Annotated in this window: 443 protein-coding genes, 6 tRNA genes and 2 pseudogenes (2 of these 451 cut by a window edge); 231 read left to right on the top strand and 220 right to left on the bottom strand. The window is 68.4% G+C overall.

What is annotated here, in order from left to right; translation table 11 throughout:
• The 4 genes from cofC to IEY26_RS02475 all read right to left on the bottom strand — a co-directional run.
• Positions 1-294, bottom strand: partial view of a 2-phospho-L-lactate guanylyltransferase gene (cofC, locus tag IEY26_RS02490; RefSeq protein ID WP_188975501.1) — the 5' portion only. 309 nt of this gene lie to the left of the window's left edge; only the first 294 of its 603 coding nucleotides appear in the window; the start codon lies at positions 292-294; its stop codon lies off the left edge, out of view.
• 3 nt (positions 295-297) lie between these two features.
• Entirely contained in the window at positions 298-1,086 is a 789-nt protein-coding gene (locus IEY26_RS02485; RefSeq protein ID WP_188975499.1) for a hypothetical protein, read from the bottom strand.
• Entirely contained in the window at positions 1,064-2,245 is a 1,182-nt protein-coding gene (locus IEY26_RS02480; protein ID WP_188975497.1) for a tubulin/FtsZ family protein, read from the bottom strand. The genes IEY26_RS02485 and IEY26_RS02480 overlap by 23 nt, the downstream gene beginning before the upstream one ends.
• 152 nt (positions 2,246-2,397) lie before the next feature.
• The gene (locus IEY26_RS02475) at positions 2,398-3,282 is read right to left on the bottom strand and encodes a complex I NDUFA9 subunit family protein (RefSeq protein WP_188975495.1); all 885 of its coding nucleotides are present in this window, start codon (positions 3,280-3,282) and stop codon (positions 2,398-2,400) included.
• A gap of 111 nt (positions 3,283-3,393) precedes the next feature.
• Here IEY26_RS02475 and IEY26_RS02470 point away from each other — a divergent pair, with 111 nt between their 5' ends.
• Both IEY26_RS02470 and tmk read left to right on the top strand, forming a co-directional pair.
• Complete coding sequence (locus IEY26_RS02470) at positions 3,394-3,882, top strand: universal stress protein (RefSeq protein ID WP_188975493.1); 489 nt, start codon at positions 3,394-3,396, stop codon at positions 3,880-3,882.
• Between the two features lie 45 nt (positions 3,883-3,927).
• Positions 3,928-4,518: a dTMP kinase gene (gene tmk / locus IEY26_RS02465; RefSeq protein ID WP_188975491.1), complete on the top strand. Its 591-nt coding sequence runs from the start codon at positions 3,928-3,930 to the stop codon at positions 4,516-4,518.
• Between the two features lie 9 nt (positions 4,519-4,527).
• Here the strand turns inward: tmk and IEY26_RS02460 are convergent, their stop codons facing one another.
• Entirely contained in the window at positions 4,528-4,761 is a 234-nt protein-coding gene (locus tag IEY26_RS02460; protein ID WP_188975489.1) for an Lrp/AsnC ligand binding domain-containing protein, read from the bottom strand.
• An 87-nt stretch (positions 4,762-4,848) separates the two neighbouring features.
• Here IEY26_RS02460 and IEY26_RS02455 point away from each other — a divergent pair, with 87 nt between their 5' ends.
• Both IEY26_RS02455 and IEY26_RS02450 read left to right on the top strand, forming a co-directional pair.
• A complete protein-coding gene (locus IEY26_RS02455) occupies positions 4,849-5,514 on the top strand; it encodes a potassium channel family protein (protein ID WP_188975487.1) in 666 nt (221 codons plus the stop codon).
• A gap of 2 nt (positions 5,515-5,516) precedes the next feature.
• Entirely contained in the window at positions 5,517-5,747 is a 231-nt protein-coding gene (locus tag IEY26_RS02450; RefSeq protein WP_188975485.1) for an Lrp/AsnC family transcriptional regulator, read from the top strand.
• Positions 5,748-6,296: 549 nt separating this feature from the next.
• Here the strand turns inward: IEY26_RS02450 and IEY26_RS02445 are convergent.
• Together IEY26_RS02445 and IEY26_RS02440 are read right to left on the bottom strand one after the other, a co-directional pair.
• A complete protein-coding gene (locus tag IEY26_RS02445; protein ID WP_188975483.1) occupies positions 6,297-6,722 on the bottom strand; it encodes a universal stress protein in 426 nt (141 codons plus the stop codon).
• Between the two features lie 132 nt (positions 6,723-6,854).
• Positions 6,855-8,714: an ATP-binding protein gene (locus IEY26_RS02440; protein WP_188975482.1), complete on the bottom strand. Its 1,860-nt coding sequence runs from the start codon at positions 8,712-8,714 to the stop codon at positions 6,855-6,857.
• 98 nt (positions 8,715-8,812) lie between these two features.
• Here IEY26_RS02440 and IEY26_RS02435 point away from each other — a divergent pair, with 98 nt between their 5' ends.
• The gene (locus tag IEY26_RS02435; RefSeq protein WP_188975480.1) at positions 8,813-9,148 is read left to right on the top strand and encodes a DUF7113 family protein; all 336 of its coding nucleotides are present in this window, start codon (positions 8,813-8,815) and stop codon (positions 9,146-9,148) included.
• 289 nt (positions 9,149-9,437) lie between these two features.
• On the opposite strand, the gene IEY26_RS02430 is transcribed toward IEY26_RS02435, so the two are convergent.
• Positions 9,438-10,670 (bottom strand): DNA double-strand break repair nuclease NurA, encoded by a 1,233-nt coding sequence (locus IEY26_RS02430; RefSeq protein ID WP_188975478.1) that lies wholly within the window; start codon positions 10,668-10,670, stop codon positions 9,438-9,440.
• A 125-nt stretch (positions 10,671-10,795) separates the two neighbouring features.
• Here IEY26_RS02430 and gpmI point away from each other — a divergent pair, with 125 nt between their 5' ends.
• Positions 10,796-12,346 carry a 2,3-bisphosphoglycerate-independent phosphoglycerate mutase gene (gpmI, locus tag IEY26_RS02425; RefSeq protein ID WP_188975476.1) on the top strand — a complete coding sequence of 517 codons (1,551 nt, stop codon included), beginning with the start codon at positions 10,796-10,798 and terminating at the stop codon, positions 12,344-12,346.
• Between the two features lie 200 nt (positions 12,347-12,546).
• Here the strand turns inward: gpmI and IEY26_RS17725 are convergent, their stop codons facing one another.
• Positions 12,547-12,786, bottom strand: coding sequence for a hypothetical protein (locus IEY26_RS17725; protein ID WP_326838272.1), 240 nt, complete (start codon positions 12,784-12,786; stop codon positions 12,547-12,549).
• Here IEY26_RS17725 and IEY26_RS02420 point away from each other — a divergent pair.
• Positions 12,785-13,732, top strand: a complete 948-nt coding sequence (locus IEY26_RS02420) for an ABC transporter substrate-binding protein (protein WP_326838271.1) — start codon at positions 12,785-12,787, stop codon at positions 13,730-13,732. The two genes, IEY26_RS17725 and IEY26_RS02420, sit on opposite strands and share 2 nt — an antisense overlap.
• A 65-nt stretch (positions 13,733-13,797) precedes the next feature.
• Here IEY26_RS02420 and IEY26_RS02415 read toward each other — a convergent pair whose 3' ends face one another.
• Together IEY26_RS02415 and IEY26_RS02410 are read right to left on the bottom strand one after the other, a co-directional pair.
• Complete coding sequence (locus IEY26_RS02415) at positions 13,798-15,312, bottom strand: amidohydrolase (RefSeq protein ID WP_188975472.1); 1,515 nt, start codon at positions 15,310-15,312, stop codon at positions 13,798-13,800.
• A 76-nt stretch (positions 15,313-15,388) separates the two neighbouring features.
• Positions 15,389-15,760 (bottom strand): hypothetical protein, encoded by a 372-nt coding sequence (locus IEY26_RS02410; RefSeq protein ID WP_188975470.1) that lies wholly within the window; start codon positions 15,758-15,760, stop codon positions 15,389-15,391.
• 90 nt (positions 15,761-15,850) lie between these two features.
• Between IEY26_RS02410 and hmgA the strand changes: the two genes are divergently transcribed.
• The gene (gene hmgA, locus IEY26_RS02405; RefSeq protein ID WP_188975468.1) at positions 15,851-17,065 is read left to right on the top strand and encodes a hydroxymethylglutaryl-CoA reductase (NADPH); all 1,215 of its coding nucleotides are present in this window, start codon (positions 15,851-15,853) and stop codon (positions 17,063-17,065) included.
• Positions 17,066-17,204: 139 nt separating this feature from the next.
• On the top strand, positions 17,205-17,345 hold the full coding sequence (locus tag IEY26_RS02400) for a hypothetical protein (RefSeq protein ID WP_188975466.1): 141 nt from the start codon (positions 17,205-17,207) through the stop codon (positions 17,343-17,345).
• 1 nt (position 17,346) lies between these two features.
• Here IEY26_RS02400 and IEY26_RS02395 read toward each other — a convergent pair whose 3' ends face one another.
• Entirely contained in the window at positions 17,347-17,871 is a 525-nt protein-coding gene (locus IEY26_RS02395; RefSeq protein WP_188975464.1) for a DUF5817 domain-containing protein, read from the bottom strand.
• Between the two features lie 99 nt (positions 17,872-17,970).
• On the opposite strand from IEY26_RS02395, the gene IEY26_RS02390 reads away from it, so the two are divergent.
• The gene (locus IEY26_RS02390) at positions 17,971-18,309 is read left to right on the top strand and encodes a cupin domain-containing protein (protein ID WP_188975462.1); all 339 of its coding nucleotides are present in this window, start codon (positions 17,971-17,973) and stop codon (positions 18,307-18,309) included.
• A 261-nt stretch (positions 18,310-18,570) separates the two neighbouring features.
• Here the strand turns inward: IEY26_RS02390 and yciH are convergent, their stop codons facing one another.
• A complete protein-coding gene (yciH, locus tag IEY26_RS02385) occupies positions 18,571-18,858 on the bottom strand; it encodes a stress response translation initiation inhibitor YciH (protein WP_188975460.1) in 288 nt (95 codons plus the stop codon).
• 102 nt (positions 18,859-18,960) lie between these two features.
• On the opposite strand from yciH, the gene IEY26_RS02380 reads away from it, so the two are divergent.
• A complete protein-coding gene (locus tag IEY26_RS02380; RefSeq protein ID WP_188975458.1) occupies positions 18,961-19,845 on the top strand; it encodes an acyltransferase in 885 nt (294 codons plus the stop codon).
• On the opposite strand, the gene IEY26_RS02375 is transcribed toward IEY26_RS02380, so the two are convergent.
• Positions 19,842-20,252: a hypothetical protein gene (locus IEY26_RS02375; RefSeq protein ID WP_188975456.1), complete on the bottom strand. Its 411-nt coding sequence runs from the start codon at positions 20,250-20,252 to the stop codon at positions 19,842-19,844. The genes IEY26_RS02380 and IEY26_RS02375 overlap by 4 nt on opposite strands.
• Positions 20,253-20,978: 726 nt before the next feature.
• Positions 20,979-21,049, bottom strand: a tRNA-Gly gene (locus IEY26_RS02370).
• A 116-nt stretch (positions 21,050-21,165) separates the two neighbouring features.
• Here IEY26_RS02370 and IEY26_RS02365 point away from each other — a divergent pair.
• Entirely contained in the window at positions 21,166-22,044 is an 879-nt protein-coding gene (locus tag IEY26_RS02365) for an NAD+ synthase (RefSeq protein ID WP_188975454.1), read from the top strand.
• A gap of 6 nt (positions 22,045-22,050) precedes the next feature.
• Here IEY26_RS02365 and IEY26_RS02360 read toward each other — a convergent pair whose 3' ends face one another.
• Entirely contained in the window at positions 22,051-22,731 is a 681-nt protein-coding gene (locus IEY26_RS02360) for an enoyl-CoA hydratase/isomerase family protein (RefSeq protein WP_188975452.1), read from the bottom strand.
• Between the two features lie 60 nt (positions 22,732-22,791).
• Between IEY26_RS02360 and IEY26_RS02355 the strand changes: the two genes are divergently transcribed.
• The 4 genes from IEY26_RS02355 to IEY26_RS02340 all read left to right on the top strand — a co-directional run bounded on the left by IEY26_RS02355 (position 22,792) and on the right by IEY26_RS02340 (position 25,038).
• On the top strand, positions 22,792-23,430 hold the full coding sequence (locus IEY26_RS02355) for a DUF7114 family protein (protein ID WP_188975450.1): 639 nt from the start codon (positions 22,792-22,794) through the stop codon (positions 23,428-23,430).
• Positions 23,431-23,473: 43 nt separating this feature from the next.
• A tRNA-Thr gene (locus IEY26_RS02350) sits at positions 23,474-23,545 on the top strand.
• Positions 23,546-23,880: 335 nt separating this feature from the next.
• Positions 23,881-24,747, top strand: coding sequence for a dihydrodipicolinate synthase family protein (locus tag IEY26_RS02345; protein WP_188975448.1), 867 nt, complete (start codon positions 23,881-23,883; stop codon positions 24,745-24,747).
• The gene (locus IEY26_RS02340) at positions 24,748-25,038 is read left to right on the top strand and encodes a hypothetical protein (RefSeq protein WP_188975446.1); all 291 of its coding nucleotides are present in this window, start codon (positions 24,748-24,750) and stop codon (positions 25,036-25,038) included.
• Positions 25,039-25,049: 11 nt separating this feature from the next.
• On the opposite strand, the gene IEY26_RS02335 is transcribed toward IEY26_RS02340, so the two are convergent.
• From IEY26_RS02335 to IEY26_RS02330, 3 genes are all read right to left on the bottom strand, one after another.
• A complete protein-coding gene (locus tag IEY26_RS02335) occupies positions 25,050-26,330 on the bottom strand; it encodes an RNA-guided endonuclease InsQ/TnpB family protein (RefSeq protein ID WP_188975445.1) in 1,281 nt (426 codons plus the stop codon).
• A complete protein-coding gene (locus tag IEY26_RS17635) occupies positions 26,327-26,449 on the bottom strand; it encodes a hypothetical protein (RefSeq protein WP_255594979.1) in 123 nt (40 codons plus the stop codon). Before IEY26_RS17635 ends, IEY26_RS02335 begins: the two co-directional genes overlap by 4 nt.
• A gap of 236 nt (positions 26,450-26,685) precedes the next feature.
• Positions 26,686-27,366 (bottom strand): TOBE domain-containing protein, encoded by a 681-nt coding sequence (locus IEY26_RS02330; RefSeq protein WP_188975443.1) that lies wholly within the window; start codon positions 27,364-27,366, stop codon positions 26,686-26,688.
• A gap of 64 nt (positions 27,367-27,430) precedes the next feature.
• Between IEY26_RS02330 and IEY26_RS02325 the strand changes: the two genes are divergently transcribed.
• From IEY26_RS02325 to IEY26_RS02310, 4 genes are all read left to right on the top strand, one after another.
• The gene (locus tag IEY26_RS02325; RefSeq protein WP_188975441.1) at positions 27,431-28,510 is read left to right on the top strand and encodes a substrate-binding domain-containing protein; all 1,080 of its coding nucleotides are present in this window, start codon (positions 27,431-27,433) and stop codon (positions 28,508-28,510) included.
• Positions 28,510-29,481 (top strand): ABC transporter permease, encoded by a 972-nt coding sequence (locus tag IEY26_RS02320; protein WP_188975439.1) that lies wholly within the window; start codon positions 28,510-28,512, stop codon positions 29,479-29,481. The genes IEY26_RS02325 and IEY26_RS02320 overlap by 1 nt, the downstream gene beginning before the upstream one ends.
• Positions 29,469-30,491, top strand: a complete 1,023-nt coding sequence (locus IEY26_RS02315) for an ABC transporter ATP-binding protein (protein WP_229773892.1) — start codon at positions 29,469-29,471, stop codon at positions 30,489-30,491. The genes IEY26_RS02320 and IEY26_RS02315 overlap by 13 nt, the downstream gene beginning before the upstream one ends.
• 96 nt (positions 30,492-30,587) lie before the next feature.
• Positions 30,588-31,052: a DUF7384 family protein gene (locus IEY26_RS02310; RefSeq protein ID WP_188975436.1), complete on the top strand. Its 465-nt coding sequence runs from the start codon at positions 30,588-30,590 to the stop codon at positions 31,050-31,052.
• A 350-nt stretch (positions 31,053-31,402) separates the two neighbouring features.
• Here the strand turns inward: IEY26_RS02310 and rdgB are convergent, their stop codons facing one another.
• From rdgB to IEY26_RS02285, 5 genes are all read right to left on the bottom strand, one after another.
• On the bottom strand, positions 31,403-31,960 hold the full coding sequence (gene rdgB, locus IEY26_RS02305; RefSeq protein WP_188975434.1) for an RdgB/HAM1 family non-canonical purine NTP pyrophosphatase: 558 nt from the start codon (positions 31,958-31,960) through the stop codon (positions 31,403-31,405).
• 69 nt (positions 31,961-32,029) lie between these two features.
• Positions 32,030-32,302 carry a DUF5808 domain-containing protein gene (locus IEY26_RS02300; protein ID WP_188975432.1) on the bottom strand — a complete coding sequence of 91 codons (273 nt, stop codon included), beginning with the start codon at positions 32,300-32,302 and terminating at the stop codon, positions 32,030-32,032.
• A 54-nt stretch (positions 32,303-32,356) separates the two neighbouring features.
• Positions 32,357-33,946: a bifunctional N(6)-L-threonylcarbamoyladenine synthase/serine/threonine protein kinase gene (locus tag IEY26_RS02295; protein WP_188975430.1), complete on the bottom strand. Its 1,590-nt coding sequence runs from the start codon at positions 33,944-33,946 to the stop codon at positions 32,357-32,359.
• Between the two features lie 10 nt (positions 33,947-33,956).
• Positions 33,957-34,088, bottom strand: coding sequence for a 30S ribosomal protein S27ae (locus IEY26_RS02290; RefSeq protein ID WP_188975428.1), 132 nt, complete (start codon positions 34,086-34,088; stop codon positions 33,957-33,959).
• Complete coding sequence (locus IEY26_RS02285) at positions 34,088-34,405, bottom strand: 30S ribosomal protein S24e (RefSeq protein ID WP_188975426.1); 318 nt, start codon at positions 34,403-34,405, stop codon at positions 34,088-34,090. Before IEY26_RS02285 ends, IEY26_RS02290 begins: the two co-directional genes overlap by 1 nt.
• 382 nt (positions 34,406-34,787) lie before the next feature.
• Between IEY26_RS02285 and IEY26_RS02280 the strand changes: the two genes are divergently transcribed.
• Positions 34,788-34,991, top strand: coding sequence for a hypothetical protein (locus IEY26_RS02280; protein ID WP_188975424.1), 204 nt, complete (start codon positions 34,788-34,790; stop codon positions 34,989-34,991).
• 18 nt (positions 34,992-35,009) lie between these two features.
• Here IEY26_RS02280 and IEY26_RS02275 read toward each other — a convergent pair whose 3' ends face one another.
• From IEY26_RS02275 to IEY26_RS02250, 6 genes are all read right to left on the bottom strand, one after another.
• Positions 35,010-35,546: a GTP-dependent dephospho-CoA kinase family protein gene (locus tag IEY26_RS02275; RefSeq protein ID WP_188975422.1), complete on the bottom strand. Its 537-nt coding sequence runs from the start codon at positions 35,544-35,546 to the stop codon at positions 35,010-35,012.
• Positions 35,547-35,550: 4 nt separating this feature from the next.
• Positions 35,551-35,748 (bottom strand): transcription elongation factor subunit Spt4, encoded by a 198-nt coding sequence (spt4, locus tag IEY26_RS02270; RefSeq protein WP_188975420.1) that lies wholly within the window; start codon positions 35,746-35,748, stop codon positions 35,551-35,553.
• Entirely contained in the window at positions 35,748-36,311 is a 564-nt protein-coding gene (locus tag IEY26_RS02265; RefSeq protein WP_188975418.1) for a DNA-directed RNA polymerase, read from the bottom strand. The genes spt4 and IEY26_RS02265 overlap by 1 nt, the downstream gene beginning before the upstream one ends.
• Positions 36,311-36,688: a PIN domain-containing protein gene (locus IEY26_RS02260; protein WP_188975416.1), complete on the bottom strand. Its 378-nt coding sequence runs from the start codon at positions 36,686-36,688 to the stop codon at positions 36,311-36,313. Before IEY26_RS02260 ends, IEY26_RS02265 begins: the two co-directional genes overlap by 1 nt.
• Positions 36,689-37,930: a translation initiation factor IF-2 subunit gamma gene (locus IEY26_RS02255; protein WP_188975414.1), complete on the bottom strand. Its 1,242-nt coding sequence runs from the start codon at positions 37,928-37,930 to the stop codon at positions 36,689-36,691.
• A gap of 275 nt (positions 37,931-38,205) precedes the next feature.
• Positions 38,206-38,694 carry an NUDIX hydrolase gene (locus tag IEY26_RS02250; protein ID WP_188975412.1) on the bottom strand — a complete coding sequence of 163 codons (489 nt, stop codon included), beginning with the start codon at positions 38,692-38,694 and terminating at the stop codon, positions 38,206-38,208.
• A gap of 86 nt (positions 38,695-38,780) precedes the next feature.
• On the opposite strand from IEY26_RS02250, the gene IEY26_RS02245 reads away from it, so the two are divergent.
• Positions 38,781-39,785, top strand: a complete 1,005-nt coding sequence (locus IEY26_RS02245) for a DUF5787 family protein (protein ID WP_188975411.1) — start codon at positions 38,781-38,783, stop codon at positions 39,783-39,785.
• Between the two features lie 50 nt (positions 39,786-39,835).
• Positions 39,836-40,285: a VOC family protein gene (locus IEY26_RS02240; protein WP_188975409.1), complete on the top strand. Its 450-nt coding sequence runs from the start codon at positions 39,836-39,838 to the stop codon at positions 40,283-40,285.
• A 19-nt stretch (positions 40,286-40,304) separates the two neighbouring features.
• Here IEY26_RS02240 and IEY26_RS02235 read toward each other — a convergent pair whose 3' ends face one another.
• From IEY26_RS02235 to IEY26_RS02220, 4 genes are read right to left on the bottom strand one after another with little or no spacing between them, the layout of a single operon-like run.
• The gene (locus IEY26_RS02235; RefSeq protein WP_188975407.1) at positions 40,305-40,850 is read right to left on the bottom strand and encodes a GNAT family N-acetyltransferase; all 546 of its coding nucleotides are present in this window, start codon (positions 40,848-40,850) and stop codon (positions 40,305-40,307) included.
• A 53-nt stretch (positions 40,851-40,903) separates the two neighbouring features.
• The gene (locus tag IEY26_RS02230; protein ID WP_188975405.1) at positions 40,904-41,725 is read right to left on the bottom strand and encodes an MBL fold metallo-hydrolase; all 822 of its coding nucleotides are present in this window, start codon (positions 41,723-41,725) and stop codon (positions 40,904-40,906) included.
• 5 nt (positions 41,726-41,730) lie between these two features.
• Positions 41,731-43,044: an ATP-binding protein gene (locus tag IEY26_RS02225; RefSeq protein WP_188975403.1), complete on the bottom strand. Its 1,314-nt coding sequence runs from the start codon at positions 43,042-43,044 to the stop codon at positions 41,731-41,733.
• Between the two features lie 50 nt (positions 43,045-43,094).
• Positions 43,095-44,753: a flippase activity-associated protein Agl23 gene (locus IEY26_RS02220; RefSeq protein WP_188975400.1), complete on the bottom strand. Its 1,659-nt coding sequence runs from the start codon at positions 44,751-44,753 to the stop codon at positions 43,095-43,097.
• Positions 44,754-44,965: 212 nt separating this feature from the next.
• On the opposite strand from IEY26_RS02220, the gene IEY26_RS02215 reads away from it, so the two are divergent.
• Positions 44,966-46,108: a thiolase family protein gene (locus tag IEY26_RS02215; protein ID WP_188975398.1), complete on the top strand. Its 1,143-nt coding sequence runs from the start codon at positions 44,966-44,968 to the stop codon at positions 46,106-46,108.
• 335 nt (positions 46,109-46,443) lie between these two features.
• Here the strand turns inward: IEY26_RS02215 and IEY26_RS02210 are convergent, their stop codons facing one another.
• The 4 genes from IEY26_RS02210 to hisH form a co-directional block, all read right to left on the bottom strand.
• Positions 46,444-48,297 carry a cation:proton antiporter domain-containing protein gene (locus IEY26_RS02210; RefSeq protein WP_188975396.1) on the bottom strand — a complete coding sequence of 618 codons (1,854 nt, stop codon included), beginning with the start codon at positions 48,295-48,297 and terminating at the stop codon, positions 46,444-46,446.
• Positions 48,298-48,399: 102 nt separating this feature from the next.
• Positions 48,400-50,358: an AMP-dependent synthetase/ligase gene (locus tag IEY26_RS02205; RefSeq protein WP_188975394.1), complete on the bottom strand. Its 1,959-nt coding sequence runs from the start codon at positions 50,356-50,358 to the stop codon at positions 48,400-48,402.
• Positions 50,355-51,260: an MBL fold metallo-hydrolase gene (locus tag IEY26_RS02200; RefSeq protein WP_188975392.1), complete on the bottom strand. Its 906-nt coding sequence runs from the start codon at positions 51,258-51,260 to the stop codon at positions 50,355-50,357. Before IEY26_RS02200 ends, IEY26_RS02205 begins: the two co-directional genes overlap by 4 nt.
• Before the next feature lie 179 nt (positions 51,261-51,439).
• On the bottom strand, positions 51,440-52,135 hold the full coding sequence (gene hisH / locus IEY26_RS02195; protein ID WP_188975390.1) for an imidazole glycerol phosphate synthase subunit HisH: 696 nt from the start codon (positions 52,133-52,135) through the stop codon (positions 51,440-51,442).
• A gap of 159 nt (positions 52,136-52,294) precedes the next feature.
• Here hisH and IEY26_RS02190 point away from each other — a divergent pair, with 159 nt between their 5' ends.
• The 3 genes from IEY26_RS02190 to IEY26_RS02180 all read left to right on the top strand — a co-directional run bounded on the left by IEY26_RS02190 (position 52,295) and on the right by IEY26_RS02180 (position 55,087).
• Complete coding sequence (locus IEY26_RS02190; protein ID WP_188975388.1) at positions 52,295-53,224, top strand: substrate-binding domain-containing protein; 930 nt, start codon at positions 52,295-52,297, stop codon at positions 53,222-53,224.
• Positions 53,225-53,308: 84 nt separating this feature from the next.
• Complete coding sequence (gene phnC / locus IEY26_RS02185) at positions 53,309-54,067, top strand: phosphonate ABC transporter ATP-binding protein (RefSeq protein ID WP_188975386.1); 759 nt, start codon at positions 53,309-53,311, stop codon at positions 54,065-54,067.
• Positions 54,068-55,087: a PhnE/PtxC family ABC transporter permease gene (locus IEY26_RS02180; protein ID WP_188975384.1), complete on the top strand. Its 1,020-nt coding sequence runs from the start codon at positions 54,068-54,070 to the stop codon at positions 55,085-55,087.
• 16 nt (positions 55,088-55,103) lie between these two features.
• Here IEY26_RS02180 and IEY26_RS02175 read toward each other — a convergent pair whose 3' ends face one another.
• Positions 55,104-55,694 carry a uracil-DNA glycosylase gene (locus tag IEY26_RS02175; protein ID WP_188975382.1) on the bottom strand — a complete coding sequence of 197 codons (591 nt, stop codon included), beginning with the start codon at positions 55,692-55,694 and terminating at the stop codon, positions 55,104-55,106.
• Between the two features lie 491 nt (positions 55,695-56,185).
• Between IEY26_RS02175 and IEY26_RS02170 the strand changes: the two genes are divergently transcribed.
• Together IEY26_RS02170 and IEY26_RS02165 are read left to right on the top strand one after the other, a co-directional pair.
• Positions 56,186-56,500, top strand: coding sequence for a hypothetical protein (locus tag IEY26_RS02170; protein ID WP_188975380.1), 315 nt, complete (start codon positions 56,186-56,188; stop codon positions 56,498-56,500).
• A 271-nt stretch (positions 56,501-56,771) separates the two neighbouring features.
• Positions 56,772-57,113: a hypothetical protein gene (locus IEY26_RS02165; RefSeq protein ID WP_188975379.1), complete on the top strand. Its 342-nt coding sequence runs from the start codon at positions 56,772-56,774 to the stop codon at positions 57,111-57,113.
• Positions 57,114-57,148: 35 nt separating this feature from the next.
• On the opposite strand, the gene IEY26_RS02160 is transcribed toward IEY26_RS02165, so the two are convergent.
• Positions 57,149-57,523, bottom strand: coding sequence for a cupin domain-containing protein (locus tag IEY26_RS02160; RefSeq protein WP_188975377.1), 375 nt, complete (start codon positions 57,521-57,523; stop codon positions 57,149-57,151).
• A gap of 108 nt (positions 57,524-57,631) precedes the next feature.
• Between IEY26_RS02160 and IEY26_RS02155 the strand changes: the two genes are divergently transcribed.
• A complete protein-coding gene (locus IEY26_RS02155; RefSeq protein WP_188975375.1) occupies positions 57,632-58,798 on the top strand; it encodes a CBS domain-containing protein in 1,167 nt (388 codons plus the stop codon).
• A 48-nt stretch (positions 58,799-58,846) separates the two neighbouring features.
• Positions 58,847-59,971, top strand: coding sequence for an N-methyl-L-tryptophan oxidase (gene solA / locus IEY26_RS02150; protein ID WP_188975373.1), 1,125 nt, complete (start codon positions 58,847-58,849; stop codon positions 59,969-59,971).
• 298 nt (positions 59,972-60,269) lie between these two features.
• On the opposite strand, the gene IEY26_RS02145 is transcribed toward solA, so the two are convergent.
• A tRNA-His gene (locus IEY26_RS02145) sits at positions 60,270-60,342 on the bottom strand.
• Between the two features lie 112 nt (positions 60,343-60,454).
• On the opposite strand from IEY26_RS02145, the gene IEY26_RS02140 reads away from it, so the two are divergent.
• Positions 60,455-60,907, top strand: coding sequence for a DUF5814 domain-containing protein (locus IEY26_RS02140; protein WP_188975371.1), 453 nt, complete (start codon positions 60,455-60,457; stop codon positions 60,905-60,907).
• Positions 60,908-60,936: 29 nt separating this feature from the next.
• Here the strand turns inward: IEY26_RS02140 and IEY26_RS02135 are convergent, their stop codons facing one another.
• From IEY26_RS02135 to IEY26_RS02125, 3 genes are read right to left on the bottom strand one after another with little or no spacing between them, the layout of a single operon-like run.
• Positions 60,937-61,380 (bottom strand): CopG family transcriptional regulator, encoded by a 444-nt coding sequence (locus tag IEY26_RS02135; RefSeq protein ID WP_188975369.1) that lies wholly within the window; start codon positions 61,378-61,380, stop codon positions 60,937-60,939.
• Between the two features lie 49 nt (positions 61,381-61,429).
• A complete protein-coding gene (locus IEY26_RS02130) occupies positions 61,430-62,041 on the bottom strand; it encodes an RPA family protein (protein WP_188975367.1) in 612 nt (203 codons plus the stop codon).
• Positions 62,042-62,971, bottom strand: a complete 930-nt coding sequence (locus tag IEY26_RS02125; RefSeq protein WP_188975364.1) for a replication factor A — start codon at positions 62,969-62,971, stop codon at positions 62,042-62,044.
• A gap of 463 nt (positions 62,972-63,434) precedes the next feature.
• Here IEY26_RS02125 and IEY26_RS02120 point away from each other — a divergent pair, with 463 nt between their 5' ends.
• Positions 63,435-64,427 carry a mannose-1-phosphate guanylyltransferase gene (locus IEY26_RS02120; RefSeq protein WP_188975362.1) on the top strand — a complete coding sequence of 331 codons (993 nt, stop codon included), beginning with the start codon at positions 63,435-63,437 and terminating at the stop codon, positions 64,425-64,427.
• 9 nt (positions 64,428-64,436) lie between these two features.
• On the opposite strand, the gene IEY26_RS02115 is transcribed toward IEY26_RS02120, so the two are convergent.
• From IEY26_RS02115 to IEY26_RS02100, 4 genes are all read right to left on the bottom strand, one after another.
• Entirely contained in the window at positions 64,437-65,222 is a 786-nt protein-coding gene (locus IEY26_RS02115) for an SDR family oxidoreductase (protein WP_188975360.1), read from the bottom strand.
• A 30-nt stretch (positions 65,223-65,252) separates the two neighbouring features.
• Entirely contained in the window at positions 65,253-65,720 is a 468-nt protein-coding gene (locus IEY26_RS02110; RefSeq protein WP_188975358.1) for a Tfx family DNA-binding protein, read from the bottom strand.
• A gap of 32 nt (positions 65,721-65,752) precedes the next feature.
• A complete protein-coding gene (locus tag IEY26_RS02105) occupies positions 65,753-66,232 on the bottom strand; it encodes a TRAM domain-containing protein (RefSeq protein ID WP_188975356.1) in 480 nt (159 codons plus the stop codon).
• A 576-nt stretch (positions 66,233-66,808) separates the two neighbouring features.
• Positions 66,809-67,804 carry a radical SAM protein gene (locus IEY26_RS02100; protein WP_188975354.1) on the bottom strand — a complete coding sequence of 332 codons (996 nt, stop codon included), beginning with the start codon at positions 67,802-67,804 and terminating at the stop codon, positions 66,809-66,811.
• Positions 67,805-67,949: 145 nt separating this feature from the next.
• Between IEY26_RS02100 and IEY26_RS02095 the strand changes: the two genes are divergently transcribed.
• On the top strand, positions 67,950-69,281 hold the full coding sequence (locus tag IEY26_RS02095) for an MFS transporter (RefSeq protein WP_188975352.1): 1,332 nt from the start codon (positions 67,950-67,952) through the stop codon (positions 69,279-69,281).
• 53 nt (positions 69,282-69,334) lie between these two features.
• Positions 69,335-70,423, top strand: a complete 1,089-nt coding sequence (locus IEY26_RS02090; RefSeq protein WP_188975350.1) for a DUF373 family protein — start codon at positions 69,335-69,337, stop codon at positions 70,421-70,423.
• A 129-nt stretch (positions 70,424-70,552) separates the two neighbouring features.
• Here IEY26_RS02090 and IEY26_RS02085 read toward each other — a convergent pair whose 3' ends face one another.
• From IEY26_RS02085 to IEY26_RS02070, 4 genes are all read right to left on the bottom strand, one after another.
• Positions 70,553-71,437: a polyprenyl synthetase family protein gene (locus IEY26_RS02085; RefSeq protein WP_188975348.1), complete on the bottom strand. Its 885-nt coding sequence runs from the start codon at positions 71,435-71,437 to the stop codon at positions 70,553-70,555.
• A gap of 207 nt (positions 71,438-71,644) precedes the next feature.
• Complete coding sequence (locus IEY26_RS02080) at positions 71,645-72,619, bottom strand: electron transfer flavoprotein subunit alpha/FixB family protein (RefSeq protein WP_188975346.1); 975 nt, start codon at positions 72,617-72,619, stop codon at positions 71,645-71,647.
• Positions 72,616-73,410 carry an electron transfer flavoprotein subunit beta/FixA family protein gene (locus IEY26_RS02075; protein WP_188975344.1) on the bottom strand — a complete coding sequence of 265 codons (795 nt, stop codon included), beginning with the start codon at positions 73,408-73,410 and terminating at the stop codon, positions 72,616-72,618. Before IEY26_RS02075 ends, IEY26_RS02080 begins: the two co-directional genes overlap by 4 nt.
• Positions 73,411-73,669: 259 nt before the next feature.
• On the bottom strand, positions 73,670-74,752 hold the full coding sequence (locus IEY26_RS02070) for a helix-turn-helix transcriptional regulator (protein ID WP_188975342.1): 1,083 nt from the start codon (positions 74,750-74,752) through the stop codon (positions 73,670-73,672).
• A gap of 118 nt (positions 74,753-74,870) precedes the next feature.
• Between IEY26_RS02070 and IEY26_RS02065 the strand changes: the two genes are divergently transcribed.
• Together IEY26_RS02065 and IEY26_RS02060 are read left to right on the top strand one after the other, a co-directional pair.
• Positions 74,871-76,091 carry a DUF7094 domain-containing protein gene (locus tag IEY26_RS02065; protein WP_188975340.1) on the top strand — a complete coding sequence of 407 codons (1,221 nt, stop codon included), beginning with the start codon at positions 74,871-74,873 and terminating at the stop codon, positions 76,089-76,091.
• A 22-nt stretch (positions 76,092-76,113) separates the two neighbouring features.
• Positions 76,114-76,584 carry a type IV pilin gene (locus IEY26_RS02060; protein ID WP_229773891.1) on the top strand — a complete coding sequence of 157 codons (471 nt, stop codon included), beginning with the start codon at positions 76,114-76,116 and terminating at the stop codon, positions 76,582-76,584.
• Here the strand turns inward: IEY26_RS02060 and IEY26_RS02055 are convergent, their stop codons facing one another.
• Complete coding sequence (locus tag IEY26_RS02055; RefSeq protein WP_188975339.1) at positions 76,585-77,205, bottom strand: methyltransferase domain-containing protein; 621 nt, start codon at positions 77,203-77,205, stop codon at positions 76,585-76,587.
• 101 nt (positions 77,206-77,306) lie between these two features.
• Here IEY26_RS02055 and ahaH point away from each other — a divergent pair, with 101 nt between their 5' ends.
• The 12 genes from ahaH to IEY26_RS01995 all read left to right on the top strand — a co-directional run bounded on the left by ahaH (position 77,307) and on the right by IEY26_RS01995 (position 88,740).
• Positions 77,307-77,639, top strand: a complete 333-nt coding sequence (gene ahaH, locus IEY26_RS02050) for an ATP synthase archaeal subunit H (protein WP_188975337.1) — start codon at positions 77,307-77,309, stop codon at positions 77,637-77,639.
• Positions 77,626-79,728: a V-type ATP synthase subunit I gene (locus IEY26_RS02045; RefSeq protein WP_188975335.1), complete on the top strand. Its 2,103-nt coding sequence runs from the start codon at positions 77,626-77,628 to the stop codon at positions 79,726-79,728. The genes ahaH and IEY26_RS02045 overlap by 14 nt, the downstream gene beginning before the upstream one ends.
• 3 nt (positions 79,729-79,731) lie before the next feature.
• A complete protein-coding gene (locus IEY26_RS02040) occupies positions 79,732-80,010 on the top strand; it encodes a F0F1 ATP synthase subunit C (protein WP_188975333.1) in 279 nt (92 codons plus the stop codon).
• A 9-nt stretch (positions 80,011-80,019) separates the two neighbouring features.
• Complete coding sequence (locus IEY26_RS02035; protein ID WP_188975331.1) at positions 80,020-80,604, top strand: V-type ATP synthase subunit E; 585 nt, start codon at positions 80,020-80,022, stop codon at positions 80,602-80,604.
• A 5-nt stretch (positions 80,605-80,609) separates the two neighbouring features.
• Positions 80,610-81,662: a V-type ATP synthase subunit C gene (locus IEY26_RS02030; protein WP_188977078.1), complete on the top strand. Its 1,053-nt coding sequence runs from the start codon at positions 80,610-80,612 to the stop codon at positions 81,660-81,662.
• The gene (locus IEY26_RS02025) at positions 81,659-82,000 is read left to right on the top strand and encodes a V-type ATP synthase subunit F (RefSeq protein ID WP_188975329.1); all 342 of its coding nucleotides are present in this window, start codon (positions 81,659-81,661) and stop codon (positions 81,998-82,000) included. Before IEY26_RS02030 ends, IEY26_RS02025 begins: the two co-directional genes overlap by 4 nt.
• A complete protein-coding gene (locus IEY26_RS02020; protein ID WP_188975327.1) occupies positions 81,997-83,748 on the top strand; it encodes an ATP synthase subunit A in 1,752 nt (583 codons plus the stop codon). Before IEY26_RS02025 ends, IEY26_RS02020 begins: the two co-directional genes overlap by 4 nt.
• A 1-nt stretch (position 83,749) precedes the next feature.
• Positions 83,750-85,189 (top strand): ATP synthase subunit B, encoded by a 1,440-nt coding sequence (locus IEY26_RS02015; protein WP_188975325.1) that lies wholly within the window; start codon positions 83,750-83,752, stop codon positions 85,187-85,189.
• A gap of 204 nt (positions 85,190-85,393) precedes the next feature.
• Positions 85,394-86,086, top strand: coding sequence for a V-type ATP synthase subunit D (locus IEY26_RS02010; protein ID WP_188975323.1), 693 nt, complete (start codon positions 85,394-85,396; stop codon positions 86,084-86,086).
• 217 nt (positions 86,087-86,303) lie between these two features.
• On the top strand, positions 86,304-87,695 hold the full coding sequence (locus tag IEY26_RS02005) for an FAD-dependent oxidoreductase (RefSeq protein ID WP_188975321.1): 1,392 nt from the start codon (positions 86,304-86,306) through the stop codon (positions 87,693-87,695).
• Positions 87,696-87,750: 55 nt separating this feature from the next.
• Entirely contained in the window at positions 87,751-88,149 is a 399-nt protein-coding gene (locus IEY26_RS02000) for a DUF6276 family protein (RefSeq protein WP_188975319.1), read from the top strand.
• Positions 88,150-88,197: 48 nt separating this feature from the next.
• On the top strand, positions 88,198-88,740 hold the full coding sequence (locus IEY26_RS01995; RefSeq protein WP_188975317.1) for a YfcE family phosphodiesterase: 543 nt from the start codon (positions 88,198-88,200) through the stop codon (positions 88,738-88,740).
• A gap of 260 nt (positions 88,741-89,000) precedes the next feature.
• Here the strand turns inward: IEY26_RS01995 and prf1 are convergent, their stop codons facing one another.
• On the bottom strand, positions 89,001-90,260 hold the full coding sequence (gene prf1 / locus IEY26_RS01990; protein ID WP_188975314.1) for a peptide chain release factor aRF-1: 1,260 nt from the start codon (positions 90,258-90,260) through the stop codon (positions 89,001-89,003).
• 114 nt (positions 90,261-90,374) lie between these two features.
• Between prf1 and IEY26_RS01985 the strand changes: the two genes are divergently transcribed.
• On the top strand, positions 90,375-91,412 hold the full coding sequence (locus IEY26_RS01985) for a DHH family phosphoesterase (protein WP_188975312.1): 1,038 nt from the start codon (positions 90,375-90,377) through the stop codon (positions 91,410-91,412).
• A 311-nt stretch (positions 91,413-91,723) separates the two neighbouring features.
• Here the strand turns inward: IEY26_RS01985 and argS are convergent, their stop codons facing one another.
• Both argS and IEY26_RS01975 read right to left on the bottom strand, forming a co-directional pair.
• Positions 91,724-93,475, bottom strand: coding sequence for an arginine--tRNA ligase (gene argS / locus IEY26_RS01980; RefSeq protein WP_188975310.1), 1,752 nt, complete (start codon positions 93,473-93,475; stop codon positions 91,724-91,726).
• A 143-nt stretch (positions 93,476-93,618) separates the two neighbouring features.
• A complete protein-coding gene (locus IEY26_RS01975) occupies positions 93,619-94,356 on the bottom strand; it encodes an MBL fold metallo-hydrolase (protein WP_188975308.1) in 738 nt (245 codons plus the stop codon).
• A gap of 72 nt (positions 94,357-94,428) precedes the next feature.
• Here IEY26_RS01975 and IEY26_RS01970 point away from each other — a divergent pair, with 72 nt between their 5' ends.
• On the top strand, positions 94,429-95,736 hold the full coding sequence (locus IEY26_RS01970; protein ID WP_188975306.1) for a DUF7282 domain-containing protein: 1,308 nt from the start codon (positions 94,429-94,431) through the stop codon (positions 95,734-95,736).
• On the opposite strand, the gene IEY26_RS01965 is transcribed toward IEY26_RS01970, so the two are convergent.
• Positions 95,726-96,625 carry an ABC transporter substrate-binding protein gene (locus IEY26_RS01965; RefSeq protein WP_188975304.1) on the bottom strand — a complete coding sequence of 300 codons (900 nt, stop codon included), beginning with the start codon at positions 96,623-96,625 and terminating at the stop codon, positions 95,726-95,728. The two genes, IEY26_RS01970 and IEY26_RS01965, sit on opposite strands and share 11 nt — an antisense overlap.
• Positions 96,626-96,719: 94 nt before the next feature.
• Here IEY26_RS01965 and twy1 point away from each other — a divergent pair, with 94 nt between their 5' ends.
• The 4 genes from twy1 (at position 96,720) to IEY26_RS01945 (ending at position 100,336) form a co-directional block, all read left to right on the top strand.
• The gene (gene twy1, locus IEY26_RS01960; protein WP_188975302.1) at positions 96,720-97,661 is read left to right on the top strand and encodes a 4-demethylwyosine synthase TYW1; all 942 of its coding nucleotides are present in this window, start codon (positions 96,720-96,722) and stop codon (positions 97,659-97,661) included.
• A gap of 78 nt (positions 97,662-97,739) precedes the next feature.
• Complete coding sequence (locus IEY26_RS01955; RefSeq protein WP_188975300.1) at positions 97,740-98,450, top strand: DUF120 domain-containing protein; 711 nt, start codon at positions 97,740-97,742, stop codon at positions 98,448-98,450.
• Between the two features lie 2 nt (positions 98,451-98,452).
• Complete coding sequence (gene ribB / locus IEY26_RS01950; protein WP_188975299.1) at positions 98,453-99,112, top strand: 3,4-dihydroxy-2-butanone-4-phosphate synthase; 660 nt, start codon at positions 98,453-98,455, stop codon at positions 99,110-99,112.
• A gap of 276 nt (positions 99,113-99,388) precedes the next feature.
• Complete coding sequence (locus IEY26_RS01945) at positions 99,389-100,336, top strand: branched-chain amino acid transaminase (protein ID WP_229773889.1); 948 nt, start codon at positions 99,389-99,391, stop codon at positions 100,334-100,336.
• Between the two features lie 485 nt (positions 100,337-100,821).
• Here the strand turns inward: IEY26_RS01945 and IEY26_RS01940 are convergent, their stop codons facing one another.
• On the bottom strand, positions 100,822-101,412 hold the full coding sequence (locus tag IEY26_RS01940) for a DUF502 domain-containing protein (protein WP_188975297.1): 591 nt from the start codon (positions 101,410-101,412) through the stop codon (positions 100,822-100,824).
• Between the two features lie 184 nt (positions 101,413-101,596).
• Between IEY26_RS01940 and IEY26_RS01935 the strand changes: the two genes are divergently transcribed.
• On the top strand, positions 101,597-102,142 hold the full coding sequence (locus tag IEY26_RS01935; RefSeq protein ID WP_188975295.1) for a CDP-2,3-bis-(O-geranylgeranyl)-sn-glycerol synthase: 546 nt from the start codon (positions 101,597-101,599) through the stop codon (positions 102,140-102,142).
• Between the two features lie 199 nt (positions 102,143-102,341).
• Here IEY26_RS01935 and IEY26_RS01930 read toward each other — a convergent pair whose 3' ends face one another.
• The gene (locus IEY26_RS01930) at positions 102,342-103,028 is read right to left on the bottom strand and encodes a hypothetical protein (protein WP_188975293.1); all 687 of its coding nucleotides are present in this window, start codon (positions 103,026-103,028) and stop codon (positions 102,342-102,344) included.
• Positions 103,029-103,110: 82 nt separating this feature from the next.
• Between IEY26_RS01930 and pyrE the strand changes: the two genes are divergently transcribed.
• The 4 genes from pyrE to IEY26_RS01910 all read left to right on the top strand — a co-directional run bounded on the left by pyrE (position 103,111) and on the right by IEY26_RS01910 (position 106,585).
• On the top strand, positions 103,111-103,635 hold the full coding sequence (gene pyrE, locus IEY26_RS01925; RefSeq protein ID WP_188975291.1) for an orotate phosphoribosyltransferase: 525 nt from the start codon (positions 103,111-103,113) through the stop codon (positions 103,633-103,635).
• 81 nt (positions 103,636-103,716) lie between these two features.
• The gene (locus IEY26_RS01920) at positions 103,717-104,430 is read left to right on the top strand and encodes a phosphoribosyltransferase family protein (RefSeq protein WP_188975289.1); all 714 of its coding nucleotides are present in this window, start codon (positions 103,717-103,719) and stop codon (positions 104,428-104,430) included.
• A 132-nt stretch (positions 104,431-104,562) separates the two neighbouring features.
• Complete coding sequence (locus IEY26_RS01915; RefSeq protein WP_188975287.1) at positions 104,563-105,981, top strand: NCS2 family permease; 1,419 nt, start codon at positions 104,563-104,565, stop codon at positions 105,979-105,981.
• 349 nt (positions 105,982-106,330) lie between these two features.
• Positions 106,331-106,585, top strand: coding sequence for a glutathione S-transferase N-terminal domain-containing protein (locus IEY26_RS01910; protein WP_188975285.1), 255 nt, complete (start codon positions 106,331-106,333; stop codon positions 106,583-106,585).
• Between the two features lie 841 nt (positions 106,586-107,426).
• Here IEY26_RS01910 and IEY26_RS01905 read toward each other — a convergent pair.
• Complete coding sequence (locus IEY26_RS01905) at positions 107,427-108,389, bottom strand: transcriptional regulator (RefSeq protein ID WP_188975283.1); 963 nt, start codon at positions 108,387-108,389, stop codon at positions 107,427-107,429.
• Between the two features lie 165 nt (positions 108,390-108,554).
• On the opposite strand from IEY26_RS01905, the gene IEY26_RS01900 reads away from it, so the two are divergent.
• Together IEY26_RS01900 and IEY26_RS01895 are read left to right on the top strand one after the other, a co-directional pair.
• Positions 108,555-109,823: a tRNA(Ile)(2)-agmatinylcytidine synthase gene (locus IEY26_RS01900; RefSeq protein WP_188975281.1), complete on the top strand. Its 1,269-nt coding sequence runs from the start codon at positions 108,555-108,557 to the stop codon at positions 109,821-109,823.
• A gap of 130 nt (positions 109,824-109,953) precedes the next feature.
• Positions 109,954-110,169: a DUF7511 domain-containing protein gene (locus tag IEY26_RS01895; RefSeq protein WP_188977140.1), complete on the top strand. Its 216-nt coding sequence runs from the start codon at positions 109,954-109,956 to the stop codon at positions 110,167-110,169.
• A 56-nt stretch (positions 110,170-110,225) separates the two neighbouring features.
• Here IEY26_RS01895 and IEY26_RS01890 read toward each other — a convergent pair whose 3' ends face one another.
• From IEY26_RS01890 to IEY26_RS01880, 3 genes are all read right to left on the bottom strand, one after another.
• Complete coding sequence (locus tag IEY26_RS01890) at positions 110,226-111,311, bottom strand: pyridoxal-phosphate dependent enzyme (RefSeq protein WP_188975279.1); 1,086 nt, start codon at positions 111,309-111,311, stop codon at positions 110,226-110,228.
• On the bottom strand, positions 111,311-112,270 hold the full coding sequence (locus tag IEY26_RS01885) for a succinylglutamate desuccinylase/aspartoacylase family protein (RefSeq protein WP_188975277.1): 960 nt from the start codon (positions 112,268-112,270) through the stop codon (positions 111,311-111,313). Before IEY26_RS01885 ends, IEY26_RS01890 begins: the two co-directional genes overlap by 1 nt.
• 103 nt (positions 112,271-112,373) lie before the next feature.
• Positions 112,374-113,603 (bottom strand): potassium channel family protein, encoded by a 1,230-nt coding sequence (locus IEY26_RS01880; RefSeq protein WP_188975275.1) that lies wholly within the window; start codon positions 113,601-113,603, stop codon positions 112,374-112,376.
• Positions 113,604-113,820: 217 nt separating this feature from the next.
• Between IEY26_RS01880 and citZ the strand changes: the two genes are divergently transcribed.
• Together citZ and IEY26_RS01870 are read left to right on the top strand one after the other, a co-directional pair.
• Complete coding sequence (citZ, locus tag IEY26_RS01875; RefSeq protein ID WP_188975272.1) at positions 113,821-114,957, top strand: citrate synthase; 1,137 nt, start codon at positions 113,821-113,823, stop codon at positions 114,955-114,957.
• A gap of 258 nt (positions 114,958-115,215) precedes the next feature.
• On the top strand, positions 115,216-116,109 hold the full coding sequence (locus IEY26_RS01870) for an FAD-dependent monooxygenase (protein WP_188975270.1): 894 nt from the start codon (positions 115,216-115,218) through the stop codon (positions 116,107-116,109).
• 45 nt (positions 116,110-116,154) lie between these two features.
• Here the strand turns inward: IEY26_RS01870 and IEY26_RS01865 are convergent, their stop codons facing one another.
• Complete coding sequence (locus tag IEY26_RS01865; protein ID WP_229773885.1) at positions 116,155-117,528, bottom strand: MATE family efflux transporter; 1,374 nt, start codon at positions 117,526-117,528, stop codon at positions 116,155-116,157.
• Between the two features lie 332 nt (positions 117,529-117,860).
• Between IEY26_RS01865 and ilvA the strand changes: the two genes are divergently transcribed.
• The gene (gene ilvA, locus IEY26_RS01860) at positions 117,861-119,072 is read left to right on the top strand and encodes a threonine ammonia-lyase (protein ID WP_188975268.1); all 1,212 of its coding nucleotides are present in this window, start codon (positions 117,861-117,863) and stop codon (positions 119,070-119,072) included.
• Between the two features lie 9 nt (positions 119,073-119,081).
• Here the strand turns inward: ilvA and IEY26_RS01855 are convergent, their stop codons facing one another.
• Positions 119,082-119,960: a hypothetical protein gene (locus IEY26_RS01855; protein WP_188975266.1), complete on the bottom strand. Its 879-nt coding sequence runs from the start codon at positions 119,958-119,960 to the stop codon at positions 119,082-119,084.
• An 88-nt stretch (positions 119,961-120,048) separates the two neighbouring features.
• Between IEY26_RS01855 and IEY26_RS01850 the strand changes: the two genes are divergently transcribed.
• The 3 genes from IEY26_RS01850 (at position 120,049) to IEY26_RS01840 (ending at position 120,766) form a co-directional block, all read left to right on the top strand.
• Positions 120,049-120,432: a Rid family detoxifying hydrolase gene (locus IEY26_RS01850; RefSeq protein WP_188975264.1), complete on the top strand. Its 384-nt coding sequence runs from the start codon at positions 120,049-120,051 to the stop codon at positions 120,430-120,432.
• On the top strand, positions 120,433-120,624 hold the full coding sequence (locus IEY26_RS01845; RefSeq protein WP_188975262.1) for a hypothetical protein: 192 nt from the start codon (positions 120,433-120,435) through the stop codon (positions 120,622-120,624).
• A 60-nt stretch (positions 120,625-120,684) separates the two neighbouring features.
• Positions 120,685-120,766: transfer RNA gene (locus IEY26_RS01840), tRNA-Ser, on the top strand.
• Positions 120,767-121,339: 573 nt separating this feature from the next.
• Here IEY26_RS01840 and IEY26_RS01835 read toward each other — a convergent pair.
• Positions 121,340-121,579, bottom strand: a complete 240-nt coding sequence (locus tag IEY26_RS01835) for a hypothetical protein (RefSeq protein WP_188975260.1) — start codon at positions 121,577-121,579, stop codon at positions 121,340-121,342.
• 223 nt (positions 121,580-121,802) lie between these two features.
• Between IEY26_RS01835 and thsB the strand changes: the two genes are divergently transcribed.
• Positions 121,803-123,467, top strand: a complete 1,665-nt coding sequence (thsB, locus tag IEY26_RS01830; protein WP_188975258.1) for a thermosome subunit beta — start codon at positions 121,803-121,805, stop codon at positions 123,465-123,467.
• Between the two features lie 236 nt (positions 123,468-123,703).
• Here the strand turns inward: thsB and IEY26_RS01825 are convergent, their stop codons facing one another.
• A complete protein-coding gene (locus IEY26_RS01825) occupies positions 123,704-123,988 on the bottom strand; it encodes a hypothetical protein (protein ID WP_188975256.1) in 285 nt (94 codons plus the stop codon).
• Between the two features lie 250 nt (positions 123,989-124,238).
• Positions 124,239-124,697: an HTH-type transcriptional regulator Lrp gene (gene lrp / locus IEY26_RS01820; RefSeq protein WP_188975254.1), complete on the bottom strand. Its 459-nt coding sequence runs from the start codon at positions 124,695-124,697 to the stop codon at positions 124,239-124,241.
• Positions 124,698-124,840: 143 nt separating this feature from the next.
• On the opposite strand from lrp, the gene glnA reads away from it, so the two are divergent.
• Both glnA and IEY26_RS01810 read left to right on the top strand, forming a co-directional pair.
• Positions 124,841-126,193, top strand: a complete 1,353-nt coding sequence (glnA, locus tag IEY26_RS01815; RefSeq protein ID WP_188977070.1) for a type I glutamate--ammonia ligase — start codon at positions 124,841-124,843, stop codon at positions 126,191-126,193.
• 289 nt (positions 126,194-126,482) lie between these two features.
• Complete coding sequence (locus tag IEY26_RS01810) at positions 126,483-127,736, top strand: RNA-guided endonuclease InsQ/TnpB family protein (RefSeq protein ID WP_188975252.1); 1,254 nt, start codon at positions 126,483-126,485, stop codon at positions 127,734-127,736.
• A 133-nt stretch (positions 127,737-127,869) separates the two neighbouring features.
• Here the strand turns inward: IEY26_RS01810 and IEY26_RS01805 are convergent, their stop codons facing one another.
• From IEY26_RS01805 to IEY26_RS01785, 5 genes are all read right to left on the bottom strand, one after another.
• A complete protein-coding gene (locus tag IEY26_RS01805) occupies positions 127,870-129,042 on the bottom strand; it encodes a YihY/virulence factor BrkB family protein (RefSeq protein ID WP_188975250.1) in 1,173 nt (390 codons plus the stop codon).
• A gap of 38 nt (positions 129,043-129,080) precedes the next feature.
• Positions 129,081-130,226: a tRNA (guanine(26)-N(2))-dimethyltransferase gene (locus tag IEY26_RS01800; RefSeq protein WP_188975247.1), complete on the bottom strand. Its 1,146-nt coding sequence runs from the start codon at positions 130,224-130,226 to the stop codon at positions 129,081-129,083.
• Between the two features lie 117 nt (positions 130,227-130,343).
• Positions 130,344-131,666, bottom strand: a complete 1,323-nt coding sequence (aceB, locus tag IEY26_RS01795; protein WP_188975245.1) for a malate synthase AceB — start codon at positions 131,664-131,666, stop codon at positions 130,344-130,346.
• Positions 131,659-132,711 (bottom strand): isocitrate lyase, encoded by a 1,053-nt coding sequence (aceA, locus tag IEY26_RS01790; protein ID WP_188975244.1) that lies wholly within the window; start codon positions 132,709-132,711, stop codon positions 131,659-131,661. Before aceA ends, aceB begins: the two co-directional genes overlap by 8 nt.
• A complete protein-coding gene (locus tag IEY26_RS01785; protein WP_188975242.1) occupies positions 132,708-132,851 on the bottom strand; it encodes a hypothetical protein in 144 nt (47 codons plus the stop codon). Before IEY26_RS01785 ends, aceA begins: the two co-directional genes overlap by 4 nt.
• Positions 132,852-133,113: 262 nt before the next feature.
• Here IEY26_RS01785 and IEY26_RS01780 point away from each other — a divergent pair, with 262 nt between their 5' ends.
• From IEY26_RS01780 to IEY26_RS01760, 5 genes are all read left to right on the top strand, one after another.
• Positions 133,114-133,443: a hypothetical protein gene (locus tag IEY26_RS01780; RefSeq protein ID WP_188975240.1), complete on the top strand. Its 330-nt coding sequence runs from the start codon at positions 133,114-133,116 to the stop codon at positions 133,441-133,443.
• A 124-nt stretch (positions 133,444-133,567) separates the two neighbouring features.
• Complete coding sequence (locus IEY26_RS01775; RefSeq protein WP_188975238.1) at positions 133,568-134,191, top strand: hypothetical protein; 624 nt, start codon at positions 133,568-133,570, stop codon at positions 134,189-134,191.
• Between the two features lie 108 nt (positions 134,192-134,299).
• Positions 134,300-135,673 carry a serine--tRNA ligase gene (serS, locus tag IEY26_RS01770; protein WP_188975236.1) on the top strand — a complete coding sequence of 458 codons (1,374 nt, stop codon included), beginning with the start codon at positions 134,300-134,302 and terminating at the stop codon, positions 135,671-135,673.
• A gap of 322 nt (positions 135,674-135,995) precedes the next feature.
• The gene (locus tag IEY26_RS01765; RefSeq protein WP_188975235.1) at positions 135,996-136,496 is read left to right on the top strand and encodes a DUF367 family protein; all 501 of its coding nucleotides are present in this window, start codon (positions 135,996-135,998) and stop codon (positions 136,494-136,496) included.
• A gap of 76 nt (positions 136,497-136,572) precedes the next feature.
• Positions 136,573-136,719 carry a 50S ribosomal protein L40e gene (locus tag IEY26_RS01760; protein ID WP_188975233.1) on the top strand — a complete coding sequence of 49 codons (147 nt, stop codon included), beginning with the start codon at positions 136,573-136,575 and terminating at the stop codon, positions 136,717-136,719.
• A 70-nt stretch (positions 136,720-136,789) separates the two neighbouring features.
• On the opposite strand, the gene IEY26_RS01755 is transcribed toward IEY26_RS01760, so the two are convergent.
• The 3 genes from IEY26_RS01755 to IEY26_RS01745 all read right to left on the bottom strand — a co-directional run bounded on the left by IEY26_RS01755 (position 136,790) and on the right by IEY26_RS01745 (position 139,388).
• Positions 136,790-137,344 (bottom strand): GNAT family N-acetyltransferase, encoded by a 555-nt coding sequence (locus IEY26_RS01755; protein ID WP_188975231.1) that lies wholly within the window; start codon positions 137,342-137,344, stop codon positions 136,790-136,792.
• A 55-nt stretch (positions 137,345-137,399) separates the two neighbouring features.
• Positions 137,400-138,641, bottom strand: a complete 1,242-nt coding sequence (locus tag IEY26_RS01750) for an Nramp family divalent metal transporter (protein WP_188975229.1) — start codon at positions 138,639-138,641, stop codon at positions 137,400-137,402.
• A 135-nt stretch (positions 138,642-138,776) separates the two neighbouring features.
• The gene (locus IEY26_RS01745; RefSeq protein ID WP_188975227.1) at positions 138,777-139,388 is read right to left on the bottom strand and encodes an MBL fold metallo-hydrolase; all 612 of its coding nucleotides are present in this window, start codon (positions 139,386-139,388) and stop codon (positions 138,777-138,779) included.
• 72 nt (positions 139,389-139,460) lie between these two features.
• Here IEY26_RS01745 and IEY26_RS01740 point away from each other — a divergent pair, with 72 nt between their 5' ends.
• The 3 genes from IEY26_RS01740 to IEY26_RS01730 all read left to right on the top strand — a co-directional run bounded on the left by IEY26_RS01740 (position 139,461) and on the right by IEY26_RS01730 (position 142,362).
• Complete coding sequence (locus tag IEY26_RS01740) at positions 139,461-139,637, top strand: DUF5786 family protein (RefSeq protein WP_188975225.1); 177 nt, start codon at positions 139,461-139,463, stop codon at positions 139,635-139,637.
• Positions 139,634-140,188, top strand: a complete 555-nt coding sequence (locus tag IEY26_RS01735; protein WP_188975223.1) for an endonuclease dU — start codon at positions 139,634-139,636, stop codon at positions 140,186-140,188. Before IEY26_RS01740 ends, IEY26_RS01735 begins: the two co-directional genes overlap by 4 nt.
• A 104-nt stretch (positions 140,189-140,292) precedes the next feature.
• Positions 140,293-142,362, top strand: a complete 2,070-nt coding sequence (locus IEY26_RS01730) for a DEAD/DEAH box helicase (protein WP_188975220.1) — start codon at positions 140,293-140,295, stop codon at positions 142,360-142,362.
• Here the strand turns inward: IEY26_RS01730 and IEY26_RS01725 are convergent, their stop codons facing one another.
• The gene (locus IEY26_RS01725; protein WP_188975219.1) at positions 142,363-142,647 is read right to left on the bottom strand and encodes a pro-sigmaK processing inhibitor BofA family protein; all 285 of its coding nucleotides are present in this window, start codon (positions 142,645-142,647) and stop codon (positions 142,363-142,365) included.
• Positions 142,648-142,710: 63 nt separating this feature from the next.
• On the opposite strand from IEY26_RS01725, the gene IEY26_RS01720 reads away from it, so the two are divergent.
• Both IEY26_RS01720 and IEY26_RS01715 read left to right on the top strand, forming a co-directional pair.
• A tRNA-Pro gene (locus tag IEY26_RS01720) sits at positions 142,711-142,783 on the top strand.
• A 390-nt stretch (positions 142,784-143,173) separates the two neighbouring features.
• Positions 143,174-145,801, top strand: coding sequence for an ATP-binding protein (locus IEY26_RS01715; RefSeq protein WP_188975217.1), 2,628 nt, complete (start codon positions 143,174-143,176; stop codon positions 145,799-145,801).
• Between the two features lie 89 nt (positions 145,802-145,890).
• Here IEY26_RS01715 and IEY26_RS01710 read toward each other — a convergent pair whose 3' ends face one another.
• Complete coding sequence (locus tag IEY26_RS01710) at positions 145,891-147,108, bottom strand: acyl-CoA dehydrogenase family protein (RefSeq protein WP_188977068.1); 1,218 nt, start codon at positions 147,106-147,108, stop codon at positions 145,891-145,893.
• 106 nt (positions 147,109-147,214) lie between these two features.
• On the opposite strand from IEY26_RS01710, the gene IEY26_RS01705 reads away from it, so the two are divergent.
• Positions 147,215-148,285 (top strand): phosphotransferase family protein, encoded by a 1,071-nt coding sequence (locus IEY26_RS01705; protein ID WP_188975215.1) that lies wholly within the window; start codon positions 147,215-147,217, stop codon positions 148,283-148,285.
• A gap of 89 nt (positions 148,286-148,374) precedes the next feature.
• Positions 148,375-150,330, top strand: a complete 1,956-nt coding sequence (locus tag IEY26_RS01700; protein WP_188975213.1) for a 3-hydroxyacyl-CoA dehydrogenase/enoyl-CoA hydratase family protein — start codon at positions 148,375-148,377, stop codon at positions 150,328-150,330.
• Between the two features lie 242 nt (positions 150,331-150,572).
• Here IEY26_RS01700 and IEY26_RS01695 read toward each other — a convergent pair whose 3' ends face one another.
• From IEY26_RS01695 to IEY26_RS01675, 5 genes are all read right to left on the bottom strand, one after another.
• The gene (locus tag IEY26_RS01695) at positions 150,573-151,094 is read right to left on the bottom strand and encodes a winged helix-turn-helix domain-containing protein (RefSeq protein WP_188975211.1); all 522 of its coding nucleotides are present in this window, start codon (positions 151,092-151,094) and stop codon (positions 150,573-150,575) included.
• Between the two features lie 120 nt (positions 151,095-151,214).
• Positions 151,215-152,360 (bottom strand): acyl-CoA dehydrogenase family protein, encoded by a 1,146-nt coding sequence (locus IEY26_RS01690; protein WP_188975209.1) that lies wholly within the window; start codon positions 152,358-152,360, stop codon positions 151,215-151,217.
• 60 nt (positions 152,361-152,420) lie between these two features.
• Complete coding sequence (locus IEY26_RS01685; RefSeq protein ID WP_188975207.1) at positions 152,421-153,611, bottom strand: outer membrane protein assembly factor BamB family protein; 1,191 nt, start codon at positions 153,609-153,611, stop codon at positions 152,421-152,423.
• 42 nt (positions 153,612-153,653) lie between these two features.
• Positions 153,654-155,192 (bottom strand): long-chain-fatty-acid--CoA ligase, encoded by a 1,539-nt coding sequence (locus IEY26_RS01680; RefSeq protein WP_188975205.1) that lies wholly within the window; start codon positions 155,190-155,192, stop codon positions 153,654-153,656.
• A gap of 144 nt (positions 155,193-155,336) precedes the next feature.
• Positions 155,337-156,113, bottom strand: a complete 777-nt coding sequence (locus IEY26_RS01675; protein ID WP_188975203.1) for an SDR family NAD(P)-dependent oxidoreductase — start codon at positions 156,111-156,113, stop codon at positions 155,337-155,339.
• A 129-nt stretch (positions 156,114-156,242) separates the two neighbouring features.
• Between IEY26_RS01675 and IEY26_RS01670 the strand changes: the two genes are divergently transcribed.
• From IEY26_RS01670 to IEY26_RS01655, 4 genes are all read left to right on the top strand, one after another.
• Positions 156,243-157,130 carry an FAS1-like dehydratase domain-containing protein gene (locus IEY26_RS01670; protein ID WP_188975200.1) on the top strand — a complete coding sequence of 296 codons (888 nt, stop codon included), beginning with the start codon at positions 156,243-156,245 and terminating at the stop codon, positions 157,128-157,130.
• Between the two features lie 155 nt (positions 157,131-157,285).
• The gene (locus IEY26_RS01665) at positions 157,286-158,419 is read left to right on the top strand and encodes a thiamine pyrophosphate-dependent dehydrogenase E1 component subunit alpha (RefSeq protein WP_188975198.1); all 1,134 of its coding nucleotides are present in this window, start codon (positions 157,286-157,288) and stop codon (positions 158,417-158,419) included.
• The gene (locus IEY26_RS01660; RefSeq protein WP_188975196.1) at positions 158,416-159,462 is read left to right on the top strand and encodes an alpha-ketoacid dehydrogenase subunit beta; all 1,047 of its coding nucleotides are present in this window, start codon (positions 158,416-158,418) and stop codon (positions 159,460-159,462) included. The genes IEY26_RS01665 and IEY26_RS01660 overlap by 4 nt, the downstream gene beginning before the upstream one ends.
• 27 nt (positions 159,463-159,489) lie before the next feature.
• Positions 159,490-160,869: a dihydrolipoamide acetyltransferase family protein gene (locus IEY26_RS01655; RefSeq protein WP_188975195.1), complete on the top strand. Its 1,380-nt coding sequence runs from the start codon at positions 159,490-159,492 to the stop codon at positions 160,867-160,869.
• A 101-nt stretch (positions 160,870-160,970) separates the two neighbouring features.
• On the opposite strand, the gene IEY26_RS01650 is transcribed toward IEY26_RS01655, so the two are convergent.
• The 6 genes from IEY26_RS01650 to IEY26_RS01625 all read right to left on the bottom strand — a co-directional run bounded on the left by IEY26_RS01650 (position 160,971) and on the right by IEY26_RS01625 (position 166,617).
• Positions 160,971-161,678: an ABC transporter ATP-binding protein gene (locus IEY26_RS01650; protein WP_188975193.1), complete on the bottom strand. Its 708-nt coding sequence runs from the start codon at positions 161,676-161,678 to the stop codon at positions 160,971-160,973.
• Complete coding sequence (locus IEY26_RS01645; protein WP_188975191.1) at positions 161,675-162,430, bottom strand: ABC transporter ATP-binding protein; 756 nt, start codon at positions 162,428-162,430, stop codon at positions 161,675-161,677. Before IEY26_RS01645 ends, IEY26_RS01650 begins: the two co-directional genes overlap by 4 nt.
• Positions 162,423-163,562, bottom strand: a complete 1,140-nt coding sequence (locus IEY26_RS01640; protein ID WP_188975189.1) for a branched-chain amino acid ABC transporter permease — start codon at positions 163,560-163,562, stop codon at positions 162,423-162,425. The genes IEY26_RS01645 and IEY26_RS01640 overlap by 8 nt, the downstream gene beginning before the upstream one ends.
• A 1-nt stretch (position 163,563) precedes the next feature.
• A complete protein-coding gene (locus IEY26_RS01635; RefSeq protein ID WP_188975187.1) occupies positions 163,564-164,424 on the bottom strand; it encodes a branched-chain amino acid ABC transporter permease in 861 nt (286 codons plus the stop codon).
• A 3-nt stretch (positions 164,425-164,427) separates the two neighbouring features.
• On the bottom strand, positions 164,428-165,759 hold the full coding sequence (locus IEY26_RS01630) for an ABC transporter substrate-binding protein (protein WP_188975185.1): 1,332 nt from the start codon (positions 165,757-165,759) through the stop codon (positions 164,428-164,430).
• Positions 165,760-165,840: 81 nt separating this feature from the next.
• A complete protein-coding gene (locus tag IEY26_RS01625; RefSeq protein ID WP_188975183.1) occupies positions 165,841-166,617 on the bottom strand; it encodes an SDR family NAD(P)-dependent oxidoreductase in 777 nt (258 codons plus the stop codon).
• A gap of 118 nt (positions 166,618-166,735) precedes the next feature.
• Here IEY26_RS01625 and IEY26_RS01620 point away from each other — a divergent pair, with 118 nt between their 5' ends.
• Both IEY26_RS01620 and IEY26_RS01615 read left to right on the top strand, forming a co-directional pair.
• Positions 166,736-168,295 (top strand): class I adenylate-forming enzyme family protein, encoded by a 1,560-nt coding sequence (locus tag IEY26_RS01620; protein ID WP_188975181.1) that lies wholly within the window; start codon positions 166,736-166,738, stop codon positions 168,293-168,295.
• Positions 168,292-169,014: an HAD family hydrolase gene (locus IEY26_RS01615; protein WP_188975179.1), complete on the top strand. Its 723-nt coding sequence runs from the start codon at positions 168,292-168,294 to the stop codon at positions 169,012-169,014. Before IEY26_RS01620 ends, IEY26_RS01615 begins: the two co-directional genes overlap by 4 nt.
• Positions 169,015-169,020: 6 nt before the next feature.
• Here the strand turns inward: IEY26_RS01615 and IEY26_RS01610 are convergent, their stop codons facing one another.
• Positions 169,021-169,566 carry a GNAT family N-acetyltransferase gene (locus IEY26_RS01610; protein WP_188975177.1) on the bottom strand — a complete coding sequence of 182 codons (546 nt, stop codon included), beginning with the start codon at positions 169,564-169,566 and terminating at the stop codon, positions 169,021-169,023.
• Between the two features lie 24 nt (positions 169,567-169,590).
• Complete coding sequence (locus IEY26_RS01605) at positions 169,591-170,388, bottom strand: enoyl-CoA hydratase/isomerase family protein (protein ID WP_188975175.1); 798 nt, start codon at positions 170,386-170,388, stop codon at positions 169,591-169,593.
• A 131-nt stretch (positions 170,389-170,519) separates the two neighbouring features.
• On the opposite strand from IEY26_RS01605, the gene IEY26_RS01600 reads away from it, so the two are divergent.
• Positions 170,520-170,960, top strand: coding sequence for a PaaI family thioesterase (locus tag IEY26_RS01600; RefSeq protein ID WP_188975173.1), 441 nt, complete (start codon positions 170,520-170,522; stop codon positions 170,958-170,960).
• 39 nt (positions 170,961-170,999) lie between these two features.
• Here the strand turns inward: IEY26_RS01600 and IEY26_RS01595 are convergent, their stop codons facing one another.
• The 3 genes from IEY26_RS01595 to IEY26_RS01585 form a co-directional block, all read right to left on the bottom strand.
• Positions 171,000-173,198, bottom strand: coding sequence for a heavy metal translocating P-type ATPase (locus IEY26_RS01595; RefSeq protein ID WP_188975171.1), 2,199 nt, complete (start codon positions 173,196-173,198; stop codon positions 171,000-171,002).
• Positions 173,199-173,311: 113 nt separating this feature from the next.
• On the bottom strand, positions 173,312-173,524 hold the full coding sequence (locus tag IEY26_RS01590; RefSeq protein WP_188975169.1) for a hypothetical protein: 213 nt from the start codon (positions 173,522-173,524) through the stop codon (positions 173,312-173,314).
• 44 nt (positions 173,525-173,568) lie between these two features.
• The gene (locus tag IEY26_RS01585) at positions 173,569-174,741 is read right to left on the bottom strand and encodes an iron-containing alcohol dehydrogenase family protein (RefSeq protein ID WP_188975168.1); all 1,173 of its coding nucleotides are present in this window, start codon (positions 174,739-174,741) and stop codon (positions 173,569-173,571) included.
• A 90-nt stretch (positions 174,742-174,831) separates the two neighbouring features.
• Here IEY26_RS01585 and IEY26_RS01580 point away from each other — a divergent pair, with 90 nt between their 5' ends.
• From IEY26_RS01580 to IEY26_RS01570, 3 genes are all read left to right on the top strand, one after another.
• The gene (locus IEY26_RS01580; protein ID WP_188975166.1) at positions 174,832-175,101 is read left to right on the top strand and encodes a DUF7854 family protein; all 270 of its coding nucleotides are present in this window, start codon (positions 174,832-174,834) and stop codon (positions 175,099-175,101) included.
• 101 nt (positions 175,102-175,202) lie between these two features.
• Entirely contained in the window at positions 175,203-176,135 is a 933-nt protein-coding gene (locus tag IEY26_RS01575) for a DUF7139 domain-containing protein (RefSeq protein ID WP_188975164.1), read from the top strand.
• A gap of 63 nt (positions 176,136-176,198) precedes the next feature.
• Complete coding sequence (locus IEY26_RS01570) at positions 176,199-177,230, top strand: cell division protein FtsA (protein WP_188975162.1); 1,032 nt, start codon at positions 176,199-176,201, stop codon at positions 177,228-177,230.
• Positions 177,231-177,297: 67 nt separating this feature from the next.
• On the opposite strand, the gene IEY26_RS01565 is transcribed toward IEY26_RS01570, so the two are convergent.
• Positions 177,298-177,474 (bottom strand): hypothetical protein, encoded by a 177-nt coding sequence (locus IEY26_RS01565; RefSeq protein WP_188975160.1) that lies wholly within the window; start codon positions 177,472-177,474, stop codon positions 177,298-177,300.
• A 50-nt stretch (positions 177,475-177,524) separates the two neighbouring features.
• Complete coding sequence (locus IEY26_RS01560; protein WP_188975158.1) at positions 177,525-178,145, bottom strand: hypothetical protein; 621 nt, start codon at positions 178,143-178,145, stop codon at positions 177,525-177,527.
• 252 nt (positions 178,146-178,397) lie between these two features.
• Between IEY26_RS01560 and IEY26_RS01555 the strand changes: the two genes are divergently transcribed.
• Genes IEY26_RS01555 through IEY26_RS01540 form a run of 4 tightly spaced genes read left to right on the top strand, consistent with a single transcriptional unit; the run spans position 178,398 to position 180,692 of the window.
• Positions 178,398-178,736, top strand: coding sequence for a DUF7855 family protein (locus IEY26_RS01555; protein WP_188975156.1), 339 nt, complete (start codon positions 178,398-178,400; stop codon positions 178,734-178,736).
• Positions 178,733-179,485 (top strand): DUF7856 family protein, encoded by a 753-nt coding sequence (locus tag IEY26_RS01550; protein WP_188975154.1) that lies wholly within the window; start codon positions 178,733-178,735, stop codon positions 179,483-179,485. The genes IEY26_RS01555 and IEY26_RS01550 overlap by 4 nt, the downstream gene beginning before the upstream one ends.
• A 50-nt stretch (positions 179,486-179,535) precedes the next feature.
• Positions 179,536-180,033, top strand: a complete 498-nt coding sequence (locus IEY26_RS01545; protein WP_188975152.1) for a DUF7857 domain-containing protein — start codon at positions 179,536-179,538, stop codon at positions 180,031-180,033.
• Entirely contained in the window at positions 180,030-180,692 is a 663-nt protein-coding gene (locus IEY26_RS01540; RefSeq protein ID WP_188975150.1) for a MinD/ParA family ATP-binding protein, read from the top strand. Before IEY26_RS01545 ends, IEY26_RS01540 begins: the two co-directional genes overlap by 4 nt.
• Here IEY26_RS01540 and IEY26_RS01535 read toward each other — a convergent pair.
• Positions 180,671-181,525 carry a transcription initiation factor IIB gene (locus IEY26_RS01535; protein ID WP_188975148.1) on the bottom strand — a complete coding sequence of 285 codons (855 nt, stop codon included), beginning with the start codon at positions 181,523-181,525 and terminating at the stop codon, positions 180,671-180,673. The genes IEY26_RS01540 and IEY26_RS01535 overlap by 22 nt on opposite strands.
• Positions 181,526-181,683: 158 nt before the next feature.
• On the opposite strand from IEY26_RS01535, the gene IEY26_RS01530 reads away from it, so the two are divergent.
• Positions 181,684-182,190: a DUF7858 family protein gene (locus IEY26_RS01530; RefSeq protein ID WP_188975147.1), complete on the top strand. Its 507-nt coding sequence runs from the start codon at positions 181,684-181,686 to the stop codon at positions 182,188-182,190.
• Here the strand turns inward: IEY26_RS01530 and IEY26_RS01525 are convergent, their stop codons facing one another.
• The 3 genes from IEY26_RS01525 to IEY26_RS01515 all read right to left on the bottom strand — a co-directional run bounded on the left by IEY26_RS01525 (position 182,191) and on the right by IEY26_RS01515 (position 183,678).
• On the bottom strand, positions 182,191-182,919 hold the full coding sequence (locus IEY26_RS01525; protein WP_188975145.1) for a ParA family protein: 729 nt from the start codon (positions 182,917-182,919) through the stop codon (positions 182,191-182,193). It abuts the gene before it with no gap.
• Between the two features lie 75 nt (positions 182,920-182,994).
• Entirely contained in the window at positions 182,995-183,420 is a 426-nt protein-coding gene (locus tag IEY26_RS01520; protein ID WP_188975143.1) for an HIT family protein, read from the bottom strand.
• Positions 183,421-183,459: 39 nt separating this feature from the next.
• The gene (locus IEY26_RS01515) at positions 183,460-183,678 is read right to left on the bottom strand and encodes a DUF7860 family protein (protein WP_188975141.1); all 219 of its coding nucleotides are present in this window, start codon (positions 183,676-183,678) and stop codon (positions 183,460-183,462) included.
• 100 nt (positions 183,679-183,778) lie between these two features.
• Between IEY26_RS01515 and IEY26_RS01510 the strand changes: the two genes are divergently transcribed.
• On the top strand, positions 183,779-184,024 hold the full coding sequence (locus IEY26_RS01510) for a hypothetical protein (RefSeq protein ID WP_188975139.1): 246 nt from the start codon (positions 183,779-183,781) through the stop codon (positions 184,022-184,024).
• On the opposite strand, the gene IEY26_RS01505 is transcribed toward IEY26_RS01510, so the two are convergent.
• The gene (locus IEY26_RS01505) at positions 184,021-189,267 is read right to left on the bottom strand and encodes a beta strand repeat-containing protein (RefSeq protein ID WP_188975137.1); all 5,247 of its coding nucleotides are present in this window, start codon (positions 189,265-189,267) and stop codon (positions 184,021-184,023) included. The two genes, IEY26_RS01510 and IEY26_RS01505, sit on opposite strands and share 4 nt — an antisense overlap.
• Positions 189,268-189,833: 566 nt before the next feature.
• Between IEY26_RS01505 and ileS the strand changes: the two genes are divergently transcribed.
• Complete coding sequence (ileS, locus tag IEY26_RS01500; RefSeq protein WP_188975135.1) at positions 189,834-192,998, top strand: isoleucine--tRNA ligase; 3,165 nt, start codon at positions 189,834-189,836, stop codon at positions 192,996-192,998.
• Positions 192,999-193,128: 130 nt separating this feature from the next.
• Here the strand turns inward: ileS and prs are convergent, their stop codons facing one another.
• Together prs and IEY26_RS01490 are read right to left on the bottom strand one after the other, a co-directional pair.
• A complete protein-coding gene (gene prs, locus IEY26_RS01495) occupies positions 193,129-193,974 on the bottom strand; it encodes a ribose-phosphate diphosphokinase (RefSeq protein WP_188975133.1) in 846 nt (281 codons plus the stop codon).
• 68 nt (positions 193,975-194,042) lie between these two features.
• Entirely contained in the window at positions 194,043-194,867 is an 825-nt protein-coding gene (locus IEY26_RS01490) for an HVO_0234 family beta-propeller protein (protein WP_188975130.1), read from the bottom strand.
• Between the two features lie 72 nt (positions 194,868-194,939).
• Between IEY26_RS01490 and IEY26_RS01485 the strand changes: the two genes are divergently transcribed.
• Positions 194,940-195,404, top strand: a complete 465-nt coding sequence (locus IEY26_RS01485; protein ID WP_188975128.1) for a hypothetical protein — start codon at positions 194,940-194,942, stop codon at positions 195,402-195,404.
• Between the two features lie 127 nt (positions 195,405-195,531).
• A complete protein-coding gene (gene glmM, locus IEY26_RS01480; RefSeq protein WP_188975126.1) occupies positions 195,532-196,887 on the top strand; it encodes a phosphoglucosamine mutase in 1,356 nt (451 codons plus the stop codon).
• A gap of 210 nt (positions 196,888-197,097) precedes the next feature.
• On the opposite strand, the gene IEY26_RS01475 is transcribed toward glmM, so the two are convergent.
• From IEY26_RS01475 to IEY26_RS01460, 4 genes are all read right to left on the bottom strand, one after another.
• A complete protein-coding gene (locus tag IEY26_RS01475; protein WP_188975124.1) occupies positions 197,098-198,246 on the bottom strand; it encodes a DUF7118 family protein in 1,149 nt (382 codons plus the stop codon).
• Positions 198,247-198,293: 47 nt separating this feature from the next.
• Positions 198,294-198,662, bottom strand: a complete 369-nt coding sequence (locus IEY26_RS01470; protein WP_188975122.1) for a hypothetical protein — start codon at positions 198,660-198,662, stop codon at positions 198,294-198,296.
• Complete coding sequence (gene hisI, locus IEY26_RS01465) at positions 198,662-199,036, bottom strand: phosphoribosyl-AMP cyclohydrolase (RefSeq protein WP_188975120.1); 375 nt, start codon at positions 199,034-199,036, stop codon at positions 198,662-198,664. Before hisI ends, IEY26_RS01470 begins: the two co-directional genes overlap by 1 nt.
• A 67-nt stretch (positions 199,037-199,103) precedes the next feature.
• A complete protein-coding gene (locus tag IEY26_RS01460) occupies positions 199,104-200,078 on the bottom strand; it encodes a prepilin peptidase (RefSeq protein WP_229773883.1) in 975 nt (324 codons plus the stop codon).
• A 210-nt stretch (positions 200,079-200,288) separates the two neighbouring features.
• Here IEY26_RS01460 and IEY26_RS01455 point away from each other — a divergent pair, with 210 nt between their 5' ends.
• A complete protein-coding gene (locus IEY26_RS01455; protein ID WP_394354821.1) occupies positions 200,289-202,172 on the top strand; it encodes an SLC13 family permease in 1,884 nt (627 codons plus the stop codon).
• Positions 202,173-202,328: 156 nt separating this feature from the next.
• On the opposite strand, the gene fer is transcribed toward IEY26_RS01455, so the two are convergent.
• Together fer and IEY26_RS01445 are read right to left on the bottom strand one after the other, a co-directional pair.
• Complete coding sequence (gene fer / locus IEY26_RS01450; RefSeq protein ID WP_188975116.1) at positions 202,329-202,718, bottom strand: ferredoxin Fer; 390 nt, start codon at positions 202,716-202,718, stop codon at positions 202,329-202,331.
• Positions 202,719-202,781: 63 nt separating this feature from the next.
• Positions 202,782-203,936, bottom strand: a complete 1,155-nt coding sequence (locus tag IEY26_RS01445; RefSeq protein ID WP_188975114.1) for an inorganic phosphate transporter — start codon at positions 203,934-203,936, stop codon at positions 202,782-202,784.
• Between the two features lie 114 nt (positions 203,937-204,050).
• Between IEY26_RS01445 and hisA the strand changes: the two genes are divergently transcribed.
• Both hisA and hisB read left to right on the top strand, forming a co-directional pair.
• Positions 204,051-204,779 (top strand): 1-(5-phosphoribosyl)-5-[(5-phosphoribosylamino)methylideneamino]imidazole-4-carboxamide isomerase, encoded by a 729-nt coding sequence (gene hisA, locus IEY26_RS01440; protein ID WP_188975112.1) that lies wholly within the window; start codon positions 204,051-204,053, stop codon positions 204,777-204,779.
• A gap of 263 nt (positions 204,780-205,042) precedes the next feature.
• Complete coding sequence (gene hisB / locus IEY26_RS01435; protein ID WP_188975110.1) at positions 205,043-205,630, top strand: imidazoleglycerol-phosphate dehydratase HisB; 588 nt, start codon at positions 205,043-205,045, stop codon at positions 205,628-205,630.
• Between the two features lie 305 nt (positions 205,631-205,935).
• Here the strand turns inward: hisB and IEY26_RS01430 are convergent, their stop codons facing one another.
• On the bottom strand, positions 205,936-206,799 hold the full coding sequence (locus IEY26_RS01430) for a hypothetical protein (RefSeq protein WP_188975108.1): 864 nt from the start codon (positions 206,797-206,799) through the stop codon (positions 205,936-205,938).
• 109 nt (positions 206,800-206,908) lie between these two features.
• Here IEY26_RS01430 and IEY26_RS01425 point away from each other — a divergent pair, with 109 nt between their 5' ends.
• Genes IEY26_RS01425 through IEY26_RS01410 form a run of 4 tightly spaced genes read left to right on the top strand, consistent with a single transcriptional unit; the run spans position 206,909 to position 209,878 of the window.
• Complete coding sequence (locus IEY26_RS01425) at positions 206,909-207,943, top strand: zinc-binding dehydrogenase (protein ID WP_229773882.1); 1,035 nt, start codon at positions 206,909-206,911, stop codon at positions 207,941-207,943.
• 49 nt (positions 207,944-207,992) lie between these two features.
• A complete protein-coding gene (locus IEY26_RS01420; protein WP_188975106.1) occupies positions 207,993-208,496 on the top strand; it encodes an ACT domain-containing protein in 504 nt (167 codons plus the stop codon).
• Positions 208,496-209,119 (top strand): IMPACT family protein, encoded by a 624-nt coding sequence (locus tag IEY26_RS01415; RefSeq protein ID WP_188975104.1) that lies wholly within the window; start codon positions 208,496-208,498, stop codon positions 209,117-209,119. Before IEY26_RS01420 ends, IEY26_RS01415 begins: the two co-directional genes overlap by 1 nt.
• A gap of 51 nt (positions 209,120-209,170) precedes the next feature.
• On the top strand, positions 209,171-209,878 hold the full coding sequence (locus tag IEY26_RS01410) for an SDR family NAD(P)-dependent oxidoreductase (RefSeq protein ID WP_188975102.1): 708 nt from the start codon (positions 209,171-209,173) through the stop codon (positions 209,876-209,878).
• Between the two features lie 90 nt (positions 209,879-209,968).
• Here the strand turns inward: IEY26_RS01410 and IEY26_RS01405 are convergent, their stop codons facing one another.
• Genes IEY26_RS01405 through IEY26_RS01395 form a run of 3 tightly spaced genes read right to left on the bottom strand, consistent with a single transcriptional unit; the run spans position 209,969 to position 212,874 of the window.
• Positions 209,969-210,805 (bottom strand): ABC transporter permease, encoded by an 837-nt coding sequence (locus IEY26_RS01405; protein ID WP_188975100.1) that lies wholly within the window; start codon positions 210,803-210,805, stop codon positions 209,969-209,971.
• 1 nt (position 210,806) lies between these two features.
• Positions 210,807-211,736: an ABC transporter permease gene (locus IEY26_RS01400; protein ID WP_188975098.1), complete on the bottom strand. Its 930-nt coding sequence runs from the start codon at positions 211,734-211,736 to the stop codon at positions 210,807-210,809.
• A 7-nt stretch (positions 211,737-211,743) separates the two neighbouring features.
• Positions 211,744-212,874, bottom strand: coding sequence for an ABC transporter substrate-binding protein (locus IEY26_RS01395; protein ID WP_188975096.1), 1,131 nt, complete (start codon positions 212,872-212,874; stop codon positions 211,744-211,746).
• 142 nt (positions 212,875-213,016) lie between these two features.
• Between IEY26_RS01395 and IEY26_RS01390 the strand changes: the two genes are divergently transcribed.
• The 3 genes from IEY26_RS01390 (at position 213,017) to IEY26_RS01380 (ending at position 217,516) form a co-directional block, all read left to right on the top strand.
• On the top strand, positions 213,017-214,072 hold the full coding sequence (locus tag IEY26_RS01390) for an ABC transporter ATP-binding protein (RefSeq protein WP_188975094.1): 1,056 nt from the start codon (positions 213,017-213,019) through the stop codon (positions 214,070-214,072).
• 130 nt (positions 214,073-214,202) lie between these two features.
• Entirely contained in the window at positions 214,203-215,393 is a 1,191-nt protein-coding gene (locus IEY26_RS01385) for an aminotransferase-like domain-containing protein (RefSeq protein ID WP_188975092.1), read from the top strand.
• A gap of 47 nt (positions 215,394-215,440) precedes the next feature.
• Positions 215,441-217,516: a S9 family peptidase gene (locus IEY26_RS01380; RefSeq protein WP_188975090.1), complete on the top strand. Its 2,076-nt coding sequence runs from the start codon at positions 215,441-215,443 to the stop codon at positions 217,514-217,516.
• A 150-nt stretch (positions 217,517-217,666) separates the two neighbouring features.
• Here the strand turns inward: IEY26_RS01380 and IEY26_RS01375 are convergent, their stop codons facing one another.
• The 4 genes from IEY26_RS01375 to upp all read right to left on the bottom strand — a co-directional run bounded on the left by IEY26_RS01375 (position 217,667) and on the right by upp (position 219,678).
• Positions 217,667-218,005, bottom strand: a complete 339-nt coding sequence (locus IEY26_RS01375; RefSeq protein WP_188975088.1) for a hypothetical protein — start codon at positions 218,003-218,005, stop codon at positions 217,667-217,669.
• Positions 218,006-218,216: 211 nt separating this feature from the next.
• Positions 218,217-218,429 carry a DUF7569 family protein gene (locus IEY26_RS01370; protein ID WP_188975086.1) on the bottom strand — a complete coding sequence of 71 codons (213 nt, stop codon included), beginning with the start codon at positions 218,427-218,429 and terminating at the stop codon, positions 218,217-218,219.
• A 123-nt stretch (positions 218,430-218,552) separates the two neighbouring features.
• Positions 218,553-218,957: a hypothetical protein gene (locus IEY26_RS01365; RefSeq protein ID WP_188975084.1), complete on the bottom strand. Its 405-nt coding sequence runs from the start codon at positions 218,955-218,957 to the stop codon at positions 218,553-218,555.
• Between the two features lie 43 nt (positions 218,958-219,000).
• Complete coding sequence (gene upp / locus IEY26_RS01360) at positions 219,001-219,678, bottom strand: uracil phosphoribosyltransferase (RefSeq protein WP_188975082.1); 678 nt, start codon at positions 219,676-219,678, stop codon at positions 219,001-219,003.
• Positions 219,679-219,748: 70 nt separating this feature from the next.
• On the opposite strand from upp, the gene IEY26_RS01355 reads away from it, so the two are divergent.
• From IEY26_RS01355 to IEY26_RS01335, 5 genes are all read left to right on the top strand, one after another.
• Positions 219,749-220,084, top strand: coding sequence for a hypothetical protein (locus IEY26_RS01355; protein WP_188975080.1), 336 nt, complete (start codon positions 219,749-219,751; stop codon positions 220,082-220,084).
• Between the two features lie 43 nt (positions 220,085-220,127).
• Complete coding sequence (locus IEY26_RS01350) at positions 220,128-220,535, top strand: SRPBCC family protein (protein WP_188975078.1); 408 nt, start codon at positions 220,128-220,130, stop codon at positions 220,533-220,535.
• A gap of 66 nt (positions 220,536-220,601) precedes the next feature.
• Entirely contained in the window at positions 220,602-220,895 is a 294-nt protein-coding gene (locus tag IEY26_RS01345; protein WP_188975076.1) for a hypothetical protein, read from the top strand.
• Positions 220,895-221,872 (top strand): ArsA family ATPase, encoded by a 978-nt coding sequence (locus IEY26_RS01340; RefSeq protein ID WP_188975074.1) that lies wholly within the window; start codon positions 220,895-220,897, stop codon positions 221,870-221,872. Before IEY26_RS01345 ends, IEY26_RS01340 begins: the two co-directional genes overlap by 1 nt.
• 153 nt (positions 221,873-222,025) lie before the next feature.
• Positions 222,026-223,753 carry a carbon starvation CstA family protein gene (locus IEY26_RS01335; protein WP_188975072.1) on the top strand — a complete coding sequence of 576 codons (1,728 nt, stop codon included), beginning with the start codon at positions 222,026-222,028 and terminating at the stop codon, positions 223,751-223,753.
• A 25-nt stretch (positions 223,754-223,778) separates the two neighbouring features.
• Here the strand turns inward: IEY26_RS01335 and IEY26_RS01330 are convergent, their stop codons facing one another.
• Entirely contained in the window at positions 223,779-224,399 is a 621-nt protein-coding gene (locus tag IEY26_RS01330; RefSeq protein WP_188975069.1) for a hypothetical protein, read from the bottom strand.
• Positions 224,399-224,773 (bottom strand): cupin domain-containing protein, encoded by a 375-nt coding sequence (locus tag IEY26_RS01325; protein WP_188975067.1) that lies wholly within the window; start codon positions 224,771-224,773, stop codon positions 224,399-224,401. The genes IEY26_RS01330 and IEY26_RS01325 overlap by 1 nt, the downstream gene beginning before the upstream one ends.
• Positions 224,774-224,887: 114 nt before the next feature.
• On the opposite strand from IEY26_RS01325, the gene IEY26_RS01320 reads away from it, so the two are divergent.
• From IEY26_RS01320 to IEY26_RS01310, 3 genes are read left to right on the top strand one after another with little or no spacing between them, the layout of a single operon-like run.
• Positions 224,888-225,097, top strand: a complete 210-nt coding sequence (locus IEY26_RS01320) for a hypothetical protein (RefSeq protein ID WP_188975065.1) — start codon at positions 224,888-224,890, stop codon at positions 225,095-225,097.
• Between the two features lie 47 nt (positions 225,098-225,144).
• Positions 225,145-225,822: a DUF5828 family protein gene (locus IEY26_RS01315; RefSeq protein WP_188975063.1), complete on the top strand. Its 678-nt coding sequence runs from the start codon at positions 225,145-225,147 to the stop codon at positions 225,820-225,822.
• Positions 225,823-225,873: 51 nt separating this feature from the next.
• Positions 225,874-227,055 (top strand): inorganic phosphate transporter, encoded by a 1,182-nt coding sequence (locus tag IEY26_RS01310; protein WP_188975061.1) that lies wholly within the window; start codon positions 225,874-225,876, stop codon positions 227,053-227,055.
• Here IEY26_RS01310 and IEY26_RS01305 read toward each other — a convergent pair whose 3' ends face one another.
• Positions 227,056-227,691 (bottom strand): metal-dependent hydrolase, encoded by a 636-nt coding sequence (locus tag IEY26_RS01305; RefSeq protein WP_326838270.1) that lies wholly within the window; start codon positions 227,689-227,691, stop codon positions 227,056-227,058.
• An 82-nt stretch (positions 227,692-227,773) separates the two neighbouring features.
• On the opposite strand from IEY26_RS01305, the gene IEY26_RS01300 reads away from it, so the two are divergent.
• The gene (locus tag IEY26_RS01300) at positions 227,774-228,091 is read left to right on the top strand and encodes a hypothetical protein (protein WP_188975057.1); all 318 of its coding nucleotides are present in this window, start codon (positions 227,774-227,776) and stop codon (positions 228,089-228,091) included.
• Positions 228,092-228,140: 49 nt separating this feature from the next.
• Here IEY26_RS01300 and IEY26_RS01295 read toward each other — a convergent pair whose 3' ends face one another.
• Positions 228,141-228,611, bottom strand: coding sequence for a DUF5812 family protein (locus IEY26_RS01295; RefSeq protein ID WP_188975055.1), 471 nt, complete (start codon positions 228,609-228,611; stop codon positions 228,141-228,143).
• Positions 228,612-228,724: 113 nt separating this feature from the next.
• On the opposite strand from IEY26_RS01295, the gene IEY26_RS01290 reads away from it, so the two are divergent.
• On the top strand, positions 228,725-230,008 hold the full coding sequence (locus IEY26_RS01290) for a glucose-6-phosphate isomerase (protein WP_188975053.1): 1,284 nt from the start codon (positions 228,725-228,727) through the stop codon (positions 230,006-230,008).
• A complete protein-coding gene (locus IEY26_RS01285) occupies positions 230,005-231,132 on the top strand; it encodes a CPBP family intramembrane glutamic endopeptidase (RefSeq protein ID WP_188975051.1) in 1,128 nt (375 codons plus the stop codon). The genes IEY26_RS01290 and IEY26_RS01285 overlap by 4 nt, the downstream gene beginning before the upstream one ends.
• A 95-nt stretch (positions 231,133-231,227) precedes the next feature.
• On the opposite strand, the gene IEY26_RS01280 is transcribed toward IEY26_RS01285, so the two are convergent.
• Positions 231,228-231,686 carry an NOB1 family endonuclease gene (locus IEY26_RS01280; RefSeq protein ID WP_188975049.1) on the bottom strand — a complete coding sequence of 153 codons (459 nt, stop codon included), beginning with the start codon at positions 231,684-231,686 and terminating at the stop codon, positions 231,228-231,230.
• Positions 231,687-231,694: 8 nt separating this feature from the next.
• A complete protein-coding gene (locus tag IEY26_RS01275; protein WP_188975047.1) occupies positions 231,695-231,937 on the bottom strand; it encodes a PRC-barrel domain-containing protein in 243 nt (80 codons plus the stop codon).
• A 610-nt stretch (positions 231,938-232,547) separates the two neighbouring features.
• On the opposite strand from IEY26_RS01275, the gene infB reads away from it, so the two are divergent.
• Together infB and IEY26_RS01265 are read left to right on the top strand one after the other, a co-directional pair.
• Positions 232,548-234,350, top strand: coding sequence for a translation initiation factor IF-2 (infB, locus tag IEY26_RS01270; protein WP_188975045.1), 1,803 nt, complete (start codon positions 232,548-232,550; stop codon positions 234,348-234,350).
• Between the two features lie 100 nt (positions 234,351-234,450).
• A complete protein-coding gene (locus tag IEY26_RS01265; RefSeq protein ID WP_188975042.1) occupies positions 234,451-234,705 on the top strand; it encodes a hypothetical protein in 255 nt (84 codons plus the stop codon).
• A gap of 86 nt (positions 234,706-234,791) precedes the next feature.
• Here the strand turns inward: IEY26_RS01265 and IEY26_RS01260 are convergent, their stop codons facing one another.
• Entirely contained in the window at positions 234,792-235,166 is a 375-nt protein-coding gene (locus IEY26_RS01260; RefSeq protein ID WP_188975040.1) for a DUF5811 family protein, read from the bottom strand.
• 204 nt (positions 235,167-235,370) lie between these two features.
• Here IEY26_RS01260 and secF point away from each other — a divergent pair, with 204 nt between their 5' ends.
• From secF to IEY26_RS01245, 3 genes are all read left to right on the top strand, one after another.
• Complete coding sequence (secF, locus tag IEY26_RS01255) at positions 235,371-236,237, top strand: protein translocase subunit SecF (RefSeq protein ID WP_188975038.1); 867 nt, start codon at positions 235,371-235,373, stop codon at positions 236,235-236,237.
• Positions 236,234-237,796 carry a preprotein translocase subunit SecD gene (locus tag IEY26_RS01250; RefSeq protein WP_188975036.1) on the top strand — a complete coding sequence of 521 codons (1,563 nt, stop codon included), beginning with the start codon at positions 236,234-236,236 and terminating at the stop codon, positions 237,794-237,796. Before secF ends, IEY26_RS01250 begins: the two co-directional genes overlap by 4 nt.
• An 80-nt stretch (positions 237,797-237,876) precedes the next feature.
• Positions 237,877-238,284, top strand: coding sequence for a methylated-DNA--[protein]-cysteine S-methyltransferase (locus tag IEY26_RS01245; RefSeq protein WP_188975034.1), 408 nt, complete (start codon positions 237,877-237,879; stop codon positions 238,282-238,284).
• A 7-nt stretch (positions 238,285-238,291) separates the two neighbouring features.
• Here the strand turns inward: IEY26_RS01245 and nucS are convergent, their stop codons facing one another.
• The 4 genes from nucS to IEY26_RS01225 are packed head-to-tail and all read right to left on the bottom strand — an operon-like array spanning position 238,292 to position 243,079.
• Positions 238,292-239,041, bottom strand: coding sequence for an endonuclease NucS (nucS, locus tag IEY26_RS01240; RefSeq protein WP_188975032.1), 750 nt, complete (start codon positions 239,039-239,041; stop codon positions 238,292-238,294).
• Positions 239,042-239,096: 55 nt separating this feature from the next.
• Positions 239,097-241,085, bottom strand: coding sequence for an ATP-binding protein (locus IEY26_RS01235; RefSeq protein ID WP_188975030.1), 1,989 nt, complete (start codon positions 241,083-241,085; stop codon positions 239,097-239,099).
• 60 nt (positions 241,086-241,145) lie between these two features.
• A complete protein-coding gene (gene rnhB / locus IEY26_RS01230) occupies positions 241,146-241,796 on the bottom strand; it encodes a ribonuclease HII (protein WP_188975028.1) in 651 nt (216 codons plus the stop codon).
• Complete coding sequence (locus IEY26_RS01225) at positions 241,793-243,079, bottom strand: tRNA pseudouridine(54/55) synthase Pus10 (RefSeq protein WP_188975026.1); 1,287 nt, start codon at positions 243,077-243,079, stop codon at positions 241,793-241,795. The genes rnhB and IEY26_RS01225 overlap by 4 nt, the downstream gene beginning before the upstream one ends.
• Before the next feature lie 88 nt (positions 243,080-243,167).
• Between IEY26_RS01225 and IEY26_RS01220 the strand changes: the two genes are divergently transcribed.
• The 5 genes from IEY26_RS01220 to IEY26_RS01200 all read left to right on the top strand — a co-directional run bounded on the left by IEY26_RS01220 (position 243,168) and on the right by IEY26_RS01200 (position 245,723).
• Positions 243,168-244,193 carry a DUF7544 domain-containing protein gene (locus IEY26_RS01220; protein WP_188975023.1) on the top strand — a complete coding sequence of 342 codons (1,026 nt, stop codon included), beginning with the start codon at positions 243,168-243,170 and terminating at the stop codon, positions 244,191-244,193.
• Between the two features lie 39 nt (positions 244,194-244,232).
• Positions 244,233-244,829 carry a tRNA (pseudouridine(54)-N(1))-methyltransferase TrmY gene (trmY, locus tag IEY26_RS01215; RefSeq protein ID WP_188975021.1) on the top strand — a complete coding sequence of 199 codons (597 nt, stop codon included), beginning with the start codon at positions 244,233-244,235 and terminating at the stop codon, positions 244,827-244,829.
• A gap of 108 nt (positions 244,830-244,937) precedes the next feature.
• Entirely contained in the window at positions 244,938-245,219 is a 282-nt protein-coding gene (locus tag IEY26_RS01210; RefSeq protein ID WP_188975019.1) for a hypothetical protein, read from the top strand.
• 84 nt (positions 245,220-245,303) lie between these two features.
• Entirely contained in the window at positions 245,304-245,588 is a 285-nt protein-coding gene (locus tag IEY26_RS01205) for an ArsR family transcriptional regulator (RefSeq protein WP_188975017.1), read from the top strand.
• Positions 245,589-245,650: 62 nt separating this feature from the next.
• A tRNA-Pro gene (locus tag IEY26_RS01200) sits at positions 245,651-245,723 on the top strand.
• A 342-nt stretch (positions 245,724-246,065) separates the two neighbouring features.
• On the opposite strand, the gene IEY26_RS01195 is transcribed toward IEY26_RS01200, so the two are convergent.
• The 5 genes and pseudogenes from IEY26_RS01195 to IEY26_RS01180 form a co-directional block, all read right to left on the bottom strand.
• Complete coding sequence (locus IEY26_RS01195; protein ID WP_188975015.1) at positions 246,066-246,797, bottom strand: hypothetical protein; 732 nt, start codon at positions 246,795-246,797, stop codon at positions 246,066-246,068.
• Between the two features lie 105 nt (positions 246,798-246,902).
• The gene (locus tag IEY26_RS01190; RefSeq protein WP_188975013.1) at positions 246,903-248,057 is read right to left on the bottom strand and encodes a PGF-pre-PGF domain-containing protein; all 1,155 of its coding nucleotides are present in this window, start codon (positions 248,055-248,057) and stop codon (positions 246,903-246,905) included.
• A 40-nt stretch (positions 248,058-248,097) separates the two neighbouring features.
• Positions 248,098-253,746, bottom strand: a complete 5,649-nt coding sequence (locus IEY26_RS01185) for a beta strand repeat-containing protein (RefSeq protein ID WP_229773881.1) — start codon at positions 253,744-253,746, stop codon at positions 248,098-248,100.
• A gap of 489 nt (positions 253,747-254,235) precedes the next feature.
• Positions 254,236-254,337, bottom strand: a pseudogene (locus tag IEY26_RS17775) (surface glycoprotein); the annotation flags it as partial.
• Between the two features lie 201 nt (positions 254,338-254,538).
• On the bottom strand, positions 254,539-254,877 hold the full coding sequence (locus IEY26_RS01180) for a winged helix-turn-helix domain-containing protein (RefSeq protein WP_229773880.1): 339 nt from the start codon (positions 254,875-254,877) through the stop codon (positions 254,539-254,541).
• Between the two features lie 171 nt (positions 254,878-255,048).
• Here IEY26_RS01180 and IEY26_RS01175 point away from each other — a divergent pair, with 171 nt between their 5' ends.
• Positions 255,049-255,606 (top strand): NUDIX hydrolase, encoded by a 558-nt coding sequence (locus IEY26_RS01175; protein WP_188975009.1) that lies wholly within the window; start codon positions 255,049-255,051, stop codon positions 255,604-255,606.
• Here IEY26_RS01175 and IEY26_RS01170 read toward each other — a convergent pair whose 3' ends face one another.
• On the bottom strand, positions 255,607-256,974 hold the full coding sequence (locus IEY26_RS01170) for a hemolysin family protein (RefSeq protein ID WP_188975007.1): 1,368 nt from the start codon (positions 256,972-256,974) through the stop codon (positions 255,607-255,609).
• Positions 256,975-257,073: 99 nt separating this feature from the next.
• Between IEY26_RS01170 and IEY26_RS01165 the strand changes: the two genes are divergently transcribed.
• The 3 genes from IEY26_RS01165 to IEY26_RS01155 are packed head-to-tail and all read left to right on the top strand — an operon-like array spanning position 257,074 to position 258,464.
• Positions 257,074-257,364, top strand: a complete 291-nt coding sequence (locus IEY26_RS01165; RefSeq protein ID WP_188975005.1) for a glutaredoxin family protein — start codon at positions 257,074-257,076, stop codon at positions 257,362-257,364.
• Complete coding sequence (locus IEY26_RS01160) at positions 257,364-257,867, top strand: redoxin domain-containing protein (RefSeq protein ID WP_188975003.1); 504 nt, start codon at positions 257,364-257,366, stop codon at positions 257,865-257,867. The genes IEY26_RS01165 and IEY26_RS01160 overlap by 1 nt, the downstream gene beginning before the upstream one ends.
• Positions 257,868-258,464 (top strand): L-threonylcarbamoyladenylate synthase, encoded by a 597-nt coding sequence (locus tag IEY26_RS01155; RefSeq protein ID WP_188975001.1) that lies wholly within the window; start codon positions 257,868-257,870, stop codon positions 258,462-258,464.
• Between the two features lie 6 nt (positions 258,465-258,470).
• Here IEY26_RS01155 and IEY26_RS01150 read toward each other — a convergent pair whose 3' ends face one another.
• The 3 genes from IEY26_RS01150 to IEY26_RS01140 all read right to left on the bottom strand — a co-directional run bounded on the left by IEY26_RS01150 (position 258,471) and on the right by IEY26_RS01140 (position 260,730).
• Positions 258,471-259,121: a hypothetical protein gene (locus IEY26_RS01150; RefSeq protein ID WP_188974999.1), complete on the bottom strand. Its 651-nt coding sequence runs from the start codon at positions 259,119-259,121 to the stop codon at positions 258,471-258,473.
• Positions 259,122-259,143: 22 nt separating this feature from the next.
• A complete protein-coding gene (locus tag IEY26_RS01145) occupies positions 259,144-260,016 on the bottom strand; it encodes a class I SAM-dependent methyltransferase (RefSeq protein WP_188974997.1) in 873 nt (290 codons plus the stop codon).
• Between the two features lie 99 nt (positions 260,017-260,115).
• Positions 260,116-260,730 carry a conditioned medium-induced protein 4 gene (locus tag IEY26_RS01140; RefSeq protein WP_188974995.1) on the bottom strand — a complete coding sequence of 205 codons (615 nt, stop codon included), beginning with the start codon at positions 260,728-260,730 and terminating at the stop codon, positions 260,116-260,118.
• 114 nt (positions 260,731-260,844) lie between these two features.
• On the opposite strand from IEY26_RS01140, the gene IEY26_RS01135 reads away from it, so the two are divergent.
• The 4 genes from IEY26_RS01135 to IEY26_RS01120 all read left to right on the top strand — a co-directional run bounded on the left by IEY26_RS01135 (position 260,845) and on the right by IEY26_RS01120 (position 265,086).
• On the top strand, positions 260,845-261,426 hold the full coding sequence (locus IEY26_RS01135; RefSeq protein ID WP_188974993.1) for a biotin transporter BioY: 582 nt from the start codon (positions 260,845-260,847) through the stop codon (positions 261,424-261,426).
• Positions 261,427-262,125 (top strand): energy-coupling factor ABC transporter ATP-binding protein, encoded by a 699-nt coding sequence (locus IEY26_RS01130; RefSeq protein ID WP_188974991.1) that lies wholly within the window; start codon positions 261,427-261,429, stop codon positions 262,123-262,125.
• Positions 262,122-262,841: an energy-coupling factor transporter transmembrane component T family protein gene (locus tag IEY26_RS01125; RefSeq protein ID WP_188974989.1), complete on the top strand. Its 720-nt coding sequence runs from the start codon at positions 262,122-262,124 to the stop codon at positions 262,839-262,841. The genes IEY26_RS01130 and IEY26_RS01125 overlap by 4 nt, the downstream gene beginning before the upstream one ends.
• 121 nt (positions 262,842-262,962) lie before the next feature.
• On the top strand, positions 262,963-265,086 hold the full coding sequence (locus IEY26_RS01120; protein ID WP_188974987.1) for a heterodisulfide reductase-related iron-sulfur binding cluster: 2,124 nt from the start codon (positions 262,963-262,965) through the stop codon (positions 265,084-265,086).
• A 288-nt stretch (positions 265,087-265,374) separates the two neighbouring features.
• On the opposite strand, the gene IEY26_RS01115 is transcribed toward IEY26_RS01120, so the two are convergent.
• On the bottom strand, positions 265,375-265,749 hold the full coding sequence (locus IEY26_RS01115; RefSeq protein WP_188974985.1) for a hypothetical protein: 375 nt from the start codon (positions 265,747-265,749) through the stop codon (positions 265,375-265,377).
• A gap of 178 nt (positions 265,750-265,927) precedes the next feature.
• On the opposite strand from IEY26_RS01115, the gene IEY26_RS01110 reads away from it, so the two are divergent.
• From IEY26_RS01110 to IEY26_RS01090, 5 genes are all read left to right on the top strand, one after another.
• Positions 265,928-266,779, top strand: a complete 852-nt coding sequence (locus IEY26_RS01110; RefSeq protein ID WP_188974983.1) for a helix-turn-helix transcriptional regulator — start codon at positions 265,928-265,930, stop codon at positions 266,777-266,779.
• Between the two features lie 83 nt (positions 266,780-266,862).
• Positions 266,863-268,038 carry an ABC transporter substrate-binding protein gene (locus tag IEY26_RS01105; protein ID WP_188974980.1) on the top strand — a complete coding sequence of 392 codons (1,176 nt, stop codon included), beginning with the start codon at positions 266,863-266,865 and terminating at the stop codon, positions 268,036-268,038.
• A gap of 6 nt (positions 268,039-268,044) precedes the next feature.
• On the top strand, positions 268,045-269,157 hold the full coding sequence (locus IEY26_RS01100; RefSeq protein WP_188974978.1) for a FecCD family ABC transporter permease: 1,113 nt from the start codon (positions 268,045-268,047) through the stop codon (positions 269,155-269,157).
• Positions 269,158-269,247: 90 nt separating this feature from the next.
• On the top strand, positions 269,248-270,258 hold the full coding sequence (gene hemB / locus IEY26_RS01095; RefSeq protein ID WP_188974976.1) for a porphobilinogen synthase: 1,011 nt from the start codon (positions 269,248-269,250) through the stop codon (positions 270,256-270,258).
• Positions 270,259-270,602: 344 nt separating this feature from the next.
• Complete coding sequence (locus IEY26_RS01090; protein WP_188974974.1) at positions 270,603-272,291, top strand: ammonium transporter; 1,689 nt, start codon at positions 270,603-270,605, stop codon at positions 272,289-272,291.
• A 292-nt stretch (positions 272,292-272,583) separates the two neighbouring features.
• On the opposite strand, the gene IEY26_RS01085 is transcribed toward IEY26_RS01090, so the two are convergent.
• On the bottom strand, positions 272,584-273,441 hold the full coding sequence (locus IEY26_RS01085) for a VOC family protein (RefSeq protein WP_188974972.1): 858 nt from the start codon (positions 273,439-273,441) through the stop codon (positions 272,584-272,586).
• Between the two features lie 111 nt (positions 273,442-273,552).
• On the opposite strand from IEY26_RS01085, the gene hemL reads away from it, so the two are divergent.
• From hemL to IEY26_RS01045, 8 genes are all read left to right on the top strand, one after another.
• The gene (hemL, locus tag IEY26_RS01080; RefSeq protein ID WP_188974970.1) at positions 273,553-274,827 is read left to right on the top strand and encodes a glutamate-1-semialdehyde 2,1-aminomutase; all 1,275 of its coding nucleotides are present in this window, start codon (positions 273,553-273,555) and stop codon (positions 274,825-274,827) included.
• Positions 274,828-275,060: 233 nt separating this feature from the next.
• Positions 275,061-276,176: a hydroxymethylbilane synthase gene (gene hemC / locus IEY26_RS01075; RefSeq protein WP_188974968.1), complete on the top strand. Its 1,116-nt coding sequence runs from the start codon at positions 275,061-275,063 to the stop codon at positions 276,174-276,176.
• Complete coding sequence (cobA, locus tag IEY26_RS01070) at positions 276,173-277,018, top strand: uroporphyrinogen-III C-methyltransferase (protein WP_188974966.1); 846 nt, start codon at positions 276,173-276,175, stop codon at positions 277,016-277,018. The genes hemC and cobA overlap by 4 nt, the downstream gene beginning before the upstream one ends.
• Entirely contained in the window at positions 277,019-277,738 is a 720-nt protein-coding gene (locus IEY26_RS01065; protein WP_188974964.1) for a uroporphyrinogen-III synthase, read from the top strand.
• A 142-nt stretch (positions 277,739-277,880) separates the two neighbouring features.
• Complete coding sequence (locus IEY26_RS01060; protein WP_188974962.1) at positions 277,881-279,293, top strand: DHHA1 domain-containing protein; 1,413 nt, start codon at positions 277,881-277,883, stop codon at positions 279,291-279,293.
• A 42-nt stretch (positions 279,294-279,335) separates the two neighbouring features.
• Positions 279,336-280,301 carry a bifunctional 2-dehydro-3-deoxygluconokinase/2-dehydro-3-deoxygalactonokinase gene (gene kdgK1 / locus IEY26_RS01055; protein ID WP_188974960.1) on the top strand — a complete coding sequence of 322 codons (966 nt, stop codon included), beginning with the start codon at positions 279,336-279,338 and terminating at the stop codon, positions 280,299-280,301.
• A 170-nt stretch (positions 280,302-280,471) separates the two neighbouring features.
• On the top strand, positions 280,472-280,798 hold the full coding sequence (locus IEY26_RS01050) for a DUF5783 family protein (protein ID WP_188974958.1): 327 nt from the start codon (positions 280,472-280,474) through the stop codon (positions 280,796-280,798).
• Between the two features lie 114 nt (positions 280,799-280,912).
• On the top strand, positions 280,913-281,269 hold the full coding sequence (locus tag IEY26_RS01045) for a NifU family protein (RefSeq protein ID WP_188974956.1): 357 nt from the start codon (positions 280,913-280,915) through the stop codon (positions 281,267-281,269).
• Positions 281,270-281,354: 85 nt separating this feature from the next.
• On the opposite strand, the gene IEY26_RS01040 is transcribed toward IEY26_RS01045, so the two are convergent.
• The gene (locus IEY26_RS01040; protein WP_188974954.1) at positions 281,355-281,642 is read right to left on the bottom strand and encodes a DUF7130 family rubredoxin-like protein; all 288 of its coding nucleotides are present in this window, start codon (positions 281,640-281,642) and stop codon (positions 281,355-281,357) included.
• Positions 281,643-281,812: 170 nt separating this feature from the next.
• Between IEY26_RS01040 and IEY26_RS01035 the strand changes: the two genes are divergently transcribed.
• The 4 genes from IEY26_RS01035 to IEY26_RS01020 all read left to right on the top strand — a co-directional run bounded on the left by IEY26_RS01035 (position 281,813) and on the right by IEY26_RS01020 (position 285,927).
• Positions 281,813-282,556, top strand: a complete 744-nt coding sequence (locus IEY26_RS01035; protein ID WP_188974952.1) for a hypothetical protein — start codon at positions 281,813-281,815, stop codon at positions 282,554-282,556.
• Positions 282,557-282,624: 68 nt separating this feature from the next.
• On the top strand, positions 282,625-284,055 hold the full coding sequence (locus tag IEY26_RS01030) for an APC family permease (RefSeq protein ID WP_188974950.1): 1,431 nt from the start codon (positions 282,625-282,627) through the stop codon (positions 284,053-284,055).
• Positions 284,056-284,736: a universal stress protein gene (locus tag IEY26_RS01025; RefSeq protein ID WP_188974948.1), complete on the top strand. Its 681-nt coding sequence runs from the start codon at positions 284,056-284,058 to the stop codon at positions 284,734-284,736. It abuts the gene before it with no gap.
• A 54-nt stretch (positions 284,737-284,790) separates the two neighbouring features.
• Positions 284,791-285,927, top strand: coding sequence for a site-2 protease family protein (locus tag IEY26_RS01020; protein ID WP_188974946.1), 1,137 nt, complete (start codon positions 284,791-284,793; stop codon positions 285,925-285,927).
• Positions 285,928-286,291: 364 nt separating this feature from the next.
• Here IEY26_RS01020 and polC read toward each other — a convergent pair whose 3' ends face one another.
• Positions 286,292-291,277: a DNA polymerase II large subunit gene (gene polC, locus IEY26_RS01015; protein ID WP_188974944.1), complete on the bottom strand. Its 4,986-nt coding sequence runs from the start codon at positions 291,275-291,277 to the stop codon at positions 286,292-286,294.
• Positions 291,278-291,405: 128 nt separating this feature from the next.
• On the opposite strand from polC, the gene IEY26_RS01010 reads away from it, so the two are divergent.
• Positions 291,406-292,554, top strand: a complete 1,149-nt coding sequence (locus IEY26_RS01010) for a PAS domain S-box protein (protein ID WP_188974942.1) — start codon at positions 291,406-291,408, stop codon at positions 292,552-292,554.
• On the opposite strand, the gene IEY26_RS01005 is transcribed toward IEY26_RS01010, so the two are convergent.
• Complete coding sequence (locus tag IEY26_RS01005) at positions 292,555-293,634, bottom strand: M20 family metallopeptidase (protein ID WP_188974940.1); 1,080 nt, start codon at positions 293,632-293,634, stop codon at positions 292,555-292,557. It lies immediately after the preceding gene.
• A 97-nt stretch (positions 293,635-293,731) separates the two neighbouring features.
• Here IEY26_RS01005 and IEY26_RS01000 point away from each other — a divergent pair, with 97 nt between their 5' ends.
• Positions 293,732-294,352, top strand: a complete 621-nt coding sequence (locus IEY26_RS01000) for an HD domain-containing protein (RefSeq protein WP_188974938.1) — start codon at positions 293,732-293,734, stop codon at positions 294,350-294,352.
• On the opposite strand, the gene IEY26_RS00995 is transcribed toward IEY26_RS01000, so the two are convergent.
• The 8 genes from IEY26_RS00995 to IEY26_RS00960 all read right to left on the bottom strand — a co-directional run bounded on the left by IEY26_RS00995 (position 294,349) and on the right by IEY26_RS00960 (position 304,373).
• Positions 294,349-295,524, bottom strand: coding sequence for an inorganic phosphate transporter (locus IEY26_RS00995; protein WP_229773879.1), 1,176 nt, complete (start codon positions 295,522-295,524; stop codon positions 294,349-294,351). The two genes, IEY26_RS01000 and IEY26_RS00995, sit on opposite strands and share 4 nt — an antisense overlap.
• A 240-nt stretch (positions 295,525-295,764) precedes the next feature.
• Entirely contained in the window at positions 295,765-296,298 is a 534-nt protein-coding gene (locus tag IEY26_RS00990; RefSeq protein WP_188974936.1) for a DUF7529 family protein, read from the bottom strand.
• 574 nt (positions 296,299-296,872) lie between these two features.
• The gene (locus tag IEY26_RS00985; protein ID WP_188974934.1) at positions 296,873-297,271 is read right to left on the bottom strand and encodes a DUF7555 family protein; all 399 of its coding nucleotides are present in this window, start codon (positions 297,269-297,271) and stop codon (positions 296,873-296,875) included.
• Positions 297,272-298,615 carry an oligopeptide/dipeptide ABC transporter ATP-binding protein gene (locus tag IEY26_RS00980; RefSeq protein ID WP_188974933.1) on the bottom strand — a complete coding sequence of 448 codons (1,344 nt, stop codon included), beginning with the start codon at positions 298,613-298,615 and terminating at the stop codon, positions 297,272-297,274.
• A complete protein-coding gene (locus IEY26_RS00975) occupies positions 298,612-299,862 on the bottom strand; it encodes an ABC transporter ATP-binding protein (protein WP_188974931.1) in 1,251 nt (416 codons plus the stop codon). The genes IEY26_RS00980 and IEY26_RS00975 overlap by 4 nt, the downstream gene beginning before the upstream one ends.
• Positions 299,859-301,304: an ABC transporter permease gene (locus IEY26_RS00970; protein WP_188974929.1), complete on the bottom strand. Its 1,446-nt coding sequence runs from the start codon at positions 301,302-301,304 to the stop codon at positions 299,859-299,861. Before IEY26_RS00970 ends, IEY26_RS00975 begins: the two co-directional genes overlap by 4 nt.
• A 4-nt stretch (positions 301,305-301,308) precedes the next feature.
• Positions 301,309-302,355: an ABC transporter permease gene (locus tag IEY26_RS00965; RefSeq protein ID WP_188974927.1), complete on the bottom strand. Its 1,047-nt coding sequence runs from the start codon at positions 302,353-302,355 to the stop codon at positions 301,309-301,311.
• 194 nt (positions 302,356-302,549) lie between these two features.
• Complete coding sequence (locus tag IEY26_RS00960) at positions 302,550-304,373, bottom strand: ABC transporter substrate-binding protein (RefSeq protein WP_188974925.1); 1,824 nt, start codon at positions 304,371-304,373, stop codon at positions 302,550-302,552.
• 166 nt (positions 304,374-304,539) lie between these two features.
• Here IEY26_RS00960 and IEY26_RS00955 point away from each other — a divergent pair, with 166 nt between their 5' ends.
• The 3 genes from IEY26_RS00955 (at position 304,540) to IEY26_RS00945 (ending at position 306,741) form a co-directional block, all read left to right on the top strand.
• On the top strand, positions 304,540-304,707 hold the full coding sequence (locus tag IEY26_RS00955) for a DUF7556 family protein (RefSeq protein ID WP_188974922.1): 168 nt from the start codon (positions 304,540-304,542) through the stop codon (positions 304,705-304,707).
• A gap of 49 nt (positions 304,708-304,756) precedes the next feature.
• The gene (locus tag IEY26_RS00950; RefSeq protein ID WP_188974921.1) at positions 304,757-305,176 is read left to right on the top strand and encodes a PPC domain-containing DNA-binding protein; all 420 of its coding nucleotides are present in this window, start codon (positions 304,757-304,759) and stop codon (positions 305,174-305,176) included.
• A gap of 80 nt (positions 305,177-305,256) precedes the next feature.
• Positions 305,257-306,741, top strand: a complete 1,485-nt coding sequence (locus IEY26_RS00945) for a carboxypeptidase M32 (RefSeq protein ID WP_188974918.1) — start codon at positions 305,257-305,259, stop codon at positions 306,739-306,741.
• A 123-nt stretch (positions 306,742-306,864) separates the two neighbouring features.
• Here IEY26_RS00945 and IEY26_RS00940 read toward each other — a convergent pair whose 3' ends face one another.
• Positions 306,865-307,827, bottom strand: a complete 963-nt coding sequence (locus IEY26_RS00940; RefSeq protein WP_188974916.1) for an ABC transporter permease — start codon at positions 307,825-307,827, stop codon at positions 306,865-306,867.
• Positions 307,828-307,908: 81 nt separating this feature from the next.
• Here IEY26_RS00940 and IEY26_RS00935 point away from each other — a divergent pair, with 81 nt between their 5' ends.
• Together IEY26_RS00935 and IEY26_RS00930 are read left to right on the top strand one after the other, a co-directional pair.
• Positions 307,909-309,090, top strand: a complete 1,182-nt coding sequence (locus IEY26_RS00935) for an ABC transporter permease subunit (protein ID WP_229773878.1) — start codon at positions 307,909-307,911, stop codon at positions 309,088-309,090.
• Between the two features lie 50 nt (positions 309,091-309,140).
• Positions 309,141-309,323 (top strand): HVO_0416 family zinc finger protein, encoded by a 183-nt coding sequence (locus IEY26_RS00930; protein ID WP_188974912.1) that lies wholly within the window; start codon positions 309,141-309,143, stop codon positions 309,321-309,323.
• Here IEY26_RS00930 and IEY26_RS00925 read toward each other — a convergent pair.
• Positions 309,320-310,288: an LLM class flavin-dependent oxidoreductase gene (locus tag IEY26_RS00925; protein ID WP_188974910.1), complete on the bottom strand. Its 969-nt coding sequence runs from the start codon at positions 310,286-310,288 to the stop codon at positions 309,320-309,322. The two genes, IEY26_RS00930 and IEY26_RS00925, sit on opposite strands and share 4 nt — an antisense overlap.
• Before the next feature lie 226 nt (positions 310,289-310,514).
• Between IEY26_RS00925 and IEY26_RS00920 the strand changes: the two genes are divergently transcribed.
• The 3 genes from IEY26_RS00920 to IEY26_RS00910 are packed head-to-tail and all read left to right on the top strand — an operon-like array spanning position 310,515 to position 313,665.
• Positions 310,515-311,363: a CBS domain-containing protein gene (locus IEY26_RS00920; RefSeq protein WP_188974908.1), complete on the top strand. Its 849-nt coding sequence runs from the start codon at positions 310,515-310,517 to the stop codon at positions 311,361-311,363.
• Positions 311,360-313,105 (top strand): glycine--tRNA ligase, encoded by a 1,746-nt coding sequence (glyS, locus tag IEY26_RS00915; protein ID WP_188974906.1) that lies wholly within the window; start codon positions 311,360-311,362, stop codon positions 313,103-313,105. The genes IEY26_RS00920 and glyS overlap by 4 nt, the downstream gene beginning before the upstream one ends.
• Entirely contained in the window at positions 313,102-313,665 is a 564-nt protein-coding gene (locus IEY26_RS00910) for a diacylglycerol/polyprenol kinase family protein (RefSeq protein ID WP_188974904.1), read from the top strand. Before glyS ends, IEY26_RS00910 begins: the two co-directional genes overlap by 4 nt.
• 80 nt (positions 313,666-313,745) lie before the next feature.
• Here IEY26_RS00910 and IEY26_RS00905 read toward each other — a convergent pair whose 3' ends face one another.
• Positions 313,746-314,576 carry a DUF2182 domain-containing protein gene (locus tag IEY26_RS00905; RefSeq protein ID WP_188974902.1) on the bottom strand — a complete coding sequence of 277 codons (831 nt, stop codon included), beginning with the start codon at positions 314,574-314,576 and terminating at the stop codon, positions 313,746-313,748.
• 401 nt (positions 314,577-314,977) lie between these two features.
• Here IEY26_RS00905 and IEY26_RS00900 point away from each other — a divergent pair, with 401 nt between their 5' ends.
• Positions 314,978-317,491, top strand: a complete 2,514-nt coding sequence (locus IEY26_RS00900) for a DEAD/DEAH box helicase (protein WP_188974900.1) — start codon at positions 314,978-314,980, stop codon at positions 317,489-317,491.
• On the opposite strand, the gene IEY26_RS00895 is transcribed toward IEY26_RS00900, so the two are convergent.
• Together IEY26_RS00895 and IEY26_RS17630 are read right to left on the bottom strand one after the other, a co-directional pair.
• Positions 317,492-317,884, bottom strand: a complete 393-nt coding sequence (locus tag IEY26_RS00895) for a universal stress protein (protein ID WP_188974898.1) — start codon at positions 317,882-317,884, stop codon at positions 317,492-317,494.
• Between the two features lie 77 nt (positions 317,885-317,961).
• Positions 317,962-318,594 (bottom strand): Sjogren's syndrome/scleroderma autoantigen 1 family protein, encoded by a 633-nt coding sequence (locus tag IEY26_RS17630; RefSeq protein WP_188974896.1) that lies wholly within the window; start codon positions 318,592-318,594, stop codon positions 317,962-317,964.
• Between the two features lie 124 nt (positions 318,595-318,718).
• Between IEY26_RS17630 and mdh the strand changes: the two genes are divergently transcribed.
• Positions 318,719-319,633 (top strand): malate dehydrogenase, encoded by a 915-nt coding sequence (mdh, locus tag IEY26_RS00885; RefSeq protein WP_188974894.1) that lies wholly within the window; start codon positions 318,719-318,721, stop codon positions 319,631-319,633.
• A 5-nt stretch (positions 319,634-319,638) separates the two neighbouring features.
• Here mdh and IEY26_RS00880 read toward each other — a convergent pair whose 3' ends face one another.
• Both IEY26_RS00880 and IEY26_RS00875 read right to left on the bottom strand, forming a co-directional pair.
• Complete coding sequence (locus tag IEY26_RS00880; RefSeq protein WP_188974892.1) at positions 319,639-319,785, bottom strand: hypothetical protein; 147 nt, start codon at positions 319,783-319,785, stop codon at positions 319,639-319,641.
• Between the two features lie 319 nt (positions 319,786-320,104).
• Positions 320,105-320,347 (bottom strand): ferredoxin, encoded by a 243-nt coding sequence (locus IEY26_RS00875; protein ID WP_188974890.1) that lies wholly within the window; start codon positions 320,345-320,347, stop codon positions 320,105-320,107.
• Positions 320,348-320,438: 91 nt separating this feature from the next.
• Here IEY26_RS00875 and IEY26_RS00870 point away from each other — a divergent pair, with 91 nt between their 5' ends.
• A complete protein-coding gene (locus IEY26_RS00870; RefSeq protein WP_188974888.1) occupies positions 320,439-320,921 on the top strand; it encodes a DUF7529 family protein in 483 nt (160 codons plus the stop codon).
• 1 nt (position 320,922) lies between these two features.
• Here the strand turns inward: IEY26_RS00870 and IEY26_RS00865 are convergent, their stop codons facing one another.
• The 3 genes from IEY26_RS00865 to IEY26_RS00855 are packed head-to-tail and all read right to left on the bottom strand — an operon-like array spanning position 320,923 to position 322,815.
• On the bottom strand, positions 320,923-321,705 hold the full coding sequence (locus tag IEY26_RS00865; RefSeq protein ID WP_188974886.1) for a DUF7847 domain-containing protein: 783 nt from the start codon (positions 321,703-321,705) through the stop codon (positions 320,923-320,925).
• Between the two features lie 48 nt (positions 321,706-321,753).
• Positions 321,754-322,392 carry a DUF5806 family protein gene (locus IEY26_RS00860; RefSeq protein ID WP_229773877.1) on the bottom strand — a complete coding sequence of 213 codons (639 nt, stop codon included), beginning with the start codon at positions 322,390-322,392 and terminating at the stop codon, positions 321,754-321,756.
• 48 nt (positions 322,393-322,440) lie between these two features.
• On the bottom strand, positions 322,441-322,815 hold the full coding sequence (locus IEY26_RS00855; protein WP_188974884.1) for a hypothetical protein: 375 nt from the start codon (positions 322,813-322,815) through the stop codon (positions 322,441-322,443).
• A gap of 515 nt (positions 322,816-323,330) precedes the next feature.
• Here IEY26_RS00855 and thrC point away from each other — a divergent pair.
• Positions 323,331-324,578 (top strand): threonine synthase, encoded by a 1,248-nt coding sequence (thrC, locus tag IEY26_RS00850; RefSeq protein WP_188974882.1) that lies wholly within the window; start codon positions 323,331-323,333, stop codon positions 324,576-324,578.
• Positions 324,579-324,582: 4 nt separating this feature from the next.
• Positions 324,583-324,705 (top strand): hypothetical protein, encoded by a 123-nt coding sequence (locus IEY26_RS17625; protein ID WP_268239791.1) that lies wholly within the window; start codon positions 324,583-324,585, stop codon positions 324,703-324,705.
• Between the two features lie 41 nt (positions 324,706-324,746).
• On the opposite strand, the gene IEY26_RS00845 is transcribed toward IEY26_RS17625, so the two are convergent.
• Positions 324,747-325,928 carry an MFS transporter gene (locus tag IEY26_RS00845; RefSeq protein ID WP_188974880.1) on the bottom strand — a complete coding sequence of 394 codons (1,182 nt, stop codon included), beginning with the start codon at positions 325,926-325,928 and terminating at the stop codon, positions 324,747-324,749.
• Between the two features lie 154 nt (positions 325,929-326,082).
• On the opposite strand from IEY26_RS00845, the gene IEY26_RS00840 reads away from it, so the two are divergent.
• Positions 326,083-327,234: an MFS transporter gene (locus IEY26_RS00840; protein ID WP_188974878.1), complete on the top strand. Its 1,152-nt coding sequence runs from the start codon at positions 326,083-326,085 to the stop codon at positions 327,232-327,234.
• 39 nt (positions 327,235-327,273) lie between these two features.
• Here IEY26_RS00840 and serA read toward each other — a convergent pair whose 3' ends face one another.
• On the bottom strand, positions 327,274-328,854 hold the full coding sequence (serA, locus tag IEY26_RS00835) for a phosphoglycerate dehydrogenase (RefSeq protein ID WP_188974876.1): 1,581 nt from the start codon (positions 328,852-328,854) through the stop codon (positions 327,274-327,276).
• Between the two features lie 193 nt (positions 328,855-329,047).
• On the opposite strand from serA, the gene serB reads away from it, so the two are divergent.
• Positions 329,048-329,695 (top strand): phosphoserine phosphatase SerB, encoded by a 648-nt coding sequence (serB, locus tag IEY26_RS00830; RefSeq protein ID WP_188974874.1) that lies wholly within the window; start codon positions 329,048-329,050, stop codon positions 329,693-329,695.
• A gap of 4 nt (positions 329,696-329,699) precedes the next feature.
• On the opposite strand, the gene IEY26_RS00825 is transcribed toward serB, so the two are convergent.
• The 3 genes from IEY26_RS00825 to IEY26_RS00815 are packed head-to-tail and all read right to left on the bottom strand — an operon-like array spanning position 329,700 to position 336,762.
• The gene (locus IEY26_RS00825; RefSeq protein WP_188974872.1) at positions 329,700-330,533 is read right to left on the bottom strand and encodes a hypothetical protein; all 834 of its coding nucleotides are present in this window, start codon (positions 330,531-330,533) and stop codon (positions 329,700-329,702) included.
• 51 nt (positions 330,534-330,584) lie between these two features.
• A complete protein-coding gene (locus IEY26_RS00820; RefSeq protein WP_188974870.1) occupies positions 330,585-332,267 on the bottom strand; it encodes a PKD domain-containing protein in 1,683 nt (560 codons plus the stop codon).
• Between the two features lie 4 nt (positions 332,268-332,271).
• The gene (locus IEY26_RS00815) at positions 332,272-336,762 is read right to left on the bottom strand and encodes a right-handed parallel beta-helix repeat-containing protein (protein ID WP_188974868.1); all 4,491 of its coding nucleotides are present in this window, start codon (positions 336,760-336,762) and stop codon (positions 332,272-332,274) included.
• A gap of 163 nt (positions 336,763-336,925) precedes the next feature.
• Between IEY26_RS00815 and IEY26_RS00810 the strand changes: the two genes are divergently transcribed.
• Positions 336,926-337,471 carry a DUF7344 domain-containing protein gene (locus IEY26_RS00810; RefSeq protein ID WP_188974866.1) on the top strand — a complete coding sequence of 182 codons (546 nt, stop codon included), beginning with the start codon at positions 336,926-336,928 and terminating at the stop codon, positions 337,469-337,471.
• On the opposite strand, the gene IEY26_RS00805 is transcribed toward IEY26_RS00810, so the two are convergent.
• From IEY26_RS00805 to IEY26_RS00795, 3 genes are all read right to left on the bottom strand, one after another.
• Complete coding sequence (locus IEY26_RS00805) at positions 337,452-338,306, bottom strand: rhomboid family protein (protein WP_188974864.1); 855 nt, start codon at positions 338,304-338,306, stop codon at positions 337,452-337,454. The two genes, IEY26_RS00810 and IEY26_RS00805, sit on opposite strands and share 20 nt — an antisense overlap.
• 139 nt (positions 338,307-338,445) lie before the next feature.
• On the bottom strand, positions 338,446-339,579 hold the full coding sequence (gene metX / locus IEY26_RS00800; RefSeq protein WP_188974862.1) for a homoserine O-acetyltransferase MetX: 1,134 nt from the start codon (positions 339,577-339,579) through the stop codon (positions 338,446-338,448).
• A 57-nt stretch (positions 339,580-339,636) separates the two neighbouring features.
• A complete protein-coding gene (locus tag IEY26_RS00795) occupies positions 339,637-340,974 on the bottom strand; it encodes an O-acetylhomoserine aminocarboxypropyltransferase/cysteine synthase family protein (protein WP_188974860.1) in 1,338 nt (445 codons plus the stop codon).
• Positions 340,975-341,083: 109 nt separating this feature from the next.
• On the opposite strand from IEY26_RS00795, the gene IEY26_RS00790 reads away from it, so the two are divergent.
• From IEY26_RS00790 to ligA, 3 genes are all read left to right on the top strand, one after another.
• On the top strand, positions 341,084-341,848 hold the full coding sequence (locus IEY26_RS00790) for a helix-turn-helix domain-containing protein (RefSeq protein WP_229773875.1): 765 nt from the start codon (positions 341,084-341,086) through the stop codon (positions 341,846-341,848).
• Between the two features lie 44 nt (positions 341,849-341,892).
• Positions 341,893-343,284 (top strand): cytochrome P450, encoded by a 1,392-nt coding sequence (locus IEY26_RS00785; protein WP_188974856.1) that lies wholly within the window; start codon positions 341,893-341,895, stop codon positions 343,282-343,284.
• 80 nt (positions 343,285-343,364) lie between these two features.
• Complete coding sequence (gene ligA / locus IEY26_RS00780) at positions 343,365-345,533, top strand: NAD-dependent DNA ligase LigA (protein ID WP_188974853.1); 2,169 nt, start codon at positions 343,365-343,367, stop codon at positions 345,531-345,533.
• 263 nt (positions 345,534-345,796) lie between these two features.
• Here the strand turns inward: ligA and IEY26_RS00775 are convergent, their stop codons facing one another.
• From IEY26_RS00775 to IEY26_RS00765, 3 genes are all read right to left on the bottom strand, one after another.
• Positions 345,797-346,579, bottom strand: a complete 783-nt coding sequence (locus IEY26_RS00775; RefSeq protein ID WP_188974851.1) for an ABC transporter permease subunit — start codon at positions 346,577-346,579, stop codon at positions 345,797-345,799.
• A complete protein-coding gene (locus tag IEY26_RS00770; RefSeq protein WP_188974849.1) occupies positions 346,576-347,559 on the bottom strand; it encodes an ABC transporter ATP-binding protein in 984 nt (327 codons plus the stop codon). Before IEY26_RS00770 ends, IEY26_RS00775 begins: the two co-directional genes overlap by 4 nt.
• Before the next feature lie 148 nt (positions 347,560-347,707).
• On the bottom strand, positions 347,708-347,986 hold the full coding sequence (locus tag IEY26_RS00765) for a hypothetical protein (protein ID WP_188974847.1): 279 nt from the start codon (positions 347,984-347,986) through the stop codon (positions 347,708-347,710).
• Positions 347,987-348,078: 92 nt separating this feature from the next.
• Between IEY26_RS00765 and IEY26_RS00760 the strand changes: the two genes are divergently transcribed.
• Entirely contained in the window at positions 348,079-349,818 is a 1,740-nt protein-coding gene (locus IEY26_RS00760; protein WP_188974845.1) for an excinuclease ABC subunit C, read from the top strand.
• Positions 349,819-349,836: 18 nt separating this feature from the next.
• Here IEY26_RS00760 and IEY26_RS00755 read toward each other — a convergent pair whose 3' ends face one another.
• Positions 349,837-350,964: a Gfo/Idh/MocA family protein gene (locus IEY26_RS00755; RefSeq protein WP_188974843.1), complete on the bottom strand. Its 1,128-nt coding sequence runs from the start codon at positions 350,962-350,964 to the stop codon at positions 349,837-349,839.
• A gap of 81 nt (positions 350,965-351,045) precedes the next feature.
• Between IEY26_RS00755 and IEY26_RS00750 the strand changes: the two genes are divergently transcribed.
• Complete coding sequence (locus IEY26_RS00750) at positions 351,046-352,236, top strand: SPFH domain-containing protein (RefSeq protein WP_229773873.1); 1,191 nt, start codon at positions 351,046-351,048, stop codon at positions 352,234-352,236.
• Here IEY26_RS00750 and uvrB read toward each other — a convergent pair.
• Positions 352,233-354,290 carry an excinuclease ABC subunit UvrB gene (gene uvrB, locus IEY26_RS00745; protein ID WP_188974841.1) on the bottom strand — a complete coding sequence of 686 codons (2,058 nt, stop codon included), beginning with the start codon at positions 354,288-354,290 and terminating at the stop codon, positions 352,233-352,235. The two genes, IEY26_RS00750 and uvrB, sit on opposite strands and share 4 nt — an antisense overlap.
• A 131-nt stretch (positions 354,291-354,421) precedes the next feature.
• Here uvrB and IEY26_RS00740 point away from each other — a divergent pair, with 131 nt between their 5' ends.
• Complete coding sequence (locus IEY26_RS00740; protein WP_188974839.1) at positions 354,422-354,700, top strand: DUF7553 family protein; 279 nt, start codon at positions 354,422-354,424, stop codon at positions 354,698-354,700.
• An 89-nt stretch (positions 354,701-354,789) separates the two neighbouring features.
• On the opposite strand, the gene IEY26_RS00735 is transcribed toward IEY26_RS00740, so the two are convergent.
• The 4 genes from IEY26_RS00735 to thpR form a co-directional block, all read right to left on the bottom strand.
• Positions 354,790-355,455: a translation initiation factor IF-6 gene (locus IEY26_RS00735; protein WP_188974837.1), complete on the bottom strand. Its 666-nt coding sequence runs from the start codon at positions 355,453-355,455 to the stop codon at positions 354,790-354,792.
• A 7-nt stretch (positions 355,456-355,462) separates the two neighbouring features.
• Positions 355,463-355,744 (bottom strand): 50S ribosomal protein L31e, encoded by a 282-nt coding sequence (locus IEY26_RS00730; RefSeq protein WP_188974835.1) that lies wholly within the window; start codon positions 355,742-355,744, stop codon positions 355,463-355,465.
• Positions 355,745-355,746: 2 nt separating this feature from the next.
• On the bottom strand, positions 355,747-355,899 hold the full coding sequence (locus IEY26_RS00725; RefSeq protein ID WP_188974833.1) for a 50S ribosomal protein L39e: 153 nt from the start codon (positions 355,897-355,899) through the stop codon (positions 355,747-355,749).
• Between the two features lie 66 nt (positions 355,900-355,965).
• Positions 355,966-356,526 (bottom strand): RNA 2',3'-cyclic phosphodiesterase, encoded by a 561-nt coding sequence (gene thpR, locus IEY26_RS00720; protein WP_188974831.1) that lies wholly within the window; start codon positions 356,524-356,526, stop codon positions 355,966-355,968.
• A gap of 53 nt (positions 356,527-356,579) precedes the next feature.
• Between thpR and IEY26_RS00715 the strand changes: the two genes are divergently transcribed.
• The 3 genes from IEY26_RS00715 to IEY26_RS00705 all read left to right on the top strand — a co-directional run bounded on the left by IEY26_RS00715 (position 356,580) and on the right by IEY26_RS00705 (position 358,952).
• Complete coding sequence (locus IEY26_RS00715) at positions 356,580-357,323, top strand: tetratricopeptide repeat protein (protein ID WP_188974827.1); 744 nt, start codon at positions 356,580-356,582, stop codon at positions 357,321-357,323.
• Positions 357,320-357,610, top strand: a complete 291-nt coding sequence (locus tag IEY26_RS00710; RefSeq protein ID WP_188974825.1) for a DUF424 domain-containing protein — start codon at positions 357,320-357,322, stop codon at positions 357,608-357,610. The genes IEY26_RS00715 and IEY26_RS00710 overlap by 4 nt, the downstream gene beginning before the upstream one ends.
• A gap of 94 nt (positions 357,611-357,704) precedes the next feature.
• Positions 357,705-358,952: an aminotransferase class V-fold PLP-dependent enzyme gene (locus IEY26_RS00705; RefSeq protein ID WP_188974823.1), complete on the top strand. Its 1,248-nt coding sequence runs from the start codon at positions 357,705-357,707 to the stop codon at positions 358,950-358,952.
• A gap of 124 nt (positions 358,953-359,076) precedes the next feature.
• On the opposite strand, the pseudogene IEY26_RS17770 reads toward IEY26_RS00705, so the two are convergent.
• From IEY26_RS17770 to IEY26_RS00690, 3 genes and pseudogenes are all read right to left on the bottom strand, one after another.
• A pseudogene (locus IEY26_RS17770) lies at positions 359,077-359,979 on the bottom strand (hypothetical protein); the annotation flags it as partial.
• 194 nt (positions 359,980-360,173) lie between these two features.
• Complete coding sequence (locus IEY26_RS00695; protein ID WP_188974821.1) at positions 360,174-360,596, bottom strand: hypothetical protein; 423 nt, start codon at positions 360,594-360,596, stop codon at positions 360,174-360,176.
• Positions 360,597-360,936: 340 nt separating this feature from the next.
• Positions 360,937-362,034: an aminopeptidase gene (locus tag IEY26_RS00690; protein ID WP_188974820.1), complete on the bottom strand. Its 1,098-nt coding sequence runs from the start codon at positions 362,032-362,034 to the stop codon at positions 360,937-360,939.
• A gap of 116 nt (positions 362,035-362,150) precedes the next feature.
• Here IEY26_RS00690 and IEY26_RS00685 point away from each other — a divergent pair, with 116 nt between their 5' ends.
• On the top strand, positions 362,151-363,167 hold the full coding sequence (locus IEY26_RS00685; protein ID WP_188974818.1) for a threonine aldolase family protein: 1,017 nt from the start codon (positions 362,151-362,153) through the stop codon (positions 363,165-363,167).
• Positions 363,168-363,325: 158 nt separating this feature from the next.
• On the opposite strand, the gene IEY26_RS17825 is transcribed toward IEY26_RS00685, so the two are convergent.
• Complete coding sequence (locus IEY26_RS17825) at positions 363,326-363,445, bottom strand: DUF7859 family protein (RefSeq protein WP_449405264.1); 120 nt, start codon at positions 363,443-363,445, stop codon at positions 363,326-363,328.
• 41 nt (positions 363,446-363,486) lie between these two features.
• Positions 363,487-364,002, bottom strand: coding sequence for a metallophosphoesterase (locus tag IEY26_RS00680; RefSeq protein ID WP_188974816.1), 516 nt, complete (start codon positions 364,000-364,002; stop codon positions 363,487-363,489).
• A gap of 94 nt (positions 364,003-364,096) precedes the next feature.
• On the opposite strand from IEY26_RS00680, the gene IEY26_RS00675 reads away from it, so the two are divergent.
• Both IEY26_RS00675 and IEY26_RS00670 read left to right on the top strand, forming a co-directional pair.
• Positions 364,097-365,044, top strand: coding sequence for a cation diffusion facilitator family transporter (locus IEY26_RS00675; protein WP_188974814.1), 948 nt, complete (start codon positions 364,097-364,099; stop codon positions 365,042-365,044).
• A 45-nt stretch (positions 365,045-365,089) separates the two neighbouring features.
• Positions 365,090-367,270: an ATP-dependent DNA helicase gene (locus tag IEY26_RS00670; RefSeq protein ID WP_229773867.1), complete on the top strand. Its 2,181-nt coding sequence runs from the start codon at positions 365,090-365,092 to the stop codon at positions 367,268-367,270.
• Between the two features lie 18 nt (positions 367,271-367,288).
• On the opposite strand, the gene IEY26_RS00665 is transcribed toward IEY26_RS00670, so the two are convergent.
• Both IEY26_RS00665 and IEY26_RS00660 read right to left on the bottom strand, forming a co-directional pair.
• Positions 367,289-368,188, bottom strand: a complete 900-nt coding sequence (locus IEY26_RS00665) for an NAD(P)-dependent oxidoreductase (protein ID WP_188974812.1) — start codon at positions 368,186-368,188, stop codon at positions 367,289-367,291.
• 115 nt (positions 368,189-368,303) lie between these two features.
• Positions 368,304-368,813 carry a 2'-5' RNA ligase family protein gene (locus IEY26_RS00660; protein ID WP_188974810.1) on the bottom strand — a complete coding sequence of 170 codons (510 nt, stop codon included), beginning with the start codon at positions 368,811-368,813 and terminating at the stop codon, positions 368,304-368,306.
• Positions 368,814-369,122: 309 nt separating this feature from the next.
• On the opposite strand from IEY26_RS00660, the gene IEY26_RS00655 reads away from it, so the two are divergent.
• The 8 genes from IEY26_RS00655 to rpiA all read left to right on the top strand — a co-directional run bounded on the left by IEY26_RS00655 (position 369,123) and on the right by rpiA (position 376,157).
• Positions 369,123-370,352, top strand: coding sequence for an argininosuccinate synthase (locus IEY26_RS00655; protein WP_188974808.1), 1,230 nt, complete (start codon positions 369,123-369,125; stop codon positions 370,350-370,352).
• A 1-nt stretch (position 370,353) separates the two neighbouring features.
• Positions 370,354-371,811: an argininosuccinate lyase gene (gene argH, locus IEY26_RS00650; RefSeq protein ID WP_188974806.1), complete on the top strand. Its 1,458-nt coding sequence runs from the start codon at positions 370,354-370,356 to the stop codon at positions 371,809-371,811.
• Positions 371,812-372,005: 194 nt separating this feature from the next.
• Positions 372,006-372,170 (top strand): lysine biosynthesis protein LysW, encoded by a 165-nt coding sequence (gene lysW, locus IEY26_RS00645; protein WP_188974804.1) that lies wholly within the window; start codon positions 372,006-372,008, stop codon positions 372,168-372,170.
• Between the two features lies 1 nt (position 372,171).
• Positions 372,172-373,044, top strand: a complete 873-nt coding sequence (lysX, locus tag IEY26_RS00640) for a lysine biosynthesis protein LysX (RefSeq protein ID WP_188974802.1) — start codon at positions 372,172-372,174, stop codon at positions 373,042-373,044.
• A gap of 64 nt (positions 373,045-373,108) precedes the next feature.
• Complete coding sequence (locus IEY26_RS00635; RefSeq protein WP_188974800.1) at positions 373,109-373,429, top strand: hypothetical protein; 321 nt, start codon at positions 373,109-373,111, stop codon at positions 373,427-373,429.
• Positions 373,430-373,453: 24 nt separating this feature from the next.
• Entirely contained in the window at positions 373,454-374,458 is a 1,005-nt protein-coding gene (locus tag IEY26_RS00630) for a [LysW]-lysine hydrolase (RefSeq protein ID WP_188974798.1), read from the top strand.
• A gap of 4 nt (positions 374,459-374,462) precedes the next feature.
• Positions 374,463-375,368, top strand: coding sequence for an ornithine carbamoyltransferase (gene argF, locus IEY26_RS00625; protein ID WP_188974796.1), 906 nt, complete (start codon positions 374,463-374,465; stop codon positions 375,366-375,368).
• 96 nt (positions 375,369-375,464) lie between these two features.
• Complete coding sequence (gene rpiA / locus IEY26_RS00620) at positions 375,465-376,157, top strand: ribose-5-phosphate isomerase RpiA (RefSeq protein WP_188974794.1); 693 nt, start codon at positions 375,465-375,467, stop codon at positions 376,155-376,157.
• Positions 376,158-376,207: 50 nt separating this feature from the next.
• Here rpiA and IEY26_RS00615 read toward each other — a convergent pair whose 3' ends face one another.
• The gene (locus IEY26_RS00615; protein WP_188974792.1) at positions 376,208-376,375 is read right to left on the bottom strand and encodes a DUF1931 family protein; all 168 of its coding nucleotides are present in this window, start codon (positions 376,373-376,375) and stop codon (positions 376,208-376,210) included.
• A 52-nt stretch (positions 376,376-376,427) separates the two neighbouring features.
• Positions 376,428-376,562 (bottom strand): hypothetical protein, encoded by a 135-nt coding sequence (locus tag IEY26_RS17620; protein ID WP_268239790.1) that lies wholly within the window; start codon positions 376,560-376,562, stop codon positions 376,428-376,430.
• Positions 376,563-376,721: 159 nt separating this feature from the next.
• Between IEY26_RS17620 and IEY26_RS00610 the strand changes: the two genes are divergently transcribed.
• The 3 genes from IEY26_RS00610 (at position 376,722) to IEY26_RS00600 (ending at position 378,616) form a co-directional block, all read left to right on the top strand.
• Positions 376,722-376,874: a DUF7563 family protein gene (locus tag IEY26_RS00610; RefSeq protein ID WP_188974790.1), complete on the top strand. Its 153-nt coding sequence runs from the start codon at positions 376,722-376,724 to the stop codon at positions 376,872-376,874.
• Positions 376,875-376,899: 25 nt separating this feature from the next.
• Positions 376,900-377,148, top strand: a complete 249-nt coding sequence (locus IEY26_RS00605) for a GIY-YIG nuclease family protein (RefSeq protein ID WP_188974788.1) — start codon at positions 376,900-376,902, stop codon at positions 377,146-377,148.
• 94 nt (positions 377,149-377,242) lie between these two features.
• A complete protein-coding gene (locus IEY26_RS00600) occupies positions 377,243-378,616 on the top strand; it encodes a phosphoglucomutase/phosphomannomutase family protein (RefSeq protein WP_188974786.1) in 1,374 nt (457 codons plus the stop codon).
• Here IEY26_RS00600 and IEY26_RS00595 read toward each other — a convergent pair whose 3' ends face one another.
• Genes IEY26_RS00595 through IEY26_RS00585 form a run of 3 tightly spaced genes read right to left on the bottom strand, consistent with a single transcriptional unit; the run spans position 378,617 to position 380,290 of the window.
• Positions 378,617-378,994, bottom strand: a complete 378-nt coding sequence (locus IEY26_RS00595) for a GNAT family N-acetyltransferase (RefSeq protein ID WP_188974783.1) — start codon at positions 378,992-378,994, stop codon at positions 378,617-378,619.
• Positions 378,995-379,195, bottom strand: a complete 201-nt coding sequence (samp2, locus tag IEY26_RS00590; RefSeq protein ID WP_188974781.1) for a ubiquitin-like small modifier protein SAMP2 — start codon at positions 379,193-379,195, stop codon at positions 378,995-378,997. It abuts the gene before it with no gap.
• Between the two features lie 39 nt (positions 379,196-379,234).
• Complete coding sequence (locus IEY26_RS00585; RefSeq protein WP_188974779.1) at positions 379,235-380,290, bottom strand: bactofilin family protein; 1,056 nt, start codon at positions 380,288-380,290, stop codon at positions 379,235-379,237.
• Between the two features lie 117 nt (positions 380,291-380,407).
• Here IEY26_RS00585 and IEY26_RS00580 point away from each other — a divergent pair, with 117 nt between their 5' ends.
• A complete protein-coding gene (locus IEY26_RS00580; RefSeq protein ID WP_188974777.1) occupies positions 380,408-381,376 on the top strand; it encodes a replication factor C small subunit in 969 nt (322 codons plus the stop codon).
• Between the two features lie 48 nt (positions 381,377-381,424).
• Here the strand turns inward: IEY26_RS00580 and IEY26_RS00575 are convergent, their stop codons facing one another.
• Together IEY26_RS00575 and IEY26_RS00570 are read right to left on the bottom strand one after the other, a co-directional pair.
• Positions 381,425-383,647 (bottom strand): WD40/YVTN/BNR-like repeat-containing protein, encoded by a 2,223-nt coding sequence (locus tag IEY26_RS00575; RefSeq protein ID WP_188974775.1) that lies wholly within the window; start codon positions 383,645-383,647, stop codon positions 381,425-381,427.
• A 90-nt stretch (positions 383,648-383,737) separates the two neighbouring features.
• Complete coding sequence (locus IEY26_RS00570) at positions 383,738-384,757, bottom strand: glutathione S-transferase family protein (RefSeq protein WP_188974773.1); 1,020 nt, start codon at positions 384,755-384,757, stop codon at positions 383,738-383,740.
• Between the two features lie 362 nt (positions 384,758-385,119).
• On the opposite strand from IEY26_RS00570, the gene alaS reads away from it, so the two are divergent.
• Both alaS and IEY26_RS00560 read left to right on the top strand, forming a co-directional pair.
• Entirely contained in the window at positions 385,120-387,906 is a 2,787-nt protein-coding gene (alaS, locus tag IEY26_RS00565) for an alanine--tRNA ligase (protein ID WP_188974771.1), read from the top strand.
• Between the two features lie 205 nt (positions 387,907-388,111).
• Positions 388,112-388,813 (top strand): type 1 glutamine amidotransferase, encoded by a 702-nt coding sequence (locus IEY26_RS00560; RefSeq protein WP_188974769.1) that lies wholly within the window; start codon positions 388,112-388,114, stop codon positions 388,811-388,813.
• A 137-nt stretch (positions 388,814-388,950) separates the two neighbouring features.
• On the opposite strand, the gene IEY26_RS00555 is transcribed toward IEY26_RS00560, so the two are convergent.
• On the bottom strand, positions 388,951-389,349 hold the full coding sequence (locus IEY26_RS00555; protein ID WP_229773865.1) for a thiol-disulfide oxidoreductase DCC family protein: 399 nt from the start codon (positions 389,347-389,349) through the stop codon (positions 388,951-388,953).
• Positions 389,346-389,813, bottom strand: a complete 468-nt coding sequence (locus tag IEY26_RS00550; protein WP_188974765.1) for a cupin domain-containing protein — start codon at positions 389,811-389,813, stop codon at positions 389,346-389,348. The genes IEY26_RS00555 and IEY26_RS00550 overlap by 4 nt, the downstream gene beginning before the upstream one ends.
• An 89-nt stretch (positions 389,814-389,902) precedes the next feature.
• On the opposite strand from IEY26_RS00550, the gene IEY26_RS00545 reads away from it, so the two are divergent.
• Positions 389,903-390,223 carry a 4Fe-4S dicluster domain-containing protein gene (locus IEY26_RS00545; RefSeq protein ID WP_188974763.1) on the top strand — a complete coding sequence of 107 codons (321 nt, stop codon included), beginning with the start codon at positions 389,903-389,905 and terminating at the stop codon, positions 390,221-390,223.
• A gap of 717 nt (positions 390,224-390,940) precedes the next feature.
• Here the strand turns inward: IEY26_RS00545 and IEY26_RS00540 are convergent.
• Positions 390,941-391,102, bottom strand: coding sequence for a DUF6757 family protein (locus tag IEY26_RS00540; RefSeq protein WP_188974762.1), 162 nt, complete (start codon positions 391,100-391,102; stop codon positions 390,941-390,943).
• A gap of 66 nt (positions 391,103-391,168) precedes the next feature.
• On the bottom strand, positions 391,169-392,002 hold the full coding sequence (locus IEY26_RS00535) for a PHP domain-containing protein (RefSeq protein ID WP_188974760.1): 834 nt from the start codon (positions 392,000-392,002) through the stop codon (positions 391,169-391,171).
• 122 nt (positions 392,003-392,124) lie between these two features.
• On the opposite strand from IEY26_RS00535, the gene IEY26_RS00530 reads away from it, so the two are divergent.
• Both IEY26_RS00530 and IEY26_RS00525 read left to right on the top strand, forming a co-directional pair.
• On the top strand, positions 392,125-392,409 hold the full coding sequence (locus IEY26_RS00530) for a DUF5789 family protein (protein ID WP_188974758.1): 285 nt from the start codon (positions 392,125-392,127) through the stop codon (positions 392,407-392,409).
• A 100-nt stretch (positions 392,410-392,509) separates the two neighbouring features.
• Positions 392,510-392,683, top strand: a complete 174-nt coding sequence (locus tag IEY26_RS00525) for a DUF5786 family protein (RefSeq protein WP_188974756.1) — start codon at positions 392,510-392,512, stop codon at positions 392,681-392,683.
• Here the strand turns inward: IEY26_RS00525 and IEY26_RS00520 are convergent.
• Genes IEY26_RS00520 through IEY26_RS00510 form a run of 3 tightly spaced genes read right to left on the bottom strand, consistent with a single transcriptional unit; the run spans position 392,661 to position 395,147 of the window.
• Entirely contained in the window at positions 392,661-393,359 is a 699-nt protein-coding gene (locus IEY26_RS00520) for a DUF7530 family protein (RefSeq protein ID WP_188974754.1), read from the bottom strand. The genes IEY26_RS00525 and IEY26_RS00520 overlap by 23 nt on opposite strands.
• Positions 393,356-394,258, bottom strand: a complete 903-nt coding sequence (locus IEY26_RS00515; RefSeq protein WP_188974752.1) for an NAD(P)H-binding protein — start codon at positions 394,256-394,258, stop codon at positions 393,356-393,358. Before IEY26_RS00515 ends, IEY26_RS00520 begins: the two co-directional genes overlap by 4 nt.
• Before the next feature lie 25 nt (positions 394,259-394,283).
• On the bottom strand, positions 394,284-395,147 hold the full coding sequence (locus tag IEY26_RS00510; RefSeq protein WP_188974750.1) for a YkgJ family cysteine cluster protein: 864 nt from the start codon (positions 395,145-395,147) through the stop codon (positions 394,284-394,286).
• 108 nt (positions 395,148-395,255) lie between these two features.
• Between IEY26_RS00510 and IEY26_RS00505 the strand changes: the two genes are divergently transcribed.
• From IEY26_RS00505 to IEY26_RS00495, 3 genes are all read left to right on the top strand, one after another.
• Complete coding sequence (locus IEY26_RS00505; RefSeq protein WP_188974748.1) at positions 395,256-396,155, top strand: S1 domain-containing protein; 900 nt, start codon at positions 395,256-395,258, stop codon at positions 396,153-396,155.
• A 247-nt stretch (positions 396,156-396,402) separates the two neighbouring features.
• The gene (locus IEY26_RS00500; protein WP_188974745.1) at positions 396,403-396,654 is read left to right on the top strand and encodes a DUF7561 family protein; all 252 of its coding nucleotides are present in this window, start codon (positions 396,403-396,405) and stop codon (positions 396,652-396,654) included.
• Between the two features lie 145 nt (positions 396,655-396,799).
• Positions 396,800-398,605, top strand: coding sequence for a helicase C-terminal domain-containing protein (locus tag IEY26_RS00495; protein WP_188974743.1), 1,806 nt, complete (start codon positions 396,800-396,802; stop codon positions 398,603-398,605).
• Positions 398,606-398,812: 207 nt separating this feature from the next.
• Here IEY26_RS00495 and IEY26_RS00490 read toward each other — a convergent pair whose 3' ends face one another.
• Together IEY26_RS00490 and IEY26_RS00485 are read right to left on the bottom strand one after the other, a co-directional pair.
• Positions 398,813-399,850: a class I SAM-dependent methyltransferase gene (locus IEY26_RS00490; protein ID WP_188974741.1), complete on the bottom strand. Its 1,038-nt coding sequence runs from the start codon at positions 399,848-399,850 to the stop codon at positions 398,813-398,815.
• The gene (locus tag IEY26_RS00485) at positions 399,843-400,946 is read right to left on the bottom strand and encodes a 60S ribosomal export protein NMD3 (protein ID WP_188974739.1); all 1,104 of its coding nucleotides are present in this window, start codon (positions 400,944-400,946) and stop codon (positions 399,843-399,845) included. Before IEY26_RS00485 ends, IEY26_RS00490 begins: the two co-directional genes overlap by 8 nt.
• A 201-nt stretch (positions 400,947-401,147) precedes the next feature.
• Between IEY26_RS00485 and radA the strand changes: the two genes are divergently transcribed.
• Together radA and IEY26_RS00475 are read left to right on the top strand one after the other, a co-directional pair.
• A complete protein-coding gene (radA, locus tag IEY26_RS00480) occupies positions 401,148-402,179 on the top strand; it encodes a DNA repair and recombination protein RadA (RefSeq protein WP_188974737.1) in 1,032 nt (343 codons plus the stop codon).
• 454 nt (positions 402,180-402,633) lie between these two features.
• Entirely contained in the window at positions 402,634-403,260 is a 627-nt protein-coding gene (locus IEY26_RS00475; RefSeq protein ID WP_188974735.1) for a GNAT family N-acetyltransferase, read from the top strand.
• Positions 403,261-403,265: 5 nt separating this feature from the next.
• On the opposite strand, the gene IEY26_RS00470 is transcribed toward IEY26_RS00475, so the two are convergent.
• Positions 403,266-404,066, bottom strand: a complete 801-nt coding sequence (locus tag IEY26_RS00470; RefSeq protein WP_229773863.1) for a formate/nitrite transporter family protein — start codon at positions 404,064-404,066, stop codon at positions 403,266-403,268.
• A 194-nt stretch (positions 404,067-404,260) separates the two neighbouring features.
• On the opposite strand from IEY26_RS00470, the gene hjc reads away from it, so the two are divergent.
• Complete coding sequence (gene hjc, locus IEY26_RS00465; RefSeq protein ID WP_229773950.1) at positions 404,261-404,764, top strand: Holliday junction resolvase Hjc; 504 nt, start codon at positions 404,261-404,263, stop codon at positions 404,762-404,764.
• Here hjc and IEY26_RS00460 read toward each other — a convergent pair.
• Positions 404,761-405,399 carry an SWIM zinc finger family protein gene (locus tag IEY26_RS00460; RefSeq protein ID WP_188974733.1) on the bottom strand — a complete coding sequence of 213 codons (639 nt, stop codon included), beginning with the start codon at positions 405,397-405,399 and terminating at the stop codon, positions 404,761-404,763. The two genes, hjc and IEY26_RS00460, sit on opposite strands and share 4 nt — an antisense overlap.
• 163 nt (positions 405,400-405,562) lie before the next feature.
• On the opposite strand from IEY26_RS00460, the gene IEY26_RS00455 reads away from it, so the two are divergent.
• Positions 405,563-405,763 (top strand): DUF7472 family protein, encoded by a 201-nt coding sequence (locus IEY26_RS00455; protein WP_188974731.1) that lies wholly within the window; start codon positions 405,563-405,565, stop codon positions 405,761-405,763.
• Here IEY26_RS00455 and priL read toward each other — a convergent pair whose 3' ends face one another.
• Complete coding sequence (gene priL, locus IEY26_RS00450; RefSeq protein ID WP_188974729.1) at positions 405,764-406,864, bottom strand: DNA primase regulatory subunit PriL; 1,101 nt, start codon at positions 406,862-406,864, stop codon at positions 405,764-405,766.
• A gap of 98 nt (positions 406,865-406,962) precedes the next feature.
• Between priL and IEY26_RS00445 the strand changes: the two genes are divergently transcribed.
• Positions 406,963-407,565, top strand: a complete 603-nt coding sequence (locus IEY26_RS00445; protein WP_188974727.1) for a protein sorting system archaetidylserine decarboxylase — start codon at positions 406,963-406,965, stop codon at positions 407,563-407,565.
• Between the two features lie 3 nt (positions 407,566-407,568).
• Here the strand turns inward: IEY26_RS00445 and IEY26_RS00440 are convergent, their stop codons facing one another.
• Complete coding sequence (locus tag IEY26_RS00440) at positions 407,569-408,192, bottom strand: uracil-DNA glycosylase (RefSeq protein WP_188974725.1); 624 nt, start codon at positions 408,190-408,192, stop codon at positions 407,569-407,571.
• Between the two features lie 82 nt (positions 408,193-408,274).
• Between IEY26_RS00440 and IEY26_RS00435 the strand changes: the two genes are divergently transcribed.
• Positions 408,275-409,099 (top strand): alpha/beta fold hydrolase, encoded by an 825-nt coding sequence (locus tag IEY26_RS00435; RefSeq protein WP_188974723.1) that lies wholly within the window; start codon positions 408,275-408,277, stop codon positions 409,097-409,099.
• A 301-nt stretch (positions 409,100-409,400) separates the two neighbouring features.
• Here IEY26_RS00435 and IEY26_RS00430 read toward each other — a convergent pair whose 3' ends face one another.
• Positions 409,401-410,138 (bottom strand): DNA polymerase sliding clamp, encoded by a 738-nt coding sequence (locus IEY26_RS00430; RefSeq protein ID WP_188974721.1) that lies wholly within the window; start codon positions 410,136-410,138, stop codon positions 409,401-409,403.
• A 192-nt stretch (positions 410,139-410,330) separates the two neighbouring features.
• Between IEY26_RS00430 and IEY26_RS00425 the strand changes: the two genes are divergently transcribed.
• The 3 genes from IEY26_RS00425 (at position 410,331) to IEY26_RS00415 (ending at position 411,939) form a co-directional block, all read left to right on the top strand.
• A complete protein-coding gene (locus IEY26_RS00425; protein ID WP_188974719.1) occupies positions 410,331-411,110 on the top strand; it encodes a 23S rRNA (uridine(2552)-2'-O)-methyltransferase in 780 nt (259 codons plus the stop codon).
• A gap of 48 nt (positions 411,111-411,158) precedes the next feature.
• Positions 411,159-411,656 (top strand): cupin domain-containing protein, encoded by a 498-nt coding sequence (locus IEY26_RS00420; RefSeq protein ID WP_188974717.1) that lies wholly within the window; start codon positions 411,159-411,161, stop codon positions 411,654-411,656.
• Positions 411,657-411,729: 73 nt separating this feature from the next.
• Positions 411,730-411,939 carry a hypothetical protein gene (locus IEY26_RS00415; RefSeq protein WP_188974715.1) on the top strand — a complete coding sequence of 70 codons (210 nt, stop codon included), beginning with the start codon at positions 411,730-411,732 and terminating at the stop codon, positions 411,937-411,939.
• 40 nt (positions 411,940-411,979) lie between these two features.
• Here IEY26_RS00415 and IEY26_RS00410 read toward each other — a convergent pair whose 3' ends face one another.
• The 3 genes from IEY26_RS00410 to IEY26_RS00400 form a co-directional block, all read right to left on the bottom strand.
• Positions 411,980-412,711 carry a queuosine precursor transporter gene (locus IEY26_RS00410; protein ID WP_188974713.1) on the bottom strand — a complete coding sequence of 244 codons (732 nt, stop codon included), beginning with the start codon at positions 412,709-412,711 and terminating at the stop codon, positions 411,980-411,982.
• A complete protein-coding gene (locus tag IEY26_RS00405; protein WP_188974711.1) occupies positions 412,701-412,877 on the bottom strand; it encodes a ribbon-helix-helix domain-containing protein in 177 nt (58 codons plus the stop codon). The genes IEY26_RS00410 and IEY26_RS00405 overlap by 11 nt, the downstream gene beginning before the upstream one ends.
• 69 nt (positions 412,878-412,946) lie before the next feature.
• Positions 412,947-415,187, bottom strand: coding sequence for a twin-arginine translocase subunit TatC (locus IEY26_RS00400; protein WP_188974709.1), 2,241 nt, complete (start codon positions 415,185-415,187; stop codon positions 412,947-412,949).
• Between the two features lie 92 nt (positions 415,188-415,279).
• Here IEY26_RS00400 and tatC point away from each other — a divergent pair, with 92 nt between their 5' ends.
• The 4 genes from tatC to IEY26_RS00380 all read left to right on the top strand — a co-directional run bounded on the left by tatC (position 415,280) and on the right by IEY26_RS00380 (position 420,566).
• On the top strand, positions 415,280-416,461 hold the full coding sequence (tatC, locus tag IEY26_RS00395; protein WP_188974707.1) for a twin-arginine translocase subunit TatC: 1,182 nt from the start codon (positions 415,280-415,282) through the stop codon (positions 416,459-416,461).
• Between the two features lie 50 nt (positions 416,462-416,511).
• A complete protein-coding gene (locus tag IEY26_RS00390) occupies positions 416,512-417,120 on the top strand; it encodes a hypothetical protein (RefSeq protein WP_188974705.1) in 609 nt (202 codons plus the stop codon).
• Between the two features lie 85 nt (positions 417,121-417,205).
• A complete protein-coding gene (locus IEY26_RS00385) occupies positions 417,206-419,197 on the top strand; it encodes a MutS-related protein (RefSeq protein ID WP_188974703.1) in 1,992 nt (663 codons plus the stop codon).
• 244 nt (positions 419,198-419,441) lie between these two features.
• The gene (locus tag IEY26_RS00380; protein ID WP_188974701.1) at positions 419,442-420,566 is read left to right on the top strand and encodes an ORC1-type DNA replication protein; all 1,125 of its coding nucleotides are present in this window, start codon (positions 419,442-419,444) and stop codon (positions 420,564-420,566) included.
• A gap of 226 nt (positions 420,567-420,792) precedes the next feature.
• Here IEY26_RS00380 and IEY26_RS00375 read toward each other — a convergent pair whose 3' ends face one another.
• Positions 420,793-421,659: a sulfurtransferase gene (locus IEY26_RS00375; RefSeq protein WP_188974700.1), complete on the bottom strand. Its 867-nt coding sequence runs from the start codon at positions 421,657-421,659 to the stop codon at positions 420,793-420,795.
• Positions 421,660-421,877: 218 nt separating this feature from the next.
• Between IEY26_RS00375 and IEY26_RS00370 the strand changes: the two genes are divergently transcribed.
• Positions 421,878-422,678 carry a sulfurtransferase gene (locus IEY26_RS00370; protein ID WP_188974698.1) on the top strand — a complete coding sequence of 267 codons (801 nt, stop codon included), beginning with the start codon at positions 421,878-421,880 and terminating at the stop codon, positions 422,676-422,678.
• Positions 422,679-422,681: 3 nt separating this feature from the next.
• Here the strand turns inward: IEY26_RS00370 and IEY26_RS00365 are convergent, their stop codons facing one another.
• Positions 422,682-423,677, bottom strand: a complete 996-nt coding sequence (locus tag IEY26_RS00365) for an AI-2E family transporter (RefSeq protein WP_188974696.1) — start codon at positions 423,675-423,677, stop codon at positions 422,682-422,684.
• A gap of 393 nt (positions 423,678-424,070) precedes the next feature.
• On the opposite strand from IEY26_RS00365, the gene IEY26_RS00360 reads away from it, so the two are divergent.
• On the top strand, positions 424,071-425,825 hold the full coding sequence (locus IEY26_RS00360; protein ID WP_188974694.1) for an ABC transporter permease: 1,755 nt from the start codon (positions 424,071-424,073) through the stop codon (positions 425,823-425,825).
• Between the two features lie 204 nt (positions 425,826-426,029).
• Here IEY26_RS00360 and IEY26_RS00355 read toward each other — a convergent pair whose 3' ends face one another.
• A complete protein-coding gene (locus tag IEY26_RS00355) occupies positions 426,030-426,710 on the bottom strand; it encodes a class I SAM-dependent methyltransferase (protein ID WP_188974692.1) in 681 nt (226 codons plus the stop codon).
• 244 nt (positions 426,711-426,954) lie between these two features.
• Between IEY26_RS00355 and IEY26_RS00350 the strand changes: the two genes are divergently transcribed.
• On the top strand, positions 426,955-427,557 hold the full coding sequence (locus IEY26_RS00350; protein ID WP_188974690.1) for a DUF7090 family protein: 603 nt from the start codon (positions 426,955-426,957) through the stop codon (positions 427,555-427,557).
• On the opposite strand, the gene IEY26_RS00345 is transcribed toward IEY26_RS00350, so the two are convergent.
• The 6 genes from IEY26_RS00345 to IEY26_RS00325 all read right to left on the bottom strand — a co-directional run bounded on the left by IEY26_RS00345 (position 427,558) and on the right by IEY26_RS00325 (position 431,915).
• A complete protein-coding gene (locus tag IEY26_RS00345; RefSeq protein ID WP_188974688.1) occupies positions 427,558-428,340 on the bottom strand; it encodes a DUF7089 family protein in 783 nt (260 codons plus the stop codon).
• Between the two features lie 2 nt (positions 428,341-428,342).
• The gene (locus tag IEY26_RS17820; RefSeq protein ID WP_449405265.1) at positions 428,343-428,423 is read right to left on the bottom strand and encodes a hypothetical protein; all 81 of its coding nucleotides are present in this window, start codon (positions 428,421-428,423) and stop codon (positions 428,343-428,345) included.
• Positions 428,424-428,594: 171 nt separating this feature from the next.
• Positions 428,595-430,070 carry an MATE family efflux transporter gene (locus IEY26_RS00340; RefSeq protein ID WP_188974686.1) on the bottom strand — a complete coding sequence of 492 codons (1,476 nt, stop codon included), beginning with the start codon at positions 430,068-430,070 and terminating at the stop codon, positions 428,595-428,597.
• Positions 430,071-430,183: 113 nt separating this feature from the next.
• Positions 430,184-430,879 (bottom strand): OapC/ArvC family zinc-ribbon domain-containing protein, encoded by a 696-nt coding sequence (locus tag IEY26_RS00335; RefSeq protein WP_188974684.1) that lies wholly within the window; start codon positions 430,877-430,879, stop codon positions 430,184-430,186.
• Positions 430,879-431,262 carry a DUF2073 domain-containing protein gene (locus IEY26_RS00330; RefSeq protein ID WP_188974681.1) on the bottom strand — a complete coding sequence of 128 codons (384 nt, stop codon included), beginning with the start codon at positions 431,260-431,262 and terminating at the stop codon, positions 430,879-430,881. Before IEY26_RS00330 ends, IEY26_RS00335 begins: the two co-directional genes overlap by 1 nt.
• Positions 431,263-431,267: 5 nt before the next feature.
• Positions 431,268-431,915, bottom strand: a complete 648-nt coding sequence (locus tag IEY26_RS00325; RefSeq protein WP_188974679.1) for a GTP-binding protein — start codon at positions 431,913-431,915, stop codon at positions 431,268-431,270.
• Positions 431,916-433,323: 1,408 nt separating this feature from the next.
• Between IEY26_RS00325 and IEY26_RS00320 the strand changes: the two genes are divergently transcribed.
• Positions 433,324-434,796, top strand: a complete 1,473-nt coding sequence (locus IEY26_RS00320; RefSeq protein ID WP_188974677.1) for a Cdc6/Cdc18 family protein — start codon at positions 433,324-433,326, stop codon at positions 434,794-434,796.
• Positions 434,797-435,016: 220 nt separating this feature from the next.
• On the opposite strand, the gene IEY26_RS00315 is transcribed toward IEY26_RS00320, so the two are convergent.
• The gene (locus tag IEY26_RS00315) at positions 435,017-435,940 is read right to left on the bottom strand and encodes a S26 family signal peptidase (RefSeq protein WP_188974675.1); all 924 of its coding nucleotides are present in this window, start codon (positions 435,938-435,940) and stop codon (positions 435,017-435,019) included.
• 94 nt (positions 435,941-436,034) lie between these two features.
• Between IEY26_RS00315 and IEY26_RS00310 the strand changes: the two genes are divergently transcribed.
• The 3 genes from IEY26_RS00310 (at position 436,035) to ftsY (ending at position 439,647) form a co-directional block, all read left to right on the top strand.
• On the top strand, positions 436,035-437,657 hold the full coding sequence (locus IEY26_RS00310; RefSeq protein ID WP_188974673.1) for a DNA-directed DNA polymerase II small subunit: 1,623 nt from the start codon (positions 436,035-436,037) through the stop codon (positions 437,655-437,657).
• Positions 437,658-437,963: 306 nt separating this feature from the next.
• Positions 437,964-438,425 carry a prefoldin subunit alpha gene (gene pfdA, locus IEY26_RS00305; protein WP_188974671.1) on the top strand — a complete coding sequence of 154 codons (462 nt, stop codon included), beginning with the start codon at positions 437,964-437,966 and terminating at the stop codon, positions 438,423-438,425.
• A gap of 4 nt (positions 438,426-438,429) precedes the next feature.
• A complete protein-coding gene (gene ftsY / locus IEY26_RS00300; RefSeq protein ID WP_188974669.1) occupies positions 438,430-439,647 on the top strand; it encodes a signal recognition particle-docking protein FtsY in 1,218 nt (405 codons plus the stop codon).
• Positions 439,648-439,659: 12 nt separating this feature from the next.
• Here ftsY and IEY26_RS00295 read toward each other — a convergent pair whose 3' ends face one another.
• Positions 439,660-440,130 (bottom strand): MPN domain-containing protein, encoded by a 471-nt coding sequence (locus IEY26_RS00295; protein WP_188974667.1) that lies wholly within the window; start codon positions 440,128-440,130, stop codon positions 439,660-439,662.
• Between the two features lie 84 nt (positions 440,131-440,214).
• Between IEY26_RS00295 and IEY26_RS00290 the strand changes: the two genes are divergently transcribed.
• From IEY26_RS00290 to IEY26_RS00280, 3 genes are all read left to right on the top strand, one after another.
• A complete protein-coding gene (locus IEY26_RS00290; protein ID WP_188974666.1) occupies positions 440,215-441,606 on the top strand; it encodes a signal recognition particle protein Srp54 in 1,392 nt (463 codons plus the stop codon).
• Between the two features lie 462 nt (positions 441,607-442,068).
• Positions 442,069-442,641: a magnesium transporter gene (locus IEY26_RS00285; RefSeq protein ID WP_188974664.1), complete on the top strand. Its 573-nt coding sequence runs from the start codon at positions 442,069-442,071 to the stop codon at positions 442,639-442,641.
• Entirely contained in the window at positions 442,642-443,199 is a 558-nt protein-coding gene (locus tag IEY26_RS00280; RefSeq protein ID WP_188974661.1) for a magnesium transporter, read from the top strand. It abuts the gene before it with no gap.
• Here the strand turns inward: IEY26_RS00280 and IEY26_RS00275 are convergent.
• Positions 443,192-443,237: the 3' end of a secondary thiamine-phosphate synthase enzyme YjbQ gene (locus IEY26_RS00275; protein WP_188974659.1), read on the bottom strand. The gene runs 338 nt beyond the window's last position; the window shows 46 of its 384 coding nt (coding positions 339-384); its start codon lies off the right edge, out of view; its stop codon occupies positions 443,192-443,194. The genes IEY26_RS00280 and IEY26_RS00275 overlap by 8 nt on opposite strands.

Below are 443,237 nucleotides of genomic sequence, written 5' to 3'. Positions count from 1 at the left end.
CAGCCGCTCCAGCGCGTCGGGCGTGGCGAGCGCGAGGTCCGCCATCACGACCGCCGTCTCCCCGCCGATTGCGGCTTCCACGGCCGTCGAGAGGTCGCGGTCGTCCACGACGACCGGGGCGTCCGCGTCCACCGGCTCGGTGGCGAGCACGACCGGGTCGCCGCCCGCCGCGCGGACGGTCCTGAGGACGTCGGCGAGCATCGCGTCGGCGAACTGCCGGCGCTCCGCGGGTGAGAGAACAGCAGCGAGGCGGGTGAGCGGGTTACTGGGACCGAAAGGGACGAGGGTTCGCACGCCTCAGAACGGCTGGCTCGGTCCCTGGTTCTGCCGGTAGTACCAGACGCCGCCGACGACGACGCCGAGCAGGACGAGCACGCCGACGCCGATGAGCGCGTAGGTGAGCAGCTGGTTCGACTGCTGGGCGCTCTCGGCGTTCTGCTCGGCCTGGTTCGCGAGGTCGATGGCGTTGTCGAAGTTGCCCTTGTTGTACGCGTTGACGGCGTTCCCGACGAGCTGTTCGGCCTCGCCCGTGTCAGCGCCCGCGGCCTGCGCGTCGCTGATGGACTGCTCGGCGGCCTCAATCGCGTTCCGGGCCTCCTGGGACTGCTCGGTGTACGGCCGGACGTCCTGCCACGCCTTCAGCACGGTCGACGACCCGCCCTGCTGGCTCTGCGTGAACGTCGCGAACGTGAAGGACTGCGCCGGCTCGTACTGGTACTGCTCGACCGCCGGCGTCGCGCCCTGCAGGCGCACCGTCAGCTTGCTGACGCCCTCGTCGGACCGGACCTGGTACTCGAAGGACTGGCCCGTGTACGTCTGCTGGTCGATTTTCGTGTCCGTGTTGTCGTACGCGGTCACCGTCCAGGAGACGTTCGTCAGCTCCGTCTGCCCGCCGAGCGTCCACTGGTCGTAGTCCGAGTAGAGCCCGTCGCTCGGCACGGTGAACGTGACGTCCTGCTGTGCGCCGACCTTCGCGCTGTCCGGTACGTCGCCGGTCACCGTCGGCGCTGCGACCGCCGGCGCGACGGCGGCGACGGCGACGACGACGAGGACGAAAAGCGCTTTAGAAGAGCGGTTCAAGTTCATCGTCGTCGTCTTCGACGAGGTTCTGCAAGTTATCTTCGGACTCCTGGCGGATCTCGTCGATGTTCTCTTGCGCCTCGATCGCGATCTGCTGGAGCTCCTTGATGCGGGGGACGTTCGTCACGCCGGAGAGGAGCACGACGGCGGCGACGCGGTCCGAGCCGGGGACGGGGTAGTCGCCGCCGCGGACCTCCATCGAGCCGGTCTGCTCCTCGAGCCACTTCCGCCCGCGCTCGATGCCTTTCCGATTCAGGAAGGCGGGCGGGCCCGCGGTGACGAGGAGCGCGCGCTCCGCGCCGTCGATCTCACAGGGGAGCGTGAGGCGGCCGAGCGCCGCCTTCCGAACGAGGCTCGTGATTCGGTTCGTCGTGTTCGCGGTGTCCTCGGGCTGTTTCTGCCCGCCGCCCGTGAACTTCGAGAGGAGGCCGCCGGACGAGGACTCGTTCTCGACCGTCTCGGCCGCGTAGCCGACGGTGGAGACGCCGCCCCCGGCGAGCGTGTTGATAATCTCCGAGGAGTCGACGACGGATTCGGCGACGTCGCCGCCCTCGTCGACTTCGCCCGCGCCGAAGAGGATGCCGAAGCGCGTGACGATCTCCTCGTTGATCTCGTCGTAGCCGCCCTGGACCGATTCGCCGGTCTTCCGCCAGGCGTCGTTGTCGAAGACGAGGAGGTTGTCGACCTCGCGGACGAACGTCTGGAAGGAGCGCGCGGCGTTCAGCGTGTAGATGCCGCCCTCGTCGCCGCCGGGGAGGACGCCGAGCCCGTAGACGGGTTCGGTGTAGATGCGCTTGAGGTGTTTCGCGACGACCGGTGAGCCGCCGGACCCCGTCCCGCCGCCGAGCCCCGCGAGAACGAGGAAGGCGTCGACTTCGTGCACGGGGATGTTGTCGATGGCCCCCTGGACTTCGTCGATGTCTTCCTCGGCGATTTCCGCGCCGAGCTCGTTGTCCGCGCCGACGCCGTGGCCCTTGACGCGGGACTGCCCGATGAGGACGCGGTTCGATTCGGGGACGTGTTCGAGGCCCATGAGGTCGGCCTTAGCGGTGTTGACGGCGACAGCGGAGCGAACGATGCCGGCGTTCGTCCGTTTGTCGTACTCGATGAACTTATCGAGTATCTTCCCACCCGCCTGGCCGAACCCGATCATTGCGAGTTTCATGATGCTCGTCGTTAGGCAAAGACAGTGCAATCACGGGCATAAACCTTCTGATGCCACGCGTCAGACGGAATAGGCTTTTCCGCCGATTTCGAGCGATTCGAGCCTTCTACCCGCGTCGCCACGAAGGCGACAAGACCGTTTCGTCGGGCCGCTTATATACTCTGGAGGTAGTCCGCGAGCGTGCGCAGGTCGTCGACGTCCCGGTCGAACGCGGTGACGTCGTTCTCCGTGACCGTGTTGTCCATGCGGAGCGAGCGCGCCTGGTCCCCGCCGAACGGCAGGAACGGCACGGACCCCGCGATTTCGAGGCCGACCGCCGCGAGCGGCATCGGGACGGACAGCACCGTCACCGACTTCCCCTCCGCCTCGTAGACGAGGCGCGTGACGTCGGCGAGCGTCAGAACCTCGGGCCCGCCGAGTTCATAAACCCCGCCCTCGTGTCGAGCGTCGAGTGCGTCCGCGAGGACGCCCGCGATGTCCTCCACCCAGATGGGCTGGAACCGCGTCTTCCCGCCGCCCGGGAGCGCCGTGACGTACGGCGTCGTCAGGCGTTTCACGAAGGAGACGAACTCCCCGCCCTCGCCGAAGACGACGGACGGCCGAATCACCGTCCACGGGACGTCGCCCTCCGCGACCACCTCTTCGGCCCGCCCCTTCGACGCGATGTACGCCGTGTCGCCGTCGGGGTCCGCGCCGAGCGCGCTCATCTGCACGAGCCGGTCGACGTCGTGTTTCTCGCAGGCGGCGACGACGTTCTCCGTCCCGCCGACGTGGACCGCGAAGTGCTGGTCGTAGCCGCCGCTCGGCTTGAACAGCGGGCTGAGCGCCACGAGGTTGTAGACGGCGTCCCGGCCCTCGACGGCCGCGACGACGTCGTCGGCGTTCCGAACGTCGCCCGCGACCCGCTCGACGGACGCGGGGAGGTCGGCCTCCGCGGGGTTCCGCGCGAACGCCGCCACGTCGTGTCCGGCGTCGACGAGCGCGCGGCACGTCGCCTGCCCGATGAAGCCCGTCCCGCCGACTACGAGTACCTGCATACGTACTCCCTCGCCGGCCGAGAGGGTAAACCTAGGCCCTGACTCGTCGGGTGCGCGAAGCCGCGACCGACGACCCGAACGCCTAACCGCCCCGTGTGCGTTTCGCACAGCATGTACAGTGACGTCCTCTTGCCGACCGACGGGAGTCTCGGAATGGCGAGCGCGATTCGCCACGCCGTCCACCAAGCCGACGGCCACGACGCGACGCTGCACGCGCTCTACGTCGTCGACGTCCGCGCGTACGCCATCCTCCCGGAGCCGACGCGGACGCAGGTGCACGACCTCCTCGTCGAGGCCGGCGAGGAGGCGCTGGAGTTCGTCGAATCCGTCGGCGAAGACGCCGGCGTCGAGGTCGTCACCGCCGTCCGCGAAGGCGTGCCCGCCGACGCCATCCTCGACTACATCGAGGAAGCCGGCATCGACCTCGTCGCCATGGGCACGCACGGGGAGACTGGCGACGGCGTGCGCGTCGTCGGGAGCGTCGCCGAAGCCGTCGTCGGGAACGCGACCGTCCCCGTCCTCACCGTCCGCGTGAACGACGCCGACGCCGCGACCTTCGACGACGACCTCCCCGTCCACTCCTCGCGCTACATCCACTGACGGGGGCTTCGAAGCCTACAAACAGAGCGCGTGAAAAGCGAAGGTATGCTCGTGACGCTGGAGGGCCTGGACGGCAGCGGGAAGACGACGGTGTGGGAGGCGCTCCGCGCCACCCGAGACGACGGCTGGACGTTCACCCGCGAACCCACGGGGTCGTGGTACGGCGACGCCGTCCGGCGCTCCATCGGCGAACCCGACGCCGACCCGCTCGCCGAACTCTTCCTCTACACCGCCGACCACGCCGACCACCTCTCTCGAACGGTTCGCCCCGCGCTCGCCGACGGCGACGTCGTCGTCTCCGACCGCTACTCCGACTCCCGCTACGCCTACCAGGCCGCGAGCCTCGACGGCGAACTCAAACGCCCCATGGAGTACATCCGCGGCGTCCACCAGCCCTTCACGCGCGAACCCGACGTCACGCTCTACTTCGACGTCCCGCCGGAGACGGGCGCGGCGCGCGCCGGCGCGACCAACAAGTTCGAGCAGACGAAGTTCCTCAGCGAGGTACAAGCGAACTACGAGGAGCTCATCTCGATGCGGCCCGGACGCTTCGTCCGCATCGACGCCACCCGACCCCCCGAGGACGTCCTCGACCGCGTGGAAGACGTCCTCGGCCGCGTGCTCGGCGACGACTGAACGGGGAAGCTACGCGGACATCGAGATGTACGTCTTCGTGTCCCTCACGCCGCGTATCTGCTGAATCCCCGACGAGGACGCGCGGACGAGGCCCTGCATCTCCGCGGCGTCCGTCTCCGCGATGATGTCCCACGCGCCCGCCACGATGTGCGCCTCCGTCACCGCCTCCAGTTCGAGGACGCGCTCCAGTACGGCCTCCGACTCCCCGGCTTCCGTTTTCACCATGATGACCGCGTGAACCATACCCGAGCTTCGCCGCCGGCCAGCAAAGGTCTTGCCCCGTGCCACCACCCCTCACTATTTATTATCGCGGGAGGCGAACACCACCATATGCGATTCGTCATCATCGGCGCCGGACGCGTGGGGAGCCGGACCGCGCGCGTCCTCAAGAACGAAGGACACGACGTCACAGTCGTCGACAACGACGACGAGAAAGTCGAACGCGCCGAAACCGAAGGGTTCGACGTCATCGCCGGCGACGGCGCGAGCGAGGACGCCCTCGAACGCGCCGCGCTCGACGACGCCGACGCCGTCGGCGCGCTCACCGGCGACCTCAACGTCAACTTCGCCGCCTGCATGGTCGCCAAAGCCCACGACTGCCGCACCGTCCTCCGCATCGACGAAGACTACCGCGAACAGATCTACCGCAAATACGCCGACGAAGTCGACGAAATCGTCTACCCCGAACGCCTCGGCGCAATCGGCGCGAAGAACGCCCTCCTCGGCGGGAACGTCACCGCCATCGCCGACCTCGCCGAGAACCTCCAAGTCGTCCAGTTCACCGTCACCGACGACGCCCCCATGAACGGCTACACCGTCAGCGAACTCGAACTCCCCGCTCGCGCCCGCGTCCTCGCCTTCGGGAAGAAGAACGGCGACCTCGGCCTCCCGCTCCCCGACGACACCCTAGAGCTCGGCGACCGCATCACCGTCCTCGCCGAATTCGACGCGCTCAACGACGTCCGCCACATCCTCGTCGGCGGCGGAGGTGACTAACCATGGTGACCGCGTACGTCCTCATCAAAGCCAACACCGGCGAAGCCGACCGACTGCTCGACGAAATCCTCGCCATCGACGGCGTCGCCGACGCCCACGTCGTCGCCGGCGACGTCGACCTCATCGCCAAAGTCCGCGTCGACACCCCCAAACACGTCAAGGACATCGCCGCCGACTCCATCCAACGCATCGCCGGCGTCGAAGACACCGAGACCTACATCTCGATGGACTAGAACCCACCTTTTTATTGCGAGCGGGGCGCGACGCGCCCCGCTCGATAAAAATCTGGACCAAAAGCCTCCTCGTTCCAGCCGCGGCGCTTCGCGCCGCGTTAGTCACTCGTTGGCCAGCGCGCAAAGCGCACTGTGAACCGGCGACCTTCCGGGGTCTTCGACCCGCTCGGTCGCCGGACGCTAATCGTGGTTACAGTAGAGTCCGAGTAGCGTTCGCGACCCGAGTGGCTCGGAGTCCGCGCGAGCCGCAGGCGAGTGCGGGCAAGCGGGACCGGAGATCCCGCCCAGAGCCCGAGCGAAGCGGTTCACCGCGCGAACGAATGTGAGCGCGGGCCGACGACTGAACGGAGTGCCGTCAGGCACGAAGTGAAGGAGGAGTGCTTTTGTCGCCAGAAACCTCCGGTTTCTGGCTGAACGGCGGGAAATCAAAGATTTCCCGCAGTGTCGTCGGATTCCGACGGAATCCGACTGCTAACCGGAACGCTTTGCGTTCCGGTAATGGTGGAGCTTTTACCGAGGCGCGCGAAGCGCGCCGCAGCGTAAAAGGTCCTATCGAACGATGGTGACGGGGACGGGGGAGCGGCGGACGACGGCTTCGGCGACGCTGCCGAGGAGGATACGGGAGACGCCGCTGCGGCCGTGGCTGCCCATGACGATGTGGTCGAAGTCGTTCTCCTCGGCGTAGTCGACGATGGTTCGAGACGGTCGGCCGACTTCGGTGGCGGTCTTGAGGTCGACGTCGTAGTCGTCGGCGAGCTCCTGCGCGGAGTCGAAGAGGGTTTCGGCCTCTGCCTGGGCCTGCTCGTACCACTCTTCGGAGTAGCCGGGGACGGTGGCCTGCGCGGTGTAGCCGGCTTCGATGGGGTCGATGATGTGGATGAGGGTGATGTCGTCGCTCTGGAGCTCTTCGAGAGCGTATTCGAGCGCGTCGGTCGACTGTTCGCTGCTGTCGATGGGAACGAGTACTCCTGCCATATTTCGGAGTTCTCCCGGACCGGTAGTAAAAGTGGGGGCCGCTTCGCGGCGCGGCCGCGGAGTCGGTTCGGGTCGTCCGACGTCGTCGACGGGAGCTCGGACGGTTCGGCGCTCGTCTCGCCGTCGGCGGTGTCAGTCGCGACCGTGGCGGGTGAGGCAGGTGGGGAGGCCGATGACTTCGACCGGCTCGGAGTTGTCGGGCGAGTAGACGACCATCTGGCCCTTCTCCATGTAGGGGACTTTGCCTTCGAGGTTGCTGGGGATGTTCACGGATTTGATGGCGTCCTCGTCGCCGAGGTTGAGGACGACCGTAGTGTTCACCTGCTTGAAGACCGGGTCGGCGATGTCCTGTGGGTCCTGCGTGACGAGGAAGAGCCCGAGGCGTTCTTTCCGGCCCTGTTTCGCGGCTTCCGTGAATTTGCCGACCACTTGGCGGCCCTGAACGCTGTCGGTGTCGGCGAGGAAGTTGTGCGCTTCGTCCATCCCGAGAAGAAGCGGCGTCTCCTTGATGCGGTCGAAGTCGGGGTCGTTCGAGAGCTTCTGGTCGACGAGGAGGCTCGACAGCGCGAGCACGATGGTTTCGGCCGCCCGGGAGTTCGAGACGTGGTAGGTCGGGACGACGCTCAGCCCGCCGGGTCGGACGAAGTCGTGCACGAGGTCGGTGATGGCGCGCGCGTCCTGGTCGAAGACGCCCGACGGCATGCCGTTCACCCGGCGCATCACGGCCTCGTAGGTCGCTTCGTGGACACGGCCCGATTCGTCCAGCTCCTCCTTCAGCGCGGGGTCGTCGAGGAAGGACGTGAACTCGTCGTAGGTCCCCGCGTTCCCGTACTGCCGGAAGAACCGGTCGAGGAGGAGGGTGAGCGCGCCGTACTGGTTGTCGTTCAGGCCCGACGACGCCGCGAGCCACGGCCGGCTGCGGACCATCGAGAAGGGGATGGTGAACTCGACCTGCTCGGCGCGGTGGTGGCTCGCCGCATAGGTGGCGTTCCCGAACGCCGGCACGAAGGCCTTCGTGTCGCCGTGTCCGCCGTGCGCGAGCCCTTGTGCCTCCCACGAGCGCGCGTTCTCCCGGTCGGCGTCCGGGTTGTCGTCGTGCATCTGCGCGTACTCGTCCTGCGGGTCGAACTGCACGACCGCCATCCGGCGCTCCCGGCCGTCGCCCGTCTCGTACGTCCGGTCCGGGTGGAGATACTGTCTGAGAATGTTCTTCGTCGTGTGCGTCTTCCCCGACCCCGTCCCGCCCGCCACGAGCGTATGGCGGAAGACGAGCGGATCCCCATCGGTGTAGTCGTCTTTCACGCGGTAGTCGATGGTCGGCGGCGTCGCCGCCGTCGTCACCTTCTCCCCGCCGACCGCGAGGTGGCCCACGAAGACGCCGTCCTCCGGCATCTTCAACCCGGTCTTGATGGCCTCCCGGTCGTCCGCGTGCTCCACGACCGTTTCGGGCTTCGGCACGCGGTCCGGCATCCGCCGCTTCAGCTCCCCGTCGTCCCGGTAGAGCACCGCCAGCGGCTCCAAGTCCGCGATGAACTTGTAGTCCGACTCCTCGATACCGTCCGAACGCATCGCGCGGCGCGCGTGAATCTCCGTCGCGTCGTCGCTCCGGAACGCCTGCGCGTACTCCAACCCCGTAATCCGCGCGAACAGCGACTCACCGCCCGGATACGGCGCGAGCAGATAGGTCCCCAGTCGAATCTCCTCCCGGTTCCCCGCCGTCACGTACGCCCGCAGCGCCGTCTCCCCGCTATCCTCATCGATACGCAAGCCCTCGCTCACCGCGAGCGTCCCCACGCCCCGATCCCCCCCGCCGTCGACGTACTCCGGCCGCTCGAACCCCTCCGCACTCCCCGCATCACTCGACGACGACGCGCTCGCGGCATCACTCGACGACGACGCGCTCGCCGCCGCCTCACCACTGGTAGAATCGCCCGCCTCGCCGCTCGGCTCCGCCGAATCGTCGTCGAGCGAGAAATCCCCGAGGTCAGTCATATCTATCGCACTGGGCGCGAGGCGGTAAAGGTCTTCCCGGTCCCGCCGCGTGCGCCGCGGTCACACACCTTTTACCCGGTGACAGCGTAGACTCGCCCATGCTACAGGTGCAAGGGTCCGCCGGAGGAACCACGCTCACCGGAACGGTCTACGAACGCGGCGAAGACGCGCCCTCCTTCAAGGGCGCACCCGACGAGGACGCCCCCTACGTCTGGGTCTGCGACGAATTCTACGAGGTCGAAAGCGGCGGTCTCGTCCAAGAAATCGCCGGCACCGACGTCCACGTCGCCTTCGAAACCCCCATGCCCCGCGGCTTCGACACCCGCGACCAAGCCATCGACGCCGCCCGCGACCACGTCCGCCTCCAGTTCGCCCGCATCGGCATCCCCGAAACCGACGTCGACGTCACCGTCGAACGCACCATCGAACCATAACCACCACCGCGGCTCCCTCCGGTCCCCGCCCGCCGCCCCCAGACCCGCGAACCGCCCCGCTCCCCGTTCGCGTCTTCGTGGTTCTCACTCGCTCGGTCGTTCAGTCCGAACCGCGCTCCTTCCGGACAGCGTTACTCGCGTGTCGCTCACGGGTCGCTATCGCTCGTGTTCTCGTGGTTCTCCCTCACTCCCTTCGGTCGTTCGGTCCGAACCACGTAGCTCGCGTGTCGCTCCCACGGGTCGCTCCCGCTCGCCTTTCCGCGGTCGTCGCCCTGAAGCGACGACCGCGTTACCCCCACCGGTCTTCGTTATGCGGTCGTCGGTACTCGCTGTCGAGGGCGGTCTCCATCGCGGAGACGAGTTCGTTCTTCTCGGCCGCGCCGATGCGCGCGAGTTCGTCGGCCTTCTTGACGGCGAGCGGCGGGCCGGCGGTCGCGGCGACGTCGGAGACGACCTGACGGGTGACGCGTTCGCGGACGTCGGGGTCGTCGGCGAAGACGCGGGGGAGTTCGACTTTGAACGCGGTGTCGGTCCGGGGGTCGTAGACGACGAAGAACGCGACTTCGTAGGCTTCGCGGTCGAGGTCGAGGTCGAGGCCGAGGGCGTCGCCGAGGTCGGAGAACTCGTAGTCGATACCGACCCTGGAGACGAACCAGTTGGTGTAGGTGAGGTCGTCGGTGACGCGGTCGCCGTCGGCGTCGCGGCGTTCGAGGACTTGCGTGAAGAACGCGGCGTCGTCCGTCCACGGGGCGTGGGTCTTCTCGCGGAGCGTCGAGACGACGCCGCGCGACCCGAGGGTCTTCACGAACCCGCAGAGCGGGACGTCGCGCTCGGCGAAGACCTCGACGAGTTCGAGGTAGTTTCGGACGACGTCGCGCACGAGGTCTTTTTCGAGGAGGGCGGCGAGCTCGCGGCGGTCGGAGAGCCAGTTCATGACGATTTTCGGGTAGAGCGGGCCGTCGAGGACGAGGAGGTCGGAGACCTCGCTGGCGTGGTCGAGCGCGTGCGTGGATTCGGCGAGGTAGAGGGAGAGGGCGTGGACGACGGCTTCCTCGTCGCGTTCGACGTTCGGCGCGCGGAAGATGCGGCCGCGCCAGTAGCCCTCGTCGCGTCGCTGCCAGTCGTCGCTCTGGAGGCGGACGGAGTCGTCGTTCGTGTGGACGGTGGCGATGACCGTGCGGGCGCGGTGGGTGTCGACGTCGCTCGGGTGGACGGCGAGCGCGGCCTGCGCGACGTCGAGGACGATGCCGTTCTTGAACGCGCGGGGGTTCACGGTCCCGGAGTCGAGGCCGTGGACGGCGTCGAACGCGGCGTCCTGCACGCCGGCGGTTTCGACGTCGACGGCGTACCGCGCGAGGTCGTCGAGAGGTTCGAGCACGCGGTCCCCGTCCACGACGAGCGGGTCGAGGAAGGACTCCCAGGCGCGCATCGCCTCGCTGCGGTGTTCCGCCTCGTCGATGTCGTGGCTGATGCGGGAGACGAGTCCCGAGATGCCGTCGAAGTGGACGGGGTCGAGCGTCACGCCCCATCGTGGGTCTCGCGCCGCCAAAACTCCTGCGCGTTTCGCGGCGACGGGAAGGTTCTCGGACGGCGAATGGCCGTTCGAGTGAGAAACCTCTTGGCCGGGCGCGCCGCAGGGTGGAGTAGATGAAGAGCGCACTCGTCATTCTGGACGGCTGGGGGCTGGGGGACGACGACCCGCGGCGGGCGGACCCACCGACGAACCCCGCGCGGGGGCGGAACGCGGTGACGGCGGCCGAAACGCCGAACTTCGAGCGGTACGCGGACGCGGGCGCGTTCGGCCAGCTGCGGACGAGCGGGCGCGACGTCGGCCTCCCGCGCGGACAGATGGGGAACTCGGAGGTCGGCCACCTCACGCTCGGCGCGGGCCGCGTCGTGAACCAAGAGTACACGCGCATCGAGGACGCCATCGCGGACGACGAACTCCGCGAGAACCCCGCAGTCCGCGGGGCGTTCGACTACGCCGCCGAGCGCGGGGGGCGCGTCCACTTCATGGGGCTCGTCTCCGACGGCGGCGTCCACTCGGACCACGAGCACCTGCACGCGCTCATCGAGGCCGCGGCGGACTACGGCGTCCCGGCGTCGACGCACGCCTTCACGGACGGTCGCGACACCTCGCCGACGGGCGGCGAAGACTACCTCTACGCGCTGGAGGAAGTCGTGGAGAACTACGACACGGGCGACGTCGCGACGGTCTGCGGGCGGTACTACGCGATGGACAGAGACCAGAACTGGGAGCGGACGAAGCAGGCCTACGACGCCATCGTGAAGCGGAACGGGCTGCATCGCGCGGAGTCCGCGCACGAAGCGGTCCGAGAGTCCTACGAGCGCGGCGAGACGGACGAGTTCGTCGAACCCACCATCGTGCGCGGCGGCGACCGCCTCTCGGACGGGGACAGCGTCGTGTTCTTCAACTTCCGCGCGGACCGCGCGCGCCAGCTCGTCCGAATGCTCGCGGACATCGACCCCGAGTGGTCGTTCGAGACGACGCCGCCCGACGTCGCGGTGACGACCATGACGTCGTACGACGAGACGTTCGACCTGCCCGTGGCCTTCCCGCCGCGCGAACCGAAGCACGTGACGGGTGCGGTGCTCGCGGACGCCGGCCTCACGCAGCTCCGCCTCGCGGAGTCCGAGAAGTACGCGCACGTGACGTACTTCTTCAACGGCGGGCGGGAGACGGAGTTCGACGGCGAAATCCGCCGAATCGTCGACAGCCCGGACGTCGAGACCTACGACGAACAGCCGGCGATGAGCGCGCGCGAGGTCACGGACACCGCCATCGACGTCGTCGAGAGCGAGGACCCCGACTTCGTGGTGCTGAACTACGCGAACGCGGACATGGTCGGCCACACCGGCGATTTCGACGCCGCCGTCGACGCCGTGGAGGCGGTCGACGAGCAGCTCGGCCGCCTGCTCCCCGCGCTCGCCGACGCCGGCGCGAACACCGTCGTCACCGCCGACCACGGGAACGCCGACGACATGGGCACGCCGGAAGACCCCCACACCGCGCACACGCTCAATCCCGTCCCCTGCGTCTACCTCGCGCCAGACGGGACCGGCGACGGCAAACGCATCCGCGACGACCGCGCGCTCCGCGACGTCGCCCCTACCCTCCTCGACCTCGCCGACGTCGACGTCCCCGCGGAGATGACCGGCGAGAGCCTCCTACGGTAGGACCGACCGGTCGCGACCGAGACAACCGCCGTCTTCGGCCGGTCCGACTACGATGGGAGGTGGTTTGAAATCATCCCCCGATCGTTCTGCGAGGAGTTTATGAGCTCGTGTTGACAGAAGCGCGCAAGAGTGAAGGTCGTTTAGGTTAGCCTAAAACACATGGTGCGAGAAAGCAGTCACGAAGCGCCGACGCGCAGAGACTACGTGAAGTACGGCGGCACAGTCGTCGGCGGCGGCCTCCTCGCGGGGTGTTCAAGCACAAACGATACCGCCGACACCGGCACGACATCGTCGCCGGCGACGTCGTCGCAGACCGAAACGACGGAGTCGACCGCTTCCGACGAACGGTCATACTCGGTGACGATGTCGCCGGTTGGAACGGTCGAGTTCGACGCACCTCCAGCGAACGTGTACACTGGTCTGCCGAACACGGCCGACATGGCGGTTGCGGCCGGCCGTAGTGACGCCATCAACTCGATCTACTTCCCCGAGTACCACGGCACGTTACTGAACCACTTCTACGCTCGACTCGACGGTGTCTCGTTCGACTGGCAGAACCTGCAAGACTCGTGGGGGCTCGGAAAAGAGGGGTTCTACGAGCTCGATAGCGACGTTCACTTGACCGATCCAGCCTACGCCACGACGTTGGACTCTCTCGATCAGGCGGACGTCGAAGAGATCCGTCAACAGATTGCACCGTGGTTCGGGAACTACTTCAGCAACACCCATTCGACGCCACCGAAGCAGTGGGCCGATGGGTACCAGTACTACTCGTTGTGGGACATTTTCGAGAAGGTGGCCGAGGTGTTTCAGGCAAAAGAGAACTATCGGGCCCTCTACGAGGAACACCAGCGGCTGCTTTCGACGGTGGAAGAAAAACGCCCGCCGAAGGACGAGCGACCGTCGGTCGCGCTCACCTTTCCGACGGAGAATCATATCGGTGTCTTCCACCTGAACGCGCCCGGATTCCTCGCTGCAAACACTCGTCCGCTCGGTGCGGTTGATGCGTTCGCCGACATGAACTTCGAGCGGAACGCCCAGGTCGATATGGAGGCGATGGCAGAAGCGGACCCGGACGTCATCCTCGCGCTGTTCCGGTTCGCGTCGAGCTACAGCATCGCGGAGACGAAAAAGCGGTTCCAGGACGACCCGGTCGGGCGGACGATTTCGGCGGCGAAGAACGACCGCATCTACGCACAGGGCGTCAGATACCAGGGGCCGATAGCGAACCTCTTCCAGCTGGAGATGACCGCCAAGCAGCTCTACCCCGAACAGCTCGGCGAGTGGCCCGGATACGTCGACGGCGAGGACTACCCCGAGATCCCCGAGGAGGAACAGCTCTTCGACCGCCAGCGCGTCGCCGACATCATCAACGGCGACAGCTAATCCGCTCGCCGTCACCACTCTGTTGGACACGGTGTCGGTTCCGACCGAGCGACGCAAACCGACTCCTAGCGGGCGTCGTAGACGATGTCGCCGTCGACGACGGTGAAGGCGACGGGGACGTGTTCGATGTCGTCGACGTCCCAGGGGGAGCGGTCGAGGGCGACGAAGTCCGCGAGGTAGCCCTCCTCGATGGTGCCCATGCGGTCCTCGTCGAAGCCGGCGTAGGCCGCGCCAGACGTGTAGGCGCGGAGAGCTTCTGTCACACTGAGTTCCTGGGTCTCCTCGGGCGGGTGGGTGGCTTCGTGGACGCCGAGGAGAGGGTCGAGAGGCATCGAGTCGCTGCCGAAGGCGAGCGGAACGCCCGCGTCGAGATAGGCGGGGTAGCGGTTGTGGGTGTCGCGGCGCTCCGCGCCGATGCGGTCGTCGTAGAGCCCACCCGGATGCGACCACTTGAGGAAGTTCGGCTGCATCGAGGCGACGACGCCGAGGTCGGCCATGCGCTCGATGGCGTCGTCCGAGGCGAGTTCGGCGTGCTCGATGCGGTGGCGGCTCTTCCCTGGGTTTTCGGTGGCTTCGTAGGCGTCGAGGACGGCGTCGACGGCCTCGTCGCCGATGGCGTGCGCGGTCACCTGGAGGCCCTGTCGGTCGGCTTCCTGAACGATCTCGTCGAGCTCCTCGGGGTCGACGACCCACGTGCCGCGCTCGCCGTCGGCGTCGGCGTAGTCGAAGGAGAGCTTCGCGGTGTGGCCGCCGAGACTCCCGTCAGTGAAGGATTTGATCGCGCCGACGCGGAGGTTCTCGCTCCCCCAGTTCGTGGCGAGGCCGAGTTCGCGGACGGCGTCGAGGTGGTCCGCCCAGTAGTTGAGGCGGACGCGGAGCCTGAGGTCGCCGGCGGCGTCGAGCGCGCGGTAGGCGGCGGGCGCGCGGCTCTTCCGCACCATGTCGTGGACGGCGGTGATGCCCCGACTGTGGGCTTCGCGCTGGGCTTCGCGGAGGAGCTCCCTCGCTTCCGTCCGGTTTGGTTCGACGCGTTCGGTGACGACGTTGACGGCGTCCTCGACGATGACGCCGTTCTCGCGGACGTCGGCGTCCGGCATCTCGTTCCCGTACTCGTCGAGGACGACGGAGTTCACGGCGGCGGTGTGGAGGTCCTCGCGGAAGGCGACGACGGGGCGGTCGGTGGAGACGCCGTCGAGGTCGTCGCTGGTGAGGATGCGGCCGTCGGGCCACGTGGACTCGTCGAAGCCGTAGCCGAGGATCCACTCGTCGGCGTGGCGGGCGCGCTCTCTGAGGCGCGCGAGGGCGTCGTCGAGGCTCTCCGCGCCGCGGAGGTCGGCGTGGACGGCGTGCTGGCCGACGGTCGTCATGTGGACGTGCGCGTCGACGAAGCCGGGGAGGAGGACGCGGCCGTCGAGGTCGATGACCTCTGTTTCCGCGCCGACGAGGAACTCGACCTCGTAGGTGTCTGCGAGGCGGACGACGCGGCCGTCGCGCACCGCGACGGCTTCGTAGGTCTTGTCGGGCGTGCCGAGCGTGTGGACCTCGCCGTCGAGGAAGACGCGGTCCGCTGGAGCGGTCATAGTGGAGTCGAGGGCGGGGCGCGAGGATAAACCTCCGGGATGCGGCGGGCCGTCGCGCGCAGCGCCGGCGACTCGGTCAGGCGAGTGGTTCGGGAGTCCAGGCGCGCCACCCGATGAGGTAGGTGAGGGCGTAGGCGGGCGCGAGAACGAGGGCGTCGCGGGCGCGGCCGGTGACGGCGACGGCGTTGAGGAGGGCGGTGCCGGCGACGCCGAACGCGAGGCCGGCGGCGACGAAGACGAGGAGCGTCCGCCAGACGCGCGGCGTCGGCGCGTCGAAGCCTTCGGCGAGGGCGACGGCGGCGGGGAGCGCGACGAAGGCGAGGAGGGAGGTGTAGGAGAGGAGGCGGGTGGTCGTGCCGACGGAGACGGTGGCGGCGACCGGCATCACGAGGAAGGCGGTGAGGGCGAAGCAGACGCCGACGCGGGCGAGACGCGACAGGAGAGCCATACGCGCCGTTCGCGGGACGGGAGTATACGGGTGGCGGCCGGCGGACGAGAAACGGGGAGGTTTAGGGACGTCGGCCGCGGACGGTGCGGTATGACCGAGGTTTCGGACCTTGCCGACCGGGTGCGCGACGGTGACCTCCGACTGCACGAGCTCGAAGACCACGTGGACGCGGACACGGCGACCGCGGTCCGCCGCCGCCTCGTCGAAGCACAGTCCGGCGCGAGCCTCGACGAAGTCGGCTCGTACACGTTCCCGGCGACCGCCGCGGAGTCCGCCATCGAGAACATGGTCGGCGCGATTCAGGTGCCGATGGGCGTCGCCGGCCCCGTCACGGTGAACGGCGCGGCCGCAGAGGGCGACCACTACCTCCCGATCGCGACGACCGAGGGCGCGCTCCTCGCGTCCGTGAACCGGGGCTGCAGCGTTCTGAACGCCGCCGGCGGGGCGAGCGCGAGAGTGACGAAGTCCGGGATGACGCGCGCGCCGGTCTTCCGCGTCGCCGACGTCGTCGAGGCCGAAGCCCTCGTCTCCTGGGTGCGCGACAACGAGGAGGAACTCCGCGAGGCCGCCGAGGCGACGACGAGTCACGGCGAGCTCCTCGACGTCACGCCGTACGTCGTCGGGAACTCCGTCTACCTCCGCTTCCGCTACGACACCAAGGACGCGATGGGGATGAACATGGCCACCATCGCGACCGGCGAGGCCTGCGACGTCGTCGAGGAACACACCGACGCCTCGCTCGTCGCGCTCTCCGGCAACCTCTGCGCGGACAAGAAACCCGCCGCCGTCAACGCCGTCGAGGGCCGCGGGCGCTCCGTCACCGCCGACGTCACCGTCCCCCGCGACGTCGTCGAAGACCGGCTCCACACCACCCCGGAAGCCGTCGCCGAGCTCAACACGCGGAAGAACCTCGTCGGCTCCGCGAAAGCCGCGAGCCTCGGGTTCAACGCCCACGTCGCCAACGTCGTCGCCGCCATGTTCCTCGCCACCGGCCAGGACGAGGCCCAGGTCGTCGAAGGCGCGAACGCCATCACGACCGCCGACGTCACCGAGGACGGCGACCTCTACTGCTCCGTCTCCATCGCTTCTCTGGAGGTCGGGACCGTCGGCGGCGGCACCAAACTCCCCACGCAGTCCGAGGGCCTCGACGTCCTCGGCTACGCGGGCGGCGGCGACCCCGCCGGCAGCAACGCCGACGCCCTCGCCGAATGTATTACCACTGGGGCGCTCGCGGGCGAACTCAGCCTCCTCTCCGCCCTCGCCTCCCGCCACCTCTCCAGCGCCCACCAGGACCTCGGCCGCTAGACCCGTCGTTTCGGGGTGGAGCCGGCGGTGACGAGCCTCATTCCGACGCCGTTTCTGAAAGCCCCCGTCCCGCACTCCACTTTCACTTTCACTCCGCGCGTGGCCGAGGTTTACCAGAAACTGGGTAGAACGTCCGGCTATGCGTCAACTCCCGCTCGACGGCGGCAGACCCCCACAGAACCCGGACCGCGATCCCGTGGTCCGCGCGCTCCGCGTGATGAAACTCGTCCTCACCATCATCGTCCTCGCCGTGACGCTCTGGCAGGCGCTCGGCGGCTGAGTCAGAGGACGCGGTAGACGCCGCGGGATTCGGTCATCTCGCCGCGGCGCGCGAACCGTTCGAGGGCTTCGCGCGCCCACCCGCCGTCGACGCCATGTTCCTCGCAGTAGGCGGCGACGGCGTCAGCCGTCGGCTCGTCGAGCTCGCGGACCGCGTCCTTCACGGTCTCCGTCCGACTGCGCGACCCGCCGCCGCCCGAGCCAGCGCGCTCCCCAGCTACCGCGACCGCGTCGGCGTCGAGCCCGGAGCCCTCCAGGTACTCGTCGTCACTCACTACGGCCTCCTCCGCCTGCGATTCGAGCGCGTCGAAAGAGTCCATCTCCGCGAACGCCTCGCCGTGCCCGGAGCGGTTCGCCAGCATCGACGCGCGGACCTCCACCGCGTGCGCTTTGTCCTCCGTCGTCACGAACTTCTTCAGCTTCTCCCACGCCCGCCGGTGCCCGCAGCGCGGACACTGCGTGGTCTTCGGCCGCCCCTCGACGACCCAGAGGTTACTGCACTCCCGGCATCCGACGACCGCGTACATACCCGAACTCCGCCCTCCTCGCGTTTCAACCTTCGTCCCGCACCGCGAGCGCGTTACCTCCTCCCACACGCCTAAGCCCGACGAGGGAGATACGCGAGTATGGAGACCGTCGACCTCTCGGAAGTCGAAATCGTCGAAGCCGTCCCCGGCGTCCACCTCGCCCAGCTCGCCGTCGGCGACGAGATGAGCGTCCAGTACTTCCACATCGAATCCGGCGCGGAAGTCCCCGCCCACGACCACCCCCACGAGCAAGCCGGCTGGATCTACGAGGGCGCGCTCACCTTCCGCGTCGACGGCGAAGAGCACGTCGTCGCGAGCGAGGAGTCCTACGTCATCCCCGGCGGCGAATCCCACGGCGTCGTCAACGAAGGCGACGACCCCGTCCTCGGCGTCGACATCTTCAGCCCGCCGCGGGCGAACCCAGACTGGCAGGAGTAACGCGGTTCGGAGCGAGGCCGCCACGGGCGGCCGAGCGAGAACCACGGAGAAGCGAGCGGCGAAGCCGCGAGCCACGCGGTTCGGAGCGACGAGCAGAGCGGGACGCCGTGCGTCCCGCTTGCCGTACGGGCGACTCGGGGGTCGCCCGTACAACGGAGCGAGGAGCGAGCACTCCGGGAAGGCGAAGGAGCAGTCGCGACTCGTGAGCCCGGGCGGTCGTCGCCCGATAGGCAGCCGTCCGATTGAGGAGTCCTCGGCGGGTCAGTCTTCGACCGCGAAGCCCATCTCGGTGAGGATGTCGCGGACGCGGTCTTCGTGGTCGCCCTGGACTTCGACGCTGGTGTCTTTCACCGTGCCGCCGGCTCCGAGTCGCTTCTTCAGCTGGGTGCCGATGTCTCTGACGTCGACGGCGTCGGGATCGAAGCCCTCGACGACGGTGACGGGTTTGTTGTAGGTGCGGCGTTCGACGCGAACGGTGAGGCGTTGCTCGGCGCGGGCGAGGTCCTCCCCGACGTCGGGGACGTTCTCGAAGACGTCGTCGTCGGCCATACGTGGACGTGCGGTGGCCGGGCACAAGAAGCTGTGTGGCCGAAGCGGCGGGAAAGTCGTGGACGGAAACCCCTATGGGCGGGCGCGTGGAATTCTCGGGGTATGACTAAGCGACACGTCTCACTGCCAGCGGACGCGGAGACGACGCTCCGAGGGTTCGTCGAGACGGTGGACGACCGGCTCGCCGGCGACGAGGACACGGCGGCGGTCGTCGAGGACGTTCTCGTGGATTTGAACGGTGACCGGGACGCGTTCGAGGCGTGGAAGAACGGCGCGTCGGTGTCGCGCGCCGAGGAGGCGCGGTTCCGGAACTACAACCCGCGGAACGCCACGCTGGAGTCCGAGTACTACGCGGAGAAAGACGAAGAGGCGTTCGCGGCGTCGAAGCCGCTCCAGTGGCTGTGGCGGCAGTTCGACGACACGCCGCTCGCGGACAACATCGAGTTCGCGCTGCGCTTCCGGCAGATGCTCGCGAACCACCTCTTCGCGGACGCCGGCGACAACCTCCGGCTGTTCAAGGGTATCTCGATGACCTACGGACACAACATCGAGCTGGGCGACAACGTCGTCATCCACGACGGCGTCCACTTAGACGACCGCGGGAAGCTCACCGTCGGCGACCGCGTCTCCATCAGCGACAACGCGCACGTCTACACGCACGACCACGACATCGTCGACCAGACCGCGGTGGAGAACTTCCACACTATCGTGGAGGACGACGCGCGCGTCACGCAGGGCGCGATGGTCCGAGCCGGCGTGCGGATCGGGCGGAACAGCATCGTCGGCGCGCGCGCCATCGCACAGGAGGACGTGCCCGCACACCACGTCGCGGTCGGGTCGCCCGCGAAGAGCGTTCGCGTGAAGCCCGGGTTCGAGGACGACGCGGTGCCGCTCGACGCCGGCGACCGCGACCGCAAGGCCGAGCGGAAACTCGACAGCACCGTCCCCGACGACGTCGACGTCTTCGACGAGTTCGGCCGCTCCTAAACGAGGTCGACGTCGAGCATCGCGTCGCCCGAGCGACCGCGCACGTACTCGTTCTCGTCGGTCAGTTCGAACGCCCGAAAGCGCAGGAGGAGGCGGCCGTCGGCGACGGTGGCGCGGCAGACGGGGCCGCGGCTCGTCACGACGACGTAGGGCGGCGCGGCGACCGGGGTCGCACGCAGCGTGTATCCCGCGGCTTCCACCGCGTCAGCCAGCACGGCTGTCAGCGCGTCGAGGACGCCGTGTTCGGCGAGGCACGCGCGGAGCGGGCCGACGACCGCCGCGCCGTCCGTGACCGACGCGGCGTCCCAGGATTCGACGACCGCGTCCGCACACCGGTCGATGGCTGCGATGACGGCCGCGTGCTCGTCGACGGTGAACGACTGCGCGGCAGCACTGGGAGACGACACGAGTGAGTGGACCGCCGCCGCCGGCAAAAGTGTCGCGGCGACACACCCGGCGCTAGCGGGGTCCGGACAGTCTCGAAGGGGGGAAGGGCGAGGCAGGGGGAAAACGCCTCACCCAGGGGGATTGGGTTGGGGTTCACGTCGGAACCACCAAAACCCAACGCAGCCTTGAGATCCAAGGGCCTTCAAGTTTGGCGTTCGATTTCAGGGAGCGGACACGAGGCGAAAGACGCGACGAGCGCCGCTAAACGAACCGAACGACAGAACCGCGAGAGAAGAGTCAGACGGCAAAGCCGTCGGGAGGGCCGAAGCAAGTGCGCGCGCTGCGCACTCACGACTTAGCCGGCGAACGGCATCAACCCACCCCAGACTCAAACGCCGATTTGACCGACGCGCCACGGACCGCACGCTCATCGCGCACGCGACCCACCTCGGAGGGGAGACGGCGCTCGACACGCGGCGAACACGCCTGCTCCTCGCGGCGACGGTCGCCGTCGCACCCCTCGCCGGCCCCTCCTCGCCGGCCCCCGACCGACTCGAACTCCACCCCGACGGCACGTCGACGTCATCGGCGACGGCGACTACAGCGACTAGAAGCGAACGCATTCGCTCAACACGTTCGCTCGCAGTAGAAGTGCACCGACCGGGAGTTGAACCACGGTCGCAGCAGAGCTGCTCCCTGATTCACTCCCGAGAGGATTTTCACCCTCACTGCGTTCGGGCAGAAAATGCACCGACCGGGAGTTGAACCCGGGCTATGAGCTTGGGAAGCTCATGTCCTGCCACTAGACCACCGGTGCTCGCGTCTGAAAGTATCCGACGGCGGCACTTGAACGTAGCGCTTCGAGGTGGACGTTCGTCCGGAAACTCCGGGGTGGCGAGTGGCTTTTAGTCGGCGGCGGGCGAATCGCCGGTGATGACGAAGGATACTGAAACGGACCCGTCTGCCGAACCGGGTCAGATTGAAACGGATCCGTCCGTCGAGCCGGGTCAGATTGAGCCGGTGGACCTCCGGTTCTCGGAGGACGAGCTCGCGGACGTGCGCGACCACCTCGTGTCGTTCATCCGGGAGCAGACGGACGCGGCGGGCGTCGACGAGGTCGTGCTGGGGCTCTCGGGCGGCATCGATTCGTCGTCGACGGCGTCGCTGGCGGTGGAGGCGCTCGGCGCGGAGAACGTCCACGGGCTCGTGATGCCGGGGGCAGTGTCGACAGAAGAGAACATGAGCGACGCGGAGGTGCTCGCAGAGGACCTCGGTATCTCCTTCGACGTCGTGGAGATCAATCCGTTCGTGAACACGCTGCTGGACACGTTCCCGGAGGCGGAGGACGACCGGCTCGCGGTGGGGAACGCTCGGGCGCGGACCCGCGCGGTCGTGAACTATCTGGTTGCGAACCACCAGGGCGCGATGGTGCTCGGTACGGGGAACCGGACGGAGGCCGCCATCGGCTACTTCACGAAGTACGGGGACGGCGCGGTGGACTGCCATCCGATCGGGAACCTCTACAAACAGCAGGTCCGCCAGCTCGCGCGCGACCTCGGCGTCCGCGAGGAGTTCGTGACGAAGACGCCGACAGCGGGCCTCTGGGCCGGCCAAACGGACGAAGAAGAGATCGGGATGGATTACGACACGCTCGACGCGATCATCGCGTTGCACATCGACGGGCACGTGCCGGCGGAGGCGACGGCGCGCATCGCCGACACGACGCTGGAGAACGTCGAGCACGTCGCCGACCTCCACGCGAAGAGCGAGCACAAACGCCAGGTCCCGCCCGCGCCCGACCCCCTCTTCTAACTCGACTTACTCGGGTTCTGCGAGCAGGCGCGCGAACGCGGCGGCTTCGGCGTCGTCGCTCGCCGCGCGGTCCGTCGTGTCCCGGAGGAGCGTGCCGAGTTCGCTGAGCGCGGCCGGGTCGTTCTCGGCGATGTCGTGGGCGACCGTTCGCGGGTCGTCGACGACGCGCGTGACGAGGCCGAGATCGCGGGCTTCGGCGGCGTCGATAGTCCGCGCGGAGAAGGAGAGGTCGCGGGCGGCGGTCGCGCCGACCGCGAGCGGGAGGCGGCGCGTGCCGCCCCACGCGCCGAACAGGCCGATGCGCGCGCCGGTCTCCGCGAACGACGCGTTCGGCGCGGCGACCGCGACGTCGCAGGCGAGGACAAGTTCCACGCCGCCGCCTCGCGCCGGGCCGTCGACGCCGGCGACGACGACCGAATCGGAGTCCTCGATAGCGTTCATCGTCCGCTGACCGCGGCGCGCGAACGCGTCGGCCGCGTCGGGGTCGCCGCGGAGGCCGCGGACGACGCCGAGGTCCGCGCCAGCGCAGAACGCCGACCCCGCGCCCGAGAGGAACGCGACGGGCGCGTCCGCGTCCGTGACGACGCGTTCGAGGTCGGCGAGCGCGTCGGGTGTCAGCGCGTTCCGGCGGTCCGGTCGGTCGAGCGTCACTGCCAGCACGTCGCCGTCGCGGCGCGTCCGAATCACACCGCTCTCTCGCACGGGGTTTCCAAAGGTCTTTGCCGTTCCCAGCCCAAAAAGTGGGCAATGGAAGAGGCCGAACGGGCCCGTACAGCCGCTCGAAACGCGGTTTCGGACGTCTCCCCCCCAGCCCTTCGACGTGCCATCGACGACCGACTCGACTCGGCGTCGATGACGCCCGGTGCCCTCACGCTGTTCGCCGCGCGCGCCTGCGGCGTCACCGGCGTCAGCGCGGAGCTCGCAGAGCGCGCCGCCGGCGTCCAGCTCGTCTACGAGGGCCTCCGGCTGACGCGTGACCTCGTCCTCGACGAGCCGTGGGTGACCGAGGACGAGTCCGAAGACCTCCCCGCCGACCTCGACGTCGTCGCCGCGGACGTCCTCGTCGCCAAGGGCTTCCGGCTCCTCGCCGAGACCGAAGCGTCCGCCGCCGCCGTCGACGTCGTGCGGACGTTCGGCCGCGAGCACTCCGGCAGCGACGACGCCACGCTCGAAGTCACCGTCTTCGAACTCGCCGCGGAAGCCGGCGCGAGCGCCGCCGACCGCACCACGCCGCTCGCCCTCAAGCAGTACACCGCCGGCCTCGCCCGCGCCACCGGCCGCCCGCTCCCGCCCGCCGCGGACGCCCTCCCCGAGAACGTCGTCGACGTGATGCGCCGCACCATCACCCCCGCCGACACCGCCAAGCCCTCTGCGACTGACCCCTGAATCGAAACGCATAAAGACATACTCCGACTACCAGAGAATGCGCGCCTGGGTAGCTTAGCGGTAAAGCGCGTCCTTGGTAAGGACGAGACCCCGGATTCAAATTCCGGCCTAGGCTTCTCCCGTTCTCACGCCTCGTAGTCGCGACGCCGTCGACGTCGAAAACGGAGTGGAGCGAAGTCAGAGCGATTCGTCCGTGAAGAGCGGGAGCGACCGCGTCGGGAGCGCGGTGGCGGTCGCTCTCGGGGCGTGAAGAGCGTGTGGGGAATAGGGTACGCGAGTGGATGGGAACGAAACAGCAGTCTGGTGCGTACCCACTCTCGGGGTAGAGCCGGAGGTAAGTAAAAGTTCGTCAGACGGACGTGTGCGCCTCGAAATCGGCGCTTGCGTCTGTCTGACGTGAGTCGGAGAGACAAAGGATACTATAACTGTTCGGGGAGTGAGTTCCCGGGTATGAACGGGACTGGTGTGCCGCTGGCGACGCCGTTCGACGAGTCGGGCGAACTGGATGTCGACGCGCTCGCGGCGGTGACGGAGTGGGTGACGGAGCGCGGTATCGACTTCCTGGTGCCCTGCGGGTCGAACAGCGAGGCGGAGTTACTGACCGCCGACGAGCGCGCTCGCGTCATCGAGACCGTGGTGGACGCCGCGCCGGACGGCGTGGCGGTGCTCGCGGGGACGGGGCATCCGGGGTTCAAGGCGACCGTCGAGCAGTCGGAGCGCGCGGCCGAAGCGGGCGCGGACGGCGTGCTCGTCGTCACGCCGTTCTACTACACGCACGACGAGTCGTCGCTCGCGGCGTACTACCGGGACGTCGCGGACGCGGTGTCCGCGCCGGTCTACCTCTACAGCGTGCCGGCGTACACGAACGTGAAACTCGACCCGCGGACGGTGGAGTCGCTCGCCGAGCACGAGAACGTCGTCGGGATGAAGGACTCCTCGGGCGACCTCGAAACGCTCCAGCGCGAGCGCGACTACGCCCCCGAGTTCGAGCTGTTCACGGGGTCGGGGAGCGTGTTCGCGCCCGCGCTCGACGCCGGCGCGGACGGCGGCATCATGGCGCTCGGGAACGTCGTCCCGGAGCGCGTGAAGGAGATATACGAACTCCACCGCGCCGGAAAGGACGAGGAAGCCCGCCAGCTGAACAGCCGGCTCGTCGACTTGAACCGCGCCGTCACGAGCGAGTACGGCGTCCCCGGACTGAAGGCCGCGATGCGCTACCGGGACGCGCCCGCCGGCCACGTCCGCAGGCCCTTCCGCCCCCTCGGCGCGGACGCGACGAAGCGCGTCGAAACCCTCGTCGACGCCGCCCTCCCCTAGATGGCGGTCTTCGGCCTCCCGCCGTGGGGAATCGACGCCGCGCTCGCGCTCGCGTGGGCGCTCATCCTCGCCGGCACGCTCTACCGCTACCGCATCGGCACGCGCACCCGCCGCGCGACCGACGGCTGGGCCGCCGTCTCCCTCGTCTGGTTCGCCTACAGCCTCAACCGACTCGGCGACTACACGACCGGCGCGCTCGACGTCGCCCTCGACGCCGTCGCTATCGTCAGCCTCGTCGCCGCCACCGCCCTCGGCGTCCGTTGGTGGCGAACCAGAAACACCGACGAGTGAACTACCCCACCCTACCGCTCGCCTGACGGCTCGCGCTTGAGGGTGGGGCTTCCTGTTTCCACGACGCGCTTTGCATCCACCACGGAGGACACAGGGAGCGCAGTCTCCACAGGCGTTAACGAATCGCTCTGCGATTCGTTCGCACACCAGAAATCTTCGATTTCTGGGGACGTTGATTCGGAGCGTCCCGCTCCTAACCGCTTCTTGATACCGCGAGAAAGGATGTTCCACGCCGCGTTCGCGTCTCTATCCGCCTCAAACCCGCAGGCAGGACAGGAGTGTTCACGGACCCACAGCGGCTTCTCCGTCGAAACACCGCAGGCCGCACACTCTTTTGTTGTTCCACGCGGATTCACGGCGACGAAATACGTTCCTTCGCGTTCGCACTTGTATTCGACCATCCGCAGGAACGTCCCCCACGCCGCACCCGCTCGATTCCGCGAGTTGCCCGGCAGTTCGACCAAACCCTTCGCGTCCAAATCCTCCACGGCCACGAGGTCGTACTCCCGTGCGTAGTAGTTCGAGAGCTTGTGGAGGAAGTCACGCCGCTTGTTCTTCAACTCAGCGTGGCGTTCGGCCACGACGCGGCGCTGTTTCTCCCAATTCGCGGAACCGTGTTCCTTCCGCGAGAGGTCGCGCTGTGCGCGTTCCAACTGCTCGCGCTCGTCAGAGAGGTCGAGGGATTCGACTGCCGTGCCGTCTGTGTCGTGGGCGTACTTCAAGATACCTACGTCGATACCGACGCACTTCTCGGGATTCTCCGGTTTCTCCGGCGGGTCGTCGGGGGTTTCGACACCGAGGATAGCGTACCATTTGCCGGTCAGTTCCTGCTTGACGGTGACAGTCTTGATTTCGGCGTCGTCAGGGAGGTCGCGGTGGAAGGTGAGCGGGATTTCTCCGAGTTTCGAGAGCCACAGTCGCGTCCGACCGGTCGTGTTCTTGAGCTTGAAGCCGGATTGACTGTAGGTGAAACTACGGTACTCGCCCGGTGCCTTCCACTTGAGTTGGCCGACGCGGTAGCCGTTCTCTTTACGACCACGAAGCGTCGAGAGGTTGTCGTACAGGCGTTGTACGACTTTCTGAAGGACTTTCGAGTGAACGCTTTGCAGGTCGTTCCACCACTTTTTGAGACTCGGCAGAAGCTTCTGTTCACTGTATGCCGAAGTATCGTCGGTACGGTTGAGCCGGTGAAGGAAGTGGTTGTAGACCTGCCTACAGGTATCGACAGTCCACGCTAACTGTTCTGCGAGAGCGTCGGACGGTCGGAGTCGATACCTGTAGTTGTAGTTCACGAGCGTTCTTCGATGAGTTCGTCAAGCTTCTCTTGGACGAACGAGGACAGACTCAGGTGATTTTCCTGAATCCACTCCTCTTGGTCGTCGCGGATAGAGATGGTCTTGCGCGTTGCCACACAATAAATTATGCAAAATGCGTACTAAACAGTTGCGATTGCGTGGGCCTGTGGGCCGAGTGTCGAATGTGTTTGAGAACCGTGCGGCGTTCACGAGAGCAAAACTCTCGTGTGCGGACGAGACGCGGAGCGTCTCGTCAACGCTGTATCCCCTCCCTACTCGCGCCCTTCAGTCGCTCGTTGAGGAAGGGGCCTTAGCGCCTCAATTCAGGAAACAAACTGACTCGTTCTTTCGGTTATTCGGCGCGGGTCGCGTGAGTGGCGGTGGCTTTGAAGCTCGCGACGACGTCGACGCCGGCGGCGAGGTCGAGGCGGTCGGCGCTGTCGGCGGTGACGAGGGCGTAGAGGGTTTCGCCGCCGCAGTCGAGGGTGACGGCGACGACGGCTTCGCCGCGGTCGACGGCGGTGACAGTGGCGGGGAATCGGTTGCGGGCGCTGGTGGCGTCAGGTTCGGGTGAGTCGTCGGGGGCGTGGAGGGTGACGGCGTCGGCGCGGACGGAGAGCGTCACCGACTCGGCGTCCGGGGGGACGAGCGCGCGGACGCTCCCTGCCCCTGTTTCGACGACGCCGAGTTCGCCGTCGCGGGAGGCGACGGTGCCGTGGAGGACGGCTTCGCGGACGGTGGCGATGGCGTGGTAGCCGGCCTGGAGGCGGTCGAAGCGCGCGAGGAGGTCGCGGGCGTTCTCGGTGAGGCGGCTGCCGCCGCCGTCCGCGCCGCCGCGGGTGCGCTCGACGAGTGACCCGAAGGCGTCCTCCAGTTCGGTGAGGCGGGTGTGGGAGCGGGCGTAGGAGCGGCCGAGGGCGTCGGCCGCGCCGGAGAGCGAGCCGTGGCTGTCGATGGCGCGGAGGAGCGTCGCGTCGCGGTCGTCGAAGGCGACGCCCGAGCTTCGGAGGCGCGCGTCGAACCCGGCGTCCATACCCGAACGTGGGCGCGCGCCTGCAAAACCGTTATGTCGCAGGCCGCAGAATATCGATGTACCTATGTCGGAACAACGGTCTCGGCGAGCGTTCCTCGCGACCGCCGGCGGTGCGGCGGCGCTCGGGCTCGCCGGCTGCACCGGCGGGAGCGCGAGTGGCGGGGCGACCGAGACTGCGACTGACGGCGCGGACACGACGGATTCGACGAGCGCGACGGATGTGACGAGCGCCGGCGGGACGGGGGCGGTGACGGTCTTCCACGCGGGGAGCCTCACGGTGGCGTTCGACGACCTCGAAGCGGGTTTCACGAGCGCGTACGACGCGCGCGTCACGCAGGAGTCCGCGGGGTCGGTTCGGTCGACGAAGAAGGTGACGCAGCCGCCCCACCGCGCGGCGGACGTCCTCGCCGTCGCCGACTTCCGCCTGCTCCGCGACGACCTCCTCCCCGACTACGGCGACTGGTACGCCATCGTCGCGACGAACGCGATGACGCTCGCGTACACGGAGGATTCGAAGTACGCCGACGAGTTCGGGCCCGACACGTGGTGGGACGTGCTCGCCAGAGAGGACGTCACCGTGGGCCACTCCGACCCGGCCGTCGACCCGAACGGCTACCGGTCGCTGATGGCGATGGACCTCGGCGCGATTCCCTTCGAGGGCGACGCGCTCTACGACGAGGCGGCGCGGGACGCGATGAAGGCGAACGCGACGAATCCGTCGAGCGACGAGGTTGACCTCATCGGGCAGCTGCGCTCGGGGAAGCTCGACTACGCGTGGGGGTACGAGTCCGCCGGCGAGAGCCACGGCGTGCAGACGGTCGACCTCCAGCCGGAAGTCGACCTCTCGAAGGCGACGAGCGCGTACGCCGAACACTACGCGAAGGCGAGCGTCGACGCCGGCGGAACGACCTACACCGGCTCCCCCATCGCCTACGGCGTCACTGTGCCGAGCACCGCCGAACACCCCGAGTGGGGGGCGCGGTGGGTCGAATACCTGCTCGGCGACGGCCAGAGCGCGCTCGACGCGAACGGCTTCGTGGCGCTCGACGCGGCCGTCGTCCCCGAATCGCACGCCGACGCCGTCCCCGACCGCGTGCTGGCGCACGCGTCAGTCGAGTCGTCGCTCGGCCCGATGGCGCTCTGATGGCGGGGGCGTTCGCGGGCGCGCGGTCGGCGGGCCGCCTCGACGCGCGCGTGCTCGTCCTCGCCGTCGCCGGCGTCCAGCTCGCGGCGTTCACCGTCGCCACCGTCCTCGACCGGCCGACGTGGTACGTCGTCTTCGCCGTCGCGAGCGCGGGCGTGCTCGGCTGGCGGACGAACCGGGGCGCGTTCGGCGTCGCCGCCGCGCTCCTCGGCGGCGCGCTCGTCGTCGCGCTCGCCTACCCGCTCGCCGCGCTCGTCACCTTCACGTCGCCCGCCGCGATTCTCTCGAACGCCACCGACCCCGCGGTCCTGCGGACGCTCTACCTCTCCGTCTACGCCCCGCTGCTCGCCACGCTGCTCGCGTTCGTCCTCGGCGTCCCGCTCGCGCTCCTCCTCCGCCGGGGGTTCCGCGGGCAGGCCGTCGTCGCCGCGCTCGTCGACCTCCCGCTCGTCGTCCCGCACTCCGTCGCCGGGCTCGCCGTCCTCCTCGCCTTCGGGAGCGGGCACGCCTTCCCCACGGTGCCCGTCCTCGGGGCGATGCCGGGGCTCGTGCTCGCGCTCGCGTTCGTCTCCGCGCCCTACATGGTGAACGGCGCGCGCGAGGGGTTCGAAGCCGTCGACGAGAACGTCGAGCGGGCCGCGCGCTCGCTCGGGGCAAACAGGGTCGAGACGTTCCGGCGGGTGACGCTCCCGCTGGCGCTCCGCGGGCTCGTCTCCGGCGCGGTGCTCTCGTGGGCGCGCGCCGTCTCCGAGTACGGCGCGGTCGCCGTCGTCGCCTACAACGTCTCCTTCTTCTACCCGCCCGCCGGCGAGCGCGTCCAGGGGATGTTCGGCTCCGTGTTCGTCGTGCGCCAGCTCGACGTGAACTTCGAGTCGGCCGTCTCGGTCGCCGTCCTCCTGCTCTGCGTCTGCGTCGTCGTCTTCCTCGCCGTCAGAACCCTCACCGGGACGCGCGGAGCGTGGTCGACGTGACCCTCGACGTCGACGTCACGGGGACGTTCACCGACGCCGACGAAGCGTTCACCGTCACCGCCGACCTCACCGTCGAGCGCGGGGAGACGCTCGTCGTGCTCGGCCCGTCGGGGTCCGGGAAGTCCCTCCTCCTCGAACTCGTCGCGGGCTTCCACGACGCCGACGGACACGTGCGCCTCGACGGCGTCGACCTCGTCGACGCCCCGCCGGAAGAACGAGGAACGGGGATGGTCTTCCAGAACTACGCGCTCTTCGAGCACATGACCGTCGCGGAGAACGTCGCGTTCGGCGCGAGATACCACGAGAACCCGCGGGATGCCGACGACGTGCTCGACGCGCTCGGCGTCGCCGACCTCGCAGAACGCTCGCCCGACACGCTCTCCGGCGGGGAGTCCCAGCGGGTCGCGCTCGCCCGCGCGCTCGCCGTCCGCCCCGACGTCTTCCTCCTCGACGAACCGCTCTCCGCGCTCGACGCGCCGACGCGCGACGCGCTCCGCCGCGTCCTCCTCGACGTCCTCGACGGCGAAACCGCCGTGTACGTCACGCACGACCGGACGACCGCACGCGCGCTCGGCGACCGCGTCGCCGTCATGCACGGCGGGGAGCTCCAACAGGTCGGAACCCCCGACGAGATATTCGAGCGCCCGGGCTCCGCGTTCGTCGCGCGCTTCACCGGCGCGAACGTCCTCACCCGAGATTCCCTCCCCGACGCCGTGACAGCGAGGCTCCCCGCTGGCGAACGCGTCGTCGTCCGCCCCGAGCACGTCACGCTCGACCCGGCCAGCGCGGACGCCGGTGAATCGGGTGTGCTGTCCGCGGCCGTGGAGCGCGTCGTTCGCGAGGACGCCGCGTACCGCGTGACGGTCGCGCTCGACGACGCCGGAACGCGCCTCGACGCCTTCGCGGCCGAACCGCCCGGCGGGGAGCGCGTTTCCGTCTCCTTCGCCGCCGGCGCGCTCCACGTCCCGAGGGACAGGGCCAAACCGGAGGAGGGCGAAGCGGAGGTATGAGCGACCCGCAGTCCTCGTGGGCGGAGTTGTTCGAACGCGCGAGCGAATACGACGTCTCGCTCGACGACGTCACGGCGGCGCTCGCGGAGGTCCGCGATGACTGACACCGCGCGCATCGTCGCGGACGCGGACGTGCTCGCCGCCGACCTCTTTCTCGATGGGTCCGCCCGCGAGGTCCTCGACGCGATTCGCGCACACGACTGGCTGACGCTCGTCGCCACGCCCGAACTCCTCGACGACGCCGAAGCCGTCATCGAACGCCTCGGCGACGACGCTCTCGCCGCCGACTGGCGCGCGCGCATCGAAGACCTCGCCACGCTCGTCGACCAGCCGGCGGGCGACCGTCCGGCGCTCGCCGCCGCCTACCGCGGCGACGCCGCCCACCTCCTCACGACCGACGGCCGCCTCACCTCCATAGAAACGAACGCGACGCTCAAACCCCGCGTCGAGACGAGCATCAAGACACCGGACGCGTTCGCGCGCCTCCTCGACCCCGACTCCCTCTACGAAGCCCTCCACGAGAACCCCTACCCCGGTCCGGACCGCGACCCGCGCGCCTGAAACGAGAGTCGCGGACAGTCGACGGGGTGACAGCAGAACGGGGTAGTCACCCCTCCGCAGCCAGCGACGCACTCGATACGGGCGGGGAATCGAAAGGGGTTCTCGCGAGGGCCGGAGTCCACGCGAGCAAAGCGAGTGTGGGCAAGGAGGAGCTTGCCTCCGACTGAGGGCGAGTGAGAGCGAGCGGGACGACGTACGTCCCGCCATGGCGACCTGAGGCGTCGGCCTGCCGGCCACTATCCGTGAGGAAGGAACGAGCGAGCGGATGTGCCGCGCAGACGGCGCGTCGGGGAGCGGATCGAGCTTTCGGAGCCGTCGAAAACGAGCCTGCGACCTCTCGCGAACCCTGCTTACTCGTTCTCCTCTGCGAGCCAGTCCGCGAGCTTCGCCAGCGCGCGCCCGCGGTGGCTGAGCGCGTTCTTCTCCGCCGTCCCCATCTCCGCGAACGTCTTCCCGTCGTGCTCGAAGATGGGGTCGTAGCCGAACCCGCCGTCGCCGCGCGGCGCGACTAGCTGCCCCTGCACCGCCCCGGAGAACGTCTCCGTGGCGTCGCCGTCCGTGTACGCGACGGCGCACCGGAACGCCGCGCGGCGGTTGTCGAGCGACTCACCGAGCTTCCAGACGCGCTCGACGCCGAGCGTGTCCTCGACGTACGCCGAATACGGTCCCGGGAACCCCTCCAGTTCCTTCACGAACAGGCCGGCGTCGTCGACGATGACGGGATCGTCGCCCGGCGCGGCCTCGTAGGCTTCCTCCGCGCCGGACGCCGCGATCTCCGCGAGGCTGTCGCTTTGCACCTCCACGTAGTCGTAATCGTACTGGTCGACGTCCGCGAGCCCCGAGAGATACTCCTCGGCTTCCGCGACCTTCCCCGCGTTCGTCGTGACGAATCGGACGGTGCGCTCCATACCCCCGGATAACGGCCGTGCGGAAAGAGCGTTCGGATTCGGATGCGACGGCGAAACGGGAGAAAGAGATTAGTCGACGACGACTTCGACGGCGTCCTCGGCGGCGTCGCCGAAGTCCTCGTCGCCGGACTGCTGGGCCTGGTAGTAGAGCACGCCGGCGACGGCGAGGACGACCCAGGACCGCCAGTTCGCGAGGTTGAGCGTGTAGCCGATGCCGAACGGTTTCTCGACGAGCATCCCCTCGCCGGGCTGCCAGTAGGACTCCAGCATCCGACTGATGGAGGGGCGTTCGAAGTTGTACGGGACACCGAACAGTTCGCCGGTCGTCGGCTTGTCGGACATACCGACACCTACGACGGAACCAAGGAAAACAGTTTGGGGAACGGGCCGCCCGCCTCAGTCCCTGACGGTGCCGCCGTAGCGGCCGCGGCCCTCGATGTCGCGGAGCCGGTCGAGGACTTCAGCGTCGCCGTCTTCGGCGTACGCGGCTTCGAACGCCTGCCGGAGGACGTCGGCGTCCGCGGCGGTTCCGGCGAGCGACTGCTCGAAGACGTGGAGGTCCATCGCGTAATCCTCGACCTCGTGGCTCGTGAAGCCGAGGCCGAAGTCGATCGCAATCACGCGCCCCCCGTCTGTGACGCGGGCGTTCCGCGTGGTTGGGTCGCCGTGGACGATGTCGGCGTCGTGGAGGGCGGCGAGGTGCCGGCCGAGCGAGGCGACGTGCTCGCTCGTGAGGGCGTCGCGGAGGTCGCGGTCGCCGACGCGTTCGAGTTCGAGGGTGTGTCCGTGGACGTCGACGTCGAAGACGACGGGCGTGGGGACGCCGTCGCGGCGCGCGGCGCTCGTGAGCCGGGCTTCCTGCCGCGTTCGCTCGCGGCGGAGCGTCTCGTCGAGTTCGGGGTGGCGGTACGGTTTCGACGCGCGCGCCTTCCGCACGCGGTCGTCGTCGAAGGTGACGGTCGCCTCCGCGCCCTTCACGTCGCCGCGCTCGTCGACGGCGACGAAGAGGTCCTCGTCGTCCCGCCACGTCACCGGAACTTCGTCGGGCCGGAAGTCCGAGTCCACGCCGGAGTCCTCGACGTCGAGCGTGTCGCCGGCGGCCGCCATCTTCGCGCCGAGCACCGCAATCATCCCGGCGTTGTCCCGGAGGAAGCGCGGTTCGGGCGCGTAGAACTTCGCGTCGCGCGCCTCGCACATCTCCGCGAGCATCTCCCGCAGCCGGGCGTTCTGCCCGACACCGCCACCCAGGACGAGTTCGTCGCGGCCGGAGAGGCTGAGCGCGCGCTCCGCCACCTCCGTCAGCATCGCGAACGTCGTCTCCTGCAACCCACAGCAGACGTTCTCTACCGGTTCGCCGTCGTCGTACGCCTGCTTCGCCGCGCTCATGATGCCCGAGAAGGAGAAATCCATCCCCTTCACGACGTACGGGAACTCGACGTACTCGCCGTCTTTCGCGTGCTCCTCGACTTTCGGCCCGCCGGGGTGGCTCCAGCCGACGTGCCGCGTGAACTTATCGAGGGCGTTCCCGATCCCCGTGTCCATCGTCTCACCCAGCACCCGGTACCGGCCGCCGTGGTAGCCGAGGACGTGCGCGTTCGCCCCCGACGCGTTCAGACAGACGGGGGAGTCGAAGCCCGAGCGGTGCCGGCCGATTTCGAGATGCGCGACCATGTGGTTCACGCCGACGAGCGGGACGTCGAGCGACTGCGCGAGCGCGCGCGCCGCCGTCCCCGCGATGCGCAGACACGGCCCGAGTCCGGGGCCGCGCGAGAACGCCACCGCGTCGACCGGGCCGTCCGCGCTGTCGAGCGCGCGCTCGACGACCTGGGGGACGTGCTCGCGCATGTGCTCGGCGGCCTCGCGCGGATGGATGCCGCCGCTCGCCGGCTCGTACGCCTCCGAAAAAATGTCGACCGAATCGGCGTCCGCGTCGAACACCGCGGCGCTCGCACACCACGCCGTCCCTTCGACGCCGAGTACCCGCATCAGTACCGCGTTACTTCCACTCGGTGTATCCGCACTTCCCGCAGTGCTGGCGGTCGGCGTGGTCCGCGAGGAAGGTGTCGCCGCAGCGCGGACACTGCTCCTTCGAGATTTCGCCGTCGTCGTAGTAGTCGGAGCGCGGCATTACTCCTCGCCCTCCGCTTCCGCGGCCTCGCCGGCCTCGGCTTCGATCTTGTTCCGCTCCAGCATGTAGTCCTGCTCGACGTCGGTGGCGACGGCGGCGGACTCGTAGACTTTCGCGTACCCGACGGACTTCCGCATCCCGAACTTCGTATCGACGGAGTGGACGACGACCTCGTCCGAGTTCTTGTCGAGCGCCGCCGCGAGGCTGTCGCGGACGGAGAGACGGGAAGGCGTCGCTTCCTCGTGCGTGATTTCGAACTGGACCTGCGTCCGGTGAAGGAGGGGATTGTCCTCCTCCGAGATGATGTCGATTTCCATGGCTAGTTGTCCTATATAACGCGCGCATCGGCGTAAAAGGATTACGAACGACCTTTTTACTCTGCGGGAGGTGCCCTCTGGACGCCCCCGCTCGGCAAAAGCTCGACCAAACGCCCCGTCACCCAACCTCGGTCGGAGCCCACTCCGACTTGCCCGCGTTCGCTTCACTCACGCGGACTCCGCGGCGAGCGAACCGGCGGCCGTCACGCGAACTCCCGTAGGGAGTGAGTGTGACTCAGCGAGAGCTTGCTCTCGCGCGATTCCGGGTCCTGACGGACCACTCGGTCGCCGAGTGCTCGCGAGAGACTCCCGCAACGGTCGATAGGCAGTGAGGCCGCCGGTCTTGACACACGTTTTTGCGTGGGCGGCGTAACGTCCCGGTATGTCCCCGAAGGCGGCGACGATACAGCGAATCGGTCTCGCGCTGCTTCTGTTCGCGATATTCCTCCGCAGCGGGTCGGCAGACGGGTCGTTCACGGCGTGGGCGGTCGCCGTCGTTGGACTCACAATCGTCGTGCTGGCGTGGTTCGCGTCGCGCGCGGCGAGAGTCCAAGAGCGGCGACGCTCGAACCTCGAGAGCGAGTAGGAGAACGCGAGGAGGCGATTACTCGAGCGCGGCCCAGAACGCGTCCGTCGTCTCTAACTCCGCGGCGAGGTCGCGCATCTGCTCTTTGAGGCGGCTGGTGACGTTCGCGCGCACCATCCCCTCGCCCGGCTGCCCGTAGACGACCGTCGCGTCGACGGGCGCGGCGAGCACGGCGGGAACCGTCGCTAGATCTTCTTCGCCGTCCACCATCACGAGCGTCGTGTTCGTCGGCGCGCGGTCGATGGCGGCGACGAGCGCGTCCAGTAGCTCCTCGGAGACGGTGCCAGGGTCGCTCGCGACGTGGACGTCGGTGTCGGCGTCCGGCAGCCCCTCGAGGACGTCGTCGTCGACGGCTTCGCGCTCCGTGCGGCCGTCGACGACCGCGACCGCGGGCGGCGCGCCCGCCCGAGTGAGGTGGTAGGTGACGACGTCGCCGACCGCGATAGTGAACGAACCGGCGTCCGCGAGGAGTTCGGTCGCGTCCGTGAAGACCGGGCCGACGGGGTCTTTGAAGGACGCGCGCGCCTCCTTCGGCAGGGTCGCAGCGGGCTTCACGGCGCTAGCGGACCTTCAGCGCGTACTCGCCCGCTTCCGAGACCTCCATCTTCTCCGCGATTTCGGACTCCGCGGGGTGCGTGATGACGACGTAGCCCGCCCAGTCCTCCGTGAGCGAGTTCGACCCGCAGAACGGGCAGACCTCCTCGTCGGGCTCGACGATGCGGTGGCAGTCGTGGCAGGCGAGGCGGTTCGACGCCACTATTCAGCCTCCTGCTCTTCTTCGTGTTTCGCGCGCAGCCACCCGTGCTTCCCTAATCCCGGCTGTTTCGCCGTCAGCCCGATCTTCGACTCCCGGGGGTTGCGCTCGTCGATGCTCTTCGTGACGATGCGCGTCCGCACCGCGTCCCCCGTGCCGAGAATCTGATTCGACTCGCGGGACGCCAGCTGCTGGTTCTCCTCGTCGAACGCCAGGTATTCGTCCGAAATCTGGCTCACGTGGAGGAGTCCGTCGACGGGGCCGATGCCGACGAACGCCCCGAAGTTCACGACTTCGACGACCTCGCCGTCGACGACCTCCTGCATCTCCGGGTCGTACGTGACGGCGTCGAACTCCGCCTCGTAGTACACACCAGGTCGGTTCGGGAGGACCGCGCCGTCGCCGATGTCGTGGACGTCCGTGACCGTGACGATGCTTCCGACCTCCTCGTCCATCCGGCCCTCCAGTTTGTCCTGCAGGAGTCGTTTCACCAGGTCCGGCGTGACGTCTGCCAGATGCCGCGGGGGTACCTCGATCGTGTCCTTCAGCCTCGCTCGCTTGTACATTATGGGTAAGTGCGTGTGAGTTTACTCCGGCCCCGTAAATGCATTACTTCAACGCCCGCGTCCAGCAGGCGTTCGCGCAGCGGGGCGTCGTTCGTCGCGACGGCGTCCACGCGGCCCGCGTTCGCGAGCGCGACGAGGGCGTCGTCGCCGTGTGAATGCTCCGTCTCCACCGTCTCGCACCGATCCGCCAGGTCGAGCGCCACGGACGCCGCCGTCGCCTCCCGCCCCGCGCCCGCCGAGAGGTTCCGGAGCTCCCGGCGGACCGCGGCGGGCGCGACGGGCTCGTAGTCGGGGAGTTCCCGGTCGAGCTCGTCGAACACCCTGACGCCCACTTCGACGGGCATCATGAGCGCGCTGGCGTCCATGGCGACCTTCATCTATTCCGCGCCGAGCGTGCCGACGCCGATGAGCCGCCAGCGCGCGCCGACGCGGCGGTTGATCGCGATCTTCGCGCCCTCGGGCGCGCAGACCGGGCGTTTCAGTTGGACTTCACACTCGCCGGAGCGCGCGGACGTGACCGCGCCGACGGTCGTCGCCGTCCCGACCGTGAGCATGAGGGGTTCGCCGGTCGAGATGTCCTCCACCTGCTCGCCCTCTTCCGCGCCGACGAGGCGCTCTAAGAGGTCGACCTGCATCGTGAAGTCGTTCCAGACCGGGGGGAGGGCGTCCGGGTGGCCGGCGACCTGGCCGGCGAGCGCGTCGCCCTTCGTCAGCGACGGGTCGAGCCCCGTGCCGACGCCGAGGAGCCCGCCGGGGCTCGCGTCCTCCACCATCTCGCCGCCCGCCTGGATGGAGCGCACGTTCGTCTCGACCGACCGCCACTCCGTCTGCCCCTCCTCGTCGACCTCGCGGCCCGGGCGGATTTCGAGGTCGTCGTCCACGGAGAGTTCGCCCTGCACGAGACTCCCGCCGACGACGCCGCCGTTGAGGTCCTCCCAGGTCGTCCCCGGGCGGTTGATGTCGAACGAGCGCGCGACGTACATCCGCGGGTCGACGTCGGGGTCGCGCTCCGGCGTCGGAATCTCCCGCTGCAGCGCGTCGATGACGAGGTCGAGGTTGATCTCCTGCTCCGCGCTCACCGGGACGACCGGCGCGTCCTCGGCGACAGTGCCCTCGACGAACTCCTGGATCTCCTCGTAGTTCCGCTGCGCCTCCTCGGCGTCGACGAGGTCGACCTTGTTCTGCGCGATGACGATGTTCTCGATGCCGATGATGTCGAGCGCCATCAGGTGCTCCTCTGTCTGTGGCTGCGGCACCGGCTCGTTCGCCCCGATGACGAGCACCGCGCCGTCCATCAGGGACGCCCCGGCGAGCATCGTCGCCATCAGCGTCTCGTGACCCGGCGCGTCCACGAACGAGACCGTGCGAAGCACCTCCGTCTCGACGTCGTGCTCCGGACACCGCTCCTCGACCGTGAACGCCTCCGGCTCCTCGCACTCCGGGCACTTCCGGAGCGTCGCGTCCGCGTACCCGAGACGGATGGAGATGCCGCGCTTCATCTCCTCGGAGTGCTGGTCCGTCCACTCGCCCGACAGCGCACGCACGAGCGTCGTCTTCCCGTGGTCAACGTGACCGACCAGCCCGATGTTCACCTCCGGTTGTCGATGATTTCCTGCCATTGAGTAATCTTGGGTGAATTTCGCCCCGAGACCCAGTTAACCCCTTCGCTTCGACCTTTTACTGGGCGCGGCCTCCGGCCGCGCGCTGTAAAAGCTCGACCAAAAGCCCCGTCACCCCACCTACGGTGGGGTTCGGGGCCTCGCCGCTATGCGGCGAGTGAATCGCGGGCCTTCCGGGCTCTGACGAGCCGCTCGGCCCGCGAACGCCCGACATACCTTCGTTGAGGCTCTATCGAGCCACTCGGGTCGCGAATGCTCACAGGTGGATGTCTCGTTTAGAGGTAGGGGCGGAGGAGGTCGCCGTCGTGGAGGTCTTCGGGGAGGTCGTCGAACCAGCGTGCGGCGCGGATTTCGGCGTCGTGGACGCCGAGCGAGGCCGGGTCGCCGACGGGGCCGCTGGCGTGAGCGGCATAAACGACGTACTCGCCGGTGAACCATTCGTCGCCGTCGTCGTCGACGTAGGTCTGGTCGAGGACGACGAGCGGGTGCTCGATAGTCGCGTCGAGGCCGGTCTCCTCGCGGACTTCGCGGCGCGCTGCCTCCCGCGGGGTCTCGTCGGGTTCGACGCCGCCGCCGGGGAGTATCCAGTCGTCCGACCAGCGGTTCCAGACGAGCGCGAGCCGGCCCTGTGCGTCGCGGACGCGCGCCGCGGCGGTGACGCCCGTCCCCTCGACCGCCCACTCGCGGAGCGAGCGGAGTTTCGACGCGGAGAGGTGGAGCGTCTGCGTCTCCCGCGGCGCGTCGGGCGCGACACCACTTGTCACGCGCGTAACTCTATCGCGAGGGCGGATGAAGGTGTCGGCGGCGTCGGCGAAGACGCTTAACGACGGCGAGTCCAAGGAGGGGTATCGTGCGGGAGTTCGCGTTCGAACTGCGGCTCTGTGGGTGGCTCGAAGACCGCGAGGAAGGAGTCGTCGCGCGGCAGCTCGGGACCTCGGTCGAAGGACGCGGGAACCGTATTCTGGACGTGCTGCTCGTGCGTCCCGGCCCCGAGTTCGACGCGCGGACGCGGTTGCCGCCGGGAGAGATACCGCTGGCGGCGATTGAATCCGACGCCGGCGTGGGCGAGTGGACGCCGGTGACGGACGCGGTTCCGGGGCCGCCGGAGCGCGCGCGACGGGTCGCCGAGCGCGCCGCCGACGTCGGCTACCTCGAACTGGAGCGGAAGGGCGGGGAGGCCGTCGTGCGGCGGGTCGCGCGCTACCCGGGAGAGTGGTTCGGCGACCTCGTGGGCGTCGAGAACAAACCCGACCTCGGGCGGCCGGGCGACCTCGCCTTCCAGCTCCGCCACGACGTGGCGCTCGGCCTCCTCGACGAGGTCTGGCTGGCGACCGAGTCCTACGTGACGGGCGCGCACCTGAATCGCATCCCGGACGCGGTCGGCGTGGCGCGCGTCGACGCCGACGCGCTCGCGGCCGGCGGCGAAGACGCCGAGGAAGCCGTCGAGGTGGTTCGGGAGGCGACGCCGCTCGACACCGCGGGAGCGGGCGTCGAGGTTCTCGACGAGCGGCCGACGGAGACGGCCATCGAAACCGTCGACGGCGCGGCGAAGGCGCGGGCCCGAAGGCGGCTCGCGGAGCGCGCGTACGGGAAGGGGTGGCGGACGTACGGCTTCCCGGACTGCGCCGAGGTCGAGCGCGCGGCGTCGGGGTCGGCGTCGGCGCTCCCGTACTGCGCGTGGAAGGACCGACTCGTGGACGCGGCGAGCGAGTGCGGGCCGGACTGCCCGGGCCACGACGCCTCCGAAACCCAACACCCCGACCTCGACGCGGAACGCGCCGCGGCGACCCCCTGGAATCCGACGCCAGCGGTGCGGACGCGCACGCAATCGCGGCTGGACCGGTGGACGGAGTAACCTTCCCGCCTTCCGAAGGCTCAAATAAACAGACCGCGTGCACGCCCCTAATGACACTCGCAGGACTCCATCACGTGACGCTCGCCGTCCCCGACGTCCCGGCGGCCGAATCGTACTACGCGTCGCTCTTCGACCTCGACGTGCACTTCCGCGAGGGGAGCCGCGACGGCGACTTCGGCACGCTCCCCGGCGGCTGGGACTGGGGCGACGCCGCGGACGCGGGCGTCGACCCGTCGTTGAGCGTCGTCGGCCGCGACTCCCTCCACCTCGAACTCACGGCCGCCGAAGAGCCACAGGAGCCGGGCCACGTCCGCCGCATCGCGCTCGACGTCGGGATGGCGGAACGCATCGACATCCGCGAGCGCGCCGCCGACCTCGACGCGACCGTCACGCAGAACGCGGAGAGCACGCACGTCGAGGACGCCTACGGCTTCGAGTGGGAGTTCACGGAAGCCGACCTCCCGCTCGAGCCGAGCGTCGACGAGCTCGACGTCGAATAACGCGAGTCCCGCTCCCGTTCTACCGCCAGTCGCTCCGGAGGAGCCCGTAGACGTAGGCGTCGCGGTAGTCGCCGTCGTACCACATGGCTTCGCGCCGGACGCCTTCGCGTTCGAACCCGAGCGATTCGACGAGGCCGACGGAGGCGTCGTTGAACGCCCCGATGTCGGCTTCGAGGCGGCGGAGGTTCCGGTCCTCGAAGGCGTACCGGACGAGTTCGCGCGCGGCGTCGCCCGCGTACCCCGCGCCGTGGTGGTCGGGCGCGAACCAGTACGCGAGTTCGGCGGAGCGAGCGCGCGACGTCTCGTCCGGGCCGTACTGCGAGGTCGAGAGGGAGAGGATTCCGAGGGGGTCGCCGCCCTCGCACGCGAGCACGTGCACGTCCGACTCGTTCGAGAGCACGGTCTCGAAGAACTCCGTCGCCTGCGCTTCGTTCGTCGGGTTCACGTCGAGCGCGGGCCGCCACACGCGCGAATCGTTCATGCAGCGCGCGATGAACGGGACGTCCTCGCGTTCGGGCGGTCGGAGCGTCACGTCGTCGCCGCGGAGGAAGACGGGGCCGGGCATACGTCGTGGTCGTTCGGCCGCCGCGAAAAACCTGTGTCTCCGAGGCCGACGCCTCAGAGGTCGTAGGTCTCGCCGTCGACGGCGAGCGGGTCGGCGAACGCTTCGTCGGCGGGGTAGTAGTGGGCGAGGTGGACGAATCGCGCGTTCGCGGCGTCGAGTTCGTCGGCGAGCGCGAGCGCGCCCTCTCGCGTCATGTGTTTCGTGCCGAACGTCCGCGGCACGCCGTCGGCGTCGCGGTGGTCGCCGCCGAGCGGGTGGTGGGGTGCGAGGCTCGCCGGGACGATGGCGTCGGCGAGGAGGAGGTCCGCGCCGCGGAGGGCGTCCCGGGAGGCGTCCGGAATCGCGTAGTTCGTGTCGCCCGTGACCGCGAGTTTTCCGCCCGTTTCGGGGTCTTCGACGACGACGCCGTAACACGCGAGGGGCGGGTGGACGACGGGGACGAGCGTGACGTCGAGGCCGCTCACGCGGAACGTCTCGCCGGGCGCGACGGGCCGGACGTCGAGCGCGTCGAGGTAGTCGTACTTCCGCGCGACCGTCTCCGCGACGCTCTCGCCCGTCTCGGGGTCAGTCTCGTCCGCCGCGAAAACGGGGAGGGCGTCGACGAGCCGGTAGGCGTTCCCGAGGCCGTCGAGGTGGTCGAAGTGGATGTGCGTGATGACGGCGGCGTCCGGCGGCGCGAGCCCCTCGCGGAGGAGCTGGTGGCGGAGGTCCGGCGACGCGTCGAGGAGGAGCGTCTCGCCGCTCTCGCTCTCGACGTACACCGAAAAGCGAGTGCGTTCGACGCCGCGTTCGCGCGCCGCAGTACAGGTGTCGCAGTCACACCCGGGCGTCGGCGTCCCGGTCGTGTCGCCCGTCCCGAGGAGTGTGACGCGCATCGCGGTTAGTGATTGTGACTGTGGTCGTGGTCGTGGTCGCCGTCGCTGTCGGTGTCGTCGGCCTGCAGGGCGTCTTCGAGCGTGTCGAGGTTCCGGAGGTGGTCGCGGTCGTCGAAGGATTGGACCGCGTTCATCAGGTCCGCCTGCGTGAGCGTCGTGCGGTCCTCGAGGAGGGCGTCGAGGACGGCTTCGCGGAGGACGAGCCGGAGGTCGCTCCCCGTCAGCCCCGTCGTCTCCGCGGCGACGGCCTCGGGGTCGAAGTCCTCGATGTCCATGTCGTGCGTGACGAGGCGGAGGATGTCCGCGCGCATCCCGCGGTCGGGTTCGGGGAACGCGAGAATCTCGTCGAACCGCCGCCAGACCGCGGCGTCGAGCTCGTCGGGGTGGTTCGTCGCGCCGATGAGGAGCACGTCGTCGCGTACGAGGCTGATCTCGTCGATGGACTTGAGGAGCGTGTTCACCGCGCGCTTGATGGCCGCGTGCTCGTCCGACGTCCGGGTCTTCGCCACGAAGTCGAACTCGTCGATGAAGAGGATGCACGGCGAGAGCCGCCGCGCCACCTCGAAGACCTTATCGACGTTTTTCGCCGTCTCCCCGAGGTACTGGCTCGTGATCATCGAGAGTTTCACCTCGACGAACGGGAGGTCGAGCTGGTGGGCGAGCCCGCGCGCCGTGCTCGTCTTCCCCGTGCCGGGCGGCCCGACGAACAGGAGCTTCCCGATCTCGTGCAGCCCGACTTTCGCGAGGTAGTCGCGGTGCTCGATGGCCTTCCCGACCTTGCCGACTTCGGCTTCCTGCTCCTCCGTGAGCACGAGGTCGTCGAGGGTGATCTGGAGTTCCGCGGGCGCTTGGACCTCGACGAGGTCCAGCATCTCCTCGTCCTCCTCGTCGAAGTACTCCTCGAGGAGGCTGTCTATCCACTGCGGGTCCGCCTGGACGGGTCGGTTCGCCTGCCGCGCCGCCTCGTAGTCGACGCCGTCGACGACGGACGCGAGCGCCGGGTTGTCGAACACCCGGCCCTCGTCGACGTGGTCCTCGAACCAGTCGAGCGCCATGTCGTCGTCGATGAGTTTCAGCCGCCCGGAGAAGGAGTCCCGGTCGGTGAACATCAGGCTCTTCACGGCGTCCCAGGGGTCGCTCACGCCGGTCGCCGCGCGAGCGTTGTCCTCGCTCGGCGTCGTCGGTCGCGGCACGCCGTCGTCGTCCCAGAGCGCACCCCGCGTCATCGGGGGGAGGTCGTTCTCGTCGAGGTCGGTGTCCCGCTCGTAGATACGCGCCGTCAGCAGGAACTCCACGACGTCGAGGGCCCTATCGCTCATTCCCTCCAACTAGCCGACGCCGGCGTTTAAGCCCGTCGAACCCCGAAACCCTATGAATCCGTCGCGGGCGGTTCGAGGTCGGGGTACCGCGAGTAGTCGACGTAGAAGACGAGCGGGCGGTCCCAGAGGTAGCCCTGGTAGGTCGCGTGCCAGTAGCCGGGGAGGGCGTCGCCGACTTTCTCCTCGTTCTGTGCGAGCGTGATGACGACGGGCGGCGCGTCTTCGAGGTCGCTCGTCGTCGTGGTGCTGGAGACGTTCGCGCCGTAGCTGTCGAAGTACCAGGGGAGCGGGAGCCGCGCGAACCAGCCGGGTGAGTCGGGGCCGTACGCCCGCTTCGTGTCGTTCGGCGCGTAGAACTCGCCGCCGTAGAACGTGACGTCCACGCCGTCGGTGCGCTCGCTGATGGTCTCGACGTCGTGGAGGACGGGTTTCATCTCTCCGGAGGGCTGGGCGTACTGGACGAGGGGGTTGTCCGGGCTCTGCTCGGTGACGTAGGAGGTTTCGGCGGCGAGGCCGCCGGAGAGCGCGAGGCCGCCGACGAGGAGCGCGATGGCGGCGGCGGCGAGAACGGATTCGTCGGCGTCGCGCGCGGCGTCGTGCCAGTCGAGGAGGCGGGCCGCGCCGACACCGGCGGGGACGGCGAGCGCGACGAGAATGTGGAGCGCCGTCCACCCCGCCATCAGGTCGGTGATGGCGACGTAGCCGAAGACGGAGGCGAAGCCCCAGGCGGCGGTGAAGGCGACGACGTCCCGGCCGTCGCCGCGGTAGCGCTCGTGGAGCGTGCCGAGGACGGCGAGCACGGTGAGCGTGAACGCGCCGCCGACGAGGATGTTCCCGAGTCGTCCGAGGTAGGCGACGAAGCTGTGTTGGTGCATCCCCGAGCTCGTCCACGTCTGGAACTCGTGCCAGACGCCGACGGTGGCGGCGGAGAGCACGCCGGGGAGTTGGCCGGGGTCGCCGAGCGCGACGTAGAGGTCGGGTTTCGGGGCGTAGAACGCGACGAAGATGACGGCGAAGAGGGCGAACGCGGCGACGAGATGGTGGAGGACGGCGGCGAGCGGGCGCACGGTCCCGACGGCGAGGTCGCGGAGTTCGGCGAGCGGGTCCTCGCTCCTGACGGCGCTCCGGAAGAGCCGCCAGTCGACGCAGAGCGCGAGCGCGCCGAGCCACGCGACGGGATAGAGGAGGGCGTTCTCCTTCGTCGTGAAGGCGAGCGCGAGCGCGGCGGCCGCGGGGTAGACGTAGCGGACGTCGCGGTCGACGGCTCGCAGGCCGAACCCGACGGCGGCGAGCGCGAACGCGGCGAGGAGGAGGTCGTTCCGCATGAACCGCGAGTAGTAGACGAAGACGGGGTTGATGGCGAGGAAGACGCCGGTGAACAGCACTTCGCGCTCCCGGAGGCGGTCGCGGAAGAGGAGGGCGACGAGCGGGAGGAGCGCGCCGACGACGGCGACGACGAGGCGCGCGGTGACGTCGCTCGGGCCGAGGTGGGAGAAGACGACGCCGTTCACGTGGGGGAGGAAGGGACCGTGGATGATGGCGTTGTACTGCCACTCGCCCGTCTGCATGTAGTGGAGGATCCAGTCGCCGACGCGGCCCTCGTCCTGGTGGGCGACGCGGTCGCCGAGGCGGAAGAGGCGGGCGGCGAGGCCGAGGGCGGCGACGGCGAGGAGGACGGGGAGCGGGCGGCGGAGCCGACGCGAGTCCATGCCGGGAAGTCAGGGCCGCCGCTAAAGGGCTTTTTCGTTCCCCTGCTCGGAGCGCGGCGACGACGGCCGCGACGCTCGGTCCGTTAGCGGCGTTCCCCGAAGAAGAGATTTGATTACCACTGTTTCCGTTTTTTCCGTTTCGACCAACAAACGGAGAGGAACGCGGTGCTGGTTCTCCCGGATTTAAGGTGCGGGAGGTCAGAGAGAGTGGTATGGGTAGCGACACCACGCCCGTCGTCGTCCGAGCCGTTCGAACACCGCAAGGCAAGGGCGGCGGCGTCTTCGCCGACACGCGCTCCGAAGACCTCTCCGTCCCCCTCATCAACCACGTCCTCGACGAGACCGGTCTCGGGAGCGAGGACGTCGACGACCTGATGTGGGGCTGCGCGCAGCAGCGCGGCGAGCAGGACAACAACCTGGCGCGCATCATCGCGCTCCTCTCCGACCTCGGCGAGAGCGTCCCCGCGACCACCATCAACCGGTGGTGTGCGTCCTCGATGCAGGCCGTGATTTCGGCGAGCGACGCCATCCACGCCGGCCAGCGCGACGTCATCGTCGCCGGCGGCGTCGAGAACATGTCCCGGGTACCGATGGAGGGCGGCTACGAGTCCGTCCACCCGGGGCTCTCGGACCTCTACAACGTCCCCGAACTCTCCATGGGGATGACCGCTGAGAAGGTCGCCGAGGAGTACGACGTCAGTCGAGAGGAGATGGACCGCTACGCCGTGCGGAGCCACGAACGCGCCGCCGAAGCCACGGACTCCGGGCGCTTCGACGACGAAATCCTCCCCATCGAAACAGACGACGGGGTCGTCGAGGAAGACGAGGGCATCCGCCGGAGCACGGACTTCGAGACGCTCCAGAGCCTCCCGCCGGCGTTCAAGAGCGACGGCGACGTGACGGCCGGGAACTCCAGTCAGATCTCGGACGGCGCGTCCTGCCTCCTCATCACGAGCGAGGCGTTCGCCGACGAGAACGACCTAGAGAAGCTCGCATACATCGGCGACAACAACGTCGCGGGCGTCGACCCGACCGTCATGGGTATCGGCCCGGTCCCCGCGACGAAAGGCCTCCTCGAACGCACGGGCGAAGACATCGAGGAGTTCGACCTCGTCGAGCTGAACGAGGCGTTCGCCTCCCAGACGCTCTACGCGCAGCGCGAACTCGGCATTCCGGACGACCAGTACAACGTCAACGGCGGCGCAATCTCCATCGGCCACCCGCTCGGCGCGTCCGGCGCGCGCCTCCCCGTCACGCTCATCCACGAGATGCAGAAGCGCGACGTCGACAAGGGCCTCGCGACACTCTGCGTCGGCTTCGGGCAGGGCGCGGCCATCACGTTCGAGAACGCGTAGACGCTTCCACTCTCAGTTTTTGGTGGAGATTTTGCGAGGGAGCCGACGCACCGCGTCGGCGACCGAGACAAAGAGTCCTCGCCGGCAGGGCGCGGCCATCACGTTCGAGAACGCGTAACTCTCGGCGCGCGAAGCGCGCCGTCCTCCCGTTTTTTCGCGGAATGCCGACCGACGTGGTCAGCGAAGCCGCCGTCGCACTCGGTGCAGATGTCGCTACGTCGTGAGCGGCCGTGCGCGACGAGAACCAGAGTGACCGAAAAGTGCGCGACGAGGGGACGAGACGAGAAGTGTCGGTCGAGGACCGCAGTGGGTCGAGGAGTGGTTCGCGTGCCCGGTCAGTCGCCGCGGCACATCTCGAGGGCTTCGTGGACGGCGTCGCGGCGGCCGAGCAGGGTGAGGTGGTCGTCCTTCTGGAGGGTGAACTCGGGGTCGGGGACGTTCGTCTCGCCGCCGCGGCCGACGAGGGCGACGATGACGCCGCCGGGGAGGCGCTCGTCGAGGTCGGCGACGGTGAGGCCGACGACGTCGTCGTTCGTGATGGCGATCTCCTGGACGTCGCCGGAGCGGCCGAGCTCCGTCATCCACGTGGCGAGCGCGGGGCGCTCGATGAGGTTGTCGATGCCCCACGCGGTCGCCATCGCGGAGGAGACGGTGCGGACGCCGAGGTCTTCGAACGCGGCGACGTTGTCGGGGTTGTTCGCCCGCGCGATGATGGTCTCCACGTCGAATTTGGTGTCGGCGAGCTGGCTGACGAGGAGGTTCGCGTCGTCGTCGCCCGTCGCGGCGACCATGATCTTCGCGTTCTCCGCGCCCGCCGACCGGAGGACCTCGGTATCTGTCCCGTCGCCTTCGTGGACGGTGAAGCCCTCGTTCCGCGCTACTTCGACCATGCTCTTCTCCCGTTCGATGATGACGACGTTCTCACCGCGGTCTTCGAGGCGCTCTGCGAGCTCGCGACCGACGGTGCCGCCGCCGATGATGATGACACGCATTGGTATGACGTCGAGGAATTCCGCAATCTGTCTGGCGGGCCCACCCTCTAAGACGACGGTGAAGACGATGACGAGGAAGACCACGCCGACGAGAGTGTTCGCTGCTGCCGGCTGGCTGGACTGGAGCTGGACGGCGAAGAGCGTCGCGACGGACGCCGGAATGATGCCGCGGGGGGCGACCGCGCTCATGAACGCGCGCTCCGAGAAGGTGAAGCGGTTCCCGGTGGTGGAGAGGTAGACGACGATGGGGCGGATGACGACGGCGACGAGGACGGCGATGAGGAGGCCGGCGATGCCGAGTCGCAGCAGGTCGTCGATGGAGAGGAGCGCGGCGAGCGTGACGAAGACGAAGGAGAGGACGATGAGCGTGATGTCGCCCTTGAACGACTCGATGTCCTCCTCGTAGGGGAGGTTGGCGTTCCCGAGGACGATGCCGGCGGTCGCGACGGCGGCGATGCCGGCTTCGGAGAGCATCCAGTCGGCCGCGCCGTACGCGACGAGCGCGCTGGCGAGAACGATCATCCGGGCGTTCTGCGGCGCGCCTCCCGCCGAGAGGTCGATGTGGTTGAGGACGTACCAGACGACGCCGGCGAGGACGAGGCCGACCGCGATGCCGACGCCGAGGCGCGTCGAGAACTCGATGATGACGCCGCGAATCGACGTCGACCCGCCGTGGACGACCTCGAACGCGATGACGGCGAGAATCGCGGCCGTCACGTCGTTCACGACGCCTTCCGTTTCGAGCGCGGCGCTCACGCGGTCGCGCACGGGAACGACTTCGAGAATCGGCGTGATGACCGTCGGTCCGGTGGCGACGAGGAGCGCGCCGATGAGGAAGGAGAGGTCGAGCGGCGCGCCGAGGAGCACGTGGACGACGGCGGCGGTCGCGACGAGCGAGAGCACCGCGCCGACAGTCACGAGCCGCAGCGTCTCCTGTGGCGACTGTCGGAGCTTCGAGAGCTTCAGGTGGAACGCGCCCTCGAAGACGATAATCGCGACCGACAGGCCGACGATGGCCGAGAGCGCGTTCCCGAACGCCTCGGGGTCCACGAGCCCAGCGACTTCGGGCCCGGCGAGAATCCCGGCGAGCAGGAGAAAGAGCACGCTCGGCACGCGGTACTTATCCGCGAGCACCTGGGCGACGACGCCCAAGCCGACGATCGTCGCCACCAACGGGATGAGTTCTGAGCCCGACACTGCCCGGCGCTTCGAACGGAGGGAGGATAAATGCGTGGGAGACGGCGGCGGTCACGGCGGCCTCGCGCGGTCCCCGGCCGTGGTGTTCGGTCTATGCGCGGCTTACGCGTCGTATATCGCGTCGATTTCGTCGCCGTATTTGGCGAGTATCTCGCGGCGTTTCTTCTTCATGGTGGGGGTGAGGAGGCCGTTCGCTTCGGTGAACTCCTCGGGGACGAGGGTGAATTTCTTGATGCGTTCGAACCGCTCGAAGTCCTCGTTGACGGTGTCGACGTCGTCGGCGATCCACGCGCGGACGGTGTCGTCGCGGCAGACGTCGGCGGGGGCTTCGGGGAGGTCGACGCCTTCGCGGTCGGCGCGGCGCTGGAGGCCGTCGTAGCTGGGGACGAGGAGCGCGGCGACGAACTTGTGGCCGTCGCCGATGACGAGGGCTTGTTCGACGAGGTTGCTCGTGGAGAAGGCGTCCTCGATGGGGCCGGGGGGCACCATCTTGCCGGTGGAGAGTTTGAGGAGTTGTTTGGCGCGTTCGAGGAACTCGACGTAGCCGTCGGGGTGGATGTCGACGACGTCGCCGGTGCGGAAGAAGCCCTCGCTGGTAAAGGCGAGTTCGGTCTCCTCGGGGAGGCCGCGGTAGCCGGCGAAGACCTGGGGGCCGCGGGCGAGGAGTTCGCCGGCCTCGCCGTCGGCGTCGACGCGTTGTTCTTCGGTGGCGGCGGCGGGGTCGACTTTCAGTTCGGTGTCGACGACGGCGGGGCCGACGGTGCCGACCTGGGGGTCGTCGATGGGGTTCACGGCGAGGACGGGGCTGGTCTCGGTGAGGCCGTATCCTTCGAGGATGGAGACGCCCATGCCGTGGTAGAGCGCGGCGAGGTCGGGGTCGAGGCTGCCGCCGCCGGAGATGGCGAACTCGAGGTTCCCGCCGATGGCGTCGCGGATTTTCGCGTAGACGAGGCGGTCGGCGACGGCGTGTTTCGCGCGGAGGGCGAGGCCGGGCGCGTCGGCGTAGAAGTAGGCGCGGGCGACGTCGACGGCCCAGTCGAAGATGCGCTGGCGGACGTCGGAGTCGGTGGCTTGCTTGCGGGCGGTGTCGTAGAGTTTCTCGTAGACGCGCGGGACGCTCGTCACCGTCGTCGGGTTCACGAGGCCGAAGTCCTCGCGGAGGGTGTCCGCGGACTCCGCGTAGCAGACGTGCGCGCCGGAGGCGAACATGAGGAAGTGGCCGGCGGTGCGCTCGAAGACGTGGCTGAGCGGGAGGAAGGAGAGCTGCACCGAGGTTTCGTCGACGCCGCCCTCGTCGCTCGCGGCGAACCGCGCGCGGCACTGCGCGACGTTCGCGACGATGTTCCGGTGGGTGAGTTCGACGCCCTTCGGCCGGCCGGTCGTCCCGGAGGTGTAGATGATGGTGGCGACGCTGCGGGGGTTGACGCCGGGGAGGTCGGGGTCGCGCTCGCCGCGGTCGTAGACGTCGCCGAGCGTCCGCACGCCCGACGCCGGTGTCGGCGCGGTCGGGTCGGTCTCTGTGTCCGTCGGGTCGGTCTCCGCGTCCGCCGCGTCGCGCTCGGGCGCGGGGCGGGCGTCCATCGTCACGGTCGTCCCGTCGAAGTCGGTGTCGGCGACGCGGTCCGCGAGCGCGTCGTTCTCGGCGACGGCGACGGTCGCGCCGCTGTCCGAGAGGAGGTGAGCGACCTGTTTCGTCGAGGAGGAGGGGTAGATGGTGACGACGGTCGCGCCGGCGGCGAGGAGCGCGAAGTCACAGAGCGCCCACTCGACGCGGGTGTGCGCGAAGACGGCGACGCGGTCGCCGGGGCGGACGCCGAGGTCGCGGAAGCCGGCGGCGAGCCGGCGGACGACGCCGTGGAACTCGCGATAGGAGAAGTCGGCGTACTCGCCGTCAGCCGGGCCGGGGAGCGGGTCGAGCGAGCGGTCGTAGACGCCGCCCTTGATGCCGGCGGCGGGCCGGTCGGGGAACTCGTCGGCGGCGTTCGCGAGGAGGCCGTAGAGCGTCGTGTCCGTCGGTTCGTCCTCGTAGGCGTCGCGTTCGAGCGCGCGTCGGTCGGTCATCGTTCCTCCTGTCTATCGAGGGAGAGGAGGACGCCGCGGACGTTCATCGCGGTCTCCTCGCGCGCCTTCAGGTCGTCCCAGACGCCCTCGACGTCGTTGTGCTCGGCGAAGTACTCGACGACCGCCTCGTCGTCTTCGAGTTCCGCGCGCTTCGCGGCGACGCGCTCCACCCAGTCAGTGAGCACGTCCTCGTAGTCGTCGAGGACGCTCGTGTCGTCGACCGGCCCGAAGTGCGGGTAGCAGAGCACGTCGGCGTCGAGGCCGCGGAGCGTCTCGACGTCGTCGAGGCACTGCTCGAGGTCGAAGTCGGAGGGCGGACTCGTCTCCCGCACGCGCTCCTCCGCGGGAATCCAGATGCCCGCGGCGTCCGCGACGTACACCGCGTTCGCGCGCCGGTCGTGGTACGCGACCTGGTGGGGCGCGTGGCCCGGGACGTGCACGACGTCCATCGTCCGGTCGCCCAGGTCGACGCTGTCGCCGCCCGAGACCTCGACGACCTGGTCCTCGGGGACGGGTTTCGGCTCGACGTAGAACTGCCACTGGTCGCCGACCGCGCGCTTCGTCCCCTGAACCAGTGCGCTCGGGTCCACGAGGTGGCGGCCGCCGATTTCGTGGACGTAGACGTCCGCGCCCGTCTCGGCGGCGAGGAAGCCCGCGCCGCCCGCGTGGTCGAGGTGGACGTGCGTCACCAGAATCGCCTCGATGTCCTCCACGGCGAGCCCCACTTCCTCGATCGCGTCGAGGATGCGCTCGTAGTTCGTCCCGACGCCCGTGTCGACGACTGCGGGGCGCTCCGCGTCCACGACGTAGACCGCGCCGTACTCCGCGACGTCGTACATGCCCGTGTCGACGTAGTGCACGTCGTCCAACGATTCGACCCCGAAGACGTCGCCGATTGCCATACAAAGAGTGGCGCGCGCCGCGCGCAAAAACGTTCGCCACGGCGAGACGGACCGCCGGAGCCACCGCGAAACGGACCGCCGGAATCGCCGCGAACCCGCCGGAGAGCGGCGGTAGCGCGGTGATTCGGTGACGATGCCCGCGATAGCTGCTCACCGGAGTCGAGCGAGAGCCCCGGAGCCTACGGCTGGGCGCAGATGTCGACGAAGTTCCGGAGGATGGTCAGGCCCGTCTCGCCGGATTTCTCGGGGTGGAACTGGGTGCCGAAGACGTTGCCCTCGGAGTTCGCGACGATGCTGGCGAACTCGGTGCCGTAGTCGGTGGTGGCGACGACGTGCTCGTCGTCGTCCGGGACGGCGTAGTAGGAGTGGACGAAGTAGGCGAACTCGCCGTCGACGGAGCCACCGGAGCCGCCGTCGACGCCGGTGACGAGCGGGTGGTCGCGTTCGACGCGGAGTTCGTTCCAGCCCATGTGCGGGACGGTTTGCTCCTCGCTGAAGCGGACGTTGCGGCCGGGGACGAGGCCGAGGCCGGAGGCGTCACCCATGCCCGCGCCGTCGGACTCCTCGCTCTCGTCTAAGAGCATCTGCATGCCGAGGCAGATGCCGAAGACGGGCGTGCCGGCGTCGGCGGCGTCGTGGATGGCGTCGCGGAAGGGCCCGGCGTTCTCCATCCCCTCGGAGAATGCGCCGACGCCGGGGAGGACGACGCCGTCGGCGGTCGCGAGTTCGTCGGGGTCGTCGGTGACGGCGACGGTCGCGCCGGCGCGTTCGAGGCCGCGGACGACGCTCCGGAGGTTCCCGAGGCCGTAGTCGACGACGACGACGGCCGCGTCCGCGTCGGCGTCCTCGGCCGTCCGGGTCGCGTGCGTACTCATACGTGCTTAGTTGAGGGAAGGCGGCAAGTGGTTTTCCCTCCACGCGGCGGAGGCCGGACGGCCACGACAGGAACGTGGGTATTAATAGAAATATATACCCCTATTTATTCACGATAGAAACATTTATCGGGCGTCTGTCGAATCTGTGAGACGAATCCAATGGTCCAACGGCGTACCTTCCTCAAGTCGGCTGGCGCGGCCGGTGCGCTCGGCCTCACGGCCGGTTGTATCGGGAACTTCGGCGAGCAGGCGTACGGTGACGGGAAGATCAAGTTCCTCATGTCTCCGACGGAGCCGCAGGATCAGATGATGGCGCAGTATCAGCCCGTCAAGGAGCGGCTGAACTCGTACATCGACAGCGTCGACACGGTGGACGCGAAGTACGCGGCGAACTACTCCGCGACGCTCACCGCGATGAACTCGGGCACCGCGGACGTCGCCGAGACGGGGCCGTTCGCCGCCGCGCTCGGCGTGAACACGGACAAGGCCGACATCATCCTCCAGCGGCACGCCTACGGCTCCTGGACGTACCGGAGCGTCATCGTCACGCGGGAGGACTCCGACATCGAACGGCTCTCCGACCTCGAGGGGAAGACGGTCGCGCTCGCCGACGCGCTCTCCGCGTCCGGCTCCCTCTACCCGCTCTACATGCTAAAGCAGGCCGGCCTCTCGATTCCCGACTCCCCGGGAAGCGAGAAGGGCGCCGACTTCACGCCGAACTGGTCGAGTCACGCCAGCGCGAAGCAGGCGCTCCTCAACGACCAGGCGGACGCCGCCGGCGTCGGCTACTTCATCGTCCGCGGCGAGGACAGCGAGTACGTCGACGGCGTCCGCGAACTCGACACGCGGAAGAACATCCCGCGCGCCCCGCTCATCGTCAGCCCGACGCTCTCCGACGAGGAGAAGACGAAGATCACCGAGGCCTTCACGACTGCGCCCGACTCGATGTACTACGGCGAGGACGGCGAGAAGGGCACGGAGGACGACATCTGGTTCGACGGCGTGCGAAAGCGCGGCGTCGACACCTACCAGCCGGTGATCGACATGGCGAACGAACTCGGCTACGGCGAAGACGTCTTCAAGAGCTAACCACTCCCGGGAGCGCGGATACGCTTCACTTCGAAAACCGAAGGATTTGACGGGTTCCCCGAACCACTCACCACACAGTTCACGATGGCGAAAGTAACCGCGGATCACGTTCGGAAGGTCTACGGCGAGGACACCGTGGCCCTCGACGACGCGACGTTCGAGGTGCCCGACGGCGAGTTCGTCGTGCTCCTCGGCCCGTCGGGCGCGGGGAAGTCCACACTCCTCCGCATCCTCAACGGCCTCACCAGCCCGACCGAGGGCGGAATAGCGATCGGCGACGAGGCGATCACGGGGACGCGTGCGGACGTCGCGATGGTCTTCCAGATGCACTACCTCGTCGAGTCGATGAGCGCGTACCGAAACGCGCTCACCGGCGCGCTCAGCCGGACGTCGTTCCTCTCGAGCGTCCTCACGCGCTACGACGACGCGGACAAGGAGATGGCGCTCGAGGCGCTCGACACCGTCGGCCTCCTCGACGAGGCGAGCCAGCGCGTCGGCTCGATGTCCGGCGGGCAACAACAGCGCGTCGGCATCGCCCGCGCCCTCACTCAGAACCCCGCGCTCCTCCTCGCAGACGAACCCGTCGCGAGCCTCGACCCGAAGGCCGCCGAGGAAGTGATGCGATACCTCAAGCGCGCCGCCGACGAACGCGACCTCACGTCTATCGTCAGCCTCCACCAGGTGAACATTGCCCGCGAGTTCGGCGAGCGCTTCATCGGCCTGCGCGACGGCGAGGTCGTCTTCGACGGCGGCCCCGACGACCTCACGATGGACGTCGTCGACCGCATCTACTACGACAGCGACGAGAGCGAATCGCCCGCCGATCACCTCGCGGAGGCCTAGATGGACGACGTCACTCGCGTCCGGAACGCGCTCGAACGCGCGCAGTTCCGCCGGCGCGTCGCGACCGTCGTCGGCATCGTCGTCGTGCTCGTGCTCACCGCGCTCGGCATGACTTACGTCGGATTCACCGTCGCGGAGGTCGTCCGCCAGTTCGACCAGTGGTGGGCGTTCGTCGGCGCGTTCCTCCGCCCGGACTTCGTCGACTTCACCCTCGCGACGAAGAACGCCGGCGAGAACGGCATCCACGGCTTCAGCGCACTCTGGTACTCCCTCCTCCACCCCGGCAGCATCGTGACGGGGGTCATGAGTCAGGCGTCGAGCGGGAGCGTGCTCACCGCCGCCGCCGCGACCACCGTCATCGTCGGGTTCACGGGGACCGTCCTCGGCTTCCCGCTCGCGCTCTTCTTCGGCATCCTCGGGAGCGAGCGCGTGACGCCCTACCCGTGGAACTTCGTCTTCCGCGGGACGATGAGCACGATCCGCGCCATCCCGGCGCTCGTCTGGATCCTCATCTTCATCCCGCTCCTCGGCGTCTCCGCGAAAGCCGCTATCCTCGCCATCGCCGTCGACACCATCGGGAACATGGGCCGCCTCTTCACGGACGAGCTCGAGGAGATCCAAGACGGCCCCATCGAAGCCATCAACTCGACGGGCGCGTCCCGCGCCCAGACCGTCGTCTTCGGGATGCTCAGTCAGGTCTCGACCTCGTTCATCGCATGGACGCTCTACATCGCGGAGATCAACACGCGCGCCGCCATCAGCCTCGGCGTCGTCGGCGCGGGCGGCCTCGGCCAGTACATCCAGTTGAAGATCAACTTCGGGACGCAGAGCGCGTACGCACAGGCCGCCGCCGGCCTCATCATGGTCGTCTTCATCGTCGTCGCCGTCGAGCTCGCGTCCTCCCGCATCCGCGCGCGCCTCCGCCCCGGGGAGACCGAAGGCAAGGGCGTCCTCGACGTCATCCGGAGCCTCGGCGACCTGAACAAGTGGCTCGGCCGCGGGACACGCGAGGACGCCTGAGCGCGCCAGCCCAGCCCTACCAGTCGCCGAGGGTCGACTGCCCGCTCTCGCCCGTGCCCGCCATCGTCGCCGCTTTCTCGATGGTCGACGCGAACGTCTCCTCTTGGCTCCGGTCGTAGAGCGTCGCCGCCGGATGCACGCACACGAGCACGTCGAGTTTCGCGTCGCCGAACGTGACGGTTTCCACGCTCCCCGCCTCCGAGGTCACGGCGACGTCGCGGCCGAGCAGGTGCTGGCTGGGGACTTTCCCGAGCGTCACCACGGCTTCGGGGTCGACGGCTTCGAGTTCCGCTTCGAGGTACGGCCGGCAGTTCGCGAGTTCCTCCTTCGTCGGGTCGCGGTTCTCCGGCGGCCGACACCGCACGCAGTTCGTGATGCGGACGTCCGCACGCGCCAGCCCGACGTCGCGGAGCGCGTCGTCGAGCACCGTCCCGGAGCGCCCGACGAACGGCTCGCCCTGCTCGTCCTCGTTCGCGCCCGGTGCCTCCCCGACGAACACCACCTCGGCGTCCTCAGGGCCGACGCCGTTCACGATTCGCGAGCGAGACTCCACGAGGTCTGCGCACTTCGTACACCCGGCGACGTCGAGCCCCTCCATATGCTCCATGCAGGCGGCTTCGGGGGCACGGGGATTAACGACTCGGGATCCGCGGGCGGCCGGTGTTGTCCTCCTTTCCGTGCGTCGAACAGCCGTAGAAACCAGCTGCCGGGCTAGGAGCGGGCAGACCACTAAGAGCAAGCAGAACAATCAATTGGTTGTTATTTAATGGTCAGAGACTACCTCCGTAATGTAGAATTAGTTTCGATATCTGCCGCCGTACAGAATCTGGGTCCAACATGGCAGTAGCTTCTTTAGAGGATGCTTCTGAGGATGGTGTGGATACGGCAATGGAAAGCCACTACGTAGAGCGCATAGTTGGAGAAACGCCGATGACAAAGTCGGAAGCACGATCAGTTATCACGGTGCTGTTTGGTATTCTCGTCCTATTACTCATTGCTATAGGAGCGCCGGAAGGAGTATAATATTCCATTATCACGAATCTACAGATCAGGGACTATACGACGGCTTCGTGGTACGGCTGGCTGCACAGGATAGTGATGGGAGTCGGTCTCGTCTACCTCCTCGTCGGTGAGAGCCACCTCGTCGGTCTCGCCTTCTTCGGGGCCGGTCTCCCTGTCCTCGCGGGGGTGCACGTGCTCGGCGGTCGTCTGAACGCGGACCTCGTTCGGTCCCCGGTCTCCGGATACTGTTTCGCCGCGGCGAGCGTCGCGTGGGTCTCCCTGACGTACGTCTCGCACAGCGACTGGACGTTCGTCGTCGCCGGCGGCCTGTTCGTTCTCGGGGCGGTCGTGTTGGTCGCCCGGTTCCTCCCGTACACAGTGAAGGCGTGCACGGCTCGATTTCGAGACTGACGACCGGCTCGCACCACCCTCTCTACTCGGCGTCCGCAGGCCGACGCTGTTCACGATTCGTGACCGAGACTCCACGGGGTCCGCACACTTCGTACACCCGGGGACGCCGAGGCCTTCCATAACGGGGGTCCGGTAGCGCGAGAAGTAACGACTCTGGATTCGGGTATCACGACTCGAAAAACCCGGAAATGAAAGAACGAATGAATTAACACACAGAGAGTCGGACGAGGTGAACGGACCCGATGAACGACAGCGAGACGACAGATGGCCGATGACGGCGCGCGTGCTGACGCCGTATACCCTCCTCCACTGGGCCGTACTAGCGACCGGAATTGCGCACGAACTCCTCCCCGGGACCCGCCCGGTTTCACTCCTCCTCTTCGGCGTCGGACTCCCCGTGCTCGCCGCCTACCACGTCGCCGCGCACGTTCGAGGAACCGATGTCGTCAGTTCGCCCGCGGCCGCCTTCTGCTTCCTCGCGGCCAGCGCCGCGTGGTTCTACCTGACGTACGTCGCGCACAGCGACCTCGCGTCCACGGCCCCGACGATACTGCTGGTCCTCGGGGCGTTCGTCCTGATTGTCTGGCTGGTCCCAGGCGACGACGATGAATAACGAGTACGCAGCGAAGAGCGCTGGCGGCGAGGGCGTTAGTCCTCGACGACTTGGATCGAGTCGTCGCCGTTCGGGACGACGCAGATGAACGCGCCGTCCTCGTCGCCCTCGTTCCGGTACCAGTGCGTGACGCCCGCGGGGATGAGGAGGCTGTCGCCCGCTGAGACGGTGTACTCCTCGTCGCCGATACCGACGACGTACTCGCCTTCGAGGACGTACTGTTCGTGTTCGACGTCGTTCGTGTGCTTCGGCGCGCTCCCGCCGGCTTCGAGGACGAACCGCCGCATCGCGAAGTGCGGGGCGTCGTCGGGGCCGACGAGCACGGCCTTCGAGAGGCCGTCCGCCGCGTCGACGGCGTCGTACGTCTCCTCGCCGCCGCGTCGAATCACCGGTTTCGATTGGTCGGTCATACGCTCTCCTCGCCGTCGCGGGAGCGTAAAGCTGTCCCCGCGAGGCGGCGTGTCGAGACGAGCAAGCGGCCACCGGCCTTTATGCGGGAGACACCCCAAGCCACGCGTATGCGGAGTTTCAAGATCGGGAGCGCCTTCGGCATCCCCATCAAACTCGACCTCACGTTCCTCCTCATCCTGCCGGTGTTCGCCTACCTCATCGGGAGTCAGATATCGGCGCAAGCCGACCTCATCCAGTCCGCGTTCGGCGTCGCGCTCGACACCAGCGCGCTCACCGCCGGAACGACGCCGTGGCTCCTCGGCGTCGTCGCCGCCGTCGGCCTCTTCGCCGGCGTCGTCCTCCACGAACTCGGCCACTCGCTCGTCGCCCAACACTACGGCTACCCCATCGACTCCATCACGCTGTGGATCCTCGGCGGCATCGCGAACCTCACCGACACGCCCGAAGACTGGAAGCAGGAGTTCCAGATCGCCATCGCCGGACCCGTCGTCTCCATCGTCATCGGCGTCGTCTGCGCCGCCGTCCTCTTCGTCCTCCCCGGCGACGTCGCCTTCGCGAAGTTCGTCGTCGGCTACCTCGCCCTGATGAACCTCGTGCTCGCCGCGTTCAACCTCCTCCCCGGCTTCCCGATGGACGGCGGACGCGTCCTCCGCGCGCTCCTCGCCCGCAGCAGGCCGTACGCCCGCGCCACCCAGATCGCCGCGGAAGTCGGGAAGGGCTTCGCCGTCCTCCTCGGCATCCTCGGCCTGCTCGCGTGGAACCTCATCTTCATCGGCATCGCCTTCTTCATCTACATCGGCGCGGCGAGCGAAGCCCAGCAGACGATGATGTCCGCCGTCTTCGAGGACGTCACCGTCGGCGACATCATGACGCCCGTCACGGAACTAAAGACCGTCTCCCCGAGCGATAGCGTCGCCGACCTCACCGAGCGGATGTTCCGCGAGCGCCACACCGGCTACCCCGTCATCGAGAACGGCGAAATCGTCGGCATGGTCACGCTCGGCGACGCCCGCGAAGTCGACCCCGTCGAACGCGACGCCTACACCGTCGAGGACATCATGTCGAAAGACGTGAAAACCATCGACAAGGAAGAGAACGCCATGACCGCCCTCGAACGCATCCAGCAGGAGAGCATCGGCCGCCTCATCGTCACGAACCACCACGGCGAACTCGTCGGCCTCATCTCCCGCACCGACCTCATGACCGCGTTCGACATCATCCAGTCGAGCGGCCGGCAGAACGACGCCCCGACCGCGCGAGTCAAGAACGCCTGAACTCTCGCGCGGACGAATCTTTTTCTCCTCGGACGCGAATCGCGTGCTATGCCCAGTGACTACGATGTCATCGTCGTCGGCGTCGGCGGGATGGGGAGTGCGGCCTGCGCGCACCTCGCCGAGCGCGGCGTCGACGTACTCGGCCTCGAACGCTACGGGATTCCGCACGCCGAGGGGTCCTCGCACGGGTCGACGCGCATCATCCGGTACGCGTACAGCGAAGGCGAGAGCTACGTCCCCCTCCTCGAACGCGCGTACGAGCTCTGGCGGGACCTCGACGCCGACCACGACCGCGACCTCCTCACGACGACCGGCTCGCTGACCGTCGGCCCGCCGGACGAGGGGCTCGTCCCGGACGCGCGCGACGCGCTCGACGCCCACGGCAAGGCGTACGACTATCTCGACGCCGCCGGCCTCGAAGCCCGCTTCCCCTACGCGGTCGACGACGACTGGCGCGCCATCTACCAGCCCGACGGCGGCTTCCTCGACCCCGAGCAGAGCATCGTCGCGCACGTCGACCGCGCGCACGCCAACGGCGCGACCATCAAGGGACGCGAAGCCGTCACCGCCTGGCGCGAAGACGACTCCGGCGTCACCGTCGACACCGAGAAAGGAACGTACACCGCCGACCACCTCGTCGTCGCCGCCGGCGCGTGGTCGCCCGACCTCTGCCCCGGCCTCGCCGACCACCTCACCGTCGAACGCCAGGTCATGGGGTGGTTCCAGCCCACCGACCCCGCCGCCTTCACGCCCGACGCGTTCCCCGTCTTCATGGTCGAAACCGGCGGGAACGAACTCTACGGCTTCCCGCGCCACGACCTCCCCGGCATGAAAGTCGGCGTCCACCACCACCGAAACGAGGAAACCGACCCCGACGCCCTCGCCGAACCCACTCGCGAAGACGAAGCCCACGTCCGCGACGCGCTCACCGACTACATCCCGGACGCCGCCGGCGAAACCCTCGGCCTCGCCACCTGCCTCTACACGAACACGCCCGACCGCGACTTCGTCCTCGGCGCGCTCCCCAACGCGGAGCGCGTCACCGTCGCCGCCGGCTTCTCCGGCCACGGCTTCAAGTTCACCAGCGTCGTCGGCGAAATCCTCGCCGACCTCGCACTCGACGGCCGCACCGACCACCCGATAGCGGGATTCGACCCAGCGCGATTCGACTAACGCGGCTCTCGCCGTCAAAGACGGCGGGAGCCGAGAGAGGGCGAACGAGAGCGCGTCGGTGCGGGAGCGACACGCGAGCCAACGCGGCTCAGAGGACGTCGACGAACGAAACGCCGACGGCGCGACGGCTCCCCGTTTCGTGTTCGAAGAAGGTCTAGGTGCGAGAATTGAACGTTGGTCGGACGTGCTCGCTCACGCTGCGCGCGACCTCCCGAGTTCAATTCTCGGCCGCACCACACGAATCCACGCGGAGCGAGCGGACGCGACGCGCCGCTCGCTGACTGATGGATCAGAGAAGGTCCAGGTGCGAGAATTGAACCCGCGTCTCGGGCACCACAAGCCCGAAGGATAGTCCACTACCCCAACCCGGACACGCATTCAGTAGTAGTCCGGTCGAATTGAAATACGTTACGACACGGTGGCGGTGTGTGTCGGGGTCGCTCGACACGCTTTTCCGCGGCTCGCCCCTACGAGACGGTAACTGTGGCCGTCACGGACAAGATCTACGTGAAGAACCACCGGCAGCTCGCCAGCCAGCTCGACGCGAGCTTCCCGAAGGGCGCGTTCCACGGCGCGACGCTCGACGTCCTCTTCCAGGGCGACCTCTCGCAGCTCAACGAGGCGACGCAGGACCGCGTGCTCGACTTCGCGAAGGACTTCCTCGACTGCGGCTGCGATACGAATCCCTACTGCGGCCACCCCGAGCGGAAGTTCATTCGCTACCTCCTCGACCTCCGCGCGCAAGGCCTCGACCCCGAGTCCATCGTCGACGTCATGACCGACGACTACATGCTCTACGCCTACCCCGGCGACATCTACTCGTTCCTCGACGACGCCGTCCGCACGCTCGAAGCCGTCGAGGAGCTCGCCGACGTCGACGGCCAGCCGGACGCCGCGGACCTCGCGAGCACGCGGAAGCGCGAACTCACGCGGTAGAAAAACTGGGACTACTACAACGACGACGGCTACTTCAGCTGGAAGCTCGGGGCGTCGTCGTCCTCGTGGTCGAGGTCTTCGAGGCGGACGACGTCGTCGAGGTCTTCGAGGTTCACGACACCGTCGACGCTCTCGCTCGCCTCCATCTGCTCGCGGAGCGCCGTGATGTACTGCTTGTGCTCTTCGAGCTGCTCGCGGAGGTGTTTCGCTTCGAGTTCGAGGCGCTCGTGCTCGCGGACGAAGCTCTTCGGGACTTCGACGGTCGGCGGGAACTCGTCGGCGTCCCCGGCGTCGCCCGGGCCGAACTCCTCCTCGGGGACGATGCGGACCTGTCCGTCGTGGTCGACGAACGACTCCACGTAGTCCCGGAAGAGCGCGGAGAGCGAGAGGTCGCGTTCCTCCGCGATGTCGCGGAGGTCCTCGAACGCCTCCTCGCCCACGCGGAAGGAGATGGTCTTGTTCTTGTTCCCCATCGGTTGTCTAGCGGTAGCAACCGCCGGGACTTAAGCGTTAGTCAGACGCTCACGCGGTCGGTTCGCTGGTGACCGCGTCCGCGTCGCCCTCGCCTTCGATGCCTTCGAGCGCCTGCACGACGGCGTCGCGGTAGGGCGCGAGGTTCTCGCCGTACTCCTCGCGAGCGCGAGCGGCGTACTCGTTGCCTTCCTCGTCGAAGGCTTCGATGCGGTCGAGGGTGCGTTCGGCGGTTTCGACGACCCAGCGGTCCCGCGTCGCCTCGGAGACCTCCGTGATGGACTCGGGGCGGACGGAGACGTTGACGGTGCCGTCGTCGGTCTCGTACGTCCGCGGTTTCCCGACGATGGCCACGTACGTGGGCGCGTCGAGGTCGCGGAGCGCCGACGCGGCTTCCGGCTGGTACTGGCCGGCGTAGACGAAGAACGTCCCGGTCGGGTCGACGACGCGGCCGCGCCAGTACTCGGACTCCTCGCCGACGTCTTCCGTCTCGGTGAGCGTGCCGACGATGAACACGCGGTTCGCCTGCTCGCCGGTCGGGAGGAGGCTGTAGAGCGGCGCGCGCTCGTCGTCGGACTCCTTGAACGTGAACGTCGCGTCGTTGAACTCGGTGGCGAAGACGCGCCGGGCGACTTCGCGCATGGGGGCGTTATTGGAACTCATTTAGATCGACCTCGCGCGGATGAGGACCGCTTCAGCGTCGCTCGGACCGTCCAGTTCCACCGTCTCGTTCGCGAGGACGTACCGGCCGAACGTCGGCCCCGTCACGCGATAGTACTTCCCGAGGATCTTCGCCGCCATCTCGTCCGCGACGACGGTCGTGTCGAGCGCGTCCATCGCCATCTGCTGGGCTTCATCCAGGGTGATTCCCGTGAGGTCCTCGGTGGCCTCTTCGTCGAAGATGACCTCGTGGACCTCGCGGCCGTCGTCGAGCACGCCCTTGATGCGGAGGTCGAACTCGCCCTCCACTTCGCCGTGCTCGCTACAGCGGCCGTTCTGCAACACGCGGGTGCAGTCCTCCTCCGGACACCGCTTGATGAGCCCGCTCCCGGACTGCATGTCCACGAGCGCGCCCTCGACGTCCGTCTCGTTGTCGCCGACTTCGAACTCCTCGTCGACCTCCGTGATGGTGGTCGTGCGGTTGAGTTTGACCGAGTACCGGCCCTGGTACTCGTCGGTGACGACGTTCCCGAAGCGGTACGTCTTCCCCTCCTCGATGGTTTCGAGGTCGGATTTCGCCCACTTCGTGAACTTGATGGTTCCGGTCGGGTCGCCGAGGAGGCCGACCTGGGCCACGCTGTCGCTGCGCGGCTCCCAGAGTTCGACGACTTTCGCCGTCAGGTCGACCCACTGCTCGGGTTCGTCGACGTCCTCGACCTGAACGGTGTCGTTGCCGCCCTGGCCGATCTCGTCGCGCTCCAGGCCGGCTTCGTCGAGGTAGTGGTTCTCGACGCTGCGGCGCGCTTCGTCCATCGGGACCTTGTAGTCCGTGACGAGACGCTCCAGGCGCTCCCGGACGTCGTCTTCCGTGATGTCGAGGTGGTCGGAGAACTGCTCGTGAATCCGTCGAGCGGTAGACTCTATGTCGCTCATGGTTGTGTCTGTCTCCGCGTGTGTTTCCTGTGGGAGACAACCGGAGCTTGGGCGTCATCACTGATAAAGGGTCGGATGGCGTAGTGAAAGTGAAGACGGCGTTTTCGGGCGTCCTGAACCGTCTCTGGAACGCCTGGTCGTCGCCGTCACCCGAATTTCTCGCGGTGCCCGTCAGTGGGGGGCGACGGCGACGCCGAGGCAGACGACGGCGACGCCGAGCGCGGCGCGGAGGCCGGCGTTCCGACTCCCGCCCGCGCCCTGCGCGAGCGAAGACCGTGTCCGGGCCGGGCGCGAGGATGACCGCGAGCGCCGCGACCACGAACGCGACGAGGGGCTCCGGCGCGGGGAGGAACGCGAGCGACACGGCCGAGAGCACGGCGGAGCGGGGTTCACCGGCTTCGGTGAGTGCAACGTCGGCGGAAAGCGGTAACCGTTATCCGGCGTGGCGCGCGGAGAAGGAGGTATGGAAACCGCTGCCGTCCTCCTCGCCGGCGGGACCGGGACGCGCCTCTACCCGGCGAGTCGCTCGGACCGCCCGAAGCAGTTCCTCGCGCTCGACGGCGACGACTCGCTCCTCCGCCGCACCGCCGACCGCGTCGCCTTCGCCGACCACGTCTACGTCGTCACCCGCGACGCGTACGCCACCGAGGCGCGCGACATCGTCCCGGAAGCGACCGTCCTCGTCGAACCCGGAGGAAAAGACACCGGGCCTGCGCTCGCCTACGCGACCCACCGCGTCCGCGAGAAACACGGCGACTGCGTCGTGTTCGCGACGCCGAGCGACCACCACGTCGACGGCGACTTCGCGAGCACCGCCGAACGAGCCTGCGAGGTCGCCGCCGAGACGGACGCGCTCGTCACCGTCGGCGTCGAGCCGGACCGCCCCGCGACCGGCTACGGCTACCTCGAACTCGGCGCGGAACGCGACGGCTACGCCGAGGTCGCGTCGTTCCGGGAGAAACCCGACGCGGAGCGCGCCCGGGACCTCGTCGACGCGGGCTGCCTCTGGAACGCCGGCATCTTCGCGTGGACGCCCGACGCGTTCGTCGCGGAGTCGACGGGGACGCCGCTCGAACCGCTCGTCGACGCGCTCGACCGCGGGGACGAAGAAGCAGGGTTCCGCGCGGTCGAGTCGGTGAGCGTCGACTACGCCGTCATGGAGCGCGCCGACCGCGTCGCCTGCGTCCCCGCCGAGTTCGGCTGGGACGACCTCGGCACGTGGGACGCCCTCGAACGCGTGCTCGACGCCGAGGACGGAAACGCCGTGCTCGGCGACGCGCTCGGCATCGACGCCGCGGGGAACGTCGTGGCGAGCGACGACAAACACGTCTCGCTCGTCGGCGTCGAGGACCTCGTCGTCGCCGCCTACGACGACCGCGTGCTCGTCCTCCCGAAGGAAGACGCCGACCGCGTCAGGGAGGTCGTCGCCGAACTCAGGGGAGAAGACGCCTTCTGACTCGACCCGCTAGCTCCGCGTCTCCCCGCCGTCCACGGGGATGCTCGCGCCGTTCACGAAGGACGCGCGCTCGCTCGCCACGAACGCCACGACGTCGCCGAACGCGCTGGGGTCGCCGAGACCACCCATCGGAATCGTGTCCGCCCAGTCCGAGATGCCCTCGTCGTACGTCGAGTACTCGCCGCGCTCGACGCCCTGTTCGACCAACTCCGTGACGCGCGGCGTCTCGTGCGTCCCCGGCAGCACGGTGTTCACGCGGACGTCCGGTGCCCACTCCCGCGACAGCGTCTTCACGAGGCCGACGACCCCCCGACGCACCGCGTTCGAGAGGACGAGCCCGTCCACCGGCTCCTTCACGCTCTTCGACGTGATGCACGTCACCGTCCCCGTGTCGCTCTCCACGAGATGCGGGCGCGCCGCCCGCACCGTCCACACCACGCTCATCACGAGCAGGTCGTACGCCTCGTACCACGCGCGCTCCGGCGTGTCGTCGAACGGCCCCGACGGCGGCCCGCCCGCCGACGTCACCACGTGGTCCAGCCCGCCGAAGGACTCCACCGTCGTCTCCACGACCGCCGCGACGTCGTCCGGGTCCGTGATGTCCGCGACCACCGGCACGACCTCCCCGGCCGCGTCCGCGCGGATCTCGACCGCCGCCGCCTCCAGTTTCTCCTCGCTCCGACTACAGATGACGACGTCCGCGCCCTCGCGCGCCAGACTCGCCGCGCTCGCCTTCCCGAGGCCGCTGCTCGCCGCCGTCACCAGTGCCGTCTCGCCGTCGAACGCTAACTCCATGCCCGATACCGCGACCGCCAGCGAGAAAAACTACACGGGGCCGACGCGCACCTCGACCGCCCCGTCAGCCGACACCGCCACCGTCACCGGCCGCACCACCTCCCGGTCCACGACGACCTCGCTCCCCGCGTCCCGGATCGCCGCCACCAGCTCCGGTGCCGCCCGCGCCACCTTCACGCCCGCGTCGTCGCACGCCTCGTACACGCGCTCCGGCACGCCGAACACGTCCGCGCCCGGCTCGACGTCCACGCGAACCGGTGCGCCGACCGCGTTCGCGAACGCCACCGTCTCCCGCGCTTTCTCCACGTTCGCGCGCGCCGCCGACTCCACCTTCGACACGTTCGCCCGCGACGTCCCCAGCCGAGACGCGATTGCCGCCTGGGACGCACCGCGTTCCCGCAGAACCAGTACTTCCGCCTGCCGCCGCGTCAACACGCTCGCCGACGCGTCGAACCCCACCCGGTCGAGCAACACCGCCGGGTCGGGAAGGTCGCTCATGCCCGAACGTACGCGCCCGCCCGAGAAAAGCGTTAGTTACCCCAGAAGTTCTCCCGACTCCCCAGCCGCTCGCGCTTCGGCCCGCGGCGCGAATCCGACGACGACTCACCCTCGTCCTCGCCGGACTCCTCGCCCGAAACCGCGTCGTCCGCGTCCTCCTCGTCGTCGGATTCCTCCTCCGGGAGCTTCTCCAAGAGGTCCGCCCGCGCGTAGTTCGACTTCACCGACGTGATCTTCGCGCGAACCCGAACCTCCGGCAGCACGCCGTCCACCATCACGACGAACCCCGAATCCGCGTGGTGCCCGACACCAGCGCCCGACTCGTGCATATCCGTCACCGTCACCACCACTTCCTCACCCGGCACGACGGGTGCCGTCTTCAGCTCCTCGATCGGCACGTTGTAATGCTGACACCACTCCATCCCGCCGCGGTCACCGTAATGCTGACACCCCATCCCCTCGATTTGCTCCTCGAAACTCGGGCATTCGTCCGCAATCGGGCACTCCGGCATATAGGCCGAAATAGCGGGGCACGCGCCTAAACGCTTCCGACCCACCTTTTTACGCCTCGGGTACGCCGGAGGCGCACCGCTCGGCGCAAAAATCTGGACCAAAAAGGCTCCGCGAGCGCCGTCGCGCTCGCGGGGAACGCCGCGCGAAGCGCGGCGATGCAACACGCAGCCGCCGCAACCGCCGCCGCCCCGCACCGGGCCGTACAGCCGCCGCGCCGCGCGCGCCGGGCAACGTGTCCAACGAGCTACCAGCGGATGGAGAGTGAGCGAGCTACAGCAGATGGAGGGAGAACTTGCGGTGGCGGAGCGGTCGCGGTTGCGCGGGATGTAGCGCGGTCGCTGGGCAGTTGTGAGCAGTTCAACGCGTGATGACGCGGGCCGCGGAGCGGCCCGTCTGCGTGAGCCGACGCTCGCGTGAGCGAGAGCGAACGCGAGCAGGGAGGAGCTCGCTCCGACCGCGGCGGGGGTGGGAATCTGCAAGGTCGTGGCGGGACCGAAGGTCCCGCTGGATGCAGGAAGGCGCGAAGCGCCTTCCAGCCAGGTACGCGGTCGCCGAAGGCGACCGCGTAGGGCTTGCTAGGCCAGCGGGGTTCGCTCGACGACTTGGCCGTCGTAGGTCGGGTACTGTTCGACGATTTCGCCGTCGTCGAGGTCGCCGTCTTCGACCATCTCTTCGAGGAGCCACCAGGCGACCTCGATGTGGTTGGTCTTCTCGGTGTAGAACTCGTCGGGGACGCCGAGTTCGGCGAAGCGCTCGCGGGTGGTCTGGGTTTTCCCGTAGACGATGGTGCCGTCGTCGGTGATCTCGTCGAAGTCGCGGGAGATGTTCTGCGCCATGCGTTTGAGGCGGTTGCGGTGCTGGGCGGCGTCCTTGAAGACGCTCGTGCAGAAGTAGACTTTCTCGTGTTGCGCCATCTCGTCGAGGATGGCGTCCTTGGAGCCGTCGACGGCGGACATGTGGCCGTCCTGGAGCTCGTAGCCTGCCTCCTGCATGCGGCGGTAGTTCCCGTCGCTCATCTCGAACTCGTTGACGTTGCAGAAGTCGGCCGCGCCCTCGTCGAGGAAGTCGAGGAACTCCTCCTCAGCGCGGATACCGGGAATCTCGAAGGCGGGCGTGAGGCCTTCCTCGCGGGCGATGTAGAGGATGTCCTCCCACTCGGTCCCGTGGAGGTCGCCCCACTGCTCGTAGGGCGGGTGGAAGCGGATCTCGTCGAGACCGGCTTCGCTGAGGCGGCGCATGTTCTCGCGGCCGCCCGTGATGCCGGTGTAGAGGTGGGTGTGGTGGTCTTCGCCGAACTCGTCTTTGAGCAGGCGGAGGTACCGGCAGGTTCGCTCGAGGACTTCCTGGGGTTCGCCGCCGGTGATGGAGGTCCCGAGGGCGTCCATGGATTTGGCCTCGGCGACGACGTCTTCGTCGGATTCGACGGGTCGCTCGTTCGCGTAGACCTGCTGGACGTTCTTTCGGTTCTCGCCCAGCGGACAGTAGAAACAGTCGCGCTGGTCGCAGTAGCCGTAGACGAAGAGGACCATCTTCCCCCCCTTCGCGCACTGCTCGCAGCCCTTACTAATCATTCTCTACTCCCGTTACCGGTCGTGGACGCAAAAACAACGTGGTTTGACGGCTCACAGGACGCGGGCTCGTGGCACACCCGCGGCGTCGAACGAATCGACCGGAGTCGGACAGTACGTTTAACCGCGTGACAGATGCAGGGGGCGTATGGCCATCTCACTCGCGGAGGGGAAGCGACGCCGCGCACTCGCCGTCGTCTTTGCCGTCGTCTTCGTCGACCTCCTCGGGTTCGGGCTCGTCATCCCGATTCTCCCCTACTACGTCTACTCGTTCGGCGCGAACGAGTTCGTCATCGGCCTCCTCGCCGCCTCCTACTCGGTCACGCAGTTCCTCTTCGCGCCGCTCCTCGGGAACGTGAGCGACCGCTACGGCCGCCGCCCCGTCATCCTCGTCTCCGTCGGCGGCACCGTGCTCGCGTGGCTGGCGTTCGGTCTCGCACCCTCGCTCCTCTGGCTGTTCGGCTCCCGACTCCTCGCCGGCGCGGCCGGCGGGAACCTCGCCGCCGCGCAGGCCTACGTCGCCGACGTCACCGAGCCCGCGAAGCGCGCGCAGGCGCTCGGCCTCCTCGGCGCGGCGTTCGGCCTCGGCTTCGTCTTCGGGCCCGCGCTCGGCGCTGTCCTCTCCTATCCCGCCGTCGTCGCCGCGGCGGACGCCGTCATCCCCGTCCTCCCGATAACGCACTACACGCTCCCCGCGTTCGGCGCGGCCTTCCTCGCCGCCGCGAACCTCGCGTTCGCGTTCGTCGCTCTCCCCGAATCCCGACGCGTCGGCCCCGGCGGGCGGTCGGCGCGCCGGACGATGGTCGGCCAGCTCCTCGCCGCCCTCCGAACGCCCGGCCTCCGCGGCCTCGTCGCCGCGTTCTTCCTCCTCTCCCTCGCCTTCTCCGGCGTCCAGGTGATGTTCATCCCGTTCGTCGCCGGCCAGTACGGCTACGGGAGCTCGCAGGCCGCCGTCCTCCTCGCGTACATCGGCGTGCTCGCCGTCGTCGTTCAGGGCGGCATCGTCGGCCCGCTCACCCGCCGGTACGACGAGGTGACGCTGACCGTCGCGAGCGCGGGCGTGCTCGTCGTCGCGCTCGCCGCCGTCCCGTTCAGCCCGACCGTCGGCGACGTTTTCTTCGCCTGGGTGCCCGCCGTCACGCCGTGGTTCACGCCGGCGCTCGTCGGCCTGCTCGCGACCCTCGCCCTCCTCTCCTTCGGGAACGGCGTGTTGAACGTCACGCTCGCCGCGCTCGTCTCCGGCCGCGCGAGCGCGGAGACACAGGGGAGCGCGTTCGGCGTCACGCAGGGCGCGGGCAGCCTCGCGCGCACCGTCGGCCCCGTCCTCATGGGCGCGCTCTACGTCCTCGGCTACGCCCTCCCCTTCCTCGCGGGGGCCGCCCTCATGCTCCTCGCACTCGTCATCACCGCGCGCTTCACCCGCAGTGACGACGCCGAAGCCGAGGAGCCGCCGCTCCCCGACCCCGGTCACGCCCGGTGATTCCGACCGTCCCCCCGAACCTCCTTAACCCTCTGCGGTCAAGGGGTGAGTGAATGCTGCTCGTCCTCTGCGTCGACTTAGACGACGACCTCGGACGGAAGACCGGCATGGACACGCCGGTCGTCGGCCGGGACGCCGTCGAGGACGCCGCGGTCGCGCTCGCCACCGCGGACCCCGAGGACTCCGACGTGAACGTCCTCTTCGAGGGCGTCCACCTCTACGACGACCTCGACACCACCGAACGCATGGAGGTCGCCGCCGTCACCGGCGTCGACGCGAGCGACGTCGAAGCGAACCGCGCCGTCGGCGACGAAGTCGACGAAGTGCTCGCCGCCATCCGCGCCGACGAACAGGTGCGCGCAATCGTCGTCACCGACGGCGCACAGGACGAGAGCGTGATTCCCGTCATCCGCTCACGCGTCCCCATCGACAGCGTCCGCCGCGTCGTCGTCCGGCAAGCCCAGGACCTCGAATCGATGTACTACACCATCAAACAGGTCCTCGACGACCCCGAAACGAGGGGGACGATCCTCGTCCCGCTCGGCGTCCTCCTCCTCATCTACCCGCTCGCCGTCCTCGCCGAATACCTCGGCCTCCCCGGAACGGTCTTAGGACTCTCCTCCGCCTTCCTCGGCCTCTACGCGCTCTTCCGCGGCCTCGGCCTCGAAGACGCCATTGACAACCTCGTCGAACGCGCCCTCAGCGGCCTCTACACCGGCAGAGTCACCCTCCTCACGTACGTCGTCGCCGCCGCCCTCCTCGTCGTCGGCGGCGTCGAAGCCTACAACACTCTCGAAACCGCCAGAGCCGACGCCCCCGGCGGCCTCCCACCCACCAGCGTCCTCGCCGCCCTCACCTACGGCGCGGTCCGCTGGTTCGCCGCCGCCGGCCTCACCACCAGCCTCGGCCAGATCACCGACGAATACCTCGCCGACCGCTTCGAATGGCGCTACCTCAACGCCCCCTTCTACGTCGCCGCCATCGCCGCCGTCCTCCACACCCTCAGCGCGTTCTTCCTCGGCATCGTCAGCCTCCCCGTCCTCGCCGGCGTCCTGACCGCGGGAACCATCCTCGGCGTCGTCTCCACCCTCACCTTCGCCGTCATCGAATCACGCCGCGACGAACGAACCAGAACCGCCTGAACAACACCCGAGAACCGACCGCTCCCGTCTGCTCCTCCTCGTCCGCCCCGCTCTCGCTGCTCGCGGTTGCACCGCTCGCGTTCCCGTGGTTCTCGCTCACTCGCTGGCGCTCGTTCTCTCCGAACCGCGTTATCGCTCCCGCTCGACGACGAAGACCGCGAGGTCGTCGAGGTAGTCGCGGGCGTGGCCGGTGGGGCCGTCGATGCGGTCGAGGGCGGCGAGGGCGGCGTCGCGCTGTTCGTCGGCGAGCGCGTTCACTTCCTCGACGGAGCGGCCGGTGACGCGGAGGACGGACGGGCGGTCCATCTCGTCGTCGACGCCGGCGGGCTTCCCGAGGCGTTCGGCGTCGCCGGTGGCGTCGAGGACGTCGTCGCGAATCTGGAAGGCGACGCCGACGCGTTCTGCGTACTCACCGAACGCCGCGACGACTTCGTCGTCGGCGTCCGCGGCGATAGCGCCGAGCTCGGCGGCGGCGCGGAAGAGCGCGCCCGTCTTTCGGCGGGCGAGCCGGAGGTAGGCCTCCTCGGATTCGGGTTTCGCGACGAGCTCCGAGGCTTCGCCCTGCCCGAGTTCGATCATCGCGTCGGCCACGGTCGTCGTCGCGCGCGGGTCGGCGTCGAAGAGCGCGAACGCCTCGCCGAGCAATCCGTCGGACGCGACGATGGCGTCGCCGTAGCCGAACGCCGCCCACGCTGACTGCTCGCCGCGGCGGAGCTCCGAGCGGTCGATGATGTCGTCGACGACGAGGCTCGCCGAGTGAACGAGTTCGATGCCGACGGCGAAGTCGAGCGCGCGCTCGCCGGCGGGCGCGAGCGTCGACTCCGGCGTCCCTCCCGTCCAGACCTCGCCGCCCGCCGCCTCACAGCAGAGCACCGTAACCGTCGGGCGGACGCGCTTCCCGCCCGCGAACGTCACGTGCTCCAACGACTCGCGGAGCGCCGCCGGTTCCACTCGCGACAGCGTCGCCCGCAAGTGGTCCTCGACCGCGGCTCGACGCTCCTCCACGTACTCCATTACCTGAATCTCGGCGCTCCGCCCTTTTGACTCCCGCGGCTTACCCGCGCGGCCGCCGCGACGCCGTCGGCCTCGACGCTCGATAGCGGTCGACCGCCAGGGACGCACGCCGAGACGAAGCGCTGGAAGGTGTGAGACGGGAGAGAGAGAGGGGGGCAGAAGAAAGAACGGACCGAGAGCGAGAAACGAAGGAGAGGAGAGCGCCGCTTAGACGTTCGGGGCGTCGCCGCCGAACTCCTCGATGAGCGCGGGGACGACGTCGAAGAGGTCGCCGACGATGCCGTAGTCGGCGATGTCGAAGATAGGAGCGTTCGGGTCGGTGTTGATGGCGATGATGGTCTCGGCGTTCTTCATGCCGGCGACGTGCTGGACGGCACCAGAGATGCCGATGGCGAGGTAGACTTTCGGCGTGACCTGTTTGCCGGACTGGCCGACCTGCCGGTTCTTCGGGAGCCAGCCGTTGTCGACGATGGGCCGAGACGAAGACATGGTCGCGCCCGTGGCTTCGACGAGGGCTTCGATGAGTTCGAGGTTCTCTTCTTCTTCGATGCCGCGGCCGATGGAGACGAGGAACTCGGCGTCCGCGATGTCGACGTCGCCGCCGCCGACTTCCTCGAAGCCGGTGACGGTGGAGCGGACCTGCGAGTCGTCGATGTCGACGTCGGCGGCTTCGACGGACGCGTCACCGACGCCTTCCGCGGCCGGCCACTCGCCGGGGCGGATGGAGACGACGAACGGGCCGTCCGCGACTTCGACGGTCGTCTCGACCTTCGAGCCGTACATCTCTCGGGTCGCTTCGAGGACGCCGCCGTCGTAGGCGGCGTCGATGACGTCGGAGACGTAGGGGCGGTCGAGGCGGTTCGCGACGGCGGGCGCGTAGTCGAGGCCGTTCACGGAGTTCGGGAGGACGATGAACTCGGCGTCCACGTCGGCGGCGAGCGCTTCCGTCGCCTGCACGTAGACGTCGTGGTTGAACTCCTCGCCGTTCGCGACCGTGTGGACGGCGTCGACGCCCTCGCGGTTCAGCTGGTCGCCGAACTCCTCGACGTCGCCGGAGACGACGGCCGCGTGGAGGTCGCCGCCGGTCGCGTCGGCGACCTGGCGGCCCGCGGTGAGCAGTTCGAAGGAGACGTCGCGGAGTTCGCCGCGGCGGTGGTCGGCGACCACGAGGACGTTACTCATTGGCCGACCACCCCCAGGTCCCGCAGCACGCCAGCGAGCTCGCCGGCCTGCTCTTCTGCGCTCCCGTCGAGGAACTGTGCGTCACTCTCGGATTCGGGCTCGTACATGTCCGTGATTTCGAGGGCGGAGTCCGCGACCGCGGCGTCGAGGCCGAGGTCGTCGAACGACTGCGGGTCGATCTCCTTCGATTGAGCCTGCCGAATCCCGCGCAGACTCGCGTATCGCGGCTCGTTGATACCCGTCTGAATCGTGAGCACGGCCGGCGTTTCGACGTCCGCGAGCTCTTCGACGCCGCCTTCGAGTTCGCGGCGGACGTGCGCGACCTGCTCGTCGACGTCGAGGTCGAGGCTGTTCACGACGGCCGCCCACTCGAAGCCGACTTCGTCGGCGAGCGCGACGCCCGTCCCGCCGAAGGAGTCGTCGCTCGCCTGCACGCCGGAGAGCACGAGGTCGGGGTCCTCGGCTTCGACGACCGCCGAGAGAATCTTGGACTTCGACTCGACGTCGAGGAGCTCTGCGTCCTCCAGCGCGTCGTCCCACACGCGAATCGCGCGGTCCGCGCCCTTCGCGAGCGCCATCCGAATCGTCTCCTCGGCGCGCTCCGGGCCGATGGTGACGGTGACGACTTCGACGTCGTCTCCGGCCTCGCTGAGCTGAACGCCTTCTTCGACCGCGTAGTCGTCCCACTCGTTCAGGTCGTACTCGAGGTACGTGTCGTCGATCTCCGTGCCGGCGATCTCGAAGTCGTCTTCGACCGCCGCCACCTCCTTCACCGTGACGAGAACCTTCATCACTGAACAACTCCCGCCGCGGGCCGGTAAACGTTTTCGAAACCACGCACATCTACCACTGTAACCGAAGCCACACGTCGAGCTAACTCTCGATGCCATATCGGCCTCGTAGAATTTCGTTGTTTGCGGGTTTCGTGGGTGTGAGTAGCGCGCGAAGGGCGTCGGGGCCAGGCCTCGACACGGAGTCCCCCACGAGGATTCGACGCCTATCGATAGCCGACGCTAGCGGTCGCACCGGGGAGCAACCAGAGACCGCCGTTTACTCTTCGGCTTCCTCGGGGAGGCTGATGAGGTTCTCGCGGCCGATGCGGAGCTTCTCGACGCGGCCCTCCTCCGCCATGCTGGAGAGGAGCTGGGAGACCTTCGCGTTCGACCAGCGGGTCTCCTCGACGATCTTCGCCTGCTTCATCCGGCCACCGTTGGCTTCGAGGAGGCGTTCGACGCGCTCCTCGTCGCTCAGCAGCTCCTCGTCGACGCCCGAATCACCGGCCGCCCCGGCCGCGCCAGCGGCCCCGCCGCCCGCCGCCTCGGCGTCGCCGTCGGGCTCCTCGGCGGCTTCCTCGTCGGGTTCCGTCGCCGACGCTTCGTCCGGTGGCGCGTCCGACGTCGAGCCGAGACCCGGGAGGTCGCGGTCGGAGCGGCCGACGACGACGTACGCGACCGCGCCGCCGACGACGAGCGCGAGCACGACGAGCACCGCGACCGCGCCGAACCCGCCGAACAGCGGCCCCGACCCCTCGGTGAACTGGACGCTCGGCCCGCCGCTCGCGAACTCGTAGGGGCCCGTCCAGTAGATCGCGCCGTTCCGTACCTGATCGGACGAGCTGCTGCTCAGCGGCCGATAGCCATCGGGCGGCGCGATGTACAGCGTCTCCCGCTCGGTGAGGTCGCCGAGGAGCGACCCGGAGAAGGCGTCGCCGACCGTGATGTTCCCGGCCGTCGCGTTCGCGAAGCCGTTCCACCGGAACTTCAGCGTCAACACGCCGGTCGCGTTCACGCCCGTCCGATTCCGGACGTCAGTGCCGTAGCGGACGTCCGTGACGGACATCGGGCGACCCGTGCGCTCGCTCGCCGTGCTCGCCGCCGACTCGAACACGCCCGGCTGGACGAAGACGTCGCCGCCGCGCGTGAACTCGTCGCTCAAGCGCGCGAACGCCCGGCGGTCGGTGGAGGAGTTCAACGGGTACGTCGCGGTGACGTTCCACGTGGCGTCGCCGTTCTCGTGCACGTTGACGCCGATGACGATGTCGCTCGGCCCGGGGTCGGCGTCGGCGCTGGCCGCTGCCACGGGCGCCGTGGCCGCGAGGAGGAGGACGAGGGCGACGCAGACGACCTGCCGCATTACGTGTGAGTGCTCCCCGTCGCGGCAAAACGCTTTCCATCGGCATGACACCACGATGAACGGAGCGGCCCGGACTTCCGTGTGGGTTTTTATGTTCGCGTGCGTATCCGTCAGACGTATGCCGCGGTTGGTCCCCGCGTTCGTCGTCGCCCTCCTCGTCCTCGCCCTCCCCGTAGCCGCTGTCTCGCTCGGCGGCACCACCCCGAACGCGAACGTCGACAACGAGGTCGGGCAGACGCCACGTCTCGTCTCGCCCGCACAGAACACCACCGACGTCCTCGTCCTCGACGGCGCGGCGCGCGCCACCACTGTCGAACCCTCGCTCACGCTCACGAGCGCCGTCCGCATCGGCACCGGCGACGGCGGGAACGCGCTCGCCGCCTACGAGTTCGACGAGCGCTGGCAGAACGCCACTACCGCCGACGCCAGACGCGCCGTCCTCGAGAACGAGACCGAGCGAATCAACGCCCGTATCGACGAGCTCGAACGCCTCCAACAGAACGCGACGCGGGCGTACGCGGCCGGTGAACTCACCGCGACCGAGTACGTCCAGACGATGGCGTACGTCGACTCGCGCGCTCGCGGCGTGAACCGCCTCGTCGAGGACGCCTTCCCGCGCGCCCGCCAGCTCCGTAACGCGCAGTCGATCCGCGTGGAGCTCGGCAAGGCGAACGCGCACCTCGCGACGCTCACCGGCCCGGTCCGCGAGCGCGCGGCCGCGGCGATCCGCGACGACCAGCCGCCGACGCGCATCTACGTCGCCGCGACCGCGAGCGGGTTCACGCTCGCCACCATCGACGACGACACCTACGTCCGCGAGGCCGTCGACGCCGACGCCTTCACCGGCTCGCAGGGCACAATCGACACCATCTCCGAGGGCCAACAGCAGTTCCAGGAAGCCTACCCGTGGGGGTGGAATCAGTCCGGGCAGAACAACCACCGGCGCAACCAGCGGTTCTGGGGGCAGATAGCCTACACCGCCGACATCACGCACAACCACGGGCGGCTGGTCGCGTTCATCGACGCGAACACGACGAACGTGTACAGCGAGACGCAGTACCAGTACCTCTCCTCGCTCCCCACCGGCCCGTCGGTGAGTGACAGTCACGACAACCGGACGCTCTGGGTGAATCGGACGTACGCCGGCGGACCGCTCCGCGTGGCCGTGACGAACGCGACCGGCGCGCCGCTCGACGCGAGCGTCCGCATCAACGGCACGACCGTCGGACAGACGGGCACCGACGGCGAGCTCTGGGCGCTCTCCCCCCAGGGGACGTACAACGTCACCGCGTTCCGGGAGGGCGAGCAGTACAACGTGACCGTCTCAACGCTTACGTAGGAAGACGCGGCGACCTCGGAGCGTGTCTCCCCGCCGCGGGTCGCGCGCCGCCACCGGCCCGATTGCGGTCGTCTCGCTCGTCGCCGTGAGCGTCTGCCTCGCCGCCGTCGTCGCCGGCGCGACCGCGCTCGCCCTCCCGCAGCCGGCGGAGCCGGTCGGCGTCACAGCGGACGCGTCCGCGGGCGGCCGCGTGGCGCTCACGCTCACCGCCGGCGGCCCGCTCGACGCCCGGCGACTCGGCGTCCGCATCGGCGTCGACGGCCGGCCGCTGGCCGACCAACCACCGGTTCCCTTCTTCGCCGCGTCGGGGTTCAAGGGCGGGCCGACCGGCCCGTTCAACCGGAACGCCGACCCGCGGTGGTCGGTCGGCGAAACCGCGAGCGTCCGCGTCGCTCGCACGAACGCGCCGTTCCCAGAGCGAGGCGACACCGTGACAGTCGAACTGTTCGTCGAGAAGCAGCGAATCGCCGTCGCCCGCGTCCGCGTCGGCTGACTACTCGGGGACCGTGGCGATAGAGACGATGGCGATGTCGGGCTTGTACCACGGGCCGAGGTAGCGGTGTTCGACGTCCTCGAAGCCGGCGTCGTGGAACATCTCGTCCGCCTCCTCGTCGTCGTAGAAGAGCATCATCGCGTCCGCGAGCGACTGCCCGACCGACGTGTGCGGCTCGTTCGGCCCGACGATTAACACTGTGCCGCCGGGCTTCGTGACGCGGCGGATTTCGGCGAGCGCCGTCGCGGGGTTCGGCCAGTACTCGATGCTCCCCGACGACCACGTCTTGTCGAACGCGTCGTCGTCGAAGGGGAGGCGTTCGGCGTCCCCGAGCGTGAACGAGACCGGGTCGTGCTTCCCGAGTTTCGCCCACGCCTTCTGGAGCTGGTGGACGGACTGGTCGAGGCCGACGACGTCCTCCGTGTGCTGGAGGAGGCCCTCGGTGGCGAAGCCCGTGCCGCAGCCGACGTCGAGCACGCGGTCGTCCGCGTCCGCGTCGAACCAGTCGAGGGCTTCGTCCCGCATCTCCGCGTTCCAGATGTACGCGTTCACCGTGTCGTAGACCCGCGAGAGATAGCGGTAGAACGTCCGCGCTCGCGCTTTGTCCTCGAGGACTCCCATCACTCGCGGGTTCGTGGGTGACCGGGATAACCCCTCGGGTTCTGACTCAGCCCTTTCGCAACTACCTTATACGCAGTCGTGCAAGCATCGCCCGTTAGCCAATGCCGAGGCAAGAGGTTCTCGAACGAGTAAAAGAGGCTGAGCAGGACGCCGACGACATCGTCGCTGAAGCCGAAGCCGAGGCCGAAGAACGCATCACCGAGGCGCGCGCGAAAGCCGAGGAGATTCGGACCGACGCCGAGGAGGAAGCGGCTGCACTAAAAGACGACCGAATCGAGGACGCGAAAGCAGAAATCGAGGCGGAACGCGAACGCGTCATCAAGGAAGGGAAGCAGGAGCGAGAGCGCCTCGAGGAGCGCGCGAAGCGAAACACCGACGAGGCGGTCGACCTCGCGGTAGCGCGGTTCACGGAGGCGGTGCATGCTCAGACCTGAGCAGATGAGCAAGGTGTCCGTCACGGGCACCAAAGGCGTCGTCGAAGACGTCATCGAAGTCGCACACGACGAGAACGTCGTCCACCTCACGCCGTACGCGGAAGACGCCGAGGGGTTCGAGAGCGGGTCGCCGCTCGAGGGCGCGAACGACGCGGCGGAGAAGCTCGTCACCGTCAGGTCGCTGCTCTCCATCCTCGACGTCTCGCCCGACGACGCGGGGAGTGCGCGCATCGTCACCGAGGACGCGCTGGAGACGGAGCTCGAAGCCGTCCGGCAGGAAGTCAACGAGCTCGACGACCGCCGGAGCGACATCGAGGACGACCTCGCGGCCGTCGAGGAGGCCATCGAGCGCACCGAGCCGTTCGTCGACCTCGGCCTCGACCTCGACCTCCTCGCCGGCTACGACTCACTCGAAGTCGCCGTCGGCGAAGGTGACGCCGCCGCCGTCGAGCACGCGCTCGCAGACGCGAGCAACGTCGCCCGGTTCGAGACGTTCACCGGGGACGACTCCGATATCGTCGCCGTCTTCGCCCACCCGGCGGACGGCGCGACGGACGTGCTCGACGACGCCCTCGCCGGCGTCGAGTTCCTGGCCATCGACGTGCCGGACGCCGACGGCTCCCCCGAGGAGCATCTCGACCGCCTCTCCCGGAGGAAGCGGAAGCTCCAGTCGAAGCTCGACAGCGTCGAGAGCGAGCTGGAGACGCTCGGACTCGAACACGCCGGGTTCCTCTTCGCCGCCGAAGAGGAGCTCTCCATCGCCGTGGAGAAGGCGGAAGCGCCGCTCCAGTTCGCGACCACGGAGCACGCGTTCGTCGCGGAGGGCTGGGTGCCGACGAGCGAGTACTCGTCGTTCGCGTCCGCCGTGAAGGACGCCGTCGGCGAGCGCGTCGAGATCGAAGAGCTCGAACGCGCGAGCTACGAGCCGCCGAGCGACCACCACGCCGTCGCCGACGGCGGCGAGGAGGAACGCCCGCCCGTCGTCCAGGACAACCCCGCCGCGATGAACCCGTTCGCGTTCCTCGTGCGCGTCATCAACCGCCCGAAGTACTGGGAGATCGACCCGACCGTCGTCCTCTTCCTCACGTTCCCCGTCTTCTACGGGTTCATGATCGGGGACGTCGGGTACGGGCTGCTCTACACGCTCGCCGGCGCGTTCCTCTACACGCGCTTCGACAGTGAAGGTATCAAGAGCCTCGGCTCCGTCGGCATGTGGGCCGGTGGGTTCACGGTGCTCTTCGGTATCCTCTACGGCGAGATATTCGGATTCCACGTCCTCGGTGAGGTGCTCTGGCACGGCCACCCGCCGATCCACAAGGGCCTCCAGCCGGGCTATCTCGGCTACGCCCAGCTCTGGCTGGCGGTCTCCATCTTCGCCGGCGTCATCCACATGACGGTCGGGCAGGCGTTCGGCTTCATCACTGAAGCCCGCGGCCACGGCGTGAAGACGGCCGTGCTGGAGAACGGCTCGTGGGTCCTCATCATGGTCGGCGTCTGGGGCTGGATCTTCAGCCGCCACCTCGCCGACTCGAAACCCGACTTCATCTACGAAGTCATGAACGGCAGCCCGGTCGCGCTCGGGTTCGCCGGGTTCTCGTCGACGGCCGGCGTCGTCGCGCTCGGCGTCGCGCTGCTCGGCCTCCTCCTGCTGCTCGCAGCGGAGGGCGCACTCGCGCTCGAAGAAGCGCTGAAGACGGTCACACACGTGCTCTCGTACACGCGGCTCGCCGCGGTCATGATCGCGAAGGCGGGGATGGCGTTCGTCGTCAACCTCCTGTTCTTCGGAGCCTACCAGTACGAAGGGGAGTTCCACTTCCTCACCGGGCAGACCGCCGCGGAAGCACTGCAACACCACCCCGAAGCCTCCATCATGTTCCCGGGGCTCGTTCACAGCGGCATCGCCGGCGTGCTGGGCGGCATCCTCGTCCTGCTCATCGGCCACGTGTTCGTGCTAGCGCTTGGCGTCACAAGCGCCGGCTTACAGGCTATACGCCTCGAATACGTCGAGTTCTTTGGGAAGTTTTATGAAGGCGGTGGGGAGAAATACGAACCGTTCGGTCACCAGCGAACGCACACTACACAAGACTAACCAATGTTCGAAATCACAGTAGCCTTTGCCAACGCGCTCGCATCGCTCGCCGGCTTCACCGACCTCGCTCTCGCCGAAATCAACGGCGACTTCGCGACGGGCCTCGCCGCCCTCGGCGTCGGTATCGCCGCGCTGGGCGCGGGCGTCGCAGAGGGTGGAATCGGTGCCGCCGCCGTCGGCGCGATCGCCGAAGACGAGGACTTCTTCGGGGTCGGTCTCCTGTTCACGGTCCTCCCTGAAACGCTCGTTATCCTCGCGCTCGTCGTCATCTTCATCGTCTAAACGCTGACGATGAGCCTGGACACAGTCGTCGAGGAGATTCGAGACGATGCCCGCGCTCGGGCGGAGGAGATCCGCGAGCGCGCCGAGGCGGAAGCCGAGGACATCGTCGCCGAAGCCGAATCCGACGCCGACGAGATTATCGAGGAGGCGGAACAGGAAGCGGAGCGCGAGATCGAGCAGCTCCGCGAGCAACGCCTCTCGAGCGCGAAGCTCGAAGCGAAACACGAGCGGATGCGCGCTCGCCGGGACGCTCTCGACGACGTCCGCTCGCAGGTCGAAGACCAAATCGCGTCGCTCGACGGCGACGAACGCCGTGAACTCACGGAAGCGCTGCTCGACGCGGCGCTCGCGGAGTTCGACGAGGGCGAACAGCTCGCTGTCCACTACGCGCCGCAGGACGCGGAGCTCGTCGCGGACCTCGTCGAGGAGTACTCCTCGGCGGAGCCCGCCGGCGAGTTCGACTGTCTCGGCGGCGTCGTCGTGGAGAGCGAGACGTCCCGTGTCCGCGTGAAGAACACGTTCGACAGCGTGCTCGAAGCGGTCTGGGACGACGACCTGAAGGACATCAGCGACACGCTCTTCGAGGACCAATGACGACCATCGGCCGCGACGCGTCGAACTACGCGTACGTGAACGCTCGTGTTCGCTCTCGGTGGGCGGCCCTCCTCGACGAGGAGGATTACCGCACGCTGATGCGAATGGGGCCGGCCGAGATCGCGCGATTCCTCGAGGAGTCCGAGTACCAGACGGAGATCGACGAGCTGGCGTCCCGGCACACGGGCGTCGACCTCGTGGAGTACGCCCTGAACCGGAACCTCGCGAAGCACTGCGAGGACCTCCTGTCGTGGGCGGAAGGCCGGATGGACGACCTCCTGACGCGCTACCTCCGGAAGTTCGACGCGTGGAACGTCAAGACGGCGCTCCGCGGTGTCTACTCGGAGACGGACGCGGCGACCATCGAGACGGACTTCATCCGCGCCGGCGAGCTGGACGAGCGAACGCTCGCGCAGCTCGGCGAGGTGAACGACGTCGGCGAGGCCGTCGACGTGCTCGCCGACACCATCTTCGGCGAGCCGCTCGCCGCGGCGTACGGTGACTTCGAGGAGTCGGGGTCGCTCGTGCCGCTGGAGAACGCCACGGACCGCGCGTTCTACGAGCACCTCCTGAAGGGGCTCGGCGCGGCGACGGATTCGGGAACGCGGGAGTTCGTGAAGTTCCTGCAGGCCGAGATCGACTTCCGGAACGTCCGGAACGCGTTCCGGCTCGCGCGCTCCGGTGCCGACCTCGACCCCGCGGAGTACTACATCGAGGGCGGCCGCCTCTTCTCGGCGAGCGAGCTCAACAGCCTGGTCGGGCAGCGTGACGAACTCATCACGCGCCTCCGGGACAGCTCGTACGGCGACGAACTCGACGCCGCGCTCGAAGAGATCGAAGTCGAGGGCGGGAGTCTCATCGCGTTCGAGCACGCGCTCGACGCGGCGCTGCTCTCCTACTCGGACCACCTCTCGCACATCTTTCCGCTCTCCGTCTGCCCGGCGCTCGCGTACGTCCTCGCGAAGGAACGCGAGGTCGACAACATCCGCGCGATCGCTCGCGGCCGCGAAGTCGGCCTGAGCGAGGAAGAAATCGAGGAGGAACTCGTCATCCTATGACGCAGGAGATCGCCGTCGTCGGCAGCCCGGAGTTCACGACCGGATTCCGGCTCGCCGGCGTCAGGAAGTTCGAGAACGTTCCCGACGACGAGAAAGCAGCCGAGCTCGACGCGGCCGTCGAGCGCGTGTTCGACGACGGGAACGTCGGCATCGGCGTGATGCACGCAGACGACATGGAGTATCTCTCCCGGGACGTCCGGGAGCGAGTGGAGACGAGCGTCGAACCGACGTTCGTCCTGCTCGGCACCGAGGGGGCCGGTGAGACGGGCCTCCGCGACCAGATTCGGCGCGCTATCGGGATCGACCTGATGGAGTCCGACAACGAGGAAGGAGAATGAGTCAGGCAGTAGAAACCATTGATTCCGGCGTAATCGAGAGCGTGAGCGGCCCCGTTGTGGTCGCCACGGACCTCGACGCCCAGATGAACGACGTCGTCTACGTCGGCGACGAGGGACTCATGGGCGAGGTCATCGAGATCGAAGGCGAACGAACGACCATCCAGGTCTACGAGGAGACGTCCGGCGTCTCCCCCGGCGAACCCGTCGACAACACGGGGAACCCGCTCACGGTCGACCTGGGCCCGGGCCTCCTGGACACCATCTACGACGGTGTGCAGCGCCCGCTGGACGTGCTCGAAGACGAGATGGGCGCGTTCCTCGACCGCGGTGTCGACGCACCGGGCATCGACATGGAGAAAGAGTGGGAGTTCGAGCCCACCGTCGAGACCGGTGACGTCGTCGAGCCCGGCGACATCGTCGGGACGGTCGACGAGACCGTCAGCATCGAACACAAGGTCCTCGTCCCGCCGACCTCCGAGGGCGGCGAGGTCACCGCGGTGAACGCGGGCGCACACACCGTCGACGAGACGGTCGTGGAGCTCGACAACGACGAGGACATCGCGATGCTCCAGGAGTGGCCGGTCCGCGAAGCGCGGCCGTCCGGCGACAAGCAGACGCCGGAGACGCCGCTCATCACGGGGCAGCGCGTGCAGGACGGGATGTTCCCCATCGCGAAAGGCGGGACGGCGGCGATTCCGGGGCCGTTCGGCTCCGGGAAGACCGTCACGCAACAGCAGCTGGCGAAGTGGAGCGACGCGGACATCGTCATCTACATCGGCTGCGGCGAACGCGGGAACGAGATGACGGAAGTCATCGAGGACTTCCCGAACCTCGAAGACCCGACGACCGGGAACCCGCTGATGGCGCGGACGAGCCTCATCGCGAACACGTCGAACATGCCCGTCGCAGCGCGCGAGTCCTGCATCTACACGGGCATCACCATCGCGGAGTACTACCGCGACATGGGGTACGACGTCGCGCTGATGGCGGACTCCACGTCCCGCTGGGCGGAAGCGATGCGCGAGATCTCCTCGCGCCTCGAAGAGATGCCCGGCGAGGAGGGTTACCCGGCCTATCTGGCCGCGCGCCTCGCGCAGTTCTACGAGCGCGCCGGCTACTTCGAGAACATCAACGGGACCGAGGGGTCGGTGTCCGTCGTGGGCGCGGTCAGCCCGCCGGGCGGCGACTTCTCCGAGCCGGTCACGCAGAACACGCTCCGTATCGTGAAGACGTTCTGGGCGCTGGACGCGGACCTCGCCGAACGCCGGCACTTCCCGTCCATCAACTGGAACGAGTCGTACTCGCTCTACAAGGAGCAGCTCGACCCGTGGTACCGAGAGAACGTCGCGGAGGACTTCCCGGAGCGCCGCCAGTGGGCGGTCGACGTCCTCGACGAGGAGGACGAGCTCCAGGAGATCGTGCAGCTCGTCGGGAAGGACGCCCTCCCCGACGACCAGCAGCTCACGCTCGAGGTCGCGCGCTACCTGCGCGAGGCGTGGCTCCAGCAGAACGCGTTCCACGACACGGACACGTACTGCTCCCCGGAGAAGACCTACCGGATGCTCGGTGCCATCAAGACGCTCAACGACGAGGCGTTCAAGGCCCTCGAGGGCGGCGCGCCCGTCGAGGAGATCACGGCCATCGAGGCCGCGCCGCGCCTGAACCGCATCGGCGTGCAGGAGGAGTGGGAGTCCTACATCGACGACCTCGAAGCGGAGATCACCGAACAGCTCCAGGAGCTCTACTAAGATGAAGGAATACCAGACGATAACGGAGATTAGCGGCCCGCTGGTGTACGTCGAGACGGACGAACCCATCGGGTACGACGAGATCGTCGAGATCGAGACGCCGGACGGCGACGTGAAACACGGCCAGGTGCTCGAGACGTCCGACGGCCTCGTCGCGGTGCAGGTCTTCGAGGGGACGACGGGGATCGGGCAGGACGCGAGCGTTCGCTTCCTGGGCGAGACCCTGAAGCTCCCGGTGACCGAGGACCTCCTCGGTCGCGTGATGGACGGTGCCGGGAATCCGATCGACGGCGGCCCGGACATCGTGCCGGACAAGCGCCAGGAGATCGTCGGGAAAGCGATCAACCCGCACGCTCGCGAGTATCCGGAGGAGTTCATTCAGACGGGCGTCTCCTCTATCGACGGGATGAACACGCTCGTTCGCGGGCAGAAGCTTCCGATCTTCTCGGCGTCCGGCCTGCCGCACAACGAGCTCGCGCTCCAGATCGCCCGACAGGCGACCGTCCCCGAGGACGAAGAAGCGGGCGAGGATACGGAGTTCGCAGTCGTCTTCGCCGGGATGGGCATCACGGCGGAGGAGGCGAACGAGTTCATGGACGACTTCGAGCGCACGGGCGCGCTCGAACGCAGCGTCGTCTTCCTCAATCTCGCCGACGACCCGGCGGTCGAGCGGACGATTACGCCGCGGATGGCGCTCACGGCCGCGGAGTACCTCGCGTTCGAGAAGGACTACCACGTCCTCACGATCCTGACGGACATGACGAACTACTGCGAGGCGCTCCGCGAGATCGGCGCGGCCCGCGAGGAAGTCCCGGGCCGCCGTGGCTATCCGGGCTACATGTACACGGACCTGGCGCAGCTCTACGAGCGCGCCGGCCGCATCAAGGGCCGCGAGGGGACCGTCACGCAGATCCCCATCCTGACGATGCCGGGTGACGACGAGACGCACCCGATTCCCGACCTGACGGGGTACATCACGGAGGGCCAGATCATGATGGACCGCGACCTGAACAGTCAGGGCATCCAGCCGCCGGTGAACGTCCTGCCGAGCCTGAGTCGGCTGATGGACGACGGCGTCGGCGAGGGCCTCACTCGCGGCGACCACTCCGGGGTCTCCGACCAGCTGTACGCGGCGTACGCGGAAGGCGAGGACCTCCGCGACCTCGTGAACATCGTCGGTCGCGAGGCGCTCTCGGAACGCGACAACCGCTACCTCGACTTCGCGGACGCGTTCGAGAACAAGTTCGTCCAGCAGGGCTACCAGACGAACCGCGACATCGTCGAGACGCTCGACATCGGCTGGGACCTCCTCTCGATGCTCCCGAAGTCGGAGCTCAACCGCGTCGACGAGGAGTACATCGAGCAGTATTACGGCGAGGACACGGCGGAGTCCGAATCGGACGAAGCCGACGGCGACGCGGAAGCGGAAGCCGAAGCCTAACTCGCTTCTCTTTCCTCGTTCTCGAACCCGTAGTGGCGACGCCGACGAGTCGAAGGTGTGGGCTGATTCTGCCGTCGGCGTCGACGCTTCGGCGTGGCGGCGAGCGGGTCGTCGACAGGCGGAACGGGAGTGTCACGGCCGTCCGCGCGCGGTGGGACTGAAAACGGTTAACTGGCTCCGCTCGCAAGCCAATCACAATAGACCATGGCCGAGGACGTCAAACCGACGCGGAAGAACCTGATGGAGATCGAGGACCGCATCGAGCTCTCCGAGCAGGGCCACGACACGCTGGAGCAGAAGCGTGACGGGCTCATCATGGAGTTCATGGACATCTTCGACCGCGCGCAGGACGTGCGCGAGGACTTAGAGACGTCCTACGACGACGCCCAGCAGACCATCAACATGGCGCGGGCGATGGAGGGCGACGTCGCCGTTCGCGGGGCGGCGGCGGCGCTGAAAGAGCACCCCGAGATCACGGTGGAGTCGAGCAACATCATGGGCGTCGTCGTGCCGCACATCGAGTCGTCGAAGGTCCAGAAGAGCCTCGACGAGCGCGGGTACGGCGTCATCGGGACGTCCGGGCGTATCGACGAGGTCGCGGACGCCTACGAGAACCTCCTCGACCAGATCATCCTCGCCGCGGAAGTGGAGACGGCGATGAAGAAGCTCCTGCGCGAGATCGAGCGGACGAAGCGCCGCGTGAACGCGCTGGAGCACAAGGTCCTGCCGGAGCTCTACGAGTCCCAGGAGTACATCGAGCAGAAGCTCGAAGAGCAAGAGCGCGAGGAGATCTTCCGGATGAAGAAGGTGAAGAACAAGAAGGAAGAAGAAGAGCGCGCGGCGCGGGAGGCCGCGGAGGCCGAGGCCGAAGGGGAAGCGGAAGTCACTGCGGACTGAGAAATCAGTTTTCCGCGTTCGGCGTGGGGTTCTCGGTCGGGTCGTATTGATACCGACTCGTCTGCCGAACCGGGTCGTATTGGCACCGGCGACGACGCCGGCTTTTCGTACGTCTGTCGAACCCCCGATAGGACATCTGTCGGTGTTCTGCGGTCACATAAAACATGAGTTAAGCGGCTGGAGTACGACGAACGACGTAGTCACCGGTTAGCCAGTCATGTCAGGGAAATACGACCTAGTCATCGTCGGCGGCGGCATCAGCGGCGCATCGCTCCTCTACACCGTTGCGAAGTTCACCGACGTCGAGTCGGTCGCGCTCGTCGAGAAGGAAGACGAGATCGCGGCGATCAACTCCCACGTCACGAACAACTCGCAGACGCTCCACTTCGGCGACATCGAGACGAACTACACGCTCGAGAAGGCCGAAGAAGTCAAAGAGGGCGCGGAGCTCCTCGCGGGCTACCTCGAGAACCACGACGGCGAGCGCGAGATGCACTCGAAGCGCTCGAAGATGGTGCTCGGCGTCGGCGACGAGGAGGTCGCGAAGCTCGAAGAGCGCTACCACGAGGAGGGCTTCGGGGACCTCTACCCGAAACTCCGCCCCATCGAGCGCGACGAAATCGCAGAGTTAGAGCCGAAGGTCGTGGAGGGCCGCGACCCCGCGAAGGACCTGCTCGCGCTCCAGACGCCGGACGGCTACGTCGTCGACTACGGGCAGACCGCCCAGTCCTTCGTCGAGAAAGCGGAGGAAGAGGAGGGCGTCGACGTCTTCACGGGGACGAAGGTCGAGGACGTCACGGAGACGACGGAGGGCTACACGCTCACGACGGACGAGGGGCCGTTCGACGCGGACGTCGCCGTCGTCGCCGCGGGCTCGCACAGCCTCCAGATCGCGAAGGAGATGGGGTACGGCGAGGGGAAGGTCCTCCTCCCGGTCGCGGGGAGTTTCTTCCTCGCCGAGGACTTCCTGAACGGGAAGGTGTACACGCTCCAGATGAAGAAGCTCCCGTTCGCGGCCGTGCACGGGGACGCGGACGTCCACGACGACTCCATCACGCGCTTCGGGCCGACCGCGAAGCTCGTCCCGACCCTCGAACGCGGTCGCCTGAACACCGTCGGCGACTTCCTCGACGTCTTCGGGCTGAACGTCGCGTCCTTCCTGTCCTACGGGAACATCCTCGCCGACCGCATCCTCCTGCCGTACGTCCTCCGGAACCTCGTCTACGACGTCCCCGAGGTCGGAAAGCGAACCTTCCTCCCCGAAGTCCAGAAGGTCGTGCCGAGCGCAGAGCTCGACGACATCGAGCGCGCGAAGGGCTACGGCGGCGTCCGCCCGCAGATCGTCGACACGAAGAAGAAATCGCTCGACATGGGTGAAGCGAAGATCGTCGGCGACGACGTCATCTTCAACATCACGCCGTCGCCGGGCGCGTCCACCTGCCTGAAGAACGCGATGCGCGACACGCACACCGTCATGGACTTCTTCGACGGCGAGTACGAGTTCGACGAAGAGGCCTTCCGCGCCGACACCATCGGGAACTTCCCGCGCGGCGAAAACGGAGAGGAACTCGAGAGCGCGGTCGAGGAAGTCGACGAAGACGAAGAATAACCCCGGACGCGCGGGTTTCGCGTAGTGTTTTCCCGGTCGCGGGAGTAGTCGAGATATGACCTGTCAGCACTGCGGCGGCGAGACGCTCGCCTTTCCCGTGCCGGAGGCGGCGCGCGACCACCTGCCGGACGACCGGCCGGGCGGCGAGCTCTGTACCACCTGCCTCCGCGTGACGCCGACGGACGACCCACCGAGCGAGTATCCGGACTTTCAAACTATCAGCGACGCCTTCCCCCGCGATAGCGAGGCGGGTGCGGTGCTCGCGTGCCTGCTCGCCGTCGTCGACTCCGTCGCGCTCTACCGGAGCGAGCTGTCGGCGCTCGCCCGCGACGCCGAATCCCGCGGCGTCGACGTCATGCTCTTCCTCGACCGCCTCGACGCCGACGAAGCCCTGCAGCCCTACTTCGACGTCGACCGGCGGAACAGGCAGTTAGAACAGTTGCTCTACGAGTAGCGAGCGCACCCCAGAATATACCTTCCCGTACCCGTACTGTCGATAGGTATGCAGGTCGCCATCCTCTCTGACACCCACCTGCCCGAGCCGGCGGACGAACTCCCCGACGCCTTCCGCGAGCGAATCGCGGACGCCGACCACGTGATTCACGCGGGCGACACGGCCTCCGAACAGGCGCTTGCCGACCTCCGGAGTCTCACCGGCGACCTGACGGCCGTCTACGGGAACGCGGACCCCGACGACATCGACCTGCCGAAGGTCGCCGCACTCGACGTTGTGGACGTCACGTTCGTCGTCACGCACGGGATGATAAACCACGTTCGCGCGGCCGTCTACCCCTCCTCCGCGGGGCTCGTGCTCTCACGCGACGACTGGCTCGACGCCGTCACCGACACCGCGCGAGCGCGCGCCGGCGGCGAGGAGACCGTCATCGCCGTCGGCGGTCACATCCACGAAGTCGTCGACGAAATCCACGACGGAATTCGCGCGCTCAACCCCGGCACTGCGTGCGGCGTCGGCGTCGACAGCGCGACGATGATGACCGCCAGTGTCGACGACGGCGACGTCGACGTCACCGTCCACGAAGCCTGAAGAGTACGCCCACACTTCTGTTGCTGGAAGAGAAGACCCGTACGGTCAGCAGCCGCGCAGACAGACGTCTAGCTCAACGGGGAGAAACCAGAGTCAGGCATTCGCGACCCGAGCGGCTCGAAGAGCCCGGAAGGGTCGCGATTCACTCGCGGCTTCGCCGCGAGGCCAAGGAACCCCCGGTAGGGGGTGACGCAGTGCTTTTGTCGTAGCTTTTACCGAGCGAGTGAGCGAAGCGAACGAGCGCAGCGTAAAAGGTACTTTTAGACGCCGGTGGAGTAGCGGAGGAGGCCGGCGACGCCGCCGAAGGCGTTGAGGAGCTGTTCGCCCTTCTCGAAGTCGGTGGAGATGAACTTGGTGTCGGTGCCGCGCTGGTCGGCGATGTTCATGAGGTGTTCGATGAGGTCGTCGCGTTCGGCGTCGCTGGCGTCGACTTCCTCGCCGCACTCCGTGCACTCGTGGGGTTTGGTCTCGTGGCGGGCGTCGACGACTTCGCGTTCGTCGTGGCCGTTCGAGCACTCGTAGGTGACGACGTCCTTGCGGAGGTCCTCGGAGATGAGGAGCGTCTCGACGGATCCCATGACGAGGTTCTTCCGCGTGGGTTCGAAGCCGTACGTGGCCTCCTCGCCGGCGTTGAGCTGCTTGAAGAACTGCTGCATGAGGTTCTTGTCCTCCATGATCTCCGCGTCGGCGAGCGCCTCGGAGCCGGCGTCCACGAGGTCGTAGAGGCCGGATTCGTCCGTGTAGGAGACGTCGAACTTGCCGAGGACTTTATCGCGGAGTTCGTGGTGGAGGTAGTCGCCGTCGAGGAACTCGTCCTTCGTGGGGCTGGGGCCGCCGACGAGGATGCCGTCGAGCTCGTGGCGCTGGGCGACGAAGAGGTCGTTCGCCATCCCGGCGACCTCCTGGTAGAAGTTGTCGATGGCTTCGAGGCGCAGGCGAGCGAAACGCTGGGCGGACTGACCCCCTTTCCGCTGCTTCCCGGGGACGAGCGAGGACGCGGACTTCACGGGTTCGACCCGTTTGCCTTTTAGCCAGCCGACGTTCGCCTCGCGGCGGTCGAGGACGATGAGGCCGTAGAGGCCCTTGTCGGCGAGCATGTGCTCCAGGGGCTCCGTGAGGAACTCGCTGTCGCAGTGATAGCGGAAGGACTGGATGGACTGCGGCGGCGATTCGAGGACTTCGGTGACCATCTTCGTCTGGCCGCCGCCGGAGTCCACCGCGCCCGAGAAGAGCACGAGACCGTTCTCCGGCGGGAACGTGTCGTAGTACCGAAGGCGGTCCTTGATAGACGTGAGAGCGTCTTGTACCGCAGTTCGCGTCTGCTTCGACTTGATGTTCGACGCCTCCGAGTGCTCTTGCGTGACGTGCGCGACGACGTCGGAAACCTGCTTGTCCGGCGGCACGTAGATGGTGACGAGCTGTGTCCCTGACCCCGAGTAGTCCTGGAGATCCTCGATGAGCTTCCGGAACTCGTACTTTCGGCGGTCTTCGGACACCTCCTCGCCCTCCTGCTCGCTCATTACCTATTTCTACCCTACGACGCGGTAAGTACCCTTTGACGTTTCGCGGGCCGCCCGAGACGCCGCGTGAACGCGGGCGACACGCTAACTACCTGGAGTCGAAACACCACGGCGATGACCGACGCCACCGGCCTCCACGAACTCCTCGCGGGCGCGGACGAACTCCTCGTCGTCTGCCACAACAACCCCGACCCCGACTGCCTCGCGAGCGCGCTCGCGCTCGGCCGCATCGCCGCCGCCGCCGGCATCGACGACCGGAAGATCCTCTACAGCGGCGACATCTCCCACCAGCAGAACCGCGCGTTCGTCAACCTCCTCGACATCGACCTTCTCCCCTTCGACCCCGCGCTCGTCCAAGACCGCGCCGCCGACACACTCCTCGCCTTCGTCGACCACTCCGTCCCCGGCGCGAACAACCGCGTCCCCGACGGCACCCCCGTCGACATCGTCATCGACCACCACCCCGCCGACGACGTCGCCGCGCGCTTCGTCGACCACCGCGAAACCGCCGGCGCGACCGCCACCATCCTCACCGAATACGTCCACGCCCTCGACGTCGAACTCGACGCCACGCTCGCCACCGCCCTCCTCTTCGCCATCCGCCGCGAAACCCTCGGCTTCCTCCGCGGCGTCACCCGCGCCGAATACGACGCCGCCGGCCGCCTCCACGAACACGCCGACATCGACCTCCTCAACAAGCTCTCCACTCCCTCCGTCACCGGCGCGACCATCGACGCCATCGCCACCGCCATCGAGAACCGGAAGATCCGCGGCGCGTCCCTCATCACCCACGTCGGCCGCACCACCGACCGCGACGCCCTCCCCCAAGCCGCCGACTACCTCGCCACCCTCGAAGGCGTCGAAACCGCCATCGTCTACGGCATCGTCGACGACGCCATCCACCTCTCCGCGCGCTCCACCGACAGCCGCATCCACATCGGCGACGCCATCCGCGAAGCCTTCGAAACAGTCGGGAGCGCCGGCGGCCACCGCGAGATGGCCGGCGGCGAAATCCCCCTCGGCATCTTCGCCGACTACACCACCGACGACACCCAACTCCTCGCCATCGTCGAACAGATCGTCACCGCCCGCCTCGTCGCCGGCCTCAACCTCAGCGTCGAAGAAGACGAAGACCGAAGCGAGAGAGAATAGCACGCGACGCCGCCGTTCGCCTCGCTCGTGCAGCCCGAACCGCGTGACGCGCGGCTTCGCCGCTCGCTGGTTCGGCTGCGCCACTCAGCCACGACTGCGTGCTCGCTGGTCGTCCCTCCCCGCTCGCTTTACCGAGGTTCGAAGCGCCTCGTTCCGTTCGGCGCTTCGAACCTCGTCCTGCTCACGGCGCTTCGCGCCGTTCGCTTCGACGTGACTCTCACTCGCTATCGCTCGTTCCGAGTCACGCTGCTCGCGTGTCGCTCCCACAGGTCGCTCCCGCTCGGTTTAACGTGGCTCCTGCGGAGCCACGTCTACATCGATTCTGGCGCTTCGACCCCGAGCACGTCGAGGGCGTTCGCCAGCGTATCCCGCGCAGCCGCCACGAGCGCGAGGCGGGCGTCGCGCGTGGCGGGGTCGACGTCGTCGGCGAGGACGGGGCAGGCGCGGTAGAACTGGTTGAAGGCGTCGGCGAACTCGCGGGTGAAGGTGGCGACCTGGTGGGGGCGGAGGTCTTCGGCCGCGCCTTCGATGACGCCGGGGAAGCGCGCGACCTCGCGGACGAGGTGGCGTTCTTCGTCGGCGTCGAGGAGGCTGGCGTCGACGGTGTCGCTCGCGCCGTCGGCAGCGTCGAGGATGCCGCAGGCGCGGGCGTGGGCGTACTGGACGTACGGCGCGGACTGGCCTTCGAAGTCGAGGGCGTCGTCCCACTCGAACGTGATGGCTTTCGACGGCTGCTTGGAGACGATGTCGTAGCGGACCGCGCCGATGCCGACCTGGTGGGCGATGCGGTCGACGTCGTCCGCGTCGAGGTCGTCGTCGCGGATGCGGTCTTCGAGGCGGTCTTCGACCTCGGCGCGCGCGCGACTGATGGCTTCGTCGAGGAGGTCGTCGAGGTCGATGCCGGTGCCGGCGCGCGTGCTCATCGACTCGCCGCCGGGGAGGTTCACCCAGCCGAAGAGGATCTGTTCGAGCTGGCTCGTGTCCTCGCCGAGGAGGTCGAGCGTCGTGCGAATCTGGTCGGCCTGGAGGGTGTGGTCCTCGCCGAGCACCGTGACGGCGCGGTCGTAGTGCTCGAACTTCCACTGGTGGTGTGCGAGGTCGCGCGTCGGGTAGAGGCTCGTGTCATCAGAACGTAAGAAGACGAGGTTCTTGTCGATGCCGTACTCGCCGAGGTCGAGCTGCCACGCGCCCTCCTCGAAGACGGCTTCGTCCATCTCCTTCAGCGTGTTCGCGAGGTCGCGCGTGGGTTCGGGCATGAAGCGCGTCTCCTTCACGAACTCGTCGAACTCCGCGGGGAGGCGCGCGAGACACTCCCGCATCCCGCCGAGGACTTGGTCGACGACTTCGGTGACGCGCGCCTTCGTCTCCTCGTCGCCCTCTTCGAGGCCCTGCATGATGGCCTGAATCTCGTCTTCTGCTTCCTCGACCTTCGCCGGGTCGGCGTCTTCGAGGAAGGCGTTTCCTTTCCGGTAGTACCGAACGAGGTCGTACTCGACGCGGTCTCGCGCCGGCGGTTCGTCGAAGTCGTCCTCGTCGAACGTCTCGTACGCCCACGTGAAGACCGCCATCTGGCGGCCGGCGTCGTTCACGTAGTAGTGGCGGTCGACGTCGTGGCCGGCGTAGTCGAGGAGGCGCGCGACGGCGTCGCCGACGATGGGGTTCCGCGCGCGGCCGACGTGCACGGGACCAGTCGGGTTCGCCGACGTGTGCTCGACGACGACGTCCTCGCCGGTCGCGGGGAGGCGGCCGTGGTCCTCGTCGGCCGTCTCGATGGTGTCCGCGTAGTAGTCAGCGGTCGGCGTGAAGTTCACGTACGGCCCCTGCGACGAGACGCCGCCGAGGTAGGTGTACCCCGACACGTCGACGGCGTCGGCGACGTCGGCCGCGACCGCCGGCGGCGGCGACTCCGCCACGCCGGCGAGCCGGAACGCCGCGCTCGACGCCAACACGGCGTCGACACCCTCCGGCGGCTCCTCGATACCCAGGTCGTCGGTCGGATAACCGAGGCTGTCGAGCGCGCCCGCGAGGGCGTCCTCGACCTCCTCGCGGAAAGCCAGGAACATAGAGAGGATTCCACCGCGCGCAGGCAAGAGCGTTCCGAAGAATCGACGGTCGAACGCCCCGCCCCACGCCACCACAGCGCACTACTCTCCCGCCCGTCGAACTGGGTCAGAGGGTGAGCCACTCCCCCGCCCGTCGAACCGGGTCAGAGGGTGACCGTCTCGCCGTCGTCGGGGATCGCGACGTCGTCGACGGCCTCGCGGAGGTCGTCGCGGGAGAGGAGGCAGTGATTGATAGCGTCCATGTGGACGGCGAGGACGTCGGTGCCGTCGCTCACGTGGTCGCGGACGTTCGCGACGCCCTCCGCGGTCATCGTGATGGGCTCGCCCTCCAAGAACTGCGCCGCGCCGGCGTTCAGGACGACGGCGTCCGGGTCGTGGTCGTCGATGGTCTCAGGGACAGCGTCGTACCAGACGGTGTCGCCGGCGATGTAGAGGGATTCGGTGCCGTCGAGGACGAACCCGCAGACGGGAGCCATCGCTTCCGCGAGGTCGCCGTGGCCGTGACGGGCCGGCGTCCGATGGAGCGTCACGCCCTCGAACGTCTCGCCCCCGTCGACGGGGCGAACGTCGGTGAGGCCGTCCGCCTCGAAGTGCTCGGCGTCCGCGGGGTTGCAGAAGACGGGCGTGCTCGGGTCGACGGCGTCCGCCCACGCGTCCCAGTGGTCCGTGTGGCGGTGCGTGACGAGGACCGCGTCGTGAGCGAGGGCCGAATCGCCATCAGTCACCGCGTCGGGGAGGTCGACGAGCGGGTTCCGCCGCTGGTTCGGCGTGTTTTCGACCGGTGGGTTCGCGCCGGCGTCGGAGAGCATCGGGTCGACGAGGAAGCGCACGCCGTCCAGTTCCACGAGGAGCGTCGCGTGCCGCAGGAGAGTCACGTCCATACGCGACGCTTCGGTCTACAGCGAGTTGAAACTACCCCGAAGGCACATACCACGAGAGAGATACGGTCCGGTATGCGTCGCACCCTCCTCGCGGTCGTCGTCTGCGTCGCGTTCGCGGCCGGTGCAGCGCCGGGCGTCGCCGCCGGCTCGGGAGCCAGCGAGGACGTCGAGGCCGTGAGCGGCCTCGGTTTCCACACCGTCTCGTCGCCGGTCGAACACGGCCGCGACCCGACGATACGCGTCGGCTACAGCGCGCAGGCGAACGCGACCGTGTTCTTCGCGCTCCGGGACGCCGACGGCGCGTTCGTCGGGCACACCGGCCCGGTCGAGACGCGCGCCGGGAGCGCCGTCGACGGCCGCCGCGTCCCCGTCGACGACCTCGCCGGCCTCCGCACGCTCACCGTGACCGCGTACGTGGACGACGGCGACCGCGCCTTCGACCCGGCGGCCGACCGGCGGCTCGCGACGAACGCGACGCGAACGTTCTTCTTCGCCGGCGACGACCCCGCGCTCGGGAACGTCGCGGCGGGAGCCACGCCGGCCACGCGGAACGTCACCACCACCTACCGGGTGACGGTTCCGGCGTCCGGCCCGCTCACGGTGTCCGCGCTGGCGATAGACGCGCGCCACACCGGACTCCGCATCGACGGACGAGCCGCCAGCGTGAACCTGAGCATCAGTGGGAACCTGACTCGCGCGCCCGTGGCGAACGTCACCACGACCGGGAGCGGCGTCGCCGTAATCGACCTCGACCGCTCGTACGCCCTCGCCGAGAACGACTACGCCGTCGTGTCGCTCCCCGGCCGGACGCCCGGCCGCGTCGGCAGTCGAACGCTCTCCGTCGCCGTGAACCCGCGGTCGCCGGACGCCGCGACGGACACCGCGACAGTCGACGTCGAGCGCGCCGTGCCGACCATCGAATCCGTCGCCGACACCGCGCCCGTCGCGGGCGAACTCGACGTCTCCTACCGCGCGCCGGTCGGTGCGCACGCGTTCTTCGTCGCCGAGCAAAACGGCACCCGGCTCGGGCACAGCGCGCTCGTCGCGCCGGACGACCCCATCGAGACCGACGGCGGCGTCCGCATCGACCTGCCCGACGGGCTCGCGGGCGAGACGACGCTCCGCGTCGTCGCCTACAACGACACGAACGGGAACGGCGACTTCGACCCCGACGCCGACGAGCCGTACGCGCGGAACGGCGCGCTCGTCGCGGAGACCGCCACGCCGACCATCGGCGCGCAGACGACGGGCGTCGGAGACGAAAACATGGGTTCGTCGCTCATCTGGTCCGCCGCCGCCGTCGGAGTCAGCGCGGCCCTCCTGCTCGTCGCCGTCGCCGCCGTGGCCGTGGCACTCCGCCGCCGAATCGTCAGCGACTAGCGGCCGGCGTGCGGCGCGAGCGTCCCTCGTCGTCGAGAGCGTCCGGATGGAGGATTCCGGCGAGGTCTTCCAGCGCGTCGACGAGGCGGGGGCTCGGGCAGTTCAACACGTCGCCGTCCATCACGTGCACGTCGTCTTCCTGCACGGCGGTGATGTCGTCCCAGCCGTCGCGTTCGCGGAGTTCGTCGAGGTCGCGGCGCGTGTGCGCGGGCGAGTAGCCGCAGGGCGCGACGACGAGCGTCTCGGGGTCGAAGTCCACGATGTCCTGGAAGTCCTCGGGGCCGCTGTACGCGCCGGCGTCGGTGATGCCGTACTCGCCGCCGGCGAGGTCGACGAGTTCGGGGACCCAGTGGCCGGCGACCATCGGCGGCGTCATCCAGTCGAGGACGAGACACCGCCGCTCGTCGAGGTCGCGCGTGGCGTCGCGGACGCGCTCGACGCGGGCGTCGAGGTCGGCGACGAGGTCGGCGGCCTTCCGTTCTCGTCCGAGCGCGGTGCCGATGCGTTCGACGTCGTCGAGCACGCCGTCGAGCGAGTGCGAGTCGGTCGTGAGTAGCTCGCAGTCGAGGTCGAGGGCGGCGACGGCGTCGGCGACGAACGCCGAGTCGACGGCGCAGACGTCGCAGACGCCCTGCGTGACGACGAGGTCGGGGTCGACGCGTTCGAGGACGTCCTCGTGGACCTCGTAGATGGGGTCGTCGGCGTCGAGCTGGGCGTTGATGGTCTCGGAGTCGGCATTCGGGTCGACGCGGCAGGCGGTGGCGCGCGGGCGGTCGGCGGCCGCGGGCGGGTAGGTGCATTCGTGGCTGACGGCGGCGGGTTCGACGCCGAGCGCGTAGGCGGTTTCCGTCGCGGACGGCAGGAGCGTGACGACGGTGGGCGCGGTCATAGCTGGACTGTGGGCACAGAGCGCCGTAAAGCCACCCGACGCGCGGCGGCGCGTGACGCCACGTTTTTCCTTCTCCGCGCCCCTTCTACGCGGTATGCCACAGCAGGTCGACTCGCCGAACTACCACCACGAGGGACATACGGCAGCGCAGACGTGCGGGTGGACGGCGAACGCGCTCCGCGGCGAGGGCACCTGCTACAAACACGCCTGGTACGGCATCCGGTCGCACCAGTGCATCCAGATGACGCCCGTCGTTCGGTGCAACGAGCGCTGCGTGTTCTGCTGGCGGGACCACAACGGCCACGCCTACGAGCTCGACGGCGTCGAGTGGGACGACCCGGAGGCCGTCGTCGACGCCTCCATCGAGCTCCAGAAGAAACTCCTCTCGGGGTTCGGCGGAAACGACGAGGTCCCCCGCGAACGCTTCGAGGAGGCGATGGAGCCCCGGCACGTCGCCATCAGCCTCGACGGCGAACCCACGCTCTACCCCTACCTCCCCGAACTCCTAGAGGCCTTCCACGACCGCGGGCTCACGACGTTCCTCGTGTCGAACGGAACACGTCCGGAAGTCCTGCGAGAGTGTGACCCGACGCAGCTCTACGTCTCTGTGGATGCGCCGGAGCGCGCGACGTTCGACGACGTCGTCGGGGCGATGGAGGACGACGCGTGGGAGAACCTCGTGGAGACGATGGACGTCCTGCACGGGAAGGAGGAGACGCGGACGGTGTTGCGGACGACGCTCGTCGAGGGCGAAAATATGAGAAATCCGGACTGGTACGCGGGCTTCTACGAGCGCGCGGACCCGGACTTCGTCGAGATGAAGGGGTACATGCACGTCGGGCACTCGCGGGGGCGGTTGAGCCGGGAGTCGATGCCGTCGCCGGAGCGCGTCGACGAATTCGCGAGCGACGTGCAAGAATACATGGACGGGTTCGACCACCGGTTCACGCAGGAGGCCTCTCGGGTCTCCTTGCTCTCGAAGACCGAGGACACGTGGGTGCCGAAGCTCCGGCCGGACTCGGAGTTCTGGGCGTAGCCGAGGCAATCGTTTCCGTTTCTGGGATGGTTATCATTTCCGGTAGGGTTATGGGCGCGGGCCGAGAATTCTCCCAGTATGGCTCAGCGCATGGACGCCGACGTCGGGTACGACGAACTCGCCGTCCTCAAACTGCTCGCGCTCGACGGCGGCCTCCGCGGCGAAGTGAAAGTCTCCTGCTCCGACCTCGCCGGCCGCCTCGACGCCTCGAACCAGACCGCCTCGCGCCGCCTCCAAGCGCTGGAGGACGCCGGGTTCGTCGAACGCGACCTCGTCACCGACGGCCAGCTCGTCGACATCACTGACGCCGGCGAACGCGCCCTCCAACACGAGTACGAGGACTACCGCCGCATCTTCGACGGCCCGACCGACGTCACCCTCCACGGAACCGTCACGGGCGGGATGGGCGAAGGCCGACACTACATCAGCCTCTCCGGCTACAACCGCCAGTTCAACGAGAAACTCGGCTACGACCCCTATCCCGGCACGCTGAACGTCGAACTAACGGAGCAAAGCCGGCGGGAGCGCGCCGCGATGGAGCGCCTCGACGCCGTCCCCATCGACGCCTGGGAGGACGAAGAACGCACCTACGGCTCGGCGTCCTGCTACCCCTGCACGGTCGAGAACACCGAAGGCGATGCGTTCGCGCCCGCACACGTCATCGTCCCCGACCGCACCCACCACGACGAGAGCAAACTCGAAATCATCGCGCCCGAGAAACTCCGCGACGAACTCGGCCTCGTCGACGACGACACCGTCGCCGTGCGCGTCACCCCGCGGGAGGACTAGCCGTGGCGGCCAGCGAATCCACCGCCGCCGCCGACGCCATCGCCGCCTTCCGCGACGGGAAGCCCGTGCTCGTCTACGACGCCGACGACCGCGAGGGCGAAGTCGACCTCATCTACCCCGCCGACGCCGTCACCCCCGGCGACGTCGCGCGCCTCCGGAACGACGCCGGCGGCCTCATCTGCGTCGCGCTCAGCGACGACATCGCCGACGCCTTCGGCCTCCCCTTCCTCCAAGAGAGCCTCGACCACCCCGCGAGCGAGAGCGGCGACCTCGAATACGACGACCGCGCCTCCTTCAGCCTCCCCGTCAACCACCGCGACACCTACACGGGGATCACCGACGAGGACCGCGCGCTCACCATCACCGAGGTCGCGCGCGCCGCCGAAACCCCCGACGCGACCGACTTCGCCGCCGAGTTCCGGACGCCCGGCCACGTCTTCCTCCTCCGCGCCGCCCCCGGCCTCCTCGCCGACCGCGACGGCCACACCGAGTACGGCGTCGCCCTCGCTCGCGCCGCCGGCCGCGCCCCCGCCGCCGTCGTCTGCGAGATGCTCGACGACGAGACCGGCGCGGCGCTCTCCCCCGACGACGCCGCCGCCTACGCCGACCGCCACGGCCTCGTCTACGTCACCGGCACCGAACTCAAAGCCGCCCTCGCCTGACCACGCTCGCTTCTCCAGCGGACCACGCCACCACGCGCCTCGCCCACAAGTTCTCGACGAGCGACAGCGACGACGCCGCCGGCGAACCAAGGCCGACACCGCCGACGAACCAGCGCAATCGTCCGGCCACTCCGGGCGGGACCGAAAGGGGCTCGCGACGCTGCGAGGGGCTTTCGAGGCGTCGTCGACGACGGGAGACGCAGTGAAAACGGACCAGTCACTGAGGAGCGCAGCCGGACGGAAATCGTTAAGGACCGATTCGGTTAACGTAGTCGTATGCCAGGATTCGACGAGATGCGGGCGGAGCGCGACTCCCTCGACACCATCTGGATGAACGGCGAGTTCGTCGACTGGGACGACGCGAACGTCCACGTCCTCTCGCACGGCCTCCACTACGGGACGGGAATCTTCGAGGGCGTCCGCGCCTACGACACCCAGGAAGGCACCGCCATCTTCCGCTGGGAGGACCACCTCGACCGGTTCTTCCAGTCCGCGAAGCCCTACGACATGGAGATTCCGTTCTCCCGCGAAGAACTCACTGAGGCGACCCTGGAGACCGTGCGGCGGAACGACCTCAAGTCCTGCTACATCCGGCCCATCGCCTACTACGGCTACAAGAGCCTCGGCGTCTCCCCCGGCGACTGCCCGACCGACGTCACCATCGCCGCGTGGCCGTGGGGCGCGTACCTCGGCGAGGACGCCCTCAAGAACGGCATCGACGTCATGGTCTCCAGCTGGCGGAAACACGCCTCCAGTCAGATTCCGACGAACGCCAAGACCACCGGTCTCTACGTCAACAGCCTCCTCGCCGGCGAGGAAGCCCGCCGCAACGGCTACCAGGAAGCCATCGTCCTGAACAAGGAAGGGAACGTCGCCGAAGGCCCGGGCGAGAACATCTTCATGGTCAACGACGGCGAAATCTACACCCCCGGCCTCAGCGAGTCCATCCTCGACGGCATCACGCGCGACGCCGTCATCACCCTCGCCGAAGAACGCGGCTACGAGGTCCACGACAACGTCTCCATCTCCCGCGGCCAGCTCAACACCGCCGACGAGCTCTTCTTTACCGGTAGTGCCGCCGAAGTCACCCCCATCAAGCAGGTCGACAACGTCACTATCGGCGAAGGCACCCGCGGCCCCGTCACCGAAGACCTCCAACAGGCCTTCTTCGACCTCGTCGAACGCGAAACCGACGCCCACGACGACTGGTTCACCTACCTCTGAACGTTTTTACTGCAAGCGAGTCGCTTCGCGACTCGCTCGATAAAAACCGTCACTAAAAGCCCGTCGCGACCCCGCTCAGTCGGAGCTTCGCTCCTCCTTGCCCGCACTCGCTTTGCTCGCGCGGACTCCCGGGGTCGCTCGGGCCTCGCCGCTTCGCGGCGAGTGAATCGCGCGACTACCGGGCCCTCCGGGCCACTCGTCGCGCGAACGCTCGAAACCGGTTCGTTCAGTCGGCCGTTTCTGGGGATTGACGAGCCGGCGAGGGTCCGCAGTTCGAACGACCACCCTGGCTGGGAAATCGAGCGGGGGCGAGTCGTCGGCGGTTCCGTGAGACCTCTATCCGGAGCGCCAGCGACGGATATGTCGCACGGAACCGCCGAGGGCGAGCGGGCGTTCGGAGACGTCGAAGTCGAGGCCCGCCTCTAACCGAGCATCAAGTACGCGGGAACCACAGGACAGGGCGACAAGAGATCGTCAGCTCGGCTCTATTCGTCGCCGAGGACGTCTTGAACGTCGACGTCGCGTTCGCTCTCGCCGAAGCCGGCGGAGAGGACGCGCGTGAGGGCGTCTTCGACGTTCTCGTCGGTCTCGACGATGTCGTCGGGGTCGACTTCGACGACGAAGCCGGTAGTGATGTTGGGGCTGGTGGGGATGAAGAGGACTTCGCGGCCGTCCTCGGTGGTCTTCCCGGTCTTGAACGCGGTCATGCGGTGGCCGGGCCACGTCTCGATCTTGACGGGGCGCTGGAACTCGCTGCCGTCGGAGAGCGCGGTTTCGACCGCCATCTTCGAGGCGTTGTAGACGACGCGGAGCCCGGGGAGGCGGTTGATGAGGTCGTCGATCTGCGCCTCGACGAACGTGCCGAGCGCGGTCCGCATGAGGTAGCCGATGGCGAACACGAGGAGGACGAAGATGACGAGCGTCAGGAGGACGCGCGTCGCCGGATGGAGGTTCGTGTTCGCGAGGAACGGCAGGCCCGCGATGGCCTGGTAGAGCCAGTAGACGATGTAGAGCGTGACGAGAATGGGGACGAGGACGATGAGGCCGGACGCGACGTCACGCTTCCAGGAGGACATTCAGTTGATAGGAACCGACGGCGGCCGGGGGCTTCAGTGTAGTGCTTTTCTAGCTGAGGACGGCGCGCGCGGCGAACGGGGGTTCCTCGCGCTCCGCGACCCGCAGCGTCGACCCCATCGGACGGCCCCGTCCGGAACGCTGCGATTCCCCGCCTTTATTTCCGCCCGCCGCGTCGCCCCGGACATGAATCCGCTCGCCGTCGTCGCCACCGCGTTGTGGGTGATGCTCCCGGCGTACGTCCCCAACAACGCCGCCGTCCTCGCCGGCGGCGGCCGCCCCATCGACGCCGGCCGTACGCTCGGCGGACGACGCCTCCTCGGCGACGGGAAGACGTGGCGCGGCACCGCCGTCGGCGTCGCCGCCGGCGCGCTCCTCGCGCTCGCGCTCGACGCCGTCCGCCCCGCCGCCTCGGCCGCGCTCGGCGTCTCACTGCCCTGGTTCCCGCTCGCCGCCGTCGTCGCCCTCCCCGCCGGCGCGATGCTCGGCGACATCCTCGCCTCCTTCGTCAAGCGACGCACCGGCCGCGAACGCGGCGCGTCCTTCCCCCTCCTCGACCAGCTCGACTTCGTCGTCGTCGCCCTCGCCCTCACCGCCCTCAGCGCCCCAGAGTGGTTCGCCGCCACCTTCACCCTCCCCGTCCTCCTCGCCATCCTCGTTCTCACTCCCGTCCTCCACGTCACCACCAACGTCGGCGCGTACTATCTCGGCTACAAAGAAGAACCGTGGTAGGACGACTTACTCGTCGTCGCTATCGTCCCGACGACGACCTTTCGACACGCGCTGGCCGTCGAAGCTCAGCTCCGCGATCTTTTTCTTCCGGTCGCGGGATCGTTTCTCTGAGTCCATCTCTATCGGCTCGTACGGCCTGTTCCCGCAAATAGCTTCGGGACGGAAAAACGGGCGGTACGCGAGAAGCGGACACCGCGCTTCACCGGTCGCGGAGGGGAGTGACTTCATCCCACCAGTCGGAAAGTTGGGAGTGGAACTGCGTCCCGAAGAGGAAGACGCAGAGGGAGAGAATCACGAGCGCGTCGGCCCAGACGGGGAGCGGTCCGACAATCGCGTAATAACACCCGAGCGAGAGGTACGTGATCGCCGCGACCAAGAAGAACAAGGTGAGCGTGATCCAAGGGGTGTTTCGGATATTCGTCCCTTCGTTGTGCTTGATCCAGTCCCGATAGCTGTTACTGAGCACTCGCTGGAGTTCTTCGTCCGTGAGCGAGAGTGAATGGATCTGTTCGATGTTCTCAGCGCTGAGGCCGACCCGGTAGTCCGAGGCGGTGTACGTCAGCGCGGCCACGGCAGTCGATCCGAGGAGGAGCGTGATTCCGGCACCGAATCGGACGTTGATGAAATCGGTGACGGAGAGAGATGTCGACCGGGTGGCGAAGCTTAGTGCCGTGAGAATGAGACCGAGGAGAATTACGTTGACGCGAATGAGACGAACGGCCTTGGTGTCGATATCGTCCAGCGAATCGATCTGGTGGTCGATCGTCAGCCTCGCCTCGGAGACTGCCGTACGAAGGGCGGCGTCGTCCTGCTCGGTGACGGTCTCACGGGAGTCTGCAAGGTGAGCGTAGGGCCGCGGATCGTCTCCATCGCTCCCTCGTCGCATACCTCATCAGTACCGTCCGCCGTGGAAAGTGTTTCGCCGGAACACGAATCTCTTATGCCCGCGCGAGCCACGGGTTCTCCTAATGGCGAACGAGGAACTCATCGCGGCGCTCAGAGACGCCGACGCCGTCCAGTTCGGCGAGTTCGAGCTGTCGCACGGCGGGACGTCGGAGTACTACGTGGACAAGTATCTCTTCGAGACGGACCCGACGTGTCTCCGACTCATCGCGGAAGCCTTCGACGAGCGTGTCGAGGACGACGCGAAGCTCGCAGGCGTCGCGCTCGGCGGCGTGCCGCTCGCGGCGGCGACGGCCATCACCGCGGACGTGCCGTACGTCATCGCGCGGAAGAAGGCGAAAGAGTACGGTACGGCGAAGCGCATCGAGGGCCGCCTCGACGACGGCGAGGAGGTCGTCGTCGTGGAGGACATCGCCACGACCGGCCAGTCCGCGGTTGACGCCGTCGAGGCGCTGCGCGACGCGGGCGCTGAGGTGAACCGCGCGCTCATCGTCGTGGACCGCGAGGAGGGCGGCGAGGAGCTGCTCGCCGAGCACGGCGTCGAGATGGAGGCGCTCGTCACGGCGTCCGACCTCCTCGACGACGCCTGAAACGGATTCCCACGGAGGTGTCCTTTTAGCTCCCGGACGAATCCGAGATATTCATGGTTGCGGAAACGTGAATAGACGCGTATGAACCGCGCAGAGAAGGCCGCACTGCAGCTGCAGGCGGTCTCCGTCCTCCGCACCCTCAAGGAGACGCGGACGTACGACGAACTCGCCGCAGAGACCGACCTCCCCGCCGGCGACCTGAACCGCTACGTGAACGGCCACGTCCTCCCGAGCGCCGACCGCGCGCGCGACGTCGTGGACAGCGTCGGCCGCGAGACGCTCGCGAACGAACTCGAAGACCGCGTTCGCGTCGACGACGAGGGCTACGTCGACAACTCCGGCGTCGTCTTCGACCAGCCCTTCCTCGACCTCGTCGCGCCCGTCGCCGCCGAATCCTTCGACTTCGACACGCCCGACGTCGTGCTGACCGCGGCGACCGACGGCATCACGCTCGCCGCCGCGCTCGCCTCCTACTACGGCGCGCGGTGTGCGTACGCGAAGAAGTCGAAGGAGACCGCCGTCGACGACTTCATCGAGGCGCGCCAGCGCCTCGAATCCGGCATCGAACTCACCTACTACCTCCCTGCGTCCGCCATCGACGCCGGCGAGACCGTGCTCGTCGTCGACGACCTCATCCGCTCCGGCGAGACCCAAGAACTCCTCCTCGACATCACCGATACGGCGGACGCCGACGTCGGCGGCGTCTTCGCGCTCATCGCCGCCGGGGACGAAGGCATCGACCGCGCTCGCGCCCGCACTGACGCGCCCACCGACGCCCTCGTCCGCCTCGACTAGACACGAACCCGGCCGCGCAACTAGGCACAAACATGCCCATCCAATTGGAACTTCGTCCGTATTTTTGCGCTAGTCGCGCAAGAGAGTGGTAAATATTAAGTACGGCTCGGCGGATACGCTTGAACGTCCAACATGGGGCTCACAGACTCCCTCGCCGACTACTTCGGGTTCGCCAAACACGACACGGACCTCCGCACCGAACTCCTCGCCGGCCTGACGACGTTCCTCGCGATGTCCTACATCGTCGTCGTCAACCCGACGATTCTCGCGAACGCCATCCAGATATCCGGCTACACGCAGGACCAGGTCGTGCAGATGGTCGCCGTCGTCACCCTCATCGCGTCCGCCGTCGCGATGTTCGTGATGGCGTTCTACGCGAACCGGCCGTTCGGCCTCGCGCCCGGCCTCGGCCTGAACGCCTTCTTCGCGTTCACGGTCGTCCTCGGCCTCGGCATCCCGTGGCAGACCGCGCTCGCCGCCGTCGTCACCGAAGGCGTCATCTTCATCGTCCTCACCGCCGTCGGCGCTCGCGAGTACGTCATCAAGCTCTTCCCCGAACCCGTGAAGTTCGCGGTCGGCACGGGTATCGGGCTCTTCCTCGCCATCATCGGCCTGCAAGCGATGGGCATCGTCGTGAACGACGACGCGACGCTCGTCACCCTCGGCAACATCGCGAGCAACCCCGTCGCGATGCTCGCCACCGTCGGCCTCTTCGTCACGCTCGCGCTCTACGCCCGCGACGTCACCGGCTCCATCATCATCGGTATCCTCGGCACGACCGTCATCGGCGTCCTCGCGACGCTCGCCGGCCTCGTCTCCCCCGGCACGCTCATCGGCGGCTGGGTCCAGTCCGGCGGCTTCAACGCGAACGCGCTCCCCGCCGCCCAGTACGACATCACGCCGCTCGTCGGCGCGTTCCTCTCCGGCTTCTCGAACGTCGAACCGTTCGGCTTCGCGCTCATCGTCTTCACCTTCTTCTTCGTCGACTTCTTCGATACCGCTGGGACGCTCGTCGGCGTCGGCCAATCCGGCGACTTCCTCGACGAAGACGGCAACCTCCCCGACGCCGACAAACCCCTCATGGCCGACGCCGTCGGCACCACCCTCGGCGGCATCCTCGGGACCTCCACCGTCACCACCTACGTCGAGTCCGCCACCGGCGTCGAAGAAGGCGGCCGCACCGGAATGACCGCGCTCACCGTCGCCCTCCTCTTCCTCGTCTCCCTCGTCTTCGTCCCGCTCGCCGCCGTCATCCCCCAGTACGCGAGCCACATCGCCCTCGTCGTCGTCGCCGTCCTCATGCTCGGCAACGTCACCGAAGTCGACTGGAGCGACATCACCAACAGCGTCCCCGCCGCCCTCACCATCATCATCATGCCGTTCACCTACAGCATCGCCTACGGCATCGCCGCCGGCATCATCTCCTACCCCATCGTCAAAGCCGCCACCGGCGACGCCGACGACGTCTCCCCCGGCCAGTGGATCCTCGCCATCCTCTTCGTCATCTACTTCGTCGTCCGCACCGGCGGCATCCTCCAGAACGCCGTCTAGGAGTAGTCACGCACTGACTCGCCGCCGACGCTCATTCTTCCGATGTTTCCGAAAGCCCGCTCCCTAAAAACGGATTCGTTGAGGTGAACGACGTCTCCGAAAGCCCGCTCCCTGAAAACGGATTCGTTGAGGTAAACGACGTCTCCGAAAGCCCGCTCCTTCTCGGACGCTCTGCGGGACATATCGTTCGCCTTCGGCTCACGATAGGGGTCCCGCGGACCGGCCGAGAACTCGCCCCCTTTCGATTCCCACCCCGCCGTGGTTGTGTCGTCGGCTACTGAACGTCGGCTGTCTCGTCCTCCGTCGCCGCCACCGCAGGCCCCAAGGCGCTCGGCAGCGTAGAGAGAGTGTGAGCGAACCAGACCTCGAACTCTACGTCCTGCCCGGCTGTCCGTTCTGCGCGAAAGTCGAGACGAAACTCGACGAACTCGACCTCGACTACGAAGAGCACACCGTCCCGTCGCCGCACCCCGAGCGCACGGAAGTCGAGAAGGTGAGCGGGCAGACGGGCGTTCCGGTGCTCGTCGACAACACGAACGGCATCGAGGGGATGCCCGAGAGCGACGATATCGTCGAATACCTCGAAACCGAATACGGCGCGTAAGCGGAGTCACGGGACGCGACGACGACCAGATTTTGTTCTTCGGTAGCGAGACAGAGTCGATGTTCGAAATCCAACCGACTACTCACCCCTCAGCATATTCTTCGACCGATTCTGTGCGAGATTGAGAGCGCGAACGACATACCCATAGTGATTCCGCGATGATTTAGCGGCGTTGTGCTTAGTGGATTGACTTGGACGATGATCGGTTCCGGAGCGAGTTTGTTGGGTCTATGTGGTATCTATTACCGCTATGTCTGGGGAAACAAGTCCCGAATATCGCTATCTCGGTCAGAAGTCATCGAGGACTCAGAATGGCGTGATACTGTCATCGATGACGTCCCTGTCTGGTCTCGGAGGTGTCAGGTGCAGTCATCTAACGAGGGCTGGCGCGATGGCGTCATTTGTGAAGTATGCTTGGACGAAGCAGTCGTGAACGTGAGGGGTGATAATATCGTTGTCACAGACCCCACCGATAGTGTATATAAAATCGTGCTTGAGCGGTTCTACGAGGATGATACAGCGAGAATTGAATTTAGATCTCGGACTGACTACCATGGGCGTATCCTATCTGGGCGTACGGACGCTCGGACCGCCATCCTCCCATTTATTGTCCGAGATAGCGATCTCGGTAATCTGATGAGAGAAGGCAGCAGCGGAGTCTTCACTTTCAGCATAGCAGTGGATGACAACAAGCGCACGTACCGTACGAGTGTAGACGTCAGAACGTCACTGAAAAATAGTGCTGGCGGTGAGCTGGACAACTCAGTGTAGTCCACTCGTTACATGGTTAGAAGCACGATGACAACACCGGGAGAGAACGATTAACGGCGAAGATTCAGGCTTAAGCTTCGGTGGCGTCGGCGCGTTCTTTGAGGAGGTCGCGGAAGTCCTCGGGGTCGCGGATGTCCTCGACTTCGTCGCGTTCGATGATGGCGGTGCCCTCGATGGAGTCGCGTTTGGCCTTGTCGACGAAGTAGACGGAGCGGGTGCGGGTGACGCGGCTGAGCGAGCTCATGATGCGGGCGCGTTTGACGGCGGATTCGGTGAATGCGGAGTGGCCGGTGAGGAGCCGCTCGCTGCGGCGTTCGCCCTCGCCGACGGCTTTGAAGGGCGCGCGGACGGTGGGGTGGACGTCGAAGCCGGCCATGGTGAGGACGGTGATGATGGGTTGGTCTTCGGGTTCGGCGTCCGGGTCGTCGGGCGTGGGCTCGGCGTCGTGGACGTCCTCCGCGCCGTCGAGGACGTCGACGGGGCTGGTGAGGCCGTCCCCGAAGAGGTCTTCGAGCTGCATGGCGACCTCGACGGAGGCGTTCATGCCGTCCTCGTACTTCGCGACGGTGCGCCGGGAGACGCCGAGCTCGTTCGCGAGGCGGCCGAGGCTCCAGCCGCGCTCTTCGCGCTCGTCGTGGACGACGTCGGCGTCGATGCTGACGTAGAGGCCGCCGGGGGCGGCGTAGACGAGCGGCGGGACGCCCTCTAAGAAGAGGTCCATGGCGGTGTCGGGGCTCATCACGGGGACGCCGTGGCGGAAGTAGACGACGCCGGGTTTGAGGTCCTGGTTGCGGGTGCGGAGCCCGATGACGATGGGGGTTCCCTGGAGGTAGGTTCCGAGGCGACGCATCTCCGCGCCGGTCGGGCCGTCGAAGGCGTCGATGTTACCGAGGACCTTCAGGAGGACGAGGTCCTCGCCGCGGCGCGCCGCGACGTCGAAGCTCTTCGGGCGAATGACGCACTGGTCACTCACCGTGAAGCCGGCGTCACTGAGCATCGCGGTGACGTTCCCGATGAGCGCCTCCCTGGACATACCCATTCATAGGCCATTCACGCCATATATGGTTTGTGTCGTCCGGAGGCGGGAGATTCGGCGACGGCGACAGGACGTGAGGCGGAGGCGGCGGCCGGGGGTGGGGGTGAGGCCGAGTTGAAGGAGAGCGAAAGGCGTTAGCGGGCGTGCGTCGAACGCTCGGGCGTGACTGTCGTCGGTCTGGATGATACGGATTCGCGGACGCGGGGGATGTGTACGACGTACGTCGCGTCGCGGGTCGCGCGGGCGCTCCGCGAGCGCGGGCACGGCGTCGAGCGCTGCCTCCTCGTGCGCTTGAACCCCGCCGTCCCGTACAAGACGCGGGGGAACGCGGCGCTCGCGGTGCACACAGACGCGCCCGTTGCGGCGGCGCTCGCGGTCGCACGCGAGCACGTGAGCGACGCGGCCGAGGTCGCCGACGACCGGACGAACCCCGGCGTCGTCGTCGCGCCCGGCGACCCCGGAGACGTTACGGATACTGTCGCCGAGTGGGCGCGGCGCGCGCTCCGCGAGGACCTCGACGTCGCGGACGCGGTCGCGCTCGCCGACGACGCGGGGTTCGAGCGCGAGGGGTGGAAGTCGGGCCGCGGCCAAGTGGGCGCGCTCGCCGCCGTCGGCGCGTGGCGGGCGTTCGACGACTGGACGTACGAGCAGATCTCCTACCGCGCGCCCGAGCGCTGGGGCACCCCGAGAGACGTCGACGACGCCTCCGTGTTCGCGGCGGCGGACGCCGCCTACCCCGATGTGTGGGACACCGTCGACCGCGGAGAGGCGGAAGCCGTCTGCGTGCCGCACACGCCCGGTCCCGTCCTCCACGCGGTCCGCGGCGACGACCCGGACGCGTGCCGCGCGGCCGCGGACGCCATCGACGCCGAACCCGTCCACGACGCCCGGCTCTTCGTCACGAACCAGGGGACCGACGCCCACCTCCGCGACGGGGAGATGGGCGACCTCGCGGACGGCCGGGGGTATCGCGTCCGCGGAGCGGTGGCGAGCGCCCCCGAGACGCGCGAGGGCGGCCACGTCTTCGTCGACCTCCGCGACGGCGAGGAGACGCTTTCCTGTGTCGCGTTCGAGCCGACGAAGCGCTTTCGCGACCGCGTGCGCGCGCTCCGCCCCGGCGACGACCTCACCGTCTGCGGCGAGTTCACGGAGGGAACGCTGAAACTCGAGAAGTTCCGCGTGCACGGCCTCGACGTCGTGGAGCGCGTCGTCCCCGACTGCCCGGAGTGCGGGTCGCGGATGGAGTCCGCCGGCCGGAGCCAGGGCTACCGGTGTCGGGACTGTGGCACGCGGCGCGCGGAGAAGGATCGACGGGTGGTTGCTCGCGACCTCGCGCCCGGCTGGTACGAGGTGCCGCCGTGTGCGCGCCGGCACGTCGCGAAACCGCTCGTCCGCGGCGGGTTCGACGCGCCCACTCACCCCGAAGGATGAACCGCTACCCAATCCCACTTATAGAATTTCGGTTTAATTTCTGAACCGGCCGCCGAACATATATACTGCGGTCGGAAAGAGGGAGGTACGCGATGCCCCTCGCACCCAGCCCCCCGGAGGCGGTGTTCGCATGAGCCGTATCGAGCGTCCCCCGCTCGACGCGTCCCGCCGGCGCGACCCCGCGCGCGGCGACCACGACGCCCTCGAACTCGACGCGCGCATCGAGCGCTACGACGACGAGGAACTCTGCACCATCCACCCGGCCGACGCCGACGACGACACCCTCGTCACGACGTGGCTGTCCGCGCGCGACGACGCCTTCGTCGACCTCGACGAGATGCGATAAGTTCGAAAGTTCGACGCCTTGTTCTCGCGGTTCCCGTGCCCCGGCGAGCCGACGCTCTACGCTTTTAGGCCGCTGCCCGTGAGCGGGACGACGACGTCGTCGCCCTCGTCGAGAACGCCGCGGTCGCGGTAGCGGCGGAGACCGGCGGGGCCGGCGGCGCTCGTCGGCTCGACGTAGAACCCGCGGGCGTGGAGGCGGTCGAGAGCGGCGTCGGTCTCCTCGCTCGTCACCGCGATTGCGTCACCCCCGGTGGCTTCGATGGCGCGGCGAATCTCCGCGCCGCGAACCGGCTGTTCGATCTGGATGCCGTCGGCGACGTCGTTCGCGCCGCCGCGCGGGCCGTGGAGGGCGTCCGCGATCGGAGAGACGCCGGCGGCCTGCACGCCGAGCAGTCTGGGGATTCCCGCTGTCCAGCCGGCGTCGCGGAGGAGCGAGAATCCGCGGTATGCGCCGAGGAAGAGCGTGCCGTGGCCGAGCGGGAGGACGATCGCGTCTGGGATGTCCCAGTCCCGCTGCGCCGCGAGTTCGAACGCGAACGTCGACGTCCCCGCGAAGAACGCGGGGTTCCACGCGTGGCTCGCGTACCACGCGTCCCCGTCCTCGACGGCCGCGACGCACGCGTCGGTGACGTCCTGTCTGCTCCCCTCGACTCGCACGGGCGTCGCACCGGCCGCCTCGATGGCGCGGAGCTTCGAGGGTTTCGCGTCCGCCGGGACGTAGATGTCGGCGTCGACGCCCGCCCGGGCGGCGTACTGCGCGACGGCCGCGCCCGCGTTCCCCGACGAGTCCTCCACCACTCGCTCGACGCCGAGTTCGGCGGCGCGAGAGAGCGTCGCCGTCGCGCCGCGGTCCTTGAAGCTTCCTGACGGGTGGGTGTAGTCGAGCTTGAAGTCCGCGCTCCACGCGGGAGCGTCGGCGAGCGGCGTCCACTGCTCGTCGAAGGTGACGCGGGGGGCGACGGGGAGGAGGTCGCGGAACGCCCACAGCCCCTCCCGAGAGTCGATATTGGGTTCTGCGGGCGGGTCGGGCGTCCAGTCGAATTCGAGCGGACTGCCACAGGTACACCGCCAGGGCTCGTCGGGGCCGGCGTCGTAGGTCGCCCCGCAGTCCGGGCAGACGAGCGAGCGGGCGTCGTCGCGCATCAGTATTCGGTGACGCCCGTGCCGACCGAGCAGACGTACTCGCCGGTGGCGACCTGCGGGAGGCGGCGGGAGCGCCAGAAGACGCCGTCGCCGTCCGCCGTCACCTCGGCCTTCAGGCGGCCGAAGACGTCGGTGACGCGGAAGAGGACGTCGCCGACGCGGACGGCGTCCCCGAGGTCGGCTTCGAACTGGACGAGCCCGCCGGCCGGCGACCCGTAGCGGTCGAACCCGGTCGCGCGCGTCTGCGTCACCGGCCCCGCGTCGCCCTCGACGAACCCGTAGTACTCGAGGACGTTCCAGACGCCGCGGACGCCGTACTCGATGGATTCCTCGTCCCAGCCGACGCAGCCGCCGAGTTCGGGGTCGATAGTGGGGACGCCCTCGTCGGGGCCGACGCGAGCGAGCTGGCCGTTCGGCCCTTTCTGGTCGAGGACGTACCCGCAGTCGAAGACCTGCGCGAGTTCGAGGCAGGCCTTGTGGAGGCGGTGGTGGCGGCCACAGCGCACCCGCACCTCGTTCAGCATTCGGCTCGTCGACCCCTGGTGGAGGTCGAGGATGAAGTCGGCGTCGGCGGCCGCGTCCAGCGTCGCCGCCGCGATGCGCTCGGAGGACGACCCGTTCGGGTCGCCGGGGTACGCCCGATTCATCTTCGTGTCGTCGATGGGGTTCCGGTGTTCGGCGACCTGGAACGCGTGCCAGTTCGTGATCCCCGTCACGAGCACCGTCCCCGAGAGGGCCGCGGGGTCGAGCTGTGGGACGAGGCGGTTCACCACGCCGACGCCGTTCAGCTCGTCGCCGTCGCTCGCCGCCTGCACGTAGAGCGTCTTCCCGTCGCCCGCACCGTTCACGACCGCGACCGGCAGCCCGAACGACGACCCGTCCCGCGTCTCGCCGACCGTCAACCGCCCGACGTCCATCTCGCCGGGGTCGGCCGACGCCGACCCGAACGTCACTGTCATACCCGAAGACCCACGGCGAGCGCCGTAAGCGGTTCGGTCGCTCGCGAGACGGTGGCGGCGAGACCCGCCGAGGGGGAGCGTCAGGAAGCGGCGTCAGCGAGTGTTAGCTGGTGGCGTCGGCGAGGCGGTCCGCGCCGGCGCGCGTGCCTTTCGCGAGGAGGACGTCGCCCGCGTAGACGGTGGTGTCGGGGCCGGGTTGGACGACCCAGCGGTCCTCGCCGTCGCGTTCGAGGCCGCGGCCGGCGTCGTACTCCTCGGGGCGGCGGACGGCGATGACGCGCATCCCCGTCTCGGTCTCGACGTCGGCGTCGCCGAGCGTGCGGCCGTCGAGGTCGCTCCCGGGTTCGACGGTCTCGCGGACGATGACTTCGTCGGACTCCTCGACCGCTTCCTGGACGACGACGTGAGTGTCGAGGCCGCGGAGCACGCCTTCGGAGATTTCGAGGGCGGCGTCGCTGATGACTTCCGTGGCGTTCGCGAGGTGGACGAGGCCGCGGAGGCTGACCGGGTCGTGGACGTCGGCGGCGGCGCGGAGCACCCACGCCTCGAAGCGCGTCTTGAGCGCGTCGACCTCGGCTTCGAGTTCGACGACTTCGGCGGCGATCTCCTCGGAGTCGAAGAGCACCGCGCCGTAGGCGAGGTCGACGGCGAGTTCGCTCATGTTCTTCATCATGACGAGCGAGTCGACGGCGCGTTCGAGGTCGGCGATGTCGGGTTCGACGTGCGCGGCGGGCTCGTAGTCCGCGCCGGTCGCGGCCTCGTAGACGTCGGCGAGGCCGTCCTCGACGCCGCGGAGGAAGAGGACGTCGTCGGGCTGGAGGGTCGTCTCGGCGTCGGGGTTGAGGAGCCACTCGGTGTCGGCGTCGCCGCGCCGGATGGCGATGACGCGGACGCCCGTCTCGGTTTCGAGGTTGACGTCGCCGAGCGTGCGCGTGGCGTACTCGGAGGCGGCGTCGAGGTAGGCGCGCGCGACGGACTCGACGGCTTCGGGGAGCGCGGTGCGAATCGCCTCGGGGACGCCCATGTCCTCGACGACGACTTTCGCGATGTCGCCGGCGGCGTCGCTAATCTTCTCGGCCGCGCCGACGATTCCTAACACCGGCGCGAGCGTCTCGGCGTCCTCGGGGTTGCGCGCTGCCATCATGAGGCTCATGCGCGCGCGCAGCTGGAGGACGTCCATCCGCTCTTCGAGCTTGAGGACTTCCGCGGCGATGTCGTCGCTCCCGTGGAGGACGGCGGAGTACGAGAGGTCGATGAGGAGCTCCGCCGTGTCCTTCATCTCCACGAGGAGGTCTTTCACGCTCGCGGGTTCGTACGCGACGCGGCCGGCCATACCTCTGCGTGCGCTCGCAGCCCCGAAAAACGTTCGCACCGACACTGCCCCGTCTGCCGAACCGGGTCGTATCGGCACTGCCCCGTCTGCCGAACCGGGTCGTATCGGCACTGCCCCGTCTGCCGAACCGGGTCGTATCGACCCCACCCCTCGACGATCGACGAACGGATACCTGAAAACCGAAGGTACTTTTCTGACGGATTGCGAACCGCGGGGTATGTCCGACGAACTGAAGAAGGGTCTCGAAGGCGTCCTCGTCGCCGAATCGTCGCTGAGCTACATCGACGGGGACGTCGGGAAGCTCGTCTACCGCGGGTACACCATCGAGGACCTCGCGGCGAACGCGACCTACGAGGAAGTCCTCTATCTGCTCTGGCACGGTGAGCTCCCGACGCGCGAGGAGCTCGACGCGTTCCGCACGGACATGGCCGAGGAACGCGCGCTGAGCGCGGAGACACAGGAGCTCGTGCGGTCGCTCGCCGAGGCGGACGAGGAGCCGATGGCGGCGCTCCGCACGGCGACGTCCTCGCTCTCCGCGGCCGACCCGGACGCGGACGCCGACCCGACCGACGAGGCCGCGAACCTCGCGAAGGGGAAGCGCATCACGGCGAAACTCCCGACGGTGGTCGCGGCGTTCACGCGCATCCGGAACGGCGAGGACCCCGTCGAGCCCCGCGAGGACCTCGACCACGCCGCGAACTTCCTCTACATGCTGAACGGCGAGGAGCCAACCGAGGTCGCCGCCGACGTCTTCGACCAGGCGCTCGTCCTGCACGCCGACCACGGCCTGAACGCCTCCACGTTCTCCGCGATGGTCACCGCCTCTACGCTCGCCGACGTCCACTCCGCCGTCACCTCGGCGGTCGGCACGCTCTCCGGCAGCCTGCACGGCGGCGCGAACGCGAACGTCATGCGGATGCTCGAAGAGGTCGACGCGTCCGGCAAAGACCCCGTCCAGTGGGTCGAGGACGCCCTCGACAACGGCGAGCGCGTCGCCGGGTTCGGCCACCGCGTCTACAACGTCAAGGACCCGCGCGCGAAGATTCTCGGCGAGCAGTCCGAGGAGCTCGGCGAGGCCGCCGGCGACAAGAAGTGGTACGAGATGAGCGCCGCCATCGAGAACTACATGAAGGAAGAGAAGGGTCTCGCGCCGAACGTCGACTTCTACTCCGCCACCACCTACTACCAGATGGGCATCCCCGTCGACATCTACACGCCCATCTTCGCGATGTCGCGCGCCGGCGGCTGGGTCGCACACGTCCTCGAACAGTACGAGGACAATCGCCTCATCCGCCCGCGCGCCCGCTACGCCGGCGCGAAAGACCAGTCCTGGACGCCCATCGACGAGCGGTAGAATCGCGACGCTCCGGGACGCACGCGCGTTAAGAAAAAAGCCGCGTAACCGACGGCTGTTGGTTCTCTGTCGCGTTCGCGCTCGAGTGCCGGTGGGCCGGTCGGCCGTTTGAGGCGATCTGACCAACCCGGTGTAGGGCACTCACGGATGCCGAAAGAACCATATTTGTTTAGGTGTGCCTAAAACTATGGAGTCACGGTCGGCTACCGACGGACGCAACGCACGCACGAACGTCCCAGCGAGGACGGAGGGTCGACGATGACGGGCGACGCGTTCGACGTGGACGTCGTCGTGGTGGGCGGCGGCCCGTCCGGCTGTTCCGCGGGCGTCTTCCTGGCGCGCTACGGCTTCGAGACGCGGGTGTTCGACCGCGGCGTCGCCGCGCTCCCGCGCTCGGCGTTCCTCGCGAACTACCCGGGGTTCCCCGCGGGCATCGACATCGAGACGTTCACCGACCTCCTCCACGACCACGCCGAGACGGCCGGCTGCGACGTCGTTCCGGACATGGTCGAATCCGTCGACCACGGAGAGAGCGAGGGGTTCGTCGTCGAGACGCAAGAGGGCCGCGAGGTCGCGGCGCGCTACGTCGTCGCGGCGTCCTGGTACGACGGCGAGTACCTCCGACCGCTCACGGGCGGCGAGGCGTTCGAGGCGCACGAGCACGACGGCGACGAACACGAGCACTTCGATCCGGACTACGTCGACGCCGACGGCCGCACGCCCGTCGACGGCCTCTACGTCGTCGCCCCCGCCGGCCAGCGGAACGCCCAAGCCGTCGTCGCCGCCGGTCAGGGCGCACACGTCGCCCGCCGCCTCATCAAGGACGACCGCGAGAGAGAGGGGTATCCGCCCGCGCTCGCCGAACACTACGACTGGCTGCGCTCGGAGAGCGAGTTCACGGGCGACTGGGCCGAACGCCCGCGCTGGCGCGAGTGGTTCGAGAGCGAGATTCCCGAGGACTACGAGCCGGCCGAGGGCGTGGACCTCGACGAGCTCCGCGAGACCTACATCGACGCGGCGTTCGAGACGAAGCGCACGGACGAGGCGGTCGAGGCGCTCCGAGAGCGCGCACACCGCCGCCTCCTCGACCACCTCGACGACGACGTCATCAAAGACTACCTCGCCGAGCGCGACGAACGGCCCGCGGAGTAGGGTGGCAGGTTCGGTGTCGTCGCGTTGCCGTCGTGACGAGGCGGGTCAGTCGTCGCCGGCGGGGGTGCCGCGGGCGGCCATCATGTCGGCGGCGCGAGCGGCCCAGTCGGAGAAGTGGAAGCCGAAGGCGGCGACGGCGGCCATCCAGACGTACTGGACGGCGATACCGGCGTAGGCACCGAGCGGGCCCCAGCCGGCGCGAACGCCGAGGAGGTAAGTGACGCCGAGCATCCCGCCGAAGACGCCGGTGAGGCGAGCGGCGAACGGAATGCGGGTCTCGCTCGCGCCGTTGAGCGCGCCGGAGAGAACGGTGAAGGCGACGACGAAGCCAGCCGTGATACCGTAGACGCGCGCGAAATCGGCGGCGTACGGCAGCGCCTCGGGGGACCCGGCGGCGAGGAGAGCGACGAGAGAGTCGGCGTAATGGACGGTGAGGACGCCGACGCCGCCGACGGTGAGGACGCCGAGGAGGGTGACGGACCAGCCGAGGTAGCGGGCCTCGCCGGGGTCGGCGTCGCCGAGCGCGTGCCCGACGAGGACGCTGACCGCGGTCCGGTAGCCGCGAGAGAGCGGGCCGGTGACCTGCTGGTAGACGCGGCGGCCGATCTGGAAGCCGGCGTTGACGGGCGTGCCGAAGCCGAGGAGAACCGCGTTGAAGGGGAACTCGGCGACAGTGCTGGAGAGGCCCTCGGCGATTTTGGGGACGGCGAGGGAGACGAGCTGACGGGCGACGCGGAGGTCTCTGGGGCGAACGAGGCGGATGGGGGTCCGCGAGGTGTAGGTAGTGGCGACGAGAAGTGCAGCGGACACGAGGTTGGCGGTGGCGGTAGCGGCGGCGACGCCGACGACCTGGAGGCGGGGGAGGCCGAAGAGGCCGAGGCCGAGCGTGAGCGAACCAGTGATGTTGAGCCCGTTGGCGACGAAGTTGACGTACATCGGGGTGCGGGTGTCACCCGTTCCTTGGAGCGCGCGGGCGGAGATGATGGAGACGTGGCGGGCCGGGGCGGTGGCGAGAACGATGCCGAGGTAGGTCGCGCCGAGCGCGGCGGTGTCGGCGTCCGCGCCGAAGACGCCGATGAGGGGAACGCCGAAGAAGACGCCGGCGAGCGCGACCGGGACACCGGCGAGGACGCCCATGGCGAGCGCGGCGCTGACGGCGCTGTCACGGTTGGCGTCCGCACCCGCGCCGGTGTCCTGACTGGAGAGCGCGATAGCGGCCGCGCCGAGGCCGATGCCGACGCGGAGCGGGATGCGGCCGTAGAGGTCGGCGAGGCCGACCGCGACGACGGCGACGGGGGAGAAGGTGGCGGTGACGAGGACGTCGACGGTCCGCATGAGCGTGCGGAGCGTCTGCTCCGTCATCACCGGCCAGGCGAGAGCGAGGACGCGCCGCCACGTCCGGAAGAGCCGACCCTGCACGTTTCCGTAGCCGCGCGGCGCGCGAATAGGGATACTGGTAGCGGCACGCAGTGCCCCGCGGCTCGATAGCGACGGCGGACGCGGCGACGGGGTGTGGTGTCGGTGGTGGTGTCAGGTGCGTCGGGGCGTGGTGGATGTAGAGTCGCCGTGAACGAGGCGGCTCGTGGGGCGGGACGGCGGTGTCGACGGCGCAGGGTTTCACTTTCACTCTGCTTGGGTCGGGTTTAAGTTCGAGGCGCGGATACTCCCAATCGTCGGGTGCGTCACACGCCCGCACCTCCCCGTTTCTGCGGAACCACAAACCGTTAGAGAGCCCGCGGTAAAGTCGGGGTATGCTCGAACTCGACGACGTGCTCGCGGCGCAGGACCGCGTGGCCGACGTCGCCCGCCACACGCCGCTGGACTACACGCACACGTTCTCTTCGATGTCGGGGGCGGAAGTGCACATGAAGCTGGAGAACTTCCAGCGGACGGGTTCGTTCAAGATTCGGGGCGCGACGAACCGAATTCGGACGCTGACGGACGCAGAGCAGGACGCGGGCGTGGTGACGGCGTCGGCGGGGAACCACGCGCAGGGCGTCGCGCTCGCGGCGACGCGGTCCGGCGTCGACGCGAAGGTCGTGATGCCGGAGACCGCGCCCATCTCGAAGGTGAAGGCGACGCGCGCGTACGGCGCGGAAGTCCTCTTACACGGCGTCGACTACAACGAGGCGCAGGACGAGGCGCACGAGCTGGAGGAGGCGGAGGGGCGGACGTACGTGCACGCGTTCGACGACGAGGACGTCATGGCGGGACAGGGGACTATCGGGCTCGAAATCCTCGACGACCTCCCGGAGGTCGAGACGGTGGTCGTCCCCATCGGCGGCGGCGGGCTCATCTCGGGTATCGCGACGGCGGTGAAAGCGCGGAAACCGGACGTGCGCGTCGTCGGCGTGCAGGCCGAAGGGGCGTCGAGCGTCGCGGACAGCCTGAAGAAGGGCGAGCGCCAGACGCTGGGGAGCGTCGACACCATCGCGGACGGCATCGCCGTGCGGAGCGCGGGCGCGAACACCTTCCCCGTCATCCGCGAGCGCGTCGACGAAGTCGTCACCGTCTCCGACGGCGAAATCGCGAAAGCCGTCGTCTACCTCTTAGAGCGCGGGAAGACGATGGTCGAGGGCGCGGGCGCGGTGCCGCTCGCCGCGCTGCTCGAGGGGAAGTTCGTCTACGAGGAGGACGAGGTTATCGCGCCGGTGCTCTCCGGCGGGAACATGGACTTGAACCTCCTGACGACCGTCGTGATGCGCGGTCTCGTCGACCAGGGGCGCTACGTGAAGCTCCGAACGGTGTTAAAAGACCGGCCGGGCGCGCTCGAAGACCTCCTCGAGATTCTCACGGAGGAGCGCACGAACATCTACGCCATCCAGCACGACCGGACGAACCGCGACATCGCGATGAACGCCGCCGAGGTGGAACTCGACCTCGAAACGCGCGGCGAAGAACACGTCGCCGGCCTCCTCGACCGCATGGAGGCCGCGGGCTACGAAGTCGAACTCCTCGTCTGAGCCGTCGGCTCACGACTCGCGCTCGTTCTCGCGCTGTCGGCGTCGGCGCATCCCGTAGGTGACGGTGAGAAACTGGCGGCCGCAGAGCCACATCTCCTGTGTCGTGACGACGTCGGCGTCGGCGACGGGCGTCGAGGGGGCGGCGGGCGAGGTCGTGGGGTAGGTGCGGAAGCGCTGGTGCATCGGGAGGCGGAACGCGCCCGCGGGCGTCACCGCGAAGAGGCCGGGCTGGCCGGGCGCGAACGTCGTCAGTTCGAGGCCGGTGGCGTCGCCCGCGCCGAGGTGGTCGGGGCGGAGGACGGTCGAGAGGTTCGACCCCGGGAGCGGCACGGCGACGTTCACCAGCCGGTCGCCGGAAGGGGTCTCGTGTGCGCCGTAGAGCGCGACGAATACGGTCTGACCCGGTTCGACAGACGGGTCAGCCACCGCCTCGCCCGTGCCCGTTCGCGTGCGCGTCCACAGTCGCACGTCCTCGCGCGGGTCGGCGTCGTCGGGGACGCGGCGCAGGTCGCTCTCGACGTTCCAGGGGCCGTCCGCGCCCGGTCCGGGGAGGTTCAGCTGTTCGAGCCAGCGAGTCAGGTGTGCCGCGCCCGCCGCGCCCGCGCGGAACCCCCGGTGCCAGTCGACGTCGAACCACATCGCGTAGTCGAGCGTCGATTCGTAGAAGTCGCGAATCGTAGGGTGGACGCGGCCGGGGTCGAAGTCGTCGCGGGCGAAGGCGTCGAGGTCGTCCATCTCGCTGTGCGCGCGCTCGCCGGCGAGGCCCGTGCGCTCGCCGAAGTCCGCGCCGACGCGGCCGCGGGCGAACACCGGCGAGAGCGGGAGGTCGGGTTCGCGCGAGAGCGCCGCGACGCCGAGCCCGGCCGCCGCCGCGGACCGCCAGTTCATACTCGGTCTTCGCGCTCCGCGGGGAAGAGCGCGCTGGGTTCGGCGAGCGACGCCGGGTATTAAGTCGCGTCACGGCCGAGAGGGGAGTATGAAGCGCACTATCGAGACCCCTGATGCTCCTGCCGCGGTCGGCGCGTACAGCCAGGCGACGACGAACGGGGACATCGTCTTCACCGCCGGTCAGATTCCCATGACGCCCGACGGCGACCTCCTCGACGACGAGGACATCGCCACGCAGACCCGGCAGAGCCTCGAGAACGTGAAGGCGATCCTCGAAGAGGAGGGGCTCACGATGCAGGACGTCCTCAAGACCACCGTCTTCCTCGGCGACATCGACGACTTCGACGAGATGAATAGCACGTACAGGGAGTACTTCCAGGACAACCCGCCCGCCCGCAGCGCCGTCCAGGCGGGCGCGCTCCCGAAGGGCGTCGGCGTCGAAATCGAAGCCGTCGCCGCGCAGCGCGACTAAATGCACGCCCGCGAGCTCGCGCTCGACGGCGCGCTCGCCGCGCTCTCCTTCCTCGTGTTGGCGTTCGGCTACCGACTCCTCGGCGGCGACACTCCGGGCGTCCCCGCGCTCGTCGGCGTCTGCCTCCTCGTCACCGCCGTCACCGTCGTCGCGACGTGGCTCGCCCGCACGTACGCGTCGGTGACCGCCTGACTCGCACCCCGTCGCGAAAAGAAGGGTTTAAACGCGACACGACAGTACATCTGGGTGCAGGCCGGGATGGCCGAATGGCAAAGCGCACGCCTGGAAAGCGTGTCCCCTTACGGGGTTCAGGGTTCAAATCCCTGTCCCGGCGTTTCTCTCCGCGAACCACACCGACGAGCGCCGGCTGTCGGCGCGAGTCAACACCCTGTCTACCGAATCCTCAACAGTCGTGGCCGGTCCCGTCGGTACGGCTCGTCGACGACGTCGGTATCCCTTAGCGAGTCCGCGAGAGTGGTGACTGAATCCGTCTCGGTCGCGCGTCGGCCGCGCGGTTGCGGGGTATCTGCGACGAGCGCCGCCGCGACCGCCCGAAAGCGGACGGTCGCAGCGGTGTCGTGCGGTGGCAAGCCAGCCCCCTGTCGTCCACTCCCCCCGGAGTGGACGGCCGGATACTCGGTTCTCGGGTTTGCTCCGTCGGCGGAGCCCCGAGGGCCTCCGGACGGGGGCGGGTTAGTCGAAGACGCCCACACGGATATGTTGAGTGGCCGATGGTTTCGGTTGGTTCAGAGACGTGTACTTTCTCGAAGCGGAGTGAGAGTGAAGGGATAGCGGGGGCGAGTCATCCCATCGATATGATGTTTCAGGGCCAGTGCTCGGGCGTTGACGTGCGTGAACAAGCGCGCCGGGCGCGTCCGAGAGCCGGCGTTACGAGGCGGAGTGGCGGTTAGAGGTCAGCGTTGACGCGGATTTCCTCGTCGGTGACGGTGTCGACGAGGTCGCCGTCGAGGGAGTAGTCGTCCTCGTTCTTCTCGGTCCAGCCGAAGGCGGCGAGGACGGCTTCGCCGAGGCCGGGTTCGGGGTCGACCCAGGCGGTGTTGTCTTCGACTTCGGTGACGACGCCGAGCTCTTCGCCTTCGATGTCCACGAGTACTTTTCCGACGTCTTCGCTGGTGAGTGTCGCCATGGTCGGGGTGTCGCACGGCCGCGTGAAGTGTCTGGGGGCCGCACGGGGAGTATAAATACTGGCCGCATCGGGCGTTTCGCGGGGTGCGCCGGGGACGTGGCTGAAACGCCGGGGGACGGTCGGGAGGCGGTGAATATGGCGCGGTTCGACCGACGGACCACTGGCGCGTGCCAACGCGTACCAGCCAAGTTTTATATAGAATGGCTTTCAATCATTGAGTACGATGTCACAGCAACAGCGGATGCAGGGTCAGCCCATGATTATCATGGGGGACGACGCACAGCGCGTAAAAGACAAGGACGCGCAGGAACACAACATCTCCGCCGCTCGCGCCGTAGCGGACGCCGTTCGCTCGACGCTCGGCCCGAAAGGGATGGACAAGATGCTCGTCGACTCGATGGGCGACGTCACCATCACGAACGACGGCGTCACCATCCTCCAGGAGATGGACATCGACAACCCGACGGCCGAGATGATCGTCGAAGTCGCCGAGACCCAGGAGGACGAGGCCGGCGACGGGACGACGACCGCCGTCGCCATCGCGGGTGAACTCCTCAAGAACGCCGAGGACCTCCTCGAGCAGGACATCCACCCGACGGCCATCATCAAGGGCTTCCACCTCGCCAGCGAGAAGGCCCGCGAGGAAGTCGACAACGTCGCCATCGACGTCGACACCGACGACGAGGACCTCCTCCGCTCCGTCGCCGAGACCTCCATGACCGGCAAGGGCGCGGAGCTCGACAAGGAGCTCCTCTCCCAGATCATCGTCGACGCCGTCCGCCAGGTCGCCGTCGACGCCGACGACGGCTCCACCATCGTCGACGCCGGGAACATCAACATCGAGACGCAGACCGGACGCGGCGTCAGCGAGTCCGAGCTCCTCCGCGGTGCCGCCATCGACAAGGACCCCGTCGTCGACAACATGCCGACCGCGTTCGACGACGCCTCCGTCCTCCTCCTCAACGAAGCCATCGAGGTCGAGGAAGCCGAAGCCGACACGAACGTCTCCATCGACAGCCCCGACCAGCTCCAGCAGTTCCTCGACCAGGAGGAGAAGCAGCTGAAGGAGAAGGTCCAGCAGATCGTCGACGTCGGCGCTGACGTCGTCTTCTGCCAGAAGGGCATCGACGACATGGCGCAGCACTACCTCGCGAAAGAGGGCATCCTCGCCATCCGCCGCACGAAGAAGTCGGACATCGAGTTCCTCCACGACATCCTCGGCGGCAGCGTCGTCACGGACCTCGACGCCGTCACCGAAGCCGACCTCGGTCAGGGCGCAATCAGCCGTGACTCCGAGGACGAGCTCTTCTACGTCGAAGGTACGGGCGAGGACGCCCACGGCGTCACCATCCTCCTCCGCGCCTCCACGGACCACGTCGTCGACGAACTCGAACGCGGCGTCACCGACGCCCTCGACGTCGTCGCGCAGACCGTCAGCGACGGTCGCGTCCTCCCCGGCGGCGGCGCCGTGGAAGTCGAAGTCGCCGACCGCCTCCGCTCGCACGCCGACTCCGTCTCCGGCCGCGAGCAGCTCGCCGTCGAGGCGTTCGCCGACGCGCTCGAACTCGTCCCGCGCGTCCTCGCGGAGAACGCCGGCCTCGACCCGATCGACATCCTCGTCGACCTCCGCTCCGAGCACGAATCCGGGAACGAGACCGTCGGCCTCAACGTCTTCACCGACTCCCTCGAAGACACCTACGAAGCCGGCATCGTCGAGCCCGCACACGCCAAAGAACAGGCGCTCTCCAGCGCCACCGAAGCCGCGAACCTCGTCCTCAAAATCGACGACATCATCTCCGCCGGCGACCTCTCCACCGACAAGGGAGACGACGACGCCGGCGGCCCGCCCGCAGGCGGCATGGGCGGCGGCATGGGCGGCATGATGTAAACGCACGTTTTGCTCTGCGCGCCGGCTTCGCCGGCGCTCGGCAAAACCTGCACTAAAAGCCCGTCGCGACCCCGCTTCGGGGGTCGCTCGGGCCTCGCGCTTCGCGCGAGTGAATCGCGACCCTTCCGGGTTCTTCGAACCACTCGGGTCGCGAACGCTCGCCCCGTCGCTGTCTCGTTCGCTAACTCCGTTCGGCCCGTCGTTTTCTTTCGACTGATTTCGTAGGTGAGCGACGGCTACGCGAAGCGGTTTCGGAGCCAGCGCGCGACCCGGCGGTCGACGTCGAAGACGTACGCGAGGAGGTAGACGCCGCCGCCGAGGAAGAAGAGGCCGATTCCCGCGGTGACTGTCGCCTCGACCGTGCTGTCTGCACCCGCGACGGCGCTCGGCGCGTAGAAGCTCCCGCAGAGCAGAGAGACGCCCGCGAGGAAGTAGACGACTTTCTCGAAGAGCCGGCGGACCTCCGCTCGCGCTGCCTCGCGCGCAACTTCTCGAACTTCGTCGTCGGATGTAGAGGGCATACCAAGCCGTTCTCCCACCACCGCGAAAAGTGATAGCGTGGCGAGTTGATGACCGGCGGGCGGACGCGTCCAGCGACGGCGCGGCCACCACGGGTCCTCGCAGTCGCCGTCAGAAGTTCGACCCGACCACGCGGGCGGGGTATCGAGAGGGAGCCTCGCGAGTCGTCGGCGAGCCGGCTTTCGGAATGTCGACTATAACGCCGACTCTAAAGCGACCTCCTCCGAGATCACTCCTCCCTCGAAACCCGCCTCACTCGTCGACGTCGAGTTCGAACTGTTCGTGTTCGGCGGCGGCGTTGAGGACGACGCTGGTGTTGGACTCCTTGATGTCGGCGTCGCCGAGGAGTTTCTTGATGAGGTGGTTCATGTCGTCGGTGTCTCTGAATTTGCCGACGGCGACGATGTCGTAGTCGCCGGTGACTTCGTAAACGGAGACCATCTGTTTGTGGCCGCGCAGGCGGTCGGAGAGGTCGGGGAGGGCGTTGCCCTCCACCTTCAGCTGGAGGATAGCGGTGACGTCGTAGCCGAGGGCGTCGTAGTCGACGACGGGCGTGTAGTCTTTGATGACGCCGGCGTCTTCAAGGTCGGAGAGGTGGTTGGAGACGGTAGTGACGGAGACGTCGAGGTCTTCGGCGAGGCTGCGGAGGCTGGCGCGGCCGTCGCCGAGCAGCGCGTTGATGAGTTGGCCGTCGAGGTTCTCGTAGGTCATGGCGTTCCATTGGACACGGGGGGATTAGAATTTTACGAATGTCCAGTTCTCTTTCACCGTCGGCAGATTTGCGCGGACCGCCAGCGCTTTAGTAGTGGGAGTGTAGGATTCGGGTGACGAAACCGATGACAAACGGGAAACTGATGACAGACGGCGGTCTGAGCGAGACGGAACAGGACGTGCTGGACGAGATCGAGGAGAAGAACGTTGACTTCCTCCGCCTCCAGTTCACGGACATCCTCGGCACGGTGAAGAACGTCTCCGTCCCCGCCGAGCAGGCGGAGAAGGCCTTCACCGACGGGATCTACTTCGACGGCTCCTCCATCGAGGGGTTCGTCCGGATTCAGGAGTCCGACATGCGCCTCAAGCCGGACCCCGAGACGTTCGCCGTGCTGCCGTGGCGGGACCTCGACGACGGCGCGTCCGCCCGCCTCATCTGCGACGTCATCAACACTTCCACGGGTGAGCCGTTCGAGGGCGACCCGCGCCGCGTCCTGAAGAACGTCCTCGAACGCGCCGAGGACATGGGGTACACGGTGAACGCCGCACCGGAGCCCGAGTTCTTCCTCTTCGAGGAGGACGAACGCGGCCGCGCGACGACGGAGCTCTCCGACTTCGGCGGCTACTTCGACCTCGCGCCGAAAGACCCCGCCTCCGACGTCCGCCGCGACATCATCCGCGGCCTGGAGTCGATGGGCTTCGAGATCGAGGCGTCCCACCACGAAGTCGCCGAATCCCAACACGAGATCAACTTCGAGTACGACGACGCGCTCGCGACCGCGGACAACGTCGCGACGTTCCGCACGGTCGTTCGCGCCATCGCCGCGGAGCACGACCTGCACGCGACGTTCATGCCGAAGCCCATCGCGAACATCAACGGCTCCGGGATGCACACGCACTTCTCGCTCTTCGAGGACGGCGAGAACGCGTTCCACGACGAGGACGACGACTTCAACCTCTCTGAGGTCGCCCACCAGTTCCTCGCGGGCATCCTCGAACACGCGCCCGCCATCACGGCGATTTCGAACCCGACCGTGAACTCCTACAAGCGCCTCGTCCCCGGCTACGAGGCCCCGGTCTACGTCGCGTGGTCCGACCGGAACCGCTCCGCGCTCATCCGGAAGCCCGCGGCGCGCATCCCGGCCGCGTCCCGCATCGAAGCGCGCTTCCCCGACCCGTCCTGCAACCCCTACCTCGCGTTCGCGGCGCTCATCAGCGCGGGCCTCGACGGCATCGAGAAGGGCCTCGACGCCCCCGACCCGGTCCGCGAGAACATCTACGAGTTCGACGAGCAGAAACGCGAGGAGTACGGCATCGAGACGCTCCCCACGAACCTCGGCGAAGCCGTGGACGCGCTCGAAACGAACGACGTCGTGAAAGACGCGCTCGGCGACCACATCACGAACAAGTTCATCGAGGCGAAACGCGAAGAACACACGGGCTACCGCGTCCAGGTCTCCGACTGGGAGCTGGAGCAGTACCTCGAGACGTTCTGAGCGGCCACCCCATCCGGTTTCTTTCTCGCGACCGCGGCGTCGACGGAGCGCAGCAGTCGACAAAGCACGGCAGTCGATGGTCGACGGAGCGCGGTAGTCGATGATCGACGCAGTCGTTGGTTCAGATAGGCGTCCGGTTCAGCAGATTCGAGGTGGAGCCCCCGACCTCAAGGAACGAACGAGGTGAGAGAGTAGGTCGGGGAGGAAACCGACATGGGACGACACAACCGGCGCACTGTGGCCACCTGACTCCCGGACATTTAAGAATACTTAGTTGTATATCTGAAATATGGAGGTCCGGCGTACTGCGCACGTCAAACTCATCGTTCCCGAGGAGTACCGCGATGACCTCCACGAATCTTCCCGACAATTCCTTCACTGTGCCAACCGCACCACTGAATTCTGTTGGACCGATCACTCCTACACCGAGTGCATCACGGCCAATACGACCGCACGAGATGCACTCTACGACGAACTCCGCGACGAAACCGACCTCACCGCGAATCTCGTTCAAGAAGCCATCCGACGGGGCGTCCAAGCTGTCACTGGATGCGTCGAACGGTGGAAACAAGGGAAACGAGTGAGCCAACCGGAGTTCACGTCGTGGAGTATGCTCTACGACAAACGCAGCGCCACCTTCTACCGGAACAAAGTCTCGCTCTCGACTGTCAACGGACGCGTTGAGTGCGACTTCGAACTCCCCGCGGACAGTCCCACACCGTATGAGCAGTACGTGCTATCCGAGGAGTTCGAGTTCCGAGCGAGTACGCTCCAGTACGACGCAGTGAACGACGAGTTCTATTTCCACATCACTACCCGGAAGTACGACTCCGAAGGAGCCGGCGAGTCGTCCGGGGTTTCGGACGATACTGAGCACCAAACAGTCCTCGGTATCGACCTCGGCGTCAACAGTCTCGCCGTCGCCTCCACCGGGCGCTTCTGGCAGGGAGACGACTACGACCACTGGTGCCGTGAGTTCGAAAAGCGACGTGGAGAGCTGCAACAACGCGGCACGCAAGCCGCGCACAACGCCCTACTTCGCCTCGGTAAGCGCGAAGAATGGCGGAAACAGTACATCCACACGGTCGCCAACGAACTTGTCTCTGAAGCCGTCAAACACGACTGTGACGTTATTGTGTTCGAGGACTTGACCGACATCCGAGAGCGCCTTTCGCACGCGAAGTGGCATCACATCTGGGCGTTCCGACGCCTCTTCGAGTACGTCTCCTACAAAGCGCCGGAGCGCGGCGTTTCCATTGAGCAGGTTGAGCCGAACCATACGTCTCAACGCTGTTCACGGATTGACTGCGGGTTCACGCACGAGGACAACCGTCACGGAGAACACTTCAAGTGCCAAAGGTGCGGGTACGAAGTGAACGCTGACTACAACGGTGCGAAGAACATCGGGCTACGCTACGCCCGAAAACAGACACACAGACTCCGTTCCTCGCCCAAGTCGGGGAGCGGAGACGCAGAAGTAGACCTGCGTGTGACTGGTGGGACGTTGAACGGCAAGAGTTACCGGCAGATTGCCGGAGACTGATCGCCGGGAGTCCACATCAAAGCCCCATCACCAGAAATCTCTGATTTCTGGTTAGCAGTCAGAACGTGACGCGTTCTGACGACACTCTCAACGAAGCGAGGTCCGTATGGGCCGAGCGAGTAGGTGGGGTAGTTTACCGGCGGGAGTTGACCCAGGAGGCGACCTTCCCCGGCATGCCGGCGGCGTTCAGGCCAGCGCCGAAGAGCACCATGAGCGTGAAGAGGCCGAGCGTGGAGAGCCAGATGACGACCATGGCGGCGACGGACGCCCAGCCGCCGAGCCAGAAGAACGCGCCGAGCGTCATCACGGTCCCGTAGAGGAGGACGAGGTAGGGCCCCCAGCCGCGGGCGTGGTTGCGGCGGACGCGCGCGTCCACGTAGCCTTCGAGGTCGCGCTCCAAGTCGTCGCGGTCGACCGTTTTCTCGTCGAGGCGGCGGCGGATCGCTTCCAGGTCACCGGCCATCTCGGCGAGGTCGGGCGCGGCCTCCGGTGGCTCCACTTCGTCGTCCGGTTCGTCGGTCTCCTCGGTCCGTCCGGCGAGCACGGCGTTGAGTACCGCCCCGACCATTATAACGATACCTGCAATGTAGAGGAAGGTGACGACGAGGATGGCGGCCCCGAGGATGCCGTATAGCTGGTAGTCGCCGACGTAGCCGGCGTAGACGCGGAAGGCTTCGGCGAACAGCGTCCAGCCGACGGCGGCGAACGCCGCGCCCGGAATCGCCTCCTCGACGTCGAGTTCGACGTCGGGGAAGATGTAGTAGACCGGGACGAAGACGACGGCGAGAACGACGACGAGCAGGAGGCTGCCGACGACCGGCGGGACAGAGACGGTAGAAAGGACGGGGAGGGCGACGCCGAGGGCGGCCATGGCGACGACGGCGACGGCGATGGAGCCGAGGACGAGGAGGCCGTCCGCCACCTGCTGGAGGAGGGGTTCGACGTTCGGTTTCCCGTAGATGTCGGCGAACGCCTGGTCGAGGCCGCGGAAGAGGCGGAGGCCGGACCAGAGGAGGAGGAGCGCGCCGGCGACGGTGGCGGTGCCGCGACCGGCGGCGTTTTCGAGGGCGGTGCGGACGAGGGCTTCGCCGGTCGGCGTGAGGAACGCGCCGGTCGCGCCGACGACGGCGTCGGCGACCTGGCTCGCGCCGACGGCGGTGCCGACGGCGATGGTGAGGAGGAGGAGCGGGACGAGGGAGACGAAGCCGTAGTAGGCGACGGCGGCGGCGAGGAACGTCACCTGGTCGTCGCGCGCTTCGGCGACGACGGCTCTGCCGGTGTCGAGGAGGGAAGCAGGAGAGGTCACGTGTTCGTCGTTCTCCGGGGAGCAGTAAAGGCTTCGCGCTACTCCGAGCGGTCGAGAACGGCGTCACGGATCTCGGCGACGGACGCGTGCGTCTTGAACGTCGTGCCGCCGTAGTGGGCGCGCGACGCCTCGTAGCCGGCCTCGCGGAGCGCTTCGAGGAAGTCGTCCATGCCGATGGCGGGCTCGCTCCAGCGCTTGTAGAGTTTGTGCTGGTCGTAGTGCATCGGGGCATCGAGTTCTCCCTCGATGCGTTCGAGGAGTCGTGTGGCGCGTTTCCGCGCGCCCATGGTGTCGTCGAGGTTCCCGCGGACCGCCGCGACGAAGTCGGGGTCGTGCGGGCGGTCGAGGTAGACGGGGCCGGCGACGAGGACCTGGTCGCCGCCGCAGTGCGCGCACTCGTCGGGGGCGTCGGGGACGCGGCCGCGTTCGAACGAGCGGTGGAGGCACTGCTGGCAGTGGTACGTCCAGCCGAGTCCCTCTAAGGCCTGGTTCGCGACGGACGCGCCGTGGTCGAGCGCGAGGTAGGTGCGCGCGTAGTGGTCGCTGACGTGGGAGAGGACGGGGCGGGCGGCGACGTCGTAGCGCGCCGCCGTGCGCACGAGCATCGAGAGGAGGACCCGAAGCCCCATCTCCGGGTGGTACTCGGTGTTTCGCGGGATGGCGTCGTACTTCCGCACGCCGGATTCGAAGTGCGCGCCGCAGAGCGGGGCGGTGTCGGTGGCGGTGACACAGACGAGGTCGCGGGTGTTCGCGAACGCGGCGTCCGCGAACGGCGTCGGCGTGCCGAACGGGTCGAGGTCGGTGACGTCGAAGGAGCGCCCGCGACGGTGGAGGACGGCGTTCGCGTCCTCGCCGACGACGTCGGCGTCGAGGTCGTTCCGCGCGAGGTTGTCGCGGGCGAGCGCGACCGCCTCGTCGTCCACGTCCGCCATCGTCACGTCGAAGCCCTCGGCGGCGGCGCGACACCCGCGGATGCCCGACGCCGTCATCGCGTCGAGATAGGACGGCGTTCCGCGTTCCGCGCCCGAGGGTCGCTCGCGCTCCCGGTAGGTGCGGAGCGCCGCGACCGTGACGTCCCGGTTGAGTTCCTGATCGGGGTTGAAGAACACGCCCGCCGCCGCGCCCGACCCGCTCCCCGACGCCTCCTCGACCGAGACGGAGACCCGTCCCTCCGTGATTTCCATACTCGCACTCCGCACCGCCCCGCGAAAAAAGACCGCGAAACGCGCGCGCCGAGATGAGCACGACTACGAGCGCGCGCAGAGCGACCGCTGTATACCCTCGTGGCGTCCGTGCGTCCGTTACGTGTCTCCCACCTCCGTGGCGCGTTCGACGACGGCTTCGCCGTAGCGCTCCGCGAACGCCTCGCGCTGGTCGGGCCGGTGCGCGTAGACGTCCTGGAAGAGCGTTATCGGCGTCTTCGCCGCCTGATAGGTCGCTTCGTCCCACATCCGGTCGGCCTCGACGTCGACGGTCACGCCGTCGATGTCGAGCGTCGCGGACTGCGTCATCGCGATCGCGCCCCTCCCATTCTCCTTCGCGGCTTCGAACTCTTCCATCGAGTCGACGATGTCGGTCATGCTCGGGACGTACGAGGTCGCGTCCACGAGCGCCTCGCGGAGCTCCTCCGCTTCGAGTTCGCGTTCGTCGTCGCCGAGCCGGAGGCGGTAGCGGTCGTCGCCGAGCGCGTCGAGGTCTGCGGCGTCGCCGCGGTAGACGTGGCGGTCGTCCTCGCGGTCGAGGTCGATGTCGCGGCCGCCGGCGTGGAGGAGCCAGCGCCCCGTTTTCGGCGGGAGCGGCGCGGTGTTCGACTCCACGACCTGGTTCGGGGTGAGCGCCCAGATGCCGGTCATCCCCTTCGCGCGGTTCTCGCGCATCCGCTCGCGGTAGCCGGCGACGTCACGGATGTCGTCGTAGGGGCCGTCCACGGCGATCAGGCCGGCGGCGCTCGCGCCCCGCGAGGTGTTGTGCCGGAGCTCCGGCCACGCGGGGAGTTCGCCCGTCGGCGTCATCGCGCGCATGTCCTTCGTGTAGTCGACCTCGCCGTCGACGAGGAGGAACAGCCGTTCGAGCGTGTTCGACGGCTTCCCCATCTCCGTGCGGAGGTCGCCCATCGCGAGTTCGGCCTCCCCGGACTCCACGATGACCGACATCGAGAGGCTACCCGGGTCGAGGCCGTGTTCGGTCTCGACGCGCTGGAGGGCCTCGTCGGCCTTCTTCCAGTCGTCCACGTCGCCGACTTCGGGAATCACGAAGCCGTCGATGTGCTCGACCGCGCCCGCGTCGGGGTCGGTGATAGCGAGCATCTGCTGGAAGCCCTCGTAGCGCGTCGCGGGGTCGTCGCGGTGCCAGACGACGCGCGGGTGAATCTCGCCCGGGAAGTCGCCGCCGTGTTCGGCGACGACTTCTCGGATGTTCTCGACGCCCTCGTCGCGCATCGACGGCGCGGTGGCGTCCTCGTTGTCCGGCACCCAGACGTCCGGAGCCTCCATCCCGCGGAGGGCGGCCGCGCGCCGCAGCATCTTCGCGGAGTCGTCCTCGTCGACCGCCGTGGGCGACGTGAAGAACGACCGCACGAACGCGCGCTCGTAGTGCCGGTCCGTAGTGCGCGAGCGTTCAGTCATCCTGCGTCGGCTCGGGCGTCTCCCCGCTGCTGATGGGGTCGGATTCGTCCTCGCTGTAACCCTCCGAGGATTCGATGCGTTCGCGCGCCTCCGGGTCGAACTGCTTCTCGATACCCTGATAGCGGGAGACGAGCGAGAGGTCGTGGTGGGATTCGGTCTCGTGGCCGAGATAGCGGTCCTCTAGGTCGAACTGGGCTTCTTCGGCGTTCTCACGGATGTTCTGGAAGTCCTCGAAGGTGGCGTGCGCGCCCGAGTGGAGGCCGTAGAGCGTGATGAAGATGTAGCCGTAGCCGAGGTCGCCGAGCTCCTCGAACGTCAGCGGGTCCTCCTCCTCGCTCCACGCGAACGACGAGGAGTAGTTGAAGGCGAGGTCGAGGTCGGGGTGCGTCTCGTGGATGGTCTCGGCGTACTCGACGGCGTCCTCTCTGCTCGGGTCGGGCATCTCCGGCCAGACGAGGTCGACGCCGGCGTCGGCGTAGATTCGGCCGCGCTCTAAGTGTTCCTCCCAGTCGCCGTTCGCGGAGCCGTAGGCGTCCGTGCGCGCGATGATGACGGTGTCCTCGGACTGCTTCGCGTCGACGGCGGCTTCGAAGCGCGAGCGCGCCTTCTCGCGGGAGACGATCTGCTTCCCGGCGATGTGTCCGCAGCGCTTCGGCGTGGTCTGGTCCTCGATGTGGATGGCGGCGACGCCGGCCTTCTCGTACTCGCGGACGGCGCGGCGGACGTTGTGGATGCCGCCGTAGCCGGTGTCGCAGTCCGCGATGACGGGGAGGTTCGTGGCGTCGACCATGCGCTTTGCGTTCTCGACCATCTCCGTCATGGAGACCATCTCCAAATCAGGGAAACCGAACTGGCCGAGGACGGTGGAGTAGCCGCTCATGTAGGCGGCGTCGAGACCGGCGCGTTCGGCGAGCCGAGCGTCGAGCGCGTGGTAGATGCCGGGCGCGAACGTGTACTCCTGCTCGTCGAGGAGGCGGCGGAACTCGCGGCCGGCGGGGTTGTCGATGTCGCGGTACGTGTAGTCCTGGCTGGTAGTGTCCGTCATCGGTCGGTCTGGGTCGCGTTCGGTTCGTCGAGCCGGTGGCTCCACGCCGATTCAGTCATCTCCTCGCGGGGGTCGGTACGGCCGGTGAGGTCGGGAACGACCGGGAGGCCGGTGTTCTCTATGTCAGTGTATTCGGGCATCGTGGTGGGTCGGTGGGTCGTCGGGTGGTCGTGCGCCGATTCGTCGTGCCGCGTGCGTGTTTCGATACCATCGCATCCGACAGAACCAGAGGTTTGTAATTAAAGATTATGTATAATCAGCCATGGAGTCCGCATACGTCATTAACGAATATAATAGACACGCGGTAACGTCCCACACAATCTGCGTGCGGCGACGCCGAACGATCCGAGCGAATCCCGGCGACCGAACCGCCTTTCACCCACCGCGCGCGAAGACACGGCCGTGACAGACTGGCGCGACGACCTCGCCGCCGCCGGCGAACTCACCCCCGACGTAGTCCGCCGCATCCTCGACGCCCACGGCGACCGCGGCCGCCGCGCCATCGAAGCCGTCAGCGAAAGCAGAGTCAAACAGTACCGCGACTTCACCGTCGTCGTCGGCCACGCCGACGAATACGTCATCGAAGACGGCGGCTGCACCTGCGAAGACTCAACCTACAACCTCGAACCCGACGAACCCTGCTGGCACGCCCTCGCCGTCGACATCGCCGAGCGAGTCGATAAAGTCGACCACCACGACATGTGGTACAGCGACGTCAGAGATTTTTTGTGAGTGCAGGGCTCGGAGCGTCGTTCGAATCGAGAAGAGCGGCGATAACACGGAGGATAATGTCCGAAAAATACCACATATCCGTGTTTGATGCTGGCTCACCCGAATACTCACACAGTGATATCAGATGGACCGAATATCACAGAACCGGCGCTTTGTCCTCACCGGGGCCTGCGCCGCCATCGTGTCCGTGGCAGGTTGCAGTGGAACGGAATCCAACACGGAGTATCCGACGGCGACGGCCGAGCCTGATACAGTCGAAGACGGCGATGCCGAGATGACGGCGGATATCGTCGATGGATTCAGCGACGGTAGCCCTGCGAGATTAGAGATAGCGTACACGAATACAGCAGACGAGGAACGGTCAGTTTCGTTCGGCCCGACCCCGCCGTTTTCCGAATACTGGTCCGCGGACAGCGACTTGGTCATCATTCCCGACGACCAGAGCGCGATTTCTGCGGTGAACGCTACAGGAGAGACCGGCGAGCAACCGTCGAACACTCCCGAGGAGACGATCGTCCCCAGCGAGGCGCAGGACGGTTGCTGGAAGGCACGTAGTCAGTTCGCGTCATGGGAGCGTCAACGAACAGTCACCCTCCCGTCGGGAGACACAGTCAAAGAAACGTATTCCGTCCTCAGTCAGACAGAGAGTCGCGGCTGTCTGGCAGAGGGCACTTATCGGTTCTCACAGCAGTCGTACTTCGAAGACGGGAGTTCGTGGGGGTTCAGTATTCGACTCGGTCAGCCGTGATTACGACGGTATGCTCGTCGTTCATCTCTCGTGGTTAGTCTCGACCGTCCTTGCCGAGCGTTGACGCAGTTGCGTTCCCTTTTTGCGTAGCGGCGTCGAAGCCGGGATATGCTCAGCCGACAGTTCGTCCGGGAGAACCCGGACGTCGTGCGTGACGCCCTCGACAAGAAGGGCGTCGACGCCGACCTCGACCGACTGCTCGACGTCGACGAAGAGTGGCGCAACCTGAAGCAGAAGGGCGACGACCTCCGCCACGAACGCAACGAAGTCTCCTCGAAGATCGGCCAGCTGAAACAGGAGGGCAAAGAGGAGGAAGCCCAGGACGCCATCGAGAAGTCCGGTGAGCTGAAAGCCGAACTCGAGGAGGTCGAGGCGCGCGCGGACGAGCTGGAGTCGGAGCTCGAACGCCTCCTCCTCACCCTGCCGATGATCCCGCACGAGGACGTCCCCGTCGGCGACTCCGAGGAGGAGAACGTCGAGCGCCGCCGCGAGGGCTTCGACGACCTCCGTGACCTGCCCGACGACGTCGTCCCGCACTACGACCTCGGCGAGGAGTTGGATATCCTCGACTTCGAGCGCGGCGCGAAAGTCTCCGGTGGCGGGTTCTACTTCGCGAAGGGCGAGGGCGCGCGCTTAGAGCACGCGCTCGTCCAGTTCATGCTGGACGTCCACCGCGAGCAGGAGTACGTCGACGTGTTCCCGCCGATTCCCGTGAACTCGGAGTCGATGCAGGGCACGGGCCAGTTCCCGAAGTTCGTCGAGGACGCCTACCGCATCGGCGACGTGAACGAGGCCGACTACGAGGACGACGACCTCTGGCTCCTCCCGACCGCCGAAGTCCCCGTGACGAACATGTACCGGGACGAGATCCTCCTCAGAGAGGACCTCCCGCTCAAACACCAGGCCTACAGTCCGAACTTCCGCCGGGAGGCCGGCGAGCACGGCACGGAAACCCGCGGCATCGTGCGCGTCCACCAGTTCAACAAGGTCGAGATGGTGAACTTCGTCGAACCCGACGAGTCCTACGAGCGCTTCGAGGGCCTCGTCGACGAAGCCGAGGAAGTCCTCCGCCGCCTCGAACTCCCCTACCGCATCCTCGAGATGTGTACGGGCGACCTCGGGTTCACGCAGGCGAAGAAGTACGACCTCGAAGTCTGGGCCCCCGGCGACGACATGGCGGACGGCCCGGACGTCGGCGGCCGGTGGCTCGAGGTCTCCTCGGTCTCGAACTTCGAGGACTTCCAGGCGCGCCGCGCCGGCATCCAGTACCGACCGGAGCGCCACGAGTCCGCCGAGTACCTCCACACGCTCAACGGCTCGGGGCTCGCCGTCCCCCGCATCGTCGTCGCGATTCTGGAGTACTACCAGAACGACGACGGCACCGTCGACGTCCCCGACGCCCTCCAGCCGTACATGAACGGCCAGGAAGTCATCGAGGGAGGCGAGAAGGTCGGCGAGTCCGCGCTCGGTGCGGGAGAGTAACGCGGTTCGGACTGAGCGAGCGAAGCGAGTGAAGGAGAACCGCGAGAAGGTGAGCGGGAGCGACTGGAAGGGAGCGACACGCGAGCCCGCGCGGTTCGGAGCGAGCGCCGACGGCGCGAGCGAGCACGGTCGGAGCAAGCTCCTCTGCTCGCACTCGTTAGCGCTCGCGCGAGAACCGCGAGAAGGCGAGCGAGAGCGACTGGACGGAGCGACACGCGAGCCCGCGCGGGGAAGAACGACCCGTGAGCCGCCGGAAGGGGTGACTCCCGCGATGCGGCGGCGAGCGCGCGACTTTTCTCTCCGCGCGGACTACCACGGGTAGATGGACCTGCACGTCCGCTACGAGGGCGACGACGACCCGAAGAAGTGCACGGCGCGGAAGCTCGCGCGCTTCGATATGGCGACCCTCCACGAGACGGCGCGTGCGACGCCGTACGGCGTCGTGCTCAATCCGCACGCGGAGCAGGCGCTCTCGCCGGCGGACGACGACCACCAGACGCTCGTCGCGCTCGACTGCTCGTGGGAAACGGCGGAGAGAGCGATGTTCGAGATGGACGGCGACCACCGCGCGCTCCCGTTCCTCGTCGCCGGGAACCCCGTGAATCACGGGCGGCCGTTCCAGCTCAACACGGCGGAGGCGTTCGCGGCCGGCCTCCACATCCTGGGCTATCCGAACTTCGCCGAACGCGTGATGGGGAAGTTCCGCTGGGGCCACACCTTCCTGGAACTGAACGAGGAGCCGCTTCGGAGATACGCGAACGCCGAGGACTCCACGGAAGTCGTCGAGATCCAGCAGGAGTACCTCGACATGGCCGAGGAGTGAAGCGAGCGGCGGTGAGCGACGGGACGCTGCGGTCGACTCCGAATCGTTTAAACGCGCGGGAGGGGATACTTCGGGTATGGCTGACCAGGACATCGAAGACCGTCTCCTCGGGAAGATGATCTGCATGCGCTGTAACGCGCGGAACCCGAGGGACGCGGACCAGTGCCGGAAGTGTGGCTACAAGAAACTCCGCCCGAAGGCTCGCGAAGCGCGCGCCGCATAACGCGCCGTTCGGGTTTCTCGGCTGTTCTCACGCCCCGTAGCCCGGGCTGCGTGCTCCCTTCTGTGCTGACTCACCCGTCTGTCGAGCCGGGTGAGCGACTCCGCCATTCGTCTTCGAGGACGGCGTAGTAGTGGACGTCGACGTAGTCGCCGGAGTGGAAGTGGGCGTCGCGGTGGACGGCTTCGTGGGTGTAGCCGAGTTTCTCCCAGACGCGGCGTGACGCGTCGTTGCCGTCGAAGACGCGCGCGGTGACGCGGTGCTTTCTGAGGGTGTCGAAGGCGTAGTCGGTCATCGTTCTCGCGGCGTCGGTGGCGTAGCCGTTCCCCCAGTGCTCGGGGGCGACCCAGATGCCGAGTTCGGCGGAGCCGGCGGGGTGGTCGGTGGGGCCGAGGCCGACGACGCCGACGGTTTCGCCGTCGGCGGCGATGGCGAGGTCGACGTGGTCTTCGTCGGTGACGTACTCTTCGAGCCACTCGCGTTCCTGCGCGGTGTTCTTCGGCGTTCGCATGCCGATGGTGGTGCGGACGCGCGGGTCGTTGACGGCGTCGCGGAGGACGTCGAGGTCGGCTTCCTCGATGGTTCGGAGGTCGACGGTGTCGCCGTGGGCGAAGACGGAGCCGGGCATACGCGTTCGGAGGACGGAGGGCGTGAAAAGCGGTCGGGGGGTGTGCGAGGGCGTCTCAGCCGAGGAGGGTGGCGTAGAGGAGCCAGCCGTTGAGGGCGACGACGACGGCGACGACGACGCCGAGCGCGGCGGTCGTGGGGCGGCGGTTGGTGAACGCGCCCATGAGGCGTTTCTCGCGGGTGAAGTAGAGGAGGGGGAGGAGGACGAAGGGGAGTTCGAAGGAGAGGGCGACCTGGCTGGCGACGAGGACGCTCGTGGGGTCGAAGCCGGCGGCGACGACGGCGATGCTGGGGACGAGCGTGACGGAGCGTCGAACCCAGACGGAGACGTTCCAGTCGAGGAAGCCGTCCATCACGGTCTGGCCGGACATGGTGGCGACGAGGGAGGAGGAGAGGCCGGCGGCGATGAGGGCGACGCCGAAGGCGAGGCTGGCGTTCGCGCCGAAGACGCCGGCGAGCGTGAGGTAGGCCTCCTCGAGGGTTTCGATGCCGGTGCCGGTGAGGGCGGCGGCGGCGACGACGAGCATCGCGGCGTTCACGAACATCGCGCCGAAGAGCGCGAGAATCGTGTCCACGGACTCGAAGCGGAGGTGGCGGCGGTGGACGTCGTCGGTGTCGCCGGATTCGGCGACGAGTCGCTTTCGCCTGTCCTGGACGATATAGGGGTGGAGGTAGATGGAGTGGGGCATGACGGTCGCACCGAGGATGCCGATGGCGACGTAGAGCGCGGTGGCGTCCGGGAGAGAGGGGGCGAGGCCGGCGGCGACGTTCGCGGCGCTGGGTTTCGCGAGCCAGACTTCGAAGAGGAAGGCGAGGGCGATGACGCCGACGAGCGCCATGATGGCGAACTCGATGGCGCGGAAGCCGCGGCGGTGGGCGGAGCGAACACCGAGAAGGACGAAACTGGAGACGCCGGCGAGGACCGCGCCCGCGGCGAGCGGGAGGCCGAAGACGAGGCTGAAGCCGATGGCCGCGCCGATGATCTCCGCCATGTCGGTGGCGATCATCGCGAGTTCGGCGGCGGCCCAGAGCACCCAGACGACGAGGCTAGGGAGGTGTTCGCGGCAGAGCTGGGCGATGCCTTTCCCGGTCGCGATGCCGAGTTTCGCGGCGAGGATCTGGATGCCCATCGCCATCACGCTGGCGAGGACGATGACCCAGAGGAGGGCGGTGCCGAACTTCGCGCCGCCGGAGATGTTAGTCGCCCAGTTCCCCGGGTCCATGTACGCGACGGAGATGAGGAAGCCCGGACCGAGATACGTCAGGAGTTCCCGCGCGTTCCGCAGAGAATTCGACATGGGATAACTGTGGATTAGATTCTTCTAATCTTATCGGTTCCGGTTAGCTGATTCCGTGGCTGGTCGGGTGCGCGGCTGAGAGGGAAGGCGGCGAGAACGCGCGAGGGAGTGGCGAGAACGGACGAGAGAACGGCGTTACTGGTCGGGGTACTTCGGTTCGCGGCGCTCGGCGCGTTCGAGCGCGCGTTCGACGACGGCGCGGACGTCGCCGTGGAAGACATCGCCGTGCCCGCTGTACATGTGTTCGACGCTCGCGGGCAGGCGGTCGAGGAGCCGCTGGATGCTCTCGATGAGCGCTTCCCGACTCTGGCCGGGCATGTCGGTGCGGCCGAAGCTCCCGTCGTCGAACGCGCCGTCGTCGTACACGACGACGTCGCCGGAGAAGAGCGTGGCGTCGGAGACGAGGGAGACGTGGTCGTCGGCGTGCCCGGGCGTGTAGACGACGTCGAAGGACTCGTCGCCGAGAACGAGCGTGTCGCCGTCGTCGAGTTCGCGCGTGCGGAGCGGGTGCGTGTCGTAGGCGTAGACGTCGGGGTCGAAGGCGTCGACGACGGCGTCGAGCTCCTGGACGTGGTCGCCGTGCTGGTGGGTGAGCACGACCGTGTCGATTGCTTCGGTGTGGTCGGCGACGACGTCCGCGACGCCGGGCATCGCGCCGGCGTCGACGAGCGCCGGCCGGTCGCCGAGGGCGAGGAAGGCGTTACAGGTGAACTCGTCTGCGTCCTCCGTGACGTTCACGACGTTCATATGCGGGTCGTCGGGTCGAAGCGACAAATAGGCGTTCCATTTTTGGGGTCGAAATCCATATGTGAGAGTGGAATGGGCTTCGGAAGTTACGACGAATCTGAGCAGGAACGCCAGAGCTTCGACTCGGACGAACAGGACGGGTCGACCGTTACGACCGAAGAGAGCACCCACAACGGCCGCATCGACTTCACGAACGGCGCGTCGAACGACGAGCTCATCGACAAACTCAAAGACATCAAAGAGCAGTGAAAGCCGGCACGAGGGCGCTCGGAGTCGCGGAGTCCTTCCGCGGCGACCGCAGCACCCTGGCCGGCGTCGTCGTCCGTGCCGACCGCGTCGTCGACGGCGTCGAATTCGCGTCGTGCGCTGTCGGCGGCACGGACGCGACGGAGCGTGTCCTCGACCTCTGGACGCGCCTCGACCGCGAAGACGTTCGATTCGTTTTTCTCGCCGGCGTCGCGCCCGCGTGGTACAACGTCCTCGACCTCCGGCGCATCCACGACGCCGTCGACCGCCCCGTTCTCGCCGTCTCCTTCGAGGCGTCCACGGGGCTCGAAGCGCCGCTGCGCGAGCACTTCGACGGCGACGAACTCACGGAGCGCCTCGAACGCTACGACGCGCTCCCCGACCGCCGTCCCGTTTCGGTGAACGACGAGACCGTCTACGTGCGCGCTCTCGGCGACGTCGACGCCGAACGCGTCGTCACCGCGTACACGCCCGAAGGCGGGCGGCCCGAGCCGCTGCGCGTCGCTCGGCTGACCGCGCGCGCTGGCGACCGGTACGTCGCGGGCGAACGCTGACCGCCCCGAGCGAACGCTGGCGGGCGGCGGACGGCTCACTGGTGGGTTTCGTGCAGCGGGAGGCGAACGGCTGAAATAGCGGAGTCGCGTAGGTGGGTTCAACAGTGGCGACGCAGGTTCAGCACGTGGATACGTTGTTCCTCCACCAGACGCAGGACCGCTACGCGGTGGTGGCGGAGCGCGAGGGAGAGAAGCTGTTCGAGGGGAAGCTGGAGCTGCAGGAGACGGACGCGGGCGCGCGGCCGGCGAAGTTCCGCGTGAAGACGGGCGGCTCCTCAGAGGAGCCGCGGAGACCGGACGAGTTCGTGGAGATCGCGCGGCGGGCGACCCGCATCCGCATCAGCGAGCAGACGCGCCAATCGGGCCGCCGGGAGCTCCGCGAACTCCTGGAGGGCTTTCAGCTCCGCGATAAGGCGAAGGTCGTGCGGACGTGCCGGTTCTGCGCGAACGCGGGGTCGTACTCGCCGATTACGAGCGAGACGGCCATCGAGACGGCGCAGGGCGAACGCATCTGCCCGGACTGCGCGAAGCAGGAGCTCGAACGCGAACTCGCGTTCAAGGGGAGCATGACGGGCGCGGCGCAGGACCGGCTTGAGGCCCTCTTGCTCGAAGTGCAGGACTTAGAGCGCATCGTGAACCTACTGTCGGGGAATCTCGACCCGGACCTGACGAAGTTCGACACCATCAGCGCGAACACGGACGACATCGACCCCGTTCCCGTCTCTGACCTCGACCTGCATCCGGGGATGAAGGACCTGCTCGTCGACCGCTTCGACACGCTGCTCCCCGTGCAGAGCCTCGCGGCGGAGAACGGGCTCCTCGACGGCGACGACCAGCTCGTCGTATCCGCGACGGCGACAGGTAAAACGCTCATCGGGGAGATGGCGGGGATGCACCGCCACCTGAGCGGGAACGGGAAGTTCCTCTTCCTCGTGCCGCTCGTCGCGCTCGCGAACCAGAAACACGAGGATTTCGAGGAGCGCTACGGCCACCTCGGCGAGGTGACGATTCGGGTCGGGGCGTCGCGCATCCGCGACGACGGGCACGCGTTCGACCCGAACGCGGACGTCATCGTCGGGACCTACGAGGGGATCGACCACTCGCTGCGGACGGGGAAGAACCTCGGCGACGTCGGCACGGTCGTCATCGACGAGGTGCACACCCTCCAAGAGGAGGGGCGCGGTCACCGCCTCGACGGCCTCATCACCCGCCTGAAACACTACTGCGAGGAGCGCGCGGAGCGCAAGAGCGGGTACGGGGGCGCGCAGTGGATTTACCTCTCGGCGACGGTCGGGAACCCCGGTGGGCTGGCGGAGAAACTCCAGGCGAACCTCGTGGAGTTCGAGGAGCGCCCGGTGCCCATCGAGCGGCACGTGACGTTCGCGGACGGCCAGGAGAAACCCGACATCATCAACAAGCTCGTCCGCCGGGAGTTCGATAAGGAGTCCTCGAAGGGGTATCGCGGGCAGACCATCGTCTTCACGAACTCCCGGCGGCGGTGCCACGAGATCTCGCGGAAGCTCGATTACAACGCCGCGCCCTACCACGCGGGTCTCGACTACGGGAAGCGCAAGCAGGTCGAGCGAGAGTTCGGCAACCAGGACCTCGCCGCCGTCGTCACCACGGCGGCGCTCGCCGCGGGCGTCGACTTCCCGGCGAGCCAGGTCGTCTTCGACTCGCTCGCGATGGGTATCGAGTGGCTAACGGTACAAGAATTCGAGCAGATGCTCGGGCGCGCCGGCCGCCCGGACTACCACGACAAAGGCAAGGTCTACATGCTCGTCGAGCCGGACGCCGTCTACCACAGCTCGATGGAGATGACGGAGGACGAGGTCTCCTTCAAACTCCTCAAAGGCGACATGGAGGACGTCATCACGCGATACGACGAGAACGCCGCCATCGCGGAGACGCTCGCGAACGTCACCGTCGCGGGCAAGCAGGCGAAGCGACTGAACGACCGCATGGTCGGCGACGTTCCGACGCGCCACGCGCTCGGGAAGCTCATCGAGTACGACTTCATCGACGGGTTCCGACCGACGCCGCTCGGCCGCGTCGTCACCACGCACTTCCTCGACCCCGACGAAGCCTTCCTCATCATCGACGACCTCCGCAAGGACCTCGACCCCTTCGACATCATCGCCGACCTCGAACTCAAGGAGAACGAAGAGGCCTAATCAGGCGAGCGCGCCCGCGGCGAGGAGGCCGGGGACGAACGCGACGCCGGAGACGGACAGGAGGAGGACGAGCAGCGCGCCGGGGAACCCGCCGATGGCGACGACGAGGAGCGTGAGCGGCGTGATGGCGACGTCGACGCCGAACACCGCCTGCGCCACGAAGAGCGTCACCAGGCCGACGACGGCGTTCACCACGAACGGTTTCACGGCGTTCACCACACGGTACGCGCCCACGAGCGCCGCCAACACCACGAGGAGGAGGACGACCTCCAGCATCGACACCATACCCGAAGGGGAGAGCGGACACAACGTAACGCTTACCCCCGCACGGCGGATAGAGAGGAGTGCGGGACCGTGGGTTAGCCTGGTATACTTCGGGCCTTGGGTGCCCGTGACCCCGGTTCAAATCCGGGCGGTCCCATACTTTCTGTGCGACGAACGAACGTGAGGAGCCAGACGTATCGCCGCCGGATTTGAATCAGGGAGTGGAGCGAAGCGGAACGACCGAGGTTCAGAATCCGGGCGGTCCCACTTCTACCGAGTTCGAAACGCGAGCGACTGCTGTGTCGCTCGCCGTCGACGAGTGTGAAGTGACCACGGATTTGAACCAGGGAGCGGCTTCGCCGCGACCGAGGTTCAGAATCCGGGCGGTCCCACTTCTACCGAGTTCGAAACGCGAGCGACCGCTGTGTCGCTCGCCGTCGACGAGCGTGAGGTGTGGTGGGCGTCGACGGCGGTCGGGACGTTTGAGTTCACTTTCACTGCCCTTTGCGAAGGTTCATACGGCGGCGCGCGCTACCTATGCGTCAGAATGGCGCAGGCCGCGAACCCGAATCCGGACGGGGAGCTCGTCGACCGGTTCGAGGAGTTCTTCCGGCGGTACTACAGCGACGAGGTGGGGGAGCTGGCGCGGCAGTATCCGCGCGAGCAGAAATCGCTGACGCTGGAGTGGGGCGACCTCTACAAGTTCGATACGGACTTAGCGGACGACTACCTCCAGCATCCGGACCAGCTACAGCAGGCGGCGGAGGAGGCGCTCCGGCTCTACGACCTCCCGATCGACGTGAGTCTCGGGCAGGCGCACGTGCGCGTGGAAGGGTTGGAGGAGTACACGGAGATTCGGGATATCCGCGCGGAGAACCTGAACACGCTCGTCGGCGTGCAGGGGATGGTGCGGAAGGCGACGGACGTGAAGCCGAAAATCCGCGAGGCCGTCTTCGTCTGTCAGCGCTGCGGGCACGAGACCGTCGTCCCGCAGGCGGACGCGGGCTTCCAGGAGCCCTACCAGTGTGAGTCCTGTGAGCGACAGGGCCCGTTCAAGCTGAACGCCGAGCGCTCCGAGTTCGTGGACTCGCAGAAACTCCGGATTCAGGAGAGCCCGGAGGGGCTGGCGGGCGGGGAGACGCCGCAGAGCATCGACGTGCACGTCGAGGACGACATCACGGGCGAGGTCACGCCCGGCGACCACGTCACCACGACGGGCGTCCTCCGCCTCGACCAGTCCGAGGCGCAGAACGAATCCCCCATCTTCGACGTCTACCTCGACGGCGTCTCCGTCGTCGTCGAGGACGAGGAGTTCGAGGAGATGGACATCACGGACGAGGACAAACGCGAGATCATCGAGATATCGGACAGCGACAGCCTCTACGAGGACATGGTGGACTCGATGGCTCCCGCCATCTACGGCCACCGCCAGGCGAAACTCGCGATGATCCTCCAGCTCTTCTCCGGCGTCACGAAGAACCTCCCCGACGGCTCCCGAATCCGCGGCGACCTCCACATGCTCCTCATCGGGGACCCCGGGACGGGGAAGTGTGTATCCGGAGACACACGCGTCACGCTCGCCGACGGGACGGAGCGGCCGATTCGCGAACTCGTCGAGGAGAATCTCGACGAGCCGAAACCGATCGACGACGGCGTCTGGGACGACGCCGAAATCGCGCTCCCCGGCCTCGACCCGGACAGCCACATCACGGAGCACACCGCGACGCGCGTCTGGAAGCGCGAAGCGCCCGAAAGCCTGTATCGCGTTCGCACGTCGAGCGGCCGTGAAGTCGACGTCACGCCCTCGCACCCGCTGTTCGTACAGCGGAACGGCCGCCACGAAGCGGTACGCGCGGAAGCCCTCGAAACAGGCGAGTTCATCGCTGTCGCCCCGCGAATGGCGACTGACGGCGGCGTCGCCGCCGCTGGAAGCACAGCAAACGTCCCGACACGTGCAACGTTCGACCGCATCGAGTCCATCGAAGCCATCGAGCCCGAGGAGGAGTGGGTGTACGACCTCGAAGTCGCGGGTGTCCACAACTACCTGACGAACGGCGTCGTCTCCCACAACTCCCAGATGATTTCGTACATCCAGAACATCGCGCCGCGCTCCGTCTACACCTCCGGCAAGGGGTCGTCGAGCGCGGGTCTGACGGCTGCCGCCGTCCGCGACGATTTCGGCGACGGCCAGCAGTGGACGCTGGAAGCGGGGGCGCTCGTCCTCGCGGACCAGGGGATCGCGGCGGTGGACGAGCTGGACAAGATGCGGCCGGAGGACCGCTCGGCGATGCACGAGGCGCTGGAGCAGCAGAAGATTTCGATTTCGAAGGCGGGTATCAACGCGACGCTGAAGTCGCGGTGTAGCCTGCTGGGGGCGGCGAACCCGAAGTACGGGCGGTTCGACGAGTACGAGCCTATCGGCGAGCAGATCGACTTAGAGCCCGCGCTCGTGTCGCGCTTCGACCTCATCTTCACGGTGACGGACAAGCCGGACCCGGAGGAGGACTCGAAGCTCGCGAAGCACATCCTGCAGACGAACTACGCGGGCGAGCTCAACACGCAGCGGACGAAGATCGCGAACTCGCCGCACACGGAGGACGAGGTGGACGCGCAGACGGAGGAGGTCGCGCCGGCGATCGACGCGGACCTCCTGCGGAAGTACATCGCGTACTCGCGGCGGAAGTGCTATCCGACGATGAGCGCGGAGGCGCGGCAGGCCATCGAGGACTTCTACGTGAATCTCCGGGCGAAGGGCGCGGACGAGGACGCGCCCGTGCCGGTGACGGCGCGGAAGCTCGAAGGGCTCGTGCGCCTCGCGGAGGCGTCGGCGCGCGTCCGCCTCTCCGATACGGTGGAGAAGGAGGACGCGGACCGCGTCATCGAGATTACGCGCTCCTGCCTGCAGGACATCGGCGTCGACCCGGAGACGGGCGAGTTCGACGCCGACGTGGTGGAGACGGGGCGGTCGAAGACGCAGCGCGACCGCATCCGGAACGTGAAGGGCCTCATCAGCGACATCGAGGACGACTTCGACGAGGGCGCGCCGGTGGACGAAGTCCTCGCCCGCGCGGAGGAAGTCGGTATCGACGAGGGGAAGGCCGAACACGAGATCGAGAAGCTGAAGAAACAGGGCGAGGTCTACGAGCCGTCGAACGGCCACCTGCGGACGACGTAACGCCGACCGCGTCGGCCGCAGTTGGAGTGCATGGACCGGGAGTCGGAGTGCGTTGGCCGCGGGTTCGCCGTTCGGCGAGCGGGCGGGACTCAGACCTGGTAGTCGGGGAGGTTCGCGAGCTCTTCCGCGTGGGGGTCTTGGTCGAAGGCGTCGCGGCCGATGACGCGTTTGTGGACTTCGTCCGCGCCGTCGACGATGCGGAACTGGCGGACGTTCTCGTAGAAGTCGGCGAGCGGGAGGTCTTTGCCGATGCCGCTGCCGCCGCAGAGCTGGATGCAGTCGTCGATGACGTCCTGCACGGTGTTGGCGGTGAAGACTTTCGCCATGGAGACGGGGACGCGGGCTTCTTCGCCGGCTTCGATCTGGTCGGCGGCGTGGCGGACCATCGTGCGGGCGGCGTGGAGGTTCGTCTCGGCTTCGGCGATGCGGAAGCGCGTGTGCTGTTTCTCGGAGAGCGGTTCGCCGAAGGCGTCGCGGTCGTCCGCGTAGGCTTTCGCGACGTCGAGGGCGCGTTCGGCCATCCCGGAGTAGCGCATGCAGTGGGTGAGGCGGGCGGGGCCGAGGCGCTGCTGGGAGTGTGAGAACCCCTCGTTGCGTTCGCCGAGGAGGGCGTCTTCGGGGACGCGGACGTCGTCGTATTTGATTTCGGCGTGGCCGATGCCGGTGACGCCGCCGCCGACGTGCGGGATGTCGCGGACGACGTCGACGCCGTCGGCGTCGGCGGGGACGAGGAAGAGCGAGCAGCCGGAGTAGGGGTGGGCGTCGGGGTCGGTCTTCGCCATGACGATGAGGACGTCGGCTTCGGTGCCCTGCGTCGTCCACCATTTGTGGCCGTCGATGACCCACTCGTCGCCGTCTTTCTCGGCGGTCGTCTGAATCATCTTGGGGTCGGAGCCGGCACCGGGGTTGGGTTCGGTCATGGAGAAGGCGGAGCGGGCGTCGCCCTGGACGAGCGGGCGGAGCCACTCCTCTTTCTGGTCCTCGGTGCCGAACATCTCGAGGGTATGCATGTTGCCTTCGTCGGGGGCGTCGACGCGGACGGCGGTCGCGCCGAGGAGGCTGCGGCCGGCGGCTTCGAAGACGGGGAGCATGTCGCGGTAGCTGAGCCCCTGTCCGCCGTACTCCTCGGGGAGGTGGGGGGCGTAGACGCCGTAGTCGCGGGCTTGCTCGCGGAGGTCGGCGACGGTGGATTCGTCGACGGCGTCGCCGCCGAGGTGGTCGCGTTCGACGGGGACGACGACGTCGTCGATGAACTCTCGGGTGCGTTCGGCGAACTCGCTGGCGAGTTCGGAGTCCGTGTACTCGATGGCCATACTGTATGTGTGGTAGAATCTGGTAAAAGTCTAGCGGGTAAAGTCAGTATCGGTAACCCGATGGGGTAATTATTCGTACAGTGAACGAGAACGGGGTGGTATGTCTGAGTCAAGCGAGGAGTACTTCGGGCGGCTCGTCGACGAGGAGCGGCTGGCGGACTTCCTCGAAGCCGAATTCGGTCCGGTCGAAGCGTACGACGTTACGCGGCACGCGGAGGGTCACTCGAACGAGACGCTGTTCGTGACGTGGGGGAGTCGGGAGTTGGTGATTCGGCGGCCGCCGCCCGGGGAGACGGCGGACACCGCCCACGACGTGCTCCGCGAGTACCGCGTGATGGACGCGCTCCAGGCCACGGACGTGCCGGTGCCGCCGACGGTGGCGGCCTGCGAGGACCACGACGTCATCGGGAGCGACTTCTACGTGATGGACCGCGTCGAGGGCGACGTGCTCCGCGGCGGGGAGCCGGAACGCTTCGCGAATCCGGAGAGCAGAGCGCGCGTCGGCGAGGAGCTCGTGGACACGCTCGCGACCGTCCACGAAGTCGACGTGGAGGCCGTGGGGCTGGGCGAGTTCGGGCGGCCGGCGGGGTACACGCGCCGGCAGGTGGACCGCTGGGAGAAACAGCTCGACTGGGCGTTCGAGGTCACGGCGGACGAGCGGGAGATTCCGGAGCTCGACCGGGTCGGCGACTGGCTGGACGACCACTGCCCCGAGGAGCACGACCACGCGCTCGTTCACGGGGACTACAAGCTCGACAACGTCCTCTACGCGCCGGGGACGCCGCCGGCGCTCGACGCGGTCTTCGACTGGGAGATGAGCACGCTCGGGGACCCGCTCGCGGACCTCGGGTGGATGCTCTCGTACTGGCGGGACGCGAAGGACCCGGAGCCGACGATTCCCGAGCTGACGGCGACGTTCATGGAGGCGGAGGGGTATCCGACGCGCCGCGAACTCGTCGCGCGCTACGAGGAACAGACGGGCCGGACGTTCGAGAACGAGCGGTTCTACCGGGCGCTCGCGGTGTACAAACTCGCCGGGCTGGGCGAGATGTTCTTCCGCCGGCATCTGGAGGGGAACGCGGACGACCCGATGTATCCGAAGATGCGCGAGCGCGTTCCGGCGCTCGCCGAGCGAGCGGCGCGCATCATCGACGGCGACGAACCCCTCTGAGGTTTCCGGCGCTCAACTATACACTCATACTTCTACCGTTGTTCAGGGTTTGGGGAAGATTGATGGCGGAGAAGTGAGACGCATCGAACATGGACGTAGACGAAATCGAACGCGTGGCCGTGCTCGGCGCGGGCAACATGGGTCACGGTATCACCGAAGTCGTCGCCATGGCGGGCTATCAGGTGACGATGCGGGACATCAAAGACGAGTTCGTCGAGGACGGCTACGAGAGCATCCAGTGGAGCCTGGAGAAGCTCGCGGAGAAAGACCGCCTCGACGACGCGCCCGAGGACGTCCTCGCGCGAATCGACACGACGACCGACCTGGAGGAGGCGGTGGCGGACGTCGACCTCGTCGTCGAGGCCGCGCCCGAGCAGATGGAGTTGAAACACGACATCTTCTCGGACCTCTCGGAGTACGCGCCCGAGGACGCGATTCTCGCGACGAACACGTCGAGTCTCTCCATCTCGGAGATTCAATCGGCGGCTGACGACCCGAGCCGGGTCGTCGGGATGCACTTCTTCAACCCGCCCGTGAAGATGGACCTCGTGGAGGTCATCTACGGCGAGGACACCGACGACGAGACCGCAGAGACGACCTACGCGTTCGTGGAGTCCATCGGGAAGACGCCGATCTACGTGCGGAAGGACGTGAACGGTTTCGTCGTGAACTCCGTCCTCGGGCCGTTCATGGACGAGGCCGCGTGGATGGTGTCGAACGACGAGGCGACGATTCGCGAGGCGGACGCGGCGATGGTGCACGAGCGCGGCTACCCGATGGGGCCGTTCGAACTCGGCGACCTCACCGGCATCGACGTCGGCTACCACGTGCGGAAGGAGGCGGGCAAGGAGATTCCGCCCATCATCCAGGAGAAAGTCGACGCGGAAGAGCTCGGCCGGAAGACCGGGAAGGGCTACTACGACTACGAGGACGGCCCGGGCGTCGACTACGAGCCGGACGACGCGGGGAGCTTCGATACGCTCCGCGTCGAGGCGCGGATGGTGAACGAGGCGGCGAAGCTCATCGGGAACGACGTCGCGACGCCGGACGCCGTCGACACCGGGATGCGCCTCGGTGCGGGCTTCCCCGAAGGCCCGTGTGCGCGCGCCGACGAACTCGGCCTCGACGTGATTCTCGAGAAACTCGAGGACCTCCACGAGGAGACCGGAAAGGACCGCTTCGAGCCCGCGGACTACCTCGAAGCGCTCGTCGCCGACGGAAAAACTGGGAAGGACGCCGGCGAGGGGTTCTACGAGTACGACACAGAGGGCGTCGGGAGCTACCAGTACCTCAACTTCGCGGTGACTGACGCGGGCGTACTGGAGGTCGAACTCGACCGCCCCGAGCGGATGAACGCGCTCTCCGAATCCCTCCTCGAAGAGATCGACCACCTCCTCACGAACGTCGACACGGACGACGTTCGGTGTGTGGTCTTCGAGGGCGCGGGCGACCGCGCGTTCTCCGCGGGCGCGGACATCACCGGGTTCGCGAGCGTGAACCCGACCGACATGTCCGAGGTGACGCCGACGTTCGAGACGGTGAACGACTTCCCGCGCCCGACGCTCGCGAAAGTCGACGGCTTCTGCCTCGGTGCGGGCCTCGAACTCGCGCTCGCCTGCGACCTCCGCCTCGCCACCGAGGACTCCGCGTTCGGCGCGCCCGAAATCGGCCTCGGCCTCATCCCCGGCGGCGGCGGCACGCAGCGCCTCATCCGCCTGCTCGGCGAGACGCGCGCGAAGGAGATGGTCTTCCGCGGGAACCACGTCCCCGCGGAGCGCGCCGAGAACTGGGGGCTCGTGAACCGCGCCGTCCCCGAAGACGAATTCGACGACGTAGTAGAAGAGTTCGTCGACGACCTCGCGCAGGGCCCGCCCATCGCCCTCAAGGTCGCGAAGCAGGTGATGAACGACGGCCAGGACGCCAGCCTCGACGCCGGCCTCCGCATGGAGAGCCAGGGCTTCGGCCTCCTCTTCAGCACGGAGGACGTCGTCGAAGGCACCACCGCCTTCATGGAGGACAGAGACCCCGAGTTCGAAGGGAAATAGAGCGGACGCACGCCGACCCCCTGCACGCGGCCAGTTCTTCCACTCCCCGCGGTTTTCTCGTTCTCGACGCGCGCCGAGCGGGAGTGCTGTCCGACGGCACGCGGGCGTCGACGACCGCGCGGGCAGTGCGGAGCGGAGTCTGGAACCGGCGAGCGAGAGCGAAAGGGGAGCGAGAGGAGGGGGCCAGAAAAGCGAGAACAGGAGAAACGCGCTAGGAGCGGGAGGAGAGCCGCGAGAGCGGGTTACCGGCGTTTCGTCTCGGAGAGGGTGTCGAAGAGTTCGGGTTCGCTGGCGAACTTGAGGACGTTCGTCATGACGGAGTTCCGGATGTTGGAGACGACTTTGCCGTGTTCTTTGTAGAACTCGTGGATCCAGCGGGATTCGGCGTTCCGGGAGGGGAACATCATGACGGATTTCCACTGGTACTCGCCGTCGGAGAGGAAGTAGAGGAGGGTGTTCTTGGAGTCGCGGATGTACGTCATCGCGTCGTGCCACTCGTCGGCGAAGTGCTCGGGGTTGAATTTGAACTCGAAGAGCCCGAAGATGAAGTAGTCCTCGTTGGGGATGATGGCCTCCCTGAAGACGCCGGCGTCCCGCATCTTCCGGATGGATTCGCTGACGGTGACGTGTGAGACGTCGATGTCGTACTCGGCGTCGAGCACGTCGGTGAGTTCGCGCGAGCTAATCTGTGGGTCGCGGGCGAGTTCGCGGAGGATGACGATGTCGCGTTCTTTGAACTCCCAGTCGGGTGCGTCCTCGGCCATGGCGTGGACGTGAACGCGCGGGGTCTTAGGTTTACAGCTTTTCGCGGCGGCTCCTGCGGCCTTAGCCCTGGTAGGACGCGGGTCGAGAACGGGGTCGCGAGAAGGACGCGGGCGGGAGCGTTAGATGACCTGGTCGGCGATGATGTTGCGCTGAATCTCGCTGGTGCCCTCGTAGATTTTCGTGATGCGGGCGTCGCGGTAGTAGCGCTCGACGGGGTGGTCGGAGACGAAGCCGGCACCGCCGAAGACCTGGATGGCGTCGTCGGCGACGTCGACGGCGTTCTCGGAGGCGGTGAGTTTCGCCATGGAGGCGAAGCGAGTGGCGAGCTGATCGTCGCCGGATTGGACTTCGCTCGCGGCGCGGTAGGTGAGGGCGCGCGCGGCCTCGGTGTTCGCGGCCATGTCCGCGATCTTGTGGGAGACGGCCTGGTAGTCCTTGATGAGCTTCCCGCCCTGTTCGCGCTCGTTCGCGTAGTCGGTGGCGGCGTCGATGGCGGCCTGCGCGACGCCGACAGCCTGGGAGGCGACGCTGGAACGCCCGGACGCGAAGAAGTCCATCAGCTGGTAGAAGCCCTTGTTGAGCTCGCCGATGATGTTCTCCTCGGGGACGCGGACGTCGTCGAGTTTGATCTCGGCGAGGTCGGAGGCGCGAATGCCGAGCTTGTTGTTGATCTTCGTCGGCTCGAAGCCCTCGGTGTCGGCGGGGACGAGGAACGCGGTGATGCCGCGGTGCGGGCTCTCCGCGTCGGGGTCGGTGACGGTCATGACGACGGCGACGTCGGCGATAGAGCCGTTCGTGATCCACATCTTGTCGCCGTTGATGACGTACTCGTCGCCGTCTTTCTCGGCGCGCGTCTCGATGCCGGCGACGTTCGAGCCGTGCGCGGGCTCGGAGATACAGCTACAGCACGCGGACTCGCCGTTGGCGATGCGCGGCAGCCACTCCTCCTTCATCCACTCGTCGCCGTACTTCTGGATCATGTTCGACCCGAAGCCGCGGGAGCCGACGGCGGAGCCGATGCCGGGGTCCGCGCGCCAGAGTTCCTCCGTCACGATAACGGAGGAGAGCGTGTCCATACCGGGGCCGCCGTACTCGACGGGGATGTTCGGCGCGAGGAGGTCGAGTTCCGCCGCCTTCTCGACGACCTCGTAGGGGTAGGAGCGCTCCTGGTCGTGCTCGGCCGCGACGGGCTTGATTTCGTTCTCGCCGAACTCGCGCACTGCCTGTCGGATGGCGCGGTGCTCGTCTGAGAGTTGGAAAGCCATACCCGAATATCCCACCAGTAGCGTTTAATATTTTCGCTGAAGGCCGAACCGGTGTAAGCGTCAGGCGGGGTCGAGTGCGAGGAGGGCGTGACCGTCGGCGCGGTGGACGGGGACGAAGAGCGCGCCGTCGGCGACGGAGACGCCGACGGGGCGGCCGCCGACGTCGTGGCGGAAGCGCTCGCGGGGCGGTCCGCCGAGGAAGCCGCTGGCGTCGAGGGGGAGGGCGGCGACGAAGCCGGACTCCGGGGGGCCGGCGGTGTCGCCGTGGCCGACGTAGAGGGTGTCGCCGGCGGCGGCGGGCGCGCAGCTCCCGTGGTCGGTCGCCCATCCCGTCGAGGCCTGCCCCATCCCGGGACCGGTGTCGAGACGGGTGACGGCGGCCTGATTGGTGAGGAAGACGTCGTTCGCGGCGACGAGGTGTTCGCCCATCTCCGGGACCGTCCAGGCGTTCGCGCCGGCGTGCGCGCCGCCCATGAGCCGGAAGGCGTGGTTGCCGAAGACGGTGACGTAGACGCCGCTGCCGCCCGCGGCCGCGAGGTCGGTGACGGCCCCGGGGACGCGACGCCGCCAGAGCGCTTGGAGGCGGTCGCCGCGGTGGTAGAGCGAGTAGACCTGGCCGCCGCGCGTGCCGACGGAGAGGACCTCGCCGGCGAACGTCGCGAGCGCGGCGACCGCGCCGAGGAGGTCGCGGGTCGCGCGCACCGTGCCGTCCGGCGTGACCTCGTAGAGCCGGCCGCTCTCGTCTCCGGTGACGACGCCTTCGTTCGTCGGGAGGACGCCCGCGCGAATCGCATCGCGGGTGTCGACGCGCCAGCGCTCCGCACCCGTCGCGGGGTCGAGCGCGCGCAGCCCCGGCTCGCCGCGGAAGGTCGCGTAGAGCGTGCCGTCGACGAGCGAGGGCGCGTTCGCCCAGCGAGAGCGCTCGCCGGTCAGCGTCCATTCTTCTGCGCCGTCGGCGAGCGAGCGGGCTTCGAGCCCGTCGGCGGTCGGGAGGAAGACGCGGCCGCCGGCGATTACCGCGCGCCCCGTCGCGCGGCCGGTCGAGACGGTCCAGCGCTCCGTGACACGTGACCTGGGCGCAGCGGCGTCGGAGGCGTACGCGGTCGACCGAGGGGAGTAGTCGGGGAGCGGCCACGTGGTCGACCCGTCGCTCCCCGGCTGCACGCCGGTGTCGTCGCTCCCGGCGCAGCCGGCGACTCCCGCGAGACCGGCCGCCCCGAGGCCGGTGAGGAACTGGCGTCTGGAGGGCATCGAGAACGTGTTTGGAAGGCGACGGGAAAAGCGTTCGGCCGCTCAGTCGTTCAGCTCGAACTTCTGGACTTTGCCGGTCGTCGTGCGGGGGAGTTCGTCGACGAACTCGACCTCGCGGGGGTGCTTGTAGGCGGCGAGGCGTTCGAGGCAGTACTGCTTGATGTCCTCGGGGCTCGCGGTGGCGTCCGGCGCGGGGACGACGAAGGCTTTCACCGTTTCGCCGCGGCGGTCGTCCGGGATTCCTACTACTGCGGCGTCCTTCACGTCCGGGTGTTCGAAGAGGAGCTCTTCGACCTCGCGCGGGTAGACGTTGTAGCCGCCGGTGACGATCATGTGCTTCTTGCGGTCGACGAGATAGTAAAAACCGTCCTCGTCGTGGTAGGCCATGTCGCCGGTGTGGAACCAACGCGTGCCGTCTTCGACGGTGAACGCCTCCTCGTTGGCCTGCGGACGCTCGAAGTAGCCCTTCATGACGTTCGGGCCGGCGACGACGAGTTCGCCCGTGATCTCGGAGAGGTCCACTTCGGATTCGTCGACGGGGCCTTCTTCGACGGGCGGGACGTCCTCGAAGTCGTCGGTGACGACGCGGGCCTGGAGGCCGTCGAGGGCGCGGCCGATGCTGCCGGCGCGGCGTTCGCCGACGCGGTTCGCGTGCGTGACGGGGCTGGTCTCGGTGAGGCCGTAGCCCTCGTGGAGGTCGACGTCGAAGCGGTCTTCGAACGCGCGGAGGACCTCCATGGGGAGCGCGCTACCGCCGGAGTTCGCGAAGCGCACAGAGGAAAAGTCGTAGTCGCCGGGTTCGTTCACCATGTCGTTGTACATGGCGGGGACGGCGTGAATGAGCGTGAGCTCCTCGTCCTCGATGAGTTCCATGACCTCCTTCGCGTTCCACTCCGGTACAGGATAGTAGGCCGCGCCGGCGAAGAGCGTGGCGTTCATCGTGACGGTCATGCCGTAGATGTGGAAGAGGGGGAGGACGCCGAGGTGGCGGTCTTCGGGTTGGACGCCGCCGGGGACGGGGTCGAGGGCGGCGTCGGCGTCCCAGTGGAGGTTCTCGTGGGTGAGGAGGACGCCTTTCGGCGTGCCAGTCGTGCCGGAGGTGTAGGGCTGGCAGGCGACGTCGTCGTCGTCGCGGTCGACGACGGGGTGGGTGTCGTCGGCGAGGAAGCCCTCGAAGGAGACGTCGCCGGCGTCGTCGCCGATGGAGACGACGTGTTCGACGTTCGTGTCGTCTCGGACTGGTTCGACGTGCTGGACGAGGTCCGGGAGGGTGACGACGACTTCCGCGCCGCTATCGCCGAGGAGGTGTTCGAGTTCGCGGCGCTTGTACTGGGGGTTCATCGGGACGATGACGCCGCCCATGCGGAGCGTGCCGTGGAAGGCGGTGGCGAACTGCGGGAGGTTCGGGAGGTAGACGGCGACGCGCGTCCCCGCGCCGAGGCCGCGGTCGACGAGCGCCTGTGCGAACTGGCCGGCGCGCGTCCAGAACGCCTCGTAGGAGAGCTCGCGGTCCTCGTAGACGATGGCGGGGCGCTCGGGGTGCGCCGCCGCGGCCTCACCGACTGTCTCGACGAGATTCATATCCCGAACTGCCCCCGCGAGCAGTAAATCGTTTGCGAATACGACACGAACGTTTATCGGTGCTATCTCTTCCGTCGCGTCGCCTTCCAGTGCTCACCGCCCGCGGAGGCGGTCGGGAGCCGTCGCCGGCGTCGGGGAACCCCGCTACGAGACCGAGTAGCCGCCGTCGACGACGAGGCCGTGGCCCGTGACGTAGGACGCGTCGTCGGAGGCGAGGAAGGCGACGGCGCTCGCGACCTCCTCGGGGTAGCCGAGGCGCTGGAGGGGGTATTCGCGCTCCATGCGCTCGCGGGCGGCCGCGGGGTCGTCGGCGTGCTCGAAGTGGGCTTCGCCCATCTGCGTCTCGACGAAGCCGGGGCAGACGGCGTTCGCGCGCACGCCGTGGTAGCCGGCTTCGGCGGCGACGGTCCGCGTGAAGTTCAGGACCGCGCCCTTCGAGAGCGTGTACGGCCCCTGCTTCGGGAGGCCGAGGATGCCGCCGAGCGAGGAGATGTTCACGATCGCGCCCGAACCCTGCTCTTTGAACACGGGGAGGGCGGCCTGACAGCCGTTCCAGACGCCGCGGACGTTCACGTCGAGCACGCGCTCCAGGGTGTCGGCGTCGACGTCCTCGACGAACGCGTTGTCCGGCGCGATGCCGGCGTTGTTCACGATGGCGTCGAGGCCGTGGCGCTCGGCGGTCGTCTCCACGACCGCGCCGAACGCCTCCCGGTCGGTGACGTCGAGTTCGTGGAAGGCGGCGTCCCCGCCAGCGTCCTCGATGCGCGCGACGGTCTCTTCGCCGCCCTCGGTGTCGACGTCGGTGACGACGACGGTCGCGCCCTCGGCGGCGCAGCGCTCGGCGATGGCCCGCCCGATACCCGCGCCCGCGCCGGTGACGAAGACCGTGTCCTCCGTGAATCGGCTCGCGTTCGATGTCATCACCACCAGTCTCGACCGAACGACGAAAGGAATTGCGGTGGTTTACCGACCATCGTTAACCGACGATACCTCTCTCGGTCGAGTTCGTTCCGGGGAGGAGTTTTTTACATCGCGTCCGGTAGGTCGGGTATGCCGACGATTCCGTTCGCGGACATCGAAGCACAGGTCGGGGAGACGCATCGAACCGCCGAGGGCCTCCGGGTCGAGGCGGGGAAGGTCGCGGAGTTCGCGCGCGCCGTCCGCGACCCAGCGCCGATTTACACGGACGCCGACGCCGCGCAGAATGCCGGATTCGACGCGATTCCCGCGCCGCCGACGTTCACGCGCACCGCCGCCTTCCCCCGGTATCGCCCCGAGGGCATCGACGCGGACCTCGGATTCGACCTCGGGTTCGAGCAGGCGAACATCCTCCACGGCGAGCAGCGCTACCGCTACGACCGCCCGCTCGTCGTCGGCGACGAACTCTACGGCGAGACCACGCTCGAAGACGCGTTCCAGCGGGAGGGGCGGCGCGCCGACCTCACGTTCGCCGTGCTGCGGACGGACTTCTACGACGCGGACGACGAGCGCGTGCAGTCCGCGTGGAACACCCGCATCGAGACGAGCGGCGCGCCGAGCGAGAGCGCGGAGACCGGCGACCCGCTCGCCGACCCCGACCACTCGACGGACCCACTGGAACGCCGCGACTTCGTGCAGTACGCGGGCGCGAGCGGCGACTTCAACCCGATTCACTACGACGAGCCGTTCGCCACCGGAGCCGGCCACCCGAGCGTCTTCGCGCAGGGGATGTTCACCGCCGGCGTCGCCTCCCGCGTCGCCCGCGAGCGAATCGGCCTCCGCGACCTCGCCGGCTTCCGCACGCGCTTCGCCGCCCAGGTCTTCCCCGACGACACCCTCCACGTCGCCCTCGACGCGACCGAGAGCGACGAGGAGAGCGAGAACGACGAGGACTACGCCGTGACGGTCAAGACCGGCGAGGGACGGACGGTCGCGACGGGCGGCGTCACGACCCGCTGACGGAATCTAACGATACTGTTCGATGCCGCCGTGGGCGCACAGTCCGTTCGCGTTCCCCGGCGGTTCGGCTATCGTCGGATATCGTCATCCCGCGTTCGTCTATTTCTGGGTGGCGAAGCTATAACTCGCGGCGGCCGAGTGTGTAGTGGTACACTATGGCACTGTGGTCGGAGCGGCGGCCGAGCGACGACTTCCACCGGGTGCTCGCGCCCGACGGGAGCCTCGTCGGCGACCCGCCCGAACTCGGCGACGACGAGCTGAAGCGGCTCTACCGGTCGTTCCTCCAGACGCGGCGGTTGGAGGAGAAGCTGTTGCGGATGCAGCGCCGCGGCGAGATCAGCATCATCGCGCGGTCGCTCGGCGAGGAGGCGGTCGCGCTCGGCTCCGCCGCCGCGCTCGCAGCGGGCGACTGGTGTTTCCCCACGTACCGGCAGACGGCGGCGCGCGCCTACTGGGGGTCGCCCGTCGACCGCTCCGTCGCGTCGCTCATGGGCGCGGAGACGGAGACGGTGAACGAGCACTTGCCGCCGGACGAAGAGGGAGAAGGCGTCGTGTTCACGCCGCCCTACGTCCCGCTGACGGTGAACGTGACGAACGCCGTCGGCTCCGCGATGGCCGACCGATTCCGCGGGACGGACACCGTCTCGCTCGCCTACGTCGGCGAGGGGTCGACGAGCGAGGGCGACTTCCACGAGGCGCTCAACTTCGCCGGCGTCTACGACGCCCCCGTCGTCACGGTCTGCCAGAACAACCAGTGGGCCATCTCGGTTCCCGCGCACCGACAGACGGCCGCCGAGACGTTCGCGCAGAAGGCGGACGCGCACGGCGTCCCGCACGAGCGCGTCGACGGGAACGACGTTCTCGCGATGTACGAAGCAACGAAGGAGGCCGTGAAGAACGCGCGCGACGGCGGCGGCCCGGCGTTCATCGAGGCCGTCACCTACCGCCGCGTCGAGCACAACACCGCGGACGAACCCGGGGTCTACCGCGACGAGGAGGAAGCCGAATACTGGGCGGAGCGCGACCCGCTCGACCGCTTCGACGCCTACCTGCGGCGTGAAGGCGTCATCGACGACGACTGGGTCGAGGCGGTCGGAGCCGACGTCGACGCCGAGGTACAGGCCGGCGTCGAGCGCGCCCGCGAGGTCCCCGAATCCGACCCGGAGCGGATGTTCGACAACCACCTCCACGGCGAGCCGTCGTGGACTGCACGCCACCAGCGCGCCGAACTCCGCGCCGAGCAGCGAGGCGAGAACCCCTTCACCGACTTCGACGGGAGTGGCCTATGAGCGGACGCGACACCGACGGCGAGGCCGGCGGCGACGCGGCGGACGGCGAGCGGGCGGGCGGCGGAGGCGAGACGGAGATGAACCTCGTGACGGCGGTGAACGAGACGCTGGCGCGCGAACTCCACCGCGACGAGGCGGTCCGTCTCCTCGGCTACGACCTCGGCCCCATCGGCGGCGTCTACCGCGCCACCGACGGGCTCTACGAGACGTTCGGCGAGGACCGCGTGATTGACACGCCGCTCTCCGAGAACGGCATCCTCGGCACGGCGGTCGGGATGGCGATGCGCGGCGAGCGCCCCGTGCCCGAGATCCAGTTCCTCGGCTTCTTCTACCCGGCGTTCGGCCAGTTCATGTACGCGCTCGCGAAGATGCACAAGCGCTCCGGGGGCGCGCTCGACGTTCCTGTTACTGTTCGCGTGCCCTACGGCGGCGGCATCAAGTCGAGCGAGTACCACTCCGAGTCGACGGAGACGTTCTTCGTGCACACGCCGGGCGTCCGCGTCGTCTGCCCGAGCACACCCAGAGAGACGAAGGGCCTGCTCGCGGCGAGTGTTCGCTCTGATGACCCCGTCGTCTTCCTCGAACCGAAGAAGATCTACCGCGGCTTCGAGGAGCCCGTGCCGGACGGCGACTTCACGCTCCCGCTCGACGAGGCGCGCGTCGTCCGCGAGGGCGGGGACGTCACCCTCATCGCGTGGGGGGCGATGGTGCGGCGCGCGGAGACCGCCGCGGACCGCGTCGACGCGGACGTCGAAATCCTCGACCTCCGTTCGCTCTCCCCCATCGACGTCGACGCCGTCCTCGACTCCGTCCGGAGGACCGGGCGCTGCGTCGTCCTCCACGAGGCGCGGCGGACGCTCGGCCTCGGGGCGGAGCTCTCCGCACTGATTAACGAGTACGCGCTCGACTCGCTGCGAGCGCCCGTGAAGCGCGCGACGGGCTACGACGTCCACTTCCCCGGCCATCAGGTCGAGGACGCCTACATGCCGGACGCACAGCGCGCACAGTACGCCGTCGAGGCGGTGATGGACTATGAGTTCTGAGAGCACATCCAGTCGAGGTGACCGCGCGTGGTAGCGTTCGAGTACCGCCTCCCCGACCCCGGCGAGGGGTTGACGGAGGCGGAGGTCGAGACGTGGTACGTCGAACCCGGCGACGACATCGGGGAGGACGACCGCTTCCTCGACGTCGAGACCGACAAAGCCGTCGTCGAAATCCCCGCGCCCTGCCCGGGGACGGTAGAGGAACTCGCCGCGGACCCCGGCGACGTCGTGCAGGTCGGCGACGTCATCGCCGTCATCGAGACGGACAGCCCGCCCCGCCAGCAGTCGAGCGGCACGGCGAGCACTGGGCGCGAGGCCGGCGGCGGGGACGCCGAATCAGGCGCATCCGACGACGGCGACGGCCTCACCGACGCCGTCGAGCGCGTCGGCACGGCGGATTCAGAGTCGACCGACTCCGGCGACGACGCGGCCGCGGCGGGCGCGGGCGACGGACGGGTGTTCGCCGCGCCGTCGACGCGGAAGTACGCCCGCGAGCAGGGCGTCGACCTCTCTGCCGTAGAGGGGTCCGGGCCGGGCGGGCGCGTCCTCCGAGCGGACGTGGATTCGCACGCCGCCGGTGGGGAGGAGGGAGCGGAAGCCGAACCCGCGAGCGCGCCGACTGGCGCGGCGGCGAGCAGCGAATCCGGGAGTCCCGCGAGCGAGAGCGACAGTGGACAGACCGACGCCGCCGTCGAGGCCGACGGCGTCTCGGCGAGCCGCCGGCCGCTCCGCGGCCTGCGGGGGAAGATCGCGGAGAACATGGAGCGCTCGGCGTCGACGATTCCGCACGTGACGTCGGGGTTCGAGGCGGACGCGGGCGCGCTCGTCGACCTGAAAGAGCGCCTCGACGCCGCACACGACGCGAAGATCACGTACACGCCGATTCTCGTGAAAGCCGTCGTTCCCGCGCTCCAGGAGTTCCCGCTGGTGAACGCGAGCATCGACGACGAGAACGACGAGATCGTCGAGAAACACGACTATAACGTCGGCGTCGCGACGCACACCGAGGACGGCCTCCTCGTCCCCGTGGTGAAGGACGTGGATCAGAAGTCCATCGTGGAAATCGCCGGAGAGCTGGAAGAGCTCACCGAGGCCGCGCGCGAGCGCACCATCGACCCCGCCGCCCTCCGCGGCGGCACGTTCACCGTGACGAACGTCGGGAGCCACAGCGAGCACGGGACGTTCGGCACGCCGATAATCAACCACCCCGAGTCCGGGATTCTCGGCGTGGGCCGCATCGAGCACAAGCCCGTCGCCACCGGCCCCGACGACTTCGAGGTCCGCCAGCGCGTCGGCTTCTCCTTCTCCTACGACCACCGACTCGTCGACGGCGTCACCGCCAGCGAGTTCATGGAGTACGTCATCGAAGGGATAGAGGACACCGACGTCCTCGTCGGCCGGCTGTAGCCCGATTCCCCGTCTTTTGAGTGGTCGGACGCGGAAGCGCCGCGGGCGTGCTCGAAGCCACCGCCGACGCGCTCGACAGCATCGCGAAGAAGGAGGAGTGACTACTGTCCGAGGTAGGCGTCTCGGATGTAGTCGTCGCCGCGGAGGTCCTCGGGGCTGCCCTCGCGTTCGACGGAGCCCTGTTCGAGGAGGTAGACGCGGTCGGCGTGGTTCATCGTGAACGTCACGTTCTGCTCGGCGAGCAGGACGGTGACGCCGGACTCCTGAATCTCCTCGATGCCCTCGCTGATGTCGTCGAGGATGACGGGTGCGAGGCCGAGCGTCGGCTCGTCGAGGATGAGGAGGTCGGGGTCGCTCATGAGCGCGCGGCCGATGGCGAGCATCTGCTGTTCGCCGCCGCTCATCGTGCGGGCGTGCTGGCCGCTGCGTTCTTCGAGGCGCGGGAAGAGGTCGTAGACGAACTCGCGGCGCTCCTCCCAGTCGTCGGCGTGGCGGTACGCGCCGAGTTCGAGGTTGTCGGCGACGGAGAGGTGCCCGAAGAGGTCGCGGTCCTCCGAGCAGTGGACGAGCCCCGCTTCGACGAGGTCGCTCGGCTCCCGGTCGCGGACGGGGTCGCCGCGGTAGTCGACCGTCCCGTCGTAGTCGAGGAAACCCGACGCGGTGTTCGCGAGCGTCGTCTTCCCCGCGCCGTTCGGCCCGATGAGGCCGACGATTTCGCCTTCGTCGACGCGGACGTCGACGCCGCGGAGCGCCGCCACCTCCCCGTAGCGCACGTGGAGGTCGGCGACGTCGAGGACGCGGTCCGTCATCGGTCCTCACCTCCGAGGTAGGCCTCCTGAACGCGTTCGTCGTCCCGGATGGCCTCCGGCGGGCCCTCCGCGATTTTCGCGCCGAACTCGATGACGATGGCGCGGTCGATGAGGGAGAGCAGGCCGCGCATGTTGTGGTCGACGACCACCTGCGTCAGCCCGTCCTGCCGGAGCTCCTCTAAGGTCGCTGAGAGCGCTTCGACCTCGCTGTTCGACAGGCCGGCGAACGGCTCGTCGACGAGCAGGAGGTCGGGGTCGGTGGCGAGCGCGCGCGCGAGTTCGAGGCGGAGCAGGCCGGCGTGCGGGAGTTCGTCCGGCGTCTGCTCCAGGCGGTCGCCGAGGCCGACGCGCTCGCAGATTTCGACGGCGCGCTCTCGCGTCTCGCCGCGGAGCCCCGTGAGGGAGAGCACGCGGTCAGGGACGAGCGCGAGTTCGACGTTCTTTCGGACGTTCCGGTCGGGGAGCGGGCGGAACTCCTGGAACGTCCGCGCGAGCCCGCGTTTCACCATCTCGTAGGCGGGTTCGCCCGTGACGTCCTCGCCGTCGTAGTAGACGGTGCCGGCGGTCGGCGGGTAGACGCCGGTGACGCAGTTGAACGTCGTGGACTTCCCCGCGCCGTTCGGCCCGATGAACCCGAGAATCTCGCCCTCCTCCACCGCGAAGGAGAGGTCTTCGACGGCGGTGAGGCCGCCGAACTCCTTGCGGAGGCCGTCGATGACGAGCAGGCCGTCGTCGGGCGCGTACTCAGTCATCGTCGTCACCTCCGATGCGCGCGAGCGCGTCGCGGTAGTTCGCGACGACTTGTTCGAGCGGCGTGCGTCCGCCGTCGGGGGCGGCGTCGCCGGACGCGCTCTCGCGGTTCGTGAGCGTGCGGCCGCGCCTGAGCGCCCAGCCGAGGACGCCCTCGGGCAGGAAGAACAGGAGCGCGAACGTCACGACCGAGAACAGCAGGAGGTCGAGGGAGGCGATGGAGACGCCGATGCCGGGAACCGCGGCTTCGACGCCGGAGAGCCACTCGCGGAAGAGGCTGAAGAACAGCCCGCCGACGGCCGCACCGGTGATGGTGCCCATGCCGCCGACGATGGTGGCGATGATGACCTCGATGCTGACGGTCATCACGAGGAGCTGGCTCGGCTGCGGTTTCCCGACCGTGTGGACGAAGACCGCGCCGGCGATGCCGCCGACGGCCGCGGACAGCACGAACGCGAAGAGCTTGAACTTCGCGGGGTTGAGGCCGGACGCGGCGACGGCCGCTTCGTCCTCGCGAATCGCCGTGAAGACGGACCCGGCGTTCGACCGGGTGACGGCGAGGAGGACGAGGAGGACGACGCAGAAGAGGGCGAACGCGACGTAGAAGTTCGCCATCGCCTGCCCGAAGAAGCCGCCCACCGGGAGGAGCGGCTCGGGGGAGGGGAGGCCGAGTTCGCCGCCGAAGGTGTCGCTGAACACGATGAACAGCTGGAGGAGGATGAGCGGCGAGACGAGCGTGATGAGCGAGAGGTAGGGGCCTTCGAGGCGGAGCGCCGGGCCGCCGATGACGACGCCGGCGAGCGCCGCGAGCGCCGTGCCGAGGAGGATGGCGGCGACGGGCGGGAGGCCGAGCTCCGTGTTGGCGAGCGCGGAGCCGTAGCCGCCGACGGTGAAGAAGAGCGCGTGCCCGAAGCTTATCTGGCCGGTGTAGCCGGAGACGGCGTCCCAGCTCATCGCGAACATCGCGAAGAAGAGCGCGGTCGTGACGCTCACGACGGCGAGAATGCCGCCGCCGCGCCCCAGCAGGGGCTGTATCCAGAACGGGAGCGCGGCGAGCGCGACGAGGCCGAGCACGCCGGCGAAGTGGCGGACGGACAGCGACCGCGGGTCGACGAGGTCTGCGTAGCCCGTCATGTTAATGCGTCAGCTCCCGGCCGAACAGGCCTTCGGGTTTCACGAGCAGGATGATTACGAGCACGACGAGCGATGCGAGGCCGCTGAGGCTCGAATCCACGTAGGAGACGGTGAAGACCTCGAGGAACCCGATGACGTACGCCCCGAGGATGCTCCCCCTGATGGAGCCGATGCCGCCGAGCACGACGATGGAGAAGGAGAGGACGAGGGGTTCGCGTCCCATCGCCCAGCTCACCGTCTGGATGGAGCCGAGGAAGACGCCGGCGAGCGCCGCGAGTAGCCCGGCGAGCGCCCACGTGTAGAGGTACATCCGCTTCGATTCGATGCCGACGAGGGACGCGCCCTTCGTCGACATGCTCGTCGCGAGGATGGCCTTCCCGGTGCGCGTGTAGTTCACGCCCGCGAACAGCAAGGCGATGATGACCCAGGAGAGGGCGAACGCGAGGAGGCGATTGGCCTGCACGCCGCCGAGGAGCGCGATCTGGCCGTCGACGAGCGACGGGAGGGCGCGCGGCTGCGTCCCGACGAGTATCTTCGCGACCTCCTCGACGACGATGGACATCACGAGCGTCAGTATCATCACCGTGATCGGCTGGTCCTCGACGAACTGCACCATCCCGAGGTAGAACGCGATCATGAAGGCCGCGCCGACGACCATCGAGGCGAACGCGGCCGCCCAGATGTTGAGGCCGAACACGCTCGTCGCGAAGTACGCGGTGAACGCGCCGACGGTTATCGTCGCCCCGTGCGAGAGGTTCAGGACGCCGCCGACGCCGAAGATGAGCGTGAACCCGATGGCGACGAGCGCGTAGAGCGCGCTGAGCATGACGGCGTTCGAAATCGTGCTGGTGAGTCCGGACATCGCTCATACCCAGGGCGGCTTCTGGTAGCTGCCGCTCGCGAGTTCGTCCGGCCAGAGCGTCGTCTGCGAGCCGCTGCCGTCGCCCTCCTGCCACTGGAACCAGAGCGGCCACGCGGCGTCCTGACCGTAGACGAGGTCGTGGGGGTACGCCTGGTCTTGCCCGTAGTAGGAGACGGTGCCGGCGGTCCCGGTGAAGGACTGCGATTCGATTTCGGGGATGACGTCGTCGGCGTTCCGCGAGTCGGCGGCCGTGGCGGCGTTGACGTAGCTCATCACGGCGTCGTAGGTGTGGTAGCCGGTGTAGACGGGGTAGCTGTCGAACTGGTCGTAGTAGCCCTCGTTGAACGGCATCGTCTTCTCGGTCACCGCGGCGTTCGGCGTGGCTGAGTTCTGAACGACGGCGTACCGGTTCGCGCCGTTGACGGAGCCGTAGTAGGAGGGGAACTGCATCGGGACGTGGATGCCGCCGAACTCGAAGGCGCGCTGCTGTTTCGCCCACTGGACGATGGCGGACGTGCCGGTGTGCGCCATGACGACGTAGGCGGCGTCCGCGTCGCTGCTCTCGATGTCGTCGTAGATGGGGGAGAAGTCGCTCGTCCCGCTCGCGTACCGCTTGCTGATGGGGACGTCGACGCCGGTCGCGGCGAGTTTGTCTTCGAGGACGCTCGTGACCGGTTCGGTCCACGCGTAGTCCTCGGCGAGCACGGCGACGGAGTCCCAGCCGAGGTCCGAGAACTTCGCGTCCGCGAAGTCGATCATGTTCTGCCCGAGGTAGTGGGAGTTCACCGGGCCGGACCGGAAGTAGTACTTGTACTTCTCGTAGTCCGCTTTCACCTGTTTCGCGGTATCCGGCGTCGCGGAGCCGGCGTTCATGTGGACGGTGGACTGCTCGGCGATGCTGTCCATGAGGTTGAGCATCACCTCGCTCGTGAAGACGCCCGTCGTGAAGTCGACCTCCTCGCCGACAGTGAGTTCCTGGTACTTCGATTTGCCCGTCGCGGGGTCCTCGTGGGTGTCCTTGACGACGACTTCGACGTCGTTCCCGAGGACGCCGTCGTTCTCGTTCAGCGTCGTCGCGGCGTACTTCGCGGCGTTCGCGATGGACGAGCCGATCGGGTTCTTCGACGGCTCCGGGGCGAGTACGCCGATTTTGAACGCGCCGGACGGCCCGCTCCCGCCGCCGCCCATGCAGCCGGCGAGGCCGACGGCGGCGGCCGCGCCGACCGACCCGAGGAACGCCCGTCTGCGGCTCGGACTGGACAGTGTTCCGCTCGAAACCCCGGATTCGTTACCATCGGTCTCCCGACCGGTTCTTGAATTATCTTCGTTAACCATCGTCTGCACCCATCTATCACGAACAACTATAAAATAGTGTGGGTGAGTTTATCATCCAAAGAGAACGTCGGCGAGCGGGCCTCAGACGTCCGGGGACGTCTCGCCGCGCGGCACGCCCTTCGCGGCGACCGTCTCGCCGACGAGGTAGGAGGAGGCGTCGCTCGCGAGGAACTGCGCGAGGTCCGCGATTTCGGCGACGTGACCGATCTGGCGGGCGACGTCGTCGCGCTCGATGTTCTCCGCGGAGACGCCCATCTGGGACTCGACGCCGGGCGTCGCGACGAACCCGGGCGCGATGGCGTTCACGCGGACGTTCTCCGGGGCCCACTCGATGCCGAGCGTCTCGGTGAGGTTGATGACGCCTGCCTTCGCCGCGCCGTAGTGGCTCATGTGCGGCGAGCCCTTCTGGCCGGCGACGCTCGCGAGGTTGATGACCGTACCGCCGTCGCCCTCGCGCATCCGCTCGCCGGCGACCTGCGTGCAGTGGAAGGTGCCGGTGAGGTTGATGTCGACGATGGTCTCCCAGCCGTTCGGGCTGATGTCCTCGAAGCCGGCCATGAAGCTCGCGCCGGCGTTGTTCACGAGGCAGTCGACGCCGCCGAACTCCTCGACCGTCGCGTCCACCATCGCCTCGACGGCGTCCCGGTCGGTCACGTCGCACTCGACGGCGATGGCGCGCCCGCCGTCCGCGTCGTTGATGCCGTCGGCGACCGGCTGGACGTTGTCGAGTTCGCGCGAGGAGACGACGACGTCCGCGCCGTCCGCGGCGAACCGCTCCGCGATTTCGCGGCCGATGCCGGAGCTCGACCCCGTGATGACGACTGTCTGGCCGTCGACGCTGAACTGTTCGGTGCTCATCGCCGACCACCTGTTAGCACTGGTAACATCGTCTGCGATTTTCTCCGTCATCGTAATAAAAACTCGTCTCAGTGCCACGTCCGGAAACCTAATGTACGTTGGTGTGAGAAATCACGCCATGGACGTACCCACGGAGTTCCGCGAGCACGAGGGGAACGCCGCGCGACTGTTCACCGCGACGGCCGAGCGGCGCGGCGACGCCCTCGCCGTCGAGATGGGCGGCGCGGAGTTGAGCTACGCCGAACTCGACGCGCGCGCCGCGTCGTTCGCCGGCGGCCTCGCCGAGATGGGGCTCGAACCCGGCGACCGCGCGCTCGTCTACCTCCCGAACTGCCCGCAGTACGTCGTCGCCATCCTCGGCGGCCTCCGCGCCGGCGTCGTCCTCTCCCCCGTCAACCCGCAGTACAAATCCCGAGAGCTCGCCTACCAGCTCGACGACGCCGACGCCGACGCGGTCGTCACGCACGCCGCGCTCCGCGAGCACCTCGACGGAGCGTTCGAAGAAACCGGCCGGAGTCCGCTCGTCGTCACCGTCGGCGACGAGGTTCCCGAAGCGGACGCGGCGTTCGAGGACGTCGCCGGCGACCCCGTGCTCGTCGAGCGCGATTCGGACGATACGGCGATGCAGCCGTACACGTCGGGGACGACCGGCCAGCCGAAGGGCGTGCTCACGACGCACGGGAACCTCCGCGCGCAGGGCTTCGCGGGATTCGGGTTCACCGACCTCGACCCCGACGACCAGCGCGAGCTCGCCGTCCTCCCGCTCTACCACATCACGGGGTTCGTCCACTCGACGTGGCAGACGCTCCTCTACGGCGGCGAAGTCCACCTCCGCAGCCCCGGCGAGTGGGACGCCGCCGAAGCGATGGCGACCATCGAGGAGTACGAGATTACGGGGTTCGTCGGCGTCGCCACGATGTTCGTCGACATGGTGAACCACGACTCGTTCGGCGACCACGACCTCAGCAGCCTCGACACCGTGAACGAGGGCGGCGCGAAGATGCCGGTCGCCGTCCAAGAGCGCTTCGAGGGCGAGACGGGCGTCGAGATGAGCGAGGGCTACGGCCTCACCGAGACGACGGCGGCGACCCACACGGGCGTCGGCTCCTCCTTCGGCGCGAAACCCGGCACCATCGGCCAGCCCCTCCGGATGACCGACTGCCGCGTCGTCGACGCCGACGGCGACCCCGTCCCAGTGGGCGCGGAAGGCGAGCTCCTCGTCCGCGGCCCGCAAGTCGCGAAAGGCTACCACAACCTCCCCGAGGCGAACGACGAGGCCTTCACCGAAGACGGGTTCTTCCGCACCGGCGACGTCGCGCGCCGCGACGCGGAGAACTACTACGAGATCGTCGACCGGAAGAAGCACATGATCAACACCGCCGGCTACAACGTCTACCCCAGTGAGGTGGAGGAGCTCCTCTACGAGCACGACGGCGTCGCCGACGCCGCCGTCGTCGGCGTCCCGGACGAACGCCGGAACGAGACCGTGAAAGCCTTCGTCGTCCCCGTCCCCGACAGCGACGTCACCCCCGAAGCAATCAAGCAGTTCTGCCTCGACAGCCTCGCCGAGTACAAACACCCCCGCGAGGTCGAGTTCGTCGACGAACTCCCGCGCACGGCCTCCGGGAAGATACAGAAGTTCAAACTCGTCGAGGGAGACGGCGGGGACGCGGCGTGACGGACGAGTCAGCCGCCGACGCGGACAAAAGCGAGCTGCGGTACGATGCGGTGTTCTGGGATATCGGCGGCGTGCTCCTCGACCTCGATTCGGTGAGGGCGTCGCACGAGGCGTTCCTCCGCGAGTTCCTCGCGGCGCGCGACGTCGAGGTGTCCGTCGCGGACGCGCTGGCGGAGTGGCGGGAAGTCGTCGGCGCGCACTTCCGCGAGCGCGACGGGACCGCGTTCCGCTCCGCGCTGGAGGGGTACGGGAAGGGCGTCGACGCCATCGTCGGCGAGCACGTCCCCCGCGACGCGTGGTTCCCGGCGTTCCGCGAGGCGGGCCGCGAACACCTGCGCGCGACCCCGCGGGCCCGCGGCGTCCTCGAACGCCTGCATCGAGACGGCGTCTATCAGGCGGTCGTCAGCGACGTCGACGACGAGGAGTGCGCGTTCATCCTCGACCACCTCGGCCTCGCGCCGTTCCTCGACGACGTCACGACCTCCGAATCGGTGGGACGGACGAAACCCGACGACGCGATGTTCGAGGCGGCGCTGGAGAAATCACCGCACTCGCCGGAGAAAACCGTCATGGTCGGCGACCGCTACGACCACGACGTCGCGGGCGCGGCCGCGCACGGTATCCGTCCGGTCGCGTTCGGCGCGGACGACGGGCCCGCCGTCGCTCACCGCATCACCGACCTCGCCGAAGTACTGGAAGTCCTCGGCGTCGACGACTGATTCGGGTTATCTCTCGTCCGCCCAGGTCTCGCGACGGAGGCCGTAGAGGACCATGTCCTCGTAGGCTCCGTCGACGAACATGAACTGGCGGCGGCGGCCTTCCTGCTCGAAGCCGAGTGACTCGAGGAGGCCGCGGGAGGCGTCGTTCGACGCGAACGCCTGCGCGCCGACGGCGGGTGTGGGGTGTTCGCGGAAGGTGTAGTCGACGGCGAGCGCGGCCGCCGTCCCGTAGCCCTCGCCGTGGGAGTCGGCGGCGAGCCAGTAGCCGAGCCCGGGGCGTTTGTAGCGTGCGTCCTCGACGGACACCGCGGCGATTCGCGTGACGGTCTCCTCGGCGGGGTCGCTGGGGGTCGCGTCCGACTCGTCGAGGCACACGACGAAGCGGTCCGCGCCCTCCGGGGAGACCTCGAAATCGCCCCGCGACCGCACCGCGTTCCCGAGCGGATACCGGATCTCCGGCGCGACGCTCTCCCGCTGGACGAACGGCACGTCCTCTTCTTCCATCGTTCGGGGGACGAGTCGCTCCCCGCTCACCACGCGCGCTCCGGGCATGACTCGAAACGCGCGGTCGACGCGCTATCGGCCGTCGAAGTCGGGGTCGCGCTGTTCGAGGAAGGCTTCGACGCCCTCGCGGTGGTCGTCGGTTTCGAAGACGAGGCCTTGAGCTGTGGCTTCGTCGGTCATGGCGGACTGGAGGGATTTGTCGAGGCCTTCGCGGATGAGGCGTTTCGCGTGGCGGAAGGCGACGGTGGGGCCGTCGGCGACGCGTTCGACGAACGCGGCGGCTTCGTCCTCGAAGTCGTCGTCGGGGTAGACGTGGTTGAGGAGGCCGAGGTCGAGCGCGCGGTCGGCGTCGAGGATTTCGCCGGTGTAGACGAGTTCCTTAGCGACGTTCTCGCCGACGATGCGCGGGAGGAGGTAGGAGGTGCCGGCGTCGACGGAGAGGCCGACCTGTCGGAAGACGAAGCCGACGCTCGCGGATTCGCTGCCGAGCTGGACGTCGCAGGCGATGGCGAGGTTCGCGCCCGCGCCGACGGCGGGGCCGTCGACGAGCGCGACGGTGGGGTAGGGGCAGGTGACGAGGCTGGCGATGGTCTCATTGGTGGTGCGTTCGAGGCGGTGGACGGCGTCGTCGAGGGAGCCGTCGCCGTCGAGGCGTTCGCGCATGGCTTTGATGTCGCCGCCGGCGGAGAAGGCGGGGCCCGCCCCACGAAGCACGACGCAGCGGACGTCGTCGCGTTCGGTGAGGTCGTCGAGGTGGTCGCGGAGCGCGGCGGAGAGTTCGGTTGTGAGGGGGTTGCGGGCGTCGGGGCGGTTCAGCGTCAGGGTCGCGACGCCGGCGTCGACGTCGAGTACCACGGGGGTCTCGGACATACGAGGGAGTGGTTACCACACACCGATAAATCTTGGCAGAACGCTGAACATCGTTGTGCGAATAAAGACAGAGATTTCCATCGGTTGTGTGAATCGAGGGGTTTACGCCGGTGGGTGTTCGGGTAGACGGTATGACTGACGACTACGTCACGCCGCTCCAGGATTTCGCGAACGACCACGGCTACCTCTCGTGGCTCGGCGTCACCGTCGAAGAAGCCGAAGAAGGACGCGTGCGGCTCTCCGTGCCGTTCGACGAGGAGCTCTTGAACCCGAGCGACGACCCGACGGTGCACGGGGGAATCGCGGCGACGCTCGTCGATACGGCGTCCGGGTTCGTGCTGCGGACGACGTTCGAGGACGCGCGGAACGCGGCGCTGACGACCACGGACCTGAACGTCTCCTACCTCCGTCCCGTCACGGACGACCTGGAGGCGGACGCGACGGTCGTTCGCGCGGGCGGAACGATGGGCGTCGCCGACGTGACCATCTACACCACGAAGCCGAGCGGCGAGCGGACGGAGGCGGCGACCGGCCGCGCGACCTACCGGCTGTTCCGCGACGCGGACGAGTAAGCGAAGGAGAACCGCGCGGAAGCAGGTGGAGTCCGCGAGTCAGTCGTCGGTGGTGATGCGGGCGAGGCGCATGGCGTTCGCGGTGACGCCGAGGCTCATGCCCATGTCGCCGACGACGATGGCGGTGGCGACGCCGACGACACCGAAGGGCACGCCGAGGGCGAGGAGGGCCTTGACGCCCAGGCTGGCGTAGATGTTCTCGCGGATGACGGTCGTGGACTGCTTGGAGAGGCGGACGAGGTAGGGGAGGCGTTCGAGGTCGTCGCCCATGAGCGCGACGTCCGCGGTCTCGATGGCGGTGTCGGTGCCGGCCGCGCCCATGGCGACGCCGACGTCGGCGGCGGCGAGCGCGGGCGCGTCGTTGATGCCGTCGCCGACCATCGCGACGGTGTGCGTCTCGCGGAGGTCCTCGACGGCGTCGACTTTCTCGGCGGGGAGGAGGTTCGCGCGGTAGTCGTCGATGCCGGCCCGTTCGGCGACGGCGCGCGCGGTGCCCTCGTTGTCGCCGGTGAGCATGACGACGCGGTCGACGCCCTGCGCGCGGAGGCGGCCGACGGCGCGCTCGGCGTTCGGCCGGATGGTGTCGGCGACGGCGATGACGCCGACGACGGTGTTCCCGGCGGAGACGGCGACGACCGTCTTCCCCGCCGCTTGGAGGTCGGCGACGGTGTCGGCGAACTCGTCGGGGAGCGTGAAGAGGTCGGGCGACCCGACGATGACGGGCGTGCCGTCGACGGTCGCGGAGACGCCTTCGCCGGTCAGCGTCTCGAAGTTCTCGACGGTGTGCCGGGTGAGACTCCACTCGTCGTCGGGTTCGGTGCCGGCGACGATGGCGTCGGCGATGGGGTGGTCGCTGCGGCGTTCGACGGCGTTCGCGTACCCGACGAGCGTGCTCCGCGCGACGCCGCTCCCGGTGACGACGTCCGTGACGGTGAGGTCGCCGGTGGTGAGCGTCCCGGTCTTGTCGATGGCGACGGCGTCCACGTCGCCCATCGCCTCCAGGTAGCGCCCGCCCTTCACGAGGACGCCGTTGCGCGCGGCGCTCGTGACGGCGGAGACGACGGAGACGGGCGTGGAGATGACGAACGCGCACGGACAGCCGATGACGAGGAAGGCGACGCCGCGAATCGCCCACTTCTGCACGGGCTCGCCGAAGACGAGCGGCGGGACGAGCGCGGTGAGCGCCGCGAGCACGACGATTGCGGGCGTGTAGTAGGCGGCGAACCGGTCGACGAAGCGCTCGTGCGTCGTCTGCTCGGCGTCCGCGTCCGCGACGAGTTCGATGATGCGGGAGAGCGTGGTGTCGCTCGCGTCCGAGGTGACTTCGACTTCGAGGTAGCCGCCGTCGACGATGGTCCCCGCGTAGACCTCGTCGCCGCGCTCCTTCGTGACCGGGACGCTCTCGCCCGTGATCGGCGACTCGTCGACGGCGCTTTCGCCGTCCGCGACGACGCCGTCGAGCGGGATCTTCTCGCCCGTTCGGACGACGACGGTCTCGCCGACCTCGACTTCGTCCACCGGGCGTTCTTCCTCGACGCCGTCGCGCGTGACGGTCGCGGTGTCGGGTTCGAGTTCGAGGAGTTCGCGAAGCGAGTCCCGCGCGCGGTCCATCGCGTGATCCTCTAAGAGTTCGGCGACGCTGAAGAGGACGGCGAGCGTCGCGGCGTCCACGAGGTAGCCGTCGCCGAGCGCGACGGCGGCGACGATGGCGGCGCTCATCAGGAGGTCGACGCCGAGGTCCGCGTGCCGGAGCGACGTGAGGCCGTTCCGGAGGACGGGGACGCCGGCGACCGCGACCGCCGCGAGGTAGAGCGCGCCGGCGGCCGTGACCTCGTAGCCGACGGCCGCGGCGAGCGTCGCGTTCGCGGCTGAGAGGACGAACTCGAAGAGGAGGCCGAGGGCGACGAACGCCGCGCCCGCCCACGTGTGGAGCGCGCGGCGACTCGTCCAGATTTCGCGCGTGTCCGGGATCAGCGCGCCGGCGTCGCCCTCGCCGTCGCGGACGACGCCCTCGACGGGGTAGCCCGCGGCCTCGACGGCCGCGCGGATGTCCGCCTCGCTGGTTCGATCGGGGTCGAACGTCACCTCGACCCGGCCGGTCGTCGGGGAGAGCGAGAGCGCCGTGATACCACCGTGGTCCGCGAGCGCGGATTCGACCGTACCGGCGCAGGACGCACAGTCCATCTCCGGGACGGACAGCCGGAGGGTCGTGGTCCTCGCCGTCGTCGAATCACTCATTACTCCGTCTACGTCCGCGGGGGGTTTAGGAACCCTCGTTCACGACGCCGAGCTCGCGTTCGCTCGCCGACAGGAAGCCGGAGGCCGCTGTTCGCGGGCGACGGCGGCGAGGGTCAGGCCTCGGTGACGGGGTCGACGTGGTGGACGGCGTCCGGGGAGAGGAGTCGCCCGGTCGGGAGTTCGACCCAGCCGTTCGCGAGCACGCGGACTTCACCCTCGTGAAGCACGGTCTCGCTCTCGCGGTCGCCGTAGACGACGGCGTCGTCGTACGTCCGCTCGAAGTAGCCGGCGAGGACGTCCCAGACGCCGCGCGTGGAAGTGACCATGCGAGACGTGTCGTCGAAGAACAATATAAACGTTGGTCCGAGAGTCACCACGCGTCTTCGAGGACGCCGCGGAGGTCCGCGACCGTCGGGTCGACGCCGGCGGGGAGGTTGTCGAGGAGGCCGTCGGCGTGCGTGCTCTCGGCGATGGCGTCGAGGGAAGATTCGCTGACGTCGTCGACGTCGCGGAGGCGGGTGGGGAGGCCGAGCGAATCGCGGACGGCGGCGACGGCGTCGACGATTCCGTCCGAGTCGACGCCGAGGGCGTCGGCGAGGACGTCGCGGCGGGCGTCCGTCTGTTCGAGGAGGTACGCGAGGGCGTGCGGAGCGGTGATGGCGTGCGCGCTCCCCTGTTGGACGGCCGAATGCGCGGTGAGGCCGTGGCCGAACGCGTGGACGAGACCGAGCCCGGAGCCGTCGGGGCGTTTGATGCCGTACTGGACGAGGAGAATCCCCTCCAGAATGCCGGCGTAGTCGGTCTCGCCCGCGTCGGGGCCGAGGCCGGGGAGCGTCTCGGTGAGGCGGCGGACGCCGCGGACGGCGGTGGCGTCCGTGACTGGCGTGTGCGCCGTCGTGTAGATGGCCTCGACGCCCTTGTCGAAGCCGTTCATCGCCGACGACGCGAGCACGCGCCGCGGGGTGGTGGCGACCAGCTCGGGGTCGTAGAACGCCGCGGTCGGCGTGAGCGCCGGGTCGGAGAGGCCGCCGGAAATCGGCGTTCGAGTGATGTCGGGGTCCGTGGCGTTCAGTCCGCCGCCGAAGGAGAGGTCCGCGCCGGCGAGCGTCGTCGGGACGACGGCCATCGGCGGGAGGGCGGCGTCGGGGACGGGCAGCGCGTGCGTCTCGGCGTAGGTGTCGACGGCGGCGTCGCGGTCGTCGGTGACGGCGAGCGCGCAGACGGCGCGTGCGACGTCGAGACTGCTCCCGCCGCCGACGGCGACCACGGAGTCCGCGTCCGCGCGCTCGAAGACGTCGACGCCGTCGAGCGCGGTGGAGAGCAGTTTCTCCGGCGTCGTCTCCGCGAACACGCCCGCGAGCGCGTCCCCCAGTCCGGCCCTCACCGGGTCCATCACGTCGTCGTTCGCGCCCACGGACGTCCCCGTGACGACGAGCGCGTTCGACGCGCCCGCGGCCGCGAGTTCGTCCGCGAGCCCCGACACCGACCCCGCGCCGAACCGAATCGTCGGCGACTCGTACTCGAACCGGAAGGAGTGAGGCATACTCGATGGGTCGGCTGGCGGAAGTATATAGGTCCGTGTCGCCGCGAGCGGGGCGTGGGTTTTTGCGTCGCGAGGAGAGAGCGGAGGGTAATGGACCGAATCAGCGCGCTCCGGAACGTCGAGGACGCGCTCACCGCCTACGAGTCGGGCGAGTGCGACCTCGCCCGCACCGAAGAGCGCGTCCTCACCGTCCTCCGGTCGTACGCCACCGACTTCGACGACGCCGCGCTCGCGAGCTACCGCGCGAGCGGCCCCGGCGTCGACGGCGTCGTCGTGGCCGCGGAGAGCGAATCCGAAGCGCGAGCGCGCGTCCGCGCCGTCACCGGGACCAGCGAGGAGTTCGACGTCACCGAGCTCTGACACCGCCGGCTCCGTCGACGGGACCGTCGGCGCGAAGCCTCGGTCGGGCTCGGCGGGCGTCGTGGCTAACAGTCATTACGGTGGACGACTGATTCCGGAGTATGAGTCAGAGTGTCGAGAGCGCGGTGGGCGAACGCCTCGTCGCGCTCTACCGGCGGTACGTCGGGGAGCCCGACCGGCTCCGCGACGTCTACCTCGGATTCGGCCTGTTCTTCGGCGGCATCGCCCTCGGCGCGCTCGGACTGCTCGTCTTCCTCGTCGGGAACACGTACGCGGACACCACCCTCGTCTTCTACCAGTTCCGCGAGGTCGCCATCGCGCTCGTCGGCGTCGGCGCGCCCGCGTTCTTCATGAGCATCCCCGTCCTCCTGCCGGTCGGCCGGAAGACGCAGTACGCGGCCGCCGCCGGCGGCGTCGTCACCCTCGTCGCCGTCGGCATCTTCGCCTGGGCGTACCCCTACCACTGGAACGTCGCCGGCCGCGACGAGTCCGTGCTCGGCGTGAGCACGTACGCCGTCGGGCTCGCCGTCATGGTGGCCGCAATCGGCTCCTCGCTCGTCACCGACTACATCGAACGGCAGAACGCGTCCGACGGAAGCGCGAGCGCGTCGTCCGCCGAGCGTTCGGACGGCGACGGCGGCGCGGCGAGCGCCACCGAATCCGTTTCCTCCGCGGACGTCGAACGCGACATCGAGGAAGCGATGCGGGACGCCGACCTCTCCTGGGGCGGCGTCAAGAAGGAGAACACGAAGCGCTTGAAAGTCAAGACGGACGAGGGCGAAGCCGGCATCGACCGCGCGAACTTCGACGACGTCGGCGCGAACGAGCGCCGCGAGGGCGGCGGCGGCGTCGACGACGCCGTGAACTCGCTCAACTCCTTCCGCGGCGGCCAGCAGAAAGAAGAGCGGAGCGAGGACACCACCGACGACCAGGCGGACAAACTGAAGCAGCTCCGGCAGCGCCAGCAGGCCGAACAGGAGAAGGAAGCCGCCGAAGAAGGCCTCGTCGGGAAGCTGAAACGGAAGTTCTCCTGACGGGATTCGAGCGTGCATCGAAGCCTGGGGCAGATTTATTAACTGCCGGAAGAAGGTACGCGTATGGCCAAAGGACTCGACGTCGGGACGATGAACATCATCTCTGCCCGACAGGAAGGCGGCGACACCGTCTTCGTCCAGCAGCGAAACTCCTTCGTCGAACTCGACTACAGCGACATGGCGGAGCAGATGCTCTCCCGCAGCGACGTCCTCCACATCAAGAAGGGGGATAAGGTCTACGTCGTCGGCGACGACGCGCTGAACTTCGCGAACATCTTCAACCGCGAGACCCGCCGCCCGATGAAGCACGGCATCATCTCCGCGGACGAGAAGTCCGCGATTCCGATGATCAAACTCATCATCGAGCAGGTCGTCGGCGAACCCACGCACGAGGGCGAACCGCTCTTCTTCTCCACGCCCGCCGACCCGATGGACTCCGACGCGACGACGCTCTACCACCAGAAGACCCTCGAATCCATCCTCGGCCAGATGGGCTACGAGCCCGAACCAATCAACGAGGGGATGAGCGTCATCTACTCCGAGCTCGCGAACCAGGACTTCACGGGCCTCGGCATCTCCTTCGGCGCGGGCATGACGAACGTCTGCCTCGCCTACTACGCCGTTCCCGTCATGACGTTCTCCATCGCCCGCGGCGGCGACTGGATCGACGAGCAGGCCGCGACCGCGACCGGCACCCCCGTCGATAAGGTCACCTCCACGAAGGAAGACGACTTCACCCTCAACTTCGAGAGCGACGTCGGCGGCATCGAAGGCGCGCTCTCCATCTACTACGACAACCTCCTCGACTACGTCATCGAGAACATCGCGCGCGAAGTCGACGACGAAGACGTCGAAGAAGGCCTCGACGTCCCCGTCGTCGTTACCGGCGGCACCTCCAGCCCCGACGGCTTCGAGAAACTCTTCCGCGAACGCTTCAACGAAGCCGACATCCCCTTCAACATCAGCGGCGTCCGCCGCGCCCGCGAACCCATGTACAGCGTCGCCCGCGGTGCGCTCGTCGCCGCCCGCTCCGAAGAAGGCGACACCGGCGGCGACGGCGACGCCGACGCCGAAGAAGTCGAAGCCGAAGACTGACTCGTCGTCGAACCGGGTCAAATCTGTGACTGACCCGTCTGTCGAACCGGGTCAGACGGTCACCTGATTATTCGAGGTTTTCGTAGAACCGAGCGATCGCTTCCGACCACGACTCCTCGCCGTCGAGTTGTTCCGCGTGGAGGTCGGCGGGGACGCCCGAGTACCCGCAGTCCTCGCAGACGACCGCCGACCGCTCTCCGAGCGTGAACTCCGTGACGGCTCCGCCGCACCGCGGACACTCCATACTCGCCCACTAGCCCCCGTCGGACTTGAATCTGTATCCGAGCGGTCGGGCTAGTAGTGCTTGAAGAGGACGGCGCGGACCTCGTCTTTCGTGCGCGCGAACTGGTGTTCGCCGTCCGGGAGTTCGACGACGTACTTGCCCTGGTTGCTCTCGACTTCGTCCCACTTGTCCGCGTGGTCGTCGAGGAGGCCCATCATCCGCTGGAGGCGTCCGGACCCGCCGCTCGACCCGTCGTCGCCGTCCGGACCATCGCTGCCGTCATCCGCACTATCGCCGTCGTTCCCGCTCTCCCCGTCGGTTCCTTCGCTCGACGCCGATTCGGCTTCGACGGACTCCGCCGTCGCCCCCTCGGATGCTGCGTCGACGTCGGGGTCGACGTCCGGGTCGAGGTCGACGTCGAGCGTGTCGCCGTTCACGGCGGCCGCCGCCTCCTCCGGGCCCGAAGACGCTTCGTCAGTCGTCGCTTCCTCGGCGTCCGCCGTGGAGGCGGGTGCCGGCGTAGACCGCGCCCCCGACGCCGCCTCGCCGGCGGCCTCGTGGTCGTCGATGAGGTACTGGAGGGCGTCTCGGGTTCGAACGTGGCCGTACTCCCCGACGTGCTCGGCGGCGAGCTGCACGCGGAGGCGCTCTAAGTATTCGCGCTGTTCGTCGCTGATCTCGATACTGACCATCGTGGCGGACGTAAGAGAGTGACACAGTAAGCGGTACCGGTGCGTTCGAACCGATGGTCCGCTCGGAACGAAACCCGGGCTCGAAACGACCAGCCATAAATCGCAAGGCGCGATACGAAACCTCCGCGGCGAGTCGTCGCGGCGTCGTGGTCGTCGCGCTCGCCACCGAGAGTCGCGTGGTCGGGACGGCGGTGTGACACGACTCTCGATACGCGGCGGGGGCTTTTTACCGCGGGACGAACCTGTCGGGTCGTGTTACTCGTCGTGACGTACAGTCGGCCGGCGCGGCAGGCGCTCCGGAACACCTGCAACCGCCACGAGGACGTCGTCGTGCGGCGGTTCGGTCGGGCGGCGCTCTTCGACGCGACGGAGCTGGGCGCGTTCCTCGCACTCCGGCTACGAGAGGGGTACGGCGGTGACGTGCAGGTGGAGGCGACGCGGCCGTTCAACGAGTTCTCCGGCGCGCCCGAGGCGGTGCGGGAGGCGGCGATGGCCTACGCGGACCGCGATTCGGCGAGCACGCCGTACCACGCCTTCCGCGCGGGCACGGAGTACCCGTCGGTGGCGGCGATGCGGGATCGGGACCTGTGAGACTCCGGTTCGCCGGGGCGACCTGGCGCGGGCGCGCGGTCGACCTTCGAGGGAGCGGCGTCGACGCCGCCGCGGTGTACCGGGCGATTCGGGACCGGGGCGACGACCGCGTCCGGTCGCGCGCTCCCGGGCCCGTCCACGAGCACGTCGGCCTCCTCACGAGCGAGCGCGAATTCTCGCGGGAGGCGTGTCACGCGGCGGTCGCTCGGTCGCGCGGCCTCGGTCGTTCCGAGCGCGTCGTCGAAGCGACGCGCCCCGACGACCCGGCGGACGCGCGGCGGGCCGTCGCGGCGGCGACCGCAGCGGTCGAAGGACGGCGCGAGGACGTCTCGCGGGCGCGCGGGCGACTCGAAGCGCGGCGGGCGATCGGCGCGCCGACGGCGGCGGCGCGGGACGACCTCCGGGCGGCGGCTCGCGCGCTGAGCGAGGCGGAGACCGAGCGCGCAGCCGCAGAAGAAGCGTTGGCGTCCGCGCGGCGGCGGGCGCGCGGGCAGCGAGACGAGCGCGCCGCGGCGCTCCGAGCCGTCGACGGCCGGCGGAACGAGCGGAAGCGACTCGCGGCCGCGGTCGCGGACGCGATAGCGGCCGCTCGGCGGGCGGTCCCCGACTGCGGGCTAACGCCGCAGCTCGCGGCCGTGCGTGCCGCTCGCGTGAGCGCGCCCGTCGTGCTCGTCGGCGGACCGTTCGACCGGGCGACGCGCGCCGCCGCCTGCCTCGACGCGCCGGTCGTCCTCGCGGACCCGCCGTAGGCTCCGGGACGCTGGAAGTTTAAATCCGAAGACGCGGCGAACGAGAGGTAATGGACGTAGAGACGTGGACGCAGCGGGTCGGCGGCGTGACGTTCGTGAGCGCGACGGTGACGAACGAGGGGGAGCGACGGCGGGTGCGGGTCGCGGCCGGCGTGGAGCCGGTGTGGCCGCCGCGGCGACACGGGGTGCCGCGCGCCGGCTGGGACGACGATGGCTTCGAGGGCGTCGTCGGCCGCGAGGAGACGCTGGTGCTCGGGTTCGCGACACCGGCGCGCGCGGCGAACCCCGTCGAAGTGGCGTGGACGGAGCCGGCCGGGGGCGAGCGCGAGGACGAACAGCCGGTGGCTGCGCTGGGTGACCCGCGGCCGCCGCGCGACGCCGTGCCGACGCCGCGAGTCGTCCCGGAGGCCGTGGATTCGTGGCTGGACGCGGCGGCGACGCGCGTCGAGACAGCGCAGGCGGAGCCGGCCGACCGGGAGGCGCTGCGGCGGGTCGCGGCGCGCGCGAGGGCCGCGCTCCGCGGGGCGACTGCGGAGGGCGAGTCGTGATTCTGGCAGTCACGGGCGGCAAGGGCGGCGTCGGGAAGTCAACGGTCGCGCTCAACCTCGCGGCGGAGCTCGACGCGGTGCTGGTCGACGGCGACCTCGCGATGGCCGACCTCCCGGTAGGGAGCGGCCCGGACCTCCACGACGTGCTGGCGGGGCGCGCCGCGCCCTTCGAGGCGGTGCAGCGACTCGGCGAGGTGCTCGTGCTCCCCTGCGGGCGGTCGCTCGCCGGGGCGCGGGCGGCCGACCCGCGGGCGCTCGGTGGCGTGCTCGGCGACCTGGCGGCGACGCACGGCGACGTGGTCGTGGACTGTGCGGCGGGGTTGAAGGCCGACGTCGGCGTACCGCTCGCGGCGGCTGACGCCTGCGTGCTCGTCACGCTCCCCGGCGTGCCGGCGGTCGCGGACGGCGTCCGGGCACGCGAACTCGCCGTCCGGTTCGGCGCGGGCGTGGCGGCGGTCGCGCTCAACCGGAGTGACGGTGTGGCGCTCGAACCGGTCGAGCGCGCGCTCGGCGGGCGAGCGGTGGCGCTGCCGGAGTCGCGGGCGCTCGCCGCGGCGGTGCGAGACGGACGGCCGGCTCGAACGGTCGAGGCGGGAACCGCGGCGGTAGAAGCGGTGCGGGAGCTCGGGCGGGTCGTTCAGTCCTGTAAGTCGGCGTAGGTGGCGCGGAGGGTGACGGGGGTGACGCCGGCGGCGGCCGCGGCGTCGGCCTGCGTCACCGGTGATTCCGTATCGCGAGATGCGGTGTATAGGCAGGCGGCGGCGACGCCACCGGGGTTCCGACCCGCGAGGTTCGTGTCCGCCTCTAAGTCCAAGAGGAGGCGGCGAGCGTGGCGTTCGACGGCGGCGTCGAGGCCGAGTTCGCTGGCGAACCGCGGGAGGTAGTCGCGGGGGTCGATGGGGCCGGTCGGCAGGCCGAGTTCTCGGTTCATCGCGTCGTAGGCGGCGCGGAACTCCCTGCGGTCGGCGCGCGCGACGTCGAGCACTTCGTCGACGGTCCGCGCGACGCCGCGCTGGCGGCAGACGGCGTAGACCGCGGCGGCCGCGAACCCTTCGAGCGAGCGGCCGCGGAGGAGGTCTTCGTTCCGCGCGGAGTCGTAGAGCGCGCAGGCCTGGTCGCGGACGTCGTAGGGGAGTGAGAGCTGTGAGACGACGCGGCGGATTTCGGTGAACGCGTAGACGGTGTTGCGGTCCTGTTTGGTGGCGATGCGCGCGCGGTTGTGTTCGCGGCGCATCCGGGCGAGCCGCCGCCGCTTCCGACCTTTCACTCGGGTCTGACGGCCGATTTCGGTGCTGAGGCCGCGGTCGTGGCGGCTGCGCGTGAGCGGCGCGCCGGTGCGTTCGCGGTTCGGGCCGTCCTGGAAGCTCCGCCATTCGGGGCCGCGGTCGATGGCGTCTTCGGCGACGACGAGCCCGCACTGCGTGCAGACGGTTTCGGTGCTGTCGGTGCGAACGGGGCCGTCGCATTCGGGACAGGTTCGTGCCTGACTCATCACACTTCGACCTTGCCCCGCACTCACGGTATAAACCCCCGACGAAACGGGGTGTGCCCCGGGGTCTCGCGGCAGGGAACCGAGCGGTAACCGGTCGGTGTCGTCGCGCGTCGAGCCGGGACGAGCGTTCAAGTACCAGAGGGCGGACAGACGTGCGTATGGGACTCGCGGACCTGGCAGCCGGTCTGGAAGTGACGGCGCGGCAGGAGGACCGCGGCGTGGCGACGGTGGACGCGCGGGACACGCCGCTCGCGGAGCGCCTCGCGCCGTACGCAGAGGACCTGCCGTGCTCGCTGGACGCGGCGGCGGCGCTCCTCGACGGCTACGGCGGCGGGACCAGTGTCGGCGGTGCGGCGTCGGCGGCGGGCGTGCCGCCGACGACCGCCGCGAAGACGCTCCACTTACTCGGCGTCGAGGGTATCACGCCGCTCTCGCCGCTCGCCCGCGAGGTCGTCCGCGACTGGCTCGACGGTCGACTGTCGCGGACGGACGCGGTCGAGCTCGCGGGCTGCGAGGAGGCCGAGTTCGCGCTCGGCGTCTACGTGGAGACACACGACCCGCTGCCGGGGGCGCGGGCGGTGGCGAACGGGGTGGCGCTCGGCGGGGACGCGGCGGTGGCGAAGCGGGACGCGCTCGCGGACACGCTCCCGACGGACCTCGGCTGACTACTTGAGCGCGGTTTTCGCGCGGTCGACGAGTCCGGGCTCGTCGGGGAGCGCGAGGTCGACGTCGAAGAGCGCTTCGGCGAGTTCGCCGACGGCGAGGGAGAAGGGAGCGCGCGGCGTCTCGTAGGCGAACCGTTCGGTATCGGCGGCGTCGGCGGTCGGGATCGCGACGTCGGCGTCGAGCGGCGTGTCGGGCGCGCGGTTGGCGACGAGGAGGTCGGCGCTGGCGTCGACGTCGGCGAGGCGGCCGCGGGTGCGCGCGACGGCGTCGGCGCCGCGTTCGCCGCCGGGTGCGACGAGCGCGACGGCGTCGGCGGCGTCGACGCTGGCGATGGCGGGGTTGGCGAGGACGGGCGGCGTGTCGACGAGCACGTGGTCGGCGTCGAGTTCGTCGAGTCGGTCGCCGAGCGTCGCGGCGGCGTTCGGCGCGCTCGCGGACGCGAGCGTCGTGAACGGCGCGTACGTCGGGTAGAGCGTCACCGACCCGGGCGTGTCGATGTCGAGTTCGTGTGCGGCGTCCGCGGCCGGGCGAGCGGAGTCAGCGAGGAGGGCGGCGGTGTCGGCGTCGATGCGGCCGTCGACGTGGCGCGCGAGACCCTGCGTGGCGAACGCGACGTCGACGACGGCGGCGTCGCGGCCGGCGGCGGCGAGCGAGGCGGCGGACTCGACGGCGAGTCGCGTCGCACCGACGCCGCCCGCCGTCCCGACGACCGCGGCAGTTCGAGGCATAGCCACTGCTGGTCCGGTCCGGGTATTAGAAGCTTGGCACGAATCGAGCGGCGAACGCCGGCTTCGGCGTCGCGGTCAGAGTTCGGCTTCGACGTCGGCGGCGATGGCGTCGAGTTCGTCGTCGTCGAAGTCGGGGGTGTCGCCGGCGATAGCGTGGATGGGGTGGCCGCCGTCGTTCTCGAAGCGCGGGATGACGTGGCCGTGGAGGTGCGGGACTTCCTGGCCGGCGGCTTCGCCGTTGTTGAACGCGACGTTGGAGGCGTCGGCGTCGACGGCGGCCTCGACGGCGATGGTGACCTCGCGGAGCGCGGTCATGACGTCGGCGGCGAGTTCGGGCGGCGTGTCGTTGAGGCGTTCGTGGTGGGCTTTCGGAATTACGAGCGTGTGGCCGGGGGCGAGCGGGTTCGCGTCGAGGAACGCGAGCGTGGTGTCGGTCTCGTGGACGATGCGACCGGGGATGTCGCCGTCGGCGATGGCGCAGAAGATGCAGTCGTCGCTCATGGCTGAGTCGTCGTGCGCGGCGAGTATGAAACTTGGTCCCTACTCGGTGAGCGGGAGGACGACGCCGAAGACGAACGGAACGAAGAGCACGCCGAGCGCGCCGACGGCTTCGGCGTCGGTGAAGAGGCTGACGGACCACGCGGGGAGGGTGCTCGCGCCGAGCGCCGCGCCGGCGAAGCCGATGGCGACGAGCGCGAGACTGGCGAGCGTTCCGGTTTTCACGACGGCCGGGTAATCGATTGAGCCATAGCGTCCCATATACACTCCCCTTCGGGATTCGACACTATGTGTTTTTTCTTCTGACCGCCATCGTGAACGGACGAAAAGGGCTTTGAGCGCCGGGTGCCGAACGCTGAGTATGCTCGAACTCCTCGTGGACGCGTTCGACGCGCTCGTCCCGGTGGTGTACGCGGTGCTCGCGGCGGTGACGGCGGGTATCGGTCTGGAGGCAGGGTCGATGAGTCTCGCGACGGTGAATCACGGCGGGCCGACGCTGCTCGCGGCGTGGTTCGGCTACATGGGCGTGCTCGCGCTCGTCGCCGGCGTCAAACTCGCGTCGAGCGCCGCGGCGAAGACGGGAATCGGCGCGGCGACGACGAGCTAGAAGAGGTCGTCGAGCGTGTCGGTGACGGCGTCGACGGCGTCGGAGACGAGGTCGGAGGCGGCGTCGATGGTCTCGTCCACCGTGGTCCCGCTCCGAGTGGTCGTGGACTGATTCTGCGCGGTCGTCGGTTCGCCGGGCGCGGTCTGATTCGCCGTCGTGGTCGGTGCGTCGGTCGTCGTCTGGTTCTGCGCAGTCGTCTCGTTCCGTGTCGTCGTGGTCTCGTCGGCGTCGGGCGCGGCGGAGAGGTTGCCGACGGCGCGGCCGTTCACGGCGACGGCGTGCGTGCCGCCGGGCGGGTCGAACGCGAGCGTCACCTGTTCGGTGGTGTCGGCGGCGACGGCGACGGACCGCCGCGTGTGCTCCGTGCCGTTGAGGGTGACGTCGAGCCAGTAGACGCCGCGGGTGTCGCCGGTGTTCTCGACGACGGCGGTGACGGTCGCGTTCTCGCCGGCCGCAACGGCGTCAGTGGCGAGCGTCGCGTTGCGGAGAGCGACGTTCGCGCGGGCGACGCCGACGGCGTACGTCTCGTTCCCGGTGGTGTGCGTCGTGTACGTGAACGTCCCGTTCTCGACGGCGCTCGTGGTGGCGTTCGTCGGCGTCCACGTCCCGTCGTCGTAGGCGTAGAGCGTCGTCGTCGCGGGCGTCGGGTTCCAGAAGTACCCGGTGTCGACGCTGAAGCTGACGTCGGCGTCGTCGAAGGCCGCATCCGGGGTCGTGTTCACGGCGAAGTAGCCGACGGGTGCGACGCCGTCGGTCGTGAGCGGGTCGCTCCCGGCGGCGGTGGCGTTCGGCCGGAAGACGACGCCGACGTCGGAGGCGTTCGCCGCGCTGAGCCGGACGTTCGACGGTTCGACGGCCGTCTCGTTCCGATGTTTCATGCCGGGGACGGGGACGTCGACGGTCGTGCCGTTCTGATAGTTTGCGACGAAGACCGTCGTGTTCGTCGAGGTCGGCCGGAGGACGCTGATCCGCATCTCTTTCTCCGGCGGTTCGGGGTCGGAGACGTAGGTCGCGCCGCCGCCGGTGTCGGGCGTGCTGGCGGCGACGACGGAGACGTCCGCGAGGTCGCCGGCGCTGTCGGTGTCGCCGTCGGAGTCAGCGGCGCTCGCGGTCACGGGGAGGCGCGCGCCGCCGGCGCGCTCCGGGTAGTGCGTCGTGACCGCGACAGTGACGGAGACGTCGGCCGCGCCGCCGCCGTCGCCGACGGAGACCGGGACGACCGCGGTGGTCGCGTGCCCGTCGTCGTCCCCGTCGATGACGGAGACGTTACCGGCGAGCGAAGCGGCGACGGCGTCCGCGTTAGTCGCGTCAGTCGTGGCGTTCACGTCGGTCGCGTCGGTCGTCGCGTTCACGCCCGTCGTCGTGTTCGCGACGGCGCTCACGCTCGCGTTCACCACCCGGAGCTGCGTCGTGGCGTTCGGGAGCGTGACCGCGAGCGCGTCTGCCTCGCCGTCCCGGCTCACGCCGGTCGCGTTCACCGTCACGACCTGCGTCGCCGTCGCGTCGGCGTCGACCGTCTCCGGCGTAATCGCGCCGCCGACGATGTCGATACCGACCGCGTTCACCGACGCGTTCGCCGCGTAGGTGTCGGTCGCGTCACCGTCGTCGTCCGTCGCGCTCGTGAGGTTCGCCCAGAACGCACCATCCCGGCCTCCCGAGACGTTTCCGGTGTAGCGGTAGGTGCCGTCGCCGTTGGCCGTCTCGGTGAGGCCGGAGCCGATGGAGAGCGTTCCCGACGTATCGCCGCCGAGCGCCACTGTCGCGGACGCGAGTTGCTTCGACGCGTCGAACGACACGTCGACGTCTTGGCCGTCCGCTGAGACAGTGTAGTTCGTAATCTCCGGGACGGTGTCGGTGACGTGGATGCGCGTGAGATTCGTCTGTGCATCGCTGTCGCCGTCTGAGTCCGCGGCGGTCGCGTTCACCACGAGGTCGCGGCCTTCCGCGTCGGGGATATCGAGTTTCGCGGCGACGTCGACGGTCACGTCGGTCGTGCCGCGCGCGCTCCCGGTGTCGAGGGAGACGGTGACCGAGTGGGCGTTCGCGGTCGCGTCGGTGACCGACCCGGCCCCGGCTGTCACGCTCGCGCTCGGGTTCGAGACCGAGGCGTTCGCGGGGAACGTGACCGCGAGCGAGTCCGTGCCGCCGTCGCGGCTGTAGTCCGCCACCTCGACGGTGACGGTCTCGCCGACCGCCGTTTCCGCGGAGACGTTCGTCCGGTTCACCGCCGCGTCCACCACGGCGACGCGCGTCGTGCTCACGCGTCGGCTGTCGCTGTGGTCGCTCGCGACGTGCTGGCCCTCGTCGTCGGCGGCGTCCTCCGCCGCGAGCGACGCCTCGAACGTCCCGTCAGCGCCCGTCGAGACGTCCGCGCGGTAGCTGTGCGAGGACGCGTTCACCGCCTCGAAGTCGCTCCGCGAGAGCGAACTCGTCGTCGCGTCCCCGGAGAGGGAAACGTCGAGCGTCGAGAGCGGTTCCGTCGCGTTCACCGCCAGGTCGGCGTCCTGCCCGTCCGCGACGAGCGTGAAGTTCGTAATCTTCGGCGTCTCCTCGACGACCGTCACGGTCGCCACGGACTGGCCGGTGTCGCTGTCGCCGTCGGAGTCCGTCCCGGACGCCGTGAACGCCAGCGTCTCGCCCTCGGTCGATTCGGGGTACGTGGTTTCGACGTCGACCGCGAGCGAGAACGCCGCCGTCCCGCCGCCGTCGCCCGTCGCCACCGTCGCCCTCGCCGCGCTGTCCGCCGAGTCGTCCTGCGGCGACCAGCCGGTGACCGTCGCGCCGTCGGTCGTCGCGCGAACGCCCGTGACGTTCCCGTCCATCGCGTCCGGGAGCGTCAGCGTCACCGTCTCGCGCTCTCCGTCGCGGCTCGCGCCCGTCACGTCCACCGAGACGGTCTCGCTCACCGTCGTCGCCGGGTGGACGGAGGCGTTCGAGACACTGCCGCCGACGACGTCGATGGCGACCGCGTTCACGGACGCGTTCGCCGCGTAGGTGTCAGTCTGGTCGCCGTCGTCGTCCGCCGCGCTCGTGAGGTTCGCCCAGAACGTCCCATCTTGGCCCTCCGAGACGTTTCCGGTGTAGCGGTAGGTGCCGTCGCGGTTCGCGGATTCCGTGAGGCCGGAGCCGATGGAGAGCGTTCCGCTGGCGTCCCCGCCGAGTTCGACCGTCGCGGACGCGAGTTGCTTCGACGCGTCGAAGGACACGTCGACGTCTTGGCCGTCCGCGGAGACGGTGTAGTTCGCGATCTCGGGGACGGTGTCGCGGACGCGCGTGTACGTGAGGTTCGTCTCCGAATCGCTGTCGCCGTCGGAGTCAACGGCGGTCGCGTCGACGGGGTAGCGCTCGCCTTCCGTACCGTCGGGGTAGGCGAGGTCCGCGTCGACGGTGACCGAGACGCTCGTCGTTCCGCCGCCGTCGCCGGTCGCGACGTCGAACGCGACCGTGCGCTTCGACCCGTCGCCGTCAGCGTCTTCCAGCGTCGTTCCCGACACGCTCGCGTCCGCCGTGGGCGAGCTCGCGCTCGCCGCCGAGACGGAGAGCGCGTCCGGGAACGTGACCTCGACGTGGTCGGCCTGCCCGTCGAGACTCACGCCCTCGACGTTCACCGTCACGTCGTGGTTCGCCGTCGAATCCTCGCTGACCGTTCGGTTCGTCACCGACGCGTCCACCACGTCGATGCCGATCTCGTTCACCGTGGCGGCGTCCTCGTGCGTCGACTCGCCGTCGGCGTAGAGGGCGTCGCCGTCGGTGTCCGTCGCGCTGTCGAGCGTCGCCGTGAAGCGCCCGTCCTCGCCCGCGTGGACTTCGCCCGTGTAGGCGTAGTCGTCCGGGCCGTGCTCCGTCATCTCGTAGTCCGGGTCGAGGGTCGTCGTCGCGTCACCGCGCAGGGAGAGCTGGCTCGTGTCGAGCGGCTCCGTCGCGTTGAACGTCACGTTCACGCGCTGCGTGCCGTCGACCTGATGGAGGGAGAAGTTCGTGACGTCGAACGGGCTGTCCGCCACCGAGGCGAACGTGACGTTCGCGTCGGCGTCCCGCCCTCCGTCGGAGTCGACGGCGGTCGCCGCGACCGGGCGGTGGCTGTCCTCCGTGGCGGCGTCGTACGTCGCCGAGACGTTCACCGTCGCCGAGACGTCCGTCGTCCCGCCGCCGCTCCCCGTCGCCACCCGGAGAGAGACGTTGTTCCCGTTCGCGCCGTAGTCCGCGACGCCGACGTCCGCCGAGACGTCTCGGACGGAGACGTCGACGCCGTCCGCGAAGTCCACGTAGAGCGTGTCGTCACCGCCGTACGCGCTGTAGTCCGAGACGTTCACCGTCACGGACTGCACGACCGTCTCCCCCGCGGAGACGCTCGCGTTCGTCGTCGCCCCGCCGTCGACGCTGACCGGAACCGTGTTCACGGTCACGCTGTCGCTCGGCGAGTCGTCGATGTGGTTCGCGGGGTCCGCCGTGTCCGCCGCGTCCGTCACCGTCGCCGTGTACTCCCCGTCGAGTCCGGACGCCGCGCCCGTGTAGTTGTACGTGTAGTCGCCGTTCGACGACGTGTTCGTGAAGTCGCCGAGCGAGAGCGTCGTGTCGGTGCTGCCGGACCCGGTGACGTCCGTGGTGAGCGCGCTCAACGCCTCGTCGCTCGTGACGTTCACGTCGACGCGCTGGCCGTCCGCGCCGTTCGCGCTCGCGTCAACCGACACCGCGGGCGGCGTCGCGTCGACGGTCGTGTACGAGGCGGTCGCGCCCGTGTTCGAGTTGAAGCCGACGGTGACCGCGTGGTCGCCGGCTTCGGGGTTCGTCACGCCCCCGTACTCGATGACGTACACTTCGTCGCCGACGAGTGTCCGCGAGTTATTGAACGAGAAGGAGATTTTGTGGCCCTGCTGGCCGTGCGAGACGCCGTCGAGGTCGTCCGTGAGGTCGGTGACGTAGTCGCCGCTCGTCTTGTTCACGACGTACGCGGCGGTGACGTCGGACAGCCCGACGTCACTGGCGTCCGCGGGCGGATTGGACCCGGTCGAGTAGTCGACGTAGACCTTGCTCAGTGAGTTCCCTTTCTGCCCGGAGGACGATTGGTCCGGGCTCACTCGGATTTCGGTGTTCGCGACCTGCCCGGAGCCGTTCGGTGAAACGGAGATGTTCGCACCGCTCGCCGCGGCGACCGCGCCGGTGAAGACGACGGTGCCGGCGACGACGGAGACGAGGACGAGCGCTGCGACGAGGACGGCGTTCAGCCGTGCTGTCGAACTCATACGGACACCTCGCGAGCGAGCTGTGTGGCGGCCGTCGACGCGCCGGCCGCCGGCGCGCCGTCGGATGAGCGCGCGACGAACGCAGACATAGTTCTACTCCCTGAGACACGGTTAAGACTTAAAGTGACTTTGGCCGAAAAGAAATGCTGGCGGATCTGAACCGACCGCCAGCCCGGAATGTGGCCGGACTACACGAACCCGAAACGCGAACGCGAAACACGACGACGTCGGCGGCGGGGCGGCAGCGGCACGGGTGCGGATGCGGTGCGGGAGCGGGCGAAGGCGGTGTAGGAGCGGTGCAGAGACGGTGTGGAAACGGTGCTGGGTCGGTACTGAGCGGTGCTGGGGCGGTGACGGACCGCGTGATGACGCGGGCGGCCGTCAGGCCGCCCGTCTGCGTGAGCCGACGTTCGCGTGAGCGAGAGCGAACGCGAGCGGGGAGGAGCTCGCTCCGACCGCGGCGGGGGTGGGAATCTGCAAGGGGTTTTCCGGGGCGCAACGCGCCCCGGAAAAGGGCTTGCTGTGTTATCGGTTATCCTTTTATCGGGGAGTGAGTGGGAGGTGGTATGAGCAGGTTCGCCGATGTGCCGGACCAGTACGACCCGGAGGGCGTGGAGGACCGGGTGTTCTCGTACTGGGACGACGTCGACGCGTACGAGAAGACGGTAGAGCACCGGGAGGACGGTGAGGACTTCTTCTTCGTGGACGGCCCGCCGTACACGTCGGGGGCGGCGCACATGGGGACGACGTGGAACAAGACGCTGAAGGACGCCTACCTCCGGTATCACCGGATGCAGGGGTACGACGTGACGGACCGGCCGGGCTACGACATGCACGGCCTCCCCATCGAGACGAAGGTGGAGGAACAGCTGGGGTTCGAGTCGAAGAAGGACATCCTCGACTACGGCGTCGACGAGTTCATCGAGGCGTGTAAGTCGTTCGCGGACGAGCAGCTCGAAGGGCTCCAGTCGGACTTCCAGTCCTTCGGCGTGTGGATGGACTGGGAGAACCCCTATCGGACGGTTTCGCCGGAGTATATGGAGGCGGCGTGGTGGGCGTTCTCGCGGGCGGCAGAGCGCGACCTCGTCGACCGAGGGAAGCGCTCGATCAGTCAGTGTCCGCGGTGTGAGACGGCGATCGCGAACAACGAGGTGGAGTACGACGACGTCGAGGACCCGACGGTATACGTCAAGTTCCCGCTGGCGGACGAGGAAGGCTCCGTAGTCATTTACACGACGACGCCGTGGACGATTCCGGCGAACGAGTTCGTCGCCGTCGACGAGGAGATGACGTACCAGCGGGTTCGCGCGGAGAAGGGCGACGAGTCGGAGGTCCTCGTCGTCGCGGAGGCCTGCGTGGAAGAAGTGTTGAAGAAGGGGCATTACGACGATTACGAGGTCCTCGACTCCTTCTTGGGCGCGGAGATGCTGGGGTGGAAGTACGAGCATCCGCTCCGCGAGGAAGTCCCGGAGAACCCCGAGGGCCGGGACGTCCACCGCGTCTACCACGCGGACTACGTCGAGGCCGAGGAAACTGGCCTCGTGCACTCCGCGCCCGGGCACGGTGAGGTGGACTTCGAGCGCGGCGAGGAGCTCGGGCTGCCGATTTTCTGTCCGGTGGGCGGCGACGGCGTCTACACGGAGGAAGCCGGAAAGTACGCGGGCGAGTTCGTGAAGGACGCCGACGAGGCGATCACGGAGGACCTGTCGCGGAAGGGCCTGCTGCTCGCGTCGGGAACAGTAAACCACTCGTACGGCCACTGCTGGCGGTGTGACACGCCGATCCTCCAGATGGCGACGGACCAGTGGTTCATCACCATCACGGACGTGAAAGACGAGCTCATCGAGAACATGGAGGATTCGGAGTGGCACCCGCAGTGGGCGCGGGACAACCGCTTCCGCGACTTCATCGAGAACGCGCCGGACTGGAACGTCAGCCGGCAGCGCTACTGGGGGATTCCCGTGCCCATCTGGGTGGCCGAGGGGACGAAGGGCGAGAAGCCCGAGAACCGCATCGTCGTCGGCACTCGGGAAGAGCTCGCCGAGCTCGCGGACCAGGACCTCGACCCCGACGAGGTCGACCTCCACAAGCCGACGGTGGACGACGTCACCATCACGAAAGACGGCGTGACGTACGAGCGCGTCCCGGACGTCTTCGACGTCTGGCTCGACTCCTCCGTGGCCTCCTGGGGGACGCTCGACTACCCGAGTAACGAGGAGGACTTCGAGGAGCTGTGGCCGGCGGACCTCATCATGGAGGCGCACGACCAGACGCGCGGCTGGTTCTGGAGCCAGCTCGGCATGGGGACGGCCGCGATGGGCGAGGTGCCCTACAAGGAGGTCCTCATGCACGGGTACGCGAACATGCCGGACGGCCGCGGCATGTCGAAGTCGAAGGGCATCACCATCGAGCCGCAGGAGGTCATCGAGAAGTACGGCGCGGACCCGATGCGCCTCTTCCTCCTCGGCGTGAACCCGCAGGGCGAGGACATGCGGTTCTCCTGGGACGAGACGGAGAACCGCCAGCGCGACCTGAACATCCTCTGGAACGTCTTCCGCTTCCCGCTTCCCTACATGCGGATGGACGGGTTCGACCCAGAGAACACCGACGTCGACGACCTCGATCTGCTCACCGAGGACGAGTGGCTGCTCTCCCGGCTCCAGGCGGTGAAGTCGGAGATGGTGGAGGCGTGGGAGGACCGCGAGCAGCACCGCGCGCTCGACGAGCTCCTCTCCTTCGTCGTCGACGACCTCTCCCGGTTCTACGTGCAGGTCGTTCGCGACCGCGTCTGGGAGGACGCGGAGAGCGAGGGGAAGACGGCGGCGTACGCCACGCTCCACACGGTCCTCGAGGAGGTCGTGCGCCTGCTCGCGCCGTTCGCGCCGTTCGCCTCCGAGGAAATCTACGGGTATCTCACGGACGACTCGGGCCACCCGACGGTCCACATGGCGGACTACCCCGAGGTCGACGAGCGCTACCGCCAGCCGGGTCTGGAGGACGCTATCGACGTGGTTCGGCAGGTGGAGGAGGCGGGGAGTCACGCCCGCCAGCAAGCGGGACGAAAACTCCGCTGGCCCGTCACGCGCGTCGTCGTCGACGCCGAGGACGACCACGTGGCGCACGCCGTCCGCGATCAGGTCGGTCTCGTCGCCGAGCGCCTGAACGCCCGGCGCGTCGAGGTCGTCGACGCCGACGAGGACTTCGGCGAGCTCGCCTACTCGGCGAACGCCGACATGAGCGTGCTCGGCCCGGCCTTCGGCGGCGACGCCGGCCGAGTGATGAACGCGCTCAACGACGCGCACGTCACCAGCCCGAGCCTCGACGAGCTCGAAGACGTCGCGTCCGAGGCCGTCGGCGAGGAGGTCGAACTCACCGACGAGATGGTGGAGTTCGTCGTCGAGACGCCCGATAACCTCCACGGCGCGGACTTCGACGGCGGCACGGTCTACGTCGACACCGAGCTCACTGAGGACGTCGAGGCCGAGGGGTACGCCCGCGAGGTCATCCGCCGCGTCCAGGAGATGCGGAAGGACCTCGACCTCGACATGGACGCCGAAATCCACCTCGACGTGATGATCTTCGACGAGCGCGTCGCCGAACTCGTCTCGGAGTACGAAGACCTCATCACCGAGGAAGTCCGCGCCCGCGACCTCACCGAAGTCGAGGACGGCTACCACGAGGAGTGGGACGTCGACGGCGTCCGCATGGCGCTCACCGTGAAAGAGCTGTAAGCCGGCCGGTCTCGTTCTCCGCCGTTTTCGTTTCGACACGTCGCTAGGAGTGTCAGAACAGTCGTCGGCCGCAGCCATCGGGTGTGTAGACGGAGGGAGACGAGAAGGGGAGCGAGAAAACCGGAGAGCGTTAGTCCTGAAGGACGTCGGCGACGGCAGGAGCAGCAGAAACGTCGGAGACGGCGCGTTCGATGGTGTCAGTTCCGTATATTTGGGTGACGCCGGCGGCGGCGAGTTTGGTGCGGGCGCTGCCGGCGAGGAGGGGGTGGACGGTGGCGACGTAGACGCGGTTCGGGGCGTCGAGGCAGCCGATGGCTTCGCTCATGGTGTTGCCGGTGGCGACGATGTCGTCGACGACGACGACGTCGCGGCCGTCGACGACGGTGTCGCTGGGGGTGACGTCGACGTCGGTGCCGGAGTGGCGGGTCTTCTGGAAGTAGTCGACTTCGCCGCCGCCGTAGGCGTCGCGGACGCCGGTGGCGAGCGCGAGCGCACCTTCGTCGGGGGAGAGGAAGACGGGGTCGCGGAGGGAGGGGAGGGGGTCGGCGAGGCGGGGGGCGGCGTCGACGTTCTCGGCGGGGACGGTGAAGAAGTCGCAGACGTCGGGTTCGTGGACGTTGACGGTGACGACGCGGTCGGTGCCGGTGGAGACGGCGCGGGCGACGGCGCGGGCGGAGACGGGTTCGCCGGGGTGGAAGGCGGCGTCCTGGCGGGCGTACCCCATGTAGGGGAGAACGGTGGTAATCTCGCTCGCGCCGGCCTCGCGGGCGGCGTCCTGGAGTTGGAGGAGTTGGACGAGCGCGGCGTCGCTGGTGGTCGAGGCGACGACGACGGCGCGGTCGCCGTCGAGCGTGGGGATCGTGAGGTGTTGTTCGCCGTCGGGGAAGCGGTCGTAGTCGACCGTGGCGAGGGCCTCGTCGAGTTCGCTCGCGAGGGCGGCGGCGAGCGTCTGCGAGGTGGACGCGCTGAGTATCATGTGCGAGTCGTGGGTGAGGACGGGGTTAGGCGTTTCCCAATGCGGTCACTGGGGGACGGCGGGGCCGGTCACCGAGGGACGGCGAGGCCGGTGACGCCGCGGAGGCCGAGGCTTCGGTGCCGCCAGTCGCCGTCGTCGGTGCGGAGGCAGAGCGTGCCGTCGCCGGTGGCGACGTAGGTCGAGTCGCCGTGGGCGACGGCGGCGGGGGTGTCGTCGACGGGGAGTTCGAGGGGCGTCCAGTCGCCGTCGTCGTGTTCGTAGAGGGTGTCGGTGGTGGCGGCGTGCGCGCGGCCGACGCGTCCGGGTTCGGCGTCGTCTGGGTCGGCGGCGACGAGGCGGAAGTCGCCAGTTTCGACGTCGAGCCACCCGTTGCCGAGTCTGTAGAGGGCGTCGGCGGCGGCGGCGTGCGGGACGCCGGCGTGGGAGACGTCGGCGACGTCGCGGAGGCCGGCGGGTTCGAGGTCGTCGGCGATGCGGACGACGCCGGCGTCGGTGGCGGCGAGGTCGCCGTCGAGAGCGTGGACGGTGCCGTCGACGCGGCCGACGTTCGCCCATTCGCCGTCGAATCGCGCGACGATGCCGTTGTCGGCGGCGGCGAGGACGTCGCCGTCGTGGACGGTGACGGCGGTGGCGGGACCGAAGCCGGTGTCTTGGAAGCCGGCGTCGAGGCCGTCGTCGACGAAGACGCCTTCGGCGGCGGCGACGGCGACGTTCCCGCTCCCGGCGGCGACGTCGCGGGCCTCGCACTGGAGGTCGAGGCCGAACCGGCCGATCTGTCGGCCGGAGACGGAGACGGACGCGACGCCCATGTCGGCCGCGACGAACACCGTCTCGACGCCGGATTCACCCGCGTAGACGCGTTTCTCGTCCAGGCTGATGTCATGGTCGCTCATGGGCGTAGAGGGCGCTCGCGGCGTGAAAGCGTTGCGGAACCCCTATCCCGTCGAACTCCCGAGTGTCGAGTGATGCGGCGACGAACCTTCCTCGCGGCGGGCGCGGTGAGCGCGGCGGGCGCGCTCGCGGGCTGTTCGAGCGTGCTCGGGCCGTCGGGCGAGTGGCGGCTGCGCGCGATGCGGACCGACCCGGACGCGACGGAGCGACGGTGCGCGCTCGAATCGTCGTTCGTCGAGGGCTACCCGAAGCTGGAGACGGTGCTCTCGCGGGCGGCGGACCACCAGCGGGGCGAGTGGGCGGACCCGACGTACCTCTCCGCGTCGGCCGGGAACGAGCTCGGCGCGGCGCTCGCGGAGTACTGCGGGGAGAGCTTCCGGAGCGTGTACATGTACGAGGGCGAGGCGTTCTTCGTGAGTCTCACGGACGTGAACCCCGAGAACGACCGCGGGCACGGCGCGGGCCACGACCACGGCGGCGGGAACGCGTCGGGGAACCACACGCACGAGAACGGGACGGCGCACACGCACGACGCGTAGCACGGCGATTCGGCGGTCCTTCTGGTCACCGTCGAGGGCGGCGGCGTCCGCGAAACCCCGACGCCTCGTAAGGAATCGGTCGGGATGTTACGGAACGCACTTTGCCGCGGCGAGTCGAGAGTGGGATATGAAGGTATTCGGGTCGAGCGGGACGCGCGGCGTGGCGAACGAGGAGTTGACGCCGACGTTCGCGCTGAACGTCGCGCGGGCGGCGGGGACGTTCTGGGGGGCGGAGCGCGTCGGCGTCGCGCGGGACACGCGGGCGACGGGGCGGATGCTGTCGAACGCGGCGACCGCGGGGCTGGCGGCGGTCGGGTCCGACGTGGACCGGCTCGGCGTCGTCCCCACGCCCGCGGCGCAGTCCTACGCGGAGCGCGAAGGAATCCCCGCGGTGATGATTACGGCGTCGCACAATCCGCCGGAGTACAACGGCGTGAAACTCGTCGGCGCGGACGGCATCGAACTCCCCGTCGACGCTCTCGAACGCATCGAGAACATCTTCTTAGCGGACGAGTTCGAGACGGTGCAGTGGGACGTGACGGGCGACGACCGCGCCGTCGACGGCGTGCGCGAGGCGTACGTCGAGGAACTCCTCGAACGCCTCGACCGGGACGCAATCGCGGGCGCGGGGCTGACGGTGGCGCTCGACCCCGGGCACGGCGCGGGCGCGCTCACCAGCCCAGAGGTCTTCCGGCGGCTCGGCTGCGACGTCGTCACGGTGAACAGCCAGCCGGACGGCCACTTCCCCGGCCGCGACCCGGAGCCGGTCGAGCAGAACCTCGCGGACCTCGGCGCGCTCGTCCGCGCGGCGGACGCGGACGTCGGCATCGCGCACGACGGCGACGCCGACCGCGCCATCTTCTACGACGAAACGGGCGGCTACATCGAGGGCGACGCGACGCTCGCGGCGCTCGCCGACGCGGAACTCGACGCGGGCGACGTCGTGGTCTCCGCGGTGAACGTCAGTCAGCGGCTCGTCGACGTCTGCGACGACCGCGGGGCGACGCTCGACCTGACGCCCATCGGGAGCACGCGCATCATGACGCGCATCCGCGAGCTCCAGGCGGAGGGAGCCGCCGTCCCCGTGGCGGGCGAGGGGAACGGCGGGGTCATCTTCCCCGGCCACCGCCTGAACCGCGACGGCGCGTACATCGCCGGGAAGTTCCTCGAACTCCTCGTGGAGCAGTCGGCGAGCGAGGCGGTCGCGCCCTACGGCGGCTACGAGAACGTCCGCGTGAACGTCGAGTACGACGCCGAATCGGAGCGGGAAGCGATGCTGGACGCCGCGGAGACCTACGCCCGCGAGCAGGACGCGGAGCTGACGACCATCGACGGCTACCGCCTCGACTACGGGGACGCGTGGGTGCTCGTCCGGCCGTCGGGGACGGAGCCGGTCGTCCGCATCTACGCGGAAGCCCGCGACCGCGACCGCGCCACGACCCTCGCCGACGCCGTCGGCGAAGCAGTCCGAAACGCCGAGTAACGGGGCTGAAAACGGCCTACTGGCGCGCGTTCCGTGCCACAAGACACTTGCTCGTCGCCGGGCGTGTTATCGCTGCCTACGGCTGGAGGCGGCGGCCGACCCGCTCACGGAGCGGTCCGAAATCCGGCCACGCGAGGGGAGTTGGGATGGACACCAACGACCGGACCACCGAGGTCCGGCTGCCGCCGTTTTTCGAGAGTGAGGAGCGACTTAGAGCGCTGGGTAGTCGTCGAGCGCGCGGGCGAGGCGGTTCCGTCGGTCGCGCGCGGCGTCGAGTTCGGCGGCGACGCTCCCGGTTCTGACGCGTTCGCGTTCCTCGTCGGTGAGTTCGGCGTTCGCCACGGCGGCGTTCCGGAGCGCTGGGTAGTCGTCGCGGCGTGTCGCGTCCCGGACGTCGCGGAGGGCGGTAAGCGTCTCCGCGCCGGCGAACGAGTCGACGACGGAGATGAGTTCGCGGGTGCGATAGCGGAGGACGCCGCGCTCGGCGGGCGGCCAGTCGAGCGTGAGCCGCGACCCGGAGAGCCGGTCGAGGAAGCTCGTGTTCCCGCCGACGACGCGTTTCAGCGTCGCCGGGTCGTCGACGTAGTGGTCGAGTTTCGACCGGGAGTACCCCGCGAAGTCTCGGAGTTCCGCGAGCGAGCGGTCGCCGACCTCGCGGTTGGCGAGGTAGTCGCGGAGTTCGCTCGGCGGCGCGGGGAGGTCGACGAGCGGGAAGGCGGTGGCGCGGTCGGCGAGCGCGACGACCTCGCGCGCGGACGCCTCCCGTCGGAAGTCCGCGAAGGCGTCGCGGACGCGGTCGTTGTACGTCTCGAGGGGGTCGCGGACGGCGTCGACGGGCGCGTCGAGGTCGGCGTCGCCGAGGCGCTGGAGGCGTTCGAGTCTGTCAGTTTCCTCGGTGAGCGTGGCGTGCGCGCGCTTCACGTCGCGGCGCGCGGCGTCGTAGGCGTCGCGGGCGTCGTCGAGCGCGTCGAGCGTGTCCGCGAGCGAGCGGGCGTCCGCGAGGCGGTCGCGCGCCGCGTCGAAGTCGTCGTGTGAGAGCGTCTGCTTCTTGAAGAGGTCGAGGAGGGATTCGAAGGCGTCGCGCTCCGGTAGGTCGCTGTCGAGGTCCTCCACAGTGTCGACGAGGTCGTCTTGGAAGGCGAGGTAGGCCTCGAACTCACCGTAGCCCGTGGCGTCCTCTTCGTGGCGCTCGAAGAGGGCGTCGACCTCGCGGAGGGCGGCGCGGAGGCTCCGAAGGGTCCCCTCGCCGTGTTCGTCGACGGCGTCACGGCGGTCGTCGAGCGTCTGCGCGGCCGACGACAGTCGCGCGACGAGCGCGTCCGCGTCGATGTCTGCGGCGTCCCGGTCGCGGGCGGCCATATACCTGCTCTTGCGGCGTCGCGCTCATAGGCCTTGTCCGACGCGCCTCAGAGCACGACGTAGCCGGCGGCGGAGACGACGACGAGCGTGACGCCCGTCACCGCCCAGCAGAAGCCCTGGCGTTCCTTCGCGGCGATGCGGTCCTCGCGCGGCGGCCGCGGCTGCGACGGCTCCGCCGACGCCGCGCCGTCACCCGCGCCGGCGCTCCCGGCATCGGCATCGCTCGCAGTGCTGCGTTCGCCGCCCGGCGGGTCACCGGCGTCGTCGCCGCCGCGGACGAACGACCAGTCGCCGCGTTCGTCGTTCGCGTTCTGTCGGTCGACGATGGTCTCCGTATAGCGGCGGAGGCGGTAGCCGTAGTACGCCATGAACACGCCGAGGGCGGCGGTGAGGAAGAAGACGTGCTCGTACGCCATCAGTCGTAGACCTCGTCCGGGTCGAAGACGCGCTCGCCGACGGTCTCACCGTCGACGGTGCGGTGGAAGCAGGAGCGATAGCCGGTGTGGCACGCGCCCCCTTCCTGTTCGACGACGTAGAGGAGGGCGTCGGCGTCGCAGTCGACGCGGACCGCTTCGACGGTCTGGGTGTGGCCGCTGGACGCCCCCTTGTGCCAGAGTTCGTCGCGGGAGCGCGAGTAGTAGTGGCCCTCGCCGGTTTCGAGCGTGCGGTCGAGCGCTTCCTCGTTCGCGTACGCGAGCATCAACACCTCGCCGTCGGCGGCGGACTGCGCGACGACGGGGACGAGTCCGTCCTCGCCGAAGTCGACGTCAACGCGAGCGTCCTCGGTCATACCTGTAGCGAGTGGAGTGGCGGGCAAAGGCGTTACTGCCGACGCCGACGGCGACGGTGGCCGAGAGTCAGCCCCCGGCGATGGCGTTGAGGAGGAGGGTGAGGAGGTCGCCGGCGGTGAAGGCGGCGAGGAGGCCGACGAAGAGCGGGACGACGAAGGGGAGGCCGGGCGTCACCCAGACGGTGTCGCGTTCGACGAGGAGGTCGAGGGCGCGCCGGAGCGTCTCCGGGTCGGTGCCGTACGCGGAGCCCTCGATGTCGTCGAGGAAGGCGCGCGCCCCCCACGGGTCGTCGTAGGTCGGCGCGCCCGAGTCGCGCTCGGCCGCCTCGTCGAGCGGTTCGCCGCCGTCGGGCAGTACTGCGCCGTCGGTCGGGTCGTTCGGATCGGCGGGGAGCGTGGCGGGGTCGCGGAGCGACGGGTCGGCGCGGAGACCGTCGAGGGTGACGCCGCGCCACCGGAGGTACATGCGGAGAGCGTCGATGTCGAGGCCGGCGCGCGTGAAGCCGTCGGCGTCTTCGAGGAGGCTGCCGTGGAGGCGGGGGAGGCGGTCGACGGCGACTTCGCGGCCGACGACCATCCAGCGGGAGAACCGCCCGCGGGCGGCGTTCTCGACGGCGAGGAGGCCGGGGTAGGCGAGCGTGAGGAGCATCGCGTTCGTGAGCGCGGAGAGCGAGAAGACGCCGAGCGGCGTCGTCACGAGCGGGAGGACGGTGTCCCCGAGGTAGTAGTAGGGGAAGGTCGGGAGGAGAACGCCCATCGCGGCGAGCGCCTTGAAGTCCGCGCCGCCGAACGTCCCGAAGTACCAGAAGGCGAAGCCGAGCGGGACGAGCGCGAGGCTGACGGCGACGCGGACGAGGAAGGCGAGGCGCGCGTAGTCGGGCGTCCGAAGGAAATCGACGAGGAGGAGGAGGACGCCGAGCGCGTAGAGCGGGTACCAGAGTTCGTCGCGGACGCGGCGCGTGCGGACGTCGCGGTACGCCGCCCACGCGAACACCGGGAGAACGAGGAGGCGCGCGAGGTCGGGGAGCGTGGCGACGGCCACACTCACGAGGGGGCGCGGGAGGGCTTAGTCCTATCGCACCCGGCCAGTTCTCTCGTGGCAGCCGCCGAGAACGCCGCTCGCGGACGGCGCGCTTCGGTGACGTTCGCCGGCTAACTGACTGCGCGCGAGCGCGCGCCTCGGAAAACCACGGGGTAACGTACGCGAAGGCTACCCACGAGGATTATGTAGGAGGCGTGAGTCCGGTGGCGTATGGTTCTCGCGTTCCTCCCAGCGCAAGCCGCGGCGGTGCCGCCGGTCACGACCGGGATGCTGGTCGTGTTCGGCGTCGTCGCGCTCGCGCTCTTTCTCTTCGTCACGGAGCTCCTCCCTATCGACGTCACCGCCATCCTCATCATGGTCCTGCTCACCGTCCTCCCGTGGACGGAAGTGTCCGTACAGGAGGGGATTTCGGGCTTCTCGAGCACGGCGACGGTCGCCGTCCTCGCGATGCTCATCCTCAGCACGGGCATCAGTCAGACCGGGGTCGTTCAGATCCTCGGCCGGAAGATGGCGGCGTTCGCCGGCGACAGCCGACTGAGACAGCTCGGCGCGACCGTCGGCGTCGCCGGCCCCGTCTCCGGGTTCATCAACAACACGCCCGTCGTCGCCATCCTCGTCCCCGTCATCTCCGACCTCGCGCACAAGGGGAACACGTCGCCGTCGAAACTCCTCCTCCCGCTCTCCTACGCCTCGATGCTCGGCGGCACGCTCACGCTCATCGGGACGTCCACGAACCTCCTCGCGTCCGACGTCGCCGAACGCCTCCTCGGCCGCGGGTTCTCCATGTTCACCTTCACCGGCCTCGGCCTCATCGTCCTCGTCGCCGGCACCATCTACTTGATGACGATCGGCCACCGCCTCATCCCCGAACGCGTCCCCGCGAAGGAGGACTACATCGAGGAGTACCAGCTCCAGAACTACGTCACCGAAGTCGTCGTCCGCGAGGACGCCGCCATCGCCGGGAAGACCGTCGCGGAAGCCGTCGACGAATCCCGCTTCGACGCCGACATCATCCAGCTCGTCCGCGACAGCGAGACGTACTTCGAGGGCATCGCGAGCAAACGCATCCGCCCGCGCGACATCCTCACCGTCCGCACCGACCGGGAGACGCTGGAAGCGCTCCGCGAACTCGACGGCCTCGACCTCGTCGGCACGCCGCCGACGGACGCGGAACTCGAAGCCGACGAGGACGCCCAGACGCTCGTCGAAATCGTCATCCAGTCCGGCTCCAGCCTCCTCGGCGAAACCCTCACCACCTCCTCCTTCCGGCAGCGCTACGACGCGAGCGTCCTCGCGTTCCGCTCGCGCGGGGAGACCGTCCGCCAGCGCCTCGACGACGTCGAACTCCGCGTCGGCGACACCCTCCTCGTCCAAGCGCCCGCGGACAGCATCGACCGCCTCTCAGTCAACTCCGACTTCATCGTCGCCCACGAATCCGAGACGCCGAACTACCGCACCAGAAAAATCCCGCACGCCGTCGCCATCATCCTCGGCGTCGTCGGCTTCGTCGGCCTCCCCTGGCCGATGCTCGCCTCCCTCACCGGCGTCGACGCGCTCGCCGCGCTCGACTTCAGCATCGTCCAGACCGCGCTCGCCGGCGTCGTCGCCATGGTCGTCACCGGCGTCGTCAAACCCGGCGAAATCTACGACGGCGTCGACTGGAGCGTCATCTTCCTCCTCGCGGGCGTCATCCCGCTCGGCATCGCCCTCGAACAGACGGGCGCGGCGACCTTCCTCGGGAGCCTCGTCGCACTCACCGGCAACTACCTCCCCGTCATCGGCGTGCTCTGGGTGTTCTACCTCTTCACCGGCCTCGTCACGAACGTCATCAGCAACAACGCCTCCGTCGTCCTCATGATTCCCGTCGCCATCGAGACCGCACACGAAGTCGGCAGCAACCCCTTCGCGTTCGTCCTCGCCGTCACCTTCGCCGCCTCCACCGCCTTCATGACGCCCGTCGGCTACCAGACGAACCTCTTCGTCTACGGCCCCGGTGGCTACAAATTCTCCGACTACGCCCGCGTCGGCGGCCCCCTCCAGCTCCTCCTCTCCGTCGTCACCACCATCGGCATCGCCGCCATCTGGGGGATCTGAGCGCGGCGAACGGCGCACTCGCCGCGGCGACGACACGCGTGGAGGCGACGACGGCGAACGTAGAAGTGGCGACGCCAGCAGACGCGGAAGGGCGGTGCGGTGGCTACCGACCGGGAGAGCGCCGAAGAAACGGGGAGAATCGAGCGGAAGGCCCCTCTAGATGACGCGGTTCTGGAGGTAGTCGAGGTGCTTCGCGTTGTAGACGATTTTGACTTCCTCGGTCTCCGGGGAGCCGATGCAGGTGAGGCGGACGTTCTTCTCTTCGACCTCCTCGTCGGAGAGGATCTGCTGCATGTCCATGTTGATTTCGCCCTCTTTGAGGATGGACGCGCAGTTCGCACACGCACCGGCGCGGCAGGAGAACGGCCAGTCGTAGCCCTGGGCTTCGGCCGTTTCGAGGATGTACGCGCCCTCGGGGACGTCGAGTTCGCCGTAGTCTTCGGCGTCGAGGTCGGCGTCGGCGGCCGCCTCGAAGAGGTCGTCGTCGTCGATGTCCCAGCCGTGGTCGTCCAGCACTTCGTAGTTGAGGTATTCTACGGTCGGCATCACCTGCCGGTTCTCCCGCACGAGGCAAATAATTGCTGATTCACCACGGAGCGAGTTAGTGCGTCACTGCGGGGCGAGCGGGACGAGCGTGAAGAGGAGGTACGCGCCGGCGGCGGCGAGCGAGGGGGTGAGGACCCAGAGGACGACGACGCGGCCGGTGGTGGCGGGGTCGAAGAGGTCGCCGGCGGTGAGTTCGTCCGGGGATTCCTCGCCCATCTTGGGGACGTGGTCTTCGCGTTCGGCGGTGATGGCGGCGGCGGACACCTGGACGTCGCCTTCGCCTTTGACGGCGTCGGAGATGGTCGTGGTGCGGGTGGCGCGCCCCCAGCCGAGGCCGACGATGCACATGGTCGCGGAGACGGCGAGGCTGGCGGGGATACCGATGACGGAGAGGAAGGTGATGAGGCTCGCGGAGACGACTTCGACGATGAGGGCGGCGAGGAGCGGGAGATCGGTGAGGTCGTTGCCGACGGTGTCGAGGGTGCGGCGGGCGATGGTGAACGCGCCGACGCCGATGGCCGCGCCGGCGAGGAGGATGCCGGGTTCGACGGCGAGTTCGCCGCTGCCGACGAGGGGGGCGATGGCGTTCGCGGTGTTGGACGCGCCGGCGGAGAAGGCCATGTAGCAGCCGATGACGACGACGAGAATCGCGCCGAGGACCTCGCGCGGGGTGGCGCGGTCGCGGATGCGGGGGCGGAGGCCGTCGAGAACGATCGGGAAGCCGTCGCCGGCGTCGAGGCGGAACCACGTGTCGAGGTAGGGGTAGGCGTAGCGGCCGATCATCGCGCAGAGCCAGAACGCGAGGATGGGGGCGACGAGCCACCAGACGACGATGCGGCCCATGACGGCCCAGTCGAGCGTGCCGGTGGCGACGCCGAGGCCGGCGATGGAGCCGACGGCGGTCATGGACGTGGAGGCGGGGACGCCGAAGACGTTGGAGACGAGGAGGGCGAGGCCGACGAAGAAGAGGACGGCGACGCTGGCGGCGAGCGTGAACTGGGTCTGCGGGACGATTTCGCCGCCCATGGTCTTGATGACGTTTCGGCCGACCGTCCAGCCGCCGAGCACGGCGAAGATGGTCATGAGAGCGGCGGCGGCGAGCTTCGACACCGTCTTCGACCCGACGGCGGGGCCGAAGGCGACGCCGGTAGACGACCCGCCGATGTTGAAGCCGACGAAGACGGCGACGGCGAGACCGACGAGTAAGAGGAGTTCCATACACGTCGGTTCGGCCCGCCGTGGTTTGAACCCGACGGGAAGCAACGAGAAGGAGAAGCCGGCTCGTCGCCGGCGGGCGGAAGTCTTAGGCGCGCGACCCGCCGATGGGTGAGTATGTTCGATTCGTTCGAGGTCGTGCCGGCGGTGGACGTACAGGACGGGGAGGCCGTCCAGCTCGTCGGCGGGGAGCGAGGGACGGAGACGCGGTACGGCGACCCCGTGGACGCCGCCGAGGGCTGGGTGGACGAGGGCGCGGAGACGCTACACCTCGTCGATCTCGATGGTGCGTTCGAGGGCGAGCGGCAGAACGCCGACGCCATCGACGCCATCGTCGACGCCGTGGACGTGGACGTGCAGGTCGGCGGCGGCATCCGGACGGCGGACGAAGCCCGCGAGCTCCTCGACCGCGGCGTGGACCGCGTCATCCTCGGGACGGCCGCGGTCGAAAACCCCGAGCTCGTCGAGGAGATCAGCGAAGACTACCCCGACGGCGTGCTCGTCGGACTGGACGCGAAGGACGGCGAAGTCGTCGTCTCCGGCTGGACGGAAGGCACGGGCCTCGACCCCGCCGAGGCCGCCGAACGCTATCAGGACCTCGGCGCGGCGGGCATCCTCTTCACCGACGTCGACGTCGAAGGCACGGAAGACGGCGTGCGCACCGACGTCGTCGAGCGCGTCGTCGACGCCGTCGACATCCCCGTCGTCGCCTCCGGCGGCGTCGCCACCGTCCGCGACATCATCGACCTCCGCGACGCCGGCGCGGCCGCCGTCGTCGTCGGCACCGCCCTCTACGAGGGCGCGTTCACCCTCGGAAGCGCCATGGACGCCCTCGACGACTCCTAAGCGCGCGACCACCGATTCTTGCCGCCGACTCGACCACCCGCCAGCGATAGCCAGCCGACCAACCGCCAGCGACAGCCGGCCGACCAGCCGCAAGCGACAGCGCATCGACCAACCGCCGTGGGTGGGTCTCGAAGGGGCGGGGGCTTCAGTAGCATCGAAAACACGTACAGCGGTGAGAGCCGCGGTCCCGAGAAGCCCAGATAGATCGAACACGACTCCAGCGAACCGAATCACCAAGTAGGCTGGCGGCCGCACCACAAGGCATGACTGAGAGAACGGCGGCGGTGTCGCGGGAGACGGCGGAGACGGAGATTCAGGTGACGCTCGACCTCGACGGCGACGGCGAGTCGACCGTGGAGACGGGTGTCGGGTTCTTCGACCACATGCTGGACGCGTTCGCGAAGCACGGGCTGTTCGACCTCACCGTTCGCTGCGACGGCGACCTCGATATCGACGACCACCACACGGTCGAGGACGTGGGAATCTGCGTCGGCGAGGCGTTCGCGGAGGCGCTCGGCGACAAACGCGGCATCGTCCGGTTCGCCGACCGCCGCGTCCCCCTCGACGAAGCCGTGGCGTCGGTCGTTCTCGACGTCTCCGGTCGGCCGCTCTACGAGTTTTCAGGTGACTTCAGCCAGGAGACCGTCGGCGGGCTCACGAGCGTGATGGCCGCGCACTTCTTCCGCTCCTTCGCGCACGCCGCCGACGTCACTCTCCACTGCGAAATCGACGGACAGAACGCCCACCACGAAATCGAGGCGCTGTTCAAGGGCGTCGCACGCACGCTCGACGACGCCACCCGCATCGACGACCGCCGCAGCGACACGCCGAGCACGAAAGGCGAACTCTAGCGAGCCCTAAACCGGCGCGAAGCGCCGGTTTACCCCTTGCAGATTCCCACCCGTTTCCGCGGGCGGACGCAGACGGGCGACCTGACGGCCGCCCGCGTCATCACGGAGCTCAGGCCCGCGGAACAGCACGAGGGGCGTCCTAGAGGAGTTCCGAGTTGCGAGAAGGGAGAACGGGGTTACCAGGAATTAGTTCGCGCGGTAGCGTTCAATTTTGAGGGCGGGGGGTAGGCGTAGGCGGCGGAGGCGGTGAGGATGGCGGTTGGTCGCGGCGGCGGAGAGCGGAAGCCGGTCGAGGAACCCGCGGGCTACGGCGCGCGCAGGCCGCCGCCCGTTTCTTCTAAGTCGCCGGTCTGCAGCGCGGCGTCGACGGCGTTCTCGAACTCCGCTTTGTCGAGGGCGTAGGCGTTCATCGCGAGCGCGCGGAGGTCGCCGCGGGACATCGTCCCCTCGCGGTTCGAGAGGAGGCGCACGACCTTCCGGTAGCCCTTCGTCCGACCGCCGGACGAGGACGACGAACGACCAGAGGACGCACGACCGGACGACGCGTCCCCCGGTCGCGCGTCGCCTCCATCACCGCTCTCGCCTCCGCGGTCTTCCCGCTCCGCGACGTACTCGGCGACCGTGACGTCCGACTCGCGCACGCTCCCGGGTTCTTCGACGTCACGGACGGCGTCGGTGGGGTCGTCGCCGCTCGCGTCGCCCGGCGACTCGGTCTCCGTCAGTTCGGCCGCCGGCTCGCGCTTCGACTGCCGGCGTCGGCGCTCCGAACGGTCGGCCTCGCGGCTCCGGGACGACGCGGAGCGCGAAGACCGCGAACTAGCCGACCGCGGCTCATCCGACTGGGACTCCCCGGACCGCGAACCGCCCGCTGTCGAGTCGCCCGACTGCGACCCCCCGGACTGAGAGTCGCCCGCCCGCGATGCGCTCGGGGAGTCGTCCGCGGAGTCGTCGCTCGTGCCGTGGGACGGCCAGTCGTGGTCGCCGTCGGCGTCGGCCGCCTGGAGGCGCGCGATGAACGGTTCGAGGAGTCCCCGGAGTTCGTCGCGGCAGGACGCGCAGAGCGCGTACCGGCGTTGTTCGTCCTCGCTCGGGTCGAGTTCCGGCGGCATCGACTCGAACACGCCGACGGCGTCCGCCCCGCAGAAGTCGCAAGAGCGCACTTGGTGCATGGGCCGGGCTTGGAGCGCGAGTAACTTAGCGACTAGGGCGGACGCGAAGAAACGGCAGTGACCGCCGGCCCGCCGGCTTTTACCTCCGCGGCGGCCGTGGCATCGGGCGATGAGCGGACGCGAACTCCCGGAGACGATGGACGCACAGGTCATCCGCGAGCACGGCGGCCCGGACGCCTTCGAGCCGGCAGAGCTCGACGTCCCCGACGTCGAGCCGAATCACGTGCTCGTCGAGGTCGCGGCGACGAGCGTGAACCCCGTGGACACGAAAATCCGCAGCGGGGCGGCGGCCGACCTCGGCCCCGACCTCCCGGCGGTCCTCCACGGCGACGTCGCGGGGACGGTCGTCGCGGTCGGCGCGGGCGTCGACGACTTCGCCGTCGGCGACGAGGTCTACGGCTGTCCGGGCGGCGTCGCGGGCACGGGCGGCGCGCTCGCCGAGTACGCCCTCGCGGACGCCGCCAGCCTCGCGCACAAACCCGACTCGCTCACGATGCGCGAAGCGGCGGCGCTCCCGCTCGTCACTATCACCGCGTGGGACGGCCTCGTCACGCGCGCGGACGTCGCGCCCGGCGACGACGTGCTCGTCCACGGGGGGTCCGGCGGCGTCGGCCACGTCGCCGTCCAGCTCGCCGCCCGCGAAGGCGGCATCGTCCACGCCACCGCGTCCGACGAGCCGAAGCGCGACCTCGCGCGGAACCTCGGCGCGCAGTACGCCTTCGACTACCACCGCGACGTCGCGGACTACGTCGAGGAGTACACGGACGGCCGCGGGTTCGACGTCGTCTTCGACCCGGTCGGCGCGGGCGCGGGCACGCTCGAAGGGTCGTTCGACGCGGCGTCCCTGAAAGGCCACGTCGTCACGACCGTCGCGCGCGGCGACGTCGCCCTCGACGCGACCCACACGAAGGGGCTGAGCGTCGACGTCGTCTTCATGCTCATCCCGCTCCTCCACGACGACCACGACGGCCGGCGCTACCACCGCGACATCCTCCGGCGCGCCGCCAGCCTCGTCGACGACGGCGACCTCCGCCCGCTCCTCGACACCGAGACGTACGGCCTCGATGAGATCTCCGAGGCGCACCGACGTCTGGAGGCGGGCGAGCACGTCGGAAAAATCGTCGTCGACGTCGCGGGCGAGTAGGCGGCAACCCCACAGCGTTTTACGGTGGGCGTCGAAGCAGAGACGAGAGATGTTCGAGGACATCATGCGGAAGTTCGAGGGGAGTCCGGGCCAGCAGGCGGTGATTCGACTCCTGCTCGAACGCGGCTTTTCGGTGAGCGACGAGGGGCGGGTGGTGTCCGGCGGCATCGAGATCCCGGACACGCAGGTCGCGCGCGAGGTCGGCGTCGACCGCCGCGTCGTGGACTCGACGACGGACGCAATCTTGGAGGACGAGGAGCTCAGGCGCATCTTCCAGAACATCAGTCAGATTCCGAGCCTGATGGACCTCGCGCCCGTCCTCGACTTGAACGTCATCACCATCGCGGTCCACGACGCCGACGACCCCGGCATCGTCGCGAAGGTCACGGGCGTGCTCGCGGACCACGGCATCAGCATCCGGCAGACCATCAGCGAGGACCCGGAGTTCACGGACGAACCCCGCCTCTACCTCGTGACGGACGAGGAACTCCCCGGCGACGTCGTGACGGAGCTGATGGGGCTTCCCTTCGTGCGCTCGGTCGAGCTCTCCTGATGGCCGAATCGTATCTGACTGTCTCCGGCCCCGGCCGCGCGTCGTTCGAGGTCCGCGGCTCCGAGTTCATCGGGCACGTCCGGCACGCCGCGACGACCGACGAAGCCGAGGCGTTCGTCGACGCCGTCTGCGACGAACACGTCGACGCGACGCACAACGTCCCCGCGTATCGCGTTCGAATCGACTCCAACGGCCCCACCGACTCCGTCCTCCTCCGCGAGTATTCGAGCGACGACGGCGAACCCTCGGGGTCAGCCGGCAAGCCGATGCTGAACGTCCTCCAAGGCCAAGAGCTGGAGAACGTCGTCGCGGTCGTCACCCGCTACTACGGCGGTACGAACCTCGGCGTCGGCGGCCTCGTGCGCGCCTACGGGAAAGCCGTCAAGGACGCCGTCGCCGACACCGACGTCGTCGAAGAAGTCCCGAAAGAGCGCTTCACGGCGACCGTCGAATACGACGACTCCGGGACCGTTCGCGGCATTCTGGAGTCCGCCGACTGCGAGTTCGACGCCGACTACGCCGAAACCGTCTCCTTCGCTGTCACCGTCCCCCGTGCGGACGCGAGCGCGCTCCGCGAACGCCTCCGGAACGCCACGAGCGGCCGCGTCGAACTCGGCGGCTGATGCGTCGCCGTCGGGGGAAACGCGTTTGGTGCGACCGGGTGAACGGGGAGTATGACACTCGACGGCGAGACGGTCGTAGTGACGGGTGCGAGTCGCGGGCTGGGCGCGGCGGTCGCGCGGGCGTTCGGGTCGCTCGGCGCGCACGTCGCGATGTGCGCGCGGTCGGCTGAGGACCTCGACTGGGTGGCGGCGGACGTCATTGAGGCAGGCGGGTCGGCGACGACCGTGCGCGCGGACGTCCGCGACGAGTACGACGTAGAGTTGTTCGCTGAGCGCGCCGCGCGGGAGGGCGAGAGCGCGTCGGTTCGCGTCGTCGTCGCGAACGCCGGTGTCGCGCACGGCACGCCCGGCGACACGCCGCTCGGCGAGTCGTCCTACGCGGCGTTCGACGACACGCTCCGGACGAACGTCCGCGGCGTGCACGCGACGATTCGCGAGTGCCTCCCGCACCTCACCGGGGACGCGCGCGTGCTCGTCCCGTCCGGGAGCGTCGCCGACGAGGCACAGCCGGGCTACGGCGCGTACGCCGTGTCGAAGGCCGCCGCGGAAGCCGTCGTCCGCCAGTACGCCGCCGAACGCCCCGAAGTCTACGGTGTGCTCCGCCCGGGCGTGCTCGCCACTGACCTCACCGACGGCGCGGGCCGCGACCCCGCCGACGCCGCCGACATGGTCGCGTGGGCCGCCACCGACGCCGACCCCGACGCCATCGACGGACGGACGACCGACCTGAGAGCGTGGAAGCGGGCGACGCGGGACTAATCGGGCGAAAAGGGCGGCGGGAGCGGGAGGTGAGAAGGGCGGAGAGCGGAGAAGAGCGTGTGAGAACGGTGGGAGGAGCGGAGAGGAGCGCTATTCGTCGTCCTCGTTGCCGGCGACGTAGCCGCTGACGTTGCCGGCGTTCATCGCGACGGCGAGGACGACGGCGATGGCGAAGACGATGAGCGTGGAGATGGCGTTCATCTTCGGCGCGGAGCCGTACTTGATCATGCTGAACATCGCGGTGGTGAGGACGTCGAAGCTCCCCTTGACGAAGTAGACGCGGATGAAGTCCTCGAAGGAGCGAATCCACGCGAAGAGGAAGCCCGCGGCCACCGACGGCGCGATGATCGGGAGCGTGACCTCACGGAAGGTCTCCAGTCGGTCGCTCCCGAGGTCGCGCGCGGCCTCTTCGAGGCTCCGGTCGAAGGAGTAGAGGCGGGCAGTAACCGGGAGGAGGACGAACGGGAGGCCGTAGACGCTGTGCGTGAGGATGACCGTGAGGTAGCTCGTGCCGAGGCCGACGACCGTCCGGAAGAAGATGAGGAGGGCGATACCGAGGACGATGCCGGGGATGACCATCGGGAGGATGGCGAACGTCCGGTAGCCCTCCTTGAACGGGAAGTCGAAGCGCGCGAGGCCGAACGCGGCGAGCACGCCGAGGACGGTGGCGATGACCGCGGAGATAGTCGCGATCTGGACGCTCACGGAGACGGAGCGCAGGAGGCCGTCGTCGGCGAGCGTCGCGGTGTAGTTCGCGAGCGTGAACCCCTGGAAGGGGAAGATGGTGCTCGCGTTCTCCGCGAACGAGAGGACGCCCATGACGAGGAGCGGCGTCCAGAGGAACACCATCGTGAGGGCGGCCGTCCCGTAGAGGCCGTACTTCAGCGCGCGTTCGCGCGTCGACGGCGAGAGAGCGGCGGTGCTCATCTCAGATCCCCCCGAGGTCTTCGACGCTCACGTACCTGAAGGCGAGGAGGAACGCGACGACGATGGAGATGACGATGAACATCGACGCGGCGCTCCCGTAGTCGATGGCGTACTGTGAGGTGATGCGGAGTTCGATGAGCTGTCCGATCATCTGGACTTTCCCCTGGCCGAGGAACTTCGGCGTGATGAACGCGCCGAGGCTCGGGACGAAGACGAAGAGCCCGCCGCTGATGATTCCGGGGAGGGTGAGCGGGACGACGACGTCCTTGAGGGCGTCGATGCGGCTGCCGCCGAGGTCGCGGGCGGCCTCGACGAGCGAGAAGTCGATGCCGTCGAGGCTCGCGTAGAGCGAGAGGAGCATGTAGGGGAAGTAGGCGTGCACGAGGCCGACGACGATGGCGAGCTGGCCGTAGCCGAAGAGGGCGACGGGGCTGCTCACGACGCCGAGTTTCAAGAGCGTGCTGTTGATGACGCCGTGCGGGCCGAACATGAGGTACCACGAGTAGGCGCGCACGAGGTACATCGTGAAGAACGGGAGGAGGACGAGAAAGATGACGACCTTGAAGGTGCGGCCGCCGCGCGTCGCGAGCAGGTAGGCGAGCGGGAACGCGCCGACGAGGCAGAGCACGGTCGTCACGGCGGCGAGCTTGTAGGAGAGGATGAGCGACTGGAAGAACGCGGTCTCCCAGAACGGCCCGTCGCCGGCGAAGAGCGCGCCGTAGTTCGAGAGCGTCGGGCTCCCCCAGATAATCTGGTAGGCGTCGTTCACCTGCAGGAAGCTCACCGTCACCATGAACATGATGGGGGCGAGCAGCAGGAGGACGAGCCAGACGACGCTCGGCCCGAGCGTCACGGAGAGGCGGGAGCGCCGCGTCTCGAACGCGCCGAGTAGCTGCTGGCGGAGCGACCGGGAGGAGGTTTCAGAAGACATGTGTGGCCTACGCGGACTTGATCTCTTCCCACGCGCTCAGCCACGCGTCCTCGTTCTCGACGGATTTGAACGGAATCATGTCTTCGAGGCGCGACGGCTTGATAGCGCCGTACATGTCGTTCTGCTCGCTCGTGAGGTGTTCTTGCGTGTTCGGGTTGCAGGACGGCGAGTAGCCGGCCTGGGCGAGTTTCGCGCCGAGTTTCGGCGCGATGAACTGGTTGACGACCTGCCACGCGAGGTCCTTGTTCTCGGACTTCTTGGAGACGACGGCGGACTCGAACCACGCGAGCGACCCCTCTTTCGGCGTCGCCATCTTCGGCCAGTCCGTGCCGTTCGTCCACATCTCGACGATCTCGTTCCGCCCGGACTGCCCGAGTTCGAAGTTCCCCTGCTTGAAGGACTTGATGTAGGAGGGGTCGGCGGCGATGTACCCCTGGAGGATGTCCTTCTGCTCGACCATCGTCTGTTTCACGTCGTCGATCTGTGACTGGGAGAGCGTGACTTTGTCCCCGGAGAAGGCGTCGCCGTAGCCGAGGTAGAGGGCGGCGGCGCTCATCGCCTTGAAGTGGTTGTCGTACATGATGAGGCTACCGGAGAGGTCGGTGCCCGTGTACTCGGGCTCGAAGAGCGCCGCGTAGGACTCCTCGTGGTCGGGGACGTTCTCGCTGTTGTAGGAGTAGCCGTACCAGCCGAAGCGGACGGGGACGCCGTAGAGGTCGCCGCCGGACGTGAACTGCTGGTCGGCGAACTGGTGGAACTGGTCGTAGAGCGCGTCGTAGTTCCCGACGGTGTCTTCGGGGACGGGCGCGACGAGGTCCGCCTCCATCATCTTCGGGACGTAGTTGTTGTTCGGGACGGCGATGTCGTACTGGGAGTCCTTCCCCGCCTGCCACGAGGAGAACATCTTCGACGACGACGTCGACTTCGTGAACTCGACGGTGACGTCGAGGTTCGACTCGATCTCGTCTTTGAGCCCCGCGTACTCCTCCCAGGTCAGGATGTTGATGGTGTTCCCGCCACCGCCGCCGCCGCCGCCACCGATACAGCCGGCGAGTCCCGTGAGGCCGGCCGCGCCGGCCGCGCCAGTCGCTTTCAGGAAGCTGCGGCGGTTCGCGAGTCCACTGTCATCGGATGCCATGGCCCGCAGTATCTCACCCTCCGGCAAAAAAATACCGGAAAATTGCAACGATATCCGACATCGAGACACAACAGGATGACGTGTTACCAGATAGCCACGATATTCCCCAACAATTTAGACAGTCCATGCGATACGGGAGACCATGTCAGGCAGCGCCGAGGCCCTCGTCGAACTCGACGGCGTCCGGAAAGAGTACGGCGACGTCACCGCCGTCGACGGTATCGACTTCACCATCCGCCGCGGCGAGTTCTTCTCGCTCGTCGGTCCGTCGGGATGTGGGAAGACGACGACGCTCCGAATGATTTCGGGATTCGAGCGCCCGACGGCCGGCACGGTCCAGCTCAACGGCGCGGACGCCGCGGACGTCCCGCCGAACGAGCGCGACACGAACCTCGTCTTCCAGCACCTCTCGCTCTTCCCGCACATGACCGTCGGGGAGAACGTCGAGTACGGCCTGAAGAAGTCGGGCGTCGACGCCGACGCGCGGACGGAGAAGTCGAAGGAGTACCTCTCGCTCGTCGACCTCGACGGCTACTACGAACGGAAGCCGAACGAGCTCTCCGGGGGGCAACAACAGCGCGTCGCGCTCGCCCGCGCGCTCGTGAACGAGCCGAACGTCCTCCTCTTCGACGAGCCGCTGTCGAGCCTCGACCGGAAGCTCAGGAAGCAGATGCAGGTCGAGCTCCGACAGATTCACGAGCAGGTCGACGGGTCGTTCTTCTACGTCACGCACGACCAGGAGGTCGCGATGACGCTCTCCGACCGGATGGCCGTCCTGAACGAGGGGCGCGTCGAGCAGGTCGGGCCGCCCGAGGAGATCTACCGGGAGCCGGCGAGCCCGTTCGTCGCGGACTTCATCGGCGACACGAACCTCGTGAACGGGACCGTGAACGATGGGACGGTGCGCGTCGGCGGCGACGACGGGTTCGCCGTAGACGACGGCGCGGACGCGGACGGCGACGTCACGGTCTCCATCCGCCCGGAGGACATCGACGTGGTGGAGACGGACTGGGACTTCGCGGGCGAGGTCGTGGACCGCTACTTCCAGGGCGACCAGACGCAGTACGTCGTCGAACCGGCCGGCGAGGGGCTGGGCGAGCTGACGGTCGTGATGCAGGGCCGGCAGACGCCGGTCGAGCAGGGCGAGACCGGACACTTCCGCGTGCAGTCGGACGCCGCGGTCGTCTTCGACGAGTAGGTCGGGATTCCGCTGCCCGTAGCGTTATGCCGGTCGGCGGCCGCTAGCTGAACGTGTTCGAGAGTGCTGCGGCGACGGCCCGCGAGCGACCCCGAGTCCGGGCGAGCGCCGCGACGACGGGTGGTCGGTGATGGTGACGCACTTGTTCGCGGACGGAATCGAGGACGCGAGTGACGACGAAGACGAGGAGGGGTGGGCGTCCGTCTCTGCGGCGGACGCGATCGACCTCCGATACGGGTTCCCGTTCCCCGAGTCGCTGCCGAACGAGGGGCTGGTCGCCGCAGCCGAAGCGGTGTTCGAGGCGGAGGGCGACGTCGCGCTCCAGTATCTGGGCGGGGAGTACGCGGACCGACTGGACGGGGTTATCGCGGCGCGAGAGCGCGAGCGCGGAGTCGCGTGTGAGGCGGAGAACGTCGCGGTGACGAGCGGGTCGACGCACGCCATCGACCTCGTCTGCCGGGTGTTCCTCGACCCGGGCGACGTCGTGTTCACGGAAGCGCCGACGTTCATGGCGGTCCTCGACCGGTTCGAAGACCGCGGCGCGGCCGTCGCGGGGCTGCCCGTGGACGAGAACGGCCTGGACGTCGAGGCGGTGGCGGACGAGTTGGCGGCGCGGGAGGCGCGCGGCGAGCCGCTGCCGAAGCTCCTCTACACGATTCCGACGTTCCACAATCCGACGGGGACGACGCTCCCCGCGGCGCGGCGTCGGCGGCTCCTCGACCTCGCCGCGCAGTACGATTTCGTCGTGCTGGAGGGCGACGCGTACGGCGATCTCCGGTACGACGGGGAGCGGGTGCCGCCGCTCGCGGCGCTCGACGAGGCGGGGCGGGTCGTGCGCGTGAGCACGTTCTCGAAGACCATCGCGCCGGGCGTGCGGACGGGGTGGGTGGTCGCGGACGACGCCGTCGTCGCGCGGGTCGACCGGCTGAACGCCGGCGGCGTGAACCGCTTCACGAAGGCGGTGGTGAGCCGGTACGTCGCCGACGGCGGGTTCGAAGCAGCGCTTGACGGACTCCGGGCGTCGTACGCGCGGCGGCGCGACCGGCTGCTGGACGCGCTCGACGGACACCTGCCGGAGGCGACGTGGAGCGAGCCGGACGGCGGCTTCTTCGTCTGGGTGACGCTCCCAGAGGACCTCGACAGCGCGGCGCTCCTCCCGGACGCCGTCGACGAGGGCGTGGCGTACCTGCCGGGCGCGCACTTCTCCCCCGCGAAAGAGGAATCGTCGAGCCTGCGGCTCGCGTTCAGTCACGCGCCGCCGGACGACATCGAGCGGGGGGTGGCGGCGCTGGCGCGGGCGACGCGCGCGGCGACCGAGTAGGGTTTCGAAACGAAATCTCTTTGCGGGCGTCTCGCAACCGACTCCGCATGCAACGAGTTCGTGCGAGCGACTACCACGATATCGCGAAGGCGAGCGACCCGCGGGTGAGCCCAGACGGAGAGCGCGTGGCGTTCGTCCGGCAGGTTCCCGACGACGAGGAGTCCTCCGAGCGGACGATTTACGTGGCGCGCATCGGCGGCGAGGAGCCGCGGCGGTTCTCCGTCGCCGAGGGGAGCGACGGCGAGCCGCGGTGGAGCCCGGACGGCGAGACGCTGGCGTTCGTCTCCGACCGCGGCGAAGAGACAGACCGCCCGCAACTCCACCTCCTCCCCACTCGCGGCGGGGAGGCCGAAGTCGCGACGGACGTCGTCGGCGGCGTGTCGCAGGTCGCGTGGAGCCCGGACGGCGAGCGAATCGCGTTCGTCCAGGAGGTCCGCCCGGAGGAGCGCGAGGCGGACTACGACCTCGCGCTCGGCGACGCGGAGTACGAACGAGAAGCACCTGACCCGCGGGTCATCGACCGGCACGTCTACCGCGCCGGCGCGCGGTACTTCGACGGCACGCGGAGTCAGCTCTACCTCCTCGACGTGGAGGGCGGCGACGTCGAGCGGGTGACGGACGCCGAGGCGGACCACGGGACGCCGACGTGGGGCGACAGCGAGACGCTCTACTACAGCGTGAAACGCGGGCGGGACGCGGACGACACGCTCGACGTCGACGTGGACGCGTACGACGTCGAAGCGGGCGAAGCGGAGACCGTCACGACGACGACCGGCTGGGGGACGACGCTGGCGGCGACCGACCGCCACGTCGCCTACCTGCGCACGCCGAAAGACGGGTTCTCGATGCGCTCCGCGGACATCGAAGTCATGGACACCGAGAGCGGAGAGACGTGGCTCCTCACCGAGGAGTTCGACCGGACGGTCTCCCCGATGCGCCTCGCCTTCCACCCGGACGGGAACTACCTCTACTTCGCGACGCCGGACGAGGGCGAGGTCGTCCTCCGCCGCGTGCGCGTCGGCAACCGCGGTCCCGGCCGGGACCGCGAACAGGCGAGCGGTGATAGCCGCGAGCGGGGCGGCGACGTCGAGACCGTTTTTTCTGGCGGGCACCTCGACGGGTTCGACGTCGGCCGGGACGCGGTCGCCGTGACGCGGTCCGAGTGGGACCACCCGAGCGACGTCTTCGCCGCGACGCCCGCCGGCGCGGAGGAAGTCCGCCTGACGCGACTGAACGCCGACTACCTCGACGGGCGCGCGGTGAGAGAGCCCGAAGAAGTGTGGTTCGACAACGGCGAAGGTCGAGATATTCAGGGATGGGTGCTCACGCCGCCGGATTTCGACCCGGACGAGACGTATCCGCTGGCGGTGGAGATTCACGGCGGCCCGCACGCGATGTGGAGCACGGCGGGGACGATGTGGCACGAGTTCCAGTCGCTCGCCGCCGCCGGCTACGTCGTCTTCTGGTCGAATCCCCGCGGGTCGACGGGCTATGGCGAGGCCCACGCGACGGCCATCGAGCGCGACTGGGGCGACGTCACGATGACGGACGTCATGGCCGGCGTCGAGGAGGTCGCCGCCCGCGACTACGTCGACGAATCGAACGCCTTCGTCACTGGGGGGTCCTTCGGCGGGTTCATGACCGGGTGGATCGTCGGGCACACGGACTTCTTCGCGGGCGCGGTCGCGCAGCGCGGCGTCTACGACTTCGCCTCCTTCTACGGCTCGACGGACGCGTTCAAGCTCGTCGAGGGCGACTACGGCACGACGCCGTGGGAGGAACCCGAGTTCCTCTGGGAGCAGAGCCCGGCCGCGCACGTCGACGACGTCGACACGCCGACGCTCGTCGTCCACGCCGACAACGACTACCGCGTGCCCGTGAACAACGGCGAGATGTTCTACCTCTTCCTCCGGAAGAACGGCGTCGACACCCGGCTCGTCCGTTACCCCCGCGAGGGCCACGAGCTCTCGCGCTCCGGCGAACCCGGCCACGTCGTCGACCGCATCGAGCGCATCGTCCGCTGGTTCGACGGCTACTCCGACCACTCGGACGACCCACCGGCGCTCGAACGCGGCGCGGACGAAGGGCTCCCGTCCGCCGCCGAGAGCGAGGACGACGAGTAGCAACCCCACAATAGCACTCCATACCGCTCAGAGGTGTGTTTCGTTCGGAACGCTGGGAGAAAATCACCGCGCAGTCGTGCGGTTTCGAGGGGAAGACAAGGGGTTCGTGAGGGCGGGTTCGGGCAGGCGAAACGGGGGTGCGAAAGTGGATTACCAGGCGGGGAGGAACGCGGCGGCGAGCGCGAGGACGAACGTTCCGGTGAGGGTGACGACGGCTTTGGCGACGACGGGCGGGAAGCGGCCGGCGGTGTCGTTCTCGGCGAGCCAGTTCGTGGACGCGCCGCCGTAGAGGTTCGCCTCCGCGTTCTCCCAGCGGTCGTTAAGTCCAGAGAGGGCAGTGGCGATACAGACGGCGGCGGCGAACGCGAGCGCGAGGAAGGAGAGGCTCGGTGGGAAGTCGGCGACGAACACGAGACCGGCGACCGCTCCGACGACGAGTACCGGCAGCGCGAGACCGTTGACGACCGCGACCCGAGCCAGCGAAACCATGCGTCAATTGATACGACAGAGCGTGTTAAATGCACGGGACGAACCGGATAGCGACGCGAAGCACGGTGCGGAAAACGGAACGGAGGCGGAGCAGGGCGGTGACCAGTAGGCGTGATGACGCGGGCCGCCTTCGGCGGCCCGTCTGCGTGAGCCGACGGCGGGGGTGGGACATAAAAAGGGGTGAACCGGCCTTCGGCCGGTTTAGGGCTTTTCAGTCGACGATGATGTCGTCGTCGATGGTCGTCGTCGGTTCGGGGCGTTCGGGTTGCATGTACTCTCGGTATTCCTGGATCCAGGTGGCGAAGCAGTCGGGGCAGAGGCGTTGGGTGTCGATGGCGGAGCCGTCGACGGAGAGGCGGATGGTGCGGGCGAGGGCGTTGGCCGTCGGGTCGCCGCAGTCGTCGCAGGGGTCGGTGTCGGTCATTGGGGCGTGGTACGCCGTGGGGGTACTAAAGGGGTGGCGTGGGCGGTGTGGAAGCCGGCGAAGGAGGGCGGTGGGAGAGGAACGGTGGGTGTGGAGCGGGTGGAGAAGGAGTGCGTGGGTGGGTTAGATGGCGAGGATGGCGAGCCAGGTCCAGGCGAAGGTGGCGGCGGTGGTGAGGAGGAGGCGTTTGGCGGTGTCTTGGCGGTCGGCGTCGTCGAGGGCGGGGCTGCGGGTGGGTGTGGCGGTGTCGGTGTCGGTGTCGGTGTCGGTGTCGGTGTCGGTGTTGGTGGGGCCGAACTGGGCGAAGTCGGCGAGGCGGGACCAGAGGGAGGGAGCGGTGCGGTCGTCGCGTTCGGGCTGGGTCTGGTAGGTGGAGAGGGCGTAGAGGAAGACGGCGGCGACGGGGACGGAGAACATGATGAGGGCGAAGTCGCGGGAGACGCGGAGGAGGGTGGCGGTGAGGGCGACGGCGGCGACGAGGGTGAGCGGGTAGACGAGGAAGGAGCGGACGAGGCGTCGCGAGTCCATGAGGTGTGGGTTCGGGCGCGGGACGGGGAGTGTTGTGCAGGTGTTACTGGGTGCGGAAGGCGCGGTCGCCGGCGTCGCCGAGGCCGGGGATGATGAAGCCGTCGTCGTTGAGGTAGTCGTCGATGGAGACGGTGAGGAGGTCGGCTTGGGGGAATTCGTCGGCGACGCGGAGGAGGCCAGCAGGAGCGGAGACGGCGGAGAGGACGAAGAGGTCCTCGGGGCTGGGTTGGTCGTCGAGGACGTGGTCGAGGACGGTGCACATGGTGGAGCCGGTGGCGAGCATGGGGTCGGCGATGATGACGGTGTCGTCTTCGGTGATTTCGGGGAGTTTGACGTAGTCGACGGTGATGGGGAACTCGCCGTCGTCGTTCATGCCGGCTTCTTCGTCGCGACCGGCGGAGATGACGCCCTGTTTGGCGCGCGGGAAGGCTTTGAGGAGGCCTTCGACGAAGGGGGTGGCGGCGCGCAGGACGTTGATGATGACGACGTCGTCGAGGCCTTTGACGCGCTCGCCGGTGGTCTCTTCGAGCGGGGTTTCGATGGCGACGTATTCGGTCTCCATCGCGCCGTCGATGATTTCGTAGCCGCAGATGCGGCCGAGTTTGACGAGGCCTTTGCGGAAGCCGACCTGTTCGGTGTTCTTATCGCGGATTCGGGAGAGCGTGTCCTTGGCGAGCGCGTGCGTGAGGACGTACGCGTCGTCTCGGTCCTCGATGGGCATAGTTTGATGCCGGGCGTCCGGGGGCTAAGACTTACCGATATGCTCGGCCGCGGGCTTCAATAGCGAGTGCGTGGTACCGCACCGCGTGTTCCGGAACCGCGATGGGGTTCGCGTCGAGCCCGCGCCGTTCGTGGTGATGGTGGGGACGGCGGCGCTGGTGGTGTGGCCGTTCGGGCCGCCGTACTTCCTCGCGTGGGGTGCGTCGATGCCGACCGCGGTGGGCGCGACGGCGGTCGTCTTCGGGGGCGTCGTCGCCTGGGCGTACTACCAGTGCGTGTGGACGGCGCGACCGCCGGAGGAGACGGCGGAGGTGCCCGCGGAGTGGCGGGTGGAGCGCTTCCTCATCGGCGGCGTCGCCGTCGCCGTCGTGCTCGCGGCGCTCACGGCGCTGCTCTACCTCCGGTAGCCGACCGATAACGCTTAACACGCGCCGCGGGGATAGTGGAGGCGTGCGCACCGTCGAAGTCTCCCGGTTCGTCGCCGCGCCGCCGGCGGCGGTGGGGAACGCCGTCACGGCCGAGTCGCTCGTCGCGTTCGAGGGGACGTTCTCCGTCCGAGACGTGGAGGAGCGGGAGGGCGAGTGGCTGGTCGCGGCGAGCGCGCGCGGCCTCGACGCGTCGTTTCGCGTGACGGAGACCGACGCGGGGTGGCGCGTGGAGCAGGCGGGCGGGGCGGGGCCGTTCGAGACGCTGACGACCGAGGTGTCGTGGCGAGCGGAGAACGAGGGCGCGCGGGTGACGGCGACGTCGACGGTGTCGCTCGGCCTCCCGATCGCCGCCGTCACGGACCGCATCGCGGCGTGGAAGCGCCGCGGGGAGCTGGAGCGGTTCCTCGACGCGCTCGCGGACGCGGTCTGACGCCCCTCGGCGATGTGGGTGAGAACAAGCAACACGGTTACGTAGTCGCGTCGTCCATTACGAACGATGACGATACACGAGCGGTTCGCGAAAATTCGCGAACAGACGGCGGAGGTGTTGCACGGGCTCTTCCACGGGATGATCGAGCATCCGGCGTTCGAGCAGATCGAAGACGAGGCGATGGACCAAGAGGACGCGTTCTTCTTCGCGTGTTTCGCGGACGCGTTCGGCATTCCGAGTCCCGTCTCCTACTATACGGCCGAGCTCCTCCCGTACATGGCGGAGGACTTCGAGGCGTGGGAGCGACGACTCTGGGACCACGGGAGCGTCCTCGACTGGAAGGGCCACTACCACTTCTGATGGCCGAGTTCACGTTCTTCGGCGGGAAAGGCGGCGTAGGGAAGACGACGGTGTCGAGCGCGTACGGCGTGAAGTGCGCGAACGCGGGGCGGAAGACGCTCATCGTGTCGACGGACCCGGCGCACTCGACGTCGGACGTTTTCGACCAGCAGTTCGGCGACGACCCGAGCGAGGTCGCGGGGTACGAGAATCTCTGGGCGATGGAGATCGACCCGGAAGAGGCGGTAGAAGAACACCTGATGGATATCCGCCGGCAGATGGCGAAGCAGGTGAGTCAGGTGGTGGTGAACGAGATCGACGCGCAGATCGAGATGGCGCACAACACGCCGGGGGCGTACGAGGCGGCGCTGTTCGACCGCGTCATCGAAGTGATGCGGGACGAATCGGAAGCGTTCGACCGCGTGGTCTTCGACACGTCGCCGACGGGCGGGACGCTGCGCTTGCTCTCGCTGCCGGAGTTCCTGGGCGGGTGGATCGACCGCCTCATCGAGAAGCGCGAGAAGAGCCTCGACCTCTACGAGAAGGCGGCTATCGGCGACATGAAGCCGCGGAAGACGGTCGACGACGACCCGATCATCGCGCGGTTGAACGAGCGGAAGGAGACGTTCGAGTTCGCGGGCGACGTGCTCCGGGAGGACGCGACGTTCTACCTCGTCCTGAATCCGGACGAGCTCTCGGTGGCGGAGACGCGGCGGTCCATCGATCAGCTCGGCGGCTTCGACCTCGACGTCGCGGGCGTGGTGGTGAACAAGGTCACGCCCGAGCCCGACCCGGAGGAGGACGGGAAGGGGGCGCGTTACCTGCGGACGGTGTGTGAGCGCGAGCGCGAGCGCATCCGGGAGGTCGAAGACGAGTTCCCGGTGCCGGTGGTCGCGCGCATCGAGGAGCGGACGAGCGAGGTGAAGGGCGACCTGCTCCGCGACGTCGCGGCGGAGCTCGGTATCGACGTCGCGGCGGACGCGTCCGCACCGAACTAGACCGCTGTGTGAGCGCGGCGGGCCGCTTCTGTCGGGACGCCGTGAGGTTTCGCGCGACGAGCGGCGGCGACAGCGCCAGTCGGCCTCGCTCGTGGTCGGGGAGGGAAACAGTTATTATCAATCATGTACCCACATACCACGAGGCTTAATGTCATGGTCGCAGTGATCTGGCTGGTACTCGCCGTGCTCGTCGTGTTCAGCGCGGGCTACCTGGGGTACTCGAAATACCTCTCGCAGTTCGTCGAGCTCGACGAATCGGCGGAGACACCAGCGCACAAGTACGAAGACGGTCAGGAGTACGTTCCGGCGAAGAAGCCGGTGCTCCTAGGGCATCACTATTCGAGCATCGCGGGCGGCGCACCCATCGTCGGTCCCATCACCGCGGCAGTCATCTGGGGGTGGCTGCCGGCGATTCTCTGGATCGCGATCGGGAACCCGCTCCTCGGCGCGGCGCACGACTTCCTCTCGCTCAGCGGGAGTCTGCGCCACGAGGGGAAGTCCATCGGGTACATCATCGGCGAATACGTCGGCGACGACGGGAAGAACATGCTGTTGTGGTTCGCGTTCCTCACCATCATCCTCGTCGTCGCCGTGTTCGCGTTCGTCGTCGCGCTCGTCTTCCAGCAGTATCCGAGCGCCGCGACCGCGAGCATCCTCTACATCGCGCTCGCCATCGTCTTCGGCGTCTACCTCTACCAGCTCGACCTCCCGTTCATCCCGGGAACCGTCGTCTTCGTCGCGCTGGTCTTCGTGAGCGTCTTCGTCGGGTTGGAGTACCCGATTCAGCTCACCCAGCAGCAGTGGATTCCCATCGTCTTGCTGTACTCGCTCATCGCGAGCGTCCTCCCGGTCTGGACGCTCCTCCAGCCGCGTGACTACCTCTCCTCGTTCCTGCTGTACGCGGGGGTCGGCGGCGCGCTCGTCGCCATCATCGTCGGCACGGTGATGTCGACGTCGAGCGAGGCGCTCGTCACGAACATGCCGGCGTTCACGTCCTTCGGCGGGAACGCGGAGCTCGGCGCGATGAGCCCGCTCTTCCCGATGCTCTTCGTGACCATCGCCTGCGGGACCATCAGCGGCTTCCACTCGCTCGTCTCCTCGGGGACGACGTCGAAGCAGCTGAACAAGGAGACGGACGCTCGTCTCATCGGCTACGGCGGGATGCTCGGCGAGGGCCTGCTCGCCGTCGTCGCGCTCTCCGCCGTCGCGGTCGTCGGTGTCACCGCGAGTGACGCGACGGGCGGCGTCGGCCTCGCTCTGCCGAAGTTCGCGGAGGGCGGCGGCATCTTCCTCAGCAGCCTCGGCATCCCGACGAGCTTCGGTGCGCCCTTCATGGCGCTCGTGATGGTGAGCTTCCTGCTCACTTCCACGGACACCGCGCTCCGCCTCGGCCGCTACATGTTCGAGGAGATCATCGGCACGCCGGAGACGCAGGTGGAGAAGGTCGGCGCGAACCGGTACGCGAACAGCACGTTCCAGTGCATCATCGCCTACGTCCTCATCGCGTCCGGCACGTGGACGCCGCTCTGGCAGCTCTTCGGCAGCGCGAACCAGCTCCTCGCCGCGCTCGCGCTCCTCACCGCGACCGTCTGGCTCGCGAACTGGGACAAGAGCAAACAGCTCATCAGCACGGGCGTGCCGATGGCGTTGATGACCGTCGTCACCATCTGCGCGCTCATCTACCTGGAGTTCTATCAGAACCTCTACCTCGGCCTCATCATGGGGCAGTCGAGCACCGCGGCGTGGTCGCTCATCCTGCAGATCGTCATCGGGACGGCGCTCATCATCCTCGCGCTCGCGCTCGTCCGGAAGGGGTACGCGAACATTCAGGAAGCCCGTCGCGGACGGAACGTCGCCGCTGACGGCGGCACGGAAGAGTAGCGAGGAACGCGGTTTCGTCTTTTTTTCAGCCGAAGATGGCGTCGGCGATGCGACCGAAGAGCCCGCGGTCGGGCTCGCCGAGCGGCTCCCACGTCCGGAAGGCGGCGGCGACTTCGGCCTGCTCGCTCGCGACGAAGGCGTTTTCGTCGGGGGCGACGACGGCGAGGTTCACCTCGTAGTGGCCGTAGTAGCCGTACTTGAGGAGCGTGCGGTCGCGGAATCCGTCGACGTAGGCCGCGACGTCGTCGGGGAGGCCGGGGGCGACGAGGACGAACGTGAACTCCGTGCTGTAGTGGCGTTCGTCGGCGACGATCCACTCGTCGGCGAGGCGGTGGCCGAGGTCGACGAGCGCGTCGAGGTCGTCAGTGGTTACGGCGTCGACGCGGCGCGCGAAGAGGTGTTCGTCGGTGTCGTGGTGGCCGTAGGAGAGCTTCGGGTGGAAGAAGTATTTCCGGCGTTCGAGGTCGAGTTTCCCGTAGAGTTCCCACTCGCGCCACGCGGTCTCGTAGTCGGCGAGGTCGTAGTCGCGTTCGAGGTCGTAGTGGTACTGGAGGCGTTCTGCCACCTCGTCGAAGTAGGGGTCGTCCCACTCCGGACGGGGTTCGAAGTCGGGGTCGGCGTCCGCTTCGGGGGTCGTTTCGGCCATCACTCCTCGGGGTCGTAGGGGGCGACGTCGTCGACGTTCGGCGCGCCGACGGCGACGGCTTTCGCGGGTCCGTGCGCGTCTTCGGGGACGAACGCGAAGTGCGGGCTCTGCGGTTCGGCGACGAAGATTTCGCCTTCGTCGACGTCGAACTCGCCGTCCGGTGTCTCGACGGTGAGCGTGCCGGAGACGACGTAGAAGGCCTCCTCTTGCTCGTCGTGGACGTGGTAGGCGAGGGGGATGGACTCGCCGGGGTCGGCGGTGTAGACGTTGAGCGCGAAGTTCTCGAGGCCGGCGGCGTCAGTGATGGAGCGCTGGTCGCAGGGGCGGTCGGGAGTGGGTTCGAGGTCGGCCGGGTCGATCGTGTGGTATCCCATACCTCGTCACTGGACGCGGGGGGAGAAAAGGCCACGGTCGGCGCGACGACCGCCGCGGACCGGGCGAGCGCGGCGCGCGAAAAACCCAAGTCGCCGTGCCTCTAACTGTCACGTATGGGTGTGAAGGATTCCGCGGAGGCGTGCGGGCGGTGTTCGATGTCGACCGTCGTCGACGTGACGGAGAAACGCAACCCCTTCGAGGGCGAGGACGTCATCGAGGTGGAGGAGTCGGAGCTCCGCGCGGTCTCCCGGCACGTCGTCGCGCTCGGCGAGCTCAAGGAGCGATTGAACGACTGGGCGCAGGCCGTGACGTACGGCCGATAGTGCCGAGCAACAACACGTTTACTCCCGGGGCGTATAGGGGTGAGTAGATGCAGGAGAGCGTCGCCGGGTTCAAAGAACGAGGGACGTGGACGGACGTCGTCGAGTTCGGTGAGCGCCTCGTCTACGCGCTCCGCGAGGAGGGCGTCGAGTCAGATGCACTGGAAGCGTTCGACGAGTGGCGGCCGAAAGCCCACGAGCGCTTAGAGGAGGAGGTGTCGGAGAAGACGGCGGAGCAGGCGAGCGTCGCCGAAGGGAAGGGCGAGGAGAAAGGGAAAGCGCCCGAGGACGACCTCCAGACGGCGGGCGAGCGCCTCTCTGAGTCCTACGAGAAGCTGGAGGACGACGACACGGGCGGGGCGGTGAAGAAGTGGCAGGACTCCATCGATTACGTGGCGCGAGCGGCGGACACGCTCGGGCGGAAGGCGCTCCGGAAGGTGGAGAGCACCGTCTACGAGAACGTGATGACGCAGGTCGCGCCGTACTACTTCGACAACGAGCTCGTCTCCGCGAACCTCCAGTTCGTGCGGTCGCAGGGCGAGTTCGAGTTCGAGGTGAACGTGAACGACGACGAGCTGAAGGACGCGGTGCGCGAGCGCCTCTACGACTACGAGGAGGGGGTGAACCGCTGGCACGTCGACATCGAGAAGGAGACGGAGACGGCGGAGGCGGTAGAGGGCGTCGAGCCGCCGGAGTCGCGGACGGACGCGAAGTCGACGACGAACTAGCGTTCGGAGGCCGACAGCGATTAGTTCCCGGGCGAGAAGAAGGAGAGAAGAATGGTTTCCTTGGGGGGTCTCGCGGTGTTGGTCGTCGCGGCGGTGGCGAGTCTGTTTATGGCGTGGGCTATCGGCGCGGGGTCGTCGGGGTCGACGCCGTTCGCCCCGGCGGTCGGCGCGAACGCGATCAGCGTGATGCGCGCGGGGTTCATCGTCGGCGTGCTCGGCCTCGCGGGCGCGGTTCTCCAGGGCGCGAACGTCTCGGAGGCGGTCGGGACGGAGCTCATCTACGGGGTGACGTTGACGCCGCTGGCGGTCGTCGTCGCGCTCATCACGGCCGCGGGGCTGGTGGCGATTGGCGTGTTCGCGGGCTACCCGATCGCGACGGCGTTCACGGTGACGGGCGCGGTCGTCGGCACGGGGCTGGCGATGGGGGGCGGGCCGGCGTGGGCGAAGTACCAGCAGATCGTGAGCCTCTGGATCGCCGTGCCGTTCGTCGGCGGCGCAATCGCGTACGCGACGGCGCGCCTCCTCCGCGAAGTCGTCGACGAAGCCGTCGCCATCCCGTTTCTCGCTGGTCTCGTCGGCGCGCTCATCGCGAACGTGGAGTTCGTGCTGCTCGGGCCGTCGGACGTCTCGGAGAGCCTGTCGACGTGGGTCGGCGTGAACACCGGGCTGTCGCCGACGGTCGCGACGGCCGCCGTCACGGCCGCGGCGTTCCTCGCCGCGGCGGGCGCGGTCCGGTGGGACGTCACGCGCGACGAGGCGGCGGGGCAGCGCCACTTCCTCCTCGTGCTCGGCGGCCTCGTCGCGTTCTCCGCGGGCGGGAGTCAGGTCGGGCTCGCCGTCGGCCCCGTCCTCCCGCTCGTCGGCGACTCCATCCCCATCACGTACGTCCTGCTCGGCGGCGGCATCGGGCTGCTCGTGGGGTCGTGGACGGGCGCGCCGCGGATGATTAAGGCGCTCGCGCAGGACTACTCCAGCCTCGGACCTCGGCGGTCGATTGCGGCGCTCATCCCGAGTTTCGCCATCGCGCAGGCCGCCGTCTTCCTCGGCGTCCCCGTCTCCTTCAACGAGATCATCGTGTCCGCGATCATCGGGAGCGGGTACGCCGCGGGCGGCGGGGGCGTGAGCCGGGAGAAGATGGTGAAGACCGTCGCCGCCTGGGTGGGGTCGCTCGCGCTCGCGTTCGGTGTCAGCTACGGCGCGTTCAGCGCGCTCGAACTCCTCGGGCTGTCGTAGCTATCGGAGGTCGGCGACGAATCGCTCGGGGACGTAGCCGAGGACGCGGTCGGGCGTGCGGGCGACGACCCACTCGGTCACGCGAACCATCGGTTTTCTGACGAGGACGTAGCCGGCGGAGACGCAGAGCGCGAGGAGCGCGGCGTGTCGGACGACGCCGGTGGTGGCGAGGAGGGCGGGGGCGGCGGCGACGGCGGCGAGGCCGAGGTCTTCGGGCGCGCCGTCGTAGCGAATCCAGCGTTTCGGGGGGAGCCAGCGGCCGTGGAAGTGGCTGTAGACGGCGCGGTCGCTCGTGCCTTCCCACGGGCGGAGTTCGAGGCCGCCGCCGAACGCGTCCATGACCGAGTGAACGGCGGCCGCGCCGAGGAGGACGGCGAGCGCGAGGAGCGCGGTGCTCGCGGAGAGCGTCTCTATCCCGGTCGCCGCGGTGGCGGTCCAGAGTCCGCCGGCGAGCGCGGCGGTGGCGGTGTAGTAGACGGGGAAGTGGAGGGTCTTCCGGTGGCCCCAGTAGAGGTCGAGGTCGGGGAGGACGCCGCCGAGAAGGCCGGTCCAGAGCACGACGGGCGCGGGGTCGCGGGTCGTCGCCGCGACGCCGGCCGCGAACGCCAACCCCACCAGTCCGTGCGTCGTCGCCATCATAATACTGTCGCGTACGCGAGGTCAGAATAAAACCCTTTCGCGGGAAACGACGAAGTAGCCACAGCGGATAGTACCGGGTATGAGCGCCGCGAACCGCCTCGTGTTGTCCTTCCCGGGCGACCTCTCGGAGTGGGGGCGAGACCAGCTAGAGACGCGGCACTTCCGCGCGTACCTCAAGCGCGTGCACGCGTCGGCGGCAGTGGGCGACGAGTGGCCGGTCTTCCTCGACGTCGGCTGCTGCGGGGACTCACTCGACATCACGCTCCGCGTCGAAGCCGTCGACGGCGACGGCGACGAGCTCACCGCGGACACCGACATCGAGTACGTGGAGCGAGAGCCGGAGGACATCGAGGGCGGCTGGGAGGTCCAGAGTCGGGGCGCGCCCGAAACGTCGTAAGTCGGAAGCCGAGCGCGCGAGCGGGCTCGGGAGGGAATCGGGCGAGTAGTCAGGGGAGGTAGCGGACGGCGACGACGCCGGGTTCGGAGCGGATTTCGACGCGGTTCACGTCGAGGCGGGCGGCGCGTTCGACGGTCGCCTCGTCGTCGAGGACGTCGGCGACGGCGTTCTCGGTTTCGCCTTCGGGGACGGTGAGGACGTGGATTTCGCCGATGCCGGCGCGTTCGCGCGTGGTGAGTTCGCCCTCCGGCTGGTCGGCGGCGAGGTCGCGTTCCTGCGTCGTCGGCGGTTCTTCGGACTCCTCGACGGGGATGGTCTTTCGCTCCGTCACGTCGACGACGCTGTAGGTGACGTTCATCGGCGGGTCGGGGCTGATGGTGGCTTCGACGATTTCGCCTTCGGCGACGCCGGGGTTCGAGGAGAGCGTGTGCACCTGGGCGTCGGTGACGTCGGCGAGGACGGCGGACGCGTCGTCGGCGTTCCGCACGACGAACGTCCCGGACTTCTCGGACTCAGTCATACCCACTACTTGCTGATTCGTCCTTTTCCGGGTTTCGCTGAGCGAGCCAACACACCGCGCGGAGATTCGAAGAGAGCGACACGCGTAAAGTCCTGCTCTACGGACGCTCGGGTATGGACCTCGACGTCGGGAACGCGCTGGCGGCGGTGGCCGAGCCGGGCGTGCCGCGGGACGCGCTGGAGCGACTAGACGACCGCGTGGCGGCGGCGCACGAGCGCATCGAACGCGGCGTCGCGAACGGCGAGTTCGGGTACGCGTCGTTGAACCTGCCCGAGACGGCGGATACGGCGGCGGTCGAGACGGCCGCCGACCGAATCGGCGACGTCGACCACGTGATTCTCGTGGGAATCGGGGGGAGCGCGCTGGGGGCGGCGACGCTCGCGGACGCGCTCGCCGGGCCGGACGCCGCCGAGCTGCACGTGCTCGACAACGTCGACCCCGCGGCCGTGGAGCGAACGCTCGACCGCATCGACCTCGCGTCGGCGGCGGTGAACGTCGTCTCGCAGTCGGGGACGACGGCGGAGACGCTGGCGAACTTCCTCGTCGTCCGCGACGCGATGGCGGACGCGGGCGTCGACTGGACGGACCGCACGGTCGTGACGACGGGCGACGCGGGGAATCTCCGCGACCTCGCGGACGCCCACGACCTGCCGTCCGTGTCCGTCCCCGACGGCGTCCCCGGCCGGTTCTCCGTGCTCTCGACCGTGGGGCTCCTCCCGGCGGCGCTGCTCGGCGTCGACACCGACGGCCTGCTGGCCGGCGCGAGCGCAGCGCGAGAGAAACTGGGGCCGTCGCTCTTCGACTCGCCCGCCTACGCGTACGGCGCGCTCGCGTACGCGCTCGACGTCCGCGGCGCGTCGATGGACGTCATGATGCCGTACGCCGAGGGGTTGGAGACGTTCGCGGAGTGGTTCGCGCAGCTCTGGGCGGAGTCACTGGGGAAGGACGGCCTGGGGCAGACGCCGGTGCGGGCGCTGGGGGCGACGGACCAGCACAGCCAGCTCCAGCTCTACCGCGCCGGCCCGCACGATAAGCTCGTGACGTTCGTCGGCGTCGACGACCGGCCCGACGTTCCCATCCCGAGCGCGGACTTAGAGGGGCTCGACTACCTCTCGGGGGCGTCGCTCGGCGGGCTACTGGACGCGGAGTTGGACGCGACGGAGGCGAGTCTCGCGGCGGCGGGCGTGCCGAACCTCAGGGTCCAGCTCGACGCCGTCGACGCCGAATCCGTGGGTGAACTCCTCTTTTCGATGGAGGCGGCGTGCGTGCTCGCCGGGGAGCTCTACGGCGTGGAGACGTTCGATCAGCCCGCCGTCGAGTGGGGGAAGGAGGCGGCGCGCGGGCTGCTGCGCGGCGACCGCACGCTCGACGAAGGCGACTCGCTCGAAGTCGAATGACCGCGGACGAATCGGCGCGCGAGCCAGCGGGAGAGGAGGCGTCGGCGGGTGACCGGTTCGCGGCGTCCGCGGCGTTCGTCGCCGCGGGACTGGGTGTCGCGCTCTCGGCGACGGCGTGGACGCCCGGTCTCGGCGCGTTCGACGTCGGGAACGCGCCGGGGCTCGTGGCGAGTGTCGTGGCGCTCCTCGCGTTCGCGGGGCGGCGGTACGGGAGCCACGATACGCGGCTCTCGGTCGTCGGCGGCGCGGGGATGGCGGCGCTCGCGCTGTCCGCGCTCGGCGGCGTGCTCGTGCCGGCGCTCGGGCCGGGGACGGAGCCGGCGTGGGTCGGCCCCGCGCTCCCCGTCGGGTTCGTCGTCGGCCTCGCCGGCGTCGGCCTCGCAGTGCTCGACGCCCGCGGCGTCCCGCAGGCCGGTGTATTGCGGCGCGGCGGGCTGGCGTCCGCGATGCTCGGCGTCGCGCTCGTCGGGCTGTTCGTCGGGTCGCTCGCCGCCGCCGTCGCCCGATCGCTCGCTACCGCCGCCGGGGCAGGTGAAGCCACGGCGTACGCGGTCGCGTCCGCCGTCAGCCCGCTCGGGTTCGTCGTCGTCGCCGTCGGCGCAGTGCTCGTCATCGGCGAGGACATTCGGTACTTCGACGTGCGCGCGCCGACGCGCCGCGAGTGGCTCTGGACCGCGGGCACGTTCGCCGGCATGGTCGCCGTCCTCCTCACGCTCTCCACGATAGAGGGCTGGCTCGGCCTCAGTCAGGCGAGCCACGACACCCTCGAGTTCGCGCGCGGGAACCCCGCCGTCCTCCTCGTCCTCGTCCCCGTCTCCGTCCTCTTCATCGGCCCCGGGGAAGAGCTCCTGAACCGGAACGTCGTCCAGAAACACCTCTACGAGGCGTTCAGCCGGCCGGCCGCGATCGTCGTCGCGTCCGTCTTCTTCGCGAGCATGCACGTCTTCTCCTACTGGACCGCCGGCCCCGCCGCCGTCGCCGTCGCCCTCGTGAACCTCCTCGCCATCTCCCTGGTCCTCGCCTACGCCTACGAACGCACCGAGAACGTCGTCGTCGTCGCGCTCGCCCACGGCGGCTACAACGCCGTCCAGTTCCTCTACGCCTACTACACGCTCACCGGCTAACCGGAGGACGAAGGAGAAGCTCTCGCTCGCGAGTACGGCGTTCCGCTACGCAGAGTCAGCCGCCAGTTCGTCGAGCCCCATCTCCGCAGAGTCCGCTAGCTCGGGTTCTTCCGGGAGAGGCTCGAACCGCAGATCGGACAGCGGTCTTTCTTGTCGTCGAAGGTCCGCCCGCAGCCCGCGCACTGGAAGACCCAGTCGCGGCGCTCGCTGATGCCGGATTTCGCGACGACGTCGACGGCGAGGCCGAGTTCGTCGGCGACGTTCTGCATCGCGTAGTCGTCGGTGACGAGCGTGGCGTCGAGTTCGACGGCGGCGGCGAGCACGCGGACGTCGACGTCGGAGAGTTCGTCGAGGTCGCCGGTGACGCGCGCCGCTCGCTCCACCTCGGTGACGGCGTCCGCGTCCGGCACGACGACGTGCATCCCCTGGCCCTCGCGGGCGTCGAAGCGGTACTGCGCGGCGGATTCGAGCTCCTCGCGGACGCCGGGAATGCTCGCGGTCGGGCCGTTGGGCTCGTACTCGTCGATGAACGCGGACGCGTCGAGAACGTACACGGCTCGGCCTACCGGGAGACGACGATGTAGTCTTTCACCGCCTGCACGTTCCCCACGGGGATGTGGTAGAGGCCGTCGTCGTCCCGGGGGAAGTTGAGCTTCACCGTGTCCTCCTCGTTCGGCTCGACGAGGAGGTCGTGGAGCGTCCCGGTCTTGAGGTCCATCGTGATGTTGTAGAGGATTCCGAGCTCGGTGCCGTCGCTCCCCATCACGGCCTTTCCGGAGAGGTTCTCGGCGAGGATATCGGCCATATCCGACGTAACTTGGCGGGCGACCATAAAGGGACCGACCAACGCGGTGCAAACGCGGTTCGGAGGCCGCCGAAGGCGGCCGAGAACCGCGAAACGGCGAGCGGGAGCGACAGCGACACGCGAGCCGGCGCGACCGAACAATCAGATGCGAAGGCGGCCGAGCGCGGTCGGAGCACGTTCCTCCGCGCGAACGTGCGGCTCGCGCGAGAACCCGCGAGAAGGCGAGCAGTGGCAGCGACGAGCGTGGGAGGGTGGTGAGCGTGGTACTACCCGTGTTCGTTGCGTTGGTGGAGAAGTGGTGAACGCGTTGCCGTCGAGAGGAGGCGGACACCAGCCAGGGCCGCGTCCCGTCGACGGCGTCGGTGGGACCCGCGTTCTGACACGCGTCGACGGTCGACCCCGCGACCGGTCGGTGGCGTGTCGCCCGGACAAAACGCCCCGGCGAACATTCACCATCACTTGAGGTGTAAAAATGTTCTCGCCGGGCGTATCAGGCGTCGTATGAGTCGTTCCGGGGTAGCTCTCGGAGAGCGCTGGCTGGGGATACGATGCGCTTTTACCGCGCGCGTCGCTCTAGTGCGGATAACGACCGTTCTTACGGGGTCTCTTCATGTCCGAGCAAGCAAATTCATCCACGAACCAGAATCTCAGGACGCCGATCGTCGCCGTCCTCGGGCACGTCGACCACGGGAAGACGAGCCTTCTCGACAAGATACGCGGGTCGACGGTCATCGAGGGCGAAGCCGGCGCGATCACACAGCACATCGGTGCGACGGCCGTCCCCCTGGACGTCGTCTCCCAGGTCGCGGGGGGGCTCGTCGACCCGACGGAGTTCGACCTCCCCGGGTTGCTCTTCATCGACACGCCGGGCCACCACTCGTTCACGACGCTGCGCGCCCGCGGCGGGGCGCTCGCGGACATCGCGATTCTCGTCGTCGACGTGAACGACGGCTTCCAGCCGCAGACGGAGGAAGCCATCCGCATCCTGAAGGAGACGGGGACGCCGTTCGTCGTCGCGGCGAACAAAATCGACACCGTTCCGGGGTGGAATCCGCAGGAGGACGCGCCGGTGCAACAGACCTACGAGGCGCAGTCCGACCGCGTCCGGCAGTCGCTCGACGAGGAGCTCTACCGCATCATCGGGAACCTCTCCGACGAGGGATTCTCCTCCGACCTCTACTGGCGCGTGCAGGATTTCCGCGCGAACATCGGCGTCATCCCCGTCTCCGCGAAGACCGGCGAGGGCGTCCCCGACCTCCTCACGGTCCTGATGGGGCTCGCGCAGCGCTACATGAAGGAGGACATGGAGATCAACCTCGCCGGGCCGGGCGCGGGCACCGTCCTCGAAGTGAAAGAGGAGCAGGGGTACGGGACGACCATCGACGTCATCCTCTACGACGGGACGATTCGGCCGGGCGACACCGTCGTCGTCGGCGGCGGGAACGACACCATCGTGACGGAGGTGCGCGCGCTCTTGAAGCCGAAGGCGCTCGCGGAGATGCGCGCGGAGAAACGCTTCGAGCAGGTAGACGAGCTCCGCGCGGCGAGCGGCGTGAAAATCGCCGCGCCGGACCTCGACGACGCGATGGCCGGCGCGCCCGTGCGCGTCGTCGGTGACCGCGACGTCGACGACGTCATCGAAGAGGTCGAAGCCGAACTCGCGTCCGCGCAGGTCGAGACCGAAGAGGAGGGCGTGGTCGTGAAGGCGGACACGCTCGGGAGCCTCGAAGCGATGGCGAACGCGCTCGAAGCGGCCGAGATTCCCGTGATGCGCGCGGAAGTCGGTGACATCGCGCCGCGCGACATCGCGGTCGCGACGACGGTGAACGACGAGTCGCACCGCGCGATTCTCGGGTTCAACGTCGACGTCTACCCGGACGCCGAGCAGCGCGCCGAGGAGAAGGGCGTCCACCTCTTCACGAACGACGTCATCTACCAGCTCGTCGACGACTACGACACGTTCGTCGAGGAGCGCGAGCGCGAACAGCGCGAAGCCGTCTTCGACAACATCATGCGGCCCGCGCGCTTCCAGATCCTCCAAGACCACGTCTTCCGACAGAACGACCCCGCCGTCGTCGGCGTCGAAGTCCTCTCCGGCACCCTCAAACGCAACACGCCCGTCGGCGTCTTCGAAGGGAACGACATCCGCCGTGTTGGAACGGTAAAGGGTATTCAGGACCAGGGCGAGGACGTCGACGAAGTCCGCGCCGGCGAACGCGTCTCCGTCAGCATCGACGGCCCCACTATCGGGCGCGACGTCGACGAAGGCGACGAACTCTGGGTCGACCTCCCCGAGAAACACGCGAAAGTCCTCGAACAAGAACTCTTAGAGGAGATTCCGATGGACGAACGCGAAGCCCTCCACATGTTCCTCGAAACCCACCGGAAACGCGACCCCTTCTGGGGGAAGTAGACAGTTCGACCGTATCCCTCGGACGAGCATAGAGGCGCGCAGGGATTCTTTCGCCGTCGCAGAATAAGTTTTACAATCTCGGCGTCCGTATTAGCTGGTGATGAGCGAGGACGAGTCCACCAGTGGAAACGCCGTATCGTCCGTCGAGCGAGTCGTGGGGGCGAGCCGGTACGATATCGTGCTGGCGCTCGTCCCGGTGTTCCTCGGCGTGGGCGCGTGGTGTCGCGCGGCGCTGGGGAGCGGGCCGTGGCTGGCGCTGGGGGCGGCGGCGAGCGCGCTCGCTGTCGGGTACGCGCTGTTCGGTGACCCGCCGCGGCCGCCGCGCGCGGGCCGGTCTCGGCCGCCGGAACACTGACACTGACGGCGAGCCGACGGAGCGCGACTGACGAAGCCGTCGCTACAGTCGTGAGGCGCGGAAAACGCGAGAACGGGAGGCCGGGGTCAGCGGGCGGTCGGCGTGTACTTATCGGAGGTCATGACCTGTTTCACTTGGAGCGCGGCGCTGGCGGCGAGGCCGCGGGCGACTTCGTCGCGTTCGTCGGCGGGGATGAGGTCGTCGGCGTCGGCGTCGAAGTCCGGGCGGAAGCCGGCGCTGACGGGGTTGCCGACGGGCGGGCGGACGGCGACGGTTACCTGGAGGCCGTCGCGGCCGTCCCGGACCTCCGAGCCGACGACGAACTCGTCGGGGAGGAAGTCGCGCGTCCGTGCCGCGATACGGGAGACGGACGTCCGAAGCGACCGGCGCTGACCCGCCGACAGGTCGTCGCCGGTAATTCCCGCCCCCTGCGGTCCCGCGTACGGCGTGTTCGCGTTCATCACCCACTGGTAACCGCTGCGCACGTAAAAGCGCTCTTCCAAACGAACCCGCGTTCGCGCGCGGAGACAGTCCGACGACGGCCGTGAAACGGGTCGACGACGGCGGGGGACGAGCCCGCGGGCGACGACGAGAACCGGGGAGTGAGCGCCGCGAGATGGAAGATAAGAAACCTTATCCGCCGCGCAGTTGGAGGTTGTGCGTATATGCCCTCGTTCGAGATACCGGAGGTGGACTTCAGCCGGTACTCGAACCGCCAGCTAGCGAGCGTCCCGTTGGCGCTCATCGCTCTCGCGTTGGTGGTTCTCGTCGCGTGGACCGTCGTGTTCGGCCATCCCGTGACGCCCGGCTTCGAGTTCACCGGAGGTACAGAGATCACGGTGCAAGCCGCGGGCGGACAACCCGCGATTCAGCAGGCGTTCTCCGCGGAGATCACGAGCATCCAGCCGGTGCGCTCGCAGGCCGACACGTACATCGTGACGTTCCAGTCGACGAACCTCGAACAGCTCACGCAGTCAGCGAACGCGGCGTTCGGCGCTGAGAACGTCCTCTCGAAGCAGTCCGTCTCGCCCTCCTTCGGGGCGAGCGCGCAGCAGACCGCGGTGTTCGGGCTCGGCGTCGCGTTCGCCGGGATGGCCATCGTCGTGTTCGCGCTCTTCCGCACGCTCGTGCCGAGCGGCGCGGTCGTCGTCTCCGCGCTCGGCGACATCCTCGTGCCGATGGCGCTGATGAACGTCTTCGGCATCAAGCTCTCGCTCGGCACGGTCGCCGCGCTCTTGATGCTCATCGGTTACTCCGTCGACTCGGACATCCTCCTGACGAACCACGTACTCAGGCGGAGCGGCGGGTTCTACGAATCCGTCGACCGCGCGATGAAGACCGGTGTGACGATGACGGTGACGTCGCTCTGTGCGATGGCCGTGATGGCCGTCGTCGCCTACCTCTTCGGCATCGACCTGATGGCGTCCATCGGGATCATCCTCGTCTTCGGGCTCGCGACTGACCTCGTGAACACCTACATGCTCAACCTCAGCCTCCTTCGCTGGTACAAGTACGAGGGGGTGGCGCGATGAACGTCCGTCAGAACTGGCGGGTCGTCGCGCTCTGCATCCTCATCGTCTTGAGCGGCGTCGCGCTCTTCGTCCCGGGGGCCGCCCCCATCGGCGGCGGCACGGGAGATTCGACCGGGAACGCGACCGCGTCGGGGCCGACGAACCTCAACTACGGCCTCCAGCTCGACGGCGGGACGCGCATCCGCGCGCCCGTCGAAGGCCTCACGGCCGAAGGCGTGAACGTCACCGTCGACGACCAGACGGCCATCGAGCAGGGCGTCGCGGCGAACCTCGGCGTCGAGACCGTCGACGTGCAGGCGCGCCCCGCTCTCGGCACGGTCGAGGTGCACAGCGGGAACGTGACGGAGGCGGCCTTCCGGCAGGCGGTCGAAGCCGAGGGCCTCCAGCCGGAGACGGTTCGTCCCGGCGTGACCGCGCCGACGCGCGAGACCATCGTGAACACCATCCAGTCGAAGCTCGACGCGACCGGGTTCGGCGGAACGAGCGTGACGCAGGTCCAGTCCGGCGACCGCCACTACGTCGTCATCGAAGTGCCGGGCGCGAACACGACGCGCGTCCGCAGCATCGTGGAGAACCGCGGTGTCGTCCGGATGGTCGCACACTACCCGCAGGACGGGAGTCAGACGAACACGACCGTCCTGAGTCAGGGTGACTTCACGAACATCGGGACGCCGCAGACGAATCAGAACGGCCGACCGTACGTCCGGGTCGTGCTCACCGAGCAGTCCGCAGAGCGGTTCACCGACGACATGAAGCAGTACGGCTTCACGACCGAGGAGGGGACGTCTTCGGGCCCGGGCGACCCGGCCTGTACGTTCGGCGTGGGGAACGACACCGACTACTGTCTCCTCACCGTCCTCGACGGGAACGTCGTCTACTCGGCGAGCGTGGACGAGGACCTCGGGCGGTCCTTCGCGAACGGCGACTTCGTGAAGAACCCCGAGTTCATCATCACGGCGAATAACATGAGCGAGGCGCGCCAGCTCCAGATCAACCTCCGCGCGGGCGCGCTCCCCGCGACGCTCGACCTCGACCAGGGTGACGTGCTCTACGTCGCGCCGAGCCGGGCGTCCTCCTTCAAGCCGCTCTCACTCGTCACGGGGCTGTTCGCGGCGCTCGCCGTGAGCGTCGTCATCTTCCTCCGGTACGGCCGGAAGGAGATCGCGCTCCCGATGCTCGCGACGGCGCTGAGCGAGGTCTTCATCCTCCTCGGGTTCTCCGCGAGCACGGGCCTCGCGCTCAACCTCTCACACATCGCCGGGTTCATCGCCGTCATCGGGACGGGGGTGGACGACCTGGTCATCATCGCCGACGAAGTGATGGCGGAGAAGGTGTCGTCCGCCCGCATCTTCCAGAGTCGCTTCCGGAAGGCGCTCTGGATCATCGGCGGCGCGGCGGCGACGACCATCATCGCGATGAGCCCGCTCGCCGTGCTCTCGCTCGGCGACCTCCGCGGGTTCGCCATCGTCACCATCGTCGGCGTCCTCATCGGGGTCTTCCTCACCCGCCCGGCCTACGGTGACATCCTCCGCTACCTCCTCACGGACGAGGAGCAGTAGCGACACGCCGACCACGCGGCTTTTTCGCGGTCTCGTCGTCGAGTGGCTAGCTTCATGCCCGCGCGTCGCCTCCTCCGGGTATGGAGTTCGACGCGTTCGGGTATCCGCTCAGCCTCGACGAGTCGCGGGTCGAAGAGTCCGGGCGCGACGTGCGAAGCGAAGTCCGCGCGTACCTCGACGGGGAGCGCGAGGTATTCGACCTGACAGTCGACTACCCCGAGGGGTTCGTCGGCGACGTGATGCGGGTGATGACGTCGATTCCGTACGGGGAGACGATGACGTACGGCGAGGTCGCCGCGGAGCTCGATAGCGCGGCGGTCGCGGTGGGGCAGGCGTGCGGGAAGAACCCGGTGCCGCCGGTCGTGCCCTGCCACCGCGTCGTCGCCGCGGACGGCCTCGGTGGGTACTCGGGGGAGGGCGGCGTCGAGTTGAAACGCCGCCTCTTGGAGTTAGAGGGCGCGGGCCGAGTGCCACAGCGGAAGCTGTGAGAGGGAGTTAGAAGTCGCTGAGGGTGGCCTTTGTGGGGGCGGCTTCGGTTTCGAATTCGGCGAGGCGGACGAATTCGAGGTCGGCGTCGCGGAGCGCGCGTTTCACTCGGTCGGACGCGGCGGGCGCGACGAGCATTCCACGCACCTCGCTGTTCGTCTCCTCGTAGAGGGAGACGTAGCGTTTCAGCTGGTCGAAGTGGTTCAGGGTGGCCTGGACGCGTTTCACTTCGACGACGACGGGCGTTCCGTCGGCGTCGGTGGCGAAGAAGTCGATGAAGCCGTACTTCGTCTCGCGTTCGTGTTCGACGATGCGGAGACCGGTTTCGAGTTCGTCGGGGTGGGCTTCGATGTACTGGTGCATCTCGGCCTCAGTTCCGGACTCTCGGTATTCGGCGGCGTCGTGGGCGTCGAAGCGCGTGATGCCGTGGACGTCGGTAGCGCGGACTTCGACGCGCTCGCGGGGGTTGACGCGGCGCGCGACGACGACCAGGTCGCCGTCGGAGACGCTGGCGGAGATGGTGCCGCCGCCCGGCATCCAGTTCACGGGCTTGTGGCCGGTGGGCTGGTGGACGAGGAAGGTGCCGTCGCCCTTCCCGACGAGGAGGCGTTCGCCGGGGCCGAGGTAGCCGCTCGTCCGGCCGTCGTACTCGACCTCGCAGTCGGCCTCGATCGTGAACATCGCGTTGTCCCGGAAGGCGTCGCCGACGAGGTCGACGGCGGCCGCGGGCTCCGGGTCGGTTAGGCGGTCGCTCCCCATCGTTCGGGGAGTCGCGCTCGCGCGGCAAAAGCGTTGCAGGACACGGCGGGCGCGGTCACTCGGATGCTGCCGCCCACTCGACGTTCGCGAACTCGAAGCGCGCGCCGCCGGATTCGCTCTCGGTGACGGTGACGGTCCAGTCGTGTGCGGCCGCGACCTCCTCCACGATGGCGAGACCGAACCCCGTGCCGTCGTCCGCCGTCGTGAACCCGCGTTCGAAGACCTGATCGCGTTCTCCCTCCGGGATGCCGGGGCCGTCGTCAGCGACATAGAACCCGGTACGAGTCGGGTCGCCAGACGACGAGGTATCGGTACGAGCCGGATCGTCAGACGGCGAGGTACCCACGTGTTCGCGTTCGTCGTCGGGCCCTCCGTCGAGGTCGCCGACGGTCACCGTGACGTCGCTGCCGCCGTGTTCGACCGAGTTCTCGTGAGCCCGCGAACGAGAGCCGGTGGAGCCATGCTCCACGGCGTCCCCGCGAGCCTGCGAGGGAGGGCCGGGAGAACCGTGTTCGACCGAGTTCCGGAAGAGGTTCTCGAGGAGCTGTGTGAGCCGGGATTCGTCGACGACGATGGCGCGGTCGGTTTCGACGGTGAGCGTGGCGTTTCGCGTGTCGACGTGTTCCCAGGCGCGGCGGGCGGCGGCGTCGAGTCGGACGGGTTCGAGGTCGTCGACGGAGACGCCGGCGCGGGAGAGCGAGAGGAGGTCGTCGACGAGCGTCTCGATGCGGTCGAGGGCGCTCCGCGCGCTCTCGAGCGCGTCGTCGTCACCGGTCTCGCGGGCGAGTTCGACGTTCCCGATAGCGATGTTCAGCGGGTTCCGGATGTCGTGTGAGAGGACGGACGCGAACCGGTCGAGGCGTTCGTTCTGGCGCGCCAGGCGTTCGCTGGTCTGCTCGCGCTCGATGCCGTAGCTGACCCAGCGGCTCATCAGGTCGACGAGCGTCACCTCCCAGTCGGAGAACGATTCGGTCCGGGGCTGCGTGTCGTAGAAGCAGAACGTCCCGTAGACGTCGTCGCCGACGAAAATCGGCGCGCCGAGATAGCACGCGATGTTCATCTGCGTGTAGCCGGCGCGCTCGACGAGGTCGGGAGCGTCCCGGGGGAGGTCGCCGATGACGAGGGTGCGTTGTGTGCTCGCGGTGCGCTCACAGTTCGTCGCGGAGAGCGAAACGACGTCCCCGGCTTCGACGAGGTCGCCCGCGCCGTCGACGACTTCGAAGTGGTAGTCTTCGCCGTCGATACGCGAGAGCGTCCCGTAGGAGACGTCGAGTTCGTCGCGGCCGAGCGCCAGCAGGGCTTCGACCTGTTCGGTGAACGAGCGGTCGCGAGAGGAGATTATCTCGTACATCTCGCGGAGGACGCGTTCTCGGTTCTCGATGGCGTCGCGTTGCTCGTGGCGGTCCGTGACGTCCCGTACGTAGATGGAGATTCCGGAGTCGGTGGGGTAGACGCGGACGTCGAACCAGGCGTCGAGCGGTTCGTAGAACTCCTCGAAGGCGGCGGGTTCCTGCGTCTCCATGGCTTCGCGGTAGCGACGCCCGAAGACGGTGCCTTCGAGGCTCGGGACGTCGTCGAAGAGGTGGCTCCCCTCGACGTCCGTGTCGTCGGCTTCGACGGTGTCGAGGAGCGACGCCGCGAGGTCGTTCGCGTAGGTGATCCGCCAGTGTCGGTCGACGATGAGGAAGGCGTCCGTCATGCGGTCGAAGACGTCGCGGCTCGGCCGGCCGCTCGCGTCGCGGCCGACGACGACCGCGGCCGCGGCGTCACCGGCGGGGTCGATTCGGAACTCGTAGGGGAGGTGTTCGCCCTCGGCGGTCCGGAGCGTCGTTTCGACGGCACCGCGGCGTCGGTCGAGCGCCGCGGCGACGTCGCCGTCGGTGTCGGCGACGAGGTCGGTGGCGTGTCGCGCCGCGAGCGCGTCCGCGTCGTAGCCGGTGACGGTGGCTGTCGCGTCGTTCCAGTCGACGAGGCGGCCGTCGCCGTCGACGGTGAACACGAGGTCGGTGAGGGCGTCCGCGGACACTCCGAGTGGCTGGCTCATCGGCAGGGCTCTACGCGTACCAGGAGCCGAGAGAACTTAACCGCACTCGCTGACGGCGACTCAAAAGGCGTCGAGACTGGACTGTTCGGCGGCGGCGAGCACGTCGTCGCACGTGCTCCAGGAGCGCCGCGCGCAGTCCGGGAGGTCGCCGTGGCGTTCGACGTGCTCGGCGAGGAACGCGCGGGTGGTCGGGTCGCTGGGGTAGCCGCTCCCGACGTCGCCGTAGCGGGCGGCGAGGGCGTCGACGTGCGCGTCGCGGGCGACTTTGGCGACGACGCTCGCGGCGGCGACGAGGGCGTCGTCTTCGTCCGCGCGGTGGCGCGCAGTGAGGGTGATAGTGAAAGAGACGCGGGAGGCGACGCGTCGAGCGAAGCGGTCCTCGTCGACGTCGCCGGCGTCGCAGAGGCCCGCGGGTGGGTCGTCGAGCGACGCGTCCTCGAACGCCGCCGCGATGGCTCGCGCGTGAGCGGCCACGGTGAGCGAGTTCATGTCGGTGTCGGGCGCGTCGATGCGCTCGCTGGAGATTTCGGCGACGCCGACGCGGCCGACGTCCCGGATGTGCGCGTCGAGTTCCTCGCGGCGGGCGGGCGTGAGCGTCTTCGAGTCCGCGACGCCGTCGGGCAGGTCGGCCGGGTCGGCGGCGACGCACGCGGCGAACATCGACCCCAGGACGGGTCCCTTCCCGGCTTCGTCGACGCCGAAACGCATCACTCGTCGAGGAAGAACGCGGGGTCCTCGAAGGCCTCGTCCTCGCCCTCGACGGAGACGACGTCGAGTTCGGTGACGTAGCCGTGGACGCCGACGAGCCCGGAGACGCTCGGCTCAGTGCGGCCGTTGTCGCTGGAGACGAGCTCCTTGATGTAGAGGCCGCCCTCGCCGTGGACCTCGATGGTGGCGTGCGTCTCGTCGGTGAGCTCGCCGGAGATGTCGTAGACCTCGCGCGTTCGGGTCTTCGCGGCGCGTCGGTGGTCGACGCGCTCCGGCGTGTCCTGGTGGACGGTCGCGCCGCGGAGTTCGTCGAGCGCTTCCTGAAGGGCCGCGTCGTCCACGGGTTCGTCGAACTCGACGCGCGCGCGGTAGGTCTTCGACGCGTCGAGTTCCTTCACGCGCTCCACCATGTCGTAGGTCGCCAGGCGGAGGCCTTCGACTTCGACTTTCTCGCCCGCGAACGCGTTTATCTCGCCCTCTAAGGCTTCGACGTCCGGGAAGCGCTTCCGGGGGTGTTTCACCTCGATGACGAACGGCCGGCCCGTCCCCAGCATGAGCGCGTCGATGTCCTCTCGCCCCGCGCCGTGGAATTTCGCCTCGTCGCCCTGCATCGCCTCCCGGACGGGTGGCGTGGTGAGCTGCTCGACCGACTCGGGGTACATGTAGCCCGAGCCGTCGCAGTGGATGCACGGCTCGCCCGCGCGAGTCCCGGAACCCCCACACTCCCGGCACGGCCACTCCGTCTGCGGAATCTCCCGGCTCAGCTTTCGATACCGGCCGTAGACGAACGCCGGATTAATCTGAACATCTAAATCGTCGGTTTCGGCGTCGAGGACGACGAGGACGTCCGGCCGACCGAAGTCCACCTCCGTCTCCGTCAGCCGGCCGACGCGCTTCCCCACTTCTCTGTTGCACTCGGATTTGAACAGCTCGCCGGCGTCCTCGTCGAGGCCCGCGGCCTCGCGCAGGAGGACTTCGTTCTCCTCGACGAGCGGCGGGGTCTGCGTCCCCACCTGGTAGGTGGCGAACTCGACGTCGACGAGGGCGTCCGCGATCCGCTCGCTCCACGCGTCGAACCGCCCGCTCAACCCCTCGCAGACCCAGCACTCGCTCGCGTCCACTGGCTCGTAGGGCTCGTCGTCGTCGAGCGCGACCGCCGTCCGGAGCGCGCGCCCGCGCGCCGCGTTCGTGAGCCCGAAACTCCGCTCCGCGAAACACCGCCCGACGCAGGCGTCACAGACGGGGGCTTCCGCCAGCACGCCGCGCGCGTCCTCCAAGAGACTCATAGTTCGCGTCTCGGCGGCGAGGAGTAGGAACCCTTCGGTCCGATTCGACGGCACAACGCCTATCACATCAGCTCCAGAACAAGAGCGTATGTCCCTGTACGCGACCGAAGACGTGACGGACGCCTTCCACGCCACGAAGGCCTTCCTCACGGACCTCGACCTCCCGCAGTGGTTCCGCCTCGCGGTCATCGCCCTCCTCACCGGCGGCGTCTCCGCGCCGAGTAGTAGCTTCCAGTTCAACGGCGGCACGCCCACCAACCCCTCCTCGCCGACCGGCACGCCCGGCGACTTCCCCACGTTTGGCTTTGCCCAATCGGACCTCGTCGCGTTCGCCGTCGCCCTCCTCGCGCTCGCCGTTCTCATCGGCCTCCTCCTCTGGATCGCCGGCTCCATCCTCCAGTTCGCGTTCGTCGACGCGCTCGCCACCGGCCGCGTCGCCATCCGCCGGAACCTCCGCGAACACTGGTGGAAGGGCTTCCAACTCTTCTTGTTCTCGCTCGCCGTCGCCTTCGTCGTCATCGGCGCGTTCCTCCTCGCACTCGCCCCGCTCCTCGCCGGCGTCTTCGGCGTGCTCTTCGTTATCCTCCTCCTCCCGGTGGCCGCCGTCGTCGGCATCCTCGCCGCGGTCGTCGACGGGTTCACGCGCGCGTTCGTCGTCCCCATCATGCTCCGCGAAGACCGCAACGTCCTCTCCGCGTGGAGCCGTCTCTGGGGGGTCCTCCGCGCGAACTTCAAGGAGTACGGCGCGTTCGTCCTCCTGAACCTCGCGCTCACCATCGGTGCCGGCATCGTCACCGGCATCGGCGCGATACTCGTCGCCATCGTCGTCGCCATCCCCATCGGCATCGTGTTCGGCCTTCCGTTCGTCCTCGCGGGCGCGAGCGGCACGCTCGCCTGGGCGTGGCTCGCCATCGGCCTCCTCGTCGGCGGCCTCGCCTTCCTCCTCGGCATCGGCCTCGTGAACGTCCCCGTCCAGTCCTACCTCCGCTACTACGCCCTCTTCCTCCTCGGCGACACCGACGCCGACCTCGACCTGATTCCCGACCGCCGCGCGGCCGCACGCGATTCGGAAGAGCCGAGCGAAGCGGGCGGTTCGGAGACGGCCGAAGAGTGAGAGCGGGGGGTTGAAGCCCGCGCTCCTCGTTCGTCGGGTATGCGCCAGTTCGTCGTTCTCGGTCACGACGCCCCGACCACGCCGGAGTTCTCGCTCGACGACCTCGCGGGCGGCGCGGGCCGCCTCGACTTGCTCTGCCGGTGTCTCGGCTCCGCGTTCTTCCTCAGTCACGGCATGCGCGAGGACGTCGAAGTCCACCTCGTGCTCGCCGACGCGGTGACGGTGCGTTTCGACAGCCGCGACCTCCGGTACGCGAGCCCGGACGAGCGCACGCTCGCCGGCCTCGTGAAGGGCGCGCTCGCGGAGAAGGACGAGGCAATCGGGCATATGGAGGTGGAGGCGAGTCCGGGCGTCCACGTCTCGAAGCGCGGGTTCGAACCCGTCCTCGACGCGCTCTCGGGGACGGTCGTTGAACTGCACGAGGACGGCGACCCGCTCGTCGACGTCGACCCCCCGGAGAACCCCGTGTTCGTGCTCTCGGACCACCGCGACTTCACCGACGACGAGGCCGCGCTCCTCGCCGACGCCAGCGACGAGCGAGTGCGCGTCGGCCCGGAAATCCTCCACGCCGACCACACCATCACCGTCGCGCACAACTACCTCGACACCGAGGGGTTCGCCGAGTACGACGCCTGAGCGGTCGGCGGGGCCCCACCCGCACTCGCGAAAATATAACCTAAACGTACAGTTTGGGTGGTTGCAATGTCCAAAGGATTAATACGTTATTGGTACGGTTGTCGAACCATGGGGGACCAAGCCACACAGGCGTCACAGTCCGACGTGCAACTTCCGGACGAAGCGCTCGACGACCTCGAGTGGGTGACGATGGACACGCTGCTGAACGCGAACCGCCGAACGAATCAGATACTGGAACAGTACCTGCTGCAGCAGTACCACCTCGATAACGGTCCCGACGTCGCCGCGCTCGAACGACAGATTTCTGAGACGATAGCCGAACACGAGCGCATCATCGAAGACCTCGAAACCGCCAGAACCGCCCTCAATCAGGCTCCATCTATCGACTAGCAGTATATACTAGTAGTACTCCCATCTACTGTTGGACGCTGATACAAGCTTGGTTTTTATGCCCTTGCATACCAGAGGGGTGGTATGAAGCTGGCGCAGCCGACAGACTTCCAAATACTCTCCGCCCTCTCTGACGGCCAGCGAAACAACGCCGTGAACCTCGCCCACGAGCTTGACAAGAACCGCTCCTACATCAACACCCGCCTCCCCATCCTCGCCGACTACGAACTCGTCGAACGCGTCGGCCCCGCCCCCAACAGCGGCCTCTACCAGATCACCGAGAAAGGCCAACGCGCCCTCCGCCACCGCGACGCCTACAACGACGACGACGTCGACTTCGACGCCCTCATCGAATCCGACGAAGACTGACACCACCCACGCGTCCCCCGATTCGGAAACGTTAAAAGTTCACCCGGCCTTGTTCCACGTGCGGGCCGGTGGGGTAGCTTGGTATCCTTCGGCCTTCGGGTGGCCGTAACCGCGATTCGAATTCGCGCCGGCCCACTTATCCCGCATTCCTACACGAGGAGCGACGGCGACGAGTCACGAATGCGGGCAGTCGCCCGCGGGGATTTGAATCAGGGAGCGGCTCGTCTGCGACCGTGATTCACATTCGCGCCGTCGTCGTGAGCGTGCGCGAGTGACGGCAAGCGGGACGCAATGCGTCCCCTCGCTCAGGCGACTTTCGCGCATGCTTAAACACGTAGCAGCCGCTCTACGGGGTGTCTGCGTGAGCGAAGTCGCTCGTGGACGGATCCGGTCGTCGTTCTAGGAGATTTCGACGAAGACGTTTCAGGCGAACCACTCGGCGTCGAGGACTACGGCCGAGCTTCCAAGATGTCCGCGTTAGAGTTCGACGTCGTCGAGATCGGCGTGGAGGCTGGCGATTTCGTCGTTGAAGGCGTCGACGAAGTCGCGGAAGCCGGCGGCGTGGCGGCGGGTGTCGCTCACAGAGGGCGGACCGTATTGGGAGACGAGGTAGACGCCGCCTTCGCCGCCGACGCGGACGTAGGAGGCGCGGTCGACGTCGCGTTTGAGCTCCCAGCGCGTTCCATTGACGGTCGCGGCGTACGTCCCGTAGTCGTCGCTCTCGACGCGGTGGAGTTGCGCCGCCATCTCGTCGGCGGCTTCCTCGACGGGCGAGAGCAGGCGGTCGCGCTCCGCGACGACGGCCTCGGCGGACGCGATTTCGGGGACGTCATCAGGCACGTCGTCGAGGACGTGTTCGAGGGAGGCGACGTGTTCGTTGAACGCCGCGACGAGGTCCGGGTAGTGCTTCATCGCCGCCGCCACGCCTTCGGGCTCCGGGGGTTGTTGGGTCGAGACGACGTAGACGTCCCGCCCGGCGCGGCCCTCGAAGCGCAGGAACTCGAGCTCGCCCGCCTCGTACTTCACCGTCCACTCCCCGCCCTCGGTCTTGAACGACCGCCGGCCGTAATCCCCGCCCTGCAAGCGCGCGAGCTCGTACGCCATCTTCCCCGCGTGCTCACGCACCCACGCCACGACCTCGTCACGCCGCGCCGCCGCGTCTTCGGCCGACGCCACGGCCGGCACGTCGAGGTCCGGACTCTCAGTCATCGCTCCCTCTTCGCCGCGCACGGCCAAATCCTCGTCGTCTCGACGCCGAGCGCTACCGCTGGACGTCGTGAAAGAACGAGAAAAGATGGTTCGCGGGCGGTGCCGTTACTCGCGGCGGGTGTTGTAGAACAACCCGGCGATGATGATGACCACGATGGCCACGACGATGACGACAACCGGTGTGGACAGAGGGCTCGAACCGCCCGTGTCGCCGCCACCGGCCTGGTTCTGCGCGGCCGTCGTCGTAGTGGTCGACTGCGTCGACTGGGTCGTTCCCTGCGTCGTCGACGTCGTGGTCGTCACCGTGGACGTCGGCGTCGCCGTCGTACTCGTGGTGTCGCTCCCACCAGTACCAGCGCCGCCGCCACCGCCGCCTCCACCACCGCCACCGCCGCCGGCATTGCCGTCGTCGGTGGTCGTCGTGGTGTCGTTGCCGCCGCCGGTGTTCCCGTCGTCAGATCCGCCGGTGTCCTGCACTGCGAGCGCGAACGGCGAGAACGTCGACGACGCCGAGAGCGTCACCGAACTCGACGTCTCGCTCTCGACCGTCGTCTCCAGCCACTCCCACGAGCCGTCGTGGTAGTGGACGACCTGCACGGAGTCGGCGCTCAGCCCGAGCGAGTCGAGCTTCGCCTTCGAGACCGTGAACGTCACCGTCCCGGTCTTCCCCTGCAGGCTGTCGGAGACCTGAACGTCGAGGTACGCGACGACGTCCTGTGAGTTCGGCACGGCCGGCACGCCGCTCGGAAGCGAACGCAGCGCTTGGACTCCGACAGAACCGGACGACCCAGTGCCGAAGTCGAACGAGACGTCAGATACGTCTGAGTCATCGGGAAGCTTAACGGTCGACTTCCCGGAGTCGTCGATCGCTCCGCCACCGCCACCGACGACGTTGTCGGGGATAGTGGCCGTGAGGTCGACGTTCTCGGACTGGCCGGATGACCACGTGACTGTCCGCGAGGAGCTTCCCTCGTTCACGCGAATCGAGATCTCCTCGTTCGCGCTGTCGGACGGGTCAGCGACCTTCAGGTCGTAGTGGCCGTCGCTATTCGAAACGGTCGAAGCGACGACACTGCCGTCGTAGACCGCTTCAACAGTGACGCCGCCTGCTGCGTCACCAGACTGGTCCGTCACAGTGCCGTAGACGTCCAGCGGAGGCTGCGGCGGCCCGTCAGCGGCAGCAGCTGCAGGGGCACCCACGACGAACAGGACCATAAGTAACACCGCTGCCGTCGAAATCTTCGGTGCTTTCTCAATCATGCTTTTTACTTAAATATGGATAGTGAGTGTGGGTGCGAGTCTAGCGCGGGTACGTGGCGTAGCTACTGCCACCCCACGGTGTCTCGACGTAGACCTCGTCGTCTTGGACGAAGACCCAGTACGCTTGACCGGGCTCGACGTCCTCGCCAGACTTGACGTTGACGTAGGTGTAGTCGTTCGCACCGGGCTGCTGACCGAGTACGCGGTAGACGCTCTCGGCCGATCCGAAGGCGTTACCGGCGGACTGTGGGCCCTCCTGGTACGACCCGACCAGGTTCCAGCCCTCGTGGAGCTGCTGCTGGTTCGGCATCCGCGTGTCGGACACCGTGTTGTGGACGTTCACGTCGATGGTGTCGGAGGAGTTCATCACGAAGATGTACCCCTGACCGCCTTCGAGCGACGTGAAGCCCTGTAGCTCGGCGGCTTTACCCGGCGTGTAGGTCAGCCACTCACCGTCCTCGTACGTCCAGATCGCGTCGACGTTCGACGTGTCGACGGAGCTCAGGTTGAGGGAGCCCGTGGCCGCGGGAACGGACACGAAGTTCTTCCCGTCCTGAAGATCGAGTTCGGCGGTGCTGATACCGGCCGTCGTGTTCTCGAGACCGTTCTGCTCTTCATCACTGTACATCTCGACGAACGCGGTCGAGTCAACAGTGACGTTCGGCGCGTCACTGGTGTCGAGGTTCTGGTCCACGTGGACGAGGACACCAGACGGCCTCCAGTGGATGATGGAGACGTCTTCGTCAGAGACACCTTCGACAGTGACGCTCGACGAGGCGAAAGCAACCCGTTCGTCCTTAGTGGCGTCCGAAGGCAGAGCGGGCACGGTCGGCTCGTCGAACAGCACGCGGACAGCCGTGTCGCCGTCGCCGGCGTCCACGATGTCCGAATCAACGACCGAGGGTGCGCTGTGGTCGACACTCACGGCGGTCGACGGGAGCGCGTACCACTCGCTCGCGTCGTTCCCGGCGACGTCGGCCGCGCTGTCGACGGACACGTGGACGTCTCCGTCGCGAGGCGCGTCGTACGTCGCCTGGTATTTGTTCTCGGAGACTTCAGTGAAGTTCTCGATCGTCAGCGTCTTCGAGACGACGCTGTCTTCGTGGGCGAGCTGGTGGTCGTACCAGACGTCCACGGAGAGGGTCGAGAGTTCCTCTGAAGAGGTGACGTTGACCGTCACCGTGGAGCTCTCGTCGTCGACGGACGTCTCGAGGGAGACTTCCGGCGGCGTTCCGTCTTCGACGATCAGGCTCTGTTCCGCGACAGGCTTGTCGGCGGCGTCGACGAGCTGGTCTGCGCCGACACCGATGGTGTCGTTACCGAGGTCGGTCGCGGAGACGGTGTCGTCGAGCGTGACGACGAGCGTGTCGTGAGAGTCACCGTAGGCGACGCTCTCGATGCCCGTCGCGCCACCGTCGTTCTCGTCCGTGTAGGTGAGGTTCGCGGCGGACGGCGCGTCGCCGTCGTTCGCGGTCACGTTCTCGCTGAACGTGAGCGTCACCGTGTTCGAGCCGTTGATCGCGTTAACGCCCCAGAGCGACGGGGCAGCACCGTCTTCGATGGCGACCTTATCTCCCTGCGCATCGTTCTCGTACACGTCCGTGACCCCGGTCGCGGTGAGGTTCGCGGGCGTGGCGTCGAACGCTGCGTCGGGGAGCGGTTCGCTGAGTTCGACCGTGTAGGTCGTCGCGCTCTCGGACGAGTCGTAGACGTCCGAGACTTCGAGCGCCGTCTCTTCGTGGACGACGGAGAAGTCGTCGGCGGACGGCTGCGCGATAGTCTCGTTGAACTTGACAGTCAGGTACGACGATCCAGCGTTACCGGTGACGCTCGTCACCATCGGACCGTTCGTATCCTTCGTGACCGTATCGGTCTCTTCCTTCTGGTTGTCTGCCGCGTCAGAGACAGTGACCGTGACGTCGACGCTACCTTCAGCGAGGTCGCTGGCGTCGAGCGTGACCGTGCCACTGTCAGTGATCTCTGCCTGCTCCTCGACAGTGTCCGAACCGTCGGAGAGTTTGACGGTGACGGTCGCGGGCTCACCCACGTCGACACCGACGTTGTACGCGCTCGCGTTCGCGGCCGTAATCGGGCCGGCGGACGTGATGAGCGCCTCCGGATTCTCCGTGTCCTGGAGCGCGACGCTCTCGACGCCCGTACTGCGATCGATATCGGCGAGGCCAGGGCCAGTGTCCACGAAGGCACCGTCGAGAGAGCTCACGAGGTCGGCGTCCAGGTCGCTCGCTGCGACCGGCTCGTCGAGACGGAGCGTGACAGACTGGGTCGGACCAGACGCGTCCTCGTTCTCGACGCTCACGATCTTGGACGCGCCGTCACCGCTGACGTCCTCGTACGCGAAGTGGTCCCTCGTCATGTAGCCGTCGTAAGCCCACACGGCCTCGGAGAAGTGGACCGTGACCGTGTCGGAGCCGACTTCGGCTTCGACCGAACTGATCGCCGGTGCGTTGCGGTTGATACCGAACGTCTCGGAGTTCACCTCGCCGCTGGTCTGACCAGCGGCGTCCGTCGCGACGACGACGACGTTGTACTTCTCTTCGTCGTCCAGACTGCTCACGTCGAGCGTCTGAACGTATTCGGTCGGGCTCCGCGTGGCACCAGCGTCAGTGCCGATCGGGAGCGTGCCGGTCTGGCTCTCGACCTTGTTCTCGTTCGAGTCAAGGAGCGAGACCTGAACGCTGTAGGTCCCCGAGTTGGACGGGTTCACGAACGCGTTGTTCGAGGACGTGATCGAGATGTGGTCACCGTCGGAGACGGAGACCTTGTTCTCGAGCGTGATGACGAGACGCGTCGTCCCGTCGCCACTGACCTCACTGACCGAGACACCATCGTGAGTACCGATGTCAACGTTGGTGATGTCGTCCTTCCCGACGGACTGGATGTCGGTCTGCTGGTAGTTGAGCGCGATCTGCTTCACTTCGCCCCCGCTACCCTGAACGGTGTAGGAGACGTCGTGGTTCGTGCTCGCACCAGGCTCGTTGGAGTCCGCGGTGACGAGACTGCCGGCGTCTGCGACGTCGGCGGTCTCCTTGAGCGTGCTGTTCGTGTAGGTCGCGGCGACGCTACCGTTGCTCTCGTTGTAGACGAGGAACTCGACGTTCGACACGTCGGACGCGTCGTCGAGCTTGTAAGTGACGTTCACGTCACCGCCGGGGTTGAGACCCTCGTCGGAGACGGAGACGTCAGTGACGTCCGGCGCGTCGTTGTCGACAGTAACTACACCGGGCGCGCTTCCATGCGCGATGTTGTCCCCGGTGGAGTCAGTAACCTGTACGTCGACGGCATAGGAACCGCTATCGACGAAAGTGAGGTCGACGTAGAACGTCTTCTGCGTTCCGTCGTCCGTATACTTCGAGTCGTTGATGTCGTACGTCTTCTTCGTGCCAGCCTCACCGAGCGGCGTCAGAACGACGTCGACGCTATCGGGGTTAGCGTCGTTGTACGCGTACGAGATTTCGAGTTTGTCGTCGGACGTCAGGAGCGTGTCCTGCGCCGGCGACGTGACGTCGAGGCCGGACGCGGCCTGGCTGTCGACACTGAACGAGAGCGTCGACGTGTTACCGTAGCCGGACGCGTCCGCGGCCTCGACCGTGACGTCGACCTGACCGCTCAGGTCGAGTCCGGTCGTCGAGATGTCGATCTGCTCCGCTTTGCTATCGTAGCTCACAGCGTCCGCATCCGTGGCCTGTGCGCGGACGCGCGGAACGACCGTCCCGCTGTCGTCCTCGACCGTGACGTAGACGCTGTTCGCGTTGATGCCGTTCTCGTCACTGACGTCGACGGTAATCGGGTCAGGGACGGAGCTAACGAGCGTGTTCGCCTCGACGTTGTTGAGTTCGAACGTCGGACCGCTCGTATCGACGTACTGGTCGTCCGGGTCGAGTTCGACTTCCGATACGTCGTTGTCGTTCGCGTCGGTCGCGTTGACCTGCAGCTTCGCGTACTGTCCGTCAGGGACGGAGACGTTCGTCGCGTACGTGTAGGAGCCCTCGTCAGCGACGTTCGTGAAGTCGGAACTCCCGACGCGCGTGACGACGTCACCGGGCTTGTTGATGACGGCGACGTCGAAGCTGCTGAGCGCCTCGTTCGAGTCGAACGTGACGTTCAGGATGTCGCCGTCAGGGTTACTCAGAGCCGGACTGTCCAGCGTCGGTGCAACCTCGTCCGTCGCAGTGAGGTCCGCGCCGACGTTGTCGTTCCCGGCATCGTCCGTGAGACTCTCCGCCGAAACGGAGACGGACGGCGTCGCGTCAGCCGCGAGGCTGTCACCCTCAGAGAGGGTCAGCGTGACGACGTTCTCGTCGACAGCCACCTTACTCGGCGTCGTGCCGGTGTTGACGTCGAAGTCGCTCTCGTCGACTTCAGCCGGCTTGACAGTGTCGTTGAACGCGACGTCGATCGTGTTCGTCGCCGTGAGCGAGGCGTTCTGCGCCTGCACCGGCGAGACGTCGATCGTGAAGTCCTTCGAGTACGTGTCGGTGAGACCGAGACCGTCGTCGGAGTCCGTCGAACCGGACACCGAGAGGGTCGCGTTGACTTCACCGGACGCGTCAATGTCCGCGTCGCCCGTGTACGTTGTCCCACTCTCGCCGAACGTCCCGTTGTTCACGGGGACGCTCTGGCCGTCGACGGTGAGCGAGACCGTCCCGGCGTCGGACATCTCTTCACTGAACGTCACCGAGACAGCGGTGTTCGTTCCGTTCGCGCTCGTACCGAGCACCGCGGAGCCAGAGTCGACGGACGTTCCGCCGACCTTCGCGTTGTCGACAGTCGGGTTCTCGGCTTCTCCGCCGAGCGTGAGCGGCCGGTCGAACTGCACGTCCGGCGTGTCCGGGTCGAGGCTGATCTGGACGTTCGTGTTCTTGGAAGTCGGGTTGTCGACGTCCTTGTACTCGACGTGGATGCGCGCACCGGCGGGAATCGTGACCGAGCTAGACGTGCCGAGCGTGAGAATCGTCCCCTCCCCGGAGCCGTCAGTCTTATCCAGCCCGCTCGACGCCGAGTTGGAGTCGAGCAGGTTCATGTCGCTATCGTCCGAGAAGTCGTCGTCGTTGTTGGCGTCGACCTTCAGCGCGACGACGTCGGCCTTATCGACGTCGCTCACGTCGACGTCACCGGAGTAGACGAACTCGTAGTCCTGAATGTCCTTCTGGTTCTTGAGGACGATGTCGGTGGTGTGCGTGACACCGGTCGCGCCCGTCTTGGCGGGTTCGGACGTGATATCGGCGCTCTCGATGTCGCCGACAGTGACCGAGTCCGTCTGCTCGGACGCACCGTCATTGTCGTATTCGTCGACCGCCTTCGTTAGCGTCGCCGTATACTTACCCTCGTAACCATCGGTAGTGATGTTCTTCGTATACTCGTACGGAGCGGAGTCACCGTGTTTGACGAAGGATGAGACATCCTGACTAAACCCGGCGGGGCCAGTGACGGTGCCGGATTCCGTCGAAAGGGCCTCACTCGAGTCGAAACTCACTTCGAGCTCGTCGGTGTCGGTCTTCGCGACTGTGAAGCCCGATATTTCGGGCGCAGTTGCGTCGACGGTGAAGGTATCCGTCGAACCACTGCTTTGATGTCCCGCCTTGTCCTGAGCGGTGACGACGACGTCGTAGTTGCCGCTCGAGGCATCACTCGGGACATCGATCGAGGTGGACTGTGCCCCGATACCCACAGCAGGTGATTTGGAGTTTACGACGTTATCGTTCGAGTCCTGAATCTCGACGGATACAGAGCTGATCGCGCTTGAGCTGTTATCCGGCAAGTCCTTGACTAAGTAATCAACGTTGATACTGTCACCAGCACCTACCGTTGAACTGGATGTATAGTCTGCCGTGACTGTAGGTGCAGAGCTATCAACCGTGAAACTGCTTGTCACGGGTGAACTCGTAGATACGGTCGACCCCTCTGAGACATACACTGTCGCAGCGCCAGTAGCGGGGCCAGAGTTCCCGAATAGATTGATAAGGTCCAGTTGGGCGGTTATTTGCCCGTCAGAGTCGGTATCAGTAAAGGAAGCTGATCCGCTGACATCATTTGTGCTATCTTCTATCTTGAATGTGGCCTGATTACCGGCGCCCACATCCACGGTAGCCGTTACTGTTCCTCCAGGAGACACGTACTGGCTATTGCCAGCCACCTGAAGGTTACCAGCTGCTGCCACGGCTCCCCCGGAGAATGCCACGGTGGCTCCGAGGACGGAGCCGACCATGAGCACGGTGAGGAAGACCGCGCGCAGCTTATCTGCTGTATCGTTTCCTGTCATTGTTGGGAGTTGAGTGTTGTTTGATATGCGCTCGGCCACGTGCCGCTCGTGGGAGCAGCGGTTCGGGTAAAACCAACCCTACTGACCGAGAGCATATACCGACGGTATACAGCCATGGCGTGATAAAGCTAATCATTAGTCAATCGTCTGAACGAACGCCTCATACCCGTCTCAGAAGCCGTTAGCGGCCTCTTGAAGGAGTCAATCGTCTGAATTGTCGTCGGTAGCGGCGTCGACAAGGCAGAGAAAATCGACGTCGGGGTCGCCGTGTCGGTCGCGGTGTTCGACGGCGGCCTCGCCGCGGTCGTTGAGTTCGTAGAGGCCGCTGTTGGGGGCGGGGCCGACGTGGTCGAGGAGGTCCTGGCGTTTGAGTTCGCTGAGGCGGGTGTTGATGTAGGAGCGGTCGCGGTCGATGGCGGCGGCGACGTTGACGGCGTTGTTGCGGCCGTGTTCGTCGAGAAACGCGAGTATCTCGAAGTCCGTCGGCTCGACGAGCCGCAGGTGCGTGCGCGACGCGTCGTCGTCCTCGCCCCCAGTCACTAACGAATAGTATATACTGATAGTAGTTAGCTGTTGTGTGGGTCGTCGACGTCCGAACGCCGAGCCGACTGTCGACGACGTCGCGTGCGCGGGTGCCGAGCGGCGTGGGTGAAGACAACGAGCAGCCTCGTGAGCGGGCGTTTTTAGGCGGGGCGTCGCAAGGCTTCCACCATGACCGAAGACCTCGCGTGGGAGACGACCGACGCCCGCGTCGCCTACGAGTGCCCCGGCTTCGACGTCGTGAACGAGGACGTCACCCTCCCGGACGGGACGGAGACGGACTTCGATTACCTCGCCGACGACCCCGCCGTCGTCGTCCTCCCCTTTACTCCCGACGGCGACGTCGTCCTCGTGGAGGAGTGGCGGCAGGCCGTGAAGCACGTGAATCGCGGACTGCCCGCGGGCGGCATCGAGCCCGAGGACGAGACGTACCGCGCGGCCGCGCGCCGCGAACTCGAAGAGGAGACCGGCTACACCGCGGACGCCCTCGAACCCCTCGGGTCGTTCGAGCCCGCGAACGGCATCAGCGACGCCGAACACCACTACTTCGTCGCCGCCGGCTGCACGCCCGACGCCGACCAAGTCCTCGACTTCAACGAATCCATCCGCCCGACGACGATGGCCTACGACGCCCTGCTGGACGCAGTCGAAGAGAACGCGATCACGGACGGGCGAACCGCGCTCGGCGTCACGTACTTCGAGCTGTTCGGGTCGAGACCCGAGTGCTGACTACTCGTTCGACTCTCGCTCGTCGGCGTCGGCCGCTGCGTTCTCGTCGTTCTCGACGGGGTGTTTCGTGACGCGGGCTTTCCGGATGCGGGTGTTCTCGACCTGTTCGACGCGGAGTTCGACGTTCTCGTAGTCGAAGGTCTCGCCGGCGTCGACGAGGCGGCCCGCGCGGTTGAAGATGAAGCCCGCGATGGTCTCGAACTCCTCGCCCTCCGGGAGGTCGATTTCGAGCGCCTCGTTCACCTCGTCGATGTTCACCTCGCCGTTCACGAGGACGGAGTTGTCGTCGACGAAGGTGACGGGGCGTTCCTCTTCGCCTTCGAGGATTTCGCCGACGATCTCCTCGATGAGGTCCTCGGTGGTGAGGATGCCTTCGGTCGTGCCGAACTCGTCGATGACGACGACCATCTGGACGCGTTCGTCCTGCATCTCCTCTAAGAGCTCGTTGACGTTCTTCGACTCGGGGACGTGGAGGGTGGGTTGGACGAGCGCGGAGAGGTCGAGGGGGTCGCCTTCGCCGTAGCGGCGTTCGCGGACGAGGTCGCGGAGGCTGACCGTGCCGACGATGTTGTCGAGGTTGCCCTCATAAACAGGCAGGAGTTCGTGGCCGGATTCGACGCAGGCCTCGATGGCCTCCGGCACCGTGGTGTCGGTGTCGACGGCGTCGACGTCGAGGCGCGGCGTCATCACCTCCTTCGCGATGGTATTATTAAAACGGAAGATGCGTTGGAGCATCTCGCGTTCGTCTTCTTCGATGACGCCTTCGCGTTCGCCGGTGCGAATCATCTCCTGGATCTCGTCGCGGGAGACGTAGGAGGATTCGATGGCCGCGCCGCCGCCGGTGAGGCGGTTCACGACGCGGGTGAGGTGGTCGAAGAGGACGATGAGGGGGTAGAGGATTTTCTCGCTCGCCTGGAGGGGCCGGGCGATGCGGAGCGACCAGGATTCGGTGTTCTCGACGGCGTAGGATTTCGGCGCGCTCTCCCCGAAGAGGAGGACGAGCGCGGTGACGCCGAACGTCGAGACGAGGACGGCGACGCCGGCGTTCGTGAGGTACATCCCGACGAGCGCGGTCGCGATACTCGACATCGCGATGTTCACGAGGTTGTTCCCGACGAGAATCGTGATCAGGAGGCGGTGCGGGTCGGACTTCAGCTCCATCACTGTCGCCGCGCCCGGAACGCCCTCCTCGGCGAGCGATTCGACGCGGTGGCGCGCGAGCGAGAACAACGCGATCTCGGAGGAGGAGAAGAACGCCGACAGCCCCATGAGGACGATCATGACGGCGACCCCCATGGCGGCGATGACGTCGGTGGAGAGGGTGACGCCGAGCACAGTCTCGACGAGAACGGCGGCGGTATGGCCCATTACGATACGCGAAGTTCGCCCGCCCCCGGAATAAGGGTTTCTCCCCCGGTTTCGCCGGGGGCGAAGAGTTTAGGCGGGATTCGACCCAACCACGCGAGTATGAGCGCGAGGAACGCCCCGCCGCGGCCGGAGAGCAGTGACGCCCACATCACGCTCTACCGACTGCAGGCCTGCCCGTACTGTGAGCGCGTCGTGCGGAAACTCGACGAACTCGACCTCGACTACCACTCGCGGTTCATCGAGCCGCTCCACTCGGAGCGCAACGCCGTGAAGAAGGTCGTCGGCGCGCGCACCGTCCCCGCGATTATCGACGACGAGACGGGCGTCGCGATGGCGGAGTCCGCGAACATCGTCGACTACCTCGACGCCACCTACGGAGGTGACGCCTGATGCCCGATTTCGATGTCGTCGACCTCCCCGACATCGACCACGTCGAGGAAGGGGAGACGGCTCCGGACTTCACGCGCCCGCTCGTGAACGACGAGTACTGGGAGAACCGCTCGCTCGACGAGCTCACGAGCGAGGGCCGCGTCCTCCTCGTCTTCCACCCGATGGACGGCGCGTTCCCCACCACCTACATCTACCAGAACTTCGCGGAACGCGGGTTCGACGCGGACGTCGACATCGTCGGCGTCTCCGTCTCCAGCCCCTACGAGCACAAGACGCTCCTCGAAGAGCGCGAGGGCGTCGAGTTCCGCGCGTTCAGCGACCCGTCGAACGAGGTCGCCGAAGCGTACGGCATCGACCACGACCTCGACGGGATGGCGGGCGTCTCCGAGCCCCGCCCGGCGGTCTTCCTGCTCGACGAAGGCCGCGACGTCGAGTACGCGTGGGTGGCCGAGGAGTGGCCGTCGTTCCCGGACTACGACGCCGTCGAAGCCGCGATCCGATAGATGGCGACGATCGAGGACGCGGCCGCCGCCATCGAGCGCGGCGAGCTCGTCGTCTACCCGACGGAGACGGTGTACGGCCTCGGCGCGGACGCCCTCGACCCCGACGCGATCGAGCGTGCGTACGCGGCGAAAGGCCGCGACAGGGCGAAACCGATGAGTCTCGGCGTGCCCGACGTGGACGCCGCGCTCGACTACGTCCGCGTCGGCGAGCGCGAGGAGGCCTTCATGCGCGAGTTCCTTCCGGGTCCCGTCACGGTCGTCTGTGAGAAACGCGATATCGTCCCCGACAGCCTCGTCGGCGGGCGCGACCGCGTGGGTATCCGCGTTCCCGACCACGACCTCGCCCTCGACCTCCTCGAAGCCGCGGACACGCCCGTGACGGCGACGAGCGCGAACCGGAGCGGCCGGCCGAGCGTCCGCCACCCCGACGACCTCGACCCCGACTTCCGCGAGGACGTCGCTATCGTTCTCGACGGCGGCGAGACCGACGGCGTGGAGAGCACGGTCGTCGACGTCGCGGAGGGAGTGATTCACCGCGAGGGGGCGAACGCCGACGCCATCGTCGACTGGCTCGCGTCCGCGCGCGGCGACGAGTAGTCGGGGTCAGAGGAGCGAGCGGAGCGTTCTCGTTTGCACTCCGCAGGTGGCGCGGTACTCACAGGACGCGCACTTCGCGTCGTCGTGGAGGCGCGCGGGCGGGCCGTCGATTTTCTCGACCGTTCTGAGCGCGCGCCGATACGCCGCAGACCGCCGGCCCGTGACCGAGAGGCGTCGAATAGCGCCGTAGCGCGGATACTCCACGTACGCCGTGTCGATGCGTCGCTGTTCGCGCCAGGAGACGGCGTTCGCGGCGGCGACGGCGCGGACGGACTGCGTCTCCCAGACGCCGTCGTCCGGTGGTTCGCCGTGTGAGACGACCGAGACGGCGTTCGGCGTAATCTTCCCGACTCGACCGAGGCAGTCCTTCCCGCGGACGAGGACGTGGGATTCGTCGGGGTCGGCGAGCGCGTCGAAGTCGTCGAGGCGGTCGGCGGCCGCGTCGAGGCGCTCGCGAGCGACCGCTGGTGCGACGGCGAGCGCGGCCGCGTACGGGCCGGGGTCGGCGCTCCGGAGCGCGTCGTAGTTCGCGGCGAGCGAGCGCGCCTGCGCCGCGACCGGCGGTTCGGACCGCGAGTCCTCGCGGCGGCGGTAGTAGAGCTTCCGCGGGCAGTACGCGGCGAGCGCGAGGTCGCTGAAGGCGACGAGGTCGGACACGCCGCGAGTTCGCCGCGTCCTCCTACTTGAACGCTCGCGCGACCGTGGCGACAGCGAGGATGTGCGTGGAGAAGTCGGCGACCGAACGGTCCTCGCGGAGCGCGTCGACGGTCTCGCGCGCGGCGTCCCGCTTCTCGGCGTCGAGGTCGCCGACGTCGCCGTCGGCGGTGCGGCGGAGGGACGCGACGCCTTCGAGTCCCGCGACGGTCTCGACGTCGAGGCCGGCGGTTTCGAGGAGCGCTTCGAGTTCGTCGACGCGGAAGAAGTGCGCCGCGAAGAGCGAGGGAGAGTCGACGCCGTGCTCGCGGAGGAGGGCGGCGTCGTACGTCCCGTCCCGCGCGAGGTCGGGGAGGAGGGCGAGCTCGTCGCCCTGCTGGAGTTTCGCCTGCACGAGCGCGAGCCGCCCCATCACGGACGCGAAGACGGGCGCGCCGGGGTCCGTGACGCGCGCGAGTTCTCGCGCGGCGGTCGCGCGCTCGTCGGCGTCGGTGACGTGGGAGAGCGGGCCGCCGAGGCAGAGCGTCGCGTCGAACGTGTCCGACTCGTACGCGAGGTCGCGGACGTCGCCGACGTGGACGGTCACGCGGTCGCGGAGGCCGCGCGCGTCGAGCTCCGCTCGCGCGATGTCGAGTTGCGTCTCGCTGACGTCGACGAGCGTTACGTCGTAGCCGCGCTCGGCGAGCCAGACCGCGTAGCGGCCGGCCGCGCCGCCCGCGTCGAGCACGCGCCCGGACGCGGGGAGGAACTGCTCAAGGTACGCGACCGTCGCGTCCCACTCCAGTCGATGGTACCAGTCGCGGTCGAGGCGCTCCCACTCCCCGCGACCGAGGTCGTCGTAGAAGTCGCGGGCCTCGAAGGTCTCCCACGACCACGTGTTCTCGTCGCCGTCGCTCATACGCGAACGTCGCGGACGGGCGTCAAAAACGCTGGGCGACCGTGGGAGTGTCGGGCAAACGGACGAGAAGCGGAGGCGCACCCGCGGCGGGCGCGCGCGTCACATCTGCGTGTTCGTCTCCTGGCCCTCGGTGGCGTCTTGGAGGCCGTCTTCGTGGATGTCCTCCGTGAGGCGGGTGGCGAGTTCGTGGTCGGCGAGGAGGTTGCGGAACTCGCTGCGGTAGCGGTCGTTGACGCGGTCGATTTCTCGGCGGGTGCGGACGACGCGGCGTGCGCTGGCGACGGCGTCCGCGTCGACGTCGATATCGTCCGCCAGGTCAGCGTCGAGGTCGGCGTCTGGGTCGGTGGTGGGGTCGGCGGCGAGGCGTTCGCGGACGGCGGCTTCGACGTCGGGGTCCGCGTCGTCGTCGCGGACGAGGTGGAGGTCGAAGCGGGCGTCAGTGACCGTTTCGGGGTCGGTGTCGAGGTCGGCGGCGATATCGGCGTCGGTCTCGTCGGCGTAGAACCCGCGGACGACGGCGACGTACTGGTCGGTGTCGAGCGAACTAGTGAAATCGAGGTCGTCGCGCATGTCGGTGACGACGTCGGCGAGGCGGTCGTCGACGTCGACGTCCGAGGCGAGGGTCCCGTGGGTGTCGGCCTGCTGTTCGGTGACCGTCGTTTCGTCCGTGACCTTCGTGAAGATGTCACGGAGTTCCTCCGTCTTCTCGTTCATATTGTCGGTAGCCTCGCGCGTACTGACCTATAGGTTTGTTGGGACAGCGGTTCGTCGGGACGACCCCCATCGTAAACCGAATCGACTAACGGGGTTGACGGAGGTTGGTGGGGTATGTCGACAGAGACGAGTCAGGTCGACCTCGTCGGCGAGGCGGCCGTCCGGAACATCGTTCGCGCGGCGCTCTTCGCGGCGCTGACGGGCGCGGCGGCGTACGTATCCTTCCCGAATCCCCTCTCCGCGGGGGTGCCGGTGACGCTCCAGGTGCTCGCGGTCTTCCTCGCGGGCATCTACCTCGGGCCCGCGTACGGGTTCGCGTCGATGACGCTCTACCTCGTCGCGGGCGCGGCGGGCGTCCCCGTCTTCTCCGGCGGGGCCGCGGGCCTCGGCCAACTCCTCGGGCCCACCGGTGGGTATCTCTGGAGCTATCCGTTCGCCGCGGCGGTCATCGGTTTTCTCGTCCACGGGCGGACCCTCGGGTCGCCGGGGCGGGCGTCGACGGCGCGACTCGTCGGCGCGATGGTCGGCGGCGTCGTCGTCATCTACGCGTTCGGCATCACGGGCCTCTATCTCGCGACGCCGCTGGGCCCCGTCGCGGCGGTCGTGTCGGGCGCGGCGGCGTTCCTCCCCGTCGAACTCGTGAAGATGGCGGCCGCTGTCGCCGTCGTCCGGAGCGACGCGGCGAGCGCCGAGTAGATGCTCGAACTCCGCGACGTCGTCCACGACCGCGGCGGCACGCGCGCGCTCGACGGCGTCACGCTCTCGATACCGGCGGGCGCGTTCGTGGTGCTCGCGGGCGCGAACGGCTCCGGGAAGACGACGCTCGTCCGCCACCTCAACGGCCTCCTCACGCCCGACGACGGCGAGGTGCTCGTCGACGGCGAGCCCGTGAGTGACGACCTCGTCCGGGCGCGAACGCGCGTCGGGATGGTCTTCCAGCACGCCCGCGACATGTTCGTCGCGTCGACAGTCGGCGAGGACGCGGCGTTCGGCCCGCGGAACCTCGGCCTGCCGAACGACGAGGTCGAAGCGCGCGTCGCGGACGCGCTCGACGCCGTGAACCTCGACGCGGAGGCGGACAGCCGGCTGGACGAACTCTCGGGGGGCGAGCAGCGGCGCGCGGCCATCGCGGGCGCGCTCGCGATGAACCCCGAGTACCTCGTGCTCGACGAACCGTTCACCGGCCTCGACCTCGCGGCGCGCGAGAGCGTGCTCTCCCACCTCCGCGCGCTCAACGCGGCGGGCACGGCGGTCGTCGTGGTGACGCACGACCTCCGCGACCTCGACGGGCTCGCCGACCGCGTCGTCGTCCTCCGCGACGGGACCGTGGCGCTCGACGGCGCGCCCGACGAGGTGCGAGGCGACCTCCGAGAACTCGGCGTCAGAGAGCCGTGACGACCCTCACCTACCGTGTCGGAGCGTCGTTCGCGCACTCGCTGGACGCGCGGGCGAAGCTCCTCGCGCAGGCCGGCGTCGCCGTCGCCGCCTACGCGTGGCCGGGGAGAACGGGAATACTCGCGCTCGCCGTGCTCGTGCTCGTCGTCGGCGTGGCGGCGCGCCTCCCGCCCGCGGCGACGGCGCGAGCGTACGCCCTGCCCGCGGCCTTCCTCCTGTTCGGCGTCGCGACGCGCGCGCTCACGCTCGGCGCGCCGTGGGTCGATGTGAACGCGGGGCTGGCGGCGCTCGAACACGCCTTCCGGGTGGCCGTCGTGCTCGTCGCGGGCGCGGCCTACGTCCGAACGACGCCCGTCTCGGAGACGCAGGCCGTCCTCGCGGCGGTACCGGGGAAACCCGGGCGCGTCCTCTCGGCGGGCGTCGGGTTCGTCCTGCGTTTTCTCCCCGTGCTCGTCGCCGACCTGAAGCGCGCGAAGGAAGCCGACGACGCCCGCCTCGGAAGCGAGAGCGCGCTCCACGAGCGCATGGCGCGCATCGCGTCGACGGGCCTGCGACGGGTCGACGCGCGCTCCGAGCGGTTCGCCCTCGCCTTGCAGGCCCGGTGTTTCGCGTGGAACCCCACTCACCCCGAACGCCGCGCGCGGCCGCGGGATTACGCCGTCGTCGCGCTCGCCGTCGCCCTCCTCGCCAGCCCGATAGCAACGGTCGTTCGCTAGTACTCAGCCGGTGGTTGACAGTCGTAACTCGTCAACGGATCATCGGTTATCGTGGTAACCGAAGGTCGCGGGCGCGTCTCGCTCGTAAACTTTTATGCGGTCGTCGCCACGTCACGTAGGTATGCAACCCCTCGTCCCGCTCGCGGCCGACGTGACTCGGCCGACGTTCTGGCGCATCGGCGGGGTCGGCGAGGCAGTGTTCTACTACCTCGCCGTCGTCGCAATCGCGTTCTTCCTCTACGGCGTCTACGGGCGACTCGCCCGCTACACGCAGGGGAGCGACGACCCCACCGAGCGCCTCGACGACCTCGGCGGTCGCATCGTCGGCGCGGCAAAGACCGTGCTCTCGAACGAGAACCAGTTCGACCGCGACACCTACGCGGGCGTGATGCACGCCTTCATCCTCTGGGGCTTCCTCACGCTCCTCATCGGCACGACCATCCTCGCCATCGACATGGACATCGTGCGGCGCGTCGGCAGCTCGTTCTTCGTCGGTGACTTCTACCTCGCGTACTCCCTCGTGATGGACGCCCTCGGCCTCCTCTTCGTCGTCGGCGTCGGGATGGCGCTCTACCGGCGGTACGCGGAGCGCTACGACCGCCTCTGGGGGAAACACACCTCGCTGGAGGACGACGCCTTCATCTGGACGCTGTTCGCGCTCGGGGTCGGCGGCTACCTCCTCGAAGGCCTGCGCATCCTCGGGACGTCCACCAGTAGGGACGTCTCCTTCGAGACCGTGAGCTTCGTCGGCTGGTTCCTCAAGGACGTCTACGTCGCGCTCGGCGTCACGCCCGACCTCGCCGCCGCGGCCTACCCCGTCGTCTGGTGGAGTCACGCCCTCCTCGCGCTCGGGTTCGTCGCGATGATTCCGTACGCGAAACCCCTCCACATGCTCACGAGCTACGCCAACATCGTCACGCGCGACGAGAACGCCGGCGCGCGCCTCCCCCGCGTCCCCGAGGACGCGAGCCCCGACGAGATCGGCGCGAGCGACATCGACGACTTCTCCTGGAAACAGCAGCTCGACCACGACGCCTGCACGAAATGCGGGCGGTGTTCCTCCGTCTGCCCCGCGAACGCCTCGGGGCGGAACCTCGACCCCCGCGACGTCATCCTCGACCTGAAGACGTACCGCGAGGAGCTCGACGCGGGCGAAACGGAGAAGAAACCCATCGTCGCCGACGGCGGCACGTCCGTCATCGACGCCGAGTCGATGGAGTCCTGTATGTCCTGTATGGCCTGCATGGACGCCTGCCCCGTCGACATCGAGCACGTCACGCAGTTCACGGAGATGAACCGCCGCCTCACCGAGTCCGGGCAGATGGACGAGAACATCCAGGACACGATGATGGACCTCTTCCAGAAGGGCAACTCCTTCGGCGACCCCGAGCGCAAACGCCCGAACTGGGTCGAGGACCTCGACTTCGACGTCCCCGACGCCCGCGAGGAGAGCGTGGAGTACCTCTGGTACGTCGGCGACTACCCCTCCTACGACGAGCGGAACCAGAAAGTCGCGCACGCGCTCGCCCGCATCCTCCACGAGTCCGGCGTCTCCTACGGGATTCTCTACGAGGACGAGAAACACGACGGGAACGACGTCCGGAGAGTGGGAGAGGAAGGCCTCTACGAGATGCTCGTCGAGGACAACATGGCCGCCTTCGAGCAGTGCGACTACGAGAAGATCGTGACGACTGACCCGCACTCCTTCAACACCTTCCGGAACGAGTACGACCAGTTCGGCTTCGAGAAGGGCGACGACGTCTATCACTACACGCAGGTCGTCGAGGAGTTCGTGAACGACGGCCGCCTCGAACTCGGCACCGTGGACGAGACCGTCACCTACCACGACCCCTGCCACCTCGGCCGGTACAACGGCGAGTACGAGGCACCGCGTGAGGTCATCACGGCGACGGGCGCGACGCTCGACGAGATGCCGCGGAACCGGAACGACGCGTTCTGTTGCAGCGGCGGCGGCGGCGGCGTCTGGACGGACTTCTCCGACGACCCCAAGCCCAGCGAGGAACGGATGCGCGAAGCCCTCGAGGACACCGACGCCGGCCGGCAGGTAGACAAGTTCGTCGTCGCGTGCCCGCAGTGCATGACGATGTACGAAGACGGCCGGAAGACCGGGAACTACGAGGACGACATCGAAGTCGTCGACGTCTCCGAACTCGTCGTCCAAGCGCTGGACGCCAAGCAGACCGGTGCCGCGGACGGCGACGTCTCACCGGCTAGCGCGGACTAACCGACTCGGTTTCTCCTTCGCGCTTCTCCTTACGACGGCCACCGCTAGCGGCCGGTGACGCAGCGATGTGGCCGCCGAGACGAGACGGCCGGCGTCGAAGCGGACTCACCCGCTGGCGGGGCGAGAAATCGAAGAGGGTTCTGCCGAGGCAGTCAGGCCGAGGGCGAGCGGGCTCGCGGAGGTGACTCCGAGGGAGTCGTCGGAGAGGGAACGGCCAGAGCGCGAACCGGAAGGTGCTAGTCACCACTCGGGGGGCGCGTCGACGCCGAGGGTGCGTGAGAGCGAGTCTCAGTCGTCGACGGCGACGGCGAGGTCGTAGTCGCGGGCGAATTCGGCGACGGCGAGCGGGCCGGTTTCGGCGCGGAAGGCGGTGTCGCTGTCGTCGGGGAGGGCGTCGCGGAGGGCGTCGAGGCCGTCGGCGTCGAGGGTGCCGGCGTAGTCGTCGAGCGCGCCGTGGAGGGAGTCGGGGACGGGCTCGTCGACGAGCGGGTCGCCGTTCGAGGTGAGGTCGTCGAGAGCGACGACGTAGCCGGGTGTGCGTTCGACGGGTCGCCAGTCGGCGTCGGGGCGGCGGTCCGCGCGACGTGACTGGACGAAGTCGTAGTAGTCGTAGAGTAGCTCCTCGCTCCAGTCCGACTCACCCACGTCGAGCGTGAGATGCATTCACGCTGTCAGATGGAAGAGTCGGCTAAAAGTCCGCTGGCCGGCCAGGGCCTCAAAGGACACCCCACCGAAGCCGATAAATCACATAGTGCGATATAGAATGAGTGGGTCGTGGCGGTCGGAGTGAGCGCCCCACGGCAAGTGTTTTAGGTTCGCCTAAACAATGTGCGGTCGATAGATGGCCCTCGCGAACACGGGGACGGAGTCGGGAAGGAATGGACGAGAAGCGTCGCGAGAAGCAGTAGCGTTCCTCGCGCGCTCGGAACACCGCGTTCGAGTGCTCGAACTCCTCGGAGCCGGTGAACAAACGCGAGACGAACTGAAAGCCGAAACGAGCGCGACGCGCGTGACGCTCAGTCGCGTCCTCGGTGACTTGGAGGACCGCGGGTGGGTCACGCGCGGAGCGACGCGGGACCGATACGTGCTCACACCGTTCGGTGAGACGATCTACCGCGACTTCGGGCAGTTGCTCGATACGGTGACCGTCGGGCGGCGGCTCCCGGGGATGATCGACCGACTCCCCGAGGAGTGGTTCGGGTTCGACCTCCGCCATCTCGTCGACGCCGACCGAATCGCCAGCGAGAGCGCGGATCCTCACGGCGCGTCTCGCGCCGTCGCGAACGCGATTACCGACGCGGATGACGTTCGCGCGCTCGTCGGGTGCTTCACGACACTGCCGCTCTACGCGTACGCGGAGGCACTTCGAACGGGTGCGGCACCGAACGCGGAGGTCGTCTACGACGAGGAGACGACCGAGCTGAGCCTGAAGAACGACGCGATAACGGACCAGTGGCGGCGCATCGAGGAGGAGCAGAGCATCTACTACAGCGTCGACCGACAGTACCCCTGCACTGTCGACCTCCTCGACGACGAAGTCGTCTACGTCTCGCTGGGCCGGGACCGAGGCAGCGGGTTCGACGTGCTCCGGTCCACGAACCCCGTCGTCGTCGACTGGGCGCGTGAGCGGTTCGAGCGGGAACGCGCGGACGCTGTCCCCCTGAGCGAGCGGATGGACGAACCCACACCGTAACCATCCGCTCGGATTACGTGTATCAGAGCGTGTTACAACGGACACGGGAAATCGATAACTTCGTTTAGGCCGGCCTAAAGTGTATGCCCCGAAGGCGACAGCTACTGGCGAGTAGCGCGACGCTAATCGCGGCCGGCTTGGCCGGCTGTTCCGGCGGCGGGAGCGGCGACACGACGGCGCAGTCGTCGACGGACGCGACCGAGACGACCGGAGCGTCGTCGGACGACGTCACGCCGTACACGGTCGAAATCGAGCCGAACGACCCCTACACGTTCGACGAGGTTCCCGAGACCTACGGGGTCGGCACCAGCCCCTTCATCGACATGGGGATGGCGCTCGGCATCCACCCGAGCGCGACGACCGGCCTCGAACGTGCCCCGCTGAAGTTCTACGACCTCCTCGATCTCGGGTTCGACGAGAGCGAGGTCGTCAAGCTCGCCAGCGGAGCCGAATCCGGCTACGACAAGGAGAACTTCTACGCCGCCGACGCCGACGTCTGGCTCATCTCCCGAAAGAGCATCAGTAGCTTCGCCGACTGGGACGACTCCGACTTCGAGGAGATCGAGTCCCAGACCGGTCCCTTCCTCGGCACGACGCTCCGATTTGCCCCCCAGATCGCGTTCAAGGACGAACCGAACCCGTACACGATGTACGAGGCCTTCGAGAAGGTCGCGAAGATCTTCCAGCGCCAAGAGCAGTTTGCGGCGTGGCAATCGATGCACGACGACCTCATGAGCACCGTCGAGGACGGCCTCCCGCCGGAAGACGAGCGACCGACCGTCGCCGCCATCTGGCGCGGCGTCAGCCCCGACTCCGGACAGTTCCGCATCGCCCCCCTCCACCGGCTCGCGAACAACACGAAGTCCTACTACCGCCTCGGGATGACGGACGCCTTCGAGGGCCAGTATCCCGACGGCCCCATCGGCTACGAGGAACTCCTCGACGTCGACCCCGACTACATCGGTGCCGTCGGCGCGCTCACCTCCTCCACGCACGAGGAGTTCGTCAGCACCGTCGTCGAGCCCTTCGAGAACAACGAGAACGGACAGCAGCTCAGCGCCGTCCAGAACGGCAACGTCATCCGGAGCGCCGGCCAGTACATGGGCCCGATAGTCGACATGTTCTCGACGGAGGCCGTCGCGAAGCAGGTCTACCCCGAGACCTTCGGCGAGTGGCCCGGTCCGGTCGGCGAGCTCGCCGAGGACGAACGGCTCTTCGACCGACAACGCCTCCTCGACATCGTCAACCGGGACTTCTAACCCTCGATGAGCAAGGTCTCTGACATCCTCGCACAGCGCCGCTCGGAGTGGGGAGAGTGGTACGCGAACTCGAAACTCGTCGGCGTCGCGCTCGGGAGCCTCGCAATCCTCCTCGGCGCGACCCTGTTACAGGTGAGCTTCGGCGCTTACCCGCTCACCCTCGCGGAGGCGTGGCACACCGTCTTCGACGCCGACGTCCTCCTCAGCCTCACCGCGTGGCGCGCGTTCCTCCTCGGCGGCGGCATCCCCGAGTGGTTCACGCGCCAACAGCTCATCGTCTGGAACATCCGCCTGCCGCGCATCCTCGTCGGCGTCCTCGTCGGCGCGAACCTCGCGGTCTCCGGCGCGATCTTCCAAGTCGTCACGCGGAACGAGCTCGCGAGCCCGTACGTGCTCGGCATCAGCGACGGCGCCGGCCTCGTCGTCCTCGTCACGCTCACCTTCATGTCGAGCTACCTGCCGCTGCTCCCGTTGCTCGCCGCCATCGGCGGGACGATCGCGTTCCTCGTCGTCTACGTCATCGCGTGGAAGAACGGCACGTCGCCCGTTCGACTCGTCCTCGCGGGCGTCGTCGTCGGGACGGTGTTCAGCTCTGTCCAGCGCGCGCTGTTCTTCTTCATCGACGACCTCAGCGTGGTCATGTCCGCGCAGACGTGGCTCTCCGGCTCCCTCCTCGGTACTGACTGGGGGCAGGTGCGCATCGCGCTCCCGTTCACCGTCCTCTCGATGGCGCTCGCGCTCGCCGTCACCAGAGAGCTCGACGTCCTCCTCCTCGGCGAGGAGACCGCCTCCTCGCTCGGGATGAACGTCGAGAAGATCCGCTTCGCGGTCGCCGGTATCGCGATTCTCTCGACGGCCGCCGCCATCGCCGTCGCCGGCCTCGTCGGCTTCGTCGGCCTCATCGTCCCGCACATGGTGCGCAACATCGTCGGCAGCGACTCCAAGCGCCTCCTGGTGGGCTGTCTCTTCCTCGGGCCGGCGCTCCTCGTCGGCGCAGACGTCGGCGCGCGCCTCGCGCTCAGCCCGATTCAACTTCCGGTCGGCATCATCACCGGGCTCGTGGGCGGCCCCTACTTCCTCTACCTCATGCGGAAGAAGAAGGACCTCGGATCGGTCTGACCCGCCCCGTTCCTGGAGGCGGCCGCGAAGCGAGGCGGCGGCCGCGCCGGGTTCGGGAACGCTAAACCTCTCGCGAGGATAGCGGGTAGTATGACGCCGACGCGCCGACCGCGCCGACTGCGACGGGACGGGATTCGGGAGCTAGTGAGCGAGACGAGCGTCTCGGCGAGCGATCTCGTAGTGCCGGTGTTCGTGGACGCGACGCTCGACGAGCGCCAGGCGATCGAGTCGATGCCGGGGCACGAGCGCGTGCCCGTCGACGAGGCGGTGGCGCGCGTCGAGGAAGTGCTCGCGACGGGCGTGGAGTCCGTCATGGTGTTCGGGATTCCCGAGTCGAAGGACGAGACGGGGTCGCGGGCGTGGGCGAGCGACGGCGTGGTGCAGGAGGCAGTTCGAGCGATAACGGCTGCGACGGACGCGTACGTGATGACGGACGTCTGTCTCTGTGAGTACACCGAGCACGGCCACTGCGGGGTTCTCACCAGCGAAGCGCACGAGGCGTGGGAGGACGGGGCGGCGGACAGCGACGCGGAGAGCCTCACGGTGAGGAACGACGAGACCCTGGAGTTGCTCGCGCGGACGGCGGTGTCGCACGCGGCGGCGGGCGCGGACATGGTCGCTCCGTCCGCGATGACGGACGGACAGGTCGGCGCGATTCGGGGAGCGCTCGACGACGCCGGGCACCAAGACGTCCCGATTCTCGCCTACGCAGTGAAGTACGAGTCGTCGTTCTACGGGCCGTTCCGCGACGCGGCGGACGGCGCGCCGGCGTTCGGCGACCGGCGGCACTACCAGATGGACCCCGCGAACCGGCGAGAGGCGCTGGTGGAAGCGGAGTTAGACGTCGAGGAGGGCGCGGACGCGGTGATGGTGAAACCCGGACTGCCGTACCTCGACGTCGTCCGGGACGTCCGGGAGTCGGTGGACGTGCCGGTCGCGGCGTACAACGTCTCGGGCGAGTACGCGATGTTGCACGCGGCGGCGGAGAAGGGCTGGCTCGACTTAGAGGCGGTCGCGCTGGAGTCGCTGCTCTCGATGAAGCGCGCGGGCGCGGACCTCATCGTGACGTACTTCGCCGAGGACGTCGCCGAAGCGCTGTAAGCGGGCGAGCCGTCGGGCGGCGAGGAGAAAGAGTGAGTGTGGACCCACGTGGAGTGTGGGTCGTGGGCGCGGCGCGCACCCGCGTTCCGGGGCGGTTCGGGCAATACTTTCGTCGACATTCGCCCACTCGAAGTGTAGATTTTGCCGCCGAATCGGACAGAATACATCCTTATACACAGGGTATCCGCCCTAGTATTAGACGGATGAATTTTCACTCGCGTATTTCTTCGGATTCTTCAAGCAAACCACTAAGTATGAGTCTCTGTAGTCATTCATCCGAAGATGGACGAGACAAACACGAACCTATCTGTCGCATCGGTGGACGAATGTCCGGGTGATTTCGAATGGCTGTGACGGGCGTGGAAGCGATCGCCGAGGGCGTCAACCTCCTCTGGGTCCTGGTCGTGACGTTCCTCATCTTCTTCATGCACGCCGGCTTCGCCATGCTGGAGGCGGGGCAGGTGCGGGCGAAGAACGTCGCGAACCAGCTCACGAAGAACCTCCTGACGTGGAGCGTCGGCGTCCTCGTGTTCTTCCTCGTGGGCGCGGCCGTCTCCACCATCGCCGGCGTCCTCACCTCCGGGGGGAGCGCTGACGTCGCGGGCGCGTTCGCCTCGACGCTCTCACCGGGGAGCGCGAACGCCTGGGTAGACTGGCTGTTCGGCGCGGTGTTCGCCATGACGGCCGCGACCATCGTCTCCGGGGCGGTCGCGGGCCGCGCGAAACTCCGCACGTACGTCGCGTACACGATGGTCCTCGCCGCCGTCATCTACCCCGTCGTCTCCGGAATCACGTGGGGCGGCACGGGCCTGCTCGCCGACCTCGGCTTCCACGACTTCGCCGGCGGGATGGTCGTCCACGGGATGGGCGGCGTCGCCGGCCTCGTCGCCGCGTGGGTCATCGGCCCGCGCATGGACCGCTTCGGCCCCGACGGCGAGGTGAACGTCATTCCCGGGCACTCCATCACGTTCGCCGTGCTCGGCACGCTCATCCTCGCGTTCGGCTGGTACGGCTTCAACGTCGGCACGGCCGCGAGCGTCCTCAGCGTCGCCGACGACGGCACCGTCACGCTCGCCGCGTTCGCCACCGTCGGCCGCGTCGCGCTCACGACGACGCTCGCCATGGCCGCGGGCGCGGTCGGCGCGGGTGCCGTCTCGATGCTCAAGACCGGGAAGGTCGACACGCTCTACGTCGCGAACGGCCTGCTCGCCGGCCTCGTCGGCATCACCGGCATCACTGACGCCGTCGTCTGGCCGGGCGCGGTCGCCGTCGGCCTCCTCGCCGGGGCACAGCTCCCCGTCGTCTTCGAGTTCGTCGAGAAGCGCCTCGGCGTCGACGACGTCTGCGCGGTCTTCCCCGTCCACGGGAGCGCGGGCATCCTCGGCGCGCTCGCCTTCCCCTTCATCTCGACCGCCGGGTTCTCGCTCGGCCAGCTCTGGGTGCAGGCCGTCGGCGTCGTCGTCATCGTCGGCTGGACCGCCGTGACGACCGCGGTCGTGTTCGGCGCGGCCCGCGCGCTCGGACAGGCCCGCGTCAGCCCCGACCACGAACGCGAAGGCCTCGACGTCGCCGAACACGGCGTCGAGACCTACCCCGAGTTCGGCCGCGAAGGCCCGGCCGGCGTCCGCACTGACGGCGGGAACGCGGTCTCCGCGGACGCCCTGCGCACCGACGGCGGCCTCGAACCGAACGACATCGAGATGGTCACCGCGGTCGTCCGCCCCGGCGTCCTGCCGGACGTGAAGACCGCGCTCGCCGAAGTCGGCGCGCCCTCGCTCACCGTCACCCGCGTCTCCGGGCGCGGCAGTCAGCCCGCGAAGACCGGCCAGTGGCGCGGCGAGGAGTACACCGTCGACCTCCACGAGAAAGTGAAGATCGAGTGCGTCGTCGCCGACGTCCCCGCGGACGACGTCGTCGACGCCATCTGCGACGCCGCGAACACCGGCGAACCGGGTGACGGGAAGGTGTTCGTCTGGCCGGTCGCCAAGGCGACGCAGGTCCGCACCGGCAAGACCGGGCCGGAGGCGGTGTAGAAGTATGGTCTGGATCGCTCCCGATGACCCCATATACAGCGAGCCGGGCGAGGGAACCGAACGCCATGAGACGGAGGTGAGAAAGTAAAAGACCACTGCGACGTATGGCATGACGGCCTCGGGCGACGGCCGCAATCACTGTGGGTGTGCTCATCACCGTCGCCCCCTGCGGGCGGCCGCCGGGCCGCCACGACGGCGGGTCACGACCGCCGACCCGGCAACTGCGTTTCACCGCGCAGTCCTCGGTTCTATTCTCGCGAGACGCGACGCCGCGGAGCGACGCGTCGCGCGTTCACTCCGTCCGAAGGCGAACTTCGATACCGTCCGCGTCGGTCGCGGCGACGCCGTCGTCCACGCGCTCGACGTCGAAGCCCGCGCCGCGGAGCCGAGCGGTCGCCGCGTCGACGGCGTCGGCGTCCGGGACGAGGAGTTCGAACCAGTCGAGCCCGCGGCCCGCGAGCGGTTCGCTCCGGGCGTTCCACGCGTTCAAACCGACGTGATGGTGGTAGTCGCCGGCGGCCGTGAAGAGGGCCCCGTCGCCCCAGTCCTGTCGAACGCGCAGGCCGAGCGCGTCCACGTAGAACGCGCGGGCGGCGGCGAGGTCCGTCACTTCGAGGTGGACGTGCCCGATATCGGTCCCGGCCGGCGCGCGACCGCCGACCTCGCCGTCTCCCGAGCCGGCGAGCGCGTCCGCGGCGAGCGCGTCGAGGTCGAGCGAGCGCGTGTCCATCTCGACGCGGCCGTCGTCCGTCGTCGGCCACGCGCTCCGCTCGCGGTCCCGGTAGAGTTCGACGCCGTTCCCCTCGGGGTCGCGGAGGTAGAGCGCTTCGCTGACGCGGTGGTCGGAGGCCCCGGAGAGCCGCCAGTTCGCGCGGATTCGCCGGAAGGCGTCCGCGAGCGCGTCGCGGTCGGGGAGGCGGAAGGCGACGTGGAAGAGGCCGGCCGCGTTCGGCGGGCGCTCGCCGACGTCGCCCGCGCGGAGTTCCAGCAGGGGCGTGTCGCCCGCGCCGAGCGTCGCGCGGTCCCGCTCCCGGTCGAGGACGGCGAGGCCGACGACGTCGCGGTAGAACTCGGTGAGGTCGTCGACGTCCGATACGACGAGCGCTGCGCGCCCGACGCGCGCCGACGCGGGGAGGTCGCCTTCGGTCATGTCTGTCACTTCACTGCGAGGGGAGGTAAACGGTGAGGCCGATGGGAGGCGTCGGCTGCGGGGCGACGCGAACCCCCTACATTCTTTCTCTCCGCCGCCGTCGGTCGAGGTATGAACCGCGATACCTCTCGAGAGCTCTACGACCGCGCGCTCGACGTGCTCGTCGGGGGCGTGAACTCGTCCGTTCGGGCGGCACCGCAGCCGTATCCGACGTTCGTGCGGAAGGGCGACGCGGGGCACGTAGTGGACGCGGACGGGAACAAGTACGTGGACTGGGTGATGGGGCTGGGACCGCTCCTCCTCGGGCACGACGCGCCGGAGCGCGTGACGAGTTCGGTGCAGCGCCGGACGAGCGAGGGGCCGATGTACGGGATGCCGACCGAGGTCGAGGTGGAGCTCGCGGAGTTCGTGACGCGTCACGTCCCCTCGGTGGAGATGCTGCGGTTCGTGAACTCGGGGACGGAGGCGACGGTCTCGGCCGTTCGGCTGGCGCGCGGCTACACCGGCCGGAGCAAGGTCGTCGTGATGGAGGGCGGCTACCACGGCGCGCAGGAGTCGACGCTCGTCGAGGGCGACGCAGAGCACGCACGGCCGTCCTCCGCCGGGATTCCGCAGTCCTTCGCGGAGCACACGATTCCCGTCCCGTTCAACGACCGGGCGGCCGCGAGCGAGGTCTTCGAGGAGCACGGCGACGACATCGCCGCCGTCCTCGTCGAACCCGTCATGGCGAACAAGGGCATCGTGGAGCCACAGGACGGCTACCACGACCACCTGCGCGGGCTGACCCGCGAGCACGGGAGCCTCCTCGTGTTCGACGAGGTCATCACGGGCTTCCGCGTCGGCGGCCTCGCCTGCGCGCAGGGCAAGTTCGACGTCACGCCCGACCTGACGACGTTCGGGAAGATCGTCGGCGGCGGGTTCCCCGTCGGCGCGCTCGGCGGAAGAACGGAAGTCATGGAGCACCTCACGCCGGTCGGCGACGTCTTCCAAGCGGGGACGTTCTCCGGCCACCCGGTCACGATGGCCGCCGGCCTCCAGACGCTCACCTACGCCGCGGAGAAGGACGTCTACGACCACGTGAACGCGCTCGGCGACGACCTCCGGGACGGCCTCCGCGACATCGTCGACGACAAAGGCCTCCCGTACTCTGTGGTGGGAACGGACAGCCTGTTCAAAGTCGTCTTCACGCGCGACGGCGAACCCCCGGAGAACACCGCCGACGTCGGGAAAGCCGCCGTCGACCGCTGGAACCGCGTGTTCCGCCCGCAGATGCAGGAGCGCGGCATCATGCTCGCGCAGAACCAGTTCGAGAGCCAGTTCGTCTCCGACGCCCACACGCAGGCGGACGTCGACGCCACCCTCGACGCCTACGACGACGTCCTCTAACGCGGGCTCTTTCCGTATTCTCCGTCGCGGTTCCTGCGCCAGTTACAGCGACCGCGAGTGACGGAACCGCTGTCGGCGAGGGGCTTTCAGAGATACCGACGGATGCTCCGTCCACGGTCGCGGTAAGAGAACGAGAGAGAACGAGGACCATCGAGAGTGAACGGGAAACGGGCGGACGAGTCCAAGTCGAGATGGAAGGGGGTTTCAACGGCGGGCGGTAGAGTACAGGTATAATGCGTAGTCGCGAGTCCGTGCGGCTGGCGACGCGGGGGTCGACTCTCGCGCGTCGGCAGGCGGCGGAGATACAGGCGGCGTTGGAGGACCGGCGACACGAGGTCGAACTGGTCGAGGTGGAGACGGTCGGCGACCGCGTGACGGACGAACTCATCCAGGACCTGGGGAAGACGGGGGCGTTCGTGCGCGCCGTCGACGAAGTCGTGCTCGCGGGCGAGGCGGACGCGGCGGTGCACTCGATGAAGGACGTGCCGACGGACACGCCGGAGGATATGGTGTTCGCGGCGGTGCCGCCGCGGGCGAGCGCGGGGGACGCGCTCGTGACGCCGGACGGGAGCACGCTGGACGAGCTTCCGGCGGGCGCAGTCGTCGGCACGTCGAGTCTGCGGCGGAAGGCGCAGGTGCTCGCGCGGCGGCCGGACCTCGAGGTCGAGCCGCTGCGGGGGAACGTAGATACGCGCCTCGAGAAGCTGCTCGCGCCGCACATGCAGGCGAAGCACGAGGCGCGTCTCGACGCGGAAGACGAGTATCAGGAGAAGCGTCAGCGCGCGGAGAAGCGCGTGGATTCGGACCCGAGCAGCGTGGAGCGCGAGTACGAGCGCACGGTCGAGGAGTGGTTCGATTCGCTGAACGAGCTCGAGCGCTCCTCGATGGAGCGCGACGTCGACGTGGAGTACGACGCTATCGTGCTGGCGCGCGCGGGCTTGGAGCGGTCGGGGCTGGCGCACGACGTGCCGCTCGTGGACCTCGACGTGAACGAGCACGTGCCCGCGCCGGGGCAGGGCGCGCTCGCGGTGACGGCCGTCGAGGGCGACCTCGCGGACACGCTCCACGACGTGCTCGACCACCCGCGTTCGCGCGTCGAGACGACCGTCGAACGCATCGTCCTCGAAGAGCTCGGCGGCGGCTGTATCGCGCCGCTCGGCGTGCACGCGTTCGTGAAGGGCGAGACGGTGCGCGCGGAAGTCCAGGTGTTCAGCGAGGACGGCTCCGAGTCCGTCACGGAGGGCCGCGACCTGCCGGCCGACGACTACGCGGCGGCGGCGCGCGCGCTCGCCGACGACCTCGACGCCGCGGGCGCGAGCGACCTCATCGAGGAGGCGAAGCGAGAATGAGTGAGGGAGACGCGAGCCGGAGCGACGGACGGCGAGATACCGAGACGGGAACCGTGTACCTCGTGGGGAGCGGGCCGGGCGACCCGGGCCTCCTCACGGTGCGCGCGCGCGAGCTCCTCGACGACGCGGCAGTCGTGATGCACGACAAACTCCCCGGTCCCGAGATCCTCGACACCATCGACGACGCGGTCTGCGAGGACGTGGGGAAGCGCGCTGGCGGGGAGCGAACGAGCCAGCGGGAGATCAACGAGCGACTCGTCGCGCACGCGACGGCGGGGCGGGACGTGGTTCGGCTGAAGGGCGGCGACCCGTTCGTCTTCGGGCGCGGCGGCGAGGAAGCGCAGTACCTCGCCGAACACGAGATTCCGTTCGAGGTGGTTCCGGGCGTGACGTCGGCGATTGCCGCGCCCGGCGCGGCGGGCATCCCCGTCACGCACCGCGATTTCGCCTCCTCCGTCTCCTTCGTGACGGGCCACGAGGACCCGACGAAGCCCGAATCCGCCGTGGACTGGGACGCCCTCGCGGCGACCGGCGGCACGATTGTCGTGTTGATGGGCGTCGGCCGGCTCCCCGACTACACGCGGGCGCTGCGGGAGGCGGGGATGGCCGGCGAGACGCCGGTCGCGCTCGTCGAGCGCGGGACGTGGCCGGACATGCGAACCGTGACCGGGACGCTCGACAGCATCGTCGACGTCCGCGACGAACACGACGTCTCGCCGCCGGCCGTGACCGTCATCGGCGAGGTCGCGTCCGTGCGCGAGGACGTCGTCGCGCTCCTCCGCGGCCGCGGCGCACAGGGCGCGAACGTGGATGCACGGGACGCGAACGCGGGGGACGAGTAGATGCGCGTCGCCGTGTTCCGGCCGGACGACGGCCGGCTCGACGCCGCGGTCCACCACCTCGACGAGCGCGGCGTCGAAGCCGTCCCGGACCCGATGCTGGAAGTCGTCGAGACGGACGCGACGCCGCGAACGGACGCGGACTTCGTCGTGTTCACGAGTAAGACGGGCGCGCGCCTCGCCGCCGACGCCGGCTGGGAAGCCGGGAGCGCGACCGTCTGCGCCATCGGCGACTCAACCGCCGGTGCGCTCGAAGCAGAGGACTACGCCGTCGACGTCGTCCCCGAGACCTTCTCCTCCACCGGGCTCGTCGAGGAACTCGCCGACGACGTCGACGGCGCGCGCGTCGAAGTCGCGCGCTCCGACCACGGGAGTCAGATACTCCTCGACGGCCTCGAAGCCGCCGGCGCGTACGTCCACGAAACCGTCCTCTACCGCCTCCGTCGACCGCCCGAGGCCGGCGAGTCCACCGAACTCGCCGCGACCGGCGGCCTCGACGCCGCGCTCTTCACCTCCTCGCTGACAGTGGAGCACTTCCTCGACGCGGCGAGCGAACGCGGCATCTACGAGGACGCCGTCGCCGGCCTCAACACCTGCGTCGTCGCCTGCATCGGCGAACCCACGAGGGAGACCGCCGAATCCCACGGCGTCGACGTCGACGTCGTCCCCGACGAAGCGAGCTTCACCGCCCTCGTCGACGCCGCGCTCGCCGCCCTGAAGTGAGTCGCCGGTCGAACTAGGGACGAACCCGTCTGCGAGCCAGATTCGACGGAGACGAAGGCGAACCTGTCTGCCGAATCGGGTTCGACGGAAACGAACGGATTTCTACGTGGCTTTAAACGCGAGAGCGCCCTAGGTCGGGGTAATGAGTGGTCCCGTTCCGGAACTGGAGGAACGCGCGGAGCGGTGCGCGGACGCGCTGCGTGACGCGGAGTCGGTGCTCGTGGCGTCGCACATCGACGCGGACGGGCTGACGAGCGCGGGCATCGCGGCGCGGATGCTCGAACGCGCAGAGATTCCGTTCGAGTCGGTGTTCGAGAAGCAACTGGACGACGACGCCATCGCGGGAATCGCGGCGTCAGCGTACGACACGGTCCTCTTCACGGACTTCGGGAGCGGGCAGCTAGAAGCGATAACGGAACACGAGGAGCGCGGGGAGTTCACGCCGATAATCGCCGACCACCACCAGCCCGCGGAGGCGGAGACGGCGTACCACCTGAACCCGCTGTTGGAGGGCGTGGACGGCGGGAGCGAGCTGTCAGGGGCGGGGGCGACGTACGTGCTCGCGCGGGCGTTCGAGTCGGAGGCGGGCGCGAACAAGGACCTCGCGGCGCTCGCAATCGTGGGCGCGGTCGGCGACATGCAGACGACGGACGGCGAGCTCACGGGCGCGAACGTCGCTATCGCGGAAGAGGGCGTCGAGGCGGGCGTGCTGGACACGACGCGGGACCTCGCGCTCTACGGGACGCAGACGCGCCCGCTCCCGAAGCTCCTCGAATACGCGAGCGAAGTCTACGTCCCCGGCATCACGAACGATTCGTCGGGGGCGATGCGGTTCCTCGACGCGCTCGACGTCGAGACGAGGACGGACGGCGACTGGCGGACGTGGGCGGACTTGAGCCACGAGGAGCGCCAGGCGGTCCTGTCGGCGCTCATCAAGCGCGCGGTTCGGAACGGAGTGGCGTCGGAGAAGCTGGACGCGCTCGTCGCGACGACGTACACGCTCGCCGAAGAGGAGCCGGGGACCGAAGTCCGGGACGCGAGCGAGTTCTCCACGCTCCTCAACGCGACGGCGCGCTACGAGCGCGCGGACGTCGGCCTCGCGGTCTGCCTCGGGGACCGCGAGGAAGCCTACGACGCCGCGAAGGAACTCCTCGCGCAGCACCGGCAGAACCTCTCGAGCGGCGTTCGCTGGGTGGAGGAACACGGCGTGACCGCAGAAGAACACGTGCAGTGGTTCGACTCGGGTGACGAGATCCGGGAGACCATCGTCGGCATCGTCGCGGGGATGGCGCTCTCCGCGGACGGCGTGAGCAGGGAGAAGGTCATCCTCGGGTTCGCGAATAAGAGCGCGGAGGAGTCGAAGGTGTCGGCGCGGGGGTCGCACGCGCTCGTCCGGCGCGGTCTCGACCTCTCCGAGGTGATGGGCGAGGCGTCGCGGTCGGTCGGCGGCGACGGCGGCGGCCATACGGTCGCGGCGGGGGCGACCATACCGAGAGCCGAGCGGGAGGCGTTCATCGCGGCGGTCGACCGGCTGGTCGGCGAGCAGCTCGACTGACAGGGCGAAGTCCTTATCCGGTCGCTCTCGGTAGCGCGAGCCATGACTGAGGATTCGCGGCTCGTGACGTTCGGGGAGTCGATGCTCCGGCTGTCCCCGCCGGGTCACGAGCGGCTGACACACACGGATCGTCTCGACGTGCACGTCGCGGGCGCGGAGTCGAACGTCGCGGTCGCGGCGAACGCGGTCGGCCTGCCGAGCACGTGGACGTCGAAACTTCCGGAGAGTCCGCTGGGGCGGCGGGTGACGAACGCGCTCCGCGAGTACGGCATCGATACGGCCGTCGCGTGGAGCGACGACGGCCGACAGGGGACGTACTACGTCGAAGCCGGGACGAAGCCGCGAGGAACGAACGTCGTCTACGACCGCGAGGGGGCGAGCGTCCGCACGGCGACGGTCGACGACCTGCCGCTCGACCGCATCGCGGCCGCGGACGCCTTCTACACGTCGGGTATCACGCCCGCGCTCGGCGAGACGCTCAGAGAGACCACGGAGGCCGTCCTCGAAGCGGCGCGGGGAGAAGACACGCTCACGGTCTTCGACGTGAACTACCGGTCGAAGCTCTGGACGGGAGAGGAGGCGAGAGCGGGTATCGAACCGCTCCTCGGCGACGTCGACGTGCTGGTGTGTGCGCGGCGCGACGCCGAACTCGTCTTCGACGTCGACGGTACGCCCGCGGAGAAAGCGCGCGCGCTCGCCGACGAGTACGGTGTGGAGACGGTCGTCGTCACGCGCGGCGCGAACGGCGCGCTCGCGGTCCACGACGGCGACGTCGTCGAGCGCGACGCGTTCGAGACGGAGACGGTGGACGCCGTCGGCTCCGGGGACGCGTTCGTCGGCGGGTTCCTCGCGAAATTCGTCCCCACCGGCGACGTCGGGCGCGCGCTCGAATACGGGACCGCGACGGCCGCGCTCAAGCGCACGATTCCCGGCGACATGGCGGCCGTGACCCGCGAGGAGGTCGAGGCGCTCGTCGCGGAGGGTGGCGACGGCGGCATCTCGCGCTGAGGAGCGACTACACGCGAACCCGGTCTTCCGATTCTGCCTGCATCGGCGAGGCGTCGAGCGCGTCGTTCCGACATCCGCTCCCCGGACTACCGAGTGGTTTCTGTATCGCGCTATGTAGTTTATCAGTGGCGGATCGGCCGACTTTTACTTCGGGGAGCCGACCGAGTAATATGGCCGATTTCACGCCCGAGGAGTTCGAGGAAGAGAAGTACGTCGATTACTTCCCGCAGCTCCAGACCGCGTACAAGCGCACGTTCAACACGATGAACGAGGAGTACAGCTCCGACCTCGTGCACGCCATCGACCAGCAGATTCTGAACGAGAGCGAGCCGCACTACGAGGGCGACGGCGAGTTCACCATCGAACTCCCCGAGAACCCGCTCGAACGCCTGACCGACGTCGTCGCCGACGAAGAACGCGTACAGGAGCTCCTCGACATCTACGTCGAAGAACTCAAGTCGGAACACCGCCGCGTGTTCGGCTTCGAGGGCGAGTAGCCGCAGTGATTCCGCCGCGGACAGCGTTCTCTTCGCGTCTCTGGGGAGTTTTCGCGTCGAGCGAGTGAGGCCGGCAACCAAAGGTCTAAGCGTCACGACGCCCAATCAATGAGTATGAGCACGGAGAGTCAGAGCGGCGACGACCTGGAGGATCGAATCAACGGGTTCCTTCGCCGGAACTTCCCGCAGATCCAGATGCACGGCGGGAGCCACGCGATTCAGAACATCGACCGCGAGGAAGGCATCGTGAACATTTCGCTCGGCGGCGCGTGTTCCGGCTGTGGGATTTCGCCGATGACGATTCAGGCGATCAAGTCCCGGATGGTGAAGGAGATTCCCGAGGTCAACGAGGTCCACGCGGACACCGGCATGGGCGGCGGGCACGACGACGGCGGTATGACGCCGTCCTTCCCGGGCGCGTCCGAGAGCGACGACGCCGAGGACGACGAAGGCCCGCAGGCCCCGTTCTGAGACGGGTCGCAACGCCGGTCTCCGGCACTATTCGATTTTCTCGTGTTTTCGCGAGTGAGAAGCGGTCGCGCTGTGCCGCGTCGGTTCAGTCCTCGGTCCACCAGTAGATTGCTTCGGTGGGAGCGCCGCAGTTCGGGCAGGTGTCGGGGAGGTCGTCGATGTCGCCCATCTCGCCGCAGTCGTCGCAGCGCCACATGAGCTCGGCCTCGCCGAGGTCGTGCGGGGTGTGTTCGTGCTCGACGCTGTACTGGCCGGCGTCAGTGCGGCTCGTGACGGTGAATCCGTCTTCGTTGAACCCGCGAACGGTGCCGAGTTCGTTTCCGTCGTCGTCGTAGACGGGCTGTCCGAGTCCGATCTGCGAGTCCTCTGCCATACGCCCGCCTTCGCCTCCCCCCGTCATAAAGGCGGCCGCCGAACCGCCAATAAATCGAATAACGCGATATAGAAATGGAGTCAGAGTGCGAGCGGCGCGGGCAGAGCGTGGCCGGGAAGAGCGCGTCGTAGCCCACCACATTTAATTTCTATTAGACACAGAGTGTAATTATGAGTGGAGATTCGGGGTCGTCGTCGGGACAGCCGCAGACGATATCGATAGCGAGTGACGCGACCTCGGTCGCGCTCGACGAGGCGAAGCGTACGATTGACCGGCAGGCGGAGATGTTCGACGACATTCAGGGGAAAGCGATCAACTTGATGAAGTACACGGTGACGCTCGCGTCGCTGCTCGCGACGGGCGTCACCCTGCTGGAGAAGAGCGCGGCGCTCGACTCCTTCGCCGCGCTCGTGAACGGCTACACGGTGTCGAGCATCGGCCTGCTCGGGCTCGCCGCTGTCGTCTCCGGGTTCGCGTACACGCTCTCGACGCAGATTAACGGCATCGGGCCGGACGGCGTCCGGGACGCGGCGCGGGCGGAGACGCCCGAGTACAAAGAGCGGCTCGTGAGAGGGTATGCGGACTGGATCGAGCAGAATCGGGAGCTCAACGAGCGCGCCGACGCCTGCGTCTCTCTCGCCATCCTCCTCGTCACCGGCGCGGTCATCGCGCTCGGCACCGGCCTCGTGAACGTCTTCGTCGTCGACCTGCCGCTGTGGGCGGCGGGCGTCGACGTCGTCGTCTTCCTCGCGCTCGCCTACGTCTCTGGAGTCATCCACCGACTCGTGAGCCTCGCCGTAAACTACGACGGGGGGACGCTCAACCCCGTGCTCGGCGGGCGGAAGAACGGCGCGCTCCCCCACTCCACGAGCCGGACGCGCGAGCGCCTCGATACACTCCGCGGCGACGACTGAGCGCGTCCGTGCGTCCGTTCCGCCGGTCGGCCCCAACTCATTTTTACTGACTATTCGACGGTTCCCGTGTGAGCGAGAGCACCGCGAACGCCTCGGGTGAGAACCGCGCGGGCGAGACGCCCGTCGCCGACGAGCTCGAAACGGTCGAGGACGGTGACGTCACCGTCACCGAGGGCGGAACCGAGTTAGAGCGAACCATCGGACTGGTCGGCGGGCTGGCGATCGGCGTCGGCACGATGATCGGAGCGGGTATCTTCGTCTTCCCCGGCATCGCCGCCGGGCAGGCGGGGCCGGCCGCAGCGGGGTCGTACGCCATCGGGATGGTCATCGCCCTCCTGGTGGCGCTCCCGGCGTCGGAGCTGGCGACGGCGATGCCGAAGTCCGGCGGCGGCTACTACTTCGTCTCCCGGTCGCTCGGCGCGCTCGCCGGCACGGTCGTCGGCGTGAGCCTCTGGCTCAGCCTCGTCTTCGCGTCCTCCTTCTACCTCGTCGGGTTCGGGAGCTACGCCGCCGAAGTCCTCGCGCGAGTGGGCATCACGCTCTCGTTCAGTCCGACCGTCGCGCTCGGCCTCGTCTTCGGCGCGCTCCTCACCGGATTGAGCTTCACCGGCACGGAGAACACCGCGAAGCTCCAGAACTACGTCGTCGCCATCCTCCTCGTCATCCTCTCGCTCTTCCTCGCGTACGGCGGCGCGAGCGCGCTCGGGTTCATCGGCGAGTCGAGCACGCCCGAGACGTTCATGCCCTTCGGCGCGATGCCCGTCGTGACGACGGCGGCCCTCGTCTTCACCTCCTACCTCGGGTTCGCGCAGGTCGCCACAGTCGCAGGAGAGATCAAGAACCCCGGGCGGAACCTCCCGCTCGCGATGGTCGGCAGCGTCCTCATCGTCGGCGTCTTCTACGTCTGCACCGTCTTCGTCGCGACGAGCGCGTTCGGCAGCGCGAAGCTCGCGTCCTTCGGCGAGACCGCGATGGTCGAAGTCGCCGGGAGCTTCTGGGGGCCCGCGGGCGCAATCGCCATCCTCGTCGCCGGCCTCCTCGCCACGGTCTCCTCCGCGAACGCCTCCATCATGAGTTCCTCGCGCGCCGTCTTCGCGCTCAGCAAGGACGCGCTCGCCCCGAAGAAGGCCAGCGCGATCAACCTCAAGTACGGCACGCCCCACGTCGCCCTGACGATGGCGGGCGTCCCGACGCTCCTCCTCGTCGCCTCCGGCGAGACCGAAATCCTCGCCGAAGTCGCCTCCATCCTCAGCCTCGTCATGTACGGCCTCATCTGCGTCTCCCTCCTCGCGATGCGTCGCGACGAACCCGAATGGTACGACCCCGACTTCCGCGTGCCAGCCTACCCCGTCGTCGCCGGACTCGGCGCACTCTCCTCCTTCGGCCTCATCGCGTTCATGCAGCGCACGAGCCAGATAGTCGGCGTCGTCGTCATGCTCGCCGCGGCCGGATGGTACTACTACTACGCCCGCGACGTCTCCCTCAAGGGGGCCCTATAGATGACCAAAGTACTCGTCCCAGTCAAGATCCTCGAAGGCGAATCCGTCACGCCCGGCCTGTTCGACCTCCTCTCCACCGTGGACGTCGTCGTCCTCGGCTACTACGAGGTCCCCGACCAGACACCGGCGGAACAAGCGAAACTCCAGTTCGAGGAGCGCGCACAGGCGAAACTCGACGAACTCCGACGGGGGTTCGCGGACGCCGGCGGCGACGCCGAAACCCGCCTCGCGTTCACCGGCGAAGCCGAGCAGACCATCGCCCGCGTCACCGTCGAAGCGGACTGCGACGCCATCGTCCACCCCGGCGTCGCCCACGACGCCGACCGCCTCCTCGTCCCCTTCGTCGGCCGAGCCGACGTCGGAACCGTCGTCGACTTCGTCGCCGCGCTCGTCGGCGACCGCGACATCACCGTCTCCGCACTCGGCCTCGACGAAGCCGTCAGCCGCGAGGAAATCCGGAACGCGCTCGACGCCGCCGGCCTCGACACCGCCGACCTCACCATGCAGCCCGAGTCGACGGGCGACGCCATCGCCGCAATCGCCGACCTCGCCGTCGACTACGACCTCGTCGTGATGGGCGAACCGAAACCGACGCTCTCCGAGTGGGTGTTCGGCGACCTCGAAGACCGCGTCGCCCGCGAATCCCTCGGCCCCGTCGTCGTCGTCCGCGCCCGCGACTGAACGCGAGTCGCCGGCGGCGGTGATTATTACTGCCGCCCCATCGATGATGTGCGTATGCAGAAGTTCACCGTCGGTCGCGTGTGGGGCATCCCCATCAGGATCGACCTCTCGCTCGTCATCTTCCTCCCGATTCTCGCGTGGCTCCTCGGAAGCGGCGCACAGATCGACGCCTACGCCGGCGTCGTCAACGCGCTCGCCCCACAGGACTACGCCCTCGACGCCCTCAAGTCCGGGTCCAACCCGTGGGTTATCGGCATCGCGTCCGCCGTCGGCCTCTTCGCCGGCGTCGCCATCCACGAACTCGGCCACGCCTACGCCGGCCGCCGCTACGGCGTCCAGACCGAATCCATCACCCTCTGGCTCCTCGGCGGCCTCGCCAACCTCCAATCTATCCCCCGCGACCCACAGAAGGAGTTCGGCATCGCGCTCGCCGGCCCCATCACCAGCGTCCTCGTCGCCGCCGCCTGCTACCTCGGGCTCTACCTCGTCCCCGCCGGCCTCCCCGTCGCCGGCTTCGTCGTCGGCTGGCTCGCCGTCACGAACCTCCTCCTCGCCGGCTTCAACCTCCTCCCCGCCTTCCCCATGGACGGCGGCCGCGTCCTCCGCGCCTACCTCGCCCGCACCCGCCCCTACGGCGTCGCCACCCGCATCGCCGCCCGCATCGGCGTCGGCTTCGCCGTCCTCTTCGCCATCTTCGGCATCCTCGCCTTCGCCCCCCTCTTCCTCCTCCTCGCCTGGTTCGTCTACTCCGCCGCCACCGGCGAATCCCGCACCGTCCTCCTCGACGACCTCTTAGAGGGCCTCACCGTCCGCGACATCCTCGCCGAACCCCAGACCATCGACGCCGACGAAACCGTCCAGGCCTTCGCCGACCGCATGCTCGCGGACCGCCGCACCGAATTCGCCGTCACCGAGAACGGCCACGTCGTCGGCCTCGCCACCATGGACGCCCTCAAACGCGTCCGCGAAGTCGAACGCGACGCCTACGCAGTCCGAGAGATCATGCGCACCGACCTCCCCACCATCGACGCCGACGCCGACGCCTTCGAAGCCCTCGCCACCCTCAACGAACAGAACGCCCCCGCGGCCTTCGTCGAAGACTCCGGCGACGTCGTCGGCGTCGTCACCCGCACCGACTACGTCTCCGTCCTCCAAACCCGCCGAGAGTTCGGCGTCACCGTGCCGGCCTAACGCGGTTCGGAGCGAGGCCGCGAAGCGGCCGAGTGAGAACCCCGAAACCGCGAGCGGGAGCGACTGGAAGGAGCGACACGCGAGCCAGCGCGAAGCATCGAGCCAGGTCGCTCACGGCTCGTCCTTCCGCCGTCACCGGGACGCTGCGCGCTCCGGTTGCGAGCGAGAACGACTTTCCCGCCATCGTTCGTGTTTACCGTGATTCTCGCACGCTCCTCGTTACCCGCGGGCTCACGGCTCCCGTCGTCGTACGGGCGACCCATGAGTCGCCCGTACGGCAAGCGGGACGCAAAGCGTCCCACTCTGGTCGCCGTTCGTGTGCATCGCGGTTCTCACTCCTCGCTTCGCTCGTCTCCGAGCCACGTCACATGAAGTCGGCGATGCTCCCCTGTTTGTTCTTGTCGTTCTCGAAGATTGACTCGAGGGACTGTTCGAGGACTTCGAGGCGTTGCTTGGTGTATTCGCGGCAGTCGTACTCTTCGGCGACGGTGATGGCGGTGTCCATGTACTTGTTGACGGAGCCTCGGTGGACGGTGAGGTTGACGCGGCCGCCGCACTCGCGGCATTCGCCGGAGAGCGGCATGCGTCGGTATTTCTCGCCGCAGTCGAGACACCGCGTCTCCTGGCGGGAGAAGGCGCGGAGGTTCCCGATGAGGTCGGGGAGGAAGTGGCCCTCGATGACGCGTTCGGCGACGTCGGTCTCGTCGACGGCGCGGAGTTTCCGCGCGAGTTCGAGTTGGGCGTCCATCTTGTCCATCATCGACCCGAGCGTCTTGTACGCGGAGAGGTCCGGGCCGAGCGCGATATCCGTCGTGTCGTGCGTGTGGAAGAAGCCCGTGTACTCGTCTTCGGTCCCCAGTCCCTCCTCGGCGATGCGGATGTCGACGTCCTCGGGGTCCGCGAGCTCCCGCGTCGCCTCGTAGAACTCCCGCGGGTACTCCCGCACGACGTCCATGTTGTGCGCCTCGTCGTCGATCTCGGACGGGTCGATCCGACTCGACATCACCAAGGGTGCGTCCATCCGCCCGCCCCTAGAACTCGGCAAGAAGGATTTCGAGAAGTTGAGGAGACCGTCCATCAGGAGCATGACGCAGTCTTCGTCGCCATCGCATTGACCAGAGTACAAATCGTTTGCGACGAGCGTGTGAGTGTCCGAAACCGTCAGCGAGTACGCGAATTCTGTCTCACCCTTGACTATTTCGACCGTTTCGACTTCGTCTAGTAGGGAGTCGCCGCCGTCCCCGAACAATCGCTGTGGTCGGGTCTCGACGGAGGAGATGGCGTACGATAGAGCCTCGGATTTCCGGTCAAGGTGGAAGCCGACGGAGTTGGCAAAGCGAACTGCGTTCTCGGAAGTTATCTTGACCACCCAGGTTTCGAACTCGGGTGAATTCCCGTCGTAGAACGCGGCGACCGATCCCGTCTCGATAGTCCGTCGTTCGCGGTAGACTTTCGTCGCGATACCGAACCGCTTGAGCGCCGCAATGAGGTCCTGCTTCAGTTCATTACTGACCGTGTGTGCTCGCACCTCGACCCGGTCCTTGGAGGCGCTACCGTCACCAGAGAAGTATCCTGCGAGGAACGCGCGGAGAACTGACTTGGGCCCAGACGTGATAGCGTCCGGGATGCGCTTCGCCTCCGCCCGCTCACCAACGGAGAGAACCTCCGAGAAGAGCGTCGTGACGAGTCGACTCGAGACGGTGAGTTTCCACTTGTTCTCCTCGAACGCCGCGACGCCCAAGGCGTCCTCGAAAGTCTCGGTAAGGTATTCTCGGGCCGATTCGTCGGGAATGCAGATCGTCGTCTGGTAGAAAGAGCCGTCCTCGTGACGAGTGAATCCTTCAGCCGCATAGTAGCCGAGCAGACCGCCGAAGGCGTCGTCGACGGTGAAAACACGGTCGATCGAAGCCGTGTCTCGCCGAGCGGCGAGAGTGACGTCTCTGGGAACAGCGTCAGGGACCGCATCCCGTCCGAGAAGTTCGACCAGCACGCCCGCCGGGACGCTATCGCGGGAGACCCAGTTGTAGACTGTCGACTGACTCAGACCGAGCGTCTCAGCGGTTGTTTTGAGATACGTACCGGAGTCTGTGGCCTCGGCGAAGATATCCTTGAGGCCATCCGCTCCGATACCTCGGATCATCAGGTCCTCGTTCGGGATAGTATCGGTGTCGAGGAACTCGGCGAGCAGATCGAAGGACTTGGGCTCACCGTCGATATCGAGACGTTCAGGGGTGAGAGCTCGGTCTCCGGGTTCGAGATCCTGTGCTTTGACCCGTTCGACTCGATTACCAGTCCATCGGCGTAGAGAGTGATCAGGCGTGACCGTAATCTCGCGACCACTCCGCGTTTCGATGCGGACCATGTGGTCGGGGGAGGGGTGTTTCGAGACGGCTTCGACGGGCTTTCTGACTTGTTCGCCGTCCGCAGTTATCGAGGGGACGGAGACGTCGCCGTCGAGTTCCTGGACGAGCGTGCCGAAGTCATCCTCCTCGGGGTCGTCGAGGCGCTCCTCGACGAACTCGCCGATGCGGCCGTAGTGGGTCTCACCGTCCTCGTCGTCGTACCAGATCTTGGTGTCCGGGTGGAAGCAGTTCCGGCGTTTGGCGGCGTGGAAGTAGGGGTGGGCGTAGCCGACGGCGGCGCTCGTGAAGCCGACGACTCGTCCAACTGTGGCGGCGCTGGTGTGGGGGGCCATGCCGAAGACGAGTTCGCCCACGAGTTCGTCGCGGTCGTCGATGTCGTAGAAGGCGTCGAGGCCGTAGTACTGGGTGAGGAGGTCGTCGACGAAGTCGGCGGTTTTGAGGAGGTGGTCGGCGGCACCGTCGGGGAGGACGATGTCTTGGACGCGGAGTTCGACGAGTTGGTCGTCGTGTTCGAGGGGGTCGCCGTTGATGTCGGTGTCGTAGCCGAGGGCGCGGAGTTGGTCGACGGTGACGTCGAGTTCGGCGGCGCGGAGGGAGGTGACGGGGAGGTCGGTCATGTCGTAGCGGACCGTGCCGTCCTTGAAGGCGGTGACGCCGTGTTTGGCGCGGAGGACGCCTTTCTCGATGGGTTCGGGGATTTTCTCCGTGGACATGAGTCCCTTGACGCCTTTGAGGATGTCGTAGGCGGCTTCGCGTTCGCCGACGCTGTCGAGGGCGTCGCGGTATTCGCTGCGGAGGTCGATAGACTGCGTTCGGAGGTTGTCGAGTTCGCGCTCGCAGCGCGGGCATTCGACGCGGCCGGACTCGTCGGGCTCGGCGGAGATTTCGCAGTCGGGGCACTCGTAGTAGGGGTCGGTCCAGGCGTCGCAGTCCGGACACCGCGGCTTGTAGGTCCGGCTGCTGCAGTCGGGGCATTCGCGGACGCCGAGTTCCACGTCGACCTGGCCGGCGACGCCCTGCATCCCGTCTGTATGGCGGGCGGCGTCGCCCATGTTGCGCTGGTTCCCGCCGGCTTCGCCGATGGGGAAGAGGCTGTGGACGGCGGGAGAGAGGTCGCGGGATTCGGATTTCTCGGGACGACCCATACGCGCGCCGATGCGGGTGGGAGCGCGTTCCTGAACGGCGAAGGGGGCGACGTGTTCGACGGCCTTCATCGCGTTCTCCCAGGTTTCGGCGTCGGCGGGGAGGTCGTCGCGCGTCCACTCCCGCGTGAGTTCCGCGTCGAAGCCGAGCGTGCGGACGAGCGGCTCCCACTCCGCCAGTTCGAGGTGTTCGCCCTGGTGGTGTTCGACGAGGAGGGCTTCGAGGGATTCGCGGACGGCGTCCTCGTTCGGGAGGACGAGTTCGTCGCCGTCCACGTGACCGCGGTCGATGGCGTCGGCGAGCGCGCAGACGTGGTCGACGTCGAGGTCGTGCCAGAGGTAGGTGTACGTCGGGTGGAGGGGGGCGTCGTACTCGGCCGCCCAGTCGAGCGCTTCCTCGACGGTCGGGTCGCGGAGGTCCGTGTAGGGAGAGTCCCGGAGGGCTTGGACGTCCGCGCCCGCGGCCTCGAAGTCCTGCACCCACCACTCGTAGGTGTAGGCGGCGGGCGCGAGCGGGTGGTTGTTCTCCACGAACTCCCCGTAGTTCACGAGGTATTCGCCGAGGTCGAGGATGTCCGTGACGCCGTTGTTGATTTCGCGGGCTTCTGCGGGGCTGTCGATGCGGCGGACGTCGCCGTTCGCGAGTTTGACGGTCGGGCCGTCGATGGAGTCGACGGGGACGACGCCCGCGGCCTTCCCGGGCCGTTCGGTCTTGATTTGTGTTCCCGTCGCGAGGAAGTCGTCCATGATGTGCATGGAGGCGGGGTGGACGCCGGCGGTCGCGAACCCGTGGTTGCGCGCGCGACCGTATCGTAATCTGAAGCCGCCGGCCTCGCTCGGGTGGCCGAAGACGGGGCGGCCGGCGATGAGGTCGCGGAGGTACTTCGTCGCCGGGTCGACGCGCGGCGGCCCGGTCGGCCCCGCGTCCGCGTCCTCGTCGGTCTCGGTCTCCGCGTCGGCGGCCTCCTCGTCCTCGCTCGCGGCGTCGTCGTCGCCGTCGTCGTCGTAGTACGTGCCGTCGATGAGGTCCTGAAGCCACGGCCAGTCGACTTCGTCGAGCTGGCGAGTGTAGCGCTGAATCTTCGGGGCTTTGAGCGCGATCCCTTCGGCGAGCACGAGACACATGCCGCCGCGGGCGCTGTTGGTGTCGACGCGTTCGAGGTCGCGGAAGCCCGAGACCTCCTCGTCGCCGGTGGCCTCCCCGTCCAGCATGATGGGCATGTGCTCTGCGATGAACTTCGTCTCCTTGTCCTTCGGCGAGTACTGGAGGCCGGTCTCGGAGTCGTAGAGCGAGATCTCCTCCGCGTACCGCTCGATTTCCTCGCTCCGCGCGTTGAACTCCTCGATGCCGAGGAGCGACCGGGCGTAGTCGGCGACGAGGACGGAGAGCGCCTGTGCCGTCCCGCCGGCGGAGCGGATCGGGCCGGCGTAGTAGACGTTCACGAACTCCGTGCCGTCGTCGTTCGGGAGGAGTTCCACGCGGTCGATGCCCTCGATGGGCGCGGCGACCACGCCCTCGGTGAGGAGCGCGACCGCCGTGCGGACCGCGCCCTCGACTTTCCCCTCTCGCGTCTCGTACTCCCCGACCGAGCCCTCGACGAAGTCCTCGACGAGTTCGAGCGCGGCCTCCTCGCGGCTCATCTCGCCTTCGAGTTCGCGGACGCGCTCGGCGACGCCGTCGATGCCGAGGATGTTCTCCACGCGGTCCGCCATGTCCTTCGCCACGGGAATCTCGACTTCGGGCTTCGGGTCCTCGCCGCGGGCCTTCGCCGCCTCGGCGACGTCGAACGCCTCGTCTAACCGGGACTCGATGCGTTCGAAGTAAACCTCGTCCTCGCGGCGCATTCGTTACTACCCTCAGTACTCAACGCGCGTTCTTGAGGATTGTGCTCGGCGCGCCGACGACGCCGCCGAGAACCGGACGCCCAGACTGCGGCAGTAACGGTTAACGTCGAGACGCTCCGAAGGCGGACATGGGGAGTCTGAGCGAGCGGGTCGCGACAGGAGAGGTCGAGCTGTGGGAGGACGAGTCGTTCCTCCGCGCGCTCGTCGAGAACACGTCCGAGGGGCTCTTGACTATCGACACGGACAGCGTCATCGTCTTCGCGAACCCCGCCATCGAGCGGATTCTCGGCTACGACCCCGCGGAGCTCGTGGGGAGTTCGAAGATGACGCTCATTCCCGAACGCCTCCGCGACGCCCACCAGCGCGGCCTCCAGCAGTACATCGACACGGGCGAGCGCCACTTCGATTGGGACGGCGTCGAACTCGTCGCGCTCCACGCCGACGGCCACGAGGTGCCGGTGTCCGTCAGCCTGCGCGAACACGAGTACGACGGCGAACGCCTCTTCACCGGCATCGTCACCGACATCACCGAGCAGAAACGACGCGAGCGCCAGCTCCGCCAGCAGAACGAGGAGCTGGAGGAGTTCGCGGACGTCCTCTCACACGACCTCCGGAACCCGCTCACAGTCGCGCAGGCACACCTCCGGATGGCGCGGGAGAACCACAGCGGGGAGAGCGAGCGCCTCCAAACCGTCGACCGGTCGCTCGAACGCATCGACGACATCGTGACCGACATGCTCGCTCGCGCCCGCGAGGAGACGGTGGACGTGTCGGGAGCGATATCGCTCCGTGACGTCGTCGTGGACGCCTGGGAGACGGTCGCGACGGCGAACGCGACGCTCGACCCGCCGGACCCGAAGTGGCGGGTGCGCGCGAACCGGAGTCGCGTCCGCCAGCTCGTCGAGAACCTCATGCGAAACTCGGTCGAACACGGTTCTCCCGGCCCTCCCTCGCAGGCTCGCGAGGACGCCGTGGAGCACGGCGGCGAAGGCGTGACGGTTCGCGTCCGCGTGTTCGACGACGGCACCGGGTTCGTCGTCGAGGACGACGGCACCGGATTCCCCCCCGAGATAGTCAGCGGCACCAGCGCTGCAGAGAGCCGGGAGCGCGGCCGCTACGGCCTCTACATCGTCGGCACGGTCGCCGCCGAGCACGGCTGGTCGGTCTCTTTCGCGGAGAGCGAGTCGGGCGGCGCGCGCGTCGAGTTCACCGACGTCCACTTCTTCACGAGCGCCGTCGACGAGACGCCGCCCGAGCGCGCGGAGCCCGAATCGTAGTCACCGCCAGTCGTCGGCGAGCGCTCGATACGTCCGGTAGCAGCGGTCGAGCACGCCGAGCGAGACGGATTCGTCGGCGGTGTGGGCTTCGCCGGGTTCGCTCGCGCCGTAGACGACGCAGGTCGTGCCCGCCTGTGCGAGCCAGCCCGCGTCGGTCGCGTGCGGCTTCGTCACCTGCTCGGGGTCGCCGTCCTGACTCTCGCGCGCGGCGTCGAGCACGCGGTCGGCGAAGTCGCCGTCGTCGCACGCCATCGGCGGGAGGTCCTGGTCGACCGTCCAGGAGACGCCGTCGATGTCTTCGACGCGTTCGAGGGCGGCGCGCTCCCCCGGAACGGTGCGCTCGTCCACCGTCACCTCGCAGGTCTCGGGGACGACGTTCCACGCGCTCCCGCCCTCGATGCCCGTCACGGCGACGCTTCCATGTACTCGGTGCCCGAGCACGTCGACTTCAGGGAAGTCGAGGTCGCGGACGACGTCGACGGCGTCGCAGGCGCGGTAGACGGCGTTCTCGCCGGCATCCGGCTCGCTCGCGTGCGCCGCCGACCCCTCGGCGGTGAGCGTGGAGCCGCGGCGGCCGCGGTGCGCGACGACGACGTCCGTCACGCCCGCCTTCGAGTAGTTCGTCGAGCCCTCCGCGACGACGGCGTAGTCGGGCGCGAACCCGTCGTCGATGGCCGCTCGCGCGCCGGTTCCGCCGACCTCCTCGCCAGCGAACGACGCGAACGCCACCTCGCCGGCCGGGGTGGAGTCGCGGAACGCGAGCATGCACGCCGCCACCGCGCCCTTCATGTCCGCCGCGCCGCGGCCGTAGAGCCGGCCGTCGCGCTCCTCGACGACGTACTCGCCGTCCGCGACCTGGGAGTCGTCCGGCGGCACGACGTCGTGGTGGCCGACGAACGCCAGCGACTCGCCGTCCGCGTCCCGGTTCTTCCACGCGAGCACGTTCCCCGCGTCGCCGCGTTCGACGTCGGCCTCCGTCTCCGCGCGGAGCCACGCCTCGATGGCGTCGCCCGCCGCCGTCTCGTCCTCGTGGCTCGGAATCGACACGAGGTCCGCCGTCAGTTCGCCGAGTTCGTCCATACCGAGAGAGGGAGGTCCACGCCCCGAAAAACCAGCGGGTGCCGGCAGCCCGCGAGCGACGGGTCGTTTTTCTCGCGCGCGCCCGTCGACTCCGAACGTGACCGACGAACTCGAACGCCTGCTGGAGGTAGCGGCGCTGAAAGACGAGACGCGGACGGGGTGGGCGCTCCGCGGCGTCGCGAACCCGGAGTCCGTCGCCGCGCACACGTGGGGCGTGGCGACGCTCTGCCTGCTCTACGCCGACGAAGCCGGCGTCGACCCCGACGCCGCGTGCGCGATGGCGGTCGTCCACGACCTCGCCGAAGCTCGAACGGGAGACGTCCCGACGCGCGCGGCGGACGTCGAAGACGGCGGCGCGAGCGAGGAGCGCGAAGGGAAGGAAGCCCGGGAGCGCGAGGCGATGGCGGGCCTGCTCGACCCCTTCGAGGGCGAGGGGATCCGCGAGCGCTGGGAGGCCTACGAGGCGCGGGACACCGCGCTCGCGCGCTTCGTGAAGGACATGGACCTCGTGGATACGTGTCTGCAGGCCGTGCGCTACGAGCGAGAGGGACGGTATCCGAAGGACGAGGCGAACGAACACTTCGACGAGTACGAGGACTTAGACGAGTTCTTCGCGACGACCGCGCCGCGCCTCCGCACCGGCGTCGGCGAGCGCCTGTTCGAAGCCGCGAAAACCGCCTACGAGGCCGAAATCGGCCGGGAGTGCCGGCTCGGCTAAGCGAGAAGGAGTTCGGCGGCGACGTAGAACGCGTAGGCGGTCGCGGCGGCAGCGACCATCGAGCCGACCCACGCGACCGCCGTCTTCGCCGTCTTCCCCTCGGAGACGCCGCTCACGCCGTCGACGAGGCCCGCGCCGACGACGCCGGAAATCATGACCTTGTTGAAGGAGAGCGGGTAGCCGAGCGCGATGGCGGCTTCGGCGACGAGGAACGCCGGGACGAGCGCGGCGATGGAGCGATAGGGGCCGAGCGTCGCGTAGTCGTCGGCGACGGCCGAGATGAGGCGGGGCGCGGCCGTCCACGCGCCCACGAGGATACCGAACGCGCCGAGCGCGAGCACCGCGAGGAGCGAGAGCGAGTCGAGCGACGCGACCGCGGGGAGGAGCGGGCCGACGGCGAGCGCGACCTGCGTCCCGCCGCTCGTGAAGACCACGAGCAGGCCGAGCGCCACCAGAAATCCGCGGACGCCGTCGTGGCGATAGCGGTGGACGAACCACGCGGTCACCGCCGCGACGGCGAGCGACAGCCCCGCGACCGCGGCGACGACCGCCGACGAGACCCCCCAGACCGCGGGCGCATCGGGAGCCGCCGCCCCGGCGACCGACGCCAGCGACGCCCCGTTTAAGACTGTGAGCGGGGCGAGAGCGAACACCGCCGCGACCACGAACGCGATTACCGGCACCGACTCCGCGTCCGGCACGCGCGTCACCACGAGCACGTACGCCACGGCGAACGCGATGACGACCTCGACGACGGGGATGACTCCCCAGAACGCCAGCACGGACAGCAGAGTGTCCGTCGCCACCGCCCCGCCGAGCGCCACCCCCGCCCCGAGCGTCGCCCCCGTCACCGTGAACGCCACCGGAATCGGGTAGCCGTACCGGTTCCCCGCCGCGATGAACGACGCCGACACCAGCAGAATCGCCGTCGTCGCCAGCGGCGTCAACGTCACGCCGTGCACGAACCCGTGGCCCATCGTCTCCGACACCGCGCCGCCCTGCGTGAGCGCCCCCGCGGCCGCAACCACCCCCACGAGCAACGCCGCGCGCCGCGGCGACAGCGCGTCCGCGCCCACCGCCGGCGAAATCGGCGCGGAGTTACTGTTCGCCCCCACCGTCCACGCCATGAAGAGACTCGCCACCCCCGCCACGAGGAGAGCCGCGACACCCATCACGACGCGCCACCGGCGACGACGCGACACCCAGCACGAGACATACACCGACTACCCGACATCCACAGAAATACACCGGCCCTCACCGTCCGCGACACCGATCCCTACCTCGCGCCGCCGCACTCGCGTGACACACACGCGTCGCCGATTCGACCACCGCGAGTTCTCGCGGGGCGGAACTCGCGTCAGCCCGTGTCCGCCCGCCCGCGGTTTTCGGCCGCAGTGCGGCGGAGCGTCGGCTTACTCCTCGGGGAGGAGGCGGTCGATGTCGGGGAAGAACTTCTCGTAGGCCTCGTGCTCGAAGGACGCGACGTGCGTGCCGTCGAGGCGCTGAAGATGCGAGAACACGACGCCTTCGCGTTCGGCGGCGACGGCGACGCCCTCCGCGTCCCCGAGTTTGTACGACGCCGCGATGAACACCGCAGTCTCCGTCGCCGGGTCGAGGAGCACGAGCACGAAGAACACCGTCCCTTCGACCTCCTTCCGGTAGACGTCGAACTGCGGGAAGCCGGCGTCCTCGACGGCCGCCTCGATGGCGTCCGCCTTGTCCCCCGGGACGACGTGCACGAACCCGAACCGGTCCGACTCGCCCACGTCCACCGACTCGCAGCCGACCTGCCCGACGTGGACGCGAATCGTCTCCCACCCCTCCGCCTCGTACTCGTCGGCGAGCGCGGTCATGTCCTCCAGCGTCTGCGACCACGCGTCCTTCTTCGCTGCCTCGGACACCAATCCGTGCTCGTCGCCGCTCTCCTCCGGCGCGTCCTTCACCATACCCGCGTATCACTGCCAGACGCGGTAAAACTTGACGCCTCGCTACCGAAACACACGCGGTTTTCAGCCGTGAAACGGCTGAAAACCGCGAAAACGCGAGCGGCGAAGCCGCGAGCCGCGCGATTCGGACAATCAGACAGCCGTTGCCGCATCACGGCTGAAAGGGGCGAGCGGCATGTCGCGCTCGGCAACGCTCCCGATGAGGAAACGGTTCTCAGTCGCTCGCTCCTTCCGGAGTCGCGCTGGCTCGCGGGTCGCATAGCTCCCCGCTCGCCGTTTCGCGGTTCTCACTCCCCCCTGCGGTCGTCGCTCCGAACCGCGCTGCTCGCGTGTCGCTCCCTGCGTTGTACGGGCGACCCACGAGTCGCCCGTACGGCAAGTGGGACGTGCTACGAGAGACGCTCCGCGTCTCTCGGCATGACGAAACGGCTTCGCCGTTTCGAACCACTTCGCGTCCCACCCTGGTCGCTCCCGTCACCGGAACGCTTCGCGTTCCGGTTGCGAGCGAGAACGTCGTTCTCGCCACCGCTCGCCTACTCGCGGTTCTCGGCCGCGATGCGGCCGAGAACCGCGTTTACTTCGCCACGCCGAACGCGACTTCCATGAGGAAGGAGGTGACGAGGACGAGGAGGCTGGCGGCGAAGAGTTTCACGCCGTCGCCGTACCGGCCGTCGGGCGGGAGGGGGTCGTCTCGGAGCGGCGGGAGGCGGTTCACGGTGCGCTGGAGGAAGCCGTCTTCGTCCTCGGCGGCGACTTGGAGTTTCTCGCCGTCCGAGTAGGGCGCGACGGGTCGGAGGCGGAAGAGCGAGTAGCCGAAGAGGAGGAAGCCGGCGACGAAGAGCCCGTACTTGACGGTGAGCCAGCCGTCGAAGAGGGCGAAACTCGGAACGGCGAAGACGGCGGTGAGCAGGGCGGTGACGGCGGCCGCGTAGTACGCGAGGTCGAGGAGTCTACGGGTCCGCCGGGCCGGCATCTACTCGTAGTGGCCGGCGAAGAACTCGCCGGGTTCTTCGTACTCGTCGGAGTCGTGGCGGTGACAGAGGCTCATCCGGCCGGTGGTGGAGACCTCGTGCTGGTCGGGGCGGTCGGTGTCGCAGACGGAGCCGAACTCGTCTTTGAGGTAGGCGCGCGCGGCCTCGGGGTCGTCGGCGTCCGCGAGTTCGACGGCTTCGTCGACGTGCTCCATCACCTGCGGGGGTGCGTCGACGTCACCGAAGAGGTCGGTCGCGGTGTCGGAGACCGTCACTGGTTCCTCCAGGCCGAGGAGGCGTTTCGCGCGCTCGGAGAGCCCGACTTCCATGCGGGTGCGTTCGCGGACGACTTCGCGGAACACCTCGATGCGCTCCCAGACGTCGTCGTCGATGTCGCGGTACGGCTCCGGGCGGATTTTCGCCGGACACCGCGTGCTGAACGGACAGCCGGCCGGCGGGTCGCGCGGGCTCGGCGGCGTCCCGCGGAGCGTGATTCGGTTCCCGCCGGCGGACGGGTCGGGCTCCGGAATCGCGGAGAGGAGGGAGTGCGTGTAGGGGTTCGCCGGCTCCTCGAACAGCTCGTCGACGGGGCCGATTTCCATGATGTTCCCGAGGTACATCACGGCGACGCGGTCGCAGATGTGGCGGACGACGGAGAGGTCGTGCGCGATGAAGAGGTAGGAGAGCCCGAACTCCTCCTGGAGGTCCTCGAGGAGGTTGATGATCTTCGCCTGCACGGACGCGTCGAGGGCGGACACGGGCTCGTCGAGGACGACGAAGTCCGGGTCGAGGGCGAGCGCGCGGGCGATGCCGATGCGCTGGCGCTGCCCGCCGGAGAACTGGTGGGGGTAGCGGAAGTAGTGCTCCGGCTGGAGGCCGACCGTCGAGAGGAGCTCGCGGACGCGTTCCTTCCGCTCGTCCATCGTCCCGACGTCGTGCACGTCGAGGGGTTCGCGGATGATTTCGCCGACCGTCATCCGGTCGTTGAGACTGGAGTCCGGGTCCTGAAAGACCATCTGGACTTCCTTCCGCCAGCGCTTCAGGTCGCTCCCGGAGAGCGTCGTGACGTCCAGGCCCTTGTAGTCGACCGTGCCGTCGGTCGCCTCCTCCAGTCGCATCAGGGTGCGGCCGAGCGTCGTCTTCCCGCAGCCGGACTCGCCGACGAGCCCGAGCGTCTCCCCCTTCTTCACGTCGAAGGAGACGCCGTCGACGGCCTTCACCGGGTTCCCACCGATGAGCTGGTTGTCCTCGTAGTACGTCTTCAGGTTCCGCACGGAGACGAGCGTCTCGCCGGTCGGGACGTCCGTTCCGAGCGACTCCGCGTCTGTGGTCTCGGTGGTGCTCATAGCGAATCCTCCGTCACGTTACTTCGCGAGCGATGCAGCTCGACGGCCTCCTCCCGCCCGACGTCGTCGGGGTAGAGCAGGCAGCGCGCCGTGTGCTCTACCGCGCTGTCCTCGGTGACGCTCACGGACGCCGGGTGGACGGCTTCGCACTCCGCGAACGCCTTCGGGCAGCGCGCCGCGAACCGGCAGGACGTCGCCGGCGAGTTCGGCGTCTCCACGTCGCCCTCGATGGTCGAGAGGCGCTCCGCGCCCGGGTTCCGCCCCGGAATCGAGGAGAGCAGTCCTTCCGTGTAGGGGTGTTTCGGCGCGTCGAACAGCTCGACGACCGGCGCGCGCTCGACGACTTCGCCCGCGTACATCACGTTCACGCGGTCCGCGATTTCGGCGATGACGCCCATGTCGTGCGTGATGAACATGATGCCGAGGTCGCGTTCGTCCTGGAGGTCCTCGAGGAGTTCGAGGATCTGCGCCTGAATCGTCACGTCGAGCGCCGTCGTCGGCTCGTCGCAGATGAGGAGTTCGGGGTCGCAGGCGAGCGCCATCGCGATGACGGCGCGCTGTCGCATCCCGCCGGAGAACTGGTGGGGGTACTCGTCCAGCCGGCGTTTGGCGTCCGGAATCCCGACGTCCTCTAAGAGCTGGATGGCCTCCTTCTCCGCGGCCTTCCCGCTCAAGTCCTGGTGGAGTTCGATGGCTTCGACGATCTGGTTCCCGACCGTGTAGACGGGGTTGAGGGAGGTGAGCGGGTCCTGGAAGACCATCGCGATGCCCGACCCGCGGACCGAGCGCATCTGGTCTTCGGTCGCGCTCGACGTGTCGACGAACCCGCGCGTGATGTTCCCGTCGCCGTCGCGCTCCTCGACGAAGATGAAGTCGTCGTCGTCCGCGCGCTCCGCGATGGCGTCGTCGATTTCGCCTTCAGCGACGTCGGTCAGGTCGACCGTGTGTCGCGAGAACTTCTTCGCGCAGCGCCGCACGGTGTCGAGGTCGCGGAACTCGATGCGGCCGCGCTCGATGCGGCCGGGCGAGTCGACGAGCCCCATGATGGAGCGCGCCGTGACGGACTTCCCGCTCCCGGACTCCCCGACGATTCCGACTGTTTCGCCGCGGTAGATGTCGTAGGACACGCCGTCGACGGCGCGGATCGTCTCCTTGTCCGTGTAGAAGACCGTCTGCAGGTCCTGCACGGAGAGGAGTGGGTCTTCGTCGCCGCGCGCGTCGCGCGACACCTGCGTCGTCTGGCTCACGCGCCACCACCCCCGGCCGCCGCGGCCTCGTCAGCGCCGCCGTCGGACTGCGGGTCGATGGCGTCGCGGATGCCGTCACCGAACGCGTTGAAACCGGTGACGACGAGCGTGATGCAGATACCCGGAATCAGCGAGATGTGCCAGGACTGGGTCGCGACGTAGTTCTGCCCGTCGGCGATTATCCGCCCCCATTCCGGCGTGGGCGCGCTGATGCCGAGACCGAGGAAGGACAGGCCGGCGACGCCGATGATGATGCCGCCGAGCGAGAGCGACGCGTAGATGAGCACGTAGCTGATGACGTACGGGGCCATGTGCTTCTTCATGATCTGGAACGGCGACTGCCCGTAGGACTTCGCCGCGTCGATCCACTCCTCCTCCGAGACCTGGAACGCGGGGCCGCGCAGCGAGCGCCAGAGGTACGGCCAGTAGACGAGGCTGAAGATCAGGATGATCAACAGCGCCCCGTCGTAGACCTTCGCGATCGCGGTGCGCGAGAACACCGTGGTCACGAGGATCAACAGCATGATAGTCGGGATCGACTGCACGGAGTCGGACGTGACGACCGTCACGAGGTCCAGCACGCCCTTATAGTACGCCGTGAGCATCCCGAGCGCGAGCGCGATCAGCCCGGAGACGACGATGGAGACGATACCGATCGCAAGCGACACCCTCGCCCCCAACACAACCTCCGTGAAGAGGTCCTTCCCGTTCGTCACCGTGCCGAACGGATGGTATCTGCCGTAGCGATCGTACGTGAGCGGGCCGACGTTCTCGTCACCCGCGCCGGACGACCCGGTGTGGATGTTCGCCGCGCCCTGCGTGATGTTCTGCACCGACTGCGTGCTGTTGTCCCAGTAGTTGAAGGAGTGCGAGTACGGCCGCATAATGTTCTCTTCTGCGGTCGTCGTGCCGAGCGTCGGCGCGAACACTGCCATCACGAGGAAGAACACGACGACGACCATCCCGAACTTCCCCCAGCTGTGCCGGCTGAACCGGTCGACGACGTCGTCCCGCGGCGTCCAGTCGACGTCGCGGTAGTGCGCGCGGTAGCGCTTGTAGCCGTCCCAGCACCAGTAGAGGAAGACGGCGGCGTACGCGTACACGAGAACAACGCGGATCGCCCACGCCGTCGCCGGCGACAGGTGGAAGAACGTGCCGACGTACTGCTGGCCGTTCCAGTAGCCCTGGTTCGGTATCACGTCCCGGGAGAGGAGCGTCGGGATAGCCGCGAACGCGCTATCGATCGATGCGACCATCTCGGGCGTGACGCCCGGGATGAGGTTCAAGAACGCGTCGAGCACGGCGACGACCGCTTGAAGGAGCGCGCCGAGCTCCACGCCGATCAGGACGGCGCCGATCGCCGCCCATATCGCCGCCGGACGCGGGTTCTCGGCGATTCGCTGCCGGAGGGGTTTCGTCTCGTTGGTTTGTGTGTCGCTCATTGGTTTAGTCGTCGTACCCGACGCGCGGGTCGATCAGGGTGTACAGGAAGTCCTGGAGGATGTTCGTGAACACGATGATGAGGATGAAGATGAACATCAGCGACCCGATGAGCGGGAGGTCCGCGTTGATGGCCGCCTGGAAGAACAGGTAGCCGAGGCCGTTGATGGCGAAGACGGTCTCGACGAAGACGCTTCCCCCGATCAGGAGGAAGATCTCGCCGGTGATGATCGGGACGAGCGGGATGAGGGCGTTCCGGAAGACGTGCTTCCAGACGATCGACCGCCGGGAGACGCCCTTCGCGCGAGCGGTCTCGACGTAGTTCGAGTTGATCGTCTCCAGCACGGCGGTGCGGCCGATCCGCATCTCGTTCCCCATCGACGCGGAGCCGAGCACGACCGCACCCGGGATCACCATCTTGAACGCCTTCACGAATGAGGCGGCCCAGCCACCGGGGTCGGTTACGAGCTTGTGGACGGGGTGGACGAAGAAGGACAAGTCCGGCGGGGTAACGATGCTCGTCTGGACGATGAAATGCGTCCAGCTGAACCCGAGGAGCTTATCGGACTGACTCAGCACGCTCAGTAGGATGATGGCGAGCCAGAAGTTCGGCATCGCGCGCCAGACGATCCCGCCGAAGGACGCGAAGTAGTCCGGGAGCGTGTTCGGATTCAGGCCCGCGTAGAACCCGAGCGGGATCCCGACGAACAGCGCGATGATGACCGACCAGAACCCGAGCCAGATCGTCCGCGGCGCGAACTGCACGATGAGCGTGTAGGCTTTCGCGCCCGGCGAGAAGACCCAGGAGTTCCCGAGGTGGAACGTGAAGAGGTCGACCATGAACTGAATGTACTGCTGCCAGAGCGGCTTCGTCAACCCGAGCTGCTGGCGGATCTGTTGCATCTGTGCGGCGCTCGCCCCGCTCGGTCCCACGATGGCGGCCGCCGGGTCGAGCGGCCCCATTCTGATGAGTATAAACGTGATCGTCGTACCGAAGATCACGACCGGGATCGAGAGGAGGAGTCGGCGGGCGAAGTACTGCCACCGACTCATCGAACCACATCCAAGTGGACCATTCGCACGGCCATACTTGCCCGAACTTTGGGATAGAGGGGGGTTATGTCTTATGCTTTCGCCCGTCCAGAAATCCGCGGATAACGCCGCTATCCTCCCTGATATCGAGAGATTTATCGAACGCTCCGCGTGCTAAACTCGCGAAAGGAAAACGGACGGTCAGCCAGCGGACGTTACTTCGTGCTGACTTCGTTCAGCTTGTAGCGGCTGAAGCCCATCCCGCCGAACGGCTTCAGACCCTCGACGTTGTCGTACCACATGACCTCGCGCAGGCCGTTGTAGATGTTTAGGAAGCCGACGTCCTCCCAGTTCGCCTTCTCCATCTTCTTGTAGGCGGCGTCGCGCTTCTGCTGCGCCTCGTCCGTCGGCGCGGGGTTGTCCCTCACGGTCTGGTAGGCCTTCGTCGCCTTCTCCGCCGCGTCACCGTTCTCCGCCGTCCAGTTCAGATAGCTGATCGGACCCTTGAGCGACGTGTCCGTCTGCGGCGGGTTCAGGAGCTGCAAGAAGTTGTCCGCGGCCGGCCAGTCGGCCACCCACCCGAGCGAGTACGCCTCGAGCTGCCCTTGACGGCCGCGCTGGGTGAGCGTTGAGAACGGAACGCGCTGGATGTTCATCTGGATGTGCGCGGACGCGAGCTGGTCGCGCAGGATCTTCGCCATCGACTCCCACGAGTCGGAGTCGTACTGCGTGAACGTCACGTTGAACTTCTTGCTCTCCGAGTAGCCGGCGTCCTCCATGACCTGCCGGGCCTTCGCGATTTTGCTCTTGTTGTACCCGTAGGGGTACTCGTTCTTCGCGAGGTCCTTCGCGGCGCTCGGACCGCCCGGGAAGATTGTCGGCGGTGTGAGGAAGTACGCGGGCGTCCCGCGGTTCTTGAACACTTCCTGGACCATCGTCTGCTGGTTCATCGCGTACGCGAAGGCCTGCCGAACCGGCTTCGGCACGCTCTTCATGTTGAACCCGATGTAATAGGTGTTCAGCGGCGTGTTCCCGACGTAGTTCATCGTCTCGCCGTTACGGACGGGGCCGTACGTCCCGACGTCTGCGCCGAAGTCCGTCGTGTGGTCGACGTTGACCTTCTTCGGGTCGTACTTCGACGTCGGGAAGTCGTTCACGATGTCCGCGTTCTTGTTCATCGTGAACTCGTAGTACGCGTTCGGGTCCTCGATGATCTGCCAGTGAATGTGGTCCGCCGCGGCCTTCGTCCCGTAGTAGTCGTCGTACTTGTCGAGTGCGACCTCCGTCCCCTTCGAGTACGTGTTCATCTCGAAGGGACCGTTCCCGATGGGCTTCTCGGAGGCGAACTTGTTGTACTCCATCTCGCCGTCGTACCCGTCGATGTCGCCGACAATGCCCTCGGGAACGGGCGCGAAGGAGGTGTACGCGAGCATCTCCTTCGTGGCGTGGAACGGCTCTTCGAGCTCGACTTTGAGCGTCGAGTCGTCGACCGCAGTGACGCCGAGCGTCCCGGACTTGTAGTTGCCGTCGCTGTCCTTCTCGTGTTTGATGCCGATGGAGTCGAGCGCGAAGTACGCGCGACGGCTCTTATCGGACGCGACGAGGCGCTCCCACGCGTAGACGAAGTCGCTCGCTTTGAGCGAGTCGCCGTTGTGGTAGGTGGCGTCGGCGAGCGTGAACGTGTACGTCGTGTAGTCGTCGGAGACGCTGAAGTCCGTCGCCAGCTCACCCGTGACGCTCGTCTTCGCCTGCGGGTACTGCATCAGGCAGTCGAAGACCTGCTGGATGACGCGGCCGGACTCGGTGTCCGTCGCCGCGACCGGGTCGAAGGTCGTGATCGTCGACGCGATCATGTTGACCGTCGTCCCTTCGAGGTCGACCGTGGTCTGCTGCGTCGTCGCGTTCGTGTTGTTCCCGCCGCTCGTCGTCGTCGTCTCGCCACCGTCACCGCCACTGCAGCCCGCGAGGGCGGCGGCGGCTGCCGCGCCACCCGTCGCCTGCAGGAAGCGACGCCGTGAAACGTTGTTAGAGTCTGCCATCCATCCACGAATTGCTACTCGTTATTGATAAACTTGCCGCTATTCGTTGCCACGGTTCACAATTACACACCCGAGAACGGGACTCTCCTGTATGTTCTCGGGCATCACCGAGCAGAACTGTCGATTCGACACCTTTAACCGTGGGTGTGAAAGACTACCACGTGAGATGGACGCAAGCACGCCATCGGTTGCGCCCGCCCCCGCTGACCACGAGGTCATGGCTTCCCTCGACACCGGAGCCGAAGAGCGCCTCGTCATCGCGGACATCGCCCGAGACGACGCGTGGGTATCCGCACCCACGACGGCGACCGCGGCGCTCGCCGACTGGCGATAGCCGCCCGCGACCCCCCGGACTTTTCCCCTCCTCCCCCATCTACGAGGGTATGCGCTACCGCGAGACCACGACCACCCGCGAGTTCGTCGGTCGCCTCGACCACGGCGCGGACTGGCGGGAGGAAATCGAATCCCTCGCCCGCGACGAAGGCGTCGACGCCGGCTGGTTCACCGCCCTCGGTGCCGTGCAGGACGCCGACGTCGCCTACTACGACCAAGACGACTTCGAGTACACGACCGCGTCCTTCGACGAACCCCTCGAAGTCGCCGCCTGCGTCGGCAACGTCTCCGTCCTCGACGGCGACCACTTCGCCCACACCCACGCCGTCCTCTCCCGCCGCAGCGGCCAAGCCCTCGCCGGCCACCTCGACGCCGCGACCGTCTGGGCCGGCGAAGTCTACCTCCGCGAACTCGACGCCGACCTCGACCGCAGCCCCGACCCCGCCACCGACCTCGACCTCTGGCTGTAGTTCTCGGTCGTCGGAGCTTCCAGTTCGTCTCGCTGACCGGTTCGCTTGGTTTCTTAATCTCCGCGCCGCCTCCTTCCCGTATGGCAACTCCCGACGCCTACGAGACGCTCCTCGACGAGTACAAGCGCGCGTCCAACGTGTCCTCCGCGTCCGGCGTGCTCTCCTGGGACCAGCAGGTGACGATGCCGGAGGGCGGGACGCCCGCCCGCTCGAAGCAGCTCTCCACGCTCTCCGCCGTCCACCACGACATCATCACGGGCGACACCGTCGCCGACGCCCTCGCGGAGCTGGAGGACGCCGACCTCACGCCCGAGCAGGCGGCGTCAGTGCGGGAGATTCGACGCGAGCACGAGCGCGCGAGCGCCGTGCCGCGCGACCTCGTCGAGCAGCTGAGCGAGGCGTCCAGCGACGCCCTCCCCGCGTGGGAGCAAGCGCGCGAGGACGACGACTTCGACCACTTCGCCCCCCACCTGGAGACGCTCGTCGAACTCCGCCGCGAGTACGCAAACGAAATCGACCCGGACGCCGATCCGTACGCCGTTCTCTTCGCCGACTACGAACCCTACCTCGACCTCTCCAAGGCGGAGGCCGTCTTGGAGGAGCTCCGCGACCGCCTCGTCCCGCTCGTCGCCGCCATTCAGGCGAGCGACGCCGACCTCGCCACGCCCTTCGACGGCGAGTACAGCCCGGAGAAACAGGAGTCCGTCTCCCGCGACCTCCTCGACGACCTCGGCTACGACTGGGACCGCGGCCGCCTCGACACCTCCAGCCACCCCTTTACTTCTGGGAATCAGTTCGACACCCGCATCACGACGCGCTTCCAGCCCGAAGACCCGCTCGACTCCATCATGAGCACCGTCCACGAGTACGGGCACGCCCAGTACAACCTCGGCCTCCCCCGGGAGGCGTTCGGCACGCCGCTCGGCGACTCCCGCGACCTCACCGTCCACGAGAGCCAGAGCCGCTTCTGGGAGAACCACGTCGGCCGCAGCGAGGCCTTCTGGGACCGCCACGCCGGCACGCTCGCCGACGCCTTCGACGACGACCTGAGCGCGCGAGACGTCTACGAGGCCGCGAACCAGGTCTACCCGGACAACCTGATTCGCGTCGAAGCCGACGAGCTCACCTACCACATGCACATCATCCTCCGGTTCGAGCTCGAACGCGACCTCATCTCCGGGGACCTCGCCGTGGAGGACGTCCCCGAAGCCTGGAACGAGAAGATGGAGGAGTACCTCGACGTCACGCCCGAAACGGATAGCGAGGGGTGCCTGCAGGACATCCACTGGAGCCACGGGAACTTCGGCTACTTCCCCACCTACTCGCTCGGGAGCGTCCTCGCCGCCCAGCTCGACCACACGATGCGCGAGGACCTCGACGTCGACGCGCTCGTCCGCAACGGCGACTTCGCCGCCATCCGCGAGTGGCTCGGCGAGCGCATCCACCAGCACGGCCAGCGCTACACCACGCCCGAACTCGTCGAGGAAGCCACCGGCGAGGCCTTCACCGCCGACTACTTCCTCGACTACGCCGAATCGAAGTACGAAGCGCTCTACGACCTCTGAGCCCTCGCCTCGGGCTCATCCCCGCGTGAAGGGACGGAACGGGTGACGGGCGCAGCCGTGAACGCCGCCACGAGTTCTCGTTCCGGGGTTCTCGGGTTTCTGGTTCGCGTTCCGGGAGTCGTCTCACTCCACGCGCGGGTCGAGGATGGCGTCGGTGACGTCTTGGAGGACGCTGATGGCGACGCCGACGAGGACGACGAAGAGGAGGATGGAGAGCATGAGGGGGGTATCCTGACGCTCGACCGCTTCGAGGCCGAGGCTGCCGAGGCCCCGGATGCCGAACACCTGCTCGATGACGAAGACGTCGACGACGAGGACGCCGAGGTATTCGGAGAGGAGAGCGGAGGAGAGCGGAGCGGCGGCGACGCGGAGGACGTGGCGGGCGACCACGCGGCGCGGCGCGCCCTGCGCGCGTTTGAGTTTCGCGAACTCGGCGTCGGCGAACCGGCCGGCTTCGGTGCGCGCGTAGTGGAGCTGGCCGGCGAGGAGGGTGACGGCGACGACGAGCGCGGGGAGCGCGGATTCGGGAAGGGCGGCGACGACGGCCGCGCCGCCGAGCGCCGGAAGGGCGGTAGTGAGGACGATGGCGAGGTAGAAGTTCGGGAGGCCGAACGCGACGTAGGCGGCGGCGGTCTCCGCGCGCTCTGCGAGCGAGCCCTTCCGGAGAGCGGCGTAGACGCCGGCGGAAACGCCGACGACGGTCGAGCAGGCGACGGCGGGAAGGAGGTAGGCGAGCGTGCGCGCCGACGCGGCCCGTACGAGGTCCATCACGGGCGCGCCCTGACTCGCCGAATACCCCCAGTGGAGCGTGAGGATCTGGCCGAGCCACGCGAGATAGCGGACGTAGAGCGGGCGGTCGTAGCCGTGCGCCTGATTGTACCGGGCGACGGTTCCGGAGACGTCGACGCTCCCGGAGCTGTGCATCTGCATCCCGTAGAGCATCGACGCGAGCTGGGGGTCGGGGGTGAGCGCGGCGAAGAGGTAGAAGCCCGTGAGCACGACGAGCACCATCGCCGCGCCGATGCCGAGGCGTCGTGCGACCGGGCGCGCGACCCGCCGAACCGTCTCTCCGAGCGAGAGCCGCATTTTGCCGAGAGTGGTGGCGGCGGCCACCTAAACGTTCCTCATCGACCAGGAGAGACCGAAACCGCTATACGAATCACGTCGATGACATCGAACGGACAGATGCCCGACGCCTCGTGGCCGGCCGTCGTCGCGGGCGACGACTGGGCGGACGACGACGCCCGGACGCTGCCCCGCGCCGCCCTCGGATTCGCCGTCTCCGCTCTCGCGCTCGCCGCGCTCTTCGCGTACGACTACGCCGTCGTTCCCGCGGGCAGCCCGCTCGTCGCGGACTGGTTCACGAGGCCGACGGACTGGCTCGCGCTCCTCGCCGCGACCGTGCTCGTCTGGGCGGTCGGCCCCGCGCTCGTCCGGAACCCCGCCCGCACCCGCCGGTACTGGCTGGCGTTCCGCCGCGACCCCGTCGCACTCGCCTCCGGAAGCGTCGTCGCCGGCTTCGTCGCCGTGGGCGCACTCGGCCCGCTCGTCCTCCCGACGCCGCACTACGACCTGAGCGCGCGCTACCAGCCGCCAGCGTTCCTCGGCGTCCCCGCGGACGTCGCGGGGTCGTGTGTCGGCCCGGTCCGCGACGGCGTCTGCTACGGCACGCTCGCCCACCCGCTGGGAACCGCGCCGCTCGGCTACGACATGCTCCTCCTCACCGCGTGGGGCGCGCACACCGCGCTCGTCCTCGCCGTCATCGTCGCCGCGGTCGTCGCCGTCGTCGCCACCGCCGTGGGGACGACCGCAGCCGTCGCCGGCGGGCGCGTCGACGCTCTCCTCACGCGCTACGTGGACCTCCAGGAGACCGTTCCCGCCTTCCTCGTCTACCTCGTCGTCCTCCTCCTGGCGAACGCGCGGTTCGCGTACTTCGTCGCCGTCTTCGCCCTGCTCTCCTGGGGCGGCGTCGCCCGGACCGTCCGGAGCGCCGTGCGGAGCGCCCGACAGGAGCGGTACGCCGTCGCCGCGCGCGCCGCCGGCGCGTCCCGGTTCGACGTCGCCGTCCACCACCTCGTCCCGGCCGCCGGGAGCAGTATCGCCGCGGGCGTCTCTCGACAGGTCGCGCTCCTCCTGCTGGTCCAGGCCGCCGTCGGCTTCCTCGGGCTGAACGAGACGTCGCTCCCGACGTGGGGACAGGTCGTCTCGACGGGCTTCCGTTCCGTCGGCGGCGACCCCGCCGTCGTCGTCGCGTGGTGGGTCGCCGGCGTCCCCGTCGCCGCGCTCGCCCTCACCGTCGTCTCGCTCTCGCTCGCCGGGAACGCCGTCAGCGACCGGTTCGCCGGCTGAGCCAGTCAGGCCGATACTATTAAGTCGTGGTGTGTCATACCTTGCCATGTATGTCGAGCGCTCAAGACACCGAGGCAGTTCTCGACCAGTTCCTCGAATCCCGCGGCCACGACACCGAGACTCGAACCTGGGAGCGCTCGTATAACAAGCTGCAATGTCCGGACTGCGGCGGCCTGCACGAGAAGTCGGCCAGCGAATGCGGCGTCTGCGGCTGGTCGCCGTCGCGGCCCTAGAACAACCGCTCCGCCGCTTTCTCCGCGAACGTCGCTTGTGACGGGCTCGACGAGAGGAACTCTATCTCGTCGAAGCCCGCGTTTTCGTGTTCGTCGACGACGCGCTCGACGTCCGCGAAGTCGTCCGTGACGACGCCCCACTCGTCCGTCCAGTCGTCGCCGTCGAGCGCTCTCCCCTGCCGTTCGATCTCGCGGGGGTCGCTGACGGCGTCGTCGAAGTCGACGGCGACGGTTCCCGACCAGAACTCCGCCGACTCCACGGCGGCCGCGTACTCCTCGTCGTAGGAGACGGTGAGTTGTTTCGTACGCGAGATCTCGTCGGGGTCGCGACCCGCGTCCGCCGCCCCGGCCTCCAGCGCCGGGACGAGTTCGTTCTCGTACGTCTCGACGTCGGCGAGCGTCAGGAAGCCGTCCGCGTACCGCCCCGCGACTTCCGCGGTGTGCACGCCGTTCCCCGCCACGTAGAGCGGCGGCCGTTCCTCCGGGACGGTGTAGAGCCGCGCGTCGTCGAGGCTCCAGTAGTGGCCGTCGTAGCTCGCGAACTCCCCCGTCACGAGCCGGTCGTAGATGCGGCAGGCGTCGACGAGGCGCGCGCGGCGCTCCGGGTAGTCCGGCCATTCGTACCCCAGCGGCTCCTCGTTCATCGCCTCCCCCGTCGCGAACGTCACCCGGAATCGCCCGGGGTGCATCGCGTTCAGCGTCGCCGTCCACTGCGTGAGGAGGCCGGGGTGGTACCGCGCAATCGGCGGCGTCACGCCCGTCGCGAACTCCACCTTGTCTGTTCGTTCGAGCGCCGTCCCGAGCCACGGCCACGCCGCCCCGCAGTGCGCGCCCGAATGCCACCACGGGTGGAAGTGGTCGCTCGTCCACACCGAATCGAACCCCACATTCTCCGCCAGTTCCGCGTGGTCGAGGAGCGTCGACGGCGCGTGCTGCTCGTGCGGACAGAAGAACCCGAACTTCATGCGTGACCCGTCGGTCGGCTTTCCGAAAGGGGTTCGGGCCGAACGCGGTTCGAGAGGAGCGAGCGAGAGAGGCAGCGAGCGAGAACCGCGAGACGGCAAGCGAGACGGTGCGCCGACGAGCGAGCGACACGCGAGCAGCGCGAGGCGCGAGAACCGCGTTCGCCGGATCGGCGTGGGTCGCGTGGTGTCGTAGCCTACAAATGCGCGGCGGTTGTAGCTGGCGGGTATGAAGGTTGTTGACGCGATGACGCCGCGAGAGGACGTCGTGACGGTGTCCCTGCCGGGGACCCGCGAGGACGTGCTCACGTACCTACAGGAGCGGGAGTTCACGTCGGTGCCGGTGGTGAAGGAGACGGATGCGGGTGAGGAGTACCGCGGGCTGATCTCGCGGGGCGACCTCATCGCGGACCCGGACGAGGACCAGTTGGCGCTCCTGATGCGGGAGGTGCCGACGGTGGAGGACGACGCGTCGCTGACGGACGTGGCGCGGTTGATGGTGTCGGAGCGGGCGCGCCGCGTGCCGGTCGTGCACGGCGGCGAGCTGGCGGGTATCGTGACGGTGACGGACGTCGTGCGCGCCATCGCGGAGGGCGACGAGGACGGGGATTCGCCCGTCGGCGAGTTGGCGCGGCGTGACGTGAACGCGACGTTCGAGGCGACGCCGCTGACGGTGGCGGAGCGCGAAATCGCGTTCGCGCAGGTGCCGTACGCGGTCGTGCTCGACGACGAGGCGGAGATGTCGGGTATCGTGACCGAGGCGGACGTCATCGACGTGGCGCGCGTCGTCGAAGGCGAGGAGGCGCTCGGGAACTCCCTCGCGGACGAGGACGACGGGTGGAAGTGGGAGAGCATCAAGGGGACGGGGAACCGCTATCTGCCGACGCGGAACGTCGAACTCCCGGCGGAGCCGGTGTCGGCGTTCATGACGGAGAACCCGGAGACGGTGCCGGGTCGGCGGACGGCGCGGGAGGCCGCACAGCGGATGCTCGAACTCGACGTGGAACAGCTCCCGCTCGTCGATGGCAACGAGCTCGTGGGTATCGTCCGCGACGTCGACCTGCTCTCTGCGCTATGAGCGGGGAGTCAGAGACGGAGGCGCTGGACGAGCTGGCGCGTCGCCGCGGGTTCTACTTCCAGGCGAACGAGTCGTACGGCGGCGTCGCGGGGTTCTACACCTACGGGCCGTCGGGCGCGAGCCTGAAGCGGAACGTGGAGGAGTCGTGGCGCGAGCGCTTCGTGACTCGCGAGGGGAACATGGAGATCGACGCGCCGACGGTGACGCCGGAGGACGTCTTCGAGGCGTCCGGCCACCTCGACGGGTTCGACGACATGCTCGTGGAGTGTGCGGGCTGCGGGGAGAGCCACCGCGCGGACCACCTCGTGGAGGACGCGACGGACATCGAGGACGCGGAGACCTACCCGACTGACGAGGTCGAGGAGCTCATCGCGGCGCACGACATCACGTGTCCGAACTGCGGCGCGCCGCTGGAAGGCCAGCGGGTCGAGGAGTTCAACCTCATGTTCGAGACGACCATCGGTCCCGGGTCGGGGCAGCCGGGCTACCTGCGGCCGGAGACGGCGCAGGGGATGTTCACGGAGTTCCCGCGGCTGAAGGAGTACGCGCGCGAGCAGCTCCCGTTCGGCGTGGCGCAGATCGGGACGGGCTATCGCAACGAGATCTCGCCGCGGAACGCCCTGCTGCGGACGCGGGAGTTCACGATGGCGGAGTTAGAGTTCTTCGTCGACCCCGAGGCGGGCGGCCCGGACCTCGACGCGGTCGCGGACGTCTCTCTCCCGCTCTATCCGGCGAGCGCGCAGGCCGAGGACGGCGAGGAGTACGTCGAGCTCGGCCCGAAGGAGGCCGTCGAGGAGGGGCTCGTCGCGGGCGAGTGGGTGGCGTACTTCCTCGCGCGCTCGAAGGCGTGGTTCGAGTCGGTCGGCGTGGACATGGAGCGGTTCCGGTTCCGCCAGCATCTCCCCGGCGAGCTCGCGCACTACGCGGCGGACTGCTGGGACGCCGAGGCCGAGGTCGGCGGCGACTGGATCGAGCTGGAGGGCGTCGCGTCCCGCTCGGACTACGACCTCTCGAAGCACGCGAAGCACGCCGACGACACCTTCACCGTCTTCAAGCAGTACGACGAGCCGAAAACGGTCGAGCGGGCGACTGTCGAGCCCGATATGGCGGCGCTCGGCCCGGAGTACGGGAGCGCGGCGGCGGACATCGCGAGCGCGCTCGCGGACCTCGCGGCGCGCGACCGCTCGGCGTTCGACGGCGACGAGGTGACCGTCGAGGTCGACGGCGAGACGTACACGGTCGAGAAGGAGCTCACCGGCTTCGAAGTCACCGAGGAGACGGAGGCGGGGCGGCACATCGTCCCGCACGTCGTCGAGCCGGCGTTCGGCGTCGGTCGCGCGGTCTACACGGTGCTCGCGCACGCGTACGACGAGGACGAAGTGGACGGCGAGACGCGGAGCGTGCTCCGCCTGCCCCCCAGCGTCGCCCCGACGACGGTCGGCGTCTTCCCGCTGATGGATAAGGACGGGATGGGTGAGACGGCGCGGGAGCTCGCCGAGACCCTGCGGCAGGCCGGGTTCGACGTGACGTACGACGACGCCGGGAACATCGGCCGGCGGTACCGCCGGCAGGACGAGGTCGGCACGCCGTTCTGCGTCACGGTCGACTACGAGGCCGTAGAGGACGGGACGGTGACGCTCCGCGAGCGCGACTCGACGGAACAGAAGCGCGTGGACGCCGACGCCCTCCCGGGCATCCTCGCGGACATCCGCGCCGGCACGCGCTCCTTCGACGAGCTGTGAGCGAGCTCCCCCGGCGAGCGGTGCACGTGAGCGGCGCGCTCGGCCCGCTCACGGCGGCCTTCGACGTCTTCCCGTGGTGGTTCGTGCAGGCCGTGCTCGTGACGCTCACCGGGGTGTGTTTCGTCCTCGAATACTTCCGGCTGCGCGGCGACATCGCGCACTGGTGGGTGTTCGAGAAGCTGACGCGCGACTACGAGCAGGACGGCGTCGCGGGCTACGTCCTCTACGTCGTCGGGATGACGGCGACGGCCGTCGTCTTCCCGGAGGCGGTCGCGATTCCCGCGCTCCTCTTTCTCACCATCGGCGACCCGGTCGGCGGGATGCTCGACACGGGCGACGGCGACCGGAAGCCGGTCTGGGTGATGGCGGCGGTCGCGGGGGTCTGCACCATCCTCGGCGTGACGTTCGGCGCGACGCTCCCCGCGTCCGTCCTCGCGGGTGCCGTCGTCGCACTCACCGACGGACTGAACGTCCAAGTCCGCGGCTACTTCGTCGACGACAACCTCACCATTCCGATCCTCAGTGCGCTGACGCTCTCGCTCGCCGGCGTCGTCTGGTAGGGACGTCGCTCGCAGTCGGCGTCGACGGAGGAGCGAGGAGGGGAGTCGGCAGCGGGAGTTGTGTTTCTGTCGCGTCGACGTTACATCGACATCGACGTGACCCAGGTGATACCCAGGTCGGGCTGGACGAAGAGGACGTAGAGACCGGCGAGGAGCGCGGCGACGCCGGTCGCGGCGGCGATCTCGCGACCCCAGCTCGGGAGGCGTTCGGCGGTGATGACGAGGGTGAGCATCGCCATCCAGAAGAAGTTCATCTCGCCGAAGAACGGCATGACGAGGAAGAAGACGCCGAAGGAGATGGCGCAGCAGCGGACGCCGTGGGAGAGGCCTTCGCGGAGCGCTTCGGGGACGGTGTGGGAGTGGAGGGGGACGTTCGCACAGCAGGAGCGGAGCATCGCGCCCTTGAATCCGGTGAGCTGGTAGATGCCACAGAGGACGAGGATGCCGCCGATGGAGGCGTGCGGGAAGGCGCGGGTGAAGCCGAAGATGCCCTGTTCGAAGCCGGCGAGGACGAGGAGGCCGTGCCAGAGGAGCGGGAGGAGGGCGGAGAGCGCCCAGACGAGGTGGTACGTGACGAGGAACGCGACGAGCGTGATGGCGGCACCGACGGGGCCGCCCTGGTAGGCTTTCGCGTAGTCACGGGTGAACCGCGTCATTGCGGGATGCATCATCGCCCACATCATAACGCCCCACATGACGACGTAGCCGAAGATCGCCTGTGGGGTGCCGACGTGGAAGACGCCGAGTTCCATGAAGCCGGGGGCGGCCATCGGCACCATGCCGTCGGCGGCCTTCTTCATGACCCACATCATGCCGGGCATCGGCGTCTCGCCGGCCCAGGTGAGCCACCACCAGACGATGTCCGTGAGGATCATCGCGACGACGACAGTGGTGCCCCGGTCGAGTTTCATGTGCGTGAGACTCGCCAGAGAGAAGTCGTTTTGCTCTCTGTTCTCGAAGCTCACTGCGACCACGCTCCGGGGTTGACCGCGTCACCAACGCTGGGTACGAGCAACATATATTCACAATCGACATCCACTGTAAAAAATATTCTGCCCGATGGAGAGTTGTGAAATTAATTCGGGCGAGCGGGCGTCGAGAGATAGCCGCCCCGGCCGACGACGCCGGACACGGCGAGAGTGTCGCCACCCTCAGCGGCGAACGTCGTCGCCGGGAAGCGCTCGAACGTTTCGACATCACAGAGAGCGTGCGTCGAAGAATCTGAATCGAACGAGCGGCCGCGGGCGATGCGAGTTTCACTTTCACCCCGGTACGCGAAGCCTTAACCGTCGGAGCGACCAATCTCCGGGAAATGGCCGAGTCGTACGTCGACCACCCGCTACTCGCCCCGAACGTCATCGAGGAACGCCAGTATCAGGTGTCGCTGGCGGCCACGGCGGAGCGGGCGAACACCCTCGTCTGCCTCCCGACGGGGCTGGGGAAGACGACCGTGAGCCTGCTCGTCACCGCGGAGCGGCTGGCGGGCGACGCGGGCGGGAAATCCCTGCTGCTCGCGCCGACGAAGCCGCTCGTCGAGCAGCACGCCGACTTCTACCGGATGGCGCTCGAAATCCCCGACGACGAAATCGTCGTCTTCACCGGCGAGGTGCGGCCGGACGACCGCGCCGAGCTCTGGGAGTCCGCGCGCGTCGTCATCGCCACGCCGCAAGTGGTGGAAAACGACCTCATCGGCGGGCGCGTGAGCCTCCGAGACGTCGTCCACTGCACGTTCGACGAGTGTCACCGCGCGACCGGCGACTACGCCTACACCTACATCGCGGAGCGCTACCTCGCCGACGCCGCCGACCCGCTCGTCACCGGGATGAGCGCCAGCCCCGGCGGGAACGAGGAGGACATCCAGATCGTCTGCGAGAACCTCGGCATCGAAGCCGTCGAAGTCCGCACGGAGCACGACGAGGACGTCGGCGACTACACCTTCGACACGGACGTCGAGTGGGAGCGCATCGACCTCCCCGACGACGTCGTCGAAGTCCGGGACGCCCTGAACGAGGTCATTCGGGACCGACTGGAGAAGCTCAAAGACCTCGGGGTGACGAACTCGACGAGTCCCGAGGTTTCGCAGAAGGACCTGAACGAGATGCGCGCGCAGCTCCAGCGCCTCATCGACAACGACAACTCGGACGGCTACTCGGGGATGAGCGTTCACGCGGAGGTGATGAAGCTCCGGCGGGCGGTCGAGCTCGTGGAGACGCAGAGCGTCGAGTCGGTGCGACGATACTTCGAGCGACAGCGGAACGCGGCGCGGTCGTCGGGGGCGTCGAAGGCGAGTCAACGCCTCGTCTCCGACCCGAAGGTGAAGCAGGCGATGCGAATCGCGGAGAACTTCGACGGCCTGCACCCCAAGTTCCGGCGCGCGCGCATGCTGCTCGCGGAGACCCTCGGTATCGAGCAGGGCGAGCGCGTCATCGTCTTTACCGAGTCGCGGGACACGGCGGAGGCGCTCACGGACTTCCTCGGGCAGCACTTCGAGACGCGGCGGTTCGTCGGCCAAGGCGACAAGGAGGCCTCCGAGGGGATGACGCAGAAAGAGCAGAAGGAGCGCTTAGACGAGTTCAAGGCCGGCGAGTTCGAGGTGCTCGTCTCGACGAGCGTCGCCGAGGAGGGCCTGGACGTGCCGGAGGTCGACCTCGTGCTCTTCTTCGAGCCGGTGCCGACGGCGATCCGGTCAGTGCAAAGGAAAGGCCGGACGGGCCGGCAGGCGAAGGGGCGCGTCGTCGTGTTGATGGCGGAGGACACGCGCGACGAGGCGTACTTCTGGATCAGCCGGCGGCGGGAGAAGGAGATGCGCGACCAGCTCCAGGACCTGAAGGGAATCGCCGAGGAGTTAGAGGAGGACCTCGACGACGGCCAGGAGGCGCTGGACGCGTTCGCCGACGCGGACGCGAGCGGCGGCGACGGCGGCGGTGAGCGTGCGAGCGCGGCGGCGGCGAGCGACGGCGGGAGCGCAGAAGCGGGGGAGTCGGAGGGGCAGGCGGGGTTGGCGGATTTCTCCGCGCCCGAACCCGACGACGTCGACGCCGACGCAGGGAACGGGAGCGAGAGCACCGAGGGGGGCGACGGCGGTGAGGGCGGAGCGAGCGAGGGAGACGACGGCGGCGAGAGTGCGGTCGGTGAGGGGTCGGTGGCGCGGGCGGAGCCGCCGGGCGAAGAGCGCGTGGAGGTCGTCGTGGACCAGCGGGAGTTGGAGTCCTCCATCGCGCGCGACCTCTCGAAACGCGAGGGCGTGAACACGCGACTGGAGACGCTGGAGGTCGGGGACTACGTGCTCTCCGACCGCGTGGCGGTGGAGCGAAAGAGCGTCGACGACTTCCTCGACACCCTCCTCGGCGGGGACCGCTCGCTCTTCGAGCAGGCGAAGGCGCTCGTCAGACACTACGACCGGCCGGTGCTCGTCCTCGAAGGCGGGAGCGTCTACGAGGCGCGGAACGTCCACCCGAACGCCATCCGCGGCGCGCTGTCGAGTCTCGCGGTGGATTACGGCATCAGCCTGATGCGTTCGACGGGCGAGGAGGACACGGCGGAGCTCCTCCTCACCATCGCACAGCGCGAGCAGTTGAAGCGCGACCGCGAGGTGAACGCGCACGGCGAGAAGGCCGCGAAGACGCTCGACGAGCAACAGGAGTACGTCGTGTCGTCCATCGCGGACATCGGCCCGGTGACGGCGCGCTCGCTCCTCTCGCACTTCGGGAGCGTCGAGGCCGTGATGACGGCGGACGACGAGGAGTTACAGGACGTCGCGGGCGTCGGCGCGGTGACCGCAGAACGCGTCCGCGAGGTCGTCGGGAGCGACTACGCCCCCGAGTAGTCAGGGGATGATCGTCGCCGGGATCTTGTTCGATTCGAGCACCGTCGACGCGGCGCTCCCGAGGACGAGGCGTTCGACGCGGCCCTGTCCGTGGTGACCCATCACGATGTGGTCGTAGCCTTCCTCCTCGACGAGTTCGAGGATGTCCTCGCCGACGCGCTTCGACGGCCGCGACGAGAGATTGAGGTCCGTCGTGACCTCCGGGTCGCCGTCGACGCCCTCCGCGTCGAGGACGCCTCGGGCGCGGTCCAGGATTTCCTCGGTCGCCTCGTTCTGCACGTCCGTGATGTGAACCACGTGGAGGTCGCCCCCGTACGCTTTCGCCATCCCGCAGGCGAACGTGAGCGCGCGGAAACTGCAGTCCGACCCGTCGATAGGCGCGAGTATCTGCATATCCGAACCGTCGGCCGGGGTGGTGTTAAGGGTTGAGGGAGACGCGGTCGGGCACGGCGACCGACGCGGCGGCCGTGTCAGCGGAGGGCGTCGAGGGCGTCGGCGGCTTCGCGGGCGGCTTCGGCGAGTTCGCGGGCCTGTCGGGGGTCGTCTGCGGCGGCGGCGCGGCGGGCGAGCGTGGAGACGGTCTGCGCGAGGTCGTCACGGGCGGCGGCGACGCCAGTAGAGGTGACGGGGGAGTCATCGGAGCGCTGGGGTTCGGAGCCGGCGGGGCGGCCGGCTGCGTCGGCCGGTCGCGGCGCGGACTCCGACTGTGAGTCGGTGGCCGGCCGCGGCCGCGTTCGCTGCTGGGTCGGCGTCCGGTCGGCCGTCGCCGACTGGGCGTCCGTCGCGGATTCGGCCGGGGCCTCGGTACGTGAAGCCGCCTCGACCTGTTCAGCGTCGGCTCCTTCGGACGCGGTCTGTTCAGCGGGCTGGGCGTCGACGGCTCGGGCGTCGGCCTGGCAGGTCGCACAGAACTCCTCGCCCTGATGGCGGAAGAGCGGGTCGCCGCAGGTGTCGCAGTGTTTGTTCGTCATCGTCGCGCCCTGGAGGAGGAGGTCGCTCATGCGCGAGGTGGCTTCGCGCTGCTGGCGGTCCTTCTCGTACTTCTCGCGGAGGCGTCGTTTCTCGGCCTCCTTATCGAACTCCTCGTTTTCGCTCTCGCTCATGGCGGAGTGGAGGCGCGCGACCGGCAAAAACGCCACGGAGGGACCGATAGCGGCGTTGCGGTTCGGGCGGCGGTCGCCCGGGTCGAAGACTTTAGGGGGATTCCCCGCACGTGTTGACGTGATTATGACGAAAGTGAGCATCGTCGGTGCGGCAGGGACGGTCGGTGCGGCGGCGGGCTACAATCTGGCGCTGCGCGACGTCGTCGACGAGCTCGTGTTCGTGGACATCCCGGATATGGAGGACAAAGCGGTCGGGCAGGCCGCGGACGCGAACCACGGCGTCGCGTACGACTCGAACACGACGGTCGTGCAGGGCGACTACTCGGCGACCGAGGGGTCAGACGTGGTCGTCATCACGGCGGGAATCCCGCGGAAGCCCGGGCAGTCCCGCCTCGACCTCGCGGGCGACAACGCGCCCATCATGGAGGACATCGGGACGTCGCTCGCGCAGTACAACGACGACTTCGTGTCGGTGACGACGTCGAATCCCGTGGACCTCCTGAACCGCCATCTCTACGAGACGGGCGACCGCGACCGCTACAAGGTCGTCGGGTTCGGCGGCCGCCTCGACTCCGCGCGGTTCCGCTACGTGCTGAGCGAGCGCTTCGACGTGCCGGTGCAGAACGTGGACGCGACCATCCTCGGCGAGCACGGCGACGCGCAGGTGCCGGTGTTCTCGAAGGTGCGCGTCGACGGCCACGACCCCGTCTTCGACGACGCGGAGAAAGAGGAGATTCTCGGCGACCTCCAGGAGTCCGCGATGGACGTCATCGAGCGGAAGGGCGCGACGCAGTGGGGGCCGGCGACGGGCGTCGCGCACATGGTCGAAGCCATCGTCCGCGACACGAAGGAGGTCCTCCCGGGGAGCGTCGTGCTCGACGGCGAGTACGGCCACGAGGACGCCGCGTTCGGCGTGCCGGTGAAACTCGGGAAGAACGGCGTGGAAGAGGTCGTCGAGTGGGACCTGACGGAGTACGAACGCGACCAGCTCGGCGAGGCGGCCGAAAAGCTCTCCGAGCAGTACGAGCAGATCTCCTGAGCGGCCTAGATGCTCGGTCGTTCGACGTCGGCCGCGGCGGTCTCGGGGTCGTTCGCGTCGGCGTCGACGAGGCCGAGGTCTTCGGCGACCTCTCGCGCCCGCGCTTCGGCGTCCCCGTACCACGGCGCGGCGTACATCAGGTAGTGAGTCATGATACCACTTACCACGAGAGTTCTCCCGGTATCCTCTTAACCGTTTCGTCCGCCGGCACGAGAATACGCGGTTCGCGGCGATAGAGGCCCCGAGCCGCGGAAATATGGCACGTCCCGGTCACGGACCGGTTCACCACGAGCCGCAGGCTGGTCGAACTCGGCGTCCGCGAGTGAGTCGCGCTATCGGTCGGCGTGAGCGCGGTCGCGGTTCTCGGTCGCGGCGTCGGCGCTCTCGTTCGACTCCCAGTCGAGCACTTCCTCCCACGAGTGGCACACGGTCACACGACACGAGGCGGTGGAGCGTGAAAAGTCCTTCGCGCTACACGACCTGTTCGCCGTCCTCGTAGACGCGGATGGCGTCGACGGGGCAGGAGCGCGCGGCGAACTTCGCGTCGAGTTCGGCGTCCTCGGGGACGTCGCGGCTGAACACACCCTCCTCGACTTCCTCGCTGTCGACGAGGACGGCTTTCCCGGCGTTCGAGTCGCGTTCGAAGCCCCCCTCCCACTCGGCGACACACTGGAACATCCCGATGCAGACGTCGCGGTCGAACTCGATGCGCATACCCGGAGGTGGCGGCCGGGCGGGCTTAACGCCACCGACGCGACCCGTCGAACCCGGGTGTTTTTCGGGGCTGGCCGCGCGAGACCGGAGTATGACCGAGGAAGCCGACGGAGTGCCGAGTGGCGTGAACGCGCCGAACCCCGCGGCGTGGCGGGACGTCGTCGCCGACATGGACGCGACCGCGGACGCCTACGAGGACGCCGACTGGGGCGTCGTGAAGTGCCACCCCGGCGACGTCGCAGTCCTCACGGAGGGCGACCGCACGGGGCTAGACGTCGTCCTCCCCGACGACGAGTACGAGACCGTCGAGAGCCTCTTCGAGGACGGCGTGGCGTTCACCGAGTACGAAGTCCTCCAGGCCGTCGAGGCGGACACGGTCTACGTCGTCGTCGTGATGGAGGACCCGGAGCGCGAACAGGCGCTCCTCTACCCCGCGTACTACGGCGTCCCAGACGCCGAGAAGCTCCTCGACACCGCGGACGCGGACGGTCTCCACGTCTACCTCCGCCGGCTCGACGACGACTACGTCGAGCTCGTCCACGAGCGCCCCGAGTTCTTCGAGCCGGACGAGTAGCTCAATCGCCCGCTCGCGACGTGTAACCGGCCGTTTCGACTGTGCCGTCAGCCGCGGTGAGGGCGCGGTAGACGCAGACGCGGTAGCCGACGAGGACGGCGGTGACGGCGAGCGCGAAGACGCCGGTGGCGACGGCGAGCGGCGTGAGGTGGAGGGGACCGTCGGCGACGATGCGCGGCGGGAGCGCGTTCGAGACGAGGAAGAACGGCGCGGCGGCGAGCGCGGAGATGCCGAGTCGGACGACGAGGAAGCCGACGGCCGCGCCGAAGTGGTCGGTGGCGAGACCGACGCTCTCTTTGACGGCGTCGACGGCGCGGGAGTCGCCGACGACGACGGCGACGTCGACGAACTGGACGAGCGGGATAGCGGCGACGAGAACGAGGAAGCCGAGCGCTAGGCCGAGGACGCTGAGGAGCGCGCTGACGACGACGGTGGCGATGGCCCACGCGACCGCGCCGAGGAGGAGGATGGCGTTCGCGCCGACGAGAGAGACGACGTTCGCGGCGAACCCGTCCGTCGCAGCGTCGAGGTCGAGGCGCGTCTCGCCGCCGGGTTCGGTGTCGGCTGTGGCGTCGTCGAGAAGGCCGAGCGCGGGAACGACGAAGAACGGGCCGGCGACGAACTGGACGACCTGGAGGAGGGGGCCGAGGTCGCTCGTCGCCGGGACGACTCTGGCGAGCGAGAGGAGTTGCGGGACGAGTAAGAGCGCGGCGACGACCGGGAGGAGGACGGGCCGGCGGCGGAACACGCCGACGGCGTCGCGGAGGGCGCTGAAGACGACCATACCGAAGTGGTAGACCGCCGACGAAAAAGTGTGTCGGGTCGCTGAGTGTTAGTCGTCGGCGGTGAGGTCGCCGCCGCAGTGCGGGCACTCCTCCGTGTGGTGGCGGAGGTCGTCGCTCGCCCGACGGACGTCACGCATCACGCTGGAGATGCGTTCCTCCGCGTCGAGCTCCTCGTCGACGGTCAGGTCGACGCCTTCGACTTCGAGGAGGAACTTCGCGATTTCCGTGGTCTCGTACATCACGTCGTCGAGTTCGTCGGCCGTGAAGAAATCGCACATCGCGCCGTAGAGGAACGTCGCGCCCGCCTTCCGAACCTTCTCCTCGAACGCCGAGCGCGCCTGGTTCACCGCCTGCGGCGTGTACGTATCCGTCATGAACGGCACGAGCTCCGGGAGGTTCTCACCGATTTTCGTCATCTCCACGCCCGTCTCCGTGCGGAAGTCCGCGCAGAGCCGCGCAATCGCCCACTCCCTCGCGGTGACGTACGTGCGCTCGCGGAGGAACTCGTTCACGCGGTCGTACTGCGCGCCGTCCATCTTCTGGAACCGCGCGTACTTCTGGACGTCCTCCGGCACGTCCGACGCCTCCTCGCGCTCGGCGTCCGGCACCCCGGGGCTCGCCGATTCCGCTTCGGATTCGGCGTCCGTCGTCGACTGGCGAGTTTGCTCCTCGCCCTCCTGACTCATGCCCACTCCTACCCGACACCCCCGGAAAAACGTATCGCCGCCGCCGGCTCACTCCGCCTCGCGCTTCCCTTCGTCGCCCTGCTCGTCGTCGCCGAACTCCGCCTCGTCGCCCAGTTCCTTCATGCGCCGGAACCCGCCGACGATGCCGACGAACCCGAGCGCCCCGAGCTCGACGGTGAGCAGGAGCGACCCCCCGCCGAGCGCGAGCAGGAACGCCTGCACGAGCGCGAGCAGCCCCGCAGCCACGAACAGGCCGCCGGAGAGCCGCCCGTAGTCGAAGAGCGCCGCGAGCCCCGACGCCGCGAGCGCCGCGAACAACAACGGATAGACGACACTCCCCGTCAGCGCCGCGTCCGCGTACAACACGCCGACGACGCCGATGACGAGGAACCCCCAGGTTTCGAGAAAGCGCCGAATGTCCATGCCCGCACTCCGTGAGGGGGGCGGAAGGAAGTTTCGGGAAGCATGCGGTTCGGAGCGAGGCCGCTTCGCGGCCGAGCGAGAACCGCGAGAAGGCGAGCGGGAGCGAACGACCGTGAGCGACACGCGAGCCCGCGCGACGCGGAGAGAAAGCCACTCAACCGCCGCGCAAGAACTGCAGAAAGGCGAATGGAGAGCAACACGACACGCGAGCCCGCGCGGGGGAGTACACGCCTCGACCGCTGCGGGGCTCGCGGCTCTCACCCGGCGCTTCGCGCACAGCCAACCGCCGAACGCGCGGCTCGCGGGTCGCAGTCGCTCCCCGCTCGCTAGTCCGCGGTTCTCACTCGGCGCTTCGCGCACAGCCTAATCGCCGAACGCGCGGCTCGCGGGTCGCAGTCGCTCCCCGCTCGCTAGTCCGCGGTTCTCACTCGGCGCTTCGCGCCTCGTTCCGAACCGCGTTGGCAACATCGGCGGCCTCCACCCCCTATAAGGGCGTGCGCGTCCGAGTCGGGTGTATGGCTGCTCTTGACCTCGGCGGCGAGACGCCGTCGGTGGCGGACCGCGGGGTGTGGTTGGCGTGTATCGAGTGTGGGGAGACGCACGCGCCGTTCGACGACGTGATCTATCGGTGTCCGGACTGCGACGGGCTCTTGGAGGCGCGGTACGACGAGTATCCGACGTTCGAGGACTTCGAGGGCCGCGGGGTGTGGCGGTACGCGGACTCGCTGCCGTTCCCCGAGGGCGTGAGCATCGAGGAGGGGGATACGCCGCTGTACTCGGTGCCGGGGATCGAGGCGGCCGTCGACGTGGAGAGCGTCCGCGTGAAACACGAGGGCGCGAATCCGACGGGGGCGTTCAAGGACCGCGGAATGACGGTGGGCGTGCGGGTGGCCCAGGAGTTGGGCGTGGGTCGGTTGGCGTGTGCGTCGACGGGGAACACGAGCGCGGCGCTGGCGTGCTACGGCGCGCGCGCCGACCTCGACGTCCTCGTCCTCCTCCCGGCGGGGAAAGTCGCGGCGGGGAAGGTCGCGCAGGCGAGCCTGCACGGCGCGAAAATCCTCGAAGTGGACGGGAACTTCGACGCCTGCCTCGACATCGTCGCGGAGCTCGCGACGCGCGGCGACGCCTACCTCCTGAACTCCATCAACCCCTTCCGGCTCGAGGGGCAGAAGACCATCGGCCTCGAAATCCTCGAAGCCCACAGGGAAGAACACGGGGAGTGGCCGGACCGCGTCGTGCTTCCGGTCGGGAACGCCGGGAACACGGCGGCGCTCTACAAGTGCTTCCGCGAGCTCGTGGCGGCGGGCGAGATGAGGGAGGACGAGATGCCGGCGTTGACGGGCGTGCAGGCTGCGGGGGCTGCGCCGATGGTGGAGGCCGTGCGCGAAGGCCGGGACGAGGTGCGGCGGTGGGACGAGGTGGAGACCATCGCGACGGCGATCAGAATCGGGATGCCGGTGAACGCGCCGAAGGCGCTTCCCGGAATTCGCGCGACGGGCGGGACCGCCGTGGCGGTCGAGGACGAGGAGATCACGCAGGCGCAACGCGACCTCGCGCGCGACGGCGTCGGCGTCGAGCCGGCGTCGGCGGCGTCGGTCGCGGGCCTCCGGAAGCTCGTCGACGACGGCGAGATCGAGAGCGACGAGCGCGTCGTCTGCCTCACTACGGGCCACCTGTTGAAGGACCCGGACGCGGCGGCGGCCGCGGGGAGTGAACCGATTCCGGTGCCGAACGACGTCGACGGCGTCCTCGACGCCATCTGAACCGATGGGTTCGAACCGGGACGACGTCGACGCGTTCGATATCGACCCCGCGGCGGTTCACCGTGGGGTGGGTGCATCGGGCGTCGAAACCACCGAAGAAGACGTCGACGACGTTCTCTACGGGTAGGTCGCTTCGTGGCGGCGGCCGTCATCGAGACGCGTCTTTCTCTACTGTTTCCGGGCGAGGGCGACGAGGATGACTGCGCCGGTCGCGAGCGCGGCGACGAGGCAGGCGAAGGCGAGGTCGTAGCTCGCCTGGGTGTGGACGACGCCGACGAAGGTGGGGCCGGTCGCGCCGATGGCGAGGTAGACGGTGCGCATCGCGCCGAGGTCGCCACCGGCAGATTCGTCGGGGAAGGAGTCCATGAGGTAGGCCTGCATGATGGGCGGGTAGGCCATGAGGCCGACGGCGAAGGCGACGACGGCGGCGACGGCGACGATGGGGGTCTGGGCGAGGACGATTCCGGCGAGTGAGAGGGCGGCGAGGGCGAGCGTGACGGGAGTGAGGTGGTCGCGGGGGACGCGGTCGGAGAGGGTTCCGGCGGCGGGTTTGACGAGGGTGCCGACGCCGAAGAGGACGGCGAAGGCGGCGTTCGCGACGAGCGGGGAGAAGTCCTTCGCGCGGAGGTAGGTGGGGAGGAAGCCGGCGGCGGACTGCCAGGTGAAGGCGTAGAGGGCGTAGGTGAGGAGGAGCCAGCGGAGCTGTGCGTCGCCGAGGATGCGGCGCGCGGTCGCGGCGACGGCGAGGTCGGTGCGGGCGACGGTGAGGGATTCGGCGCTCCAGAGGGCGTAGGTGACGACGACGACGGCGAGGACGGCGGCGATGGGGAGGAAGGCGGCGCGCCACGTGGCGTAGGCGAGGACGAGGGTGGCGAGGCCGGCGGCGGCGACGCCGCCGAGGTCGCCCGCGCCGGAGTGGAGGCCGAACGCGCGGCCGCGTTTCTCGACGAAGAGGTCGGAGACGAGCGCGCGGGCGGCGACCGGGTAGCAGCCAGCGCCGAGGCCGACCGCCGCGGCCGCGAGCACGAAGAGCGCGTAGACGGGGGCGGCGGCGAGCGCGAGGAAGCCGACGAGGATGGCGACGAGGCCGGTGAGGAGGAGCGTCTTCCTGCTGAGCTGGTCGGAGAGCCGCCCGGATGGGTATTGGGCGAGCGCGTACAGCCCCCACATCGCGGTGAGCGCGAACCCGGCTTCGGCGCTCGTGATGCGGAGGGCGTTCTGGATGTCGGGGAGGAGCGGGGAGACGACGAGGCGGCCGGTCTGGATGGCGAACCAGCCGAGCGAGACGACGAGGAGGAGGCGGCCGGAGTGGCCGCGGAAGAGGCGTTCGGCGGGGGCGGATTCCGTCACTGAACGGTCGTTGACGGGGGAGTGACTTGACGGGCGCGGAAGCGGAATCGGGGGTCGGAACTATCCGTAGAGCGCTCTACGGGCGCGACGCTGGAGGGTGACGGCGTCGCGAGAGACGCGAAGATTTTTCAGCGCAGGCGTGAACGATTACCGAGTGAACCAGTCAGGGAGACGAGTGTTGGCGGCGTGCACGGGCGCGTACTTCGCGGTTCGCGTCGGCCAGCTCGCGCTCAGCCCCGTCCTGCCGGCGGTCGTCGACGACCTCCACGTGTCGACGGCGACGGCGGGGCTGGCGTTGACGGTGATGTGGCTGGCGTACGCGGCGGCGCAGCTGCCGAGCGGCCTGCTCGCGGGCCGGCTGGGCGGGCGGCAGACCGTCCTGCTGGCGCTCGGTGGGGTGGCGGTCGGGGCGGCGCTCGTCGCGGTCGCGGGGTCGCCGGTCGCGTTCGTCGCGGCAGTCGTGGTGGTCGGCGGCGCGGCGGGACTCTACTACAACGCGGGGGCGAGCCTGCTCGCGTCGGCGTTCGACGCGGTGGGCGCGCCCATCGGCCTGCACAAGCTCGGGAGTCGCGCCGCGGGCGTGGTGACACCGGTCGCGGCCGCGGGACTGCTGGCGGTCGCGGGCTGGCGAGCGGTCCCGGCGGCGGCCACGGGGGTCGCGGTTCTCGGCGTCGTCGGAACGGTCGGTGTCGTGGGCGCGACGCCAGCTCCGGGGGGTGCGACGCCTTCGGTTCGCGCGGGCGTCTGGAGCGCGGTCGAGGCGCTCCGCCGCCCGGAGGTCGCGGGGACGACCGTCCTGACGGCCGGCGGCGAGTTCGTCGAGCAGGCCGTCCTCTCCTTCCTACCGACGTTCCTGGCCGCCTACCGGGGGGTGAGCCTCGGGACGGCGGGCGCGCTGTTCGCGGTGACGTTCGTCGCGGCGGCGGCGGTCGGCCCGGTCGCGGGCTGGCTCGCGGACCGCTACTCGGCGAACGCCGCGGCGACGGCGACGATGACGGCGGGCGTCGCCGGCTTCCTCGTGCTCCTCGGCGGCCCGGCGGTCGCGCTCCCGGTCGGTGCCGCGCTCGTCGGGCTCTCGATGGGGTGGAGCGCGCCGCTCCAATCGCGCGTGCTGAACGCGCTCGAAGACGGGGAGCGCGGTGCCGGCTTCGGCGCGTACCGCACGGGCTACCTCGCCGTCGGCTCGCTCGGGAGCGTCGTCGTCGGCACGACCGCCGCGAAGGCCGGCTGGGGCGTCGCCGTCGCGCTGCTCGCGGCCGTGCTGGCGCTCGCGGCGCTCGGCCTGCTGGCGGAACGAGTCGCGTAGCAGTAGAGCGAAAGCGGGTCGGAAAACGCGTGCGGAGCGTCAGTCGTCGAGTTCGATTTCGGTGACGGAGATGATGCGGTCGTCGGCGAGGAGGTCGTCGACGGCGTCGTCGGGGACGGCGGCGTCGAGGTTATACACGGTGAGGGCTTCGCCGCCGTGTTTGCCGCGGGCGTTGAACATGCCGGCGATGTTGACGTCGTGGTCGCCGAGGACGGTCCCGATGAGGCCGATGACGCCGGGTTCGTCGTAGTTGCGGGCGACGAGCATGTGGCCGGCGGGGATGGCGTCGACGCGGTAGCCGTCGACGGAGACGAGGCGGGGGTCGTCGCCGGCGAAGAGCGTCCCGGAGACGCTGAGCTCCTCGCCGTCGCCGCCGACGGTGACGGTGAGGAGGCTCTGGAAGTCCTCGCTGGCGCGGGTCTTGGTTTCGGTGACGTCGATGCCGCGTTCTTCGGCGACGCGCGGGGCGTTGACGGCGTTCACCTGCCACTCGAGCGGGTCGAAGACGCCCTGTTGGGCGCTGGCGGTGACGAGGTCGACGTCTTCGCCGGCGATGTCGCCGGCGTAGGCGATTTCGATGCGTTCGACGCGGCCGTCGAAGAGCTGGGCGGCGACTCTGCCTGCGGTTTCGGCGAGGTCGACGTAGGGGCGGATGCGGTCGAAGGCGGCGGCGTCGACGCTCGGCGCGTTGAGCGCGTTGAGGACGGGTTCGTCCTCGAAGGCGGCGACGACCTGGTCGGCGGTGGTCGTCGCGACGTGCTCCTGGGCCTCGGTGGTGCTCGCGCCGAGGTGCGGGGTGACGACGATGTCGTCGACGTCGAGGAGCGGCGAGTTCTCGGGGAGTGGTTCGTCGGCGAAGACGTCGAGGGCCGCGCCGGCGACGACGCCGTCTTCGACGGCTTCGGCGAGCGCGGATTCGTCGACGACGCCGCCGCGCGCGCAGTTCACGACGTAGCCGTCTTCGAGCTGGGCGAGCTCTTCCGCGCCGATGAGGCCCTCCGTCTCGGGGGTGAGGGGGACGTGGATGGTGAGGAAGTCGGCGCGGGCGATGCAGTCGTCTAAGTCGACGAGTTCGGCACCGAGCTGGTTCGCGCGGTCCTCGCCGATGTAGGGGTCGTAGGCGACGAGGTCCATGCCGAGCGCGCCGAGGCGCTTTGCCACTTCTTGGCCGACGCGGCCGAGGCCGACGACGCCGAGCGTCTTGTCGTTGACTTCGTGGCCGACGAAGTCGCCTTTCGCCCACTCGCCCTGCTTGAGGCGGCCGTGGGCTTGCGGGATGGAGCGCGCGGCGGCGAACGCCATCGCGACGGTGTGCTCGGCGGCGGCGCGGACGTTGCCTTCGGGCGCGTTCGCGACGATGACGCCGTGTTCGGTGGCGGCGTCGATGTCGATGTTGTCCACGCCGATGCCGGCGCGCGCGACGATGCGGAGGTCGTCGGCGGCTTCGAACACGGCTTCGGTGACCTGCGTCCCGGAGCGGACGACGAGCGCGTTCGCGTCCGAGACAGCTTCGAGGAGCGCGTCACCTTCGACGTCGTAGGCCTCGACGACGGTGTAGCCGGCGTCGTGGAGGACGGCGAGACCCGCGTCCGCGATGGGGTCCGTTACGAGTACCTTCATACTTCATTCGGGACGGGCCGCGAGGATAAACCTTCCCGCAGAGGCGCGTATTGTCACGGCCGCCCGAACCCCGAACATACCCATATATACGCATACATCTCGCGGTCGGTGGGCGGATGTAGCCGCGGACGTGCGGCCGCGGGTTGCGCGAACCGCGAACCTTGAAACCACGGCGCGCGTAGGGCGACACAGAATGGCGCTGGTCGCGTTCGACTTCGACGGTACGCTCTCGGATTCGGAGATGCTCGTCCTGCTCGGCGAGAAGTACGGCGTCGCCGAGGAGATCGGCGACATCACGGCGCGCGCGATGCGCGGCGAACTCTCCTACGCGGAGTCGCTCTACGAGCGCGCCGCGATGCTGGACGGGCTCTCCGACGACGTCGCGCAGGCGGCGTTCGACGAGGTCGAACTCCGGACGGGCGCGGCCGACCTCATCGGCGCGCTGAACGACGCCGGCCACACGACGGCCATCCTCACCGGCGGGTTCGACCGCGGCGTCGAGGCGGCGCTCGCGAAGGAGGGCGTCGAGGTGGACGAGATCGTGGCGAACCGCCTGCTCGTCGAGGACGGCGCGCTGACGGGGGAGGCGGACGGCCCGCTCATCGAGGGGACGAAGGACGACGCGCTGGAGGCGCTCTGCGAGCGCGAGGGCGTGGACCTCGCGGACGCGTGGGCTATCGGTGACGGCGCGAACGACCTCCCGATGCTCAAGGTCGCCGGGCACGCCGTCGGGTTCGTGCCGAAGGACGCGGTGCGCCCGCACTGCGACGTCGTCGTCTCCCGCATGGACCGCCTCGCGATGGTGTTCGCGGAAGCCGGCGTCCTCCCGGGCCGCGAGTAGGGGGTCAGTCGAGGTCGACGACCCGGAACGTCACCCACGGCGCGATGTAGCCGAGGCAGTAGCCGAGGAGGTGAACGTAGACGTTGACGAGCACGCCCTCGTGGAGGACGTCGTTGGGGAAGGCGGCGAAGGGGAAGAGGACGAAGACGGTGAGGGCGAACGCGGCGAGTTCGAGGTAGCCGGCGGGGTCGAGCGCGCGGCGGAAGCCCGCGAGGGAGAGTTCGGTGAGGTCGTCGAGGAGGGAGCGGCCGTAGAGCGCACAGGAGACGCCGGCGAGGCTGCTGGCGGTGTAGCCGGGGAGCGTCCTCGGGGCGGCGAAGAGGGCGATGGTGCCCGCGCCGAGGAAGAAGAGGAGCGGGGCGTGGTCGAGCGTGACGTCGGTCGTGAAGCGGTCGCCGACGTAGCCGAGGAGGGCGACGGGGAGGAAGCCGAAGAAGGCCACGTTGAGCCCGGAGAAGCCGTAGCCGAGGCGGGGACGGACGAGCGCGACGTTCAGGAGGGAGACGACGAGCGGGAAGGCGAAGAGGAAGACGCAGAGCGTCGCGTAGAAGCGCTTCCGGCGACGTGAGAGCGCGCAGAGGAGGAAGACGACGGAGGCGGCGATGGCGTAGCTGACGAGGTTCGTGAGGAGGTGTGTGAGGCGGAAGTGCACGAAGTGCATCGTGTAGAGGGAGAGCGCGGAGGGGTCGGCGTAGGAGAGCGCGAGGCGTTCCTTCGTCGCGGCGGGGAGGGCGTAGACGGCGAGGAGGACGAGTGGGACGACGGAGAGCGCGAGCGCGTCCGCTGGCCGCGTGTGGCGGCGGACGGCGGTGAGAAACGAGTGCGGGCGGTCGTCCATCGCCTCCCGCTACTCGGGAGAGCGAATAAGTAGTGGTGGCCGAATCGCGTCTCAGACTCGCCGGCGGGCGAGCGCGAAGAGGCCGACGACGAGGACGGCGACGAGCGCGGTGACGGCGACCGTGGAGAGGTCGAAGCCGGACTGCTCGCGCGGGGCGTCGCCGCCGACGGCGTTCCCGGCGTCGTCGGTGGACGGCGATTCGGTCGTTGTCGTGGCGGGCGCGCTCGCGGTGAGCGTCCCGGCGTCCGTACCGTTGACGGCGACGTCGTACTCGCCGGCGCTCTCGGGCGTGAAGGCGAGCGTGACGTTCGTCGTCGCGTCGGCGTCGACCGACACCGTGCGCGTGGTGACGGCGTCGCCGTTCGCGGTGAGGGCGAGCGTGGCGTTCCCGGCGCCGCTCCCGTCGTTCGTGACGGTGACGGCGACGGACGCCGCCTCGCCGACCGTGACGTTCGTCGCGTCGAGCGCGGCGTCAGTCACGGAGATGTCGGGTTGGCCGGAGCGCACGGCGAACACGGAGAGACCGGGGCTGGTCGCGACGAAGGTCGCGGTGCCGTCCGCCGTGCCGACGTGTCGGGTGTCGAGGCGCTGCCACGCGTCGTCGTGGTTCCGGTAGAGGACCACGCGGTCGGCGTCCGTCCCGCGGTCCGCCATCCGGGATTCGGAGACGGTGAACCGGAAGTCGACGGTGCCGATTTCCTCGTCGGGGACGTCGTGCTCGACGGAGATGTAGGAGAGGGCGTCCCCGCCGCCGCTGTCGGCCGCCGAGCCGTTCTCGGCGGGCGCGCGGTCGGAGACGCTGACGGAGAGCGAGACGTTCGCGCCGGTCGTCGTGGAGACGTTCAGCCCGGTGAGCGAGGCGTTCTCCGTGCTGGTCGCGTTCGATTCCGGAATGTCGATGCGCGTCGCCGCGTTCGCGGACGCGTTCGTCACCGAAATCGTCGTCTCGTTCGCGTCGACCGCGAGCGAGACGTCGCCCGCGGACGCCTCGGATTCGTTCGCCGCGGATTCGTTCGTCGTCGAGTCGTCGGGCTGCGTCGACGGCCCGTCGTCGCTCCCGCCCGAACCGCCGCCATCGTTGCCGGTGTCGGCGGCCTCGACGGTGACGGTCGTCTCGGCGGTCGCGGTGTTCCCGGCGATGTCCGTGACCGTCACGGCCACCGTGTGTTCGCCGGCGTCCTCGAACGTGTACGCGGCGGTCGGCCCGCTGGCCGTGGAGCCGTCGGGGAGCGACCACGCGTAGGCGTCGACGCCGAGCGCGTCAGTGGAGCCGGACGCGTCGAGCGTCACCGTCGTCCCCGCCGGAACCGGCGCGGAGACGGGGTTCGAGACCGCGGCGTCGGGGGCGGTCGAGTCCTCGACGTTCAGCGTGACCTGCTCGTTCGCGCCCGACGACCACGAGACCGTGGTGTCGGCGTCGACGCCGTTCACCGTGAACGACACCGAATCGCCGTCGGTCGAGGCGTTCCCGGGGACCTTCAGCTTCCCGTCGAACGCGCCCGGCCCGCCGAACGCGCCGTCACTCGTCGTTTCGAGCGTGTCCGTCGTCTCGCCGTGGAAGTGCGCGGCCACCGTCAGCCCCGCGGGCGCGGGGTCGCCGTTCACGGTGACCTGCCCGTGGTAGGCCGCCGGCGGCTCCGGCGGTGCCGCGGCCGCCGTGCCGACGACCGGACCGGCGACGACCACGGCGACGAGCGCGACGACGAGCGCCGCGCGGGGTGTGGTGACCGACATCGGCTCAGACCGACGCCTCCGCCGTCGTGAACGCGCCGTGCTGCGTGGAGAGCGCGGGGTCGTCGTCGCTCGCGGTCATGCCCGGGTGGCCGTTCGCCGCGAGCGTGCCGTTCTCGTTCACGTAGACCCAGTAGCCCGTGTAGCCGCTGACAGCCGGGCTGTCGGCCGCGCTCCCGAAGGTGTACTGGCCGAACGCTGTCCCGGAGCCGTCCGGGAGGCTCGTCGCGCCGGCGTAGACCTGGACGACGCGAGCGGGACTCGCGGTGGACGCCGCGAACGCCGACTCCGCGCTGCCGGTCATCGGCGCGCCGACGAAGTTCCAGCCCTCGTGGAGGTCGGTTTCCGCGGGCGCGACCGGCGCGTCGCCGTTCGCGTCCGCGAAGTCGAAGTCGACCTCGACGCGGTCGTCAGACTTCACGAGCACCGCGTCGAGCGCGTCGATACGGTCGTCGGCGGCGGGGTTCACCCACTCGCCGCTCTCGGCGTCGTACGCCCAGACCGTGCCGTCGAAGTTCCCGAAGACCTCACCGAACGTCCGCTCGGTGCCGGCCGGGAAGGCGACGGAGTGGAACTCGCCGTCGCCCGGAATCACGACGTCGTGACCGAACTGCTGGGTCTCATCGACGTCCGCCGGGACGTTCTCCGGCGTGTTCGTCAGGAACGGGTCGTAGGAGACCGGTCCGGCGACCTGTTCGGCCGTCGGGCCGGACGCCTGCCCGAACCAGTTCAGCGTCGCGTCCAGCGCGCCGCTCGCGCCCTCGCCGGTGTCGGCGTAGACCGCGTACGTCTCCGTGTTCAGGAAGCTGTTCGCGTGGACGCCGACCTCGCCGCGCTCGGCGAGGTTCGCGCCCGTGCTCACTGCGGCCTGCGCGTACTCCGTGTCCGCGTCGCCGGCCGCGTCGAAGACGTTGTGCTTGACCGTGACGTCCCGCGTCTCCGTGTCGAAGGCGTCCATGAACGGCCCGTCGACGTAGACGCCGGACTTCGTCGTGTCCGTCACGGTGTTGTTCGCGACGAGCGCGCCGTCGACGGCGACGAGGGAGACCCCCGCGCCGGACAGCCGCTCGAAGTCGTTCTGCGCCACGGTGAGGTCGCCGAGGTTCCAGAGGCGGAAGGCCGTCCCCGCGTCAGTGACGGTGTTCTCCGAGACCGTCCACCCCGTCTTGACGTGGTCCTGGCCGCTGTCCTCGCCGCCGTGAATCATCGCGTTCGCGACGCCCTCGAAGTCGTTGTGCGTCACGGTGAGGTCGTCACCCGCGCTGTTCGCGTTAATCGCCGTGCCGTCGCCCGTGAAGGTGAGGCCGGTGACGGTCGCGTCGTCGACGAAGGAGTTCTTCTGGAAGCCGACCGACCCCTCGATGGTCGCGTCGTCGACGCCCGCGAGCGTCAGCGACTCGTCGAGCGTGACGTCGGTGGTGTGCGTGCCGCCGACGATGACGGCGTTCCCGGCGCTCGCTTCGTCCACGGCGGCTTGAAGGTCGCCGTAGAGCGTCTGCTGGACCGAGTCGTCGACGGCGACGGCGGCCCAGCCGTCGAAGTCGTTGGTCTCGGCGACCGCGCGGACGTCGACGGGCTGTTCGGAGTAGTCCCTGACGTGGCGGTCGTTGTTCTCGAAGGTGTTCTCAGTGAGGTCGACGCCGGTCGCCTGACCGATGCCGACCGCCTCGACGTTGTTCGTGAAGGCGTTCGCGGTCACGGTCGGCGTGCCGGCTTCGAGGCCGCCGAGCGCGAACGCGTTGTCGTGGAAGTCGTTCCCGGTGACGGTGAGCTCCTGCACGGGAGCGTACACCGCCGAGGACCACTCCGTGAACTCGTTCCCGGAGACCGTCGCGGTGCCCTCGCCGTTCGTGGCGAAGAGGAGGCCGCGTGCGGTCGTCTCGACGCCGGGGCCCGAGAAGACGGTGTTCTTCACGGTGACGTCGCCCGCGTCGGCGGGGACGTAGACGCCGACGGGCTGGCTGACGCCGTGGAAGTTCGAGGGCTCGACCGTGAACCCGGCGAGCGTCGCCCCGTCGGCCGCGAGCGAGACGCCCCGCGTGATGGTGGCGTCCGCGCTCGTCGTGAGGTTGAGGTTCGCGACGTCGACGGAGACGTGCTCGTCGTACGTGCCCGCACGGACGTCGACCGTGTCGCCCTCGTCGGCCGCGTCGACGGCGGACTGAACGCTGAGTCCGGGCGTGACGAGGTAGTCGCCGCTCTCGGTGTCCTTCACGACGGGGTGGTTCGGGACCGCTTCGCCGTCGAAGTCGTCGGAGACGAGCGCGGTCGAGAAGTCGAACGCGTTCTGCGTGTCGGCGAAGTACCACGCGAAGTCACCGTCGCGGTAGTCGCTCGCGGTGACCTGCGTCGTGTACGGTCCGAGGTCGAGGTCCTTGATGTTCGTGCGTGCGTTGTCCTTCTTCGGGTCGAGGTAGATGGGTGCGCCCGGTCCGGAGAACGTGACGCCGGAGACGGAGACGTTCTTCGTGAGCGCGGGCTGGTCGTACTGCCCGTTCGTCATGACGGCGATGCCGCCCCACTGGTTCCCGGTCACTTCGATGCCGGAGACAGAGACGTTCTTCGCGTCGCTGAGCCCGAGGCCGGAGCCGGCCGTGTCCCGGCCGTCGAGCGTGACGTCCTCGACGGTCGCGCCCTCGACACCGATGAGGTCGAGTTCGGTGAGGGCGGAGCCCGTGACCGTGACGCCGCGGACGGTGACGTCGATGTACTCCTCGCCGTTGCCGGCGTGAATACCGAAGTTATCCCACTTGCTGTCGCCCTCCTCGGCTTTCGGGCCGAGGACGGTGAGGTCCTCGATGGTGACGCTCTCGCGGACGTCGATGCCGTAGTGGTCGAGACCGCTCGCGTCGATAGTCGTCTCGCCCTCGCCCGCGCCGGAGAGCGTCACGCCCGCCGTCTCCATCTCGAGACTGGAGTCGAGCGTGTACGCTCCGGGCGCGAGTTCGACGGTGTCGCCGTCCTCGGCGGCGTCGAGCGCGGCCTGAACGGACGGGTAGTACGTGCCGTCGATGGCGATGCGGCCGTCGTAGGTGTCGCCGGCCTGCTTGAACGCGACCGTGGCGACCTCGTTCGCGTCGAGGAGCGCTTTGGCCTGCGCGTTCGCCGTCGTTTCCTCGTTCAGCGTCGCGGGGACGGCGTTGTAGACGGCGATTCCGGGCACGCCGTCAGTAGAAATCGTGTTCTCCGTGAGGCTGTGGCCGGTGTTCGTGATGCCGACGCCTTCGGTTTCGACGCCGGCGATGACGTTGTTCGTCACCGTGTGGCCCTCGCCGATGAGGGAGACGCCGACGTTGACCGTGTCGACGTGGTTGTGTTCGATGGTCGCGCCGGTCGTGCCGGTGTGCGTCTGAACGCCGGTCGTGGCGTCGTCGCCGGTGACGACGTTGTTCGAGACGGTGACGCCGTCGGCCGTCACGGAGATCCCGTTCCCGTAGCCGCCGGCTTTGACGGTGAGGCCGTGAATCGTCGCGTCGGCCGCGCGCACGTCGACGACGCGGCTGTCAGTCGCCGTGCCGAGCGACGGGTCGATAGTCGCCGTGACGTCGGAGGCGTTCGTGACCGTGACACCCGGCGTGCTGAGCAGGAAGCCGCCGTAGGTCCCGGTTTCCGTAATCGTGACCGTGGCTTCCTCGGGGACCGCGTTCACGGCCTGCTGGAGCGAGCCGTACGTCGTCCCGTCGGAGACGATTGCGCCCGTGTACGTGCGGTCGGTGTCGTAGACCGCGACACTGCTCGCGTCGGGGTTGTCGGCGAGGAGTGCGTTAGCGATAGCGACCTCGCCGGACGCGCCGTTGGCGGAGGCGGGGTCGTTGTAGAGCTGAATGCTCGGTGTGTCACCAAGCTCCTCGAACGTGTTCGATTGGATGGTGTTCGCACGTCCGGTGAAGCCGATGCCTTCGAGGCTCGCGCCCGTGATGGTGTTTCCCTTCACGGTGTCGTCGCCGTTGACGGAGACGCCAACGAGCGCGTCAGTGAGCGTGATTTCGTTCCCGATGATCTCGGTGCCGATCGCCGCGGTGTCGGTGTCGGCGTCAGCGTCGTCTTGCACTTGGACGCCGGTCTTCCCGCCGTCGAGTGTGATGTGGTTGTTCTCGACGGTGACGTCGTTCGCGCGGATTTCGACGCCGAGCGTCGCGCTCCCCGCGAGTTCGAACCCGCGGACGGTCGCGCCATCCGCACTTCCTTCGAGTTGGACGACGGCCGCGCCGTCGCTCGTGAGCGTCGGCCGGTAGTCGCCGTGCGGCTGAAGGGTGACGTCCTTCGTGATGCGGACGCCGTCGTAGCTGCCGTCCGCGACTTCGACTGTATCTCCGGCCTCTGCGGCGTCGATTGCGGCAGAGACAGAACTGTATCCGGTGTCGCCGATGAACGCGACGTTACCCGCGCCGCCGGCGTCGGCGGCGACGGGGGTGGCGATGCCGAACGTCGAGAGCACGACGAGTGCGCTCAACAGGACGGCGGTCGTCCGTCGCGTCGGTGTCGATGGTCGGTGCATCGACTCGGCCAACGAGTCAGAAGGGCTTACTTAACGTCCCGTTTTCACGTTAAACGAGTGGTTAAATGGGTTTTGGCCGTCTCGTTGACTACTCTCGACGAGAGATAACGCGAGTGGAATAATCAGATAGGTTGAAATGGTAGTCTACCGAGGTAATCACCAGATGAGTGGGTTGGGGACACTCGACGCCGAGGAGTCGAGGACGGGACTGGAGCAGTCCGACATCCACGACGTCCTGCGGAACGACCGACGGCGGATGACGCTCGAAATCCTCCAGGCGAGCGGGGGCGTGACGCTCCGCGAGCTCTCAGAGCGCATCGCGTCCCGGGAGTCGGGCGCGACGCCCGCGCCGCGCGACGTCCGGCAGTCCGTCTACGTGAGCCTCCAGCAGACGCACATCCCCAAACTGGAGTCGCTGGACGTCGTCGAGGAGGATACGGACGGCGAGATTCGGCTCGCGGAGCGCGCGGGCGACCTGAACGTCTACATGGAGGTCGTCCCGAAGTACGGGCTGGCGTGGAGCGAGTACTACGGAAGCCTCGCGGTGCTCGGGAGCCTCCTCGTCGCCGCGGCGAGTCTCGACGTCGTCGGCATCACGCGCCTCGCCGCCGAGCTGTGGGCGGTCTGCATCTTCGCGGTCATCCTCGCGTCCGCGGTCTATCAGACGTACACGCAGGGTTCGAGTATTCTCAACCGGATTCGCGACTGAGTCGCGCGCACTTGCGGGTGACGAGGGCGGTGTAGGGTACGAGGAAGCCGAGCGCGAATCCGACGAAGTGGAGGAAGATGTCGACAGTGACCGCGCCGGCGAACGGGTTCGGGGGGAAGGCGGCGAAGGGGGAGGCGAGGACGAGGAACGCGGCGAACCCGGGGAGTTCGGCCGCGCCGGGGCGGTGGACGATGGACTGGCGGGCGTCCCGGGGGAGGGCGCGGACGGTGCTGCGAGTGTAGTAGGCGGTGGGGAGCGCGCTCGCCGCGGTGAGCGCCATCGCCGTCGGCGTGTGCGGGAGGACGAGGAGGGGGATGGCGGTGGTGGCGGCGAAGAAGAGGCCGGGGGCGTGCCCGAGGTCGATGTCGCCGGGACAGGTTTCGAGGTAGCGGAAGGCGGCGACGCCGACGAGGCCGAAGAGCGCCATCGCGAGCCCGGAGAACCCGTAGGTGACGACGCGGCGGGGGAGGGCGAGGCCGACGGCGGAGAGGGCGACGGGGAAGGCGAGGAGGACGGTGAGGAAGGCGCGGCGGAAGAACGCGCGGTCGTCGGCCCACGTGAAGAGGAGGTAGGCGGTGGGGGCGAGGAGGAGGTAGGCGGCGGCGTCGTTGAGGAAGTGGCCGCGGGAGAAGTGGACGAAGTGCGCGGTGTAGAACGACCACGGTTCGGGGTTGAGGTGGGAGAGGGCGAGCGGGCGGACGAGCGCGTCCGGGAGGCAGTAGAGAGCGGTGAGCGCGAGAAGGGGGACGAGGAGGAGCGCGGCGTCCCGGCCGTCGAGCGGGACCTGTGGCGCGTGTGCGACGTCCTCGTCGACGCGCTCACCGCGGATTGCCATGTGCCACACGCAAAGAACGGCCACAAGAAATATGTGTGGTTTCCGTTCGCCGGTGGTATGCGAGTGAGTACCCCCGTGGCCAAATGGGACGTGTAAGAGCGGCGCGCGGGCAGAAGACGAGCGAGGAGTCACGTGGGCGTCAGGGCGCGGAGATGAGGCCGGTGCAGACGCGGGGGTAGTCGGGTTCGGTGTCGTCGTCGCGGAGGAAGGCGCGGACGGGCGGTGAGACGCGGTCGGGTTCGACGAGGAAGGCGTCGTGGCCGTAGTCGGAGTCGAGGACGCGGTGCGTCGTCGGGACGCCGGCGTCGTCGAAGGCGTCGGCGAGGTGCTCGGAGTCCTCGACGGTGAAGTGCCAGTCGCCGCGGATGGAGAGGAGGAGGGCGTCGCCGTCGAAGCCGGCGAGGGCGTCGGCGGTCGTGGGAAAGCCGCTGGCGAGGTCGTAGTCGTCCATGGCGTCGAGGAGGCGGAGGTAGGCGTTGGCGTCGAAGCGCTCGGTGAAGCGCTCGGCGTTGTAGTCGAGGTAGGAGGCGACCTCGCGGTAGACGGGTTCGTCGTGTTCGTCGGGGCTGCTGCGGGTGGCGGTGCGGCGGCCGAAGCGGTCGCGCATCGAGTCCTTGGAGAGGTACATGACGTGGCCGACGCGGCGGGCCTGCGCGAGGCCGTGAGTCGGGGAGGCGTCGCCGTAGTAGTCGCCGTCCTGGAAGTCGGGGTCGCCCGTAATCGCGCGTCGGGCGACGGTGTTGAGGGCGAGGCACTGGGCGTCGAGGCGGGCGGCGGTGGCGACGCCGACGACGCGTTCGACGCGCTCGGGGTAGCGTTTCGCCCAGTCGACGGCGTTCATGCCGCCGACGCTCCCGCCGACGACGGCGTGGAGGGTGTCGACGCCGAGGTGGTCGAGGACGGCGGCCTGCGAGCGCGTCCAGTCGCCGACGGTGACGCGGGGGAAGTCGAGGCCGTAGCGGTCGCCGTTCTCGTCCGTGCTCGCGGGACCGGTAGTCCCGTAGCAAGACCCAGGAACGTTCGCGCAGACGACGTGGAACCGGCGAGTGTCGATGGCGTTCCCGGGGCCGACGACGGCGTCCCACCAGCCGGCGGCCTGCCCGGAAACTCCGTCGGGCGCGCGGCCGGTGACGTACTGGCTGCCGGTGAGCGCGTGGCAGACGAGGACGGTCGGGTCCTCGCGGGACCCCCATTCGGCGTAGGCGACGTCGAGGTCGAGTTCGCCGCCGTGCTCGAAGCGGAACCCCTCGACGGTGACGGTGTCGTGGTTCATCGCCGCCACCCCGCCGTAACGCGGGTCATCGCGTCCACCCCCTCGCTGTATCGCGCGTCATCGTGTGGCCTCCGCGATGGCGCGGTCGAGGTCGGCGAGGATGTCTTCGGGGTCTTCGATACCGACGGAGAGTCGGACGAGGTCGCGGGGGACGCCCGCGGCGAGCTGTTCCTCCTCGCTGAGCTGGGCGTGAGTGGTCGACGCGGGGTGGATGACGAGCGTCTTCGCGTCGCCGACGTTCGCGAGGAAGGACGCGAGGTCGGCGGATTCGCAGAGGCGGCGGCCGGCGTCGAACCCACTGTCGGAAGCCGAGCCTTCCTCCTCGCTCGCGGGGGCGTCGCTCCCGCGAACGCCTTCCAGACCGAAGGAGACCATGCCGCCGTAGCCGCCGTCGAGGTATCGCTCGGCGTTCCCGTGGGTCGCGTGGTCGTCGAGGCCGGGATAGTTGACCCAGGCGACGTCGTCGTGGTCGTCGAGGTAGTCCGCGACGATGCGGGCGTTCTCGCAGTGACGGTCGATGCGGAGCGGGAGGGTTTCGAGGCCCTGGATGGTCTGCCAGGCGTCGAAGGGTTTCTGGGCGTTTCCGAGGCTCCGCGTCGCGCGGTGGCGGACGGCGGCGGCGAACGGCGCGTCGGGGAAGCGCTCGCCGAGCACCATCCCGTGGTAGGCGGGGTTCGGCTCGGAGATCTCCGCGTAGCCGTCCCAGTCGAAGTCGCCCCCGTCGAGGAGGACGCCGCCGAGCGTGGTGCCGGAGCCGTGGAGCCACTTGGTCGTGGAGTGCCAGACGACGTCCGCGCCGTGCTCCAGGGGGCGGCAGAGCGCGGGAGTCGCAAAGGTGTTGTCGACGACGAGCGGGACGCCGTGCTCGTGCGCCACGTCGGCGACGGCCTCGATGTCGGGGACGACGAGGCTCGGGTTGCCGATTGTTTCGAGGTGGACGAACGCGGTGTCCTCGTCGATGGCCTCCCGGTACGCGTCGAGGTCGAGAGTGTCGACGAAGCGCGCCTCGATACCGCGGCGACTGGCGTTGTGCGAGAGGTAGGCGCGGGTGCCGCCGTAGATGCTCTCCGCGGAGACGACGTTGTCGCCGGCGGCGGCGAGCACGAAGGTCGCGGCGTCGAACGCGGCCATCCCGCTCGCGGTGGCGACCGCGCCCGCGGCGTTCGAGAGCGCGGCGAGTCGGTCCTCTAAGGCTTTCACCGTGGGGTTGCTGATGCGGGAGTAGATGTTCTCGTCGCTCTCGAGGGCGTAGCGGGCGGCGGCGTCGTCGGCGTCCTCGAAGGCGTAGGAGGTGGTCTGGTGGATGGGCGGCACGGGCGCGCCGGAGGCGGGGTCGCCGCCGTACCCGGCGTGGATGGCGTCCGTGTCGAACCCGCGAGCGTCCTCGTCGGTCATATGCTCTAGTTATATTTCTCCACGAATCTATAACCAGCAGTTACGGCAATACTCGCTGGAGCGGGCCGCGACCCCCGCCGCTCATAGGAACGCATACCGTAGGCCGCCCGTGAAACGCCTCACGCTCCGCATCGCCGCCGAGGAGGCGTTCGGCCGCACGCACGCCGCGCTCCGCACCGCCCGCACCCGCGGCCGCCTCCTCGCCCTCCACCTCCACGACGACGCCGTCGTCGAGCTCTGCGCCTTCGACGGCGACCCCCACGCCGTCGCCGCCGCCCTCGCAGCCGACGACGCCATCCGAACCGCCGACGTCGTCACCGCCGGCGGCGAACCCGTCCGAGCGACCGACCGGCGACACCCGAACGACGACGCCGACACCGACGGTCCCGACTCGCCCGCCGAACCGGCTCGTACTGGTACCTCGCCCGCTGACGCGTCGGCTCGTACTGGTGGCTACGCGTACGTCCGTGTCGAACCCGACGCGACCATCACCGAACTCCTCTCCCTGCTCTCCGAGCACGGCCTCCTCTTGGACACGCCGGTGGACCTCGGCGCGGACGCCGTCACCGTCGACGTCGTCGGAACGGCCGCCGGCATCCACGCCGCCGCGGACGCGCTTCCCGCGCGCGTCCGCGAGACCGTCACCGTCGAACACCTCGGCGGCTACACGCCCGAGGGCGGGCCGCTCGACCGGCTCACCGCCCGACAACGCGAGGTCGCCGCGGCCGCCGTCGCCGTCGGCTACTACGCCACGCCGCGGCGCGCGACTATCGAGGACGTCGCCGCCGAAGCCGACTGCGCGCCGTCGACGGCGTCCGAACACCTCCGGAAGGCCGAGGCCACCGTCTTCCGCGCGCTCTTAAACGACCGGTAAACGCCGGCGGAAACCACACTCGCTCACCGGGCCAAGAGACGGGTATGTCACAGCAGGCCCGCGAGACGCCGCCCGGCCCCGACGGCCGGCCGTTCGTCGGGAACACCCTCCAGTTCGCCGACGACCCGCTCACCTTCATCGAGGACGCCGCCGCCGACTACGGTCCCGTCGCCTACTACGAACTCGGCGGCGAACCCATCTACCAGGTCTCCGACCCCGACCTCGTCGAGCACGTCCTCGTCCACAACAACCAGGCCTACGAGAAAGGCGAGGTCTTCAACAACTCCCTCCGGCCGACGCTCGGGAACGGCCTCCTCACCAGCGAAGGCGAGTTCTGGCGCGAGCAGCGCCACACCATGCAGCCCGCCTTCCACCCGCGGATGATTCAGTCCTACGCGGACACGATGGTCGCCTACACCGAGCGGATGCTCGACGACTGGACGGACGGCGACGTCATCGACGTCCACGAGGAGATGATGCAGCTCACCGTCGAAATCGCGGCGAAGACGCTGTTCGACGTCGACATCCGCGAAGAAGAGGAAGCCATCGGGGACGCGCTGGCGGCCGTGATGGACCACTCCTCGAACAACCTCCGCCGCCCCATCTCCGTGCCGGACTGGATACCGACGAAGGAAAACCGGCGGTTCGAACGCGCGCTCGACGACCTGAACGACGTCGTCGACCGCATCGTCCACGACTACCGGAACGGCGAACCACGGGGGACAGATGACGTCGACGAATCGCGCAGCGATCCGTCTGCCAGTCAGAACGCATCGCGTTCTGACGACGTGGTGAGTCTCCTGCTGCGGGCGGACGGGCCGGACGGCGACGGCCTCTCGGACGAGCAGATTCGAGACGAAATCGTCACCATCCTGCTCGCCGGCCACGAGACGACGGCGCTCGCGCTCACCTACACGCTCCACGCGCTCGGCGAGAACCCCACGCAGGAAGACCTCCTGCACGCCGAAGTCGACGGCCTCGACGGCGCACCCGGGTTCGGCGACCTCGACGCGCTCGACTACACCGACCGCGCCGTCACGGAGGGGATGCGGCTCTATCCGCCCGTCTGGCAGCTCCTCCGCGAAGCCAGCGAGCCGGACGAAATCGGCGGCTACCGCATCCCGGAAGGCGCGACGGTCGGCGTCCAGCAGTGGGTGCTCCACCACGACGACCGCTACTACGACGACCCCTGGGACTTCCGCCCGGACCGCTGGACGGACGACTTCAAACGGAACCTCCCGAGCTACGCGTACTTCCCGTTCGGCGGCGGGCCGCGGCGCTGTATCGGCGACCGCTTCGCCCTCCTGGAGGCGCGCCTCGCGCTCGCCACCATCGCCCGCGACTGGCGGACGCGCCCCCAGCACGACCTCTCCTTCGCGCCCTCCATCACTCTCCGCCCGGACGGGGCGGTCGAGATGCGCGTCGAACGACGATAGGGAGAGGTGACGCGACCGCCGAATCCTCGCTCACGCGGCCGTGAAGCGAGACTAAAGGGGATGGCGAGAGACCACTGCGTATGAGCGAATCGGACGTCGAGGGCGCGGACGAGGTGCGCGATGACAACCCCTATATCGCGGAGCCGTCCCTCGACTTCACGGCCGTCGACGACCTGAGCGAAGCGGCGGCGCGCGAGCAAGCCGCGGCGTTACGGGAGGCGATTCGGTTCCACGACTACCGGTACTACGTCCGCAACGACCCAGTCATCGACGACCGGGCGTACGACCGGCTCTTCGAGCGCCTCGAAGCCTTGGAGGACGCGTTCGACCTGGAGACGGAGAACTCGCCGACCCGGCGAGTTGGCGGCGAGCCCGTCGAGGAGCTGGGCGAGGTGGAGCACGTCGCGCCGATGCTCTCCATCGACGCGAGCGTCGAGGCGGACGACGTCCGGGAGTTCGACGCGCGCGTTCGCCGGGAAGTCGGCGACGTCGAGTACACGTGTGAGCCGAAGTTCGACGGGCTGTCGGTCGAGGTGGTCTACGAGGACGGCGAGTACGTTCGCGCGGCGACCCGCGGGAACGGCGACGTCGGCGAGGACGTGACGGAGAACGTCCGAACCATCGAATCCATCCCCGAAGTCCTCCGGGGCGACCACCCCGACTTCCTCGCGGTGCGCGGCGAGGTCTACATGCCGCGGGACGCCTTCCAAGAGCACAACGCCGAACTCGTCGAGCGAGGCGACGAGCCGTTCGCGAACCCGCGGAACGCCGCTGCGGGGAGCCTCCGTCAACTCGACCCCTCGGTGACGGCGGAGCGCCCGCTCGACTGCTTCTTCTACGACGTCCTCGGGGCGTGGAACGGCCCGGGAGAGGAGTCCGCGGACGACGCGAGCGAGGCGACGGCGAGCCGCGGCGCACGGGAGCTATCGGGCCTCGAAACGCATCACGACGAGCACGAGCAGTTCGCCGACTGGGGGCTGAAGCCAGTAGAAGAAGAGTGGTACGCGCTCGTCGACGACGTCGAGGACGCCATCGCGTTCCGCGACGACCTGCTGGACGCGCGCGAGGACTTGAACTACGAGATCGACGGCACCGTCTTCAAGGTGAACGACCGCGAGGCCTGCGAGGAGTTGGGGACGACGTCGCGGCATTACCGGTGGGCGTTCGCGCACAAGTTCCCCGCGCGCTCCGAGGTGACGACCATCGAGGACGTCGTCGTGCAGGTAGGGAGAACGGGTCGCCTCACGCCCGTCGCGCTCCTCGAACCCGTCGAAGTCGGCGGCGTGACCGTCTCGCGCGCGAGCCTCCACAATCAGGAGGAGATCGCGGCGAAGGACATCGGCGTCGGCGACGAAGTCCGCGTGGAGCGCGCGGGCGACGTCATCCCCTACGTCGACGAAGTCGTCGAGAAACGGGCCGAGGGATACTACGAGATGCCCGACTCGTGCCCGGTCTGCGGGAGCGACACCGAGTACGACGGCCCCATCGCCTACTGCACCGGCGGCATCTCGTGTCCCGCCCAGCTCGTCCGCGCGGTGACGTACTTCGCGAGCGACGACGGCCTCGACGTCGAGGGGCTCGGCGAGGAGGCCGCGGAGACCCTCGTCGACGAAGGCCTCGTGGAACGGGACGTCGCCGACCTCTACGACCTCACGATGGACGACCTCGTCGACCTCGACGGCTGGGGCGAGACGAGCGCGCGGAACCTCCTCGACGAACTCGAAACGTCGAAACGCCCACCGCTCGACGAGTTTATCACTGCTATCGGCATCCCCGAGGTCGGCCCGACGGTCGCGCGCGACCTCGCCCGCTACTTCGGCGACCTCGACAGCATCCTCGACGCCGACCGAGAGGACTTCCAGGAAGTCGACGGCGTCGGCCCGACCGTCGCCGGTCACATCGCCGAGTTCCTCGGGAACGAGCGGAACCGCGAGGTCATCGCGCGCCTCCGCGAGCGCGGCGTCGACCCCGAGCCCTTCGAGACCGAGGGCGGCGAGGAACTCGACGGCCTCACGTTCGTCTTCACCGGGAGCGTCGAGGGCTGGACGCGCGGCGACCTCCAAGACCTCGTCGAAGCCCACGGCGGCAACGCCACCTCCTCGGTGTCCGGAAACACTGACTACCTCGTCGCCGGCGAAAACCCCGGCGCGTCGAAGACGAACGCCGCCGACGAAGAGGGCATCCCCGTCCTCAGTCCAGGGGAGTTCTTCGGCCTGCTGGAGGAGCGCGGCGTCGACGTCGAGGCGTAGCGGCCGCCGCGCGGCCACCGCGCCGCCAACGTGTCGAACACGGCGAAGCAAGATTGAGGTGTGAGTGGAGCGATAGCCAGTCGGACGAGCGATTGGCGAGCATCCGGCGACCGAGCGGTCCGAAGGACCCGGAGGGTCGCCGGTTCACCGAGCGCGACCAACGGGAGCGCTCGGGCCGACGAGCGACCACAGGGAGCGAGGAGTGCTTTTGGTCGAGCTTTTGCCGAGGCGCGCGAAGCGCGCCGCAGCGTAAAAGGTCGGTTCTAGAGATCGGCGCGTTCGAACGCGAGGAGGCCGAGGGCGGGCGGGACGATGATCCAGGCGAGGAGGACGGCGGCGGAGAGCGGGAGCCACTGCCCGGAGAAGTCGCCGGCGAGGACGGCGTTGGTGAGCTGTTTGTACGCGCCGCCGGGGTTGAGGGTGCCGAGGAGCTGGTAGACGAGCTGGGGGTCGACGGGGAAGTTCCCGCCGCTGAAGAGGAGGTAGAAGCGGAGGGGGAGTTGGACGGCGTTCCAGAGGGGGACGAAGATGAAGTAGAGGACGACGGCGAGCGCCATGGCGCGGATGCGGGAGGAGACGGCGGCGGACGCGCCGACGGCGATGGAGACGTAGGCGGTGGCGAGGACGACGGTGAGGGCGACGAAGCCGACGTAGGCGGGGGCGTCGAGTCTGGTCGGGGCGATGAGGAAGGCGAGGAAGGGGACGAGGAGGCCGAGGACGATGGGGGTGGCGACGGCGGCGGTGCGGCCGACGAGCTTCCCGACGACGACGTCGGCGCGGGAGTTCGGGAGGGAGAGGAGGAGTTTGAGGCTCCCGGATTCGCGCTCGCCGACGATGGCGCTGTAGGCGACGATGAGTGAGACGAGCGGGATGAGCGGGGTGACGACGAAGGAGAGGAGGGGGTTGAGGACCTGATTGGAGGAGTCAGCGCCGACGAAGTAGGCGACGAGCGTGACGATGAGGGTGAGGAAGACGGCGACGCCCCAGACCCACTTCGAGCGGACGGCGTCGGCGTAATCCTTCCGGGCGACGGCGTCCCAGCTCATGCGGACTCACCTCCGGCGGTCGCGTCGGGCGCGTCGGCGGCAGCAGCGCCGTCAGCACTGTCGGCGTCGTCGGCGTCGTCGGCGTTCTCGGTGAGGGTGAGGAAGAGGTCTTCGAGGCTGGCTTCCTCGGTGCGGAAGGAGGCGACGGTCGCGCCGGCGTCGCGGAGCGCGACGAGCGCGTCGATTTTGGTGTCGTCGTCGCAGGAGACGGTGACGCCGTGGTCGGTTCGGGTGGCGGCGGTGACGCCGGGCGCGGCGCGGGCGGCGTCGAGCGCGGCGTCGGGGATGTCGCCGGTGACGTGGAGGGCGGCGTCGGCGGCGACGCTCTCGCGGAGGTTCTCGATGGTGTCGACGGCGACGACTTCGCCCTCCTGGAGGATGCCGACGCGGTCGCAGATGGCTTCGACCTGGCCGAGGACGTGGCTGGAGAAGAAGACGGTCGTCCCCGAGTCGGCTTCCGCGCGGACGATGTCCCGCATCTCCTTCGCGCCGGCGGGGTCGAGCCCCGAGGAGGGCTCGTCGAGGACGAGGAGGTCGGGGTCGCCGGAGAGCGCCATCGCGAGCGCGAGGCGCTGACGCATCCCCTTCGAGTAGCCGCCGGCCTTCCGGTCGCCGGCGTCTCCGAGGCCGACGCGCTCTAAGAGGGCGTCCGGGTCGTCGTCCGCGCCCTTCGACTCCACGGCGAACGAGACGTGTTGGCGGCCCGTCAAGCGGTCGTAGGTGGAGAAGCCCTCGGGGAGCACGCCGGTTCGCTCGCGGACGGCGACGCTCTCCGCTTGTGCGTCCAGCCCGAACACCGTCGCCGACCCGTCGGTCGGCCGGACGAAGTCGAGGAGGACGTTGATGGTCGTCGACTTCCCCGCGCCGTTCGGCCCCAAGAAGCCGAAGACTTCGCCCTCGTCGACTTCGAGGTCGAGACCCTGGAGGGCGACGACGTCCCCGTACTCCTTCCGGACGCCGTCGAGTTCGATAGCGGTCATGAACAGGGGTTCCGCGGCTTCGCGTAAAGAGCTTCGGCCTTCGTGCTTAGAGCGCATCGGCCGGTCGTGGCGTCGTGAACCGGGCTCGTGTCGCTCGTTGCTCGTGAGCGACCTGTCCGCGCGTCCGCGGCGGGAGAGCGTGTCGCCGTCAGATTTCGTCGTCGGGGTCGTGTTGCTCCTGCATCCGGCGGGCTTCGTCGCGGTAGCGGTCGACGTCGGCGTCGTCGGTGGGTGCGAGTTTGTCGTCGGGGACGTCGATAGCGGCGGTGACGCCGGACTGTGCGGCGCGCGCGGCCTTCTCCTTGCGGACGTATCGTTCGCCGTCGAGCGTCGCGTATTCGAGGACGATGAGGTCGCGGGGCGTGTACTCGCGGTGGACGAGCCAGACCTGCTGCGTGTCAGAGTTCTTCTCGTCGTCGTCGGTCATAGGCGGTGCGTGGAGCGGGAGCGGGTTAGGTGTCGGGGTTGCGTTCGCGGGTTCCGCGGAGTTGAAAGCCGCAGAGAGAGTAAGAGGAGGTAATGGACGCGGCTGGGTTGCGGGGGCGCGCCGGGGAGGTACCGAGAGAGCCCGGCGTCTATCAGTTCCTGGACGGGGAGGGGCGGACGCTCTACGTGGGGAAGGCGGTGGACCTGCGGTCGCGGGTGCGGTCGTACGCGGACCCGCGGTCGGCGCGTATCGGGCAGATGGTCGAGCGCGCGGCGGCGCTCGACTTCACGGTGACGGACACGGAGACGCAGGCCCTGTTGCTCGAGGCGAACCTCATCAAGCGCCATCAGCCGCGGTACAACGTGCGGCTGCGGGACGATAAGTCGTATCCGCTCGTGCAGTTGACGGGCCACGACTTCCCGCGTATCGAGGTGACGCGAGACCCCGACGACGGGGCGACGGCGTTCGGGCCGTACACGGACCTCGGGCGGGTGGAGACGGTGGTGAAGGCGGCGCGGGAGGTGTACGGCCTCCGGGGGTGTTCGGACCACAAGTTCTCGGGGCGCGACCGGCCGTGCCTCGACCACGACATCGGGCTCTGTACCGCGCCGTGTACGGGCGAAATCGGCGCGGAGGCGTATCTCGACGACGTCGAATCAGTGAAGCGGTTCTTCGAGGGGGAGACGGGCGCGCTGGCGGATCCGCTGGAGCGGCGGATGGCGGCGGCGGCAGAGCGCGAGGAGTTCGAGCGGGCGGCGAACTTCCGTGACCGGCTCGAAGCGGTGCGGGCGTTCCACGGCGGCGGCGGGGAGGCGGTCTCGGGTGGGAGTCACGAGCGGCACGTGGACGTGCTCGGTGTCGCTATCGAGGGCGACGCGGCGGTAGTCGCGCGCCTGCACAGCGAGGGCGGGCAGTTGGTGGAGCGCGACCAGCACCGGCTCGCCGCGCCCGAGGGCGAGGAGCGCGTCGCGGCCGTGCTCGCGGCGTTCGTCCCGCAGTACTACGCGGAGCGCGACCTGCCGGACGCGCTGCTGCTGCCGGAGGACCCGGGGGACGCGGACCTCGCGAACTGGCTCGAAGCCGAAGGCGTCGCCGTGCGGGTGCCGGGCGCGGGGAGAGAGGCGAAGCTCGTGGATTTGGCGTTGAAGAACGCGCACCGGCGGGCGGGGAGTCGGGACGAGCTCGGCGCGCTCCGGGACGCGCTCGGCCTCGACCGCCGGCCGACGCGCATCGAGGGGTTCGACGTGAGTCACGCGCAGGGGAAGGCCGTGGTGGGGAGCGACGTGACGTTCGTCGAAGGCACCCCGGAGAAATCCGACTACCGGCGGAAGAAGCTCGGGGAGGAGAACGACGATTACGCGAACATGAAGCGGCTGCTGCGGTGGCGCGCGGAGCGCGCCGTCTCCGGCGAGGACGACCGTCCGGACCCCGACCTCCTGCTCATCGACGGCGGGCGCGGCCAGCTGACGGCGGCGCAAGAAGCACTGGACGGGGTGGGATGGGACGTTCCCGCGGTCGGCCTGGCGAAGCAGGAGGAGACCGTGGTGACGGCGGCGAGCGAGTACGACTGGGCGAGCGACGCCCCGGAGCTTCACGTGCTCCAGCGCGTGCGCGACGAAGCCCACCGGTTCGCCGTGCAGTACCACCAGACGCTCCGCGACGAGGTGTCGACGGCGCTCGACGACGTCGACGGCGTCGGCCCGGAACTCAGGAAGCGCCTCCTGCGGCGGTTCGGGAGCGTGGAGAACGTGCGGGCGGCGAGCGTGGAGGAACTCCGGAGCGTGACGGGCGTCGGCGAGGAGACGGCAGAAACCATCGCCGGTCGCCTCTGACCCGCCCAGCGGGCCGGTTCAGCGGTCGACGTCCACCCACGCGCGGCGGGCGTCCGAGTCCTCGATGGCGGCGAGGACGCGCTGGACGTCGAGGCCGTCCGCGGCGCTCGGCCGGAAGGGCTCGTCGCCCGCGACGGCGCGGAGGAAGGCGTCGTTCTCGTGGATGAAGGTGTGCTCCCAGCCGAGGACGTGGCCGGGCGGCCACCAGTGGTCGCCGTAGGGGTCGTCGTCGCCCGTGACGAGCACGGTCTCGTAGCCGCGGCTCCCGGGGCGTTTCACGTCGAGTTCGTTCAGTCGCTCCATGCGGAAGCGGAGGCTGCCCTCGGTGCCGTGAATCTCGATGGCGTGGTCGTTCTCGTGGCCGGCGGCGACCCGGGAGGCGTCGAGGGTCGCGGTCGCGCCGTTCGCGAGTTCGGCCTGCGCCGAGTATGCGTCGTCGACCGTGACGGGCTTCGTCTCGCCCGCGGGCGTCTCGCGCTCGTCGACGAACGTGGTGAGGTTCCCGGAGACGGCGACGACGTCGTCGACGAGGTACTGGACGAGGTCGACGGTGTGCGCGCCGAGGTCGCCGAGCGCGCCGCTCCCCGCGAGGTCCGCGTCGAGCCGCCACGACCACGGCGCGTCCGCGTCCGCGAGCCAGTCCTGCCGGTAGCTCCCTTTGACCTGTCGAATATCGCCGAGTTCGCCGGCGTCGAGGAGGCGTTTCGCGTACTGGATGGCGGGGAGGAAGCGGTAGTTGAACGCCGTGCCGGCGACCGCGTCCGAGGCGGCGGCCGCGTCGGCGACGCGCGCTGCGCCCTCGATAGTGGGCGCGAGCGGCTTCTCGCAGAGGACGTGCGTTCCCGCTTCGAGGGCGGCGACGGTCGGGTCGACGTGGAGGTGGTTCGGGCCGAGGTTGTAGAAGACGTCGACGTCGGCGACGACCTCGCGCCAGTCGGTCGCGACGTGGTCGAAGCCGAGGCGGGCGGCGGCGTCGGCGAGCGCGGCCTCGTCGCGGCCGACGAGCGTGTGGCGGTTCGTCGCGGGCGCGTCCGGGAAGAACATCGGGAGGCGGGCGAGCGCGTTCGCGTGCGCCTTCCCCATGAAGCCGTAGCCGAGGAAGGCGACGTCGAGTGCGCCCGCCGAGTCGGTGGAGACGGGTTCCATACCCGAGCGGTCGACGGCGACCCCCTTCAAGGGGTGGTTGTCACCCGAGCGTTTATCAGGTGTCGCGAAGGAGTACGACGTATGTCATCTCGCGGCGGGGAGAGCATCTTCTACCGGCTCGGGCGGCTCGCCGGCGAGCTCGGCGACGACGCCGACTCGACGCCGACGATGCAGCGCGAGGACCGCGAGAACTCCGCAATCGGGCCGGGAACGGTCATCGCTGGCCTGCTCTTCGTCGTCGGTCTCGGCGTCTCCTTCGCCTCCGTGTCGACGGCTATCGCGCTGTTCGCGCTCGCGGGCGCGGTCTTCGTCGTCTCGCACTCCGTCGTCATCGTCCAGGCTTACGAGCGCCAGACGTACACCGTCCTCGGGGCGTTCGTCGGCGTCCTGGAGCCCGGCATCAACTTCGTGCCGCCGTTCGTCTCCGGAACGCAGCGCTTCGACATGCGGACGACGATGCTCGACGTCCCCAAGCAGGAAGCCATCACGGAGGACAACTCGCCCGTGACCGCGAACGCCGTCGTCTACCTCCACGTGATGGACGCGAAGAAGGCCTTCCTGGAGGTCGAGGATTACGAGCGCGCGGTCGGCCTGCTCGCGCAGACCGCGCTCCGCGCCGTCATCGGCGACATGACGCTCGACGAGACGCTCTCCCGCCGGGACGAGATTAACCGCCGCATCAGGGAGGAGCTCGACGAGCCGACGGACCCGTGGGGCGTCCGCGTCGAAGCCGTCGAAGTCCAGGAAGTGATGCCGAGCGACACCGTGAAGCACGCGATGGAGCAACAGTCGTCCGCGGAGCGCCGGCGTCGCGCGATGATTCTGGAAGCGCAGGGCGAACGCCAGAGCATGGTCGAGCGCGCGATGGGCGACAAAACGTCGAACGTCACGGCGGCCGAGGGCGCGAAGCAGGCGACGGTGCTCGAAGCGCAGGGCGCGGCGGTCGCGAGAGTCCTGCGTGCGCGCGCCGCGGAGTCGATGGGCGAGCGCGCCATCATCGAACGCGGCATGGAAACCCTCGAACGCATCGGCCAGGGCGCGGCGACGACCTACGTGATTCCGCAGGAGCTCACGACCCTCCTCGGCCGCTACGGCGAGCACATCTCGGGCGGGGGCGGCGGCGGGTCGCCACTAGAGGGGAAGGCGTTGGAGGCGGCGGCGCGGGAGTTCATCGGGATGGACGACATCGGCGACCTCGTCGAGGAGGTCGACCCCGAGGACGTCGCGGGCGTCGACCCGGACGACGCCGCCGTCGAGATCGAGATCGACTAGAAGCCGTCCGTCTCCGGTTCGACGCCGCGGTCTTTCGTCTCGAAGTCCCACTCCTCGCGGAGGTCGCGGATTCGGTCGCGGATGTCGGCGGCGAGTTCGAACTCGAGGTTTCCGGCGGCGTCGTCCATGCGCTCTTCGAGTTCCGCGATGCGCGCGCGAGCCTCGGCCTCGCTCGTGACGTCGCCGCCGGTGGACGCCGACTCCTCGCCGCTCGCGCCGGGGAGCGTCGTCTCCGAGACCGCCTTCTCGATGGTCGTCGGCGTGACGCCGTGCGCCTCGTTGAACTCCTGTTGGATGCGGCGGCGGCGCTGCGTCTCCTCGATAGCGTCCGCCATCGCGTCCGTCGTCTCGTCGGCGTAGAGGACGACTTCGCCGTGCACGTTCCGCGCGGCGCGCCCCATCGTCTGGATGAGGCTGTTCCGACTCCGCAGGAAGCCCTGCTGGTCGGCGTCGAGGATGGCGACGAGTGAGACCTCGGGGATGTCGAGGCCCTCGCGGAGGAGGTTGATACCCACGAGGACGTCGAACTCGCCCAGCCTGAGGCCGCGGACGAGTTCGTGGCGCTCTAGGGTGTCCGTCTCGTCGTGCATGTACTCGACGGCGACGCCCGCTTCCTCCAGATACTCAGTGAGGTCTTCGGCCATCCGCTTCGTGAGCGTGGTGACGAGCGTGCGTTCGTCGTTCTCGGTGCGCTCGCGGATGCGCTCCATGAGGTCGTCGATCTGACCGTCGGCGGGCGAGATTTCCACCTCCGGGTCGACGAGGTGTGTCGGGCGAACGATCTGCTCGACGATGTTCTCGGAGACCTCGCGCTCGTAGTCGCCGGGCGTCGCGGAGACGTAGAGGGTCTGGTCCGTCTTCTCCTGGAACTCCTCGAAGGAGAGCGGGCGGTTCTCGTAGGCGGTCGGGAGGCGGAAGCCGTTCTCGACGAGGCTCTCCTTCCGGGATTTGTCGCCGGCGAGCTGGCCCTTAATCTGCGGGACAGTACGGTGGGATTCGTCGATGACGGTGAGGAAGTCGTCGGGGAAGTAGTCGAGGAGGGTGTAGGGGGCGTCGCCGCGTTCGCGGTCGGAGAAGTAGAGCGTGTAGTTCTCGATGCCGCTGCAGTAGCCGGCTTCTTCGAGCATTTCGAGGTCGAAGGTCGTGCGCTCCTCGATGCGCTGGGCGGCGAGGAGGTCGCCCTGCCGCTCGAACTGCTGGACGCGCTCGTGCATGTCGTCCTCGATCCGCTCGGTCGCCGACTCGAGGAGGTCTTCGGGGATGGAGTAGTGTTCGGCGGGGTGGACGAGCACCGCGGGCTCCTCCGACTTCACCTCGCCCTCTAGGGGGTCGAGTTTTCGGAGGGTGTCGACTTCGTCGCCCCAGAACTCCACGCGGACCGCGTATCGGCCGTACATCGGGAAGATCTCGACGGTGTCGCCGCGCACCCGGAACGTGCCCTGCGTGAAGTCGACGTCGTTGCGCTCGTAGTTGAGGTCGACGAGCTGCTTCAAGAGCTCGTCGCGGTTGAGCTCCTGGCCGCGTTCGACGCGGAACGCCTGCTCGACGTAGTTCTTCGGGTCACCGAGCCCGTAGATGGCGGACACCGACGCGACGACGATGACGTCGTCCCGGGTCAGGAGGGAGCGCGTCGCCGAGTGGCGTAGCCGGTCGATCTCCTCGTTCACGGACGCGTCCTTGTCGATGTAGGTGTCGGTCTGCTCGACGTACGCCTCCGGCTGGTAGTAGTCGTAGTAGGAGACGAAGTATTCGACGGCGTTGTCCGGGAAGAGGGATTTGAACTCGTCGTAGAGCTGCGCGGCGAGCGTCTTGTTGTGCGCGATGACGAGCGTGGGTTTCTGAATCTCCTCGACGACCCACGACACCGTGTTCGTCTTCCCCGACCCGGTCACGCCGAGGAGCGTCTGGTCCTGTAAGCCCTCGAGAAACCCGTTTGCGAGCCCCTCGATGGCTTCGGGCTGGTCGCCCGCCGGCTCGAACGGCGCGTCCACTCGGAACGGCCGTTCGGCCTCCGGCTCGTCCGGCTGTAAGGGTCCGGAGTCGGCGTCACTCATTGTCTTCTAGGTGGGCGCGCGGACACTTGAGCGGACCGCCTACCGACCCTCACAATCCGAAGCCGACCGCGACGCCGGCGACACTGACCACCGGCGAAGCCTTTTCCACCTCGCTCTGCGACTCCACGGGTATGACGCACGAACACCTCGCCACCGCCGCCGAATTCCTCCGCGAAGCCGCCGACCTCACCGAGGACGACGACGCCCGCGCGCGCCTCCAGACGCAGGCCGACGCCGTCGACAAAGCCAGCGAGAAAGACCGCGGCCTCGACCACGGCCGCCTCGCCCGCCTCACCCACGTCCTCGACGAACTCGAAGACCAGACCGACGGCGAATCCGGCGTCCAGCAAGCCATCGAGGAAGCCCGCGCGGAAGTCGTCGCCTACAGAGAGACCGTCGAAGGCGTCTAGGAAGCGACGTCGACAACAGAACCGTCGAAGACGACGATCTCTCTCCAGTCGGTGAGACGGCCAGCGAGAAGGCGTCCCGAGGAGACGGCTCAGTCTATATAGCCTAGGGCGTCTTCGATGCGGCCGAGTTCGGGGCCAGTCGTGTCTTCGCCGACGATGTAGCCGTTGTCGTTGGCGACGAGGCCGGAGCCGACGAGGGGGGCACCATAATTTATGGTGCCGATGTCGGCGGGGACGCCGAGGGCGTCCTCGACGGCGTCGAGTTGGTCGTCGGTGGTCTTGGGGTGGCAGAGGACGCCGCGGTTGTTGGCGACGGCGGCGGCACCGACGGTGCGGGAGTCGCCGAGGCGGCCGCGGGTGGCGGGGACGCCGAGGGCGTCCTCGACGGCCTGAAGGGCGTCCCGGGAGAGGTCGGGGTGGACGTACGCGCCGGTGTCGTTGGCGAGGACGACGTTGCCGGCGGCGTTCACGCGGCCGGGGAGGGTGCCGACGGTGAGGTCGGTGGCGTCCGTGAGGCGGTCGCGTTCCCGGTCGCGGAGGCGGCTGGTGGCGAGGAGGCCGGTGGAGTTCCCGGTGATGAGGCTGCCGACGGTCGAAGAGCCGCCGATGGTGGTGCGGACGACGGGAGCGTCGAGTTCGTCTTCGACGTCGGCGGCGAGGCTATCGGAGAGGTCCGAGCGGGCGACGACGACGCCGTCGGTCGCTCGGGCGAACACACCGACGTACGGCGAACCGGAGAACGACGCGCGAAGCAAGAGTGGATTACTCGTCTGCGTACTCGGCTTCGACGACCGTTTCGCCCTCTTCGGTGAATCGGGCGGCTCGGACGCGGACCTTGCTCGGCGGGTTCTTGTTCCCGCGCGCCCAGACGGCCTCGTTGATGGAGGGGTCGAGGCGGACTTCGTCCTCGTCGACGGCGAAGTTCTTGGCGAGGTGCTCGCGGATGAGCGTCGTCGCTTTGCCGGCGCGTTTGTGTTTCGGCTCCGCCTTGACGTCGCGGAGCGGGACGGTGACGATTCGTTCTTCGAAGTCGCTTGCACTCATCGTTATTCGTCCGTGTCGCTACGCCGCCAGTTGCGGCGTTTGGGGTTGCGCTGCACGTCGCGGTCGGTCTTCATCATGACCCACGCGGGGACGCGGCTGTTCTGGCGCTCGAGCTTCGCGAGACGCTTCTTCTTCGCCTTCGACTTCTTACCCATAGTGCCCGCCACTACCCCTGCCGGGCTTAAAACCTTGTTCTTCTCGTCCCGCGAGACGCGGCGGGTTCACTCCGTGAGCGGGAAGGATTCCTTCGTCTCGTGGACCGCGCCGTCCGCGGTGAGCGTGCTCTCCGTGAGCGTGAGTTCGGTGACGCGCATCCGGCCGGCGACGGGGTGCGTGTTCTCGACGCGGTCGACGACGCGGGCTTTCCCGCGGGCGTCCTGCATGCGTGCGAGCGTGACGTGTGGCGTGAACTCGTGGTCTTCGCGCTCGAACCCCTCCGCGGCGAGCGCGTCGTCGATGGCTTCGTGGAGCCGAGTGAGTTCGCGGCTGCCGTCGTCGACGCCGAGCCAGACGACGCTGATGTAGTCGAGGCTGGGGAAGACGCCGAGCCCCTCGAACGACGCGTCGAACGCGCCGACATCGATGGCTTCGACGGCGTCGGCGACGGTTTCGCTGACGGTGTCGGCGCGGTCGGCGTCGACGTCGCCGAGGAACTTCACCGTGACGTGCGCCTGTGTGGGGTCGGTGAAGGAGAGGCCGCCGGCGTCGGCGAAGGACTCCTGCACGGTGGCGACGGCGTCGCGGAGGTCGGGCGAGAGGTCGAGAGAGACGAATAGTCGCACGGACGTGTTTTTCGTGCGTAGCCCTTAACCAACTCGCCGCGCTAAGGAGAGTGATGACTGAGCGAGACCAGCCGGAGCGGCGAGACCACCGCTTCTCGGAGGGTGAGGGGTTCGAGGAGCCGTACGAGGGGTTCGACTTCGACCCGCCGGAGCTCGACGTCGACCCGTCGACGGTCGACCCGGTGGACAGCCGCGTGGTCACCGACACGCTCGACGAGCGGAACGTCCGCGCGGAGGACGTCGACTCGGACGCGCTCCTCGACGTCGGCCTGAACTACATGGGTATCAATCGCTTCGAGCAGGCCGCGGACGCCTTCGAGCGCGCGGCGCGCTACGCCGACACGGAGAACGAAGAGCAAGAGGCGTGGGTGAACAAGGGCGTCGCGCACGGCCAGATGGAGGAGTGGGACGACGCCATCGGCGCGTACCGCGAAGCCCTCTACGTCGACTCCGACGGCGAGTTCGCGGCGGAGGCGGAGACGAATCTTGCCTATGCGCTCTGGGAGTTCGGTGAGGACGAGGAAGCCTTCGAGCACGCGGAGAACGCGGTGCGCGTCGACGACCGCCTGCCGCACGCCTGGTACAACCTCGGCTACATCCAGAACGAGCGCGGCCAACACGAGGACGCGCTGGAGTGCTTCGACAACGCCATCCGCCTCGGCTTCCGGCAGGCGGACGTCTACGAGGAGAAGACCCGCGCGCTCGACGAGCTCGGGAGAGAAGAAGAAGCTGAGGAGGCCCGCAAGCAGGCCGAGGAGATGCGTCAGCAGCAAGAAGAACGCCTCGTCGACCAATGATACTGACGGAGCGCGAGACGAACGAGGGCCTCCTCGTCACGGTCTGCGACGCCGACATCCTCGGCGAGACCTTCGAGGAGGACGGCGTCACCATCGACGTCACCGAGGAGTTCTACGGCGGCGACGCCGCCACGACCGACGCCGTCACGGACGCGCTCACCCGCGCGAGCGTCGCGAATCTCGTCGGAACCCACACCGTGGAGTTCGCCATCGAGGAGGGGTTCGTTGACGAGAACGTCGTCCTCGACGTCGACGGCACGCGGCACGCCCAACTCCTCGCGGTCTAACTGCGCTCCGGAGACCCGCGACGCGGAACCGTAACACCGGGGAGTACTCCCCGTATCGAAGCACTGTAGACCCTTCGTCCCCTCTCGTTAGGCAATGAGTCAGAGTTCGAGCGCGCTCGACGTGGCGGCGCTCCGCGAGGACTATCCCGTGCTCGACCGGGAGGTTTCTGACGGCGTCCCGCTCGTCTACTTCGACAACGCGGCGACGACGCAGACCCCGAAACAGGTCGTCGACAGCATCGTCGACTACTACTACAACTACAACTCGAACGTTCACCGCGGCATCCACCAGCTGAGTCAGGAGGCGTCGGTGGCGTACGAAGAGGCGCACGACCGCATCGCGGAGTTCGTCGGCGCGTCCGGCGGGCGCGAGGAACTCGTCTTCACGAAGAACACCACGGAGAGCGAGAACCTCGTCGCGTACTCGTGGGGGCTGAACGAACTCGGCCCCGGCGACGAAGTCGTGCTCACGGAGATGGAGCACCACGCCAGCCTCGTCACCTGGCAGCAGATCGCGAAGAAGACGGGCGCGACGGTGCGCTACATCCCCATCGACGACGACCAGACCCTCGACATGGACGCCGCGAAGGACATCATTGGTCCCGATACCGCGCTCGTCTCCGTCGTCCACGTCTCCAACGTCCTCGGCGCGATCAACCCCGTGAGCGAACTCGCCGACCTCGCACACGAGCAGGACGCGCTCATCTTCGTCGACGGCGCGCAGGCCGTCCCGAACCGCCCGGTCGATGTGGAGGCCATCGACGCCGACTTCTACGCGTTCAGCGCGCACAAGATGGCCGGCCCCACCGGCGTCGGCGCGCTCTACGGGAAGAAACACCTCCTCGCGGACATGGAGCCCTTCACCTACGGGGGCGAGATGATCAACCGCGTCACCTACGAGGACGCCACCTGGGCGGACGTCCCCTGGAAGTTCGAAGCCGGCACGCCCGTCATCAGCCAGGGCATCGCGTTCGCCGAAGCCGCCGACTACCTCGACGAAATAGGGTTAGAGCGCATCGCCGAGCACGAAACCCACGTCACCGAGTACGCCTACGAACGCCTCGCCGAATACGACGACGTCGAGGTCTACGGCCCGCCCCTCGGCGAAGAGCGCGGCGGCCTCGTCGCCTTCAACGTCGACGGCATCCACGCCCACGACCTCTCCAGCATCCTCAACGACCACGGCGTCGCCATCCGCGCCGGCGACCACTGCACCCAACCCCTCCACCAGAAGATGGACATCGCCGCCAGCGTCCGCGCCTCCTTCTACCTCTACAACACGAGAGAAGAGGTCGACGCCCTCCTCGACGGCATCGACGACGCCATCAGCATCTTCAAGTAAACTACCCCACCCTACTCGCTCGGTCCATACGGACCTCGCTTCGTTGAGGGGGGCTTTGATGTGGACTCCCGGCAATCAGGCTTCGACAATACGTCGGTGCCCGTCGCCGTTCAACGCCCCACCAGTTATACGCAGGTCTACTTCTGCGTCTCCGCTCCCCGGCGTGGGCGAGGAATTCACCGCGTCGCTTCTCGAACTCGCGGCACCAGTGGTCGTAGTCGTCCCCGTTCCAGAATGTGCCGGTCGATGAGACGGCGAGACTGTTGACGCCGAGGTCGATACCGAGGACCGTTTGGTCGGGGTGCCCGGTATCTTCCGGAACCTCGTCGTCGTCCCCAGAACGCGGAGCGTTCTGGTGTGCGGACGAGACGGAGGTCTCGTCAACGCCGTCTATCCGCCGCGTCGAGATGTTAAGGTAGAACTCGTCGGTCGCCGCGTCGAGATGTTAAGGTAGAACTCGTCGGTCGCCGCGTCGTACCGAAGCGTACTCTCGCGGAACTCGTAGTCCTCCGAGAGAACGTACTGGTCGTAGGGCGTCGGGCTGTTTGCCGGGAGAACGAACGAGGGTTCGACCCGACCCCGGAGGGCGTGTGTCCACGCTGCGGCGACGACACGGGAGAACGAACGAGGGTTCGACCCGACCCTCAACAGTTGCCAGCGATGCCTTGTTACGGTAGACGGTCGCGCTCCGCGTGTCGTAGTCCATCGTCTCGGCGGAGAACGTGGGGCAAGAGACGCGCTGTCCCTTCTCCCACCGTTCGACAACGCCTGTGACGGGTTCGACGGCGCGACGAATGGCAGCTTAGACGAGTTGTGCCTGTAGATCCGTCTCCTCTCGGAGTTCGGCGTAGAGCGCGTCCCGGACCTGCCGTTTGTTGGTCTTGCACTCGCTGTATGAAGTGTCGGACCAACAGTAGTCGGCGGTTCGGTTCGCGCAGTACAGGTATTGCTCGGCGGTTCGGTGGAGTGCGTCGCGTTGCTCGTCGGAAACGGCGAGTTTCACGACGGCAGTTCGACGCACATCCAGACATCAGAGATGGGGCGACGGTACTTATAGATTCGCGAGTCGGTCGGTCGCAGTGTGTCGGTTTCCTCTCCGGCCTACTCGCTCCCTTCGCTACACTTCGCTCGCGCTTGGGCCTCGCCCTTCAGGCGAGTGAATCGCGAACCTACCGGGCTCTCCGAGCCGCTCGGCCGTCGGACGCCGGTCAGTGGTACGTTTCAGGTGCGTAGCTCTTCGCCGAGGTAGCCTTCGACGAGGAGGAAGACACTGTAGCCGACGGTCGCTTGGACGCCGGCGAGCGCGAAGACGAGCGGCGGTGTGACGTCCGCGCGATTGAGCGCGACGAGGACGCCGAGCACGAGGAGGAGGTTGAGGAGCGTCGCGGCGAGATGCACCATCTCCGCCACCGTCTCGACCTGCCGCGGCTCGCGGTCGACCGACACCGTGAGCCCACCATAGCTGTACCAGGCGAGCGCCGCGAACCCGAGAAGCGACCCCGTGATGTACGCGACGACGTCGACGTGCGTCGGCACGCCGAACTCCGCGATGAGGAACGCCCCACTCCCCCAGATCGTGAGCGTGTACCCGTACGCCCACGACTCGTCGAGCAGCGTCCGCGCCAGCCGGTCCCGATGCCCCATACGCCCGGCTTCACCGCCGCCCCACTAAGCCGTTCAGGCCGAACCAACTGAGGGTTCAAGTACGAGAACGCGGCCAGCTCGACCCGTGACCTGACGGCCGCTTCGGGGCCGACCGCGAAACCCCGCCGGCGCGCGGCCCCGAACCCGACGAGTGCCGGCGTGAACGCCCACCAACGGACCGAACAGCGAATCACTCCGCACGCCCGGGGCCTCACGGGTCACTCCGTTCCCCGTTCGGCTATTCAGTCGGGCCTCCCTATCGGTCGGCGCGACTCACTCCTCGCGGGTCGCTCTGCTCCCCGTTCGGACTGGTAGTTGTCCCGACCGTGGTCGGGACAACCTACTCCTCGAACACGAAGGTCCCGTCCTCCTGCACGGTCTCGCCGTCGACTTCGATGCGGGAGTCCTCGCTCATGTCGACGATCATGTCGACGTGGGTGGCGGAGTCGTTGCGCTCGACGTCGTCGGGGACGCACTCCTCGTAGGCCATGCCGACGGCGAGGTGGACGGTGTCGCCCATCTTCTCGTCGAAGAGCATGTTGTAGGTGAAGCGGTCGATGTCGCGGTTCATCCCGATGCCGAGCTCTCCCAGTCTCCTCGCGCCGGGGTCGGTGTGGATGACTTCGCCGAGGAGGTCTTCGTTCTTCGACGCGCTGTACCCCGTGACTTCGCCGTTCTCGAACTCGAGGTAGGCGTCCTCGATCTCCTTCGACTGGTGGTAGAGCGGGAGGTCGAAGAGCACGGTGCCCTCGACGGAGTCGGGGACGGGCGCGGTGAAGACTTCGCCGCCGGGGAGGTTGTTCTCGCCGTAGTCGTTGAGCGTCTTCATCCCCGAGACGGACATGGTGAGGTCCGTGTGGTCGCCGGAGACGATACGGACCTCGTCGGCGGGGTCGAGGATTTCGACCATCTGCGCCTGATGTTCGCGCTGTTCGTCCCAGTCCTTGTTCACCGCGTCGTAGACGAAGTCCGCGTACTCGGCGGTGCTCATGCCGGCGAGCTGCGCGTCGGCGGGCGCGGGGTACTGGGTGAGCACCCAGGTGGTAGAGAGGAGTTCGTGTCGGGTCTCTTGGATGGCTTTCTGGTAGGCGGCGGATTTCCCGCTGGCGACGTCGGCGCGCTCGGTGACGTTCTCGTGAGCGCGGACGCGGATGGTGGCGTCGCTGGCTTCGTAGAGCGCCTGGAGGTGGTCGGGGTTCGCGAGGTCGTCCTCGTCGGCGTGTTTGAGGTAGGCGCGGGCGGCGCGGTCCGCCCCGAGGGAGGTATCGCCGCCGTACGTCATCACGGGGGTCGCGCCGACCTGTGCGAGCTCCTCGTAGATGGCGACGGCGAGGTCCTCGGCCACGGGCGGCGCGGAGACGACGACGGTGTCACCGGCGCCGATGTCCGCGGAGTGGTGGACGAGCACTTCGGCGTGGTCGCGAATGCGGGGGTCCATACCCGCTAGATGCGGGGACGCGAGGGATACCGTTTACGACCACGCGCGGGCGAAAGAAATACCGCGGGCGTGCCGCGACGAGAGCGTTTTTCCGCGCGCGAGTCGGAGAGAGCGGTATGATCGACTTCCGAAGCGACACGGTGACGCAGCCGAGCGACGCGATGCGAGCGGCCGCGAAGGACGCGGAGACCGGCGACGACGTCTACCTCGAAGACCCGACGGTGAACGCGCTGGAGGCGGAAGCCGCCGAACTGGCGGGAACGGAGGACGCGCTCTACGTCCCGTCGGGGACGATGGGGAACCAGATCGCGGCGAAAGTCCACACCGAACACGGCCAGGAGGCGCTGGTAGAGGCAGAGAGCCACGTCTACCACTACGAGCTCGGCGGGTTCGCGACGCACGCGGGCCTCCAGACGAAGCCGTACGACGGCGCGGGGAACGGCGTCCCGACGCCCGCGCAAGTCCACGAGAAAGTCGTCCCCGAAGGCCTCCACGAGGCCGGCACGGGCATCCTCTGCCTGGAGAACACCCATAACCGCATGGGCGGGACCACCGCGACGGTCGCCGAGGTCGAAGCCGCCGCCGACGCCGCTCACGAGCACGGCGTCCCCGTGCACGTCGACGGCGCGCGTATCGGGAACGCCGCCGTCGCCCTCGGCGTCGACATCGCGGACCTCGCCGAGCCCGTCGACTCCGTGATGTTCTGCCTCTCGAAGGGGCTCGGCGCGCCCGTCGGGTCGATGCTCGCGGGCAGCGAGGCGTTCGTCGAGGCCGCCCGCCGCGAGCGCAAGCACTTCGGCGGCGGGATGCGCCAGGCCGGCCTCATCGCCGCCCCCGGCCGCCTCGCCCTCGACAACGTCGACCGCCTCGCCGAGGACCACGCCAACGCCCGCCGCCTCGCCGCTGGCCTCGACAGCCTCGACGGCCTCTCGGCCCCTGAACCCGACACCAACATCGTCCTCGTCAACACCGAGAACACCGGCATGACCGCCGCCGACTTCCTCAGCGAGTGCGAGGAACGCGACGTCCTCGGCGCGGAGTTCGGCGACTACACCGTCCGCTTCTGCACCCACCTCGACGTCGACGAAACCGACGTCGACGCCGCCATCGACGCCGTCGAACAGATCGTCTAAGCGCCTGCGACACCGCACCGAATCTCGCTATTTCCGGCCGCTTTCCGCGCCGACAGCCAACCGGTTTCTACGCGTCGCGCTGGCTCGCGGGTCGTTCCTCCCCGCTCGCCTTACCGCGGTTCGGACTGAGCGAGCGGAGCGAGCGAGGGAGAACCGCGTTATTTCTGGGTATCTTCGAACCCTTCGCGGAAGCTGAGGAGGGTGCGGCGGATCATGAGGTAGCAGAAGAAGACGAAGGCGAGGAAGACGACGATGAGGGCGATCGCCACGGGGTCCATGCCCGGTGGTTGCGGCCGTGGCGGCGTAACAGTTTCGCCGGTCAGGCGTCGAGGGAGACGGTGAACTCGTCGAGGACGTCGCCGTTGCGGTGGACGATGCGGCCGTCGAGGGCGTCGCCGTCCCGGCGGAGTTCGGCGTGAGTGGGGTGGCCGCCGCGGGGGTCGGCGTGGCTGCCGGGGTTGAGGAGGACGGTGTCGTCGGTCTCGGTCGCGCTGGCGCGGTGAGTGTGGCCGGAGACGACGAGGTCGGCGTCGCGTTCGCGGCCGAAGAGTGCGAGGCCGGTCGCGCCGCCCCGCTGGCGGTGGGTGACGGCGACGGTCGCGCCGTGCGTGGTGACGACGCGAGCTTCCGGGAGACGCTCTCTCACCGCAGGGGCGTCAGCGTTCCCGTGGACGGGGTAGAACTCAGGGGCGGCGTCGTGGAAGGCGTCGAGGGCGGCGGGGGTGGTGAAGTCGCCGGCGTGAATCACGGCGTCGGCGTTCTCGACGGCGGTCTTCGCCGCGCCGGCGAGTTCGTGGCCGCTCTGGCTGTGCGTGTCGGAGAGCACGGCGAGCATACTCGAGAGATCCGGCCGGGGGCGTTGTAGTCGTTTCCACCGGCGGGCGGTCTCCCCGGGCGTTCAAGTGTGCGCCCGAAGAAGGCGTGGATACATGGCTGAGAGTAAATCCGTGGTGCTCGCGGCGCTCTTCGCGAACGCGGCCATCGCGGTCGTGAAGTTCATCGGGTTCTCCCTGACGGGGAGTCCCGCGATGCTCTCCGAGACCTACCACTCTATCAGCGATACGGGGAACCAGATATTCCTCCTCATCGGCATCCGGCACGGCGCGAAGACGGCGACGCGCTCGCATCCGTTCGGGTACGGGAAAGCGCAGTTCTTCTACTCCTTCCTCGTCTCCGTCCTCCTCTTCGGCATCGCGGGCTGGGAGTCCGCGAGCCACGGGTATCACGCGCTCACGCACGGCGAGACCGGGCAGATCCTCGGCGGCACCGTCACCCTGCTGGGGTCGACGTTCCCGGCGGTCTACGTGAACTACACAGTGTTGCTCGCCGGCATCGTCTTCGAGAGCTACGCGCTGACGAAGGCGTACCGGGGGATGCGACTGGACATCGACCGCCACGGGTGGAGCGGGCTCGTGGAGGCGTTCAAGAAGACGAGCAACGTCACGACGCTCACGGCGTTCACGGAGGACACGGTCGCGGTGCTCGGGCTCGGGACGGCGCTCGTCGGCGTCTTCCTCACGGAGTACACGGGGAACCCGGTCTACGACGCGTCGGCGGCGCTCATCATCGGACTCCTCCTGATGGGCTTCGCGGTGGCGCTCGCGCTGGAGAACCAGCGCCTCCTGCTCGGCGAGAGCCTGCCGCGCGACGAGGAGGACAAGCTCCGAACGGTCGTGGAGCGGACGGACGGCGTCGACCGCATCGTCGACTTCCGCACGGTCTACTTCGGGCCGAATCGCTTACTCGTCACCGCGGACGTCGAGTTCGACCCGGCGCTCGACACCGGGAGTATCGACTCGAAGATCACCGACATGGAAGAGCGCATCGTCCACCAGAACCCGGCCGTGAAGAAGGTCTACATCGAGCCGGAAGTGTAGCGACCCGCGAGTTTTTACGTCGAGGCGACCAATTCGTTCGTGATTGTGGCCGCGAGCGATTCGAACCCCGAGTTCCTGCGGTTCTTCCCGAAGCCGTCGCCGTACGACAATCAGTCGGCGGCGATGGCGGAGATCAGCGACGCGCTCGACGAGGGCCGCGACGTGCTCTTCGAGGGAGCGTGCGGGACGGGGAAGACGCTCGCGGCGCTCGCGCCCGCGCTGGAGTACGCGCGGGAGACGGACAAGACGGTCGTCATCACGACGAACGTCCACCAGCAGATGCGGCAGTTCGTCCGGGAGGCCCGCGAAATCAACGACGAAGAGCCGATCCGGGCGGTCGTCTTCAAGGGGAAGGGGTCGATGTGTCACATCGACGTCGACTACCAGGAGTGTCAGGTGTTGCGCGACGAGACCTACGAGCTCGTGGACGCGGAGCGCGACCTGGAGAGCTTAGAGCAGCGCCAGCAGGAGCTCCTCGACGCGGCGAACGAGGGCGACGACGCGGCGGTGGAAGCGCGGCAGGCGGTGATGGACGAACTCGAAGGCGTGCGCGCGGACGTCGAGGACCTCCGGGAGGGGTCGACGTGCGAGCGGTACTACAACAACCTCCGGGAGGACACCGACGAGTTCTACGAGTGGCTCTACTCGGGCGTGCGGACGCCGGAGGACGTCTACGAGTACGCGGAGCAGGCGGGGCTCTGCGGGTACGAGCTCCTCAAGGACGGGATGGAGGGCGTGGACCTCGCGGTCTGTAACTACCACCACCTCCTCGACCCGGGTATCAGGGCGCAGTTCTTCCGCTGGCTGGGCCGCGACCCGGAGGACGTCGTCGTGGTGTTCGACGAGGCGCACAACGTGGAGGACGCGGCGCGCGAGCACGCGTCGAAGACGCTGACGGAGAATACGCTCGACGAGGCGGTGGGCGAACTCGACGAGAGCGACGACCCGCGTGCGGCCCACGCGCGCAACGTCGTGTCGGCGTTCCGGGACGCGCTCAGAGACACCTACGAGTCGGCGCTCTCGCAGTACGAGTTCGAGCAGGTGGAGGAGAACTGGCGGGACGTCCCGGTGGCGAACGAGCGGAAACGCGACGACCTCACCCTGAATTTCTTGCAGGCGTACTCGGGGCGCGGCATCAGCAAGGACGTCGACGACGCGCGGGCGCTCGGCTCCGAGTTGGACGAGCAGTACGAGGACGCGTATCGGAACGGGGACGCGGCGACGCGGCAGGACTGTCAGACGCTGCAGGCGGCGGAGTTCATCGACGCCTACCTCACCGACGGCGACGCGCTCGGCCAGTATCCGACGGCCGCAGTGCGGCGGGACGCCGGGACGAACGAGGTGTACGGGCGCGCGGAGCTCTACACGTGCATCCCGAAGGAGGTCACCATCGACCTCTTCGATTCGGTGCACGCGAGCGTCCTGATGTCGGCGACGCTCCGCCCGTTCGAGGTCGTGGGCGAGTTACTCGGCCTGGAGGACCCGGTGGAGATGGCGTACGGCCTCCAGTTCCCGGAGGAACACAGGCGAACGTTCACCGTCGACACGGAGCCGTTGTTCTCGTCGGCGCGGGAGGACCGCGCGGTGCAAGAGGAAGTTGCGGGCGTGCTCCGCGACATGACGCGATTCACGCCGGGGAACACCCTGTTGTTCTTCCCGAGTTACTCGGAGGCGGAGCGCTACCACGGCCTCCTCGGCGACGTCGAGGAGACGAGATACCTCGACCGGCCGGGCGTGAGCGCCGAGGACCTCCGCCAGGAGTTCGTCGCGGGCGACGACGGCGTGCTCTTCACGAGCCTCTGGGGGACCCTCGCAGAAGGCGTTTCCTTTGACGGGGACGACGCCCGGAGCGTCGCGGTCGTCGGCGTCCCCTACCCCCATCTCGACGAGCGCGCGGAAGCGATTCAGGACGCCTACGACGAGACGTTCGACGCGAAGGACGCCGGCTGGAAGTACGCCGTCGAAGTCCCGACAGTGCGAAAGACGCGGCAGGCGCTCGGGCGCGTCATCCGCTCGCCCGACGACTTCGGGGTGCGCGCGCTCGTCGACCGCCGCTACACCGCCAAGAGCCGAACGGGGATGAAGAAATACTCGGTGAACATGTCCTTCCCGCCGGAGGAGCGCGGGGAGATGGTGGACATCGACCCGTCGAAGCTGAAGTTCGCGATGCTGAACTTCTTCTCCGACATGGACGCCTGGGGACCGAACGGGCCGCCGACGCCCTGAGCGGGCGAGTATTCGTCGTTATTCGTCGATGCGGGCTTCGGTGCCGGCGAGCAGCTCGATGACCTGCATGACGCCGGAGTTGTCGTCGCGGCCCATGTCGTTCGCGGCCATGCTCTTGTAGAGTTCGTGGGCGAGTTCGGTGAGCGGCATGGGTGAGTCGTAGGCTTGGCCGGCGTCGGTGGCGATGCGGAGGTCCTTGTACTGGTAGTCGGCGAAGAAGCCGGGGTCGAAGTTCCCGCGAATCATGCGGGACGCGCGGTTGTCGAGCGTCCAGCAGCCGGCCGCGCCGCCGGAGATGGCGTCGACGACGGCCTGGAGGTCCGCGCCGGCGTTCTCGGCGAAGACGAGGGCTTCGCTGACGCCGACCATCTGGGCGGCGACGACGATCTGGTTGCAGGCTTTCGTCGTCTGACCGGCCCCGCTGGGCCCGCAGTGCGTGACGGTGTCGCCCATCGCGTCGAAGACGCCGCGGCAGGCGTCGAGGACAGCGGCGTCGCCGCCGACCATGATGGAGAGCGAGCCCTGAATCGCGCCTTCTTCGCCGCCGGAGATGGGGGCGTCGAGCATGTCGACGCCGAGGGTTTCGAGGTCGGCGGCGAGCGCCTCGGTGGCGAGCGGGCTGATGGTGGAGGTGTCGACGTAGACCATGCCCTCGCTGAGGCCGTCGAGGAGGCCGTCGTCGCCGCGGACGACGCGTTCGACGGCGTCGGTGTCGGGGAGGCAGGAGACGACGATGTCTGTCTGTTCGGCGACGGCGGCGGGAGTGTCGGCGGTGTCGCCGCCGGCGGCTTCGAGTTCCTCTTCGGGTTCGGGCGAGCGGTTGTGGCCGACGACGTCGTAGCCGGCGTCGAGGAGGTTCTTCGCCATCGGGAGGCCCATGATGCCGAGACCGACGAAACCCACAGTGGGACGGGACATACCGGGTGGTCGGCGGCCGGCGTCAAAAGTGTTCGAGTGCCGGCCAGTCGTCGAGCGGCGAGACGAGCCGGGAGGCGAGAGACGCGGAGCGGGTCGGTGTGACGAGCGGCGGCGGTCAGGCGGGGAGGGGGATGGCTTCGATGCGTTCGTGGTGGCGGGCGTCGTAGAGTTGGAGTTCGGAGACGGCCCAGGTGACGGGTTCGAAGTCGGCGGCGAGGACGCGGTCGACGGCGTCCTGCGGGCCGTCGCGGGCGAGGGTGACGTGGGGGGTGTAGTCGTCGCCTTCGAGGTGCTCGACGGTGCCGAGTTCGGCGGCGAGGTGGCGGTGGAGGCGGAGGAGTTCGGGGCTCTCGACGGCGAGGTAGACGAGGGGGCCGGGGCCGCGATGAGGGTCGGAGAAGACGCCGCATCGGCTGATGCGGACTTCGAAGGGGGCGGCGGTGTCGCGGAGGGCGGCTTTGGCTCGCTCGGCGGCGCGGAGGTAGTCGCGGCGGGTGTCGGCGTCGAGGCGTTTGAGGAGGAGGGAGTGGTGTTGGCGGATGCGGTCGAAGCCGACGAGGGCGGGGCGGAGGTCGCGGACGAGGGAGCGGACCTCGCCGGGAAGCGGGGCGTTCAGGCTGTACACGCTTCCGTGTCGGCGCTCGCCGACTGAAAGGATGACGCTCCAGAGTGTGGGTATTGTTACCTCGGTCGGCCGGTTTTGGGGATGGCGGAACGGCTAAGTGGGCTGCGCCAATACGAACGGGTAACGATGCAGACGCCCGCTACTCACAGCGTCGCCACGCCGGTCAGCGTGGCGTCTGCCGCTTCCTTTTCGCCGGTGCGACGACGACGACCGGGGTCCCAGTAGACCCCATCTTATTCCGCACGAACATCCGGTTCGTTCCGTCTCCGTCGCACCGCTCGCTGACTACGACCCCACAGATCACAACACATGACTGAGAAAGTCGCGCTCGCCTTCTCCGGCGGGCTCGATACGACCGTTTGCGTCCCGCTGCTGAAAGAAGAGTACGGCTACGACGAGGTTATCGGCGTCACCGTCGACGTCGGCCAACCGGAAGAGGAGTTCGAGGAGGCCTACGAGACCGCGGAAGCGCTCGGCCTCGAACACCACGTCCTCGACGCGAAAGCCGAGTTCGCGGAGCTCTGCTTCACGGGCGTGCAGGCGAACGCCGACTACCAGGGCTACCCGCTCGGGACGGCGCTCGCGCGCCCCGTCATCGCGGAAGCCATCCTCGAACTCGCGAGAGAAGAAGGCTGTACGGGCGTCGCGCACGGCTGCACGGGGAAGGGGAACGACCAGCTGCGCTTCGAAGCCGTCTGGCGCTCCTCGGATATGGAGGTCATCGCGCCGGTGCGCGAACTCGGCCTGACGCGCGAGTGGGAGGTCGAGTACGCCGCCGACCACGACCTGCCCGTGCAGGGCGGGAAGGAGGGCGTGTGGAGTATCGACACGAACCTCTGGAGTCGCAGCATCGAGGGCGGCAATCTCGAAGACCCGGGGTACGTGCCGCCGGAGGAAATCTACGAGTGGACGGCGAAGGAAACAGACGAGACGGAGCTCGTGGAGATCACGTTCGAGCAGGGGATTCCGACGGCGGTCGACGGCGAGGAGCTTCCGCCCGTGGCGCTCATCGAGCACCTGAACGAGAAGGCCGGAAAGCACGGCGTCGGCCGCACGGACATGATGGAGGACCGCATGCTCGGGCTGAAGGTGAGAGAGAACTACGAGCATCCGGCGGCGACGACGCTGCTGAACGCGCACAAGGCCCTGGAGGGGCTGGTGTTGACGAAGGACGAGCGCTCGTTCAAGGAGGAGGTGGACGCGGAGTGGTCGGAGAAGGGCTACGAGGGCCTGGTCGACCACCCGCTGACGAAGGCGCTGGAGGGCTTCATCGAGACGACGCAGGAGAAGGTGACGGGAACAGTAACGGTGAAGTTCGAGGGCGGGCAGGCTCGCCCGGTGGCGCGTGAGAGCGAGTACGCGGCGTACTCGGAGTCCGCGGCGTCGTTCAACACGGAGACCGTCGACGGCATCGAGCAGGCGGACGCGACGGGCGTCGCGAAGTACCACGGCTTCCAGGGACGCCTCGCGAACGCGGCGGCGAAGCAGGCGCAGGAGAAAGAGTCGCTGACGACCGACGGCGGCGCAGAGGACGAGTGAGATGAGCGAGGGGTCGGAGCCGGCGTCGACGGCGGTTCGCCGCGACCGCTTCAGCGGCGGCCCCGCGCGCGACTTCCTCTCCTCGATGGGCGCGGACGACCGCATCTTCCAGGCGGACCTCGCGGTGGACCGCGCGCACGTCGTGATGCTCGCCGAGCAGGGAATCGTCGAGGAGGACGACGCGGCGAGTATTCTGCGCGCGCTCGACGACGTCGAGGCGAGCGGGTTCGGCGCGCTGCCGGACGGCGAGGACGTGCACGAGGCCATCGAGACGGCGGTCATCGAGCGCGTCGGGCCGGACGGCGGGAAGATGCACACGGCGCGCTCGCGGAACGACGAGGTGGCGACCTGCATCCGCTATCGGCTGCGCGAGGACGTCCTCGACGCGGTCGAACAGGTCGTCGCGTTCCGCGAGGTGCTCGCGGACGCCGCGGAGGCGGAGGCGGAGACGGTGATGCCGGGCTTCACGCACTTACAGCCGGCGCAGCCGACGACCGTCGGTCACTACCTCCTGTCCTACGAGCGCGCGCTGGCTCGTGACACGGCGCGCCTCCTCGACGCGTACGAGCGCGTGAACCAGTCCCCGCTCGGCGGGGCGGCGTTCGCGGGCACGCCGTTCGACATCGACCGCCAGCGCACCGCAGAGCTGCTCGGGTTCGACGGCGTGGTGGAGAACGCGACGGACGCGGGGTCGGCGCGCGACTTCCTCTTCGAGACGACGAGCGCGCTCGCCGGTCTCTCCCTCACGCTCTCCGGGCTCGCAGAAGACCTCGTGATTTTCGCGAATAAGGGTCTCGTCGAGCTGTCGGACGACTACTCGTCGACGTCGTCGATCATGCCGCAGAAGAAGAACCCGGACACGCTGGAGCTCGTCCGCTCCGTCGCGGGCGACGCGGCGGCGGGCCTCCAGGGCCTCCTGACGACCCTGAAGGGCTTGCCGAGAGCCTACAACCGCGACCTCCAGAACGCCACGCCGCACGCGTGGGGGGCGGTGGACGCGGTGAGCGAAGCAGTGGAAGTGGCGGCCGGCGCGGTCGCGACCGCGGAGTGGCCCGCGGAAACCCTCGAAGCGGAGGCGGAGAAGGGCTTTTCCTGTGCGACCGGGGTGGCGGACGTGCTGGCGATGCACGGTGTCCCGTTCCGGACGGCGCACGAGGTCGTCGCGGACGCGGGCGAGGCTGGCGGCGACCTCGACGCCGTGGCGGCGGCGTGCGAGGACGTGCTCGGGAAGCCGCTGGGCGAGGTCGCGGACGTCGAGGCGGTGGCGGCGGCGCTCGACCCGGCGTCGAACGTCGCGATGCGCGACTCGCGCGGCGGCCCCGCTCCGAGCGCGGTGGAGCAGACGCTCGGCGTCGTCGCGAGCGACCTCGCGGCCGACGCGGACGAAGCGGAGGCAAAGCGCCTCGCGCTCGACGCGGCGACGGATCGTCTCGACGCGGGGGTCGATTCGTATGAGTGAGCGGCTTCGACGACCGCGACGACGACGAATGCCGCCCCGTCCAGGGGCTACTGTACTACTCTCCGACATAGAGAACGGATCGGTTCCGAACGCTTCTTCCCGGTTTTTCTCCGGGTAGCAGCCGCCACGCGTTTTTATAACTATTCGAACAAGTCCGGAAGGTATAAGTCTGTGTCCGGGGTATCTCTGTCCGTATGACAGCATGCCCCGAATGCGGCGCGGACGTCGCGCTGCACGACGACGCTGAGACCGGTGAAATCGTGGACTGCGCCACCTGCGGCGCGGAGCTCGAAGTGACGGGAGTGGACCCCGTCACGCTCGAAGAAGCGCCCGAGCTCGCGGAGGACTGGGGCGAATAAGATGAACGTCGGCATCCTCTACTCGCGCATCCGGACGGACGAGAAACTCCTGCTCGGCGAGCTGCGCGAACGCGGACACGAGGTCGCCAAAATCGACGTGCGCGACCTCGAACTCACCGTAGGGGATGCCCCCGAGGCGTTCGACGGGCTCGACGTCGTCCTCGACCGCTGTCTCGCGACGAGCCGGTCGACGTACGCGACGGAGTTCCTCGACTCCTACGACGTCCCCGTGGTGAACTCCGCGGAGACCGCGGCGATCTGCGCGGACAAAGCGAAGAACAGCATCGCGCTCGAGAAGGCGGGCGTTCCGACGCCCGACACGACCGTGACGTTCACCGCGGACGCCGCGCTCTCCGCCATCGAATCCTACGGGTATCCCTGCGTCCTCAAGCCCGTCGTCGGGTCGTGGGGGCGGCTGATGGCGAAGATCGACTCGCGGAGCGCCGCCGAAGCCATCCTGGAGCACAAGGAGACGCTCGGCCACTACGAGCACTCCGTCTTCTACGTCCAGGAGTTCGTGGAGAAGCCGGGACGCGACATCCGCGTGCTCGCGCTCGACGGCGAGCCGGTCGCGGCGATGGCGCGCAGTTCGGACCACTGGCTGACGAACGCCGCGAAGGGCGCGGACGTCGAGGCGTTCGACCTCGACGCGGAGGCGGAAGCGCTCGTAGAGCGCGCGTCCGCGGCGGTCGGCGGCGGCCTGCTCGGCGTCGACCTCATGGAGACGGGAGACAGCTACACCGTCCACGAGGTGAACCACACGGTCGAGTTCAAGGCGCTCGACACCGCGACGGACGTCGACATCCCCGGCGTCGTCGTCGACTGGCTCGAAGCGAGAGCCGACGACGACACCGCGGCGGAGGTGGTCGCGTGACCCTCGCGAGACGGTCGCGTTCGCGCTTCGACTCGCGGCCCCACGCGAACCGCGGGTGGTTCGCGTGACGACCGTCGTCGCGGCGTCGGGCGACCTCGCGGAGGGCGCGGTCGTCGACATCGCGCACTTGCACGCGAACGGCGAGCGCGTCGCCGTCGTCGCCGAGGACGCCGTGCCGGCGCTCACTGCGGTCGGTGTGCCGGTTCGCGCGACGGCCGCGGGCGAGGCGGCCGCGGCGCTCGCCGACGGCGTCGTCCCCGTGGTCGCGGGCGTGTCGGGCGCGGGGCTCGCCGCGACGCTCGACGCCGACCTCGTGACGGTGGACGCGGAGACGCCGCATCGGACGCCCGTGCTCGACGCGCTCGCCGCGCGGGGCGCAGTCTGAAACGGTGGCGCGACTCATCGACACATGACCGACGCGCGAACCCTGCTCCGCGACCTGGTGGAGATTCCCTCGGTGTCCGGCGAGGAGGACGCGTGCTGTGCGCGCCTCGTCGAGTTCTTCGAGGAGCACGACCGCGAGGTCTTCCGCGACGACGTCGGGAACGTCCGCGCGCCCGCGGACGACCGCGTCCTCCTGACGAGCCACATCGACACCGTTCCGGGCGACATCCCCGTTCGAGAAGCGAGCGGCGAGCTCTGGGGGCGCGGGAGCGTGGACGCGAAGGGACCGCTCGCGGCGATGGCCGCCGCGGCCGTGCGGACCGGCGTCTCGTTCGCCGCCGTCGTCGGCGAGGAAGCCGACTCGCGGGGCGCGCGCCACCTCGTCGACGTCCGCGACGAACCGGCCGCCGTCGTGAACGGCGAGCCGTCGGGGTGGAACGCCGTCACGCTCGGCTACCGCGGCCTCACGAAGGGCGCGTACACCGCCGAGACCGACTCGGAGCACACGAGCCGCCCGGAGCCGAACGCGCTCGAACACGCGATGGCGTGGTGGGCGCGCGTCTCGGCGGCCTTCGACGCACAGGAGTCGGTGTTCGAGGAAGTGACGGCGAAACCCGTCTCGATGCGCGGCGGCGTCGCCGACGACGGCCTCGCCTTCGAGGCCAGCGTCGACGCCTCTTTCCGCGTGCCGCCGAGCGAGACCGTCGAGAGCGTGCAGGCGCGCGTCGACGCCGCCGTCGAGAGCGGACAGGTCGAGTGGACGGAACACATCCCGCCGGTGATGACGTCGCCGCGGAGCCCCGTCGCGGGCGCGCTCCGCGCCGGCATCCGCGACGCCGGCGGCGAACCAGCCCACCTCCGGAAGACGGGGACGAGCGACATGAACATCTTCCACGGCGCGTGGAGCTGCCCGATGGCGACCTACGGCCCCGGGGACTCCGACCGCGACCACGCGCCCGACGAACGCATCGCCCTCGACGACTTCGACCGCGCGGTCGACGTCCTCGAAACCGCCGCGCAACGACTGTGACGCCATGAACGTGCTCGACATCGACGACCTCCCAGTATCGACGCTCGAAGACGTCCTCGCCGACGCCCCCGAGATCGAGGCGGCGCGCGAGAACGGCCGGCCCCGCGACGACCTCGACGGGCTGAGTCTCGCGATGCTCTTCGAGAAACCCTCGACGCGGACGCGCGTGAGCTTCGAAGTCGGGCTGACGCAGCTCGGCGGACACGCCGTCTTCCTCGGCGAGGACGACATCCAGCTCGGGAACGGCGAACCCGTGAAGGACACGGCGCGCGCGCTCTCCGGCTACGTCGACGGCGTCATGGCGCGCGTGAACGCCCACGAGGATTTAGAGGAGCTCGCCGAGTACTCGAGCGTTCCCGTCGTAAACGGGCTCTCCGACGACGCTCACCCCGTGCAGACGCTCGCCGACCTCCTCACCATCCGCGAGCACTGCGGGTTCGACGACACGACCGTCGCGTGGGTGGGCGACGGGAACAACGTCGGCGCGTCCTTCCTCGTCGGCGCGGCGATGGTCGGTCTCGACGTCGTCGCCGCCACCCCCGACGGGTACGGCTTCGCCGACGGCGTCACCGACCGCGCGAGCAACTACGACGGGACCGTGACGCTCGTCGACGACCCCACTGACGCGGTCGCCGACGCGGACGTCGTCTACACGGACGTCTGGGTGAGCATGGGCGAGGAGGCCGAGCGCGAGGCGAAGCTCGAAGCGTTCTACGACGGCGGTTTCCAACTCGACGCCGACCTCCTCGCGCACGCCCCCGACGACGCCGCCGTCATGCACTGCCTCCCCGCCCACCGCGGCGAGGAAATCACGGACGACGTCCTCGAATCGGAACGCTCGCTCGTCTGGCGGCAGGCCGAGAACCGCCTCCACGGGCAGAACGCGCTGCTCGTCGAGCTCCTGGGATAGCTCGTCTCGTTTTTCGCGGTGTCGTCGGCGGTCGTCCGTCGGCGTCGTGGCTGCGGTGGAGAGTACTTTTACTGGCGGGCGCGGTCGGATACGGGTATGGAGAAGGACACGAGCGAGACGGCGGCGAAGCGGCGTGCGGGCGAGAGCGCGGCCGAGCGCGTCGAGGACGGGATGGTCGTCGGGCTAGGTACGGGGAGTACGGCGGCGTGCGCTATCGACGCGCTGGGGCGGCGGGCGGACGCCGGCCTGGATATCCGCGGGGTGGCGACGTCGTTCCAGTCGCGGGAGCGCGCGAAGGCGGCGGGGGTGCCGCTGGCGTCACTCGACGAGGTGGACGCGGTGGACGTCGCCATCGACGGGGCGGACGAGGTGCTCGAGGGCGGGAACGCGCTGGTGAAGGGCGGCGGGGCGGCGCACGCGCGGGAGAAAATCGTGGACGCGTTCGCCGACGACTTCCTCGTCGTCGCCGACCCGTCGAAACTCACGAACGCGTTGTCGCATCCGGTGCCGGTGGAGGTGTTGCCGGACGCGCGGACGACGGTGTCGGCGAGCGTCGAGGCGCTCGGCGGCGACCCGGTACTGCGGGCGGCAACGCGGAAGGACGGCCCGGTGGTGACGGACAACGGGAACCTCGTGCTCGACTGCGACTTCGGTGCTATCGACGACCCCGCGGGACTCGCGACGGCCCTCGCGGGCCTGCCGGGCGTCGTCGAGCACGGGCTGTTCGTGGGGCTGACGGACGAGGTGCACGTCGGCGACGACGACGGCGTCCGGGTTCGGGCGCTGTAGGCGTCGCTACGGGGCGTGGCGTCGCAAAAAACGGGTGGAGAGCTACCGGATTACAGGTCGCGCGGCTGGACGGTCTTGCGACCGTTCGCTTCGGCGCGGCGCGCGGCGTCTTCGAGGAGCTCCTCGACCTCTTCGTCGAGAGCATCGTAGAAGTCCGACGCAACGTTCTTGTCACTGAGCGCTTCCTTGACAGCCGCTTTGACGATGAGGTCTGCCATACAACTTCGTTTTTTCCTCCCCCGTTAATAAGGCTTCCCATAAAGACACGGTCTACCGGCCGTCTGCGGCGGGTTCGGGGCCGAAAGTGGGAGGTGACCCCTGGTCGAACGACCACGGTTCGGCGGGCGAGCGCTCGCCGGCGGTCAGCGGGTCGACCCCGACGCCCGCCGCCGGTTTCGTCGACATCTCCTCGCGGAGAGGAGAAAGGGCAGCAAAATCACGGGATCGGTCCGAGTGTTCGGAGAGGTGCGAAGAGTGAGAGAGGTGTGAGGTGGAGAGTGTGCGGGGGAAGGCGTAAATCGTTGCCTGCCGTAGGACAGGATACCGACCGTGCGTCGGATACACATGCCACGTTGCGATTACTGTGGTGAACACGTCTCGCGGGAGTTCGCTCGCGTGTTCGCCGGGATGGACGGCCGCCTGCTCGCCTGCCCGAACTGCTCGGCGAACGCCGGCATCGCGGAGGTCTCTCAGCGACGCCACACCGAAACACCGTAGCCCGTCGGCGACCACGACTCCGGTCGTGGCCCACTACGTCTACGTCCTCGTCTGCGCCGACGACACCTACTACACCGGCTACACGACGGACGTCGAGCGGCGCGTCGCCGAACACGACGCCGGCGAGGGCGCGAAGTACACTCGCGGGCGGACGCCCGTCGAGCTCGTGCACGTCGAGTCCTACGAGTCGAAGTCGGCGGCGATGAGCCGCGAGTACGCCATCAAACAGCTCTCGCGCGCGGAGAAAGCGGCGCTCGTCGACGACGAGCGGTAGGCGGCGGCAGCGTCGCGATCCGGGGCGTCGCGGGCCGGCGAGTGGTCGGTGAGTGACCGGTGGGATTTTGCGGGCGCGCCCGGAGTAGTCGCGTATGGACGAAATCGCGTTCGGGACGGACGGTTGGCGGGCGACGCTGGACGTGTTCACGACGCCGCGGCTGCGGATGGTGGCGCAGGCGGTCGCGGACTATCTCGCCGAGGAAGGCCGCGACGGCGAGCCGGTGGCGGTGGGGTACGACGCGCGTGAGTCGAGTCGCGGGTTCGCGGAGGCCGTCGCGGACGTGCTCGCAGAGAACGGCCACGACGTCCTCCTGCCGCCGCGGGACACGCCGACGCCGCTCGTCGCGTACGGCATCGTGGACCGCGACCTCGCCGGCGCGGTCGTCATCACGGCGAGCCACAACCCGCCGGAGTACAACGGCGTGAAGTTCATCCCGAGCGACGGCGCGCCCGCGCTCCCCGAGGTGACGGAAGCCGTCGAGGCGAACCTCCGCGAGCCCGTCGAGGCCGACGGCGAGCGCGGCAGCATCGAGGAAGTGGATTTCGCGGAGCCCCACTTCGAACACGCCATCGAGCGCCTCGACCCCGACCTGGAGGGGGTGACGGTGGTGTACGACGCGATGCACGGGAGCGGGCGCGGCGTCACGGACGTCCTCCTCGAACGCGCCGGCGCGGACGTGATTCGCCAGCGCTGCGAGACCGACCCCGAGTTCGGCGGGACGCCGCCGGAGCCGAGCCGGGACAACCTCCAGGGGCTCGCGCTGGCGGTGGACGAACACGACGCGGACCTCGGCGTGGCGAACGACGGCGACGCGGACCGCGTGGCGGTCGTCACGCCGGAGCGCGGCCACCTCGACGAGAACGTCTTCTTCGCCGCCGTCTACGACTACCTCCTCGAATCGGATGCGGGACCGGCGGTCCGCACCGTCTCGACGACGTTCCTCGTCGACCGCATCGCGGAGGCGCACGGCGAGGAGGTCGTCGAGACGCCGGTCGGATTCAAGTGGGTGGCGGCGGCGATGGGCGAACGCGACGCCCTGATGGGCGGCGAGGAGTCGGGCGGGTTCAGTATTCGGGGGCACATCCGGGAGAAGGACGGCGTGCTCATGGGGCTCCTCGCGGCGACCGTCGAGAGCGAGGAGCCGCTCGACGACCGCGCCGACCGCCTCCGCGAGACGTTCGGCGACTTCGTCCAGGACAAGGTGAGTATCGACTGCCCGGACGACCGGAAGGACGCCGTCGTCCGCGAACTCGCCGACCGGCTCCCCGACGACGTCGCCGGGAAGCGCGTGGAGCGCGTGAACGACGCCGACGGCTTCAAAGTCCTTCTGGAGGACGGGTCGTGGCTGCTCGTCCGCCCCTCCGGAACGGAGCCGAAGATGCGCGTCTACGCGGAAGCCGGGAGCGACGAGCGCGTCGCGGAACTCCTCGACGCGGGCCGTGACCTCGTCGCGCCGCTCGTCTGATCAGTCGAGTCGGCCGCGGTAGCGGTCGCCGTTCGCTTCGACCTCGAAGCCGAGCGATTCGTAGAAGGGGCGGACGTGCGGGTCGAACTCGGCGGTGAGCGGCGTCCAGCGGTCGTGTGCGGCGTCGACGAGCGCGGAGCCGACGCCCTGGTCGCGGCGGCGGCGGCGGACGGCGACGGCTTCGACGTGGCCGCCGACGTCGCGGGGGACGGCGACGAGCGCGCCGACGACGCGCTCGTCGGCTTCGGCGACGAAGACCGTTCCTTCGGAGATGCGGCGTTCGACGGTTTCCGCGGTGGTTTCGAGCATCGCGGCGTCGAGCACGCGGAGCACGTCGAGGGCGTCGTCGGGCGCGGCGGCGCGAACGGTGAGAGCCATCTAGGAGCCGCCGCGGATGAGGCGGACGACTTGGACGTGGTCGGCGTCGACCGCCTGGTCTTCGGGGACGGGCGTGCCGTCGACGAGCACGGCGACCTCGTGGGGGCTGTAGTCGAGTTCCGCGAGGAGGTCGGCGTACGTCGCGCCTTCGGCGTCGAACTCGTGGGTGTCGCCGCCGACTACTTCGACCGTCACCTGCATAGTGTGGTGGAGTCGGCGCGCGGGTTTAGGCGTGTCGCGTCACGCGCTCGCGAGTTCGCCGGCGGCGCGGTAGCGGGCGTAGAGGGCGGACGCGAGCGCGCCGAGCGCGAGGACGAGGAGGGCGAACCCGACGACGGCGTCGAGCACGGGGACGAACTGGAGGAGAGCGAGGAGGAGCGCGCCGACGAGGAGCGCGAGGTAGCGGTTCGTCCGGTCGGTGTAGGAGAGGAGCCACGCGCCGAGGGCGTACTGGCCGTAGACGGCGGCGACCCAGAGGCCGAGGGCGTAGACGAGGACGCCGGCGAGCGCGAGCGGCAGGCCGACGACGGTGATGGCGACGACGAAGAGGAGTATCGGCGTCGCGACGAGGGCGAGGAGGCCGACGCCGGCGGCGCGGAGCGGCGTGCCGGCGACGCGGTCGGCGACGTCGCGGGAGAATCGCGGGAAGGCGGCGAGGAGGACCGCGCCGACGAGGAGGTTCACGAGGAAGCCGTAGGCGGTGCCGAGCCACGACGGGAGGGAGAAACCCGACCCCATGCCGGCGTCGCCGAGGCTCGGGTCTTCGCGGACGTCGCCGGCGACCTCGCTGCCGGTTTCGCGGGTGAGGGTGCCGTCGTAGACGAAGTCGCCGCCGACGCGCGCCGTGGACGCGAGCGTGATGGTGTCCGCGCCGACGGCGGCGTCGCCGTCGACGGTTCCGGCGACGACGGCGCTCCCCGCGGCGACGCTGAGGTTCCCGGCGACCGTGGCGTTCCGCGCGACGGTCGCGCTCCCGCTCGCGATGTCGACGTTCCCGCCGACGGATCCGGCGATGGTGACGTCGCCGCCGGTCGCCTGCACGTCGCCGGTGACGGTCGCGCCGTCGGCGACGACGACGGAACCGCCGGCGGCCTGCACGTCGCCCCGCACGGTGCCGTAGATTTCGATGGTGCCGCCGGCGGCGCTCAGGCCGTCGGTAATCGTCTCGTTCGGGCCGACGACGACCGTGCCGTCGGCGCGACTCGCGGCCGTCGCCGTCCCCGTGGCGGCGGTGCAGAGGAGGAGGGCGGCGAGGAGGAGCGCGACCGCTCGGGAGCGGGCTGGAAGCTGCGTCATGACTGAGCGGACGACACCTCAGGGGATAAACGTTAGCCACCCGATACGAGTGTCGGGTGTGAGCGACGCGCACTCCGTCTCGCGGGCTTTATGCACCGTACTCTCTTTCACTCCGCTATGAGCGAGGCCGCCGGCAGACAGGAGATCTGGGTCGAGAAATACCGACCGACGTCGCTCGACGACATCGCGGGCCACGAGGACACCATCGCGCGCCTGGAGAGCTACGTCGAGCACGACGACATCCCTCACCTCCTCTTCGCCGGCCCCGCGGGAACCGGTAAGACGACGGCGGCCGTGAGCATCGCGAGGGAAGTCTACGGAGACGACTGGCAGGAGAACTTCCTCGAGCTGAACGCCTCGGACGAGCGCGGTATCGACGTCGTCCGCGACCGCATCAAGAACTTCGCGCGCACCTCCTTCGGCGGCTACGACTATCGAATCATCTTCCTCGACGAGGCGGACGCGCTGACGAACGACGCGCAGTCCGCGCTCCGCCGGACGATGGAGCAGTTCTCGAACAACACGCGGTTCATCCTCTCCTGTAACTACTCGAACCGCATCATCGACCCCATCCAGTCGCGCTGTGCGGTCTTCCGGTTCTCGAAACTCAGAGACGACGCCGTCGCCGAGCGCGTACGCCACATCGCCGCGGAAGAGGGCGTCGAGTACACGGAGGACGGCGTTGACGCGCTCGTCTACGCCGCCGACGGCGACATGCGCCGCGCCGTGAACGCCCTCCAGCAGGCCGCGGCGACCGGCGACGTCGTCGACGAGGAAGCCGTCTACGCCATCACCGCGACCGCGCGCCCCGAGGAGATCGAAGCGATGGTGAACGACACCCTCGACGGCGACTTCCTCGCCGCGCGCAGCACGCTCGACGAGCTCCTCTCCGAGCGCGGCCTCGCCGGCGGCGACATCATCGACCAGCTCCACCGATCCGTCTGGGAGTTCGACGTCGACGAGAAGGCCGCCGTCCACCTCATGGACCGCGTCGGCGAAGCCGACTACCGCATCGCCGAGGGCGCGAACGAACAGGTCCAGTTGGAGGCGATGCTCGCGTCCATCGCTCTCGAAAACGACGCGTAACGCCCCGATTCTACTCGCGTCGGCGGCCGCGATGGGCGAGCGAGCAAGTCACTTGTTGGTGTGTCGTCGGAGGACGGTGCCGCCGCCGCCGGAGACGAGCGTCGGGGCGTTGTCGTGGCCGACGGCGATGCCGTGGAGGCTGGCCTGCGTGGGCGTCGGCTGGGGTTCCCACTGCCAGGTGCCTTTGGCGTAGATTTTCCCGCTCGCGCCGGCGGCGATGAGGTCGCCGTCGTGGGCGTCGACGGCGTTCAGGCCGCTCGCGCCGGCGAAGCGCTTCGTCCACACGCGGCCGTTGTAGCGGATGACGGTGCCGTCGCCGGCGCTGGCGTAGATTTCCTCGGGGCCGAGGACGGCGAGGTCGGTGATGTCGGCGTCACCACCATCAATGCCGATGCGGTCCCAGTTCCGGCCGCCGTCGGTCGTGTGGTAGATGTCGCCGTTCTCGTCGGCGAGGTAGCCGTTCTGCGGGGTTTCCATGTCGAGGGCGGTGACGGCGACGCCGCCGGTGATGCGGGTGGCGTGCCAGGAGACGCCGTCGTTCCCGCTGGCGTACGTGCCGGTGTAGACGCCGCCGGACTGGCCGGCGACGACGACGCGTTCGTTCCCGGCGTCGCCCGCGACGGCGAGCGCCGTCCACCCGCCCGCGTGTCCCTCGGGCTGTGAGTGGTCGTCGAAGCCGTCCTTCGGCCGCGAGCCGGAGTCGCCGGTGGATGCGGTGACGGTGTAGCGGCCGAGCGACCCGGATTCGCCGGCCGCCCAGACGACGTTCCCGTCGGTCGACGCGGCGAGCTTTCGGACGGCGTCGCCGCTCCCGCGCGGCCCGCCCGTCTCCACGACCTCCCAGGCGTCGCCATCGTCGGTGGTTCGGTGGAGAAACGTCCCGCCTTCGCCGCCGGCGTAGGAGTCGTCGCCGGCGTTCACGACGTCGTAGAGCGCGCCGTCGAACGGGACGTCCATCGCCTCCCACGTCGCTGTGCCGAGCGAGGACGCCGAGCGTTTCGCGCCGTTCACCGTGACGGTGAGGTTGTCGGGGTCGCCGCCGGTGACGGCGAACGTCGAGATGTCGCCGGAGAAGCCGAAGGTGTCGGTGTCGCCGCCGACGACGCCGCTCGCAACGTGGCCCTCCTCGACCTTCGCGTTCTCCGTGTTCGGGCCGCGCGCGACGACGTCCGTGACGCTGAACCTGTAGCTCGTCGAGGTGTCCTGCGCTCCGGTGAGTTCGATGGTGTTCGGGAGCGACCCCTGGTAGTCGCCGGATTCGACGATGACGCCGGAGTCGCCGACGGCGATGTCGGGGTAGTTGCCCGTGCGGTCGTACGCCATGCCGTAGAGCGCGCTCGACGTCGAGGTCTGCGTCGACTCCCAGCCGGAGCTCCCCTTCTCGTAGACGACGCCGTTCGCGCCGGACGCGACCGTCCGCGTCCCCGTCTCCAGCGCGTAGATGTTGTCGTCGCCGATCTGCTGTTTCCGCCAGGACGACCCGTTATAACTGTAGAGGAGGCCGCCGCCGCCGGCGACGACGACGCGGCCGTTCGGGAGCGCGGCGACGTCCTGGAAGCCGACCTGGGCGTCCTCGATGCCGATTTTCTGCCAGGACTGCCCGGCGTTCGTCGTGCGGTAGACGCCGCTCGTCGTGTCGCAGGCGAACCCGACGTTCGAGGTGGCGAAGTCGAGGCCGAGCGCGGAGGAGCCGGAGCCGGGTTCGTCCTCGGGGATGCCCTGCTCTTCGGAGACGCCTTTCGCGTCCGTCTGGAGGACGTCGCTCCAGTCGACGCCGCCGTCGTAGAAGTCGCCGGCGACGAACTCGCCGGAGCCGTTGATGAGGAAGACGCGTTCGTCGCCGGCGGAGCCGACGACGGAGAGGTCCGCCCACGAGCTCGTCTTCCCGCCGGGCGCGGAGAAGTCGATGAGCGTCTTCGAACGCACGTCGTAGCGGCCGACCGCGCCGCCGCCGCCGACGAACCAGACCGCGGAGCGGTCGTCCGTTCTGTCCGCGGCGAGCAGGCCGTTTCCGGCGACGTGCGGGCCGTGTTCGAGAATCGGCCGCCAGCCGCCGGGCTCGCGGAGGAGGACGACGCCGTCGCCGCCGACCGCGACCGGGCCGGCGGTGGACATGACGGTGTCGTAGAGCGTGCCTTCGACCGTCGAGTCGACGGTCTGCCAGCCGTTCTTCGTCTCGCCGCCCTGCAGCGAGGTGGAAGCGACGACGCCGCCGCCCGCCGCCCCGGCGAGGCCGACGGTCTTCACGAACGCGCGGCGGGAGAGCGCCATAGTATGCTTTCTCTATACTCGCCCGTGTAGAAAAACCGTCGGGTCCGCGCGGCATCACGGCGCACGGCGTCGCCGCCGCGACAGCCGGTGTTACGGCGTCCGGAGCGCGTCGGGGAGGTCGCCGGGGAGGTCGTCGCGGGTGTGCGGCGCGAAGAAGTCCGGGTCGGGGCCGATGGGGACGATGCCCTTCGGGTTCAGGTCCGTGTGACTCCGGTAGTAGTGCTCTTTGACGTGATGCATGTCGCAGGTCGCCTCGACGCCGGGGAGGTTGCAGAGGTCGCGGAGGTAGCCCCAGAGGTGGTCGTAGTCGGTTATCTCGCGGTGGTTGCACTTGAAGTGGGTGTGGTAGACTTCGTCGAAGCGGTAGAGCGTCGTGAACATCGCGAGGTCGGCTTCGGTGAGCCGGTCGCCGGCGAGGAAGCGCTGCGTGCCGAGCGTCGCGTCCCACTCCGTGAGCGCGTCGAAGAGGTCGGTCACGGCGTCCTCGTAGGCGTCCTGCGTGCCCGCGAACCCCGCCTTGTAGACGCCGTTGTTGATCGGATCGTAGATGCGCTCGATGAGGTCGTCGACCTCCTCTCGGTAGCCTTCGGGGTAGAGGTCCACGTCGTTCTCCGCGTAGTCGTCGAAGGCGGTGTCGAGCATCCGCATGATCTCCGCGGACTCGTTGTTCACGATGGCGTCCTCGGCGGTGTCGTAGAGGACGGGGACGGTGACGCGACCCGTGTAGTCGGGGTCGGCGCGCGCGTAGACCTCGCGGAGGTAGTCGCTCCCGAAGAGTTTGTCCGGCGTCGTGCCGGGCTTTTCGGCGTCGAACTCCCAGCCCTGGTCGACGCGAACGGGGTCGACGACGGAGACGTCGATGGCGTCCTCCAGGCCCTTCAGGGCGCGCGTCAGGAGGACGCGGTGCGCCCACGGGCACGCGTAGGAGACGTAGAGGTGGTAGCGGCCCGCCTCCGGTTCCGGGCCGTCCTCGACGACGTCGTCGGGGCCGCGTCGCGTCCCCCGAATCCAGTCGCGGAAGGACGTCTGGTCGCGCTGGAACTCGCCGCGCTCGCTCTTCGACAGCTGTTCTGCGTCCGTATGCCACTCCCCGTCGATCATGCGACCCATACCTGATCGGTCGACGGGACGCGGCAAAAGCGAGGGGGCCGCGGCGGGACTCGTCGCGACCCACTATGTCGGTCGTCGCGCCCGAGCGGCCAGGACGGCGAACGGTCACAGAACGTCGAGGGGCAACCCGGAGCGGAAACGGGGCGGAAGCGGGGTGGGGCGGCGCTGTCGCGGAACCGGGGCAGAGCGGAGCGGTCGCAGAAAGGCGGTGAAGCACGTGATGCCGCGGGGCGGCCTCCGGCCGCCCCGCTTGCGTGGGCCGACGGCGGGGGTGGGACATAAAAAGGGGTACGCCGCCGCAGAGCGGCGGCGTAGGGCTTTTTGCGGAAGGATTTAGTCGGTTCGTCGGTGATTCTGGGGTAATGAGTGAACTCGAAGCGGAGTACCGTCTCGACTATTTCGAGGAGGAGGGGTTTCGTCGGGCGGAGTGTTCGGAGTGTGGCGCGCACTTCTGGACGCGGGATGCGGAGCGGTCGACGTGCGGGGAGCCGCCGTGTGAGGACTACCAGTTCATCGATAATCCGGCGTTCGACGAGGAGTACGAGCTCGGTGAGATGCGGGAGGCGTTCCTCTCGTTCTTCGAGGAGCACGGGCACGAGCGGGTGGATCCGTATCCGGTGGCGGCGAATCGGTGGCGGGACGACGTGCTGCTGACGCAGGCGTCGATTTACGACTTCCAGCCGCTGGTCACGTCGGGCCAGACGCCGCCGCCGGCGAATCCGCTGTGTATCAGTCAGCCGTGTATTCGGATGCAGGACATCGACAACGTCGGGAAGACCGGCCGGCATACGATGGCGTTCGAGATGATGTCGCATACGGTGTTCAACGCGCGGGAGGACGTCGGCGACGAGTACGCCTACGAGGGCGAGGTCTACTGGAAGGATCAAACGGTCGAGTACTGCGACCTGTTCCTCGATTCGATGGGTGCGGACCTCGAGGACGTGACGTACATCGAGGACCCGTGGTACGGCGGCGGGAACGCCGGTCCCGCGTTCGAGGTTATTTATAAGGGCGCGGAGGTGGCGACGCTGGTCTTCATGTCGATGGAAGAGGACCCGGACGGGGAGTACGAGATGGGCGACGGGAAGTTGTACTCGCCGATGGACACGTACATCGTGGACACGGGCTACGGGCTCGAGCGGTGGACGTGGGTGAGTCAGGGGACGCCGACGGTCTACGAGGCGATCTACCCGGAGACCATCGAGTTCCTGAAGGAGAACGCCGGCATCGAACTCACGGCGGAGGAAGAGGACACGCTCCATCACGCGGCGAAGCTCGCGGGCCACATGGACATCGACGAGGCGGAGGACATGGAGTCCGCGCGCGACACCATCGCGGAGAAGCTCGACGTCGACGTCGAGGAGCTCACGGCGCTGATGGAGCCGCTGGAGGACATCTACGCCATCGCGGACCACGTCCGCACGCTCGCCTACATGTTCGGCGACGGTATCGTGCCGTCGAACGTGGGGACGGGGTATCTCGCGCGGATGGTGCTCCGGCGGACGAAGCGCCTCGTGGACAGCGTGGGCGTGGACGCGCCCATCGACGAGCTCGTTGATATGCAGGCCGAGCGCCTCGGCTACGAGAACCGCGACACGATCCGGCAGATCGTCCGCTCGGAGGTGTCGAAGTACGAGGAGACCTTAGAGCGCGGGGGGCGTCGCGTCCGCCAGCTCGCCAAGGAGTACGCGAGCGAGGGCGAGCCGATTCCGACGAGCGAGCTCGTGGAGCTCTACGACTCCCACGGCATCCAGCCGGACATGGTCGAAGCCATCGCCGACGAGGAAGGCGCGACGGTGGACGCGCCGGACGACTTCTACTCGCTCGTCGCCTCGCGCCACGAGGGCGGGTCGGCGTTCGAGGAGGAGGACTCCCGGGACGACCGGCTCGTCGACCTCCCGGAGACGGAGCAGCTCTACTACGACGACCAGGAGCGCGTCGAGTTCGAGGCGGTCGTCCTCGACGTCTTCGAGCGCGAGGACGAGGAGGGCGAAACGGTGTACGACGTCGTGCTCGACCAGACGATGTTCTACCCGGAGGGCGGCGGGCAGCCGGCGGACCGGGGGACGCTGTCCACGGACGACGTGACGGTGCAGGTGACGGACGTGCAGTCGGAGTCGGGCGTCATCCTGCATCGGACGGACGAGAGTCCGGGGAAGGGCGAGTTCGTGCGCGGGCAGGTGGACGTGGGTCGGCGGCGGCGGCTGATGCAACACCACACGGCGACGCACGTCGTCGTGCACGCGGCCCGAAAGGTGCTCGGCGACCACGTCCGGCAGGCGGGCGCGCAGAAGGGCACGGACTCCTCGCGCATCGACGTCCGGCACTTCGAGCGAATCGACAGGGAGGAAGTGAAGGAGATCGAGCGGCTCGCGAACCGCATCGTGACGGACAACACGCCGGTGGAGCAGGAGTGGCCGCACCGCCACGAGGCCGAAGCGGAGCACGGGTTCGACCTCTATCAGGGCGGGATTCCGGCGGGGGAGAACATCCGGCTCATCCACGTCGCGGAGGACGTGCAGGCGTGCGCGGGGACGCACGTCTCCCGGACGGGTGACATCGGGACGATCAAGATCCTGAACGCGGAGCGCATCCAGGACGGCGTGGAGCGCCTCACGTTCGCCGCGGGGGAGGCGGCCATCGAGCAGATCGAGGAGACGGAGGATTACCTCCTCGAAGCGGCGGCGACGTTCGACGTCTCGCCGAGGGAGGTGCCAGAGACTGCGGCGCGGTTCTTCGACGAGTGGAAGGCCCGGGGGAAGCGCGTCGAGGAGCTGAAAGAGGAGCTCGCGGAAGCGCGGGCGTCCGGCGGCGCGCAGGGCGAGGAGTTCGACGTCGCGGGCGTGACGGCGGTCGTGCAGCGCGTCGACGGCGACATGGACGACCTGCAGGCGACGGCGAACGCCATCCAAGCGGACGGGAAAATCGCCGTGGTCGGCTCCGGGAAGGACGGCGCGCAGTTCGTCGTCGCGGTCCCCGACGGCGTCGACGTGAACGCGGGGCAGGTCGTCGGCCGATTAGCAGGTATGGTCGGCGGCGGCGGCGGCGGCCCCGCGGACTTCGCGCAGGGCGGCGGCCCGGAGAGCGAGAGACTCGACGAGGCGCTGGAGGACGCGCCCGACGTCCTCCGTGAGGTCGCGGAGTCCTAGGACGGAGGCCAGATTTTCCGCCTCCCGAACCGAGATAGGTACTGCGTGACACAGTGTCACTGTGGTGTGAACGCACCACGAACCACATCCATCCGCTCGCCGCGGCCTCCCGCCGCGGCGGGTCGCGTTCTCCGGTCCGTCATCGACGCCCGTAGACACTGCCAGTGGCGAAAGGTGTTTTCACGCAGAACCGAATAGAACGAGTATGAGCCTACGCGTCGCGCTACTGAACGCCGCGCACGACGGGTCGCGGACGGCCCGGAACTTCCAGCGGGAGATCGACGCGGCCCTCACCGAGTTCGACGCCGTCGACGGCGACCTCCCCGGCGGTTTCGACTTCGACGGCATCGTCGTCACGGGGTCGCGGTCCTCCGTCTACTGGGAGGAGCCGTGGATCGACGGTCTCGTGGAGTACGTCGCCGCCGCCGCAGAGCGCGACGTCCCCATTCTCGGCGTGTGTTTCGGCCATCAGGTCGTCGCGGAGGCGCTCGGCGGGACAGTGGAAGGGATGGGCGAGTACGAAATCGGCTATCGGACGGTCTCGCGGACGACGGAGGACGCGCTCTTCACGGGCATCGACCGCGACTTCACGGTGTTCACGACGCATTCGGACGCGGTGACGGCGCTCCCTCCGGGCGCGGACCTCCTCGCGGAGAACGACTACGGCGTCCACGCCTTCAAGAAGGGGAGCGCGTACGGCGTCCAGTTCCACCCCGAGTACGACACGGAGACCGCCGAGCACATCACGAACAGCAAGGACGCCCTGAGCGACGAGCGGAAAGCCGAGGTGCTCGGCGGCATCAACGCCGAGAACTTCGAAGCCGCCTGCGAAGCGAAACGCCTCTTCGACAACTTCCTCGCGCTCGCCGACGGCGCACGCGACCTCCAAGTCGCGAGCGACGACTAAGGACGAGCCGGATCGACAGACGGCGAGAGACGTACGAGCCGGGTCGACAGACGGCGAGAGACGTGCGAGTCGCGCCGCGTCTGCCGAACCGCGGCGCATCTGCCGCCGAGCGTCACCCGGCGATATTCTCGGAGTTATCAGTCGTCTTCGGCGGGCGGGCACTCCCTGAGGAGTTTCCCCCAGAGAGCGCGGCGGTCGGCGGCCCAGCGGTAGGTTCTCTCGCGGAGGGCGGCGTAGCCGGGGACGTAGTTGAGGGCGTGGAAGACGCCGTCGAGGGCGGGGACGAGGTGGCGGATGACGTGTTCTGCTGACGCGCCGCAGTCGTAGACGGCGTCGTCGGTGAGGAGGTGGGCGCAGTGTTCGTAGTCGTCGGGGAGGCGGGCGAGTTGGTCGGGGGTGAGTTCGTGGAAGCCGACGAGTTCGAAGTCGCCGTGGCGGGCGGCGAAGCGCGCACACCACGTGCAGAAGCCGCATTCGTCGTCGTAGACGATGCGCGGCGGGTGGGCGTCGGTCTTCTGCGGGTAGGGCTCGCTCACGTGTATCGCCCCGTCTCGTTCCCGCATTCGTCGCAGACGGCGACGACGGCGTCGTGGTCGTCGGCGAGTTCGATGTGGTGGCTGGTCTCGCCGCCGCAGTCGTCGCATTCGCGGAGGGAGCGCGTTGCGCCGGCGTCTTGGGGTGCGCCGAGGGCGAGGACGAGGGCGCGGTCGGCGTGCTCGTTCGTCGCGCGCTGGTACTCGCCGGGGCCGAATCGCACGACTTCGCCGGCCTTCGCGTGAACGGGGCCGTCGGCGGTGCGGAACGTCAGCGTCCCGGACTCGACGTAGAACACCTCCTCTTGGTTCTCGTGGGCGTGGTAGCCGAACGCCGTCGACTCGCCCTCGTCGAGCTCGTAGTAGTTCATCGCGACGTCCGCTAAGCCGAGCGCGTCCGTGAGCGGGAGGATGACGGACGCCGGCCCCATCCGCGACTCCAGGTCTGCGAGTCGTACCTTGCGCATACTCGGCTCTCAGTCCGGGAGGGCTGAAAACGTGCCGGCCTGGGCCGACACCTCGAAGCCTTAACAGACTTCGACCCCGACGAGACAGTATGGCTATCGACCCGAACTTCGACGAGAACCGCGAGGTCGTCGACACCCACGAGGGCCACGACGTCTGGGGGCCGGTGGACGAACCCGAACAGCTCGGCATCCACGGCACGCACGTCGCCGTCGACTTCGACATCTGCATCGAGGACGGCGCGTGCGTCGAGGACTGCCCCGTCGACGTCTTCGAGTGGGTCGACACTCCCGGCCACCCGGAGAGCGAGCGGAAGGCCGACCCCGCGAACGAGATTCAGTGTATCGACTGCATGCTCTGCGTCGACGTGTGTCCGGTGGACGCCATCGACGTGGATAGTACACGGGCTTGAGCGAAGCGAAAGCCCGAAAAGAACGAACGGGGAAGCGTAGCGACCCGTGAGTACACGAGCCTGAGGCGGCGTTGCTGCCTCAGGCTCGGAACGAGCGAACGCTAAGACGAACAGCGTGAGTCGAGGCGTGAGCGACGAGCCTGAGCGAAACGACCGCTCGGCCAGTGAGCCACACGTGCTTGCGTGCACGCGTGGGACGAGCGAGCGGCGAAGCCGCGAGGGTACGCGTCGCTACGCGGCGTAGTGTGCTGAGAAGTGCTTCGTATCTACTGCTTATCGCGGGAACGACTTAAACGAATGAGGAGACGACAACGCGGAGCAGCGGCTACGCGGCGTAGTGTGCCGAGAAGTGCTTCGTATCTACTTCTTATCGCGGGAACGACTTAAACGAATGAGTGCCGTCGACGGCCGGTCGGCTCTGTGGGAGTAGTGTGCCGGCGCAGAACTCGCGCCGCACCTCGCTCGTATCTATTGCTTATCGCGGGAATGACTTAAAGGAACGTCGGGGGAGGGGCAACGCGGAGCAGTGGCTACGCGGCGTAGGGTGCTGAGAAGTGCTTCGTATCTACTGCTTATCGCCAGAAGTCGAAGACTTCTGGCTGAATAGCGGGAATCGGAGATTCCCGCGATGTCGCGGGAACGACTTAAAGCGTGGTGGGGATGCCGGGCCGCGGGCCACGGGTGCGTCGCGGCGGGGTGGTTGGAGGGGGTGACTCGTCAGGCTCGGTCGATGTCGAGTTGCTCTCGGAGTTCGGCGAGCGCGTCGGAGTCGGCCAGTTCGTCCAGGCGGTCCTGGAAGTGGTCTTCACAGAGTGCGACGCGGACGCCGTCCTTCTCGACGGAGAGGTCGGCGTTGGAGTCGCAGTAGTGACACCGCATGAGGGATGATTAGGGATGGGCGGGTATGAGGTTGGCGGCCGCGGCGGTTACGGGCGGTGTCGCGGGTCAGAGGCGGCGTGCGACGGCCTCGTACTGGGATTCGGTGAGGCCGGCTTTGCCGAGGGTGGTGGCGTGGGCGTCGCTGCCGCCGGTGGGGAGGAGGTCGTAGGCGTCGATGGCGGCGTCGACGAGGTCGGTGCCGTCGTCGGTCGGGGCGTTGCCGACGGGGCGGTCGTAGGGGTAGAAGCGTTCGACGGCGTCGAGGTCGGCGGTGAGCTCGAGGGCGGATTCGGGGTCGTCGTAGCGGAGGGGGTGGGCGAGGCCGACGAGGCCGCAGGCGTCGGCGAGGAGTTCTCGGCCGCGCTCGAAGTCGGGGACGTCGCGAGCGACGAAGCAGGGGCCGCCGTCGCCGATGAGGTCGTCGAAGACCTGCCCGATTTCCGTGTACGCGGTGTCGGGGTGAGCGACGACGGCGCGGGCGACGTGGGGGCGGCCGATTCCGTCGCGGGCTTCGAGGTCGAGGTCGATGTCGAGGCAGGATTCGACGTTCCGGATGATGCGGCGGCCGCGCGTTCGGCGGTCCGCTTGGAGGCGTTCGATTTCGGCTTCTAGTTCGGGGGTTCGGGTGACGCCGTAGCCGAGGAGGTCGACGCGTTCCTCGGGGGCTTCGACGCGGAGTTCGATGCCGTGGACGACGGTGAGGTCGGGGTCCGAGCCGTCGCGACAGCCGGTGAGGTCGTCGAGTTCGGTGACGGGGTCGTGGAGGTCGGGGTGGAGGCGGTCGTGGTCGGTGATGGCGACGACGGAGACGTCGGCGGCGCGGGCGGCGTCGGGGAGGGTGTCGAGGGTGAGTTCGCCGTCGGAGTTCGTGGTGTGGGCGTGGAGATCCGCGTAGACCATGTCGGGTGGTGGGTGGGGCGGATGGTGTAGCTTCGGGGGACGAAAGGGGGTTAAGGTTCCTTAATGACACACGCAGAAATTGTAGACAAAGTTCATTAAGGATAGGCGGTTTGTAACGGTCGATGGCATTGAAAGACGTCTGGCAGTTGTGCGAGTCTCAGAGCTACCCGGCGACGGCGAGTGAGCTCGCGGCGAACAGCGGCGACGCGACCATCTCCCACCCCGGTGGGGACGCCTCGCTCGCGGACGTGCTGGAGACCGCGGGCGAGACGGAGTTCTCGAACGCGGACGAGGCCGCGGCGGCCGTCTACGGGGCGCTCCCCGCGGAATCTGTCGGGCGTATCGGTTACTCGGACCGCGACCCGACCCCGATGGGTGTCGACGGCGGCGAGCAGAAGTCGCTCTGAGCGGTCCGGATTCTTTCGGTTCTTCGAGCTCGTGCGTCACCGAGTCGTGAGCATCCGTTACATTCATTATTGGGTACGTCTAATCGTGTGATGGGACACCATGTCAATCGGTTCTTTCGATGAGGACGAGCACGAACGGCGCGAGCGGAAGAACGCGAGTGTCGACATCTCCGACGACGACGAGAGAACGAACTTCCGGGGGAAGATCGAATACGATTCGGGAGACTCCGCGGAGCGGCTCATCGACCAGTTCAAGAAGCTGAATCGGAACTGACGCGGCCGACGACTTCTGCGGTAGCGAGAACGGCGAGGACTGCGAGCACGTGTCCGCAGATGGCGAGCGAGAGCCACAGGCGGCCGGGCGCGTGGACGACGGGGACGAGTGCGAGCTGGGCGAGCGCGAACGCGGCGATGCGGGCGTCGACGCCGCGGAAGCGGCGGGCGGTCGACGGGTCGCGGAGCGTCCGGTAGAGGGAGAGAACGGCGGCCCACCAGCCGGCGGCGATGCGGTAGGAGACGTCCCACGCGACGACGAGCGCGACGAACGTCGGGAGGGGGTAGCCGCCGGCGAAGTCGCCGACGAGGCCGGGGTCGCGGGTGAGCGCGGCGGTGAGGAAGACGGCGTAGGCGGTGACGGCGAACAGGAACTCGACGTTCGAGGCGAAGAGGCGGGAGACGTACCAGTCGGGCGGGTCGCGTTCGCGGACGCGCGCGGCGATGTCGAAGGTGAAGGCGCTCCCGGCGGCGGCGACGGCGACGACGACGGTCGCGGGGAGGACGGCGGCCCATCGACCGTCGAGCCACGCGCCGAGGAGCACGAGCGCTTCGAACCCGGCGAAGTGGCCGCCGACGGCGACCCACGGCGGCACGGAGACGCCGGGGAGGGCGTCGAGGATGCTCTCGTACGCCCACGCGGCGCGCGGGACGTCCAGTGATTCCGGCGCGGTCACCGGCGGACGCCCTCCCCCATGGCGCGGAGCGCGGCGGTCGCGGCGTCGTCGAAACTCGTCAGCTCGACGGGGACGACGTCGCGGATGCGGTCGTCGGTGACGACGACGGGATTTTTCATGCCTTCGATGAGCGGGTGGGCGACCTCGCGGGGGACGTCGGTGACGAGGTCCACCCAGTGTGCGGAGAGACCGGGAGACAGCACGGGCACGGGGAGGACGACGGGGTGTTTCCCGAGGAGGGCGGCGACGCGTCGAATCATCGCCTCGTAGGTGAGGACGTCGGGGCCGCCGACCTCGTAGGTTTCCCCGGCCGTTTCGGGGTGGTCGAGGACGCCGACGAGGTAGGCGACGAGGTCGGCGGACGCGATAGGCTGGCAGGGCGTGCGCACCCATCGCGGCGTCGTCATAATGGGGAGGCGTTTCGCGAGTTGGACGACGATGTCGAAGCCCACCGACCCCGCGCCCACGACGATGGCGGCGCGGAGGACGGTGAGGTCGTAGGCGGCGTCGCGGAGGACGGTTTCGACCTCGCGGCGGGAGCGGAGGTGCGGGGAGAGGTCGTCGGCGTCCGCGCCGAGGCCGCCGAGGTAGACGACGCGGGCGACGCCGGCGGCGGCGGCCATGTCGGCGAACGATTCGGCGATTCGGCGGTCGCGCTCCTCGAAGTCGCCGCCGGCGGTCATGGAGTGGACGAGGTAGAAGGCGGCCTCGACGCCGTCGAAGGCCGGGCGGGCGGTCGCGGGGTCGAGGAGGTCGCCTTCGACGACGCGGACGCCGTCGGGGGCGTCGTACGCGCTCGCGTCGCGGACGAGCGCGGTGACGTCGTGACCGGCGGCGACGAGCGCGGGGGTGAGGCGGCGGCCGACGAAGCCGTTCGCGCCGGTGACGAGCACGTGCATACGCGGATAGTCTCCCGCCGCGGGTTTAACTCCACCCGGGCGTCGACGGCGCGCCCCGCGCGTCCTCCACGCGCTCGCCGAGTCCGGGGTCGGGGGTGTCCGTATCGGCGCGCTCCGTCCACTCGTCGATGGCGCGGCCGACCCAGGAGTCGGCGGCCATCGCGGTCTCGAACGCCTGCTCGCGTTTCGCGTCGTTCGTGGCGAGCGTGCCGGGGGCGTGGCCGCAGGCGGCGGCGACGAAGCGCGCGCGGTCCCGCTTCGTCGGGTCGCCGGCCGCGATGCGCCCGACGACGCCGTCGAGGTCGTCGGGGTCGGGGTAGGCGAAGACCTTCTCGCCGACGGCGGCGGGGCCGAGGAGGAAGCCGGGGAGGTCGTCGGGCGGCGTGTCGTCGCGGAGGCGCTCGCCGCCCCACGCGGCCTCGACGCGCTCGCACTCCGTCTCGACGTCGAGCACGAGGTTGTGGCCGGGGTAGTCCGCGCACTCAGCCGGATAGCGCTCGGAGCCGTGGATGCGACACTGGAGGGTGTCCGGGTCGAGGAAGGCGCAGGCGGGGAGCCAGTGCGCGTCGGCGTCGAAGGGCGCGACGGGCTTCGGGGGTTTCCGGATGCCGACGAAGAAGACGGGGCGGTCGCCGATGGCGGCGAGGTCGTAGCCGTCGATTTCGACCGAGTCGTCGTCGGCTTCCGCGCGCCAGACGCGCGGCGTGAGCGCGTCCGCGAGGCCGGCGTCGACGAACGCGCGGACGTCCGCGCGAGTCAGCGGCACGAGATTGTACGTGTCGTCGAGCGGCTGTCGCGGCCCGCGGCGCTCGTGGTCGTGACCGGGCGCGTCGACGAGCGGCCGCCAGTCGACGCAGCAGCCCGCACACCCCTCGCAGTTCACGTCCATACCTGTCGGTTCGTACGTCGTCCTCGAAAAACGTGCGCCCGGCAGGACGTCGGTCAGTCGGACGGGCAGGCGCGAGGTTTAACACGGAACGCGTTCAGATTCCGGTAGATGTCGTCAAACCTCCGTCCCCTATCGATTGAGTCACCGACGGGGGAGAGTTACACCGCCACGATGGTCGTCGGAGTCGACGAATCAGGTAACGATGCGACGGGGAGCGACTACTACGTCGCTGTTGCGGTGCGCGCCCTGCGAGCGGACGAAACTGCGCTCGTTTCAGCGATGGTAGAGAACGACCTTCGACCGTTCGAACATAAGTCGGTCTCTACCGTTCGGCACCGCGGGATGACTCCTGAGGAGCGACAGGAGAGAGTCGGAGGCTTCATAACGGATTTGGACGAGACTGATGTCTCGTGGTCCGCAGTCGTCTGCTCCGGCTCACATTCGAATAGAGCGCACGCTGCCGCGTCTAGTGTGGCTGCAAAGAAGTCGATAACGTCGGCGCTCGCCACCGATGCAGAGCGAATCGCACAGAGCCGCGCCGTTCTCCTTCACGATGGCAAACCTGATCCGTATCAAGGATTCACCGACACCCTTCGACGGCAGACGAGAAGCGACTTCGATACCGGGTTCGAGCAGGGAGTGTGTCCGGTTTATCTCGCTTTTCTTCAGGACGCCGACAGAACGTATCCAGAATCGAACGCAGCAGATTACGTGGCGGGATACATTCGGAACTACCTGAACGACGGTGGTTCGTTGACTGCCATAGACGGCCCGGTGGATTCGCTCGATAGTTCATGGATTCAGCCCGCTGAACGCCCGGTTCAGCCGTATCACCTCGAAGACGTCCGCCCGGTAAAGGGTGAGGGCGTTCGCTCTCTCGTCCTGGCGTGGCTACTGGGACGTGGAATACCGAACGAACCGGCACCGACGACGGATAACCCGTACAGAGCACTTGTCGACGAAATCGACAATTCGGTCGTGAAGACGTATCTGCTCGAAGAGCTCTGAGTAGAACCGGATGTCATCGGGTCGTGAGCCACTACCTCGCGACCCTAACCGGCACGACGGTGCGTAACGCGAGCCGCCAGTGCCGCATCCTCAATTGTACCTAACACCGTGTTACAGGATAAATGTTGCTACTATACTGGGTCAATAACCCACGTGAGGGGTAGAAACCAATCCGTGTTACAGGATACGTTGCTACTATACGGTGCGAATCAGTCACACCTAAACGGATTACTCCCCTCCAGCCCGTATGAGCACGCGACGCTGCGAGGGCTGCGGCCGGCGCGTCCACGTCGCCGGTGGCATCGGCGACTTCTGGGACTTCGGGACGCTGAAGAAACCCGACCCCGGCGGTCTCGTCTTGGAGTTCGGCGACGGGAGCGAGTTCTTCCTCTGCACGGAGTGCATCGAGCGCCTCCCCGAGGACGCCGACCAGTCCGACGTCGAAGCGCTGGCCGCCGGCGACGTCGACTCCGAGGGCGAGGACGTCGGCTCGGCGTGAACGCGTACTGAGCGGCGGCCCGGAGCCGTCGGGACTCGGGTGGTTCCGGGCGTCGCTGCCGGCGTCGAAGCCCGAGGACGACGGGTCGGCGTCGAGTGTCGAGACACACAACCTAAGGCTGTGGGCGGCGTCGACTTCTGGCAGAGTGAAGTCCGCGCGCATCCACGAGGAGTTCCCCGCGCCGTCCTACAGAGGAACGCAGGAGCGGGCGCTCTCGGACGTTCGGGACGCGTTCGAGGCGGGGAACGACGTGGTGTTGGTGCGCGCGCCGACGGGGTCGGGGAAGTCGCTGCTCGCGCGCGCCATCATGGGGTGTGCGGACCGGGCGGACGAGGTGTCGCCGTCGGAGCCGACGGGGGCGTACTACACGACGCCGCAGGTGAGTCAGCTGGACGACGTCGCCGAGGACGACCTGCTGGAGGACCTCAAGCTGATTCGGGGGAAGCGGAACTACTCGTGTATCCTGCCGAGTGAGGAGAACACGCCGGTCGACCGCGCGCCGTGTGCGCGAGAGCGGGGGTACGACTGCGCGGTGAAGCATCGGTGTCCGTACTTCGCGGACCGTTCGATCGCGTCGGCGCGTGATTACGCGGCGATGACGCTGGCGTACTTCATGCGGACCGCCGGGAGCGAGGTGTTCAGGACGCGTGACGTCTGCGTCATCGACGAGGCGCACGGGCTGGCGGAGTGGGCGGAGATGTACGCGACCATCGAGCTGTCGCCGCGGACGGTCCCCATCTGGGGCGACCTGAACGTGCCGGACGTCGACGGGCGCGTGGAGGGCGCGGCGCGCTTCGCGGACCGCGTCATCGCGGCGTCGGAGAGCGCGAAGGACGAACTCCTCGGGCAGGACGAGCTGACGGCGGACGAAGCCGCAGAACGCGACCGCTTGCAGGAGCTCATCGGAGAGCTGGAGTGGTTCGTGGAGGACTACCGCGACCACGAGTCGGCGACGACGTGGGTGGTCGACCAGGACGGGAGCGACATCACGGTGAAGCCGATGAATCCCGAGCGCTACCTCAAACACACCGTGTGGGACCGCGCGAACCGGTTCGCGCTCCTCTCGGCGACGATCCTCAACAAGCAGGCGTTCTGCCGGAGCGTCGGTCTCGACCCGTCGAACGTCGCGCTCGTCGACGTCGACCACACCTTTCCCGTCGAGAACCGCCCGCTCTACGACGTGACGCAGGGGAGGATGACGTACGACGAGCGGGACGCGACGCTCCCGAAGGTCGCGGAGACCATCGGGCGCGTGATGGCCGCCCACCCGGAGGAGAAGGGCATCGTGCACTGCCACTCCTACGGCATTCAGGAACGGCTCCACGACCACCTCCGAGAGTTAGGGCTCGGCGACCGCGTGCGTACGCACGCCTCGGAGAACCGGGACGCCGAGTTGGAGGCGTGGAAGGCGAGCGACGACCCGGAGGCCTTCCTGTCCGTGAAGATGGAGGAGGCGCTCGACCTGAAGGGCGACCTCGCGAGGTGGCAGGTGCTCTGCAAGGCCCCGTTCCTCAACACGGGCGATTCGCGGGTCGCACAGCGCTTAGAGGACGGCCAGTGGGCGTGGTACTACCGCGCCGCGCTCCGCACGCTCATTCAGGCGTGCGGGCGGGTCGTGCGCGCGCCGGACGACTACGGCGACACGTACATCGTCGACGGCAGCATCCTCGACGTCTTCGAGCGCGCGCGCACCGACATGCCGCCGTGGTTCGCCGAGCAGGTCGACCGGATGAGCGAGCCGGAGCTCCCCGAGCTCGACGCCGAGTTGGCGACGGCGGCGACGAGCGAGGGAACGCCGACGTCGCGCACGCAGTCGACGCCGACGAACACGGCAGAAAACGACGGGAAGAGGAGTGCCGCGCGAGCGAGCGATGAGTCGTCCGCCGGCGAGTCAGAGGGGTCGAGTCGCGAGCGTTCCAGCCCGATGGCGGACGTCTGGGACGTCGACTGAGCGGGCTGTTCGGTGCGCCCGCAACGGACTGCGAGCCAACGCGCGCATTTCTGTCCGGGACTTCGCGGCGTGCGCGTTCAGACGAGCGCGATGACGTAGACGATCGCCGACGAGAGCATCAGACCGGAGAGGAACAGCGCGATCCACTGCTGTCGGTCCATACCCCGAGTACTGGCTCACGCCCGAAAACCGTTCCGCCGGGGCGCGTCAGTCGACGGTGACGTCGAGGACGGCGTGCGTGACGCCCTCGCTGTGGGATTTCACGTCGCGGACGGCGTCGATTTCGACCGTGCGTCCGGCGCGCTCGGCGGCGTCGAGGAGGCGCGTGCGAGGGCGGTCGGGGAGGCGGTCGTCGGGGCAGGCGGTGTGGACGTGGAGGGTTCCACCCGAAGCGACGGCGTCGAGGGCGGCGTCGAGGTAGCCGGCGTCGGGGTCGAAGGCGTCGTAGTAGCCGAGAACGACGCGCTCTGCGGGGTCGAGTTCGGGTGCGACCTCCCGGCAGTCACCGAGGTAGGTGTCGACGTTCGCTGCGACCTCGTTGAGCTGGACGTTCTCGGCGAGGAAGCGGAAGGAGTCGGGGTTGGCTTCGACGGCGGCGACGTGCGCGCCGGCGCGCGCCATCGGGAGCGTGAAGTAGCCGATGCCGGCGAACATGTCGAGCACGCGCTCGCCCTCGGAGACGACGCCGCCCATTCGAGCGCGCTCCGCCTGGTTCCCGGGGCTGAACATCACAGTAGAAAGGTCGAGGGCGTACTTCGTGCCGTGCTCGACGTGCACGGTCTCCGTATCACCGCTGCCGGCGACGACTTCGACGTCGGGCGTCCGGAACTCGCCGTCGATACCCCTCCGGGCGAGGACGGTGTCGACGTTCCCGTGGACTGAGAGGAGGGCGTCGGCGACCGTCTCTCGGCGCTCGTCGGGGTAGTCTTCGGGGAACCTGACGAGGATGACGTCGCCGACGACGGCCCACGACGAGGGCGCGGCGTCGATTTCGTCTGCGCTCCACCCGCGGTCGGCGAGTTCGGCGTCGAGACCCGCGTTCCGGTAGTCGGGGTCGGATTGGACGACGATCTCGTAGTCGGCGTCGCTCCCCGGGTGGTCGGTGACGGGGACCTCCATCAGGCCCCGCGTCGCGCTCGGAACGACTTTGCGCGTGTCGTCGTAGCAGCCGCGGGACTCGAAGGCGGCGATGGCGTCCTCCGTCTCCGTCTCGGGGACGACGGCGGCGAGAGTGTGGTCACGCATCGGCGTCGGGGAGGACGTGGAGGGCGGAGCGTGATTTGAACACGCGCACTTCGTCGGCGTCGGCGTCGAAGTAGTCGGGGCGCGGGACGGTCTTCGCCTCGTACGTCACGGGGTCGAGCACCTGAACGGCGTGGTCGTCCTCCACCGCCACGACCGTCGTCGTCTCGCCGTCCTCGCGCGTCCCGAGTTTCTTCGCGTCCGGGTTCGCGCCGTCCTCGAAGGCGGCCTCGTAGGTGTCGCCGGTGGCGAGGCGGACGCCTTTCAGGTTCCCGTGCGTGCTCCGCACGAGCACGGGGCCGTCGCCGTCCTCGGGGTCGATGACGGTGCCGGGAGTGAACTGGGGGAGGCGAACGGCGAACGTGACGCGGTAGACCTCGTTCCCGTCCTCGTCCTCGGTGACGAGCGTCTCCGAGGCGGAGACGTCGCCGCCGAACTCCTCGATGAGCTTGTTCGATACGCGCTTTCCGAGCTTCGTCGTGGAGAGCTTGATGTTCAGGCCCTCGGGCTTCTCGGAGACGTCGGTGACGAAGGCGTTCCGGTCGCCGGTCGCCTCCATCGCCGTCACCATCTCGTTCGCGATCTCCTTCCCGCGGTCCATCTCCTCGTCGGTGGGTTCGCGGTCGTGGCCGCGAATCTGGACGACGCTCGCGTAGTAGTCGCCGGCCTTCCGCCCGCAGCGCTTGCACGTCTGCTTCCCGATGCGGACGGGTACGGTGATCTCCTCCGTCATCGGTTCGCCGCGGACGACGCCGGAGAAGAAGCAGTGCATGCGGATGGTCGTCTCGTCTACTTGTTCGGGTTCGACCTGCCAGGAGAACTCCTCTGCGCCCTTGTGGACGCCGAGCGCCTCCGTGGTCTCCTCGATGGCGATGTCCGTGTAGTCGCGCGCGCCGACGTCGACCCAGCGGCGACCGCGGTGGATGGCCCCGCAGTGCGCACAGACGGTGACGTGGACGCGTTCGGGGACGTCGACGAGGTCGAAGTCCTCGAAGTAGCAGTCGTTGCAGAGCGAGCGCTCCCGTCGCGTCGCGCCGACCTCGGCGGGCTCCACGGGGTCGCCGCACCGCGGGCAGAACGTAGCGGCGTCGGCAGTCATAGCCGCGCCTAGGCCACTAGGGGGGATAAGTTTCCCGCCACGGCCGCCGACGCGGACGGAGTGTGGCCGACGACGACGTGGGCGGAGTATAGCGAATAAACCCTCGCACGGCGCGGCTGCGTGTCCCTGTCACGCCCGCCAGTTTCACTTTCAGTCTGCTGTTTACGAGGGTTTATCCCCGAGGGGGAACAAGCAGGGTGTATGCCTGAAGCAGACCTCGAATCCCTGCCCGGTGTCGGCCCCGCGACCGCGGAGAAGCTCCGCGACGCCGGCTACGAGTCCTACCAGAGCATCGCCGTCGCCAGCCCCGGCGAGCTCTCCAACACCGCCGACGTCGGCGAATCCTCCGCCGCAGACATCATCAACGGCGCGCGCGAAGCCGCCGACGTCGGCGGCTTCGAGACCGGGACGGACGTCCTCGAACGACGCGAACAGATCGGGAAGCTCACGTGGAACATCCCCGAAGTCGACGAACTCCTCGGCGGCGGCGTCGAGACGCAGTCCATCACCGAAGTCTACGGCGAGTTCGGTGCCGGGAAATCCCAGATCAGCCACCAGCTCTCCGTGAACGTCCAACTCCCCCGCGAGCACGGCGGCCTCGAAGGCTCCACCATCTTCATCGACACAGAAGACACCTTCCGCCCCGAGCGTATCGACGATATGGTCCGCGGCCTCGAAGACGACGTCCTCGAAGACGCCTTCGAACTCCACGGCGTCGAGGGCAGCCCCGACGACGAAGAAGCCATGGACGAACTCGTCCAGAGCTTCCTCGACAAGATCCACGTCGCGAAAGCCTTCAACTCCAACCACCAGATCCTCCTCGCCGAGAAAGCGAAAGAGGTCGCCGGCGAACGCGAAGAATCCGAGTGGCCGGTCCGCCTCGTCTCCGTCGACTCCCTCACCGCCCACTTCCGCGCCGAATACGTCGGCCGCGGCGAGCTCGCCTCCCGCCAGCAGAAACTCAACAAACACCTCCACGACCTCATGCGGATCGGCGACCTGTTCAACACCGCCATCCTCGTCACCAACCAGGTCCAGTCCAACCCCGACGCCTTCTTCGGCGACCCGACGAAACCCATCGGCGGGAACATCCTCGGCCACACCTCCACCTTCCGCATCTACCTCAAGAAATCGAAGGGGAACAAGCGCATCGTCCGCCTCGTCGACGCCCCCAACCTCGCCGAAGGCGAAGGCATCATGCGCGTCGAGAACGCCGGCCTGAAGCCCGAATAAGGGACCCACTTTTTGCGCTGTCGTAAGCGAGACGCTACGCGTCTCGCGGGATGACGAGAGGCGCTGCGCGCCTCTCGAACCACGCTCGCTTCGCTCGCTCGGCAAAAACTTGGGGAAAAAGCACTCCTCCCTCAGTCCGCTCACTACGTTCGCGTCCTTCGGTCGTCGGCCTCGCGCTCCTTCGCTCGCGGCTATCGCCGCTCGCGCATTCCGTCGCGCGAGTGAATCGCGACCCTGCCGGGTCCTAGCGGACCGCTCGGGTCGCGAACGTTATCTCGTGTCGTTCTCCGGCGCTGTCGAGCGTTCCTGCGCGGGTTCTCGCGCGTTGCCGTGGCTGTCCTGACGGTCTCGGGAGAATCTCTCAGTTCACTGTGGCGTTCAAGTACCCTTGGGTGTTGCGGTCAGCGTGGCCGGCCTCGATAGGCCTTCTACGGTGTGGGTTCGAGGGAGTGGTATGTCGCATGGGTTGTTCCCGGAGCGGATCGAGACGGAGCGGTTAGTGTTGGAGCGGATGGGCGTCGCGGAGACGGATTACTTCGAGTTCTACGACCTCGTGCGTCGGGAGGATTGGGAGGCGTCGACGGCGGAGATGCCGTGGTTCCGTCTGGAGAATCTGGGGGAGGTCGCGGAGTTCGTGGAAGTCGTGGACGAGCAGTGGCGGGGGCGCGAGCGGGCGCGCTACCTCATACGGGCGACGGAGGAAGCGGGGGAGTTGGTGGGGACGGCGTCGCTCCTGCCGGAGTGGGACGAGAAGCGCGCGGGCTCCGATATCGTGCTGGCGAAGGAGTACTGGGGCCGGGGGTACGGGACGGAGCGTGCGTGTGCGTTCGTCGAACTCGCGTTCGAGGTGTTGGACCTCGACGCCTACTACACGACGTGTGCGGCGGGGAACGAGCGGTCGAAGCGGATGATCGAGAGCTACGTCGAGCGATACGGCGGACGGCACGAGGGACTCCTCCGTCAGCACTCCGCGCGGCCGGACGGGGGCGTCACCGACCAGCACCGATTTTCCATCATCCGCGAGGAGTACGAGGCCGCTACGGAGAGCGAGGAGACGCTCGCGTGCGAGCTGGCGTGGTAGTTGGGTTATTCGCCGCCGCGGACGATGTGGCCGTACTTGAGGAGGGCGACGAAGACGGTGCCGCCGACGACGTTGCCGGTGGTGGCGAAGAGGGCGAAGCGGCCGTAGTCGAAGAGGGTGAAGTCGGAGGAGGTGAGGACGGCGGCGACGACTTCGACGGTGCCGGCGATGGAGTGCGGGAGGTGGGCGAGGCCGATGACGGCGGCGACGAGCCAGACGACGACGAGGCGGGAGAGAGTCGAGTCGGCGGCACCGACGAGCCAGGAGAGGAGGCCCATGAGCCAGCCGGCGAGCATCGCGCCGGCGAAGAGGGCGAAGGCGTCGTGGTGGACGATGGGGCCGGCCATCTCGGCGAAGACGCGGGGTTCGGCGATGCCGTATTCGGGGGCGAGCCAGGCGAGCGCGACCGCGAAGATGGTCGCGCCGACGACGTTCCCGACGTAGACGACGCCCCAGAGCCGGAGGAGTTGGAGGACGCTCGCGCGGCCGTCGATGACGGGGAGGACGGCGAGCGTGGTGTGTTCGGTGAAGAGTTCGGTGCGGCCGAGGACGACGAAGATGAAGCCGACGGCGTAGGCGTTGGCGACGAGCAGGGATTTGAGGGGGTCGCCGAAGGACGGGGCGGAGATGGTGAGGATGACGGCCATGAAGAGCGGGCCGAAGCCGATGTCGAGACCGGCGGAGAACGCGGAGAGGAAGAGGCCGGACGCGGAGCGTTCGAGCTGGTTCAGCCCGGAGTGGATCTGCCGAGCGAGGATGTCCGTGCTCGACGTCGAGCCGGCGAAATGAGACGTGTCGGTTGGCACTGTCGAAGCCTTCAGGAGTGAGCGAGTTAAGCGGTCGGGCCGTCCACGACGTCGCCGAGCGGGGGCGCGGCGGGACGGGAGATGTGGATGCGGGTGCGGCGGTGGACGTCGGTTCGGGTGCGGCGGTGGACGTCGGTGCGGGCGTGGGGTATCGCCCGGTTTATGCACGGCGGGAGCGGAGTGAGGGTATCGAGATGGTGCAGAACAAGAAGGGCGACCGGCGGGAGCGCGAGCTCGTGAACCGCCTGGACGAGGCGGGGTTCGCGGTGATGCGCGCGCCGGCGTCGGGCAGTGCGACGACGCGGGAGCTGCCGGACGTGCTCGCGGGCGACGGCACGGTGTTCTACGCGGTGGAGGCGAAGTCGTCGTCCGGGAAGCCCATCTACCTCACGGGCGAGGAGGTGGAGGCGCTCGTCTACTTCTCGCAGAACTTCGGCGCGAAACCGAAGATCGGCGTGCGGTTCGACCGGGAGGACTGGTACTTCTTCCACCCCTCCGACCTCCACGTGACGGACGGCGGGAACTACCGCGTGAAGAGGGAGACGGCGCTCGAAGACGGGGAGACGATCACCGAGCTGAAGGCCGCGGGCGAGGCGGACGAGAGCGAGGCTGACGCCGCGGAGAACCGTCGGAAGGTGTTGAACGCGCTCGCGCAGGGCGTCCTCGACGTGGACGAAGCGGTCGAGATGCTCGGTTAGTCGAGGCGTTCGAGGCGGCCGCGCGGGAAGGCGTACGAGCGGAGCCGTCGGGCGTCGAGGTCGGCGGGGTCGACGTCGCTCCCGAGCGGGTAGAGGACGTCGACGACGACGTCGTTCGCCGCGTACTCCCCGTTCGTCGGGTAGGAGGCGACGGTGTGGTCGGCCCCCGGAATCGCGGTCTCGTCGGCGCGCTCGCTGGTGGTGTCGCGGACGACGAGGACGTCGCCGCGCTCGCGGTCGCGGACGTAGGTGCCGGGGCGGAGCGTACACCGCGGGCAGTAGGCGAGCGTGTCGTCGTCCTCGGGGGTGAACGTCGCCGCGCCGCAGTCCGCACAGGGCGTCTCCTCCTGGCCGGGCGCGGGGACGCGGCGTTCGGTCACGTCGATGGCGACGCGGCGGATGTGCTTGCAGTTCTCGCCGCGGTATTTCGAGTCCGGACACGTACACCGGCTCTCGGGGAGCGTGACGGTGTAGACGTGGTCGTCGTGGGTGACGACGTCGTAGCGGCCGCCGCCGAGTGGTTCGACGGCCATCGGCTCGCTGCGCGCGCGGTCGGCGCGCGTCGCCGTCGGTCCGCCCGGTGAGAGGGGCGTCTTCCGGTGGAGCGAGGTGCGGGTGTGTTTCGATTGCACCATACGTGCTCTACGGGCTACAGGCGGTAAAAGAACGCGGCTAGCGCGGGCGGCTCGACCGGAAGGCGAGGGGTCTGGGCGGGGTGAGGCGGCGGAATCGGCCGGGGGCAGCGGGTCGCGGGGGTTCGGAACGTTTTTCCCGCGCGCTGGGGTAGACGCGGGCATAATGGTCGAACGGGAGACGGTCGTGGAGGCTGCGGTGGCGCTGATCGGCGTCGTCCTCTTCTACGTCATCGTCATCGGCGGCGCGAGCGTCTCCGGGAGCAGTCTCGGGGAGAGCGGCGCGCTCACGGTCCTCGCGGGTATCGTCGTGTTCGTCGTGTCGATGGCCGGCGCGGGCTGGTGGCTGTCGACGCAGTACGACTGATTACGCGCCTTCCTCGGACTCGTCCGGTTCTGCATCGTCGCCGTCGTCGCGCTCTCGCCAGTCGATCGCTTCTTCCTCGTCGGCGTCGTCGATCTTCGCTTCGTAGTAGGAGAGCGGGTGGCTGATGTGCTCGCAGAGCGCGTCCGGGTTCACGCAGTCGCCGTAGGACTTCATCGTCGCACAGGCGGGCGCGGTGTACTCGGTCGGGCTCGTCTCGCCTTTGATGTGGTCGGTCTGGTAGCGCGTCATCTCCTCGCCGAACCCCGGGTTCACCTCGTAGAGGTCGACGATTTCGTCGGTTTCGAGGCCGATATTCCCGAGGAAGGCGGTGATGGCGAAGCGGGAGTGGTGGGGGAGGTGGTCGCCGGCGCGGACGCGTTCGAGGAGGTTCTTCATGCAGGGCGGGAAGAGTTCGGGGACGACGATGTCGATGTCACGGGTGAGGTCGAGGTCGTCGAGGACGCCGCGGATTTCGCCGACCTGCGGGCCGAGCTCGTCGGTAATCTCGTCCGGAACAGTGAGGGGAAGGCCGTCGGCGACCCGGTCCTCCACGGCTTGCTGGAGGAGGTGGTGGAGCTCCGTCTCGCTCACGGGGACGTCGCCGCCGTCGAGCGCGCGGTGGACGAGCCGCCACTGCTCGTCCTTGAGGGAGGCAGAAAGCGGGAGGTACGCGCCGACGCCGACGTCGTAGCCGTCCGCGGTCTCCCGGACCTGCGCGTCGAGGCCGAACTCCGCGAGGAACTCCTCGACCGTGATGTCGGGGCCGCTGACGCTCTTCAGCTCCGTGTCGCTCGCCCGGAGGTCGGCGTCGAACCGGTCGAACGCCGCCTGCGCTTCCGCGGCGGCGTACCGGCGGACGAGGACGTGCTCGTCGACGATGGAGACGAGGACGCGCGCGACCGGGTAGGAGAGGAGTTCGACGCGGTCGTCCGGGTGGGCGTCGCCGATGTCGCGTTCGGTGACGGCGTTCGTGACGCGCTCGGCGGCGCGTTCGACGACGGCGTCGTCGTCGCGGACGAGTTCGACGAGGTCGACGCCCGCCGCAGACACCGCTTCGCGGGCTTCCTGCCGGAACGGATAGCGGGCGTGGCGCGCCTCCATAACTGGCCCGATAGTTGAGCGTGAACGCCGATAAACGCCCCGGGTTCCGGTGGGGTGAGACCGAAACACCCAACGGGCCGTGTCGAGTCCCGGACACCATGCAGTTCGCTCCGGGAGCCACCCGCTACGCCGTCTACGCGCTCGTCGGCGGGTTCGCCCTCGCCCTCGTCTCACCGCTCTTCGGCGCGGTCGGCCTCGTCGCCGCCGGCTTCGTCCTCTGGTTCCACCGCGACCCCGACCGAACAGCGCCCGACGAGGGCGTCGTCTCACCCGCGGACGGCCGCGTCTCCGTGGTCCGCGAGGACGACGACGGCCGCGTCCGCGTCGGCGTCTTCATGAACGTCACCGACATCCACGTGAACCGCGCGCCCCTCGACGGCTTCCTCGAAGACGTCGAACGCTCCCCGGGCGCGCACCGCCCGGCGTTCACGAAGTCCTCCGAGCGGAACGAGCGCGTCACCTACACGTTCGGCCGGCACGAGGTCGTCCTCATCGCCGGCGCGTTCGCCCGCCGCATCCACCCCTACCTCGAACCCGGCGCGGTCGTCGAACGCGGCGACAAACTCGGCCACATCTCCTTCGGCAGCCGCGCCGACGTCCGCCTCCCGCCCGAGTACACGCTCGACGACGTCCGCGTCGAGAAAACCGAGCGCGTCACCGCCGGCGAGTCGGTGCTCGCGGAGCGAGACGGCGACGAGTGAGAATCAGACGAGCGCGTCGAGTTCGTCCGCGAGCCGCTCCACGTACGCCTCGTAGTCCATGCCGAGCCGCGAAATCCACATGTGCTGGTAGGCCGGGTGGAGGACGGGAAGCACCGTGGTGTCGAGCGGCGGGCAGGGGACGGGCTCCAGAATCGCGTCCGTGAGCGAGTCGAGTTCGCGCCCCGCCCGCTCGAAGAGCACCCGCGTGGCGTGCGTCCCCGTCGTCACGACCACGCGTGGTTCGACCTGCCCGAGCTCCGTTTCGAGGTGCGGGAAGCAGTTCGCGAGCTCTTCGCGAGCCGGCTCGCGATTCGACCCCTCGCCGTCCGGCGGGAAACATTTCACTGCATTTGTGTAGTACGCGTCCGGGTAGCCGGCGTCGTCGAGGAGGTCGCGGACGATGCGCCCCGAATGCCGGGCCGTGTAGGACATCCCCGTCCAGTTCCCGCCTCTCCACTGGTCGGCGTCCGGGTTGCCCGCGCCGGGCGCTTCGCCGACCACGACGACGTCCGCGTCCAGCGGGCCGACGCCCCACGCGATGCACTCGCGGGCCTCGACGAGCTGCGGACAGCGCGCACACCCCGGCTCGATGGGGTTCGCCTCCTCGGGGTTCGGGAACTCCGCCATAGCGGCGTGTCAGACGCGAGCAGGCAAGAACGACGCGGTCCGCGGGCGGAACGGCTTTGCCGGCGCAGCGGAACACCTCGGTATGGACCGCCCGGCGGGCTGGACGGCCGAACGCGTCGACGTCGACGCTGCCACGCTCCAAGCGTACCGCGTCGGCGACCCCGCCGACCCGCCGCTCGTCGTCCTTCACGGCTTCTACGAGAACGCGGCGTGTCGCTATCGGCTCGCCGGCGACCTCTCCGAGGACTACCACGTGGTCCTCTACGACGCCCGCGGCCACGGCGAGTCGGACGCCCCCGAATCGGGCTACGGCATCGACGCCCGCATCGCCGACCTCGTCGGCGTCTGCGACGCCCTCGACCTCTCGAACCCCATCCTCTACGGGCACTCGATGGGCGGCTCCACGGCCGCTTGGACCGCCGTCGAACACCCCGACGTTCCGCGCGCCGTCGTCCTCGAAGACCCCGCCGGAATGCGCCCCGAACCCGGCGACCCCGGCCCCGCGGAACGCGCCGCGTTCGTCCGCGAGAACGTCGCCGAACTCGCCGGCCGCTCCGTCGACGACCTCCGGACGGAGTACGACGACCCCGACTCCGAACGCGCCCACCGCCAAGCCCTCGCCGACAGCCAACTCCGCCCTCAGATCGCCGAAATCGCCCGTCTCGGGTATCCTCACCTCGCCGACGCCTTCCCCGACGTCCAGTGTCCGACACTCGTCCTCCGCCGCGACGGAGAAGTCACAGAGCGCGTCACCGACCTCCAGATGGCTGACCAACTCCAGAACGGTCGCCTCGTCCACGTCCCCGACGCCGGCCACCACGTCCTCAGAGACGAGTACGATGCGGCCTTCCGCGAACTGCGCGCCTTCCTCCGGCGGGTCGAGAACCGGGAAACCGGGGCGCAGTAGCCGGCCGAACAGCCGCTAGCAGTCTGCTGGTCGATAATTCAGCGGGTGGGAATCGAAGGGTTCTCGCGAGGTTCGGAGAACCGAGGGAGAGCAAGCGGGACCGAAGGTCCCGCCCTGGCGGACTCGTTCGCGGACCAGACCCGAGTTCGCAGCGCGGCAGAGTCTCACGACCGACCGCTGGGAGGGAGTGAGATGCCGCGCTGCGGACGCGAACGAGGCCGGGGCTTCGGAAGCGTCGAAAGACCCGAAGAAAAGAGGCTGAAAGAGGGGGAGAAGATGTAGAAATCGACCGCCTCAGACCCTAATCCGACTGAATACGCGGGGCTAGCATGAAGGTGACAGTTCCGAGACCTTCGGCGATGTCGAAGTGGAGTTTGACGGGGAACTCCTCGCCGAGTTCGAGGGTGACCTCGGCGTCCTTCGGGATGGCCTTGTTCATGTCTTTGAGGTAGTCGAGGCTGAAGAGGGAGTGGGCGTCGCCGGCGTCGAGGTCGATGAGGTCGTCGCGGTCGAGTTCGAGGTGGACGTCGTCGGTGTCGCCTTCGGCGTCGATGTAGAACTGGTCGTCTGCGACGCCGAGGGCGATGTGGTCAGAGACCATGTCGGCGGCGCGGACGGCGCGGTCGATGTCTGCGCCTTCGACGACGACGCGGGCGGGGAGGTCGAGGTCGGGGATGTCGGGTTCCTGGCGGATGGAGTCGGGATCGATGAGCGCGAGAGTGTATTCGAGGCCGTCGATCTGGATGTGGAGCTTCCGGGTCTCCTCGTCGAGTTCGAGGTGGACGAGGTCGCCGGAGTTAGCCATGCCGGCGATGTCTTCGAGTCGGGAGAGGTTGACGCCGATGAGGCCGCCGTCGGCCTCGTACGATTCGAACGCGTCGGCGTCGAGGCCGAGGTCGACCATACCGACGTTTGCGGGGTCGACGGCCCGGATTTCGAGGCCGTCCTCGTTCAGGTGGATCTTGCATTCGTCCACCAGCACGCTCACGGAGTCGAGCGTGGTCCGGAGCGTCTCGGCGCTCACGATCGCCTTGAACATCTTGCTGTCGGCTACGAGAGGGACCCGTAAAAAGCTACACGGTACGCGCGCGCGTGAACGCGGACGGGGCGAAGGGAAAACGCGGTGCCAGCGGGCGGAGGCGAGTGATTCGTCGACGCCTCCGCGGGCGACGCCGGTTCGGGGAGAGGGAGCGAAGCCCGTAAACCGCCGCGTCTCCTTTCGTGGTGCAAGATGAGCGGGAAGGACCACTACTACAACAAGGCGAAACAGCAGGGGTATCGGGCGCGGTCGGCGTACAAGCTGAAGCAGCTCGACCGCGAGGTCGACCTGCTCACGGACGGGATGACGGTCGTGGACCTCGGCGCGGCACCGGGCGGGTGGATGCAGGTCGCGGCGGAGGAAGTCGGCGCGCGCGGTCGCGTCGTCGGCGTCGACCTCCAGCGCATCGACTACCTCGACGGCTACGACGCCGAGGTCGAGACGGTCAAGGGCGACATGACGGACGAGGACACGCGCGACGACATCAAGCGCGCGGCGGGGCCGGGCGGCGTCGACATCGTCGTCTCCGACATGGCCCCGAACATGACGGGCGAGTACAGCCTCGACCACGCGCGCTCCGTCTACCTCGCGCGGCAGGCGTTCGAAACGGCCCAAGAGGTCCTGAAGGAGGGCGGGCATTTCGTCGCGAAAGTCTTCGACGGCCAGGACTTCCGGGGCTTCGTGGACGACGTCGAGGAGGAGTTCAACTACGTGCGCGTGATGAGTCCGGACGCCTCCCGGGAGTCGTCGAGCGAGCTCTACGTCGTCGCGAAGTCGAAGCTCGACGCGCCCGTCAGCGAGGGCGACGTCCTCGACGTCGAAATCGTGGGCGAGGGCGACGAGGGCGACGGCATCGCGAAAGTCGACGGCTACACGCTCTTCGTGAGCGACGCGAGCGAGGGCGACGAGGTGACGGTCGAGGTCGAGGACGTGAAGCCGAACTTCGGGTTCGCGTCCGTGAGAGAGGAGTAGGTCGTTTCGGCGAGCCGTTTTTCTCGGTGTTCTCCGTACGCTCCCGGTATGGAGCCAGTGAACGAGGCGGACGTCGAGTGGTCTGAGACGGAGACCGAGCGGATGCGGTTCCGGCGGAAACGGCTCGGCGCGGCGGCTGGCGGCGAGGAGTTGGGGTGTAGTCTCTACGAGCTGGAGCCGGGGGATTCGGCGTGGCCGTACCACTATCACGCGGCGAACGAGGAGGCGCTGTTCGTGCTCTCGGGCACGGGGATGCTCCGCGCGAGCGACGGCGAGCACGCGCTGAGGGCGGGTGATTACGCGGCGTTCCCGACGGGGGAGGACGGCGGCCACCGCGTGGTGAACGACGGCGACGGCGTCCTCCGGTATCTCGTGGTGTCGACGATGCGGGAGCCGGAGGTCGTTCGGTATCCGGACGCCGAGGGCGTGGGCGTGATGGTCGGCGGCGCGCCGGGCGAGGTGGAGGGACGCGAGTTCGAGGCGTGGTTCAAAGAGGGCGACGCCCGCGGGTACGCGGCGGCGACGAGCGAGGACGAAGAAGAGTAGGACGCGGGCGTCTCGGGGTCGCCGTCGGCGGTGGAGCGGTGGGTCTTTGGAGCGACGCGAGAAGCTACCGTCAATGCCCGACGGAATCTCGCCGGGGGACGTGTTGTTCGTCGGCGGCATGGTCGGCGCGCTCTTCTCGTTCGCGGCGGGACTGACGCACGTCGCCTCGGGCGGGAACTCACTCGTGGCGGGGCTGGTCTACGGTCTCGCCGCGCTCGGCGGCGTCGTCCTCGCCGTCGCCGCCGTCGTCGCCGCGGCGCTCTACGCCTCGTCATCGTCGTAGGCGGGGGGTCACAGAGCGGCGACGGACCGGAAACCGTAGATCAGTCCGCGTAGCTCGGGGGCTGGACGTCGTTTCGGTCGCGGATGTAGCCGACGGCGGCGTAGACGAAGGGGGTGTCGGCGAGGGCGAAGAGGAGTTTGGCGAGGTATTGGCCGGCGATGAGGGAGACGACCGCGCCGGTGGGCATCGCGCTGCCGGTGCCGAGGAGGGGCGGGGCGACGACGAAGGCGACGAGGGTGAAGACGATGGTGTCGAGGAGCTGGCTGGTACCAGTCGAGCCGATGTTGCGGAGCCAGAGGTGTGCGCCGTCGGTGCGGCGGCGGAGGGCGTGGAAGGCGAAGACGTCCCAGTTCTGGCTGACGAGGTAGCCGAGGAGGGAGCCGAGGACGATGGGGGTGGCGGAGAGGACGACGCCTTCGAAGTTCGCCGGGGCGGAGGCGGCGGGAGACTGCACGGTGACCCAGACGAGCGCGAGGAGGACGAAGTTCATCGCGAACCCGACGTTCACGGCGGTTCGGGCGACGCGGCGGCCGTAGAGCTCGCTCAGGCAGTCGGTCGCGAAGTAGGTGACGGCGTAGGCGAAGGTGCCGCCGGGGAAGACGAGCGCCGCGCCGACGACCGGAATCGTGAGCGGGAGCGCGAACGCGAGGAGCTTCGCGGAGATGAGTTGGGCGGTGACGAGCGCGGTGACGAAGAGGCCGACGAGCGCGATGAGCGACGTGTCGACGCCGGTGGTGTCGAGCGTGCCGACGCGGGTTTCGTCACTCGTCATCGTCGAGCCTCCCGTGGCGAGCGTCGATGTCGTCGAGGATGTCGAGGGTCTTGCGGAGGGACGAGCGGATGGCGTCGGAGCGGTTCACGAACTTCCCGTCGTCGCCGACGTGCGCGTCGAGGTCGTCGAGGAGCTCCTGCGGCACGTCCACGGATATCTTCGGCATACCCGAGTATTACCGAGGTATTAGTTAAGCGGTGCGTTCGCCGCCGACTCCACTCAGCTCGATGCGGCGTCAGCGCGTGCTCCGGGACGCGCGCGGGTCGTCGGAGCCGCCGCCGCCCTCGCGGCGGCCGCCGAGCGTGACGAGGTAGAGGACGCCGAGGCCGAGGAGGAACGCGCCGGCGAGCGGGAACGCGACGATGAACATCGTGTAGACGCTCTCCGGGGTGACGAGCGCGCCGACGACGAAGGAGCCGACGACGGCCACCCGCCAGCGCTCGTACATCGTGCGGAAGGAGAGGAGGTCGGAGAGGTAGAGGAGCCACATCGTGATGGGGACGTCGGCGAGCAGGCCGATGCCGGCGGTGGTGAGGAAGACGAGCCAGAGGAAGTTCGAGACGCGGTAGGTAATCTGCATCCCGGCCTGTTCGGCGTCGAAGACGAGCCAGGAGATGATGCCGGGCGCGATGTAGAGGTAGCCGACGACGCTGCCGACGACGAGCGCGCCGACGAGGCCGGTGAACCAGAGCGCGACGATGCGGCGGGGCGCGCGGATGACGCCGCGGTCTTCGAGCGCGGGCCACGCGAAGTAGAGGAAGACGGGGAGCGTCATGATGGCCGCGAAGAGCGCGGACACCTTCGCCATGAAGACGAGCGCCTCGACCGGGTGGAGGGTGACGACGTCGAGCGTCACGTCGCCGACGACCTGGGGCGGGAGGCGGGAGAGGAAGTTCCGCTTCAGGTCGCCGAGCGCGCCCGCGTAGAGCACGTAGAACGTCACCGCGAGCACGAGCATGAACCAGCCGACGAGCCAGATGGCGCGCGACCGGAGGCTGTCGAGGACGAACGCGATGTCGTAGTAGTATCCGCCGACGTCCTCTTCGGTCGTCTCCTCCTCCGTGAAGGGGTTGAGCATCCCCGCGCTCGTCCGGGTCAGGAGGTTCCCCTCGCCCTCGTCTTCTCCTTCCCCGGTTTCGTCTCCGTCCGTTTCGCCTGCCTCGTCGACAGCGTCTGAGGGGGTTTCGCCGGCGGCTTCGGCGGCTTCGCGCTCGGCTTCTTTCGCTTCTTCGGCCGAGTCGAAGCGGTCGAGGATGGCCTGGGCCTTCTCGGGCTGGTCGTCCTCCATCGCTTCGCCGGCGAGCCGGACGGCCTCGTCCTCGTCCATGGCGTAGAACCGCTCGTCGGGCGCGGCGCGGACGGCGTCGGCGTCAAGGATGGAGAGGTTGAGGTTTTCGGGGTCGCGGGCCTGCCCGCCGTAGACGGCGGCTTCCTGCGAAGCGGCGGCCTCGATTTCAACGTAGACGACGGCGAGGACGGCGACGACGAGGCCGAGAACACCGAAGCCCGCGCCGAGCACGAGGGGGTCGACGGCGGGGAGGGTGACGTCGGAGCCGGCCCAGGCGAGGAGGTCGTTCACGACCGGAATCGCGCCGTAGGCCGCGATGGCGTAGCCGAGCGCGCCGGCGACGACCGCGCCGCCGAGTTCGAAGTTCCAGCGGGACACGACGACGTCGACGAGGTCGAGGCGTTCGCTCCCGCGGCGCATCGTCGTCACGACCTTCGCGATGTAGAGGCTGAGGCCGTAGAGGATGAGGAGCGGCGCGGCCCACATAATCTGCGTGAAGGGGTCGGGCGGCGAGAAGAGCGCGCCGAAGGCGAAGATGGCGACGACCGCGTACTTCCAGTTGTCGCGGAAGGTCTCGTAGGGGACGACTTCGAAGTAGGAGAGGCCGCCCATGGCGAGCGGGAGCTGGGCGGCGAGCCCGAAGGAGAGCGCGAGCACGACGATGAAGTTCGTCCACATCACGATGCTGTACGTCGGTTTGAGGCTCGCGGAGACGGCGTTCGACGCGAGGAAGTCGAACATGATGGGGAAGAAGAGGAGGTAGGAGTACGCGACGCCGAGCGCGAAGAGCACGAGGCCGATCGCGCCGACGACGGCGGTCTTCCACCACGCGACCTCGACGTCGGGGAGCATGCCGCGTTCGACGAGCTGGTTGCGGGCGAAGTAGAGGAGGACGGGGAGGGCGACGAAGCCGCCGACGATCATCCCGATTTTCACCTGGAGGAGGATGACGTCGAACGGCGTCTGGAAGATGATGTCGATGGCGGGGTTCGTGACGAGGTCCGCTTTCAGGCGCGGCCAGATGTAGACGCGCATCGCGACGATGCCGGCGAAGAGTCCGACGACGAACGCGATGAAGACTTTCTGGAGGCGTTTCTGGACCGTGCGGAGCATCACGCCGGCCGTTTCCCGGCCCGAGTTCACGGCTCGGGCCGTGTCCTCGTCCAGGAAACGGTCGGAACTACTCATTGTACTTCGCGTAGCCGACTGTCGATTATCAATCTTCCCGTCGCCGGAGAGTAAAAAGCCTATAACGTGGCGGTGGCCTACACCAACCAGTAATGACCGGCGCGCCGGACGACCCGGACAGCGACTCCCGCGAGGGGGACCTGCGGTCAGCCATCGAGCGCGTCGACGACCCGTGGCCGGACCTCCCGTCCGCGGTTGAACGCATCGACGAGAGCGACGGCGTCGAAGCGGACGTGACGTCCGAACCCGAGAGCGACGAGGAGTACACCGTCTCCGAACCCGTCAGTCCCCTCGACGACGAGGACGGAGACGCGGACGACCCGAGCGCGGACACCGCCGCGGAGAGCGAGAGCGGCGACGAGACTACCGACGTCGACGAGGGGGGCGATGTCGGGGAGCGGGTCGACCACTGGCCGGAGCTGCCGTCGGCCGTCGAGCGCGTCGGCGGCGGGGGTTCGGCGGCCGGCGCTGGTGACGAGGCGTTTCCCGTCGTGCCGGAGGACCCGGAGACGCCGCCGGAGAACGAGCCGGTGATCGAGGAGCCACAGACCGCGCCCGACGACGAGGAACTCCCGCTCGCGGAGCACGTCGAGGAGATGGTGTTCCGGGCGGCCATCGTCGTCGGCGTCGCGGGCGCGATTAGCGTGCTCCTCTACCCGTTCGGCGACACGCTCATCAACGTCATCTGGGCGCAGGTGCTCCCGGGGTCCTCGGCGGGGATTCGCCCGCACCTCTACGCGCCGCTCGACCTCGTTATCACGCAGTTCAAGGTCGCGAGCCTCGCGGGCATCGTCGTCGCGCTCCCGGTCTTCGTCTACGAGACGTACGCGTTCATGCGGCCGGGGCTCTACCCGCACGAGCGGCGGTACTACCTCGCGGCGGTGCCGACGAGCCTCCTGCTCGCCGTCGTCGGCGTGCTGTTCGCGTTCTTCATCGTGCTCCCCGCCTCGTTCGCGTACCTCATCGGGTATTCGAGCGTCGTCGCGGACTCCGCGCTCGCGCTCACGTCGACGTTCAGCATGATTCTCATCGTGATGGGGTATCTCGCGCTCGTCTTCCAGCTCCCGCTCTTCATCATGCTCGCGATCATGATGAACCTCACCACGCGGGAGTGGCTGGAGTCCCGCCGCCTCCTCTTCTGGGGGGCGTTCGTCGGCGTCTCCTTCATGTTCACGAGCATCGACGTCTCCGGGGTGACGCCGGTCCTCGTCGCCGTGACGATGATTCTGCTCTTCGAGGGGACGCTCGCGCTCCTGCGGTGGACGGGGAACTAGGGAGAGCGGAAGGGGAAAACGCCTTGCCGGAGCGGGGAAACGAGAGAGGTATGGATGGACGCGACGGTTCGGATTCGCTCTCGCGGGCGGCGCGCGTGCTCGCCGGCCGCGAGGTCCACTGGACGCTCGTCGCGCTCTCGCTGCTCGTGCTCGCCGCGTTCCTCCCGGTCGGCCCGCTCCGACTACCGGGCTACCTCGTGCTCGCGGGGTTCGACGCGCCGCAGAACGCGTTCCTGCCGGGGCTCGGCGGCGCTGGCTACTGGGCGGGCGTCGCGACCTACCTCTATCTGGTGAGCCTCGTCGTCGGCGGCGTCCTCCGCGCGGTTCTGCGAGCGGTCGGCGGACGAGAGCGGCGCGTGAACCCGCGGACGAAGGGGCGACGGCGGCGCGCGCTGCCGTCGCCGGGGATGCTCGCGACGACGGCGAAGACGCTCGCCGGCCCGGAGGTCGTCGGCGTCTTCGTCGTCCTCTTCGGCCTCGGCTACGCCGGAGTGCGGGGCGTGCCGGTGTTCCGCGTCCCCGGCCAGTGGGCGCTCGCGTTGCTCGACTGGGGCGTCGTCGGCGCGACCGGGTCGACGCTCGCGCTCGCGTCGATGGCCGTCACCGCGTACGCGCTCGCCATCGGCATCGGGAACGCGATATTCCTGCTGCGGCGCTGACTGCGGGGAAGACGAACACTTCGACTATCCCGGTGATAGAGCGCGAACCGTTTTCCCCGTGGGAGGAGTAGAGGGGAGAGAACGAATGGAACTGGAGGCGATTCCGGGGGTGGGCGAGAAGACGGCGGCGGCGCTCCGCGAGCTCGACGACCCGGCCGGCGCGCTGGAACGCGAGGACGTCGCGGCGGTGGCGGGCGCGCCGGGCGTGAGCGAGGGGCGGGCGGCGCGCATCGTGCAGGGCGCGATTCGCGCGCGCCACGACGACCCCGGCGGCTTCCTGGCGACGGACCGGGCGCGCGAGATCTACGACGACGCCCTCGACCTCCTCAGAGAGCGGACGGTGACGGACTACGCGGCGAAGCGCGTGGAGACCTTCTACCCGAGCAGCGTGGATTCGCGCATCGAGGAGGTCCAGCAGTTCTCGGCGGGCGCGATGACGCGCGACCCCGACGACGCCGTGCTGGCGGCGCTCGAAGGCGTGCGGCCGCTCCGCCGACCGGGCGACGTTCGCGTTCGCGACCGGTGTCTGGCGACGAAGGACGCGGAGCGCTACGCGAAGGCCCGCGAGGCGTTCCCGGAGATGAGCGTCGAAGTCGTAGAGGACGCGCGCGGCCTCGCCGAACTCGCGCGGGGGTACTCGACGGTCGTCGCGATAGACGAGGCGTTCGCGGGCGTCGACGTCCAGGGCGACGTGCGCGTGGAACCGGGTGCGTTCGACGACCCGGCGAGCGTCGTTCCCGAACGCCCGCTGGCGTTCTTCGCGGCGAACCGGGAGCGCCTAGAGGCCGCCGTCGCCGTCCATCGCGCGGCGGGGATGGACGCGCCCTGCGACCTCGACGCGCTAGAGGCGGCGCTCGCGGACCTCGCGCCGGACGGGAGCGTCGTCGGCGACGACGAGCTCGACCGGCTCACGGACGCCGTCGACGACCTCGACGCCGCCGCCGGGATGGGCGAGAGCGCCGCGAACGACGCACTCAGGGAGGCCATCCGGGAGCGCGACGTCACCATCGAGGGCGCGGACCTCCTCTCGCTCGTCGAGCAGGGCGCGGGCGCGGACAGACTGCTCTCGCGCGAACTCGAAGAAGAGTACACGGCGGCCGTCGAGACGGCGCGGGAGACGATGGTGGACGCGCTCGACCTGAAACCCGAGGAGGCCGAGGTCGCACGCGACGCCTTCGACGACGACCCCACCTACCCCGTAGAGCGCGACGAGAACGCCGTCGCGCGCCTCCGCGAGAACCTCACCGCGGCGCGCGACCGCCGCGCCGCCCGGCGGAAACGCGAACTCGCCGACACGCTCGCCGACCTCCGCGCGCCCGCCGCCGAGCTCGTGCGGAACGCCTTAGAGCGCGACGTCGAACTCGCCGTCGCCCGCTTCGCCCGCGACTTCGACTGCGTCCTCCCCGACCGCGGCGGCGCGGGCTTCGACATCGACGCCGGCCGCTCCCCCCTCCTCGACGTCGACTTCGACGAGGTGGAACCCGTCGACTACGGCGTCGACGGCGTCGCCCTCCTCTCCGGTGTGAACTCCGGCGGGAAGACGAGCACGCTCGACCTCGTCGCGCTCGTCGTCGTCCTCGGCCACATGGGGCTGCCCGTCCCCGCCGAATCGGCGCGCGTTCCGGAAATCCGCGAGCTCCACTACTACGCGAAGTCGCAGGGGACGCTCGACGCCGGCGCGTTCGAAGCGACCCTCCGGGATTTCGCCGCGCTCACCGAGGGCGACCGCACCAGACTCGTCCTCGTCGACGAACTCGAATCCATCACCGAACCCGGCGCGTCCGCGAAAATCATCGCCGGCATCCTCGAAGAACTCCACGCGAGCGACGCGTCCGGCGTGTTCGTCAGCCACCTCGCCGGCGAGATACGGGACGCCGCCGACTACGACGTCGCCGTCGACGGCATCCGCGCCGTCGGCCTCGAAGACGGCGACCTCGTCGTCCAGCGCTCCCCCGAGAAAGACCTGCTTGCGCGCTCCACGCCCGAACTCATCGTCGAGAAACTCGCCACCGGCGAGGGCGACGCCGACCGCGGCGCGTTCTACGACCGACTCCTCGACAAATTCGAGGAAGCGTAGCTTCCTCGAGCAGGGAGGACCTCTGCTCCGACCAGGTTCGACGGAGCGCGAGGTTGCCGGGCGGCGACGAGCGGGGAGCCCGCGGAGGAGGTAGCGAGGGGAGTGAGTCGTGGCTTTGAGCCGAGAGCAGGTGTCGGAAGCGCGAGTCGAGTTCGGCTTCGTGACGGCGTCTCCGTCTCGGTTTCGTCATCCGTGGTGAACATCCCGCGAAGGCTTAAGTAGCGGCGTGGGCGTTGTTTAGGCGATGGCTGACGATCCCGAGGAGGGAATGCTGTCGTGGGACGAGACGGTCTTCCGCGACGAGCACGTCTTCGAGATCGACTACGTCCCGGAGGTGTTCCAGCATCGGGAGTCGCAGCTTCAGACCCTCCAGTACGCCCTCCGGCCGGCGGTCCGGGGGAACCGCCCGCTGAACGTGATGGTCCGGGGGCCGCCGGGGACGGGGAAGACGACGGCGGTGCAGAAGCTCTTCGGGGAGCTCGGCGGGCAGCGCGGGGTGCGGACGGTGCGCGTGAACTGTCAGGTGGATTCGACCAGATACGCGGTGTTCTCGCGGGTGTTCGAGTCCATCTTCGAGTACGAGCCGCCCGCGTCGGGGATCTCCTTCAAGAAGCTGTTCGGGCAGGTCGCCGACCACCTCGTCGAGGAGGAAGAAGTGCTGGTGGTGGCGTTGGACGACGTGAACTACCTCTTCTACGAGAACGAGGCGTCTGACGCCCTCTACTCGCTCTTGCGGGCGCACGAGGCGCATCCGGGCGCGAAGGTCGGGGTCATCGCGATCTCCTCCGACCTCGACCTCGACGTCATCGAGTCGCTCGACGGCCGCGTCCAGTCCGTGTTCCGCCCCGAGGAAGCCTACTTCAACCGGTACGGCCACGACGAACTCCGGGACATCCTCGCGCAACGCGTGAAAGTCGGGTTCCGCGAGGGCGCAGTCCCCTCGGACGTCCTCAACCAGGTGACGTCCGTGACGGTGAACGCGGGCGACGTCCGCGTCGGCATCGACCTCCTCCGCCGCGCCGGCCTGCACGCGGAGAGCCGCGCGAGCAAGACCGTCGAATCGGAAGACGTCGAGGCGATGAGCGAGGAAGCGCGCCACATCCACCTCGCCCGCCGCATCGACGGCCTGAACGACACCGAGCGGTCGCTCCTCCGCGTCATCGTCGACCACGACGGGAAGCGCGCCGGCGACGTCTACGAGGCCTTCAGCGACGAGACCGGCCTCGGCTACACCCGCTACACGGAGATCGTGAACAAACTCGACCAGCTCGAACTCATCGACGCCGACTACGAACAGCTCGAAGGCCGCGGGCGCTCGCGGACCCTCCGCCTCGCTTACGACGCCGACGCCGTCCGCGAACGACTCTGAGCAGAGCGGGATTCTCACCGAGACAGCATCGTGAAGCGGCCGCTATCCGGCGTGAAAGAACGAGAGAGATGGATTGATCCGCGGACGCTCACGGGCCTTCGGCCCGTTCGCGTTCCCGCGGTTCTCGCGCGAGTGACGTGTCGCGCTGGCTCGCGTGTCGCTCTGCTCGCCGCTCGCCTTCTCGCGGTTCTCAGTCGCTCGCTTCGCTCGCTCCTTCCGAACCGCGTTACTCTCCGCTGCCGGTCTCGATGGGGGCGTCGACGAGGTTGCCCCATTCGGTCCACGAGCCGTCGTAGTTGGTGACGTCGTCGTAGCCGAGGAGTTCGTGGAGCGCGAACCACGCGATGGAGGAGCGCTCGCCGATGCGGCAGTAGGCGACGACCTCCTGGTCGTTCGTCACGCCTTCGGCCTCGTAGAGGTCCGCGAGGTCCTCCTTGGACTTGAAGCGGCCGTCGTCCTGGACGGTCGCGGCCCAGGAGACGTTCTTCGCGCCGGGGACGTGGCCGCCGCGCTGCGCGGTCTCCTGCAGTCCGGGGGGCGCGAGGATCTCGCCGCTGTACTCCTCGGGCGAGCGGACGTCGACGAGCGGAACGCCGCGGTCGACGGCCTTCTCGACGTCGTCGCGGTACGCGCGGATGCCCTCGAAGGGCCCGCGAGCGGTGTAGTTCACGCTCGAGTACTCGGGGACCTCGTCGGTGGTCTCGTAGCCCTCTTCGAGCCAGTAGTCGCGACCGCCGTCGAGGAGTTTGACGTCTTCGTGGCCGTAGTACTTGAACTGCCAGTAGGTGTAGGCGGCGAACCAGTTGGAGTTGTCGCCGTAGAGGACGACGGTGGAGTCCTCGCTGATGCCGTGTTCGCCGAGGAGCGCTTCGAAGTCCTGCTTCTCGAGGATGTCGCGCTGCGTCTGGTCCTGGAGCTGGGTCTCCCAGTTGAACCCGATGGCACCGGGGGCGTGGGCTTCGTCGTAGGCTTCGGTGTCGACGTCGACCTCGACGAGGCGGAGGTCGTCGTCGTCGCTCGCGAAGTCGTCGAGTCGGGCTTCCACCCAGTCGGCGCTCACGAGTACGTCGTTCGCGTAGTCGTCTTCGACCATATGCGGGTTCTCGTGCGGCGCTCCCTTAGTTCCCCCCTACCCGGGCAGGACTCCCCGACGGTCTCCTCTCCCGGAAACGATTGCCGGGAGTGGCGCGGGCCACTCGCGGAGAGCGAACCGACGGCGGCCGGAGTCAGCAATTTCCGCCGCTATCTCGGACCGCGGACAGGTGGCGCGTGGTTCCCGAGAGTTTAGCCGCGGCGGAACGAAGCGCGTGTATGGACGAAGACGTCGTCGTCTCCGCGGAGTGGCTCGCCGCTCACCGCGACGACCCGGACGTGGTCGTCGTGGACGTGCGAGACAACTGGGAGTACGACGGAATCGGGCACGTACCGGGCGCGGTGAACATCCCGTTCGACGCGTTCCGGGCAGTAGACGCCGACGGCGAGGGCGGCGAGGGGATGCTCCCGGACCCGGATGAGTGGCGGGCGCTCCTCGAATCGCGGGGCGTCGAGCCGTCGGATACGCTGGTGGCGTACGACGACACGCACGGCGTGTTCGCGGCGCGCTTCCTCGTGACGGCGCTCGTGATGGGACACGAGCGAGAGGGAGAACTCCGGTTCCTCGACGGCGATTACTCGGCGTGGACGCGCGAGCATCCGGTGGAGTCGGGGTCGGTCGAGGTGGAGGAGTCGGTCTACGAGGTGGAGCGGCCGGCGGAGACGCCGCTGGTGGACGTGGCGGCGGTGGCGGCGGCGGTCGAGTCGGGCGCGGTCGTGGTGGACACGCGGTCGCCGGAGGAGTACGCGGAGGGCCACGTGCCGGGCGCGGTGAACCTCGACTGGCGCGAGCTCGTCGACGAGGAGTCGCGCGGGCTGAAACCGCGCGAGGCCGTCGAGGCGGTGCTGGCGTCGAAGGGCGTGGAGCGCGGCGAGGAAATCGTCCTCTACTGTAACACGGCGCGGCGCATCAGTCACACCTACGTCGTTCTGCGGTGGCTGGGCTTCGAGGACGTCGCGTTCTTCGAGGGGAGTATGACGGCGTGGGAGGCGGCGGGGCGGCCGACCGAGCGGAACTAAGAGCTAGGAGAGCGTCCGCTGGGCGGTGTTTTCGGCGGCGAGGAGCTGGGCGGCTTCGGCGGCGAGCGCGACGACGAGCGGGCCGGCGATGATGCCGACGGGGCCGACGGTGAGGAGGCCGCCGACGAATCCGATGTAGTAGAGGCTGCCGGGGAGGTGGGCGGTGCGGCGGGAGAGGCGGGGGCGGACGAGGACGTCGGGGAGCCAGGCGACGAGGACGCCGGCGGCGACGAGGAGGACGACCGCGCCGGTCGTGTCGCCGATGGTGAGTTTCCAGACGGCGAGCGCGCCGACGAGGAGGCTCGGGCCGACGATGGGGAGGAACTGGAGGATGCCGGCGACGAGGGCGAGCGTGAACGGGAAGGGGTAGCCGAGGAGGAGGAAGACGGGGAGGGCGAGGGCGACGGTGGCGGCGGCGGTGGCGGCCTGGAGGACGTAGATGGAGTAGAGAGTGGCGCGCGCGCGGTCGCTGAACCGGCGGACGAGGTCGTGGTAGCGGGCCGGAACGGGGGCGATGAAGGCGGCGGTGGCGTCGTCGTGGTGCATGACGAGCGCGAAGATGAGGATGGCGAAGAGCGTGAGTTTGAGTGAGAGGACGGGGAGGGCTCTCGCGACGTCGAAGGCGAGGTTGGCGACGGCGGCGACGATGTCCGCGCGGAACGGCGTGAGGTCGACCGTGTAGGTGAACCCGGAGACGGCGATGGTGAGCTCGCGGGGGATGGCTTGCGCGAGGTCGACGAAGAGGTCGCGGCGGAGGTAGACGAGGCCCGCGAGCACGGTGAGCGGGACGAGCGTGCCGACGAACGCGAGCACGGACGTCGCGGCGGACGCCCACCACGGCGGGAGGCCGCGGTCGTGGAACCACTCGTAGACGGGAATGAGGAGGGCGGCGACGGTGACGGCGAAGAACACGGTCGCGAGGACGTCCGCGAGGATGGCCGCGGCGAGGCCGAGGACGGCGACGAGGACGCCGGTCGTGACGGTGCGGCGAGATGGCACGCTCGTGGCTTGCGCGGGTCAGGGCTTGAACGTTCGGGGTGCGCGGGTGGATAGTGTTCAGGGGAGCAGATTCAGACAGGTGAGACGGAGAGAGGTCGACGTTTCCGAAAGCACCCCCGCGTTGTCCGGGCGACCCGTGCGTCGTCACCAGAACGCGGAGCGTTCTGGTCGGCTCACGAGAACTCCGTTCTCGTGAACGGCTCGGCTCACGACCGCTCGCCCCCGTTCGAATTTCCACCCGCGGGCGGCTGACCGGCCGGCTTTCGCTTAGCTGAACACCGCCGCGCGGGCGACGGCGACCCGCGAAATCGGGGTGTGGAGGCCGGCTTCTGATTCCGCGGATTGAAGTATCACCGAGTGCGATTACCGGGTAATGTCACGGGTGGGCGGGCGGTGAAGGCGCGGACGTGGCGGCTCGCGGTCGGCCTCCCCATCGCCGCGGCGCTCGTCGTCTTCTTCTACTACCCCGTCGGCGCGCTCCTCGCGTCCGCGGTCGCGCCCGAGGACGGCCCGCTCCTCGCGCCGGTCGTCGGCGTCCTCACCGACCCCTTCTACGTCGGCGCGCTCGCCGGCGCGTTCGCCGACCCGCTCGGCGTGCCCGCCGGCCTGCGCGCGTGGGCGAACGCCGGCTTCCCCCCGGTCGCCTTCGGTATCTTCGGGCGCACCGTCACTATCGCGACGCTCGGCACGCTCGCCTCCGTCGCGCTCGGCCTCCCCATCGCCTACGTCCTCGCGCGCTACGAGTTCCCCGGCCGCGACGTCGCCACCTCCCTCACCGTCGTCCCCTTCGTCCTCCCCGCCATCCTCGTCGCCGTCGGCTTCACCGCCTCCTTCGGCACGCACGGCACCATCAACGCGCTCCTCGCCGCCGCCGGCCTTCCGACGCTCGACCTCGCGTTCACCCTCCCGCTCGTCGTCCTCGCGCTCGCCTTCTACAACGCCCCGCTCATCACGCGCTTCGTCCTCGCCGCGTACGAGACCGCCGACTACCGAACCGTCGCCGTCGCCCGCACCCTCGGCGCGAACCGACGCCGCGCCGCCCTCGACGCCCTCCTCCCCCAGCTCGCCCCCGCGTTCGGCGCGAGCGTCCTCCTCGCCTTCATTTTTAACTTCATGGCGTTCCCCATCGTCCTCGCGCTCGGCGGCCTGCGGCTCGCCACCGTCGAAGTCTGGCTCTACGCGCTCGCGAACAACCTCAAGCTCACCGAGGCCGCCGGTCTCGCCGTCGTCGAAGCCGTCGTCACTCTCTCGCTCACCTACGTCTACATCCGCTACGAGCGCGGGCAGTCGGCGGGCTCGGCGGGCAGCCCGCCGCCGCGCCGCCGCGTCCTCGGTCGCCCCGACCGCGGCCGCCTCGCCGTCGGCGTCGTCGCCGTCGCCGCCCTCGTCATGTTCGTCCTCCCGATGGCGAGCATGGTGTACGCGAGCGTCCGCGGCGCGGGCGGGTTCACGCTCTCGAACTACGCCTTCCTCGCCAGCCAGACCGCCGGCCCGGGACGTACCGACCCCGCGACGGCGGTCGTGAACTCCCTCCTCTTCGCCGTCGGAGCCGCCGCCGTCGCGCTCCCCGCCGGCACCGCCGTCGCGCTCGTCACCGAACGCGAGGGGAGGGGACGCGGCGTCCTCGGCGCGGTCCTCATGGCCCCGCTCGCCGTCTCCGGCGTCATCGTCGGCCTCGGCCTCCTCCGCACCCTCGTCTTCGGCGTCGACGTCGCCGGCTCCCGCGTCGTCGTCGCCGGCCCGCTCGCCATCGTCCTCGCGCACGCCGTCGGCGGCTACCCCTTCGTCGCCCGCACCGTCGCCCCCGCCATCGCCCGCGTGGACGACCGCACGCTCGAAGTCGCCCGCACCCTCGGCGCGGGGCGGATGCGAGCCTTCCGTGACGTCGCCCTCCCCGTCGTCCTCCCCGCGCTCGTCGCCGGCGCGGCGTTCGCGTTCGCCATCAGCATCGGCGAGTTCGACGCCACCATCATCCTCACGCAGGATCCCGGCAGCTACACGATGCCCATCGCCGTCGAGCAGTACCTCGGGAACCGCAGCACCGGCCCCGACCTCGGCCCCGCCACCGCCATGGGCACCGTCCTCCTCGTCGTCTCCGCCGCCAGCTTCCTCGTCGTCGAACGGCTCGGCGGTCGTATCGAACTCTAAGCGCCTCCAAGCGAAACGAAGGGGTGTTCGTCGGAGTTCCTCCGGAAGGCCGTATTCGATTCCACCGGCTCTTAACGGCTATAACGCGATAGTTCGCACAGTCCATCCGGCGGTTCGACTGGAAGTTCCCGGGTGAGATTCGGTGAGCGCGATAGCGCGGAGATAGAGGTGTCGAAAGCGCGGTGTCGTCGGGTTCGCGTCGCGTTATTCGGGGGCGACGCCGACGGTGAGGAGCGTGCCGAGGACGCGGTAGCGTTCGACCATGTCCTCGCGGGTGTCGTAATGCTCGGTCGGGAACTCGGACGCGGGGGGGATTTCGACGTCGCGGTCCGCGAGGTTGTCCTGTTCGGCGACGTAGAAGCCGGCGTCGCGGAAGCCGTCGCGGTACTCCTGCTTGCTCCAGAGCGTCATGTCGACCTCGATGGTGTCCTGCCAGCCGTGGCTGTACGTGTTCTCCTCGAAGAAGTCGACGGCGCAGTAGAACGTCCCGCCCGGCCGGAGGACGCGGCGGAGTTCTTCCAGCGTCTCGATGGGGTCGTCCGAGTAGTAGAACGCCTCCATCGAGAAGGCGTGGTCGATGCTGTCGTCCGCGAACGGGAGGCTCCCGAAGTCGCCGACGACGAAGCCGACGTTCCCGTCGTCCGTGTAGGAACGGGCGTTCCGCGCCATCTCGGGCGCGCCGTCGAGACCGTACGCCCGTCCGACGTCGCGCTCGCGGAGCGCGCGGGTCGCGTACCCGCTCCCCGTCCCGAGGTCGAGGACCGTGTCGCCCGCTTCGACCGGCATCCGGGCGAGCGCCTGCTTCGCCGTGTGCCAGTGGCGGTCCTCCATCCCCTTATCGCGGCCCTCGGCCGCCCACGCGTCGAACTCTTCGCGAACACTCATACACGGGCGAACGAGTGTGGCGGGGAAAACGATTCTCCTCTCCGCCCGCCGGACGTCGACGTCGGCCAGCCGGTTGCCGTCGGCCTACCGGTCCCCGTCGGCCTACCGGTCCCCGTCGGCCTACCGGTTACCGCGGCGGTCTCAACGACGCAAGCGTGTGGCGACCGCGGCGGCTGTCGCCGATTCCGTCCGGTTCTCCCCGGGAACCCCGCAGGATTAAGTCGCCCGCGGCGGTGCAGAACGTATGGAGTACCGGCTGGCCATCGAGGGTGCGCCGGACGCGGTTCCCGGGGGGACCGCCGTCCTGCTCCGCCACCCGAGCACGGCCGAGACGGACCGCATCGACACGGACTTCCTGAAGACCGACACCGACGCGCTCCTCGTTATCTCGACGCGGACGACGGCCCGGGAAGTCGAACAGAAGCTCGACCACTACGGCGTCGCCACGCTCGGCGGCGACGACGGCCCGAAAGCCACTATTCTCGACACGCTCTCGGTCGAGCGCGGCTACTCGCGGCGGAACGGCGACGGCGTGCGCTACGTCTCCCGACCCGAGGACGTCGACGGCATCGTCCAAGTAACAGAGGACTTCCTCGCGAACACAGACGGAAAGCGCCGCGTGAGCTTCGACTCCATCACGGAGCTCGCGTACTACGCCGACGAGGAGCGCGCGACCGACGCGCTCGCGCGTATCGTCGACCTCCTGGAGGAGTACGACGCGGTCGGCCTCTTCCACGTCTCCGAGGAAGTCCACGACGAGGCCGCGCTCGACGCGTTCGAGGCGCTCTGCTCGGGCGTCGTCGAACTCAGCGCGGACGGCGAAATCACCGTCCGCTGTAACGACTGACTAGTCGTTCTCGAAGAGTTTCGCCGCCCAGCGGACGGCGTAGGCCGCGCCGTGGTTCCGGTAGGCGATGGAGTCGAGCGCGCCGAACGGCGTCGGCACGTCGAGGCCGTGTTTCACGCCGCTGCACGCGAGTTCCGCGGCGTCGCTGAACCCCGTCGAGCCGCGCGCGACCTCGCGGGCGAGGCCGTCGAGGCGCGGCTGGACGCGCTCGCCGGCGTCCCGCCACGCCTCGGCGAGCACCGGGTAGTCGCTCTCCGCCGCCCACGATTCGAAGACGTCGCGGGTGTGGAGGCCGCGGTAGGCGTCGAGGCAGGCGGCGGCGAGCTGGTACGTGTCAGTGGCGTCGCCGGGGACGGCGTCCGCGAAGTCCGGGTACTGCTCGCGGAAGAACCCGAGGAAGTGCTCGGGGAGGCCCGCGCCGGCTTCCACGAGCGCCTCCGCGACGAGGAACGCCACGAATCCCTCCGGCGACCCCTGCACGCGGGGTTTGACGAGTATCACGGGCGGCGTGGTCTGCGTCGTCCACGCGACGCTCCCGTCGCCGGGCGCGCCGATAGTGAGCTCGCGGGTGGCGAGCCGGTCGAGGAACGCCGGCCCCTCGTCGGGGACCCAGTCGGGGTCGTAGTCGGCGGGGTCGAGCGCGTCGGTGCGGAGCGCGAGCTCGTCGAGCGCCGGCTCCGGGAGCGCTTCGAAGTCTTTCGTCGCGTCGAGGACGAGGGCGTCCGGCGCGTGCGCGTCGCGGACGGCCTCGACCTCGGGGTGGAGTGTTCGCTCGTCGAACACCCTCAGACGGCGACCATCAGGAAGAGGCTTGCTACGGCGGCGACGCCGACGGTTCCGAGCACAATCTTCGTTGCCTTGCTCATAGCAGGGTGTGTGCACGCGGACGCCTTAAACCCGGGCCGTTCGCGGTCGCCGGCGGCGGGCGAGCAAGGCGTGGCGGGAACGGTGGGCGGCGGCGCGGAAGACGGCGTCAGTCAGTGGTCGTCGGAGGCACGGGCGGCGTCAGTCAGTGGTCGTCGGAGGCAGGGTCGAGGTCAGTCGGCGGTCGGGGTCGCGCCGACGTGTTTCCACGCGCCGGAGGCGAACCGCGCGAAGTTCACGGCCGCGCGAGCGTACATGTCGCCGACGATAGCGGCGTAGACGGCGGCGAGTCCGAGGCCGAGGCCGGGCGCGACGGCGACGCGTGGGAGCGGGCCGAGGGGGCCGGCGGCGACGACGAAGCCGACGGGGAGCGCGAGGAAGGCGAGCGGGAGGCGGACGACGTAGGTGCCGAGGACGCCGCCGTAGAACGGCCAGCGGGTGTCGCCCGCGCCGCGGAGGCCGCCGCGGAGCGTGCGGGAGACGCTGAACCCGGCGACGCCGAGGCCGAAGACGCGGATGAACGTCACGGTGAGGTCGGCGTTCGCCGCCCCGAACACCGCGGCGATGGGACGCGCGAGCACGAAGATGACCGCGGCGACGAGGAGCTGGGTGACGAGCGCGATTCGGAGCGTCTGCCAGCCGTAGTCGGCGGCCTCCTCGTCTCGCTCCGCGCCGACGGCCTGCCCGACGAGCGTCGACGCGGCGGTCGAATACCCCCAGGCCGGCATCAACGCGAGTAGCATGACGCGCCGACCGATGGCGTACGCCGCGACGACGTCCGTCCCGATGACGCCGAGCACGAAGAGGAAGGGGAAGCGGCCGAACGTCCGTGACAGCCGCGTGCCCGCGAGCGGGAGCGCGACGCGGACGAGTTCCGCCGCCACCGCCGTATCCCACTGCTTCCCGCGGACGGGGAGGGTCACGCTCCAGCGCCCCGAGAGGAGGATGCCGAGGAACGCGAGGCCCGCGACGGCGTTCGCCACCGTCGTCCCGATAGCCGCGCCCGCGATGCCGAGTCGCGGGAAGAAGAAGAGCCCGAAGATGAGGAGGGCGTTCAGGAGGAGGTTCGTCGGGAGCGTGACGAGCCGGACGTACATCGGCGTCTTCGTGTCGCCCGCCCCCGCGAGCGCGCGAGCCGCGATCATGCTCCAGAACCGGAAGACCGCGGAGAGCATCACGATGCGGAGGTAGGTCGCGCCCTGTCGCACCGTCGCCGGGTCCGGGGTGAGCAGGCCGACGAGCGGCGTCGCGTACACCCACGTCGCGGCCGTCAGCGGCAGGGAGACGAGGAGCGCGAGCCAGAGGCTCTGCTTGATGGCGAAGTCCGCCGCGGCGTCGTCGCCCGCGCCCTTCAGCCGCGACACGACGCTGATAGTGCCCGAGGTGAGCGCGAGCGCCAGCCCGAACGCGATGAAGTAGTACTGGAAGCCGAGTTCGAGGCCCGCCACCGCCGACGTCCCCGCCGCCAGCGACACCATCAGGAAATCCGACGTCCGCAGCACCGTCCGGAGACCGCCCGTCACCATCGCCGGCACCGCGAGGTCGAACGCCTCGTCCGCCTTCTCTCGCTCCACGAGACCGAGACGCGCCAGCACCGCCGGGAACCGCGCGAGCACCCGTCGGACGCGTTCGCTCAGCGCGTCGAACATACCACCGGGTAAACGCGGGCGTCCTTAGGGTACTCCGACTCCGGCAACCCGCGCGAGAAGACAACGTCGCCCGCGCGTCGAGCGACAGAGAGAGGGACTGCTCGCCGGCCGCGTCACTCGTCTTTGTCGTCCCAGCCGTCCGGGACTTCGATGACGTAGCGACCGTTCTGCTGGAGCGCGATGATGTACTCGTCGCGGTCGTAGAGCTCCATGAGGTTGAGCTCGTACTGCCCGGGCGCGAGCACCTTGATGGATTCGAACTGCGCATTGAGCTCCTCGCGGATCTGCTCCATCTCCGCGGCGTCCGGCTCCGAGTCCTCGACGGACGACTCAACGGAAGGCCCGACGGGCGACCCGACGAGGCCGCCGGTGCCGGCGTCCTCGCTCGCCGTATCGTCGAGCTGCCCGCGGAGCGACGCCATGTCCGGCGCGTCCGACTCGGGCTCGGCGTCCGCGGCCTCCGCGTCCGGCGCGGTTTCGGCGGCAGCGGCGTCGGCGTCCGCCGGCCGCTGTTCCTGTTTCGGGAGGTCGTCGTCGCGAACCATCTCGCTGCGCGCGCTCGCCTGTGCGACGTCCTCGCGGTCGCCGGACTCGTCGAGGAGCTGTTCGGCCTTGCTCGGCGCGTCCGCCGCCGCGGGCCGTGCCGGCGCGGCGTCCTCGGCCGGTTCGTCCGCCGACGCCGCCTCGTCGCGCTTCGAGGACGCGGGACGGAACTGGAACTTCTTCCCGCCGCAGTCCGGACACCCCGAGAGCATCTCCTTCGAACCGTCGGGGAAGACGTGACCGCAGTTCGTGCACTCGTGAGGCATTAGCGGTTCGAGATGATCGTGCTGAGCACCGTGTCGTCCTTGTGGAGCGACTGAATCTGGTTCGCCGGCCCGATGACGGTCATCTTCGTCTCCTCCTCCTTCCCCATGAGGCGGCCGAAGAGCGTGGAGTCCTGGGCTTTCGACGTCGGGAACGACTCGATCTCGATGCCCGTGAAGCCGTCGGGGTTAATCTCCGACATCGTGACCTCGATGAGCTTCGACTCCTCGTCCGGCGTGAGGCCTTTTTCGAGGACGACGATATCGCCGTTGTGGACGGTGTCGAGGATGAGGCGGATCTTCTCCATCGTCGTCTTGTTCTCGAGTTTCTCCGCCCTGATGAGGTCGAGTTGCACGCCCTCGTTCTGTTTCGTTGATTCGGCCATCGTGATCACCCGAATTTCTCCGCGATGCGGTCGTAGACTTCGTCCATATTGCTGCCTTCGAGCGCCGAGAGGGAGATGGTCTCGTGTTGGGGGAACGCGTTCCGGATGCGCTGGATGTTGGAGTCCTCCAAGTCCGTCTTGTTCGCGAGGATGAGGACGGGGAGGTCCTGGCTCTCGATGATGCCGATGAGCATCGTGTTCACCTGCGTGAACGGGTCGGTCGTCGAGTCGAGGACGTAGATGACGCCGTCGACGTCCTCGCGCAGCCAGTGCATCGCTTCCGCGACGCCCTCCGTCGCTTCCCGGGAGCGCTTCACGGCTTCGTCTTTCTCCATCCCGTGGTCGAGGAACTCCTCGTAGTCGACCTTCGTCGTCACGCCCGGCGTGTCGACGATGTCGATGGAGACCGTCGACCCGTCGCGTTCGATCTCGACGTTCTCCTTGCGGCGCGCTCGCCGCGTCTCGTGCGGGACGTGGCTCTCCGGACCGATCGCGTCGCCGGTCCAGTCGCGCGCGATGCGATTGGCGAGCGTCGTCTTCCCGGCGTTCGGCGGGCCGTAGATGCCGATTCGTTTCGGTTCGTCGGACTCACCGGTGAAGAGCCGCGACGTTACATTCGTCACACTCGATCGAAGATCTGCGAGCAGTCCCATCCTTTTCACTCCAATACGCACCCACGTCGTGGTAAGCCTGTCGCAGGCGCGTACGTTGGTTGCGATAGAACCAGCGGGCGACCTTAAGGCTTTGTCAGACGTTCGCGACCGATACGCCACCACACCCATCGATCCACGTCAAGGCGCAACGGCGGCGTCGATCCACGTCAAGGCGCAACGTCGGCGTCGAGGCCCGCTCTCCCCGGGCGAGCTGTCCGGCGCGGCGGAGATCGCGATTGACCGAGTGGGCGGATGAGGTGGGAGGAAGTGATGAAACGGTTCGGAGAAGGATTGAGAGGAGAAAGCGGGGCGGGCGTCGTCGAGAGGAAGCCGGGGGGTCGTCGTCGGATGGGCGAGCGAGCGAGAATGAGAGTGGTCGTGCTAGGCGTGAACACGGCCGCTGGTGGTCGATGCGAGCGAGAGGGCCGGCAAGACCGGGACACCCCCACCCCTTCGTTTCGGGTGGAAACGGCCACGAGGGACCCCCCGCCCCGACAGGAGAACCCCGGCAGCCCGCGAGAGTTGTAATTGTACAGCCAAGAACGCCCTCTAGAAATCTCATCTAGTTCTAGTACGGGTTTGGTTGCGTTGGTTACTACTTAGGTGTTTCCTGTCTAGAGTGGTTTCGTAATCCCCACCCGTCGCCTGTCTCCGTTCCAGTTGAAACGAAGGGGTGTGGGGGTACGCCCCGCCCCGACCCCATACCCATCCGTTTCATGTGGAACTCCGAATCAACCGATCTCCCCCCTACCGTCACTAGTTCTCCGAGAGCCGTTCCACTCGAAACGCTCGCCCGTCGACGAACGAAACCGCGTCGAATCGTCCTCCGTCCGCCGGAATTCGTACTAGTACATCTCTAGGGTATGCGGGGTCGACTTCTAGTCCACTAGTAGGCCTGAACGGCTCCGAACCCGTCCCACCGATGTCGCGACTGACCGGTCCGACGGGGAGCCGGTCGCGCCCGCGGTCCTCGGCCCGCCGCACTTTCCCCTCTGTTCGACTCGAGGACGCCCCGACGACGATCCCACGTGCACTCGTGTACTCATCCCTCGCTCATTCTCTCACTTTGCTTACCTCGCTCTGTCCGTCACGAACGCTTCCGCCCCGTGTGAGCTCTTTCGACGTTCCGCTTTCCACGTGAAACCGCCACCCGTCGGTCGGCGTCGTTCAGTCGTCGGTGGCTCCGTCGTCGCTAGCCCACCGCTCGCGCGCGTAGCGGCCGTCGCTCCTCGCCCGACCGTTCGACCATCGAAACTTATTTGTCTCTCCCGTTTCCTTTGTTTCTCCTGCATCAACTGCACCGCCCGTCGCTCGTGGCCGGTCGAAACGCCGTATCTCGGCGTTCTCGACCCGTTCTGCGACCCGTGGAGGTCACTCCAGTCGAAACAGGGGGGTGCGCCACTCAGCTATGGCAGACGATAACCCGACGGGAGACAGGCGGACCGCAGACCGCTCCTTCGAGGTCGAGATCGACGACGTCCTCGAGGAGGACGAAGGCGACGGGCTCTTCGACGACCTCCTCAGCGGTGAGCCGATCTTCGAGAACAAGGAGGTCCTCCGGCCGTCCTACACCCCGCACGAACTCCCCCACCGTAACGAGCAGATCAACAACATGGCGACCATCCTGGTCGCCGCGCTCCGCGGGGAGACGCCGTCGAACATCCTCATCTACGGGAAGACGGGGACGGGGAAGACGGCGTCGGCGAAGTACGTCAGTCAGGAGTTAGAGAACACCTCACGAAAGTACGACGTCCCCTGTGAGGTCGAGTACATCAACTGCGAGGTGACGGACACCCAGTACCGGGTGCTCGCGCAGCTCGCGAACACCTTCATCGACCAGAACCGCGAGTTCATCCGCGAGCGCGTCGAGGAACTCGAAGGCCTCCGCGAGCGCGCGCTCGACGACACAGACGCCCTCGACGATACGGATTTCTCGAGCGTGCGCGAAGTCGAGAACGCCATCGAGCAGCGGGAGGAGGACAGAGCGGAGATGGAGGAAGTCCCGATGACGGGGTGGCCGACCGACCGCGTTTATTCCGTGTTCTTCGAGGCCGTCGACTACGTCGAGCGGGTCGCCGTCATCATGCTCGACGAGATCGACAAACTCGTCGAGAAATCCGGCGACGACACGCTCTACAACCTCTCCCGGATGAACTCGGAGCTCACCAACTCCCGCGTTTCCATTATCGGTATCAGTAACGACCTGAAGTTCACGGATTTCCTCGACCCGCGCGTGAAATCCTCGCTCGGCGAGGAGGAGATCGTCTTCCCGCCGTACGACGCGAACCAGCTCCGGGACATCCTCCAGCACCGCTCGGAGACGGCGTTCAAGGCGGACGCGCTCTCCGACGACGTCATCCCGCTCTGTGCGGCGTTCGCGGCGCAAGAACACGGGGACGCCCGCCGGGCGCTCGACCTCCTCCGCACCGCGGGCGAGCTCGCAGAGCGCGACCAGGCGGACGAGGTGAACGAAGAGCACGTCCGCCGCGCACAGGACAAGATCGAACTCGACCGCGTCGTCGAAGTCGTCCGGACGCTCCCGACGCAGTCGAAACTCGTCCTCTACGCCATCATGATGCTGGAGGACAACGGCGTCCACAACATCAACACCGGCGAGGTCTACAACATCTACAAACGCCTCTGCGACGAGATCGACGCCGACGTCCTGACCCAGCGCCGCGTCACCGACCTCATCAGCGAACTCGACATGCTCGGCATCGTGAACGCCGTCGTCGTCTCCAAGGGCCGCTACGGCCGCACGAAGGAGATCAGCCTCTCTGTCCCGATTGACGAGACGGAGGCCGTCCTCCAGGCCGACTCCCGGCTCGGCGACATCGAGAACGTCGCCCCGTTCGTCCAAGCGCGCTTCGACTCAGAGTGACTCGCTGACTGCTTCTCGCCGCGGAGAGTGACCCGCCGACTGCTTCTCGCCGCGGACCCTCTCGCGCGCACGACCCCCCTGTTTCCACTGGAGCCTTCGAACCGCCGACACGCCACGCGGTCCGAGCCACCCGCGAACGCGCTCCCCTGCGTGCGCGCAGGAGAAACCGGGGGGTTCCCGCGACGCACCGGCAGACGCGGACTCGATGCCCCGACTCAACTCACGCCGCGCTCGGCGTTCCAGGACGGCTCGACGCCGAACGCGGCGCTCCGACCCCCTCCTCGGCCGTCGTTTCGGATGCACTCACCGGTGACACGGTCGCGGTCGGCATCGTCGCGGCCGCTGTTGTCGTTGTCGCCGGTATGTTCTCGACTGCGGTCGCGTTCGAGGCGGTCGCGTTCGAGGCGGTCGCGTTCGTCGACGTCACGCCGGTGGTGGCGGTCGCCGGGTCGACGACGTGGCCGGCGTCGAGGAGAGCGAGGGTCGGGCTCTGGCCGGAGGCGATGAGGCGGATCCAGCCGAGCCACGGGACGCGGAACTCGGCGGTGCCCTGTATCCACGTCGGGTGGACGGGCTTACTGATCCCCCAGACCTGGTCGTAGAGGGGGTTCGCGTCGCCTTTGGTGACGAACCCGCTGTTGGGGGCGGGGCAGTTCGGGAGTTCCTCGCAGTTGTCCCACGCGGGGTCGAGGTAGGCTGGGTCGGCTTTCCCGTACCAGTTCTCGCTCTCGTTCACCCAGAAGCGCGCGCGGTGGATGACGGGCGTGGAGTTGTTCCGGCCGTCGCGTTCGTAGACGACGACGTCGCCGTAGCTGTGGAACTTCGTGTAGCCCACGTCTTTCCCGTCGGTGTAGGTGACGACGCCGGTGTCGGTGTAGGCGGCGTCGGGCGCGAAGCGGTGTTCCTCCATCACGAAGACGAGGTCGCCCTTCTTCAGGTGCGGGTCCATGCTGCCGGATTCGACGGCGACGAGCGGCGGCCAGAGGCCGGACGCCGCGAAGAGGACGAGGCCGACAAGCGCGACGGCGAGCGCGCTGGACAGCATCTCGCGGAAGAAGAGCACGACGCCGTTGTCCGTGCGGAGGAACCAACTGATGGCGGCCCGCGGGCCGTCGCGCGGGTCGGGGGTGTCGCCATCTCTCATTACGCCGATGCTATGGGGACCGGGGGTTTGAACCTTCTTGCTTCGCCTCCGTCATCCGGAAGTCCTATTTCCTCCGACGGCCTCGTGAGACGGTGTGCCCTTAGAGGAGCCGGTGCGGGTGGTTCGTCGACTGACGAGCCGCGGCTACAACGCCGAGCGCGAGGCCGTGACGCTGCTCGCGGACGCGCCGGACTCCGACGCGGCCGTCGACACCGTCGTCGACGCCGCGCCGGACGACGTCCTCACCATCACGACGACGCTCGTCCACGACACGCTCGACGACCCCGACCGGACGGCTCCCGGCCAGCCGGACGCCGACGAAGCAGATATCGACGAGGCGGATGCTGGCGGCGCTGCTGTCGCTTCCGCCTCCGATTCGGCGGCTGACACCGCGTCTTCGGGTGGAGCTGATTCGATAGCGAACCCGGAGAGTGCGGTGCCGGATGCAGTCGAAACGAAGGGGGGTGTCGCGGACGGTATCGAGGCGTTCGAGCGACGGGTGGACGAGACGCTGCACGACCTCGCTATCGGGAACGACGTGACCGGGCAGTCGACGGGGACGGGCGAGTACGACGAGTTCGTCACGGTGTTCAGAGACCGCTACGAGCGGCTGTCGAAGAAGCTCCGCGGGCGCGTGAACCACCGACCGACGAACGCGCTGGAGTCGATGCCGGGCGGGAGCGACGCCGCCATCGTCGGGATGGTGGACGACATCCGCTCGACGAAGAGCGGTCACTGGATCGTCGACTTAGAGGACACGAACGGGACGTTCCCGGCGCTCATCATGAAGGACCGCGAGTGGTCGAGCGTCGTCGACGAACTCCTCATGGACGAAGTCATCGCGGTCGAGGGGTCGCTGTCGAACGATGGCGGCATCCTCTTCGCCGACAGCGTCCACTTCCCGGACGTGCCGCGGACGTACCGGCCGAGCACGGCCGACCGCCACGTGCAGGCGGCGCTCATCTCCGACGTCCACGTCGGCAGCCAGGAGTTCGAGGCGGAGGCGTGGTCGGTCTTCGCGGACTGGCTCCACACCGAGGAGGCAGAGCACGTCGAGTACCTCCTCGTCGGCGGCGACATGGTGGAGGGCGTCGGCGTCTATCCGAACCAGGACGAGGAGCTCGACATCGTCGACATCTACGAGCAGTACGAGCAGTTCGCGGAGTACCTGAAGGAGATTCCCGGCGACATGGAGGTCGTGATGATTCCGGGGAACCACGACGCCGTTCGGCTCGCGGAACCCCAGCCGGGCTTCGACGAGGAGCTCCGTGACATCATGAGCGCGCACGACGCCCACATCACGGGGAACCCCTCGACGGTGAACGTCGAGGGCGTCGACATCCTGATGTATCACGGCGTGAGCATCGACGAGATGGTGGCGGAGCTCCCGGACGACAAGGCGAGCTACGACCGGCCGCACGACGCGATGGCACAGCTCCTCAAGAAACGCCACGTCGCGCCGCAGTACGGCGGCCACATGCGCATCGCTCCGGAGGAGAAGGACTACCTCGTCATCGACGACGTTCCGGACGTCTTCCACACCGGCCACGTCCACAAGCTCGGCGTCGGCGAGTACCACAACGTCCGCCTCATCAACTCGGGGTGCTGGCAGGCGCAGACGGAGTTCCAGAAGTCCGTGAACATCCAGCCGGACGTCGCCACCGCGCCCATCCTCGACCTCGACACGCTCGACGTGACCGTTCGAACGTTCCGCTGACCCTCCCGGTCGACCCGCAATCGACCCTTCTTTCGCGCCCGTTCTTGGAGACACCCGCGAGCGACGCCGACCGCCCCACTCGACGCCCCGCCGGCTCCAGCACCGCGCCGCCTCGACCCCCCTGTTTCGACTGCAAGTGAGGCGTTCGCACACGCCCGAGCGCCCCACGTTAGTCAGTGAACCTCGGCGGTGCGTCGGCGGTGGAACGCTGAGCGCGCGCCCGTGGGCCGTGGCGTCGACGTCCGAAGAGAGTGAGCGAGGGCCTCCTTGGAAAGATACTTCCCGCTCGCACTCCGGTTTCGAACCATGAGTCTCGGAGGCGGCGGACGACAGCAGCTGCAGCAGCTCTCACAGGAAATCCAGGAAATCGAAGAGGAGATCGAAGGCCTCGAAGGCGAGGTCGAGAACCTCCAGGCCGAGAAGGTCGAAATCGACGAGGCCATCGAGGCGCTCGACGTCCTCGAAACGGGCTCGACGGTGCAGGTCCCGCTCGGCGGCGGCGCGTTCGTCCGCGCGGAAGTCGACGACATCGACGAGGTCGTCGTCGAACTCGGCGCGGGCTACTCCGCCGAGCAGACGCAGGGCGACGCTCAGGAGATCCTCGACGACAAGAAGGACGAAGTCGACCAGCGCATCGAGGACGTCCAAGACGACATCAGCGAGCTTCAGGAGGAATCGACGCAGCTCGAACAGCAGGCGCAGCAGGCCCAACAGCAGATGATGCAGCAGCAGATGCAGCAACAGCAGCAGGGCGAAGACGAGGAATAAGGCCATGTTCGACGGGTTGAAGGACCGACTCGGGAAGTTCCGGAGCGACGCCGAAGACGTCGCCGAGGAGAACGCCGAGGAAGTCGAGGAGGCGGAAGACGAGGAGACGCCCGAGTCCGAAGCGCCGACGGAACCCGCGGACGCTGACACGGGCGAGACGCCCGCGGAAGCTGACGAATCCGAAGCGGCGGAAACGGCCGCGGAAGCCGAAGCAGAACCCGAAGCATCCGAATCGGAGGCGGCATCTGAAGCGGCCGAGTCGGCGGCGTCCGAAGCCGCAGAAGCCGACGGAGAAACGGACGAGCCTGAGTCCGAGGCGGATTCGGGGTCGTCGCGGGCCGGCTTCGCGGCGCGCGCGAAGTCGGCGGTTCGCGGTCGCGTCGTCATCGACGAGGAGGACTTAGAGGACCCGCTCTGGGAGCTCGAGATGGCGCTCCTGGAGAGCGACGTGGAGATGGGCGTCGCACAGGAGATTCTCGATCAGATCAAGGCCGACCTCGTCGGTGAGGAGAAGAAGTTCACGACGTCGACGGACGAAGTGGTGCGGGAGGCGTTGAAGGACGCGCTCCTCTCCGTCATCAGCGTCGACGGCGTTGATTTCGACGACGCCATCGAGCAGTCGGAGAAGCCGGTGGTCGTCATCTTCACGGGCGTGAACGGCGTCGGGAAGACGACGAGCATCGCGAAGCTCACGAAGTACCTCCGCGACAACGGGCACTCCTCGGTGCTCGCGAACGGCGACACCTACCGCGCGGGTGCCAACCAGCAGATCGAGGAGCACGCGGCGAACCTCGACGTGGACATCATCACGCACGAGCAGGGCGGCGACCCGACGGCCGTCATCTACGACGCCGTGGAGTACGCGGAGGCGAACGACATCGACGTCGTGCTCGGCGACACGGCCGGTCGCCTGCACACGTCGGACGACCTGATGCAGCAACTCGAGAAGATCGGGCGGGTCGTCGACCCCGACCTCACCGTCTTCGTCGACGAGGCCGTCGCCGGCCAGGACGCCGTGAACCGCGCGCGCGAGTTCAACGACGCCGTTCCCGTGGACGGCTCCATCCTGACGAAGGCGGACGCGGACTCACAGGGCGGCGCGGCCATCTCCATCGCGCACGTCACCGGGAAGCCAATCTTCTTCCTCGGGACCGGCCAGGGATACGACGACCTCGTGAAGTTCGACCCCGAAGCGCTCGTCGAGGACCTCCTCGGCGACTGAGCGCCCCCTTTCTCACAGCGGTTCTTCGTCCGGTGCGTCGGCGGCGACGACGACGAGTTCGATCCGTCTGCCGCTCCGGTCGTAGGCGCGGACGTTCTCGACGTCGTAGGGCGGGGTGGCGACGAGCACGCGGACGGAGAGGTCGTCCGTCGCCGCGAGGTCCGGGTTCCCGTCGGGGTGAGTGACGAAGCGGCCGCGCGTGCGGCCGGGGGGCGTGGAGAGGTTCACGCCGAAGACGTTCTCGACCGACCTGCCGGCGTCGGGGAGGAAGAACTCGGCGTAGACGGACTGATCGGAGTCGAGGTCGGCGAGGGCCACGTCGCTCGTCGTCGACGCCGCAGAGGGAACGAGGTCGCGTGCGTCCTCCGTGGCGAGAGCGACTGAGAGGCGCTGCGGGTCGGTGTCGCTCCCGAATTCGAGGAGGACGTCGAGGAGCGGGCGGGCGACGAACACGCGGTCTCGCGCGGCCGAGTCGGGGTCCATCACCCGGGTTTCGGGCTCGACCGGCATAACCCCCTGGGGGTGGTAGATAAAGCCTTTACGTCGCGGGCGACTGCTAGTAGGCAAATGGTACTCGACGACCTCGGGAGTTCCTTGCGGGGGACGCTCGACACGCTCCGCGGGAAATCCCGCATCTCCGAGGAGGACGTCGACGAGGTCGTCAAGGAGATTCAGCGCTCCTTGCTCCAGGCCGACGTCGAGGTCTCCCTCGTCATGGACCTCTCGGACTCTATCAAGGAACGCTCGCTCGAAGAGGAGCCGCCGGGCGGGACGACGGCGCGCGACCACGTGCTCCGCATCGTCTACGAGGAGCTCGTCGACCTCGTCGGCGAATCCACGGACCTCCCGCTGGAGAGTCAGACGATCCTCCTCGCCGGCCTCCAGGGCTCCGGGAAGACCACGAGCGCGGCGAAGATGGCGTGGTGGTTCTCGAAGAAGGGCCTCCGCCCCGCCGTCATCCAGACGGACACCTTCCGCCCGGGCGCGTACGACCAGGCGAAGCAGATGTGCGAGCGCGCCGAGGTCGAGTTCTACGGCGACCCCGACGAGGACGACCCCGTGAAGATCGCGCGCGACGGCCTCGACGCGACCGAGGACGCCGACGTCCACATCGTCGACACCGCCGGCCGGCACGCGCTCGAAGACGACCTCATCGACGAGATCGAGGACATCGACCGCGCGGTCGACCCCGACCGCAGCCTCCTCGTCCTCGACGCCGCCATCGGCCAGGGCGCGAAGGACCAGGCCCGCCAGTTCGAGGACTCGATCGGTATCGACGGCGTCATCATCTCGAAGCTCGACGGGACCGCGAAAGGTGGCGGCGCGCTCACCGCCGTGAACGAGACCGGCTCCACCATCGCCTTCCTCGGGACCGGTGAGACCGTCCAGGACATCGAGCGCTTCGAGCCGAGCGGATTCATCTCCCGCCTCCTCGGCATGGGCGACCTCAAGCAGCTCTCCGAGCGCGTCGAACGCGCGATGGAGGAGTCCATGGTGGAAGACGACGAGGAGTGGGACCCCGAGGACATGCTCAAAGGGGAGTTCACCCTCAAGGACATGCGCCGGCAGATGCAGGCGATGAACAACATGGGGCCGCTCGACCAGGTGATGGACATGATTCCCGGGATGGGCGGCGGCATCATGGACCAGCTCCCCGACGACGCCATGGACGTCACGCAGGACCGCCTCCGCCACTTCGAGGTCGTCATGGACTCGATGACCGAGGAGGAACTCGAGAACCCCCGCGGCATCGGCGCGAGCCAAGTCCGCCGCATCGCCAAAGGCTCCGGACAGGACGAGGAGACCGTCCGCGAACTCCTCCAACAGCACAAGATGATGGCCCAGACCATGAAGCAGTTCCAGGGCATGGGCGACGGCGACATGCAACGCATGATGAAGAAGATGGGCGGCGGCGGCGGTGGCGGCCCCGGCGGTGGCGGATTCGGCGGCTTATTCTAAACCCACGTTTTTATTGCGAGCGCCCTGCCGGGCGCTCGATAAAAACCTGGACTAAAAGCCTCCTCACCCCCTCAGTCGGAGCTCCGCTCCTCCTTGCCCGCGTTCGCCGTTGGCTCACGCGGACTCCGGGGGTTCGTCGGCCTCGCGGCTTCGCCGCGAGTGAATCGCGAACCTTCCGGGCTCTGACGAGCCGCTCGGTTCGCGAATGCTCGTCAGATTTCTATTCAAAGGTCCGTCGAGCATCCGGCGACCGAGCGGTCCGTTAGGACCCGGTAGGTCGCCAGTTCACCGCGACGAGCACCGCGAGTCGCGGGCCGACGACTGAGGGACCGGAGGGACCGAAGGAGGAGTGCTTTTTCCCCACGTTTTTACCGAGCGGGGTGGCCGAAGGCCACCCCCGCAGAGTAAAAAGTGGGTGTGTACCCGTCCGACTTTTCACCCCTGCGGGCGTGAAATCGCCTAATGGGTGTCCGGGACGTCGCCGTCGACGCGTACGAGGAGGCGTTGCCGGCCCTGCTGGCGAGCATGGTGGGCGGGCTCGCGTCGGGCGTCGTGCTGAGCGGGATGCGCGCGGAGCTGCAGGCGGTTCCGGGCCTCCTCGTGCTCGTGCCGGCGCTCCTGGCGACGCGGGGGAACGTCTACGGGTCGTTCGGCGCGCGGCTGGCGACGGGCCTCCATCAGGGGCTCGTGGAGCCGGTGTTCGACATCGAGGACGACCGCCTCCGCGCCGCCACGGCCGCCGCGATGGGGAACGGCCTGCTCGCGTCGGTCTACGCGGCTGTCGGCGGGTTCGTCATCCTTCAACTGCTCGCGCGGACCGTCGCGCCGCTCCCGGTGCTCGTCGGCATCGCGTTCCTCGCGGGCTTCCTCTCGGGTATCGCGCTCACCGCCGCCGTCCTCGTCGTCGTCATCGTCGGCTTCCGACGGGGGTACAACCCGGACACGCTCGTCGGCCCGCTCGTCACCACCACCGGCGACGTCTTCGGCGTCGCCTTCCTCCTCCTCTCCGTTCGCGTCGTCCTGGGGGTGCTTTAGATGCCGGAGGAGTGGACTGTCGAGGGCATCACGCGCGCGATGCTCCCCGTCCTCATCGCGCTCACGACGGTCGAACTCCTCTCCGGGCTCGTCCTCGGCTCCTTCGAGGCGACGCTCTACGCGCACCCGACCCTCCTCGTCCTCGTCCCCGTCACCATCGGCACGGCGGGGAACCTCGGGAGCATCCTCGCCTCCCGGCTCTCGACGGCGTTCCACCTCGGCACGCTCTCCTTCGACCACCGCGACGACGACCTCGCCGGGAACGCGGTCGCGACGGTCGCGCTCGCGGTGTCCATCTTCCCGCTCGTCGGCGCGGGCGCGTGGGTGCTCTCCCTCCTCACGACCGGCGTCGAACTCTCGCTCCTCACGGTCGTCACTGTCGCGCTCACCTCGGGCGCGGCGCTCGCCGTGCTCGCCATCGTCGTCACCCTCCTCTCGACGTACGCCGCCTACCGCTTCGAACTCGACCCCGACGACGTCGTCATCCCCATCGTCACGAACACCTGCGACGTCCTCGGCGTCCTCGTCCTCTTCGCCGTCGCTCAACTCCTCATCTGACTCGTACTGTCACCGTCCGCGTCCGCGGGCCGTCGCAC

The sequence above is a fragment of the Halocalculus aciditolerans genome (genome assembly GCF_014647475.1).
Lineage (GTDB): Archaea > Halobacteriota > Halobacteria > Halobacteriales > Halobacteriaceae > Halocalculus > Halocalculus aciditolerans.
The sequence above is the reverse complement of the archived record's forward strand: the minus strand, read 5'-3'. Positions and strand labels throughout refer to the sequence as shown.

Excerpts from the sequence above, each read along its gene's own strand:
- IEY26_RS01745 (WP_188975227.1), bottom strand. The coding sequence starts at position 139,388 with ATGAACGTCGTGAACGTCACGGAGGACGCAGACGAGTTCACCTGTAAC.
- citZ (WP_188975272.1), top strand. The coding sequence starts at position 113,821 with ATGTCCGACGAACTGAAGAAGGGTCTCGAAGGCGTCCTCGTCGCCGAA.
- solA (WP_188975373.1), top strand. The coding sequence starts at position 58,847 with ATGCCCAGTGACTACGATGTCATCGTCGTCGGCGTCGGCGGGATGGGG.
- IEY26_RS01475 (WP_188975124.1), bottom strand. The coding sequence starts at position 198,246 with ATGGCCGCCCGCGACCGGGACGCCGCAGACATCGACGCGGACGCGCTC.
- IEY26_RS01225 (WP_188975026.1), bottom strand. The coding sequence starts at position 243,079 with ATGAGTCTCTTGGAGGACGCGCGCGGCGTGCTGGCGGAAGCCCCCGTC.
- IEY26_RS01485 (WP_188975128.1), top strand. The coding sequence starts at position 194,940 with ATGCGGCGACGAACCTTCCTCGCGGCGGGCGCGGTGAGCGCGGCGGGC.
- IEY26_RS00280 (WP_188974661.1), top strand. The coding sequence starts at position 442,642 with ATGCCGGAGGAGTGGACTGTCGAGGGCATCACGCGCGCGATGCTCCCC.
- IEY26_RS02440 (WP_188975482.1), bottom strand. The coding sequence starts at position 8,714 with ATGACTGACCTCGGGGATTTCTCGCTCGACGACGATTCGGCGGAGCCG.
- IEY26_RS01370 (WP_188975086.1), bottom strand. The coding sequence starts at position 218,429 with ATGACCGACACCGACCCCTGCGACGACTGCGGCGACCCGACGGCCAAC.
- kdgK1 (WP_188974960.1), top strand. The coding sequence starts at position 279,336 with ATGACTGAGGATTCGCGGCTCGTGACGTTCGGGGAGTCGATGCTCCGG.
- IEY26_RS02205 (WP_188975394.1), bottom strand. The coding sequence starts at position 50,358 with ATGACCGACCGACGCGCGCTCGAACGCGACGCCTACGAGGACGAACCG.
- IEY26_RS01545 (WP_188975152.1), top strand. The coding sequence starts at position 179,536 with ATGGACGTAGAGACGTGGACGCAGCGGGTCGGCGGCGTGACGTTCGTG.
- IEY26_RS02415 (WP_188975472.1), bottom strand. The coding sequence starts at position 15,312 with ATGACCGCTCCAGCGGACCGCGTCTTCCTCGACGGCGAGGTCCACACG.
- IEY26_RS01395 (WP_188975096.1), bottom strand. The coding sequence starts at position 212,874 with ATGGCATCCGATGACAGTGGACTCGCGAACCGCCGCAGCTTCCTGAAA.
- IEY26_RS01140 (WP_188974995.1), bottom strand. The coding sequence starts at position 260,730 with ATGAACGAGAAGACGGAGGAACTCCGTGACATCTTCACGAAGGTCACG.
- IEY26_RS00475 (WP_188974735.1), top strand. The coding sequence starts at position 402,634 with ATGTCGCATGGGTTGTTCCCGGAGCGGATCGAGACGGAGCGGTTAGTG.
- IEY26_RS01515 (WP_188975141.1), bottom strand. The coding sequence starts at position 183,678 with ATGGGACGCTATGGCTCAATCGATTACCCGGCCGTCGTGAAAACCGGA.
- IEY26_RS02220 (WP_188975400.1), bottom strand. The coding sequence starts at position 44,753 with ATGGACTCGCGTCGGCTCCGCCGCCCGCTCCCCGTCCTCCTCGCCGTC.
- gpmI (WP_188975476.1), top strand. The coding sequence starts at position 10,796 with ATGAAGAGCGCACTCGTCATTCTGGACGGCTGGGGGCTGGGGGACGAC.
- IEY26_RS01285 (WP_188975051.1), top strand. The coding sequence starts at position 230,005 with ATGACCGCGGACGAATCGGCGCGCGAGCCAGCGGGAGAGGAGGCGTCG.
- IEY26_RS00655 (WP_188974808.1), top strand. The coding sequence starts at position 369,123 with ATGACTGAGAAAGTCGCGCTCGCCTTCTCCGGCGGGCTCGATACGACC.
- IEY26_RS02160 (WP_188975377.1), bottom strand. The coding sequence starts at position 57,523 with ATGACCGACCAATCGAAACCGGTGATTCGACGCGGCGGCGAGGAGACG.
- IEY26_RS01135 (WP_188974993.1), top strand. The coding sequence starts at position 260,845 with ATGTCGACAGAGACGAGTCAGGTCGACCTCGTCGGCGAGGCGGCCGTC.
- IEY26_RS00390 (WP_188974705.1), top strand. The coding sequence starts at position 416,512 with ATGGATGGACGCGACGGTTCGGATTCGCTCTCGCGGGCGGCGCGCGTG.
- IEY26_RS00870 (WP_188974888.1), top strand. The coding sequence starts at position 320,439 with ATGACCGAGGAAGCCGACGGAGTGCCGAGTGGCGTGAACGCGCCGAAC.
- IEY26_RS00575 (WP_188974775.1), bottom strand. The coding sequence starts at position 383,647 with ATGGCGCTCTCCCGCCGCGCGTTCGTGAAGACCGTCGGCCTCGCCGGG.
- IEY26_RS01570 (WP_188975162.1), top strand. The coding sequence starts at position 176,199 with ATGGCCAAAGGACTCGACGTCGGGACGATGAACATCATCTCTGCCCGA.
- IEY26_RS00750 (WP_229773873.1), top strand. The coding sequence starts at position 351,046 with ATGTCATCTCGCGGCGGGGAGAGCATCTTCTACCGGCTCGGGCGGCTC.
- ligA (WP_188974853.1), top strand. The coding sequence starts at position 343,365 with ATGAGCGAATCGGACGTCGAGGGCGCGGACGAGGTGCGCGATGACAAC.
- IEY26_RS01505 (WP_188975137.1), bottom strand. The coding sequence starts at position 189,267 with ATGAGTTCGACAGCACGGCTGAACGCCGTCCTCGTCGCAGCGCTCGTC.
- IEY26_RS02240 (WP_188975409.1), top strand. The coding sequence starts at position 39,836 with ATGACACTCGCAGGACTCCATCACGTGACGCTCGCCGTCCCCGACGTC.
- IEY26_RS00860 (WP_229773877.1), bottom strand. The coding sequence starts at position 322,392 with ATGAGTCAGGAGGGCGAGGAGCAAACTCGCCAGTCGACGACGGACGCC.
- IEY26_RS17620 (WP_268239790.1), bottom strand. The coding sequence starts at position 376,562 with ATGTCGACGAAACCGGCGGCGGGCGTCGGGGTCGACCCGCTGACCGCC.
- IEY26_RS01620 (WP_188975181.1), top strand. The coding sequence starts at position 166,736 with ATGGACGTACCCACGGAGTTCCGCGAGCACGAGGGGAACGCCGCGCGA.
- IEY26_RS00715 (WP_188974827.1), top strand. The coding sequence starts at position 356,580 with ATGACTGAGCGAGACCAGCCGGAGCGGCGAGACCACCGCTTCTCGGAG.
- IEY26_RS01400 (WP_188975098.1), bottom strand. The coding sequence starts at position 211,736 with ATGTCTTCTGAAACCTCCTCCCGGTCGCTCCGCCAGCAGCTACTCGGC.
- hisH (WP_188975390.1), bottom strand. The coding sequence starts at position 52,135 with ATGAGTACGCACGCGACCCGGACGGCCGAGGACGCCGACGCGGACGCG.
- hemB (WP_188974976.1), top strand. The coding sequence starts at position 269,248 with ATGACGCCGACGCGCCGACCGCGCCGACTGCGACGGGACGGGATTCGG.
- IEY26_RS01175 (WP_188975009.1), top strand. The coding sequence starts at position 255,049 with ATGACCGAAGACCTCGCGTGGGAGACGACCGACGCCCGCGTCGCCTAC.
- IEY26_RS02225 (WP_188975403.1), bottom strand. The coding sequence starts at position 43,044 with ATGAGCGATAGGGCCCTCGACGTCGTGGAGTTCCTGCTGACGGCGCGT.
- IEY26_RS01665 (WP_188975198.1), top strand. The coding sequence starts at position 157,286 with ATGGCACTGTGGTCGGAGCGGCGGCCGAGCGACGACTTCCACCGGGTG.
- IEY26_RS00370 (WP_188974698.1), top strand. The coding sequence starts at position 421,878 with ATGGACGAAGACGTCGTCGTCTCCGCGGAGTGGCTCGCCGCTCACCGC.
- radA (WP_188974737.1), top strand. The coding sequence starts at position 401,148 with ATGCCTGAAGCAGACCTCGAATCCCTGCCCGGTGTCGGCCCCGCGACC.
- IEY26_RS01085 (WP_188974972.1), bottom strand. The coding sequence starts at position 273,441 with ATGACCGAAGGCGACCTCCCCGCGTCGGCGCGCGTCGGGCGCGCAGCG.
- IEY26_RS00725 (WP_188974833.1), bottom strand. The coding sequence starts at position 355,899 with ATGGGTAAGAAGTCGAAGGCGAAGAAGAAGCGTCTCGCGAAGCTCGAG.
- IEY26_RS01605 (WP_188975175.1), bottom strand. The coding sequence starts at position 170,388 with ATGTCCGAGACCCCCGTGGTACTCGACGTCGACGCCGGCGTCGCGACC.
- IEY26_RS01935 (WP_188975295.1), top strand. The coding sequence starts at position 101,597 with ATGAATCCGCTCGCCGTCGTCGCCACCGCGTTGTGGGTGATGCTCCCG.
- IEY26_RS00705 (WP_188974823.1), top strand. The coding sequence starts at position 357,705 with ATGAGTCAGAGTTCGAGCGCGCTCGACGTGGCGGCGCTCCGCGAGGAC.
- IEY26_RS02025 (WP_188975329.1), top strand. The coding sequence starts at position 81,659 with ATGACGCAGGAGATCGCCGTCGTCGGCAGCCCGGAGTTCACGACCGGA.
- IEY26_RS00425 (WP_188974719.1), top strand. The coding sequence starts at position 410,331 with ATGAGCGGGAAGGACCACTACTACAACAAGGCGAAACAGCAGGGGTAT.
- IEY26_RS02340 (WP_188975446.1), top strand. The coding sequence starts at position 24,748 with ATGGCGGTCTTCGGCCTCCCGCCGTGGGGAATCGACGCCGCGCTCGCG.
- IEY26_RS00630 (WP_188974798.1), top strand. The coding sequence starts at position 373,454 with ATGACCGACGCGCGAACCCTGCTCCGCGACCTGGTGGAGATTCCCTCG.
- IEY26_RS00820 (WP_188974870.1), bottom strand. The coding sequence starts at position 332,267 with ATGTCGGTCACCACACCCCGCGCGGCGCTCGTCGTCGCGCTCGTCGCC.
- IEY26_RS01330 (WP_188975069.1), bottom strand. The coding sequence starts at position 224,399 with ATGGCCGAAACGACCCCCGAAGCGGACGCCGACCCCGACTTCGAACCC.
- IEY26_RS01690 (WP_188975209.1), bottom strand. The coding sequence starts at position 152,360 with ATGGCTTTCCAACTCTCAGACGAGCACCGCGCCATCCGACAGGCAGTG.
- thsB (WP_188975258.1), top strand. The coding sequence starts at position 121,803 with ATGTCACAGCAACAGCGGATGCAGGGTCAGCCCATGATTATCATGGGG.
- IEY26_RS00600 (WP_188974786.1), top strand. The coding sequence starts at position 377,243 with ATGGACGAAATCGCGTTCGGGACGGACGGTTGGCGGGCGACGCTGGAC.
- prs (WP_188975133.1), bottom strand. The coding sequence starts at position 193,974 with ATGATACTCAGCGCGTCCACCTCGCAGACGCTCGCCGCCGCCCTCGCG.
- aceA (WP_188975244.1), bottom strand. The coding sequence starts at position 132,711 with ATGACGGACACTACCAGCCAGGACTACACGTACCGCGACATCGACAAC.
- IEY26_RS00405 (WP_188974711.1), bottom strand. The coding sequence starts at position 412,877 with ATGCCGAAGATATCCGTGGACGTGCCGCAGGAGCTCCTCGACGACCTC.
- IEY26_RS00815 (WP_188974868.1), bottom strand. The coding sequence starts at position 336,762 with ATGCACCGACCATCGACACCGACGCGACGGACGACCGCCGTCCTGTTG.
- mdh (WP_188974894.1), top strand. The coding sequence starts at position 318,719 with ATGACGAAAGTGAGCATCGTCGGTGCGGCAGGGACGGTCGGTGCGGCG.
- IEY26_RS02120 (WP_188975362.1), top strand. The coding sequence starts at position 63,435 with ATGGAAACCGCTGCCGTCCTCCTCGCCGGCGGGACCGGGACGCGCCTC.
- IEY26_RS00510 (WP_188974750.1), bottom strand. The coding sequence starts at position 395,147 with ATGGACGTGAACTGCGAGGGGTGTGCGGGCTGCTGCGTCGACTGGCGG.
- IEY26_RS00295 (WP_188974667.1), bottom strand. The coding sequence starts at position 440,130 with ATGGACCCCGACTCGGCCGCGCGAGACCGCGTGTTCGTCGCCCGCCCG.
- IEY26_RS01415 (WP_188975104.1), top strand. The coding sequence starts at position 208,496 with ATGGCCGAATCGTATCTGACTGTCTCCGGCCCCGGCCGCGCGTCGTTC.
- IEY26_RS00515 (WP_188974752.1), bottom strand. The coding sequence starts at position 394,258 with ATGCACGTGCTCGTCACCGGCGCGAACGGCTTCGTCGGCCGCCGCCTC.
- IEY26_RS01750 (WP_188975229.1), bottom strand. The coding sequence starts at position 138,641 with ATGTCGAATTCTCTGCGGAACGCGCGGGAACTCCTGACGTATCTCGGT.
- IEY26_RS00925 (WP_188974910.1), bottom strand. The coding sequence starts at position 310,288 with ATGAAGTTCGGGTTCTTCTGTCCGCACGAGCAGCACGCGCCGTCGACG.
- IEY26_RS01610 (WP_188975177.1), bottom strand. The coding sequence starts at position 169,566 with ATGCCCGGAGCGCGCGTGGTGAGCGGGGAGCGACTCGTCCCCCGAACG.
- IEY26_RS02085 (WP_188975348.1), bottom strand. The coding sequence starts at position 71,437 with ATGGAGTACGTGGAGGAGCGTCGAGCCGCGGTCGAGGACCACTTGCGG.
- IEY26_RS01010 (WP_188974942.1), top strand. The coding sequence starts at position 291,406 with ATGGGGAGTCTGAGCGAGCGGGTCGCGACAGGAGAGGTCGAGCTGTGG.
- IEY26_RS02345 (WP_188975448.1), top strand. The coding sequence starts at position 23,881 with ATGAACGGGACTGGTGTGCCGCTGGCGACGCCGTTCGACGAGTCGGGC.
- hemC (WP_188974968.1), top strand. The coding sequence starts at position 275,061 with ATGCGTAGTCGCGAGTCCGTGCGGCTGGCGACGCGGGGGTCGACTCTC.
- IEY26_RS00615 (WP_188974792.1), bottom strand. The coding sequence starts at position 376,375 with ATGGCAGACCTCATCGTCAAAGCGGCTGTCAAGGAAGCGCTCAGTGAC.
- IEY26_RS01490 (WP_188975130.1), bottom strand. The coding sequence starts at position 194,867 with ATGAGCGACCATGACATCAGCCTGGACGAGAAACGCGTCTACGCGGGT.
- IEY26_RS01100 (WP_188974978.1), top strand. The coding sequence starts at position 268,045 with ATGAGCAAGGTCTCTGACATCCTCGCACAGCGCCGCTCGGAGTGGGGA.
- argH (WP_188974806.1), top strand. The coding sequence starts at position 370,354 with ATGAGCGAGGGGTCGGAGCCGGCGTCGACGGCGGTTCGCCGCGACCGC.
- IEY26_RS02285 (WP_188975426.1), bottom strand. The coding sequence starts at position 34,405 with ATGGAAATCGACATCATCTCGGAGGAGGACAATCCCCTCCTTCACCGG.
- IEY26_RS01425 (WP_229773882.1), top strand. The coding sequence starts at position 206,909 with ATGAGCGGACGCGAACTCCCGGAGACGATGGACGCACAGGTCATCCGC.
- IEY26_RS02100 (WP_188975354.1), bottom strand. The coding sequence starts at position 67,804 with ATGATTAGTAAGGGCTGCGAGCAGTGCGCGAAGGGGGGGAAGATGGTC.
- IEY26_RS00730 (WP_188974835.1), bottom strand. The coding sequence starts at position 355,744 with ATGAGTGCAAGCGACTTCGAAGAACGAATCGTCACCGTCCCGCTCCGC.
- IEY26_RS02110 (WP_188975358.1), bottom strand. The coding sequence starts at position 65,720 with ATGAGCGACCTTCCCGACCCGGCGGTGTTGCTCGACCGGGTGGGGTTC.
- IEY26_RS01835 (WP_188975260.1), bottom strand. The coding sequence starts at position 121,579 with ATGGCGACACTCACCAGCGAAGACGTCGGAAAAGTACTCGTGGACATC.
- IEY26_RS01390 (WP_188975094.1), top strand. The coding sequence starts at position 213,017 with ATGTCAGGCAGCGCCGAGGCCCTCGTCGAACTCGACGGCGTCCGGAAA.
- priL (WP_188974729.1), bottom strand. The coding sequence starts at position 406,864 with ATGGAGGCGCGCCACGCCCGCTATCCGTTCCGGCAGGAAGCCCGCGAA.
- IEY26_RS01025 (WP_188974948.1), top strand. The coding sequence starts at position 284,056 with ATGACCAAAGTACTCGTCCCAGTCAAGATCCTCGAAGGCGAATCCGTC.
- IEY26_RS01640 (WP_188975189.1), bottom strand. The coding sequence starts at position 163,562 with ATGACGGGCTACGCAGACCTCGTCGACCCGCGGTCGCTGTCCGTCCGC.
- IEY26_RS00690 (WP_188974820.1), bottom strand. The coding sequence starts at position 362,034 with ATGGACCCCCGCATTCGCGACCACGCCGAAGTGCTCGTCCACCACTCC.
- upp (WP_188975082.1), bottom strand. The coding sequence starts at position 219,678 with ATGCCCATCGAGGACCGAGACGACGCGTACGTCCTCACGCACGCGCTC.
- IEY26_RS01345 (WP_188975076.1), top strand. The coding sequence starts at position 220,602 with ATGACGATACACGAGCGGTTCGCGAAAATTCGCGAACAGACGGCGGAG.
- IEY26_RS02330 (WP_188975443.1), bottom strand. The coding sequence starts at position 27,366 with ATGGACGCCGGGTTCGACGCGCGCCTCCGAAGCTCGGGCGTCGCCTTC.
- IEY26_RS01260 (WP_188975040.1), bottom strand. The coding sequence starts at position 235,166 with ATGAACGCGAACACGCCGTACGCGGGACCGCAGGGGGCGGGAATTACC.
- IEY26_RS02065 (WP_188975340.1), top strand. The coding sequence starts at position 74,871 with ATGCCGCGGTTGGTCCCCGCGTTCGTCGTCGCCCTCCTCGTCCTCGCC.
- IEY26_RS00970 (WP_188974929.1), bottom strand. The coding sequence starts at position 301,304 with ATGAGCGACACACAAACCAACGAGACGAAACCCCTCCGGCAGCGAATC.
- IEY26_RS01060 (WP_188974962.1), top strand. The coding sequence starts at position 277,881 with ATGAGTGGTCCCGTTCCGGAACTGGAGGAACGCGCGGAGCGGTGCGCG.
- IEY26_RS02255 (WP_188975414.1), bottom strand. The coding sequence starts at position 37,930 with ATGGCAGGAAATCATCGACAACCGGAGGTGAACATCGGGCTGGTCGGT.
- IEY26_RS00770 (WP_188974849.1), bottom strand. The coding sequence starts at position 347,559 with ATGACCGCTATCGAACTCGACGGCGTCCGGAAGGAGTACGGGGACGTC.
- argS (WP_188975310.1), bottom strand. The coding sequence starts at position 93,475 with ATGTTCCTGGCTTTCCGCGAGGAGGTCGAGGACGCCCTCGCGGGCGCG.
- ahaH (WP_188975337.1), top strand. The coding sequence starts at position 77,307 with ATGCCGAGGCAAGAGGTTCTCGAACGAGTAAAAGAGGCTGAGCAGGAC.
- IEY26_RS02215 (WP_188975398.1), top strand. The coding sequence starts at position 44,966 with ATGGGTAGCGACACCACGCCCGTCGTCGTCCGAGCCGTTCGAACACCG.
- IEY26_RS00490 (WP_188974741.1), bottom strand. The coding sequence starts at position 399,850 with ATGCGTGACCACACTCTCGCCGCCGTCGTCCCCGAGACGGAGACGGAG.
- IEY26_RS01670 (WP_188975200.1), top strand. The coding sequence starts at position 156,243 with ATGCCGACGATTCCGTTCGCGGACATCGAAGCACAGGTCGGGGAGACG.
- IEY26_RS02035 (WP_188975331.1), top strand. The coding sequence starts at position 80,020 with ATGAGCCTGGACACAGTCGTCGAGGAGATTCGAGACGATGCCCGCGCT.
- IEY26_RS00540 (WP_188974762.1), bottom strand. The coding sequence starts at position 391,102 with ATGCGGTGTCACTACTGCGACTCCAACGCCGACCTCTCCGTCGAGAAG.
- IEY26_RS01385 (WP_188975092.1), top strand. The coding sequence starts at position 214,203 with ATGGTGACGCACTTGTTCGCGGACGGAATCGAGGACGCGAGTGACGAC.
- glnA (WP_188977070.1), top strand. The coding sequence starts at position 124,841 with ATGACAGACGGCGGTCTGAGCGAGACGGAACAGGACGTGCTGGACGAG.
- IEY26_RS00795 (WP_188974860.1), bottom strand. The coding sequence starts at position 340,974 with ATGACCGACGAGGACGCTCGCGGGTTCGACACGGACGCCATCCACGCC.
- IEY26_RS02410 (WP_188975470.1), bottom strand. The coding sequence starts at position 15,760 with ATGGCTCTCCTGTCGCGTCTCGCCCGCGTCGGCGTCTGCTTCGCCCTC.
- ilvA (WP_188975268.1), top strand. The coding sequence starts at position 117,861 with ATGCTCGAACTCGACGACGTGCTCGCGGCGCAGGACCGCGTGGCCGAC.
- IEY26_RS00965 (WP_188974927.1), bottom strand. The coding sequence starts at position 302,355 with ATGAGTCGGTGGCAGTACTTCGCCCGCCGACTCCTCCTCTCGATCCCG.
- lrp (WP_188975254.1), bottom strand. The coding sequence starts at position 124,697 with ATGACCTACGAGAACCTCGACGGCCAACTCATCAACGCGCTGCTCGGC.
- IEY26_RS01105 (WP_188974980.1), top strand. The coding sequence starts at position 266,863 with ATGCCCCGAAGGCGACAGCTACTGGCGAGTAGCGCGACGCTAATCGCG.
- pfdA (WP_188974671.1), top strand. The coding sequence starts at position 437,964 with ATGAGTCTCGGAGGCGGCGGACGACAGCAGCTGCAGCAGCTCTCACAG.
- IEY26_RS00940 (WP_188974916.1), bottom strand. The coding sequence starts at position 307,827 with ATGCGGCTCTCGCTCGGAGAGACGGTTCGGCGGGTCGCGCGCCCGGTC.
- hemL (WP_188974970.1), top strand. The coding sequence starts at position 273,553 with ATGAACCGCGATACCTCTCGAGAGCTCTACGACCGCGCGCTCGACGTG.
- IEY26_RS00905 (WP_188974902.1), bottom strand. The coding sequence starts at position 314,576 with ATGAAACTCGACCGGGGCACCACTGTCGTCGTCGCGATGATCCTCACG.
- IEY26_RS02190 (WP_188975388.1), top strand. The coding sequence starts at position 52,295 with ATGGTCCAACGGCGTACCTTCCTCAAGTCGGCTGGCGCGGCCGGTGCG.
- IEY26_RS00810 (WP_188974866.1), top strand. The coding sequence starts at position 336,926 with ATGAGTGGGTTGGGGACACTCGACGCCGAGGAGTCGAGGACGGGACTG.
- IEY26_RS00595 (WP_188974783.1), bottom strand. The coding sequence starts at position 378,994 with ATGGCTCTCACCGTTCGCGCCGCCGCGCCCGACGACGCCCTCGACGTG.
- IEY26_RS01870 (WP_188975270.1), top strand. The coding sequence starts at position 115,216 with ATGACGGGCGACGCGTTCGACGTGGACGTCGTCGTGGTGGGCGGCGGC.
- IEY26_RS00445 (WP_188974727.1), top strand. The coding sequence starts at position 406,963 with ATGCAGTTCGCTCCGGGAGCCACCCGCTACGCCGTCTACGCGCTCGTC.
- IEY26_RS01170 (WP_188975007.1), bottom strand. The coding sequence starts at position 256,974 with ATGGGCCATACCGCCGCCGTTCTCGTCGAGACTGTGCTCGGCGTCACC.
- IEY26_RS00765 (WP_188974847.1), bottom strand. The coding sequence starts at position 347,986 with ATGACCGACGACGACGAGAAGAACTCTGACACGCAGCAGGTCTGGCTC.
- IEY26_RS02175 (WP_188975382.1), bottom strand. The coding sequence starts at position 55,694 with ATGGAGCATATGGAGGGGCTCGACGTCGCCGGGTGTACGAAGTGCGCA.
- IEY26_RS02485 (WP_188975499.1), bottom strand. The coding sequence starts at position 1,086 with ATGAACTTGAACCGCTCTTCTAAAGCGCTTTTCGTCCTCGTCGTCGTC.
- IEY26_RS00610 (WP_188974790.1), top strand. The coding sequence starts at position 376,722 with ATGCCACGTTGCGATTACTGTGGTGAACACGTCTCGCGGGAGTTCGCT.
- IEY26_RS00485 (WP_188974739.1), bottom strand. The coding sequence starts at position 400,946 with ATGACTGCCGACGCCGCTACGTTCTGCCCGCGGTGCGGCGACCCCGTG.
- IEY26_RS02390 (WP_188975462.1), top strand. The coding sequence starts at position 17,971 with ATGGAGACCGTCGACCTCTCGGAAGTCGAAATCGTCGAAGCCGTCCCC.
- pyrE (WP_188975291.1), top strand. The coding sequence starts at position 103,111 with ATGGCGAACGAGGAACTCATCGCGGCGCTCAGAGACGCCGACGCCGTC.
- IEY26_RS01995 (WP_188975317.1), top strand. The coding sequence starts at position 88,198 with ATGCAGGTCGCCATCCTCTCTGACACCCACCTGCCCGAGCCGGCGGAC.
- IEY26_RS00330 (WP_188974681.1), bottom strand. The coding sequence starts at position 431,262 with ATGGCCGAATCAACGAAACAGAACGAGGGCGTGCAACTCGACCTCATC.
- IEY26_RS01120 (WP_188974987.1), top strand. The coding sequence starts at position 262,963 with ATGCAACCCCTCGTCCCGCTCGCGGCCGACGTGACTCGGCCGACGTTC.
- IEY26_RS01970 (WP_188975306.1), top strand. The coding sequence starts at position 94,429 with ATGCGTCGCACCCTCCTCGCGGTCGTCGTCTGCGTCGCGTTCGCGGCC.
- IEY26_RS01575 (WP_188975164.1), top strand. The coding sequence starts at position 175,203 with ATGAGTCAGAGTGTCGAGAGCGCGGTGGGCGAACGCCTCGTCGCGCTC.
- IEY26_RS00505 (WP_188974748.1), top strand. The coding sequence starts at position 395,256 with ATGTCGTCAAACCTCCGTCCCCTATCGATTGAGTCACCGACGGGGGAG.
- IEY26_RS01565 (WP_188975160.1), bottom strand. The coding sequence starts at position 177,474 with ATGGAGTGTCCGCGGTGCGGCGGAGCCGTCACGGAGTTCACGCTCGGA.
- IEY26_RS01155 (WP_188975001.1), top strand. The coding sequence starts at position 257,868 with ATGGCGACGATCGAGGACGCGGCCGCCGCCATCGAGCGCGGCGAGCTC.
- IEY26_RS01410 (WP_188975102.1), top strand. The coding sequence starts at position 209,171 with ATGACACTCGACGGCGAGACGGTCGTAGTGACGGGTGCGAGTCGCGGG.
- IEY26_RS00665 (WP_188974812.1), bottom strand. The coding sequence starts at position 368,188 with ATGTCCCGTCCCACTGTGGGTTTCGTCGGTCTCGGCATCATGGGCCTC.
- IEY26_RS00560 (WP_188974769.1), top strand. The coding sequence starts at position 388,112 with ATGAGCCTACGCGTCGCGCTACTGAACGCCGCGCACGACGGGTCGCGG.
- IEY26_RS02230 (WP_188975405.1), bottom strand. The coding sequence starts at position 41,725 with ATGCGCGTCACACTCCTCGGGACGGGCGACACGACCGGGACGCCGACG.
- IEY26_RS01290 (WP_188975053.1), top strand. The coding sequence starts at position 228,725 with ATGGACCTCGACGTCGGGAACGCGCTGGCGGCGGTGGCCGAGCCGGGC.
- IEY26_RS00950 (WP_188974921.1), top strand. The coding sequence starts at position 304,757 with ATGCGCTACCGCGAGACCACGACCACCCGCGAGTTCGTCGGTCGCCTC.
- tmk (WP_188975491.1), top strand. The coding sequence starts at position 3,928 with ATGCTCGTGACGCTGGAGGGCCTGGACGGCAGCGGGAAGACGACGGTG.
- IEY26_RS01755 (WP_188975231.1), bottom strand. The coding sequence starts at position 137,344 with ATGCCCGGCTCCGTCTTCGCCCACGGCGACACCGTCGACCTCCGAACC.
- IEY26_RS02090 (WP_188975350.1), top strand. The coding sequence starts at position 69,335 with ATGCTGCTCGTCCTCTGCGTCGACTTAGACGACGACCTCGGACGGAAG.
- IEY26_RS02320 (WP_188975439.1), top strand. The coding sequence starts at position 28,510 with ATGGCGGGGGCGTTCGCGGGCGCGCGGTCGGCGGGCCGCCTCGACGCG.
- IEY26_RS02170 (WP_188975380.1), top strand. The coding sequence starts at position 56,186 with ATGGGAGTCGGTCTCGTCTACCTCCTCGTCGGTGAGAGCCACCTCGTC.
- IEY26_RS02165 (WP_188975379.1), top strand. The coding sequence starts at position 56,772 with ATGACGGCGCGCGTGCTGACGCCGTATACCCTCCTCCACTGGGCCGTA.
- IEY26_RS01470 (WP_188975122.1), bottom strand. The coding sequence starts at position 198,662 with ATGGCGTACGAGCACGTCTTCTTCCTCACCGCCGCCCTCGGCGTGTTC.
- IEY26_RS00710 (WP_188974825.1), top strand. The coding sequence starts at position 357,320 with ATGATACTGACGGAGCGCGAGACGAACGAGGGCCTCCTCGTCACGGTC.
- IEY26_RS00755 (WP_188974843.1), bottom strand. The coding sequence starts at position 350,964 with ATGGAACCCGTCTCCACCGACTCGGCGGGCGCACTCGACGTCGCCTTC.
- IEY26_RS01090 (WP_188974974.1), top strand. The coding sequence starts at position 270,603 with ATGGCTGTGACGGGCGTGGAAGCGATCGCCGAGGGCGTCAACCTCCTC.
- IEY26_RS02325 (WP_188975441.1), top strand. The coding sequence starts at position 27,431 with ATGTCGGAACAACGGTCTCGGCGAGCGTTCCTCGCGACCGCCGGCGGT.
- IEY26_RS01885 (WP_188975277.1), bottom strand. The coding sequence starts at position 112,270 with ATGACAGTGACGTTCGGGTCGGCGTCGGCCGACCCCGGCGAGATGGAC.
- IEY26_RS01930 (WP_188975293.1), bottom strand. The coding sequence starts at position 103,028 with ATGCGACGAGGGAGCGATGGAGACGATCCGCGGCCCTACGCTCACCTT.
- IEY26_RS01590 (WP_188975169.1), bottom strand. The coding sequence starts at position 173,524 with ATGGTCACTTCCACGCGCGGCGTCTGGGACGTCCTCGCCGGCTACTTC.
- IEY26_RS00440 (WP_188974725.1), bottom strand. The coding sequence starts at position 408,192 with ATGGCGGAGTTCCCGAACCCCGAGGAGGCGAACCCCATCGAGCCGGGG.
- nucS (WP_188975032.1), bottom strand. The coding sequence starts at position 239,041 with ATGGGGAGCGACCGCCTAACCGACCCGGAGCCCGCGGCCGCCGTCGAC.
- IEY26_RS02155 (WP_188975375.1), top strand. The coding sequence starts at position 57,632 with ATGCGGAGTTTCAAGATCGGGAGCGCCTTCGGCATCCCCATCAAACTC.
- IEY26_RS01160 (WP_188975003.1), top strand. The coding sequence starts at position 257,364 with ATGCCCGATTTCGATGTCGTCGACCTCCCCGACATCGACCACGTCGAG.
- IEY26_RS01300 (WP_188975057.1), top strand. The coding sequence starts at position 227,774 with ATGAGCGCCGCGAACCGCCTCGTGTTGTCCTTCCCGGGCGACCTCTCG.
- IEY26_RS02115 (WP_188975360.1), bottom strand. The coding sequence starts at position 65,222 with ATGGAGTTAGCGTTCGACGGCGAGACGGCACTGGTGACGGCGGCGAGC.
- IEY26_RS01035 (WP_188974952.1), top strand. The coding sequence starts at position 281,813 with ATGAGTGGAGATTCGGGGTCGTCGTCGGGACAGCCGCAGACGATATCG.
- IEY26_RS02005 (WP_188975321.1), top strand. The coding sequence starts at position 86,304 with ATGTCAGGGAAATACGACCTAGTCATCGTCGGCGGCGGCATCAGCGGC.
- IEY26_RS01455 (WP_394354821.1), top strand. The coding sequence starts at position 200,289 with ATGGTTCTCGCGTTCCTCCCAGCGCAAGCCGCGGCGGTGCCGCCGGTC.
- IEY26_RS00500 (WP_188974745.1), top strand. The coding sequence starts at position 396,403 with ATGAGCACGCGACGCTGCGAGGGCTGCGGCCGGCGCGTCCACGTCGCC.
- IEY26_RS01420 (WP_188975106.1), top strand. The coding sequence starts at position 207,993 with ATGTTCGAGGACATCATGCGGAAGTTCGAGGGGAGTCCGGGCCAGCAG.
- IEY26_RS02395 (WP_188975464.1), bottom strand. The coding sequence starts at position 17,871 with ATGTACGCGGTCGTCGGATGCCGGGAGTGCAGTAACCTCTGGGTCGTC.
- IEY26_RS01335 (WP_188975072.1), top strand. The coding sequence starts at position 222,026 with ATGGTCGCAGTGATCTGGCTGGTACTCGCCGTGCTCGTCGTGTTCAGC.
- IEY26_RS00805 (WP_188974864.1), bottom strand. The coding sequence starts at position 338,306 with ATGGCAATCCGCGGTGAGCGCGTCGACGAGGACGTCGCACACGCGCCA.
- IEY26_RS01945 (WP_229773889.1), top strand. The coding sequence starts at position 99,389 with ATGCCAGGATTCGACGAGATGCGGGCGGAGCGCGACTCCCTCGACACC.
- IEY26_RS01775 (WP_188975238.1), top strand. The coding sequence starts at position 133,568 with ATGGACCGAATATCACAGAACCGGCGCTTTGTCCTCACCGGGGCCTGC.
- IEY26_RS00760 (WP_188974845.1), top strand. The coding sequence starts at position 348,079 with ATGGACGCGGCTGGGTTGCGGGGGCGCGCCGGGGAGGTACCGAGAGAG.
- trmY (WP_188975021.1), top strand. The coding sequence starts at position 244,233 with ATGCGCCAGTTCGTCGTTCTCGGTCACGACGCCCCGACCACGCCGGAG.
- IEY26_RS01110 (WP_188974983.1), top strand. The coding sequence starts at position 265,928 with ATGGCCCTCGCGAACACGGGGACGGAGTCGGGAAGGAATGGACGAGAA.
- IEY26_RS00285 (WP_188974664.1), top strand. The coding sequence starts at position 442,069 with ATGGGTGTCCGGGACGTCGCCGTCGACGCGTACGAGGAGGCGTTGCCG.
- IEY26_RS01195 (WP_188975015.1), bottom strand. The coding sequence starts at position 246,797 with ATGACTGAGAGTCCGGACCTCGACGTGCCGGCCGTGGCGTCGGCCGAA.
- IEY26_RS00825 (WP_188974872.1), bottom strand. The coding sequence starts at position 330,533 with ATGGACGACCGCCCGCACTCGTTTCTCACCGCCGTCCGCCGCCACACG.
- IEY26_RS01760 (WP_188975233.1), top strand. The coding sequence starts at position 136,573 with ATGGCTGACCAGGACATCGAAGACCGTCTCCTCGGGAAGATGATCTGC.
- IEY26_RS01040 (WP_188974954.1), bottom strand. The coding sequence starts at position 281,642 with ATGGCAGAGGACTCGCAGATCGGACTCGGACAGCCCGTCTACGACGAC.
- glmM (WP_188975126.1), top strand. The coding sequence starts at position 195,532 with ATGAAGGTATTCGGGTCGAGCGGGACGCGCGGCGTGGCGAACGAGGAG.
- IEY26_RS00385 (WP_188974703.1), top strand. The coding sequence starts at position 417,206 with ATGGAACTGGAGGCGATTCCGGGGGTGGGCGAGAAGACGGCGGCGGCG.
- IEY26_RS01705 (WP_188975215.1), top strand. The coding sequence starts at position 147,215 with ATGTCTGAGTCAAGCGAGGAGTACTTCGGGCGGCTCGTCGACGAGGAG.
- IEY26_RS00685 (WP_188974818.1), top strand. The coding sequence starts at position 362,151 with ATGATCGACTTCCGAAGCGACACGGTGACGCAGCCGAGCGACGCGATG.
- IEY26_RS02125 (WP_188975364.1), bottom strand. The coding sequence starts at position 62,971 with ATGAGCGACATAGAGTCTACCGCTCGACGGATTCACGAGCAGTTCTCC.
- IEY26_RS00355 (WP_188974692.1), bottom strand. The coding sequence starts at position 426,710 with ATGAGTGTTCGCGAAGAGTTCGACGCGTGGGCGGCCGAGGGCCGCGAT.
- samp2 (WP_188974781.1), bottom strand. The coding sequence starts at position 379,195 with ATGCAGGTGACGGTCGAAGTAGTCGGCGGCGACACCCACGAGTTCGAC.
- hjc (WP_229773950.1), top strand. The coding sequence starts at position 404,261 with ATGGTGCAGAACAAGAAGGGCGACCGGCGGGAGCGCGAGCTCGTGAAC.
- IEY26_RS02300 (WP_188975432.1), bottom strand. The coding sequence starts at position 32,302 with ATGTCCGACAAGCCGACGACCGGCGAACTGTTCGGTGTCCCGTACAAC.
- IEY26_RS01955 (WP_188975300.1), top strand. The coding sequence starts at position 97,740 with ATGGCTCAGCGCATGGACGCCGACGTCGGGTACGACGAACTCGCCGTC.
- IEY26_RS00545 (WP_188974763.1), top strand. The coding sequence starts at position 389,903 with ATGGCTATCGACCCGAACTTCGACGAGAACCGCGAGGTCGTCGACACC.
- IEY26_RS02045 (WP_188975335.1), top strand. The coding sequence starts at position 77,626 with ATGCTCAGACCTGAGCAGATGAGCAAGGTGTCCGTCACGGGCACCAAA.
- IEY26_RS01585 (WP_188975168.1), bottom strand. The coding sequence starts at position 174,741 with ATGCCTCACTCCTTCCGGTTCGAGTACGAGTCGCCGACGATTCGGTTC.
- IEY26_RS01310 (WP_188975061.1), top strand. The coding sequence starts at position 225,874 with ATGGTTTCCTTGGGGGGTCTCGCGGTGTTGGTCGTCGCGGCGGTGGCG.
- IEY26_RS02450 (WP_188975485.1), top strand. The coding sequence starts at position 5,517 with ATGGTGACCGCGTACGTCCTCATCAAAGCCAACACCGGCGAAGCCGAC.
- lysX (WP_188974802.1), top strand. The coding sequence starts at position 372,172 with ATGAACGTCGGCATCCTCTACTCGCGCATCCGGACGGACGAGAAACTC.
- IEY26_RS01675 (WP_188975203.1), bottom strand. The coding sequence starts at position 156,113 with ATGACATCGAACGCGAGCCGATTCACGGAGGACACGGTCTTCGTCACC.
- IEY26_RS01115 (WP_188974985.1), bottom strand. The coding sequence starts at position 265,749 with ATGCATCTCACGCTCGACGTGGGTGAGTCGGACTGGAGCGAGGAGCTA.
- IEY26_RS01600 (WP_188975173.1), top strand. The coding sequence starts at position 170,520 with ATGACTGACGACTACGTCACGCCGCTCCAGGATTTCGCGAACGACCAC.
- IEY26_RS02455 (WP_188975487.1), top strand. The coding sequence starts at position 4,849 with ATGCGATTCGTCATCATCGGCGCCGGACGCGTGGGGAGCCGGACCGCG.
- IEY26_RS01190 (WP_188975013.1), bottom strand. The coding sequence starts at position 248,057 with ATGATTGAGAAAGCACCGAAGATTTCGACGGCAGCGGTGTTACTTATG.
- IEY26_RS00675 (WP_188974814.1), top strand. The coding sequence starts at position 364,097 with ATGGCTGAGAGTAAATCCGTGGTGCTCGCGGCGCTCTTCGCGAACGCG.
- IEY26_RS00855 (WP_188974884.1), bottom strand. The coding sequence starts at position 322,815 with ATGGACATTCGGCGCTTTCTCGAAACCTGGGGGTTCCTCGTCATCGGC.
- IEY26_RS01325 (WP_188975067.1), bottom strand. The coding sequence starts at position 224,773 with ATGGGATACCACACGATCGACCCGGCCGACCTCGAACCCACTCCCGAC.
- IEY26_RS01630 (WP_188975185.1), bottom strand. The coding sequence starts at position 165,759 with ATGGTTAACGAAGATAATTCAAGAACCGGTCGGGAGACCGATGGTAAC.
- IEY26_RS01800 (WP_188975247.1), bottom strand. The coding sequence starts at position 130,226 with ATGGAAATCACGGAGGGACGGGTCTCCGTCTCGGTCGAGGAGGCGTCG.
- IEY26_RS00920 (WP_188974908.1), top strand. The coding sequence starts at position 310,515 with ATGAAGGTTGTTGACGCGATGACGCCGCGAGAGGACGTCGTGACGGTG.
- IEY26_RS01535 (WP_188975148.1), bottom strand. The coding sequence starts at position 181,525 with ATGAGTCAGGCACGAACCTGTCCCGAATGCGACGGCCCCGTTCGCACC.
- IEY26_RS00455 (WP_188974731.1), top strand. The coding sequence starts at position 405,563 with ATGGTCGAACGGGAGACGGTCGTGGAGGCTGCGGTGGCGCTGATCGGC.
- IEY26_RS02475 (WP_188975495.1), bottom strand. The coding sequence starts at position 3,282 with ATGCAGGTACTCGTAGTCGGCGGGACGGGCTTCATCGGGCAGGCGACG.
- IEY26_RS01595 (WP_188975171.1), bottom strand. The coding sequence starts at position 173,198 with ATGAGTGATTCGACGACGGCGAGGACCACGACCCTCCGGCTGTCCGTC.
- IEY26_RS00875 (WP_188974890.1), bottom strand. The coding sequence starts at position 320,347 with ATGCGCATCGAGTTCGACCGCGACGTCTGCATCGGGATGTTCCAGTGT.
- IEY26_RS01235 (WP_188975030.1), bottom strand. The coding sequence starts at position 241,085 with ATGAGCCAGCCACTCGGAGTGTCCGCGGACGCCCTCACCGACCTCGTG.
- IEY26_RS02040 (WP_188975333.1), top strand. The coding sequence starts at position 79,732 with ATGTTCGAAATCACAGTAGCCTTTGCCAACGCGCTCGCATCGCTCGCC.
- IEY26_RS01855 (WP_188975266.1), bottom strand. The coding sequence starts at position 119,960 with ATGAACTGGCGGTCCGCGGCGGCGGCCGGGCTCGGCGTCGCGGCGCTC.
- IEY26_RS00460 (WP_188974733.1), bottom strand. The coding sequence starts at position 405,399 with ATGGTGCAATCGAAACACACCCGCACCTCGCTCCACCGGAAGACGCCC.
- IEY26_RS01530 (WP_188975147.1), top strand. The coding sequence starts at position 181,684 with ATGGGACTCGCGGACCTGGCAGCCGGTCTGGAAGTGACGGCGCGGCAG.
- polC (WP_188974944.1), bottom strand. The coding sequence starts at position 291,277 with ATGCGCCGCGAGGACGAGGTTTACTTCGAACGCATCGAGTCCCGGTTA.
- IEY26_RS00930 (WP_188974912.1), top strand. The coding sequence starts at position 309,141 with ATGTCGAGCGCTCAAGACACCGAGGCAGTTCTCGACCAGTTCCTCGAA.
- IEY26_RS00680 (WP_188974816.1), bottom strand. The coding sequence starts at position 364,002 with ATGCTCGCCGTGCTCTCCGACACGCACAGCCAGAGCGGCCACGAACTC.
- IEY26_RS02235 (WP_188975407.1), bottom strand. The coding sequence starts at position 40,850 with ATGCCCGGCCCCGTCTTCCTCCGCGGCGACGACGTGACGCTCCGACCG.
- IEY26_RS02070 (WP_188975342.1), bottom strand. The coding sequence starts at position 74,752 with ATGCGGCAGGTCGTCTGCGTCGCCCTCGTCCTCCTCCTCGCGGCCACG.
- glyS (WP_188974906.1), top strand. The coding sequence starts at position 311,360 with ATGAGCGGGGAGTCAGAGACGGAGGCGCTGGACGAGCTGGCGCGTCGC.
- IEY26_RS01320 (WP_188975065.1), top strand. The coding sequence starts at position 224,888 with ATGGGTGTGAAGGATTCCGCGGAGGCGTGCGGGCGGTGTTCGATGTCG.
- IEY26_RS00435 (WP_188974723.1), top strand. The coding sequence starts at position 408,275 with ATGGACCGCCCGGCGGGCTGGACGGCCGAACGCGTCGACGTCGACGCT.
- IEY26_RS01625 (WP_188975183.1), bottom strand. The coding sequence starts at position 166,617 with ATGAGCACCGAACAGTTCAGCGTCGACGGCCAGACAGTCGTCATCACG.
- serS (WP_188975236.1), top strand. The coding sequence starts at position 134,300 with ATGCTCAGCCGACAGTTCGTCCGGGAGAACCCGGACGTCGTGCGTGAC.
- IEY26_RS00430 (WP_188974721.1), bottom strand. The coding sequence starts at position 410,138 with ATGTTCAAGGCGATCGTGAGCGCCGAGACGCTCCGGACCACGCTCGAC.
- rdgB (WP_188975434.1), bottom strand. The coding sequence starts at position 31,960 with ATGGAGCGCACCGTCCGATTCGTCACGACGAACGCGGGGAAGGTCGCG.
- infB (WP_188975045.1), top strand. The coding sequence starts at position 232,548 with ATGTCCGAGCAAGCAAATTCATCCACGAACCAGAATCTCAGGACGCCG.
- IEY26_RS02380 (WP_188975458.1), top strand. The coding sequence starts at position 18,961 with ATGACTAAGCGACACGTCTCACTGCCAGCGGACGCGGAGACGACGCTC.
- IEY26_RS00340 (WP_188974686.1), bottom strand. The coding sequence starts at position 430,070 with ATGTTCGACGCGCTGAGCGAACGCGTCCGACGGGTGCTCGCGCGGTTC.
- uvrB (WP_188974841.1), bottom strand. The coding sequence starts at position 354,290 with ATGAGTGACGCCGACTCCGGACCCTTACAGCCGGACGAGCCGGAGGCC.
- IEY26_RS01940 (WP_188975297.1), bottom strand. The coding sequence starts at position 101,412 with ATGTCCTCCTGGAAGCGTGACGTCGCGTCCGGCCTCATCGTCCTCGTC.
- IEY26_RS00955 (WP_188974922.1), top strand. The coding sequence starts at position 304,540 with ATGGACGCAAGCACGCCATCGGTTGCGCCCGCCCCCGCTGACCACGAG.
- IEY26_RS00350 (WP_188974690.1), top strand. The coding sequence starts at position 426,955 with ATGGAGTACCGGCTGGCCATCGAGGGTGCGCCGGACGCGGTTCCCGGG.
- IEY26_RS01740 (WP_188975225.1), top strand. The coding sequence starts at position 139,461 with ATGGGCTTCGGAAGTTACGACGAATCTGAGCAGGAACGCCAGAGCTTC.
- IEY26_RS01380 (WP_188975090.1), top strand. The coding sequence starts at position 215,441 with ATGCAACGAGTTCGTGCGAGCGACTACCACGATATCGCGAAGGCGAGC.
- IEY26_RS01020 (WP_188974946.1), top strand. The coding sequence starts at position 284,791 with ATGCAGAAGTTCACCGTCGGTCGCGTGTGGGGCATCCCCATCAGGATC.
- IEY26_RS17625 (WP_268239791.1), top strand. The coding sequence starts at position 324,583 with ATGGGTTCGAACCGGGACGACGTCGACGCGTTCGATATCGACCCCGCG.
- IEY26_RS02105 (WP_188975356.1), bottom strand. The coding sequence starts at position 66,232 with ATGCCGGAGTGCCCGATTGCGGACGAATGCCCGAGTTTCGAGGAGCAA.
- IEY26_RS01295 (WP_188975055.1), bottom strand. The coding sequence starts at position 228,611 with ATGACTGAGTCCGAGAAGTCCGGGACGTTCGTCGTGCGGAACGCCGAC.
- IEY26_RS00895 (WP_188974898.1), bottom strand. The coding sequence starts at position 317,884 with ATGCAGATACTCGCGCCTATCGACGGGTCGGACTGCAGTTTCCGCGCG.
- IEY26_RS02265 (WP_188975418.1), bottom strand. The coding sequence starts at position 36,311 with ATGTACAAGCGAGCGAGGCTGAAGGACACGATCGAGGTACCCCCGCGG.
- IEY26_RS01205 (WP_188975017.1), top strand. The coding sequence starts at position 245,304 with ATGAAGCTGGCGCAGCCGACAGACTTCCAAATACTCTCCGCCCTCTCT.
- IEY26_RS02295 (WP_188975430.1), bottom strand. The coding sequence starts at position 33,946 with ATGCGGGTACTCGGCGTCGAAGGGACGGCGTGGTGTGCGAGCGCCGCG.
- IEY26_RS01305 (WP_326838270.1), bottom strand. The coding sequence starts at position 227,691 with ATGGCGACGACGCACGGACTGGTGGGGTTGGCGTTCGCGGCCGGCGTC.
- IEY26_RS02055 (WP_188975339.1), bottom strand. The coding sequence starts at position 77,205 with ATGGGAGTCCTCGAGGACAAAGCGCGAGCGCGGACGTTCTACCGCTAT.
- IEY26_RS02200 (WP_188975392.1), bottom strand. The coding sequence starts at position 51,260 with ATGGCAATCGGCGACGTCTTCGGGGTCGAATCGTTGGACGACGTGCAC.
- IEY26_RS02260 (WP_188975416.1), bottom strand. The coding sequence starts at position 36,688 with ATGAAGGTCGCCATGGACGCCAGCGCGCTCATGATGCCCGTCGAAGTG.
- IEY26_RS01700 (WP_188975213.1), top strand. The coding sequence starts at position 148,375 with ATGGACGTAGACGAAATCGAACGCGTGGCCGTGCTCGGCGCGGGCAAC.
- IEY26_RS01375 (WP_188975088.1), bottom strand. The coding sequence starts at position 218,005 with ATGGTTTCGCTGGCTCGGGTCGCGGTCGTCAACGGTCTCGCGCTGCCG.
- IEY26_RS01845 (WP_188975262.1), top strand. The coding sequence starts at position 120,433 with ATGCACGCCCGCGAGCTCGCGCTCGACGGCGCGCTCGCCGCGCTCTCC.
- hisA (WP_188975112.1), top strand. The coding sequence starts at position 204,051 with ATGTTCGATTCGTTCGAGGTCGTGCCGGCGGTGGACGTACAGGACGGG.
- IEY26_RS00935 (WP_229773878.1), top strand. The coding sequence starts at position 307,909 with ATGACATCGAACGGACAGATGCCCGACGCCTCGTGGCCGGCCGTCGTC.
- IEY26_RS01445 (WP_188975114.1), bottom strand. The coding sequence starts at position 203,936 with ATGGAACTCCTCTTACTCGTCGGTCTCGCCGTCGCCGTCTTCGTCGGC.
- IEY26_RS02435 (WP_188975480.1), top strand. The coding sequence starts at position 8,813 with ATGCTACAGGTGCAAGGGTCCGCCGGAGGAACCACGCTCACCGGAACG.
- IEY26_RS00960 (WP_188974925.1), bottom strand. The coding sequence starts at position 304,373 with ATGGCAGACTCTAACAACGTTTCACGGCGTCGCTTCCTGCAGGCGACG.
- rpiA (WP_188974794.1), top strand. The coding sequence starts at position 375,465 with ATGGAGAAGGACACGAGCGAGACGGCGGCGAAGCGGCGTGCGGGCGAG.
- tatC (WP_188974707.1), top strand. The coding sequence starts at position 415,280 with ATGACCGGCGCGCCGGACGACCCGGACAGCGACTCCCGCGAGGGGGAC.
- IEY26_RS00585 (WP_188974779.1), bottom strand. The coding sequence starts at position 380,290 with ATGACGCAGCTTCCAGCCCGCTCCCGAGCGGTCGCGCTCCTCCTCGCC.
- IEY26_RS01130 (WP_188974991.1), top strand. The coding sequence starts at position 261,427 with ATGCTCGAACTCCGCGACGTCGTCCACGACCGCGGCGGCACGCGCGCG.
- IEY26_RS00985 (WP_188974934.1), bottom strand. The coding sequence starts at position 297,271 with ATGCCGGCCCGGCGGACCCGTAGACTCCTCGACCTCGCGTACTACGCG.
- IEY26_RS01430 (WP_188975108.1), bottom strand. The coding sequence starts at position 206,799 with ATGCACCAAGTGCGCTCTTGCGACTTCTGCGGGGCGGACGCCGTCGGC.
- IEY26_RS01905 (WP_188975283.1), bottom strand. The coding sequence starts at position 108,389 with ATGTCCAGGGAGGCGCTCATCGGGAACGTCACCGCGATGCTCAGTGAC.
- IEY26_RS02310 (WP_188975436.1), top strand. The coding sequence starts at position 30,588 with ATGACTGACACCGCGCGCATCGTCGCGGACGCGGACGTGCTCGCCGCC.
- ileS (WP_188975135.1), top strand. The coding sequence starts at position 189,834 with ATGAGCAGGTTCGCCGATGTGCCGGACCAGTACGACCCGGAGGGCGTG.
- IEY26_RS00525 (WP_188974756.1), top strand. The coding sequence starts at position 392,510 with ATGTCAATCGGTTCTTTCGATGAGGACGAGCACGAACGGCGCGAGCGG.
- IEY26_RS00290 (WP_188974666.1), top strand. The coding sequence starts at position 440,215 with ATGGTACTCGACGACCTCGGGAGTTCCTTGCGGGGGACGCTCGACACG.
- ftsY (WP_188974669.1), top strand. The coding sequence starts at position 438,430 with ATGTTCGACGGGTTGAAGGACCGACTCGGGAAGTTCCGGAGCGACGCC.
- IEY26_RS00775 (WP_188974851.1), bottom strand. The coding sequence starts at position 346,579 with ATGAGCTGGGACGCCGTCGCCCGGAAGGATTACGCCGACGCCGTCCGC.
- IEY26_RS02355 (WP_188975450.1), top strand. The coding sequence starts at position 22,792 with ATGGAAGAGGCCGAACGGGCCCGTACAGCCGCTCGAAACGCGGTTTCG.
- IEY26_RS01985 (WP_188975312.1), top strand. The coding sequence starts at position 90,375 with ATGACCGACGCCACCGGCCTCCACGAACTCCTCGCGGGCGCGGACGAA.
- IEY26_RS01220 (WP_188975023.1), top strand. The coding sequence starts at position 243,168 with ATGTCCCTGTACGCGACCGAAGACGTGACGGACGCCTTCCACGCCACG.
- IEY26_RS00530 (WP_188974758.1), top strand. The coding sequence starts at position 392,125 with ATGGCATTGAAAGACGTCTGGCAGTTGTGCGAGTCTCAGAGCTACCCG.
- IEY26_RS01715 (WP_188975217.1), top strand. The coding sequence starts at position 143,174 with ATGGCGCAGGCCGCGAACCCGAATCCGGACGGGGAGCTCGTCGACCGG.
- IEY26_RS00695 (WP_188974821.1), bottom strand. The coding sequence starts at position 360,596 with ATGGGGCATCGGGACCGGCTGGCGCGGACGCTGCTCGACGAGTCGTGG.
- IEY26_RS02420 (WP_326838271.1), top strand. The coding sequence starts at position 12,785 with ATGGCGGTTGCGGCCGGCCGTAGTGACGCCATCAACTCGATCTACTTC.
- IEY26_RS01880 (WP_188975275.1), bottom strand. The coding sequence starts at position 113,603 with ATGGCCGGCCGCGTCGCGTACGAACCCGCGAGCGTGAAAGACCTCCTC.
- IEY26_RS01810 (WP_188975252.1), top strand. The coding sequence starts at position 126,483 with ATGGAGGTCCGGCGTACTGCGCACGTCAAACTCATCGTTCCCGAGGAG.
- IEY26_RS00550 (WP_188974765.1), bottom strand. The coding sequence starts at position 389,813 with ATGCGCAAGGTACGACTCGCAGACCTGGAGTCGCGGATGGGGCCGGCG.
- IEY26_RS02010 (WP_188975323.1), top strand. The coding sequence starts at position 85,394 with ATGGCCGAGGACGTCAAACCGACGCGGAAGAACCTGATGGAGATCGAG.
- metX (WP_188974862.1), bottom strand. The coding sequence starts at position 339,579 with ATGAACCACGACACCGTCACCGTCGAGGGGTTCCGCTTCGAGCACGGC.
- IEY26_RS01250 (WP_188975036.1), top strand. The coding sequence starts at position 236,234 with ATGAACGTCCGTCAGAACTGGCGGGTCGTCGCGCTCTGCATCCTCATC.
- IEY26_RS01405 (WP_188975100.1), bottom strand. The coding sequence starts at position 210,805 with ATGAGCACCGCCGCTCTCTCGCCGTCGACGCGCGAACGCGCGCTGAAG.
- IEY26_RS00880 (WP_188974892.1), bottom strand. The coding sequence starts at position 319,785 with ATGACTCACTACCTGATGTACGCCGCGCCGTGGTACGGGGACGCCGAA.
- IEY26_RS02470 (WP_188975493.1), top strand. The coding sequence starts at position 3,394 with ATGTACAGTGACGTCCTCTTGCCGACCGACGGGAGTCTCGGAATGGCG.
- IEY26_RS00990 (WP_188974936.1), bottom strand. The coding sequence starts at position 296,298 with ATGGTGAAGGACGCGCCGGAGGAGAGCGGCGACGAGCACGGATTGGTG.
- IEY26_RS01850 (WP_188975264.1), top strand. The coding sequence starts at position 120,049 with ATGAAGCGCACTATCGAGACCCCTGATGCTCCTGCCGCGGTCGGCGCG.
- IEY26_RS01580 (WP_188975166.1), top strand. The coding sequence starts at position 174,832 with ATGGACCGAATCAGCGCGCTCCGGAACGTCGAGGACGCGCTCACCGCC.
- IEY26_RS01045 (WP_188974956.1), top strand. The coding sequence starts at position 280,913 with ATGAGCACGGAGAGTCAGAGCGGCGACGACCTGGAGGATCGAATCAAC.
- IEY26_RS01645 (WP_188975191.1), bottom strand. The coding sequence starts at position 162,430 with ATGACTGAGTACGCGCCCGACGACGGCCTGCTCGTCATCGACGGCCTC.
- IEY26_RS01510 (WP_188975139.1), top strand. The coding sequence starts at position 183,779 with ATGCTCGAACTCCTCGTGGACGCGTTCGACGCGCTCGTCCCGGTGGTG.
- IEY26_RS00415 (WP_188974715.1), top strand. The coding sequence starts at position 411,730 with ATGCCCGACGGAATCTCGCCGGGGGACGTGTTGTTCGTCGGCGGCATG.
- IEY26_RS00410 (WP_188974713.1), bottom strand. The coding sequence starts at position 412,711 with ATGACGAGTGACGAAACCCGCGTCGGCACGCTCGACACCACCGGCGTC.
- IEY26_RS00740 (WP_188974839.1), top strand. The coding sequence starts at position 354,422 with ATGACGCACGAACACCTCGCCACCGCCGCCGAATTCCTCCGCGAAGCC.
- IEY26_RS01975 (WP_188975308.1), bottom strand. The coding sequence starts at position 94,356 with ATGGACGTGACTCTCCTGCGGCACGCGACGCTCCTCGTGGAACTGGAC.
- lysW (WP_188974804.1), top strand. The coding sequence starts at position 372,006 with ATGACAGCATGCCCCGAATGCGGCGCGGACGTCGCGCTGCACGACGAC.
- IEY26_RS01520 (WP_188975143.1), bottom strand. The coding sequence starts at position 183,420 with ATGAGCGACGACTGCATCTTCTGCGCCATCGCCGACGGCGACATCCCC.
- IEY26_RS01695 (WP_188975211.1), bottom strand. The coding sequence starts at position 151,094 with ATGGCCGAGGACGCACCCGACTGGGAGTTCAAAGAACGCGACATCGTC.
- IEY26_RS02130 (WP_188975367.1), bottom strand. The coding sequence starts at position 62,041 with ATGAGTTCCAATAACGCCCCCATGCGCGAAGTCGCCCGGCGCGTCTTC.
- IEY26_RS00400 (WP_188974709.1), bottom strand. The coding sequence starts at position 415,187 with ATGAGTAGTTCCGACCGTTTCCTGGACGAGGACACGGCCCGAGCCGTG.
- IEY26_RS01965 (WP_188975304.1), bottom strand. The coding sequence starts at position 96,625 with ATGACCGCGCCCACCGTCGTCACGCTCCTGCCGTCCGCGACGGAAACC.
- IEY26_RS02080 (WP_188975346.1), bottom strand. The coding sequence starts at position 72,619 with ATGAGTAACGTCCTCGTGGTCGCCGACCACCGCCGCGGCGAACTCCGC.
- IEY26_RS00335 (WP_188974684.1), bottom strand. The coding sequence starts at position 430,879 with ATGCCTCACGAGTGCACGAACTGCGGTCACGTCTTCCCCGACGGTTCG.
- IEY26_RS00580 (WP_188974777.1), top strand. The coding sequence starts at position 380,408 with ATGAGCGAGGCCGCCGGCAGACAGGAGATCTGGGTCGAGAAATACCGA.
- IEY26_RS01680 (WP_188975205.1), bottom strand. The coding sequence starts at position 155,192 with ATGAATCTCGTCGAGACAGTCGGTGAGGCCGCGGCGGCGCACCCCGAG.
- IEY26_RS01210 (WP_188975019.1), top strand. The coding sequence starts at position 244,938 with ATGGGGGACCAAGCCACACAGGCGTCACAGTCCGACGTGCAACTTCCG.
- cobA (WP_188974966.1), top strand. The coding sequence starts at position 276,173 with ATGAGTGAGGGAGACGCGAGCCGGAGCGACGGACGGCGAGATACCGAG.
- IEY26_RS17725 (WP_326838272.1), bottom strand. The coding sequence starts at position 12,786 with ATGTCGGCCGTGTTCGGCAGACCAGTGTACACGTTCGCTGGAGGTGCG.
- IEY26_RS17820 (WP_449405265.1), bottom strand. The coding sequence starts at position 428,423 with ATGAGCAAGGCAACGAAGATTGTGCTCGGAACCGTCGGCGTCGCCGCC.
- IEY26_RS02280 (WP_188975424.1), top strand. The coding sequence starts at position 34,788 with ATGTCCCCGAAGGCGGCGACGATACAGCGAATCGGTCTCGCGCTGCTT.
- IEY26_RS02020 (WP_188975327.1), top strand. The coding sequence starts at position 81,997 with ATGAGTCAGGCAGTAGAAACCATTGATTCCGGCGTAATCGAGAGCGTG.
- IEY26_RS01165 (WP_188975005.1), top strand. The coding sequence starts at position 257,074 with ATGAGCGCGAGGAACGCCCCGCCGCGGCCGGAGAGCAGTGACGCCCAC.
- IEY26_RS00315 (WP_188974675.1), bottom strand. The coding sequence starts at position 435,940 with ATGAGAGATGGCGACACCCCCGACCCGCGCGACGGCCCGCGGGCCGCC.
- IEY26_RS02075 (WP_188975344.1), bottom strand. The coding sequence starts at position 73,410 with ATGAAGGTTCTCGTCACGGTGAAGGAGGTGGCGGCGGTCGAAGACGAC.
- IEY26_RS01825 (WP_188975256.1), bottom strand. The coding sequence starts at position 123,988 with ATGCCCTCTACATCCGACGACGAAGTTCGAGAAGTTGCGCGCGAGGCA.
- IEY26_RS00900 (WP_188974900.1), top strand. The coding sequence starts at position 314,978 with ATGGCCGAGTCGTACGTCGACCACCCGCTACTCGCCCCGAACGTCATC.
- IEY26_RS02290 (WP_188975428.1), bottom strand. The coding sequence starts at position 34,088 with ATGCCGCGCTCCGACTACTACGACGACGGCGAAATCTCGAAGGAGCAG.
- IEY26_RS02015 (WP_188975325.1), top strand. The coding sequence starts at position 83,750 with ATGAAGGAATACCAGACGATAACGGAGATTAGCGGCCCGCTGGTGTAC.
- IEY26_RS01660 (WP_188975196.1), top strand. The coding sequence starts at position 158,416 with ATGAGCGGACGCGACACCGACGGCGAGGCCGGCGGCGACGCGGCGGAC.
- IEY26_RS01245 (WP_188975034.1), top strand. The coding sequence starts at position 237,877 with ATGGAGTTCGACGCGTTCGGGTATCCGCTCAGCCTCGACGAGTCGCGG.
- twy1 (WP_188975302.1), top strand. The coding sequence starts at position 96,720 with ATGCCACAGCAGGTCGACTCGCCGAACTACCACCACGAGGGACATACG.
- prf1 (WP_188975314.1), bottom strand. The coding sequence starts at position 90,260 with ATGAGCGAGCAGGAGGGCGAGGAGGTGTCCGAAGACCGCCGAAAGTAC.
- IEY26_RS01895 (WP_188977140.1), top strand. The coding sequence starts at position 109,954 with ATGAGCCGTATCGAGCGTCCCCCGCTCGACGCGTCCCGCCGGCGCGAC.
- IEY26_RS17825 (WP_449405264.1), bottom strand. The coding sequence starts at position 363,445 with ATGGACCCCGTGGCGATCGCCCTCATCGTCGTCTTCCTCGCCTTCGTC.
- IEY26_RS00320 (WP_188974677.1), top strand. The coding sequence starts at position 433,324 with ATGGCAGACGATAACCCGACGGGAGACAGGCGGACCGCAGACCGCTCC.
- IEY26_RS00535 (WP_188974760.1), bottom strand. The coding sequence starts at position 392,002 with ATGGTCTACGCGGATCTCCACGCCCACACCACGAACTCCGACGGCGAA.
- alaS (WP_188974771.1), top strand. The coding sequence starts at position 385,120 with ATGAGTGAACTCGAAGCGGAGTACCGTCTCGACTATTTCGAGGAGGAG.
- IEY26_RS00420 (WP_188974717.1), top strand. The coding sequence starts at position 411,159 with ATGGAGCCAGTGAACGAGGCGGACGTCGAGTGGTCTGAGACGGAGACC.
- IEY26_RS01145 (WP_188974997.1), bottom strand. The coding sequence starts at position 260,016 with ATGAGCGACGGCGACGAGAACACGTGGTCGTGGGAGACCTTCGAGGCC.
- IEY26_RS02400 (WP_188975466.1), top strand. The coding sequence starts at position 17,205 with ATGCGTCAACTCCCGCTCGACGGCGGCAGACCCCCACAGAACCCGGAC.
- IEY26_RS01315 (WP_188975063.1), top strand. The coding sequence starts at position 225,145 with ATGCAGGAGAGCGTCGCCGGGTTCAAAGAACGAGGGACGTGGACGGAC.
- serA (WP_188974876.1), bottom strand. The coding sequence starts at position 328,854 with ATGAAGGTACTCGTAACGGACCCCATCGCGGACGCGGGTCTCGCCGTC.
- IEY26_RS01685 (WP_188975207.1), bottom strand. The coding sequence starts at position 153,611 with ATGCCCTCCAGACGCCAGTTCCTCACCGGCCTCGGGGCGGCCGGTCTC.
- IEY26_RS02365 (WP_188975454.1), top strand. The coding sequence starts at position 21,166 with ATGACGAAGGATACTGAAACGGACCCGTCTGCCGAACCGGGTCAGATT.
- IEY26_RS01650 (WP_188975193.1), bottom strand. The coding sequence starts at position 161,678 with ATGACGGACCGCGTCCTCGACGTCGCCGACCTCCACGTGCGCTACGGG.
- IEY26_RS02445 (WP_188975483.1), bottom strand. The coding sequence starts at position 6,722 with ATGGCAGGAGTACTCGTTCCCATCGACAGCAGCGAACAGTCGACCGAC.
- IEY26_RS00995 (WP_229773879.1), bottom strand. The coding sequence starts at position 295,524 with ATGGGTGTCGCGGCTCTCCTCGTGGCGGGGGTGGCGAGTCTCTTCATG.
- hmgA (WP_188975468.1), top strand. The coding sequence starts at position 15,851 with ATGACCGAGGTTTCGGACCTTGCCGACCGGGTGCGCGACGGTGACCTC.
- IEY26_RS01725 (WP_188975219.1), bottom strand. The coding sequence starts at position 142,647 with ATGGTGTCGATGCTGGAGGTCGTCCTCCTCCTCGTGGTGTTGGCGGCG.
- IEY26_RS00325 (WP_188974679.1), bottom strand. The coding sequence starts at position 431,915 with ATGGGACTGCTCGCAGATCTTCGATCGAGTGTGACGAATGTAACGTCG.
- IEY26_RS01765 (WP_188975235.1), top strand. The coding sequence starts at position 135,996 with ATGGACCTGCACGTCCGCTACGAGGGCGACGACGACCCGAAGAAGTGC.
- phnC (WP_188975386.1), top strand. The coding sequence starts at position 53,309 with ATGGCGAAAGTAACCGCGGATCACGTTCGGAAGGTCTACGGCGAGGAC.
- IEY26_RS01275 (WP_188975047.1), bottom strand. The coding sequence starts at position 231,937 with ATGGCCGATATCCTCGCCGAGAACCTCTCCGGAAAGGCCGTGATGGGG.
- IEY26_RS01265 (WP_188975042.1), top strand. The coding sequence starts at position 234,451 with ATGAGCGAGGACGAGTCCACCAGTGGAAACGCCGTATCGTCCGTCGAG.
- IEY26_RS01785 (WP_188975242.1), bottom strand. The coding sequence starts at position 132,851 with ATGCCCGAATACACTGACATAGAGAACACCGGCCTCCCGGTCGTTCCC.
- IEY26_RS01890 (WP_188975279.1), bottom strand. The coding sequence starts at position 111,311 with ATGCGCGACGACGCCCGCTCGCTCGTCTGCCCGGACTGCGGGGCGACC.
- IEY26_RS01340 (WP_188975074.1), top strand. The coding sequence starts at position 220,895 with ATGGCCGAGTTCACGTTCTTCGGCGGGAAAGGCGGCGTAGGGAAGACG.
- IEY26_RS01915 (WP_188975287.1), top strand. The coding sequence starts at position 104,563 with ATGGGGCTCACAGACTCCCTCGCCGACTACTTCGGGTTCGCCAAACAC.
- argF (WP_188974796.1), top strand. The coding sequence starts at position 374,463 with ATGAACGTGCTCGACATCGACGACCTCCCAGTATCGACGCTCGAAGAC.
- aceB (WP_188975245.1), bottom strand. The coding sequence starts at position 131,666 with ATGACTGAACGCTCGCGCACTACGGACCGGCACTACGAGCGCGCGTTC.
- hisB (WP_188975110.1), top strand. The coding sequence starts at position 205,043 with ATGACTGAGAGAACGGCGGCGGTGTCGCGGGAGACGGCGGAGACGGAG.
- IEY26_RS02135 (WP_188975369.1), bottom strand. The coding sequence starts at position 61,380 with ATGGGGAACAAGAACAAGACCATCTCCTTCCGCGTGGGCGAGGAGGCG.
- IEY26_RS01920 (WP_188975289.1), top strand. The coding sequence starts at position 103,717 with ATGAACCGCGCAGAGAAGGCCGCACTGCAGCTGCAGGCGGTCTCCGTC.
- IEY26_RS00380 (WP_188974701.1), top strand. The coding sequence starts at position 419,442 with ATGGCTGACGATCCCGAGGAGGGAATGCTGTCGTGGGACGAGACGGTC.
- IEY26_RS00945 (WP_188974918.1), top strand. The coding sequence starts at position 305,257 with ATGGCAACTCCCGACGCCTACGAGACGCTCCTCGACGAGTACAAGCGC.
- IEY26_RS01050 (WP_188974958.1), top strand. The coding sequence starts at position 280,472 with ATGGCCGATTTCACGCCCGAGGAGTTCGAGGAAGAGAAGTACGTCGAT.
- IEY26_RS01560 (WP_188975158.1), bottom strand. The coding sequence starts at position 178,145 with ATGGTCAGTATCGAGATCAGCGACGAACAGCGCGAATACTTAGAGCGC.
- IEY26_RS01005 (WP_188974940.1), bottom strand. The coding sequence starts at position 293,634 with ATGGACGAACTCGGCGAACTGACGGCGGACCTCGTGTCGATTCCGAGC.
- IEY26_RS01065 (WP_188974964.1), top strand. The coding sequence starts at position 277,019 with ATGCGCGTCGCCGTGTTCCGGCCGGACGACGGCCGGCTCGACGCCGCG.
- hisI (WP_188975120.1), bottom strand. The coding sequence starts at position 199,036 with ATGACCGAGGACGCTCGCGTTGACGTCGACTTCGGCGAGGACGGACTC.
- yciH (WP_188975460.1), bottom strand. The coding sequence starts at position 18,858 with ATGGCCGACGACGACGTCTTCGAGAACGTCCCCGACGTCGGGGAGGAC.
- fer (WP_188975116.1), bottom strand. The coding sequence starts at position 202,718 with ATGCCGACCGTAGAATACCTCAACTACGAAGTGCTGGACGACCACGGC.
- IEY26_RS01525 (WP_188975145.1), bottom strand. The coding sequence starts at position 182,919 with ATGCCTCGAACTGCCGCGGTCGTCGGGACGGCGGGCGGCGTCGGTGCG.
- IEY26_RS00375 (WP_188974700.1), bottom strand. The coding sequence starts at position 421,659 with ATGGTCGAAGACGACTACGCGAACGACGTACTCGTGAGCGCCGACTGG.
- IEY26_RS00865 (WP_188974886.1), bottom strand. The coding sequence starts at position 321,705 with ATGGTCGTCTTCAGCGCCCTCCGCGACGCCGTCGGCGTGTTCCGCCGC.
- IEY26_RS00980 (WP_188974933.1), bottom strand. The coding sequence starts at position 298,615 with ATGAGCACCACCGAGACCACAGACGCGGAGTCGCTCGGAACGGACGTC.
- IEY26_RS02000 (WP_188975319.1), top strand. The coding sequence starts at position 87,751 with ATGACCTGTCAGCACTGCGGCGGCGAGACGCTCGCCTTTCCCGTGCCG.
- IEY26_RS02180 (WP_188975384.1), top strand. The coding sequence starts at position 54,068 with ATGGACGACGTCACTCGCGTCCGGAACGCGCTCGAACGCGCGCAGTTC.
- IEY26_RS01365 (WP_188975084.1), bottom strand. The coding sequence starts at position 218,957 with ATGGACTCGCGACGCCTCGTCCGCTCCTTCCTCGTCTACCCGCTCACC.
- IEY26_RS01635 (WP_188975187.1), bottom strand. The coding sequence starts at position 164,424 with ATGTCCGGACTCACCAGCACGATTTCGAACGCCGTCATGCTCAGCGCG.
- IEY26_RS02095 (WP_188975352.1), top strand. The coding sequence starts at position 67,950 with ATGGCCATCTCACTCGCGGAGGGGAAGCGACGCCGCGCACTCGCCGTC.
- IEY26_RS17630 (WP_188974896.1), bottom strand. The coding sequence starts at position 318,594 with ATGAGCGAGAGCGAAAACGAGGAGTTCGATAAGGAGGCCGAGAAACGA.
- serB (WP_188974874.1), top strand. The coding sequence starts at position 329,048 with ATGGCGCTGGTCGCGTTCGACTTCGACGGTACGCTCTCGGATTCGGAG.
- IEY26_RS02480 (WP_188975497.1), bottom strand. The coding sequence starts at position 2,245 with ATGAAACTCGCAATGATCGGGTTCGGCCAGGCGGGTGGGAAGATACTC.
- IEY26_RS00570 (WP_188974773.1), bottom strand. The coding sequence starts at position 384,757 with ATGGGTCGCATGATCGACGGGGAGTGGCATACGGACGCAGAACAGCTG.
- IEY26_RS02460 (WP_188975489.1), bottom strand. The coding sequence starts at position 4,761 with ATGGTTCACGCGGTCATCATGGTGAAAACGGAAGCCGGGGAGTCGGAG.
- thrC (WP_188974882.1), top strand. The coding sequence starts at position 323,331 with ATGGCTGCTCTTGACCTCGGCGGCGAGACGCCGTCGGTGGCGGACCGC.
- secF (WP_188975038.1), top strand. The coding sequence starts at position 235,371 with ATGCCCTCGTTCGAGATACCGGAGGTGGACTTCAGCCGGTACTCGAAC.
- IEY26_RS00785 (WP_188974856.1), top strand. The coding sequence starts at position 341,893 with ATGTCACAGCAGGCCCGCGAGACGCCGCCCGGCCCCGACGGCCGGCCG.